General features: G+C 63.3%; 403 protein-coding genes, 6 tRNA genes, 3 rRNA genes, 1 other RNA gene, 3 pseudogenes and 1 riboswitch (2 of these 417 cut by a window edge). Of the genes and pseudogenes, 171 read left to right on the top strand and 245 right to left on the bottom strand.

The genetic code is table 11. The features are described 5' to 3' along the window. Positions 1-130: the end of an A/G-specific adenine glycosylase gene (locus tag AAFP32_RS04150; protein WP_350270762.1), read on the top strand. Its footprint begins 905 nt before the window's first position; 130 of the gene's 1,035 nt are visible here — the last part of the coding sequence; the start codon falls outside the window, past its left edge; the stop codon is at positions 128-130. 3 nt (positions 131-133) lie between these two features. Here the strand turns inward: AAFP32_RS04150 and AAFP32_RS04145 are convergent, their stop codons facing one another. The 15 genes from AAFP32_RS04145 to AAFP32_RS04075 form a co-directional block, all read right to left on the bottom strand. Next, the gene (locus AAFP32_RS04145) at positions 134-718 is read right to left on the bottom strand and encodes an amino-acid N-acetyltransferase (RefSeq protein WP_350270761.1); all 585 of its coding nucleotides are present in this window, start codon (positions 716-718) and stop codon (positions 134-136) included. 94 nt (positions 719-812) lie between these two features. Continuing rightward, a complete protein-coding gene (locus AAFP32_RS04140; protein ID WP_350270760.1) occupies positions 813-3,365 on the bottom strand; it encodes an ATP-dependent Clp protease ATP-binding subunit in 2,553 nt (850 codons plus the stop codon). Positions 3,366-3,952: 587 nt separating this feature from the next. Next, complete coding sequence (locus tag AAFP32_RS04135) at positions 3,953-4,291, bottom strand: Lsr2 family protein (RefSeq protein ID WP_350270759.1); 339 nt, start codon at positions 4,289-4,291, stop codon at positions 3,953-3,955. After that, on the bottom strand, positions 4,257-4,502 hold the full coding sequence (locus AAFP32_RS04130; protein WP_101619449.1) for a hypothetical protein: 246 nt from the start codon (positions 4,500-4,502) through the stop codon (positions 4,257-4,259). The genes AAFP32_RS04135 and AAFP32_RS04130 overlap by 35 nt, the downstream gene beginning before the upstream one ends. A 4-nt stretch (positions 4,503-4,506) precedes the next feature. After that, entirely contained in the window at positions 4,507-6,066 is a 1,560-nt protein-coding gene (gene lysS, locus AAFP32_RS04125; protein ID WP_350270758.1) for a lysine--tRNA ligase, read from the bottom strand. A gap of 65 nt (positions 6,067-6,131) precedes the next feature. Beyond that, the gene (locus AAFP32_RS04120) at positions 6,132-7,037 is read right to left on the bottom strand and encodes a Rossmann-like and DUF2520 domain-containing protein (RefSeq protein WP_350270757.1); all 906 of its coding nucleotides are present in this window, start codon (positions 7,035-7,037) and stop codon (positions 6,132-6,134) included. Next, positions 7,034-8,905: a PH domain-containing protein gene (locus AAFP32_RS04115; RefSeq protein WP_350270756.1), complete on the bottom strand. Its 1,872-nt coding sequence runs from the start codon at positions 8,903-8,905 to the stop codon at positions 7,034-7,036. The genes AAFP32_RS04120 and AAFP32_RS04115 overlap by 4 nt, the downstream gene beginning before the upstream one ends. 2 nt (positions 8,906-8,907) lie before the next feature. Beyond that, the gene (locus tag AAFP32_RS04110) at positions 8,908-9,408 is read right to left on the bottom strand and encodes a PH domain-containing protein (protein ID WP_350270755.1); all 501 of its coding nucleotides are present in this window, start codon (positions 9,406-9,408) and stop codon (positions 8,908-8,910) included. After that, positions 9,405-9,866 carry a DUF3180 domain-containing protein gene (locus AAFP32_RS04105; RefSeq protein WP_350270754.1) on the bottom strand — a complete coding sequence of 154 codons (462 nt, stop codon included), beginning with the start codon at positions 9,864-9,866 and terminating at the stop codon, positions 9,405-9,407. Before AAFP32_RS04105 ends, AAFP32_RS04110 begins: the two co-directional genes overlap by 4 nt. A 28-nt stretch (positions 9,867-9,894) precedes the next feature. Then, positions 9,895-10,785, bottom strand: coding sequence for a 2-amino-4-hydroxy-6-hydroxymethyldihydropteridine diphosphokinase (folK, locus tag AAFP32_RS04100; RefSeq protein ID WP_350270753.1), 891 nt, complete (start codon positions 10,783-10,785; stop codon positions 9,895-9,897). After that, entirely contained in the window at positions 10,782-11,648 is an 867-nt protein-coding gene (gene folP / locus AAFP32_RS04095; RefSeq protein ID WP_350270752.1) for a dihydropteroate synthase, read from the bottom strand. The genes folK and folP overlap by 4 nt, the downstream gene beginning before the upstream one ends. 9 nt (positions 11,649-11,657) lie before the next feature. Then, positions 11,658-12,281, bottom strand: coding sequence for a GTP cyclohydrolase I FolE (folE, locus tag AAFP32_RS04090; protein ID WP_350270751.1), 624 nt, complete (start codon positions 12,279-12,281; stop codon positions 11,658-11,660). Further along, entirely contained in the window at positions 12,281-14,422 is a 2,142-nt protein-coding gene (ftsH, locus tag AAFP32_RS04085) for an ATP-dependent zinc metalloprotease FtsH (RefSeq protein WP_350270750.1), read from the bottom strand. Before ftsH ends, folE begins: the two co-directional genes overlap by 1 nt. A 167-nt stretch (positions 14,423-14,589) precedes the next feature. Beyond that, entirely contained in the window at positions 14,590-15,141 is a 552-nt protein-coding gene (hpt, locus tag AAFP32_RS04080; protein WP_009883401.1) for a hypoxanthine phosphoribosyltransferase, read from the bottom strand. Between the two features lie 47 nt (positions 15,142-15,188). Continuing rightward, entirely contained in the window at positions 15,189-16,493 is a 1,305-nt protein-coding gene (locus tag AAFP32_RS04075; RefSeq protein WP_350270749.1) for a CynX/NimT family MFS transporter, read from the bottom strand. Between the two features lie 109 nt (positions 16,494-16,602). On the opposite strand from AAFP32_RS04075, the gene AAFP32_RS04070 reads away from it, so the two are divergent. Continuing rightward, positions 16,603-17,862, top strand: a complete 1,260-nt coding sequence (locus AAFP32_RS04070) for an amidohydrolase family protein (RefSeq protein WP_350270748.1) — start codon at positions 16,603-16,605, stop codon at positions 17,860-17,862. Positions 17,863-17,884: 22 nt separating this feature from the next. Here the strand turns inward: AAFP32_RS04070 and tilS are convergent, their stop codons facing one another. The 3 genes from tilS to dacB are packed head-to-tail and all read right to left on the bottom strand — an operon-like array spanning position 17,885 to position 21,385. After that, a complete protein-coding gene (gene tilS, locus AAFP32_RS04065; RefSeq protein WP_350270747.1) occupies positions 17,885-18,919 on the bottom strand; it encodes a tRNA lysidine(34) synthetase TilS in 1,035 nt (344 codons plus the stop codon). Continuing rightward, a complete protein-coding gene (locus AAFP32_RS04060; RefSeq protein WP_350270746.1) occupies positions 18,906-19,922 on the bottom strand; it encodes a zinc-dependent metalloprotease in 1,017 nt (338 codons plus the stop codon). Before AAFP32_RS04060 ends, tilS begins: the two co-directional genes overlap by 14 nt. After that, positions 19,919-21,385: a D-alanyl-D-alanine carboxypeptidase/D-alanyl-D-alanine endopeptidase gene (gene dacB / locus AAFP32_RS04055; protein WP_350270745.1), complete on the bottom strand. Its 1,467-nt coding sequence runs from the start codon at positions 21,383-21,385 to the stop codon at positions 19,919-19,921. Before dacB ends, AAFP32_RS04060 begins: the two co-directional genes overlap by 4 nt. 112 nt (positions 21,386-21,497) lie before the next feature. On the opposite strand from dacB, the gene AAFP32_RS04050 reads away from it, so the two are divergent. Then, positions 21,498-21,983, top strand: coding sequence for an inorganic diphosphatase (locus AAFP32_RS04050; protein WP_350270744.1), 486 nt, complete (start codon positions 21,498-21,500; stop codon positions 21,981-21,983). Positions 21,984-22,160: 177 nt separating this feature from the next. After that, the gene (locus AAFP32_RS04045; protein WP_101619434.1) at positions 22,161-22,805 is read left to right on the top strand and encodes a VOC family protein; all 645 of its coding nucleotides are present in this window, start codon (positions 22,161-22,163) and stop codon (positions 22,803-22,805) included. Between the two features lie 259 nt (positions 22,806-23,064). Here AAFP32_RS04045 and AAFP32_RS04040 read toward each other — a convergent pair whose 3' ends face one another. The 9 genes from AAFP32_RS04040 to AAFP32_RS04000 all read right to left on the bottom strand — a co-directional run bounded on the left by AAFP32_RS04040 (position 23,065) and on the right by AAFP32_RS04000 (position 35,015). After that, on the bottom strand, positions 23,065-25,584 hold the full coding sequence (locus tag AAFP32_RS04040; protein ID WP_350270743.1) for a PhoX family phosphatase: 2,520 nt from the start codon (positions 25,582-25,584) through the stop codon (positions 23,065-23,067). A gap of 130 nt (positions 25,585-25,714) precedes the next feature. Then, a complete protein-coding gene (locus AAFP32_RS04035; protein WP_350270742.1) occupies positions 25,715-26,476 on the bottom strand; it encodes a CPBP family intramembrane glutamic endopeptidase in 762 nt (253 codons plus the stop codon). A 25-nt stretch (positions 26,477-26,501) separates the two neighbouring features. Further along, on the bottom strand, positions 26,502-30,122 hold the full coding sequence (locus AAFP32_RS04030; protein WP_350270741.1) for an efflux RND transporter permease subunit: 3,621 nt from the start codon (positions 30,120-30,122) through the stop codon (positions 26,502-26,504). Between the two features lie 132 nt (positions 30,123-30,254). Further along, entirely contained in the window at positions 30,255-31,568 is a 1,314-nt protein-coding gene (locus AAFP32_RS04025) for an MFS transporter (protein WP_350270740.1), read from the bottom strand. Positions 31,569-31,591: 23 nt separating this feature from the next. Continuing rightward, a complete protein-coding gene (locus AAFP32_RS04020) occupies positions 31,592-32,413 on the bottom strand; it encodes a nitroreductase family protein (protein ID WP_350270739.1) in 822 nt (273 codons plus the stop codon). Next, entirely contained in the window at positions 32,414-32,944 is a 531-nt protein-coding gene (msrA, locus tag AAFP32_RS04015) for a peptide-methionine (S)-S-oxide reductase MsrA (RefSeq protein ID WP_350270738.1), read from the bottom strand. A gap of 43 nt (positions 32,945-32,987) precedes the next feature. After that, the gene (locus AAFP32_RS04010; RefSeq protein WP_350270737.1) at positions 32,988-33,653 is read right to left on the bottom strand and encodes a peptide deformylase; all 666 of its coding nucleotides are present in this window, start codon (positions 33,651-33,653) and stop codon (positions 32,988-32,990) included. A gap of 22 nt (positions 33,654-33,675) precedes the next feature. After that, a complete protein-coding gene (locus tag AAFP32_RS04005; protein WP_350271450.1) occupies positions 33,676-34,479 on the bottom strand; it encodes a CoA ester lyase in 804 nt (267 codons plus the stop codon). A gap of 8 nt (positions 34,480-34,487) precedes the next feature. Next, positions 34,488-35,015, bottom strand: a complete 528-nt coding sequence (locus AAFP32_RS04000; RefSeq protein WP_350270736.1) for a MaoC family dehydratase — start codon at positions 35,013-35,015, stop codon at positions 34,488-34,490. 207 nt (positions 35,016-35,222) lie between these two features. On the opposite strand from AAFP32_RS04000, the gene AAFP32_RS03995 reads away from it, so the two are divergent. Next, a complete protein-coding gene (locus tag AAFP32_RS03995) occupies positions 35,223-36,044 on the top strand; it encodes an HAD-IIA family hydrolase (RefSeq protein WP_350270735.1) in 822 nt (273 codons plus the stop codon). A gap of 223 nt (positions 36,045-36,267) precedes the next feature. Here AAFP32_RS03995 and AAFP32_RS03990 read toward each other — a convergent pair whose 3' ends face one another. From AAFP32_RS03990 to AAFP32_RS03975, 4 genes are all read right to left on the bottom strand, one after another. After that, entirely contained in the window at positions 36,268-36,762 is a 495-nt protein-coding gene (locus tag AAFP32_RS03990; RefSeq protein WP_350270734.1) for a Pycsar system effector family protein, read from the bottom strand. Beyond that, positions 36,763-37,461 (bottom strand): adenylate/guanylate cyclase domain-containing protein, encoded by a 699-nt coding sequence (locus AAFP32_RS03985; RefSeq protein ID WP_350270733.1) that lies wholly within the window; start codon positions 37,459-37,461, stop codon positions 36,763-36,765. Between the two features lie 230 nt (positions 37,462-37,691). Further along, positions 37,692-38,492 (bottom strand): hypothetical protein, encoded by an 801-nt coding sequence (locus AAFP32_RS03980; RefSeq protein ID WP_350270732.1) that lies wholly within the window; start codon positions 38,490-38,492, stop codon positions 37,692-37,694. A 542-nt stretch (positions 38,493-39,034) separates the two neighbouring features. Continuing rightward, a complete protein-coding gene (locus AAFP32_RS03975; RefSeq protein WP_350270731.1) occupies positions 39,035-39,289 on the bottom strand; it encodes a hypothetical protein in 255 nt (84 codons plus the stop codon). Positions 39,290-39,682: 393 nt separating this feature from the next. Here AAFP32_RS03975 and AAFP32_RS03970 point away from each other — a divergent pair, with 393 nt between their 5' ends. Further along, positions 39,683-40,387, top strand: coding sequence for an O-methyltransferase (locus AAFP32_RS03970; protein WP_350270730.1), 705 nt, complete (start codon positions 39,683-39,685; stop codon positions 40,385-40,387). Between the two features lie 214 nt (positions 40,388-40,601). Here AAFP32_RS03970 and AAFP32_RS03965 read toward each other — a convergent pair whose 3' ends face one another. After that, positions 40,602-41,045, bottom strand: a complete 444-nt coding sequence (locus tag AAFP32_RS03965; protein ID WP_350270729.1) for a GNAT family N-acetyltransferase — start codon at positions 41,043-41,045, stop codon at positions 40,602-40,604. A gap of 135 nt (positions 41,046-41,180) precedes the next feature. On the opposite strand from AAFP32_RS03965, the gene AAFP32_RS03960 reads away from it, so the two are divergent. Together AAFP32_RS03960 and AAFP32_RS03955 are read left to right on the top strand one after the other, a co-directional pair. Then, positions 41,181-41,702, top strand: coding sequence for a GNAT family N-acetyltransferase (locus AAFP32_RS03960; RefSeq protein WP_350270728.1), 522 nt, complete (start codon positions 41,181-41,183; stop codon positions 41,700-41,702). Between the two features lie 110 nt (positions 41,703-41,812). Further along, the gene (locus tag AAFP32_RS03955) at positions 41,813-42,436 is read left to right on the top strand and encodes an NUDIX hydrolase (RefSeq protein ID WP_350270727.1); all 624 of its coding nucleotides are present in this window, start codon (positions 41,813-41,815) and stop codon (positions 42,434-42,436) included. On the opposite strand, the gene AAFP32_RS03950 is transcribed toward AAFP32_RS03955, so the two are convergent. Next, positions 42,382-42,825, bottom strand: a complete 444-nt coding sequence (locus AAFP32_RS03950) for an AraC family transcriptional regulator (protein WP_350270726.1) — start codon at positions 42,823-42,825, stop codon at positions 42,382-42,384. The two genes, AAFP32_RS03955 and AAFP32_RS03950, sit on opposite strands and share 55 nt — an antisense overlap. A gap of 243 nt (positions 42,826-43,068) precedes the next feature. Here AAFP32_RS03950 and AAFP32_RS03945 point away from each other — a divergent pair, with 243 nt between their 5' ends. Further along, positions 43,069-43,671 (top strand): recombinase family protein, encoded by a 603-nt coding sequence (locus AAFP32_RS03945; protein WP_350270725.1) that lies wholly within the window; start codon positions 43,069-43,071, stop codon positions 43,669-43,671. A 280-nt stretch (positions 43,672-43,951) separates the two neighbouring features. On the opposite strand, the gene AAFP32_RS03940 is transcribed toward AAFP32_RS03945, so the two are convergent. Both AAFP32_RS03940 and AAFP32_RS03935 read right to left on the bottom strand, forming a co-directional pair. Continuing rightward, entirely contained in the window at positions 43,952-44,920 is a 969-nt protein-coding gene (locus AAFP32_RS03940; protein ID WP_350270724.1) for a DUF2332 domain-containing protein, read from the bottom strand. A 263-nt stretch (positions 44,921-45,183) separates the two neighbouring features. Beyond that, complete coding sequence (locus AAFP32_RS03935; RefSeq protein ID WP_350270723.1) at positions 45,184-46,842, bottom strand: hypothetical protein; 1,659 nt, start codon at positions 46,840-46,842, stop codon at positions 45,184-45,186. 523 nt (positions 46,843-47,365) lie between these two features. Here AAFP32_RS03935 and AAFP32_RS03930 point away from each other — a divergent pair. Then, on the top strand, positions 47,366-47,440 hold the full coding sequence (locus AAFP32_RS03930) for a helix-turn-helix domain-containing protein (protein ID WP_350271449.1): 75 nt from the start codon (positions 47,366-47,368) through the stop codon (positions 47,438-47,440). Positions 47,441-47,481: 41 nt separating this feature from the next. Here the strand turns inward: AAFP32_RS03930 and cls are convergent, their stop codons facing one another. The 4 genes from cls to AAFP32_RS03910 all read right to left on the bottom strand — a co-directional run bounded on the left by cls (position 47,482) and on the right by AAFP32_RS03910 (position 54,001). Beyond that, a complete protein-coding gene (gene cls / locus AAFP32_RS03925) occupies positions 47,482-48,960 on the bottom strand; it encodes a cardiolipin synthase (RefSeq protein ID WP_350270722.1) in 1,479 nt (492 codons plus the stop codon). Positions 48,961-49,099: 139 nt separating this feature from the next. Next, positions 49,100-50,272, bottom strand: coding sequence for an acyl-CoA dehydrogenase family protein (locus AAFP32_RS03920; RefSeq protein WP_101642339.1), 1,173 nt, complete (start codon positions 50,270-50,272; stop codon positions 49,100-49,102). Between the two features lie 43 nt (positions 50,273-50,315). After that, positions 50,316-52,379, bottom strand: a complete 2,064-nt coding sequence (locus tag AAFP32_RS03915; RefSeq protein ID WP_350270721.1) for an acetyl-CoA carboxylase biotin carboxylase subunit — start codon at positions 52,377-52,379, stop codon at positions 50,316-50,318. An 8-nt stretch (positions 52,380-52,387) separates the two neighbouring features. Then, positions 52,388-54,001 carry a carboxyl transferase domain-containing protein gene (locus AAFP32_RS03910; RefSeq protein ID WP_101642336.1) on the bottom strand — a complete coding sequence of 538 codons (1,614 nt, stop codon included), beginning with the start codon at positions 53,999-54,001 and terminating at the stop codon, positions 52,388-52,390. A gap of 137 nt (positions 54,002-54,138) precedes the next feature. On the opposite strand from AAFP32_RS03910, the gene AAFP32_RS03905 reads away from it, so the two are divergent. Further along, the gene (locus AAFP32_RS03905) at positions 54,139-54,795 is read left to right on the top strand and encodes a TetR/AcrR family transcriptional regulator (RefSeq protein ID WP_420883389.1); all 657 of its coding nucleotides are present in this window, start codon (positions 54,139-54,141) and stop codon (positions 54,793-54,795) included. Positions 54,796-54,801: 6 nt separating this feature from the next. Here AAFP32_RS03905 and AAFP32_RS03900 read toward each other — a convergent pair whose 3' ends face one another. From AAFP32_RS03900 to AAFP32_RS03890, 3 genes are all read right to left on the bottom strand, one after another. After that, the gene (locus tag AAFP32_RS03900; RefSeq protein WP_350270719.1) at positions 54,802-55,722 is read right to left on the bottom strand and encodes an NADP-dependent oxidoreductase; all 921 of its coding nucleotides are present in this window, start codon (positions 55,720-55,722) and stop codon (positions 54,802-54,804) included. Positions 55,723-55,902: 180 nt separating this feature from the next. Continuing rightward, positions 55,903-58,074, bottom strand: coding sequence for a 3-hydroxyacyl-CoA dehydrogenase NAD-binding domain-containing protein (locus AAFP32_RS03895; protein ID WP_350270718.1), 2,172 nt, complete (start codon positions 58,072-58,074; stop codon positions 55,903-55,905). Position 58,075: 1 nt separating this feature from the next. Further along, entirely contained in the window at positions 58,076-59,284 is a 1,209-nt protein-coding gene (locus AAFP32_RS03890; protein ID WP_350270717.1) for an acetyl-CoA C-acetyltransferase, read from the bottom strand. A 254-nt stretch (positions 59,285-59,538) separates the two neighbouring features. Here AAFP32_RS03890 and AAFP32_RS03885 point away from each other — a divergent pair, with 254 nt between their 5' ends. Continuing rightward, a complete protein-coding gene (locus AAFP32_RS03885) occupies positions 59,539-61,023 on the top strand; it encodes a hypothetical protein (protein ID WP_350270716.1) in 1,485 nt (494 codons plus the stop codon). Positions 61,024-61,095: 72 nt separating this feature from the next. On the opposite strand, the gene AAFP32_RS03880 is transcribed toward AAFP32_RS03885, so the two are convergent. Then, positions 61,096-61,168: transfer RNA gene (locus AAFP32_RS03880), tRNA-Thr, on the bottom strand. 126 nt (positions 61,169-61,294) lie between these two features. Between AAFP32_RS03880 and AAFP32_RS03875 the strand changes: the two genes are divergently transcribed. Together AAFP32_RS03875 and AAFP32_RS03870 are read left to right on the top strand one after the other, a co-directional pair. Next, on the top strand, positions 61,295-61,846 hold the full coding sequence (locus AAFP32_RS03875) for a hypothetical protein (protein ID WP_219618654.1): 552 nt from the start codon (positions 61,295-61,297) through the stop codon (positions 61,844-61,846). A 135-nt stretch (positions 61,847-61,981) separates the two neighbouring features. Next, the gene (locus AAFP32_RS03870) at positions 61,982-63,091 is read left to right on the top strand and encodes a M20/M25/M40 family metallo-hydrolase (protein WP_350270715.1); all 1,110 of its coding nucleotides are present in this window, start codon (positions 61,982-61,984) and stop codon (positions 63,089-63,091) included. A 3-nt stretch (positions 63,092-63,094) separates the two neighbouring features. On the opposite strand, the gene AAFP32_RS03865 is transcribed toward AAFP32_RS03870, so the two are convergent. Both AAFP32_RS03865 and tmk read right to left on the bottom strand, forming a co-directional pair. Continuing rightward, positions 63,095-64,252, bottom strand: a complete 1,158-nt coding sequence (locus AAFP32_RS03865) for a DNA polymerase III subunit delta' (protein WP_101642238.1) — start codon at positions 64,250-64,252, stop codon at positions 63,095-63,097. Then, positions 64,253-67,021 carry a dTMP kinase gene (gene tmk, locus AAFP32_RS03860; protein WP_350270714.1) on the bottom strand — a complete coding sequence of 923 codons (2,769 nt, stop codon included), beginning with the start codon at positions 67,019-67,021 and terminating at the stop codon, positions 64,253-64,255. It lies immediately after the preceding gene. 115 nt (positions 67,022-67,136) lie between these two features. On the opposite strand from tmk, the gene AAFP32_RS03855 reads away from it, so the two are divergent. Then, on the top strand, positions 67,137-67,871 hold the full coding sequence (locus AAFP32_RS03855) for a lipoate--protein ligase family protein (RefSeq protein WP_350270713.1): 735 nt from the start codon (positions 67,137-67,139) through the stop codon (positions 67,869-67,871). 30 nt (positions 67,872-67,901) lie between these two features. Then, positions 67,902-68,453: a GNAT family N-acetyltransferase gene (locus AAFP32_RS03850; protein WP_420883383.1), complete on the top strand. Its 552-nt coding sequence runs from the start codon at positions 67,902-67,904 to the stop codon at positions 68,451-68,453. A gap of 195 nt (positions 68,454-68,648) precedes the next feature. Here AAFP32_RS03850 and topA read toward each other — a convergent pair whose 3' ends face one another. After that, complete coding sequence (gene topA, locus AAFP32_RS03845) at positions 68,649-71,534, bottom strand: type I DNA topoisomerase (RefSeq protein ID WP_350270712.1); 2,886 nt, start codon at positions 71,532-71,534, stop codon at positions 68,649-68,651. Positions 71,535-71,669: 135 nt separating this feature from the next. After that, positions 71,670-73,418: a class I SAM-dependent methyltransferase gene (locus AAFP32_RS03840; protein ID WP_350270711.1), complete on the bottom strand. Its 1,749-nt coding sequence runs from the start codon at positions 73,416-73,418 to the stop codon at positions 71,670-71,672. Between the two features lie 55 nt (positions 73,419-73,473). On the opposite strand from AAFP32_RS03840, the gene AAFP32_RS03835 reads away from it, so the two are divergent. Then, positions 73,474-75,750 (top strand): DEAD/DEAH box helicase, encoded by a 2,277-nt coding sequence (locus tag AAFP32_RS03835; RefSeq protein WP_350270710.1) that lies wholly within the window; start codon positions 73,474-73,476, stop codon positions 75,748-75,750. Between the two features lie 28 nt (positions 75,751-75,778). Here the strand turns inward: AAFP32_RS03835 and AAFP32_RS03830 are convergent, their stop codons facing one another. From AAFP32_RS03830 to AAFP32_RS03790, 9 genes are all read right to left on the bottom strand, one after another. After that, entirely contained in the window at positions 75,779-76,096 is a 318-nt protein-coding gene (locus AAFP32_RS03830) for an Rv3654c family TadE-like protein (RefSeq protein ID WP_350270709.1), read from the bottom strand. Further along, entirely contained in the window at positions 76,093-76,518 is a 426-nt protein-coding gene (locus AAFP32_RS03825; RefSeq protein ID WP_101642232.1) for a TadE family protein, read from the bottom strand. Before AAFP32_RS03825 ends, AAFP32_RS03830 begins: the two co-directional genes overlap by 4 nt. A 1-nt stretch (position 76,519) precedes the next feature. Further along, complete coding sequence (locus AAFP32_RS03820; protein ID WP_350270708.1) at positions 76,520-76,870, bottom strand: DUF4244 domain-containing protein; 351 nt, start codon at positions 76,868-76,870, stop codon at positions 76,520-76,522. 284 nt (positions 76,871-77,154) lie between these two features. Next, entirely contained in the window at positions 77,155-77,757 is a 603-nt protein-coding gene (locus AAFP32_RS03815; RefSeq protein ID WP_350270707.1) for a GNAT family protein, read from the bottom strand. A 117-nt stretch (positions 77,758-77,874) separates the two neighbouring features. After that, the gene (locus tag AAFP32_RS03810) at positions 77,875-78,465 is read right to left on the bottom strand and encodes a type II secretion system F family protein (RefSeq protein WP_101619414.1); all 591 of its coding nucleotides are present in this window, start codon (positions 78,463-78,465) and stop codon (positions 77,875-77,877) included. A gap of 5 nt (positions 78,466-78,470) precedes the next feature. After that, on the bottom strand, positions 78,471-79,148 hold the full coding sequence (locus AAFP32_RS03805) for a type II secretion system F family protein (RefSeq protein ID WP_350270706.1): 678 nt from the start codon (positions 79,146-79,148) through the stop codon (positions 78,471-78,473). After that, entirely contained in the window at positions 79,148-80,317 is a 1,170-nt protein-coding gene (locus AAFP32_RS03800; protein ID WP_101619412.1) for a TadA family conjugal transfer-associated ATPase, read from the bottom strand. Before AAFP32_RS03800 ends, AAFP32_RS03805 begins: the two co-directional genes overlap by 1 nt. After that, on the bottom strand, positions 80,314-81,321 hold the full coding sequence (gene ssd, locus AAFP32_RS03795) for a septum site-determining protein Ssd (RefSeq protein ID WP_101642226.1): 1,008 nt from the start codon (positions 81,319-81,321) through the stop codon (positions 80,314-80,316). The genes AAFP32_RS03800 and ssd overlap by 4 nt, the downstream gene beginning before the upstream one ends. A 244-nt stretch (positions 81,322-81,565) precedes the next feature. Then, positions 81,566-84,319 (bottom strand): hypothetical protein, encoded by a 2,754-nt coding sequence (locus tag AAFP32_RS03790; protein ID WP_350270705.1) that lies wholly within the window; start codon positions 84,317-84,319, stop codon positions 81,566-81,568. Between the two features lie 326 nt (positions 84,320-84,645). On the opposite strand from AAFP32_RS03790, the gene acs reads away from it, so the two are divergent. Both acs and AAFP32_RS03780 read left to right on the top strand, forming a co-directional pair. Further along, positions 84,646-86,580 carry an acetate--CoA ligase gene (gene acs / locus AAFP32_RS03785; RefSeq protein WP_101619409.1) on the top strand — a complete coding sequence of 645 codons (1,935 nt, stop codon included), beginning with the start codon at positions 84,646-84,648 and terminating at the stop codon, positions 86,578-86,580. A gap of 167 nt (positions 86,581-86,747) precedes the next feature. After that, positions 86,748-87,155: a phage holin family protein gene (locus AAFP32_RS03780; RefSeq protein ID WP_350270704.1), complete on the top strand. Its 408-nt coding sequence runs from the start codon at positions 86,748-86,750 to the stop codon at positions 87,153-87,155. A 77-nt stretch (positions 87,156-87,232) separates the two neighbouring features. Here the strand turns inward: AAFP32_RS03780 and AAFP32_RS03775 are convergent, their stop codons facing one another. From AAFP32_RS03775 to nth, 3 genes are all read right to left on the bottom strand, one after another. Next, positions 87,233-88,675, bottom strand: coding sequence for an HNH endonuclease (locus AAFP32_RS03775; RefSeq protein ID WP_350270703.1), 1,443 nt, complete (start codon positions 88,673-88,675; stop codon positions 87,233-87,235). Positions 88,676-88,819: 144 nt separating this feature from the next. Continuing rightward, complete coding sequence (locus AAFP32_RS03770) at positions 88,820-89,617, bottom strand: CoA pyrophosphatase (RefSeq protein ID WP_350270702.1); 798 nt, start codon at positions 89,615-89,617, stop codon at positions 88,820-88,822. After that, positions 89,614-90,354, bottom strand: coding sequence for an endonuclease III (gene nth, locus AAFP32_RS03765; protein WP_420883382.1), 741 nt, complete (start codon positions 90,352-90,354; stop codon positions 89,614-89,616). The genes AAFP32_RS03770 and nth overlap by 4 nt, the downstream gene beginning before the upstream one ends. A gap of 246 nt (positions 90,355-90,600) precedes the next feature. Here nth and AAFP32_RS03760 point away from each other — a divergent pair, with 246 nt between their 5' ends. Beyond that, complete coding sequence (locus tag AAFP32_RS03760) at positions 90,601-91,278, top strand: Crp/Fnr family transcriptional regulator (protein WP_350270701.1); 678 nt, start codon at positions 90,601-90,603, stop codon at positions 91,276-91,278. A 221-nt stretch (positions 91,279-91,499) separates the two neighbouring features. Here AAFP32_RS03760 and AAFP32_RS03755 read toward each other — a convergent pair whose 3' ends face one another. From AAFP32_RS03755 to AAFP32_RS03685, 15 genes are all read right to left on the bottom strand, one after another. After that, positions 91,500-92,267, bottom strand: a complete 768-nt coding sequence (locus AAFP32_RS03755; RefSeq protein ID WP_350270700.1) for an MBL fold metallo-hydrolase — start codon at positions 92,265-92,267, stop codon at positions 91,500-91,502. Continuing rightward, complete coding sequence (locus AAFP32_RS03750) at positions 92,264-93,241, bottom strand: hypothetical protein (protein WP_350270699.1); 978 nt, start codon at positions 93,239-93,241, stop codon at positions 92,264-92,266. Before AAFP32_RS03750 ends, AAFP32_RS03755 begins: the two co-directional genes overlap by 4 nt. Beyond that, complete coding sequence (locus AAFP32_RS03745; RefSeq protein ID WP_350270698.1) at positions 93,231-93,704, bottom strand: RidA family protein; 474 nt, start codon at positions 93,702-93,704, stop codon at positions 93,231-93,233. The genes AAFP32_RS03750 and AAFP32_RS03745 overlap by 11 nt, the downstream gene beginning before the upstream one ends. Positions 93,705-93,775: 71 nt before the next feature. Then, a complete protein-coding gene (locus AAFP32_RS03740; RefSeq protein WP_096158366.1) occupies positions 93,776-93,931 on the bottom strand; it encodes a hypothetical protein in 156 nt (51 codons plus the stop codon). Between the two features lie 243 nt (positions 93,932-94,174). Further along, positions 94,175-96,556 (bottom strand): transglycosylase domain-containing protein, encoded by a 2,382-nt coding sequence (locus AAFP32_RS03735; protein WP_350270697.1) that lies wholly within the window; start codon positions 96,554-96,556, stop codon positions 94,175-94,177. Positions 96,557-96,611: 55 nt separating this feature from the next. Continuing rightward, positions 96,612-97,595, bottom strand: a complete 984-nt coding sequence (locus tag AAFP32_RS03730) for a metallophosphoesterase (protein WP_350270696.1) — start codon at positions 97,593-97,595, stop codon at positions 96,612-96,614. Positions 97,596-97,722: 127 nt separating this feature from the next. Further along, entirely contained in the window at positions 97,723-98,634 is a 912-nt protein-coding gene (locus AAFP32_RS03725; protein WP_350270695.1) for a metal ABC transporter permease, read from the bottom strand. Continuing rightward, positions 98,634-99,503 carry a metal ABC transporter ATP-binding protein gene (locus AAFP32_RS03720; protein ID WP_350270694.1) on the bottom strand — a complete coding sequence of 290 codons (870 nt, stop codon included), beginning with the start codon at positions 99,501-99,503 and terminating at the stop codon, positions 98,634-98,636. The genes AAFP32_RS03725 and AAFP32_RS03720 overlap by 1 nt, the downstream gene beginning before the upstream one ends. Positions 99,504-99,505: 2 nt before the next feature. Next, on the bottom strand, positions 99,506-100,537 hold the full coding sequence (locus AAFP32_RS03715; protein WP_350270693.1) for a metal ABC transporter solute-binding protein, Zn/Mn family: 1,032 nt from the start codon (positions 100,535-100,537) through the stop codon (positions 99,506-99,508). Between the two features lie 196 nt (positions 100,538-100,733). Next, complete coding sequence (locus AAFP32_RS03710; RefSeq protein WP_350270692.1) at positions 100,734-101,786, bottom strand: aspartate-semialdehyde dehydrogenase; 1,053 nt, start codon at positions 101,784-101,786, stop codon at positions 100,734-100,736. After that, positions 101,783-103,111 (bottom strand): aspartate kinase, encoded by a 1,329-nt coding sequence (locus AAFP32_RS03705; protein ID WP_350270691.1) that lies wholly within the window; start codon positions 103,109-103,111, stop codon positions 101,783-101,785. Before AAFP32_RS03705 ends, AAFP32_RS03710 begins: the two co-directional genes overlap by 4 nt. Positions 103,112-103,380: 269 nt before the next feature. Next, positions 103,381-103,614, bottom strand: a complete 234-nt coding sequence (locus AAFP32_RS03700; protein ID WP_350270690.1) for a helix-turn-helix transcriptional regulator — start codon at positions 103,612-103,614, stop codon at positions 103,381-103,383. Beyond that, complete coding sequence (locus AAFP32_RS03695) at positions 103,614-104,330, bottom strand: DUF2975 domain-containing protein (RefSeq protein ID WP_350270689.1); 717 nt, start codon at positions 104,328-104,330, stop codon at positions 103,614-103,616. The genes AAFP32_RS03700 and AAFP32_RS03695 overlap by 1 nt, the downstream gene beginning before the upstream one ends. Before the next feature lie 152 nt (positions 104,331-104,482). After that, complete coding sequence (recR, locus tag AAFP32_RS03690; RefSeq protein ID WP_350270688.1) at positions 104,483-105,088, bottom strand: recombination mediator RecR; 606 nt, start codon at positions 105,086-105,088, stop codon at positions 104,483-104,485. Beyond that, complete coding sequence (locus AAFP32_RS03685; RefSeq protein ID WP_350270687.1) at positions 105,085-108,321, bottom strand: DNA polymerase III subunit gamma and tau; 3,237 nt, start codon at positions 108,319-108,321, stop codon at positions 105,085-105,087. Before AAFP32_RS03685 ends, recR begins: the two co-directional genes overlap by 4 nt. Before the next feature lie 127 nt (positions 108,322-108,448). On the opposite strand from AAFP32_RS03685, the gene AAFP32_RS03680 reads away from it, so the two are divergent. Genes AAFP32_RS03680 through AAFP32_RS03645 form a run of 8 tightly spaced genes read left to right on the top strand, consistent with a single transcriptional unit; the run spans position 108,449 to position 114,065 of the window. Next, complete coding sequence (locus tag AAFP32_RS03680) at positions 108,449-109,117, top strand: DUF1707 domain-containing protein (RefSeq protein WP_350270686.1); 669 nt, start codon at positions 108,449-108,451, stop codon at positions 109,115-109,117. Continuing rightward, the gene (locus AAFP32_RS03675; protein WP_133066490.1) at positions 109,114-109,305 is read left to right on the top strand and encodes a hypothetical protein; all 192 of its coding nucleotides are present in this window, start codon (positions 109,114-109,116) and stop codon (positions 109,303-109,305) included. Before AAFP32_RS03680 ends, AAFP32_RS03675 begins: the two co-directional genes overlap by 4 nt. Before the next feature lie 31 nt (positions 109,306-109,336). Continuing rightward, the gene (locus AAFP32_RS03670) at positions 109,337-110,386 is read left to right on the top strand and encodes a GNAT family N-acetyltransferase (RefSeq protein ID WP_350270685.1); all 1,050 of its coding nucleotides are present in this window, start codon (positions 109,337-109,339) and stop codon (positions 110,384-110,386) included. Between the two features lie 38 nt (positions 110,387-110,424). Continuing rightward, the gene (locus AAFP32_RS03665; protein ID WP_350270684.1) at positions 110,425-111,042 is read left to right on the top strand and encodes a DUF4178 domain-containing protein; all 618 of its coding nucleotides are present in this window, start codon (positions 110,425-110,427) and stop codon (positions 111,040-111,042) included. Beyond that, positions 111,042-111,605 carry a DUF2617 family protein gene (locus AAFP32_RS03660; RefSeq protein ID WP_350270683.1) on the top strand — a complete coding sequence of 188 codons (564 nt, stop codon included), beginning with the start codon at positions 111,042-111,044 and terminating at the stop codon, positions 111,603-111,605. The genes AAFP32_RS03665 and AAFP32_RS03660 overlap by 1 nt, the downstream gene beginning before the upstream one ends. Continuing rightward, the gene (locus tag AAFP32_RS03655) at positions 111,602-111,958 is read left to right on the top strand and encodes a hypothetical protein (protein WP_350270682.1); all 357 of its coding nucleotides are present in this window, start codon (positions 111,602-111,604) and stop codon (positions 111,956-111,958) included. Before AAFP32_RS03660 ends, AAFP32_RS03655 begins: the two co-directional genes overlap by 4 nt. Before the next feature lie 56 nt (positions 111,959-112,014). Next, the gene (locus AAFP32_RS03650) at positions 112,015-112,440 is read left to right on the top strand and encodes a DUF350 domain-containing protein (protein WP_350270681.1); all 426 of its coding nucleotides are present in this window, start codon (positions 112,015-112,017) and stop codon (positions 112,438-112,440) included. After that, positions 112,437-114,065, top strand: coding sequence for a polyamine aminopropyltransferase (locus AAFP32_RS03645; RefSeq protein ID WP_350270680.1), 1,629 nt, complete (start codon positions 112,437-112,439; stop codon positions 114,063-114,065). Before AAFP32_RS03650 ends, AAFP32_RS03645 begins: the two co-directional genes overlap by 4 nt. Before the next feature lie 19 nt (positions 114,066-114,084). On the opposite strand, the gene AAFP32_RS03640 is transcribed toward AAFP32_RS03645, so the two are convergent. The 3 genes from AAFP32_RS03640 to AAFP32_RS03630 form a co-directional block, all read right to left on the bottom strand. Beyond that, the gene (locus AAFP32_RS03640; protein ID WP_350270679.1) at positions 114,085-114,489 is read right to left on the bottom strand and encodes a DUF4190 domain-containing protein; all 405 of its coding nucleotides are present in this window, start codon (positions 114,487-114,489) and stop codon (positions 114,085-114,087) included. Positions 114,490-114,614: 125 nt separating this feature from the next. Further along, positions 114,615-115,217 (bottom strand): TIGR03085 family metal-binding protein, encoded by a 603-nt coding sequence (locus tag AAFP32_RS03635; RefSeq protein WP_350270678.1) that lies wholly within the window; start codon positions 115,215-115,217, stop codon positions 114,615-114,617. Next, the gene (locus AAFP32_RS03630) at positions 115,214-116,143 is read right to left on the bottom strand and encodes a Sir2 family NAD-dependent protein deacetylase (protein WP_350270677.1); all 930 of its coding nucleotides are present in this window, start codon (positions 116,141-116,143) and stop codon (positions 115,214-115,216) included. Before AAFP32_RS03630 ends, AAFP32_RS03635 begins: the two co-directional genes overlap by 4 nt. Positions 116,144-116,185: 42 nt before the next feature. Between AAFP32_RS03630 and AAFP32_RS03625 the strand changes: the two genes are divergently transcribed. The 9 genes from AAFP32_RS03625 (at position 116,186) to AAFP32_RS03585 (ending at position 123,976) form a co-directional block, all read left to right on the top strand. After that, positions 116,186-116,638, top strand: a complete 453-nt coding sequence (locus AAFP32_RS03625; RefSeq protein WP_350270676.1) for a flavodoxin family protein — start codon at positions 116,186-116,188, stop codon at positions 116,636-116,638. Between the two features lie 121 nt (positions 116,639-116,759). Further along, positions 116,760-117,179 (top strand): hypothetical protein, encoded by a 420-nt coding sequence (locus AAFP32_RS03620; protein ID WP_096160273.1) that lies wholly within the window; start codon positions 116,760-116,762, stop codon positions 117,177-117,179. A 19-nt stretch (positions 117,180-117,198) separates the two neighbouring features. Continuing rightward, positions 117,199-117,558: a winged helix-turn-helix domain-containing protein gene (locus AAFP32_RS03615; RefSeq protein ID WP_009883178.1), complete on the top strand. Its 360-nt coding sequence runs from the start codon at positions 117,199-117,201 to the stop codon at positions 117,556-117,558. Between the two features lie 52 nt (positions 117,559-117,610). Continuing rightward, the gene (locus AAFP32_RS03610) at positions 117,611-119,038 is read left to right on the top strand and encodes an amidase (RefSeq protein ID WP_009883179.1); all 1,428 of its coding nucleotides are present in this window, start codon (positions 117,611-117,613) and stop codon (positions 119,036-119,038) included. Positions 119,039-119,105: 67 nt separating this feature from the next. Then, on the top strand, positions 119,106-119,924 hold the full coding sequence (locus AAFP32_RS03605) for an AraC family transcriptional regulator (protein WP_350270675.1): 819 nt from the start codon (positions 119,106-119,108) through the stop codon (positions 119,922-119,924). Between the two features lie 178 nt (positions 119,925-120,102). Then, positions 120,103-121,110, top strand: coding sequence for an iron-siderophore ABC transporter substrate-binding protein (locus AAFP32_RS03600; protein ID WP_420883381.1), 1,008 nt, complete (start codon positions 120,103-120,105; stop codon positions 121,108-121,110). Positions 121,111-121,128: 18 nt separating this feature from the next. Further along, positions 121,129-122,094, top strand: coding sequence for an iron ABC transporter permease (locus AAFP32_RS03595; RefSeq protein WP_350270673.1), 966 nt, complete (start codon positions 121,129-121,131; stop codon positions 122,092-122,094). Continuing rightward, positions 122,091-123,176 carry a FecCD family ABC transporter permease gene (locus AAFP32_RS03590; RefSeq protein WP_069599617.1) on the top strand — a complete coding sequence of 362 codons (1,086 nt, stop codon included), beginning with the start codon at positions 122,091-122,093 and terminating at the stop codon, positions 123,174-123,176. Before AAFP32_RS03595 ends, AAFP32_RS03590 begins: the two co-directional genes overlap by 4 nt. Next, complete coding sequence (locus AAFP32_RS03585) at positions 123,173-123,976, top strand: ABC transporter ATP-binding protein (RefSeq protein WP_350270672.1); 804 nt, start codon at positions 123,173-123,175, stop codon at positions 123,974-123,976. Before AAFP32_RS03590 ends, AAFP32_RS03585 begins: the two co-directional genes overlap by 4 nt. A 28-nt stretch (positions 123,977-124,004) precedes the next feature. On the opposite strand, the gene AAFP32_RS03580 is transcribed toward AAFP32_RS03585, so the two are convergent. The 4 genes from AAFP32_RS03580 to AAFP32_RS03565 are packed head-to-tail and all read right to left on the bottom strand — an operon-like array spanning position 124,005 to position 126,296. Further along, positions 124,005-124,670 carry a DNA alkylation repair protein gene (locus AAFP32_RS03580; protein ID WP_350270671.1) on the bottom strand — a complete coding sequence of 222 codons (666 nt, stop codon included), beginning with the start codon at positions 124,668-124,670 and terminating at the stop codon, positions 124,005-124,007. 9 nt (positions 124,671-124,679) lie between these two features. Next, positions 124,680-125,405: a DUF6596 domain-containing protein gene (locus tag AAFP32_RS03575; RefSeq protein ID WP_350270670.1), complete on the bottom strand. Its 726-nt coding sequence runs from the start codon at positions 125,403-125,405 to the stop codon at positions 124,680-124,682. 33 nt (positions 125,406-125,438) lie between these two features. Further along, positions 125,439-125,864, bottom strand: coding sequence for a sigma factor (locus AAFP32_RS03570; RefSeq protein WP_350270669.1), 426 nt, complete (start codon positions 125,862-125,864; stop codon positions 125,439-125,441). Between the two features lie 24 nt (positions 125,865-125,888). Further along, complete coding sequence (locus tag AAFP32_RS03565; RefSeq protein WP_009883187.1) at positions 125,889-126,296, bottom strand: YciI family protein; 408 nt, start codon at positions 126,294-126,296, stop codon at positions 125,889-125,891. Between the two features lie 275 nt (positions 126,297-126,571). Between AAFP32_RS03565 and AAFP32_RS03560 the strand changes: the two genes are divergently transcribed. From AAFP32_RS03560 to AAFP32_RS03550, 3 genes are all read left to right on the top strand, one after another. After that, entirely contained in the window at positions 126,572-127,273 is a 702-nt protein-coding gene (locus AAFP32_RS03560; RefSeq protein ID WP_350270668.1) for a hypothetical protein, read from the top strand. Between the two features lie 238 nt (positions 127,274-127,511). Then, positions 127,512-128,045 carry a type 1 glutamine amidotransferase domain-containing protein gene (locus tag AAFP32_RS03555; protein WP_009883189.1) on the top strand — a complete coding sequence of 178 codons (534 nt, stop codon included), beginning with the start codon at positions 127,512-127,514 and terminating at the stop codon, positions 128,043-128,045. 124 nt (positions 128,046-128,169) lie between these two features. Further along, the gene (locus AAFP32_RS03550; protein WP_350270667.1) at positions 128,170-129,744 is read left to right on the top strand and encodes a SpoIID/LytB domain-containing protein; all 1,575 of its coding nucleotides are present in this window, start codon (positions 128,170-128,172) and stop codon (positions 129,742-129,744) included. Positions 129,745-129,763: 19 nt separating this feature from the next. On the opposite strand, the pseudogene AAFP32_RS03545 reads toward AAFP32_RS03550, so the two are convergent. Then, a pseudogene (locus tag AAFP32_RS03545) lies at positions 129,764-130,204 on the bottom strand (LLM class flavin-dependent oxidoreductase); the annotation flags it as partial. 379 nt (positions 130,205-130,583) lie between these two features. Next, positions 130,584-130,671, bottom strand: a tRNA-Ser gene (locus AAFP32_RS03540). Between the two features lie 161 nt (positions 130,672-130,832). Between AAFP32_RS03540 and ffs the strand changes: the two genes are divergently transcribed. Further along, an RNA gene (gene ffs, locus AAFP32_RS03535) (signal recognition particle sRNA small type) lies at positions 130,833-130,928 on the top strand. 181 nt (positions 130,929-131,109) lie between these two features. Next, positions 131,110-132,561 carry an Ig-like domain-containing protein gene (locus tag AAFP32_RS03530; protein WP_350270666.1) on the top strand — a complete coding sequence of 484 codons (1,452 nt, stop codon included), beginning with the start codon at positions 131,110-131,112 and terminating at the stop codon, positions 132,559-132,561. Here AAFP32_RS03530 and AAFP32_RS03525 read toward each other — a convergent pair. Beyond that, positions 132,551-133,579, bottom strand: a complete 1,029-nt coding sequence (locus AAFP32_RS03525; RefSeq protein ID WP_096168475.1) for an iron-siderophore ABC transporter substrate-binding protein — start codon at positions 133,577-133,579, stop codon at positions 132,551-132,553. The genes AAFP32_RS03530 and AAFP32_RS03525 overlap by 11 nt on opposite strands. Before the next feature lie 193 nt (positions 133,580-133,772). Between AAFP32_RS03525 and AAFP32_RS03520 the strand changes: the two genes are divergently transcribed. Then, positions 133,773-134,111, top strand: a complete 339-nt coding sequence (locus AAFP32_RS03520; protein WP_350270665.1) for a helix-turn-helix transcriptional regulator — start codon at positions 133,773-133,775, stop codon at positions 134,109-134,111. Positions 134,112-134,129: 18 nt separating this feature from the next. Here AAFP32_RS03520 and AAFP32_RS03515 read toward each other — a convergent pair whose 3' ends face one another. The 5 genes from AAFP32_RS03515 to AAFP32_RS03495 all read right to left on the bottom strand — a co-directional run bounded on the left by AAFP32_RS03515 (position 134,130) and on the right by AAFP32_RS03495 (position 137,937). Continuing rightward, the gene (locus AAFP32_RS03515) at positions 134,130-134,417 is read right to left on the bottom strand and encodes an SHOCT domain-containing protein (protein WP_009883195.1); all 288 of its coding nucleotides are present in this window, start codon (positions 134,415-134,417) and stop codon (positions 134,130-134,132) included. 118 nt (positions 134,418-134,535) lie between these two features. Continuing rightward, positions 134,536-135,210, bottom strand: a complete 675-nt coding sequence (locus tag AAFP32_RS03510) for a response regulator transcription factor (protein ID WP_350270664.1) — start codon at positions 135,208-135,210, stop codon at positions 134,536-134,538. Next, positions 135,207-136,607: a sensor histidine kinase gene (locus AAFP32_RS03505; RefSeq protein ID WP_350270663.1), complete on the bottom strand. Its 1,401-nt coding sequence runs from the start codon at positions 136,605-136,607 to the stop codon at positions 135,207-135,209. The genes AAFP32_RS03510 and AAFP32_RS03505 overlap by 4 nt, the downstream gene beginning before the upstream one ends. Before the next feature lie 92 nt (positions 136,608-136,699). Then, a complete protein-coding gene (locus AAFP32_RS03500) occupies positions 136,700-137,281 on the bottom strand; it encodes a ClpP family protease (protein ID WP_069599611.1) in 582 nt (193 codons plus the stop codon). Continuing rightward, positions 137,278-137,937, bottom strand: coding sequence for a ClpP family protease (locus tag AAFP32_RS03495; RefSeq protein WP_009883199.1), 660 nt, complete (start codon positions 137,935-137,937; stop codon positions 137,278-137,280). Before AAFP32_RS03495 ends, AAFP32_RS03500 begins: the two co-directional genes overlap by 4 nt. A 182-nt stretch (positions 137,938-138,119) precedes the next feature. On the opposite strand from AAFP32_RS03495, the gene AAFP32_RS03490 reads away from it, so the two are divergent. Next, positions 138,120-138,407, top strand: coding sequence for a hypothetical protein (locus AAFP32_RS03490; RefSeq protein WP_226823736.1), 288 nt, complete (start codon positions 138,120-138,122; stop codon positions 138,405-138,407). 191 nt (positions 138,408-138,598) lie between these two features. Beyond that, on the top strand, positions 138,599-139,411 hold the full coding sequence (locus AAFP32_RS03485; protein ID WP_009883201.1) for a YidC/Oxa1 family membrane protein insertase: 813 nt from the start codon (positions 138,599-138,601) through the stop codon (positions 139,409-139,411). A gap of 84 nt (positions 139,412-139,495) precedes the next feature. Here AAFP32_RS03485 and AAFP32_RS03480 read toward each other — a convergent pair whose 3' ends face one another. From AAFP32_RS03480 to AAFP32_RS03465, 4 genes are all read right to left on the bottom strand, one after another. Continuing rightward, positions 139,496-142,039 carry an ATP-dependent Clp protease ATP-binding subunit gene (locus tag AAFP32_RS03480; RefSeq protein ID WP_350270662.1) on the bottom strand — a complete coding sequence of 848 codons (2,544 nt, stop codon included), beginning with the start codon at positions 142,037-142,039 and terminating at the stop codon, positions 139,496-139,498. 89 nt (positions 142,040-142,128) lie between these two features. Further along, on the bottom strand, positions 142,129-142,875 hold the full coding sequence (locus AAFP32_RS03475) for a DUF3152 domain-containing protein (RefSeq protein WP_350270661.1): 747 nt from the start codon (positions 142,873-142,875) through the stop codon (positions 142,129-142,131). A gap of 136 nt (positions 142,876-143,011) precedes the next feature. Next, complete coding sequence (locus AAFP32_RS03470; protein WP_096158338.1) at positions 143,012-143,680, bottom strand: VOC family protein; 669 nt, start codon at positions 143,678-143,680, stop codon at positions 143,012-143,014. Then, positions 143,668-144,327 (bottom strand): VOC family protein, encoded by a 660-nt coding sequence (locus AAFP32_RS03465; protein ID WP_350270660.1) that lies wholly within the window; start codon positions 144,325-144,327, stop codon positions 143,668-143,670. Before AAFP32_RS03465 ends, AAFP32_RS03470 begins: the two co-directional genes overlap by 13 nt. 34 nt (positions 144,328-144,361) lie before the next feature. Between AAFP32_RS03465 and AAFP32_RS03460 the strand changes: the two genes are divergently transcribed. From AAFP32_RS03460 to AAFP32_RS03430, 7 genes are all read left to right on the top strand, one after another. Next, a complete protein-coding gene (locus AAFP32_RS03460; RefSeq protein ID WP_350270659.1) occupies positions 144,362-144,466 on the top strand; it encodes a putative leader peptide in 105 nt (34 codons plus the stop codon). A 73-nt stretch (positions 144,467-144,539) separates the two neighbouring features. Continuing rightward, a complete protein-coding gene (locus AAFP32_RS03455) occupies positions 144,540-146,249 on the top strand; it encodes a TIGR04028 family ABC transporter substrate-binding protein (protein WP_350270658.1) in 1,710 nt (569 codons plus the stop codon). After that, positions 146,228-147,301, top strand: a complete 1,074-nt coding sequence (locus AAFP32_RS03450) for an ABC transporter permease (RefSeq protein ID WP_350270657.1) — start codon at positions 146,228-146,230, stop codon at positions 147,299-147,301. Before AAFP32_RS03455 ends, AAFP32_RS03450 begins: the two co-directional genes overlap by 22 nt. Continuing rightward, on the top strand, positions 147,298-148,173 hold the full coding sequence (locus AAFP32_RS03445; RefSeq protein ID WP_096168473.1) for an ABC transporter permease: 876 nt from the start codon (positions 147,298-147,300) through the stop codon (positions 148,171-148,173). Before AAFP32_RS03450 ends, AAFP32_RS03445 begins: the two co-directional genes overlap by 4 nt. Further along, a complete protein-coding gene (locus AAFP32_RS03440; RefSeq protein ID WP_350270656.1) occupies positions 148,170-149,852 on the top strand; it encodes an ABC transporter ATP-binding protein in 1,683 nt (560 codons plus the stop codon). Before AAFP32_RS03445 ends, AAFP32_RS03440 begins: the two co-directional genes overlap by 4 nt. 10 nt (positions 149,853-149,862) lie before the next feature. After that, positions 149,863-150,888 carry a putative FMN-dependent luciferase-like monooxygenase gene (locus AAFP32_RS03435; RefSeq protein WP_009883210.1) on the top strand — a complete coding sequence of 342 codons (1,026 nt, stop codon included), beginning with the start codon at positions 149,863-149,865 and terminating at the stop codon, positions 150,886-150,888. A gap of 1 nt (position 150,889) precedes the next feature. Next, positions 150,890-152,233: an alkylhydroperoxidase domain protein gene (locus AAFP32_RS03430; protein ID WP_350270655.1), complete on the top strand. Its 1,344-nt coding sequence runs from the start codon at positions 150,890-150,892 to the stop codon at positions 152,231-152,233. Between the two features lie 6 nt (positions 152,234-152,239). Here the strand turns inward: AAFP32_RS03430 and AAFP32_RS03425 are convergent, their stop codons facing one another. After that, positions 152,240-152,869: a class I SAM-dependent methyltransferase gene (locus AAFP32_RS03425; protein ID WP_350270654.1), complete on the bottom strand. Its 630-nt coding sequence runs from the start codon at positions 152,867-152,869 to the stop codon at positions 152,240-152,242. After that, entirely contained in the window at positions 152,869-153,834 is a 966-nt protein-coding gene (locus tag AAFP32_RS03420; protein ID WP_096158330.1) for an NAD(P)/FAD-dependent oxidoreductase, read from the bottom strand. The genes AAFP32_RS03425 and AAFP32_RS03420 overlap by 1 nt, the downstream gene beginning before the upstream one ends. A 113-nt stretch (positions 153,835-153,947) precedes the next feature. On the opposite strand from AAFP32_RS03420, the gene AAFP32_RS03415 reads away from it, so the two are divergent. Next, positions 153,948-154,547: an XRE family transcriptional regulator gene (locus AAFP32_RS03415; RefSeq protein ID WP_350270653.1), complete on the top strand. Its 600-nt coding sequence runs from the start codon at positions 153,948-153,950 to the stop codon at positions 154,545-154,547. Between the two features lie 7 nt (positions 154,548-154,554). Here AAFP32_RS03415 and AAFP32_RS03410 read toward each other — a convergent pair whose 3' ends face one another. The 7 genes from AAFP32_RS03410 to AAFP32_RS03380 all read right to left on the bottom strand — a co-directional run bounded on the left by AAFP32_RS03410 (position 154,555) and on the right by AAFP32_RS03380 (position 159,651). Then, complete coding sequence (locus tag AAFP32_RS03410) at positions 154,555-154,974, bottom strand: DUF779 domain-containing protein (RefSeq protein WP_009883215.1); 420 nt, start codon at positions 154,972-154,974, stop codon at positions 154,555-154,557. Further along, complete coding sequence (locus AAFP32_RS03405) at positions 154,974-156,497, bottom strand: aldehyde dehydrogenase family protein (RefSeq protein ID WP_009883216.1); 1,524 nt, start codon at positions 156,495-156,497, stop codon at positions 154,974-154,976. Before AAFP32_RS03405 ends, AAFP32_RS03410 begins: the two co-directional genes overlap by 1 nt. 171 nt (positions 156,498-156,668) lie before the next feature. Further along, positions 156,669-157,127, bottom strand: coding sequence for an SRPBCC domain-containing protein (locus tag AAFP32_RS03400; RefSeq protein ID WP_350270652.1), 459 nt, complete (start codon positions 157,125-157,127; stop codon positions 156,669-156,671). After that, positions 157,124-157,735, bottom strand: coding sequence for a M23 family metallopeptidase (locus tag AAFP32_RS03395; protein ID WP_350270651.1), 612 nt, complete (start codon positions 157,733-157,735; stop codon positions 157,124-157,126). Before AAFP32_RS03395 ends, AAFP32_RS03400 begins: the two co-directional genes overlap by 4 nt. Positions 157,736-157,741: 6 nt before the next feature. Further along, the gene (locus tag AAFP32_RS03390) at positions 157,742-158,305 is read right to left on the bottom strand and encodes a GNAT family protein (RefSeq protein ID WP_350270650.1); all 564 of its coding nucleotides are present in this window, start codon (positions 158,303-158,305) and stop codon (positions 157,742-157,744) included. Further along, entirely contained in the window at positions 158,302-159,060 is a 759-nt protein-coding gene (gene aqpZ / locus AAFP32_RS03385; RefSeq protein ID WP_009883220.1) for an aquaporin Z, read from the bottom strand. The genes AAFP32_RS03390 and aqpZ overlap by 4 nt, the downstream gene beginning before the upstream one ends. A gap of 120 nt (positions 159,061-159,180) precedes the next feature. After that, the gene (locus AAFP32_RS03380) at positions 159,181-159,651 is read right to left on the bottom strand and encodes a GNAT family N-acetyltransferase (RefSeq protein WP_101547104.1); all 471 of its coding nucleotides are present in this window, start codon (positions 159,649-159,651) and stop codon (positions 159,181-159,183) included. Between the two features lie 77 nt (positions 159,652-159,728). Here AAFP32_RS03380 and AAFP32_RS03375 point away from each other — a divergent pair, with 77 nt between their 5' ends. Continuing rightward, on the top strand, positions 159,729-159,953 hold the full coding sequence (locus AAFP32_RS03375) for a hypothetical protein (protein ID WP_009883223.1): 225 nt from the start codon (positions 159,729-159,731) through the stop codon (positions 159,951-159,953). 2 nt (positions 159,954-159,955) lie between these two features. On the opposite strand, the gene AAFP32_RS03370 is transcribed toward AAFP32_RS03375, so the two are convergent. Then, a complete protein-coding gene (locus AAFP32_RS03370) occupies positions 159,956-161,026 on the bottom strand; it encodes an AI-2E family transporter (RefSeq protein ID WP_350270649.1) in 1,071 nt (356 codons plus the stop codon). Positions 161,027-161,132: 106 nt separating this feature from the next. Here AAFP32_RS03370 and AAFP32_RS03365 point away from each other — a divergent pair, with 106 nt between their 5' ends. Together AAFP32_RS03365 and AAFP32_RS03360 are read left to right on the top strand one after the other, a co-directional pair. Continuing rightward, entirely contained in the window at positions 161,133-163,700 is a 2,568-nt protein-coding gene (locus AAFP32_RS03365; protein ID WP_350270648.1) for a M3 family metallopeptidase, read from the top strand. Then, complete coding sequence (locus AAFP32_RS03360) at positions 163,675-164,424, top strand: queuosine precursor transporter (protein WP_350270647.1); 750 nt, start codon at positions 163,675-163,677, stop codon at positions 164,422-164,424. Before AAFP32_RS03365 ends, AAFP32_RS03360 begins: the two co-directional genes overlap by 26 nt. A gap of 6 nt (positions 164,425-164,430) precedes the next feature. Here AAFP32_RS03360 and tgt read toward each other — a convergent pair whose 3' ends face one another. Beyond that, complete coding sequence (gene tgt / locus AAFP32_RS03355; RefSeq protein WP_350270646.1) at positions 164,431-165,690, bottom strand: tRNA guanosine(34) transglycosylase Tgt; 1,260 nt, start codon at positions 165,688-165,690, stop codon at positions 164,431-164,433. A 21-nt stretch (positions 165,691-165,711) separates the two neighbouring features. On the opposite strand from tgt, the gene mmuM reads away from it, so the two are divergent. Then, positions 165,712-166,638 (top strand): homocysteine S-methyltransferase, encoded by a 927-nt coding sequence (gene mmuM / locus AAFP32_RS03350; protein WP_350270645.1) that lies wholly within the window; start codon positions 165,712-165,714, stop codon positions 166,636-166,638. 5 nt (positions 166,639-166,643) lie between these two features. Here mmuM and AAFP32_RS03345 read toward each other — a convergent pair whose 3' ends face one another. The 3 genes from AAFP32_RS03345 to AAFP32_RS03335 all read right to left on the bottom strand — a co-directional run bounded on the left by AAFP32_RS03345 (position 166,644) and on the right by AAFP32_RS03335 (position 170,216). Continuing rightward, on the bottom strand, positions 166,644-167,645 hold the full coding sequence (locus tag AAFP32_RS03345) for an isopenicillin N synthase family dioxygenase (RefSeq protein WP_350270644.1): 1,002 nt from the start codon (positions 167,643-167,645) through the stop codon (positions 166,644-166,646). An 85-nt stretch (positions 167,646-167,730) separates the two neighbouring features. Continuing rightward, positions 167,731-169,134 carry an FAD-binding oxidoreductase gene (locus AAFP32_RS03340; protein ID WP_350270643.1) on the bottom strand — a complete coding sequence of 468 codons (1,404 nt, stop codon included), beginning with the start codon at positions 169,132-169,134 and terminating at the stop codon, positions 167,731-167,733. Then, positions 169,131-170,216, bottom strand: a complete 1,086-nt coding sequence (locus AAFP32_RS03335) for an aminotransferase class I/II-fold pyridoxal phosphate-dependent enzyme (protein ID WP_350270642.1) — start codon at positions 170,214-170,216, stop codon at positions 169,131-169,133. Before AAFP32_RS03335 ends, AAFP32_RS03340 begins: the two co-directional genes overlap by 4 nt. Before the next feature lie 216 nt (positions 170,217-170,432). Here AAFP32_RS03335 and AAFP32_RS03330 point away from each other — a divergent pair, with 216 nt between their 5' ends. After that, positions 170,433-171,908: a malate:quinone oxidoreductase gene (locus tag AAFP32_RS03330; RefSeq protein WP_350270641.1), complete on the top strand. Its 1,476-nt coding sequence runs from the start codon at positions 170,433-170,435 to the stop codon at positions 171,906-171,908. Between the two features lie 103 nt (positions 171,909-172,011). On the opposite strand, the gene AAFP32_RS03325 is transcribed toward AAFP32_RS03330, so the two are convergent. From AAFP32_RS03325 to AAFP32_RS03315, 3 genes are all read right to left on the bottom strand, one after another. Next, complete coding sequence (locus tag AAFP32_RS03325; protein ID WP_350270640.1) at positions 172,012-172,836, bottom strand: bifunctional allantoicase/(S)-ureidoglycine aminohydrolase; 825 nt, start codon at positions 172,834-172,836, stop codon at positions 172,012-172,014. A gap of 72 nt (positions 172,837-172,908) precedes the next feature. Continuing rightward, positions 172,909-174,216 (bottom strand): DUF6986 family protein, encoded by a 1,308-nt coding sequence (locus AAFP32_RS03320; protein WP_420883380.1) that lies wholly within the window; start codon positions 174,214-174,216, stop codon positions 172,909-172,911. A 105-nt stretch (positions 174,217-174,321) separates the two neighbouring features. After that, positions 174,322-175,701 carry an NAD-dependent malic enzyme gene (locus AAFP32_RS03315; RefSeq protein ID WP_350270638.1) on the bottom strand — a complete coding sequence of 460 codons (1,380 nt, stop codon included), beginning with the start codon at positions 175,699-175,701 and terminating at the stop codon, positions 174,322-174,324. Between the two features lie 226 nt (positions 175,702-175,927). Here AAFP32_RS03315 and AAFP32_RS03310 point away from each other — a divergent pair, with 226 nt between their 5' ends. Continuing rightward, complete coding sequence (locus AAFP32_RS03310) at positions 175,928-176,713, top strand: IclR family transcriptional regulator (protein ID WP_101619344.1); 786 nt, start codon at positions 175,928-175,930, stop codon at positions 176,711-176,713. Between the two features lie 120 nt (positions 176,714-176,833). On the opposite strand, the gene aceE is transcribed toward AAFP32_RS03310, so the two are convergent. The 4 genes from aceE to uraD all read right to left on the bottom strand — a co-directional run bounded on the left by aceE (position 176,834) and on the right by uraD (position 181,541). Next, positions 176,834-179,587, bottom strand: a complete 2,754-nt coding sequence (gene aceE, locus AAFP32_RS03305) for a pyruvate dehydrogenase (acetyl-transferring), homodimeric type (protein WP_350270637.1) — start codon at positions 179,585-179,587, stop codon at positions 176,834-176,836. 66 nt (positions 179,588-179,653) lie between these two features. Continuing rightward, on the bottom strand, positions 179,654-180,538 hold the full coding sequence (gene pucL / locus AAFP32_RS03300; RefSeq protein ID WP_350270636.1) for a factor-independent urate hydroxylase: 885 nt from the start codon (positions 180,536-180,538) through the stop codon (positions 179,654-179,656). Between the two features lie 188 nt (positions 180,539-180,726). Beyond that, on the bottom strand, positions 180,727-181,050 hold the full coding sequence (gene uraH / locus AAFP32_RS03295; RefSeq protein WP_101619342.1) for a hydroxyisourate hydrolase: 324 nt from the start codon (positions 181,048-181,050) through the stop codon (positions 180,727-180,729). Next, entirely contained in the window at positions 181,047-181,541 is a 495-nt protein-coding gene (gene uraD, locus AAFP32_RS03290) for a 2-oxo-4-hydroxy-4-carboxy-5-ureidoimidazoline decarboxylase (RefSeq protein ID WP_350270635.1), read from the bottom strand. Before uraD ends, uraH begins: the two co-directional genes overlap by 4 nt. 253 nt (positions 181,542-181,794) lie before the next feature. Here uraD and AAFP32_RS03285 point away from each other — a divergent pair, with 253 nt between their 5' ends. Both AAFP32_RS03285 and bcp read left to right on the top strand, forming a co-directional pair. Further along, complete coding sequence (locus tag AAFP32_RS03285) at positions 181,795-182,979, top strand: glycerate kinase (RefSeq protein ID WP_350270634.1); 1,185 nt, start codon at positions 181,795-181,797, stop codon at positions 182,977-182,979. A gap of 43 nt (positions 182,980-183,022) precedes the next feature. Continuing rightward, positions 183,023-183,490 carry a thioredoxin-dependent thiol peroxidase gene (bcp, locus tag AAFP32_RS03280; RefSeq protein ID WP_350270633.1) on the top strand — a complete coding sequence of 156 codons (468 nt, stop codon included), beginning with the start codon at positions 183,023-183,025 and terminating at the stop codon, positions 183,488-183,490. Between the two features lie 100 nt (positions 183,491-183,590). Here bcp and AAFP32_RS03275 read toward each other — a convergent pair whose 3' ends face one another. From AAFP32_RS03275 to AAFP32_RS03255, 5 genes are all read right to left on the bottom strand, one after another. Continuing rightward, complete coding sequence (locus AAFP32_RS03275; RefSeq protein ID WP_350270632.1) at positions 183,591-184,307, bottom strand: DUF559 domain-containing protein; 717 nt, start codon at positions 184,305-184,307, stop codon at positions 183,591-183,593. Positions 184,308-184,753: 446 nt separating this feature from the next. After that, the gene (gene allB, locus AAFP32_RS03270) at positions 184,754-186,133 is read right to left on the bottom strand and encodes an allantoinase AllB (RefSeq protein ID WP_350270631.1); all 1,380 of its coding nucleotides are present in this window, start codon (positions 186,131-186,133) and stop codon (positions 184,754-184,756) included. 227 nt (positions 186,134-186,360) lie between these two features. Beyond that, positions 186,361-188,145, bottom strand: a complete 1,785-nt coding sequence (gene gcl / locus AAFP32_RS03265) for a glyoxylate carboligase (protein ID WP_350270630.1) — start codon at positions 188,143-188,145, stop codon at positions 186,361-186,363. Between the two features lie 221 nt (positions 188,146-188,366). Then, complete coding sequence (locus AAFP32_RS03260) at positions 188,367-189,254, bottom strand: 2-hydroxy-3-oxopropionate reductase (protein WP_350270629.1); 888 nt, start codon at positions 189,252-189,254, stop codon at positions 188,367-188,369. Between the two features lie 31 nt (positions 189,255-189,285). Then, the gene (locus AAFP32_RS03255; protein WP_350270628.1) at positions 189,286-190,098 is read right to left on the bottom strand and encodes a hydroxypyruvate isomerase family protein; all 813 of its coding nucleotides are present in this window, start codon (positions 190,096-190,098) and stop codon (positions 189,286-189,288) included. Positions 190,099-190,507: 409 nt separating this feature from the next. On the opposite strand from AAFP32_RS03255, the gene AAFP32_RS03250 reads away from it, so the two are divergent. Beyond that, complete coding sequence (locus tag AAFP32_RS03250) at positions 190,508-192,016, top strand: nucleobase:cation symporter-2 family protein (RefSeq protein WP_350270627.1); 1,509 nt, start codon at positions 190,508-190,510, stop codon at positions 192,014-192,016. Here the strand turns inward: AAFP32_RS03250 and guaD are convergent. The 8 genes from guaD to AAFP32_RS03210 form a co-directional block, all read right to left on the bottom strand. Next, entirely contained in the window at positions 191,985-193,292 is a 1,308-nt protein-coding gene (gene guaD, locus AAFP32_RS03245; protein WP_350270626.1) for a guanine deaminase, read from the bottom strand. The genes AAFP32_RS03250 and guaD overlap by 32 nt on opposite strands. Before the next feature lie 40 nt (positions 193,293-193,332). Next, positions 193,333-194,142, bottom strand: coding sequence for a xanthine dehydrogenase accessory protein XdhC (xdhC, locus tag AAFP32_RS03240; protein WP_350270625.1), 810 nt, complete (start codon positions 194,140-194,142; stop codon positions 193,333-193,335). After that, positions 194,139-196,553: a xanthine dehydrogenase molybdopterin binding subunit gene (xdhB, locus tag AAFP32_RS03235; RefSeq protein ID WP_350270624.1), complete on the bottom strand. Its 2,415-nt coding sequence runs from the start codon at positions 196,551-196,553 to the stop codon at positions 194,139-194,141. Before xdhB ends, xdhC begins: the two co-directional genes overlap by 4 nt. Further along, positions 196,550-198,034, bottom strand: a complete 1,485-nt coding sequence (locus tag AAFP32_RS03230; protein ID WP_350270623.1) for a xanthine dehydrogenase small subunit — start codon at positions 198,032-198,034, stop codon at positions 196,550-196,552. Before AAFP32_RS03230 ends, xdhB begins: the two co-directional genes overlap by 4 nt. 230 nt (positions 198,035-198,264) lie before the next feature. Next, positions 198,265-199,740 (bottom strand): NCS2 family permease, encoded by a 1,476-nt coding sequence (locus AAFP32_RS03225; protein WP_350270622.1) that lies wholly within the window; start codon positions 199,738-199,740, stop codon positions 198,265-198,267. Positions 199,741-200,193: 453 nt separating this feature from the next. After that, positions 200,194-200,281 (bottom strand) — tRNA-Ser (locus AAFP32_RS03220). An 89-nt stretch (positions 200,282-200,370) separates the two neighbouring features. Next, a complete protein-coding gene (locus AAFP32_RS03215; protein ID WP_350270621.1) occupies positions 200,371-200,817 on the bottom strand; it encodes a nucleoside deaminase in 447 nt (148 codons plus the stop codon). Between the two features lie 59 nt (positions 200,818-200,876). Beyond that, positions 200,877-201,431 (bottom strand): tRNA adenosine deaminase-associated protein, encoded by a 555-nt coding sequence (locus AAFP32_RS03210; RefSeq protein WP_350270620.1) that lies wholly within the window; start codon positions 201,429-201,431, stop codon positions 200,877-200,879. Between the two features lie 78 nt (positions 201,432-201,509). Here AAFP32_RS03210 and upp point away from each other — a divergent pair, with 78 nt between their 5' ends. From upp to AAFP32_RS03195, 3 genes are all read left to right on the top strand, one after another. After that, the gene (gene upp, locus AAFP32_RS03205; protein WP_101642135.1) at positions 201,510-202,148 is read left to right on the top strand and encodes a uracil phosphoribosyltransferase; all 639 of its coding nucleotides are present in this window, start codon (positions 201,510-201,512) and stop codon (positions 202,146-202,148) included. Positions 202,149-202,436: 288 nt separating this feature from the next. Continuing rightward, the gene (locus AAFP32_RS03200) at positions 202,437-203,264 is read left to right on the top strand and encodes a winged helix-turn-helix transcriptional regulator (protein ID WP_101642133.1); all 828 of its coding nucleotides are present in this window, start codon (positions 202,437-202,439) and stop codon (positions 203,262-203,264) included. Between the two features lie 99 nt (positions 203,265-203,363). Then, a complete protein-coding gene (locus AAFP32_RS03195) occupies positions 203,364-204,305 on the top strand; it encodes an endonuclease/exonuclease/phosphatase family protein (RefSeq protein WP_101619326.1) in 942 nt (313 codons plus the stop codon). A 94-nt stretch (positions 204,306-204,399) separates the two neighbouring features. Here the strand turns inward: AAFP32_RS03195 and AAFP32_RS03190 are convergent, their stop codons facing one another. Together AAFP32_RS03190 and AAFP32_RS03185 are read right to left on the bottom strand one after the other, a co-directional pair. Then, entirely contained in the window at positions 204,400-205,590 is a 1,191-nt protein-coding gene (locus AAFP32_RS03190) for a MarP family serine protease (protein ID WP_350270619.1), read from the bottom strand. A 5-nt stretch (positions 205,591-205,595) separates the two neighbouring features. Next, a complete protein-coding gene (locus AAFP32_RS03185; RefSeq protein ID WP_350270618.1) occupies positions 205,596-207,092 on the bottom strand; it encodes a PrsW family intramembrane metalloprotease in 1,497 nt (498 codons plus the stop codon). 564 nt (positions 207,093-207,656) lie between these two features. On the opposite strand from AAFP32_RS03185, the gene AAFP32_RS03180 reads away from it, so the two are divergent. Further along, complete coding sequence (locus tag AAFP32_RS03180; RefSeq protein WP_350270617.1) at positions 207,657-209,624, top strand: LPXTG cell wall anchor domain-containing protein; 1,968 nt, start codon at positions 207,657-207,659, stop codon at positions 209,622-209,624. Positions 209,625-209,696: 72 nt separating this feature from the next. On the opposite strand, the gene AAFP32_RS03175 is transcribed toward AAFP32_RS03180, so the two are convergent. Genes AAFP32_RS03175 through AAFP32_RS03150 form a run of 6 tightly spaced genes read right to left on the bottom strand, consistent with a single transcriptional unit; the run spans position 209,697 to position 216,109 of the window. Beyond that, the gene (locus AAFP32_RS03175; protein ID WP_350270616.1) at positions 209,697-210,485 is read right to left on the bottom strand and encodes an HpcH/HpaI aldolase family protein; all 789 of its coding nucleotides are present in this window, start codon (positions 210,483-210,485) and stop codon (positions 209,697-209,699) included. Further along, positions 210,470-211,255: a fumarylacetoacetate hydrolase family protein gene (locus AAFP32_RS03170; RefSeq protein WP_350270615.1), complete on the bottom strand. Its 786-nt coding sequence runs from the start codon at positions 211,253-211,255 to the stop codon at positions 210,470-210,472. Before AAFP32_RS03170 ends, AAFP32_RS03175 begins: the two co-directional genes overlap by 16 nt. 12 nt (positions 211,256-211,267) lie before the next feature. Further along, entirely contained in the window at positions 211,268-212,380 is a 1,113-nt protein-coding gene (gene hpaD / locus AAFP32_RS03165) for a 3,4-dihydroxyphenylacetate 2,3-dioxygenase (protein ID WP_350270614.1), read from the bottom strand. Positions 212,381-212,391: 11 nt separating this feature from the next. After that, positions 212,392-213,897 (bottom strand): 5-carboxymethyl-2-hydroxymuconate semialdehyde dehydrogenase, encoded by a 1,506-nt coding sequence (gene hpaE / locus AAFP32_RS03160; protein WP_101619319.1) that lies wholly within the window; start codon positions 213,895-213,897, stop codon positions 212,392-212,394. Then, positions 213,894-214,631 carry a GntR family transcriptional regulator gene (locus AAFP32_RS03155; protein ID WP_350270613.1) on the bottom strand — a complete coding sequence of 246 codons (738 nt, stop codon included), beginning with the start codon at positions 214,629-214,631 and terminating at the stop codon, positions 213,894-213,896. Before AAFP32_RS03155 ends, hpaE begins: the two co-directional genes overlap by 4 nt. Next, positions 214,628-216,109 carry a fumarylacetoacetate hydrolase family protein gene (locus tag AAFP32_RS03150; RefSeq protein WP_350270612.1) on the bottom strand — a complete coding sequence of 494 codons (1,482 nt, stop codon included), beginning with the start codon at positions 216,107-216,109 and terminating at the stop codon, positions 214,628-214,630. The genes AAFP32_RS03155 and AAFP32_RS03150 overlap by 4 nt, the downstream gene beginning before the upstream one ends. A 43-nt stretch (positions 216,110-216,152) precedes the next feature. Between AAFP32_RS03150 and AAFP32_RS03145 the strand changes: the two genes are divergently transcribed. Continuing rightward, complete coding sequence (locus tag AAFP32_RS03145) at positions 216,153-216,410, top strand: hypothetical protein (RefSeq protein WP_350270611.1); 258 nt, start codon at positions 216,153-216,155, stop codon at positions 216,408-216,410. A gap of 363 nt (positions 216,411-216,773) precedes the next feature. Next, the gene (locus AAFP32_RS03140; RefSeq protein ID WP_350270610.1) at positions 216,774-218,747 is read left to right on the top strand and encodes an FAD-binding monooxygenase; all 1,974 of its coding nucleotides are present in this window, start codon (positions 216,774-216,776) and stop codon (positions 218,745-218,747) included. Between the two features lie 151 nt (positions 218,748-218,898). Here AAFP32_RS03140 and AAFP32_RS03135 read toward each other — a convergent pair whose 3' ends face one another. The 5 genes from AAFP32_RS03135 to AAFP32_RS03115 form a co-directional block, all read right to left on the bottom strand. Further along, the gene (locus AAFP32_RS03135; RefSeq protein WP_350270609.1) at positions 218,899-219,999 is read right to left on the bottom strand and encodes a hypothetical protein; all 1,101 of its coding nucleotides are present in this window, start codon (positions 219,997-219,999) and stop codon (positions 218,899-218,901) included. Then, on the bottom strand, positions 219,996-220,412 hold the full coding sequence (locus tag AAFP32_RS03130) for a hypothetical protein (RefSeq protein WP_350270608.1): 417 nt from the start codon (positions 220,410-220,412) through the stop codon (positions 219,996-219,998). Before AAFP32_RS03130 ends, AAFP32_RS03135 begins: the two co-directional genes overlap by 4 nt. 62 nt (positions 220,413-220,474) lie before the next feature. Continuing rightward, on the bottom strand, positions 220,475-222,124 hold the full coding sequence (locus AAFP32_RS03125) for an HNH endonuclease (protein WP_350270607.1): 1,650 nt from the start codon (positions 222,122-222,124) through the stop codon (positions 220,475-220,477). A gap of 76 nt (positions 222,125-222,200) precedes the next feature. Then, entirely contained in the window at positions 222,201-222,812 is a 612-nt protein-coding gene (udk, locus tag AAFP32_RS03120; protein WP_350270606.1) for a uridine kinase, read from the bottom strand. Between the two features lie 79 nt (positions 222,813-222,891). After that, positions 222,892-224,460, bottom strand: coding sequence for an FCD domain-containing protein (locus AAFP32_RS03115; RefSeq protein ID WP_350270605.1), 1,569 nt, complete (start codon positions 224,458-224,460; stop codon positions 222,892-222,894). Positions 224,461-224,645: 185 nt separating this feature from the next. On the opposite strand from AAFP32_RS03115, the gene AAFP32_RS03110 reads away from it, so the two are divergent. Further along, positions 224,646-228,080, top strand: coding sequence for a bifunctional proline dehydrogenase/L-glutamate gamma-semialdehyde dehydrogenase (locus AAFP32_RS03110; protein ID WP_350270604.1), 3,435 nt, complete (start codon positions 224,646-224,648; stop codon positions 228,078-228,080). Positions 228,081-228,209: 129 nt separating this feature from the next. Here the strand turns inward: AAFP32_RS03110 and AAFP32_RS03105 are convergent, their stop codons facing one another. Further along, positions 228,210-228,971, bottom strand: a complete 762-nt coding sequence (locus AAFP32_RS03105) for a GntR family transcriptional regulator (protein WP_350270603.1) — start codon at positions 228,969-228,971, stop codon at positions 228,210-228,212. A gap of 327 nt (positions 228,972-229,298) precedes the next feature. On the opposite strand from AAFP32_RS03105, the gene AAFP32_RS03100 reads away from it, so the two are divergent. From AAFP32_RS03100 to AAFP32_RS03070, 7 genes are all read left to right on the top strand, one after another. Further along, positions 229,299-230,438 carry an extracellular solute-binding protein gene (locus tag AAFP32_RS03100; protein ID WP_350270602.1) on the top strand — a complete coding sequence of 380 codons (1,140 nt, stop codon included), beginning with the start codon at positions 229,299-229,301 and terminating at the stop codon, positions 230,436-230,438. Continuing rightward, positions 230,435-231,316, top strand: a complete 882-nt coding sequence (locus AAFP32_RS03095; protein ID WP_350270601.1) for a spermidine/putrescine ABC transporter permease — start codon at positions 230,435-230,437, stop codon at positions 231,314-231,316. Before AAFP32_RS03100 ends, AAFP32_RS03095 begins: the two co-directional genes overlap by 4 nt. Continuing rightward, positions 231,301-232,200: an ABC transporter permease gene (locus AAFP32_RS03090; protein ID WP_350270600.1), complete on the top strand. Its 900-nt coding sequence runs from the start codon at positions 231,301-231,303 to the stop codon at positions 232,198-232,200. Before AAFP32_RS03095 ends, AAFP32_RS03090 begins: the two co-directional genes overlap by 16 nt. After that, on the top strand, positions 232,197-233,291 hold the full coding sequence (locus AAFP32_RS03085) for an ABC transporter ATP-binding protein (RefSeq protein WP_350270599.1): 1,095 nt from the start codon (positions 232,197-232,199) through the stop codon (positions 233,289-233,291). The genes AAFP32_RS03090 and AAFP32_RS03085 overlap by 4 nt, the downstream gene beginning before the upstream one ends. Continuing rightward, positions 233,288-233,956, top strand: a complete 669-nt coding sequence (locus AAFP32_RS03080) for an HAD family phosphatase (protein WP_350270598.1) — start codon at positions 233,288-233,290, stop codon at positions 233,954-233,956. The genes AAFP32_RS03085 and AAFP32_RS03080 overlap by 4 nt, the downstream gene beginning before the upstream one ends. 26 nt (positions 233,957-233,982) lie before the next feature. After that, positions 233,983-234,891 (top strand): endonuclease/exonuclease/phosphatase family protein, encoded by a 909-nt coding sequence (locus AAFP32_RS03075; RefSeq protein WP_350270597.1) that lies wholly within the window; start codon positions 233,983-233,985, stop codon positions 234,889-234,891. Positions 234,892-235,100: 209 nt separating this feature from the next. Then, entirely contained in the window at positions 235,101-237,932 is a 2,832-nt protein-coding gene (locus tag AAFP32_RS03070; protein WP_350270596.1) for an ExeM/NucH family extracellular endonuclease, read from the top strand. Positions 237,933-238,028: 96 nt separating this feature from the next. On the opposite strand, the gene AAFP32_RS03065 is transcribed toward AAFP32_RS03070, so the two are convergent. Next, entirely contained in the window at positions 238,029-239,288 is a 1,260-nt protein-coding gene (locus AAFP32_RS03065) for an aromatic acid/H+ symport family MFS transporter (protein WP_350270595.1), read from the bottom strand. 59 nt (positions 239,289-239,347) lie between these two features. Further along, positions 239,348-240,811 carry a benzaldehyde dehydrogenase gene (locus AAFP32_RS03060; protein WP_350270594.1) on the bottom strand — a complete coding sequence of 488 codons (1,464 nt, stop codon included), beginning with the start codon at positions 240,809-240,811 and terminating at the stop codon, positions 239,348-239,350. Positions 240,812-241,033: 222 nt separating this feature from the next. On the opposite strand from AAFP32_RS03060, the gene AAFP32_RS03055 reads away from it, so the two are divergent. Next, positions 241,034-241,807 carry an IclR family transcriptional regulator gene (locus AAFP32_RS03055; protein WP_350270593.1) on the top strand — a complete coding sequence of 258 codons (774 nt, stop codon included), beginning with the start codon at positions 241,034-241,036 and terminating at the stop codon, positions 241,805-241,807. A 57-nt stretch (positions 241,808-241,864) separates the two neighbouring features. On the opposite strand, the gene AAFP32_RS03050 is transcribed toward AAFP32_RS03055, so the two are convergent. Both AAFP32_RS03050 and AAFP32_RS03045 read right to left on the bottom strand, forming a co-directional pair. Beyond that, positions 241,865-242,251: a DUF1304 domain-containing protein gene (locus AAFP32_RS03050; protein ID WP_350270592.1), complete on the bottom strand. Its 387-nt coding sequence runs from the start codon at positions 242,249-242,251 to the stop codon at positions 241,865-241,867. Continuing rightward, positions 242,248-242,511 carry a DUF2277 domain-containing protein gene (locus tag AAFP32_RS03045; protein WP_350271446.1) on the bottom strand — a complete coding sequence of 88 codons (264 nt, stop codon included), beginning with the start codon at positions 242,509-242,511 and terminating at the stop codon, positions 242,248-242,250. The genes AAFP32_RS03050 and AAFP32_RS03045 overlap by 4 nt, the downstream gene beginning before the upstream one ends. Before the next feature lie 85 nt (positions 242,512-242,596). Here AAFP32_RS03045 and AAFP32_RS03040 point away from each other — a divergent pair, with 85 nt between their 5' ends. After that, positions 242,597-243,340 carry a GTP pyrophosphokinase gene (locus AAFP32_RS03040; protein ID WP_240516271.1) on the top strand — a complete coding sequence of 248 codons (744 nt, stop codon included), beginning with the start codon at positions 242,597-242,599 and terminating at the stop codon, positions 243,338-243,340. A 3-nt stretch (positions 243,341-243,343) separates the two neighbouring features. Here AAFP32_RS03040 and AAFP32_RS03035 read toward each other — a convergent pair whose 3' ends face one another. Then, complete coding sequence (locus AAFP32_RS03035; RefSeq protein ID WP_350270591.1) at positions 243,344-243,904, bottom strand: dihydrofolate reductase family protein; 561 nt, start codon at positions 243,902-243,904, stop codon at positions 243,344-243,346. A gap of 170 nt (positions 243,905-244,074) precedes the next feature. Between AAFP32_RS03035 and AAFP32_RS03030 the strand changes: the two genes are divergently transcribed. Next, complete coding sequence (locus AAFP32_RS03030; RefSeq protein ID WP_350270590.1) at positions 244,075-245,094, top strand: type IV toxin-antitoxin system AbiEi family antitoxin; 1,020 nt, start codon at positions 244,075-244,077, stop codon at positions 245,092-245,094. Beyond that, positions 245,094-245,882 (top strand): hypothetical protein, encoded by a 789-nt coding sequence (locus AAFP32_RS03025; protein ID WP_350270589.1) that lies wholly within the window; start codon positions 245,094-245,096, stop codon positions 245,880-245,882. The genes AAFP32_RS03030 and AAFP32_RS03025 overlap by 1 nt, the downstream gene beginning before the upstream one ends. A gap of 22 nt (positions 245,883-245,904) precedes the next feature. On the opposite strand, the gene AAFP32_RS03020 is transcribed toward AAFP32_RS03025, so the two are convergent. Together AAFP32_RS03020 and AAFP32_RS03015 are read right to left on the bottom strand one after the other, a co-directional pair. After that, a complete protein-coding gene (locus AAFP32_RS03020; RefSeq protein ID WP_350270588.1) occupies positions 245,905-246,273 on the bottom strand; it encodes a VOC family protein in 369 nt (122 codons plus the stop codon). A gap of 13 nt (positions 246,274-246,286) precedes the next feature. Next, positions 246,287-246,820: an O-acetyl-ADP-ribose deacetylase gene (locus AAFP32_RS03015; protein ID WP_350270587.1), complete on the bottom strand. Its 534-nt coding sequence runs from the start codon at positions 246,818-246,820 to the stop codon at positions 246,287-246,289. Between the two features lie 94 nt (positions 246,821-246,914). On the opposite strand from AAFP32_RS03015, the gene AAFP32_RS03010 reads away from it, so the two are divergent. Continuing rightward, on the top strand, positions 246,915-247,799 hold the full coding sequence (locus tag AAFP32_RS03010) for a class II glutamine amidotransferase (RefSeq protein WP_350270586.1): 885 nt from the start codon (positions 246,915-246,917) through the stop codon (positions 247,797-247,799). Positions 247,800-247,817: 18 nt separating this feature from the next. Here AAFP32_RS03010 and AAFP32_RS03005 read toward each other — a convergent pair whose 3' ends face one another. Continuing rightward, positions 247,818-248,042, bottom strand: coding sequence for a sulfurtransferase TusA family protein (locus AAFP32_RS03005; protein WP_101619292.1), 225 nt, complete (start codon positions 248,040-248,042; stop codon positions 247,818-247,820). Beyond that, positions 248,039-249,094, bottom strand: coding sequence for a YeeE/YedE family protein (locus AAFP32_RS03000; protein WP_350270585.1), 1,056 nt, complete (start codon positions 249,092-249,094; stop codon positions 248,039-248,041). Before AAFP32_RS03000 ends, AAFP32_RS03005 begins: the two co-directional genes overlap by 4 nt. 280 nt (positions 249,095-249,374) lie before the next feature. Between AAFP32_RS03000 and AAFP32_RS02995 the strand changes: the two genes are divergently transcribed. The 10 genes from AAFP32_RS02995 to AAFP32_RS02945 all read left to right on the top strand — a co-directional run bounded on the left by AAFP32_RS02995 (position 249,375) and on the right by AAFP32_RS02945 (position 259,104). Next, a complete protein-coding gene (locus tag AAFP32_RS02995) occupies positions 249,375-250,559 on the top strand; it encodes a 4-hydroxybenzoate 3-monooxygenase (RefSeq protein ID WP_350270584.1) in 1,185 nt (394 codons plus the stop codon). 97 nt (positions 250,560-250,656) lie between these two features. Continuing rightward, positions 250,657-251,457, top strand: coding sequence for a protocatechuate 3,4-dioxygenase subunit beta (gene pcaH, locus AAFP32_RS02990; RefSeq protein ID WP_350270583.1), 801 nt, complete (start codon positions 250,657-250,659; stop codon positions 251,455-251,457). Continuing rightward, positions 251,450-252,034 carry a protocatechuate 3,4-dioxygenase subunit alpha gene (gene pcaG, locus AAFP32_RS02985; RefSeq protein WP_350270582.1) on the top strand — a complete coding sequence of 195 codons (585 nt, stop codon included), beginning with the start codon at positions 251,450-251,452 and terminating at the stop codon, positions 252,032-252,034. Before pcaH ends, pcaG begins: the two co-directional genes overlap by 8 nt. Before the next feature lie 79 nt (positions 252,035-252,113). Beyond that, the gene (locus tag AAFP32_RS02980; RefSeq protein WP_350270581.1) at positions 252,114-253,541 is read left to right on the top strand and encodes a lyase family protein; all 1,428 of its coding nucleotides are present in this window, start codon (positions 252,114-252,116) and stop codon (positions 253,539-253,541) included. Between the two features lie 6 nt (positions 253,542-253,547). Beyond that, a complete protein-coding gene (gene pcaC / locus AAFP32_RS16680; protein WP_420883379.1) occupies positions 253,548-254,879 on the top strand; it encodes a 4-carboxymuconolactone decarboxylase in 1,332 nt (443 codons plus the stop codon). A 181-nt stretch (positions 254,880-255,060) separates the two neighbouring features. Beyond that, on the top strand, positions 255,061-256,272 hold the full coding sequence (locus tag AAFP32_RS02965; protein ID WP_350270580.1) for an MFS transporter: 1,212 nt from the start codon (positions 255,061-255,063) through the stop codon (positions 256,270-256,272). Positions 256,273-256,371: 99 nt separating this feature from the next. Then, on the top strand, positions 256,372-257,100 hold the full coding sequence (locus AAFP32_RS02960; RefSeq protein ID WP_350270579.1) for a peptidylprolyl isomerase: 729 nt from the start codon (positions 256,372-256,374) through the stop codon (positions 257,098-257,100). A gap of 77 nt (positions 257,101-257,177) precedes the next feature. Beyond that, complete coding sequence (locus AAFP32_RS02955; RefSeq protein WP_350270578.1) at positions 257,178-257,648, top strand: FABP family protein; 471 nt, start codon at positions 257,178-257,180, stop codon at positions 257,646-257,648. Positions 257,649-257,851: 203 nt separating this feature from the next. After that, a complete protein-coding gene (locus AAFP32_RS02950; protein WP_101643915.1) occupies positions 257,852-258,298 on the top strand; it encodes a hypothetical protein in 447 nt (148 codons plus the stop codon). A gap of 2 nt (positions 258,299-258,300) precedes the next feature. Further along, the gene (locus AAFP32_RS02945) at positions 258,301-259,104 is read left to right on the top strand and encodes a DDE-type integrase/transposase/recombinase (protein ID WP_350270577.1); all 804 of its coding nucleotides are present in this window, start codon (positions 258,301-258,303) and stop codon (positions 259,102-259,104) included. Here AAFP32_RS02945 and AAFP32_RS02940 read toward each other — a convergent pair. Further along, entirely contained in the window at positions 259,095-260,435 is a 1,341-nt protein-coding gene (locus AAFP32_RS02940) for an IS256 family transposase (protein ID WP_350270576.1), read from the bottom strand. The genes AAFP32_RS02945 and AAFP32_RS02940 overlap by 10 nt on opposite strands. Here AAFP32_RS02940 and AAFP32_RS02935 point away from each other — a divergent pair. The 4 genes from AAFP32_RS02935 to AAFP32_RS02920 all read left to right on the top strand — a co-directional run bounded on the left by AAFP32_RS02935 (position 260,423) and on the right by AAFP32_RS02920 (position 263,355). Continuing rightward, complete coding sequence (locus AAFP32_RS02935) at positions 260,423-260,755, top strand: integrase core domain-containing protein (protein WP_350270575.1); 333 nt, start codon at positions 260,423-260,425, stop codon at positions 260,753-260,755. The two genes, AAFP32_RS02940 and AAFP32_RS02935, sit on opposite strands and share 13 nt — an antisense overlap. 80 nt (positions 260,756-260,835) lie before the next feature. Continuing rightward, entirely contained in the window at positions 260,836-261,633 is a 798-nt protein-coding gene (locus AAFP32_RS02930) for a basic amino acid ABC transporter substrate-binding protein (RefSeq protein ID WP_233429272.1), read from the top strand. Positions 261,634-261,808: 175 nt separating this feature from the next. Next, positions 261,809-262,603 (top strand): amino acid ABC transporter permease, encoded by a 795-nt coding sequence (locus AAFP32_RS02925; protein WP_350271444.1) that lies wholly within the window; start codon positions 261,809-261,811, stop codon positions 262,601-262,603. Then, positions 262,603-263,355 (top strand): amino acid ABC transporter ATP-binding protein, encoded by a 753-nt coding sequence (locus AAFP32_RS02920; RefSeq protein WP_350270574.1) that lies wholly within the window; start codon positions 262,603-262,605, stop codon positions 263,353-263,355. Before AAFP32_RS02925 ends, AAFP32_RS02920 begins: the two co-directional genes overlap by 1 nt. 139 nt (positions 263,356-263,494) lie before the next feature. On the opposite strand, the gene AAFP32_RS02915 is transcribed toward AAFP32_RS02920, so the two are convergent. Beyond that, on the bottom strand, positions 263,495-266,356 hold the full coding sequence (locus AAFP32_RS02915) for an ornithine decarboxylase (protein WP_350270573.1): 2,862 nt from the start codon (positions 266,354-266,356) through the stop codon (positions 263,495-263,497). A 139-nt stretch (positions 266,357-266,495) separates the two neighbouring features. On the opposite strand from AAFP32_RS02915, the gene AAFP32_RS02910 reads away from it, so the two are divergent. Together AAFP32_RS02910 and AAFP32_RS02905 are read left to right on the top strand one after the other, a co-directional pair. Next, a complete protein-coding gene (locus AAFP32_RS02910; protein WP_350270572.1) occupies positions 266,496-268,241 on the top strand; it encodes a thiamine pyrophosphate-dependent enzyme in 1,746 nt (581 codons plus the stop codon). Between the two features lie 132 nt (positions 268,242-268,373). Beyond that, on the top strand, positions 268,374-270,005 hold the full coding sequence (locus AAFP32_RS02905; protein WP_350270571.1) for an amidohydrolase: 1,632 nt from the start codon (positions 268,374-268,376) through the stop codon (positions 270,003-270,005). Between the two features lie 69 nt (positions 270,006-270,074). Here AAFP32_RS02905 and AAFP32_RS02900 read toward each other — a convergent pair whose 3' ends face one another. Beyond that, positions 270,075-271,436 (bottom strand): aspartate aminotransferase family protein, encoded by a 1,362-nt coding sequence (locus AAFP32_RS02900; RefSeq protein WP_350270570.1) that lies wholly within the window; start codon positions 271,434-271,436, stop codon positions 270,075-270,077. A gap of 146 nt (positions 271,437-271,582) precedes the next feature. Between AAFP32_RS02900 and AAFP32_RS02895 the strand changes: the two genes are divergently transcribed. Continuing rightward, the gene (locus AAFP32_RS02895; protein WP_350270569.1) at positions 271,583-272,194 is read left to right on the top strand and encodes a YigZ family protein; all 612 of its coding nucleotides are present in this window, start codon (positions 271,583-271,585) and stop codon (positions 272,192-272,194) included. A gap of 45 nt (positions 272,195-272,239) precedes the next feature. Here AAFP32_RS02895 and ybaK read toward each other — a convergent pair whose 3' ends face one another. Further along, complete coding sequence (gene ybaK, locus AAFP32_RS02890; protein WP_101619276.1) at positions 272,240-272,740, bottom strand: Cys-tRNA(Pro) deacylase; 501 nt, start codon at positions 272,738-272,740, stop codon at positions 272,240-272,242. A gap of 248 nt (positions 272,741-272,988) precedes the next feature. Further along, complete coding sequence (locus AAFP32_RS02885; RefSeq protein ID WP_350270568.1) at positions 272,989-273,336, bottom strand: metallopeptidase family protein; 348 nt, start codon at positions 273,334-273,336, stop codon at positions 272,989-272,991. A 161-nt stretch (positions 273,337-273,497) separates the two neighbouring features. Here AAFP32_RS02885 and AAFP32_RS02880 point away from each other — a divergent pair. The 3 genes from AAFP32_RS02880 (at position 273,498) to AAFP32_RS02870 (ending at position 273,832) form a co-directional block, all read left to right on the top strand. Then, a tRNA-Glu gene (locus AAFP32_RS02880) sits at positions 273,498-273,570 on the top strand. Positions 273,571-273,617: 47 nt separating this feature from the next. Then, positions 273,618-273,691: transfer RNA gene (locus tag AAFP32_RS02875), tRNA-Asp, on the top strand. Between the two features lie 68 nt (positions 273,692-273,759). Continuing rightward, positions 273,760-273,832, top strand: a tRNA-Phe gene (locus AAFP32_RS02870). Positions 273,833-274,040: 208 nt separating this feature from the next. Here the strand turns inward: AAFP32_RS02870 and AAFP32_RS02865 are convergent. Beyond that, on the bottom strand, positions 274,041-275,234 hold the full coding sequence (locus AAFP32_RS02865) for an IS1249 family transposase (RefSeq protein WP_350270567.1): 1,194 nt from the start codon (positions 275,232-275,234) through the stop codon (positions 274,041-274,043). A gap of 149 nt (positions 275,235-275,383) precedes the next feature. Between AAFP32_RS02865 and AAFP32_RS02860 the strand changes: the two genes are divergently transcribed. From AAFP32_RS02860 to AAFP32_RS02850, 3 genes are all read left to right on the top strand, one after another. Then, positions 275,384-276,268: an SDR family oxidoreductase gene (locus AAFP32_RS02860; protein ID WP_350270566.1), complete on the top strand. Its 885-nt coding sequence runs from the start codon at positions 275,384-275,386 to the stop codon at positions 276,266-276,268. A 107-nt stretch (positions 276,269-276,375) separates the two neighbouring features. Then, positions 276,376-277,359 (top strand): patatin-like phospholipase family protein, encoded by a 984-nt coding sequence (locus tag AAFP32_RS02855; RefSeq protein WP_350270565.1) that lies wholly within the window; start codon positions 276,376-276,378, stop codon positions 277,357-277,359. A gap of 116 nt (positions 277,360-277,475) precedes the next feature. Beyond that, positions 277,476-277,961, top strand: coding sequence for a hypothetical protein (locus AAFP32_RS02850; RefSeq protein WP_350270564.1), 486 nt, complete (start codon positions 277,476-277,478; stop codon positions 277,959-277,961). A gap of 7 nt (positions 277,962-277,968) precedes the next feature. On the opposite strand, the gene AAFP32_RS02845 is transcribed toward AAFP32_RS02850, so the two are convergent. After that, the gene (locus tag AAFP32_RS02845) at positions 277,969-278,775 is read right to left on the bottom strand and encodes an isocitrate lyase/phosphoenolpyruvate mutase family protein (RefSeq protein WP_350270563.1); all 807 of its coding nucleotides are present in this window, start codon (positions 278,773-278,775) and stop codon (positions 277,969-277,971) included. Between the two features lie 126 nt (positions 278,776-278,901). Continuing rightward, the gene (locus AAFP32_RS02840) at positions 278,902-279,384 is read right to left on the bottom strand and encodes a DUF1648 domain-containing protein (protein WP_350270562.1); all 483 of its coding nucleotides are present in this window, start codon (positions 279,382-279,384) and stop codon (positions 278,902-278,904) included. Positions 279,385-279,487: 103 nt separating this feature from the next. Here AAFP32_RS02840 and mgtE point away from each other — a divergent pair, with 103 nt between their 5' ends. Continuing rightward, on the top strand, positions 279,488-280,855 hold the full coding sequence (mgtE, locus tag AAFP32_RS02835; protein ID WP_350270561.1) for a magnesium transporter: 1,368 nt from the start codon (positions 279,488-279,490) through the stop codon (positions 280,853-280,855). A gap of 26 nt (positions 280,856-280,881) precedes the next feature. Here mgtE and AAFP32_RS02830 read toward each other — a convergent pair whose 3' ends face one another. Beyond that, the gene (locus tag AAFP32_RS02830; RefSeq protein ID WP_350270560.1) at positions 280,882-282,681 is read right to left on the bottom strand and encodes an ABC transporter ATP-binding protein; all 1,800 of its coding nucleotides are present in this window, start codon (positions 282,679-282,681) and stop codon (positions 280,882-280,884) included. After that, entirely contained in the window at positions 282,678-284,369 is a 1,692-nt protein-coding gene (locus AAFP32_RS02825) for an ABC transporter ATP-binding protein (protein WP_350270559.1), read from the bottom strand. Before AAFP32_RS02825 ends, AAFP32_RS02830 begins: the two co-directional genes overlap by 4 nt. 43 nt (positions 284,370-284,412) lie before the next feature. Between AAFP32_RS02825 and AAFP32_RS02820 the strand changes: the two genes are divergently transcribed. Beyond that, a complete protein-coding gene (locus tag AAFP32_RS02820; protein WP_350270558.1) occupies positions 284,413-285,303 on the top strand; it encodes an oxidoreductase in 891 nt (296 codons plus the stop codon). A 99-nt stretch (positions 285,304-285,402) separates the two neighbouring features. Further along, positions 285,403-286,233, top strand: a complete 831-nt coding sequence (locus AAFP32_RS02815; protein WP_350271443.1) for an amidohydrolase family protein — start codon at positions 285,403-285,405, stop codon at positions 286,231-286,233. A 23-nt stretch (positions 286,234-286,256) separates the two neighbouring features. Here the strand turns inward: AAFP32_RS02815 and AAFP32_RS02810 are convergent, their stop codons facing one another. Then, entirely contained in the window at positions 286,257-287,420 is a 1,164-nt protein-coding gene (locus AAFP32_RS02810; RefSeq protein WP_350271442.1) for an acyl-CoA dehydrogenase family protein, read from the bottom strand. 163 nt (positions 287,421-287,583) lie between these two features. Between AAFP32_RS02810 and AAFP32_RS02805 the strand changes: the two genes are divergently transcribed. Both AAFP32_RS02805 and AAFP32_RS02800 read left to right on the top strand, forming a co-directional pair. Beyond that, positions 287,584-288,489 (top strand): LysR family transcriptional regulator, encoded by a 906-nt coding sequence (locus AAFP32_RS02805; protein WP_350271441.1) that lies wholly within the window; start codon positions 287,584-287,586, stop codon positions 288,487-288,489. A gap of 37 nt (positions 288,490-288,526) precedes the next feature. Beyond that, on the top strand, positions 288,527-289,159 hold the full coding sequence (locus AAFP32_RS02800) for a class I SAM-dependent methyltransferase (protein ID WP_350270557.1): 633 nt from the start codon (positions 288,527-288,529) through the stop codon (positions 289,157-289,159). Positions 289,160-289,230: 71 nt separating this feature from the next. On the opposite strand, the gene AAFP32_RS02795 is transcribed toward AAFP32_RS02800, so the two are convergent. From AAFP32_RS02795 to AAFP32_RS02780, 4 genes are all read right to left on the bottom strand, one after another. Continuing rightward, complete coding sequence (locus AAFP32_RS02795) at positions 289,231-290,646, bottom strand: aldehyde dehydrogenase family protein (RefSeq protein ID WP_350270556.1); 1,416 nt, start codon at positions 290,644-290,646, stop codon at positions 289,231-289,233. 73 nt (positions 290,647-290,719) lie between these two features. After that, positions 290,720-292,210, bottom strand: coding sequence for an APC family permease (locus AAFP32_RS02790; RefSeq protein ID WP_350270555.1), 1,491 nt, complete (start codon positions 292,208-292,210; stop codon positions 290,720-290,722). Positions 292,211-292,306: 96 nt separating this feature from the next. Continuing rightward, on the bottom strand, positions 292,307-293,266 hold the full coding sequence (locus AAFP32_RS02785; protein WP_350270554.1) for a helix-turn-helix domain-containing protein: 960 nt from the start codon (positions 293,264-293,266) through the stop codon (positions 292,307-292,309). 69 nt (positions 293,267-293,335) lie between these two features. Continuing rightward, on the bottom strand, positions 293,336-293,980 hold the full coding sequence (locus AAFP32_RS02780) for a TetR/AcrR family transcriptional regulator (RefSeq protein WP_350270553.1): 645 nt from the start codon (positions 293,978-293,980) through the stop codon (positions 293,336-293,338). 103 nt (positions 293,981-294,083) lie between these two features. Here AAFP32_RS02780 and AAFP32_RS02775 point away from each other — a divergent pair, with 103 nt between their 5' ends. The 4 genes from AAFP32_RS02775 to AAFP32_RS02760 all read left to right on the top strand — a co-directional run bounded on the left by AAFP32_RS02775 (position 294,084) and on the right by AAFP32_RS02760 (position 300,471). Then, complete coding sequence (locus AAFP32_RS02775) at positions 294,084-296,030, top strand: primary-amine oxidase (RefSeq protein WP_350270552.1); 1,947 nt, start codon at positions 294,084-294,086, stop codon at positions 296,028-296,030. 155 nt (positions 296,031-296,185) lie between these two features. Then, on the top strand, positions 296,186-297,442 hold the full coding sequence (locus tag AAFP32_RS02770) for an MFS transporter (RefSeq protein ID WP_350270551.1): 1,257 nt from the start codon (positions 296,186-296,188) through the stop codon (positions 297,440-297,442). A 96-nt stretch (positions 297,443-297,538) separates the two neighbouring features. Beyond that, positions 297,539-299,107 (top strand): GMC family oxidoreductase, encoded by a 1,569-nt coding sequence (locus tag AAFP32_RS02765; protein ID WP_350270550.1) that lies wholly within the window; start codon positions 297,539-297,541, stop codon positions 299,105-299,107. Positions 299,108-299,235: 128 nt separating this feature from the next. Further along, the gene (locus AAFP32_RS02760; RefSeq protein WP_350270549.1) at positions 299,236-300,471 is read left to right on the top strand and encodes a threonine/serine ThrE exporter family protein; all 1,236 of its coding nucleotides are present in this window, start codon (positions 299,236-299,238) and stop codon (positions 300,469-300,471) included. Between the two features lie 81 nt (positions 300,472-300,552). Here the strand turns inward: AAFP32_RS02760 and AAFP32_RS02755 are convergent, their stop codons facing one another. Both AAFP32_RS02755 and AAFP32_RS02750 read right to left on the bottom strand, forming a co-directional pair. Continuing rightward, positions 300,553-301,503 carry an aldo/keto reductase gene (locus AAFP32_RS02755; RefSeq protein ID WP_350270548.1) on the bottom strand — a complete coding sequence of 317 codons (951 nt, stop codon included), beginning with the start codon at positions 301,501-301,503 and terminating at the stop codon, positions 300,553-300,555. A gap of 140 nt (positions 301,504-301,643) precedes the next feature. Next, positions 301,644-302,489 carry a DNA-formamidopyrimidine glycosylase family protein gene (locus AAFP32_RS02750; RefSeq protein ID WP_350270547.1) on the bottom strand — a complete coding sequence of 282 codons (846 nt, stop codon included), beginning with the start codon at positions 302,487-302,489 and terminating at the stop codon, positions 301,644-301,646. A 135-nt stretch (positions 302,490-302,624) separates the two neighbouring features. Here AAFP32_RS02750 and AAFP32_RS02745 point away from each other — a divergent pair, with 135 nt between their 5' ends. Next, a complete protein-coding gene (locus AAFP32_RS02745; protein ID WP_350270546.1) occupies positions 302,625-304,571 on the top strand; it encodes an aconitate hydratase in 1,947 nt (648 codons plus the stop codon). Positions 304,572-304,584: 13 nt separating this feature from the next. On the opposite strand, the gene AAFP32_RS02740 is transcribed toward AAFP32_RS02745, so the two are convergent. The 5 genes from AAFP32_RS02740 to AAFP32_RS02720 form a co-directional block, all read right to left on the bottom strand. Further along, complete coding sequence (locus AAFP32_RS02740) at positions 304,585-305,418, bottom strand: FadR/GntR family transcriptional regulator (RefSeq protein ID WP_350270545.1); 834 nt, start codon at positions 305,416-305,418, stop codon at positions 304,585-304,587. Between the two features lie 41 nt (positions 305,419-305,459). Further along, a complete protein-coding gene (locus tag AAFP32_RS02735; RefSeq protein ID WP_420883378.1) occupies positions 305,460-306,263 on the bottom strand; it encodes a 3-oxoacyl-ACP reductase in 804 nt (267 codons plus the stop codon). Positions 306,264-306,337: 74 nt separating this feature from the next. Next, positions 306,338-307,690 (bottom strand): aldehyde dehydrogenase family protein, encoded by a 1,353-nt coding sequence (locus AAFP32_RS02730; protein WP_350270544.1) that lies wholly within the window; start codon positions 307,688-307,690, stop codon positions 306,338-306,340. Further along, positions 307,687-308,487, bottom strand: coding sequence for a gamma-glutamyl-gamma-aminobutyrate hydrolase family protein (locus AAFP32_RS02725; RefSeq protein WP_350270543.1), 801 nt, complete (start codon positions 308,485-308,487; stop codon positions 307,687-307,689). Before AAFP32_RS02725 ends, AAFP32_RS02730 begins: the two co-directional genes overlap by 4 nt. After that, complete coding sequence (locus AAFP32_RS02720) at positions 308,474-309,838, bottom strand: glutamine synthetase family protein (RefSeq protein ID WP_350270542.1); 1,365 nt, start codon at positions 309,836-309,838, stop codon at positions 308,474-308,476. Before AAFP32_RS02720 ends, AAFP32_RS02725 begins: the two co-directional genes overlap by 14 nt. Before the next feature lie 549 nt (positions 309,839-310,387). Here AAFP32_RS02720 and AAFP32_RS02715 point away from each other — a divergent pair. After that, positions 310,388-311,998 (top strand): amino acid permease, encoded by a 1,611-nt coding sequence (locus tag AAFP32_RS02715; protein ID WP_350270541.1) that lies wholly within the window; start codon positions 310,388-310,390, stop codon positions 311,996-311,998. Positions 311,999-312,311: 313 nt separating this feature from the next. Here AAFP32_RS02715 and AAFP32_RS02710 read toward each other — a convergent pair whose 3' ends face one another. From AAFP32_RS02710 to AAFP32_RS02695, 4 genes are all read right to left on the bottom strand, one after another. Then, entirely contained in the window at positions 312,312-313,799 is a 1,488-nt protein-coding gene (locus AAFP32_RS02710) for a catalase (protein ID WP_101621119.1), read from the bottom strand. Between the two features lie 228 nt (positions 313,800-314,027). After that, a complete protein-coding gene (locus AAFP32_RS02705) occupies positions 314,028-315,317 on the bottom strand; it encodes a hypothetical protein (RefSeq protein ID WP_350270540.1) in 1,290 nt (429 codons plus the stop codon). A 312-nt stretch (positions 315,318-315,629) separates the two neighbouring features. Next, positions 315,630-316,145 carry a HutD family protein gene (locus AAFP32_RS02700; protein WP_350270539.1) on the bottom strand — a complete coding sequence of 172 codons (516 nt, stop codon included), beginning with the start codon at positions 316,143-316,145 and terminating at the stop codon, positions 315,630-315,632. 27 nt (positions 316,146-316,172) lie between these two features. Next, positions 316,173-316,535, bottom strand: a complete 363-nt coding sequence (locus AAFP32_RS02695; RefSeq protein WP_101642008.1) for a VOC family protein — start codon at positions 316,533-316,535, stop codon at positions 316,173-316,175. 65 nt (positions 316,536-316,600) lie between these two features. Next, positions 316,601-316,706: riboswitch (TPP riboswitch) on the top strand. On the opposite strand from AAFP32_RS02695, the gene AAFP32_RS02690 reads away from it, so the two are divergent. Both AAFP32_RS02690 and AAFP32_RS02685 read left to right on the top strand, forming a co-directional pair. Next, complete coding sequence (locus tag AAFP32_RS02690) at positions 316,697-317,413, top strand: TenA family protein (RefSeq protein WP_350270538.1); 717 nt, start codon at positions 316,697-316,699, stop codon at positions 317,411-317,413. (Overlaps the previous riboswitch by 10 nt.) 9 nt (positions 317,414-317,422) lie before the next feature. Beyond that, on the top strand, positions 317,423-318,121 hold the full coding sequence (locus AAFP32_RS02685) for a uridine kinase (RefSeq protein ID WP_350270537.1): 699 nt from the start codon (positions 317,423-317,425) through the stop codon (positions 318,119-318,121). A gap of 27 nt (positions 318,122-318,148) precedes the next feature. Here AAFP32_RS02685 and AAFP32_RS02680 read toward each other — a convergent pair whose 3' ends face one another. Beyond that, positions 318,149-318,400, bottom strand: a complete 252-nt coding sequence (locus AAFP32_RS02680) for a hypothetical protein (protein WP_350270536.1) — start codon at positions 318,398-318,400, stop codon at positions 318,149-318,151. A 152-nt stretch (positions 318,401-318,552) separates the two neighbouring features. Here AAFP32_RS02680 and AAFP32_RS02675 point away from each other — a divergent pair, with 152 nt between their 5' ends. Then, positions 318,553-320,031 carry an NAD(P)/FAD-dependent oxidoreductase gene (locus AAFP32_RS02675; protein WP_350270535.1) on the top strand — a complete coding sequence of 493 codons (1,479 nt, stop codon included), beginning with the start codon at positions 318,553-318,555 and terminating at the stop codon, positions 320,029-320,031. Here AAFP32_RS02675 and AAFP32_RS02670 read toward each other — a convergent pair. The 4 genes from AAFP32_RS02670 to AAFP32_RS02655 form a co-directional block, all read right to left on the bottom strand. After that, on the bottom strand, positions 320,003-320,968 hold the full coding sequence (locus AAFP32_RS02670) for a DMT family transporter (RefSeq protein ID WP_350270534.1): 966 nt from the start codon (positions 320,966-320,968) through the stop codon (positions 320,003-320,005). The two genes, AAFP32_RS02675 and AAFP32_RS02670, sit on opposite strands and share 29 nt — an antisense overlap. 99 nt (positions 320,969-321,067) lie before the next feature. After that, positions 321,068-322,255 (bottom strand): PLP-dependent aminotransferase family protein, encoded by a 1,188-nt coding sequence (locus AAFP32_RS02665; RefSeq protein ID WP_350270533.1) that lies wholly within the window; start codon positions 322,253-322,255, stop codon positions 321,068-321,070. A gap of 202 nt (positions 322,256-322,457) precedes the next feature. After that, a complete protein-coding gene (locus AAFP32_RS02660; RefSeq protein ID WP_350270532.1) occupies positions 322,458-323,765 on the bottom strand; it encodes a hypothetical protein in 1,308 nt (435 codons plus the stop codon). Positions 323,766-323,801: 36 nt separating this feature from the next. Then, positions 323,802-324,746: an EamA family transporter gene (locus AAFP32_RS02655; protein WP_350270531.1), complete on the bottom strand. Its 945-nt coding sequence runs from the start codon at positions 324,744-324,746 to the stop codon at positions 323,802-323,804. A gap of 90 nt (positions 324,747-324,836) precedes the next feature. Between AAFP32_RS02655 and AAFP32_RS02650 the strand changes: the two genes are divergently transcribed. Beyond that, positions 324,837-325,724, top strand: a complete 888-nt coding sequence (locus AAFP32_RS02650; protein WP_350270530.1) for a LysR family transcriptional regulator — start codon at positions 324,837-324,839, stop codon at positions 325,722-325,724. Between the two features lie 18 nt (positions 325,725-325,742). On the opposite strand, the gene AAFP32_RS02645 is transcribed toward AAFP32_RS02650, so the two are convergent. From AAFP32_RS02645 to AAFP32_RS02635, 3 genes are all read right to left on the bottom strand, one after another. Next, positions 325,743-326,606: a hypothetical protein gene (locus tag AAFP32_RS02645; RefSeq protein WP_350270529.1), complete on the bottom strand. Its 864-nt coding sequence runs from the start codon at positions 326,604-326,606 to the stop codon at positions 325,743-325,745. Further along, positions 326,603-327,124 carry a hypothetical protein gene (locus AAFP32_RS02640; RefSeq protein WP_350270528.1) on the bottom strand — a complete coding sequence of 174 codons (522 nt, stop codon included), beginning with the start codon at positions 327,122-327,124 and terminating at the stop codon, positions 326,603-326,605. Before AAFP32_RS02640 ends, AAFP32_RS02645 begins: the two co-directional genes overlap by 4 nt. Positions 327,125-327,257: 133 nt before the next feature. After that, positions 327,258-328,073: a hypothetical protein gene (locus AAFP32_RS02635; protein WP_350270527.1), complete on the bottom strand. Its 816-nt coding sequence runs from the start codon at positions 328,071-328,073 to the stop codon at positions 327,258-327,260. Positions 328,074-328,201: 128 nt separating this feature from the next. On the opposite strand from AAFP32_RS02635, the gene AAFP32_RS02630 reads away from it, so the two are divergent. After that, positions 328,202-328,423 carry a DUF3073 domain-containing protein gene (locus AAFP32_RS02630; protein WP_350271439.1) on the top strand — a complete coding sequence of 74 codons (222 nt, stop codon included), beginning with the start codon at positions 328,202-328,204 and terminating at the stop codon, positions 328,421-328,423. A gap of 418 nt (positions 328,424-328,841) precedes the next feature. On the opposite strand, the gene purM is transcribed toward AAFP32_RS02630, so the two are convergent. From purM to AAFP32_RS02615, 3 genes are read right to left on the bottom strand one after another with little or no spacing between them, the layout of a single operon-like run. Continuing rightward, a complete protein-coding gene (purM, locus tag AAFP32_RS02625; RefSeq protein WP_350270526.1) occupies positions 328,842-329,936 on the bottom strand; it encodes a phosphoribosylformylglycinamidine cyclo-ligase in 1,095 nt (364 codons plus the stop codon). A gap of 1 nt (position 329,937) precedes the next feature. Further along, positions 329,938-331,419: an amidophosphoribosyltransferase gene (gene purF, locus AAFP32_RS02620; RefSeq protein WP_350270525.1), complete on the bottom strand. Its 1,482-nt coding sequence runs from the start codon at positions 331,417-331,419 to the stop codon at positions 329,938-329,940. A 44-nt stretch (positions 331,420-331,463) separates the two neighbouring features. Beyond that, positions 331,464-331,919, bottom strand: coding sequence for a hypothetical protein (locus AAFP32_RS02615; RefSeq protein WP_350270524.1), 456 nt, complete (start codon positions 331,917-331,919; stop codon positions 331,464-331,466). 160 nt (positions 331,920-332,079) lie between these two features. Here AAFP32_RS02615 and AAFP32_RS02610 point away from each other — a divergent pair, with 160 nt between their 5' ends. Further along, entirely contained in the window at positions 332,080-333,060 is a 981-nt protein-coding gene (locus AAFP32_RS02610; protein WP_350270523.1) for a universal stress protein, read from the top strand. Between the two features lie 82 nt (positions 333,061-333,142). Here the strand turns inward: AAFP32_RS02610 and AAFP32_RS02605 are convergent, their stop codons facing one another. Genes AAFP32_RS02605 through AAFP32_RS02595 form a run of 3 tightly spaced genes read right to left on the bottom strand, consistent with a single transcriptional unit; the run spans position 333,143 to position 337,037 of the window. Then, positions 333,143-334,051, bottom strand: coding sequence for a DMT family transporter (locus AAFP32_RS02605; RefSeq protein ID WP_350270522.1), 909 nt, complete (start codon positions 334,049-334,051; stop codon positions 333,143-333,145). A gap of 38 nt (positions 334,052-334,089) precedes the next feature. Beyond that, positions 334,090-335,532: an aldehyde dehydrogenase family protein gene (locus AAFP32_RS02600; RefSeq protein WP_350270521.1), complete on the bottom strand. Its 1,443-nt coding sequence runs from the start codon at positions 335,530-335,532 to the stop codon at positions 334,090-334,092. After that, the gene (locus tag AAFP32_RS02595) at positions 335,529-337,037 is read right to left on the bottom strand and encodes an asparaginase (protein WP_350270520.1); all 1,509 of its coding nucleotides are present in this window, start codon (positions 337,035-337,037) and stop codon (positions 335,529-335,531) included. Before AAFP32_RS02595 ends, AAFP32_RS02600 begins: the two co-directional genes overlap by 4 nt. Positions 337,038-337,070: 33 nt before the next feature. On the opposite strand from AAFP32_RS02595, the gene purD reads away from it, so the two are divergent. The 10 genes from purD (at position 337,071) to purQ (ending at position 349,861) form a co-directional block, all read left to right on the top strand. Continuing rightward, positions 337,071-339,338: a phosphoribosylamine--glycine ligase gene (gene purD / locus AAFP32_RS02590; RefSeq protein WP_350270519.1), complete on the top strand. Its 2,268-nt coding sequence runs from the start codon at positions 337,071-337,073 to the stop codon at positions 339,336-339,338. A gap of 332 nt (positions 339,339-339,670) precedes the next feature. Next, positions 339,671-341,167: an aminobutyraldehyde dehydrogenase gene (locus tag AAFP32_RS02585; protein ID WP_350270518.1), complete on the top strand. Its 1,497-nt coding sequence runs from the start codon at positions 339,671-339,673 to the stop codon at positions 341,165-341,167. 157 nt (positions 341,168-341,324) lie between these two features. Continuing rightward, positions 341,325-343,007, top strand: a complete 1,683-nt coding sequence (locus AAFP32_RS02580) for an amidohydrolase (RefSeq protein ID WP_350270517.1) — start codon at positions 341,325-341,327, stop codon at positions 343,005-343,007. Continuing rightward, the gene (locus AAFP32_RS02575) at positions 343,004-344,164 is read left to right on the top strand and encodes an ABC transporter ATP-binding protein (protein WP_350270516.1); all 1,161 of its coding nucleotides are present in this window, start codon (positions 343,004-343,006) and stop codon (positions 344,162-344,164) included. Before AAFP32_RS02580 ends, AAFP32_RS02575 begins: the two co-directional genes overlap by 4 nt. A 1-nt stretch (position 344,165) precedes the next feature. Beyond that, positions 344,166-345,329: a spermidine/putrescine ABC transporter substrate-binding protein gene (locus AAFP32_RS02570; RefSeq protein ID WP_350270515.1), complete on the top strand. Its 1,164-nt coding sequence runs from the start codon at positions 344,166-344,168 to the stop codon at positions 345,327-345,329. Beyond that, positions 345,326-346,306, top strand: a complete 981-nt coding sequence (locus AAFP32_RS02565) for an ABC transporter permease (RefSeq protein ID WP_350270514.1) — start codon at positions 345,326-345,328, stop codon at positions 346,304-346,306. The genes AAFP32_RS02570 and AAFP32_RS02565 overlap by 4 nt, the downstream gene beginning before the upstream one ends. 1 nt (position 346,307) lies before the next feature. Beyond that, on the top strand, positions 346,308-347,171 hold the full coding sequence (locus AAFP32_RS02560) for an ABC transporter permease (RefSeq protein WP_350270513.1): 864 nt from the start codon (positions 346,308-346,310) through the stop codon (positions 347,169-347,171). Positions 347,172-347,325: 154 nt separating this feature from the next. Next, positions 347,326-348,750, top strand: a complete 1,425-nt coding sequence (locus AAFP32_RS02555; RefSeq protein WP_350270512.1) for an FAD-dependent oxidoreductase — start codon at positions 347,326-347,328, stop codon at positions 348,748-348,750. Between the two features lie 116 nt (positions 348,751-348,866). Further along, positions 348,867-349,121 (top strand): phosphoribosylformylglycinamidine synthase subunit PurS, encoded by a 255-nt coding sequence (gene purS / locus AAFP32_RS02550; protein WP_350270511.1) that lies wholly within the window; start codon positions 348,867-348,869, stop codon positions 349,119-349,121. Then, positions 349,121-349,861: a phosphoribosylformylglycinamidine synthase subunit PurQ gene (gene purQ / locus AAFP32_RS02545; protein WP_350270510.1), complete on the top strand. Its 741-nt coding sequence runs from the start codon at positions 349,121-349,123 to the stop codon at positions 349,859-349,861. Before purS ends, purQ begins: the two co-directional genes overlap by 1 nt. A 126-nt stretch (positions 349,862-349,987) precedes the next feature. Here purQ and AAFP32_RS02540 read toward each other — a convergent pair whose 3' ends face one another. The 3 genes from AAFP32_RS02540 to AAFP32_RS02530 all read right to left on the bottom strand — a co-directional run bounded on the left by AAFP32_RS02540 (position 349,988) and on the right by AAFP32_RS02530 (position 355,940). After that, positions 349,988-351,622 (bottom strand): hypothetical protein, encoded by a 1,635-nt coding sequence (locus AAFP32_RS02540; protein WP_350270509.1) that lies wholly within the window; start codon positions 351,620-351,622, stop codon positions 349,988-349,990. A gap of 396 nt (positions 351,623-352,018) precedes the next feature. After that, positions 352,019-354,205 carry an ABC transporter ATP-binding protein gene (locus AAFP32_RS02535; RefSeq protein WP_350270508.1) on the bottom strand — a complete coding sequence of 729 codons (2,187 nt, stop codon included), beginning with the start codon at positions 354,203-354,205 and terminating at the stop codon, positions 352,019-352,021. A gap of 1 nt (position 354,206) precedes the next feature. Next, positions 354,207-355,940 carry an ABC transporter ATP-binding protein gene (locus AAFP32_RS02530; RefSeq protein ID WP_350270507.1) on the bottom strand — a complete coding sequence of 578 codons (1,734 nt, stop codon included), beginning with the start codon at positions 355,938-355,940 and terminating at the stop codon, positions 354,207-354,209. Positions 355,941-356,169: 229 nt separating this feature from the next. On the opposite strand from AAFP32_RS02530, the gene AAFP32_RS02525 reads away from it, so the two are divergent. After that, positions 356,170-357,315, top strand: a complete 1,146-nt coding sequence (locus tag AAFP32_RS02525) for a DUF6882 domain-containing protein (protein WP_350270506.1) — start codon at positions 356,170-356,172, stop codon at positions 357,313-357,315. A gap of 50 nt (positions 357,316-357,365) precedes the next feature. On the opposite strand, the gene AAFP32_RS02520 is transcribed toward AAFP32_RS02525, so the two are convergent. Together AAFP32_RS02520 and AAFP32_RS02515 are read right to left on the bottom strand one after the other, a co-directional pair. Then, positions 357,366-358,547 (bottom strand): diaminopropionate ammonia-lyase, encoded by a 1,182-nt coding sequence (locus AAFP32_RS02520; RefSeq protein WP_350270505.1) that lies wholly within the window; start codon positions 358,545-358,547, stop codon positions 357,366-357,368. Further along, positions 358,544-359,719: an amidohydrolase gene (locus tag AAFP32_RS02515; RefSeq protein ID WP_350270504.1), complete on the bottom strand. Its 1,176-nt coding sequence runs from the start codon at positions 359,717-359,719 to the stop codon at positions 358,544-358,546. The genes AAFP32_RS02520 and AAFP32_RS02515 overlap by 4 nt, the downstream gene beginning before the upstream one ends. 118 nt (positions 359,720-359,837) lie before the next feature. Between AAFP32_RS02515 and AAFP32_RS02510 the strand changes: the two genes are divergently transcribed. Then, positions 359,838-360,305, top strand: a complete 468-nt coding sequence (locus tag AAFP32_RS02510; protein WP_350270503.1) for an Lrp/AsnC family transcriptional regulator — start codon at positions 359,838-359,840, stop codon at positions 360,303-360,305. 111 nt (positions 360,306-360,416) lie between these two features. Here the strand turns inward: AAFP32_RS02510 and rrf are convergent. From rrf to AAFP32_RS02495, 3 genes are all read right to left on the bottom strand, one after another. After that, positions 360,417-360,535: ribosomal RNA gene (gene rrf, locus AAFP32_RS02505) — 5S ribosomal RNA — on the bottom strand. Positions 360,536-360,703: 168 nt separating this feature from the next. After that, positions 360,704-363,822 (bottom strand): 23S ribosomal RNA (locus AAFP32_RS02500). Between the two features lie 440 nt (positions 363,823-364,262). Then, positions 364,263-365,796: ribosomal RNA gene (locus tag AAFP32_RS02495) — 16S ribosomal RNA — on the bottom strand. The 16S, 23S and 5S rRNA genes sit together here, the layout of an rRNA operon. Before the next feature lie 539 nt (positions 365,797-366,335). Between AAFP32_RS02495 and AAFP32_RS02490 the strand changes: the two genes are divergently transcribed. After that, positions 366,336-367,355: an epimerase gene (locus tag AAFP32_RS02490; protein WP_350270502.1), complete on the top strand. Its 1,020-nt coding sequence runs from the start codon at positions 366,336-366,338 to the stop codon at positions 367,353-367,355. Positions 367,356-367,427: 72 nt separating this feature from the next. On the opposite strand, the gene AAFP32_RS02485 is transcribed toward AAFP32_RS02490, so the two are convergent. Then, positions 367,428-368,339, bottom strand: a complete 912-nt coding sequence (locus AAFP32_RS02485) for a rhodanese-related sulfurtransferase (protein ID WP_350270501.1) — start codon at positions 368,337-368,339, stop codon at positions 367,428-367,430. 139 nt (positions 368,340-368,478) lie between these two features. On the opposite strand from AAFP32_RS02485, the gene purL reads away from it, so the two are divergent. Continuing rightward, the gene (gene purL / locus AAFP32_RS02480; protein WP_350270500.1) at positions 368,479-370,845 is read left to right on the top strand and encodes a phosphoribosylformylglycinamidine synthase subunit PurL; all 2,367 of its coding nucleotides are present in this window, start codon (positions 368,479-368,481) and stop codon (positions 370,843-370,845) included. A gap of 37 nt (positions 370,846-370,882) precedes the next feature. On the opposite strand, the gene AAFP32_RS02475 is transcribed toward purL, so the two are convergent. Next, the gene (locus tag AAFP32_RS02475; protein ID WP_350270499.1) at positions 370,883-371,659 is read right to left on the bottom strand and encodes a hypothetical protein; all 777 of its coding nucleotides are present in this window, start codon (positions 371,657-371,659) and stop codon (positions 370,883-370,885) included. A gap of 155 nt (positions 371,660-371,814) precedes the next feature. On the opposite strand from AAFP32_RS02475, the gene AAFP32_RS02470 reads away from it, so the two are divergent. After that, a complete protein-coding gene (locus AAFP32_RS02470; RefSeq protein ID WP_350270498.1) occupies positions 371,815-373,044 on the top strand; it encodes a cobalamin-independent methionine synthase II family protein in 1,230 nt (409 codons plus the stop codon). A gap of 32 nt (positions 373,045-373,076) precedes the next feature. Here the strand turns inward: AAFP32_RS02470 and AAFP32_RS02465 are convergent, their stop codons facing one another. Beyond that, positions 373,077-374,318 (bottom strand): TIGR01777 family oxidoreductase, encoded by a 1,242-nt coding sequence (locus AAFP32_RS02465; RefSeq protein ID WP_350270497.1) that lies wholly within the window; start codon positions 374,316-374,318, stop codon positions 373,077-373,079. A gap of 409 nt (positions 374,319-374,727) precedes the next feature. Continuing rightward, positions 374,728-376,257, bottom strand: a complete 1,530-nt coding sequence (gene betC, locus AAFP32_RS02460) for a choline-sulfatase (RefSeq protein WP_350270496.1) — start codon at positions 376,255-376,257, stop codon at positions 374,728-374,730. Positions 376,258-376,386: 129 nt separating this feature from the next. Here betC and AAFP32_RS02455 point away from each other — a divergent pair, with 129 nt between their 5' ends. Then, positions 376,387-377,418, top strand: coding sequence for an SUMF1/EgtB/PvdO family nonheme iron enzyme (locus AAFP32_RS02455; RefSeq protein ID WP_350270495.1), 1,032 nt, complete (start codon positions 376,387-376,389; stop codon positions 377,416-377,418). Here the strand turns inward: AAFP32_RS02455 and AAFP32_RS02450 are convergent. The 5 genes from AAFP32_RS02450 to AAFP32_RS02430 all read right to left on the bottom strand — a co-directional run bounded on the left by AAFP32_RS02450 (position 377,377) and on the right by AAFP32_RS02430 (position 385,424). Next, positions 377,377-379,575 (bottom strand): BCCT family transporter, encoded by a 2,199-nt coding sequence (locus AAFP32_RS02450; protein ID WP_350270494.1) that lies wholly within the window; start codon positions 379,573-379,575, stop codon positions 377,377-377,379. The two genes, AAFP32_RS02455 and AAFP32_RS02450, sit on opposite strands and share 42 nt — an antisense overlap. Positions 379,576-379,903: 328 nt before the next feature. Next, positions 379,904-380,695 (bottom strand): ABC transporter ATP-binding protein, encoded by a 792-nt coding sequence (locus tag AAFP32_RS02445; protein ID WP_350270493.1) that lies wholly within the window; start codon positions 380,693-380,695, stop codon positions 379,904-379,906. 5 nt (positions 380,696-380,700) lie between these two features. Then, a complete protein-coding gene (locus AAFP32_RS02440; protein WP_350270492.1) occupies positions 380,701-381,747 on the bottom strand; it encodes an ABC transporter permease in 1,047 nt (348 codons plus the stop codon). 98 nt (positions 381,748-381,845) lie between these two features. After that, a complete protein-coding gene (locus tag AAFP32_RS02435; RefSeq protein ID WP_350270491.1) occupies positions 381,846-382,832 on the bottom strand; it encodes an ABC transporter substrate-binding protein in 987 nt (328 codons plus the stop codon). A gap of 399 nt (positions 382,833-383,231) precedes the next feature. Next, positions 383,232-385,424, bottom strand: a complete 2,193-nt coding sequence (locus AAFP32_RS02430) for a S9 family peptidase (protein ID WP_350270490.1) — start codon at positions 385,422-385,424, stop codon at positions 383,232-383,234. Between the two features lie 280 nt (positions 385,425-385,704). On the opposite strand from AAFP32_RS02430, the gene AAFP32_RS02425 reads away from it, so the two are divergent. Genes AAFP32_RS02425 through AAFP32_RS02415 form a run of 3 tightly spaced genes read left to right on the top strand, consistent with a single transcriptional unit; the run spans position 385,705 to position 388,905 of the window. Then, positions 385,705-386,682, top strand: a complete 978-nt coding sequence (locus AAFP32_RS02425) for a Bug family tripartite tricarboxylate transporter substrate binding protein (protein ID WP_350270489.1) — start codon at positions 385,705-385,707, stop codon at positions 386,680-386,682. Beyond that, positions 386,679-387,356, top strand: a complete 678-nt coding sequence (locus AAFP32_RS02420; RefSeq protein WP_350270488.1) for a tripartite tricarboxylate transporter TctB family protein — start codon at positions 386,679-386,681, stop codon at positions 387,354-387,356. Before AAFP32_RS02425 ends, AAFP32_RS02420 begins: the two co-directional genes overlap by 4 nt. A 1-nt stretch (position 387,357) precedes the next feature. Further along, a complete protein-coding gene (locus tag AAFP32_RS02415) occupies positions 387,358-388,905 on the top strand; it encodes a tripartite tricarboxylate transporter permease (protein ID WP_350270487.1) in 1,548 nt (515 codons plus the stop codon). A gap of 89 nt (positions 388,906-388,994) precedes the next feature. On the opposite strand, the gene AAFP32_RS02410 is transcribed toward AAFP32_RS02415, so the two are convergent. From AAFP32_RS02410 to AAFP32_RS02395, 4 genes are all read right to left on the bottom strand, one after another. Next, positions 388,995-390,551 carry an MFS transporter gene (locus AAFP32_RS02410; RefSeq protein ID WP_350270486.1) on the bottom strand — a complete coding sequence of 519 codons (1,557 nt, stop codon included), beginning with the start codon at positions 390,549-390,551 and terminating at the stop codon, positions 388,995-388,997. Positions 390,552-390,634: 83 nt separating this feature from the next. Beyond that, positions 390,635-393,925 (bottom strand): carboxyl transferase domain-containing protein, encoded by a 3,291-nt coding sequence (locus AAFP32_RS02405; RefSeq protein ID WP_350270485.1) that lies wholly within the window; start codon positions 393,923-393,925, stop codon positions 390,635-390,637. After that, positions 393,922-395,664, bottom strand: a complete 1,743-nt coding sequence (locus AAFP32_RS02400) for an AMP-binding protein (protein ID WP_350270484.1) — start codon at positions 395,662-395,664, stop codon at positions 393,922-393,924. The genes AAFP32_RS02405 and AAFP32_RS02400 overlap by 4 nt, the downstream gene beginning before the upstream one ends. A gap of 175 nt (positions 395,665-395,839) precedes the next feature. Beyond that, positions 395,840-396,493, bottom strand: coding sequence for a TetR/AcrR family transcriptional regulator (locus AAFP32_RS02395; RefSeq protein ID WP_350270483.1), 654 nt, complete (start codon positions 396,491-396,493; stop codon positions 395,840-395,842). 126 nt (positions 396,494-396,619) lie between these two features. Here AAFP32_RS02395 and AAFP32_RS02390 point away from each other — a divergent pair, with 126 nt between their 5' ends. Then, positions 396,620-397,141, top strand: coding sequence for a TetR/AcrR family transcriptional regulator (locus AAFP32_RS02390; protein WP_350270482.1), 522 nt, complete (start codon positions 396,620-396,622; stop codon positions 397,139-397,141). Positions 397,142-397,694: 553 nt separating this feature from the next. Beyond that, positions 397,695-398,486: a hypothetical protein gene (locus AAFP32_RS02385; protein WP_350270481.1), complete on the top strand. Its 792-nt coding sequence runs from the start codon at positions 397,695-397,697 to the stop codon at positions 398,484-398,486. A 273-nt stretch (positions 398,487-398,759) separates the two neighbouring features. Here AAFP32_RS02385 and AAFP32_RS02380 read toward each other — a convergent pair whose 3' ends face one another. Continuing rightward, on the bottom strand, positions 398,760-400,586 hold the full coding sequence (locus AAFP32_RS02380) for an NAD(P)/FAD-dependent oxidoreductase (protein ID WP_350270480.1): 1,827 nt from the start codon (positions 400,584-400,586) through the stop codon (positions 398,760-398,762). 113 nt (positions 400,587-400,699) lie between these two features. On the opposite strand from AAFP32_RS02380, the gene AAFP32_RS02375 reads away from it, so the two are divergent. Further along, positions 400,700-401,890, top strand: a complete 1,191-nt coding sequence (locus tag AAFP32_RS02375; RefSeq protein WP_350270479.1) for a GAF domain-containing protein — start codon at positions 400,700-400,702, stop codon at positions 401,888-401,890. 83 nt (positions 401,891-401,973) lie between these two features. Here the strand turns inward: AAFP32_RS02375 and AAFP32_RS02370 are convergent, their stop codons facing one another. Next, the gene (locus AAFP32_RS02370; RefSeq protein ID WP_350270478.1) at positions 401,974-403,329 is read right to left on the bottom strand and encodes an MFS transporter; all 1,356 of its coding nucleotides are present in this window, start codon (positions 403,327-403,329) and stop codon (positions 401,974-401,976) included. Between the two features lie 69 nt (positions 403,330-403,398). Here AAFP32_RS02370 and AAFP32_RS02365 point away from each other — a divergent pair, with 69 nt between their 5' ends. Continuing rightward, complete coding sequence (locus AAFP32_RS02365; RefSeq protein ID WP_350270477.1) at positions 403,399-404,154, top strand: helix-turn-helix transcriptional regulator; 756 nt, start codon at positions 403,399-403,401, stop codon at positions 404,152-404,154. A gap of 28 nt (positions 404,155-404,182) precedes the next feature. Here AAFP32_RS02365 and AAFP32_RS02360 read toward each other — a convergent pair whose 3' ends face one another. From AAFP32_RS02360 to AAFP32_RS02335, 6 genes are all read right to left on the bottom strand, one after another. After that, positions 404,183-404,629 (bottom strand): VOC family protein, encoded by a 447-nt coding sequence (locus AAFP32_RS02360; protein WP_350270476.1) that lies wholly within the window; start codon positions 404,627-404,629, stop codon positions 404,183-404,185. A 128-nt stretch (positions 404,630-404,757) separates the two neighbouring features. Beyond that, on the bottom strand, positions 404,758-405,606 hold the full coding sequence (locus tag AAFP32_RS02355) for an AraC family transcriptional regulator (RefSeq protein WP_350270475.1): 849 nt from the start codon (positions 405,604-405,606) through the stop codon (positions 404,758-404,760). Positions 405,607-405,678: 72 nt separating this feature from the next. Then, positions 405,679-407,175, bottom strand: coding sequence for a pyridoxal phosphate-dependent decarboxylase family protein (locus AAFP32_RS02350; protein ID WP_350270474.1), 1,497 nt, complete (start codon positions 407,173-407,175; stop codon positions 405,679-405,681). Next, the gene (locus AAFP32_RS02345) at positions 407,168-408,547 is read right to left on the bottom strand and encodes an MFS transporter (protein WP_350270473.1); all 1,380 of its coding nucleotides are present in this window, start codon (positions 408,545-408,547) and stop codon (positions 407,168-407,170) included. Before AAFP32_RS02345 ends, AAFP32_RS02350 begins: the two co-directional genes overlap by 8 nt. A 67-nt stretch (positions 408,548-408,614) precedes the next feature. Continuing rightward, entirely contained in the window at positions 408,615-409,457 is an 843-nt protein-coding gene (locus AAFP32_RS02340) for an urea carboxylase-associated family protein (RefSeq protein WP_350270472.1), read from the bottom strand. A 153-nt stretch (positions 409,458-409,610) separates the two neighbouring features. Further along, the gene (locus AAFP32_RS02335) at positions 409,611-410,897 is read right to left on the bottom strand and encodes an adenylosuccinate synthase (RefSeq protein ID WP_350270471.1); all 1,287 of its coding nucleotides are present in this window, start codon (positions 410,895-410,897) and stop codon (positions 409,611-409,613) included. Positions 410,898-411,173: 276 nt separating this feature from the next. Between AAFP32_RS02335 and AAFP32_RS02330 the strand changes: the two genes are divergently transcribed. From AAFP32_RS02330 to AAFP32_RS02285, 10 genes are all read left to right on the top strand, one after another. Beyond that, the gene (locus AAFP32_RS02330) at positions 411,174-412,445 is read left to right on the top strand and encodes a PLP-dependent aminotransferase family protein (protein ID WP_350270470.1); all 1,272 of its coding nucleotides are present in this window, start codon (positions 411,174-411,176) and stop codon (positions 412,443-412,445) included. 177 nt (positions 412,446-412,622) lie between these two features. Beyond that, positions 412,623-413,165: a universal stress protein gene (locus AAFP32_RS02325; protein ID WP_350270469.1), complete on the top strand. Its 543-nt coding sequence runs from the start codon at positions 412,623-412,625 to the stop codon at positions 413,163-413,165. Next, complete coding sequence (locus tag AAFP32_RS02320; protein WP_350270468.1) at positions 413,162-413,680, top strand: CrcB family protein; 519 nt, start codon at positions 413,162-413,164, stop codon at positions 413,678-413,680. Before AAFP32_RS02325 ends, AAFP32_RS02320 begins: the two co-directional genes overlap by 4 nt. After that, complete coding sequence (gene crcB, locus AAFP32_RS02315; protein ID WP_350270467.1) at positions 413,677-414,054, top strand: fluoride efflux transporter CrcB; 378 nt, start codon at positions 413,677-413,679, stop codon at positions 414,052-414,054. The genes AAFP32_RS02320 and crcB overlap by 4 nt, the downstream gene beginning before the upstream one ends. A 189-nt stretch (positions 414,055-414,243) precedes the next feature. Beyond that, on the top strand, positions 414,244-414,516 hold the full coding sequence (locus tag AAFP32_RS02310) for a GlsB/YeaQ/YmgE family stress response membrane protein (protein WP_350270466.1): 273 nt from the start codon (positions 414,244-414,246) through the stop codon (positions 414,514-414,516). A 165-nt stretch (positions 414,517-414,681) separates the two neighbouring features. Next, positions 414,682-415,347 carry a TetR/AcrR family transcriptional regulator gene (locus tag AAFP32_RS02305; RefSeq protein WP_350270465.1) on the top strand — a complete coding sequence of 222 codons (666 nt, stop codon included), beginning with the start codon at positions 414,682-414,684 and terminating at the stop codon, positions 415,345-415,347. Positions 415,348-415,395: 48 nt separating this feature from the next. After that, positions 415,396-416,457 (top strand): hypothetical protein, encoded by a 1,062-nt coding sequence (locus AAFP32_RS02300; protein ID WP_350270464.1) that lies wholly within the window; start codon positions 415,396-415,398, stop codon positions 416,455-416,457. Beyond that, entirely contained in the window at positions 416,454-417,875 is a 1,422-nt protein-coding gene (locus tag AAFP32_RS02295; protein WP_350270463.1) for a PIG-L family deacetylase, read from the top strand. The genes AAFP32_RS02300 and AAFP32_RS02295 overlap by 4 nt, the downstream gene beginning before the upstream one ends. After that, complete coding sequence (locus tag AAFP32_RS02290) at positions 417,868-418,578, top strand: glycosyltransferase (protein WP_350270462.1); 711 nt, start codon at positions 417,868-417,870, stop codon at positions 418,576-418,578. Before AAFP32_RS02295 ends, AAFP32_RS02290 begins: the two co-directional genes overlap by 8 nt. 563 nt (positions 418,579-419,141) lie before the next feature. After that, on the top strand, positions 419,142-421,247 hold the full coding sequence (locus AAFP32_RS02285) for a BCCT family transporter (RefSeq protein ID WP_350270461.1): 2,106 nt from the start codon (positions 419,142-419,144) through the stop codon (positions 421,245-421,247). A 27-nt stretch (positions 421,248-421,274) separates the two neighbouring features. Here AAFP32_RS02285 and AAFP32_RS02280 read toward each other — a convergent pair whose 3' ends face one another. From AAFP32_RS02280 to AAFP32_RS02270, 3 genes are all read right to left on the bottom strand, one after another. Continuing rightward, on the bottom strand, positions 421,275-421,736 hold the full coding sequence (locus AAFP32_RS02280) for a DUF3151 domain-containing protein (RefSeq protein ID WP_350270460.1): 462 nt from the start codon (positions 421,734-421,736) through the stop codon (positions 421,275-421,277). Between the two features lie 76 nt (positions 421,737-421,812). Next, on the bottom strand, positions 421,813-422,739 hold the full coding sequence (locus AAFP32_RS02275) for a hypothetical protein (protein ID WP_350270459.1): 927 nt from the start codon (positions 422,737-422,739) through the stop codon (positions 421,813-421,815). Beyond that, positions 422,736-423,815, bottom strand: a complete 1,080-nt coding sequence (locus tag AAFP32_RS02270; RefSeq protein ID WP_350270458.1) for a glycosyltransferase family 2 protein — start codon at positions 423,813-423,815, stop codon at positions 422,736-422,738. Before AAFP32_RS02270 ends, AAFP32_RS02275 begins: the two co-directional genes overlap by 4 nt. Before the next feature lie 364 nt (positions 423,816-424,179). On the opposite strand from AAFP32_RS02270, the gene AAFP32_RS02265 reads away from it, so the two are divergent. From AAFP32_RS02265 to AAFP32_RS02255, 3 genes are all read left to right on the top strand, one after another. After that, entirely contained in the window at positions 424,180-424,908 is a 729-nt protein-coding gene (locus AAFP32_RS02265) for a hypothetical protein (protein ID WP_350270457.1), read from the top strand. 58 nt (positions 424,909-424,966) lie between these two features. Further along, positions 424,967-425,644 (top strand): hypothetical protein, encoded by a 678-nt coding sequence (locus AAFP32_RS02260; protein ID WP_350270456.1) that lies wholly within the window; start codon positions 424,967-424,969, stop codon positions 425,642-425,644. Positions 425,645-425,712: 68 nt separating this feature from the next. Beyond that, positions 425,713-425,907, top strand: a complete 195-nt coding sequence (locus tag AAFP32_RS02255; protein WP_350270455.1) for a hypothetical protein — start codon at positions 425,713-425,715, stop codon at positions 425,905-425,907. Positions 425,908-426,194: 287 nt separating this feature from the next. Here the strand turns inward: AAFP32_RS02255 and AAFP32_RS02250 are convergent. Then, a pseudogene (locus tag AAFP32_RS02250) lies at positions 426,195-426,329 on the bottom strand (glucosamine-6-phosphate deaminase); the annotation flags it as partial. 100 nt (positions 426,330-426,429) lie between these two features. On the opposite strand from AAFP32_RS02250, the pseudogene AAFP32_RS02245 reads away from it, so the two are divergent. Next, positions 426,430-426,621: pseudogene (locus AAFP32_RS02245) on the top strand (N-acetylmannosamine-6-phosphate 2-epimerase); the annotation flags it as partial. A 24-nt stretch (positions 426,622-426,645) separates the two neighbouring features. Here the strand turns inward: AAFP32_RS02245 and nagB are convergent. From nagB to AAFP32_RS02205, 8 genes are all read right to left on the bottom strand, one after another. Continuing rightward, entirely contained in the window at positions 426,646-427,428 is a 783-nt protein-coding gene (gene nagB, locus AAFP32_RS02240) for a glucosamine-6-phosphate deaminase (RefSeq protein WP_350270454.1), read from the bottom strand. A gap of 122 nt (positions 427,429-427,550) precedes the next feature. Then, on the bottom strand, positions 427,551-428,291 hold the full coding sequence (locus AAFP32_RS02235; RefSeq protein WP_350270453.1) for a FadR/GntR family transcriptional regulator: 741 nt from the start codon (positions 428,289-428,291) through the stop codon (positions 427,551-427,553). Between the two features lie 223 nt (positions 428,292-428,514). Next, the gene (locus AAFP32_RS02230) at positions 428,515-429,255 is read right to left on the bottom strand and encodes a 3-hydroxyacyl-CoA dehydrogenase (protein ID WP_350270452.1); all 741 of its coding nucleotides are present in this window, start codon (positions 429,253-429,255) and stop codon (positions 428,515-428,517) included. A 90-nt stretch (positions 429,256-429,345) separates the two neighbouring features. After that, on the bottom strand, positions 429,346-430,500 hold the full coding sequence (locus tag AAFP32_RS02225) for an acyl-CoA dehydrogenase family protein (RefSeq protein ID WP_350270451.1): 1,155 nt from the start codon (positions 430,498-430,500) through the stop codon (positions 429,346-429,348). Between the two features lie 2 nt (positions 430,501-430,502). Continuing rightward, positions 430,503-430,673 (bottom strand): hypothetical protein, encoded by a 171-nt coding sequence (locus AAFP32_RS02220; RefSeq protein ID WP_350270450.1) that lies wholly within the window; start codon positions 430,671-430,673, stop codon positions 430,503-430,505. A gap of 3 nt (positions 430,674-430,676) precedes the next feature. Further along, complete coding sequence (locus AAFP32_RS02215) at positions 430,677-431,867, bottom strand: thiolase family protein (RefSeq protein ID WP_350270449.1); 1,191 nt, start codon at positions 431,865-431,867, stop codon at positions 430,677-430,679. Continuing rightward, positions 431,867-433,390: a class I adenylate-forming enzyme family protein gene (locus AAFP32_RS02210; RefSeq protein WP_350270448.1), complete on the bottom strand. Its 1,524-nt coding sequence runs from the start codon at positions 433,388-433,390 to the stop codon at positions 431,867-431,869. Before AAFP32_RS02210 ends, AAFP32_RS02215 begins: the two co-directional genes overlap by 1 nt. 43 nt (positions 433,391-433,433) lie before the next feature. Next, positions 433,434-434,306, bottom strand: a complete 873-nt coding sequence (locus AAFP32_RS02205; protein WP_350270447.1) for a CoA transferase — start codon at positions 434,304-434,306, stop codon at positions 433,434-433,436. A 130-nt stretch (positions 434,307-434,436) separates the two neighbouring features. On the opposite strand from AAFP32_RS02205, the gene AAFP32_RS02200 reads away from it, so the two are divergent. From AAFP32_RS02200 to AAFP32_RS02190, 3 genes are all read left to right on the top strand, one after another. Further along, positions 434,437-435,063 (top strand): TetR/AcrR family transcriptional regulator, encoded by a 627-nt coding sequence (locus tag AAFP32_RS02200; RefSeq protein ID WP_350270446.1) that lies wholly within the window; start codon positions 434,437-434,439, stop codon positions 435,061-435,063. A gap of 102 nt (positions 435,064-435,165) precedes the next feature. Continuing rightward, on the top strand, positions 435,166-436,221 hold the full coding sequence (locus AAFP32_RS02195) for an SPFH domain-containing protein (protein WP_350270445.1): 1,056 nt from the start codon (positions 435,166-435,168) through the stop codon (positions 436,219-436,221). 503 nt (positions 436,222-436,724) lie between these two features. After that, the gene (locus AAFP32_RS02190; protein WP_350270444.1) at positions 436,725-437,114 is read left to right on the top strand and encodes a TRAP transporter large permease subunit; all 390 of its coding nucleotides are present in this window, start codon (positions 436,725-436,727) and stop codon (positions 437,112-437,114) included. A gap of 19 nt (positions 437,115-437,133) precedes the next feature. Here AAFP32_RS02190 and AAFP32_RS02185 read toward each other — a convergent pair whose 3' ends face one another. Continuing rightward, entirely contained in the window at positions 437,134-437,880 is a 747-nt protein-coding gene (locus AAFP32_RS02185) for a helix-turn-helix domain-containing protein (RefSeq protein WP_350270443.1), read from the bottom strand. A gap of 107 nt (positions 437,881-437,987) precedes the next feature. Here AAFP32_RS02185 and AAFP32_RS02180 point away from each other — a divergent pair, with 107 nt between their 5' ends. From AAFP32_RS02180 to AAFP32_RS02155, 6 genes are all read left to right on the top strand, one after another. Then, positions 437,988-439,109, top strand: a complete 1,122-nt coding sequence (locus AAFP32_RS02180) for an acyl-CoA dehydrogenase family protein (RefSeq protein ID WP_350270442.1) — start codon at positions 437,988-437,990, stop codon at positions 439,107-439,109. Between the two features lie 14 nt (positions 439,110-439,123). Further along, positions 439,124-440,137 carry an acyl-CoA dehydrogenase family protein gene (locus tag AAFP32_RS02175; protein WP_350270441.1) on the top strand — a complete coding sequence of 338 codons (1,014 nt, stop codon included), beginning with the start codon at positions 439,124-439,126 and terminating at the stop codon, positions 440,135-440,137. Next, positions 440,134-441,408 carry a CaiB/BaiF CoA-transferase family protein gene (locus AAFP32_RS02170; RefSeq protein ID WP_350270440.1) on the top strand — a complete coding sequence of 425 codons (1,275 nt, stop codon included), beginning with the start codon at positions 440,134-440,136 and terminating at the stop codon, positions 441,406-441,408. The genes AAFP32_RS02175 and AAFP32_RS02170 overlap by 4 nt, the downstream gene beginning before the upstream one ends. After that, positions 441,405-442,217 carry a crotonase/enoyl-CoA hydratase family protein gene (locus tag AAFP32_RS02165; RefSeq protein ID WP_350270439.1) on the top strand — a complete coding sequence of 271 codons (813 nt, stop codon included), beginning with the start codon at positions 441,405-441,407 and terminating at the stop codon, positions 442,215-442,217. Before AAFP32_RS02170 ends, AAFP32_RS02165 begins: the two co-directional genes overlap by 4 nt. Before the next feature lie 275 nt (positions 442,218-442,492). After that, on the top strand, positions 442,493-442,996 hold the full coding sequence (locus tag AAFP32_RS02160; RefSeq protein ID WP_350270438.1) for a MarR family transcriptional regulator: 504 nt from the start codon (positions 442,493-442,495) through the stop codon (positions 442,994-442,996). Between the two features lie 65 nt (positions 442,997-443,061). After that, a complete protein-coding gene (locus AAFP32_RS02155; protein WP_350270437.1) occupies positions 443,062-443,484 on the top strand; it encodes an organic hydroperoxide resistance protein in 423 nt (140 codons plus the stop codon). A 146-nt stretch (positions 443,485-443,630) separates the two neighbouring features. Here the strand turns inward: AAFP32_RS02155 and AAFP32_RS02150 are convergent, their stop codons facing one another. The 8 genes from AAFP32_RS02150 to AAFP32_RS02110 all read right to left on the bottom strand — a co-directional run bounded on the left by AAFP32_RS02150 (position 443,631) and on the right by AAFP32_RS02110 (position 451,872). Further along, positions 443,631-444,845: an NADP-dependent malic enzyme gene (locus AAFP32_RS02150; RefSeq protein ID WP_350270436.1), complete on the bottom strand. Its 1,215-nt coding sequence runs from the start codon at positions 444,843-444,845 to the stop codon at positions 443,631-443,633. Positions 444,846-445,245: 400 nt separating this feature from the next. Then, complete coding sequence (locus AAFP32_RS02145; protein WP_350270435.1) at positions 445,246-446,337, bottom strand: AI-2E family transporter; 1,092 nt, start codon at positions 446,335-446,337, stop codon at positions 445,246-445,248. Between the two features lie 119 nt (positions 446,338-446,456). Further along, positions 446,457-446,921, bottom strand: coding sequence for an SRPBCC family protein (locus AAFP32_RS02140; RefSeq protein WP_350270434.1), 465 nt, complete (start codon positions 446,919-446,921; stop codon positions 446,457-446,459). A gap of 110 nt (positions 446,922-447,031) precedes the next feature. Beyond that, the gene (locus AAFP32_RS02135) at positions 447,032-447,484 is read right to left on the bottom strand and encodes a hypothetical protein (protein ID WP_350270433.1); all 453 of its coding nucleotides are present in this window, start codon (positions 447,482-447,484) and stop codon (positions 447,032-447,034) included. A 939-nt stretch (positions 447,485-448,423) separates the two neighbouring features. Further along, positions 448,424-448,951 carry a DNA starvation/stationary phase protection protein gene (locus AAFP32_RS02125; RefSeq protein WP_350270432.1) on the bottom strand — a complete coding sequence of 176 codons (528 nt, stop codon included), beginning with the start codon at positions 448,949-448,951 and terminating at the stop codon, positions 448,424-448,426. A 104-nt stretch (positions 448,952-449,055) separates the two neighbouring features. Beyond that, on the bottom strand, positions 449,056-450,165 hold the full coding sequence (locus tag AAFP32_RS02120) for an FUSC family protein (RefSeq protein ID WP_350270431.1): 1,110 nt from the start codon (positions 450,163-450,165) through the stop codon (positions 449,056-449,058). 212 nt (positions 450,166-450,377) lie between these two features. Then, entirely contained in the window at positions 450,378-450,815 is a 438-nt protein-coding gene (locus AAFP32_RS02115) for a universal stress protein (RefSeq protein ID WP_350270430.1), read from the bottom strand. 13 nt (positions 450,816-450,828) lie between these two features. Then, the gene (locus AAFP32_RS02110; RefSeq protein WP_350270429.1) at positions 450,829-451,872 is read right to left on the bottom strand and encodes a YeiH family protein; all 1,044 of its coding nucleotides are present in this window, start codon (positions 451,870-451,872) and stop codon (positions 450,829-450,831) included. Positions 451,873-451,942: 70 nt separating this feature from the next. Here AAFP32_RS02110 and AAFP32_RS02105 point away from each other — a divergent pair, with 70 nt between their 5' ends. Beyond that, positions 451,943-452,833, top strand: a complete 891-nt coding sequence (locus tag AAFP32_RS02105; RefSeq protein WP_350270428.1) for a LysR family transcriptional regulator — start codon at positions 451,943-451,945, stop codon at positions 452,831-452,833. A 20-nt stretch (positions 452,834-452,853) separates the two neighbouring features. Here AAFP32_RS02105 and AAFP32_RS02100 read toward each other — a convergent pair whose 3' ends face one another. Continuing rightward, positions 452,854-454,326 (bottom strand): MFS transporter, encoded by a 1,473-nt coding sequence (locus AAFP32_RS02100; RefSeq protein ID WP_350270427.1) that lies wholly within the window; start codon positions 454,324-454,326, stop codon positions 452,854-452,856. A 265-nt stretch (positions 454,327-454,591) separates the two neighbouring features. On the opposite strand from AAFP32_RS02100, the gene AAFP32_RS02095 reads away from it, so the two are divergent. Continuing rightward, entirely contained in the window at positions 454,592-455,905 is a 1,314-nt protein-coding gene (locus AAFP32_RS02095; RefSeq protein WP_350270426.1) for an MFS transporter, read from the top strand. Positions 455,906-455,989: 84 nt separating this feature from the next. Here the strand turns inward: AAFP32_RS02095 and AAFP32_RS02090 are convergent, their stop codons facing one another. The 3 genes from AAFP32_RS02090 to AAFP32_RS02080 form a co-directional block, all read right to left on the bottom strand. Continuing rightward, positions 455,990-456,922, bottom strand: coding sequence for an NADP-dependent oxidoreductase (locus tag AAFP32_RS02090; protein WP_350270425.1), 933 nt, complete (start codon positions 456,920-456,922; stop codon positions 455,990-455,992). Between the two features lie 447 nt (positions 456,923-457,369). Beyond that, positions 457,370-458,182 (bottom strand): CoA-transferase subunit beta, encoded by an 813-nt coding sequence (locus tag AAFP32_RS02085; protein ID WP_350270424.1) that lies wholly within the window; start codon positions 458,180-458,182, stop codon positions 457,370-457,372. Then, a complete protein-coding gene (locus tag AAFP32_RS02080) occupies positions 458,179-459,093 on the bottom strand; it encodes a CoA transferase subunit A (protein ID WP_350270423.1) in 915 nt (304 codons plus the stop codon). The genes AAFP32_RS02085 and AAFP32_RS02080 overlap by 4 nt, the downstream gene beginning before the upstream one ends. Positions 459,094-459,283: 190 nt before the next feature. On the opposite strand from AAFP32_RS02080, the gene AAFP32_RS02075 reads away from it, so the two are divergent. Together AAFP32_RS02075 and AAFP32_RS02070 are read left to right on the top strand one after the other, a co-directional pair. Further along, entirely contained in the window at positions 459,284-460,255 is a 972-nt protein-coding gene (locus AAFP32_RS02075; RefSeq protein WP_350270422.1) for a LysR family transcriptional regulator, read from the top strand. A 62-nt stretch (positions 460,256-460,317) separates the two neighbouring features. Continuing rightward, on the top strand, positions 460,318-460,971 hold the full coding sequence (locus tag AAFP32_RS02070; RefSeq protein ID WP_350270421.1) for a histidine phosphatase family protein: 654 nt from the start codon (positions 460,318-460,320) through the stop codon (positions 460,969-460,971). 49 nt (positions 460,972-461,020) lie between these two features. On the opposite strand, the gene AAFP32_RS02065 is transcribed toward AAFP32_RS02070, so the two are convergent. After that, a protein-coding gene (locus AAFP32_RS02065; protein WP_350270420.1) for an alpha/beta hydrolase crosses the window boundary here: on the bottom strand, positions 461,021-461,373 show its 3' portion. The gene runs 604 nt beyond the window's last position; only the last 353 of its 957 coding nucleotides appear in the window; its start codon lies beyond the right edge, outside the window; the stop codon is at positions 461,021-461,023.

Here is a 461,373-nt window from a genome sequence, read left to right as displayed (position 1 = left end):
GACTTCCGAATCACTGACAAAGATGCGCGACCTCACCGCGGATACAGATCGGATCCTGCGCATCATCGACGGGCTCGTCGTTGATGGACTCGCAGCGCAGCACGAGGAACGCCTCACCCTCCCTCAGTGAAGCTCACAGGTACTTGATCATCCGAGCATTGCCCAACGTATTGGGTTTGACTCGGGCCAGGTCCAGGAACTCGGCCACGCCTTCGTCGGCGGAGTGCAGAAGCTCGACGTAGACCTCTGGGGAGACTGGGATGCCCTTGATCGGCTCGAATCCGAGCGAACCGAAGAACCCGGTCTCGAAGGTCAGGCAGAAGACCCTGTCGACACCGATTGCCACAGCGTCTGAGAGGAGCTGCCGGATGAGCGCCTTACCCACTCCGCGCCCCCGATAGGCCGGCGAGGTGGCAACCGTGCGCGTTTCCGCAAGGTCGGCCCAGATGATGTGCAACGCCGCGCATCCGGCAAGAATCTCGGTTCCGTCCGGCTGCGGGTCCACAACCAGCCAGAATTCCTGCAGGGTCTCAAAGTAGGTGACGGTGTCCTTGGCCAGCAGGATGCGCTCTTCGGCCAGCGGCGCGACCAACGCCTCAATCCCCTTGACGTCGCTCGTCCGAGCCCTGCGCAGGAAGAGGCCACCGGGAAGGGAATGGTTGAAGTGGTGGTCTGCGGAGACCTGATCATGGTCGAAGTCGATTGGGGCTGAGCTCATATCTTCATTCAACACCATCGGAAGCGAGCATGAAAAAGCCCGGGGACTCAGCCGATGCTGTGTCCCCGGGCGCTTTCAGCGCTCTAGGAGGAGATCAGGAAGCAGAGCTTCCAGAACCGCTGCCGCCGGACGAACCGGCTCCAGCGAGTTCTCCACCGGAACCGGAATCATCCGGACCGCTGGCGGCAATGCTCTCGGTCTCCACGCCCTCGAACGTGAATTCCATTTCCTTGCCTTCTCCCTTGACGTCGACCCTGATGGTCTGACCGCTTCCGATCTCCTTGAACAGGATCTTCTCGGACAGGTGGTCTTCGATCTCGAGCTGAATCGTGCGACGCAGCGGACGAGCACCCAAGACCGGATCGTAGCCACGATCGGCGAGGAGGCTCTTGGCCGCATCGCTGACTTCGACCTTCATGCCCTGATCGGCCAGACGTGCGTCCAGACGTGCCAGGAACTGATCGACGATCTGCAGAATCTCTTCCTTGTTCAGCTGAGGGAAGACAATCGTGTCATCGACACGGTTGAGGAACTCGGGCCGGAAGTGCTGCTTGAGCTCCTCGTTGACCTTCTGCTTCATACGCTCGTAGTTGTTGTTGGTACTGCCCTCAACTTGGAAGCCCAGCTGCAGACCACTCGAGATGTCTCGTGTACCCAGGTTGGTGGTCATGATGATGATCGTGTTCTTAAAGTCCACCTCACGACCCTGCGAGTCAGTCAGACGACCATCCTCGAGGATCTGCAACAGTGAGTTGAAGATATCCGAGTGAGCCTTCTCCACCTCGTCGAAGAGGACCACTGAGAACGGTTTGCGACGGACCTTCTCCGTCAGCTGACCGCCCTCTTCGTAGCCCACATAGCCGGGAGGCGAACCGAACAGTCGCGACACGGTGTGCTTCTCCGAGTACTCCGACATGTCCAGGCTGATGAGCGAATCCTCATCACCGAACAGGAACTCCGACAGAGCCTTCGCCAACTCGGTCTTGCCGACGCCCGTGGGGCCAGCGAAGATGAATGAGCCGGAGGGCCGCTTCGGATCCTTCAGACCCGCACGGGTCCGGCGGATGGCACGGGAGATCGACTTGACCGCGTCGTCCTGCCCGATGATGCGCTTGTGCAGTTCGTCTTCCATCCGCAGCAGACGCGAGGATTCTTCCTCGGTGAGCTTGAAGATCGGAATACCGGTGGCGGCTGCCAGCACCTCGGCGATCAGGTCCGCGTCAACGACGGCAGAGGTGTCTTTGCCGCTCTTGCGCCAAGCCTCGGTCTGTTCGTCTTTGTCCTGCTGCAGCTTCATCTCGGAGTCACGTTCAGATGCCGCGAGCTCAAAGTCCTGAGCATCGATGGCGGCTTCCTTGCGATGGCGAGCCTCGAGGATCTTCTCCTCCAGGTCACGGATCTCCTGCGGCACCGACAGACGCGAGATGCGCAACTTGGCACCTGCTTCGTCGATGAGGTCGATCGCCTTGTCCGGCAGGTACCTGTCATTGACGTAGCGATCGGACATATTCACGGCAGCCGAGAGTGCGCCTTCCGTGATCGTGACCTTGTGGTGCGCCTCGTACTTGTCGCGCAGCCCCTTGAGGATCTCGATCGAATGCGCCAGCGAAGGTTCGGGAACCTGAATCGGCTGGAACCGACGTTCCAGAGCCGCATCCTTCTCGATGTGCTTGCGGTACTCATCAAGAGTTGTCGCACCGATCGTCTGCAGTTCGCCTCGAGCCAACATGGGCTTGAGGATCGAAGCCGCATCGATGGCGCCTTCAGCAGCACCCGCACCCACCAGGGTGTGAATCTCGTCGATGAAGAGGATGATGTCCCCGCGTGTGCGGATCTCTTTGAGGACCTTCTTCAGGCGTTCCTCGAAGTCACCACGATAGCGGGAGCCGGCCACCAGTGATCCGAGGTCCAGGGTGTAGAGCTGCTTGCCCTCGAGGATCTCCGGAACTTCGCCGTTGACGATCGCCAAGGCGAGTCCTTCGACCACTGCGGTCTTGCCGACGCCGGGTTCACCGATGAGGACAGGGTTGTTCTTGGTCCGACGGGACAGGATCTGCATCACGCGCTGCATCTGCTCGTGCCGGCCGATGACCGGATCGAGATTGCCCTCGCGTGCGGCTGCGGTCAGGTTCGTGCCGAACTGGTCGAGGACCAGCGAGCCGGAGGGGGTTCCCTCCTCTCGTCCGCCCGCGGAGACGGGTTCTTTGCCCTGGTAGCCCGACAGAAGCTTGATGACTTCCTGACGGACTCGTCCCAGGTCGGCGCCCAGCTTGACGAGCACCTGTGCGGCAACGCCTTCACCCTCGCGGATCAGTCCGAGCAGGATGTGCTCGGTTCCGATGTAGCTGTGCCCCAGCTGCAGTGCCTCACGGAGGCTGAGCTCGAGGACCTTTTTCGCACGCGGAGTGAACGGGATGTGCCCGCTCGGTGCCTGCTGTCCCTGTCCGATGATCTCTTGGACTTGGTCGCGCACCTGCTCGAGGGAGATGTCCATTCCCTCAAGTGCTTTGGCTGCCAGGCCCTCACCCTCGTGGATCAGGCCGAGCAGGATGTGCTCGGTTCCGATGTAGTTATGTTTGAGTAGTTTGGCTTCTTCCTGGGCAAGCACTACCACTCGGCGTGCTCGGTCAGTGAACCGCTCGAACATATTCACCCTCCTCGGTCTTGTTATTCTTTAGAGCCTAACGACCATTGGCCACGATCTATTGCACGTTTCGCCATCAGCCGAACCCGTTTGGCTGTGGGCGAAATTCAATGCCCGCCCCTTACACACCCTGATGGCCAGCACTCGGCCGTCCCCGTTCTGCGCCACTAGCTCTGCGGTGACCGTCACTTCAGGCCGCGAACGACAGCGCACTCCACCCCTGCGCCCATTCTGGCTCTGCGCGTCGATGAGGTGGGTCGATTCCGTACTGCCCAACGGGAAAACAAGATGCTCCGCATATTGCAGCGGACGCCTCGTCATACTTTACTGTCCGCGATCAGGTCACACCGTGATCGAAGTCGATTCTCACATTCGACAACTGCAGCGAGCATTCGTTGAATCAAACGTCATTCGCCGCGCAGATATTCCAGTCCTGGTTCCCGATCTCCCACCTGCGAAGCTCATCAACAGAAACACTGAAGGACCAACGGGCGCACCGTTAGTCCTTCAGAAAACAATTATGGAATCGCTCGAAATCAAACGATTCGCTATGCCGCTTCAATAATCGACAGTACCTGGAAGCAGTCGAATCAGCTGTCTGCAGCTTCGTATGCCTGGACGATTTCAAGTGGAATGCGTCCACGATCGCCCAGCTGATATCCGTTTGCCTGTGCCCATTCGCGAATCTTGGCAGTGTCGCGCTTCGGACCCGTAGCGGAGCCGGACCCTGTGCGTCGTCCACGACCGCCCGGGTTCGCTACCCGACGAGCCTTGGCGATGAACGGGGCGAACGTTTCACGGAGCTTTTCGGCATTCTCTGTCGACAGTTCAAGTTCGTAGGTACCTTGGTCGAGGCTGAAGCGAACTGTTTCCGACGCCGCCGAGCCATCGAAATCATCCGTAAGAACGAGTCGCATCTCCCTTGCCATGTTCACTCTTTTCATCATCAGAAGTATTTGTCGAAGTCATCTTAACATCTGATTCATGATTATCGCCTAATTCGCTAACTTCATGCTCTGAATAGAATTTGTCGATCTGCTCGCGTTCTGTCCGATCTGCACGCAGAATGTTTCTCATCACGTACCAGAACAGCAAACCAACACAGATCGACGGTAATAGAGCCTTCATCAGATCCATCATGTGCTCAACCCTCCTCAGCTATTTCCGAATTACCCGAGGCAATTGGCTTCGTAAATGGGAAGAGAATGGTTTCTCGAATTCCCAGGCCGGTCAAAGCCATGAGCAGACGGTCAAGCCCCATCCCCATACCGCCCGTCGGCGGCATTCCGTGTTCCATGGCGGTGAGGAATTCCTCGTCAAGCCCCATTGCTTCTTCATCACCCTTGACCGCGTCAGCCGCCTGAGCCTCGAACCTTTCACGCTGGATGACCGGGTCGACGAGCTCGGAATAGCCTGTGGCCAGTTCGAAGCCGCGAACATAAAGGTCCCACTTCTCCACAACGCCCTTCTTGGTCCGATGTTCACGGACCAGAGGGGAGGTGTCGACGGGGAAATCGGTGACGAACGTCGGCGCCCACAGCTTGTCCTGGTAGAAGTGCTCCCACAGCTCCTCGACATACTTTCCATGTGAGCGGAAGACTCCACCCAGGTCGACATTGTTCTCAGCCGCGATGCCTTCGAGGACGTCGAGCTCGGTTTCCGGGGTGACTTCGACTCCGGATTCCTCGGACAAGGTCTCGTACATGCTGACGACTCGCCAGTCACCACCGAAATCGTAGTCCTCACCGTCCTCCAGCTTCACCACGAGGGATCCGGTGGCGTCCTGTGCCGCATTCTGGACCAGGGTCTTCGTCAGATCAGCGATCGAGTGGTAGTCGCCGTAGGACTGGTAGGCCTCGAGCATCGCGAACTCCGGGGAGTGGGTGGAGTCGGCACCTTCATTGCGAAAGTTGCGGTTGATCTCGAAGACGTTCTCGATGCCGCCGACGATCGCCCGCTTGAGGAAGAGTTCCGGTGCGATGCGCAGGAACATATCGATGTCGTAGGCGTTCATATGTGTTTTGAACGGACGTGCCGCAGCGCCACCGTGCATGGTCTGGAGCATCGGAGTCTCAATCTCGACGAACTCCTGCCCGGCGAACGTCCGGCGCAGGGAGGACATGACCTCCGCTCGGGTCAGCATGGTCTTCCGTGCTTCTTCGCGTGTGATCAGGTCGAGGTAGCGCTGACGCACGCGAGTGTCCTCGGCCAGCTCGGTGTGCAGGCCCGGTAGCGGACGCAGCGCTTTGCTGGCCATCGTCCAAGAATCGGCGAGCACCGAAAGTTCGCCGCGTTTGGACTTGATGACCTTGCCGTGGACGAACAGGAAGTCTCCCAGATCGACGTCGGTCTTGAAGTCGCCGAGGCGCTCTTCCCCCACTTCACGCAGAGACAGCATGCCTTGGAGGCGCGTCCCGTCCCCAGATTGCAGAGTCACGAAGCAGAGTTTGCCCGTGGTCCTGACGAATACGACACGGCCGACGACGCCGACGATGTCCTCGGTCTCATCTCCAGCTTCCAAGCCGTCATGCGCGGCATGAACCTCGGCGAGGGTGTGCGTGCGCGGAATTCCGACCGGATAGGCATCGGTGTCGGAGTCCAAGAGCCGTTGGCGCTTTTCCTTTCGGATCCGGATCTGCTCGGGATCGAGATGCTCGGGTGAAAGGTCTGCGTTTTCGGGCGTGTTCGACTCGGTATCTGCCATACCCTCCAGGCTACCGCGAGCGCGGCCCCGGGGGAATTCGGACCGGCCATCGACCGCTCCGGCGATCAGTCCAGGCGAGACAGGATCTCCTGCGCCTGCGACTCCGTGATCCGCCCCAGGCTCAGAGCCCTGGCGGTGGTGGATCTGGCCAGAGCAATGTAGCTGTTGCGTGCCGCAGGGCTGGAGACGTTGAGACTGAACTCACTGAGCGCTGCCAGGTGCGCGGAGACCGTGCCCACGTCTCCGCGGCTGACGGGTCCGGTCAGTGCCTTCGACCCATTCTGCAGGGTGTTCGTCACGCTCGCGTCGACGAGGGCTGTGAGCACACGTGAGGGGTCGCTGACTCCCGCCTCGGCGAGCATCTCCATGGCTTCGCTGATGATCGTGATCGAGTGATTGGAGGCGTGCGTGATAGCTGCATGGTAGAGCGGGCGGTCCGCTTCGGCCACGTCAATCGGCTCGGCGCCCATTTCGACGACGAGGGCCTGGCCCACCGGACGAATCGGTGCCGGTGCGGTGACGGCGATCGTCGATTGCCGCAGACGTGGAAGATCGACTGCGGTGCCGGTGAAAGACAAGGATGGATGCAGTGCGATCGGCAGCGCGCCGAGGCTGATCCCGGCTTCGAGGACGTCGGTTCCGTACCGGCCCGAGCAGTGGACGAGGATCTGTCCCGAGTGGATTCGTGACACCTTCGCGAGGCCGTTGACAAGGGATTGGATCTCATCGTCGGGGACGGCCAGAAGCAGGAGTTCGGCACGATCTGCGACATCGTCTGGGGGCAGGACGGGAACTCCTGGCAGCATGTCTTCGGCCCGTTGCAGGCTCTTCGCTGAGGTGGCACTGACACCGATGATGGCGTGGCCGGCTTCGCGCCAGGCGGCGCCGATGCTCGCCCCGACCTTCCCACAGCCGATGATTCCGATTCCCAAGCGAGGGGCCTCGTCCTGGCTCAATCCTGGGTGGCTCATGGCCTGCCTTCCTTGGCCCTGCGGGCTTCCTCGTCGTAACGTTGCCGCGCGATTCGCGTGCGTTCGGAGTGTTCGCTGAAGAACTGCTTCGCGTCGTCGACACTCTGATGGGTGACCCGAGGGTCGATGGGGCCAGCCGTGGAGTGCACGGCAACCGTGCCCAAACCAAGCGAACGCATGAGTGGGCCCTGATGATAGCTCATCGACTGCACTCGCACATGGGGCACGAAGTCGACACGACGGTCCAGGACACCCAATCGCAGCACGAGTAGAGATCCGGTGACGGCATAGGCTCGCCGTCTCCACACCAATGGGTCGATGAGCCGAGAGGTCCGGGGCTGGCCATGGAAGAGTTCTTCTGCCGTCTCGGCCTGCGGGTCCTCGGACTTGCGGTCGTACATGGCTGATCGCACCAGGGTTGCTGCGCTGAGGCCTTCTGGCATCTGCGGGTCCGGGAGCGCGAGGCCGACCATGAGCAGCGCCTGGTCGATGTCGCCGACGGGCAGGAGGATGTTCGACTCGTCCGAGCCTCCGGCGCTGGCGATATTGTATTCGACCTTCCACCAGCCGGCCCACCGCCACAGCAGCGGCTGATGGAGGCACACGGCCTGCAGACGGTCGAGCGGGATCACCTTGCGGGAGGTGGAGACGAGTCCGTGGTTGACGGCCAGTCCGTTCTCTCCCAGGTTGACCACGAAGTTCGCGTTGTCGAGGTTCTTCCTGAAAGCGGAGAATGCCGCGAAGAGGCCTGGGATGACTGCGACGAGCATCGGAATGAAAGCCTCGGTCAGCCCCATCACTAGGAGGACGATTGCTATGGCGATGACGAAGAGGACGGCCAGGACCGAGATGATCGTCTCCGATTTCAGCAGTGAGGAGACCACGACCCGGTGCACAGGTACGCGGATGATCTCGCCTTCGTCACTGACATCGGCGGAGACATTGTAGGGAGCCAGGAGTTCATTGAGGCTGGACTCCGCCTCTTGTGAGGCGTCTTCGGCCAGCGAGCCGAGGCGTTTGCTCAGGCGTACACCGATGCTGTCATCGCGGCGCTCGGGTACGGTGCGATCGATCACGGCCTCGCCACCGGGGCCACCCGGGACACCCGTGGCATCGGCCGGAGCCCCGGTCGCGCTCGCGGGGGACGAACTTATGGTGCTCGGTGCTGTCCCAGCGGCCGCCTCGGCGGAGAGTCCGGCGGTCGGGGTTCGCTCACCCTGCTGGCCACCTTGCTTCTTGGCGCGGACAGCGGCGAGAAGCTCGTCACGCAATCCTTCTGCACGCTTCTTCGACAAGTACTTCAGAGAGATGTTGGAATCGGAACCACCGGCGACGTCGAAGACGAGTTCTGCCATTCCCAGGATCCGGGGCAGCAGCTTCTGCTGCAGGTCGATCGACTGCACACGGTCAAGTCTGGCCTTGCGCAGCTTCTTCGACAGCAGACCGCGCCGATAGTAGATAGCCTCCGAATCGATTCGATAGCCCCTGACCCTCCACGCCAACCAGCTGAAGAGGGCGGTGAGGAGGAGAAGGAGAACGATCCCTCCGACGCCGCCAAGGATGACGAAGGGGTGGGTGCGCAGCCAACCGGCGAACCCCAGGTCGACACCATCCCCCCTGGCCAGGTCTTCGATAGCAGTCTGCGCGAAGTTCTGCAGGCTGTAGGCGCCTGCGATGAAGATACCCACGAGCACACCGAGGCTTTCGAGAATCGGCGTCAGCGGGTGGACCCGGTGCCACACCTCGGGAGCCACTGCGTCGTGTTCTGTGAGCTCACCTGTGGAATGGTCTGTGGGTTCGCCCGTGGATTGGTCAGTGGGTTCGCCTGGGGGCTCCGGAGGTTGGTCGTTCGGTCCTTCCTCGACCATGCTCACAGTCCCGCCAAGTTGGCCTGGCCCAGGCCGGCGAGGCTATCGCGCAGACGATCGGCCTCGGCGCGGGGAAGGCCCGGGATGGTGGCGTCTGTGGCTGCCGAGGCAGTATGAAGTTTGACCGAGGCCAGGCCGAACATGCGATCGATGGGGCCGGCGTCCACGTCGACGAACTGCAGTCGTCCGTACGGGACAACCGTGGCCTTGTGGAACATGATTCCACGCCGGATGAGAAGGTCATCTGCCCTCTCCGCATAGCCGATGGCTTTGGCCTGGCGGATGATGATGACGACGAGGACGACGGTGAGCGCCACGAGGGCGGCCCAGATCGCGTGCAGCCACGGGACTTCGGAGGTGAAGATGATGGCGAAGACGAGGGCCACGATGATCATCGGAACGAGGATCGTCAGAGACGCGATCGTCTCCTTGAGCCCGTATTTGGGACTCACCCGGTTGAAGTCGGCATCTGTTCCGAACAGATAGTTGAAATCGCGACTCATGCGGCTTCGGCTCCTGGTGGGTCTTGAGGGGGCAGCGCGCAGAAGCCTTCGACGATCAGGCCGACGATCATCAACGCTGCGGCTGCGATCATAGCGAAAAGCATACCTGCCGCCAAATCATTGCGGATTCCCGGTGCGGACAGGAAATAGTAGGCGGCGTTACCCATGTACCATCCGGCCAGTCCGGCACCTGTCAGTGCGCTGGCCTTGGCCATGACGGCTACGCGAGCTGCTTGAAGCGGGTCGATCTCCTTGGTCCGGTCGCCGTCGTTCCATTTCTTGATCGGCCAGCCCAGGACCAGCAGGACGGCGGCGAGTATGAGCATTCCGATGATGGCGAACCAGGGCAGGCCAGGCAGTGAGAAGCCCTGACTCTCCAGCAGCACGTCGAGAAGTAGCGCCACCACGGCGCCGATGACGGCCCAGATGACGAGAGTGCCAGACGCTGTTCGCTGCATAGCTCCAAGTCTCTCAAACCCTGGGCACTTATGGGGCCTGGATTCGCGTGATTTCCTGGTCTCCCAGTTCGGTGAGGACTGCAGTGATCGGGCGCGGACCGGTGGGGGTAAGTATTTCTGCGCCCTCATCGAGCTCAACCCACGGTGCGAGCACGAAGGCTCGTTCGTGTGCCCGCGGATGGGGCAGGGTCAGTGCCTCGGTGTCGAAGACGAGCTCCTCATGGTTGACCCCGAAGCGGATCAGATCGATGTCGAGGGTGCGTGGACCCCAACGCAGTTCACGGGTCCGTCCGCAAGCGACTTCGATTCCCTGCGCCACCGCGAGGAGTTCCGGGGCAGGCAGACTGGTACTCACGATGAGGCCCAGATTGAGGAAGTCGCCCTGTTCGACTCCGCCCCAGGGCGCGGTGCGATACAGCGAGGATCGCCTGAGCACAGTGATTCTGGGATGTCTGTCGAGAGCGGCAACGGCCTGGTCGAGTGTATCCGCCGCGTCGCCGAGGTTGGCCCCAAGATTGAGGTATGCCTCGGTCTCCGTCTCGGCGATGACGGTGCTGTCTCGGGAACGGACGACGGTGACGCTGACGTCGTTGAAGGACCGTTGGATCGGGGCACCGGGCTTATGGACAACGACCTCGACATGCTCAGCCAGGTCCAGGCAGTGCTCGGCAATCCGGGAGGCCAGGGTCTCGATGAGGTCGAAGGTGTTGTCTTCGACGATGTGTGCGACATCTTCGGCCAGTTCACCGTAGTGGACGGTGTCGGCGATGTCATCGGTGGCCGCGGCCCGGGTCACGGAGGTGTGCAGGGTGACGTCGATGACGAAGTCCTGGCCCTCACGCTTCTCGAAGTCGAAGACCCCGTGGTTGCCGCGCACTCTCAGCCCGCGCAGTTCGATCCGATCCCGATGGGCACTCATGCGTTCCCCTTCGCTGCACGGACATCTGGTGTGGCTGCCGGGGAATGCGAGTTCACGGCGTTGATGACCGTGGCTGCGATCGCCGAGGTGGTGGGTTCGTGGACGCGCACCGCCCACGCTCCTGCTCTGGCCGACAGTGCCGAGATCGCGGCCGTGGCCTGATCTTTCGCCGATTCCTCGGCGAATTTCGGATCCTTAGGTGAGAGCAGGGTGGAGATGAAGCGTTTGCGGCTGGCAGCAACGAGGAGCCGGTGATCCAGGTTCGCAAATTCGTCGAGGGCTCCGAGGATCTGCCAGTTGTGTTCGGCGTTCTTCGAAAATCCCAGCCCCGGGTCGAGGATGATGTTGTCCGGTTCAACACCGACGGTGATTGCTTCGTCGATTCTCATCTTCAGCTCCGCGATCACCTCGGCGACCACATCGTCGTAGTAGAAGGACGCCGACGCACGGTCGAGATAGCCCCGCCAGTGCATGAGCACGACGGGGGCAGCGGTCTCGGAGGCGACAGCCAGCATCGTCGGATCGGAGAGTCCGGCAGAAACGTCGTTGATGATACGGGCGCCGACATTCAGTGATGCCTCGGCGACCTTGGATCGCATGGTGTCGACGCTGATCACAGCCCCCGCAGCGGCCAGCTCACGGATCACAGGGACGACGCGCCGCAGCTCCTCCGCCTCGTCGACCCGGACCGACCCGGGCCGTGTGGACTCCCCTCCGACATCGATGATGTCGGCGCCCGAGCGCAGCAGTTCGAAACCGTGGGCGATGGCCGCATCGTGGTCGAAGTAACGACCGCCGTCGGAGAAGGAGTCGGGCGTGACGTTGAGTACGCCCATGATCTTCGTGCGTTCCGGTGTGGGCATGTCAGACCTCTAGCTCCGGATGATCAGGCTCATGGCTTCTGCTCGGGATGCCGTTTCACGCAGCTGCCCGCGCACCGCCGAGGTGATGGTCGAGGCGCCCGGTTTCCGGACTCCGCGCATGGTCATGCACAGATGTTCGGCCTCGACGACGACGATCGCACCCTGCGGCTCGAGGTGTTCGACGAGGGCGTCGGCGATCTGAGTCGTCAGCCGTTCCTGGACCTGGGGGCGACGAGCATAGATCTCGACGAGGCGGGCCAGCTTCGACAGTCCTGTGACTTTGCCGTTCCTGCTCGGAATGTAGCCGATATGGGCGACCCCGTGGAATGGCACGAGATGATGCTCGCACATAGAATACAGGTCGATGTCGCGAACGAGGACCATCTCCTCGTGGCTGATGTCGAAGGTGACGCCCAGAACGTCTGCCGCATCGCGGTGGAGGCCGGCAAAGACCTCTTCGTAGGCACGGGCGACCCTGGCAGGAGTCTCCAGCAGCCCTTCCCGATCAGGGTCCTCGCCGACAGCGATGAGGATCTCACGCACAGCGGCGGCGATCCGAGGCTGATCGACCTTGTTGCCGGTCCCGGCTGGGGCCTCCCCGAGAACCTCCGTCACCTCTTCGAGCTCAGACATCAGTAGCCGCTCTCCCCACTGCCGTCGGAATTGTGTGGGCCAGTTGGGCCAGTCGGGCCGGTTGGGCCCATCGGGTCGTTGGGATTGATCGGTCCCGTGGGGTTATGGGGAACATGAGGTCCATTCACGCCCGTGGGTCCGGCGCCCGGAACGTCGGTGGTGTCGACCTCCGAATTGCCGTTGCCCTTGCCGTTGCGATCCCCACTCAACGGAGCGGGCGGATCGATCGGACCGCGTTCGGAGACCGGGCGTTCGTCGTTGGCCAGCCACACATCGCGTGTGGGGCGCTTGACGATGGGGGTGAAGATCTCTGCCAGTGCCGCCTGATCGAGGGTTTCCCGCTCGAGCAGCTGGTAGGCGAGGTCGTCGAGGACGTCGCGGTTGTGCGTCAGCGCCCAGTAGGCGTCGGCGTGCGCGGCGTCGATGATGTCGCGGACCTCGCGGTCGATCGAGGACAGGGTCGCATCGCCGTACTCGTCTCCCCCGCCGTAGCCGCGTCCGGCGAAGGGCTCGCCCTGATCGTCGCCGATCTTGACCATGCCCAGCTTGTCGCTCATGCCGTACTGGGTGACCATCTTCCGGGCGATGTTCGTCGCCTTCTCGATATCGTTGCTGGCACCCGTAGTCGGATCGTGGAACACGACCTCCTCGGCCACACGGCCGCCCATCGCGTAGGCGAGCTGGTCCAGCAGTTCGTTGCGGGTGGTGGAGTACTTGTCCTCGTTGGGCAGGACCATGGTGTAACCCAGAGCCCGTCCGCGGGGCAGGATGGTGACCTTGGTGACCGGGTCGGTCTGGTTCATCGCGGCAGCCACCAGGGCATGTCCGCCCTCATGGTACGCGGTGATGAGACGTTCCTTGTCGTTCATCAGCCGGGTCCGCTTCTGCGGTCCGGCGATGACACGATCGATCGCCTCGTCGAGGATCCGGTTGTCGAGGACCTTCGACCCCTCGCGGGCGGTCAGCAGGGCCGCCTCGTTGAGGACGTTGGCCAGATCGGCGCCGGAGAACCCCGGGGTGCGCTTGGCGATCTGGGCCAGATCGACGTCATCTGCCAGGGGCTTGCCCTCGGCATGGACCTCGAGGATGTGCTGACGGCCCTTCATGTCCGGGGCCTCGACGGGGATCTGACGGTCGAAGCGACCGGGGCGCAGAAGCGCTGGGTCGAGAACGTCGGGACGGTTGGTTGCGGCGATGAGGATGACGTTGGTCTTCACGTCGAAGCCGTCCATCTCAACGAGCAGCTGGTTGAGCGTCTGCTCGCGCTCGTCGTGGCCGCCGCCCATGCCGGCTCCGCGTTGGCGACCGACGGCGTCGATCTCATCGATGAAGATGATGCAGGGAGCGTTCGTCTTGGCCTGCTCGAACAGGTCGCGCACGCGGGAGGCACCCACGCCGACGTACATCTCGACGAAGTCAGAACCCGAAATCGAATAGAAGGGGACGCCGGCTTCACCGGCCACGGCCTTCGCCAGCAGTGTCTTGCCGGTACCGGGCTGTCCGTAGAGGAGGACCCCCTTGGGGATCTTGGCGCCGACTGCCGTGAACTTCTCCGGTTCGGCCAGGAACTCCTTGATCTCTTCGAGCTCTTCGAGAGCCTCATCAACTCCGGCGACGTCCTTGAACGTGACGTCCGGATTCTCCTTGTTGACCAGTTTCGCCTTGGATTTGCCGAAGTTCATCATCTTGCCGCCCGACATCTGCGAGATGAGGAACCAGAAGACGACGAAGATGATGACGAATGGAATCAGGGTGCCCAGCAGCGACATCAGCCAGCTCTGCTTGGGCACCTCATCGGTGTATCCCTTGCTGGGCTCGGCGGAGTCCACAGCCTTGACTATCTGGTCTCCGCGCTGCTCCACGTAGAAGAACTGGACCTTCTTGCCGAAGTCCTTGCCCTCGATCTTGAGGTCCTTCTTCAGGGTCAGATCGACGCGCTGGTCGTTATCGACGATCTTGGCCTGCTCGACCTGCTTGTCATCGAGCAGCTTGAGACCTTGTTCGGTGTCGATCTGGCTGAATCCGACTCGGCTGAAGAGCAGAGCACCGATAGACACTATGAGAAGTGCCAGAACGATCCAGACCAAAGGGCCTTTCGTCGCCTTGTTGAGCAGTGGGCGACGCTTATTCGACTCGGCCATAAGTCCTCTCAGGAAAAAGATGTGGGCAACCTGTTCAGGCTACCGAGGCTGCCTGGGAACATCCCCCACAGCCTAATACCTCGCACTGACTTAGCTCGAATGCGCCCGGTTTTGTTCCCGGGCGAAACAGGCACTCAGCCGATACGCGGATCGCTCATGCGCAACGCTCAGCTGTAGACGTGCTGAGCCAAGGTGGCGACGAACGGAACGTTGCGGTACTTCTCCGCATAGTCGAGCCCGTAGCCGATGACGAATTCGTTGGGAACGTCGAAACCGATGTACTTGACGTCGATGTCGACCTTGACAGCCTCGGGCTTGCGCAGCATTGTGCAGATCTCAACAGTCGCCGCTCCACGCGAACGCAGGTTCTGGACCAGCCAGGACAAGGTCAGGCCCGAGTCGATGATGTCCTCGACGATGAGCACGTGCCGGTCTGAGAGGTCCGTGTCGAGGTCCTTGAGGATGCGCACCACGCCGGAGGACTTGGTGCCTGAACCGTAGGAGGAGACGGCCATCCAGTCCATGGTGACAGGCGAATGGATCGCGCGAGCCAGATCCGCCATGACCATGACAGCACCCTTGAGGACGCCGACGAGCAAGATGTCCTTGCCCTTGTAGTCTTCATCGATGGCGGTTGCCAGTTCAACGAGTCGCGCGGCTATCTGTTCTTCCGAGACAAGTACCTTTTCGATGTCATTGCCGAGATCGTTGATGTCCACTGGGGTCGTTTCTCCTCGCTTGGGGTGGGATGTGTCTCCATTATGATTCACTTCTGCCCCGGCATGCCACCACGGAGGCCCGCCGTGCCGCCACAGGTGCCTGACGCGCCACCACGAGGCCCTGCTGTCTCCAGCTCGTCGTCGACCGTGCCCGGGGTGGCGGCGAGGTATCCGGTCACACCCATGAGCGCTGCGACGCAGATCATGAACCACAGCGGCACCGACCAGCCGCCGCTCAGCCCGAGGAGTCCACCGACGGCCAAGGGACCGATCGCAGCCAGCACATAGCCGCTGGACTGCACGAACGCTGAGGTTCGGGCGGTGATCGACACGTCCTTCGTGCGGCCTGTGATGAGGGCGAGCGCAGCGGGGAAGGCGAAGCCACCGTAGCCCAGGAGGATGGCCCACAGCACTGGCACGGTCGTGGGAACCAGAAGCAGTCCGAGGTAGCCGCACACGGCGCTGACGGAGAAGGTGACGAGGAAGAAGCGCGGCAGGATGTTGCGCATGATGATCTGCGGGGCGAGGAATCCACCGGGGATCCCACCGAGGGTGACGACCGTGAGCATGAGACCGGCGAGAACCGGATCGATCCCCGCATCACGGTAGATCTGCGGCAGCCACCCGAACTGGACGTAGGCGTTGACCGACTGCAGACCGAAGAACATCGCCATGTACCGGGCCTTGGACGAGGTGAAGATATGCCGCCGAGGCGGGTCCGCCTCGTGCGTGTCCTGCGCAGGCTGATCCAGGTTGGGCACGGATCGGGCGAGCTTGAGGATGATCCAGGTGACCAGTGCGCAGGCCGGCACGAGTGCCCAGACACCGAGTCCCACGCGCCAGTTGTCGAAGTGGCCGGTGATGGGTGCGGTGAGGAAGGCAGGGAACATCGCCCCCAGTCCCAGCGACACAGTGAAGGCGGTGGCACCGAGGCTGGCTCGGTCGGGGAAGCGCGTTTTCACGTACACCGGCAGAATGACGTTTCCGATGGACATTCCGGCCAGAGCGACCACGGTCAGCCCGGCGAAGCCGACCCAGTTGTCGACGAGGACCCGAGCGCCCACACCGACCGCGATCAGCACGCAGGTCATCACCAGCGAGCTGAACAGCCCGATCTTCTTGAGCACGGGAACGGCGATGAACCCGCAGATCGCGAAGATCAGCCCGGGAAGTGCTGTGAGCAGGCCCGTCTGCCATTCGACCAGAGTGTAGGCGCCCTGAACTTCGGAGAGAACGGGACCCAGCGAGGATGCTGCCGGGCGCAGAGAGCAGGCGATGAGGATGAGGCACACGAGTGCCAGCACGTCGAGTCCCCGACCCGTACGATGGCCGTATTCGGGCTGAGAGGTCATTGCCTCATCCTTTCAGACGATGTGCACGCTGGGCCCACGGGTCCATGCCCGAGCCACATCACGGTATACCATTTGGAGGACAGGTGCCCTCCCACGTTGAAGGATGATGATGACCAGTCTGAGAAATGTTCGCCTCTTTCCCCGCACTGCCGATGCCGCCACCGTTGATGTCGAGATCGAAAACGGGCGCTTCGCCGCTTTCACAGCGGCCGCCTCGGCGCAGACGATCGGCGGCACCGATACCGGCATCGACGGCGCCGACGTCATCGATGGGGCGGGACGAGCCCTGCTGCCCAGCCTCGGTGACGTTCATGCCCATCTCGATTCGAACCGGATGGGCCAGACCTTCCGTCCCCACACGGCGGACGGAACGCTGCAAGGCTTCATCATGAACGATCGGGAGAACTGGCGGCAGGGCGAGCGCAGCGTCCGTGACCAGGCTGCCTTCGTGATCGCAAAGATCGTCTCCTCCGGGGGCACGCGCATCCGCTCGCACACCCAGATCGACGCCGACTGCGGTCTCGAGCGCTTCATCGGCGTCCGGGACGCGCTGGCTGATCACGCCGCGGTCCTCGACTCTCAGATCGTCGCCTTCCCGCAGGCCGGCATCGTGGCCGAAAAGGGTGTCAGAGATCTTCTCGACGCGGCCTTGAGCGAGGGTGCTGATCTGGTCGGTGGGCTCGATCCACTCCAATACGACCGCGATCCGATCGCGCATCTCGATGTCGTCTTCGGGCTTGCGGAGAAACACGGCAAGGGCGTCGATATCCATCTGCATGAGCGCGGCAGCGCAGGCGTGTTCACGTTCGAGGAGATCGCTCACCGGACGAAGGCTCTCGGCTTGGAGGGGCAGGTGACGATCTCCCATGCCTTCGCTCTGAGCTCGAACCCCGCATCAGAGGTCGACCGGATCGTCGAGCTCGTCGCTGAGGCGGGCATCTCGCTGACGACTGTGGCACCGCAGAACGGTGTCCTGCCGCAGCGTGGCCTGCGTGAGAATCGGGTGGCGCTGGGCCTCGGTGAGGACGGACAGCGCGACTATTGGAGTCCCTACGGTGACGGTGATCTGCTGCGGCGGACCTGGCAACTGGCATTCACGAATGGGCACCGTCGCGATGAGGACATCGAGGATTGCCTCGACATCGCCTCCCGCGGTGGGGCGCAGGTGATGGCCGGGGCACGACCGGATGGAACAGCGCTGGTCGATGATGCCCGCTTCGGTCTGGGCATCGGTGCGCCCGCGGACTTCATTCTGGTCGAGGCCGACACCGTCACCTCGGCGATCATGGACTGCCCTGCCGATCGTGACGTCTTCAAGAACGGAGAGCTGGTGGCCACCGGTGGCCACCTGGTCGACGGCAAGGCCTGAGCCCAACGACCGGGCGCTGAGGTCAGACAGTCTTCGCGTCGCGTCGGAAGATCAGGGACTGCTCGGTGACGATGACCTCTGTGTCACCGGGCAGTGACAGGCGAGCGTGTGCCTGACCCGATGCGCCAGGTTCCCGGAGCAGGGCGCACAGTTCGCTCACACGGGCGGCGCCGAAGCTCTGCGCGGGCACGTCGAGGGAGATCAGCCAGTCACGGACGACGCGGGAGAGGATCGCATCCTCCAGCCCCGCCATTTCGGTCAAGCTCACCTTCGTGCGTCCACGGATCGTGGCGGCGGAAGTCTCAGCGAGTTCATCGAGGCAGTCAGCATCGGCACGGCACAGTTCGGCGGTGCGAGCCAGGTTCGCGGTGATGGGTTGGCCCAGGTCGGTCTCCAGGGAGGCCAGTAGGCTGCGAGCCCGCACCCGGGCGAAGGAATCGTCGACGTTCATCGGGTCGTTCCAGACTTCAACTCCCTGAGCCCGGCATGAGGCGACGGTGCTCGCCCGTTCGATGCCGAGCAGGGGGCGCACCACTGTGCCGGTGCGCGGAGCCATTCCTGCCAGGGACCTCGTGCCCGAACCGCGCATCAGACCCAGCAGAACGGTCTCCGCCTGGTCGCTTCGAGTGTGCGCGGTCAGCACCCACTTCGCCGCATGTACTGCCCGGGTGGATTCGAGTACGCCGTAGCGAGCCTCACGGGCTGCTGCTTCGAGGCCCTCAGCACCGGCCTCGACGGTGACGGTGGCGACCTCGGCGGGAACACCCCAGGATTCGGCGATCGCTGCGACCCGGCGGGCCACCTCGGCGGTCGAGGGCTGCAGCCCATGGTCGACGGTCACGGCATGCGCACGCAGCTCCCCTCGTCGATGGAGGAAGGCGCAGGCGTGCAGCAGCGCCATTGAGTCCGCTCCCCCAGAGACCGCGACGATGACATTCGGCTGCTGCTCGGAAGGCTGCCCCACCAGGGCCAACGCTTCACGGACACAGTTGCGGATCGCCCCGCTGGCCGGATCGAGGCTCGGGCGCCGAGGTGGTGGCCCCTCAGCCGTGGACACGGTCCAACCACAGGCTCGGGGTGTGGATCTCCTCGCTCTTCGGCAGGTTCTCCGGGCTGGCATAGATGGCGGAGAAACCGGTCTGTCCGACTTCCTTGCGGATGGCGCGGACGAAGGTGGCGCCGTCGCGGTACTGGGCAAGTTTGAGGTTCATGCCCAGCAGATTCGACAGGAATCCGCCCTGACCGGCGTCTCGGCGGGCTTCGAACTTGCGTCGCAGCTTCGCCACGCTCGGGATCACTTCGATGCCGACCTCGTCCATGACCACATCTGCGTGCCCTTCGAGCAGACTGAGGATCGCCGTAGCCTCGTCGAGTGCGCTGCGCATCCCCTCGTCTCTGATCAGGTCGACCATGCTCGCCTCACCCTTGACGATCTGGCCCACAGTGGAGAAGACGTCGGCGAGGCCGCGGATCCCAGGCGCCTTGAGCGGGGTCGCAACCACCTGGGACAGGAGAGAGCGCATGTGCTCACGCAACCAGGGTGCGGTGGCGAACTGAACCTGATGCGTCGCCTCGTGCAGGGCCACCCACATACGGAAGTCGCGGGCAGAGACGTTCATGGCCTCCTCGGCAAGGAGGACTGCCGGGGCAACGAACATCAGACGGCCCGTGGCCACCGCGAAGGGGTCGAACTGGCCCAGGACTCGCGTGGACAGCAGCGAGAGCACACCTGCCAGTTCCACGGCGGCCGCCCTCGCCGCCCCCGGGCCGACGGGTGCGGGCAGAGCGTCCGCGTCGACCATGCCGTTGAGCGACTGGGCGTTGGCCTTGATCCAGCCGATCTGATCAAGCACGAGCACGGAGCCGGCACCCAGGCGTGTTCGCACATCATCGGCATGGTCAGGGTTGAGGAGGAACGAGTCGACGACGAGCTCCTGCGCCGTCAGCGCATTGTCCTTGAGTCCGGCGACGAGCTCGTCGAGTTCATCGGTGTTGGGCACGCGCGCTGCGGGGACGAGCTCCCGGGCTGTGCGGGCGGCGAACTTCTCATCGACGATCATCGGCAGCCGCAATTCGCAAGTGCTGCCACGACATCGTCCACGGTCTTCCTGGCTTCCAATATTTTCTCCTTGTCTACGTCGTCGATCTGCAGGGTGAAGACGAGATAGCGTCCATCAGCGTCGAGCACTCCTCCTGCCAGTGAGGTCACGGTCGACAGGGTCCCCGTCTTCGCGTGCACCGTCCCGGCTGCGTTCTCATCTTCGGTGAAACGTTGTGTCAGTGTGCCGGTCAGTCCGCCGACGGGCAGATAGCTGATGAGGCTGGCCAGCGAATCGTCGGCGACGACCGACGCCTGCAGGATGGTCGTCAGGTCGTGCGGACTGATCTGGTTGCCATAGGACAGGCCCGAGGTGTCCTCGAGGTGGGTGCTGCCCAGGTCAACGGAATCGGACAGGGCCGCCAGCACGGCTTCGGGGGCGCCCTCCAGGCTGCCCGGCTCGCCCTGGGCGATGGCGACCTCATTGCCGAGAACCTCGGCAACGACGTTGTCACTGTGCACGAGCGCGTATTTAACGATCTCGGAGATCGTCGCCGACTCCACCTCCGCCAGCTCGCTGGCTTCAGAGTCTCCATCGGGTCTCGCGCCGTCCCCAGCCTCCGCAGCAGGCTTCGGGGTGTCGGTGACCGTGATTCCGGCCGCTTTGAGTTCCTTGGAGAAGACAGCGAAGGCGTCCTTGGCCGGGTGCTCGCTGCGTGGTCGCCACTCCTTGTCTTTGCTGCCGACGTAGCCGGTGTCGATCATCAGCGGCTGGATCGGTGTGATGACGCCCTTGGCGATGTCACCGCGTTCCCATCCGGGGCTGAAGTCCTCGCCCGTGTACCGGGATGTGTCCAGGCCCAGGGCCACCTCGGCGACGTTCTGGCTCTGCAGCGACTCAGCGGTGCGCTGCGCCAGTGTCGTCAGGCCAGCGTGGCCATTCACGGCACCCGGCTGGGACTCCCCCGCACCCAGCAGCGAGTCGCCGCCGCCGGTCAGGGTCACCGTCGAGGTGGACGGGTCGAATTCCGTGGTCGTGCTCAGACGCTTCTGCCCACCGACCGTCAGCAGCGCCGCCGACGCAGTGAGCACCTTCGTCACCGAGGCCGGCGTGCGAGGTCTGTTCTCCTTCTTGGCGTAGAGGATGTCATCGCTGAGCCCGTCGCGGATCTCGATCCCGAAGCCCTTGACCTTGGCGTCGGAGAGGACCTTGTCCACCTTGTCGGGGATCGTGGTGGGCACGGGTGCGGAATCATCCAGCGCCGAGGCTGGCGCGGGCAGGTCTTTCCCCTGTGCGTCGGGCGCGGGGATCGCCTGGACCTCGATCGCGGGGTCAGTGGTCAGTATTCCCGGCAGCTCGGGGAAGACGTCGTAGGCGTCGACTGCCGCCACCGCGGCCAGCACGACGGCGAGGCTGCCTGCAGTGATACCGGCGACAGCCTTCTTCGACCGCTTCCGCCTTCTCCGCTCAGGGATCTGGTTCAAGCGCGGGCTCTCATTCTCATTGCAGTCGTCCTCGCCGTAGCCGTTGTGGTTGTCGTTCGTGGGGACTTGTAAGCTCTATTCTAGTGATGCAACCCTAGCTTGAAGGAGCACTATGGAACTCTTGGCCACAATCGAGATCCCGCGCGGATCGCGCAACAAGTATGAGGTCGATCATGAGACCGGTCGAGTCAAACTCGACCGCTACCTCTACACCTCGATGCAGTACCCCGCAGATTACGGCTTCTTCGAGGACACCTTGGGCAACGACGGTGACCCGCTCGACGTTCTCGTGCTGCTGCCCGAGCCTCTGTTCCCGGGCGTTCTCATCGATGTGCGCCCCATCGGCATGTTCAAGATGGAAGACGAAGCAGGCGGGGACGACAAGGTCCTCGGAGTCACGGCCGGCGATCCTCGGTGGGAGAGCTACCAGGACATCGGCGACGTCGACCAGTTCACCCTCGACTCGATCGAGCACTTCTTCACTCGCTACAAGGACCTTGAGCCGGGCAAGTTCGTCAAGGGCTCCAGCTGGGTCGGCCGCGCTGAGGCCGAGGCCGAGGTCAACGCCTCGATCGCCCGCTTCAAAGAGTCTCACTGAGTTCAGCCTCGCCGCGGTGGGGTGAAGCTTCACCCCACCCGTGATGAGTGACCGCCCGAACCTCGCCGTCCGGGCGGTCGCTGCATTCTTCAGATGAGTGACTGCTCTACCTGGAACGACCCACTACTTAGGTGATCCTAATAAGAAGTGTGAGCCAGGTTATGCCAGTGTCGAGACATGAAACTCGATCATGTGTCCTTCGCCAGCGAACCAGACGGGTACAAAGCCACTGCCGAGAGAATCTCGGAGAAGCTCGGCGTGGTTCCCTACGACGGTGGTGTGCATCCTCGATTCGGTACCAGGAATCTGATCTTCCCTCTCGCAAACGGTCATTACCTCGAAGTCGTCGAAGCCTTGGAGCACCCGGCCGCGCTGTCAACACCCTTCGGCCAGGCAGTCCGAGCTCGATCCGAGCTCGGCGGCGGCTGGATGGGCTGGTGCGTTTCGGTCGATGACCTCGCCGGAGTGGAGACCCGCCTCGAGCGCAAAGCCGTCGACGGAAACCGCACCCCAGAATCAGGCCTGGAACTCAGGTGGCTGCAGATCGGAATCAAGGGGCTCATCGCCGACCCCCAGCTTCCGTTCTTCATCAAGTGGGCAGCCGACTCGTCTCAGCATCCCTCGTCGTATAAGACCAACGGCGACGTCGCACTCGACACCCTGCAGATCGCCGGGGATCGTGAACGACTCCGCGACTGGCTGGGCACCCAGGATCCCAAGCCGATCCCGGAGATCCACATCGACTGGTCGGCGCCGCACGGCACCCCCGGCATCATGTCGATCAGCTTCGACACCGCGAAGAACGGCCTCGTCACCATCTGAGATGCCGTAGTCCGTTCTGATCGGCACTCGCCACAGTTCGGTACTCGTCCCTGATCGGCACACGTCACTGATCGGCACTCGCCGGTCGGCTGACGCCGCACAACGTTGAGGGCAGCACACCGATTCGGTGTGCTGCCCTCAACGATTCTGACAAAGACTGACCAACGGTTGGTATGTTCTGCTCGAAGTTTTGAATTTCTTCGAGCAGAACATACCAACTGTTGGATGTCTGCCAGGTCAGCGGTCGGGCGGGTCGACTTCAGGCCTCCGCGGACTCCTCTGGGAGGTCCTCAACGCCTTCGGCCGACTTCTTCTTGCGCATGTGTGCCGCAGTGGCCATCGCACCACCTGCGGCAAGCAGACCAGCACCTCCGCCAAGCAGCGGCAGAGTGCTGTCGTTGCCGGTGCGCGGCAGGTCACCGCCACCGCCGGAGCCGGAGCCACCTGACCCCGAACCGCCTGACCCCGAACCGCCTGACCCCGAACCGCCTGACCCCGAACCGGACCCGCTCGAACCCGATCCGCCGTTCGAACCGGCATCACTCGCGCCGGCCGCTCCGGCCGCGGCGGCGTCTTTTGCACCGTCCTGCGATCCGCTCTTCGAGCCCTCGGACGAGCCGTCAGATCCATCGGCCGAGCCCTCAGCCCCATCGACTGAGTCCGACGAGCCGTCCTCGTTCCCTTCGGAGTCTGCGTCCGCGTCCTTCGGATCCTCTGTCGGCGGGTCGTTGGGCTCTTCGCCGCTGCCCTTGATCACCTGGACCACCGTCGGGCGGGGAATCGCGGCCACGCCCTTGTCGACATCCGTGGCGTCGACGTAGTCGGGGAACCGCGAGTGCTGATCCGAGTATTCGCCGTCCTCACCGGGGTGCTGGACGGCCACGAACGCCGAGTTGTAGGAGTCGTGGATGAGCGGTCCGCAGACCTCGCCTTCACACGGGACGGAGAGGAACTGCTCGACGCGTCCCCGCTGCTCACCCTCGATGGTGACCCTGAACAGGCCGTCGCAGTATCCGATGCCGTCGGGTGCACCATCGGTTGAGATCCACAGGTTGCCGGCGGTGTCGAAGGCGACATTGTCGGGGCAGGAGATCGGTGAGACCTGGTCGTCGGGGAAGCCTGCGAAGTAGGTTGCGTCGCCCTGCTTCGGGTCACCGCACACCAACAGCAGAGTCCAGTCGAACTCGGTGCCGGTGTGGTCGCCGCTGCGCTCGGTCAGTTCCACGATGTGTCCGTCGCGGTTCTCGGTGCGCGGGTTCGCCTCGTCGGCTGCGGCCTTGCCGTCCACGCCACGGTCCGAGTTGTTCGTGCACGCGACGTAGATCTTTCCGTTGACTGGGTTGGGCTCGACGTCCTCACAGCGGTCCATCTTCGTCGGGCCGACCTTGTCCGCTGCCAATCGGGTGTTGACCAGCACCTCTTCGATGGCCATTCCCGAGATCTGCGACTTGCCGTCCTTGATCAGCGGCAGCCACTGCCCGCTGCCATCGAACTCACCGTCGGTCGGCACCTCACCGCTGCCGTCGATCTCACCCTTCGGGGAGTTGCCCGTGAACTTCGCGACGAACAGGTCGCCCTTGGTCAGCAGGGTCATGTTGTGCGACAGGTCGCCTGCGATGTATTTGTCCGTGGAGACGAACTTGTAGAGGTAGTCGAACCTCTCATCATCGCCCATGTAGGCGACGGCCTGACCGGAATCGGCGATCGTGATGTTCGCACCCTCGTGCTTGAGGCGTCCCAGGTTCGTGTGCTTGAGCGGAGTCGATTCGGGATCTCGCGGGTCGACCTCGACGATCCAGCCGAATCGGTTGGCCTCGTTAGAGTAGCCGGAGTTGTTCGTGTCGAAGCGGTTCAGATCGGCTTCCCAGCCGTTCGCGGAGGCGTCGTTGCTCAGACCGTAGCGCTTGTCGGCCGCCGAGGTGCCCTGCGCCTTGAAATAGGAGTTGAAGTTCTCCTCCCCGGAGACCAGTGTTCCCCAGGGAGTCAGACCGCCCGAGCAGTTGCCCAGGGTGCCCTGGACCTTGTCGCCGCCTGGGTAGTCCTTGGTCCGGAGCAGGTCGGATCCGGCTGCCGGTCCGGTGAACTCGTATTCGGTGTCGATGAGGAACCGGCGGTGGTTCGCGCCGTTGACATCAACCTTCCACGGGGTCTTCTCATTGGTCCGAACCAGTTCCGCCACGGTCAGCCCGTGAGCGTCGCGGCTGATGGCGCGCTGGGTGGCTTTGTCTAAGGTGTCCGGGTACATGAGCGCGTCGTTCGTGTACTCCTGGTTCGAGAACAGGAGGGCACGGTTGCCGTCTCCACTGTCATCGACCTGGATCTGGAGGTAGTCGTTGTTGTACCCGAATTGGCGACGCTGCGATTCGACGCTCTGGTTCTCGGGATCGAACTTCGGCGCGTCCGGGAACAGCGGGTCACCCCAGCGCACGACGGGATGCCAGGAGTAGCCCTCGGGGACGATGAACTTGTCGACCTCGTGCTGGACCGGGTCGATTGCGGTGAAGTCGAGGCTGCCCCTGGTGCCGGCCGCTGCCGCGGCTGCACGCGTGGTCGGACTCGGTGCGGTCGTGACTGCGATGGTCAATGCTCCCGCCGCCGACGCCCCCAGCACTGCTCGGCGGGACAGCTGTGCCCCGACGATGTCACGGAAGTAGCTGTTGGACGACGTGTTGCAGATGGCCTTCGTGCACGCGTTGTCGCATTTGAGCGCGCAGGTGACGGGGCTGCGCTTGCCACGGACGTGGCCGGCCATGGGCAGAAGTTCACGTAGGGGTGCCATCGGTTCGGTTGTCTCCTCGGATCGGGTCTGTCGGCCCTACCTCGCGAAGCGGAGTCGGGCTCACCAGATCGAGACTGTCAGGAGCAGTTGGACCCAGAACCACCGGTGCATGAACTGCGCGTGAACCAGTTCAGCCGATGTCGACGAGGGCGAGGATTCCCGGTGCCAGGAAGCCCACGGCATCGATGATGAAGTGCGCCCACACCAACGGCATCAGTCTGCCCCTGCGCATGAAGTACCATCCGAAGATGATGCCCATGGCAACGTTTCCGATGAACGGCCCGATGCCCTGGTACAGGTGGTAGCTGGCACGAAAGACCGCCAGGCTGATGATGATCGGCCACATCCCGTAGCCCAGACGCTGGAGCCGTTCGGCCCCGAAGCCGAAGATGATGACCTCTTCGACGATGCCGTTCTTCGCTGCCGCCAGGATGAGCACGGGAACGGCCCACCAATGATCGCCGAGGTTGGCAGGCTGGATCTCGGCCGTGATCCCCAGGGCCCTGCCGCCCGCGTAGACGGCCAGAGTGCCGATGCCGATGATGGTGAAGATCAGCGTTCCACGACCGAAGTCTTTCCCGCTCTGACCGTTCACGCCCAGCCGTGTGCTCAGGGGCGGGGCATCGGTGTCGCGAGTGAGCAGGTAGAGGGCCAGGAGCACGGGCACAAGGGTGAAACCGATATCGAGGATCTGGTAGACGAGGTCGAACCCGGGCCGCGGCGACATCGAGGTGTTGAGCTTCGCCTGGGCTTCGCTGATCGGACCGCGGGAGGTGATGTCGGCCAAGCGCACAATCGCATAGACAGCGGATTGGCCCAGCGAGAGTGCGGCAACGAGACCGAGCTCGAACCACAGGCGTTTCTTCTCCTGTGGTTCGAGCTCGTCTCTCATGGATCCCACTGTAGTGGGCGAGGCATCAGTGCTTCGGTTCCTCACCTGTGTCAGGGCGCTCAACCGCAGTGCCCGAAGCCGGCGGGCTCGGCTCCTCGCGTTCGACTGTGGCCACTGACCCCGCCTCGGCGGTGGTGCCCGACCGCTTGCCGGAGCGGGCGCGGTCCGGCGCATCCGGACGTTGCTCGGCTCTCGCCTCGGCGACGTCGAGGACCTGGCCACGCGCCATGTTCTTCACGTACTTCTTCTCGGCCCGACGTTCCTTCGCCCCTTCGAGCACGAGGTAGAGGACAGGCACGAGGATGAGCGTGAGCAGGGTCGAGCTGACGAGACCGCCGATGACGACGATCGCCAGCGGCTTCGAGATGAACACACCCCCGCCGGTCAGGCCCAGCGCCATCGGCACGAGCGCGAAGATCGTCGCTGCCGCGGTCATGAGGATCGGACGATAACGCAGCCTGGCGCCATGGACGATCGCCGCGCGCAGATCGACGCCTCGAGTTCTGAAACGGTTGATCAGGTCGATGAGCACGATCGCGTTGGTGACAACGATGCCGATGAGCATGAGCAGACCGATCATCGACGTCAGGCCCAGCGGAGTGTCGGTCAGCAGTGACAGCCCGATGGATCCGGTGGCTGCGAACGGGATCGAGACCAGCAGGATCAATGGCTGCAGCAGCGACTTGAACGTGGCGACCATGATGACGAACACGATGAGGATCGCGGCCAGCATGGCCAAGCCCAGCTGGGAGAACGCGTCGTTCTGCTCCTGCGTGGCACCACCGGTGTCGACGCTCACCGAGTCGGGAACGTCGACCTCGTCCAGCGCTGACTGCACATCCGCGGACACGGTTCCCAAGTCGTCACCGGCGGGGGTCACCGACACCGTGGTCGAACGCTGAGAATCGGTGTGCCGGATCGTCGGTGCGGTCTTGACCTCTTTCACCTCGGCGACGTCACTGAGATCGATGAACCGGGGCTCAGACGTCGGCGCTGGAGCGCCGGCCATGGCCCCGGCCGCGCCGGCGTCACCTCCGGCTCCTCCTGCAGCACCAGCTCCGCCGTCTGCAGCACCAGCAGCGGGACCGGCTGGAGCGATCTCCTTCGGCTTGCCGGGGATCTTGAGGTCGCGCAGTTCGTCGACCGTGTCGGCGTTGCGGTCGAAGAGGAGCACCGAATGCGACACGTTGTCGATGACGACCTCACCGATGTTCTGGCCGTGCATCGCCCGCTGGACGTATTGGCCGATGGTTGCTTCCGTCAGGTTCTCCTCCGCGGCCTTCTTGTGATCGACCTTGACCTCGATGACGGGCTGGACCGCTTCGATGTCACTGGTCACCGACTGGGTGCCGGAGACGCCCTCGAGCTTGTCCGTGACGGCCTTCGTAGCGTCGTCGAGTTCTTTGGTGTCGGATCCCGACAGCGTGACGTCGATGGTCTGGGCACCGGGCATCGAACTCTGGCTCTGCACCTCGACCTGGCCGACGTCCTTGAGCCCGTCGAAGTCCTTCTGCAGCTCATCGGAGATCGACTGCGCCGAGATCCCCGACTTCGAGGTGACGATGTAGGTGCCTGTGATCGACGAATCGTTCGTGAATCCGAATGTGGTTCCGCCCACGGAGAGCTGATAGGACTCGACGTCGCTGTTGTCCTTGAGGATCTTCTCGACCGGTTCTGCCTGCTTCGAGGCTTCATCGAGGTCGGTGCCAGGGTCGAAGGTCTGCGAGATCTGCAGGCTGTCCTGGCCGGTGTCGCCGAAGAGTTCGGTCTTCAGCTGCGGAATCATCGCTCCGGTGCCGCCGAGGACGAGGACGGCGACCAGGATCATCACGACCGGGTGCTTGGTGGAGAACGAGATGAGCGGCATATAGGTCTTCTGCAGCCGTGTCACCGGCGAATGCATGCCGGCAAGCTCATCGACCTCACCGGTCTCCTCCGCGCTGGAGTCATAGCGCGGCGCTGTCGAGGTGGTGGCATCGCTTCTGGTGCGCACAGACCCAGCACCTGCAGTCCTGGACTCGGTGCCGGGCTCGTCATGGCGTCCGGCGGTGAGGATATTCTGCTTCTTGGACGCCTTCTTCGCGGCCTTGCTCTCACTCCTCCATTCGGAGAGCATTCCCTTGCGGTTCCGGCGGATCTCCGCCTTCTCCTCGCGGGTGAGTTTGACCTTCGCCTCACGCTGCCGCAGGAACCAGTAAGCGAGGACGGGCACGATCGTCAGCGCCACGAACAGGCTCGAGAGCAGGGCGATGGTGGCTGTCAGGGCGAAGGGTCGGAACATCTCTCCGGTCTGGCCGGAGACGAAGGCCAGCGGCAGGAACACGGCGACGGTCGACAGTGTCGAGGCGGTGATGGCCCCAGAGACTTCGGAGACGGCGGCGAGGATGTTCGCAAACTTCTCACCACCCGAGGCGTGCCGTCGTCGGATCGCCTCGATGACGACGATCGAGTCGTCGACGACGCGGCCGATGGAGATCGTCAGTGCTCCCAGTGTCAGCATGTTCAGGGTCTCACCGCCCATCCACAGCCCGACCAAGGCGATGAGCAGCGAGAGCGGAATAGAGATCGCCGTGATGATCGTGGCACGCACCGAGAGCAGGAACACGAGGATGACGAGGACCGCGAAGAACAGTCCCAGGCCGCCCTCGACGAGCAGATCGTGGATCGACTGTTCGATGAATGGTGCCTGATCGAACGCGGAGACGAACTCCGTGTTGTCCCCCATCGACTTCTCAAGATCGGGCAGCTTTTCGGCAACAGCATCGGAGACGTCAACGGTGTTGGCGTCGGATTCCTTCATGATCGACACCGACAGTGAAGGCTGTCCGTTGGTGCGCGAGATCGACTCGACGGGTTGGTTCGCGATCGTGACGTCGGCGACGTCGGAGAGCTTGACCGGGTCGTCCTTGCCGCTGATGACAAGGTCCTGGATGGCATCCACGGAGCGGATGCGGGTGCCGACCTCGACCGGTGCCGTGCCCTCGTCGCTCTTCAGTTCGCCCGCCGAGGTGGGGATTCCATTGGCCTGGAGGATGCCGGCGATCTCGTCGAGGTTGGCGCCCTCATCCTCGAGGTCATCGCGGCGGATGGTGACCTCGACCTGTTTGGTCTTCGCACCGGAGATCAGGACCTGTGAGACGCCGTCGATCTTCTTCAGTTCGGGTTCGGCGATGTCATCAAGGTTGGCGGCGAGTTTGTCCTCGTCTGCGTCCGAGGTTACGGACAGTGCGAGGACGGGGATGTCATCGGTTCCAGCCGTGTTCACGGTGGGTTCGACCCCGTCGGGCAACCGGGCCTGGACCTGTGAGACTGCCCGCTGGAGGGCCTTGACCACATCGTCGGAGTCTTCGCCGTACTTCGTGCTCACTGTGATCGAGGAGCTGCCCGCCGAGGAGGTCGAGGTCATGTCCTCGACCTCGGGCAGAGCCGTCAGCACACCTTCGAGGGGGTCGGTGACCTCCTGTTCCACGGCCTCGGGCGTCGCACCTTCGTATGAGGCGGTGACCGTGGCCTGCGGGTTGTCCAGTGAGGGGAACAGCTCCTGTTTGAGAGCTCCCGCTCCGATGATGCCGAAGATGATGGCGACGACGGAGATGAGCGCAATGAGTGCGCGATTCCTCAGGCTCAAACGGGTCAGAAAACTCACGTGGTGACTCTCTTGTCGATGCATGTGCGCAGAGATCGTCTGCAAGGAAATGATGTTGTTTACATCAATACTAGCGATTCACACTATCCAAAACACGTGAGTGGACCCTGAGCGCATACTCCCTGGCCGAGCTCAGTTCAGATCGCCCTCGATCCGCTCATCCCGCTCGGCTGTGCGCACCACGCGGGGTTTGGTCTCACGGCCGGTGAACCAGAAAGCGGCAGCTACGACGCCGAGGAGCCCGGTGAGCAGGAATGCCCACGAATAGTCGAAGCGATCGACGATGGCACCGGCGATGATGGGACCGACGATGGCGCCGCCGTCGAGGGCCATCTGGTATCTCGAGAGCACGCGGCCGCCCTTGCGATCACGCCCGATGACGTCGGCCACGGTTGCCTGCTGGGCCGGGTTCGCGAGTCCGGAGCCGACGCCGGCGACGATGGAGAATACGAAGAACACCCAGATCGCGTCTGTGAAGGCCAGTGCAGCGGTGGTCAAGCCGAGGATCAGCAGTCCCCATTGGATGAAGGGCTTGCGCCCGTAGGTGTCCGCATACCTGCCGACGACGGTGACAGCTGAAGCATTGCCTATCGCGAACATCGTCAGCGCCAACCCGGCCACGGCGGTGTCGGCCTTGAGCGCCTGGATAGCGAAGAGCGGGTAGATGGCCACACGGATACCCATCGCCGACCAGCCCTGGACGAACGCCGAGAACAGTGCACTGCGGTAGGCCGAGTCCTGCCACGCCTGCCGGAAGGTCATGACCTCCTGCTCGGGATCGTCCTTGGCCGCATCGAGGCGAGCGCGCCCCAGTTTCGTCGAGGACCCGGCCTCCGCAGTGGAGGCGAGGAAAATACGGACGACGATGGCCGCAATGAGGAGGCCGACGGCGTAGATGATGAACGGGATGCGCATTCCCCATCCGGCCATCGCACCGCCGAGGACGGGGCCGGCGATATTGCCGACGAGGAAGGCAGTGGCATAGGTGCTCGAGGCCTTGGCCCTGGCATCGATCGGAGCCAATCTGATGATCAGCGCCATCGCGGAGACACTGAACATCGTCGAGCCGATGCCGCCCAGCCCACGGAAGACCAGCAGCTGCCAGTAGCTCTGTGCGAAGGCGACGGCCGCGGTGGAGACGGCGACGATGAGGAGGCCGGTGATGTAGATGCGCCGTTCACCGAAGGCGTCGACGAGGCGGCCAGAGGAGGGCGAGAACACGAACCGGAAGAAAGCGAAGGATGAGACGACGATCGTGGCGGCGGTGACTCCGAAGTTGAAGCTCGCCGCGAACTGCGGAAGCACGGGGGCGATGATGCCGTAACCCAACGCCACGATGAAGGCGGCCGCGACAAGGACGTAGATCTCCTTGGGCAGTCGGCGCGAGGCAACGTTCGACTCTGTCTGCTCGTCGTCTTTGTTCGTCACGTCGTCGTTGTTCGTCACGTCATCATTCGTCGAGTCGCCGGTCACAGGGTATCGAGAAACTGGTCAGGGTCCGGCAGCGGTCGGGTGCTGTGGGCCAGGCGCTGTCGGTAGCGTTCGGGGACCGCCCCGATGTAGAGCCAGCCCATGAGCAGTTCCTTGTCCTTGAGTCGGTGGAGTCTGCGCACGGCGGGTGCGTTGGTGAGGTTTCCGCTGCGCCACATGACACCCCAACCTGCCTGCCACAGAGCGAGTTCGAGCAGGTGACCGGCGCCGGCCGCGGTGGCGTGCTGTTCCCATTCGGGGACTTTGGGGTTGTCCTGAGGTGAGGCCACGAGTGCCAGGAGAAGTTCTGCCCGCAGCGGCTTCGCGTTGATCTCACCGGCCTTCCGGTGCACTTCTCCTGCGTCGTCGAGTGCTTTGCCGAGGCGGATCCGGTCGTCACCACGGATGATGATGAACCGCCAGGGCTTGAGCCCCTTGTGATCGGCGACCGAGGAGACCGCGTGGATGAGTTCACGCAGGTCAGAGTCGTTGGGCGTCTCCGGGTCGAGTTTGGAGATCGATCGTCGGGTGGAGATCGCGTGCAGCACGGGGTCGGCCACGATGTCGATGGAGCTCGGCACAGAATAGTCCGGGCCCTGTCGGTGCGCGGGGCGCAGAGTCTGTTCATCGGGGTCTGATGCCTCGTCAGTTGTCGGACCTGCGGCCAGCTTCTTCGCCCAGGGGCCGGTCTCGCCGTCGAGGAAGTGGGAGCGCACGCGACCCTTCGTCACCTCGCAGGCACCGTCGTCCTTCTTAGGCTTCTTCGCGCCGCTGTGCTTCTTCGAGCCTCGATGTTCAGACGAGTCCTTGTGTTTCGACATTCAGCTCACCCAATCCGCAAACGCCTCCCGTGCGTGGGACAGCTTCGGATCAATGATGACACGGCAGTATCCGTTGTTGCGGTTCTCGGTGTAGAAGTCCTGGTGGACCGCCTCGGCGGTATGGAAGACACCCAAGGGTTCGAGGGTCGTGACGATCGGGCGGTCGAAGATCTCCTGCGCCTCGATGATGGCGGCACCGAACCGGGCCTTCTCGTCATCGTCGGCGTAGAACATGGCCGACCGGTATTGGGTGCCGACGTCGTAGCCCTGCGCATTGAGACTCGTGGGATCGTGTCCGGTGAAGAAGAGGCCCAGGATGACGCTTTCGGGGACGATTTCCGGATCGAATGTCACCTGCAGTGCCTCGGCGTGACCTGAGGTGCCGGAGCAGACTTCGCGGTAGTGCGGATTCGGGGTACGGCCGCCGGTGTATCCGGAGATCACCGAGGTGACTCCAGTGGTCCGCTGGTAGACGGCGTCGAGGCACCAGAAGCATCCAGCGCCCAGGGTCAGGGTACGAAGTTCACTCATATTCCGTACAACCATGATGTGGCCGAGTTATTCCCGATCAAGTTCACATGAGCATGCCGCTGGGCAGGGTGAACCCGAGCTCGGCGGCAGCCTTCTGCGTTGAGGGTTGGCTCCAGAACCGCGCGACCGAGGTGTTCGTTGCCAGGGACCGCATCTCCGCTTTATCGAGGAACATGATGCCTTCGAGGTGATCGGTCTCATGCGCGACGATGCGTGCCGACCACCCGGAGACCACCTCGGCGATGGCCGTGCCGTCGAGGCTCTGGCCTTGCAACTCGATTTCGCGGGGACGGGCCACGACCGCCTGATAGCCGGGGATCGACAGGCAGCCTTCGAAGAAGGCGACGTCCTCGGAGGTGGCGGGAGTGTAGCCGGCGTTGAGGACGACGCGCAGGGGCATCGGTCTCCGTTGCCGCACCTCGGCAGTCTCGGGGTCGAGGCTGCCGGGGTCTTCGGCCACGAACATCGACAGACCGATGCCCACCTGCGGTCCGGCGAGTCCCACCCCTGGCGCGGCGAGCATGGTTGCCCGCATCACCTCGGCGAGTTGGGCCAGTTCCGCGTCATCGACCTGCCCGTCGAAGGGGCGAGTCACCGAGCGCAGGATCGGGTCGCCGGCCTCGACGATCGGGGCCACTCCCCCACCAGTCTCTGCCGCGGCGAGGACGGACCGGATCTGGGCGGCGATGAGCGCATCGGCGTCGTTCATGTTCTCACTTCCTCCACTGCGCTCAGACGTCTCGCGCGACGATGAGTTCGGCGTGCTTGAGCAGGGGCGCGTCGATCATCTTGCCGTCGTAGGCGAAGGCGCCCTTCTCACTCTGCGCGAGATCGAGTACGGCCTTCGCCCAGGTCAGCTGCTCTTCGCTGGGTCGGAACGCGTCGCGGACGACGGGAACATGGTTGGGGTGGATGGAGACCTTGCCGCTGAAGCCGGACTGGACGGCGTCCTCGGCTTCCTCTCCCAGTCCGTCGAGGTCGGGGATGTTCGCCCAGATCGAGTCGAGGGCGAACTTGCCGTGTGCGCGGGCGGCCAACAGGGTCGAGCTGCGCACGTGTTTGGCCACGTCGCGGTAGCTTCCGTCGGCGGTCCGCGACGATCCCCCGCCGAGGTCGGCGATGAGGTCTTCGGAACCCCACATCAGTGCGTAGGCGTTGGGTGCTGCGGCGATCTCGGCGACGTTGACTGCGCCCAGGGCCGTCTCGATCAGTGCGATGACCTGGTAGTCGCGAAGGACCGTGAGGTCAGAGGCGTGCTCGGCCTTCGGCAGCATGACGGCCGTGTACTCGGTCTTGGCGAGCATCGCGAGATCTTCGCCGAGGTGCTCTGAATCCCGGGCATTGATGCGGACCACCGTGCGGGTGGGGTCGAGCGGATAGTCGATGATCGCTTCGCGTGCGGTGGCTTTGTCGGCGTCGTTGACCGCGTCCTCGAGGTCGAGGATGACGATGTCGGAACGCTGTGCGGCCTTCGCATAGCGGTCCGGACGGTCGCCCGGGACGAAGAGCCAGGCGGGTTTGAATTCCAATGCCATTGTGGTGCTCACTTTCCGGAGTCGGGCTGCGCGGTCTCGGCTGGCCGGGCGGCCTGACTGGCGTGGCTGGAGTCGAACATCATGGTCTGGCGCACGGCTTTGGCGACGAGAGTTCCGTCTTGGTTGTAGCCGCGGTGTTCAAGCGTCACGATGCCCTGTCCGGGGCGTGACTTCGAGTTTCGTTTGTCCAGGATCGTCGTCTCGGCGTACAGGGTGTCGCCGTGGAAGAGCGGGGCGGGGAAGGCGACCTCGGAGAAGCCGAGGTTGCCCACGATCGTGCCCTGAGTCAGCTGTGTGACCGAGAGTCCGATGAGGGTGGAGAGGGTGAACATCGAGTTGACGAGTCGCTGGCCGAAGGGCTCGGTTGCTGCGAAGGCCGCGTCGAGGTGCAGGGCCTGCGTATTCATGGTCACGGCGGTGAACCAGGTGTTGTCCGCCTCGGTGATGGTCCGTCCTGGTGCGTGCTTGTAGATCGCCCCGACTTCCATCTCGTCCAACCACAGGCCTCGTTGTTCGATGACCTTCTGCTCACTCATGCGTCACTCCTCTGTGTCACTGACCACTTGTCGTGTTGTGAGTTTATCGCCTGGAGCCCAACGACAGGCACCCCGGGTCCAGGTACGGACCTGAACACTACCGAGACCATCCCTCGAGGCAAGGGCGGTTTCGTTCGAGTGAAACCGCAAGCTGCGAAACCCGACTAGGCTGGTGGCATCGGCTCAACGACTATCTTCAGGAGAGACATGGATCGCGATTCGATCGAATGCTGGTTGACCGACATGGACGGCGTCCTGGTCAAGGAGAACAATCCCTTACCGGGCGCGGCCGAGCTCCTGGCACAGTGGCGACAGGCAGACATTCCCTACCTCGTGCTGACGAACAATTCGATCTACACTGCTCGGGACCTCTCGGCACGGCTGCGCTCGAATGGTCTCGAGGTTCCCGAGACCCACATCTGGACCTCTGCCATGGCCACCGCCGATTTCCTGTCCAATCAGGTCGAGCACGGCACCGCCTATGTCGTCGGCGAGGCGGGACTGACCACGGCCATCCATGAGGCCGGATTCGTCATGACCGAGAAGGACCCGGACTTCGTCGTCGTCGGCGAGACCCATTCCTACTCCTTCGAGGCCATCACAAAAGCGATCCGACTCATCGACGGCGGTTCACGCTTCATCGTGACCAACCCTGATGCCACCGGACCCAGCCCCGAAGGCGTTCTCCCGGCAACTGGGGCCATTGCCGCGCTGATCACCAAGGCCACCAACCGTGACCCCTATGTCGTGGGCAAACCGAATCCGATGATGTTCCGCTCCGCACTGAACAAAATCGGCGCCCACTCGATGTCCACCGCGATGATCGGCGACCGGATGGACACCGACATCATCGCGGGCATGGAAGCGGGTATGCACACGGTGCTCGTCCTCTCGGGGATCTCCACCGCCGAGGATGTGCGCCGTTTCCCCTTCCGTCCCAATGAGATCGTGGGCGGAGTCCACGATCTCCTCGAGGTCCCTCTCGACCAGCGGGAGACGCTGGGCCCGGACGTCACCGGCTCCGCCTGAGTGTGAGCTTCACCGGTGCGTGGCGGTCTACTGACAACGCTTCGTGGCGGCCCTGCAGTTTTTCGTGCATCCGGTTTATGCTCGCACCTAGTGTCTTGTAACGCATAGGTTTTGAGACAGTCAGGATAAGAGACGCCAACCCACCAAGTCTCGTCACATCGCCAACGAGATTTATATAACTGCAGACTACGTCCCATCAGGGGTCCCACAAATACCCGCAACTTTAGCTCAACACGAACCCGGTCAGCGCGATTACGATAACTCCCGCTACGGTCAGCCAGGTAGACCATGCCACGCGGCAGTGCTTTCGCCAGGCGATCGTAGACATGCGGACAACCTGGCGCGTCACGCTTGAGAGTGGATCATGCTCGTCGAGTGCTGTTGCAAGATTATCGGGGTCCCAAAATCGAGCATGGCCAAAATAGATGAAATTGCTCTTCGCTTCCTCTTTAAGGTTGCCGAGACGAAGAGCAGGCGCTACTGCCCAAGCGGCCAGGACCGCTGCCGTGACAAATAGGAGAATTGATAGGTCATAGAGAAGCTGAAACGGGCCAGTGCTAACTCCGTGAAACACCATCCCCTCAGAAGATAAAGCTATAGAAGTTGTTATTGCGGCAGCGTCAAGAGTGAGAATGAAACCAGCCTTTGCGTCTACTTTGCCAGTCCACTCCATTTGAGCAGAGTGAAGCTTCCAAGCCGTATCAATGGGGTCTGGCATTCAGATCTTCCACCATGCGTTCGTGTGATAAAGCGGAGCATAGCCACCCAACGCTTGCCTGCCGTCTGAGCTGCGCCAAAAGTTGCCACCATCGGGTAGAAGCTTCTGCGGATCCATCAGAGCGTCGTAGACAGCTTCGGTGATGTTGATTGGCCACAACCGATAGTCACTGAGATGCGCGGCATCATTAGGGGCATCACCAATGGAAATAAGGTCGTTGTTTTCCCGAGCTCCGCCCCGAACGATAAGCGCTTCGCCAGTGTCGATGCCGATGCCGTGGCCAATCGTGTAGCTCTTGGCGATGTCGCTCCATCTCCTCTCTATTGCTGGGGCGATCACACATTCTACTGCCCAATTGATAGCCAACGCGGCCCGAACTGCATCGTTGTTCTTGCTCTTCCCAATGAAGATGGCCATAACCCTGTCGCCGTCAAAACTGCGAATCTCGCCGCCCTTGTGCCGAAGTATGCGGACTGCCGTGTTTATATAAGCCCGGATTATCTTCGCAGCAACCTCGTTCTGCTTGATATGGGCCAATCTACTTGAGCCCGCCAGGTCCGCATACAAATATGTTGCGTCAACTACACGTCCACCGTTCTTCATAACGATGTCACTAGTTTCGGGCACGACAGTCCCATTTGTAATATTCCAAGGCTCATTCAAGATATCGAACACCGACGTCTCGACTTCAGGGTACATAACGGGCTCCTGCGTAGATTCGCTTTGGAGCCGACTGTAGCAGTGGCCTCTGACACGTAGTGGCAAATTGCGGAAACTCGCGAAGGGCCACTTTGCTCTCAAAACCCTAGGGTCATGACACACTCCGCTGACGGCTTGGAGCCAGTATCGGTGACACCATACCTTGTACCAGTGCTAGGTAGTGGAAGTTGTTTCGGACACTACGAGCGCAAGTAGATGCATCGATGTCTTTACTGCTTCTTCCATTCGCCACAGTGCTCGGCGGAGAACGAATAGTCGGATGAACTGATTGTGACTTCGACCCGGAACCCGCTATTGACGAAATTGTTATCAATTATCTCGCCTGCCGAGTCCAGCCGTTCCCAATAGCATCCGTCAAATGCGTCATCAGTCTCTGCAACGTACGTCCCCGGCTGAATGTCATCGCCCACCTTGTAGGTTCCGTCGTTGAAAATTTCGCCTCGGTCTCTTGCCTCTTCCTCTTCTTGTCCCTCAGCCATGCGCTCCACCACAGTCTTTCGATCGGGATGGTCAGGGCAAAGTACAAGTGCTCCGTTTACCTCATCAATCTGGCTAGAGGACCAAGGCAGGTACTGTTCGAGGTCCCCCATGTCCGCCTCAGCGCAAATCGAATAGAGAGTGTCTACACTCTTCATCTCATCGTATCCAGCGGTTTCAACGGCCTCATGCTCTTTGTCGGTGAGCGTGTATTTATTGAAGAAGGAATCGTCCGTGAGGTCATCCTGAGAGTTGTAGCTCACGCCGCATGATTCACGTTCTTCGCGCGGGCTATCCCAGGCCTCTTCTGGAGTAGAGAAATTGTTGAAGACTTCGCTCTCCGAGTCATGGCATTCAATCGTAATGTCCTGACCTGGACTCAGGGGCGGTGGTGCTTCCGTTGTCTCCGCGACTGTTTCGACTGGACTTGGTACATCAGTAGAGCCTTCATCATCCGAAGGAGAAGCTGCGCAGCCCGTCAAAATAAGAGCAATCACAGGCGCAACCAGCGCTGGTCCAAGAATTCTTTTCACACCTTGAGGATACCCTAAAATTCGAAGAGGAACTTTGCTGATTGAACGCGATGACAAGGAAGAACCAAACCATCGGTGCCACGGTAAGAACGCAGAAAGATTGATGCCCTATCACTGGCAGTGACTATCCTCAATTTTCAGATGAAGTCGAGATCACCGCTTAACTCTATGTACGTTCGGTTCGCGTGGTGGTTGCGGATGTGCTGATGACGCACTTCACTGGCCGGAAACGTCGAATAGCTCCTAGCGAAGCGCCTAATGGACGGCTTGAGCATCCGCAGGGATCGGTGCGTTGGGATATTGCAATCTCGTCCATTACATCGCCAGGGGGAATACTGGAGGTACGGAATTCAGGCCCCACCTACATTCCTAAATGCGAAGAGCTCGACTTCTTATGGGATAATCCAGTTATGGAGCGAATAATACATGTTTCGAATACCGGCCACGTACCTCTAAAGTGGGGCACGATTGCGTTTCTCGTAGGTTATGCTGTTCTGTTCGCATCGGGGCTGGGGGCAAACACTGTGGCCCTCGTAATCGGGTCAGGTGCCACCATAATCGTCCTCGCCGGCGCCGTGACATGGGTGGTAGGCCTGGTGATGCGGATTACGTTCAACAGGAAATCTGCCAAACCGCTCCTCTTCACCGCGGGCGAGAAAACCGCGCTCATTGGTATTGCTGTAGCCGTTGTGGGCATCCTTCTGATTAACGGCAGTCTCGACGAAGACGGTCAAGGAGTTGCCCGGATCGTTGGAGTTCTCGGGTTCGTCGCGTCTGCTGGAGGTGCCCTTTGGCATCTGTTAACGCCGCGTCAACGTTCGGCCACCAAGTAGTAGGGGCTCGGGGGCTTCCTCTCCTTACTCTTCTATTTCTTCGCACCCAAAGCACTCCAGCGACGATGGACCCGCAAAGCTAGTAACCGAAACTGGAAACCAAACCTCAGAGCAGGTCATGAGTTGTTAGAACCGCTGGTGAGACGTCTCTTAACCCTAGGGATACGAGACGTCTCACTGACGAGGAAATCACACCGTGCCTGAGTGGGCCGGGCTTTGCGGATTCTGTGAGCTTTAGCGATAGATGGCGGTGTTCTTTCAGCGCCCTGTGGCGGTCGTTCACTTTCTACGCGCAAGCTGGAACTACCAACGAGCACCAGCTATGGTCGGTGGTTATGAATGCGGAAGAATGGACGCATGAACGAATTCGAATCATCTGTGCCGGTTAACCGTTACGAATCGACTGTCGATTGGCGCGCGGTCGACGAATACTTCGCTTCGACTCTTCTGCAAGAAGACGGTGCTCTCGTTGCGGCCCGTAATGCAGGCCTCGCGACCACGATGCCCAATGCCGAGGTCGCCGCCAACCAAGGCGCGTTCTTGAAGCTGCTGGCCCAGATTTCTGGTGCTCGGCGAGTACTCGAATTCGGCACGCTGGCAGGCTACTCGACGATCTGGCTCGCACGAGCAGTCGGCGAACAGGGACAAGTCGTCACGCTCGAACTTGAACCTGAGAATGCTGCAATCGCCGAGGAGAATTTTCTTGCCGCTGGCGTTGCTCATCGAATCGAGACGATTATCGGACCGGCAACGGAATCGGCAGAGCGGCTGATCAACGATGCTACCGAGGCGTTCGACTTCGTATTCATCGATGCCGACAAGCCGAACAACCCCGCCTACCTCGCAGCAGCCCTCAGGCTCACATGTCCCGGTGCAATCATCGTCATCGACAACGTTGTTCGTGACGGGGCCGTAGCGGAGGCCGCAAGTGCCGACCCGAGAGTTCAAGGGGTACGTAGGGTAGCTGAGGACATTGCAGCCCATCCTGAGCTGGACGGCACGGCTCTCCAGACAGTAGGCGAAAAGGGATGGGATGGACTCATTATCGCCCGGCGACACTGAACCAACAGTAGGCCAAGCGATAGGGCAAATGGTCGGCTTTGCTGTTCACCTGGTGGGGCCGAAGCGGCGATCGGCGGCGTTTTGACAGAGTGAATTCGCGTTGCTGCTCTTGCCTCCGTCATCCGTGGCCCTGACGCGTCATATTGGATCATGTGACACCGGTGTCGAGACAGGTCAGACCAACACTGCGCGTTCGGTTTAAAGGGCGCAAACGCTAGTGGCATGGATGCCGAAGAAGGTGGTGAGTTTCTGTTTCCCCGACTTCTGCGAAGCCTTCGCGTTCGTATAGCCGCTTCGCTCTGGCATTGACTTTGTGGACCTGGAGCCGCACCCCACGGTCAGCTTTTGCAGACTGTTCCACTACCCAGGTGAGAGCGGCGGCACCGATGCCTTGACCTTGTCGAGCCGGGGTAACTTCAATCAGCTCTAACCAGGTGTCTTCCTCGCGCCTTCCCAGATAGAGTGCGCCAACGTCGGCGCCCTCCGATACAAGTATGAACACATCATGGCCCTCGATAAGTGGGCCGAAGAACTCTTGCTGTTGTGCAACCAGCCAAGGGCCATAAGCAGCTTCTACCAATTCTTTATGAGTATCTTCGTGGAGCTGGAACAGCCAAGCTTCATCTTCGTATGTGGCAGCGCGGGTCGAAATCGTCATCTATCAATTCTCCTACAGAGCCGAGACTATCCACATGAGTTCCATCGGTAAATCGTGGTCTGCTACCGAAACTTTCTAGCAGCTCTGGGGCGAACGCTCGCGTCTTCCGTTGCTTGGACGTGCCAAAATGGCGATATGCCAAACTCAAACCGTTCCCTCGCCGGTGGCAGTGAGGAGTGGGCATCGAGCTTAATTTTCTCCGCAATGACAATTCGATCAAGTCACGAGATTGCCGATACGTGGAAATACCCTCACCCCTTTGACTTCTACGACGCCACAGCGGATCCAGACGACTACCACGAGTTCGTCACACCGACCTTGTGGCCCGAAGTGTTCCAGCAGATCCATTGTCACGGGGATCTGGTGGGATTCTTTTGCGCCCATCCCATCCTTGAGGGCACCGCTTTCGAATTGAGTCTTGGCCTGCACCCGAGCCTGACGGGGAACGGTTGGGGACACGGCTTCGTGAACTCCTGCCTGACTTGGTTGGACGACCATGAATATCGAGGGCGCATGGTGCTTAGTGTTGCCTCATTCAATATGCGCGCCATCAAGGCCTACCAAGCAGTGGGCTTCGTCAAGATTCGTGACTATGCCCAGATGACCAATGGCGGCACCTATGATTTTGTCGAGATGGAACTCGTCCGAAACACGTAAGCACCCACCTACAGACGGGCCCACAGTGAGACCGCAGATGCGCGGTGTTGAGCATCGCCTCGTCAGCAGTGTGAGTAGAACTGCCCAATCGCAGCGAAACGAGTTTGAAAATGTCAGAGATTGAGCCCAAATGGGAGACCATCGATCGCTCCCTGGTCCACGACGGGCGCGTGATCCTCTACGACCATACTGTGGCTCTGCCTGATGGTTCACATACTCAATACGAAGTCGACGCGAGCATTCCCTTTGCAGCCGCTGTGCTTCTTGTCAGCGGAGGGCACGTGTTAGTCACGCGACAGTATCGTTACCCGATAAATCGCTGGATCTTCGATCTACCTGCCGGCGGAGCCCAAGATGACGAAGAGCCGATAGACACAGCCCGCCGCGAACTCGAAGAAGAAGCGGGGATCGTGCCGATAAGCTTGGTGCCCCTCCATACCTTCTTCTTGAACCCTGGCCGGGCAAGCTGGCCCGTGCACCTCTTCTTTTCGTCAGAGGCAACGACAAGCCGGACCGCGTCTCGGGACGATCCGGCGGAACAGGTTAGCGCTGTTTGGCTACGAGTAGAGGAGCTGGACTCGTTGATCGTCAAAGGTGAGATCGTCGATCCAGCCCTGATTATTGCGCGGACGATGGCCGCTAGCCGCGAACTTATGCCACCTCTTGAACTTCTATGTCATCAGACTGTAGAGACGGTTGGTACAAGACAATCGATTTCTCCTGCGCGTCGGTAATATTCGATGTGTGGTCGCGATGCGTCATGGTCGACGAAAGCAAAAAGTACGTCGAAGGCTGGCGCAATTTGCTCGTATATTTCAGGGGCTCGACCACGAAGACGTAATCGCAGATATGAACCACCGGGCACGACGGTTTCATCAAGGTTGAGATCGTTGTTAACGTCTCTGTCGAGGCGAACCGATGCCATCCGGTACACGCCCAGGTCGTCATAGAACAGACCCATCATTCGCCGACCTCGTAGTGAGTCAAAAGAGCTTTCGAATTCGGGCCAGGCGCGTTGGATTGCCGGTAGGTTGAGCGGTACGTCGCGGCTGAGTGCGTAGGAGTCTTCTAGCAAGAGATCGTCGATGCGGCCAAGTTCATGGTTCTTGGGGTACGAGTCCATGACTGTATGTTTACAGGATTTTAGAGCTATTTCTCAATGGTTGGTTCCGACGACGGGCAATAGGTTATCGGTCGACCCTAGTGTCGTCTCGTAATCCTTTAGCTTTTTGAGACATCAAGGCATCTCGAATCTAGTGACCGACTCGGCCCGGTTTCACAGGGTTGAGAACGTCTTATAATCTCGTCTCGTCGCTTTTTGTCTCATAGTCGTGACTTTTTGGATTTTGTGAGTCATTCTTGAAGCATGAGACTTCTGGGATACACGCGAGTCAGTACTGCCGGACAAGATGCGCAGCTCCAACTCGATGCACTCGTCGGTGCGGGAGTCCAGAAACGAGATGTTTTCTCAGACGTAACCTCTGGGAGCAAGACGGCAAAACAGCGACCTGGAATGAGGCAGCTGCTTGAATATGCCGAAGACGGAGACACGGTCGTCGTGTGGCGCATCGACCGCCTTGGCCGTTCGCTCCTTGATGTTCTGGCGACCGTGAACCACCTCCGGGACCGAGGCGTGAAGGTTCGATCTGTCTCAGACAACATCGACCCCGAGACTTCATCGGGTCGGATGATGTTGGGAATGCTCGCCACTTTGGCTGAGTATGAACGTGAGCTCATCACCGAACGCGTCAACGCGGGCATTGCCGTAGCCAAGCAGAACGGAACGAAATTCGGCAGGCCGCCGGTGAACCCGGACGACATCGCCCAGAAGCTCTCTATCGCTGAAGACGCCCGTGCCAAGGGACGCACCGCTAGAGATGCGGCACGCTTGGTGGGCTGGTCGAGAGCCACCTTGTATCGACACCGTCAGGCTGCCGGCTCTGACGACGCACTGGCGGGGCCGGTGTGAGATGGACGGGCCGGAGAAATGGCGAATCCTTCTTCTGGCCGTTGGTAAGCGATGGCAAATCCGTGCATTCCACACCAGAAGCTGATGCTCTGCTGGACGTCGTTGACCAATAGTTCCGGAACAAGGCCGGGTTCGAACTGAGTAGAGCTCACGACCCCATAGTTTCAGACGGCAACAGTATTTGGTGGACTCTCGACGCCATTGAGCTCTGAAGAATCACCCCCACTCACCGTTCGACCTCCCAGCCTACGCGCGTCGAGATGACACCAGCAGTGGCTCGCTACACCCGTTGAAAACTCTGCCCGTGTGGCCCGACAAGGGCGTAGGGACTTCCGTTATGGGCAAGGATGGTGCGCCCTTGAATATCTAAGCTGATCTGAGAGCTAACAGACGGCAGTACACCGGCACCTTCGTTGCTAACCCAGGTTACGTTGTCCAACGATTTGATCAGTTCAACGAAGCGGTGTCGATGGGATTCGGGCAAATAGTTCAGAACCGCGCTATGGAAGACGACAACGTTCGCGCCCTGCGGAGCCTGCGCGACAAGATCTGGTAACTCATCAACCAGGTCGCCTTCGACGAGAAGCGGGGGATCGTTCGCCACGATTTTAGCCGCTTCGCGCAACCGTTCGCGTCGTTCATCATGTTCTGGCCAGATGAGTGCTTCGAGCCAGTCGAGTTGTTCCTGATTGTTCACGTCAAGCGGATTCAGGTCGATTCCGGCCCGCCATGCAACCTCGGGAAGAGCTGAAGGCACGCTAGCGCTGTCTATGACACAAGGTATTTCGACTCGACTGGGCCCTGAAGCTGGATGGACGAATTGGGTAGTCGAATCATCATCCCTGTACCGATAGCTGTATCTATCGGGGTAAAGCGTGAGTCCTGCCGATGCTCCAACTTCGATGAGCGCCAACGGTCCTCTGAGTTCTGAGAGCAACGGCAGCAGAACTGCGCAGCGCGCTGCCTCGTTCGTTTGAGTTGACCGCTCCATAATAACTGGCGCAACTTCACCCCAGTGATCTACTAGCCACTTACCAAATTCGGAATAAGGCTCTAGCGGTGCACCGACAAAACGAGCAGCGGCGAAAACAAGGTTGGGCTGCTTCTTGTTTCCAGGCAGGTCGGCAATTAGCGTCCTGACCGTCGGGTCATTCGAGATACCTACAGCCCAGTCGTAATACGTATCGGAAATACCTAGCGCTTCAAGCTCGGCAAACCTCTTATAGCCTTTCGCTACGCGATCTTCCATGTTGCCACGATACCGTGCTTCGACTTCGATCCACCGATGTGCTTGGAATGGGCTTGAATATCGTGGTCAGAGAACGGTGGTGTGCCGAACGTAGGCATAGATGGCAGGAGTCGCATTCCGGTCGTCCATGTGGCCCGCTGTCGCTCCGTTGCGACGCTGATACTCAAGATGAGCAACGAACTCAAGAACGCCACAGAACGATGCATTAAGACCGCCATTTATCGTTGAAGCTCACAAGTCAAAGTATGAAAGGCGCAAATAGACTACCTCGCGCATTTCGGGTCGCTAGAATCGGAATCCGGATTTGTACTTTTGGTGCTTAAAGCTGTGCGCAACAAGTGCTTGTTTCGTGTTGACGCTTTCATAGGCAGCAGGTGCCTGTTTTCAGGCAGGCACAGAGCGTGCAACACGCGTGCCGCCAGCCAAACTGCTTGTTGCGCCTCGTCAAAGGCTAGATCCCTTGTGTTCCTGTTCCCGTGAACGATGTCGCTCCGAGCGTCGTACAAGTCCTTGACATGTTGCTCCAACTGAACTCGCTGAGCATCTGCATTGCCTTCTAGTAAATACGAAATAACGGTAGCGAGATTCTGCGTGAGTTTTTCCGTTCCCGATCCAGGGCTGAGAAGAGACTCGATCGCAATGAAAGCATCCACCAGTTTGTCTGTAGGATGCATCCGATTGCCAGCAGCTTGCAACAAGCGTCGCACCGGAAGAATAATGTGATGCGCTTTGGAGAGCAATGGAAAAAGGACTTCATGCTCGCCTACTACTCGAGCGACATCATCCTTGCCCACCTCGACGTCGGGTTGAGGGTGGTTCGTTTCAAGTACTGTCGCTCCCCAGATTTCCGTTGACGCAGGAGAGCGTGGTGAAAAGAATCTCGTGAAATATCTGGTGGTCGCAATTCCTCGCTGGGGGCCTGTGCCGAGGTAAATTGCGAGGCGTATCAGGTTCAGTTTTTCCTCGACTAATTCAGTTACGCGAGAATTGATGGCAGTTTGAGGATCCCAAGAGCAGGAAAGAAGTTTCGTCGGAATCTCAAGAGTGACTGTATGAGTGCCACTGCCTACGTTCCCGAGAAAATGGGAATCTAAAGCGGTCGTCTTGCGAAGCGAATGACCGCCGTGAAAAACCACTCCATCAAATCCGTCCATAGGCAGGCCGCCGAGGCCGATCAAGACAGGGAAGCTCACCTCTTCCCCACGAGCCAAACTTCGATAGCGCTGGACAGTCTCCACTACCTTCTCCCAGAAACTCCAGAAGTCCCAAGGCAACTGCCGAGCTGCCAGCCTCACTGCCGATACAAGCAACATTTGCTCGATCACCAGGCCAACAGTTGTGGAGACCATACCCGGAGGATCAAAAGAAAGCTGCCAATCGGACGACACGAACGAAGGAGATCTTACTGCCTGCTCCCGATTCGGACTCGGAAACAACCGGGAAAGCGCCTCGTCCTTCAAAAATGCAGCCGCAACCTCCTCCTGGTGGTTGCTACTTTGATTCCGAAAGCCCGTTGAGATACCCATTCTGCGGATCGAGTCATGCCAACCGCAAAGAAGCGTGACTGCTGGCCAGTGAATACTTGCGTACGTAAACATCTCGCCGAGAAACTCATCGTCAGTGATCGGCGATCGCGGCAATACTCCTCCGGCCTTTAGCCGCAACTCTGTAGCCCGAGCGACGTTGCGGTCGTAGCGCGGCAAGTAATGAGCCAGCGCGTTGTATGACACGTCGGCCTCGATGAGGTCGTCGAAAGAGGGCTCAACAGCGACCTGGAAAAGCTCCTCGACCAACTCAGCCGGTTGTCTAGCGAACAACTCAGGGGTCACTGACTGCCCGTCGAGCGCGAATATGTACTGGAGGAATGGATCACCATAAGCACGACGTAGCTGATTGCACCTTCGGGCTGACTCGCTTTCCATGAACTGAGTATAACCATGAAATGCGGCGAGCTTTCAGGTGTAGCGCCACGCACTCGAGCTGCCTCTCAATCCACCAGAGGCCGTTCAACAATGACGTCGAAAGTCGAAAGGCACCTGGAACTATCGCAGCTAGAATTCCTGTCGCATGTGACGCAGGTGCTGGAACTTGCTAGTTGTCTCATAACCCTAGGATTATGAGGCGTCTCGTCGACCGCACGGACCACTTCGGCGGCGCCAAGTGAAGCTTGTGAACTTTTCGGGCTTTGCCGGTCGGGCGCCCGATTCTCATAACTATGTCTTGTAACCAGCTGGGTAGTTTGGTGTACTCACCGTTAGTTGTGAGACACATCGAAACACACCACTGCCTCGCAGGAACGGGAGCCTCACAACCCGAGTTCGATTGAGCACTCAGTAACCTTATCGACGGCGATACTCGCACCACCACTCATCCCAACTGACTGAGACGGTCAACGCAGGACATGCTCGCCGGGTCTCTGACATTCAGATCCGCAATGCGACCCATTTGGTCGAGAGCGGAGAACCGGCGGCGCAGCTAGCGCGTGATCGCGGAATATCGCGGGTGACTTTCTATCGGTGAAGCTCGCATAGCCTGAGGCGTCCGACCCCGGCGAACTCAACTCACTGCAGTGCCGAGGTCAGTCTCATCACGGACTCGAGGTAGCGTCGGATCAGGGGCCGCTGTTCCCATTCCTCGAGGGAGAGCTCACGGCTGGCACGCTCGTAGTCGGCCACCACCTCGGTGATGTCATCGACGAGGTCTCCCCCGGTCGTCAGCAGGCTGATCTCGTAGTTGAGGCCGAAGGAGCGCATGTCCATATTCGACGATCCCATCACCGCGTACTCGTCATCGACGACGAAGCACTTCGTGTGCAGCACCTGTGGCTTCGGGTAGAGGAAGATGCGCACACCTGCCTCAAGCAGTGACCTGTAATAGGAGGACTGGGCGTAGTCGACCATGAACTGATCGGCCTTCTCGCTGACGTAGAGCTCGACGTCGACCCCGCGCCGAGCTGCGGTGATGACAGCGGCCAGCAGAGACTCGTCGGGGACGAAGTACGGGCTGACGATCGCCAGCCGAGTCTGCGCCAGATACATCAGTGAGGTGAAGACCTTGAGGTTCGGTTCGGTGGTGAAGCCGGGGCCCGAGGGAACGAGCTGCATGGCACTCGTCGCCCCGCCCACATCGGCTTCATGGAATTCACCGTCGTAGGTCCTGATCCCCAGGGCCTCTCCGCTTTCGGAGTACCAGTCGGTGGCGAACACGGCTTCGACAGCGGCGACGATGGGTCCGCTGAGTTCGACCATGATGTCGTGCCAATGCCGACCGATGGCCACGTTCTTCTTCTGCAGATACGAGGAATCGATCATGTTCTGCGAGCCCATCATCGCCTTCTTCCCGTCGACGACGAGCAGCTTTCGGTGATTGCGCAGATCGATGCGCCGCAGCTTGGCGCGCCAAGGGATGAAGGGAAGCATCAGGTGCCACTGGATGCCGACCTTGGTCAGGCGTCTGCCCAGGCGGTGGAAGCCGGGATATTTCCGGGAGCCGATGTGGTCGAAGAGAACCTTGACCTTCACCCCGCGTGCCGCGGCCCGTTCGAGCGCACGGAAGAACACGTCGGTCGTGGAGTCCCAGGCCATGATGTAGATCTCGACATGCACGTATTCGCGGGCCTCATCGACGAGCTCGGCCATCCGCTCGATGCTGGCCTCATAGTCGGAGATGACACCGTGGCTGTTGCCGGTGACCATCGGCAGCGCGGTGAGCCGGCGGCCAAGCTGCGCGATCGACACGAATTCTCGCGGAGCCTGCAGGGACGGGGGCACATCGGGCAGTTCGTCGGCGCCTTCGTGCAGGAGTTCATCGGCATCGGCTTGGATCCGGGCCCGACGGTGGTTGATGTAGGGGCTGCCGAGCATGAGGAACAGCGGAATGCCGACGATCGGAACGAACAGGATCAGCAGCAGCCAGGCCGATGATGACGAGGGCCTGCGGTTCTCCGGGACGACGCCGATGGCGATGATCTTCACCAGGTATTCGGCGACGATCCAGCTCACACCGAGGATGGCGCCCACGACGCTGAGATCCAACTGCACACTCCCTGTATTCGGCTGGCCTTCTGCCCCACATTAGCCGAGTCCGCAGGGGCCGATGAAAACACCGCCCGCCGAGGCGGCCCGACCGTCCATACGAACCGGCGGGCCACCTCGGTGGGCGGTGTGACTGTGGCTGAGCTCAGATGCCGAGTTCGCGGGCGATGAGCATGAGTTGAACCTCGGTGGTGCCCTCCCCGACTTCGAGGATCTTCGAGTCGCGGTAGTGGCGGGCGACGAGGTATTCGTTCATGAAGCCGTAGCCACCATGGATCTGAGTCGCATCGCGGGCGTTGTCCATCGCGGCCTCACCAGCGATCATCTTCGCGATCGCGGCTTCCTTCTTGAACGGCAGTCCCGCCATCATGCGAGAGGCCGCCAAGTAGTAGGCGGAGCGAGCGGCGACGACGCGGGCTTCCATCCGGGCGATCTTGAACGAGATGCCCTGGAAGTCCGCAATCGGCTTGCCGAAGGCCTGGCGTTCCTTCGCGTACTTCACGGATTCGTCGACACATCCCTGTGCGGCGCCGACGGAGAGTGCTCCAACGGCGATACGTCCCTCGTCGAGGATGCGGAGGAAGTTCGCATAGCCGCGTCCCCGCTCGCCCAGCAGGTTCTCTTCAGGCACCTGCACATTGTCGAAGGTCAGCGGGTGTGTGTCCGAGGAGTTCCAGCCGACCTTGTCATAGGCCGGCTCGGCGGTGAAGCCGGGGGTTCCCGTCGGAATCATGATGGTCGAGATCTCGGGGACCTCGCGACCGGACTTGGAGGTTCGGGTTCCGGTCACCGCTGTGGCCGTGACCAGGCGGGTGATGTCGGTGCCCGAGTTCGTGATGAAGCACTTGCCGCCGTTGACCGTCCACGTGCCGTTCTCCAGCGTCGCCTTGGTCCGCGTGCCGCCGGCATCGGAGCCGGCTTCGGGTTCGGTCAGGCCGAAGGCAGCGAGCCCGGAGGCGTCGGTGAGCCCCGGCAGCCATTCGCGCTTCTGCTCTTCGGTGCCGAAGCGGTAGATCGGCATTGCCCCCAGGGAGACTCCGGCTTCCAGCGTGATCGCCAGTGACTGGTTGACGCGGGCGATCTCTTCGATGGCCAGGGTCAGGGCGAAGTAGTCTCCGCCCATGCCGCCGTACTCTTCGTCGAAGGGCAGGCCGAAGAGGCCCATCTCGCCCATCTTCGCAACGAGTTCGTAGGGGAACTCGTGTTTGGCGTCGAGTTCGGCGGACACGGGTGCAACCTCTTCGTCGGCGAACTTTGCGACGCCAAGTCGCAGGTCTTCGTATTCTTCGGGCAGCATGCCCGGAACGAAAGCTGTCATGATTTCCTCCCCGCTGAATGCGTGGTCAGTGAACTTCTTGTGGTCAGTTGGCTGATTCTGCTGCTGTGCTTGCGTCTGTGGAGGCGTCTGCTGCGTCCGCTGCGGCTTCATCGACGACCGTCGCGAGCACTTCGTCGAGTCCGACCTGGACACCCTGGACTGCGGTGACGGTGACGATTCCCGCAGCCGGCGCGGTGAGCACGTGCTCCATCTTCATCGCTTCGACGACGACGATCGGATCACCCTGTTCAACGCGGGCTCCGGACTCGACCCGGACCTCGACGACGGAGCCGGGCATCGGGGCAAGCACCTCGGCGCCGTCAAGACCCGGGGTCAGGGACGTATCGGCCTGGGGACGGGTGAACGCGTAGACTCCGCGGTCGCTGCTGACCCAGATGCTGCGATCCCGAGCATCGGAGAACACGCGGGCCGTGTACTGAGTATCGGCGACGAGCACGTGCCAGAGGCCGCTGTCATCGATCGTGACATCGTCGACGAGAGATTCGACCGTGGCTGCCTCCCCGCCCGAGGTCAGGGAGACCCTCGCACGGAAGTCCGGACGCGAGGTCCGCCAGGCAGAGGGCCTGCCCCACGCCGAGGCGGCCGCTGAGCCTCCAGCATTGGCCAGGTTCCCTGCAGCCCCGGACAGATCCGCCGAGGCCAGTGTGCCCGTGAACTCGGTTCCAGCCTTGCCGCCGGTGACGAGCACGGCTGCGGCTGCGATCTGCCGGTCGATCTGGCTCGCGGTGTGTGCGAGCTGGTCCTCGTCGAGACGGTCGATGAGCGAGGTGTCGAGGTTACCCGAAACCACCTCGTCAAGGGTGATGAGCGTGCGCAGGAAATCAATGTTCGTCACGATCCCGGGCACCGCCGAGGCGGCAAGCGCGGCATCGAGACGGGCGATCGCGGCGCCGCGGTCCGGGGCGTGGACGATGAGTTTGGCGATCATCGGGTCGTAGTCCGAGGCGATCGTCTGCCCGGCTTCGAGCCCGGCATCGACGCGGATGCCCTCACCCTCAGGAAAGACGACATCGAGCGCACGGCCACCGGTGGGCAGGAATCCGCGGGAAGGGTCCTCCGCATAGATACGCGCCTCGATCGCATGCCCGGTCATCGTGACGTCGTCCTGGGCCAGCGTCAGCTCTTCGCCGGCACCGACACGCAGCTGGAGTTCGACGAGATCAACGCCGGTGACCTCTTCGGTGACCGGGTGCTCGACCTGCAGACGGGTGTTCATTTCCATGAAAAAGAACTCGTCGGGGCGGTCGGCGCCGACGATGAATTCGACGGTGCCCGCCCCCCGGTAGCCCACGGACTTCGCGGTCTCGCAGGCCGCCTGACCGATCCGCGCACGGGTCGCCTCATCCAGCAGTGCCGAGGGCGCTTCTTCGATGACCTTCTGATGGCGTCGCTGCAGCGAGCACTCACGTTCACCGAGGTGGATGACGTTGCCGTGCGCATCGGCCATGACCTGAACCTCGATATGACGCGGGGTCGCGACGAGGCGTTCGAGGAACAGCGTGTCGTCTCCGAAGGAGCTCGCGGCTTCACGGCGCGCGGTGTCCAGAGCCGCAGGCAGCTCGGAGGGTTCGAAGACAGCGTGCATGCCCTTGCCGCCACCACCGGCGGAGGGCTTGATGAGCACGGGGAAGCCGATGTCGGCGGCCGCTGTGACAAGCGAATCGTTGGACATGGCAGCGTCCTTGGTGCCGGGCACCAGCGGGACTCCACGCTGAGACACGGCATTTTTAGCCGTGATCTTGTCACCCATGATGCGGATGGCTTCGGCTCCGGGGCCGAGGAAGACGATTCCTTCCGCCTCACAGGCGGCGGAGAACTCGGCGTTCTCGGACAGGAACCCGTAGCCGGGGTGGATCGCCTCGGCGCCGGTGGCATTCGCTGCGGCGATGACCTTGTCGATGCGCAGGTAGGACTCGGAGGCCTGTGCCGGTCCCAGGTGCACGGCGGTGTCGGCGGCCTTGACGTGGGCGGCATGGGCGTCGGCATCGGAGTAGACAGCGACTGTTCTGATGCCCAGTCGGCGGCAGGTGCGGATGACGCGCAGTGCGATTTCGCCGCGATTGGCGATGAGTACGGTATTGAACATGGATGAGCTCACATTCTGAAAACGCCGTAGCCGCTGGCATTCAGCGGGCGTTCCATGGGTCCGAAACGGGCGAGTTCGAGTGCCAGGGACAGCACCTGACGAGTGTCGGAGGGTTCGATGATTCCATCGTCCCAGAGCCGAGCCGTCGAGTAGTACGGATTGCCCTGGGCTTCGTACTGGTCCCGGACTGGCTGCTTGAACGTGTCCTCTTCCTCGGCACTCCAGGTCTCGCCACGGCCTTCGATCTGATCGCGCTTGACCGTCGAGAGAACGCTGGCGGCCTGTTCGCCGCCCATGACGGAGATGCGTGCATTGGGCCACATCCACAGGAAGCGGGGGCTGTAGGCACGGCCGCACATCGAGTAGTTTCCGGCGCCGAAGGAGCCGCCGATGACGACGGTGAACTTGGGCACGCGGGCTGTGGCGACGGCGTTGACCATCTTTGCCCCGTGTTTGGCGATGCCGCCGGCTTCGTAGTCACGGCCCACCATGAAGCCGGAGATATTCTGCAGGAAGATCAGTGGCACGCTGCGCTGGTCGCAGAGTTCGATGAAGTGCGCGCCCTTCTGAGCGGATTCGCCGAAGAGAATGCCGTTGTTTGCCACGATGCCCACCGGGTGTCCGTCGAGGTGGGCGAAGCCGGTGATGAGGCTGGTGCCGTACTCGGCCTTGAATTCGTGGAATTCGGAACCGTCGACGAGGCGGGCGATGACTTCGTGGACATCGTAGGGAGTTCTCGAGTCGACGGGCACCACCGAGGTCAGTTCCTCGGCAGCATGGTTGGGTTCCCGGGGCTCGATGACGTCCCAGTTGGCCGCCGACTTCGGTCCCAGCGTGGAGACGATGTCACGCATGATTTCCAGGGCGTGGGAGTCATTGGCAGCGAGGTGGTCGGTGACGCCGGAGACGCGCGAGTGGAGTGCTCCTCCGCCGAGGTCCTCGGCCGAGACTTCCTCACCGGTGGCGGCCTTCACCAGGGGTGGGCCACCGAGGAAGATGGTGCCCTGTTCACTCACGATGATCGACTCATCGGCCATTGCCGGCACATAGGCACCGCCGGCAGTGCAGGAGCCGAGCACGGCCGCCAGCTGCGGGATGCCTGCGGCGGAGAGTGTGGCCTGGTTGTAGAAGATGCGGCCGAAGTGCTCCCGGTCGGGGAATACGTCGTCCTGGTTGGGGAGGTTGGCTCCGCCGGAGTCGACGAGGTAGATGCAGGGAAGGCTGTTCTCTTTCGCGACTTCCTGGGCGCGCAGATGCTTCTTCACCGTGACGGGATAATAGGTTCCGCCCTTGGCCGTGGCGTCATTGGCCACGATGACGCATTCGCGTCCGTTGACGCGGCCGATGCCCGTGATGATCCCTGCTCCGGGGCTGGCATCGTCGTACATGCCGTTGGCGGCCAGAGGCGAAAGTTCGAGGAACGCTGTGCCCGGGTCGAGGAGGCCTTCGACGCGCTCGCGCGGAAGCAGCTTGCCTCGATCGATATGGCGTTGCCTGGATTTCTCGGGTCCACCCAGGGCCGTGACCCGGATGCGTTCCCGGAGTTCAGCGATGAGTTCGGCGTGGGCATCGGCGTTCGCCTGCCCCGTCGCCGGACTGACCGCAGTTCCCACTGCTCTCATTTCACTCCCCGTTTCAGTTAATGCTTGTTAACTGAATGCTATGATACTGCTCAAAAGCCGTTGTGACAATGCGCACGATCGAATGCCGTGCCGACAGCCTCGCGCGGAGTTCGCAGAAGGGAAAGGGGATGACGGATATGGTGCCGAAGTCGGTGCTGCCGCCAGTGGCGGACGGGTTAGCGCCGGTCGCAGACGGGTCAGCGCCAGCGGCAGGGACTTCCCGGGCCGCAGCGAAGGCAGCGCGACGTGAACAGCTGCTGTCGGTGGCGAAGAATCTCTACGCCCAACATGGCTTCCACGGAGTCCGTCTCGATGACCTGGGCAAGGGTGCGGGGATCTCTGCACCGGCGGTCTATCGTCATTTCGATTCGAAGGAAGCGGTCCTCGAGGAGCTCCTCGTCGGTATCTCCCAATATCTGAACTCGGGTGGGGACGCGATCATCACGCGCCATGACAACGACTCGTCCACCTCGGCGCTCATCGAGCTCATCGACTTCCATGTCGCCTTCGCCATGAGCGAACCCGAACTCATTCGCATTCAGGACCGGGACCTGGCTGCACTGCCCGAGACCTCACGGCGCACCGTTCGTCGCCTGCAGAGAAGCTATGTCAGCCAGTGGTCTGAGGTCGTGGCGCGGGCCAATCCGGGATGGTCGCTCGATGCGGCGACCGTGCGTGTGCATGCGGTCTTCGGCATGATCAATTCGACCCCGTACCAAGCCCGACGCTCAAGCGCCGAGGTGGTCGGGGTCGAATTGCGGGCCGCCGCTCGGGCAGCACTGGGTATCGCCTGACGCCGCTCAGGGAACGATGACGAGCTTTCCTCGCGTGTGTCCTTCCGCGCTGGTGCGGAATGCTTCGGGCACCTGATCGAGGCTGAAGGTCTGAGCAACCTCGACGGTGAGTTCGCCCGAGTCGACGAGCTCGGCCACACGAGCGGTCTGCGAACCGTAGGGGCGGACCCAGATGTAGCGCCCGCCGTGTTCTGCCACCGAGGGATCTGCGACGGAGGCATGTGCCCCGCCGTCCCCCAGCACCGCGAGGGTGGTCTCGAGCATTTCTCCGACGAAGTCGACGGCCCCGTCGATCGGGCCGCCTGCGAGCTCGAGGACGCGATCACTCAGTCCGTCCCCGTAGGTGACCGGTTCGGCGCCGAGGGCGCGCAGATAGTCATGGTTAGCCTCCGAAGCGGTGCCGATGACTCGGGCGCCGAAGGACTTTGCGATCTGCACGGCGAAGCTGCCTACTCCTCCGGAGGCTCCGTGGACGAGAACGGTCTTGCCGTTGATGTCACCCAACGCTTCGAGGGTGCGCAGGGCGGTGCCACCAGCCAACGGCAGCCCGCCCGCCTGTTCCCAGCTCAGGGAGGCCGGCTTCGCGGTCACCGAATGAACAGGCACAGCCACCTTCTCGGCGAAGGTGCCGGCACCGAGGACGTCCTTGCGGGCGTAGGCGATGACCTCATCGCCGATCTGGAACTCGGGGACATCTGCGCCGAGTCCGATGACGACGCCCGCAACGTCCCAGCCTGGGGTGACGGGGAACTGGACCGGCATGATGGCGTCGAGGTGACCACCTACGAGTTTCCAGTCGACCGGATTGACTCCGGCGGCGCGGACCTCGATGAGCACGGATGCCGGCGGAACCTTCGGGTCGTCGACGTCGCGAACCGTGATGTCGCTGAAGTCATCGGTGTACTGGTCATAGACTGCTGCACGCATGTGTGAGGACCTTTCGGAGGGACGGCATGTTCGTGGCGTGGCCGACACCGGCCTGCCACAGACAGAACACGATCTCACCGACTGCTATTCCTTGAAGGTTCAACGGCACTGGGCCGGATCGGTTGATTCCGACCCGGCCCAGTGCCGTGACTGTGTCAGCAGGTTGTCCCGCCGCTGGTTCTATTCGTACGTGTTGTTCGACTTCGCCCGCTCGACGAGTGAGGCCGGAGGCGTGAACCGCTCGCCGTAGGTCGCGGCGAGTTCCCTTGCACGTTCGACGAAGCCGTTCAAGCCGCCCTCGTACTGGTTGACGTACTGCAGCACCCCACCCGTCCAGGCAGGGAACCCAATGCCGAAGATCGAACCGATGTTCGCATCCGGCACCGAGGTGAGCACACCCTCGTCGAGGCATTTGATCGTCTCGATCGCCTCGGCGAAGAGCATCCGCTCCTGCAGGTCTGCGAAGGGCTGGGTCGCCGAACCGGAGTTGTACCTTTCCCGCAGACCGGGCCACAGCTTGCCGCGCTTGCCCTCTTCGTCGTAGTCGTAGAACCCAGCGCCGTCCTTGCGGCCCGTGCGACCGGCCTCCTCGACCATCCAGTCGAAGACCACATCGGATGGGTGACTGACCCAGGTGCCGCCTTCAGCCTCGGTCGCCGCCTCCGACTCGGAGCGGATCTTCTGCGACAGCGTCAGCGTCAGCTCGTCGAGCAGCTGCAGGGCGCCGGTCGGATACCCGGCCTGAAGTGCGGCCTGCTCCACCGATGCCGGCTCCACACCCTCACCGACGGCGGCGACAGCCTCGGCGATGAAGGTTCCGATCACACGGGAGGTGAAGAATCCGCGGGAGTCGGTGACGACGATCGGGGTCTTCTTGATCTGCTGCACGAGGTCGAAGGTGCGCGCCAGAGTCTCATCCGAGGTGTTGGCACCGCGGATGATCTCGACCAGGGGCATCTTATCGGCGGGCGAGAAGAAGTGGACGCCGATGAAGTCTGAATCGCGCGTGACTCCGGTGGCCAGGTCAGTGATCGGCAGGGTCGAGGTGTTGGAACCGAGCACGGCGTCAGAGTCGACGACGTCCTGGATCTCCTGGAACACCTGCTGCTTGAGGGGCACGGATTCGAAGACGGCTTCGATGACGAAGTCGACGCCGGCGAAGTCATCAGCCGAAGCACTCGGCGTGATGCGATCGAGGACGGACTGGCTCTTCTCCGCGGTGGTCTTGCCCTTGGCCAGAGCTGATTCCTCACGCTTTCGCGCATAGGCCTTGCCCTTGTCCGCGGCCTCGATCTTGACGTCCTTGAGGACAACCTCGATTCCGGCCTTGGCTGCGGTGTAGGCGATCGCGGCGCCCATCATTCCGGCGCCGAGGACGCCGAGCTTCTTCACCTGGCGCGGTTCGAAGCCATCGGGCCGGGAACCGCCGGAGTTGATGTGGCCGAGGTCGAAGAAGAACGCTTTGATCATGTTCTTCGCTACCGGGGTGTGGGTGAGGTGGATGAAGTAGCGAGTCTCAATGGCCAACGCCGTGTCAATGTCGACGTAGGCGCCTTCGACGGCGGCAGCCATGGCCGCACGAGGTGCCGGCATCGTTGCGCCGTTGGTCTGGCGGCGCAGCAAGGCAGGCAGTGCGGGCAGCATCGCGCCCAGTGAGGGTGATGTGGGTGCTCCGCCGGGGATCTTGAATCCCTTGACATCCCAGGGCTGAGCAGCCTCGGGGTTGGCTTTGATCCAGTCCTTGGCACGCGCTTCGAGCTCTGCCACAGGCGCAAGTTCATCCACGAGACCGAGGTCCAGAGCATCGGCTGCCTTGAACTTCGTCGACGGCATGATGGCCTTCTGCAGTGCGTTCTGGAGACCGATCAGCCGCACGGTCCTGGCGACGCCGCCACCGCCGGGCAGGAGGCCCAGGGAGACTTCAGGGAATCCGACACGCAGGCTGGAGACGTCCTGCGCGGCAACACGGTGGTGCGTGGCGAGGGCGACCTCGAGGCCACCACCGAGTGCGGCACCGTTGATGGCCGCGACGACGGGCTTGCCCAGCGTCTCGAGGCGACGCATGACCGCCTTCATGTGGTTGGTCAGTGCGGCTTCGGCTTCCGAGTTCTCAGGGTCGGCTGCGCGCAGCTTATTGAGGTCTCCGCCTGCGAAGAAGGTCTTCTTCGCCGAGGTGAGGACGACGCCGGAGATGTCATCGACGTTCGCTTCGAGCCAGTCCACGATGCCCTCGAAGGCAGCCTTGAAATGGTCGTTCATCGTGTTGACCTTGGAATTCGGGTCGTCGAGGACGACGGTGACGATTCCGTCCGAGTCAGTGGAATGGGAGTAAGTCGTTTCAGTGTTCGTCATGTCAGACCCTTTCGATGATCGTCGCAATGCCCATTCCGCCGCCGATGCACAGCGTGACGAGGCCACGCTTGAGGTCACGGCGTTCGAGTTCGTCGAGGACGGTCCCGAGGATCATGGCTCCAGTGGCGCCCAACGGATGCCCCATGGCGATTGCTCCGCCGTTGACGTTGACCTTGTCATGCGGAATGTTGAGGTCCTTCATCCATTTCAAGACCACTGCAGCGAAGGCCTCGTTGAGCTCGAACAGGTCGATGTCCTCAACGGTCAGGCCCGCTTTGTCCAGCGCCTTCTGCGTCGCGGGTGTCGGACCCGTGAGCATGATGGTCGGTTCGGATCCGGTGACGGCAGTGGAGATGATGCGGGCACGCGGCTTCATATTCATCGTCTGACCCACCTCGGCGTCGCCGATGATGACGAGGCTGGCTCCGTCGACGATTCCCGACGAGTTAGCGGCGGTGTGAACGTGCTCGATCTTCTCGACCCAGTGGTACTTCTGGAGCGCGACTTCGTCGAAGCCTGCCTGCGCAGCGACCTTGGTGAAGGCCGGGGACAGCTTCGACAGCGACTCCACTGTCGAACCGGGGCGCATGTGCTCATCGGTGTCGAGCAGGGTCACCCCGTTGATGTCCTTGACCGGGACGATCGACTTCTCGAAGTAGCCGTTCTCCCAGGCGTTGGCCGCACGCTTCTGCGACTCCTCGGCGAATTCGTCGATATCGGTTCGACTGAATCCCTCGGTCGTCGCGATGAGATCGGCACTGATGCCCTGCGGCACGAAGTAGGTGTCGAAATTCGTCGTCGGGTCCTGCGCCCACGCGCCTCCGTCGGAGCCGAGGGGAACACGCGACATCGATTCGACACCGCCGGCCAGGACGAGGTTCTCGAAACCACTGCCGACCTTCTGTGCAGCAATGTTGACCGCCTCGAGCCCGGACGCGCAGAACCGGTTGACCTGAACGCCGGCGACGGATTCGTCGAGGCCTGCGACGAGCGCCGCGGTCCGAGCGATGTCTCCGCCCTGTTCGCCGACAGGCGAGACGACACCCAAGACCATGTCGTCGATCGCCTTGTCGTCGAGATCGGGATTGCGTTCGCGCAGGGCGTCGATGAGCCCTGTCACGAGATCGATTGGTTTGACGCTGTGCAGGGCTCCGCCGCGGTTCTTTCCGCGCGGCGTGCGCACTGCGTCGTAGATGTACGCTTCGCTCATCTGTTCCTCACAGTCCTAGAGAACGGCCGAGGGTCACATCCGTGACCTCAGCCGTGGATACGTCAATGACGCTCGCTCAACCTCACCGGCTGATCGATCGTTCAGTAACATTCACACCACCATTCAATACCAGTTGCCTGTGATGGTCAACACGGAAACGGCGACAGTCGGCACGTGCGCATTGGGAGTCCTGCACTGCGACAGACGCAATGCAGAAGACGGAGCGGGCTCGACGCGGGATGGGAGAATGAAGCATGCGTCGTTTTTTCGCAGTGACCTCGATCCTGGCCCGGAGAAGGACAGGCTGGATGTACTTCTGGCCGATCCTGGCATCGGCGTGCGTATATGTCATCGCACTGTCCGTCCTGGTTCCGCTCTTCGGTGTCGTCGAACGGGCAGGTGCCGATGAGGGGATCCCGACCCCTGCCCCGACCGCAGCGAAACAGCCCTCAGGCTCGCCCCCGAACTTCTCGATCGCAGTCGGCACCGACGACGAGGCGCAGGAGATGCCGGCGATCCAGAGCGCAATGACGGACTACCTGTCGTTCTCCGATGAGTTCTTCACCCGAATCGAGCAGGGCGCGATCGCTCCCGACTTCTCCACCCGTGAACGCGAGCTCTCCCCTGAGTCCGCCCGTGCCCAGGTGGAAGACGGAACTTCGGTTCTCGCAGTCCTGCTGCCGAAGAACCTCACCCCTCGAGTCATGGACGACATCGGGGCGTACTATCGCGGCGACGCCGACGCCCCGCGTTATACGATCACGGTCCTGGCCAGCCCGCAGGCCTTGAACGAAGACGAGTTCATCCTGGACCAATATCGGGACCAGGTCATCCGCCAGGCCGAAGAGCATATCTCCGAGCAGATTCGAGTCGTGGCCCGGAAGCTCGGGTGCGAGGCCGGTGGCCAACAGGACTGCCCACGTTCTCAGCAGGACGCGGAGCGCGCCTTCGAACGGCCCTTCGACATCAGGGTTGAGGATGTCAGCGGTCCACCAGCTGTCGACTACTTCAGTCAGGGATCCGATGGTGACGGTCCTCCGCCAGCTGCGCAGCCCTCTGCCCCAGCACCGAAGGTCACGGCGTCCACGCCGCACGAGTCACAGCCGTCCACGATTGCCACACTCTCTGCCATCATCACTGCGCTCGTCTTCGGTGCAGTCACTCTGGCCATGTTGTCGTCTGCAGCCATCAATCGAGCGGCAGGCCTTCAGGTCGTCATCATCGGACCATGGCGGTCGCTGTCGCCGCAGAGACCATTCCCCAGAAGAACGCTTCTGAGCCAGAAGTTCGGCTTGGCCGCCGCCGGGACCCTGGCACTGACGACGGTTGCCGGCATCAGCTCGATCTGGCCGGGGAGGAACATCGTGGACAGCCTCGGCGCCTACCCGAGTCTGCGGATGATCGCGATCATCGGATCCCTGTGTCTGGTCTGCCTGACTGTGGCTGTCGTGGTCCTCGCCGTGACCGATACCCTGGGGGTGCTGGCCGGAGCCGCAGTCGCCGTCGGCGCGATTGCCGGGGGAACTGTCTGGACTGCTGTGGCGAGTCTTCTCGATCCGAGCTACTCGGGCCTGTGGGCCAAGGCTCAGGTGCTCATCGGTGGGAACAGGCAGACCGTTGTCGAGCTGGGGCCGACAGTCGTCGTTCTGCTGTTCATCCTTGTCGCGTCTTTGCTCGGAAGCCTCACCGCGACCGGCGCCTTCGACCGGAGATTCAGCACTCAGATCAATCGATCATAGGCCGAACCGAGCCGGCGCAAGAGAGAACCCCTGTGCCGGTGTGTTTTCACCGGGCACAGGGGTTCTTTGCCGAGCCGCCTGGGAGAATCGAACTCCCGACCTATTCATTACGAGTGAATCGCTCTACCGACTGAGCTAAGGCGGCAACCGACCTAACTTTAGCCAAAACCAGGACTCCTGGTCAAAAGGAGCATGACTGAAGTCTGAGTAGGTAACACAGCTCACATATGCTGGACCCTATAGACCAATCCTTGCGCATCTCAGAAGACACATGAGAACCGCTGAGCTGGTCGGCCCTCAGGTCGCCGAACTTCCCAACATCGGTGCCGTACTCGATCGTTGGCAGTCCGACGATGGACCTCTCCACCACCACACGGGAGACCTGGGCTGGTATTCACTGAGAGGCGCAGAAGCAACAGCCCAGGCGCTGCGGGTCTGGCGGCGCCAGGACAGGATCCTCGCAATTGGATTGCTTGACAGTGAGGACCTTCTGCGCCTGTCCGTTGATCCGGATCTCAACCATGACGACTCTTTGGCGCCACAGATCGAATCAGACATCGACTCATCGAACCGCACCGTCCTGGAGACGAACAGCACTGTCTTAGGGTCCGAAACGGCAATTGTCGAAGCTCGGGGAGCAACCCGCCTCCGCGATCGGCTGACAGAGCCAGGATGCTGGGGCGCGGACGAGCCCTGGCGATCGCTGCGGCAAGAAGCCTACAGCAACCGGGATCGCCATGAGCATCAGTCTGTGCAGAGAGCTCGAACAAGGGTGCTGTCGCGGCCTATTCGTCCGCTGGCTACATTCCCCGCACTCAAGTGAGGGATCTTCGCCGAGTCAGTTGAAGGTTCGCTGTCGTCACGTCTGACTGGCAGCTCACCCGTTAACCTGGTGACGACAGACTTTCCAAGAGAGAAATGGGTGACGCACGTGGGCGAGTTCGACTCGAAGGACTTCATGAGTGATTTCAAGGCGCTCATAGAATGTGAGTCGTTCTCCCAGGATCCCGAATCACTGGCTCGCAGCGCTCAGCTCGTCTCCCGGATCGGCACCGGCCTGCTGGGGGCGGCTCCGCACATCATCGAAACCGATTCGCACCCCCACGTGCTGTGGCGCTTCGGCACCGGGCCTCGCAAGGTCGTGCTCATCGGTCATCATGACACAGTGTGGCCGACCGGTACGCTCGCCGAGTTTCCCTATTCGGTTGCCGACGGTGTCGTGCGCGGGCCGGGCGCCGACGATATGAAGGGCGGTCTGCTCATCGCTCTCTATGCGATGGCGCGCCTGCGTGACGAGCGCGGCAACCTCGACGGCGTCAGCATCCTCATAACCGGAGACGAAGAGCTCGGCTCCCCCGGCTCACGCCAGATCATCGAAGACGAAGCCCGTGGAGCCAAGGCGGCGTTGGTCTTCGAAAGCGGCGCGCCCGATGGAGGGGTGAAGATCGCCCGCAAAGGCGTCGCCATCTACTCACTCGAAGTCACTGGTTTGGCCGCCCATGCGGGCGTGGAACCGGAGAAGGGCATCAACGCCACAATCGAGGTAGCCAACCAGGTGGTCAAAATTGCGGAGCTGCATGACCCGTCCGTGGGAACTTCGGTTGTGCCGACCCTCATGCACAGCGGTTCAACGACGAACACCGTGCCTGCCAAGGCCGTTGTGGGTGTTGACTCCCGAGCCGCCTCGGTGACAGAGCAGGAACGCATCGACGCGATCCTCAGCACTCTCTCCCCCACTGTGGCCGGGGCGAAGGTCGACGTCCGAGGCGGAATCAACCGGGCCCCGCTGGAGGAGAAGATGGCGATGGGTCTCTACGCTCGAGCCCAGCGTCTGAGCGCTCACCTGGGGCACCCACCATTGCGGTCGGTCGCCGTCGGCGGTGGATCGGACGGCAACTTCACAGCCGGAGTCGGAACTCCGACCATTGACGGACTCGGCACTGTGGGCGGCGGCTCGCACGCAAGAACCGAGCATGCCCTGCAGCTGTGGATCCCTCGCCGGGTCGAGCTCACCACCGCACTGGTCGGCGAGCTTCTGGCCGAAGATGAACCTCCTGCTCAGGACTGAATTTCACAGCGCCCCGGTGCGGTCCTCGAGCAGCCAGGGGTTCGACAGCAGCACGAACGCCGATTCGACAATGAGCACGGGCGACATGTTCGTCTGCAGCCGTCGTCTCGCCTGGGTGATGGCGTCAATGCGCAGCAGAGTCGTGTCGGGTCCGTCCCTGTTCGCCTGCTCGGCGATGAGATCGACTTCGCCGGCGTTGATCCACCCGTCGCGGATCCCCAACTGGTGCATGAGGATGTCGCGGTAGAGGCTCATGAGTTCGAGGAAGATCCGATCGAGTTCATCGTTGCGGGCGCGCACCGACCGTCGCTTCTGCTCCTCTTCGAGCTTCCTGATCTGAGATCTCGCCGAGGGTGGAATGGACTTCTCGGATTCGATGCCCAAAGTCGCCATGAGATCGCTGCGTTCCGAAGCATTGCGTTCCTCGACACGAGACTTTGCGGTCTCCGCGGCTTCGTCGACGATGCGTCCCGCCAAACGGATGGTTGCCCCGACGGAGGTCAGCTTGCCCGGGATCGCGAGGATCTGTTTGCGCTCCTCACCTGCGGACTCGTTGAGCGCCATGTACTTGGCCCGGCCGATGTGGTTCTGCGCCACGGCTGCTGCCCACTTTGCTCGGTCCTCATCGACGTGGTCTCGTTCGATGAGGAGCTGCGCCACGGCATCGCGAGAGGGAATGCGCAGACGAACTGGACGGCACCGAGAACGGATCGTGGTGAGCACATCGATGGGGCTTGGCGCGCACAGCAGCCACACCGTGGCTGGGGGTGGCTCCTCTATGGCCTTGAGCAGGACGTTGGCCGTCCGCTCGCTCATCCTGTCTGCGTCTTCGATGATGACGACTCGCCACGGGGAGTTGACTGGAGCTGACTGTGCTCTCGACACCAGTTCCCGCACTTCGTCAATGGCGATCACCGATTTCTGAGTCGACATGATCGTCAACGATTCGTGATGCCCCTTGAGCACGCGCGCGGTGACACCGTTGGGGTCTTCACCGCCGGAGATCAGTGCCGCAGCGAAGGCTCGTGCTGCATTGGACCGGCCGGACCCCGGAGGCCCGGTGAATAGCCAGGCATGGGTCATCGCACCCGGCGATTGGAGAGCGTACCTGAGCTGGGTGATGACGTCGTCCTGGCCGACGAGCTCATTGAAGACGCTCACTCAGTGACCTTCCGGGTTGTTGAAGCGCTGATGGTTGCGTTCTCGCTGCTTGCGCAGCCGCTCGCGTGCCTGACGTTCGATCTCCGCCTGGGCCTGCAGTCGCTCTCGACTCATCTGTCGGGGGCTGCGCACGGGCAGAACTGTTGTCTCTGCATTCTCGCCCCCGCTCTCGGTGCGGGGCCTGTCTCCCGTGCGGGGATCATCGTCGCTGCGATTCTCGACCTGCTTGACGACACGAGTCTGCGCTTCTTCCGAAGAACGTGTCTCGATCACGTCTGTCGGGACACCGTCATCATCGTCGTCGTCATTGTCCTGCACTGTTGCGCTCGGGGTGAAACCGCGGGCCGGCAGGACCGTTGTGGCAGCTTCTTCCTCGGACTCAGGTTCGGCCCCATCGACTGGTACTTGCCCGCTGGCCGACTGGTCATCGCTGCCCGGCTGGTCATCGCTGGCAGGCTGGTCATCACTGACAGCCTTGCCTTGGGTCTCCGACTGATCCAGCTCACCTGGTTGGCGCAGATCAGCGCCGAGGTCAACTCTCTCCGTCTCCACTCCGTCATTGCGCTCTTCGGATTCCCGACGCCCCCCAGCCTCTAGGACGAACCGTTCACCCGACAACGGGACGAACCGGACCCCGGGCTCGGGAGTGAAATCCTCATCGTCGGCTGTTGAGGCGTTCTCGATCAATTCTTCGTCTCGCGACTGCGCAGACTGCGCCTCGTCTGATTCCTCGGACGGATTGCCCACGACGGCCTCGGAGGGCTGACTTGCAGCCACCTCGGCGCCGGTTGACACACCGGTGGCGACACCTGCATCGGGGGCGGACGCACTGCCCGCCTGCCGCGGCAAACGGGTGCGGATGGAGGTGAGGATTCCGTCGGTCAGTTCATCCTCGGATACCGATGCGTCGAGGACGACGTAGCGGTCGGGCTCTTTGTGTGCACGTGTCAGGTAGGTCTGCCGGACCCGCTGGTGGAACTGCTGGTTCTCCTCGTCGAGGTAGTTGTTCTCGCCGCGTGCGCCCATCCGCGCTGCGGCGATCTCGGGATCGATGTCAAGGACGATCGTCAGGTGCGGGACGAGACCCTGAGTCGCCCATTTGCTCAGCGCCAGGATCGTCTTCGGGTCGAAGTTGCGGCCAGCGGCCTGGTAGGCGATCGTCGAATCGATGTATCTGTCGGTGATGACGATGTTTCCAGCGTCGAGGCTCGGATCTACCAAAGAGGCCACGTGGTGGGCGCGGTCGGCAGCGAAGAGCAGCGCCTCGGTGCGAGGGCTGGGCGGTTCGGAGTCGAAGAGGACAGAACGGATCTGTCGCCCCAGCTCGGTTCCACCTGGTTCGCGCGTGGCTTCGACGTTGTGGCCCTCATCGGCGAGAATCCGTGAGATCCGCTTGATCTGTGTACTCTTGCCCGAACCGTCACCGCCCTCAATGGCGATGAAGAATCCGGCTCCCAGCCGTTCCACGGAGTTTCCGATGCCGTCGTTCGCTCCGTTCTCGAGGGTGCTGGGAGGACGGAATCCGTGCACGATGTCAACGGACAGGCCTTGTAGGCCGTGTGGGTCGAAGATGAAGAGTCCGATGATGCCGGCGACCAGAGCGGCCAAACCCATGATTCCGAACGCAACGTCGCTGGGGGCCAACAGCCATTCCATGGCCGAACCGACAGGGACGGCGATGCCGAGGTCGATGGAGTTGAGGATGAGGGCGACAACTGCACCGCCGACTGCCCCGACCCGCCGCGAGAAGTCGTAGGGCTGTGAACGCACGCCGACTCCGACGAGGAAGGCGATGACTGCGGACAGAACGACCTTGCCGGAGAGCTCATTGATGGCTCCCGTAGCGATCAGCAGAATTCCTGACACGGCCAACGCGAACGCAGAGACACGCGGCCTCGACATTCCGGGAGCGAAGGTGGGCCCCATCTCGAATCCGATGGCCCAACCCACCAAGCACGACGCAATCATGAGGGCGAAGCCCGCTTGACCGAAGCTGTGTTCGACAGCGGTCGGCTGCGCGAGGATGACTGTGGTTCCCAGCACCGCGAACAGTGCGATGCAGACCCACGGTGTCTTGATGGTCGCGGCAGGTCTGGCCACGCGAGCCTTGATCGCGGGGAATGCGCCAGTTGTCGCTGATTCGGCGTGGAGAGCGCGCTCAGGAGTGAGGAAGATGATCACGGCGCCGACGGCCATGGCGACGCCCACCAGGAGACTCATCCACCCCAGAGCCTGAGTGCCAGCGACGGAACCACCGATGATCTGGAAGGCGAAGGAGACGAAGACGAGGACCGCCGCAGGAATGCCGACCCTACGCCACGGCTTCTCGTTCGAGAAGGGATTGATGCTCAGCAGAAGGCCGACGACGGCTCCGAGGAACAGTGCGGTGACCCAGGTCAGCCAGGCGCTCGGCGCGAGGCTGAGGACGATGAGAAGCCCTGCCTCGACGAAAGCAGCAATGCTGAGTGCGAGTTTGCGGGCGGCTGGGCCCCTGCTCGCCAAGATCTTCTGCGGAATGAACAGTCCGGCCCCGGCGAGAACGAAGACGATGAGAAGCGACAGGCTCCCCAGCTGATTGTCGAAGTCTCCCGCACCGAGACTGTCGGCCGTTGCAGTAAAGGCCCTCCCGCCGATCGTGGCGAAGAATCCGCTGGTGCCCGCCACGACATAGCTGATCGCCACAAGTACGATCAGTGCGCCCCAGGCAGCGGTCTCGGCAACCAACCGGCCAGGGGCTCCGGGAAGTCGATGTCCTGTAGTCGTCAACATACTCACAGACCTACAATATCTGCCGCGACTGACATATCTCTTGGAACCGACCGGATCTCTTTGCCCAGATGCCTGATCCTCTACTCTTGATTGCGTGCACACAACGAATACCGCTATGTCAGCAGTAGCGACCACCGGACTGGGCCCGATCGAGGAACTCGCCTTCGCCAGAGTCCTCCTCGACTCGGTCAAGCATGGCAGCCGCGGGGCGACGCTGCGGATGTACCGGCCCGCACCGACGGTGGCATTCGGGGCCAGGGATCGTTTCCTCCCCGGGTTCCCGACAGCCATCGAAGCAGCCCGAGATCACGGTTTCACTCCAGCTCTGCGCAGCCTCGGTGGGCGAGCCGCCGCCTATCATCGGGGATCGCTGGTCATCGACCACATCGAACCCAGTGATGCGTTCATCAAGGACACGACCGCCAGGTTCACCGGGTTCGGGCAGGACTACGTCGAAGTGCTGCGAAGCATCGGGGTCGACGCCCGCCTCGGCGAGATTCCCGGGGAGTACTGTCCCGGTGAGCACAGCGTCAACGTGGCCGGTCGGATCAAAGCGATCGGAACCGCACAGCGGGTGGTCTCGGGGGCGTGGCTGTTCTCGTCATCTGTGATCGTCGAGGACCCTGATCCCATCCGTGCCGTCCTCACCGACGTCGAGGCTGCTCTGGGCATCGAGTGGGACCCGACCACGGGAGGCGCGATCAGTGAAGCTCACCCCGAGATCACGACCGACACCGTCGCCGAGGCGTTCGCCTCCTACTATGCCCACGCCGATCCGCACACTCCCGGTGAGCCCACCGCTGACGAACTCGCGGCGCTGCCGGACAAGTCCGGCACCCACGTGCTGTAACACCCCCTGCATTGTGACACCCTCCGTGCCATGACAACCCTGCACTGCGACACCGAAGCGATTGGAGACCATCACCTCATGAATGTGCGCGAGGCGACACACAACGACCTGCCGGACATTCTCCGACTGGTCCAGGCTCTGGCCGTGTACGAAATGGAACCCGAAGCGGTCGAAGCCACCGAAGACGACTTCGCTGCAGTGATGTTCCCAGACGATGGGCATCCGAACACCTACGGGCTCGTCGCCGAGGTGGAAGGGCAGATCATCGGTATCGCGATCTGGTTCCACTCGTTCTCCACCTGGACGGGAAAGAACGGGATCTGGCTCGAGGATCTGTTCGTCGACCCCGATCATCGCGGCGACGGGGCGGGCAAAGCCCTGCTGGGGCGATTGGCTCAGATCTGCCAGGAACGGGGTCTGACCCGACTCGAGTGGTGCGTCCTCAAGTGGAACGAGCCCTCCATCGGGTTCTACCGCTCACTGGGTGCGAAGGCTCAGGACGAGTGGGAGACCTTCCGTCTCGACGGTGAAGCCTTGGACTCATTTGCCGCCGAATCGGAAGAGCACGAGTCGAGAGGCTGACAGGTTTCACCTATCTGATTTCTGTCGCCGCGACGTCACCAGCCCGAGTTGCCGCCAGCGGGAGTTGAGGAAGAAATGGGCCGATTCTCCGTCTAGATATCGTCCCAAAACTTCCACAACTCGGTGTACTGCTGACACTTGCAACGCCCAACGCCCAAACGACCCACCGTCTAGACGAGGAGGGGCCGCGCGGCCTCAGGGAGTCTTCGGCTTGGCCGCCGTTGTCTTCTTCGCCGCGGTCGTCGACTTAGCGGTTGTCTTCTTCGCCGCGGTCGTGTTCTTTGCCGCTGTGGTTGTCGACTTCGATGCCGTAGTCGACTTGGCAGCAGTCTTCGCCGGAGCCTTCGCCGCAGTTGTCTTCGCCGTGGTCTTCTTCGCAGCCGTGGTCTTCTTCGCAGCCGTGGTCTTCGCCGCAGTTGTCTTCTTGGCAGGAGCCTTCTTCGCCGGCGCCTTCTTCTTAGCCGGTCCCTTCGCACGCTTCTCGGCCAGGAGCTCGGCGGCACGGTCGATGGTCATCGACTCGACGGTGTCGTCCTTGCGCAAGGTCGCGTTGAACTCGCCGTCGGTGACGTAGGGACCGAAGCGACCGTCCTTGACGACGACCGGATTCTTCGAAATGGGGTCTTCGCCCAGTTCCTTCAGCGGTGCTGCCGCTTGGCGACCGCCGCGCTGTTTCGGCTGGGCGTAGATCTTCAGTGCCTCGTCCAAGGTGATGTTGAAGATCTGATCTTCCTCGGTCAACGACCGTGAGTCAGTGCCCTTCTTCAGATACGGGCCGTAGCGGCCGTTCTGGGCGGTGATGTCGGTGCCCTCTTCATCCTGGCCGACGACTCGGGGAAGGCTGAGCAGTGTCAGTGCAGTCTCGAGGTCGATCGAGTTCAAGTCCATGGACTTGAACAGGGAGCCGGTGCGAGGCTTCGGTTTCTTCGCTCCGCGCTTGGGCTTCTCTTCGGGCTCGGGCAGGATCTCGGAGACATAGGGACCGAATCGCCCGTTCTTCGCCACGATCGTGTGTCCGGTCTCGGGATCGACACCGAGTTCACGGTCGCCATCACCCTGCGATTCGATGAGTTCAGCAGCCTTGGCTGCGGTCAACTCATCGGGGGCCAGATCTTCGGGCACAGACACACGTTTCGGGTCCGCGCCCTCTTCAGAGGCCGGAACCTCGAGGTACGGGCCGTAGCGACCCACACGCAGATTCACGCCTTCGCTGATGACAACGGTGTTGACCTCGCGGGCATCGATGTCGCCGAGGTCGTCGACGACTTCCTTAAGTCCTTCGCGGTCCTGGGACTTGTCGCCGAAGTAGAAGCGAGCCAACCACGCCTTGCGGTCTTCCTCGCCCATGGCGATACGGTCGAGCTCGGACTCCAGGTCTGCGGTGAACGCGTAGTCGACGAGCCTGGTGAAGTGCTCTTCGAGGAGGCGGACGACAGAGAACGCCAACCAGCTGGGAACCAGGGCATTGCCGCGAGTGGTGACATAGCCGCGGTCCTGGATCACGGAGATCGTGGCTGCATACGTCGAGGGTCGGCCGATGCCGAGCTCTTCGAGCTGCTTCACCAGGCTGGCTTCTGTGAAGCGTGGCGGTGGAGCCGTCGTGTGACCGTCGGCTTCGGCCTTGACCACGGACAGGGCCTGACCTTCGTCGACCTGCGGCAGGCGTGACTCACCGGATTTCGTGTCGTAGCGTCCGGCGTCGGTGCCCTCTTCGTAGGCAGCGAGGAATCCGCGGAAGGTGATGACGGTGCCGCTGGCACTGAAGCCGGCCTCATGACCGTCAGCAAGGTCAGCACGGACTTTGATCGTTGCTGTCTTGCCCTTGGCATCGGCCATCTGGCTGGCGACGGTGCGCTTCCAGATCAGGTCGTAGAGACGGAATTCGTCGCCGCTGAGTGACTTCGAGACCTGGGCCGGTGTGCGGAAGGAGTCACCGGAGGGACGGATCGCCTCGTGGGCCTCCTGCGCCGACTTCTGCTTACCCGAGTAGGAGCGAGGCGACTGCGGGACGAATTCGGGACCGTAGAGTTCGGTCACCTGTTTCCGTGCCGCGGAGATCGCCTGGCCCGACAGTGCGGAGGAGTCGGTACGCATATAGGTGATGTAGCCGTGTTCGTACAGCGATTGGGCGGTGCGCATGGCCTGTCGGGCGCTCATGCGCAGCTTGCGCCCGGCTTCCTGCTGCAGGGTCGAGGTCGTGAACGGAGCAGCCGGTTTGCGTGAGTACGGCTTCGATTCGACGGCCGTGACCGTCAGCGCGTTCTTCGCGGTGCCGTTGAGCTGTGTCGCCAGCTCCTCGGCCTTGGCTTGGTCGACGACGGTGGCCGAGGAGTTCTTCAGCTCACCCTTGTCATTGAAGTCGCGGCCCGAGGCCACACGAGAGCCATCGAGGGTCGTGAGGTTCGCGGCGAATGCGCTGCTGCCATCGGGCAGCCCCAGGTCGACATCGAGGTCCCAGTAATCGGCGGAGACGAAGGCCATGCGTTCGCGTTCGCGTTCGACAACGAGACGTGTCGCCACAGACTGGACACGACCGGCAGAGAGTCCGGCACGGATCTTGCGCCACAGGACGGGCGAGATCTCGTAGCCGTAGAGGCGGTCGAGGATGCGGCGAGTCTCCTGTGCGTCGACGAGGGCGACGTCGATCTCGCGGGTGTTCTCCAAAGCCCGTTCGATGGCTTCAGGGGTGATCTCGTGGAAGACCATGCGCTTGACGGGGATCTTCGGCTTGAGGACTTCGAGAAGGTGCCAGGCAATTGCCTCACCTTCGCGGTCCTCATCTGTTGCGAGATAGAGTTCGTCGGCGTCTTTGAGAAGACGCTTGAGTTCAGTGACCTTCTTCTTCTTGCCCGGGTCGACGCGGTAGTAGGGATCGAAATTGTTGTCGACGTCGACAGCGAACTTTCCGTATGGCCCCTTCTTCATGTCTGCCGGGAGTTCGGACGGGGTGGGAAGGTCACGGATGTGGCCGACCGACGCCTCAACGTCGTAACCCTCTCCGAGGTACCCAACGATCGTTCGCGCCTTCGTCGGGGACTCGACGATGACGAGACGGCGGGGCTGCTTCTCGGTTGTGGTCACGCTTTCACATTCCTCTCACGGCGCCGGTTGATCGAATAAACGGACGATCCGGCCCAATGTAACACTGATGATCGTGCTCGACCTGCATCGGGTTGATGCAGTGAACCTCAACGGCAACGGTTTTCGATACTACCGTTATTCCTGCTTCCCATCGTGCACAGGCAGCAGTGCACCGGCAGCGACGAGCTGTCTCACCTGAGCGATGAGCTGGTCTTCGAGCGCGGTCGGGTTGACGTCGAGCAGCTGCGCAAGAGCCACCGCTGTCTGCCGCAGAGTCAGGCTGCCGTCGGCGACTGAGACGAATCCAGCCAAAGCTGTGTCGAGGTCGAAGACCTGTCCGAAGCCGATGCCCTGTTCCAGCGTGATCGAGCTCGGATCTGATTCTCCGGGCATATGGTGGCGGTGCTCGACGAGGTCCGGAGAGCGGGTGAATACGGTGTTCGCGATCTCCTCGGCTGCAGCAGTTGCCAGCCACGACCTCAGCGCGAACGTGGTCGTGACGAACTGTGCGAGTCCATGCGGATTGTTCGCAATCGCCGAGGTGGTCCTGACCTTGGTCTTGAACGTCGACGGCGGTTGCCCGGCATCGGTGGCAATCCCATGATCGGCAATCGCTGGGGCAGCATAGTCGGCCGTCGACGCGTGTTCTGGCTTGTGCATGATGACGTATCCGAAGACGACCTCTCTCACGTCACGCGTGTCGAAGTCGTCCATCCAGGCTGCGGTTGCCGCGTTCCAATCCTGGCCGGCACGAGGGATGCCTCCGTCCCGGATCCACGTCTCTGCATAGGCGATGGGGTCAAGTGCCTCGAGTTCGATGACGAGCACCGAGGTGTCCGGGTCCGTGACCCAGGCCTCCGGTCCTGCACCCACCGCCGAGGTGGTCTCCCAGTTCCCGAGGCACACGGAACGCCCGCCCCTTTGGAGATGGTCGGGAATCGCGGTGAACAGGGACCGCACCAGCCGGTCCCCGGTCATCCCGCCGTCCCTGTATTCGAAGTTGGCCACGGTGGTGCGCGGGGTGATGACGAAGGGCGGGTTGGACACGAGCAGATCGACCTGTTCGCGCAGTGGTTCAAGCATTGATCCTGCCCGGAGTTCGATGTTGTCGACACCGTTGAGTCCAGCGCTGAGTCTAGTCAGGTGCAGGGCGCGCTCGGAGATGTCGGTGGCGATGACGCGGTCGCTGTGACGGGCCAAGAGCAGAGCCTGGATCCCACACCCGGTGCCGATGTCGGCGGAGATGGTGACATGGTCACGCGGCGTCAGCGACACGAGCGTGCGTCCCGCCCCGCCGAGTCCGAGCACGAAGTCACCGTCGAGAACATCGGGATTGATGAGAGTTCCATGGTCGCTGACAAGATACAGGTTTTCGTCACCGGGGCGGAACCCGCGTGGAACGCCGACCGGCAGATCATAGGGAGTGATCGCAAACGGAGCGCACACGTATCCCGGATCTCCCACCTCGGCGTTCGAAGACTCGTCATCGTTGCTCATCAGGTCACGATTGATTGTCGCGTCACCGTTGCTCATCTTGTCACTTCTGCTGGGCACGAGCAGTCCGGCGTCGACAGCGACACCGAACGCGTCTTCGCCGAGGGCGGCACGCGCCGTTTCGGTACTGACTTCACGATGGAAATGAAAGAGCATGGCCAGTGCCGCTAGGTGCTGGTCGAACGGACTCGGGGCCTCCCCTCGATTCCGTGCCTGCCCATGTGCCTCAGCTGCTTCGAGCAGATTCTGGCAGAAGTGGATCGCAGGGGCGCCGTTGTTGCGCACCAGCGCGGAGGCGATGGGTCCACCCCAGAACTGCCGGAGCCGCGGCTCGGTGTACCCGGCCCGGTAGAGTTGGTCTGCCACGAGGGTCATGTCTTGTTCAATCACACACAAATCCTAACGACTGCACTTCGATGACCCTGACTGCGCCATAATTGGGGCCATGGCCTCTTCTGCTCTTCTCGACATCGTCACCGGGTTCGGTGCCAGGGATGAACGGATCGTCCACGTGCGCGATATTCCACAGCGGTTCGAACATGAGTCGGACTGGCCGGAGTGGATCGACGAAGAACTCAAACACGCCTGTCATGCCATCGGCGTCGATCAACTCTGGGACCACCAACTCGAAGCTGCGCAGTCCGCGCGAGACGGTTCCGACGTCGTCATCGCCACGCCGACTGCCTCGGGGAAATCCTTGGGGTTCTGGCTTCCGGTCCTCGAATCCATTCAGAGCACCCGCACGAAACTGCGCACCTCCTCGGCGATCTACATCGCACCGACCAAGGCCTTGGCCGCGGACCAGATGGCGAACCTGGAGAAGCTCATCGTCCAAGGCATGCGACCGGCCACCTACGACGGGGACACGTCTCAGGCGTCGAAGGATTGGGCGAGACGGCACGCCAACATCGTGTTCACCAACCCGGACATGCTCCACCGCGGGATCCTGCCGCGGCACGAACGGTTCGCCCGGCTGTTCAAATCGCTGCGCTTCATCGTCATCGACGAAGCTCATCGCTACCGTGGAGTCTTCGGCTCCCACGTCGCACTCATCCTCCGCCGTCTGCTGCGCATCGCCGCGCACTACGGGGCTCACCCGGTGGTCATCGGAGCGTCTGCGACGATGGCGAACCCGGATGAGGCGTTCTCCAAGCTCACCGGACGCGACGTGCACGCGGTGAACCAGGATTCGTCTCCCCGTGCCTCAGGCAGCTTCGCCCTCTGGGAGCCACCGGTCTCCCCCGGCGGCGAGCGCCGCAGTGGTCTGGTCGAAGCGGCAGATATCCTCACCGACGCGATGTGTGCAGGCTATCGATCGATTGCGTTCATCGCCTCCCGCCGCGGCACCGAAGCACTGGCCTCGACCGTGCGTGACCAGGTCGGTCAAGTCGATGACTCGTTGAAGGACAAGGTCGCGGCCTATCGCGGCGGCTATCTTGCAGAGGAGCGCAGACTCCTCGAATCCGCACTGCGATCGGGACGTCTTCTGGCTGTGGCGTCGACGAATGCCCTTGAGCTTGGGATCGACATCTCGGGCCTCGACCTCGTCATCATCTCCGGGTGGCCCGGGACCCTGGCGTCACTGTGGCAGCAGGCTGGTCGTGCGGGACGCGCGGGACAGCGGTGGATGGCCGTATTCATCGCCCGTGACGACCCGCTGGACACTTATGTCGTGAACCATCCCGAGGTCATCTTCGATGCTCCCGTCGATGCGGGAGTCATCCATCCCGGCAATCCGCACGTTCTGGGCGGGCACCTGTGTGCTGCGGCCGCCGAGGTGCCCCTGACGGAGGCGGATCTCGTTCACTTCCCCGACAATTCCGGTGAGGTGCTCGCCGACTTGGTCGAACGAAAGCTCCTGCGGGCACGCCCCACCGGGTGGTTCTGGGCGAAGGACGAATCTGCAGCGGATATGTCCGATATCCGCGGCAGCGGGGGCGGCCAGTTCCGTCTCGTCGAGGCCAGCAGCGGTGCACTGCTGGGCACCGTTGACGAGTCGGGGGCCTTCACCGGTGCTCACCCAGGCGCGGTCTATACGCATCAGGGTGCCGATTTCACTGTCCTCGATCTTGATCTCGAGGATCGAGTTGCACTCGTGGAGCGCGCCGAGGTCGACTACACGACGCAGGCCCGGTCCCAGACCGAGATCGACATCGTCAACACCGACCGGCACCGTGCCCTTCCTTCTGGGGTGACGGTGTACAGCGGGACCGTCGACGTCAAGGACCATGTCATCGCTTATCGGATGCGGGCGAAGCGCGGCGGGGCGATCCTCGCCGAACATGAGCTTGATCTGCCCGAACGTACCCTGGAGACCAAGGCCGTGTGGTGGACGATTCCACAGACGCTGTTGGATGAAGCTGAGATAGTTCAGGCCGATCTTCCCGGTGCCGTACACGCAGCCGAGCATGCGTCAATCGGGCTCCTGCCGCTGTTCGCCGGCTGCGACCGGTGGGACATCGGCGGTGTCTCCACCGCCGGCCATGCTGACACCGGGATGGCCACGGTCTTCGTCTACGACGGTCTCGCCGGTGGAGCTGGATTCGCGGAGCGCGGCTATGAGGTCATCGAAGGTTGGCTGGGGGCGACACGTGATGCGATCGCTGCGTGCGAATGCGTCGACGGCTGCCCTTCGTGCGTGCAGTCACCGAAGTGCGGAAACGGCAATGAACCGTTGGAAAAGGATGCGGCTCTGCGACTGCTGCGGGCCGCTCTGGGGTGACAACCTCCGTCTTTTTTGACCACTCGTTCTACTTCCCAGCCACCGCTTTTTCCTTCACCTTCGGCAGCGGACCGGGGATTTCGACCTCCACCTGAACATATGCGCTCTGCTCCGTCAGTGAGGCGCGGCAGTCGTTGACGACTGCGCCGTTGCGTTTCGCGACCTCGTTCGCAATGTCACAGGGTTCGCCAGCGACGATTCCGCGAACTGCGTCGGCTGCCGCGAGCGCCGCAAGGTCGGCGGCACTCTGCGCGGTGCTGTGGGCTGCGAATGCTTGGCTGAGTCCGCCGATGGCGGTGGCGAGGACCAGGACCATTGAGCACAGTCCGACAACGATGTTCGTCATGGCGGTCCACCTGAAGTGTGCTGGCCCTGGGCCTCAGCGGCGGTGGAGCGGCTTCCCTCTGTTCGCGCCGTCGCCGCTGCTTCGACTTCGCTGAGGAAGATGATCGCCGCCGGGAGTTCGATGGTGACGGTCACCGTCGAATATCCGCCTTCGGAGCGGACCAGCACCTCGGACGCCTTTCCAGCGTGCTTCTTCGCTTCGGACACGACCGCTGCCTGCGGTTCACCGCGGGCGATCTCTCGGGCTGCGGATCTGGCTGCGTCGAAGGCTCTCAGCTGGGAGAAGCCGACGGCGGCTGCCCCTGTGAGCACGATGATGAGAAGCACGATGGCGGGCATGACAACGGCGAATTCTGCGGTGGCCGTTCCCGCATCACGGTGCTGCTTCTCTCGTCGTGGATCACAGGAGCATCCGGTCGCCATGTCAGGCTCCGAGTCCAAGCGCGGTCTGGATCACACCGGTGACGAGTTCTTTGATCGGTTCAGATTTCAGAATGACAACCAGCAGTGCCGCGAATCCGCAGGCTGCGAGGGTGGTGATCGCATATTCTGCGGTCGTCGCCCCAGCGTCGGGACCCCACGGTTCTGGGATGCCGTCCTCTCTCCACGGTTCCTCGCTGTCGAAGGCATCCGCGGCAGCATCCGAATCGGTGCCAGAGCCAGAGTACTTGGGTGCTCCTGCCCAATCGACATCGCTGGTGTCGACGCCGCGCGCCTCACCCCAAGGTGGGTAGGGCGGCCCGTCACAGTCGTGCGGCCTTGTTTCTATGCTCATAGTCTCCTCCTCGTTGAAGCCCTCATTCGCGGTCTGCGATGGGAGTATCAGTCTTGGATGAGACGTGGACTCACGTCCAGAGTCGACAACCGGGCTGTGGAAACAGGTTCACCGTCAACAACCGAAACGCACTCGAGTCGAGGTGAATTCCACAGGCGTCAGCACTCGAGTCAGCTCGGCCTACGAGCCTACGAGCCTACGAGCCTACGAGCCTACGAGCCTACGAGCCTACGAGCGTGTGCGGGCCAGAAGACCGCAAGGGTGCAGGTGAGCAGGATTGAGAGTCAGCCCCTGCCTGCCCACTCCTCTTTGAGGATCGCCATGATGACTTCATCGTGGCGGCGACCGTTGAAGAAGACAGCCTCACGACGGCGCCCCTCTTCGACGAATCCGGCCTTCGTGTACGAGGCGATGCCGCGGGTGTTGAACGCCCATGTCTGCAGCTCGATACGATTGAGTCCCAGCTGCAGGAAGCCGTACTTGATGCCCAGTCGCACAGCATCGGAGCCATAGCCGTGACCGTGGAACTCCGGTCCGAGGACGATGGCCAGTGTGGCGGACTGGTTGATCGAATTCCGGCCGAAGAGTGTCACGTGGCCGACGAATTCCTCGGTCTCGAGCAGCTCAATGCTGAAACCGACCGCATCGGTGTCCTTGTTAGCGCTCCACAGCGCGAACTGTTCGGACACCCCACCTTCGGGACGAGGGAGGACGGTGTGGTTCTGCAAGACCACGATCGAGGGATCAAACCACCACTGCTCGAGGTAGGGAAGATCCTCCTGCTGCAGCGGACGAAGCCTTACGTGACGACCGGTGAAGAGGTTGTCAGCGTATTCTTCGGCTTGTTCGACGTTGGACAGTTGATTGAAGGGCGTAACCGGTGCCATGCCCCCGACATTACCAAGGTCAGCTGAACGGTCGGTCGACAATCGCTCGTACCAGTCAGAGTGCGCGCTCGGAGCGCGAGGTCGGACGGACCTGTCACGCGAGGTCGGACGGTCCTGTCAGAAGAAGACAGTCGTCAGGTCCGACAGCAGAGAAATGACCACGGGAACGACCGAGAGCAGCAGAAAAGCTGGAAGGATGCAGACTCCCAGTGGTACGACGAGTTTGACGCCCAGAGCTGCAGCCGCTTCCTGTCTGCGTCTGCGGGACGAGTCTCTCAACTCCTTCGCGACAGACTCGATGAGTGGTGCGGGTCCAACGCCGGTGTGCTCGGAGAATTCGAAGACTTCGAGGACAGGGGCGAGCCGGTCATCGTCGGACAGGTCTTGGCCTCCGATCGTCATGGATCGCGCGATTCGTCCCAGCCCGGACCGATCGTCTGTCGCGTCGGCGGTCAATGCCAGAGCGACCGGGATCGGCAGCCCGGAGGTGAGGCAGATGGCCACGAGATCGAGGTCGAAGGCGAGCAGGTCATCGACCACCCGAGGCCGGCCCCTGGTATCCCGCTGTGAATCCGTTCGGGGCGCTTCAACACCACCTCGCTGTCGTGGACCGTGCCCGCCCAACAGTCGTCTCAAGCGCCCGTCGGATCTGCCCGACCACAACAGGACCCCAGCCGCGATGAGGACTCCCACCAGGAGTGCGGTCATATCGATCAGCGCTCCGCCCGAGCCATCATCCGCCTCATCCACCAGCGCCCGACGAAGTACAGGGCGAGACCGCCGCCGATGCTCAATCGGCCCGGCAGCCCCAAGAGCAGCTCAACGGGGTGGACGCCGATGAGCAGGCCGAGACCGACACCGATCAGCGGCAGCCAGCTGAGCACTCTGACTGTCGCTCGGGGGCCGGCCATCGCTATGCGTCTCTCCCGATCAGCATCGAGGGTGCTGCGCTGCGCCTTCGCATAACGGAGGATCATGTCGGCTGCGGGTGCTCCGGATCGTTCCGACACGGTCCACACCGAAGACATGCCGGCGAAGACTTCGGCGGCTGCCTGCGGCAGTGCTGCTCCCCTGGTGGCAATGGCTCGTCCGGGCTCTTCGCCCAGGGAGATCGCACGTGAGATCGGTGCCAGTTGTGCGTTCTGCCTGCTCAGGGTCGCCATCACTGCCTGCGGGGTCATACCCACTTTGAGCAGATGCGCACAGTTCTCCACCGCCGAGATGGCCCACAGCTTCTCTTGTTCGGGATCCTCCTTGGCCTGCCGTCCACCTCGACGGGAGTCGTCTTCGTCCTGGCGTGTGCGGAGTAGGTCCTGCAGTCGCGATGCCGGGTCAAGCGGTGCGCTGAGGATGATGCTCAGAGCCACCAGCACGGCGATCGCGGTGATCATCAGGCAGCCTTCTGCTCGAGCACCGCTTCGAACCGGGCCAGCGCCCGACGATTGAAAGTTCCCTCGGACAGCGGAGACGGTCGACCCCAGACGGGTTCCATTCTCACCCCGCTGCTGCTCTCCCGCGTGGGAATCGCCAGTTCGGTGATTCCTCGGTCAGCTCCGATTCGGCGCAGGTGGATGACAAGGTCGATGGCGGTCGAGAATTGTGAGAACACTGCTTGTGGACTCATGTTCGCCAATGCTCCCAGCGCTGCCAGACGGCTGGGAACGGCTTCTGCTGTGTTCGCATGGATTGTGGCGCTGCCGCCCTCGTGGCCGGTGTTCAGCGCAGTGAGCATGTCCCTCACCTCGGCGCCTCGACACTCTCCGACGACGAGGCGATCGGGACGCATCCGCAGTGCGTTGCGAACGAGATCCGTCAGCGTCACTTCGCCGCCGCCCTCGACGTTGGCCTGGCGCGCGGCGAGCGCGACCACGTGGGAGTGCCCGACGATGAGCTCCCGGGAGTCCTCGACGATGACGATGCGTTGATCCGAATCGACAAGACCCAGAAGCGCGCCGAGGAGGACCGTCTTTCCTGTTCCGGTACCGCCCGAGATAAGGATGTTGGCTCGAGATCGGACCGCCTCAATCAGGAGCTCGTGCACATCTTCGGGGATGAATCCACCGGTGAGCAGCTGTTCGAATGTGAAACCGGCGTGCCGGGGAACCCGAAAGGAGATCGTGGTGTGCTCACCGGAAATCGGTGGCACTATCGCATTCATACGTACCCCGTCGGGGAGCCTGACATCGACGAACGGACTCGCATCATCGAGACGGCGGCCGCCCAAAGCTGCCAAGCGCACGGCCAAGGACCGCACTTCGTCCTCAGCACCCAAGGACAGGTCGAGGAGTCGGGGTCCCGCTCCGGTGTCGGCGAAGATCTCACGCGGGCCGTTGACGAACACGTCGGTGGTGTCAGCGACCTCGAGCACTGATTGGAGGGGACCTGCACCGGAGAGCTGCGCGGACAGACGGTTCACGAGTTCGAGGAGGGCGCTGGAACCGAGCACCCGACCGGTGCGCTGAACTGCCTCGGCGACGGCCGCTGTGGTCACCGGCCCCGGATTGTCGAGCAGGGTTTTGCGGACCTCTGCCACGAGTGAGGCATCAAGCCATTCGCTCATTCCACCCACTCCCCCAGGAGACGGTCGACGAGTTTTCCCAGTCGTGCCCCGCCCGGGATGCCTTCGCCGCGGTCGACGGCGGCGGACAGGCCACGGTCGTCGCGGATGCTGCCGGCGAGGTCGAGTCCGATGGATTCGGCGAGGAGATCAGCGTCGAGTCCTCCGGCGCCGGTGTCGCGAACGACGAGACGCACGTCTGGGTGGGATTGGGACAGACGTTTTGCGACTTGAGATGCTGCGACTGCAGACCGGACCCGTGCAGGTGAGACGAGAAGGACGTGATGGCAGCGGCGTGTCCACTGTGATGGGGCGTGACGCGGCAGATCGACGATGACGAGTTCGAACGCCTGTCCGGCTGCGGCCAGGAAGTCGTCGAATACGTCCGGGTCGAGGTCAAGGATGTCGTCCCGACCCCACGACAGGATCGCCAGGCCCTCGTGGCGGGGCAGCGCCTGGCTCAGTGTCGAGGGGCGAAGCTGTCCACGTGAGGCACTGAGATCGGCCCAACGTGGGCCGGGGACCTGTTCTGCACCGAGCACCAGATCGAGTCCACCGCCCAGCGGATCAGCGTCGACGAGGACCGTGCTCACGTCCGGTCCGGCACGGCGGGCGAGCGCGCAGGAGAGCACCGATGCGCCAGCCCCTCCGCACCCGGCGACGACGCCGACCGTGACGCCTGGTGCTACCGGCGGTTCGACGGCTGCGATCATGCGCCCGCTCAGCCATTCCGCGGCCGAGGGCAGAACCGCCAACTGTTCGACGCCGAGGTGGGCGGCACGTTTCCAGGCCGAGCTGGTCTCATCCCCGTCAAGGACGACGAGGATGCGGTCCGCATGGTCCGTGGCTGGAGCTTCGCGAACATCCTCGCCGAGGAGAATGAGAGAGGCGTTCTGCCAGCCGCCCGAGTCCGGAGGCAGAACCTTGAGCGAAATGCCGATGCTTTCGGCGACTCGTGCGCATTCGTCGGTGATGGCGCCGAGGTCGGTGATGAGTGCTATCTGCATGGTGACAGCGTGGACCTACGGTATGTCGTGAGTACAGCTCCACAGTGCAGGCTGTGGACAAAAAGCAGGCGGGGCGACTCCTGTGCACTCAAGTCACAGGAGCCGCCCCTTATCGGTCGACTTGAAGATCTCGACTGGTCAGGTCCCTCACGGGCACAGTCTGACGGATTCTGCTCAGATGGTCAGACGACGTGCGCTCGGACTGTTGTCCACAGCCCGCGCGCACGAGTCGGCCGTTTAGGGATCATCCCCGCTGGACACCTTCGGTGTTGCGCAGAAGTCCTTCGCGACCATCCGAATCGCGAACCTTGAACCACGATCCGTTGTCCTCGAGACCGAGGAACCAGTCTCCGGGGTAGATCGTGAACACCGGCATTCCGGTGGTCGCATCCACAGCTTCGCGCGGTTCGGGAACGGCGAACCAGAACGCCTGGATGACATTCTGGCCGGTGCCCCGGTTAGGCCCGTCCTGGTCAGCGCCACTCCGGTTCTCACCTGATCGGTCCTCGCGATCGTCCCGGCTGCCGCCCGGCTGAACTGCACTCTGAACGACGGTCTCCTCTTCGCCGACTGCGGAGGCATTCGACGAGGCATTCGCGGCTCCGAATTGTGGAGCAGAAGGCGCATTCTCGGCGTTGTCTAGGCCGCGGCTCCTCGCCTCTGCAGTTCCCGAGCCGCTGCTGCGATGGCCGCCGTTGCCGTAGCCGGCCACCGGCACATACTGCGTCGGTTCGTCCGCTTCTGGGTGAGTGGTCCGTTCCGAACCGGATTCTGCGACGCCAGTTGCGGCGGGACCGCTGACGACGGTGGCATCGTCATCTGCAGCCCCGGTGTGAGGCCCTGCGACGCCAGACTCGCTTCCACGAACCTCGTCGGCGGTCGTGCTTGCTTCTGACTGTTCGGCGTTCGCCGACTCGACTGAGTCCGCCAAATCGCCCGAGGTGGTTGAGGTGGTTGAGGCGTCTTCAGGCTTCAGCGAAATTCCTTCGGAGGCACGAAGGTTGGTGTCCGAGTCATGAGCGTTGACCTTCGTGGCAAACGAGCTGCTCTCCGCAGGAGATGCGGAGTCGTCGTCGGTCAGTGCTGAGGAGTCATCCTGCGTCGAAGTCACAGCCGCACCTGAAGCGGTTTCTGCTTTGTCTCCCTGGTCGCTGGCTGCTTCACGATCAGCGCTTACGATGCGGTCGGAATCACCTGCTGGGCGCTCGGTCAGGCTATCGACCCGTGCGTCAGCTGTTTCGGATTCGGTGTCCGAGCTGGGAGCGGCATGGCGTCCGCGACGACGTTCGGATTCCGAGCTCGGTTCAGATTCCGAGCTCGCTGAGGCGGCTCCGGCAACAGCTGCACCGACGCCCACTGCGCCCGCACCTGCGACAGCAGCGGTCGTCCCCGCTCCCGAGGAAGTGCTGCTACCGCTGTCGGACTCCGACTCGGCGGCGCCCAGGCTATCCACACTGGAGTCACTCGTGTCGCGAGAGTCGCTCAAGTCATTTGAGCCACTGGCACTTGAGCTGTCTGCAGACACCGGAGCCTGAACTGCAGTTTCGCCGTCGTTGCTCCACGGCGATTCTTCACGATGAGCGCCGAAGCCGAAGGTCTGCGTCGGTTCGCTCTGCGTGTGCTGGGGATCCAGTGAGTGCTGAGCACCCAGGTAGGTCTGACCTGATCCTGTACTCTGCACCGCCTGGTCCGCCGAGTCATCGGCGGACGCTGCGGAGTCGAAAGACGACTCCTGCACCTGCTGCTCCGGTGGAGCATAGGGGCTGTTCTGCTCGGCTCCGACGGGCTGGCCGAACTGGTGCTGTCCATTGGGCTGGCCGTTCTGATCTGGCGCGGAGAACTGACCCGCTGGTGCCGACTGTGCAGGCGCAGCGACCTGCCCTGGCTGGCCCGGCTGGCCGAACTGATCCGGTCCACCGAACTGGCCCGGGCCTCCTGGCTGACCTGGATATACGGGCGCTCCCGGGTGACCCTGCGAACCGATCGGCCCGTTGGGCTGACTGCCGTAGGGCGCACCGAATCCGCCTGGGCCGTTGTGGGCGCCTGGCATGTTCGCCACTGGCGCTGGGTGCGGTGCGCGCTTGGTCGTGGGGCGTGCCTTCGGATGTGCGGCAACGTCATCGCGAACTGCGAATTCCTTGCTGAAGAAGGGAAGCATCGTGAATACGCCTGCAAAGAAGGCGATCAGAGCTGCGAAGAAGGCGAGGTACGCGCCGACGTGCCAGTACTGGACCGAGGTCAGCAGGTGGACGAACGCGAAGGTAAACGAAGCACCAGACAGAACCGAGATCGCCTGGTCAAGGCTGAGCGAACCGACTTTGAGTCCACCGTTGCCGAATTTGTTGACGAAGACTGCTGCCACGATCAACCAGATCCCGAACACGTCGAATGTCAGAGTCCCCATGGCGTCGATCGTCCAATGCCACAGCGACCACGACATGAACCCATCAGCCTTGAACGGCACGAAAAGAACAATCAACGAGAGGAGCCCGGCGAAGAGCAGGAACAGATCGCGCAGGGTCAGCGGACCGAGAAGCCCCGGGCCGGTGCGAGGACGCTTCTGAGCTGTTGGACCTGCGGAGCCGAACTGGCCTGGTGCTGCCCCTTGAAAGCCGGGAGCAGAACCATAGGCACCCGGCGCCGAACCATACGGACCAGGGCCCGCCGAACCATAAGGCCCCGGCGCTGAGCCGTAGGGCCCGGGCCCTGGCGCTGGTGCTGAGCCGTAGGGCCCTGGCGCTGAACCATAGGGCCCAGAGCCGGAGTTCTGCGGGCCTGGGCCCGGACCATAGGGCCCAGGGCCTCCCGAACCGACAGGACCGCCGCCGTACCCTCCAGACCCGGAGGGCTGAGACTCAGGTCCTGCGCCGAAGGCAGGTCCTGATCCATATGCGGGCCCCTGGCCGAACTGTGGCTGGTTGCTCGGCCCGGGGTTCTGCGCGTGCGGATCGTGCCACTGCTGTGGTCCTGATCCAGTCGGGTGCTGCGGCGAACTCATCGATTACTCCAGTCGCTCTTGGGGACAGGGTCGTCAAACTTAATGTGTCTATCTAGTTCCCATCCTGACAGACTCCGTCCCTATCCTTGCAGAACAGGATTCCCTGCGCACTCCTTCTGTGCCGCCTGCCAGGTGCAGGTGAATCTCCGGGTACGCCTCGTCCACGTTTCACTCGGTCCGTAGAGTGTGTCTTATAGCACAGTGTCTGGGCGATTGCTACCCCCGGAAACCATCGTTCATCGAACGGACGACGGTGCCCCGAGGCCCCATCTCGGGTATACAGTGCAACTAGAATTTTCGATCCATCAAAGAAGCCGGAGGGAAAAATGACCGACAGCACAGCAGAATCCGAAACCTTTGCCCCACCTGAAGAGTTCGTCACTGCCGCCAACGTCAAGGCCGACGAATACGAACGTGCCGATGCCGACTACCTGAGCTTCTGGGCCGAGCAGTCTCGTGACCTCGTCGACTGGAAAGAGGACTTCGGCGAAACACTCGACTGGACCAACCCGCCGTTCGCGAAGTGGTTCATCGGCGGCAAACTCAACGTGGCCTACAACTGTCTCGACCGCCACGTCATCGCCGGCAACGGTGACCGAGTTGCCATCAACTTCGAAGGGGAACCCGGCGACTCCCGCACCTTCACCTACGCGGAACTGCTCGCCGAAGTGTCAAAAGCAGCCAACACTCTCGCCGACCTCGGGGTCAAAGCCGGAGATCGCGTGGCCATCTACCTGCCCATGATCCCCGAAGCGATAATCTCAATGCTGGCCTGCGCCCGCCTCGGAGCTGCCCATTCAGTGGTCTTCGGCGGCTTCTCCGCCGACGCTCTGCGCTCACGCATCATCGATGCCGAAGCGCGTGTGGTCATCACCGCTGACGGCAGCTACCGCCGCACCAAGGCCACCAGCCTGAAGCCGGCCGTCGACGACGCATTGTCACACGGCGACACCCCTGTCGAGACGGTCCTCGTGGTGCGTCGCACCGGTCAGGATGTCGAGATGGTCGACGGCCGGGACCAGTGGTGGCACGAGTCGGTGGAGACCGCGAGCCCCGAGCACGAATGCGAATTCTTCGACTCCGAGAACCCGCTGTTCATCCTCTACACCTCCGGGACAACCGGCAAGCCGAAGGGCATTCTGCACACCTCGGGCGGTTACCTCACTCAGGTTCTGTACTCGATGAAGGCTGTCTTCGACATCAAGCCCGAATCCGATGTGTTCTGGTGCACTGCCGACGTCGGCTGGGTCACAGGACACTCCTATGTCACTTACGGACCATTGGCAGCCGGCGCCACGCAGATCGTCTACGAAGGCACTCCCGATACCCCTCACCAGGGCCGCTGGTGGGAGATCATCGAGAAGTACAAGGCAACGATCCTCTATGCCGCGCCGACGGCTATCCGCACGTTCATGAAGTGGGGCGAGGAGATTCCAGCGAAGTACGATCTCTCGAGTCTGCGTCTGCTCGGCAGTGTCGGTGAGCCGATCAACCCGGAGGCCTGGCGTTGGTACCACCGTGTCATCGGAGGTGATCGCTGCCCGATCGTCGACACCTGGTGGCAGACCGAAACCGGCGCGCACATGATCGCCCCGCTTCCCGGCGTGATGTCGACGAAGCCTGGTTCTTCGCAGCGCGCGATTCCTGGAGTCTCCGTCGATGTCGTCGATGACGCAGGAAACAGCCCTGCTGGACCCGAGGGCGGGCTCCTCGTCATTCGCCAGCCATGGCCTTCCATGCTGCGCGGTATCTGGAAAGATCCCGAGCGTTTCAAGGAGACATACTGGTCACGGTTCGAGAACACCTACTTCGCCGGAGACGGTGCCAGGCGCGATGAGGACGGGGACATCTGGTTCCTCGGCCGTGTCGATGACGTGATGAACGTGTCCGGACACCGTCTGTCGACAACTGAGATCGAGTCATCCTTGGTCGCCCACCCCTATGTCGCCGAGGCGGCAGTGGTCGGAGCAGACGACGCAACGTCTGGTCAGGCCGTCGTTGCATTCGTCATCGTGGGCAACAATGTCGAAGACTCCCCGGAAACCTCTGAAGAGCTGCGTCAACACGTCGGGAAGGACATCGGGCCGATTGCCAAGCCGAAGAAGGTCCACATCGTGTCTGAGCTGCCGAAGACCCGCTCCGGCAAGATCATGCGCCGCCTGCTCAAGGACGTCGCTGAGCATCGCAAGGTGGGAGACTCCTCGACGCTGGCCGACTCATCGGTCATGGACCTGATCGAAGAATCGGTGGCGAAGTCCTGATCCTGCGCTGAGACGAACCCGCCAGTGAGAACGGACGCTTGCAGAGAGCCGTTCTGGTTTCATCTGGCGGGTTTTTCTCGTTCTACTGACCGTATTTCTTTGGTCACCGGGCGCGTTCAGACTACTCTTAAGAAAGATTGTCCAAGTTTTTGTCGATAGGAGCACTCATGGCTGAGAGGTCGATCAGCGAACTGATCAAAGGCATCGGCGACGATTCCAAAGCGATCGCCGAGGAAGAAATTGCGCTGGCCAAGGCTGAAGCCACAGCCGGTGCGAAGAACTTGGGCATCGGCTCGGCACTTGCCGTCGTGGCCCTGTTCTTCCTGTTCTTGTCATCGTTCATGGTGATTTTCGCCGGGGCTGCCGCATTCCACGAAGGCCTGGGATGGCCATGGTGGGGAAGCTTCCTCATTGTCTTCGGCATCCTCGCGGTGCTCGCCATCATCCTCGTTCTGATTGCTCTGCCGTTGTTCAAGAAGGGCAACCCTGTCCCGGGTACGGCGATCAATTCGGCCAAGTCGTTGATCGCCTCGGTCAAGCGTGCGGTGAAGAATCCCTCCGGTCCGCGGTACTGACAGGTTTCGCAACTGAGCACAGCAGAATAGCTCCAAACAGCGGTGGCGTCGGGCTCAGCCCGGCGCCACCGCCGCATTCACTCGGCTGGCTTCGTGGTGAGGAACGTGCGGATCTTTTCTCCGAAGAGGTATTCGACCGAACTTGTCCCGCAACGTGACCGCGGCTTGTCATGTGGCTGTCTTCGTTTCATCGGCGGACCGTGGGCCTGGTCGGCTTCTTTGTGGCGTCGACGTCGCTTCGCCACGTCGAGCTCGGGGTCAGCCGAATCCGTCTCAGCTGCGCGGGCGTCGATGGGCTTGGTCCTCGTCTCGTAGCGGTGGCCCGTCGGGGTCTTCACAATCAGCTTCTCTGGAGACGATATGTGCTTCCAGCCGTTGAGCTCCTTGGCGAAGTTGCAGGCGGCGCATAGACCCGAGGCATTGTCCCAATCAGTCTCGCCGCCGGCGGAGTAGGCCGTGGCATGGTCAGCGTGTTTGATCTGCGCATCGCACCACGGTGAGCGGCAGACGTCGTCACGGATGACGATCATGCGTCGCAGCAGCCCCGAGAACTCCCGGCGCCGCGTATCCATGCGCACCAGCTGGCCGTCGTCAGGGCGGGTGTAGAGCCTGCGCAGGAAGACGGTGGCCTCGTTCTCGGCCACGAACGTGCGTGCGGCTCCCGCGGGCAAGGGGCCGAAGCCGGGAAGCCAGGCCGGATCGTCGCCACGACCCACCAGGCTGGCATCGTTCATCACAAGATGGATCTCTGTTGGAACTGCTGCTGCGCACTCCTGACCCGTCGTCCGCTCGACGAGCAGGTCTGCCATGACCTGGGACTGTGAGCGTTGGCCTGACTCCCCTGTCCCGATCAGGGAGGCCGCAGACTTCTTCAGATTCGCGTAGACAGCAACAGCCTGGGGCATCGGCAACAGTGCGGTGAGGTATGCCATGTTGCCCGGGGCAGGACGAACCGAGACTGACCGCTCCTCCGTGCATTTCTCGAGATGTTCAACGGCGGCCTTCTGGTCGACTTGCTGCGCCAGAGCACGAACCTCGTTGCCCAGCCGCCCGACTCCCACCTCGGCGAGGCGTTGCGCCATGCGCTCATCGACCTGTCGACGTTTGTCCCTGGGGAGCCAGTCGGTCTCCTTCGCAACGGCACGGGCCTTCTCTTCGGATATGCAGCCGGTCTTCAGCGCTGAATACGTGTGGGGCAGATCGATGAGCAGGGAGCGCGAGAACTTGAGAAGCGTGCTGCCCCGAGCCCGAGAGACCTTACGTGCGAGGGCGATCTCCGCCCCCACACCTCTGCCCTGTTTTTTGCTCGCCACTCCGTCGTCGGCTTCGCTGTTGCGTCGGCGCATGTCAAAGGTCAAGGTTTCCCTGGCCTGGGCCGCAGCGGCGGCAGCCGTCAGTTCTTCAAGTGCGCCGATCCGGTCGATGGCATCGACCTCGCTGAGGGCTGGGGGCAGATTCGACAGCGCCTCACGCCACCGGTGGATCTCGGTGATCACGTCGGGAACCGTCTCTGCTTCCATACCAATAAGGCTAGTCCACGCCACTGACACGACATTCTCGGCAGGTGTTCGCCCTGATCAGGCACCTCAGCCGTCAAACTCGCGAGCTGTCGTCCGCATGCTCTGTCATCGAGCAGTCGACTTCGAAGTGAAGGAGCAACAGCCTCAGAAGTCGATGTCGATGTGTGAGTCGCGGTCCCATTCCCCGGCCCAGCCGAGGTGCTCGAGAGCGAAGTCGAGGATGCCTGCAGTGAAGCCCCACACCTTGAGCACTCCAACGTCGAAGGCCGGTGTCGTGATCTTCAGGTCCGGCCGGGAGAACGTGCCTCGGTTGGCCGGCGCCACCAGATCGGCGGCAGAGACCCGGTAGACGGAGTACGACTCAGCTGTGTCCATCACCCGCACCGCACCGGGCTGCGCCCAGTAACCGATGACAGGAGTGACCTGGAATTTGCTGACGGGAATGTAGAGCGGATCCATCTGCCCGAGCACGTCGACCGTTGACGGCACGATGCCGGCCTCTTCCCGCGCTTCACGCAGGGCTGCAGCGACTAGGGAGTCGTCTTCGGGATCCCGTCGGCCACCGGGAAACGCGACTTGCCCGGGATGGTTGCGCAGGGTGCTCGCCCTCTGCAGCAGAACGATGTCGACGTCGTCGACACCGAAGTCTGCCAAGCGTGAAGACTCTGCCCGACCGGCGTCTGTGCGCGGCTGGCCTCCCTTGCCGAAGAGCATGAGGACGGCGGCGTCACGCACTGAATCATCACCCGGAGCCTGTGCCCGTCGCAGCCACTCGGGCGAACCATTCGACGCCGCGAGGCTCTCCAGCTGCGTCCGCAGAGTCTGGTCGTGCGCGACGGAGACGTGCGCGAGGGAGTCGTGCCCGGTCGAAGCCTGCGCAGCGGATCCCTGCCCCACCGATCCCTGCCCAGAAGTGCCCCGCTCACATGCTTCAGCACTCATGCCTGGGGTGCCATTTCGAATCTGAGCATCGCCCGCGCCTTCTCCGGATCGAGTTCCCCGACCCCGAACGAGGGACACAATGCCATCAATGGGCACACCCCGCAGGCAGGTCTGCGCGAGTGGCAGATGCGTCGTCCGTGGAAGATGACTCGGTGGGAGAGCAGGGTGAGTTCCTTCTTCGGAAACAACGCCGCGATGTCATGCTCAGCCTTGACTGGGTCACTCTCATCGGTCCAGCCGAGCCTGCGAGCCAGTCGCCCCATGTGCGTGTCCACGGTCAGGCCCGGGGTGTCGAACGCGTTGCCGAGCACCACGTTCGCGGTTTTCCGTCCGACTCCCGCGAGCTTGACGAGTTTGTCCAGTGAGTTGGGGACCTCACCGTCGTGGGTGTCGACGAGTTCGTTCGCGAGCTTGACGATGTTGCGGGCCTTCGCCCGGTAGAAACCGGTCGAGTGGATGAGTTCCTCGACCTCGATGAGGTTGGCCACCGCGAGGCTGTGTGCATCAGGGAAGACCGAGAACAGTCCCGGTGTCACCGCGTTGACCCGGATGTCTGTGGTCTGGGCAGACAGGACGGTCGCGATCAGGAGCTGGAATGGCGTCTCGAAGTCGAGCTCGCATTTCGCATTCGGGTACACCTCGGCGAGGATTCGATGAATCTTCCTCGCCCGTCGAGTCTTGCCCAATGGGGTTTCCTTGGCGAACTTCCGCGCGCTCTTCTCTGCCACCGTCAACACGACTCACCATCCTAATCCGTGCCCCGCATTTCCGCAGTAGCGTCCCTCACATCGCCGAGGTGGCTCTGCACTGACCCGTCGAACGGGATCGTCCGCATGCAACCGTGGCCCACCTCGGCGAGGGTGGAGGAAACGCAAACAAAACCCCTTGTTTTGCACTAATGCCGCAAACTCCCGCGCCTTTGCTGGTATCAGCACCGTTGACCAGGTAGATTTATCTGTGATTACCACGACAAGGAGGACACAGTGGATATTGAAGTTGTGCGGGGCGCCACGCTCTTCGCAGGTTTGGACGATGAAGCGACAAGCGCATTGATGAAGTTCATGAACCCGCGGAGTCTCCGTCGGGGAACCGCGCTCTTTCACGAGGGCGATGCCGGTGACGAACTTTATATCGTTTCCAGCGGCAAGCTCAAGATCGGCCGCGAGTCCTCCGACGGCCGCGAAAATCTGCTCTCGGTCATCGGACCGGGAGAGATCATCGGTGAGCTCAGCCTCTTTGATCCGGGCCCACGTTCGACCTCTGTCACCGCTGTCTCTCAGTCCGAGCTGCTCAGCCTCAAGCATGAGGACCTTACGACGTGGCTCGATGAGCGCCCACGGGCCGCAATGAACCTGCTCAAGGCTCTGGCTCAGCGTCTGCGCCGCACAAACGAGACCGTGGGCGACCTCGTGTTCTCCGATGTTCCCGGTCGTGTTGCCAAGGCATTGCTGGACCTCGCGTCTCGCTTCTCGAAGCCGGCACCGGACGGTGTCCTCGTGGCTCACGATCTCACTCAGGAAGAGCTCGCGCAGCTCGTCGGTGCCTCACGTGAGACTGTGAACAAGGCCCTGGCCGACTTCGCAGCTCGTGGCTTCATCCGACTCGAGGCCCGTTCGGTCGTCATCCTCGACATGGAGCGCATGCGCAACCGCGCCCGCTGATCAGTCCTCGGCAGTTGCCGAACCGCGAAATCCCACATCGTACGAACGCCCAGGCACTGTATGTGCCTGGGCGTTCGTACGTACGTGATTGGGCGCCTCAGCCGTCGTTACTTCGCTGTGCAGACGAGACCCTCGTTTGCAGACAGTGGTCTCGTCCGCAGAACGAGTGAAGGATGATGTCGGCCGAGCAATGCCGTGCGAGACGCTTCAGCTGCATGTGCTCACATCTGGTCGTCGGGCGCCAGGGCCCCCAAGTAGTTCAGCTGCGCCCGCACAATCTGCTCGGCGGCTCCGCGGACGCTCGGATCGACGTCGTGATAGACGATGTCACAAACTTCGGTGGCACTCATGGCTCCTTGCGCCCGAGCCGCTCTGACCTGTTCGATCCGTTCGAGCCGGTGGCTGCGGTAGTACTCAAGCACCTGAGCAGGAGATTCGATGCTGGGACCGTGTGCGGGCTCAATAGTCGAATAGCCCCCCTCACCAAGCAGTCGGATCAGCCTGTCGAGTGACTCAAGGTAGTCACGCAGCGACCCTTCCGGGTGGGTCACGATCGTCGTCCCCTCCCCCAGGACCGTGTCGCCGCTGTAGAGCACGTGATCGTGGATGAGGCTGATGCTGTCCATCGTGTGTCCCGGAGTCGCAACGACCTCCATGACATCGGCCTTGTCAGTGCCGAATGCGATCATGTCACCATCGGCCACAGGAGGACTCAGACGGGAGAATTTCTCGAGGACCGCGTGCACGGGCACCTCCGGCGCCCACTGCTCCACACTTCCGAGCATCTCCGAGTGATCGTCATGCTGATGAGTGAGGATGATGGCCGACAGCTTCCGGTCGCCGAGCTCAGCAAGGAAGTTCTCACGATGTTCAGCAAGCTCCGGGCCCGGATCGATGAGCACAGCCGAGGTGTCGTCCGCCGAGGTGATGACATAGGTGTTGGTGCCTGTCAGAGTCATCGGGGATGGGTTGTTCGCGCGGATCCTCATGAATCGTCCGTCTCCTCTTCGCCTGCTTCGGCATCGTTGTCCTCGTCGCTCAGAGTCAGAAACCCAGGGCTCTGGTCATTCTCGTCGTCACCGACGGCCACCGCATAATCGCGGAGAGTGCCTTTGCGGTAGAGGTCACGTCCGGGGTGGATGACGACCCGCCACTCGCCGTCGTCGTTGGTGACCTCGGGCCGCAGCGGATGCAGGTCGCGGACCTGGGCCATGGCGGCTCCGACGCTGGGCACGCCGACCAGGCTCTCGGCGATGATGCGTGTGCTCGCACTGATCTTGTCGGGATCTCCCTCGGCCTCGGCGAGGATCTCCTCGGGCCGCTTCCATCCTCCCGAGGTCTCATTCGGAGAGAGGAAGTCTACGTTCTGCCCGAAGGGCACTGTGGCCACAAAGTAGGTCGTATCGAAGCGGTGCAGCTGGGTCGCCGTGTTGATCCACCGCAGCCAGGGTTTGCAGAGGTCGGGGCGCAGCTTGAGATCACGTTCGCGCAGAATCTGGGACCAGGAGATCTCACTGGAGAACAGCCGTGACCGCGTGCCGCGCCAATCCGTCTGTGGTGCGGCGACGATATCCCGGTCGACGTCCTCTGCCAGCAGGACACCAGTGGCAGCGAACGAGATTCGTGCCGCGGCCGAGAAATGGTGTAGGGCCCGTGACTTGTTCTCGATGCTCAGAGTCCTTGCACAGCGGGCCGAATTCCATCCGGCCAGAGGCAGATTGCGCAGGTCACCGAGACGCAGATTGCTGACCGGGTAGGCCAAGCGGTTGCGGTCTTCGATTCCCCTGGCATCAAGCTGCCGAGTGATGAAGGTTTCCAAGCCATCCAGTGAGTCTCTGATCAGCACGATCGCCGAGGCAGGTCGTGGAGCTTCGGGGACCGGGAACCGCCCGTCGGACTGCCATTGGTCCAAGAGCCAACGCAGGTCCGACGAGACGGGCAGAGTGCGTCCGCTAAGCGGCATCGTCCTCAACCTCGACGACGACCTCGACCTCAACGGGGGTGCCAAGAGGAAGAGTGTTCACACCCACGGCGCTGCGCGTGTGCTGGCCGCGGTCGCCGAAGATCTCACCGTAGAGTTCGGAGACGCCGTTGATGACGGATGGCTGCTGTGTGAAGTCATCAGCCGAGTTCACGAACCCGGTCACCTTGACGACGCGCACGATCTTATCGAGATCGCCGATGACGCCGGCAATCGCGGCGAGAGCATTGAGCCCTGCAGTCCGTGCCAGGTCATAGCCGGTCTCAAGGTCGACGTCGGAGCCGATGTGGCCTGTCGCGGGGAGTTTTCCGTCGACAACAGGCAGCTGGCCCGAGGTGTAGACATAATTGCCGGTCCGCAGCGCCGGGACGTAGGCGCCTGCGGGTGTGGCGACATCGGGCAGGGTGAGACCGAGTTCAGCAATGCGGTCTAGGGTCTTCGACATGTTTGGTCCTTCGACGAGGGTGTTTCAGGTCAGATGAGTGCTCAGACTCTGGAGCTTCAGGCTCTGTTGCTTCAGGCTTTGGGACGTTTGAGGTAGGCCACAAGTCCGTTGTTGTCGGGGCCCGGAACAACTTGGACAAGCTCGTAGCCGTCTTCGCCCCACTGGTCGAGGATCTGCTTCGTCGCGTGGACGATGAGCGGCACAGTGACGTATTCCCACTTGGTCATGATTCTCCTTGAGTCTCTGGTTGCCCGTGTCCCGATGCGCCATCGGAACGAGCGCCTGCATGGACCGACAGCCGATCATACTGCAGGAGTGCGACCGGCAATCATTGTCGTTGCCAACACTAGCCGAGAACCCGGGAACCTACCGCCAGCCATGCCACAGAGTGAACGCTCCTGCCAGACGAGAAGGGGGTGGGGCGATCGCGATGATCGTCCCACCCCTGTGTCTCTCAGGCTGTCCGGCGCTCAGTTACCGGCGAGGCCCGGCGCTTCGCCGCCGCCGTCTCCGTTGTCACCGTCTCCGTTGTCGCCATCTCCGCCACCGGTGCCACCGCCGCCGTTCTGGCTGCCACCGCCACCGGTGCCACCGCCGCCGTTCTGGCTGCCACCGCCGCCGTTGTTGCTGCCGCCGGTGCCACCCCCGCCGTTGTTGCTGCCGCCGGTGCCGCCACCAGTGCCACCACCGCCGGAGCCTCCACTGGAGCCGGCGCCGCCCATGTACTTGCCACTCGGCTTGGGGAATCCGGTGTTGCCTTTCGTCTCCTTGACCGCCTGATTCATATAGGCCTGCCAGGTCTTGCCGGAGATCGTGGCACCGTAGACATATCCGCGCACCGCTCCCTGGCTGTTCGTGCGCCAGTCACGCGTTCCAGCCGGGTCACCGGTCCAGACGGCGGTCGACAAAGTCTTGGTGAACCCGAGCAACCAGGTGTGACCGACATCGAAGTTCGTCGTACCGGTCTTTGCACCAGCTGGTGCTCCGATCTTCAACTGGGTAGTCGTACCACCGTTGAACGTCTGCGTCAGCGCATAGGCAACGCCCTTGGCCACCTCTTTGTCGAGGACTTGTTCGCAGCCTCCTCCCGGCACATCGACCTTCTTACCCGAACGGTCCTTGATCTCAAGGATCGGCTTCGGACCACAGAACTCGCCCTCGTTCGCGAAGGCCGCAAACGCCGCTGCCATCGCAATCGGGGTGGTCTCTGTCGTACCCAAGATCGACGAGGGCGACAGAGCCTGGATAAAGCCGTTCTTGTCCTTGAAATCCAGTTTCTCGCCACTGCCGTAGCGAATTCCCAGATCCATGGCGGTGTCCATGATCTTGCACATGTTGAGCTGATTGCCCATGGCCGCATAACCGGTGTTCACGGACTTCTTCGTGGCTTCCAGCGCGGTCATCGAGCCCTTGCCCTCACCATCGCCGGCGTTGTTCGGGTCCCAGTCACCGCCCATGTTCGGACAGCCATCATATTTCCATGAATTTGCCGGGAAGTTGCGCTTCGTAGCGTTGACCGTGGCGTTGAGGCCCCTACCCGATTTCAACCAGGTGGCCAGTACAAAGGGCTTCCACGTCGAACCGACCTGGAAACCGCCACCACCGTTGTGCTTCCTGTCGACGGTGTAGTTGATGCTGGTCTTTTTGTTTTTGTCCTTCTTCGTGACGTCGGCGACCGTGTATTCGCGGTTCTCAGCCATGGCGATGACCTCACCCGTGCCCGGCTCGATCGTGACCAGGGCATGTCCGGCACCGGACGGATCGCCCACAGGAACACGCTTCTTGATCTGCTTGTCGGCGATCTTCTGGATGTCAGGATTGAGGCTGGTCTTGATCGTCAGCCCGCCTCGCTGCAGGAAGGCGATGCGATCTTCCACGGTTTCGCCGAAGGTCTCATCATTCTTGATGACGTTCTCAACATAGTCGCAGAAGAACGCCGCGTTACTCTTCGCGGCAGAACAGCCGTTCGGAGTCTCATGCAGGTCGAGGTCGAGGTCGGTCTTGACCGCCTTGTCATATTCCTTCTGAGTGATGTGGTCATATTTGAGCATCTGCCCGAGCACAGTATTGCGGCGCTGCTTCACCTGATCGGGGAACCGCTGCGGGTTGAAGGCCGAAGGGTTCTGCACAATGCCGGCGAGCATCGCCGACTGCTGAATGTTCAGATCCGTCGCATCGATGCCCCAGTATTTGTGGGCCGCCGCCTGCACACCGTAGGCGTTGGGTGAACCGGAGTAGTTGTTGATGTTCATGTAGCGGTTGAGAATGTCCTTCTTGTCGTACTTCTTCTCAACTGCAACAGCGAGTTTGGCCTCGCGCAGCTTACGCGCATAGCCAGCCGTGCCCTCGGACTCCTTGGCCGCTTCCACACCTTCATCGTTCCCTTTGGCGTGGGCGTTCTCCGCCAGCACGTTCTTCACATACTGCTGAGTCAGCGTTGATCCGCCCTGGGTCGTCGAGGACACCATGTTGTGCACCGCTGCACGGGCGATACCCTCGATATCGACGCCGCCGTGTTCGAAGTACCGATAGTCTTCGACCGAAATCGTCGCGTCCTGCATCTCCTGCGAGATTTCGTCGAGGGGCACCTCGACGCGGTTCTGCCAGTAGAATTCCGCAATCTCCGAACCGTCGGAGGCAAGCATCGTCGACTTCTCCCCCAGATCCTGGACCTCCAGGGTCGCGGGAAGCGAATTGAAGATCTCGACGGCACTGTTTGCGCTGGCAGTAGCTACACCGACTCCGGGGATGGCAAGACCAGCTGCGACGATTCCCGCCACCGCGCTCACGGCGACGAACTGGAGAAACGCACCTGTCTTGGTCGGATTCGGATTTGACTCAGGAGACACCATGAAAACAAGTTTAGCTAATCCGAGTTGTGCAAATTCTCAAAAATCGATGAGAAGGTCAGACCCTGGGGACGAGAGTCAGCAGACTGACCTCCGGTCGGCAGGCGAAACGCACCGGTGAGAAGGGCGAGAATCCCAATCCTGCAGAGATTTCGACGAGAGATTTCCGGTAGGGAAACAGGCCTCTCGCGCGTGTCCGATCGAGGTCGCAGTTCGTCACCGGCGCGCCCCAGAATGGCACCCGGATCTGCCCCCCGTGAGTGTGCCCGGTCATGATGAGGTCAGCTCCCGCCGAGGTGAACGCCTCCAATGTGCGCGAATAAGGCGCATGCGTGACCCCTACTTTCACCCCAGCTTCAGGATCGAACCGAGGGTAGTCGAACGCCTCAGGGCCGCGGCCCTGACCGTCGCTCGGCTGGATCCGGTCACGGTCGATGTGGGAGTCCCCCAGGCCGCAGAAATCAATGCGGGTTCCACGGACCGTCAGACTCGCCTCGGCGTTGTCGAGGAAATGCCATCCACGGGCCTTACTGTGCGCGTCACTGGTGGGCGTGTCGCCGGTGGGCGTGTCCTCGGCTGTAATGTGACTGCCTTCGAACCCACGAATCAGGGCCTTGACGTCGAGGTCGGGCCGCGTGCGATGCTTCACCTCGGAGGGAGACCGCAGGTAGGTGGCAGGATTCTTCGCCTTGGGCGAGAAGAAATCGTTGGACCCGAGGACGAAGACGCCGGGAACATCGAGGAGTCCGTCGAAGACGTCGAGGACGGCGGGCACGATGTCTGCAGAGAGGTTGTCCCCCGTGTTGACGACGATGTCGGGGTCCAGGCGTGTCAGCGCCTTGACCCATGAGGCCCTGTGCTTCTGCCAGGGCGCCAAATGCAGATCAGAGACGTGCAGCATCGTGATGGTCTGTGCTCCGGCCGGCAGGATCGACAGGGTGTGGCGACGGACGGCGAAGAGGTGCGGCTCGATGACCGCGCCCCAGATGCCGGCTGCCGCAGGAATCGCGAGGGCGCCGGCGAATAATGCACGCTTCTTCATTCGTCCAACTCTAGTCGGCCATCCTCGACACTGTCCCAACTACTACCTCACGGCGGCCCAGCACCATGGCGCAAGGTTGCTGGGCCGCCGTCAGGTAGTTCGGGAGGAGTGGTGGGCTCGCGGCGTCTCAGGCTGGGAACGCGACCGGCTTCTCGTGTTCATCGGCAGCACGGGCGGTGCGGCGTCGGTGCAGATGCTTCATCCGGCGCTGCCCCACGAAACGGCAGACGAGGTAGATGAGGAACGAGATCGTGGTGACGAACGGGCTGATCGGCACGACCGGCGAGCCCAGAGCGATGAGAATGCCGCCGACGGAGGACGTGACCGCGAAGATGACGCTGAGCACCGGAACCCATACGGGGGATGCCGAGAGCTGGGTGGCCGCCGCGGCCGGGGTGATGAGCAGCGCGAGCACCAGGAGCACGCCGACCACCTGCACACTCAGTGCCACGGCCAGGCCGAGGGTGAGCATGAAGACGATCGTCAGCCCCGATACCGGCACCCCTTTGGCACGTGCCACCTCAGGATCGAGGCTGGCGAACATGAGCGGGCGCCAGATGACGGCGAGCACGAGGAGCACAATCAGCGAACACACGACGAGGGTCATGATCTGACCCGGTGTGATGGCCACGATCTGGCCGGTCAGCAGTCCGAATTTGCTGGCTGCCCGGCCATCGTAGAGTGCGAGGAACAGGATCGCCAACCCCAGCCCGAAGGGCATGAGCACACCGATGATGGCGTTCTTCTCCGACGCTTTGGCCCCACCGACACCGATGATCAGCGCGGCGATGATGGAGCCGATGATGGATCCACCCACCACGTCGAAGCCGACGAGGAGGGCGAAAGCGGCACCGGCGAACGAGAGCTCGGAGACACCGTGGACGGCGAAGGGAATGTCGCGGGCCATGACGAAGACGCTGATGAGACCACCGACGACGCCGAGCAGCCCGGCGGCGATGAGCGAGTTGGACAGCAGCGCCACCAGTTCGCCGTAGTCCTCGAAGGTGAACAGACTGCCGAAGATCTCCTGAGCTGACATCAGATCGCACCTCGTTCCATGCTCATCTCGTCCTCGTGGATGTGGTGGTCGACGCATTCGGCTTCGCCGCCGACCACGATGAGCCGGCCACCGACTCGGACCACTTCGACTGGGGAACCGTAGAGTCTGGTCAGCGACCTGGTGGTCATCACCTCGGCGGGAGTGCCGACGAGGAAGTGGCCGCCGACGATGTAGAGGACGCGGTCGACGTAGGGCAGGATCGGGTTGATCTCGTGGGTGACGAAGACGACGGAGGTGTTGCGTTTGACTCGCTGCTCATGAAGCAGACCGGCCACGACCTTCTGATGATGGATATCCAGGGACAGCAGCGGCTCATCGCACAGAAGCACCGAGGGGTCGTTGGCCAGGGCCTGGGCCACGCGCAGACGCTGCAGCTCACCGCCGGACAGAGTCCCGGCAGGGGCGTCTGCGTAGTCGCTGGCGCCGACGGAGTCGAGGAGCTCATCGACCTGCTGGCGGCGTCGCTTCAAGAGCCGGCCGGGCCCCCAGCGGTGTCCGTCGATGCCCATCCGGACCAGATCGCGGCCCCGCATCGGGGTGTGCTGGTCGATTCCGCGCTGCTGGGGAATGTAGCCGATGGCCGAGTTTCCCGTGTGCACTTTCCTGCCATTGACCTCAGCTGAACCGGTGGACAGCGCATGCTGGCCCAGCAGCACCTTGAGCAGCGACGTCTTCCCGGTCCCGTTCGGGCCCAGCACCGCCACGAACTCCCCGGGCGCGATATCGAGGTCGAGGTCGTGCCAGAGCACGCGCTGACCGAATCGCAGCTGCGCATCGCGCAGACGGATCACCGGTGGTTGGCCAGCTGTTGTGATCTGCTCGGGAGAAATGTCGGAATCAGTGGCCATTCTCAGTGTTCATGTCCTTCGAGCGCAGTGGAGATTTCGGTGATGTAGTCGCCCATCCAATCCGCATAGTGCGCATCGGCCGGCATCGTTTCACTAAGGTCGACGACCGGAACGTCGGATTCCTCAGCCGTGGATTTCAGCCGCTCTGCCTGTGGACCTGCCGCTTGAGTATTGTACCCAAGCAGAACTGCGTCACCCGCCGAAATCTGCTCCTCGGCCTTCTTCAGCACCAGGGGCGGCACGTCGTTGCCCTCTTCCACGGCTGCGAGGAACTCATCGGAGGTGATGTTCGTCAGCCCCATGTCCTCAAACAGCCACAGCGGCACAGGTTCCGTGGCCGCGACCTCATCACCCTCATGTTTAGTCTTGGCCGCATCGATCTGCGACTGCAGCTTCTCCAGCGTCTTCTTGTAGTCGACTGCGTTGGCGCTGAACTCGTCCTTATGCTCAGGTTCCGCCTCGCCGAGGTGGGTCGCGACCTCGGCGACGAGTTTCGTCATCGTGGGGACCGAGTACCAGAGATGTTCGTTGAATTCCCCGTGTTCGTGAACGTGGCCTTTCTTGCTGTGTTCGTGGCCTTCCTCGTCTTCACCGTGGTCATGGACGTGGCCGCCGCCGTTGGCCTCTTCACCGTCGTGGTCATGGGGCTCGTTGCCGACGTCCTCGGAGCCGGGGAGGCCTGAGATCGAGACTGTGTCGATGGTTTCGACCTCGACGTCGGAGGCTTGAAGCATCGTGGTCATGAACGAGTCGTAGCCGCCGCCGTTCTGCACCACCAGATCGGCCTTCGACAGCTTCAATCGGTCCTGGGTCGTCGCCTCGTAGGAGTGCGGGTCCTGGTTGGGATCGTCGATGACTGCGCTCACCTTCGCGAAATCACCTGCCACCTGCGACACGATGTCCGCATACACATTGGTCGAGGCGACAACCGAGAGCTCGGTGGAGCCTGACGCCTGTCCCCCGCACCCGCTCAGAGCGGCGACAGTGGTGAGAGCGGCTGCCCCGGACATGATGCCGAGTAGGGAAGATCGCATGGTGTGCCTTTCAGAGCGTGAGCGAGGATCAGCGTGTCAACGACGTTCACACTACTCAGCCCGAAGACTCACCACTAATATAAATATTTATATATAGCAACTTGTTTATGTGTGGAATCACGAGAGCCGCCCGCAGACCATCGGTCTGCTGGCGGCTTTCTTACAGCTTAAGTTTCAGCTTGTTCCAGCTGGGAGATCAAGCCGCCTGTGACTCAACCTTCTTCGCCAGCAGCGCCGCGATCTGCACCGTGTTCAAGGCGGCACCCTTGCGCAGGTTGTCGTTGGCGACGAACAGGACGAGTCCCTTGCCTGCCGGGGCGGACTGGTCGGCGCGGATACGGCCCACGAAGCTTGCGTTCTTGCCTGCTGCCTTCAGCGGTGTGGGCACGTCGTCAAGTTCGACGCCGGGTGCCTTCGCGAGCACCTCGGTGGCCTTGGCCGGGGTGATCTCGGAGTCGAACTCTGCGTGGATGCTCAGGCTGTGTCCGGTGAACACGGGAACGCGCACACAGGTGCCTGCCACGAGGAGATCCGGAAGCCCCAAGATCTTGCGGCTCTCGTTGCGCAGCTTCTTCTCTTCGTCGGTCTCGAGTTCACCGTCATCGACGATGGATCCTGCCATGGGCAGGACGTTGAACGCGATGGGTTCGACGTAGTTGTCCGGGGCGGGCAGATTCACGGCGCTGCCGTCGCGGGCCAGCTTGCGGGAATCTGCGACCCCGGCTTCGAGCTGACCGGCGAGCTCTTCGACTCCGCTCACACCTGAGCCGGACACTGCCTGGTAGGTGCTGACGATGAGTCGCTGGAGGGCAGCGGCGGAATCGAGTGCCTTGAGGACCGGCATGGCGGCCATTGTGGTGCAGTTCGGGTTGGCGATGATGCCCTTGGGCAATGTGTCCAGAGCTTCCGGGTTGACCTCGCTGACGACCAGGGGAACGTCAGGATCCGAGCGCCAGGCCGAGGAATTGTCGACGACGATGGCTCCGGCGGCGGCGAAACGCTCCGCCTGTGCACGGGATGTGGCCCCGCCGGCGGAGAACAATGCGATGTCGAGCCCACTGGGGTCCGCCTCGGCGGCGTCTTCGACGGTGATGTCCTCACCGGCGAATTCGATGACCTTGCCCGCGGACCTCGCCGAGGCGAAGAGCCTCAGGCTGTTGATCTCGAATCCGGGATTGTCCGCCAGCAGGTCGAGCATGACGCCGCCCACCTGACCGGTTGCTCCGACTACTCCGATATTGACGCTCATCGTCCGGTACCTCCGTAAACCACTGCTTCGTCGTCTTCACTGTCGAGTCCGTATGCGGCATGGGCGGCACGGACGGCGTCGTCGAGAACATCTGCTCTCGTGACGACGCTGATGCGGATCTCCGAGGTGGAGATCATATCGATGTTGACTTGGGCGTTGCTCAGTGCCTCGAACAGGATGGCGGTCACACCGGGGTGGGAGCGCATGCCTGCACCAACGACGGAGAGTTTGCCGATCTGATCGTCGTAGCGAACCTGGTCGAAGCCGATCGAGGTCTTCACCGCGTCGAGGGCTTCAAGTGCCTTGGCACCGTCGTCCATCGGCAGGGTGAAGGAGATGTCTGTCTTGCCGGGTTCGCGCGTGGAGATGTTCTGGACGATCATGTCGATGTTGATCTCCGTCGCGGCCATGGTGTTGAAGATCTCGGCAGCTTTGCCAGGAACGTCGGGAACGCCGACGATCGTGACCTTGGCCTCCGAGCGATCATGGGCGACTCCGGAAATGATTGCCTGTTCCATGTTGGACTCCGTTTCTGATTCCGCTGCTGCCGGGGCCTTCGACCCCCGTGTCGGCCGGAAGGCTTCAGGAATGGGTGAGCCGGTCACCCAAGTGCCTTGATTACGTGAGAATGAGGACCGCACGTGCACGGGCACATTGTAGCGGCGGGCGTATTCGACGCACCGGAGCATGAGGACCTTGGCGCCCGAGGCCGCCATCTCCATCATCTCCTCGTATCCGATCTCGTCGATCTTGTGTGCGTTCGACACGATGCGGGGGTCTGCGGTGAATACTCCGTCGACGTCGGTGTAGATCTCGCACACGTCGGCATCCAGTGCCGCTGCCAGTGCCACCGCGGTTGTATCCGATCCGCCGCGTCCCAGTGTGGTGATGTTCTTCGCTGTCTGACTGACTCCCTGGAATCCGGCCACGATGGCCACGTATCCCTGGTCGAGTGCCGAGCGGATGCGACCCGGCGTGACGTCGATGATGCGCGCCTTGCCGAACTGCTCGTCGGTGATCACACCTGCCTGGGAGCCGGTGAATGACTGTGCTTCCTCGCCGAGGTTGGCGATCGCCATGGCAAGGACCGCCATAGAGATGCGCTCACCGGCAGTGAGAAGCATGTCGAGCTCACGGGCTGGGGGCATCGGAGAGACCTGTTGGGCCAAGTCGATGAGATCGTCGGTGCTGTCTCCCATGGCCGACACCACGACAACAACTTCGTGACCGGCCTGACGGTTCTCGACAATTCGCTTGGCCACTCGCTTCACCGATTCCGCATCGGCTACCGAGGACCCGCCAAACTTCTGGACGACTATGCTCACTGCAGTCTCTTCCTTATCGCTGATAAGTTCCGTGCCGGGCGATCGATTCCATGCTTCCAAACATGGTCGTCTCGTGCTTGCATCGATCAGGATTTCAGCCGTGTCGGCTCTCCGGCACCTTGACCATTGTATGAGGTCAGCCGTTTCACTTCACCTTCGCCCGTCATTCAGACCCTGCTCAGGTCCTCGGGATTCGCATCGCAGATCCGCTGGGACCCCCGCGCTGTTCACGATCTCGGGTGGTCGGCCGGTGATGCACTCTGCTCGTCTCAATCGGGTCTGACGTTGACGGTGAACAGATCTCCCGGCTGACAGTCGAGGGCCTGGCAGAGCGCGATGAGCGTGGAGTATCTGATGGCCTTGGCACGGTTGTTCTTGAGCACCGACAGGTTGGCCAGGGACACCCCGACAAGCTTCGACAGCTCGGTGAGGCTGAGGCCTCTGCGCGTCAGCATCGAGTCAAGATGACAGACGACATGGAGCGAATCGAATTCCTCAACCATCAGACCAGTCCCTCGAGCTCGTCCTGGGCAGCCCGTCCTGATTTGAAGCAACGGCGCAGAAGCTCGATTCCACCGACGACGCCGAGCAGGAGGAACGCCTGCCCGGTTGAGACGCCGGGACCGACCTCATCAGCGATGCCGAGATCGCGCGAGACCATGTTGCTCCCCAACACCATGGCACAGAAGTACACCAACCAGCCACAGGCGATGAAACCCTCAAGGACTCCCAGTGCCGTGATCGATCGCCCGGTGAACGGATCACCTTTTGCGATGTCTCTGATGACAGGAACGATCGCGACTGCGGCGATGATGAGGGTGAGGATCAGAGCGATCTTCGCGATGAGGAGGAGCACCATCGTCGCAGTGGCCAGGTCAGTGGTGGACGCAGTTATCTGGGTCAGGCCGGTCAGCGCTGCCTCTGCCCCTGGAAAGTCGAGCGTCGCCACGGTGTCGGATTCGAATTCGAGTGGCAGCCTGATCGTCGAGTGGGCCAGGTCGGTGATCAGCTCTGTCACCGCGTAGATCGTGTAGAACGCGATAGCTAACCCGACCCAGAGTTCGTACCCCGCGCCGAAGGCCTTCGGCTTGGCATCGTCGTCACCGCGCTTCAGACCACCCCTGAGGCTTCCGATGACGGTGCCGTTGCGGTGAGCGGGCCTGTCTCCGCCCTCGTCCGACTCATCGGGCATTTCGTTGCGCCCGGTTCCCTGTGTCATGACTCTGCCTTCCCCGTTCCACCATTTCGATTCACAATTTCTTATCGTTACTCGATATATCGATAAACAATATACTTCACGATAATCGATATGGTGTCAAGAGCAGACAACGGCCGAAGAAGACCAGCAGGTTACTGCCGGTGAAGGCTGGGTCAGTCCATTTCGCGACGGCCGGAGAAGGCACGACCGAGAGTGACCTCGTCGGCATATTCGAGATCGCCTCCGACAGGCAGCCCAGAGGCCAGCCTGGTCACGGTGACTCCCAATGTGTTGAGCAGCCGCACGAGGTAGGTGGCTGTGGCTTCACCTTCGAGGTTGGGGTCGGTGGCGATGACGCATTCCTTGACTTCACCGTTCTGCAGACGCGGCATCAGTTCTTTGATGCGCAGATTGTCGGGGCCGACTCCGGCCATAGGATCGATCGCACCGCCGAGGACGTGATAGAGGCCTCGGTATTCACGGGTGCGTTCGATGGCGACGACATCCTTCGGCTCCTCGACGACGCAGATCATCGAACGATCACGACGCGGATCCTGACAGACGGTGCACTCTGATTCTTCAGAGACATTGCCACAGATGTCGCAGAAGCGCACGCGTTTCTTCACATCGGTCAGAGCCTGCGCCAAGGCGCTGACATCAGCGGATTCGGATTGGAGAATATGGAACGCCAGTCGCTGTGCGGACTTAGGGCCGATGCCCGGAAGCTTGCCGAATTCCTCGACCAGGTCCTGCAGGGCACCTTCGTAAACCGAGCTCATACTTCTCTTTCATCAATGATTTCGCCGCCGAGGACCCGTGCGATCACGGCCACTCCGATCTGTGGAGCTTCCGATACGTCGAGGTCCGTGTCCGGATCGTACTCGTCTTCGTCGGCGCCGGAACTCTGGGTATGAGAATCTGCGTTCTCGCTATTCGCATCGTTTCCGGTCAACGCGCCGTTCGTGTTCTGCGGGTACGCGTGTCCTCCCGTCTGGGCCGTTGGCTGTGGGGTGCCACCTCCGTGCTTCTCGGCAAGAGCGGCGAAACGGGATTTGAACGGCTTCGCGCCTCCGTGTCCCTGCGGTCGCGAGGACTGTGCTGACGGCTCCTGAGGCTGTGACTGCGCAATTGGCTGTGCCCCAGAATCCGGCAGTCCCATATCGGCATCCGCGTAATCACCGAGGAAGTCGAGATCATCGTCTTCCGGGGGAGGCACGACCAGCGCTCCGACTTCCACAGCACCCGAACCCGCGCTCGTGGACTCATCGATTGGATCCGTCGGCTCAGCTGCGCCGCCTGGGGAATCACCGAGGTTCGGGGCACCATCGCTTGGCCCATCGTGCCAGGCCGGTTCCTCCCATCGGGGCTGCACATACTCCATCGGTGCATCCGGCGCCACCTGTGCCGCGGTGTGCGCCTGTGGATCACTGTCCGATTGCCGATCGGAGGGGTAGTCGGAGGGACCGCTGAAAAAGTCATCGTCAGAGAGATCGGGCACGACGATATCCGAGTCCGCCGCTGACTCGTCCGATACCGAGATTTCAGATGCCTGCTCTTCAGCCGCAGCATCGCCTGATGCCGCTTTATCAGACGCCGACATTTCAGGGTTTGACTCGTCAGGCCCTGGTGCTTCCGCGGATGCTTCCTCGACCAGCTGCGATTGGTCGGCCGACATGGCAGCGCCGCCCGGACCGGAGTGGTTATCCGGAGCGAACTCTTCTGTCGAGGCGGGCGCACCTGCCGGTTCAGCCTGGTTGCCCGGATCGTCGTTGGCGCCGGCGGGTGTCCCCGGTTGTTCTCCCTCCTCATCGTCGTCGGACCAAGGTCCCTGAGGAGAGCCGCTGGTCTCCCAGAATTTCTCGTGATCAACCTGCGGCTTGTCGACCTCGCGAGTGCCGACGACCGCGGCGACTTCCTGTGGGCTGGGTCGTCTCTGCGCGGGGGCTGGTCCCCGGTTGCCGGTGGTCTCGTTCATCACCGGGGCCGAGGCGCCCTTGCCACCGGTTCCGCCCCCGGCATCTTTCTGATTCGAATTCCCACCAATACGGCCGACGTCGCCGATGTCGATGCGGGCCTGGATGCCGAGGACATCATTGATCGCCATCGCCAGCTTGGCAGCATGGTCTCTCTGCTGGAAGCCCTGGACAGAACCGGCGTTGTTGAATCCGAGGTAGACAACACCAGCCGAGTAAGATTGTGGGATCGCATTCGCCGCAATGATCGCCCTGGTCAGACGGCTACGTTTCTCAACTGCGGCAAGGATGCTCGGCCAGGCCCGCCGAATCGCTTCGATTTCGCCACCGATGTTGCCTGCGCCAGCCACAGCCCCATCTTCGGGAACAGAGTCAGCCTCTGGAGCTGATTCTTGAGACGGCGCGTTGGCCTCCTGCTCGCCCGGAGACTGAGGCTGCTGGTCCTGCGACGCTCGGTTCTGGGGTGCCGGAGTCTGCGACGCTCGGTTCTGGGGTGCCGGAGTCTGCGATGCTCGGTTCTGGGGTGCTGGAGTCTGGGGTGCCGGATCTTGAGAAGCAGGTTCGACCCCAGACTGTTCACGAGGTTCCTCTTCTGCGGCTGCGTTCACCGACTGCGGTGGCTCGTTGAGCATGGATTCCGCAGCCACAGCCATGTCGGCGAGATCGTCGAAATCGTCACGCGGTGACTGATTCGAAGGCTGCGGCGCAGGCGCCTGCGCTGGCTGCGCCGATTTCGGCTGCGCAGTGGTGTCCTGCACACCGCCCGGCCCGGCAGCTCTGCCCTGCTGGGCAACTTCTCTCTGCTGGGAGCCTGCATCCGGCTGAGCAATTCCATCCTCCTGTGCAGGCGGAATGTTCGCGGCCGTTCCCGATGCGGACATGCCGATCCGACGTTCCATCCGTTCGACACGGCTGAGCACGGCGTCGCGACTGCGGCCTGAACCGGGCAGAAGAATGCGCGCACAGATCAGCTCGAGCTGCAGCCTCGGCGAGGTTGCTCCTGACATTTCGGTCAGACCCTGGTTGAGTAGGTCCGCCGCGCGCGAGAGCTCGCCCTGCCCAAAGCCTCTGGCCTGCAGGGTCAGTCGTTCGAGGCGGTCAGGAGGGACCTCCGGAAGGAAGGCATGAGCAGCCTCAGGGGCCGCATTGATGACGATGAGGTCGCGCATGCGCTCGAGCAGATCCTCGACGAAGCGACGCGGGTCTTGTCCCGATTCGATGACACGTTCGACGGCACGGTAGACCCCGCCGCCGTCACCGGCGGAGAAGGCGTCGACAATGTCGGACAGCAGAGAGTCAGGGGTGTAACCCAACAGCGAGATGGCTCCGGCGTAGTCGACACCGTCAGGCCCCGAACCGGCGATGAGCTGGTCGAGGACGGACAGGGTGTCACGCACTGAACCACCACCGGCGCGCACGACGAGCGGCAGCACACCCTTGGCGACCTGCACGCCTTCGCGGGTGCACAGATCGTCCATATAGTTGCCCAGCGCCTCGGGCGGGACCAGCCGGAAGGGGTAGTGATGTGTCCGCGACCGGATCGTGCCGATGACCTTCTCAGGTTCGGTCGTCGCGAAGATGAACTTGATGTGAGGCGGCGGCTCCTCGACGATCTTGAGCAGAGCGTTGAACCCCTGCGAGGTCACCATATGAGCCTCATCGAGGATGAATACCTTGTACCGGTCGCGGGCCGGGGCATAGATCGCACGCTCACGCAGGTCACGGGCATCGTCGACACCGTTGTGGCTGGCCGCGTCGATCTCCACGACGTCGAGGGACCCCGGGCCGCCGTTGGCCAGATCCTCACAGCTGGGGCACTCACCACAGGGCACAGGAGTCGGGCCCTTGGCACAGTTGAGGCACCTCGCCAGGATCCGTGCCGAGGTGGTCTTGCCACAGCCTCGGGGGCCGGAGAACAGATAGGCATGGTTGATGCGGCCACGTTCGATCGCGGCCTTCAGCGGATCGGTCACATGCTCTTGACCGATGACCTCATCGAAGGTCTCTGGGCGGTATCTTCTGTACAGTGCGGTGGACACATGCTTAGCCTAATGCCAACGGCTGACACGACACACGTGCCCGCTGCTCGTCGTCATGGTGACCTGCAGCCCAAAGCGAGACGCAGTTCGTTGTGGCCGGCAGTGTGAATCGGGCACGATAGAGGCTATGAGCCACTCCGTCCCCGATTCCCCCGACAACGACCCTGCCGAGAACGACCCGGCGAAGACCTACCGCATCGGACACAAAGAGCGTGACGAAGCGATCGAAGTCCTGCGCGAAGCCGCCGGCGACGGCCGGATCACGGTGGAGGAACTCGACGAACGTATGGAGAAGGTCCATGCCGCCCGATTCCCGATCGACCTCGACGAAGTCCTCTCCGACCTCACCATCCAACTGCCCTCTGATCGATTCCGCCCCGGTACCGCTGTCAGCCGATCGGCTCCCGCTGGCCGGGCCATCGAGTCAGGCAAGCCATTGGTCATCAAGGCCGGCTGGGAGAGCGACCTCCGCCGCGGGCGGTGGCAGGTCCCGCCCTACATCAGGTGCGAGCCGTCGATGTCGAACGTCGAACTGAACTTCCTCGAGGTCGAGACCGACCTTGAGGTCATCCATGTCGAAGTCGTCGCCGGAATGGGGTCGGTCGTCGTCGTCGTTCCCGATGACTGGGCCGTCAACGTCGACGACCTGTCCAAGTCCTGGGGCTCGGTGAAGTCCGTGGTCAACGCAATTCCCGAGGGCCGCAGACCGACCATCGTAGTCACCGGGTCGATCGGCATGGGCTCCTTCCGGGCCCGCTTCGCCAACTTCCTCGACCGTCGCCGGATGGCCAAGTGATGGAGCCGGGTCTCGGCGCCGTCATCTTCCTCATCCTGACCATCATCGTGGTCTTCAGTGTGGGCGCCTTCCTCGTCTACCGGGTGATGAATCGTCCCAACGCGCACATCGGCTCCCGCTTACCCACAGAGGACCCCAGCGCCGAGGTGGGACCTGAGGACGGATCGGACCCTCCCTCGGATCCTTGAAATCCGGAGTGAAGCATGGTCGACTCAGGTCATGGTCGATGTCCAGATCACCCGCATCGAGCCCGACGATGTCGACGGGCTCGCGCAATGGCGTGCGCTCATGTGTGAGGCCTATACCTTCGGCCGCACCGCCGCCTGGTGGCAGAGTCTCGAGTCGACCCTCACCCAGTTCGCCCAGCCCCGTTCGGACAAGGCCGACATCGCACTCGTAGCCCACCTCGGCGAGGTACCCATCGGCGGCGCCGAGATCAACATCGTCTCCGATGCCCCTGCCGACGTCGAAGTCGGAGTTCTGCCCGCGCACCGACGACAGGGTTACGGCACGTCGATCGCCGGAGCCGTCGCGGATCTGCTGCGTGGACGCACGGAGCTCGTCCAGACCGAAACCTACTGCCCGGAGGGGGTGGCCTTCGCACAGGCACAGGGACTGATCATCGGCAATGAGGAACAGCGGCTGCTGCTGGACCTGCCGGCCTACCTGCGTGATGATGCCAACCGCTACAGGGACCCGGCTGTGAAGTCACGGCTGGCGATAGACCCCGATCCGAATGTGTCCATCACCTCGTGGATCGGTGGCTGCCCGGACGAAGCAGTCGAGGACTGGGCACGGCTGCGTCAGCAGATGGACGAGGACGTCCCGGTCGGTGACCTCACGCGCACGCTCAAGCATGCCGGTGCCGACGCGATCCGCACCCATGAGGAGCGGATGGCCGACCAGGGCTGGATTCTGGTCAGCTCGATCGCCCACGTCGACGACGACACCGCCGGGGTCGACGACAATGCCGCTGACGGGCCGGTTGCTGTCGGGTACACGGAGATCATGGTCTCTCGCCATGACACGGACATCGTCGTCCAGGAGGACACCTTCGTCGAGGCAGCGTATCGCGGTCGCGGCATCGGACGCGGGCTCAAGGTCGCGAACATGCGCCAGCTCCACGAGATCCCGGAAGTCGCCCAGGCCTCCTGGATCCAGACCTACACAGCCACGGGCAATGGGCCGATGCACGCGCTCAACCGAGATCTCGGCTTCTTCCCTGCGGATTCCATGACCGCGCTCGAGGGACGTTTCGACTACAGTTGAGTGTGAAAGTTCCGGCTATCTGATCGAAGCAGGCAACCGTGTCATCGAATATCCTCATCACCGTCTTGGTGTTCATCATCGTCGTTCTCATCACGGTGATCGTCATCCGCAGGCGTGCTGCCAGCCGCCGCAAGTTCGAAGAGAATGCGGCCGCACCCCACCGACCACAGGATCCGTTCGCGCCGGAGCAGAACGCAGGCGGGGATCCGGAGACGATCAAGGCCGGTGACCTGCTCGAATTCGGCAATGAGAAGTTCTTCGTCCGCGGCACCCTGCGCATCTCAGAGGGCGGCTACGACTGGGCCGAGCACTTCTTCCAGGCCGACCAGTCCGCTACCCGCCTGTGGCTGACCGTCGAGAATGATCCCGATCTGCAGGTCTCCCGGTGGAGTGATCGCCCCGAGCTCGACATCGAGCCCAAGGCCAAGACCATCACGATCGAGGGCACCGAGTACAAACTCGTCGAGCACGGCACCGCCTCCTATCGCTCCGAGGGCACCACCGGCCTCAATGAGAAGGGCGGCGTCGACTACGTCGACTACGAGTCCGATGACCACAAGCTGCTCGCCTTCGAACGCTTCGACCACGGTCGTTGGGAAGTGAGCACTGGCGAGTCGATCCCGGTCGGTTCCTTCACCATCTATTCGGGCAGCTGATGGCACTCACTCCCCCGATGACACAGCAGGTGAGCGCCGACGTGGCATTCACCGATACGTCTGCCCAAGCACTGAGCTTCAGCCTGGACCAGCGCCGAATCACACCTCTGGCCTCAGAGTTCATCGATCTGCCATCGTCGGATGGGCAGGGTCGGACGCGCCTCGAGCTCCACGTCATCGGCTCCTCCCACCAGGTGATCCTGAGCGACAACAACACTGACTCATTCATCGAGACCTTCGCCTGCCTCGGCGAGGATGAGAGTCCTGGCTGGGACACGACCCGCACCACCACTGGAACCTGGTCGGGATTCACCCGGCATCAGTTCCGCTGCGAGCTCACAGATGTTCCCGGCAGCTTCAGTGATGCCGCCGCCGAGGTGGTGCGCCGTTCGAGCGCCCACGACCGTCACCTCGTCGTCGACTTCCCCGGTGAACCGGGTGCGTTCACGGCACTGGCGCTGACGAACAGCACACCGGAACAAGTCTCCTGGCAGAGCTGGCACTGTTATCCCCAGCACCGACAGATCGTGCACAGCCACAGTGAACTGAGGAGGAGATCATGAGCCGCGATCCCAACGTCTCCATGGGTGGAGGCTCCTTCAACTTCGACGCCGAGAACGGGCGCGGCTCCGGCGGCGGAGATCGCGGCTCCGGCGGCAATCGCGGCTCCGGACCCTCGAACAATAACTCCGGAGACCCGAAGAAGGGTTCCGGGTGCGGCACCATCGTCATCCTCGTCGTCATCGTCCTGATCCTCGGCAGCATCATGAATGGCTGCACGGACGATTCGAACGGCTCAGGCGGGGGCGGCGGAGGATTCTTCTTCCTTCCCTTCTTCGGCGGCTCCAGCAGCACCGGATCGACCTACGGCGATGGCTCCGGATTCCGCGGCGGCGGACCCGGCACCGGCAAATGACAGTGCCCACAGCAACTGCAGAAATGACAGCACCGACCGCACCTTGAAAGGCAACCATGTTGGCAGACCTCTTCCTTGAGATCGGGATCGTCCTCTCCTACGCCGTGAGCGGCCTCATACTCATGCTCATCGGCTACTTCGTCGTCGACCTCCTCACCCCGGGCAAGCTCCACGTGATCCTGTGGGAGAAGAAGTCGAAGAATGCCGCGATCCTTGTGGCCTCCGACCTTCTGAGTGTGGCGATCATCGTCATCGCTGCGATCCGGGCCAGCTCCGATGACCTGCTCCTGGGCATCATCTCCACCCTCGTCTTCGGCCTCGTCGGCATCATCCTCATGGCGCTGAGCTTCCTGCTCATCGACGCCTTCACACCCGGCAAGCTCGGCGACATCATCAAACCTGATGAGTTCCACCCCGAGGTCTGGGTCAATGCCTCCGCTCACGTGGGCATCGCGGGCATCATGGCCGCAGCACTCCTTTGAGTTCACTGACAGACACCAGTGACGCCGGTTCCACCGGCGGCAGCAAACCGATCACCCTGCCGCTGAAGCCGGGGCCAGCCCGCTTCTTCGTGCTCCTGGCCGTCTTCATCTGCGCCAGCTGCGGCATGGTCTACGAGCTCGCGCTCGTCGCACTGGGTTCCTACCTCCTGGGCGACACGATCGTCCAGGCCTCGATCGTGCTCTCCGTCATGGTCTTCGCGATGGGCATCGGGTCCCTGGCCACGAAGCGCCTGACAGAGTTCGCCGCCGTCGCCTTCGCCCTCATCGAGGCGGCCTTGGGCATCATCGGTGGGCTCTCGGTCATCCTGCTCTACCTCGCGTTCGCCTTCGCCGACATCTACACCGTCGCCATGGTCGTCCTCGCCTTCGTCATCGGCGCCCTCATCGGCGCGGAGATCCCCCTGCTCATGGAGCTCGTCCAGCGCATCCGCGCGCAGAAGGCCTCAAGTGCCGTGGCCGATCTCTTCGCCGCGGACTACGTCGGCGGCCTGGTCGGCGGGCTCGCCTTCCCCTTCATCCTGCTTCCCGTCTTCGGTCTGCCCCGCGGCGCCCTGGCAGTGGGCATCACGAACGCCGTCGTCGGCATCCTCATCGTCCTCTGGCTCTTCCGCACCGAGATCCGCACCCGCACACAGGTGATCTTGGCTGGCCTGCTCGTCGTCATCGTCGGCGGGCTCACCGTGGTCTGGGTGTACACCGACGATATCGAGATGACCACCCGCCAGCGCCTCTACCGCGACCCGATCGTGTACTCCCAGCGCACGGACTATCAGGAGATCGTGCTCACCGAATCGCAGAAGACCGGGGACACGCGGCTCTATCTCAATGGGGACCTGCAGTTCGCTTCGGCAGACGAATACCGCTATCACGAATCCCTCGTCCACCCGCTCATGGACGGGCCCAAACGCAACGTCCTCGTCCTCGGCGGCGGGGACGGCCTGGCCGTTCGTGAGATCCTCAAGTACCCCGACGTCGAATCGGTGACGCTCGTCGACCTCGATCCGCGAGTCCTCGAACTCGCGAAGACCTCGGACCACTTCACCGACTTCAATGAGGATTCTCTCGACGATCCCCGGGTGACAACCATCGCCGCAGACGCCTTCACCTGGCTGCGCGAAGCCAAGCACACCGCCTACGATGCGGTCATCGCCGACCTGCCGGACCCAGACGATGTAGCCACCTCGAAGCTCTACAGCATCGAGTTCTATGGACTGATCAAGCAGGTCATGTCTCCCGAGGCCCGCCTCGTCGTCCAGGCCGGTTCCCCGTATTTCGCGCCGGGTGCGTATTGGGGCATCGGGGAAGCCGTCGCCGAGGCGGGACTGGCCACCACGCCCTATCACGTCGATGTTCCCAGCTTCGGTGACTGGGGCTATTTCCTCGCCGATGTCCCTGGACACGGCAGGACCAGCAAGAAGGGCCCGGACGTGACAGTCCCCCGGGATGCTCCCGAGGGATTGAAGTTCGCGACGTCTGAGGTGCTCGCTTCCTCCACTGCCTTCCCACCCGATCGTGATCGGGCCTCCGTGGATGATGTCGCGGCGTCGACCCTGCTCCACCCACGTGTGCTCGATCAGGAGCGCGGAGCCTGGGTCGGTTACTGAGCCTCAGGCTGTCGGGGCCTCAGGCTCCCAGCAAGCCTGCGAGCCCGGCGAAGCCGGCGATGGACAGGCCGAGCAGTCCGCCAAGTGCGGCCAGCGAGATGAAGACGATGCCGAGGATGAAGCCCCATTTGCCCATCTCGTTGTCGGCGAAGCCTGCGCCGCGTGAGTTCTTGCGTGCCATATGTCCGGTGATGATGCCGACGATGGGGCCGAGGAAGTTGAAGCCCAGGAAGGTCGAGAGGGTCGCGACGAGGGAGATGATTCCCAGAACCTTGCCCGGATCTTCCTCTGCCCGGGCGCGGTAGGACTGCGGTGGCTGTGCGCCGGTGGCGTAGCCCTGGTTCGGTTCCAGGTAGCCCTGGCTGCCGGTGTTCGAGGGGTAGTTGGTCTCTGCTGTGTAGTCGGAGTTGGGGGTGGGGTTCATTTCTCTGCCTCTGCTTGTGCGGCTGCTGTTGTAATCAGCTTAGGAACTTGCACTTGGCAGGGGAATGATACAAACCGTTCAGCTGTTCGGGGGTTTTCCCCCGCCTCGCCCAACGATGCGGTCCCTCACTTCACATCGACGAGGGCATGGTCCTCTCGGCCCATGAGGTAGAGCAGGATCTCCACGGGTTCACCGGTGATGGTGAGCCCCTGGGCACCGCCCTTACTCCCGCCGGATTTTCTGCCCGTGCTGTGCTGGCCGAATCCGGGGCTGACGATCGTGACGCGGCCCTCGGCCTTGGCAGCGAAGGGTAGGAGCGCGGTTCGGCACGCTGTCCACACGGCACGGTTCTCCGGCAGGGACAGCCTGCGTGGGATCCATTCGATCTCCGCGCGTCGGATGTCCTCGTGGTGGACGATGTATTCGGCGGTGTTCATCACGGATTCGACGCCGGGCCACCGACCCGGGGTCCACCTCGGCGGGGATGCCACGAGACCCAGCAGACTCGAATACGGCATCGGGGCATACACACGTTCCTGTTCCTCGCGTTTGCCTTCGAGCTTCGGCATGAAGATGCCGAGGGCGGCCACGGGGTGGCGTTCGCGGATGACGAGGTGGGTGGCAAGGTCACGTGTCGTCCAGCCCTCGCACAGCGTCGGGGCGTCTTCACCGGCCCTGTTGGCTGTATCGACGAGGCGGAGGCGTTCGGTTCGGGCAAGATTGCTCATGCCTGAAGCTTGTCATCATCGCCTTGGATTCCTCTGAGTGCCCACCCCTTGACGAAGTCGCCGACGCGGGAGATCGAGCGATAGTCAGCAAGCTCATCTCCCCTGGTGGGACCGTCTGTGACGATGACCACCGGCTTCCCGGCCTTCGCCGCCGCCCGCACGAAACGCAGCCCCGACAACACCGCGAGCGAGGATCCGAGCACGACGATTCCACTCGCCTCAGCGCAGATGCGATTCGCCTCCTGCAGCCTCGCCGGAGGCACGGAGTCACCGAAGTACACGACATCGGGTTTGAGGATTCCACCGCAGCGAGGGCAGTCGGCGACAATGAAATCCGCCGTCTCCTCTAAGTCCACGTCACCGTCGGGAGCCGTCTCGACATCGATCGGATCGATTCCCACGAGTTTCGCGAACTCGGGGTTGAGCTCGCTCAACTGGATCTGGACCCAGTCCCGGTCGAACATGTGCCCTTCCTTGAGGCAGATGACACGATCCAGGCTGCCATGCAGATCGATGACCGGACTGCGACTGCCCTCCTCCCGTGCCGCGGCCTGGTGGAGTCCGTCGACATTCTGCGTGACGATGCCGGCGACGGGCAGCTGAGCGAGCCCCAGATGTGCCGCATTAGGCCGGGCAGAGCGCATCCGCGGCCAGCCCACCCAGGAACGCGCCCAATAGCGGGCCCGCTGGTCGGGATGGGACAGGAAGGTCTGAATCGTCATCGGCTGCCGGGGCACGGCGTCGGGTCCCCGATAGTCGGGGACTCCCGAATCCGTGCTCATCCCGGCCCCGGTCAGCACCGCCCACCCGGAGGTGTCGATTCCCACGGCCCCGGCAGCGCCGGTGAGCACGTCGATGATCTCATCATCGCTGTGGCTGGGCTCGGGTCGTGTCCGCCCGCGGAGCGGATCAAAGATGACTGCCACGAATCCTCCCTCGTCGAAATGCTGCAGGGTTAGTCTGGTCCCATGGTCAGCATATTGCTCGTTCATCATTCCCCGTCACAGGCAACGACTGAAATCGCCGAGGCGGCCCTGTCCGGACTGCGCATGCCGGAGCTGGGTGACGTCGACGTCATAGTCCGTCCCGCCTTGGAGGCGACGGCCGAGGACGTGCTCGCCGCCGATGGGTTCGTCCTCGGCACGACGGCGAACTTCGGCTACATCTCCGGAGCCCTCAAGCACTTCTTCGACACCACGTACGACGCGGTCAGGGAGCCGACCGCCGGTCGCCCGTTCTCCTATTGGATCCACGGCGGCTACGACACGACCGGAGCGGAGACCGCGATGAAGCAGATCACGACGGGTCTGGGCTGGAAGCTCGCCTTCGACCCGCTCATCGTCACCGGCGAGGTCACCGCCGACCACCTCGGCGCGACCACCGAGCTTGCAGCCACAGTGGCTGCTGCGGCTTCTGCCTGAGCCCTGCCGCGAGAACAACTTCGCGAAAGTACTTTCCAACATGGAAAGTACTTGCTAAGCTGTAATTACTTCCATCAGGAAGTCACCGTTTCTCGGTGAAGACAGCAACAAAGGAGTTGTCATGACCACGCCCACCCCGCAGCAGGCCAAGGACCTTCTCTCACAGGTCGAGTCGAATCAGGCCCACGCCCGATCCAGCGATGCCTGGCCGCTGGTCACGATGCTCTTCGTCTACAGTGCGGCCATCTCTGTGGGGATCCTCGCCGTCGGACTCATCGAGGACAATACGATCCAACTGATCATCCTCGGCGCCGGCGGCGCCTGGCTGGTGCCGGCCCTCATCGTCTATTCCGTGAAGGCCCTGAGCTGGAGTCGCCGGTCAACCGTCCTGCTCTGCACCTGGCTGCCGCTGACCTTCGTCGCCCTGTTCACAGCGATCATCGTCGACTCGTTCACTCCCACGTCGTGGGTGCCGTTCGCCGCTGCCGGCTTCATCTGGGTCCTCTCCCCCATCATGGCCCTTGTCGGACTGCGCCGCTGAGAAAGGACGAGGCACGATCATGAATCCCTACATCAGCACCGACGACGAATCCGATGACACGATGGACAACCTCGGCGAGTCCTTGACTCGGATCGAATCAGATCTGAACAATCCCACTCGACTCGGCATCGTGGCGAGTCTGAAGAATCGGGACCGCGCGGAATTCAAACTCCTGCGCGACTCCCTCGGCGTTTCCGACTCCGTGCTCTCCCGCCACATCTCCGCCCTCGAGAAGGCGGGGCTGGTCGAGGTCCGAAAGGGCTATGTCGGCAAACGCCCCCGCACATGGGTCGCCATCAGCACAGACGGGAGCGCCCGACTCGACGCTCACGTTCAGGCCCTGCGGGAGCTCGCCGGGGGCGGCGCTGACCAGCAGTGACGTTCTGAGATTTCCCGGTTAGCATGGGGACAACCGATGCAAGGAGGCGTCCATGGCCAGCAGCACAACCACCTCGGCGAACAGCGGACTCGAGTTCCGTGAGCTGCACGAGGTCTCGGAACTCATCAGATCCGGGCGGCTGAGCTCCAGGGCAGCCACCGAGGCCATGTTCGACCGGATCGACGAACTCGACCCTCACCTCCTGTCCTTCGTCACCCTGATGCGCGAATCGGCCTTGGCCGCCGCCGACGACCTCGATGAACGTCTGGCGCGCGGGGACTGGCTGGGTCCGCTGCACGGTGTGCCGCTGGCGATCAAAGACCTGGCCTACACCCATGACGCGCCGACAGGTGCGGGCACCACGATCCACGCCGACTTCCAGCCCGACTTCGACGCCACCGTCGTGGCTCGCCTGCGGGCGGCCGGGGCGGTGATCCTGGGAAAGCTGCGGCTCACCGAGGGTGCGTTCACCGGACATCATCCCGACCTGCCGACCCCGGTCAACCCTTGGGAGCCCAACACCTGGTCAGGGGTCTCCTCGAGCGGTTCGGGCGTCGCGACCGCAGCCGGCCTCTGCTACGGCTCGTTGGGCTCGGACACCGGAGGTTCGATCCGACTGCCGTCCTCGGCCAATGGGGTCACCGGACTCAAATCCACCTGGGGCCGGGTCTCACGCAACGGCATCTTTCCCTTGGCGCCGAGCCTTGACCACATCGGACCGATGACGCGCAGCGCACGCGATGCCGCCATCATCCTCGAGGCCATCGCCGGCCATGACCCGAACGACCCGACGTCGGCGCTTGAACCGGTGCCCCGCTACAGCCGGCAGCTCAGGCTCGAGACCACCCCGGTCGTCGGATTCGACCGCGAACTGGCAGCCGAACATTTCGATGACGTCACCAACGAGATGCTCGAATCCACCATCGAGGTGCTCCTCGACCTCGGTTGGCGCGTCCTCGACGTGCGCACCCCCGGATTCGCCGAAGCGGCACAGGAATGGACTGCCCTGTGCGGAATCGAGACCGCGGGCGTTCACGCAGAGAACTACCCGTCGAGGTCGGCCGAGTACGGTCCCGACCTCGCCGGCCTCATCGAGATCGGGCGCGGCCTCAGCGCCATCGACTACCACGAGCTGCTCGAATCCCGGCGAGCATTCACCGGTCGCATGCGCGCTCTCATGTCCGACATCGACCTGCTGCTGCTTCCAGGCATCGGCGCCGCCTCACCGACGATTTCACAGATGGAGAATCTCGGCTCCGACGCCGAGCTGTTCGCCGGAGTCACGATTCCGACGGCACCGATCGACAACTGTGGCATGCCCTCGATCACTCTGCCCGCCGGCTTCACCGAGCGCGGCACCCCGCTGGCTGCTCAGTTCGTCGCCGGTGACTTCAAGGAGGGCCTGCTGCTGGCCGCTGGGCATACCTTCCAGCAGGCCACCGATTTCCACCGACAGCACCCTCACATCGTGGCCGTCTAGTCGAGGCTCACTGCGCCTGCCCAGGTCGGGGGCGCAGATCGCGGTCGGCTGCGCCTATCCTGGTGAGGTGCCCACGATCAGACCCTTCCGCTCCAAGACCGCACGCGTGGCGACGGCCTCCGAACGGACGCTGCCGAGCTACACCGCAGGTCAGGTGGAGATGCCGCTGCGGATCATCGGCTCCCAGGAGGCGATGGAGCACGAGACCTACTGGTCCGAACATTCGCATCCGACACATGAGCTGCTCTGGCGCGAGGCCGGGGTCGGCACGGTCACGATCGATCAGCGCACGTGGACGATCACCCCGCCCTTAGGGATGTGGATTCCCGCAGGAGTACGGCACTCCGGATGGACGCCCGCCGGCGTCGTCGTCTACGCCCCGCAGTTCAGCCTCGACAACCCGCTTGTCAGCGATCGGCCCACTGCCATCGCCATCACCCCTCTGCTCCGGCTCCTTCTCGATCGACTTCAGCACACCGATCCGGGGACTTCCTCCTACTCACTCACCGAGGCGATGATCCTCGACGTCATGACGCCAGCGGACAACGAGCTTCTGCTTCACATGCCGAGCAATCCGCTCATCGCTCCGATCGCCAACGCGATCATCGAGGGCCCGGCGGATGCCTCGAGTCTCCAGGACTGGGCGAGGAAACTGGGGATCAGCGGCCGCACCATCACCCGCGCCTTCGAGGCAGAGACGGGTCTCGGCTTCGGGCGCTGGGCGACGACGGCACGGGTCCAGCACGCGGTGAGCATGATCAGCCTCGGCGGAGAGGTCGACGAAGCGGCCGCCGGCGTCGGCTATCGCTCGGTCAGTGCATTCACGACTGCATTCAAGCGCATCACGGGCACCACACCGGGACAGTTCCGCCCCAGCGCGAACTGAGGAGCACGCGAGCTGAAGATCACTCGTGTCCGTTTCGCGAAATCATCTGTCGTAAATACTCCATTGCGCGCAGGCGATTCCTCCGATAGTTTGTTTAGGCACACCTAACTCAATCTCGCTTCGGGGGTGTGCTGAGAAGCACCTCCGAAAGGAAGAGATGTCCCGTCCGCTTCGCGCAATGACCGTTGCAGCAGCCATGTCCACCGCACTCGTGCTCACCGCCTGCTCATCTACCGAGACCCCCGCAGATGCGAAGGGCGGCGACGAGTCCTGGACACCGGTGACTATCGAGCACGCACTCGGCACCACCACGATCGAGGAGAAGCCCGAAAGGGTGGCCACCGTCAACTGGGCCAACCACGAGGTGCCGTTGGCACTGGGCGTCGTCCCGGTGGGCATGGCCAGTGCCGACTTCGGCGACGATGACGGCAACGGCGTCCTCCCCTGGGTCGAAGACAAGCTCGAGGAGCTGGATGCAGAGACTCCGGCTCTCTTCGACGAGACCGACGGCATCGACTTCGAGGCTGTCGCCGATACCCAGCCCGACGTCATCCTCGCCGGGTATTCCGGTCTCACCCAGGAGGACTACGACACCCTCAGCGAGATCGCGCCCGTCGTCGCCTACCCGGAGACCGCTTGGGGAACTCCCTGGCGAGAGATGATCGAGATCAACAGCAAGGCGATCGGTCTGGCAGAGGAAGGCGAGGAGCTCGTCAAGGACCTCGAGACCGAGATCGACTCGGCGGTCGCCGACCACCCTGCGATCAAGGACATGTCGACGATGTTCCTGACCCACGTGGATCCCTCGGACCTGTCCGAGGTGAACTTCTACACCACGCATGACACTCGCGCCATGTTCTTCGAGGACCTGGGCATGCAGGCACCCGCCAGCATCCAGAAGGCCTCCGACGAGACCGATCAATTCTCCTCGACCGTCAGCGCCGAACAGGCCGACGTCTTCGACGATGTCGACATCATCGTCACCTACGGCGGCGACGACCTGGTCACGACGCTCGAAGACGACGAGCTGCTGTCTCAGATGCCCGCGGTCAAGAACAAGTCGATCGTCAACCTGCCCGGTGATGCCCCGCTCGGCACTGCTGCGAACCCCACACCGCTGTCCATCTCCTTCGTTCTCGATGACTACCTCGACGAATTCGACAAGGCCGCCACGGCAGCGAAGTAGAAGCGGACACTTCACACGATGACGTCACAATCGACAGTCGAGTCGACCGCCGCCAAGCTGCGGCGGTCGACTCATGTCCGCCTCGCATGGATGCTGGCCGCTCTTGCAGTGGTTGCCGTCCTCATGATCCTGTCCACGATGATCGGCTCCCGCAACGTCGGCCTCGACGACGTTCTTGCCGCCTACGGCGGGTCGGCCGCGGGATTCGATCAGGCCGCGGTCGCCAAACGCATTCCGCGGACCCTGCTCGCCGTGTGCGTGGGAGCGGCTCTGGGCATCTCCGGGGCTGTGATGCAGGGCGTGACGAGGAGTCCTCTGGCCGACCCAGGCATCCTCGGTGTCAACACCGGCGCGTCCCTGGCCGTGGTCATCGGCATCGCCTTCTTCGGACTGTCAACGGCCGACGGCTACATCTGGTTCGCCATCGTCGGCGCCACTCTCACCGCGGTGTTCGTCTATGCGGTCGGGTCACTCGGGAGGCAGGGTGCGACCCCGCTCAAGCTGGCCCTGGCCGGGGCGGCCACCGCCGCTGCACTGTCGTCGTTCATCAGCGCCGTGGTCCTCCCCCGCGGAGACATCGCGGATCTGGCACGCGATTGGCAGATCGGCGGGGTCGGGGGTGTGACGTTCGATTCGGTCACACTCATCCTTCCCTTCCTCATCGTCGGCTTGCTCATCAGCGTCTATTCGGCGCCTGGCCTCAATGCCCTGGCCCTCGGCGATGAGCTCGCCGCCGGGCTGGGACAGCACGTCGGCACCACCAGAATGGTCTCCGCTGCAGGTGCGGTCCTCCTCTGCGGGGCAGCCACCGCCGTCGCTGGACCGATCGGCTTCGTCGGGCTCGTCATCCCCCATGCCTGCCGTCTGCTCATCGGCATCGATCACCGCTGGCTGATCCCGTTCTCGGCAGTCACCGGAGCCGCGCTGATCGGCGCCCCGTTCTTTATCGCCATCGTCCGCAGACAGAAGGTCCGTTCGCTGTGACCCCACCGAACCCCGCGAACCCACTCCTCGCGCCGACCAGCACGGCAGAATCGACATCGACGATCGCTGCCGTGGCACAGCTGCGGAGACGACGCTCCGCCCGTTGGACCGGCTTCGTCCTCATCTTCAGCGGGCTGGTGCTGCTTACTTTCCTGCTCAGTCTCATGGTCGGTCAGACCTTCTATTCCTTCGACAAGGTCCTTCGCGTCATCGGCGGCGATCAGGTCCCCGGCGCCACCTTCACGGTCGGGCGCCTGAGACTCCCCCGAGCCGTTCTCGCGCTCCTCGTGGGTCTGAGCTTCGGCCTCGGCGGGGTGACGTTCCAGACCATGCTGCGCAATCCCCTGGCCAGCCCCGACATCATCGGGATCAGCTCTGGAGCTTCGGCCGCGGCTGTGTTCGCGATCGTGACTCTGGGCCTGGGCAGCACGGGAGTCTCGGTCATGGCCATCGTCGCCGGTCTTGCGGTGGCGTTGGTCATCTACATGTTGTCCTACCGGAATGGCGCGGCCGGTATCCGGTTGATTCTGGTGGGCATCGGCGTCTCCTCAATGCTCAATGCGCTCATCAACTGGGAGCTGACCCGGGCCGCGCAGTGGGATCTGCAGGAGGCGCTGCGGTGGCTGGCCGGAAGCCTCAACGGGGCGAGCTGGGACAAGGTCGTGCCGCTGCTGTGCGCGCTCATCGTGCTGGTTCCCATTCTCTTGGGGCAGTCGAGGAACCTCTCCATCACGCAGCTCGGGGACGAGACCGCGGAAGCGTTGGGAGTGCGTGTGTCGAGGACCAGGCTTCTCGTCATCGTCGCCGCTGTCGGCCTCATCTCCTTCGCCACCGCCGCTGCCGGACCGGTCGCCTTCGTCGCCTTCCTCTCGGGCCCGATCGCCTCTCGACTCATCGGGCCGGGACCCTCGCCGCTCATCCCCGCCGCACTCGTCGGAGCCCTGCTCGTGCTCGTCGCCGACCTCGTCGGACAGTTCGGCCTCGGCACCCGTTACCCGGTCGGAGTCGTCACGGGCATCCTCGGTGCCCCCTACCTCATCTATCTCATCATCAGGATCAATCGTTCGGGAGGTTCCCTGTGACCAATGACCATTCGCTTGCCGCCCAGGACCTGCATCTGGCCTACGGTGACACAGAGATCATCAAGGGACTTGATCTGACCCTGCCGCCCGGCCAAATCACGGGCATCGTCGGGGCCAACGCCTGCGGCAAGTCCACGCTGCTCAAATCGATGTCCCGACTGCTGACGCCCAGATCCGGCACTGTCATCCTCGACGGCAGACAGGTACACACGATGCCGGCGAAGCAGCTCGCGCGGGCCCTGGGACTCCTCCCACAGACACCGATCGCTCCCGAGGGCATCACGGTCGCCGATCTCGTCGGACGCGGTCGCCATCCCCACCAGGGGGCCTTCTCACGATGGAATGCCCAGGACGATCTCGCTGTCGCCCAGGCTCTGGATACCACCGGAACCGCGGACCTGGCCGACCGTCCCGTCGACGAACTCTCCGGCGGCCAACGGCAACGAGTGTGGATCGCAATGGCCCTCGCCCAGCAGACCGACATCCTCCTGCTCGATGAACCGACCACCTTCCTCGACGTCAACCATCAGGTGGAGGTCCTCGATCTGCTCACCGAACTCAACCAGGGTTCAGGCGTGACTATCGTGATGGTCCTGCATGATCTCAATCTGGCCGCACGGTACTGTGATCGGCTCGTCATGATCGCCGATGGCGGGATCCATGCCTCCGGGGCTCCCGCCGAGGTGCTCACAGAAGACAATGTCCGCAACGTGTTCGGTCTCGAGAACAGGGTCATCGAGGATCCTGTCTCCGGTCAGCCGCTGATGCTCCCGATCGGCCGTCACCGCACTCTGAGCTGATTCCTGTGCGTCAGACTTCTGATCTGACTCAGGCCCCTGCTCTGCGGGCCACGATCTCCGTGATCCAGGTCGGGGCGAAGGGCGACGTGCAGTTCGGCGGGGTCGGATAGTCCTTGAGGACGCCGAGGCGGTTGCCGATGTCGATGGCCCGTGGCCGCAGGTCCTCGTTCTCGATGCCGATGTAGGACAGGGTTTCGTTCATCGCCCACTGCAGGCGCTCATCGGCGCCGAGCATCTGCGCCTCGTCGAGGAGACCGGACAGGTCAAGGCCCTCGGGTGACTTGTTCACACGCTCGCTGGTCAGTGCCCAGCCTGCCGACGCCACGATCGGATCAGGGTCGTCCATCCAGTCCAGGCGCAGCGATTCGGCATGCTTCGACTTCTTGACGATGTAGTTGACCAGCCAGCCGTGGACCTTCGGCACACGCGCCTCGCGCAGCATGGCATCGAGATGCTGTGCGTCATAGCTGCGGGGACGCATGATGAGGATCGCGACGAGGCGCGCCGCGGTATCGCCGGTGTTCCACAGTTCGACGGCGAGCTCGTCGTTCTTCTTCAGCTCCTTGGCCACGGCCCGCAGCTTGCTCAGATTCACACCGTGATCATCACCGTGCTTCTCGTTGACGGCACGAGCCTTGGGATCCTCCATCGCCGCCAATGTCTCCATGACGCTGTCCACGTTCGCTTCGACCATGCGCTCAGATTACCGCGAGTTCAGGCGAGCTGCCTGACGCATGAGGTGGTCGCGTTCGGCGAGGTTGCTCGCCTTGGCCGCGGCTTCGACGTAGAGCTTCGCCGCCGCCTCGTCTTCTCCTGCCCGTTCTCGCAGGTGGGCCTCGACGGCGAAGTAGCGCGGCAGCGTCTCATCGAGTCTGCCCAGTTCGGCCAGTCCGGCCACCGGTCCGTCGGCTTCACCGATCGCAACGGCACGGTTGAGGGACGCGATCGGGCTCTCGTTCAGCTTGAGGACTTCGTCGTACCACTCCACGACCTGCACCCAGTCGGTGTCCTCGACCGTCTGCGCATCGGCGTGGAGTGCCGCGATGGCGGCCTGTGCCTGATACTGGCCGAGTTCGTCCCGACCAAGGGCTGCCTGCAGGATCTCGATGCCCTCGACGATGAGCCGTTGATCCCACAGGGTGCGGTCCTGATCGGCCAGCGAGATGAGGCGACCGTCGGCGCCGAAGCGGGCATCGCGGCGGGCGTGGTGGAGGAGCATGAGGGCGAGCAGTCCGTCCACCTCGGCGGAGTCGATCATCGACGCAAGCGTGCGGGTCAGTCGGATCGCCTCGGCGGCGAGGTCGACCTCGCCCGAGTGCCCTTCGTTGAACACGAGGTAGAGGGTGGTGAGCACCGAGGACAGGCCGCCGGGTCGGTTGAGCCGGGACCCTGCGATCGTGGATTTGGCTCGGCTGATGCGTTGAGCCATCGTCGACTCGGGCACCATATAGGCTGCGGCGATCTACTTCGTCGTCAGTCCGCCGACCGCCCTCAGGGTCAGGGCCACCGCCGAGGCGGGGCTGAGGTCGGGATGGGCGCAGAGGAAGTAGAGGTCGAGGGTGTCATCGGCGTTCGGGACGCCGTCCGTCCCGGGTTCGGACGAGGTTTCGGGCTCGGCGAGAGTGGCGGCCATGACCCGTTCCTCGCGTTTCATCCGCGATCCTTCAGATCGCACGATGTCGAGGAACTTCCGCCATGCCACCGTCACGAGCCAGCCCCGCCGGTCACGGGGCGGGTCGGACGGCCACGATCGCAGGGCTTCGATGAGCGCGTCCTGAACGGCGCCCTCGGCGGTCGCGAAGTCTGCTCCACGACTGACGAGGATGCCGATCACGGCGGGGACGAGCTCACGCAGCTCCGCCTCGGCGAGGGGATCCCGATCGATCATCGCGAACTCCGTTCGCGTCCCTGATCATTCGTCCACGCTGGGTGCGTGGTCGAGGAAGGGGCGCAGTTCGAGCCATTCGTTGATCGGCTCTCCTCCCTTGCCCGGTGCGGCGGACAGCTCACCGGCGAGTTCGAGAGCGCGGTCGTAGTTCTCGACGTCGATGACCATCCACCCGGCGATGAGGTCCTTCGTCTCGGGGAAGGGACCGTCGGTGACCGGAGGCTTGCCCGGTCCGCCGGATCGGACGAAGGTGCCCTCGGGCGAGAGTGCCTGGGAGTCGACGAATTCGCCGGAGTCCTTGAGTCTGTCGGCGAAGGCGTTCATGTACGCCACATGCGCGTCGACCTCGTCGGGACTCCACTGATCCATCGGGGTGTAATCCATATACTGCTCCGGCATCCGATAGTGCTTGAGCATGAGGTACTTGGCCATGATGGTCTCCTTGTCTCGTGCCGCTCGCACGGGATGTGCTCGCTGACATGTCTGGGACGCAGCCGGACTCGTGTTCTCGACATCGGCGGCGAAGTTTTCTCGTTTCTCTTCGGCTCCGGTCATCGAACACAGTCCCAGAATAGGCCGATGTGTCCGTCCTGGAACATGCGTCACCGGATCCGAACACGAATCGGCCCAGGTCACGGCTCCGCGCTGAGAGGCTTGTCTTGTACGAAACACCGACCGCTTTTTGCACACGAGACCAGGAGCAGATCATGAAGGCACAGACACTTCTCAAAACCATCACCGTTGCCGGAGCTCTCGCCGCGACCCTGACACTCTCGGCCTGCGATATGAACATCACCTTCGGCCCAGAAGGCCAGGGGCAGGAACAGGGCCAGGAGCAGGACGGCCAGCAGGCGCAGCAGACCGAGGACACCGAGACGACCGCCGAAGAACCGGCATCGGATTCGGGCTCCACCTCGGACTCCGCCGGTTCGGGTTCGTCCGGCACGAGCGATAGCGGCACGACGGACAACGGCACCACCGGCAGCGGCGGATCCACCGATTCGTCCAGCGCCTCCTCGGCGAGTGGCTCCTCCACCTCGAACGGCTCGTCGTCGACCGGATCGTCGTCCTCGAGCGACTCCACCTCGAGCGGATCATCGTCGTCGAGCGGCACGACCGACAACGGCTACCAGGGCCCGCGGATCGGCGAAGACGGAGTCGAACTCGACGCCGACGGCAACGGCAAGATCCCCGCCGACGTTCTCGAGGCGGACATCAAGAACGCCTACGCCAAGCAGGGCACCACGGTCGACACCGTCGACTGCTATTCCGACCTGCGGATCTTCTCCCACAGCGGATCGCAGAACTGCACCGTCACCACTGCCGGCAAGAATCACTACGGCACTGTGAAGATCACCTCGGCGTCGCAGTCCGGCATCGGCTACAGCCTCGAGTTCCCGAACATCTGAGCCGTCCGCCGAGCCCGCGAAACGTACCCCTCGAGCGTCTCGCATCCCCGAATCGCATTCCCCTGGTCATCCCGACCAGGGGAATCCGTTCGTCGCGATCTGGAACAACTCTGCACTTTCCGTTGTTGTGTCCAATGTGGGCGTCGACCCAGCTGCACGTCGGCCTCGAGGTTTCGGCCAGCCGAGCCCATGTCAGATTCGACAATCTCACCAATCACAACCGACAAGGAGCACCATCATGGCACTCTCTGACAAGAAGATCGCATTCCTCCTCACCAGCGGCGTCGAGCAGGTCGAACTGACCAGCCCCCGCACAGCCCTCGACGAGGCCGGAGCGACGACCGTCATCGTCTCCCCCTCAGAGGGGACTCTGCAGGCGATGGAAGGCGATTGGGAGCACGCGAAGACCTTCGACGTCGACGTTCCCGTCGCCGAGGCCTCGGTCGATGACTTCGACGCCCTCGTCCTGCCCGGCGGCACCCTCAACTCCGATGCCCTGCGTCTGAATGAGGACGCCGTCAACCTCGTCAAGGCGTTCTTCGCCGCCGACAAACCGGTCGCGGCCATCTGCCATGCTCCGTGGATCCTCGCCGAGGCGGGAGTGGCCAAGGGACGGAAGCTGACGTCCTTCATCTCGACGAAGACCGACCTCATCAACGCCGGAGCCGACTGGGCCGACACCGAGGTGGTCGTCGACGGCAACCTCATTACCTCCCGCAGCCCCGACGACCTCGACGCCTTCAACAAGGCAATCGCTGATAAGTTCAGCTGACCTGGAACGATGCCTCTTTCGCCGAGGCGGAACCACCTCGGCGAAGAACTCCCCGGAACGATCGTTCCGGGGAGTTCGTCTGTTCGTCACCTGGGGTCTTGACAGCCGCGCTTGTGATCTACTCATGCCAGCTTCCCCGTCCGTCAAGGCGACGACTCCTACCCTCGCGGCACTGCTCATCGGGTTCCTTCTCGTTCTCTGCTCCACACAGCCTCCGGCACATGCTGCCTATGCGACTTCGGGTGCGATCGGAACGATGCACAAATCGCTCGGTGGGACTTCCGGCAAGCTCGGCCCAGCGGTCGGCCCACAGCGGTGCACGCTGATCCAGAAGGGCTGCTATCAGTCGTTCAAGCACGGCAGCATCCATTGGACGAAGGCCACCGGCGTCCATGCGACTCTGGGCGCGATCCGCACAGCATGGAAGAAGTCCGGGTGGGAACGCGGTCCGCTCGGCTATCCGACGAGCAACGAATACCGCTCAGGTTCGGAGACCCGGCAGAAGTTCCAGAACGGCATGATCGTGTGGACGGCGAAATCCGGGGCGAAGGTGACGCTGACGAAAGCGCCGTCGTCGTTCACGATCAAGGGGTCGGGGTTCGGCCATGGGGTCGGGATGAGCCAGTACGGAGCGCGCGGAATGGCGACAGCCGGAAAGTCGTCGACGCAGATCCTGCAACACTACTACACGGGTGCCAAGGTCACGACGATGTCGAAGAACGCCGACGCCAGTCTCAAGGTGCAGCTGCTGACCGGTAAGAAGTCCGTGACGGTCACTCCGCGGTCCGGCCGTCTGCGGGTCAAGGTCGGGTCGAAGACCATCGAATCGGGCTCGAAGGTCACGATCGAACGGACGTCATCCGGTTCGGTCAAGGCGACCGTCGGGTCGAAGAGCTATTCGGGGTCGAAGCTCACCCTCGAATGGCAGGGCACCCGATATTGGAAGAGTTCGTCGGCGACGACGGTGTCGGTCAGCGGTGCCCAGAACGGGGCGACCGGCACCTACCGACACGGACGGCTCGAGATCGGTCAGCTGAAGAGCTCGCTCAACGTCATAAACGTGGTGGGTCTCAACAAGGAATATCTGCCGGGCATCGCCGAGATGCCGGCGTCGTGGCAGTCCGAGGTCCTGCGCAGTCAGGCCATCGCTTCGCGCACCTACGCCTACCGCAATCTCGGTGCGGTGAAGCCGGCCTGCGGGTGCAACGTCTATGACGAGGTGGCCTCGCAGCGTTTCCTCGGGTGGACTCATGAGAATGCAGGCGATTCCGGTCCATGGCGCAAGGCCGTGGCCGCGACACAGACCACGAGCGGGTCGACGGTGAGGTCGGCGCGCCTCATCACCTACAAGGGCGGGCTCATCGATGCTGTCTACTCGTCGTCGGCCGGGTCAAAGACGCATTCGACTGCCGAGGTGTGGGGGTCGGCCGTGCCGTACCTGGTCTCGGTCGATGACTCTCCGTCGAAGTATGCCTCTGCGCAGAACCCGAACGCCTCGTGGTCGGTGACGGCCAAGCAGTCCGACATGGCACGGGCCTTCGGGCTGGCAGACGTCCGGTCTGTGGCGGTGGCGAAGACCGGCTCAGGTCTGGTGAAGACGGTGAAAGCCACCTCGGTGAAGGGGAAGACCGCGAGCCTCACCGGCGATCAGCTGCGAACGAAGCTGAAGCTCAAGTCCGCGTCATTCAGCGTGGCCTGAGGGAAACCGACTGGCTGACTCAGACTCCGGCAGGGGTGAGCAGTCCCCTGTTGACGAGTTCGGCTTCCTTCTCGCGCACGATCGGGATGACGGTCTTGCCGAACGCTTCAAGTTCCTCCTGGAAGTGGAGGAAGCCGGTGAGGGTGAGGTCGACGCCGATCTTCTTGTATTCGATGATGCGGTCGGCGACCTGTTCGGGGGTTCCGATGAGCTGGGTACGGAAGCCGTCGTTGTACTGCACGAGGTCTTCGAAGCTCGAATCCGCCCACATGCCTTTCTTATCCGAGGTCGCGGCTCCGGCGGTCTGCACGGACTCGCGGAATTCTTCGACCGCCTCGGCGTCGGCGTGTGCGATGATCTCGCACAGCTGGTCGCAGGCTTCGGCTTCGGTGTCGCGGACGATCACGAACCCGTTGAGTCCGAAACGGACTTTCCGATTGTGGGCGCGGGCCACCTCCGAGTGCTGTGTGCGGGCGAGCTGTGCCAGATTACTGAGACACAGACCACACACGGCGAGCAGATTTCGCGGGCCGCCGCGCACCGTCACAATGAGGCATTCCGCCACGGGGCGTCATGCGATTTGCGCCTCGGGCAGCGGTCCTGCGCTGCGGCCCACTCAGCATCCCTCACCCTCACCGGCGCACCACCCCGTTGCACCGGTGCGTAGTGCTGCGAATGGTGAGGGATGCGGAGGCACCAGTAGGAAATGCCACGGCCAATCCGGATTGCCACGAACGGTGAGGGATGCCCGAAAGGCGACTGCGAGGCCCGCGCTCGGCTCGAAACCGGGTGAATCGACGAAGTCCCGGCCCGCAGAAACTGCGAGACCGGGACTCCCGTGGCGGAGGATAGGGGATTCGAACCCCTGAGGGCGTTAACCCAACCCGCGTTCCAGGCGAGCGCCATAGGCCACTAGGCGAATCCTCCGCGAGCCAGCCTATATGAGTCGTGTCGACAATGCGAAATCAAGATGGCCAAGTGTGAACCATCACACTAATCGCAGATAGAATCCCCTCCAGTCCCTGCCGCACCGGACCTGGCTTCGGACCTCGTTTTGTGCCTCGAGGATGCTCTCGACTACACTGATCGATGGCTCCCCGTGCGGCGTCATCTTGTGAACTCCCCCAGGGCCGGAAGGCAGCAAGGGTAAGCGAGCTCTGGCGGGTGCACGGGGAGTCCTTCGATTCTCAAGGTTACAATTCCACAACTCCCCCTCCCCTATGTCAGTCCAGGTCAGGGCCCATTTCAACGACGATAAATGGCCTTTTCCCGAGGAATTCAGCCACTGCTTTAATACTTTCGTGATTTGGCTTCACTAGCATGGTCTGTAGCTCTCATCCCTTTGCTCGAACGAGGATCCCTGTTTTGTCACCCAAGAAGATTCACGGGGCGGTTGCTGCCCTTTCAGCACTCGCTCTGCTCACGGCCTGCACCCCGGCAGACTCTGACCCCGACGCGACTCGCGATGGTGCGAAGACGGCCGAGGCCGCAGCCGAGCCGGTGTTCCGAATAGGGAGCGTCTCCGAAGCCGAGGCAGCCCAGGCGACGGAACAGGGCTTGTCGGCGAAGGCTTCGAACTCCACCGCCTCGGCTACGCCCACCAGCACACAGACTTCTGCTCCCCAGCAGACCGGCGAAGTGGTCGAACCCGGTGCAGAGACAACAGCTGCCCCCGGCGAGCGCATCAGCCTCAGCGTCGAGAACGCGGCGCTGAGCGACATCTCCATCACCGAATCCGACCACCCGCGCATCAAGACCGATCCCGGAGTCTTCTTCGACACCGCCGGGAGCGAACTCGAAGCAGCAGACAGCACCGAAGACGCGAAGGCGGGATCTTCGACTCCAAGCGAATCAGCCTCAGAAGACTCAGACGCGATCACCGCCCCCGACGACGCCGCGGCCTGGATGTCTGCCTACGACCTCGTCGCCGACAGCACATACGAGCTCTCGGTCACAGCCACCTCGGCGGATGGAGAGGAACACGATTTCACCTCCACGGTCACGGTTTCGGCCGGCGACGCCTCGCCGATGGCGGTGCGCACGATCCTCTCCGATGACCAGACCGTGGGCGTCGGAGCTCCGATCATCCTCACCTTCGGATCCACGGTGGCCAAGAAGTACCGTGACGACGTCGAGCACCGCTTGTCGGTCAAGGTCACGGACAACGATGGGAAGAAGCGCAAAGTCGAAGGCTCATGGGCCTGGCTGCCTGATGACCCGCAGTCGCGACTGCACTTCCGTCCCAAGGAATTCTGGCCCGCGCACTCGAAGGTCTCCGTCGACGTGCCGCTGAAGAACGTTCCCACGACCGATGACACCGTCGGCCAGAACGATCTCACACTCGATTTCGACATCGGCCGCAAGCAGGTCGTCAAGGCCGACGCCAAGACCCACCGCATGGTCGTCACGCGCGACGGCAAAGAGGTCATGAACTTCCCGGCCTCATTGGGTGCTGCGAAGTCCCCGTCCTACAACGGAACCCATGTGGTGATGTCCAAGGCCTCGGACTACACGATGACCTCCGAGCAGTGGGACTACGAAACCGATGTGCGCTGGGCCGTGCGCATCCACAACAACGGAGAGTTCATCCATGCCGCGCCCTGGTCGACCGGGGTTCAGGGGTCGGCGAATGTCTCCCATGGCTGCATCAACCTCTCGACCGAACGGGCCAAGCAGTACTACGACTCGGCGATCTTCGGCGACCCGGTCGAGATCACCGGTTCGAATGCCACCCTGTCGACCGCAGCCAGCGACATCTCCGACTGGGTCTATGAGTGGGATGACTGGAAGAAGATGAGCGCGCTGCCTACTTCTTGACGTTCTCTGCGGCCTTGTCGATCATCGGCACATAGCGCTTGAGCGTCCATGGGACGGTGAGCGGGTTGATGATCGATGAGGCTGTGACGAACGGCTGGTCTTCGGGCGCGACGACCGCGCCGGACTTGATCGCCGGAATGTTCGCGTACACGCTCTGTGCCTTGATCTCCTTCTTGCTCTTCTCATCGGAGTAGAACGTGAAGATGAGGTCGGAGTCGTCGAGTTTGTCCGCGTTCTCCAGCCCGATGAGCGCGGAATCCGTACCCGGGGCGTCATAGTTCTTCTTGAGTTCGTCGACGACGGGGTCAGGAGTCAGACCCAGAGCCGAGACCATCGCCACTCGCTGCTCGTTGGGGTAGAAGACTCCGAGGGTGCCCGGTCCGTCGTTGTAGATGTAGGAGAACGTCAGTCCCTCGTATTCGGGCCGCTTGGCCTCGGAGAGCTGCGTCTTGATGTCATCGACGAGCCCCTCGGATTCCTTCTCCTGCCCCAGGGCCTTGCCGATGGTCGTGATCTGCTCGTCCCATTCGATCGTCCATGGCTGCTTGGGGTAGGCGACCGTGGGTGCGATGGCGTCGAGCTGCTTGTACTGATCTGCGGTGACGCCGGACCATGGTGCGAGGATGACATCTGGTTCGAGTTCGGCGATGGCTTCGACATCGAGCTCGGTATCTCCCTGGAACTGCTTCGGCAGCTCCTCGCCCTTCTCGGTCACCGCTTCATGGATCCACGGCATATAGCCGGTGTCATCGCTGCCCCAGGCGTACTCCTCCATGCCGACGGGTGTCTTGCCCAGTGCGATGGCGGTCTCGGTCGACCCCTGCCCGAGGGTCACGACGCGCTTGGGTTCTGCCTCGATGACGGCCTTGCCCAGTGCGTGTTCGATCGTGACGGTCTGGAAGTCGTCGGAGGCTGACTTCGCAGAATCCGCCGAGTCCTGGCTGCAGGCGCTCGCGCTGAAGGCGAGTGTGACGATGGTGCCTATGGCCATGGCCCGGCGAGTGAGATGAGCTGACATTCCTGCCCTTTCGTCTGTGAGGGTCGTGGTCGACCTCTCCACTTTAACAAAGGACAGCCTAACTTAACTTCGCGGCCTGGGTGCAACTCGACCGCGTCCTGATCCCCCTCGAGCGCATGACGGGGCAGCCGGTATTCGTCTGCTCAGAGCAGAAATCCGCGTGAGCGACGGCGATTCCTCCTAGGATCGCATCATGGATGCACTTCACGTCACAGATGCGTACGCCGACCGGACTCCGGCGCTGCTGTGGCGCGAGATGCTCGGGAGGGTGCTGCGGCTGCGCCGCACCGAGCTGGGCCTGACCCTGGCTCAGGTCTCACGCCGCTCGGGAGTCTCGACCCAATACCTGTCCGAGGTCGAACGCGGCCTCAAGGATCCCTCTTCGGAGGTCATCGAGGCAATCACCATAGTCCTCGGCCTCGCACTCCCCCAGGTGCTCGTCCTCGCCGCCGGCTCAACGCCGACAGCCGCGCCCGCGACGGTGCCCGCATTCGGGCTCACCGGACGGGCGCAGCTGTCCCTCGTGGCCTAGTCACACCCGCCGGGTGCCTCAGCTTGTACCCGAATCGAGGCGATTGGCCCTGAGAACCTCGAGTCTGCCTCGGTACTCGGCCTCGTCGATGTCACCTTGGGCGAAACGCTCGGACAGTGTCGCCTCCGCGTTCTTCGTCGACCCGAATCGGCCCTGACCATCTGCCCAGGGCGGTCCCCCGGCTTGGCGCCAACGACGCCGATTGAGCGTGATGATGAGAGTGACGACCAGTCCGATGATGAGCACCCAGAAGATCGGGATGAGGAAGAAGAACGGCCAGGCCGCGGGTCCGTGTTCCATGTTCATAATGCCTCCTTGTCAGGAATCCACGTCGCTCGTGGATATGACATCAATCCAACTCCTGCAGCCGCCTCGGCGAATCCCCCGCTGGGAGTCACTTCGGGTACTCGCTGAGGATGAGCTCCTACTGTTCGCGCAGCCAGCCCGGGGAGACCAGCCCGGACTCATAGGCGAGCACGACGAGGTGGACCCTGTCGCGTGCGGCGACCTTGCTCATGATGCGCGAGACATGGGTCTTCGCCGTCAGCGGTGAGAGCACCAGCTGCGCCGCGATCTCGTCGTTCGACAGTCCCTGCCCGACGAGGGCGAGCACCTCTCGTTCACGTTGTGTCAGCACGTCGAGATGCTTCGCCGGCTCCGCCCGCAGTCCCAGGGACATCCTCGACAGGAGGTATCGGGTCACCTCCGGTGAGAGCAGCGCCTCCCCCTCGGCGACGACGCGCACCGCTCGGATCAGGTCGACCGGTTCGGTGTCCTTGAGCAGGAATCCGCTGGCACCCGCCCTGACCGCGCGCACGATGTACTCGTCGAGGCCGAAGGTCGTCACCAGCACCACCCGAACGTGCCCGAGGTCGGGATCGGCTGCGATCGCCTCGGTGGCCCACAGTCCGTCACCGTCGGGCATCCGAATGTCCATGAGCACGACGTCGACCGGCCTCGCTGCCAGTTTCTCCAACAGCTCTTCCCCGCCGGAGGCCTGCACACTCACGCTGATGCCCGGTTCCGCATCCAACAGCGAAGCGAAGCCGGCGCGAACCAGCTGGTGATCATCGGCAATCGCCACCGAGATATCGTTCATGCCTGAGCCTGCCGATCTGTTCGTCCGTGTCCGCTGGTCCAGGGCAGCCGGACGCTGATGTGCGTGCCGTCCCCGCTCGCCGAGGTGATCGCGAAGGTTCCGTGGAGAAGTTTCGTCCGCTCCCGCATCCCGATAATTCCGGTGCCTTCGTCTCGCCCGTGCATCGCGTTCTCTGTTCCCTGGCCATCGTCACTGATCTCGAGGTGCAGGAACTCGCCTTCACGGAAGACTCTGACGTTCGCCTGGCTGGCGGCAGCGTGGCGGACCATATTCGTCAGCGACTCCTGCACGATCCGGTAGGCGGCCGCATCCGCGGCACTGCCGGGATTCTCTCGAGTACCGTCGGCTCGGAGCTCGCGCCGGTCATCGAGGTGGATGGCTGGTCGCCCGGTCATTGCGGCGATGAGTGCCGGCAGCTCGTCGAGGCCCGGCACTGGGGCCAGCGGCTCGGCTGCGCCTGCGCCGGCACTGGCCGCGTCAGTGCCGGCCGCGTCGGAGTCGAGATCGCTTGGGCCGGCAGCATCCGAGCGCATCGTGTGGAGCACTGAACGGACCTCGTTGAGTCCCGTTCGACTCAGCTCCTTGATGGCGGCGAGCGCCCGTCTGGCCTGCTCGGGGTCCCGGTCGATGAGGTGTTCGCCCACACCGGCCTGCACGTTGATCTGGGACAGGGAATGGCCCAGCACATCGTGGAGGTCCCTGGCGATGCGCAGCCTTTCGGCCGCAATCACCTCCTGGTGCCGGGCCTGCGCCTCCTCGGCCGCGAGCCTCCTGCCTTCGCGCCTGCGCCGAGCGAAGGCTCCGATGCTCAGGGTCATCAGCAGACCGATCGTCGCAGAGGCCACACGCCCCACCGACCAGTCGACACCGAGGAAGGGACCGAGCAGCAGGGCACCCAACCAGACACCGGCCGCCGAGGCGATGGCCCAGATCTGATGACCGCGGACCATGGCCACGACGAGAGCGAAGAGGAACGCCGCATAGAACGGTGTCATCTCAGGTCCGGTGAGCCCCTGCGCCCACATTCCGCCCGGGCCCTCCCCAGACCAGGGACGATTACTTGGACCGTGGCTCCACGCACCGGACAGGCTGGATCCCGCCAGTGCGGCCCAGACGACGATGTCAACCAGCGTCAGCCCGGCGATGATCGCGACTCTCGGGCCCGGCCATCGTGCACAGAGTAAGAAGATCATCGGGGACAGCAGGGCCACGGCGATGCGCACGCCCCCGGCCAGGGCATCGACACCATCGTGGGTGGCCATGAACACGGCGAAGGGCAGCTGCAGGAGCAGGGCCAGGACGCTCAGGGCAACCAGGAGCAGCCGAGGTCGACGACGGACGCGACGATCAGCATCGGGATCGCTCGCCTCGGCGGCGGCACGCCAGGATCGGCTCATCCTCCGATCGTAGTCACTGACACCGGATTCAACGTCGTACCACGGGAGTATCCGACCGGACTTCCCGCGGAGTACCGCGGCCCGGGAGCAACTCAGAGGATCTGATCGACGAGGCCGAAGTCCCGGGCCGCCTGCGCATTGAGCACGAGATCCCGGTCGAGGTCGGCATGGATCTGGTCCACACTGCGCCCGGTGCCCTTCGCCAGCATCGCCTCAACATCTCGGCGCTGCCGGGCGATCTCGTCGGCGGCGACGATGAGATCGGGGATTGCCCCGCGAGCACCCTCGGCATGGGGTTGGCGCAGCACCGCTCGAGCGTGTTCGAGCATCGAACGCTGACCGGGTTCGCCAGCTGCCAGGAGCACCGCGGCATCAGCGGCCGCCTGCCCCACGCAGATGGTCGCCACGGGCGCACCGATGTGGTGCATCGCGTCGTAGATGGCGGTCATGGCCGTCAGCGATCCGCCCGGTGAGTTGATGTACAGCTGGATCGGGAGTTCTCGGCTGCTCGCCTCGAGGTGGAGCAGCTGGGCGATGATCGTATTCGCCACCCCGTCATCGATCGGCACTCCGAGGTAGATGATGCGGTTGCCCAGCAGGTGGGAATACACGTCGACGATCTTCTCCCCGCCACCCGAGCGGTCAACGACATTCGGAATCGTGTACTGGCTCATGGCGCACCGATCCCGCCGCGCAGATCGGCCGGGGACTCGACGATGCGGTCGATGAGCCCGTAGTCCAGTGCCTGTTCGACCGTGAACCACCGATCGCGCAGGGAGTCCTCGAAGACGCGCTCATAGGTCTTTCCCGTCGCCTCGGCGATGCGATGCAGGACCGTGTCCCGGACGGTGCGCAGGTCCCCGGACTGCAGCTCGATGTCAGCGGCCGCTCCCCCGATGCCCGATGATCCCTGGTGCAGCAGGATCCGGGCGTGGGGCAGGGCGAGTCGTTTGCCGGGGGTGCCCATCATGAGCACGAACTGCCCCGCCGAGGCGGCCCACCCGAACGCCACCGTGACCACATCGTTGGGCAGAGTCTCGATCACATCGGCGATCGCGTGCATCATCGGCACCGATCCGCCCGGTGAGTTGATCCACAGGTGGATGTCACTGTGGGAGTCTTCGGCGGAGAGGAGGATGAGTCGCGAGATGATCTCCATGCCGTTCTCATCGCGCAGCTCCCCGTTGAAGACCACCGAACGGTAGGCGTAGAGCATTCTCTGGGACTCGGGGATGCGGGTCGTCGTCGTGGACTCGTCACCGTCGGCGAACCTCGGCGATGGTGAGGTGGGTCGGTTGTGAGCATTCTGATGTGCGATTCGTGTGTTCATGCCTCCACACTGGAGCTGGCTGTGCCGAGTCGGAAGTCTTTTCCGCCTTGAGCAGGAGGGTGCCGCTGTGAGCGGACGGCGTGCCTGTGCGCCCGGTGTGATGGTGCTGCCGTGATAAAATCGGGCGAGAAACCCCGACTGTGTCAAGGGAAGGCCGAGACGGAATGATGCTGAATCTGTGGATGACAGTTCAGTTCATCGTGGTGCTGCTCAGCGCCGATGCCGATACGGTCATTCCTCAGTCGTCCATGCATCTGATCGTCCTCGTGCTGCTCGGTGCGGCACTGCTGTCGCCGGTCGCACCGTGGTTGGCAAGGGCTCTCTTCAGGTTTCTTCCTCAGTCTCCTCGCGGTCTTTGGGGACGGGGAGAGCGAACCGAGGTTCGCGAATTCCGCATGCCCGAGGAACCCGGCACTCCGGGCACCGCTCAAGCCAGAGCCCCCTCTTTCGTCGTCCGCTCCTTCGCCTGACCGACGACGTGATCTCCGTGCTCCTCAAGCACGGTCGCTGACGCCACTCCTGTCTGTTTCCCTAACGGATCTTGCCTGTGGTGTTGCCCTGCGTCGTTCGGTCGCTGAACGTCCATGACGACATCACCACTGCTGCTCATCGCTGCACGGCCGAATTGCCTGCATCGGCAGCGCCCAGGAGGGCCATCACCATGAACATCTACGAATTTCCACCCATCGAACTGCTCGTCAACGCCGCCTATTGGGTCGTCACCTGGCTGACGACTCTGCTCGAACCATTGGCTGGCACCGCAAGTGCTGCGCTGGCGATCGTGGTGCTCACGATCATCGTCCGCGCCGTGCTCATCCCCGTCGGGCTCTCACAGGTCAGAGCCGGCATCACTCGCAAACGCCTCGCGCCGAAGATCACCGAGCTGCAGACCCGGTACAAGAAGACCCCCGAGCTTATGCAGCAGAAGATGATGGAGCTCTACAAGGAGGAAAAGGCCTCCCCGATGGCCGGCTGCCTGCCCGTGCTGGCCCAGATGCCGGTGCTCATGGCCGTCTATGGAATCTTCATCCAATCCACGATCGGCGGGCACGCCAATGACCTTCTCAACCATTCCCTGCTGGGCGTCCCCCTCAACGCCGGCTTCGTGGGTCTCCTGACCGGAGGGAACCTGAGCGTGGTCTCGGCCGCAGTCTTCGGCGTCATCGTGATCATCATCGCCGTCGTCGCTGCCCTCTCGCGGCATCTGCTCACCCCCGATATGCCGCAGACCCCGCCCGTCCGGGCGTCTGGCAGCCAGAACTCCACCACCGAGGGACCCGCCATGCCGGACCTCTCAGGCGTGACCAGGGTGCTGAGCTTCATGCCCTTCATGACCGCGGTCATCGCACTGTTCGTGCCTCTAGCTGCCACGCTCTACCTGATGACGACGACAGCCTGGACCCTGACAGAGCGCCTCGTGCTCAACCGTGTCCTCAAGGTTCACGAGCAGGAAGAGGCAGTTCCTGCCGCATGAATGAAACAGGGCCGGACCGGAAGACATCGCTTCCGATCCGGCCCCGTGCCGTGCAGGTGATCACCCTGCACAGGTGTCTCTGCCTCAGACTGCCACGGGAACCTCGGGTGATTCCGCGACCACTCGCAGTGTTCCGTCGTCAACCGTGGCGCTGACCCTTCCGCCTTCGGACACTGCCTCGTTGACGAGGAGGTCCGCAATGCGGTCATCGAGCTCACGCTGGATCACGCGGCGCAGCGGACGGGCACCGAACTCGGGTTCGTACCCGGTATCGGAAAGCCACTCCACAGCATCCTCGGACACGGTCAGGCCGATGCCCTGGTGCGCCAGACGCTCGACCGAACGCTCCAGCTGAAGACGGACGATGACGCGCAGCTGCTCACGATCGAGCCGCGAGAACATCACGGTCTCGTCGATCCGGTTGAGGAACTCGGGACGCATGAACTCCTTGAGCTTGCCCATCACCTTTGCACTCAGGTCCTTCTCGGTGACCTTCGCATCGGTGGAGCTGAAGCCCAGCGGGGTGCTGCCGGACATGAACTCGGAGCCCAGGTTGCTCGTCATGATGATGACGGTGTTCCGGAAGTCCACGGTCCGGCCCTGACCGTCGGTGAGACGACCGTCGTCGAGGACCTGGAGCAGCAGGTTGAAGGCGTCCGGGTGAGCCTTCTCGACCTCGTCGAGGAGGATCACCGAGTACGGCTTGCGCCGAACCTGTTCGGTCAGCTGTCCCGCTTCGTCGTAGCCGACGTAGCCGGGAGGCGAACCCACCAGGCGTGAGACGGTGTGGCGTTCCCCGAACTCGCTCATGTCGAATCGGATCATCGCCGACTCGTCATCGAACAGGGTCGCGGCCAGAGATTTCGCCAGCTCGGTTTTGCCCACGCCGGTGGGTCCGAGGAAGAGGAAGCTGCCGATGGGACGGTTCGGATCTCCCATTCCCATCTGGGACCGGCGCACGGCCTTCGACACTGCCGTCACCGCGTTGTCCTGACCGATGACGCGACCGTGGAGGATCTCTTCGAGCTTGGCCAGCTTGGCCTTCTGACCCTGGGTCATGCTCGCCGCCGGGATTCCGGTGGCACGGGAGACGACCTGTGCGATCTGGTCAGCATCGACGATGCTCGGCTTGGCGTCAGCCTCAGCCCGCTGCGCGCCGTCGTCCGGGTTCTCGGCTGCATGCAGCTTCTCCCCGAGACTCATGACCTCGTCGCGAAGTTCCCCGGCACGCTCATAGTTCTCTTCGCTGATCGCGGTGTTCTTCTCGGTCTCGAGTCGTTCGATCTCCGTGCGCAGGGCCTGGGCGTCGACCTTGGGCCCACGACGCAGAGACAGTCGAGCACCGGCCTGGTCGATGAGGTCGATCGCCTTGTCCGGCAGGAACCTGTCGTTGATGTAGCGATCGGAGAGCTCGACCGACGCGCGAATCGCCTCGGGCGTGTAGGTCACATTGTGGTGCTCGGCGTAGCGGTCCTTGAGTCCGTCGAGGATTGCCACGGCATCTTCGATGTTCGGCTCCCCCACGCGCACCGGCTGGAACCGACGTTCGAGGGCCGAGTCCTTCTCGATCGTGCGGTATTCCTTGAGCGTGGTTGCACCCAACAGGTGCAGATCACCACGGGCCAGCCGGGGCTTGAGGATGTTGCCGGCGTCCATCGAGTTGGATTCGCCGTTGCCGCCGGCACCGACGAGGGTGTGGAGCTCATCGACGAAGACGATCATCTCGCCGTCCTCGGCGATTTCGTCGAGCGTCCCGGTCAGGCGTTCCTCGAAGTCGCCGCGGTAGCGTGTGCCTGCCAGCATGCCCGGCAGGTCGAGTGCGACGACCCGCTTTCCCGAGAGCTGTGCTGGGATCTCGCCGCTGTGGATGGCCTGAGCCAGTCCCTCGGCGATCGCGGTCTTGCCGACGCCGGCCTCACCGAGCAGCACCGGGTTGTTCTTGGTGCGGCGAGCCAGGATCTCGATCGTCTCTTGGATCTCGTCGGCGCGTCCGATCACCGGGTCGAGTTCACCGTCGGCGGCCAGTGCTGTGAGGTCCGTGCCGAAACGCTCGAGCATGGTCTCCTCCGGCTGGCCCGCTCCGGGACCGCCCTGCGGGTCGCCTGCCTCGGCTCCGGCCTGCAGCCGTTCCTGTGTCACGCCCGCCTGGGCGAGGATGCGACCGGCTGGCATCTCGTGGTTGAGCACGAAGGCGAAGAACAGGTGCTCCGGGTCGACATAGGTCGAACCGAACGCCCGTGCCACCTGGTAGGCGTCGAGGAGCGCCCGCTGACCGGAACCGGTAAGGGTCAGTGCCCCTTCGGGCTTTGTGTCTGAGGACGCGGGCAGACGGTCTTCGACGGCGCGGGCGACCTGCTCCGGGTCAGCTCCGGCCTGACGGATCGCCGAGACGCCGGGCTCGGTCTCTGCCATGGTGCGCAGAATGTGCAGGGCGTCGACCTCCGCCTGACCGTGCTCCCTGGCATAGTCAGCGGCGTTGTCGATGACCTCGTGGCTGCGCTTGCTCAGCAGCTTGTTGATGTCGACGCTGCGCCCCTGGCGCGCGCCCTGCTGTCCCTGCAGAAAACGGGCAAGGAACTCGTCGAATGAATCTCCGCCAGAACCGGCGGATCCGAAGAACGTAGCCAATCTGATCTCCTGTCGAAAGTTGAGCCTATACGACTCAATCAACGACGGAGGAGGTGGTCTTATTCCCGAGTGCCGTCCCGATTTCCCGATTAGCCCTGCGAGGGCCAGCCGTTGGGCTCGCAGCCCTGCAGGCCCTTGGTCTGCTGCTGCATGAGCGGGGCCGTCTCGCCAGGTCCCGGGCACGATTCGTGGCTGTGGCCAAGTGCGTGGCCGACCTCGTGGTTGATGAGGTACTGACGGTATTGGGTGATGTCGTCGAACTCATCGGTGGCAGACACCCAGCGCTTGGCATTGAGGATGACGTTGTTGCCATTGCGGCACGAGAGTTTGCCCAGGGTGCGCAGCGGCAGGCACATCGAGTCCACGGTGTCGGGACTGGCGATGGAGATCATCGCATCCTCACCCTCGTCGACCATTTCGATCGACACATCGTCCAGGTTCTGCCAGCCGCGCTTATCCTGCAGCGTCTTGATGATGAAGGCGCCCGCCTCATCGACGTCGATCGGCAGATTGTCCTCGACTCGCAGTGCGACCTTGAACGTTGAGCCCTCGTCCCGGTTCGGTCCGGTCTCCTTCTTCGGTCGGTCCCACTCGCCGCTGCCCTGCATATCGATGTCGTCTTCACTGACACCGGCGGCACCGGCGGATTCCACATCCGGCTCAGCAGACTTGCTGGGTGCCGGGGACTTCGTCGGCGACGCCGCCTCACTCGGCTGGGCAGAGGCGGAACCCTCGCCGGACGCGACCGTCTCGTTCGAGGACGGTGCCGGCCTGGTCTCCTGATCCGAGTCGGTTGCGCAGGCGCTGAGTCCGATGAGCAGGGATGCAGCAACCACCGCCGAGGCTGACCTCAGCCGATGCGAGGAGCCCAGCAACGATCGACTTGAGTGCAGTGGACCTTGTGAAATGCGAGGAGTTGGCGACACTCTGTCGAGTCTAGCGTTTCACAACCGCTCCACTGAGAACTTTCGCTCAGAACTCGAGGACACCGCCGGGACCACGCAGGCGTGCATGCAGCCGATGCTCCGTGCCTTCGACGACCTGGGTATCACCGGCACCGAGCACATCGAGGGCACGGCGGCTCTCCTCGGCGTCCGGGGATTCGATGGAGAACTCGAGGAGTTCGACCGACGGCAGGGCAGCCTCGGCGGGGTGGGTCGACTCGCCCCAGTCGATGAGGAAGGGCTGCGTTCCCTTGCTCGGCAGCGGAGACCGCGAGGTCAGACGCCATTCGAGCAGCTCCCCCTCGGCAGTTTCGCGGGACATGTCGCGGACCTCGCCGAAGTCGATTCCTTCGGTGTTCGCTCCGGCGACCTTCGCGAGGAAGGCGTGCGGGTGGATGGCCCAGGTCTGGAGGGTCAGGCCCTGCGCCAGATGGGCATCCAACGGCAGGGTGCCATCGGCTGGCGCTTCCTGCTGCGGGTCGGGGCCCAGGATCTCGAGGTAAGTGTGAGCACCTTCGGGCCAGCCAGCAGGGGTGAGACCTATCAGGTAGTTCGCGGTTCCTCGGCCCGGGTGTCGTCCCCCGGCCACTGCTTTGACTCCGGTGAGGCGCTCGAATTCGGCGACCCCGGCTTCGAGCTCGGGCACCGTGATGATGAGGTGGTCAAGATTGGCGGGAATCGTACTCAGATCGTCCATGATCCACCAGGACCTTTCAGTGTGGCGTGCAGGGTTTCTGTGACTCCTGCCTCAACCTCGATGGTAGCCCCCAAGGATCGCAGAACTCTGGATGTTGTGTCTACATCTGGGCTCAACGCCCAGAACCGTTCGAGGTGAACCGAGGGCATCGCCTGGCGCGCAGGATGCGGAGAGTCCTGCCAATCGATGAGGAAGGGTTGGATTCCGCCCAGCGCCAGCGGTGTCCGCCTCGTCAGCCTCCACTCCAGAAGAGTGCCCGCAGGGGTGCGGCGGGTCATGTCATGAACCTCGCCGAGGTCGACGGGCGGTTCGCTCGCTCGTGCGGCTGTGGTGACGAGACCGTCGAAGTCGTCCGGGTGGATGGCCCAGCGCTGCACCGTGGGCCGGGTGATACCGGCCAGGCGCGCGACTGCCAGCTCGGGATCCTGCTCCGGGTCGGGTCCGAGGATCTCCAAATAGATGTCGCGGTGCTCATCGCCAGACTCGTCGCCGAACTCAAGGCCCAGCAGCGCATTGGCCGTCCCCAGCCCCGGATGGGCACCACCGGGAATAGGCTCCACGCCGAGAATGTTGTGATATTGCTCAACACTTTCGGCGAGATTCGGCACGGCAATGACGAGATGATCGAAATTCCAAGGCAGCAACATGACTCAATGTTAAGCGATCGAATTGACGCCCTGCATGCCGATGCGCTTAACTCAAAGCATGCAGACACAACCAGAGGGCCGAATGCTGTGGCGTCGACTCCACATCGATCTCAAGAGGCTCACCAGCTCCAATTGTTGAGCTATATCAACAATTGGTTGAGCACCCGACCCACCCCCGATCTCGGTTTCATCTGCACAAAGGACCACATTCCATGACGGACCTCCGTCCCTCCACCTCGGCGAGCCCCGGCCGGACCTACGGCCGACGCAATTTCCTCAGCCTCGGGCTGGGACTGGGCACTCTCATCACGCTCAGCGCCTGCACGCCGAGTGATGATGCTCCGCTGCCCGAGGGCGGCGACCCGGTCCAGGGCGGGGTGCTCACGTACTTCGAGCCTCAGACGTGGACGCTGCTCTACCCGCCCTCGGTCGGGTTCTATCCCAACGGCGGCATCATGAACAACATCTCCGCCCGCCTGCTGTGGCAGGATCCGAAGACCCTCGACCTCTACCCCTGGTTGGCCACCGAACTGCCTGAGATCAACGCCGATGCCACCAAGTTCACCTTCACGATCCGCGACGGTGTCACCTACTCCGACGGTTCACCGCTGACGGCGAAGAACGTAGCGGCGAACTTCGATCTCTTCGGACGAGGCGATGAGGCTCGCACCCTTCCGGTCTCCGAGCAGATCTCGAACTACGAGCGCAGCGAAGTCCTCGACGACAACCGAGTCCGCTTCCACTTCAGCGCCCCCTCCCCCGGCTTCGCGCAGGCGACGTCGACGATGAACGCGGGTCTCCTCGCCGATTCGACATTGGCGTTGGACGCCGAGGGCTTCGGCCCCGGCGGTGCCACCGGCATCCACACCTGCGGGCCCTTCCACATCACCGACGAGACGATCGGGACGAAACTCTCCGTCCGGGTCCGTGAGGACTACGACTGGGCCCCACCACACCTGAAGCACCAGGGCCGGGCCCACCTCGACGGCATCGACTACCTGGCCAACAACGAGTATTCGGTGCGCATCGGCGCCGTGCTCTCCGGGCAGGCCGATGGCGTCCGCGACGTCCAAGCCCCCGACGAATCGCGCGTGAGCGAGCAGGGGCTGCGCCTCTATGCGAAGGCCACGAACGGCATCAACAACAGCATCAACCTCCGCTTCCGGCACGAACTACTGGAAGACCTCAAGGTCAGGCAGGCCATCATCGCCGCCGTTGACCGGCAGGAGATCGTCGACAAGCTCTTCACCCCCAACTACCCGCTGGCCACAGGCCTGCTGGCCAAGGGCGCCATGGGCTACAAGGACCAGTCCGGGTCCTGGGTCCACGATCCCGAGGAAGCGAACCGACTCCTCGACGAGGCGGGCTGGTCCGAGCGCAACTCCGCCGGGTTCCGCACCAAGGACGGCCAGGTCCTGGCACTGAGCGTCAACATCGCCTTGCCGCAGCCACGCTCGAACGAGGTGCAGACCCTCATCCAGCAGCAGCTGCGTCACGTCGGCGTGCGCCTGTCGATCAACCCCGGTGACCAGTCCAAGCAGACGTTGGACGCCCTCGACCTCGATCGCGTACAGATCTACCATTCGATGGTTGCCCGCGCGGACTTCGACAATCTGCGCTCGAACTACTCCTCGGTCAACCGTGATGTCTTCCTCAATGGGAAGGACCGTGACGACGCCGACGATGAGAGCATCGATCCCGAGATCGACCGGCTGTTGGAGGAACTCGCCTCACAACCCGTGACGAAGAAGCGGCAACAGGCCGCGGAGAAGGTTCAGGACTACCTCGTTGAGAACGCCTATGTGCTGCCGTTCTTCGAAGAGCCGCAGGTCTTCGCCTTCCGCCGCCGCGTCAACGGCTTCACGACCGAACCGGTGGGCCGTCCCGACTTCTACAGCACATGGTTGGCAGGGCAGAAATGATCCTCGACATCCGCTACCTCTTCCTGCGCCTGGGCCAGGCACTGCTCGTGCTGCTGCTCGCGTTCACCGCGGCCTTCATCCTGCTCAGCCTCATTCCCGGCGACGGTGTCACCGCCAGATTCGCCGACCCTGCACTGGGTCTCTCTCCCGACCAGATCGCGCAGATCCGCACCGAGACCGGGGCCGATGAGTCGTGGATCAGCCGCTACTTCCTCAGCCTCGGAGGGTTCCTCACCGGCAACTTCGGCTTCTCCGTCCAGACCGGCTCATCAGTGTCGACGATCATCGCCGCGGCCCTGCCCTCGACCGCGGTGCTCGCCCTGTCCGGGTTCGTCTCCGCCCTGGTCCTGGCCGTTGTCATCGCGGTGCTGGCAACCTACGGGCCCTTCGCCTGGCTGCGGAAGCTGCTCGACTCGGTGCCCAGCCTCTTCATCTCGATTCCCGTCTTCTGGTTGGGGATCCTGCTCATCCAGATCTTCTCCTTCCAGCTCGGGTTCGTCTCCGTGGTCTCACCCGGCCCCGCCGAGGCGCTCGTCCTCCCAACCCTGACCGTGGCGGTACCGCTCTCGGCCCCCATCGCGCAGGTCCTCATCCGCTCCATCACCGACGTCAAGGCCTCCGGATTCGTCAAGGTCACCTCGGCGAAGGGTGCCGGTGAGCTGTGGATCCTCGTCCACACCGTCGCCCGCAACGCCGTCCTGCCGGGCCTGACGATCATCGGCCTCGTCTTCGGTGAACTGGTCGCCGGCGCCGTGGTCACCGAGACCGTATTCGGGCGCAACGGAATCGGCCAGATCACCGCCCAGGCCGTGACCCACCGCGACAACCCGATCCTCCTGGCCGTCGTCGTCATCGCGACCCTGGCCTACGTGACCATCAACCTCATCGTCGACCTCCTCTACCCCGTCATCGACGTCCGGCTGCGCACACAGCCCGGGGCCGCCTCGGCGGGGAAGAAGCCTGCCGATGAACCCACTCGCCGGGCACTGTCGACGACCGCGGCCAGCGTCGGGGTCGATCTCGACTGGGACGACAAGGACACCCACTCATGAGCCTCATCAGCAGTCTTGCCCCCACCTCGGGCACCGGTAAGCCGGGCTCTCCGGCGAAGCGACGCAGCCGCACCCGCGCGAACATCGGCCCCGCCACCATCGTCTCGGCCCTGGTCCTGCTCATCGCCATCATGTGGGCGCTCTTCCCCGGACTCTTCACCCAGCATGACCCCAACGACGGCGGCACCACTCCGGCGCTGCTTGGCCCCAGCCTCGACCACTGGTTCGGCACCGACCAGACCGGCCGTGATGCCTACGCCCGCGTCGTCTACGGCGCGTCCCAGTCATTGCTCGCAGCACTCGTGGCTGTCGGTGTCGGACTCATCGTGGGCACGGCCATCGGACTCATCGCCGGCACCCGCCGCGGCTGGGTCGACGATGTGCTCATGCGCTTGGTCGACGTGCTGCTCTCGATCCCGGCGATCCTGCTCAGCCTCTCGATCGTCGTCGTCTTGGGCTTCGGCACCATCAACGCGGCCATCGCCGTCGGCGTCACGGCCATCGCCCAGTTCGCACGACTGTCGAGGTCGGAGGCGGTGCGCATCAATACCAGCGACTTCGTGGCCGCGGCCTACGGTTCGGGCGGCACCTTCTTCTCCGTCCTCGTCCGCCATATCCTGCCCAACTCGATCTCGCCCGTGCTGTCTCTGGCCGTCCTTCAGATCGGGTCCGCGATCCTCCAGATCTCGACGCTGGGCTTCCTGGGCTACGGGACTCCCCCGCCGACACCGGAATGGGGCCTCATCATCGCCGAGGGCCGCAACTTCGTCGCCACCGCATGGTGGCTGACCGTGCTGCCCGGCTTCGTCGTCATGGCCATAGTCCTGGCCACCCACCAAATCGGCAACACCCTGAGAAAGGTGACATCATGACCGAGTCCGCGCCCCTGCTGTCCGTGCACGATCTCAGTGTCGCCTACTCCCAGTCCTCGGCCCCGGCCGTCGACGGCGTGACCTTCGCCGTGCGTGCCGGGTCGATGACCGCGGTCGTCGGCGAGTCCGGGTCCGGCAAGTCCACGACCGCGAATGCCGCCATCGGCCTCCTCCCGGAGTCCGCGCAGATCACGAGCGGGCACATCCACTTAGGTGAAGTCGATCTCGGTGGCTTGGGAACCAGCGGCTGGCGTGGGATCCGCGGCAGTCAGATCGGCTACGTCCCCCAGGACCCCGGCAGTTCACTCAATCCGCTGCAGACCATCGGCAAATCCGTCGCCGAGGCGCTGCGGATCCACAAGCGCGCCGATCGGAAGTCTGCCCGTGCCCAGGTCATCGAACTGCTGACCAGAGTCGGCATCGATCGGCCACAGATGCGCGCCGATCAGTTCCCGCATGAGCTCTCCGGGGGAATGCGCCAGCGAGTCCTCATCGCCTCCGCGATCGCACTGCGCCCACGACTGCTCATCGCCGACGAGCCGACCTCGGCCCTCGACGTGACCGTGCAGAAGCAGGTCCTCGATCTCCTCGATGAGCTGCGCGCAGAGACCGAGATGGGCGTCCTCTTCATCACCCACGACCTCGCCGTCGCCGGTGAACGCGCCGATGAGGTCGTCGTCATGCAGTCCGGACGCGTCGTCGAGGCCGGACCGGCGGCTCAGATCTTCTCCCGGCCTGCCACCGACTACACCTCGCGGCTGCTTGCCGATGCCCCGGCGCTGAAGACGAAGACCCACCGACAGGCCACAACCACCGCCGCACTCGCCGAGGCGCAGGCCCCCTTCGTCTCGGTCGAGGGCCTGACTCAGGTCTATGCCCGCAACGATGATCAGGTCATCGGCATCGACGACGTGTCACTGCACGTCGAACGCGGCACCACCCACGGCATCGTGGGCGAATCCGGTTCAGGGAAGACGACGACGGGCAAGGCCCTGGCCGGGTTCCTCACCCCACAGTCCGGTCGCATCCGCGTCGGCAATTTCGACACCGATGACTCTTTGCGCGGTCGTGCGGAGCGGGCCCGCCTGCGCGACTTCCGCCGCACGGTCCAGCTCGTGCACCAGAACCCGTACTCGGCACTGGATCCCAAGCACACCATCGGCCAGATACTCACCGAACCGCTGCGCAACTTCCGCATCGGTTCCCGGAATTCGCGACCGACCCTCGTCGCCGAGGCCCTGGAGAGGGTTGCCCTGCCTACCGAGTTCGGCGAGCGCCGACCGGCCGAGCTCTCCGGCGGTCAGCTGCAGCGGGTGGCGATCGCGCGGGCCCTCATCGCCGGCCCCGAGCTCGTCGTCTTCGATGAGGCCGTCTCGGCCCTCGACGTGACCGTGCAGGCCCAGATTCTGACCCTCCTCGACGATCTCCAATCTGACCTGGGACTGACCTATGTCTTCATCTCCCACGATCTCGCTGTCGTGCGACAGATCGCTGATACCGTGTCGGTGATGTCGCAGGGACGACTGGTGGAGAACGGACCGACGGAGGACCTCTTTGCTCGCCCGCAGACTCAGTACACGCGCACCCTCCTCGATGCGATCCCCCGCCCCGTGATGCTCCACGGCGACGGAGACAGCGCCGCTTCGACACCCACATTGCTCACCGCAGCAGAAAGTTGAGACTGACACGATGACGAACAGTTCCACCGGTCCCCGGCTCGGATTCTTCACCCGCCTGCTCGAGGACGCCCCGGCAGCTCAGCGCTACCGGTTCGCACTCGAACAGATCCAGGCGGCCGAGGCCCACGGCTTCGACTCCGCGTGGGTGGCCCAGCACCACTTCTCTGCGACCGAGGGCGGCCTGCCCTCCCCACTCGTGTTCCTCGCCCATGCGGCAGCCCAGACCTCGCGGATCCGCTTGGGCACGGCGATCATCACCCTGCCCATGGAGAACGGCGTGCGTGTGGCCGAAGACGCTGCGGTCACCGACGTGCTCTCCGGGGGACGCCTGGAGATCGGGCTCGGTTCGGGCGGAAACCCGAAGTCCTTCCCCGCCTTCGGCACCAGCTTCGATCAACGACGTGAGGTCTTCGCCGACAACCTCGCGGCACTGAAGACTCTGCTGGCAGGTCAGTCCCTGGAGACCGGGCATGCGCTCTATCCGGAACCGACCCGGCTCTCCGAGCGCCTCTGGCAGGCCACCTTCTCCTCCGGCGGATCCGGAGCTGCCGGTGCCGCCGGTGATGGCCTCATGCTCTCGCGCACCCAACCCCGCTCCCAGGACAAGCCCGAAGCAACCCTCGACGAGGTACAGCTGCCGGTCATCGACACCTACCTGGCGAACCTTCCCTCCGGTGTGGAGCCCCGAATCCTGGCATCGCGCACGGCCGTCGTCGCCGATGCCGCAGCGCTGCCCGAACTCCGCGCCCGGACCGAACCGGCGCTGCGGGCCGAGGCAGATCGCCTCGTCGGCTATGACACCTCGGGGCTGAGCCTGGACGAGCTGCTCATCGCCACCGACACCTACCTCGGCACCCCCGAGCAGGTCATCGAACGCCTGGCGACAGACCGTGTGCTGAACCGGGCCACCGACGTCAGCTTCCAGGTACACTCGGTGCCGGCGACGAATGAGACGACGCTGCGGTCCATCGAACTCCTGGCCACCGAGGTGGCCCCGGCCCTGGGACTGACGCTCACGACGGAACAGGCGGCCTGACATGACCGACATCATCAACACCCTCGCCGGAATCGCCGCACAGGACCCCCTCGACAAGCTGCGCGATCACCGTGCACAGGCCAAGGACAACGCCCAGCTCAGCTTCGAAGCGCTGCTCGAACCAGCTGAGACCGGTGGGTTCTCCCACCGTGACCGCTATGCCGTCGCCGCATTCACGGCCGGCCTCCTCGGCGCGCCCGCGGCCGAGGAGTTCTACCGTGACCTCCTCCGTGACGAAGACGAGGTCGCCTCCTGGGAGATCGCCGAACTCCTCGATGAGGTGCTGCTCGAACTCGACTCCCGTTCGACCGTGCGCGGCCCCTACGGAACCTTCGAATCGGCTGTCCTGGCGGCCGAGAACGTCCCGGGACCCTGGCTGAGTGTGGAGAAGAAGTCGAGCGAGGTGCTGGGCGCACAGCTGGCCGCCGGCCTCGAATTCGCCCATCTCCTAGTTCTGCATCCCCGCGACTCACGTCCCGAACACATGGCGCTGCTCCTCGACGCCGGCTGGGACGAAGACTCGATCGTCACGCTCGCGCAGCTCGTGTCATTCCTCAACTTCCAGATCCGCATCAGCACCGGACTCACTGCCATGGTCCACGCACCGGCGACGACCCTGCCCCCGGTCTCGGACGAACCGCCCGAAGCGGGCGACGGTGACGGCGAGGCCACCTCTGCGAGGGACTCTGCCGCTTCGTCGAAGGGCAGCGAGGCTCTGGCCCGGGTCGGCGAGCGCGTCAGCACCTATCCCGGGCTCACCCGTCCGGAGCTGTTCCAGCAGTCCGGGCTGGGCTGGGTGCCCTGGATCTCCCCCGTCGCCGAGGCGGACCTGACCGATGTCCAGCGCGAGGCACTCATCGAGGCGGGGCGGGCGAAGAACCCCTACTTCCGGCTCCTGGCCAGGGATCCGGCGGCCCTGCGGGCACGAACACTGACCGACCTCGACATCTTCTTCAACACCACCGACGGGCTCGGCCGGGCCGAACGTGAGCTGGCCGCGACCGTGGCCTCACGTCTCAACGGGTGCCTGTTCTGCGCCTCGATCCACTCGGACCGGGCCACGGAGGAGTCGGGTCGCCGGGACCTGGTGCAGACGCTGCTCGACACGGGTGTGGAAACGCCGTCGAACCTCGGCGATGCTGTCTGGGACGCTGTCGTCGACGCTTCCGCGGCTCTCACGCTGACCCCGCAGGCGTTCGGTCCTGCGCATGTCAATGCACTGCGCGAGGCCGGCCTCGACGATGGCGACATCATCGACGTACTCAACTGCGCAGCCTTCTTCAACTGGGCCAACCGCCTCATGCTCTCCCTCGGCGAACCCGAGGTGCTCGCACCCGGAAAGTGACGCGGCTCAGCGGCTGCGCACTGCCCTCACCACGACGTCGTCGATGGTGATTGTGCGGCCACCGGGTCCTGCCATGGTGCGCTGGGATTCCTCGGCGGTGACGACGGTCCAGACGACTCGATTGAGACGCTCAGTGATCGAGTCGGCAGTCGCTGAGGCTGCTGCCGGCGGGTGAGAATCGCCGTGAGAGTCGCCATGGCCGTGGTGGAGGTGGCCGACGATGAGGAGTGTTCCCCCGGGTGCCACCCAATCCGCGATGCGCCCGTAGAAGTCCAGCTGAGGCATTGCCGGATGCGCGTAGTGGGTGGTGACCAGGTCGTACTGCGTCTCCGGCGCCCAGCTGGAGAGATCGGCCTGGATCCAGCGCACCCGGTCACTGACTCCGGCGACCGCAGCGCGGTCCTTCGCGTGGTCAAGTGCTGCATTCGCAACGTCGGCTCCGGTGACATCCCAGCCCTGAGCTGCCAGCCAGATGGCCTCTGCTCCGGCACCGCAGCCGGCGTCGAGTGCGGTTCCGGATTCGAGTCCGCTGACCTCCTTGATCAGGTGGGGGTTCGGATCGCCTGAGCTCATCGCTGGGGCGCGTTCACCGGTCCAGGTCTGATCCCAGTAGGTCTTGTCGAATGAGTGTGTCATCAGCTTGCCTCCTGTGCCTGCTCGGTCTCGTGCTGCGCCACTGCGCGATCGAGGTCGGTGAAGATGAGGTCGGTGTTGATGTGCTGTGCGGCGAGCGCACCGGCCGCTGCCGCACCACTGACCTGCGCTCCGATGTCGGTAGCATTGCCGGCCACCCAGACGCCGGGGACCGCGGTCTGCCCGAAGGCTTCGGTTTCGATGAAAGCCCCAGCAGGACGGGCCGTGGGCTCGAGCCCGATCCCTGCGAAGAGTTCGGTGCGGGCAACCATCGGCGTAGCGACGACTGCAGCATCCACGGCAATGACCTGCCCATCACCCAGACGCACACCCGTGAGCGTGTCATCGGTGATCTCCAGGCTGTCGATGTCCCCGTCGATGACTGGGATGTCGAGCGCGCGAAGTTTGACCTGATCTTCCTCGCTCAGCTGTTGGTCTCCGGAGAAGAGCATCACATGAGGGCTCCACTGCTTGAACAGAAAGGCCTTGTGGATGGCCATCGGACTGGTGGCAAGGATGCCGATGCGACTGTCGCGGACCTCCCATCCGTGGCAGTAGGGGCAGTGAAGGACGCCACGACCCCACTGTTCGCGCACGCCCGGGATCTCGGGCAGTTCGTCGACGAGGCCGGTCGCCATGAGCAGCCGTCTGCCGACGATCTCTTCGCCGTTGTCCACGGTGATTGTGAACCTGTCGACTTCGCCGCTGATTTCGGTGACCTGGCCGTCGATGATCTCGCCGCCGTAGCTCTGCACTTCGTCTCGGCCTCGGGTCAACAGCTCTGCGGGGCTGATGCCTTCGAGTCCGAGGAGCCCATGGACCCCGTCGGCCGGAGCATTGCGCGGGTGGCCGGCATCGATGACTGTCACCCTCCGGCGTGCGCGGGCCAGGGTCAGGCCAGCGCTGAGTCCGGCCGCACCGGCTCCGACGATCACGACGTCTCGAATCGCGCTCTGCTTCTCTGCCATGTCCTGGTCCTCTCAAAGTATGTGGAGTCGCCGCTGCGGCGCTCCGATACTTCGATGGTGACAACCTATTCGCAGTATTGCAAACAGTTTTGCCGAATGGCAAAATAAGGGGCATGGATGAACTCATGGACCGCACTCTCGATACTGTTGGGCCACGGCTGAAGCAGCTGCGGCAGCGCCGCGACATCACTCTCACCGACCTGTCCGAAGAGACCGGCATCTCGATCAGCACGCTCTCGCGCCTCGAGGCCGGGCACCGCCGTCCCAGTCTCGAACAGCTCCTGCCCTTGGCGCGAGCATTCGGGGCCACTCTCGACGAACTCGTCGACGCACCCCCGACCGGGGATCCACGCATCAATCTGCAGCCCCTGCCCACTCGCGACGGCCGGACGATCCTGCCGCTGACGCGTCGGGCAGGGGGCATCCAGGCCTATAAATTCGTGCTGCCGACAGGCTCGGATGAGGCCACGCCAGAGCTGCGCAGCCATGAGGGCTACGACTGGGTCTTCGTCCTCAACGGCAGCCTTCGCCTCGTCCTCGGAGAGCACGATCTCATCATGGAACCCGGCGAGGCAGCCGAGTTCGACACCCGCACCCCGCACTGGTTCGGCGCCACCGGTGCAGGGCCCGTCGAGTTCCTCAGCCTCGTCGGCAAGCAGGGCGAGAGAGCCCACGTCCGTGCGGCACCGAAGCGCCACCTCGGCGAGGATTAGCGGTATCTCAGCCGACGTCCATTAGGGTGGACCGGATGATGAAGCGGTTGCCTGTCGGTGACTCGACGCTGAAGCCGCTGCCTCGTCCGGGGACCACATCGATCGTGAGGTGGGTGTGCTTCCAGTACTCGAACTGCTCGACCGACATCCAGAAATCGAGGCCCGCCTTCTCTGCGTCATCGACGGGCAGTTCGAAGTGGCCGAGGAGAACGTCAGCCTCCGAGGTCAAGAAGTCGCCTTCGGGGAAGCACATCGGCGAGGACCCGTCGCAGCAGCCACCCGACTGGTGGAACATCAGTTGACCGTGCTTGGCGACCAGATCGCCGAGGAGGTCGACAGCGGCCTGTGTCATGGCCACCCTCGACTTCTCCTCCCCGTCGATGGTCGGCGCTGATTCCAGCGCCGCGGTCTGTGTAGATTCACTCATCAGAAAAATCCTTGCGCGTTCTCCGAGTAGCTGACCAGCAGGTTCTTCGTCTGCTGGTAGTGGTCGAGCATCATCAGGTGGTTCTCTCGGCCGATTCCCGATGACTTGTATCCGCCGAAGGCAGCGTGTGCCGGATAGGCGTGGTAATTGTTGACCCAGACGCGACCGGCCTGGATGTCTCGGCCTGCCCGGTAGGCGGTGTTGCCGGTCCGGGCCCAGACGCCGGCGCCGAGTCCGTAGAGCGTGTCATTGGCCGTGGTGATGGCGTCGTCGTAGTCCTTGAACGAGGTCAGGGCGACGACGGGGCCGAAGATCTCCTCCTGGAAGATCCGCATATTGTTCGAGCCCTTGAAGATGGTGGGCTGGACGTAGAAGCCTCCGGAGAGGTCGCCCTCGAGTTCGGCCTTGTCACCGCCGATGAGCACCTCGGCGCCTTCGTCCTTGCCGATCTTCAGGTAGGACATGATCTTCTCGTACTGATCGTTCGAGGCCTGCGCGCCGACCTGGGTGTCGGTGTCGAGCGGGTTGCCCTGCTTGATCGCACGAACGCGTTCGACTCCGGCAGCGACGAAGTCATCGAAGATCGACTCCTGGACGAGTGCACGCGATGGGCAGGTGCAGACCTCGCCCTGATTGAGAGCGAACATTGCGAAGCCCTCGAGTGCCTTGTCGCGGTAGCTGTCATCAGCGGCGAGCACGTCTTCGAAGAAGATGTTCGGCGACTTACCGCCGAGTTCCAGAGTCACCGGGATGATGTTCTGCGAGGCGTACTGCATGATGAGTCGGCCGGTCGTCGTCTCGCCGGTGAAGGCGATCTTCTTGATCCGCTTGTTCGAGGCCAGGGGCTTGCCCGCTTCGACTCCGAAGCCGTTGACGATGTTGAGCACACCGGCTGGCAGCAGATCACCGACGAGCTCGGCGAGGATGAGGATCGATGCCGGGGTCTGCTCGGCGGGTTTGAGGACGACGCAGTTGCCTGCCGCCAGTGCCGGTGCCAGCTTCCACGTGGCCATGAGAATGGGGAAGTTCCACGGAATGATCTGTCCGACGACGCCGAGCGGCTCGTGGAAGTGATAGGCGACCGTATCGTCGTCGATCTGGGAGAGTCCGCCTTCCTGAGCCCGGATCGCCGAGGCGAAATAGCGGAAGTGATCGATGGCCAGTGGAATGTCGGCGGCCAGTGGTTCGCGGATGCCCTTGCCGTTGTCCCAGGTCTCGGCGACCGCGAGCATCTCGAGATTGGCTTCCATGCGATCAGCGATCTTGAGCAGGATGTTCGAGCGCTCGGTCACCGAGGTCTTTCCCCAGGCCGGTGCTGCTGCCCAGGCCGCGTCGAGGGCGGTTTCGATGTCTTCGGCGGTGGAGCTGGGAATCTCTGTGAAGGCCTGACCTGTGACGGGAGTGATGTTGTCGAAGTAGTTGCCGTTCTTCGGCGGCACCCACTCTCCTCCGATGTAGTTCTCGTAGCGTGGCTTGAACGTGACGAGGGAACCTTCGGTACCGGGTGCTGAGTAGACTGCCATGACACTCCTTCGTGTGAGTCCATCCGCTCGCCTCGCACGCACTGTTTCGCGTGCTGCGCATGTTCGTGGTCGACTGCGCGAAGCGGATGTGTCCGTGTCCTCTCACCATAGGTCTCAGAGTGCGAGGGGACAATAGGTGTCATGGGTTCGCCGCGGTGCTCGACCCAAAGTTCAGCGGCTGTCGAGAACGTTTCGCCGGAGGAGTTCCTGGCTGAAGTCCCACCCGTCAGAGAAGAAGTCGCGTGCCTCGCCTCGGCGGTCGATGGGAATGTCCTCGAAGGTGTGCGTGATACTCACCTTCGTGTCCCTGCCATGAGGCTCCAGAGTGATCGCAACGCGGTCGGTTGGGCCGAAGCGTCCGTTCGTCCGACGACGGATCACGAGGCCGCGCATTTCATCGACGGCAGTGATCTCACCGGTGAGCACATACTCGTAGGAGTCGTCTTCGTAGCGCTCCTCGTAGGGGCTGCCGACTCGTGGTTCGAAATCGATCTGCACCGTCGGAGGTGGACACCACCACCTGCTCAGTCGAGCCGGGTCAGCCACGTGCTCCCACACCTCGGCGATCACCGCTTTGATCACCAGCGATCTGGCGAAGCTCCAAACCGATTCCGCGCGGTCAGCACTCATACCGTAACGATTCCCCTGTTGGAAGGCATCGCGCCGTTGAAGGCTATTGGCACGGCAGCCGCATTATCAATGTCGACACTGTCGATCGCTTGGACATGCACATGCGGTTCGGTGCTGTTGCCGGAGTTTCCGCACAGCCCGATTTCTTCGCCGATCTCAACGTGCTGTCCCACCCGAACCCGTGTGCTCCGACGCTGGAGGTGGCAGAGCACGACCACGCCACCATCGCACCGGATCATGACGTGGTTGCCGGCGAGCGCAAGCCAACCTGCCTCGGCCCGACGCTTCTGTGTGAGCGTGTACCCAATCGACGACATCCCGCGGTACGAGAGATGGTCACGCTCGGTGTCATGAGACGCCACGACAGTTCCAGCGACCGGAGAGAGCACCGAACGGCCGAAGCCGACGAAATTTTCCGGCGGCTCCGGGCGCAGCAAAGAGCCGAACGTGAATGGAGCCGAGCGTCCGGAGTCATCGACCGGCACGAAGTCGATTGCGTATGAGGTCGCGAAGAGCCTCGTGCCGTGGCTCGGCACCCGATTGGCAGGACTGTTCTGGACCAGCCATCGGCCGGTGAAGGGGTAGTTCATATCAAGCACGTCGGCCATCGTCCGTCACCTCGCGGAGTGCCCAGGCCGCACCGAAGCAAACAGGACCATGTCCCGACGCTCACCACCGACCTTGCGATGCCTGTCCTGGAGGCCCTCTTCACGAACATACCCGGCGCGTTCGGCGGTGCGAATCGATCCGTCGTTCCAGGGTTCGATAAAGAGTTCAACGCGGTGCAGACCCGGAACCGTCCATGCGAACTCGGTCAGGGCCGCGAGCGCCTCGGCTGCGCAGCCGCGTCTCCGCGCAAACGGCGCTATCGCGTAGCCGGCGCTCGCCCGCCCCTCGTCGAGATCCTTCAGCCAGAGACCACAATGGCCGATTGCGACATCATCAGACCGGCGCGCAATGGTGAATGAAAAGCCTGCCCTTTCAGCGTGCCGCATCTGCTGTCGCCTCACCCAGGCCATGGCTTCCTGCACAGTGGCGTCTCCCGGCAGTGAACCCGTCTGCGGCACATAAGGATCGGTCGACAGGGATTGCGCCATCGCTACGTCTCGCGCCTCTACCGCCCGCAGCAGAACCTGCCCATGAGCCGGAGTCTCCGCAGGCCAGGGTGGCAGCGTCATCCGCCCTCGGTGATGGGGACTTCTGCGGCCTTGGGGAAGAGAAGGTTGTAGGTGAGTCCAGCGACGGCAGCACCGGCGAGCGGGGCGAGGAAGAACACCCACACCTGGCCGAGTGCATCTCCACCGGCGAACACCGCGACCCCGAAGGAGCGGGCCGGGTTGACGGAGGTGTTGGACACCGGGATGGCGACGAGGTGGATGAGCGTGAGTGAGAGACCGATCGCCAGAGGTGCCATTCCGACCGGGGACCTGTCATCGGTCGCCCCGAGGATCACGTAGAGGAAGATGGCGGTGAGGACGAACTCGGCGATGAGCACGCTGAGCAAGGAGAATCCGTTCGGGGAGAATTCTCCATAGCCGTTCGTCGCCAGCCCATCCTTCGCTAGCGAATAGTCCGGGTTGCCCGAGGCGATGAGGAGCACGACTCCACCGGCGACGATGCCGGCGACCAGCTGCGTGATCCAGTAGGGCACGGCGTCTTTCACTGGGGTCCTGCCCGCAAGCACGCAGCCCAGTGTCACTGCTGGATTGAAGTGTCCGCCGGAGACATGTCCGACGGCGTAGGCCATGACGACGACGGTGAGGCCGAAGGCCAGTGCGACACCGAGGAATCCGATGCCCATGTTGAGGCCGTCATCACCGACGACCTTCGCGGCGAATACGGCCGCGCCGCAACCGCCGAAGACGAGGACGAAGGTGCCGAGGAATTCGGCGAAGATCTTTGAGACTAGTGTGGGTTTCTGCTGGAGAGCCATGACGAATCATCCGATCTGTGATGCGTGTCACATACCATGTCGATTCCCATACTACAGTCACGTCTCAGCAGATGAACCCAAGCTGTGCTGTCGTTTCCTCCCAGTGGGTACGACGAGGCTTCAGACCAGCGGCATGACCATGATCAGGCAGGGCGTCTGCTCATCCCAGAGGTCGGTCTCCTCGAGCGGGAGAAATCCCATCTTCTGATAGAAGTGTCGAGTCCGGTCGTAGTTGGGATCGGGGCTCGAGGCTCCCAGGGTCTTGACCTGCAACAGTGCCGCTCCCCGTGCCCTCACATCACTTGCGACCGCACGCATCATCGCCGTGCCGACTCCCGTTCCATGCACGGATCTGTCGACGACCGTGAAATGCACCTCGGCGGAGTGGTCGAAATGCCACGACACCAAGGTCACGCCGACGACCTTTCCGGCATCGTCTCGCACCGTCCACGTCTCCATGGTCCGTGCATCATCGACGTACTCAGCGTTGGATTCCGGTCTGCCGAACCACTCGGGGACGGTCAGCAGAAGACGGTCCACATCCTCGGGCACCTGGTCATCTCGGACTGCACTCCATCGTGTCTGTGTCATCCCACCCATCCTAACGACCGTCGGGAACGGTCACAGCCACCTCGGCGCTGGTCGACTGTCTTGGTACGCTGACGAACATGAGTGAAGTCGACAGCCCGGTCCTGCGCCTGATCCCGTTTCTCGCGGCCATCACGGTGACGATCTTCGCCACTTTGGCTGTCACCAGCGGCGATGAGAGCAACCTGCTCATCACACTGGTCACGGCGGCAATCTCCTATTTCGGCACCTACTACATCGCCCGGCTGCTCATCGGCCTCATCGTCCGGGTCACTCGGAGCGAGGGCCACGACGACCAGGACTAGCCCTATCTCTTGTCCTGCGCGGGCACGACGACCTTGCGGATGATGATCATCCCCGAAGCAGCCACAGGCACCGCGACCACTGCACCGAGCACTCCGCCCAGGGTGCCGCCGGCGATGGCGGCGATGATGACGAGTGCACCGGGCACATCCACAGCAGCCTTCATGATGCGAGGACTGAGCAGATAGGCCTCAACCTGCATGTACACGAGGTAGTAGATCGCGGCGGCGATACCCAGCCCGGGAGAGACCATGAGGCACGAGGCGGTGATGATGATCGCACCCGTGATAGGGCCGACGAGTGGAATGAGTGAGGCGAGGAACGCGATGAAGGCGAGCAGCGCCGGCAATGGGGCGCCGATGATGGTGAGGAAGATGGCCGAGCACACGCCGTTGACGATGCCCAAGGACACCTGGCCCAGAACGTAGCGCCCGATGGATCGGGTGACCTCATCAGTGACCGCTTCGACCGTCGGCCGTGAACTCGCCGCGACGAGGGAGTACATGGCCGACCTGATCGTCGGCATCGTCACAGCGAAGTAGATGGTGAGGATGACGACGATGACCACACCGGTGAGAAAACTCAGAATTCCGGCCCCGATGGACACGACCCCGCCGCCCAACGACACCACATTCTTCGGGTCGGCGACCCAGTCACCGATGTTGGCGAAGATCTTGTCGAGATCGACGGCACCGGTGAACCTCTGCTCGAGGTCCGCGACCCATCCCGTGGCCGCCAGGTTCTCGACGATGTCAGGAAGATCACCGATGAACTGCTGGATCTGGCTGATGACGGCGGGGGCGATGAGCAGGACAGCACCCGCAACGACGACGATGAATGCGAGCACCACGAGGACGACCGACAGGGAGCGTGGCAGCTTGCGCTCGACCAGCCACACCACGATCGGCTCGAGACCGAGGGCGAGAAACAGGGCCAGACCGATGTAGATGAACACGGTCGCCACAGACTGCAGGGCCGTCATCAACCCGATTGCGAGTCCCACTCCGAGCGTTCCGGTGAAGCCGACCCGAAATGCACTGTTGAGAGTGAGGGTCTTTCCCTGCCCTTTTCCCATGGCCCCAGTGTAACCAGCGACCATGCGCTGGCTCGCGCTCACGCGTTAGGATCGAGGTCGAGACCTGGCACAATCCTTCAACCGTGTAGAAAGTGGTACGTCGACGATGAGCTCCGATCCGAACAGCATTGATGTCTGGGAGTCCTTCCTCGACCCACAGGGCGAATTCTCACTGCCCGACTTCTCCGCCGTCACTCCCGCGTCGCTGATCGCTGCGGTCCGCGCGGCCACGGACTTCGCCCGGTCCGAGGTGGAGAGCATCATCGGTGATGAGACCGATCCGACGTTCGTGTCGACCACCGTCCGCTTCGAGTCCGCGACCATCCCCATGACCCGGATCTCTGCCGTGGTGAGCACCGTCGAATCGAATCATCTCCGCCCCGAGCTCACCGACGCCGTTGCCGAGGTGTGGGATCGTCTGTCCGCGGCACGGACCCGAATCTTCCTCGATGTCGATCTCTTCCACCGCATCGAGCAGGTTCCCTCCACCGATCTCAATCCCGAGGACAAGCGTCAGCAGGAGCTCACAATCGAGGAGTTCGTGCGTGCCGGCGCCCGCCTCGGCGAAGAAGAGCGCGAGCACATGAGTACGATCGCGGCCGAGCTCACGACCCTGGCCACCTCCTTCTCCCGAGCCCTGCAGAAGGACACACGGGATCTCGCGGTCCACCTCGGCGAGGTGGATCAGCTGGCCGGGCTCAGCGAGGACCAGATCGCGGCCGCCGCCAATCGGGCGGCCGAGCGGGGCACTCACGGGTACCTGCTGCCTCTGAACAACTTCACCCAGCAGCTCGTCCTCGAATCTCTGGAATCGCCGCAGACTCGGCGACAGGTGCTCGACAACTCGACCTCACGGGGCGCCCGCGGAGGCGAGGGCGACACCCGAACCCAGGTCGCCGACACCACGGCCCTGCGGGCCCTGCAGGCCAAGCTGCTGGGATACCCCTCGTACTCGTCGTTTGCGATCGACAACCAGACCGCCGGCGGACCGGATGCGGCCGCGGACATCGTCTCCTCGCTCATCGCTCCGGCCAACGCACAGCTGGCCGAGGAGCTGACCCAGGTCAAGGACCGCTACGGTCTCACCGACGTCGCACCCGAGGACGTCAAGCATCGTCTGGCGCAGTACCGGGCCGAAGAATTCGACATCGACGCCGACGAGGTCGCTAAGTACTTCGAGTTCGACACCGTCCTCAACGAGGGCGTCTTCCGCGCGGCCACGGGTCTCTACGGAGTCACCTTCGCCCCACGCGAGACGGTCTCCGCCTGGCACGAAGATGTGCGGACCTTCGAGGTCACCGACGCCAATGAACGCACCCTGGGACTCATCCTCCTCGACCCCTACTCCCGGGACACGAAGCGCGGCGGCGCATGGATGGGTGAGCTGGTGACAAGTTCACGGCTGACCGGGCACCTGCCCGTGGTCACGCTCTCGCTCAACCTGGCCAAACCGGGCGAAGGCCGTCCGACGCTGCTCAACCCCACCGAGCTCAACACCCTCTTCCACGAATTCGGTCACGTCCTGCACGGCCTGTTCGCGAACTCGACCTACCCGTCCACGGCCGGCACGGCTGTGCCACGCGACTACGTGGAGTTCCCTTCCCAGCTCAATGAGATGTGGCGCTTCCACCCACAGGTCCTCCCCCACTACGCCAAACATGTCGACACCGGCGAGCCGATGCCCGAATCGCTGGTCACCGCGTTGATCGAGAGCGAGAAGTTCGGGCAGGGGTTCGACACGACCGAATACCTGGCCGCGGCCATGCTCGACCTGTCATGGCATTCCCTTGAAGCCGGTGAGCACATCACCGACGTCCTCTCCTTCGAATCCGAGGTCCTTGCCGCCGCAGGCTTCATTACCCTCGTTCCACCCCGTTATCGCACCACCTACTTCGGCCACATCTTCGCCTCGGGCTACGCCGCCGGCTACTACTCGTACCTCTACTCGGAGGTCATCGCGGCCTGGGTCAGCGAATGGTTCGAAGCCCAAGGCGGACTCAACCGGGAAGCAGGCGACGCCTTCCGCGAAGCCATCCTGGCCCCCGGCTACTCGGTTGACCCGATGAACGCCATCGAACGCTTCTTCGGCACCCGCCCCGACGTCGCGCCCCTGCTGCGCAGGCGTGGTCTGGCCGAGCCCGTGGAAGAAACGGACGCAGAAGAACCAGCCGCAGAGCCCGCCGAGCCGAAGGAGCACCGCAACCATGCGGCGGTCTCCCAGGTCCTAGAAGCCAATGGAATCGAACCACAGATCAGACTCTTCACCGATGCCACCCCCACCGCAGCCTCGGCGGCGGAGAAGGTCGGTGTCGACGTCGGAGCGATCGCGAACAGCCTGATCTTCTCCTCCGAGGGCCAACCGGTGCTCATCATGACCTCCGGTCGCCACCGCGTGGACACCGACTTCGTGGCCGGACTCATCGGGCTGAGCTCCCTCGACCGGGCCGATAAGGATCTGGTGCGCACCGCGACGGGTCAGGTCATCGGCGGGGTCGCCCCATGCGGGCATCCGCAGGAGATCCCCACGTATGTCGACGTGGCGCTGAAGGACTATCCTGTTCTCTGGGCTGCGGCCGGCACACCGAATTCGATGATGCCGCTGACGTATGAGCAGCTGCTGGCCATCACCGGAGGGAAGGAAATCACTGTTGTCGAAGAAGGTGCCGAAGCCTGAGGGCTCGGACGAGCCGAGCACTGGAGGCCCGGAGGCGCTGAGCGCTGCGGGCAGACTGGCGGCCTTCGCCTCCTCCCGAGGACGCTACTATGCGGTGATTCTGGCCGTGTTCTCCGCGGTGCTCATCATCTCCAACATCTCCGCGACGAAGGTCATCGGCTTCGGACCCATCGTCACCGACGGCGGTGCCTTCCTGTTCCCCATCGCCTACATCCTCGGCGATGTGATCAGTGAGGTCTACGGTTTCAAGGCTGCCCGCAAGGCCGTCATCACCGGTTTCGGACTCCAGATCCTGGCGACGCTCGTGTTCTGGCTCGTCCTCATCTCACCCCCGGGACCCGGCTATGAGAACCAGGACGCCTTCGCCGCCGTCCTCGGCTTCTACCCGCGCATCGTCGCCGCATCCTTAGTCGGATACTTCTTCGGCCAGCTGCTGAACTCCTATGTGCTCGTGGCCGTGAAGAAGCGCATGGGCGAACAGAAGCTTTGGGTCCGCCTGCTCACCTCAACCGGAGTCGGCGAATTCGTCGACACCCTGCTGTTCTGCGTCATCGCCTTCGCCGGGGTCATCCCCGGACTCGACTTCATCAACTACATCGTCTTCGGCTTCGTCTACAAGGTCGCCGTCGAAGTCATCCTCATGCCCGTGACCTACCGGGTGATCAAGCTCGTGAAGAAGCACGAACCCAGCTACGAGCTGCCCGGCGGCAGCGAGGCCGCCTAGCCGCGCTCAGGCCTTCTTGGCGTAGTAGCGGCCCAGCACCTCGGCCTCGAGCTCGGCGAAGCGGCCGTCGATCATCGCCTGTCGGATCTCGGAGACGAGGTTGACGACGAAGTACTCGTTGTGGACGGTGCACAGGGTGGAGAAGAGCATCTCCTTGGCCTTGTACAGATGCCGCAGGTAGGCCCGCGAGTAGTTCTGGCACGTGTAGCAGGCACAGTCGGGATCCAGCGGCCCGAAGTCCCTGCGGTACTTCGCCCCGGTCAGGTTGTAGCGGCCGTCGCGGGTGTAGATCGCGGCATTGCGGGCCACTCGTGAGGGCGAGACGCAGTCGAAGGTGTCCGCGCCGGTCTTGATCGCCTCGAACAGGTCATCGGGTTCCGAGATGCCCAGCAGGTGGCGGGGCTTGTTCTCCGGCAGCTCCTCGCACACCCAGCGGATGATGGTGCCGAGGTTCTCCTTCTCCAGGGCTCCCCCGATGCCGAAGCCGTCGAAGTCCATCCCGCCCAGATCGCGCGCGGCCTTGCGCCGCAGGTCCTCGTACTGCGCACCCTGGAGCACGCCGAAGAGTGCCTGGTAGGGCCGGTGTGTGCGGGCAGCAGTCTGGCGCTGGTGCTCCTCGATGCAGCGCAGGGCCCACTGCCGGGTGCGTTCGAGCGACTCGACCTGGTAGCCGCGGGTGTTGATCAGCGTCGTCAGCTCGTCGAAGGCGAACATGATGTCCGCGCCGAGTTCGTGCTGGACCCGCATGGAGACCTCGGGGGTGAAGCGGTGCATGGTCCCGTCGAGGTGGGACTTGAAGGTCACCCCGTCGTCATCGACATTCGACATGCGTTCCTTGCCGACGGCAACGAGATCATCGTTCTGTTCGCCGGTCGACTCCATCGAGATGACTTTCTTGAACCCCGAGCCCAGGCTCATCACCTGGAATCCGCCCGAGTCCGTGAACGTCGGGCCGGGCCAGTTCATGAACTTGCCCAATCCTCCGGCCTCGTCGATGAGGTCAGAGCCGGGCTGCAGGTAGAGGTGGTAGGCGTTGGCGAGCACCGCCTGGCCGCCGAGTTCGGCCACCTCATCAGGGCGCACGGCCTTGACCGTGGCCTTCGTGCCGACCGGGATGAATGCGGGTGTTGCGATGTCCCCGTGCGGGGTGTGGATGACGCCGGTGCGACCACCCTCGTCGAGGCGGGTGCCGACCTCGAACCCGAACCGGGAGCGGTCGTTGATGGGCGCTGTCTCAGATTCTGCGGAGGATTCGATTCGGGTCACCCGACCAGTTTAACTGGGAGCATGAGTCAGACCTTCATCCACCTGCTCCAGGCTGCTGTGCGCTCGGGCGACCCTATCGTCATCGACGGCGGTCTGGGTACCGCGCTCGAGTCCCGCGGCATCGATCTGAGCCACGAGCTGTGGTCGGCAGCCCTGCTCCGGGACTCCCCCGACACCCTCGCCGAGGTGCACGCCGACTTCATCCGCGCCGGTGCCCAGATCGTCACGACCGCCAGCTACCAGGCGACCCCCTTGGGTTTCGAGCGAGCATCGATCCCCGCCGAGGAGGGTCTGCGTCTCATCGCACGCAGCGTTGAGATTGCGGCTGGGGCCGGCGATGCCCTCGTCGCCGGGTCCGTCGGACCTTACGGCGCGGCTCTCGGCGACGGCGCCGAGTACACCGGCGACTATCACCTGAGCGATGAGGAGTTCGCAGCCTTCCATCGCCCCCGCATCGAGGCCCTGGTCAGTGCCGGTGCCGATCTGCTGGCCATCGAGACACAGCCATCGCTGCCGGAGATCACGGTGCTCGCCGGCCTGGCCGATGAGTACGGGATTCCCGCGTGGCTGAGCGTGCCCCTGGCTGACCATGGAGACCTGGCCGATGGTCTTCACATGGCCGACGGAACACCCCTAACCGACCTCGCCGAGGCGGTTGCCGACTCGACAATGATCCGCGCACTCGGCGTCAATTGCGTCCGGCCCTCACTCGTGGCCCCCGCGCTGGCGGCCTTGGCGAGCGCCACCGATTTGCCACTCATCGCCTACCCGAATTCTGGTGAGACCTACGATGCGGCCACGATGGAATGGCGCGAGGACTCTGCCTTCGACTCTGGCCCGAGGGCACTGGCACCGTGGGTGTCCTCCGGTGTTCGCATTATCGGCGGCTGCTGCCGAACGACGCCAGCCGACATCGCCGGTCTCGCCCCGTCCGTGCCGCAGCTCTGAGCATCTCAGTTCGCGATGTGCTCTGCATAGTATTTCTCAGCGACGTTCGGGTGTGAGCGCAGACGCGACATGAACGCATTCTGCCCGTAGACCGCGTGCAGCGCGTCGAGTTCATCGACAGAGACTCCACGCGCCTCGGCTGCAAGCTCCGGCGGGAGTTCAACCGGCGGCAGATGACTGCTCAGAGCGGGGTTGTAGAAGAAGGGTATCGAGATCCGGTCTTCACCTGGTTTGGTCGGCAGCACCCGATGGACCGTCGCCTTGAGATACCCGTTCGTCGCGACTTCGAGGAGCTTGCCGATATTGACGATGAAGGCATTGTCGATCGGATCCGCATCGATATAGCCGTCATCTGTCAGCACCTGCAGGCCCGTGGTGCCCGGCTGCGGGTAGAGCAGGGTGAGAGTACCGCCGTCACAATGTTCGCCCACCCCTTGGGTCACGTCCTCGCTCTCGGCTGCCGGATAGCGGACGACCTTGATGAATGATTCCGGGTCGCGGTCGAAGGCAGCGAAGAAGTGATCGGCCTCCTGGCCCAGGCTCAGCGCCCATTGAGCCAGCAGCCTGTTGCCGACCTCCGTGAGCTGGGCGTGCCAGGAGTCAGTGACCTCCCGCAGCTGCGGCAATGACTGCGGGTACTGATTGGGGCCGGTGAGATTGTCATAGTCGTGTTCAGGTTCCGTCACCGGTTCGCGTTCGGGGCCGATGTCGATCTGCTCACGCCAGTCGACGTGGCCGCGTGTGCGTTCGCCACCCGTGCGCGTATAACCGCGGAAGTGCGTGGAGTTGATGTTCTCGATCGCCAGCTTCTCTTCCTCGGGGAGAGCGAAGAACTTCTGCGCTGTTTCGATGATTGCGCTGAAGTCCTCGTTGGGGACACCGTGGCCGACGAGGTAGAAGAATCCGATCTCATGCGTGATTCGGCGCAGGTCTGCTCGAAACGTCTCGGCGGTCGCGGGATCCTCAGACAGGCTGAGGTCGAGGATGGGGAGTTGGCGAAGCGTCATTGCTGAGTCCTTTCCTAGGTGTTCAGAACACTAATGCGAACTCCTGCCGTCACACCGCGATGAAGTCATCAGCGGTCACGAAGCGTCACACGCCCAACATCTTCCCCGGATTGAGGATCCCCAGCGGGTCAAGGGCATCCTTGATCTGCGTGTGCATCAGCCTGGCTCCGGCATCGAGCTCACGCCCGAGCCACTCGCGCTTGAGGAATCCGACTCCGTGCTCACCCGTGATCGTCCCACCCAGATCCAGACCCAGCTGCATGATCGCGGCGAACGCCTCCTGCGCTTGGCTCACCTGAGCCTCGTCTCCTGCGTCGAAGACCACCGAGGGATGCATGTTCCCGTCACCGGCGTGACCGGCCGTGGCGACCTCGACATCGAAGCGGGCATCGATGAGCGCCAGGCGTTCGAAGAACTCCCCGAGGGCGGAGCGCGGCACGCACACATCATCGACGAGCTCTCCCCCACCACGAGTGTGGGCGTACTTCTCCATCGCCGGGGCCACCGCTCGGCGGGCCGCGACGAGCATCTGCGAATCGGCCGGATCGTCGGAGACGAAGACCTCGGTGCCGCCGTTGGACTCCGCGACCTGGCGGAAGGCTTCGAGCTCCTCCATCGCCCCGGCACCCTTGGCATCGGACTGGACGAGCAGCAACGCGCCGACATCGTCGGGCAGTCCGAAGTCACCGTAGGCATTGATCATCGCCACGCTGGGACCGTCGATGAACTCCAGCATCGACGGATTCGCCCCTGAGCCCATGTACTCGGTGACGGTGCGCCCGGCCGATGCGGTGTCGGGGAAGATTCCCACTGCGGTGATCGGCTGCGTCAGTGTCGGCTTCAGGGCCAGCGTCACCTCGACGATGGTGCCCAAGGTTCCTTCGGACCCGACGAACAGGGCCGCCAGGTCGAGCCCGGCGACACCCTTGGCAGTCGGACGGCCCAGCTTCGTCACAGTCCCGTCGGCGAGCACCACGGTCATGGCCCGCACATAGTCCTTGGTCACGCCGTACTTCACGCAGCACATGCCGCCGGCGTTCGTGGCGACATTGCCGCCGATCGTCGAGATCGCCACCGACCCCGGATCGGGCGGGTAGGCCAGTCCGTGTTCGGCCAGCGCCGTCTTCAGGTCCTGATTGATGACCCCGGGCTGGACGCGGCAGGTCTGATTGACCTCGTCGATCTCGAGGACCTCATCCATCGCTGCGACATTGAGCAGGAGGCCGCCGTCGACGGCGTTCGCGGCACCGGACAGGCCGGTCCGTGCGCCCTGGGTGACGACGGGGATGTGGTGCTGCGTGGCGAAGGCCATCACTGCCACGACGTCATCGACCGTGCGTGCCCGCACCAGCGCCAGGGCCTGGCCTGCGGGGCAGAACAGGGCCTTGTCGAAGGCGTAGCTGTCGATGACGTCCCTGTCGGTGACCAGCGCGCCGGGGCTCAGCCGAGCCTCCAGGTCCTGGGTCGGAATCTCGGCTGTCACACTCATGCGGTCCGCGAGGCTGCGAACTTCGTGGCCACGTCGCGCACCCGGTCGAGAGCTTCATCGGGTCCGATGCTGATGCGCACCCCGCCGCTGAGCTTCCGCACTGCCACGGCCTGGGCTGCGCAGGCAGCTTCGAAGTCCTGTGCGTCCTCGTCGGGCAGGCTGACCCACACATAGTTGCCCTGCGAGTCGGTGACGGTGAGTCCCGCATTCCGCAGATCCTGGGCGAACTGGTCACGGGTGGCCGCGACGTCCTTGGCTCGGACGAGGACCTCGTCGTTGCGCGACAGCGACTCTGCGGCCGCGACCTGAGCCGTCGAGGTGACGCTGAAGGGTGCGATGACCTGGCGCAGGGCGGTCGCGATCGTGGGATCGGCGACGCCGAAGCCCACCCGCAGGCCAGCCAGGCCATGGGCCTTGGAGAAGGTGCGTGCCAACACCAGATTCGGGAAATTCCGGTAGGCGGCCATCCCATCGACCACCTCGGCGTCGGTGGCGAACTCGAAGTACGCCTCGTCGAGGACGACGATGACCTCGGCCGGGACCTCGGCCATGAAGCCGTCGAGCTCGGCCGTCGAAATCGACAGGCCGGTCGGATTGTTGGGCGAGCAGAGAAGAATGAGGCGGGTCGTGTCGTCGATGGCCGCGACCAAGCCCTGGAAGTCATGCCGACCGTCCTCGAGCAGGGGCACGGGGCGCTTCTCGGCACCACGCGCCGAGGCGAGGATCGGGTACATCTCGAAGGAGGGCCAGGGGTAGACCACCGAGGTGCCTGCTTCGAGGGTGATGTTCGTCAGCGCGGAGAGAATCTCCGAGGCCCCGGCACCGGGCACGATCTCGGAGGCATCGACGTCGAGATGGGCCGCGATATCGGCGACCAGCTTCGTCGACTTCGGATCCGGATAGTTCGCGGGCACCTGCCCGGGGTCGGTGATCGACTTGAGGACGCCCGGCAGCGGTGCCAGGTGGTTCTCGTTCGAGGACAGTTTGTACGGTTTCAGACCCGGCGTGGTGGTCGGGGGCTTGCCCGGCACATAGGGCGGGAATTCGGCCAGGGCATCACGAAGCAGGAAGCGATTCGACATGTGCCCATATTTGCACATCCTGTGGCGGGCGACACAAGGCGTCCACGGGCTAAACGTCCGAATGGTCGGAAAATGCGTGTGACTGCGGACGATCACCGGCTGTGAGGTTGCTCGCACGGGACTCCTGTACGCAGGGGCGGGTTACTGGTTCGCGTGTGGCGAAGAGTAGTCTGTGAGTCGAATACATGTAGTCAGTGACGAAGGATGAGAGTCGAAATGCCCTCAACGCAGGAAAAGGTTGACGTTGTCTTGATCGGCGGCGGCATCATGAGCTCCACTCTTGGTGCCATGCTGACCGAACTTCAGCCCGAATGGGATATCCGGGTCTACGAGAAGCTCGACTATGTCGCCGAGGAGAGCTCCGATCCCTGGAACAACGCAGGCACCGGCCACGCCGCCCTGTGCGAACTCAACTACACTCCTGAGGACGAGAACGGCCACGTCGATCTTGCGAAGGCCTCGCAGATCAACGAGCAGTTCCATCACTCCCGCCAGTACTGGTCGCACCTCGTCGACAACGGCGTCCTGGCAGAGCCGAAGTCCTTCATCAACCAGGTCCCTCACATCAGCTACGGCCGTGGTGAGAAGGGACGCGACTACATCAAGAACCGCTACGAGCAGATGGTCCGCAATCCGCTCTTCTCCGAGATGGAGTACACCGACGACCCGGCCACCCAGGCCGAGTGGCTGCCGCTGATGTTCGAAGGCCGCGGACCCGGTCAGGTCAACGGCATCTCGCGCACGAAGATCGGCACTGACGTCGACTTCGGTTCGCTCTCGCACCAGCTGCTCAACTACGTCGGCGACAAGGGTGCCACGATCCGCACCAGCCACCAGGTCACCGACCTGGAACGCTCCTCCGACGGCTGGGTCGTCACCGTCAAGGACCTGCTCTCCCACGAGACCCACAAGGTCAACGCGAAGTTCGTCTTCAACGGCGCCGGCGGCGGTGCCCTGCCGCTGCTGCAGAAGTCGGGCATCCCCGAGGGCCGCGGCTACGGCGGATTCCCCGTCTCCGGCATCTTCCTGCGGACCTCGAACCCCGATGTCGTCGCCCGCCACCAGGCCAAGGTCTACGGCCAGGCTTCCTTCGGTGCTCCTGCCATGTCGGTGCCTCACCTCGACACCCGTGTCGTCGACGGCAAGGATTACCTGCTCTTCGGTCCTTACGCCGGCTTCTCCCCGAAGTTCCTCAAGGGCGGCCGCTTCACCGATCTGCCTTTCTCGGTGCGCGGGAACAACCTGCCCACGATGCTCAACGTGGCCAAGGACAACACCGACCTCGTCACCTACCTCGTCTCCGAGCTGGCCTCGTCGAAGAAGGCCCGCTTCGAGTCGATGCACGAGTTCATCCCGAACATCGACCCCAGCGACTGGGAGTTCATCCAGGCCGGTCAGCGCGTGCAGGTGATGAAGAAGGATCCCAAGAATGGCGGAGTCCTCAGCTTCGGCACCGAGCTCATCTCCTCGGCAGACGGCTCGATCGCTACTCTCCTCGGCGCCTCACCTGGTGCATCGACGGCAGTGTCGATCATGCTCAACCTGCTCAAGACCTGCTTCCCTCGCCAGTACAGCAGCTGGGAACCTGCGATCAAGGACATGGTTCCCTCGCTGGGCCGCAGCCTCGCCGATGACGAGACACTGCTCAAGGAGCTCTCCGAGTACACGGCTCGCACCCTCAAGCTGATCTGATCGGCTGACGACTGGTAGCTGACAACAGCTGAATACAGAAAGAACGGCGGACCCTGCGGTCCGCCGTTCTTCGCGTGTCAGCGTCTATGAGTGAGTCTGTGCCTCACAGCTCGACCTGGCGGTTGACGTCCTTGTAGAGCAGGTAGCGGAAGCGGCCCGGTCCGCCGGCGTAGCAGGCCTGCGGGCAGAAGGCGCGCATCGAGATGAAGTCACCCTCCTGCACCTCCACCCAGTCGCCGTTGAGTCGATAGACGGCCTTGCCCTCGAGCACGTAGAGACCATGCTCCATCTCGTGAGTCTCGGCGAAGGGAATCACCGCACCGGGCTCGAAGGTCACTATGTTGACGTGCATGTCGTAGGCCAGATTGTTGGGATCCAGGGGACGCGTCGTCCGCCACCGGTTGTCGGTGCCCGGCATCGCTGCAGGCTCGACGTCGGATTCCTGGCCGAACTTGGCCTCCGGGTCCAGCCCAGCCACAGGCTGATAGCGTTTGCGGACCCAATGGAAGCGTGCCGCCTCGGCACCGGTGGACTTCACACTCCACGTCGAACCCGCGGGCAGGAATCCGTAGCCGCCCGGCGTCAGGGTGTGAGCCTGGCCCTCGTGGGTGATTTCGAGCGCACCGGCCATCAGGAAGATGAACCCTTCGACCTCGACCTGCGGCTCAGGTTTCTCGGAGCCGCCGCCCGGGGCGACCTCGAGGATGGTCTGGGAGAACGTCACCGCTCCCCCGGCCACCGGCTTGCTCAGCACCCAGGAACGAGTCCCCGTCCATTCGGGCAGGTTGGACGTCACGATGTCACGCATGACTCCGCGCGGGATCACCGTGTAGGCCTCGGTGACGATCGCACGGTCGGTGAGCAGTTTTGTCTGCGGCGGGTGCCCGCCGGTGGGTGCCCAGTAGGTGTAGGGGTCGGTCGTCGTCATGGGTGTGGTGTCTCCTTCGAATCGGTGCTGGTCAGTACAAACCGGCGGTCTGGCGCCGAGGTTGTCGGCAGGTCACTCTGCCGCGCCGGTGGCGGCGATATGATTGAGGGTCGCGATCGACATCTTCGTCCGATCCGTCACGAACTCCTCGGTGTGGGCGCCACAGGAGAGTCCGCGGCCCAGGTAGCGGGCCAGCGCCCGTGCCGTCGCCGGCTCGTCGAGGACACCTGAGTCCTCCTGGAACACATAGTTGCGCAGTCGAGTCGCCGCCCGCTCCGCCCCTTCGCGGTAGAAGCGGAATGTGGCGAGGAAGCGTGTGGGCAGCTGGTGCGGGTGCATGTCCCACCCCTGGTAGATGCCGCGCTTGAGGTGCCTGCGGACCAGTCCGGCATGCAGGCTCCAGGCCCGTTGAATCTCTTCGGGCTCACCGAGAGGCATGATGTTCGTCGAACCATCAGAGAGGTGGACGCCGGTGCCGGCGACCGCGAGCATCATCTGGTTCTTCGCGAAGTCGGCCACCGGGTGATCCATGGCCTGGTAGGCGGCGGCGACGCCCATCGAGGCCGAATAGTCGTAGGTGCCATAGTGCAGGGAGGTGATGCGCCCGGCCCCAGCATCGAGGACCGGTGCCAGCGGCACTGTTCCGTCGGCGCCGAGGATGAGCTGCGGGGTCTCGACCTGCACCTCGAAGGTGATCGTGCCCTCGGCGAGGCCGTGCTCGGCTTCGAGTGCACGGCAGGCCAGGACCATGGCGCTGACCTGGTCGACGGTGCTCACCTTCGGCAGCGTGAGGACAAGCTCCTTCGGATACGATCCGTGGGCGGCGATCACCTCGGCGAGGTACACATCCAGGGTGCACAGACCGCGTGCCCTGGTATCGGCTTCCAAGCACTTGAAGCGGATGCCGAAGAACGCCGGCGCACCCGCCTCGGCCAGTCCTGCGATCCCATTGCGTGCGGCCTCACGCACACAGCCGTCCTCGGTCTCATCGCCACGATTCCCGAACCCGTCCTCGAAGTCCATCCTCAGGTCCTCGATCGGTTCGGTGGCGAGCTTCCGGGTGACGGCCTCGGCGAGCATCTCCGCTTCCCGAGCGACCTGGTGCAGATTCGGCATCGTCTGGCTGTCGGGGGCGAGGGCCTCCTTGCGGGAGGCGATGATGACGCGTTCGGCCAGCTGAACCATCCCGCCGTTGGCCTCGACGCATTCCAGCGCCTGTTCACCCCACTCGCGGGGCAGTGCCGGGGTCGAGAGGTGCCCGGGGACGTAGACGGTGTGCACGGGCTGCCGGACATCACGCTCGCCGGGATACCGCATGCTCAGCAGCTCGTCCGTGTCCGCCAGGAGTGAGTCGATGTCGGCCAACGTTGATTGATCCAATTTCACATTCTCTTTCGTAGCATCATTGCGCGGGAGGACTGGTCTCCCAACATTGTCTCTCATAAAACAGCGACCGGCCCCCTGTTTCAGGAGACCGGTCGATGATCAGGACGAAACGGCCGCAACCGCCTCTGCGACCTTCTTCGCCACTTCGGGGTCGAAGACCGAAGGCACCACATAACCCGGATGGAGTTCGTCTTCCGGGATGCACGAGGCGATAGCGTCCGCCGCGGCGACCATGATGTTCTCGTCGATGTCGGTCGCCTCAGCATCAAGCAGGCCGCGGAAGATGCCCGGGAATGCCAGCACATTGTTGATCTGGTTCGGATAATCGCTGCGGCCGGTGGCCACAACGGCTGCGTACTTGAGCGCCTCTGCGGGGTCGACCTCAGGGTCGGGGTTGGCCATCGCGAAGACAAGAGCATCTTTGTTCATGGCCTGGATGTCGCTGCCGTCGAGCACGTTCGGAGCGGAGACGCCGATGAACACGTCCGAGCCGGCGACGGCTTCCTTCAGAGTGCCCTCGAAGCCCTCCGGGTTCGTGTTGCGCTGCAGCCACAGCTTGTGCTCAGTGTCGACATTCGACTCGGGTCCGATAGCGCCGTCACGGCCACAGGCGATGATGTTCTTCGCACCAGCGACCTGGAGGAGCCGGATGATCGCATTTCCCGCAGCGCCCACACCGGACACGACGATGCGCTGATCTTCAAGCTTCCTGCCCACGACCTTGAGCGCATTCTTCAGCGCAGCCAGTGTCACGATGCCGGTGCCGTGCTGATCGTCGTGGAAGACGGGGATGTCGAGCTCCTCGCGGAGTCGGGCCTCGATCTCGAAGCACCTCGGGGCGGAGATGTCCTCGAGGTTGATGCCGCCGTAGGCCGGAGCAATGGCCTTGCAGATCGAGATGATCTCCTCGGTGTCCTTGGTATCAAGGGCCACCGGCCAGGCATCGACGCCGGCGAACTGCTTGAACAGAACGGCCTTGCCCTCCATCACGGGCATCGCCGCTTCCGGCCCGATGTCGCCGAGGCCCAGAACCGCAGTGCCGTCTGTGACGACCGCAACGGTGTTGCGCTTGATCGTCAGACGACGAGCGTCGGCCTTGTTCTCCGCGATGGCCATGCACACTCGGGCCACGCCAGGCGTATAGGCCCGGGAGAGGTCGTCACGGTTGCGCAGAGGCACCTTGGGCGAGGATTCGAGTTTGCCGCCGAGGTGGAGCAGGAAGGTCCGGTCGGAGACCTTGTGAACCTCGACGCCGTCAAGTTTGTCGAGTGCAGCCGATACCTCGTCGGCGTGGGCGACATCGCGGGTATCGGCGCTGACATCGATCATCACCGTGTGCGGGGTGGATTCGACGACATCGAGCGCGGTGATCGCGGCACCGGTTGCCGCGGCGGCAGCCACGAGGTCGGACGTCGATGTCCGGCCGACCGCTGTCTCCACTCGAAGAGTGATTGAGTATCCGGGACTTGGAACAGCCATGGAAGTTATCCTCTCTGATAAGTCTTTTCCGTAGTACGGATAATATCTTCTGTATAGTGGAAAATCTAGCCAGAATGATCGCGAGCGGAAACTTTCTTCCATTTCGAGACTAGACTGAGTCACAGTTTCGCTCAGCGATCCTGGTTGTCATGTCGACGGCACTCATCGTCGAGCTGCCACGCAAGTCAATGAACACGAATTCAATAGACGAGGAAGAGGAACTGGGATGACCAGCAACGATACGAAGGCCCCCGCGATCCGCCAGACCAAGGGCGGCGTCCAGTCCGTCGAACGCGCCTTCGGGCTCCTCGAGTGCATCGCGAACTCCTCCGGTTCTGCAACGCTGAGTCACATCGCCGCCGAGGTGAGCCTGCCCCTCCCGACGATCCACCGTCTGCTCAACACTCTGGTCAACCTCGGCGTGGTGCGTCAGCTGCCCAACCGCGGCTATGCGCTGGGACCGGGATTGATCCGCCTGGGCAACCTGGCCGGGACCCAGCTGGGGGCCATCGCCCGCCCCTACCTGCGCACGCTCGTGGACGAACTCGGTGAGTCCGCAAACGTCGCCACCATCGACGGAGACATGGTCGTCTACGTCGATCAGGTCTCCTCGCAGCGACAGATGCGCATGTTCACCGAGGTGGGGCGGCGGACGCATATGCACGACACCGGTGTGGGCAAGGCGATCCTCGCCGGCCTGGAACCCGAGCAGGTGCGTCACATCGTGACGACCGCCGGGATGCCGACGCCCACGGAGTACAGCATCGGCACCGTCGAGGATCTCGAGGCCGAGCTGGTGCGCATCCGTGACCGCGGGTACTCGATCGACGAGCAGGAGCAGGAGCTGGGCGTGCGCTGCTTCGCGATGTCGATCCCCGATGCCCCCGCTCCCCTGGCGATCTCCGTGTCCGGACCGATCAGCCGTGTCGACCAGAACTTCGCCGATCGTGCGATTCCGCTGCTGCGCTCGGCCGCCGAGGCGATCTCCCACGATATGCGCGGCGGCGCCTGAGGCGCTGGGGCTCACTGCACAGCCACCACAAGCTGCACAGCCAAAAACGGGTGGCGTGTCGAGACTCGTAGTTTCACCTACGATTCTCGACACGCCACCCGTTTGTCGAGTCAGGCAGCCTCAGGAATCGCCGCCGGCGGTGCCTGAGGTTCCTGCGTTGACGTCGCCCAGGCGGTACTTCTTCGCGGCCTCGACCGGCACCGAGCGCGCAATCTCCCCACGGTCGGCCAGCAACTGCAGGGTGCGCACCACCATCGAGTGCGCATCGATCTTGAAATGACGCCTGGCAGCGGCGCGTGTGTCGGAGAATCCGAATCCGTCGGCCCCCAGGGTCGCGAAGTCCTGACTGAGGAACGGCCGGATGAGGTCCGGCTGTGTGGAGTCGAAATCACTCGTGGCCACGATCGGCCCAGCCTCGGCGCCCAGACGCTGCCGCACATAGGGCACGCGCGGCTCGGCTTCGAAGTTCTCGAGCTTCTCGGCTTCGCACTTCAGGGCATCGCGGCGCAGTTCGGCCCATGAGGTCACCGACCAGACGGCCGCATCCACACCCCAGTCCTGTGCCAGCAGACCACGGGCCTCGAGCGCCCACGGGACGCCGACTCCGGACGCGAGCAGCTGAGCCTGCGGACGATCGCCCGCCCCCGCCTCGGCGCCGGTGCCGGCTTCCGCGACACGATGGATTCCGCGCAGGATCCCGTCGACGTCGACATTCTCGGGTTCGGCCGGCTGGAGCATCGGCTCGTTGTACACGGTCAGGTAGTACATGACGTTGCGGGCGTCGTCACCGAGATCGTGCTCGCCGTACATGCGGTGCAGTCCGTCGCGCATGATGTGGCCGATCTCGTAGCCGTAGGCCGGGTCGTAGATCCGCACAGCAGGGTTGGTCGCGGCCAGCACCGGCGAGTGTCCGTCAGCGTGCTGCAGGCCCTCACCGGTCAACGTCGTGCGGCCAGCCGTGGCGCCGATGATGAACCCTCGCGTCATCTGATCTCCGGCCGCCCAGAAGGCGTCGCCGGTGCGCTGGAACCCGAACATCGAGTAGAACACGTAGATCGGGATCATCGGCTCGCCATGCGTCGAATACGCAGTTCCTGCCGCGGTGAATCCCGCAGCCGCGCCTGCTTCGTTGATGCCGACGTGGAGCAGCTGCCCGTTGGTCGCCTCCTTGTATGAGAGGAACAGCTCGCGGTCGACCGCCAGGTAGTTCTGCCCATTCGGGTTGTAGATCTTCGCGGTCGGGAAGAACGCGTCGATGCCGAATGTCCGTGCCTCATCGGGGATGATGGGCACGATCCGGTTGCCGAGGCCCTTCTCGCGCATGAGGTCCTTGAGCAGACGCACGAAGGCCATCGTGGTCGCAGCCTGCTGGTGGCCCGAACCCTTCTTGGTCTGCGCGAAGGCCTTGTCGCTGGCGGCAGGCAGGGTCTTCTTGCTGTTCTCGGGCTTGCGATTAGGCAGGAATCCACCCAGCTTGGACCGCTTCTCAAGCATGTACTGGACTTCTTCAGCGTCGTCGCCCGGGTGGTAGTAGGGCACGGCGTAGGGATCCTCGTCGATGACCTTGTCGGTGATCGGGATGTCCATCCGGTCGCGGAAGGCCTTGACGTCGGCGGCCGTGAACTTCTTCATCTGGTGCGTGGCATTGCGCGACTCGAAGGTCGTGCCGAGGCCGTAGCCCTTGACCGTCTGGACGAGGACCACGGTCGGTTTGCCGTTCGTGTTCACGGCCTGCTCATAGGCGGCGAAGACCTTGTGATAGTCGTGGCCGCCGCGCTTGAGGTTCCAGATGTCGTCATCGGACAGGTGCTCGACGAGGCCCTTGGTCACCGGTGAGCGGCCGAAGAAGTTGTCACGGATGAATCCGCCGGACTCGGCCTTGAAGGTCTGGTAATCACCGTCGAGAGTCTCGTTCATGATCCGGACCAGCTCGCCGCTGTGGTCGGCGTCGAGCAGGGAGTCCCATTCGCGGCCCCACAGGACCTTGATGACATTCCAGCCCGCGCCGGTGAAGACGGCCTCGAGCTCCTGAACGATCTTGCCATTGCCGCGGACAGGCCCATCCAGTCGCTGCAGATTGCAGTTGATGACGTAGGTGAGGTTGTCGAGGCCTTCGTTCGCGGCCAGCTGGAGTGCACCGCGTGATTCCGGCTCGTCCATCTCACCGTCGCCGAGGAAGGCCCAGACGCGCTGATCGGAGGTGTCCTTGATGCCGCGGTTGTGCAGGTAGCGGTTCATCTGCGCCTGGTAGATCGAGTTGATCGGGCCCAGGCCCATCGACACGGTCGGGAACTGCCAGAAATCGGGCATCAGACGAGGGTGCGGGTAGGAGCTCAGCCCATTGGGGGCCTTCGAGGCTTCCTGCCTGAAACCGTCGAGCTGTTTTTCGTTCAGACGGTTCTCGAGAAAGGCCCTGGCGTACATGCCGGGTGAGGCGTGACCCTGGAAGAAGACCTGGTCGCCGCCGCCGGGATGGTCCTGGCCGCGGAAGAAGTTGTTGAACCCGATCTCATAGAGGGTCGCGGCACCCGCGTAGGTCGAGATGTGCCCGCCGACCGAGATCTCGGGACGCTGGGCTCGGTGGACGAGCATCGCGGCGTTCCAGCGCAGCCATTTGCGGTATTTGCGCTCCAGGCGCTCATCACCGGGGTAGGCAGGCTCCTGATCGGCCGGGATCGTGTTGACGTAGTCCGTGGTCGTGACCTTGGGCTGGGCCACGGAGTTCGATGCAGCGCGTCGGCGCAGTGCCTCCATAATCTCGCTGGCGCGCAGGGTTCCGCGCTGGCTGACGAGTCCCTCCCAGGATTCGAGCCACTCGTCTACCTCTTCGTCACCGGATCCCCTCGGGATCGCCGAAGTTGTGTCCTGGGTCATAGTTCTCCCTCTCAAACACGTCGGGTCCACGGGAAGGTGTTCCCGTGGACCCGACTATGGAAATTATCAGCAGAAGCCGGCGATCTGCGCCCAGGCGTCCTTGTTCTCCTCCACACCATCACGGGTGAAGGTCGCTTCGATCAGCCCGTAGGGACGATCAGCGACAATGAGCACTTCGTTCGGGTTCTCCAAGCCGAAGCGCTCGATGTCGTAGAGGAAATGGTGCTTGTTGGGGCAGGAGAAACGGATCTCGTCGATCTCCGGCACCGCGTCGATGACCTTCTCACCCATCTGGTACAGGGTGTGCTGCAGGGCATGCGAGTAGTGATCGGTGAACGAGTCGAGGATGATCTCCTTCACTTGTCTGTACACGCCCTCGAAGTCGAGGTCCGAGGTGTTGTAGATCCAGCGGGTCGCGATGTCCGTGGCGAGGATGCGGTCGTCGGTCTCCGGCAGGGTCGTGTACTTGTCCTTCGGGTAGCCGACGAAGCCCGACTCGGTGGTCTTGAGTACGGTGAGCCCGTAGAAGCCCGAGATCAGGGTGTCTTTGTCACCGTCGCGGGTGAAGACCGCGGTGCGGGTCTCAGGCGCTGACTTGTAGAAGGAGTGGTCGTGGTCGTTGATGCGGCTCCAACCGTATTCCTCGGCCGCCCAGCGTCCGCCGGTGACCCAGTCGAAGCTGGAGGTGAAGTGGTCTGCGAGGCCCATGATGAACTGCTCGGGCGAGGTCACGCCGAGTTCCTTGGCCTTCGCGAAGACCGTGTTCTTCTGGGTGTCGGTGGCCACGACGTGCTCGTTGTTGCCCTCGGTGTGAGCAGTTTCGAAATCGCCCTGCAACTCCGAGGTCACGTTGAGGTCGCGGATCTCGTGACGATCGGTGTCACGGTAGACCCTCATCAACCGGTTCTCCGCCTTGCCATACTGGTTCGTTGTCAGTCGTACCTTGCTCATCTTCTTGCTCCTGTTGCTGAAACCAGCGACCCCGGCGCGCTCGTCACCGAGTCTGCCTTGGCCGCTGTGACCAATTGATTTGCGAGGTTGCCGGACGACTCGTCCTGCCAACTTCGGCGGTTTGTTGAGGATCATGATCCTGTAAGGGGGCCTGCTTCCCCTGGTGTCGTGTGGGTGGTGCCGCCCGCTCAGCTTCCCCGGTATGTGCTGTAGGCGAACGGGCTCAGCAGCAATGGTATGTGATAGTGGCCTTCACCGGCCTTGACCGTGAAGTCGATCGTCACCTGAGGATGGAAGTGATCCTGCCCCTGGGTCTCGAAGTAGGCACCGGTACCGAATACGATCCGATAGTCTCCGGCGCCGAGGTGGTCCGGTCCGAATTCCGAGACACGACCGTTGCCGTCCGTGCGGGCGTTCGCGATCACCTCAGCACCGGAGTACAGCGTGACCTCGAGGTCAGCGGCAGGAGTGCCGAGCGTGGAGTCGAGTGCGTGTGCGGAGATGAAGCTCATGCAAGTATTCCTTCGAGTCTGAGTGCGGCGATCTGGATCAGCTGCTCGCCGACCTCGGCGAGCTCCTGGGTGTCGGTGTTGGACATGCGGCGCTGAAGCTCAGCGAGGATCTCCTCGGGGCTGCGTCCAGCGGCGCGGATGAGGAAGACACGGTCGAAACGCTCTTCGTAGGCGGCGTTACCTGCGGCGAGGCGGTCCTGAACATCCGCCTCAAGGGAGCCCAGGCCAGCCTGCTCACGCGAGGAATGGGCCGCCTCGGCGGAGGCCCCCTTGGCCTTCTCACCGATCCGGGGATGGTGAGACATCGCACGGGCGATCTCATCTGGGCTCAATGGGTTCGCGCTTGTGCGAGCCGAGTCCTGGGCCGCGGCCCTGTCGGAGTAGGGCCGGGCGGCCACGACACCATCGATCCACCGGTCGACGTCCAGACATGGACGCAACGCCGTTCGGGCGTCATCGGCAGGGAGCTGATTGAACTCACTCAGGTCCACACTGACCTCCTGAAGAAATCGAGATGCTGGCCCGTCTCAGAACGTGTTTCACATCTCGGAAGTATATTTCCATTTAACTGGTTCGAGTGTGGCCCGAGGTGCCTTCGATGTCAAATCCCAAACGATCACCCGGGGCACCAATTTGGAAAACTTCTTCCGCAGAGTGGATAATGATTGTGCGAATGGTGGAATCGGCTCGTCCGACTGCTGAGCGCTCTCCGCCGATATCACGACAATGAGGTTGAATGACGTCATGAGCAGGGAAAGACCAACGATCGTCTGTGCCCCCGATTCCTTCAAGGGCTCGGCCGGTGCTCCCGCCGCCGCAGCCGCCCTGGCGCGCGGTGCCCGCCAAGTGTTCCCCGACTCGCAGATCACCGATCTGCCCTTCGCCGACGGCGGTGAGGGCACCCTCGACGCCCTGCTCGCAGTGTGGGGGACGCCGGCCCGCTCGGTCGACGTGGTCGATGCCCTGGGGCGACCCGCGACCGCCCTGTTCGGCATCTCCGCCGACGGAAAGACCGCAGTCATCGAGGCGGCACAGGCCAATGGCCTCCCCCAGGTCTCCGACGTTGAGCTGCAGCCCGAGCGCGCCGACACCTATGGCGTCGGGCTCATCGCCAGCCATGTCCTGGCACAGGGAGTCGACGAGATCCTGCTGTGCATCGGCGGATCGGCGAGCACCGACGGCGGGGTCGGCGTCGTCTCCGCTCTGGGCGCGACGTTCAGCGATTCCTCCGGGGAGCCCATCGCCCCCGGCGGCGGCGGCCTGTCAGCCCTGGTCTCGGTCGATTCCTCGGGGCTCGACCCCCGCGCGCTCGACGTCCGCTGGCGCATCGCCGTCGACGTCGACAATCCGCTCACCGGCCCCCGCGGTGCCGCCGCAGTCTTCGGCCCGCAGAAGGGCGCCGATCCCTCCTCGGTGTCTGTCCTCGATTCCGGCCTGGCCCACCTCGCCGAGGTGCTCGCCGGCTCCCCGGCCGAGGCCTCGCCCCTGGCCGCGAGGCCTGGCTTCGGCGCCGCCGGCGGCATTCCCCTGACGCTGACTGCCCTGCTGGGCGCCGAGGTCGTGCCCGGATCGACCATGGTCGCCGAGGCGGTGGGCCTGACCGAAGCCCTGTCGAAGGCCGATATCGTGCTCACCGGCGAGGGGTCCTTCGACTCCCAGTCCCTGGGCGGGAAGGTCGTCGCGGCCGTCCGGGACCATGCCCCCGCCTCGGCGAAGATCATCGTCGTGGCCGGACGCGTCGCACTCAGTCCCGCCGAATGCCGCGAGGCAGGGATCACCGCCGCGCTGTCGATCGCACCCGGCCCGGCCGAGCTCGCCGAGCTCTCCGACCGCGCCGAAGAGCTCATCGAAGCCACGGCAGCTCACGCGTGCGCGCTCGTGGGCGCAGGCCTGTCGGGCGCGGGTGCCGCGGGCGCGCAACAGAACTGACCACCAGCAGCACAAGCAGTCACCTACGAAAGGACGCATCATCATGGCGACACAACTCGAAGTCGGACAGAACGCACCCGACTTCTCCCTCACCGACGCCAATGGAAAGACCCACTCGAAGGCGGACTTCGCCGGACAGAAGGTCATCCTCTACTTCTACCCCAAGGCCGCGACACCCGGCTGCACGACCGAGGCCTGCGACTTCCGCGACAACCTCTCATCCCTGTCCAGTGCCGGCTTCCAGGTGCTCGGGGTCTCCCCCGATGACGCCGAGGCACTGCAGGCGTTCACAGACGACCAGCATCTGACCTTCCCACTGCTCTCGGATCCGGGTGCGGAACTCGCGAAGACCTACGGGTCGTTCGGAGAGAAGACGGTGGGCGGCAACACCTTCGAGGGCACCCTGCGTTCCACCTTCGTCATCGCCGAAGACGGAACCCTCTCCGACGTCGAATACAACGTCGATGCCGAGGGCCACGTCGCCCGCCTCCGCGAGAAGCTCGGCGCCTGAAGCCACCCCGCCACGCCTCACCCTCCACCAACTACCTGACGGCGGCCCAGCAACCTTGCGCGAGGTTGCTGGGCCGCCGTCAGGTAGTTGGTGGGGAGATTCAGCGCTGTCTGAGCCTGGCGGCGACAGTGTTGAGGATATGAGCGAAGGGCTGCGATCGGAACAACTGTCCGAACGACAGTCGAATGACCCTGTACCCTCTCGCTTCCAGAGCTGATTCCCGAGCCTTCTCCTTTGCGAGGTTCCCGCGGACATCGTCGTCCATGAAGTACTTCTCGATCCCGTCGACTTCGATGATCACTTTCGCGTCGACGTTGCAGAAGTCCACACGGGCGAGCACTCGGCCGCTCTCATCGAAGAACTCGACCTGGGGCTCGAATCCGCCGATTCCGTGCTCGAAGAAGCGGACGGCGGCGATCGATTCCGATGGAGCCTCCCGCCGACCGTCGGACAATTCGATGGCTTGCCGAGCTGCGCCGCCGCCGCGAATCTCAGGGCAAAGTTCGAGCTGATCGCCGAGGCGGTTCCTGGATGTGCGTCCACCCCTGATGGCCTCGTCGATCAGTGGCACGGCAAGATCGAGCTCGTAATCTCTGGCCACATCGATCAAGGTTCTCTCCAGAGAGGTCGCGGAGTACATGCCGATCACAGCCTTCTGTCCTGTCGGCACTTCCCTATTCCGAACGTGAAGATACCGGTATTTCCGGCTGACATTCGGTCGCAGCACCTCGACACGAGACGTGGCCGGATAGGCAGGATCCAATCCGTGGATCATCGCGGCCGAAAGATGGGAGAACACCTCCCTTCCCTTCGTCACGCGATTCCTTCCCGACGCGGCATTGACGTTCTCTGCCCGTGCCCGAATGAGCAATCGCAGCCGATCCATGTCATCTTGCATGTTCCCGCGCAATGTCAGAGCGCTGAGCTCGTCTTCCGACAGCGCGCTCCAAATCGCATGATGTCGCGGGTCGTCACAGACCGCAGTCGCGACATAGCGCCCGCGGGCGATCCGCGAGAGACAGCACCGCTCCGCTCGACGAATCTCATCCTTAGTGAAACCCAACCGGTAAAGCTTGTCAGTCGCCAGATAGAGATGCATATATACTAAATTGCATCATTCACTAACAAACCACAATACAGTACAGCAAATTGTGGATAACCTTATAGGCGGCCTATCTCGCTGTGGCGCCTGCTACTACCTGACGGCGGCCCAGCAACCTCGCGCAAGGTTGCTGGGCCGCCGTCAGGTAGTAGTTGAGAGATTCAGCGGGCTCGGAGGAGGCGCCCCTGGGGCTCGTCGAAGTCCACGGGGGCTCCGCGCAGGATCGTCTGCTTGACAGCGCCGCGGACGGTGCGGGCGTCGTAAGCGCTGATCTGATTGCGGTGATAGAGCTCAGTGGCCGCGATCGTCCACTCCTCCTCGGGGGCGAAGACTGCGAAGTCCGCGTCGTTGCCGAGGGCGATCGCACCCTTGCCCTCCACACCGGCGACGGCTGCAGGAGCCGATGACATCCACGCCACCACCTCGGCGAGGTCGATTCCGCGTTTGGCCGCCTCGGTCCACACGAGCGAGAGGCCCAGCTGCAGGGAGGAGATTCCGCCCCAGGCCGCACCGAAGTCGCCGGTGTCGAGAAGTTTGAGCTCGGCCGTCGAGGGCGAGTGGTCGGAGACGATGCAGTCGATCGTGCCGTCGACGAGCCCCTGCCACAGGGCTTCGCGGTTGGATTCCTCGCGGATCGGTGGGCAGCACTTGTGCGTCGTCGCGCCGTCCGGGATCTCCTCAGCGGAGAACACAAGGTAGTGAGGGCAGGTCTCGACCGTGAGCTTCACACCCTCAGCCTTGGCCTCCGCGATCTGAGGCAGCGCATCTGCCGATGACAGGTGCAGGATGTGGGCGCGGGCACCGGTTTCGCGGGCCGCTTCGATGACGCGGGCGATCGCGACGTTCTCGGCCTCACGCGGACGGGAGGCGAGGAAGTCACTGAACTTGCGACCCGAGTTCTTCGGCGCCTCCGCCATGACCGAGTGGTCCTCAGCATGGACGATGAGCAGACCGTCGTACTTCGCGAGCTCTGCCAGATCGGCGCGCAGCTCCTCGGGCTCCAGTGGTGGGAATTCGTCGACTCCTGAGTCTTCGAGGAAGCACTTGAAGCCGTAGACCCCGGCGTCGAAGAGGGGCTTGAGGTCGCCGGTGTTGCCCGGGATCGCGCCGCCCCAGAAGCCCACGTCGATGAATGCCTTAGTCGCCGCGACTTCGCGCTTGATGTCCAGTGATTCGACGTTGACCGTCGGCGGCAGGGAGTTGAGCGGCATGTCGACGATCGTCGTCACGCCGCCGGCGGCCGCGGCCCGGGTGGCGCTGGCGAAGCCCTCCCATTCGCTGCGGCCGGGGTCGTTGACGTGCACGTGCGAATCAACGAGGCCGGGCACCAGCACCTGTGAAGCGTCGAGCTCGATGACCTGCGCATTCGCCGAGGCGGTCCCGCTCAGTACCGCTCCCCCGGTGGCGATCTCGACGATCTTGCCCTCACGCACACCGATTTCGGCGGCGCTCACACCCTCGGACAGAACCGCCCGCTGTGCCCGGATAACCAAGCCGAAGCCCTGGTCTGCAGCCTGTGTTCCGGCGTCGTCGACGTTCATACATCCTCCTCATTCACCCCGCCGGGACGGCCGGGGCAGTTCACCCGGCAATGCCAGTCGGGGCAGTTGTCCTCGGCATCTGCGCCGAGCATGTCAAACAAGTCCCCGAGGGGTCGGAATCGTGCATCCGACTCCCTCAGGGTCATGGTATACCAATTGTGACGTGGCCGACATCGAGCTCCGTCGACATTCAGCTCATTCAACACCGGGTCCTGTCGGCCCGCAGCCTACTTCGCCGCGGACAGTTCGCCCATCGGAGTCAGCGCCGTGGGCGCATCGGCCGGAGTCTGAGCGAGGACGTCGAACTCATTGATGTTGTCCAGTGCGGCGCCCATCGAGATGTTCGTGACGCGTTCGAGGATGACCTCGACGACAACGGGAACCTGGTGCTCGTCCATGAGCTCCTTGGCCACTCGCAGGCGCTCGCCGATGAGTTCGGGGTCCTCGACGCGCAGCGCCTTGCACCCCAACCCCTGTGCGACGGCCACATGGTCGACGCCGTAGCTGGCAGCTTCTCCCGGGGAGTTGATGTTGTCGAAGGCCAACGACACCTGATAGTCCATGTCGAAGCCGCGCTGCGATTGCCGGATGAGTCCCAGGTAGGAATTGTTGACGACGACGTGCAGATACGGGATCTTGTGCTGTGCCCCGACGGCCAGCTCCTCGATCATGAATTGGAAGTCGTAGTCACCGGAGAGGGCGACAACCGTCTCCTCCGGCTTCGCCTTCGCCACACCCAGCGCTGCCGGTCCGGTCCAGCCCAATGGTCCGGCCTGACCCGCGTTGATCCAGTGGCGCGGCGTGTAGACGTGAAGCATCTGCGCACCGGCGATCTGGCTCAGGCCGATCGTCGACACATAGGTCACGTCCTCGTCGAAGGCTGCGTTCATCTCCTGGTAGACCCGCTGGGGCTTGATCGGCATATCGGTGTAGTTGGTCTTACGGTGCTCGGTGGACTTGCGCGCCGTGCACTCGCCGGCCCAACCGGTGAAGTCCGGCATAGTCCGCCCGCGTGCAGCGGACAGCAGAGCGTCGAGCGCGGCCCCGGCGTCGGAGACGACACCGTAGTCGGGTGAGAACACGCGACCGATCTGGGTGGGTTCGATGTCGATGTGGACGAACTTCCGACCGCTGCGATAGACACCGAGGTCTCCGGTGTGACGATTGGCCCAGCGGTTGCCGATGCCGATGACCAGGTCAGACTCCAGGAACGAGGCATTGCCGTAGCGCACATGGGTCTGGATGCCGACCATGCCCGCCTGCAATGGGTGGTTGTCCGGGATCGCACCCCAGCCCATCAGCGTCGGTGAGACCGGAATCGAGGTCGCCTCGGCGAATTCGACGAGCTTGTCCGCGGCATCGGCATTGAGGATGCCGCCGCCGGCGATGATGAGCGGGTGCTTCGCCGCGGCGATGAGGTCGAGGACCTTCTCCGCCTGCGCCGAGGTGGCCTCCGGTCTCGCGGGCACCAACGGTTCGTAAGTCTCGATGTCGAAATCGATCTCGGTCTGCTGGACGTCGATCGGCAGGTCGATGAGGACCGGGCCGGGACGGGCCGAGCGCATGAGCTGGAAGGCCGACTGGAAGACGCCGGGGACCTGCCCTGCTTCGAGCACCGTTTTGGCCATCTTGGTCACGGGCTTCGCGATCGAGGCGATGTCCACGGCTTGGAAGTCCTCCTTGTCGAGGACCGCGACGGGAGCCTGTCCGGTGATACACAGGATGGGCTGCGAGTCCGCGGCTGCGGCGTAGAGACCGGTGATCATGTCGGTTCCTGCAGGCCCCGAGGTGCCGAGGCAGATGCCGATGTTCCCGGCCGCTGCCCGCGTGTATCCGTCTGCCATGTGCGAGGCACCCTCAACGTGGCGGGCCAGCGTGTGACGGATTCCGCCGTGGGCCCTCATCGCTGCGTACAGCGGGTTGATGGCCGCACCCGGCAGACCGAATGTTTCGGTTGCGCCTTCCTTTTCGAGGATGAGCACCACCGCGTCAACTGCACGCATACGTGTCAATGTTCTTCCTTCTTGTCAGTGGTCCGGATTCGAGTGGTCCGGAGTCAAGTGGTCCGGAGTCAAGTGGTCCGGAGTCAAGTGGTCCGAGTTCGAGTGGTTCGAGTTCAGTGAGCCGGCGACGACGCTGTCGCCGGCTCGGTTCGCGGTGGAACGAGGCCGGCAGTGTCGTTATGCCGATGGCCACGCCCTGTCTGCGGCAGCTCAGTCCTGTCTGCGGCAGCTCAGTCCTGGTTCTTGCCCGAGAGCTGTTCGACGACGGTGAGCAGACCCGAGTGGTCGAGTCCTCCGTTGCCCTGCTGGACGGTCGAGGCGACGAGCTGCGCGACGGCCGAACCGAGCGGAATCGCGACCCCTGCCTCGCGGGCGGCGGCGGTGACGATGCCCATGTCCTTGTGGTGCAGCTCCAGGCGGAAGCCGGGGTCGAAGGAGCGGTCGAGCATCTTCTGCCCCTTCTGGTCGAGGACCTTCGATCCGGCCAGTCCGCCACCGAGGACCTGCAGCGCCGAGGTGGTCTCGACTCCGTAGGCCTCGAGGAAGACGACCGCCTCGGCGAGGAGTTCGATATTGCCGGCGACGATGAGCTGGTTCGCGGCCTTCACGGTCTGCCCCGAGCCCGAAGGGCCGACGAGGACGATGGTCTTGCCGACGGCGTCGAAGACATCGGACACGGCATCGAAGTCGCCCTTGTCTCCTCCGACCATGATCGACAGCGCACCGTTGATCGCTCCTGCTTCGCCGCCGGAGACGGGTGCGTCGAGTGGCTTGAGGCCCTTCTGGGCAGCCTGGGCGGACAGGTTCTTCGCAACGTCGGGGCGGATCGTGGAGTTGTCGATCCAGTAGGCGCCGGCCTTGGCGTGGGCGAGGATGCCCTCGTCGCCGGTCAGCACGTCCTCGACGTCCGGGGAGTCGGGAACCATGGTGATGATGACATCGGCTCCGTCGACGGCCTCGGCGATGGTCCCCGCGGCCTGGCCGCCTGCTGCGGCAAGGTCAGCGACCTTCTCCGGTGAACGGTTGTAGCCGCGGACGGTGAAGCCTGCGTTGACGAGGTTCTTGGCCATCGGCAACCCCATGATTCCGAGTCCGATGAATGCGATTGTCTTACTCATGTTCATGTCCTATCTGAAGTGGGTGTGGCGTTCAGTTCGCGAGCCATTCGAATGCGGTGGCGCGATCCTGCTTGTATTCGAGTGCAATGGATCCGGTGTAGCCGAGCTCGTAGGACCGGTTGATCCAGTCCTGGAGCGGCAGTTCCCCCGTGCCGGGTGCCCCGCGGCCGGCGGCGTCGGCGATCTGGATGTGACCGAACTTCGCGGCATCGGCCTCGATGACCGCGGCGACGTCGTCGCCGTTGATCGACATGTGGAAGAAGTCGGCGAGGACGGCGATGTTGGCAACGCCCTGAGCACGGACCCGCTGGACCACCTCGGCGGCGTCGGAAGCACGCTTGAGCGGGTAGTCATCGGCTCCGGAGACGGGTTCGACGAGCACGGCCCCCTCGATGGCGGCGACGGCGTCGGCCGCGAACTTGAGGTTCTCGATCGCGACCTCGTCCTGCTCCTCAGGGTTCTGGCCCTCGGTGCGCAGGCCGTAGAGGGCGTTGAAGGCGCGGCAGCCTGTGCGGCGGCCGATCTCGACGACGATCTCGACGTTCTTCGCGAAGTCGGCCTCTGCGCCCTTGATCGAGACCATGCCGCGGTCACCGGCGGCCATGTTCCCGGCCGAGAAGTTCAGTCCCTTGAGTTCGACGCCTGCACTGTCCAGCGAAGCGATGAATTCATCGACCTCCGCCGAGGTGGGGGTCGGGTTGCCGTCGAAGGGCCACCAGAACTCGACCTGGCTGAAACCGGCGTCCCTAGCGGCCTGGGCGCGCTCCATCACGGGCAGTTCGGTGAGCAGGGTGGAGCAGTTGAGGATGTAGCTGTCGGCATTGGTGAAATCGAATGTCGCCATGGGATTCTCCTTCGCGTCGCTGCGAGTGCGGGTTACCAAGTTTCCGTATTGTGGAAATGTATTTCCGTTTGATGAAATCAAGCATAGGCAGGCAACTGAGGTGGAGTCAACCCACCGAGGCAGATCAGTCCGAAATTCTCTAATGCCCACAGCGCACGTACGAACCCTGCCTGCCAGCGCTGACCAGACAGAGGACTTGCCCCGAACGCCGGAATCAGCTATCCGAATCGCCGGTTTGACTTTGCCGGAAAAGAGGCCGAACGTAGTGGAGATCACATTTTGTGGAAGATCGAATCCACGATACGGAAGAGTAATGAGGCTTGCTTCGGAGGGCTGAGATATGACCGAGAATTCGACGACGTAGTCCCTCCCGCCCGGGTCCACGCGACCCGAGGACGCGTGGCTCCCGGTGCCCAAGCTCTTCGCCTACGGGCTCCAGCACGTCCTCACCATGTACGGCGGCATCATCGCGGTGCCGCTCATCATCGGCAAGGCGGCCGGAGTCGACGGCGATCAGCTTGTCGCACTGGTCACCGCCAGCCTCTTCGTCGGCGGGATAGCAACCCTGATCCAGAGCATCGGCTTCCCCCTCGTGGGATCGCGCCTGCCATTGATCCAGGGAGTCTCCTTCGCCGGCGTCGCGACGATGCTCTCCATCCTCACCGGCGGCGGCAACCTCGGCGACATCTTCGGCGCGGTCATCGTCGCCAGCGTCATCGGATTCATCGTGGCTCCGTTCTTCGCCCGGATCATCCGCTTCTTCCCACCTGTGGTCACCGGCGTGGTCATCACGGCCATCGGACTCACACTCATTCCGACTGCGGGCAATTGGGCCATGGGCGGCGACGAGGCCGCCGCCGACTACGGCTCCGTGCAGAACATCACACTGGCCTTCATCACCTTCGCCGTCATCCTGCTGCTGAGCAAGGTGGGATCGGCCACGATCTCACGGCTGTCGATCCTGCTCGGCCTCATCATCGGCACAGCCGTCGGTGCTGCGATGGGCATGACGGACTTCTCCGACGTCGGCGACGGCGCTCCGGTGGCGATCCCGGGACTGCTGCCCTTCGGCGCGCCGACCTTCGACCTTGCAGCGATCGGCTCGATGCTCATCGTCATCCTCGTCATCAAGACCGAGACCGCAGCGGACGTGCTGGCCGTCGGCGAGATCGTCGGCACCCCGGTCGACAAGAAGCGGGTCGCGGCCGGATTGCGCGCCGACATGCTCTCCTCGGTCATTGCGCCCTTCTTCGGGTCCTTCACCCAGTCGGCCTTCGCCCAGAACGTGGGCCTCGTGGCGCTGACCGGAGTCCGCTCCCGCTTCGTCGTCTCCGCGGGCGGTGTCATCCTCATCCTCCTCGGGCTCATGCCCGTACTCGGTCAGGTCGTCGCGGCTGTGCCGATGCCCGTCCTCGGCGGCGCCGGGTTCATCCTCTTCGGAACCGTTTCGGGATCAGGCATCCGCAACCTCAAGGAGGTGAAGTTCGAGGGAAACATGAACCTCATCATCGTCTCCGCCTCGCTCGCCTTCGCACTCGTCCCCGTGGTCAAGCCCGACTTCTACGAGCAGTTCCCGTCCTGGGTGCAGACGATCTTCCACTCGGGAATCTCCTCGGCCGCGATCATGGCGGTTCTGCTCAATCTCCTGTTCAACGAGCTGAGTTTCGGCAATTCGCGAAACCCCTCGGTCTACGGTGCGAAGCCCGCGCGCTTCCTCACACCTTCGAACCTCAGGGATCTGCGCGAAGGCGATCAGTTCATCGGCGGAGTCTTCGTCGACTGCGATGGCGAGGAGATCCCACTCGTTCCCGATGAGCAGGCCGAGGAGATCCGGGCCGCGATCGACTGCGGAGACATCGTCGACACCGCCAGCGTGAAGCAGGTCGTCAGCGAGGAGTCGGAGCACCGCCGCCCTTGACGAGCTGACCGTCGACCCACACGCGGGTGATGTCTGCCGGTGTCCCCATGGCGAAGATCTTCGCCAGGACGTCCTCGTCGCTGCTGGCGTGCCTGATGCCCACGTCCAAGGGCTGGTGCGCTGCGGGTGAGATGTAGGCCGCGTCGAAGCGCTTGCCCACGGACAGGTCGCCCACCTCATCGCCGAGTTCGAGTGCCTCGGCACCGGCGGCGGTGGCCAGGTGCAGCAGGTGTGCGGAGCTCAGCGGCAGACCGCCGGACGGGTCGAGCTGCTGCATGAAGTACGCCTGGACGCCCTCCTTGAGCAGGGAGAACCCTGTCCCCGCTCCCACATCCGAACCGAGCGCGACGCGGACCCCGGCCTCGATGTGTCGGCGCAGTGGGAAGAAGCCGCTGGCCAGGTTCGAATTCGAGGTCGGACAGTGCGCCGAGGCGGCCCCGACCTCGGCCATTCTGGCCAGTTCACGATCGCTCGGGTGGACGTTGTGGGCCAGGATCGTCCGCCTGCCCAGCAGTCCCGCACGATCGTAGGTGTCGAGGTAGTCGAGCGCTTCGGGGAACATCGCGGCGACACCGGCGATCTCGTCGCGGTTCTCGTTGAGGTGAGAGGTCACCCAGACCCTCGGATTGTCCGCCAGCAGCTGCCCACCAGCGGCCAGCAGCTCCTCCCCCGCAGAGAAGGAGAAGCGCGGAGTGATGGCGAATCTGAGTCTGCCGTTCCCGTGCCAGCGGTCGATGAGACCCTGACTCTCGGACACTGATTGCTCGACGCTGGTCAGCAGCGGTTCTGGAAGGATCTTGTCGCTGGTGACCAGTCCAGATGTGATCCGCAGACCCACCTCGGCGGCTTGGGAGAAGAAGGTGTCCATGGCGGTTGCGAAATGCGAACCGAAGACCATCGCCGAGGTGGTTCCCGCCGAGGTCAGTCCGGCGAGGAACTCGCCGGCCACGGCTGAGGCATAGGCCTCGTCAGCGAGTTTCGCCTCTTCTGGCAGGGCACAGTGGTCGAGCCACTCGAGCAGGGGCTTGCCGAGATAGCCGATGGCGCGGACCTGCGGGTAGTGGACGTGGGTGTCGATGAGGCCGGGAATGAGTACGCCGGCACGCAGGTCGACCACCTCGGCGTCGGGATGCTCAGCAACCGCACTCGCGTAGTCTGTGCGGGCGATGATCAGCCCCTCAGCGACGACGATGGCGACGTCTGAGCCGGAGCGCAGAGTGCCCCCGGCGAAGGGGTCGGTCGGTGTGTCGAAGACACGGGCACGGTAGATGAACATAGCGGTGCTCCTTGGAAGGTGAAGTGTGGCAGAAGGCCTGTCAGCCGATGCGGCCCAGCAGGTCGGCGGCGACGCTGAGTGCGATCGTCGCCGGCTGCTTTCCGGGCAGATCGGGCAGGCCGATGGGGCAGTCGATGGTGTCAACAGTCTCGGGTGTGTGGCCTTCGGCGATGAGGTTCTTTCTGAACCGCTGCCATTTGGCACTCGAGCCGATGAGCCCGATGGACCCGAGGTCGCCGCGGGTCAGTGCCGCATCGCAGAGGTGGAGATCCTCGGCGTGGTCGTGGGTCATGATGAGCACATGCGTGCCCATGGGCAGCCCGACGAGCACCTCCTCGCCGACGACGGCGAACTCGCGATGGACCTGGGCCACAGGCGGTTCCAGTCGCTCGAGCTCCTCGAAATGCTCGGGACGGGAGTCGCTGAGGTGGATGTCGATGTCGTGGCGAGCCAGGATTCGGGTCAGTTCAAGTCCGATGTTGCCGATCCCGAAGATCGCCACCGAGGCGGGCACGGGCAGCGGTTCGAGCAGTACGCTGACCTCTCCCCCGCAGCATTGACGCCCGTATTTGACCGGTGCCTTGTCGTTGAGTCGCAGCGTGAGCATCTCAGGTTCGGGTCGAGTCGCCTCCGATCCCGGCCCAGACGCTGCAGCCAGGATCTCGCGGGCACGGGTGACGGCAGTCATCTCCATGTTGCCACCGCCGATGGTCCCATGCAGGTCATCGGCGGTGACGATCAGCTTCGCTCCGGCCTCACGCGGGGCGTGCCCGCGAACCGAGGCGAGAGTGACGAGGACGGCCGGCACCCGAGAAGAACGAAGCTTCGCAGCTGTGTCCATCCAGGTCATGATGGGACACTGATGCCTTCCGGGCTCCCCTGCGCAGCATCTCCGGACACGGTAGCATCGCTGGCGGCAGGCAGCCGCACCGATTCGATGGCCCAGAACACGGCTTCGGGCGTCGCCGGTGAGGCCAGCTCGACGGAGGGACCGTGTTCGCCGGCAGTCTCCGAGCCGAACGCGGCCACAGCGCCTCGCAGGGCCTCCCGGACGGAGAATGCGAGCATGAGCGGTGGTTCGCCCACGGCCTTGGAGCCGTAGACGGCACCCTCTTCGTGTGCCTTGTCCAGCAGCGAGACGTTGAAGACCTCTGGCGCCTCAGAGAAGCTGGGGATCTTGTAGGTGCTGGCGGCTTGGGTCGCCAGGCGACCTCGGCTGGGCTTGTCTGATTCGTCCCACCGCAGGTCCTCCAAGGTCAGCCAACCGGCGCCTTGGACGAATCCGCCCTCGATCTGGCCGAGGTCGATCAGCGGCGAGAGCGAATCGCCGACATCATGGACGATGTCGACCCGGCGCAGTGTGTAGGATCCGTCGAAGCGGTTGACCTCGACCTCGGACGCGGCCGCACCGTAGGCGAAGTATTTGAAGGGCTCACCGGTCATGACCGACAGGTCCCAGTGCAGTCCCTCGGTTCGGTAGAACCCGGAGGCCGAGAGCTGGACCCGCTGGAAGTAGGCGGCGTTGATGAGCTCTTCCCAGGTCACCGTCTTCTTCGATGACAGCGCACTGACGATGCCGCGGTGGACGCTGACCTCGTTGGCGGGTGCCCCGAGGATTCCGGCGGCCACCTGTGTCAGCCGGCTCCGGATCTGTTCGCAGGCGTCCTTGACCGCACCGCCGTTGAGGTCGGTGCCCGAGCTTGCCGCCGTCGCCGAGGTGTTGGGGACCTTGTCCGTGCGCGTGGGCGCAAGCCGCACCGTGGACAGAGGCACCCCGAGGGTGGTGGCCGCGACCTGCAGCATCTTCATGTGCAGGCCCTGGCCCATCTCGGTGCCACCATGAGTGACGAGGACGGAACCGTCCTTGTACACGAGGACGAGGGCGCCGCCTTGGTTGAAGGCGGTGAGGTTGAACGAGATCCCGAACTTCACCGGGGTGATCGCGATCGCGCGTTTGACGTGCTCGTTCCGGGCATTGAACTGGTCGATTTCGGATTCCCGGGCCTCCACCTCGGCGGTGGACACGACCTGATCCCAGGCGGCCTCCATCCGCTCGGGATGACGCACCGGCTGGTAGTACGGGGTGTCCTGTCCGGCGGTGTAGAAGTTACGACGGCGCAGTTCACGGGCCGACAGCCCCAGCTTCGGGGCGACCCGGCCGAGGATGTCCTCCATCACCAGCATGCCCTGGGGTCCGCCGAATCCGCGGAAGGCCGTCTGCGAGGTCTTGTTGCACTTCGCAATGCGACCGGCCACACGGATGTTGGGCACCCAGTAGGCGTTGTCGATGTGACACATGGCGCGGGTGAGCACGGGCTCGGACAGGTCGAGGCTCCACCCACCGTCAGCGGTCAGAGTCGCGTCGAGGGCGAGAATCTTGCCCTCGTCGGTGATTCCGATCTTCCAGGACGAATGGAAGCCGTGGCGCTTGCCGGTCATCGTGATGTCGAGTGTGCGGTTCAGCCGCAGGCGCACCGGGCGACCGGTGAGCTTCGCGCCGAGGGCCGCCAGAGCCGCATATCCGTGTGGCTGCATCTCCTTGCCGCCGAATCCACCGCCCATGCGCAGGCATTGCACGGTCACCTCATGGGCGGGAACCCCGAGGACGTGGGAGACGATGTCCTGCGTTTCGGTGGGGTGCTGGGTCGAGCACTGGACGAAGATCTGCCCGCTTTCATCGATGTGAGCCAGCGAGGCCTGGGTCTCGAGGTAGAAGTGCTCTTGGCCGGCGAACTCGAATTCGCCTTCGAACACGTGAGCAGCATCGGCGAAGGCTCCGGCGGCGTCGCCCTTGTCGATGACGGGCTGAATGCCGTGGAAGCTCTTCGCCTCGATCGCATCCCTCACGCTGACCAGAGAGGGCAGCGGTTCGTAGTCAACGACGACAGCTGCCGCTCCGGCCTTCGCCGCTTCGAGGTCGTTGCCGAGGACCCAGGCGATGGGCTGGCCGAAGAACATCACCTCGTCCACGGGCAGCATCGGCTCGTCGTGCTTGACGCCCTGGTCGTTGACGCCGGGAATGTCTTCGGCCGTGATCACACGGACGACGCCTGGGATCTCGTAGGCGCCGGCGATATCGACGCTGCCCAGCTTCGCGTGCGCCTGTGTGGACTGCACGGGGTGGGCGTGGAGAACACCAGTGAGGCGTCCGACCAGGTCATCGGTGTAGAGGGCCGCTCCGGTGACGTGACCGAAGGCGCTTTCGTGGTGGTGGCTCTCACCGACGATGGGATCGGTGGGGCGCTGTGACAGCTGGCTCATCGTCCTGCCTCCTGTTCGGCAAAGAAACGCTCAAGCGAGGACCGCAGCATCGCGGTCCGGTATTTCGCACTCGCCCGGTGATCATCCATCGGGGTGCCCTCGGCGGCGAGGGTATCTGCAGCACCGTGCACGGTCTCCAGCGTCCAGGGTGCTCCCTCGAGCAGTGCCTCGGTGGTCCTGGCGCGCAACGGGGTCGCAGCGACTCCGCCGAGTCCCAGTCTGGCCTTGGTCACAATCCCGTCGTCGACGGTCACGGCGTAGCCGATTGCGACCGAGGAGATGTCGTCGAAGCGGCGCTTCGCGATCTTCTGGAACGAGGTCAGTGGTGCCAGTGGCAACGGGATGCGGATCGCGGTGATGAGTTCACCCGCACCACGTACGGTCTGTCGGTAGCCGGTGAAATAGTCGGCGAGTTCTACGACTCGTGAGCCCTGCGCCGAGGTGAGCACGAGCTGTGCGTCCAAGGCCAGGAGCGCCGGCGGGGCGTCGCCGATGGGTGAGCCCGTGCCGAGGTTGCCACCGATGGTAGCGGCGTTGCGGATGAGTCGGGAGGCGAACTGAGGGATCAGTTTGCCCAGCAGCGGGATCGATCCGGCGAGTTCGCGTTCGAGTTCGCTCAGTGTGTGAGCTGCCCCCAGCTCAATGTATTCAGCACTGCGAGCGATGCCGCGCAGCTCGGGGAGGCGGTCGATGGCGAGCATCGATTTCGCGCGTGCGCTCTTGATGTTGACCTCGACGCCCCAATCGGTGGCGCCGGCGACGACGAGAGCCTCGGGCTCGTCGGCCAGGATGTGAAGCGCCTCGGCGAGGGTGGAAGGACGACGGAACCGTCCGATTTCACCGGTGGCGGTATCGGCCCGGTGGATATCGGTGCTCGCCGAGTTCGGGGCCGGCTTCTCGCGACGCGCCGCGACCGGGTCGCCGGGTTCGGGCTGGCCGAGGGCGTAGGCAGCGTCTCGGATGGGGCGGTAGCCGGTGCAGCGGCAGAGGTTGCCTGACAGGGAGTGGATGTCGAAGCCGTTGGGGCCGCAGTGGTGGTCGGCCGCGTTGTCGCCGGTGGTCGCAGCGGCATCGTCTCCACGCTCGGGCCGGTAGTATTCGGCGGCCATGGAGCAGATGAAGCCGGGGGTGCAGTATCCGCATTGGGATCCGCCGCGCACGGCCATCTCCTCCTGGACGGGGTGGACGCTCTCACCGTCGGCGAGGCCTTCGGCTGTGATGACCTCTTGGCCGTCGAGTGCCGCGGCCGGCAGCAGGCAGGAGTTGATCGAGGTCCAACGGGTTGTCCCATCGTCCTCGGGGCGGGCGACCATGATGGCGCAGGCCCCGCATTCGCCTTCGGCACAGCCTTCTTTGGCTGCCGTGAGTCCGACTCCGCGGAGGAAGTCCAGAGCATTTGTGTGTGGTGGCCCGTCGAATTCGTGAACGGCTGAGTTCACTGAAATCCGGGCGGTGGAACGTTGAGTTTCCGTGGCAGTCATCGCACTTACCTCCTGCGCCTCGTCTCTGCGGCGCACAGTGCATGGTTGGAACAATTGCTTCGTTCTTCGAAACTTCTGGTTATCCATGCGAACAGCAGCGAAGAACATGGAGTCGAGTTGACGCCGGTGACCGGTTGGCTGGGTGACCCGTCAGTGCAGCGACCGACTCAGGCTTCAGTCGCCGTGTGCGATCTGGCCCTTTCCCCAAGCAAGATGTCCAATCATTTCACTCATCCACCTAAGATAGCTGAAATCGGGCCGCGAACGAAGTACAGGACGAATCCTGCGGACACGACCCAGAGGAGCCAGTGGACGTCCCGGCCGCGCTTGCTCATCGCGTGGATGAGGGCCCAGGAGATGAATCCGACGCCGATTCCATTGGCGATCGAGTAGGTCAGCGGCATCGTGACCATGGTCAGGAACACCGGCAGCGAGGTGCGGAAGTCACTCATGTCGATCTCGCGGATCTGCGTGACCATCATGGCACCGACGATGACGAGCGCGGCGGCTCCGGCTTCCATCGGGATGACGCCGATGAGCGGCGCGAAGAACATCGACAGCAGGAACAGTCCGCCGGTGACGCAGGCGGCGAGTCCGGTTCGTGCGCCTTCGGCGATGCCTGCCGCGGCGTCGACGAACACGGTGTTCGACGAGGCGGAGGCTCCACCACCGGCAACTGCGCCGATGCCTTCGACGATGAATGCACCGCGGATGCGGGGGAACATTCCGTCCTTCGTCTGCAGGCCGGCGCTGCGAGCGAGGCCGGTCATTGTGCCCATGGCGTCGAAGAAGTTCGTGAACACCAGAGTGAAGACCAGCATCGTGGCAGCCAGGACGCCGATGCGCTCAAAGGATCCGAACAGGTCGAAGGCGCCGATGAGTGAGAAGTCCGGCAGCGCCACGACCTGCCCGGGGATCTCGGGTGCGGCGAGGTTCCAGCCCACCGGGTCCGGGTTGACCGGGTCGCCCACGGTTCCCAGCTTCGCGAAGGCCTGGATGACCATTGCGAGGATCGTGGCCACGATGATGCCGATGAGGATTCCGCCTGGAACCTGACGTGCGACGAGGATGCCGATGAGGATCAGGGCGAAGACGAACACGAGCGTCGGCAGCGATGCAATCGACCCGTTCTGTCCCAGCTGGACGGGAGGTCCGGCCGGGGTGCGGGTGACGAAGCCGGAGTTGACGAAGCCGATGAACGCGATGAACAGGCCGATGCCGACAGTGATCGCGACCTTCAGCGCGTGGGGCACGGCGTTGAAGATCGCGGTTCGGATGCCGGTGGCTCCGAGGACGACGATGATGACACCGTTGATGATCACGAGCCCCATGGCTTCGGCCCAGGTGACTTCCTGGACCACGGAGACGGCCAGGAAGCTGTTCATGCCCAGTCCCGCGGCGAGGGCGAATGGGAGCCTCGCGACGACGCCGAAGAGGATCGTGATGACGCCGGCGACGAGGCCGGTGACGGCAGTCAGCTGGGCGAAGTCGAGCGACCCGCCCGTGACATCCTGGGATCCGCCCAGGATGAGCGGGTTGAGGACGACGATATAAGCCATCGCAAAGAAGGCCACGATGCCGCCGCGGATCTCCTGCTTGATCGAGGAACCGCGTGATGTGATCTCGAAGAATCTGTCGAGGAGGCTGGGGCTCCCGCTGCGCTCGGTGGCGGTTTTCGCATCCCGCCGTTGGTCGTTGTCAGCCATTTTCATGGACCACCTCAAGTTGTTTGATCTGATCAGTCGGCAACATCATCGTTGGCGACTACGCACTTTGAACCTGCGCAGAGAAACGGACACCGCTTCCACAACAGAAGCTTACTTTCGCATCATGGAAAGACACTTCCGTTCCGCTTGATAAGTTAAGTCTGTTTCGTACAATGTGTCAACGGTCACAATCTGGCAGCAGGGATTGACCATGTCAGCTCGTCCGCCTCGACCACACGCAATCATCTCAAACATCGCACTCATTGCCGTCATCGGGGTAAGGAGTCGCAGAGCCCAGGGGTGCGAGTCCACGGACGGACACGGAGGGCTTCCCTCCACATGGTTCGCCGAGGTGACTGCAGGCAAGGTGAAGTGACCACCCAGTCATCTCCGCACACAAAAAACCTGAGCCGCGACATCGTCTTCCAACGATGTCGCGGCTCAGGCAAAACGCGGTGGCGGTGGGATTTGAACCCACGGTAGGGGGTTACCCTACACAACATTTCGAGTGTTGCACCTTCGGCCGCTCGGACACGCCACCGCGGACAACATTACAGTCAGCCCCAGGCGACGTCCAAATCGAGCGGACGTGACCTGAGCCACTGCCCTGTCTCACGTCCTCGGCGTCGCTCAGCCAGTGGGATTCCCCCGTTTCGCGGCGAAGAATTCGCTGAGCAGGCCCCGGCACTTCGTCGCTGCCACTCCGGAATAGACCTCCGGGTGGTGCAGCGCGGCGCGATCTCGCAGCAGGTCCCAGACAGACCCTGCCGCACCGGCTTTCTCATCGAATGCTCCATAGACGACTCGTGCAATCCGAGATCCGACGAGTGCACCTGCACACATCGCACAGGGTTCGAGCGTGACGACAAGGGTGGCCCCATCGAGGCGCCACCGTCCGGTTGCCTCGGCGGCATTGCGCAGTGCCATGAGTTCGGCATGGCCGAGCGGATCCTGATCGACTTCGCGTCGGTTGTGACCACGCCCGATCACCGAACCATCGACGCTCAGGACCACAGCTCCGACGGGAACGTCGTCATGCTCGCGGGCCAGGGCCGCCTCGGCGAGGGCGAGGCCCATCCAATCCTGGAAGTGCGGGTGGCCACCGAACCCGAGTTCCGCGCTCTCCTCCGGTGAGCTCAGCGGGCGGCCTGGAGCTGGTCGGCGAACCCGACGGTCTCACCGACGTGGGCGACGACGCGGGCAGGGTCAGATCGGTACTTCTCCACCTGTTCGATGAGTTCGGCGGGCAGGACTCCGCGGTCGGCATAGATCTCGGCATCGCCGCCCCATTCGGCGTCGGCGTCGAACTCGAGCATCGCGACCTCTTCCTCCTCGGCGTCGTCATCGGTCTGGGCTGCCGCCTCGTCGTCGAGACCGAACTCCTCTTCCGGCTCGGTCTCATAGGCGTCGGGCTGCGAATCGAGGAAATCGGCGAAGATATCTGCGAAGGGACTGAGCTCAACGCCACGCAGGTCAGACAGGAAGACTCTGATCTCGTTGTTTTCGCAGACTCGCACGAGGCCGAACCATTCGTCCTCGTGCTCGATGACCGCGACCGATTCGCCGTCTTCCGACCCGGCGGCCTGCATCATCTCGACGAGGCTGTCGAGATCTGACGCATCCCGAACATCGACATCGAGCGCACGAAAACCATCGCTGGTTTCGGCAAGGATCTCAGTGAAGTAGGACATGCTCCCATTGTGACGCTTCGGCCGACCTTTCACCACAGCTCCACGCGCGAAGATGAAAAGTTCCGTACCATTTCTCCTATGCGCCTTCATGTAGCCGATCACCCGCTCATCGCCCATAAACTCAGCGTCCTGCGTGACCAGAGCACCGATTCCGCTCGGTTCCGTCAGCTCACCGAGGAACTCGTCATGCTCCTCGCCTACGAGGCCACCCGCTCGGTCGCGGTCGAGGACAAGGAAATCACGACTCCAGTGACGACGTTCACCGGCACCCGCTTGGCCGAGCCGCGCCCGGTCGTCGTCCCGATTCTGCGCGCGGGCCTGGGCATGCTCGATGGGATGCTGCGCATACTCCCCACCGCCGAGGTGGGCTTCCTGGGGATGGTCCGCGACGAGGAGACATTTGAGCCCAGCGCCTACGCCGATCGCCTGCCCGATGACCTCAGCGGCCGACAGGTCTTCGTCGTCGATCCGATGCTGGCCACGGGTGGGACCTTAGCCATGGCCATCGACTTCCTCCTCGCCCGAGGCGCCAGAGACGTCACAGCGGTCTGCCTCGTCAGCGCCCCGGAGGGCGTCGAGCGGATTGAGAGGGATTACGCACAGTCCGCGAATGTCGAGATCTACACGGCTGCGCTGGACGAGAAACTCAACGAGAAGGGCTACATCGTTCCTGGGCTCGGCGACGCTGGTGACCGGATGTACGGAATCGTCGACTGAGCTGAACACCGCCGAACCGGTCCGAAGGGCGTGGCGAAAGAATGTCATATTTCGTCACACTCGTCTCATTTTCGGGCTTTCCTTTGCCACCGGCGAATTTTGTGACAAATAATGAAGCCATGACTTCTACGACGCACTTGACGCGAATGTGCCCCGCAGGCATGTGTATGCTCTGCGTTCGTTGTCGGTGACCGTCTCCCCGCTGTCCGGCCTCGAACGAGTACACGCAGACTCCGCAGCGGACTCATTCAGTCACAACGGCCTTCCAGGTCGAAGCAAAGGACAGCAATGTCGAATTCAGAACCAGCGTACGCACATCCACGCAGCGCAGCTGCCATCCGTCGCGCAGGAGCCCGGTTGAGTGCTGTAGACCCACAGAACCCGCCCCACACCTTCGGCCCCGCCGGCGTCGTGCCCTCACCGAAGGCAGCGCGCGGAATCATCGTCTACATCGGCCTTGATGAGTCTAAGGCCGCCGCCGATGGGACTAACCTCTCCGCGATCGCCGGCGAGCTGCAGGCCTACGCGAAGGAACTGGCCTCCCAGGCAGAGACCCAGGCGGTCATCGCTTTGGCACCAGAAGGTCGCGGCAACGACATCGATGCCGTCCGTGCCGTGGCCAACGGCTCCCCGGCCGCCACCGGGACCCCGGCTGGAACACACGGCCCGGTCCGCTCGCGCATCCCCAGCCGCATCCACCCGCCGCCCCTGCGCCGTGAGTCCGAGCAGGGCATCGGCGAAGCCGCCCCCACAGGCGGCTTCGGATCCCGATTCAATGGGAACTTCCAGAACCGAACCGCTGAGCGACTGCGCATCGACATCCCCCGCCGCGAGGTCCGCATCGACGGCGACCTCATCGATGTCACCACCAAGGAATTCGACCTCCTGGCAACTCTCGTCTCTCATGCCGATTCCACTCTGCCTCGTGAAGATCTCATCACTGCCGTCTGGTCAGGTGGCGAAGTCCCTGATGAGAGGACTGTTGACGTGCATATCCGGCGGCTGCGCAGGCGTTTGGGAGAGTACTCTACGGTGATTCGGACAATGAGAGGCACCGGCTATCGCTATGACACTCACCCCGATGTCACGGTGTGGTCGGCCACCGCCCACAGATGACCCTCGCCCAGCGCCACCAGCTCAACCTGGTCTCAAGTGAGGCACGTCGCATGACTCACCCAGCATGAGGACAGGCTCAGCGGTTAAGCTTCTTAATCGATGAACCAGGAATATTCTCAACCCAGAAAATCGCGTAGCCCAGCCAAGGGGATCACTGCGCTGATCTTCGGCGTGGCCTATGCGGCATTCCTCCTGCTCCACCACCTGCTGCCTACCAGAATGGGCGTTGCACTGCTCGTCGAGAGCATCCTGCCGTGGACGGGAATCGTCCTGGCCCTCGTCCTGCTCATGTTCCTCATCCGCTTCTCGGTGCTGTCAGCAATCGGCATTCTGGTTCCGACAGTTGTCTGGGCCTCGATGTTCGGTTCCGCTGTGATTCCGGCGAACGACACCGGCGAACCGGACCTCACTGTGGCTACGCACAACGTGGGAGCCAGGCTGCCCGAGCCCACAGCGGCGGCGAAGAGCCTCGTGTCCGCCGACCCGGACATCGTCACGATTCAGGAACTGGAGTCCCTGTCGGGCAAGATCATCCACAAGGAACTCGATTCCTCGTTCGAACATTCGCAGGTCGTCGACACGATCGGTGTGTGGTCGAAATGGCCGATGTCTGCACCCGAAGAGGTGGACCTGGGGCTGCAGTGGCCGCGCGCCTTCGCCACAACCGTCTCCACAGACCACGGCGACATCAGGTTCTACTCCGTGCACATGCCTTCGGTGCGCCCCGGTCATGAAGCCATGCGCAATGCTGCGATCCGCAGATTGGCCACAGAAGTCGAAACCGATGCAGCCGAGCACGTCATCGTCGCCGGTGACTTCAACACCGCAACGACGGACACCAACTTCTCGACCCTGTCTCCCCCGCTGGAGGATACGCGGGTCGAAACCGGCGGCGGATTCGGCTTCACCTGGCCCGCTCGCTTCCCTGTCACCCGACTCGACCACGTACTGTATCGCGGGTTCGACGCCACCTCCGACGAGGTGCTCGACCGCGGCTCGAGTGACCATCGCGCCGTCCTCGCCGGCCTTGACCTGAAATAGTCGTCAGTCTTGACCTGAGATAGTTGTCAGCCGGTGCACTGTCTCAACCGGTGCACTGTCTCAACCGGTGCACTGTCTCAACCGGTGCACTGTCTCAGCCGGTGCACTGCCCTGTCGGCTGCGGAGCCCGGTTCTGCGTTCCCGCCTGCAGTTCGTCGCTGATCTCCGCACGTGTGAGGGCATACCCTGTCTCCTCATCGGTGGCAGACCTGGCGAAGACCATCCCCACCACATCACCGTTCGCGTCGAGCAGCGGACCACCCGAGTTTCCTTCGCGGACGATTCCGCGGATCGAATACACCTCGCGCACCACTGAACTCGAATCGTAGATGTCGAGGCCCCGCGCGTTGATCTTCTCGCGCACTCGCGAAGGAGAGATCGTATAAGGCCCGTTCTGGGGGAAGCCGGCGACCACTGAGTCGTCGCCCGGCCCCAGCCCATTACCGAAGTCGAGAGCGGGCGCATCAAGCTCGGGAACCCGCAAGACGGCCACGTCGGCCTCAGAATCGAATTCCACCACCTCGGCGGAGAAAGGCTTACCCTTACCGCCGACTTGGACGGCGAGGTCCGTTGAGCCTGCAACGACGTGGGCGTTGGTGGCGATGAGTCCGTCGCTGTAGACGAACCCCGACCCCTCGGACCCTGTCGGACAGGTAGTGGCAGTGGTCGTGATCTTGACGACGGATTCCTCGACGCCACGACCGACATCGACCATCGCGGAGTCGGGTTCCCCGACGCCGCGTATCTGCTCTGTCTGGCCAGCGAACACTTGCGGGAACCCTGTGGCCTTAAGACCTTGGGAGATGTCGCCCAGCGCGATCTGCGAGGAGTATGGGATCGTCCGGTCGACGGCCGCTATCACCGATGAGTCCGCGACCCACCGGTTCGGTTCGACCCACGATGTGGTCCGAATGAAACCCGCCGCCAGCCAGATGACAAGGACGAAGACAACACCAGCGGTGACCGTGCCGCCGATCGAGTCGATGCCCTGCCCAAGCTGAGAGTCCATGGATCGTTTGATCCATGCGCCGATCCCGTTGCCGGCGAAGGCGAACAGAACGCTGAGGACGAGCGGCATCGACGCCAGGAGAATGACAACACCGGGATTCTCCATTGCCTGGGTGCCTTCGCTCAGGCTTTCGACCAGGGGTGAGAGCAGCCGGCCCACGATCCAGCCGACAACGAAGCCGACTGCGGTGCCGAGACCGATGATGATTCCCTGGCGGAACCCGGAGAAGAGCGCAGCGATCCCCAAGATGATGATGACGACGTCTACGATCATCATAGAAGTCAGCGCACCACGCTATTCGATGCGGCGAGAAGGCGATCGCGGGCGGAAGAGAACTTCTTCAGCTGGAAGCTCTCTATGTCACGTTCCTTCTGCCCTCCGACTCCGGCCAGGAGCCGCATGCGCGTCGTCGAGAGATCTCCGGAGGTACGGATCATGGTGCGCATCTCCTCCTTGCCGCCGGGGAACGAATCGGCCCAGCGTTTGCCGAACTTGCGTCCCTTCCACGTAGCGAGCATGTCGACTTCGGAGTAAGTGAGCCATCCCGTGTTCGCGTAGTCGCCGAGCATATTCTGCGTGTGTAGGCGTTCACTGCGGCGCAGGACAATCCCGAGCACCACCCAAAGTGTGGTGAAGATGAAGCTGAGGACGATGAGTCCGATGATCGACACAACTTCGTTGATCTGGCCCAGCCCGGTCATCGTTCCGTTCCAAATGGCGTGCAGAATCATGCCGACGAGGAGGCCAGGCAGCCACATCAGGATGATCGCCCACCATTGCCACTTTCGGGCAGCAAGGCCGATGGTCACGCCGGCACAGGTACAGAACACCGTGTGCAGCAGCGGGGAGAACAGGCAGCGGAGAATGAAGGTCCACAGCAGATCCATGCCATCGCCTTGCTCCCACGCTCCGCCGAGGTAGAGCACATTTTCAGTGAAAGCGAAGCCGGCACCGATGAGGGCACCATAGACGAGTCCGTCGAGGGGACCTTCGAAGTGCCGGCGAGCGGCGAGGGCTATGACAACCAGCAGCACGGTCTTCGTCGTCTCCTCGACGATCGGGGCCTGGATCACGGCGCCGACGGCATCGGGCATTGCCCCGACACCGGCGAAATAGAGCGCGACCTGGCTGACGAGGGAGACGAAGAGGGTGAGGATGACGGCGGCGACGGCACCCCAGAGGAGACAGAGTCCGAGGATGATCTTCGGCTGTGGTTTCCATCGGTCGAGCCAGAGCACGTAGGCGACGATCGCAATCAGTGGCACCGCTGACAACGCAACCAGCGCGAAGAGCCTCAGACCAAAGCTCAGTCCTCCGAGAAGAGCAAGAAGCAACAGTCCGACGAAGAGGCCGACCACTGCGAGGATGGCGATCACCAAGCGCACAATGTTTGCGGTCGACCCGGGCTCTTCCTCGGGCTGGGACTGGCGCACAGCCCCGGTCCACGGGGTCTCCGAGACCACCTGCTGAGGTGCCTGCACGCGGGCACGGACCCGCATCTCCTGGGTCACGGTCGGTGCGAACCGAGCCTGTTCGTAGACGCGTCGCTGCATCGGCGGCTGGCTCTGCATCGGTGGCTGGCCCATCGGGGCGCCGAAACGGGGATTGCCCTGACCCTGTGACGCCGGGCTCATCCCCGGCTGAGGGATCTGACGAGGGGGCTGCTGCGGGCCAGGCCCCTGCGAACCGGGACCGGGCTGCGACGGGCGAGGACGAAACCGGTCGTTGTTCGGACGCTGCGGCGGCGGGACCGGCTGCTGCGGCTGGGGCTGTTGCATCGGTGGCCCTTGTGGCGGCATCTGGGCCTGACCGTGTGGAGGCATTCCTTGCTGAGGCGGCACATTGGGGTTCCGGGGGTCGGTGCCCCGAGGAGGATGCGCGCGCTGGGGCACGGGGTCGCCCGGATGCGCGTTCTGCTGCGAGTCGGGGCCGTTTCCGGGGCCCGCCTGATGCGACATATATCGTCCTTCTTCGTCTGGAGTTCACCGCCTTGACAAGTTTACGGTCCATTGCTGACGCCAGGCCCAGAACGGTGTGGCCATACCGCAACAGTTGCTGACATTCGGTGACCCACTCACGTTCGCTCCCATGTGGACGAATCACCGTTCCCGCCGACCACCTCGGCGAGGGACAGCAGCGATGAAATAGTGGGCTGCCCGTCGAATCTCGACAGCAACACTGTGACCTGCAACGATGCCTACCCGCGGGCACCCTCGCCTGTCCACACCCCCACTGCTGTCGACATCGACTCGTGTTTGTTTTCCTGTGGATGATGCCGGGTGAATTCACAGGCAGGTTTTCCGCACTGGTCAGGCTCGGCACGTTCATCGTGGAATCGGAATATGAATACTCGCAGACGCTTCGCTCTCCGCTCCGCTCTCCTCCTACTGGTCCTGGCCCTGGCCTCTCTCATCGGACTCGGACCGGCCATGGCCCAAGGACCGCCCCCTTCGCTTGGCGAAGTGCCGATGCTCAAGGCCAGCGACGCCTATGGTCCGGGCATCTGGCATCACGCACCGCAGGGCAAGACCTGGTATGGCGCCTACCGAACCTTCGATAACTCGCAGGCATACTGCATCGATGCCGGCAAACAGTCGCCCCTACCCAAATACTTCACGAGCTCAGAAGCGCAGAAGATCACCACCGCGCAGACCGCGTGGGCGCTGCACGAGTACTCCGGGTCCACATCTGCCGATGTGCAGGCAGCCTTGAGCGCGCTGGCACGTCTGGATGAGGCGATCACGCATGATCACAAGGTTCCCCCGCAAGAGCCCGGCGACCTGGGAAAGAAGTTCACGGGTGCCGCGAAGCAGTTCTCAAAGATCAGCACCGAAGCCAAGAAGTTCGCGGGTCCCTATACCCTCGATGTCAGCCTGACCCCAGTCGTAGACATGCCGGTGCTCGAGCCATATGGCAAGCAGGGACCCAAGGATGGTGATGTCACACGAATCGACGACGGCACGGGCGGTGACAAGCGGGTCCAGCTCCCCATGACGGGCACGGTCACGCTTTCCGTGTCCTTGACCAGCGCCTCAGGCAACGCCGTGCCGGGAATTCCTCTCACGCTCGACGTCAGCGGAACCGAGGACGCACCGAAATTCCTGACCAGCAAGGCTAAACCCGTCGTCACCACCCTCAAGCTCAACGCTCCCGGCACGGTCACGGCTAAGGCATCGGCACACCTCGCGCCAGAATCTGGCCTGCTCTACGAACCTCAGAAGACCAAACGGGTCCAACGGGTCATCACCCCCGACGAACCTGTCGAGGTCTCCGCTCAGGCAAAGGTCGACATGTCCTCACAGCCTCGTGTCTCCACCGAGATCTCCGACCAGAGCCCGCAGCCAGGCGATTCGATCACCGACACGTTCACCGTCTCCGGCCTGGTCGGCGACCACACGGTCACCGTCGAGCACGAACTGTGGCAGACGGAATCGGTGCCCGAACCCGGGAAGAAGAACGACGACGCCGAGGTGATCGCACAGGTGACGTCGAAGGACGTCGGCAACGGCACACACCGATCCGATGCGATCACTGTTCCCCAGGACTTCCACGGATGGATGTACTTCACCGAGACCATCGCCGGTGACAAGTCCACGAAGGAATGGAAGGGCGTCCACGGTCAGCCGCGGGAAACAGGCTTCGTTCCCTGGACCCCGAGCGCCGAGACGAAGGCGGTTCTCAAGGTCAACGCCGTCCACGATGAGGTCACGGTCAGCGGACTGCGCCCGGGAGGAGAAGCAGTGATCACGATGACGGCATATCATTCGGACACCGAGCCAGAGCAGTCGAAGGAAGTCAGCGGGACGAAGCTCCATTCCCAGGACATCACCGTGGTCGGGGACCAGGAGGGCACCGCAACGGTGAGTTCAGAGGCCATCGACATGCCCGTCGGGTGGGTGACCTATGTGACCACGATCCAGGACAACGACGAGCACCAGAAATGGACGAGCGATTGGGGCATCCCCGCTGAAACCGTGTACCGGCCACCTGAGGAGACGCCGACGCCGCCACCGGAGGAGCCCACTGCTCCCCCAGCACCGCCGGAACCAACCCCGCCCGAGGAGCCCTCGACACCACCTGAAGAACCTACTGCGCCGCCTGCCCCGCCGGAGGCACCGGAGCCACCTGCCCCGCCGGCCGAGCCGGTCTCGGAACCGGTCGCAGACGAACCTGCAGCACCCGCCCCACCGGCACAGCTGCCGAGGACGGGCACCACGGGCAACGGAATGCTCATCGGCGCCGGAATCTTCCTCATCGGGCTCGGAGCCACGGCCCTGCTCATCACCGGCAGACGCCGAATCAAAGAGTAAGGAGTAAGGCGGTGGCCCGGAGGACACACATCCTCCGGGCCACCGCCACGCTGCTCAGCTGCTCTCAGCCGATCAGTCGCGCACCCAGGTCTCGGCCCAGGCGCGGGCGCCGTTCATCATCAGACCGACATCGGCCCCGACGAGGACGAATGACGCACCGGCGTCGAGGTACTTCCGCGCCTGTTCGGGATCGAAAGCATTGACACCGACTGGTTTGCCGGCGGCCTTGACCGCATCGAATGTGCGCAGCACCGCATCAGTGATATCAGGGTGGGCCTGTTGACCGAGCAATCCCATCGAAGCAGCAAGGTCAGAGGGCCCGACGAACACTGCATCGATCCCATCGACGGCAGCGATCTCGGCGGCATTGTCGACCGCCGTCGCGGATTCGATCTGCACGGTCAGGGACACGAGTTCCTCGGCACGGCCGAGGTAGTTCGGCACCGCATTCCAACGGGAGGTCCGAGCCAGTGCCGATCCCACCCCGCGCACACCGCGAGGCGGGTAGTGCACGGAACGCACGGCCGCCTCGGCGTCGGCCGGGGTATCGATCATCGGCACGAGCAGGTTCTGCGCGCCGAGGTCGAGGAACTGCTTGATGAGCATCTGGTCATTCACGGGCACACGCACGACGGGGGTCGCCGGGTATCCGTTCATGGCGCGCAGCAGACCGGTCGTGGTTTCGAGGCCGATCGGCGAATGCTCGGCGTCGATGAGCACCCACTGCATCCCCGAGGATGCGGCGATCTCCGCGGCCACAGGCGAACCGGAGCAGACCCACATTCCGGCCAGATGCTCCCCCTCGCCCAGCTCAGCCATGCGCTGGGTCAGCGTCGGTGGCAGTTCTACTCGAAACGGCATGTGATGACTCCCAGATCTCCGTAGTCGGCGTGGACGGTGTCGCCCGGGCTGACCCACATGGGGCGGGTAAAGGACCCTGCCAGGACGGTCTCCCCAGCTCGAAGGACATCGCCGTGTTCGGCCAGTTTGTTCGCCAGCCACACGATGCCGCGGGCTGGATGGTCGAGGACGGCTGCGGCGAGGCCGGAGTCCTCGACCGACTCATTGCGGTACAGCAGTGCCCCGACCCGGCGCAGATCAACCGCGTCGACGGCCACCGGACGACCGCCGAGGACCATGGCCCCCAGCGCGGCATTATCGGAGATCGTGTCGACGATGGTGCGGCCTTCCATCTCGATCCGCGACGACAGCACCTCGAGTGCCGGCACCACGTATTCGGTGGCCCGCAGCACGTCGATGAGACTGATGTCTGGTCCGCGCAGTTCGTCCTTGAGCACGAACGCGAGTTCGACCTCGACACGCACGCCCGAGTACTGCGAGTGGTCGATGACCGAACCTGTGTCGTAGACCTGATCGGCGAAGATCGCCCCGTAGTCGGGTTCACGGATACCCGTCGCCTGCTGCATCGGCTTCGAGGTCAGGCCGATCTTATGACCGATCAGTCTCCGCCCGGAGGCCTCACCTCGGCGACGCCATTCGTTCTGCACGGCGTAGGAGTCCTCGACGGTCATATCGGGATATTTGGTTGTCAGCAGACCGATCTTCGTCCGGTTCTTCTCCGCTTGCGCCAGATCGTCGGCGATTGCGGCGATCGTTGTTTCATCGAGCATGTGCGCGTCCCCTCAGAGCTGGTGGCCCAGTTTGAACTCGTCTTCTCCGTCGCCGGCACCGGAATGCTCGTCGACGTCGGTCGTCGCGTCCTCACGCCGAGTGTAGGAGAACCCGTCGGCGCCGATCGTCACGTCCATCTCGGAGTCGTCGGTGCGCTGAGTCAACGACACCGGATTGCCGTCGAGGTCGAGGACCGTGGAGGCGTCCGTGTACCAGGACGGCACGACCGGGTTGCCCCACCAGTCGCGGCGCTGATTGTCGTGGACGTCCCAGGTCACGCGCGGGTTATCGGGGTCACCCGTGTAGTAGTCCTGCGTGTAGATCTCGATGCGGTGGCCATCGGGGTCGCGCAGATAGAGGTAGAAGGCGTTCGAGACGCCGTGCCTGCCCGGTCCGCGTTCGATCGTGTCGGACAGGCGCAATGCCCCGAGCTTGTCGCAGATGGCGAGGATGTTGTGCTTCTCGTGCGTGGCGAAAGCGACGTGGTGCATGCGCGGACCGTCGCCGCCGGTCATCGCCGTGTCATGCACGGTGGACTTCCGGCGCATCCAGGAGGCGTAGACGGTGCCTTCGGCGTCCTGGATGTCCTCGGTGACCTTGAAGCCCAAGTTCTCCATGTAGTCCACGGCCTTCGGAACGTCCGGAGTGACCTGGTTGAAGTGGTCGAGACGCACAAGCGCCCCTGGGGAGTAGAGGTCGTAGCGCCAGGCCAGGCGCTCGACGTGCTCGACGTCGTAGAAGAACTCGTAGGGGAAACCGAGCGGATCCTGCACGCGCACCGAGTCACCGATGCCGCGGACGAATCCGTTCTTCTTCCGCTCGACTCGGCAGCCGAGCTCACGAAAGTACGCTTCGGCGGCGTCGACCTCTTCGGGGCTGCGCACGCGGTAGGAGAATGCGGAGACTGCGGCCACCGGTCCCTGTCGCAGCACGAGGTTGTGGTGGATGAACTCTTCCATTGACCGCAGGTAGACGGTGGTCTCGTCTTCCTCGGTGACCTGCAGGTCGAGGACGCCGACGTAGAAGTCGCGGGACTTCTTCAGATCGGTGACGACGATCTCCATGTAGGCACAGCGGATGATATCCGGGGCCGGAACTGATGGGACAGGGATTGTCTGGGACATGTGTTTTCCTCTCACTGCTTCCCGAAGACTGGATTGTGGACCTCGCCGAGGTTGATGTGCACGGACTGCTGTTCCGTGTAGAAATCAATCGACCGGTATCCGCCCTCGTGTCCCAGGCCCGAGGCCTTGACTCCGCCGAAGGGGGTGCGCAGGTCGCGGACGTTGTTCGAGTTCAGCCAGACCATTCCGGATTCGACGGCCTGCGAGAAGTTGTGCGCCCGCTTGAGGTCGGAGGTCCAGATGTAGGCGGCCAAACCGTACTTGGTGTTATTGGCCAGCTGCAGCGCCTCCTCATCGGATTTGAAGGGAGTGATTGCGACGACGGGACCGAAGATCTCCTCCTGGAAGATCCGTGCGTCCGGGGTGACATCGGCGAAGACGGTCGGCTCGACGAAGTTGCCGGTCTCGAAGCCTTCGGGGCGGCCGCCGCCGGCGACGAGGCGAGCTTCCTGCTTGCCGATTTCGACGTAGGACATGACCTTCTCGTAGTGCTCGGGGTGGACCAGTGCTCCCACCTCGGTGCTGGGATCCGAGGGCAGACCCACCTTCACCCGCTTGGCCTGAGCAGCGTAGCGCTGAACGAACTCGTCATAGACCGACTCTTCGACGAGGATGCGCGAACCGGCGGTGCAGCGTTCGCCGTTGAGGGAGAATACGCCGAAGACAGTGGCATTGATCGCCGCGTCGAGGTCAGCATCGGCGAAGACGACGGCCGGTGACTTTCCGCCGAGTTCCATGGACAGGCCCTTGAGCCAGGGAGCGGCATTGGCGAAGATCGTCTGACCCGTGCTCGACTCACCGGTGAACGAGATGAGCGGGACGTCCGGGTGCTTGACGAGGGAGTCTCCGGCAAAGCCCTCTTCGCCGAAGCCGTTGACCATGTTGAAGACGCCTGTGGGCAGTCCGGCCTCTTCGAAGATGCCTGGCCACAGCGATGCCGACAGCGGAGTGAATTCGGCAGGTTTGAGCACGACGGCGTTGCCGGTCGCGATTGCCGGAGCCAGCTTCCAGGACTCGAGCATGAAGGGCGTGTTCCACGGAGTGATGAGCCCGGCGACGCCGATCGGCTTGCGGTTGACGTAGTTGGCCTGACGGCCGGGAACCTTGAACGCGTCGTCAACCTGCGCGACGATGAGATCAGCGAAGAAGCGGAAGTTCTCCGCGGCCCGGTTGGCCTGGCCCTTCGCTTGGGTGATCGGCAGGCCGGAGTCGAAGGACTCCATCTCTGCCAGTTCCTGACTGCGGGTCTCGGCGATGTCGGCGATCTTGTTGAGCACGCGGGCACGCTCACGTGGGAGCATCGAGGGCCAAGGGCCTTCGTCAAAGGCCTGCTTCGCTGAGGCGACGGCGGCGTCGATGTCGGCCTTCTTGCCTGATGCAGCCTTGATGTAGGGCTCGTTGGTCACCGGATTGATGACGTCGAATTCTTCGCCGTCGATCGAATCGACGAATTCACCGTTGATGTAGTGACGGATCTTCTCCGGCAGGTTCGCTGGAGTTGCAGTGGACTTCGTCATGACTTGCCCTCTTCTCTGTCGATGATTCCTGTAGTTACACGGGTCTCGGTGGTTTTGGCTTGGGCTTCCTGATAGCTGGCGAGGGTCGCCGAGCGGTGATTTCTCACGACTCGCTCAATCTCCTCCGCCGAGGCGCGGGCCCGGATGAGTGCAAGGATCCTGGCGTGCTCGTCGACTGACCCCTGCGCCCGCTCGGGCACGAAGGAGAAGGTGGAGTTGCGCAGGTGCGCCAGACGATCCCATTCGACGGCGACCAAGGAATGCAGTCGCTCGTTCGGGCAGCGTCGGAACAGTGTCGCGTGGAATTCGTGGTTGAGGCGGGTGAATTCGGTGGGGTCGAAATCAGCGAGAAGGTCGCGCATGCGCTCATTGATCGCATCCGCCTCGGCGAGATCATGCTCGCCCAGGAATTCGAGAGCCTGCGCGGTCGCGGCTCCCTCGAGGACCGCCACGGCCTCCATCGACTGCGCGTAGGAGCTCTGGTCGACCATGGCCACGCGGGCCCCGACATTGCGTTCGAAGGTGACGAGCCCGTCGGCCTCGAGGCGGCGGATGGCTTCCCTGACCGGAACAACGGAGGTATCGAGTTCGAGAGCGATCTGAGCCAGCACCAGCTTGTGCCCGGGCTCAAAGGTCTGATCCGCGATGCATCTTCGGATCCAGCGGTAGGCCGTCTCCGCCTTGCTCAACGAGCTCGGCTGGGTATGCGCGTCGACGGTGTCAGCGGTTGTCATCGTGAGGCTTTCCAGGCGTCGAACTTGTCTTTCCATTCGCCCTTCGGGGGAAACAGAGACTCGATCGGGTTGCCGGCGGCGACCTGTTCGGCCACCCAGCCGTCCTCGATCTCCTTCGCCAGTGCCGCGTCGACGACCTCCTCGACGAGATCGCGTGGGATGACGATGACGCCGTCGTCGTCTCCGACGATCACGTCGCCGGGCAGCACGGTGGCGTTTCCGCAGGCCACGGCCACGTCAGATTCCCATGGCACGTGTTTGCGGCCAAGCACGGCGGGGTTCTTCGACGTCGAGAACACGGGTAGGATCCCGGCAACCTCAGCAGAGTCGCGGACTCCCCCGTCGGTGATGACGCCGGTCGCGCCCTGGGCTTTGGCCCGCAGCGCCAACACGTCGCCGAGGGTTCCCGAGCCGGACTCGCCGCGTGCTTCGATGACGACAACCTCACCGGACTGCAGGGAGTCGAAGGCCCGCTTCTGGGCGTTGTATCCGCCGCCGTGAGATTTGAACAGATCCTCGCGGTTGGGCACGAAGCGCAGCGTCTTCGCAGTGCCCACGATCTTCGTGCCGGGCACCAGAGCACAGACTCCTTCGATGACCACGTTGTTGAGTCCGCGTGCACGCAGCTGTGCGGAGAGACCAGCCGTCGGTGCCTCGGCGAGCTTGGCGCGCAGCTCCTGGCTCAGCACACCGGTGAGAGTTTCCTCCGGTGCCAGACCAGCGGCTTCCCGTGATCCCCAGGCGTCGACTTGCAGTGCTTCGTCGACGGCGGGCATGCTGCCGAGGTTCGGGTCGAAGTCGCCAGGGCCCTCGACGACGTTCGTGACGAGGCGACCCGAGCTGAGTTCTGATCCGGTGCTCGCCGAGGTGGCCGTGACCTCGACCTCGACCATGTCCCCGGGCGCGACGACCGTCGACCCTGCGGGAGTGCCGGTGAGGATCACGTCACCGGGTTCCAGCGTCATGTGCTGGCTGAGATCGGCGACGATCTGGGTCAGGGGGAAGATCAGCTGCGCGGCGCTCGTGCCGTCGTCCTGCTTGACCTCGCCGTTGACCCAGGTGCGGATGCGCAGGGACTGCGGATCCGCCTCGGAGGCGGGAATGATGCTCGGACCCAATGGGGTGTAACCGTCACGGCTCTTCGAGCGCAGATTGGAACCTTTGTCGGCAGTCTTGATGTCATAGAGACCGAAGTCGTTGGACGCGGTCACTCCCTCAACAAAAGCCCAGGCTTCTGCGGGGCTGACGGATCGGGCCGTTGTGCCGATGACGACGGCGATCTCACCTTCGAAGGCGAGCAGCGAGGTCCCCGCAGGACGCTCGATCGTGTCACCCGAAGCAGCCAGGGAACTTGTGGCCTTCAGGAAATAGGACGGCTGGGAGGGCCGTTTTCCGCGCTGGGCCGAGCGTGATTCGTACGCCACGTGGACGGCAACGATTTTGCCTGGTCTGACTGGGACACCAGCTGGAGTCGACATCGATCTCGCACCTCATTTCGATTGGCTTTCACCAAGATCGTATATGATGCAGTTCTGGAGGACAAGTGGTCTGCGTCACTTCAGCGAGGGCGGCGGCGGCGGCCGCGCTTCCGGGACGATCTTCGACGAACCCTTCTCCAGCCTGCTGATTTCGACGCTGTCGACCATGCTCGCCTTGGCCACCGCCGGCATCAGCTTCCCGTTCCGCCCGCTGGGCACATTCCCGGCCGGACACTATGGAGACAGGTTGGGCCACCGTATCCGTCGCCCACGCCATATCTACCGAGAGCCCTCGTACTGATAACGCCGATCGCACCCAGCGTCGTCGGTCATCGGATCCAGCGGGGCGTCAACGAACCGCCCGCCTCCCACGAGACCGCGGCGCACAGGGAGCAGGCGACCACCCCTCGGACAGTCTGCCCAAGACCCGCGGACCCGACCGCCTCTGCGCCCACCTATCCCGCCATCATGACGGCGATCCCTCCGGTCGCCAGACTGGCACCGCAGGGCCGCTCGGGCACCCCGCTGGGCACCGGTCATGAGGAGTAGCAATCTGTGAACCAGATCATAAGCATTCTTCAATGATGATCTGGACATCACATGATCGTATATGAACTGCTAGCATTGGAAAGTCACGAAGACGTGTGATGAACCGGAGGTTGACATGCACTTTCACCAGCACGGCTATGTGTCCGCAGATCCGCGGATCGAAGCTGCAGCAGGTTATGGAATCGATCGCCCAGCCGACCTGCCCGATGAGGTTGATGTCCTCATCGTCGGCAGCGGACCGGCCGGCATGATCGCGGCGGCACAGCTCTCTCAGTACCCGGAGGTCAGTACCCGGATCATCGAGAAGCGCGACTCCCGCCTGGTCATCGGGCAGGCCGATGGCATTCAGGCACGCTCGGTCGAGACCTTCCAGGCGTTCGGGTTCGCCGAGGAGATCATGCGCGAGGGCTACCACATCACCGAGATGGCCTTCTGGAATCCGGACCCGGAGAATCCCGAGCACATCATCCGCACCGGACGGCCGAAGGACGATGAGACGGGAATCAGCGAATTCCCGCACCTCATCGTCAACCAGGCGCGAGTGCTCGACTACTTTGCGCAGTTCGCTAAGCAGTCTCCCGCCCGCATCTCTCCCGACTACGGCTTCGAATTCGTCGACCTCACGATTGATGGTGACGACACTGGCGACTGCGCGGCAGTCGATTCCAGTCATCCGGTCACGGTCACCCTCCGGCGCACAGTCGGGGAGCGTGCAGGTGAAGAACGCACCATCCGCGCCGGCTACGTCATCGGCTGCGACGGTGCCCGCTCCGGCGTCCGTAAATCCATCGGACGCACGATGACCGGCGACCAAGCCAACCATGCTTGGGGCGTGATGGACGTGCTCGCAAATTCGGACTTCCCGGACATCCGGACCAAGTGCGCGATCTCCTCGAAGCACGGCAACGTCCTCCTCATCCCCCGCGAGGGCGGGCATCTGTTCCGCATGTACGTCGACCTGGGCGAAGTCTCCGACGACGATGCACGCAAGGTGCGGCAGACAAGCATCGACGAAATCATCGCCAACGCGAACGCCATCATCAGTCCCTACAGCCTCGATGTGAAAGAAGTCGCCTGGCACAGCGTCTACGAAGTCGGTCACCGCCTCACGGACGCCTTCGACGACACCGATGAGACTGCGGTCGGCTCACCGTGCCCGCGCGTGTTCATCACCGGCGATGCCTGCCACACTCACTCGGCGAAGGCCGGCCAGGGCATGAACGTGTCGATGCAGGACGGGTTCAACATCTCATGGAAGCTCGGTCAGGTGATCTCCGGACGGTCCTCACAAGAGCTGCTGCGAACCTATTCCGCAGAACGCCAGGTGACTGCGAAGAATCTCATCGACTTCGACAAGGAATGGTCGACCCTGATGGCGACCCCGCAGGAGGATCTGCCGGAAGAGACCTATCTGCAGGACTTCTACGTCAAGACTGCCGAGTTCCCCGCCGGGTTCATGACCGAGTACACGCAATCAATGATCACTGCGTCCCCCAAACACCAGGAACTGGCCAGCGGGTTCCCTGTCGGCAAGAGGTTCAAATCGGCTCAGGTGCAGCGCAGCTGTGACGCCAACTTCATCCACCTGGGCCATGAGGCCAGGGCTGACGGCCGCTGGCGTGTCTACGTCTTCGCGGATGCACCTGCTCCGATGCTCGGAGATGGTGCAGCCGGTACGGGCGGCTGGGCCGATGACGGCGCAGCAGTTTCGTCGAAGTCCAAGGTCACGCAGTTGGCTGACTGGCTCGAATTCGACCCGGCTTCGCCTCTGGTCAGGTTCCGCCGTGAGGGCGCTGACCTCGATGCGCTCATCGAACTCAGCGTTGTCTACCAACAGGACCATACCGAGTTCTCATTCCCCGATGTTCCAACGGCCTTCCGCCCGCATGTGGGCGAGTTCGACCTCGAATACGTGGAGAAGATCTTCGCGGCCATGCCTGAGGAGGACATCTACGATGAGCGCGGCATCAGTCGTGAGGGTGCTGTGGTCGTGGTTCGCCCCGATCAGTATGTCTCGGGCATCTTTCCTCTGGACGCTCACGATGAGATCGGCGAATTCTTCGCAGGAGTGTTCGTTGCCGAACAGTGACGGTCGATGATGATTCCTGCTCCAGGATGAGCTGAGGAGAACCCTGGCCTGTGAGGCGAGTGCCCTCAGCCTGAAGCGTCATTCCGGGCTGAGGGCATCCCTGTGCCTGCAGGTATTGCTGTGTCTGCAGGCATTGCTGTGCGGGTTGGAGTCACCGCGTTTGGGGGAAATCGAATGAGCGGCCCCGCCTGTCACCGATGAAGCCGGCGATTCCGGCCATTCCGGCGAGCACAAGGGCTCCGCTTCCCAGAACCCAATAGCTCACCCCCGCATCGGGGTGACCGATGAGTGTGGCTCCCCTGCGTTCCCCCGAGGAATCGGTGATCAGGAGTCGGGCTGTCGGCGGATCGATCATGTTCACTTCCAACAGAATGAACAGAGCAAGGCCGATCAGTATGACGATCATTGACCACCAGAGCGGTGGCTCAACGAGCCACGCAATCGCTGCGCATAAGAGCACCGCCGCCCACGGAAGAATAACGTCGAGGCCGATGTCGCTGAAGCTGAATGGCGGTCTGCCCAGGGAAGTCATGGTGACGCTGTGCTCCGCCGAGGCCTGGTTGGAGAAGATGGGCACCCAGATCATCACCACCCAGGCGCTCACGCCCACGAGAGGCAGCAGCCGCGCGATGTGTTCGGCTGCCAAGCGGTGCCGACGAACTCGGATCTGACCGTCGCGTCCTGGCTCGGTCGAGAACCACCGAGTGATTCGCGGGCCGTCGTTCTTCCCGGAGCGACGACGTTCTCCGATCAGGCCACAGATGCCAGCAGCAATCAGGGCGATCCCACCGATCGTCCAGAGCACGGCACCCGGTGCGGGAGAGGCGACCTCCATGCCGCCGATCCACTGTCCGCTGCTGTCTTGACCGTCCCACATGATTGTCGGTGGATCGATGATCTCGCTGGTCAGGAAGATCAGCACAACGACTCCGAGCCCGGAGGCGGACCACGACCAGAACTTCAGCCCGTTGCAGAGCCACACCGAGATCGCGCAAGCCAGCAGGCAGCTCCAGATGATGACGAACTCGAAGTCGGCCTCGATTGCCCTGTCAGGAAGACGACCGAGCGACGTGACGACGATCCGCACGGAGTCGCCGAAGTGCAAGCTGTTGTTCGCGCTGTCGAGGACCGGCACCCAGATCATCACGACCCAAGCGGCCAACGCGAGCAGGGGAAGAGTTCGGGCAGTGCCCCGCAGTCTCTCGCCACCTCGCATCACGCCATCTCTCCCCACGCCGTTGCCCTTGGTCACAGCGCTGCTCCTCCCCATGCCTGCGCCCTGTGCTTGTGTCGCTGTCCGTCGATCCACCCACAGATGCCGGCCGCGATGAGGGCCAAACCCCCGATGCCCCACAGCACGAAACCGAAGTCCGGGAGTGCGACCTCCATGCCACCTGTCGGCATTCCGTCGTCGGTCTGCCCGTCCCACATCAGGAAGGGTGGATCGATGGCAACGGCTACGAGGCCCAGAAGAATGACGACGCCGATCAGGCTGGCTGCGGATGACCACCATTGCGAGCGCCCGAACAACCACGGCAGGAGACGCGCGGTTCGCAGCAGTGCCCGTCCTTGTCGCGTCCTTGGCCGTGGCGGCGAATCCTCAGCGGTGGCATCTGCGTTGCCGCCGTTATCAGGCAAGTGAGCATCGTTCTCGTCGGCGTTCATGCTCAGAATCATGCAGTCTGACGTGGTGGCAGCAGTGTCGGATTTGTTGCAGTTTCACCACGTCATCCCGCGTCGAGCAGGGCCTGTCGTAGGTATCTCTCCGCACAGCTGCCCCCTGGGCCACCGACCCTGCGGGAGTCGCGGCGATAGTTGGGTCGAATCGTTCGCGGAATGGGAAGTGGGTCGACAACCTCGGCGATTTCGAACTCAGGAGGTTCATTCTGCCCAGACGTGGCTCGCTGACTCTCCTCGTACTTCTTCGCTTCCGATTCGGTGATGGGACAGAACGGGATCTCCACTTCGCGGTATTCAGTGTCAGGTGGCGCCCCGGGCCGCTGCGGCTCCAGCAGTCCGGAGAGTTTGAGTCGCCAATCGTCATCGCGTGGCGAAGACCGTGAGATGCCAGTGCCTGCCGAGACTGCTGTTGCGGGCGAGGCTCGTGGGTACTTCATCCGCCTGACGAAAGGAGCGGTCAGATCTTCGTATTCACGACCGCTGGGAGTGGTGACCTTCAGCCCCTCTGCCGTTGCTTCGTGCTTCCAACCAGGATGTTCCTTCGCATAATTGCATGCGGCACACAGTCCCGAGCCGTTCTCCCAAGAAGTTGCACCGCCGGAGGCATACTCATCGGCATGGTCGGCATCCCTGATACGCGCGTCGCACCACGGCGTCCGGCACACATCATCCCGGTAGACGACCATCTGCCTCAGCAGACCCGTGAACGCCCGACCGCGAGATTCCATCCCCACCAGCTGACCGTCGGTGGCGCGGGTGAACATGCGTCGGATGAAGACCTCGGCCTCGTTGGCGGCGATGAAGTTGCGGGCTGTTCGAGCCGGGAGAGGGCCGAAACCCGGCAGCCAGGCGGGAACCATACCATCGGAGAGCAGTGTTTCCGCTTCCACGACAAGGTGCACTTCGGTGGGAACGGCTGCCGCACTCGACTGTCCCGTCATCCGTTCAACGAAGGTGTCGGCCATCAGCTGATTGCTCCTGCGCCCTTCGGCGCCTCCGGCGGCAGATACCGATTCGGCCGTACCTTTCAGCCCCTCATAGACGGCAACGGCCTGCTGGATGGGAAGGATCGCGGACACTCTCCCCATTCCGTCATCGAGCGCGGTCATGGTCACCCGCCGATTCGCCGCCGCCCTCGTCGCCCGCTCTGCCGCCGCCTCGGCGTTCATCTCCTCGGCCAGGGCACGCGCTTCCGTGCGCAGGCTCCGCAGCCCGGCCGGCCCCATACTCATCTTCATCCGGGTATCGACCTTGCGTCGGTCTGCGCTGGGCAGCGTCGCGGTTTCGTCGGCCATGACACGGGCCTTGTCCTCGGAGATCTCCCCCGAGGCGAGAGCCTTGAAGGTGTTCGGCATCTCGTGGACGATTGCGCGCGAAGTGGAAAGAAACTTTCGGCCGGAACCCGGCGAGACCTTCTTCGCCAGGGCGATTTCCTCAGCAGAACGGATTCCACACTCACGCGCGGGAACTTGGTTGAACGCATCCCGACGTCTGCGCAGGGCCTCGAACGCCACAGCCTCGGCGGACTGCGCGGACACGACGGTCGCCTTCAGCCCTTCGAACGCGGCGATCCGCGCCAGTGTCTCGGCTTCGGTCGCAGCGGGCTCCTCGCCACGCAGCAGGGAGGCGAAGCGGTCGATCTCGGCAATGAGATCAAGCTCGCCCGACGGTGCCTCCGGAACGGTCTCCGTGTCCATGCAAACACACTACAAGTCACCCCTGACACGAGATCTCCCGAACCCTGTCGAACCCACGACAGCATCGGATGGAGCGCTAGCCGACGTCCCTCTGGATCCGGTTGAGGACCATATCCATGGCCACGATATTGTGCCCGCCATCAGGGATGATGATGTCGGCATTGCGCTTCGAGGGCTCCACATACAGCTCATGCATCGGCTTCACGGTTCCCAGATACTGGTCCTCGACCGACTGCAGGGTCCGGCCTCGTTCGACGACGTCGCGTTTGATCCGCCGCAGCAGGCGAACATCGGCGTCCGTGTCAACGAAGAGCTTGATGTCGAGCAGCTCACAGATCCGCGGCTCGGCGAAGATGAGAATCCCCTCGACGATGATCACCGGCGATGGTTCGACGAGCGTCGTGCGATCGCTGCGGTTGTGGATCGAGAAGTCATAGACCGGGCTTTCGACCGAGCGTGAGGACCGCAGTGCGCTCAGGTGTTCTACGAAGAGGTCGTTGTCGAAGGCGTCGAGGTCGTCGTAGTTGACCTGCTCGCGTTCTTCGTAGGTCAGTTCGTCTCGTCGCTTGTAGTAGTTGTCGTGAAACAGAACGGATGGCGGGCCCACGCATTTGTCCAGCAGCGCCTGGGTCAGGGTCGTCTTTCCGCTGCCGGTGCCGCCGGCCACGCCTACAATCAAGGTCTCCACGGTTCAACTATCCCTTTCGGCTCGGACTATCCCCAAATTTATACCAGTCACCCTCGCCGAGGTTGCCCGGCGGGTCCGTTTATCCCCGACGGGTGAGCTGTGCCCAGAGGTCTTGGTCGAATCGACGCCGAGCGAAGAGTCCGGCCATATGCCTGACCGCGTTGTCGACCTTGCCTCGCCAGGCGTCCACAGCGGTCTCAGCGTCCCCGAGAGACAGTGCCCTGAAGATGGCACGGTCATCGATGAGGATGCGATCGCTGGCCGGTGAGTAGTCGAGCTGCAGGACCGAGATGAACAGGCGCAGGCGCAGGGTCAGGGCCTCGAAGGCTCGGGCGCTCTGCCGCAGGCCAGAGGCCCGGGCCAGTTCCTGCTGGAAGTGGAGATCAGCGTCCTCGACGTCGATGCCGCTCTTCGTCGCCGCCGATGCCTCCACCTGCCGCAGGGCCAGCTGCACAGGCACGAAGTAGCGCTTCGGCCGCAGCGCCAGAGACCGCAGGAGAACCTCTCCCACCGCCATGCGTCCGGCATAGAGGTCGAGAACGTCGAGGGTGGTGATCAACGGAATCCTCGAACCACCACGTGAGCCGTCGAGCAGCTTGTCATCGACCATGCGCCGCAGTGCGGCATCCACCGAGGAGCGGGGCACCTCCATCCGTCGTGACAGGAGGCGCGGATTGATCCTGTCTCCGGGCTGATAGCCCGAATCGATGATCTCCTCGCGCAAGGCGATCGCGAGGTGTTCGGTGATGGAACGAGTCTCCTTCGGCAACCACGAAGAGATCTCCATTGAGTCAGAAGAAATGGAACTTCTCCTCGCGTCGGTGTGGCTCGACTGCCGCCACATGACTCCTTCGAAGCCGTGCCGCACGCGGGCGGCGAGATCGTCGAGCAGAGACCCGGGAACATCGCGGCAGGCTGCGAGGCCAGATTTCGCGTCGTCGAGGAACTCTGCGAACTCGCGGTGGACCGCAATCTCGGCAGCCCCAACCAGATCACCCCCGCCCGAGGCACTCGTCTCCCCGAAGGGATCGAAGACGATGAAGCGTTCGCGCTGCCCACCAGCCCGAAGCAGATCGAGCGTCGCCGAGGCATCGGTCTGGCGATGCTCACTGTCGAAGCGCTGCGGCCAGTGCTGGACTCCTGCCGAACGCAGAGCGGCCACGATCCCGGCGATGCGGCGCTGCACCCGTCGCGCCGAGACTGGGCTCGCACCTCCGCCGGCGCCCCCACCTTCAGCCTCACCATTGCCGCGCTCACCAGCAACGCGAATGCCGATGACGACCAGAGGGAAGCCGCCCGCAACAACGGTGATCTCGTCACTGCCGAGCAGCTGGTCCGATGGCACCGTCATCCCCCTCATCGCCCGGGACACGATGCTCTGACTCAGCCCTGTCGCATCGGCCAGAGCCCGGGTCGAATAGTCCTTCCCCGAGATTCTCGCCCCGGCGGAGCTCACCAGAGCTTCGACGACCTGATCGGCCGTGTTCTGGATCTGTGGGCGTCCGCTGCGCGGGCGGTCGTCGAGGTCGGATCGCCCCATCCACCGACGCAGACTCGAGGGTGAGATGTTCAGCTCAGCAGCCACCTCGGCGATGGAGGACGAGTCCGTCCTGGCAACAGCGGCGCGACGCATCTCTGAGGAGTACATGATGCGATTCTATTACTTCTGACTCAACTATGTCTGCGATTGGTCACGAGCTCTTCACCCCGGATTTCCTCCGGCGCATACTGGTCTCAACGATCCCGTCAACAGTCAACGGCGACGCGGGAGCGCCTGGCACAGACCCCAGCCAGACTCGTCCAGAGTTCGTCCAACAGAAAAGGAACGAGCAGTTGTTGCACACAGACTCAGATCTCGACCAGCTCACCAGTCGCTCCATCGACACCGTTCGCAAATGGCTGCGCGTAGCAACGAGCAAGACCACGGCGAAGAACCCGGCCGCCGAGCGCCTCTCGGCCGTGCTCTCCGACCCTAACGGGCTCGATTTCACCGTCGGATTCGTCGATCGGGTCGTGCGCACCGATGACGTGCACGCCGCCGCCGATGCCCTGGCGGAAGTCGGCAAGCTCGCCCCCGAGACGATGTCGGCTCTCGACCGCGCCCAGATCAAGACCGGCGCCGCGCTGGCCCGCGCACTGCCGCAGGTCGTCGTGCCCGCAGCCCGCACCCGCCTGCGTCAGATGGTCGGACACATGGTTGTCGACGCCCGCGACAAGCAGTTCGGCAAGGCCGTCGCCGCGCTGACCGCCGACGGACACCGGCTCAACATCAACCTCCTCGGCGAGGCTGTCCTCGGTGATGGCGAAGCCGACCACCACCTCGAGGAAACCCACCGACTTCTGGCTCGCGAAGACGTCGACTACGTCTCGGTCAAGGTTTCCTCGGTCGCCTCTCAGATCTCGATGTGGGCCTTCGACGAGACCGTCGACTACGTCGTCGAACGCCTGCGCCCGCTCTACCAGCAGGCGGCTAAGGCACCGACGGGGTCGAAGTTCGTCAACCTGGACATGGAGGAGTACCAGGACCTCGAACTCACGATCGCGGTCTTCACCCGCCTGCTCGCCGAACCTGAGTTCACGAACCTCGAGGCCGGCATCGTCATCCAGGGCTACCAGCCTGACGCGCTGGGCGCCGTGCAGCGCCTGAGCGAATTCGCCAACGAACGAATCGCCAACGGCGGAGTCGGAATCAAGGTTCGTCTCGTCAAGGGAGCGAACCTCGCGATGGAGACCGTCCACGCGGAGATCGCCGGCTGGCCTACGACCACCTGCGATTCGAAGCAGTCCACCGATGCGAACTACAAGCGCGTCCTCCACTGGCTGTTCACCCCCGAGCGGATGAAGGGGCTGCGCATCGGCGTGGCAGGTCACAACCTCTTCGACATCGCCTTCGCCCACCATCTGTCCGTCGACCGCGAGGTCACCGACCGCGTGGAATTCGAGATGCTGCAGGGCATGGCCTCGGAACAGGCGGCTGCGGTGACCGAGGACGTCGGAGATCTCCTCCTCTACGTCCCAGCCGTGCATCCGAAGGAATTCGACGTCGCGATCTCCTACCTCGTGCGCAGACTCGAAGAGAACTCGTCTCACGAGAACTTCATGTCCGGCATCTTCGACCTGGCCAACGGCAACGAGGTCTTCGTCCGGGAGGCAGACCGCTTCCAGGACTCCGTCAAGCAGCTCGAGGACATCCTCGCGACCGACGGTGAGAGCGCACCTGCCCCCAACCGGAACCAGGACCGTTCGACCGAGCGCGATGTCCCAGGAACTGCCCCGACCGAGTTCTTCAACGAACCGGATACCGATCCCTCTCTGCCTGCGAACCAGAAGTGGGCCAAGGAGATCATCGCCGAGGCGACCGCCCCCGGATATCTCGACGATCGGCCGAAGACTCCGAAGGTCGATTCGGCTGCGAAGCTCGATGAGATGATCGCCAATGGCCGCGAGGCCGCCAAGGCCTGGCGCGAGCTGGGTGCTGCCGGTCGTGGCGAGATCCTCCACCGTGCGGCAGAGGTGTTCTCCGTCCGTCGCGGTGAGTTCATCGCAGTCGAGGCCGCCGAGGTGGGCAAGATGCCTTCGCAATCCGATCCTGAGATCTCCGAGGCCATCGACTTCATCCGCTACTACGCGCTGAATGCCGCCGAACTGGAGAACCTCGAGGGCGCGAACTTCGTCCCCGATGAGATGGTCGTCATCACCCCACCGTGGAACTTCCCCGTCGCCATCCCCACCGGCGGAACCGTGGCAGCCCTTGCCGTAGGTTCGGCTGTCATCCACAAACCATCAAAGCCCACACCGCACTGCTCGGCACTCATCATCGACTGCCTATGGGAGGCCGGTGTGCCCAAGGACGTGCTGCAGCTGTGCACGCCGTCCGATCGGGACCTCAGCCGCCACCTCGTCGCCCACCCGGATGTCGATCGCGTCATCCTCACCGGTGCCTCCGAGACCGCGGCGCTGTTCAAGTCCTTCCGTCCCGATCTCCACGTCAATGCGGAGACCTCCGGCAAGAACGCACTGGTCATCACCCCTGCCGCCGACCGCGATCTGGCTGTGGCCGATCTCGTGCACTCGGCCTTCGGGCACGCCGGACAGAAGTGCTCGGCCGCGTCACTGGGCATCATGGTCGGGTCCACTCACGACTCGCAGCGTTACCGCAAGCAGCTCATCGATGCCGCCGCGTCCATGGTCGTCGACTGGCCGGCAAACATGTCGGCGACGATGGGACCGCTGACCGAGGACCCCTCGGACAAGCTCGAGCGGGCGCTGACATCACTGGAACCCGGTGAGTCCTGGCTGCTTCAGCCCAAGCAGCTCGATGACACGGGCCGCCTGTGGAGCCCGGGAATCAAGGAAGGCGTCAAGCCCGGATCGTTCTTCCACCTCACCGAGGTGTTCGGTCCGGTGCTCGGCATCATGCACGCTCGTGACCTCGACGAGGCGATCGAGTTCCAGAACGCGCCTGCCTTCGGCCTCACCGGCGGCATCCACTCCCTTGACCCCGAGGAGGTGCGCACCTGGCTCGAGAACGTGCAGGTCGGCAACGCCTACGTCAATCGCGGCATCACCGGCGCAATCGTCCGGCGCCAGTCCTTCGGCGGCTGGAAGCAGTCCTCCGTCGGACTCGGCTCGAAGGCGGGTGGCCCGAACTACCTCATGCTCTTCGGTCACTACACCGACGATCCCTCCACCCTGCCAGGCGCTGCTGACACGAGCCAGAACCTCGAGCTGGCTAAGGCCGACGATGAGCGTTGGCTGGCTCGCGAATTCGGGGCGGCGAAGGACCACACCGGCCTCCAAGCGGAAGCGAACATCTTCCGCTACCGGCCTCGTCCCGTCACCCTGCGAGTGACCTCGACCTCGTCGCTGTTCGATCTCGAGAGGTCACTGCATGCCGCGAAGTCTGTGGGGTCGAGCGTGCAGCTGTCCGTCGCCGAGGATGTGGCCTCCGAGGTGAAGATCGCCGTCACGAACGCGCGCGTTCCGGCTCGCACCGAGTCCGCGTCGACATTCGCCGATATGGTCGGCCAGGGTCGATACGACGATTCTGTCGGTGCCCGTATCCGCGTGCTCGGACCGCAGGAACCCGAGCTGTTGGCGGCGACCGCCTCCCGTCCCGAGGTTGCCGTCATCGATGAGCCCGTGACCTCCTCGGCACGGGTGGAGATGCGGTACTACGTGCAGGAGCAGGCCGTGTCCATGACTCTGCACCGCTTCGGCAACCCCAGCCGCGACTTCCACGAACTGGCGGCCGAACTGAAGGCCTGAGCAGATCGAGAAACCGGCTGCCGGCTGTCGAAAGGCGCCCCAGAATAACCCTTCACCAGGTTGTTCTGGGGCGCCTTCGGTATGCCGCACTGCTGCTGTCGCAGGACTCTCTGCGGTCGCCGGGCGGCGTCAGAACCAGCTCTGCTCGTCTGCGGTGAGCCAGCTGATGGGGTTGACATTGCGTCCGTTGGACATCGCCACCGACAGAATATTGGCGAGATAGCGGTCTTCGGAGATCTCCAGTGGACTCCCCGCGCCGTCTCGGCTGCGGCGCAGGTGGCGCAGCAGCGGTCGCCCACGGGACACCTCGAGCAGAGCAGCATCCTGCTGGCCGCAGACCGTCGCGGAGAAGACATGGTCGGCACCGGCGAAGACGATGCCGTGCTCCTGCTCGAGCCAGCCGCTGACGGATGCCGCGTCGGCGGAGACCTTCTCGACCAGCTCCCCGAGCTCCTCCGGGTAGCTGGTCCTCTCGACCATCACCTTCTCACCGTCGAGGAGACGAACACGCAGCACACGCAGCACACGTGCACGAGGGTCGACATTGAGTGCAGCCGCGTTCTCCTTGCCGGCGATGTGCCAGCCCTGCTCGATGACATGGCCGCCGGGAGTGCGACCATGCGCGCTGGCCCACTGCGCAAAGCTGCGGAACTCTTCAGCCACGGCGGCGGGCCGAGGCTTGCGCAGCACCGTCTTCCGGGCACCTCGGCGACCGCCCAAGGTGCCTTCGCTGACAAGCAGGCGCAGGGCCTCGCGCACCGTTCCGGGAGCGACTTCGTATTCAGCGGCGAGCGCCGCCTCGGATTCGAGACTCTGCCCCACCTGCCGCGCACCATTGCGAATAGAATCACGGATCTGCTCCGCGATCTGCTCATACCGTGCCTCGATCACTCCTGCGATCCCCTCATGATCGTCCTTCCAGTCCAGCCGGTCATCTCACCACGGCATACAGTAACGTGCATCTACGGTACCGCAGGAGATCAGGCGCAGCCGACAGCGATCTCCGCCCGTATCGTCGGTCCAGAAACCACCTCATCCCTACCGTCGATTTCCGTGGCTCACTAGTGAACTTTTAGTAAATTTCAGAACCTCACTAGTAATCTGGTTTGGCATTATCGGACAGGTTCTCTATCGTGGACGTAGCTTGAACCGTCCCAACAGCCACCGCAACACGCTTGCGCACAGATCTGCGCACACGTCCGAAAGGCGAGTACAACGATGTTCAGACAGACAACGAAGCTCACTGCCGCCCTCACGCTGGGCACTCTGGCAGTCCTCTCCGGCTGCGGCGGCAGCGCAGAGTCCGAGGAGTCGGCCGATTGGCGCGCGGCGACCTCGGTTGAAGACGGCGGCGGCATGGATGCCCTCGTCGAAGCCGCCCAGGCCGAAGGCACCCTCAACGTCATGGGGCTCTTCCCCGACTGGGCGAACTACGGCGGACTGCTCAAAGCGTTCTCGGACAAGTACGACATCGAGGTCAAGAACGACACCTCGACCGGCGCCAGCCAGGACCTCATCAACGCCGTCAAGAACAGGCAGGGGCAGGAGACCTCGCTCGACTACCTTGACACCGGCGAGTCCTTCGCCATCGACGCGTCAGAGCAGGGTCTGCTCGCGGAGTACCGCCCGGCGACGGCCGATTCTCTTCCCGAGAACATGCAGTCCTCGGACGGCACCTGGTTCAACCACCTCGGCGGGACCATGGCCATCGGCTGTGACACCGCGGCGGTGAAGACATGCCCGACGACGTTCGCAGATCTCCTCGATTCCGAGTACAAGGGCAAGGTCGCGATTCGCGGCAATCCGACGACAGGCGAGGCCGGATTCATGACGGTCATGGCGGCATCGCTGGCCAATGGCGGCTCGCTCGACGACATCCAGCCGGGAATCGACTACTTCGCCGAACTTTCCAACAAGGGCAACCTCGTGCCGACGGAAGCCGAAGCCGGCACAATCGAGACCGGGGAGACCCCGATCGTCATCAACTGGGACTACCTGCTGCTGCAGTGGGCCGATGACCTGTCCGACGGCGGAGTCGATATGTCGATCGAAATCCCCTCCGACGGGACCGTCGCCTCCTACTATGCCGCCTCGGTCAACGACGATGCGCCGCATCCGGCCGTTGCCCGTCTCTGGCAGGAGTTCGTCTTCAGCGATGAAGGTCAGAACCTTCTACTCAAGGGCTATGTGCTCCCCGGCCGCCTCGACAGCATGGTCGACGACGGCACAGCCGATGAGAAGGCGCTGTCGAAGCTGCTCGACGATGCAGTGGACAAGGAAGCACCCCAGCCCACCCAGGAGCAGCGTGACTCGCAGGCCAAGGTGCTCGCCGACAACTGGGCGAAAGCGGTCGGATGATTTCTGCTCCAACCGATACCCGACGCAGACCGAGCCTGTCGCCGGCATGGGCCGCACTGGCTCCGCTGACCGTCATCCTCGCGCTCTTCTTCGTCGTCCCGATCGGCGGAATGGTCGTGACCTCCCTGCTCGTTGGCGGTAGTTCACCGGGGACGTCGACCTTCAGCGTCGACAACTTCACTGCTTTGGGTTCCGGCTCCCGGTCCATGGCGCTGAAGAACAGTCTGCTCCTGTCGTTCACGGCTGCGAGCGTCGCAGCCGTGTTCGGCGGCATCTGCGCGTGGGCGATCTCAACAGTGAAATCGAAGGTCGTCGACTCACTGACGGCAGTGATCTCCAGTGTTCTGGCCAATGACGGAGGCGTCCCGCTGGCGTTCTCCTTCATCGTCGCCGTGGGCAACACCGGTTACTTCACGGCGCTGATCACTGCGGTCGATTCCACCTTCACGCTCTACAGCGTCAAGGGCCTCATCCTCATGTACCAGTACTTCCTCATCCCGACGATGATCCTGCTGACGCTGCCCAGCTTCGTCGCACTCAAACAGCAGTGGCGGGAAGCCAACACCTCGCTGGGAGGAAGCAGCTGGACATTCTGGCGCCGCGTCGGTCTGCCCGTCATCACCCCAGCACTGCTCGGGGCATGGCTGCTGATGTTCGGCTCGGCCTTCGGCACCCATGCCTCGGCTGCGGTCCTCATCGGCACCGGGGCTTTCCCCCTCATCCCACTCGAGATCGCGGGCCAGCTCGCCGGCTCGGCCGCCACTGGCGGCGAAGGCGTGGCGATGGCTCTGGGCGTGACCACCGGAGTAATCGCGGTGATCGTCCTCATCGCCTTCAACGCACTGACGAAGAGGAGCGCAAAGTGGCTCAACAACTGAACGCCGGCACCCGTCCGCGCCCCGCCATGACCAAATTCCTCGCCTGGCTGCCGATCGTCGCCTTGGCGATCTTCATCCTCACCCCGCTGCTGAGCTCGCTGACCTACTCGTTCTTCCGCTCCGACGGCAGCTTCACCACCTCGGGGCTGACCGGTCTCGCCGACTCCGGAAAGATCGTCGCACCCCTGACCCGCAGCCTCATCGTGTCCGTGCTCGCCGCCGCAGTCCTCATCGCCACAGTCGTTCCGGCAGTGGTCGCGGTCCACCTCTGGGCACCGAAGATGCGCTCTGTTCTCAGCATCCTCTGCACTCTGCCCCTTGTAGTTCCTGCGATCGCGATCGTGGCAGGACTCTCGGCCGTGCTGCGCAATCTGGCTTCCCACGGCCGGGGCAGCCTCGGGATGGAGCTGAATACGATACTGCAGTCACAGGACCTTCCCCTTGTGCTCGTGGGCACATATGTCGTGCTCTGCCTGCCCTTCACCTTCAGGTCGATCGACGCGGGCCTGTCGACGCTGCCGCTGCGCACGCTCTACGAGTCCTCGTCCATCCTCGGCGCGCGCATGGGCACCACCCTGTGGAAGGTGGTCATGCCGAATATCCGCGGACCGATCATCTTCTCCGCGTTCTTCACATTCGCTCTCTCGATCGCCGAATACACTGTGGCCGCGACCCTGTCGATCAACACGCTCCCGGTGTTCCTCAACACCCTCTCCAGCACGAACTTCCGTGGTTCGATCACACTGTCCGTGCTGCTCAACCTCACAACGTGGCTGCTGCTGGCTTCAGCGACTCTGAGCGCTTCGCGCTTCGGACACCGCTCACAGGCAGAGCCCCCACCGACCGCGGCCAACGAGCCTCGAAAGGAAGTCGAGATCTCATGAGCACAGCAACGAAGAGTCCACCCATTCAGGCAGCAGCGAAGGGCCGGGGCGAGTCGATGTCGGTCCGTTTCGACCGGGTCAGCAAATCGTATGGCGACACCGAGGTGCTGCGTGATTTCAGCATCGACATCGCCGCCGGCAGCATGGTCAGCTTCCTCGGCCCCTCGGGCTGCGGTAAGACGACGACCCTGCGCATCCTCGCCGGCTTCGAACCCGTCAACGGCGGCGACGTCATCGTCGGCGGCGAATCGGTGCTGCAGCTGCCACCCAACCAGCGCAGCATGGGAATGGTGTTCCAGAGCTACAGCCTCTTCCCCAACCTCAGCGTCCTCGACAACATCGAGTACGGACTGCGCATTCGCAAGGTCGATGGCAGCGCCCGGCGCCGACGCTCCGAGGAACTGCTCGAGATCTGTGGGCTCACCGAGATGGGCACGCGCTACCCCCATCAGCTCTCCGGTGGGCAGCAGCAGCGCGTGGCTCTGGCCCGCGCCCTGGCCACACAGCCGAAGGTGCTCCTGCTCGATGAACCCCTGTCGGCTCTCGACGCCTCGGTCCGCTCCTCGCTGCGCGACGAGATCCGCCGAGTCCAGCAGACCCTGGGCACCACCACCGTCTTCATCACCCACGATCAGGGTGAGGCCCTGGCCATCGCCGACACGGTGGCTGTGATGAACGCAGGCAGAATCGAGCAGTACTCGGCGCCAGACGAGATCTATTCCCGCCCTGCCACGTCATTCGTCGCACGCTTCGTCGGTTCGATCAACGAATTCGCCGTGCCCGCGAACTGGGCGACCGGCGACCGCCTGCCGATCACCTCGGACGCCGATGACGTCATCTTCGTTCGCCCCGAGAACCTCAGCATCACTGCAAGAGACGACGGCTTCCTCCAGGTCAAGCGTCAGACCTACACGGGTGAACGGACCATGATCCACCTCGGCCGGCCCGACAGCGAGACCGCCGAATGGTCGGCGTCTGTGTCCTCGGCCAATGCCGGCGCGCTGCAGACGGGCACACGCGTCGAGGCCGCAGTGACGGCCGACGCCGGCCTGCGCCTGCCTCGCGCTGAAGCCGAAGGAGCCCGGGCATGATCCTCTCCGATCCGGAGGGCGCGATCTTTGACTGCGACGGCATCCTCGTCGACTCCGAACAGCCGTGGATCGACCTCATGACGAGCTATCTGCGCACCCTCGGAGCCAGTCACATCCCGGCTGAGCGGCTGCGCGGGCTCACCGCCGCCGAGGCGGTCACGTCGTTGGCCGAGATCCATCAGCACCTTGGCTCCCCCTCTGATGCGACCCCACCGACGGCCGCCGAGGTGGACGCCGCCTACAGTGACTCGCTCGCGGACTTGAGCGCCCCCATGCCAGGGGCGCTGGAGTTCGTCGCATCGATGTCGGGGGTCATCCCGGTGGCGGTGGCCAGCAACGGGCGAGCCGCGGACGTCCGGGGACTGCTCGAACGCGCAGGGATGCTCCGCCTCTTCGACATCATCGTGACCATCGATGATGTCGAACACGGCAAACCCGACCCCGCACCCTACCTCCTTGCCGCACAGCGTCTCGGCGTGACTGCCTCGGCGGTGGTCGCCTTTGAGGACTCCCCTGTCGGGTCACGGGCCGCCGCAGACGCAGGCTGCACCGTGATCGGCATCAACGATGATCCAGATGTCGAACTGGCCGGGGATGTGCGCCTGGCAGACTTCGGGCAGCTGCGCTTCGACCGCACTGCACACTCAATCCATCTGCTCCGATGAGCAGTCGACCGAAACAGGAGACCCCCATGTCCACATTCACCCTGCAGACGTGGAACCTCTGGTACGGAGGCCGAGAGGTCGACTTCGGCCAGGAGAAGCAATACGCGATCGCCGCTCAGTTCCCCGCGGACGTGCTCGCGCTACAGGAATGCTGGGGAAACGCCGCGGAGAATCTGGCTCCGAAGCTCGATGCAGCCTGCGCGCAGTCCGCCTTCGACAACGCCGTGCTCAGCACCGGCGAGCTGAGCGCGGTGAACACGGACACGATTCCCTACGCTCAGGCGGCCGTGATCCGACCGGTACCGGGCTCCGCGGAGATCCTGGTGTGGTCTGTGCATCTGGCCCCCTACCCCTATGCTGTCTACACCGCGTTGCAAGGCGGCGGCCAAACGGTCGCCGATGAAGAGGAGGCGCCACGGGTGAGGCAGATCGAGCAGATCCTTGCAGAAACCGACCGCATCTGCACCGAGCTAGGAAAACCGGAACTGCCGGTGGTGATCTGCGGGGACTTCAACACACCAGCCACAGGTGACTGGGCAGGACGGTCAGATCGGCCCGACATCGCGTGGGGATCGCCGGATGCGCTGCTTGACGCCGGTTTCATCGATTCCTTCCGCCAGGTCCATCCCGATCCGTGCACTGTCCGCGCCGACACCTGGTCGCCGATCGAACCTCTCACCCATGCCGGGCACGAGGAGAAGCCGGAGCCGGGACGCACCGACGGCGCCGAACCGCGCGACCGCCTCGACTTCATCTTCTCCAGGGGGCTGCAGATAGTCGACAGTGTGATCCGCGGCGCCAGCGCTGAAGGTCTCGACGAACCCGGGTTCGTCGATGTCGGCGGCCGCTGCGAACACATTCCCAATCAGCGCCGAAATCGGTTCCCCTCCGATCACCAGCTGGTCGAGACCGTATTCACCTGCCCGGAGGACTGAGCCAGGTCACGGTGTCTCGACGTGGTCACTGTGTCTCGTCATAGTGTCCGGACCGTGTAGTAGTCTCGAGTCCACCAGTGCACCCAGCGTTCATTCGCAGAGTTCACATCTCGTTCACAAGGTCGTCACCGATGACGCCCTGTCGCTGGATAGGGTGCATGCGACTGCACCGGAATCTCTCACGGTGCTCGAGAACTCGAAAGGCTCATATGACAGTCTCTAAGACGGCCTCATCGTGCGCGGCGCTCAGCCTCGTCGCGGCGATCGGCCTCACCCTTCCTGTCGCTCCGGCGACCGCGGCACTTGCCGCCGAAGATCCGCACATCAGCGAGATCGGCTATACGCTCGAGACCGACTTCGTCGAGATCGCCGCCGACCCCGGCACCGACGTCTCGGGGTGGACCATCGGGTCCGTCACTCGCGGAGGCAGCGTCCAGGCGGCGGAGAACACCACCACCGTTCCCGAGGGCACCACCGTCGGTGAGTCGGGTGCTGTGGCAGTCGATGTGCCGATCACGAACTCCGTGAAGTCCGGCAGCGCCGCCGACGGCAGCTATGGATCGTCTGCTTTCGCCATCGACGATGACGGTATGCTCATCGGTTTCGAGCAGATCGGCGGAGTCACCGATGGCATGGGCGTGACGGGCAAATCGAACAAGCACACCCCGGACGCCGTCGTCGGCGAAGAGGCCGCACCCACCGGTGCCACCGCTTCAGGCGGAGCGTCCATCCAACTCATCGACGGCACCTGGACATCCGCAGCCCCCACCCCGGATGCGCTGCCCGGTGACAGCGACGACGGTCCGGACACCCCTGTCCCCGAGGATGTCACCCCGATCGCCGAAATCCAGGGCACCGGGGACGAAAGCCCACTGCAGGGCGAGACCGTCAAGACTCAAGGCGTCGTCACAGCTGCTTACCCGAGCGGCGGCCTGAACGGATACTACGTGCAGACACCGGGCACAGGTAGCGCCGAAGATGAGACACCAGGCGCCTCGGACGGTATCTTCGTCTACTCCCCCGACACGGTCTCCGACATCAGCATCGACGACCATCTCGAACTGACCGGCAAGGTGTCAGAGCACTATGGGCAGACTCAGATCTCCGTCAGCGGCACAGGGAAGACGGCCGTGGATGAGCCCGCCGAGGCGGTCAAGCCGGTCGAGGACGTCTTCCCCGACGAGGCTGCCGCACGTGAAGCCCTCGAAGGCATGCTGCTGCAGCCCAGCGGGGAGCTGACCGTGGCCGATAACTACAACACGAATTCCTACGGCGAAGTGGTTCTGGCCACCGGCGACAAAACCCTTCCGCAGCCCACCGATGTGGCCCGACCGGGAAGTGCCGAAGCCAAGGCCATCGAGGCCGAGAACCTCAGTCGAGAGGTCATCCTCGACGACGGCGCCACCGTAAACTATCTGGAGAACGACAAGGACACTGTCCTGCCCTATGTCTCCAACGACGCCCCCGTCCGGGTCGGCGCTCAGGCCACAATCACCTCGCCGGTGGTGCTCGGCTTCGACCACCAGAAGTGGCGCTTCCAACCCACCACCCGCCTGACCGGGGACAACGCCGAAGCGATCCAGCCTGCCAGCTTCGCCGACACCCGCACCGAGGGCCCGAAGGACATCGGCGGCCAGGTCAGCCTGGCCAGCTTCAACGTCCTCAACTACTTCACCACCACCGGCGATCAGCTCTCCGGATGCAGCTACTACGATGACCGCCAGGGCAACCACATCACCGTCCGCAGCGGCTGCGAGGCTCGCGGCGCGGCCAATGCCGAGAGCCTCAAGCGGCAGGAGACCAAGATCGTCACAGCGATCAACAAGCTCGATGCCTCGGTCGTCTCTCTCATGGAGATTGAGAACTCGTCCGTCTTCGGCGAGGATCGCGATGCTGCGCTGGGAACTCTGGTCTCACGCCTCAACGAGGCTGCCGGAACCACGAGGTGGGACTTCGTCCCCTCCCCCGAAGAGGTGCCGACAGATGAAGATGTCATCCGCACGGCCTTGATCTATCAGCCCGCCGAGGTGGCCCCGCAGAACGATTCCACGATCCTTGACGATCAGGCTGCGTTCTCCAACGCCCGCGAACCCCTGTCACAGGCCTTCACACCGAGGGACGAGTCCGGTGAGCTCGAAGCCGCCAAGACCTTCCTCTCGATCTCGAACCACTTCAAGTCAAAGGGTTCAGGCGAAGGCCCCGGCAATGAGGACAGTGGTGACGGGCAGGGCAATTCGAACGCGGATCGCGTGAAGCAGGCGAAGTCCCTCGTCGAGTTCGCAAGCGAGCAGCAGAAGGCCGCAGACAGTGACTTCGTCTACCTGCTCGGCGACTTCAACTCCTATACGCAGGAGGACCCGATGCAGGTCTTCTATGAGGCCGGGTTCAAGGACGTCGCAGCCGAGAAGACGGACAAGTCGACGTATGTCTACCAGTCCCGGACGGGCAGTCTCGATCACGTGCTGGCGTTGGATGCCTCGAGTTCGAACGGTTCGAACGGTTCGAACGGTTCGGCTGCCCTGCCGTCAAGCGCCTTCGATGCGATCATCGGCGCCGATGTCTGGAACATCAACTCGGTCGAAGCGTTGGCGCTGGAATACAGTCGCTTCAACTACAACGCAGGCGACTTCTACGCTCCGGATCAGTTCCGCGCTTCGGACCACGACCCGGTCGTCGTCGGACTCTTCGAGCCTGCAGATGATGACGGAAACGACGACGGCGCCTCGGACGAGGGCAACGCTGGGGCATCGGACGAGGGCAACGCCGAGGCAGATGGCGGGGCAGATGGCGGCGAAGGCGCCTCAGCTGGCGCAGACGGCGGCGATGCAGAAGCGGCCGACGACGGCGGCGAAGGTGCCTCGGCTGGCGCAGACGGCGGCGCTTCCGACAGCGATGCCGGCGACGACAGCGACGGCGGCGACGACCTGCCTCGCACCGGCGTCGATCCGACGCTGATGATGGCGATTGCGGCCGGGCTGATCGTCATCGGTGCGAGCATCATGCTCATCGTCCGTCGACGCCGCTTGGGAGGGCAACTCTAGCCGAGGGCTGAGATTGTGAGGGAAGAGAAGGTTGATTTCTGAGCTTGAGATCAACTTTCTCTTCCCTCGCTTTCGTCTGGGCCTCAGCCCTGACAATCATCGTCCGGCGGCGTCCACTGCCTTCGGAACGATCGCCATCGCTGCGAAGCCGAAGACGGCGACAACCGCGAAGAGATAGAAGCCCCACGGGTAGGCGATGCCTGCTGTGACGAGGGTGCCGGTGATGAACGGACCGACGATGGCGCCGATGCGGCCCACTGCCGAGGCCATGCCGATCGCGGTACCGCGGGCAGTGGGCGGGTAGATCGCGGATACGAAGGCGTAGACGAGGACCTGGGCGGAGAAGACGAACACACCGGTGATGAAGACCGCGATGTTGAGCAGAACCTGGCTCGTCATCGGAATGCTCAAAGCAGCGAGGAACACGGCTGCGAGGATGAACCACAGCAGCACGATCGGCTTCGTCCCGTGCTTGTCCGCGAGCCAGCCGGCGATGACGAGGCCGACGACGGCACCGACATTCATGACGAGCAGCATGACGAGGGAATCCGAGACCTCGTACCCGGCATCGGCCATGATCTTCGGCAACCACGTGTTGAGGCCGTAGACGAGTAGCAGACCCATGAAGCTTGCTGCCCAGACGCCGATCGTGACCAGCTTGAACCGGCCCACGAACAGTCCTGCCACCCCGGTCTTCGGGGCCACGGCAGCAGTTTGGGCGGGACGGTCCTTCGCGGCCCGGGCATCGACGAAGGCCTGAGATTCGGGCAGCTTCCACCACAGCAGCGGGACGAGGACGAGTCCTGCCACACCCCCGGCGATGAAGAGCAGGTGCCAGTTATGCGAGTAGAAGACGGCGAGCAGAGAGATCGCCACGGCGCCGGCGTGGTAGCCGGTCATCGTCAGCGTCGTCGCCTTGCCGGTCTTACCCGACCTGTTGTGCTCGCTGATGTAGGCGAGGCAACCCGGCATCACGGCACCCAAGGCCAACCCGGCGATGAACCGGAAGGTCGTGAACAGTGCGACGTTCGGGGAGAATGCCACAAGCAGGGTGAAGATGCTGAAGATCAGCACGCAGACGATGATCGTGTAGCGACGCCCGAAGCGGTCGGAGATCGGCCCCACCGCCGCAGCCCCGAGGCCCACACCTACCAGGCTCAGAGTCGCCACGAGCGTCGCGGCCTCGGTGGTGAAGCCGATGGCGTTCGTCGCCAGAAGCTCGGGGATCACCGCCCCGAGCACGACGAGGTCGAAGCCCTCGAGGGCGACGGCCAGCCAGCACAGGATCGCCGGCCAGCGGGTAGTGGCCGCCGTTCGGGCAGAGGTGGTGACAGGGGCTACAGCAGGTGTGGACATCGGTGTCTCCGGTCGGTCGTTCGCTCGGTCAGAATTCGGGGCGGTGCAGAATCAGCGGATCAGAATGGGTATGGGGCAATCTGGGAGCGCATCGTCACCCACTGAGTTTCGGTGAAGGCTTCGATGTTGGCCTCCGCTCCACCGAAGCGGGACCCGTTCCCGGAATCCTTCGTGCCGCCGAAGGGCACGTTCGCCTCATCGGAGACGGTCTGCTCATTGATGTGGATCTTGCCGGTGTCGACGAGGTCGGCCAGCTCGATGGCCGTGCCCACATCGCCGAGGATGCCCACGGACAGCCCGTAAACGCTTGAGTTGACGAGCTCCGCGGCTTCTTCGAGGGTCGAGAAGCGGCTCACAGGCGCTACAGGTCCGAAGATCTCCTGCGTCCAGGCCGGGTTCGAGGGGCTCAGGTCCGCCAACACCGTCGGTGGCACGAATGCTCCTTCACCGGTCCCTCCGGCGACGAGTCGTGCACCGTCGGCCTGCGCCTTGTCGATGATGTCGCGGATCCGGGCCCGCTGGTTGTCGTCGATGATTGGACCCAGTGCGACCTCCTCGGTGGCGGGGTTGCCTACGGGCAGGTTCCTGGCACGCTCGGCCAGCTGTTCGACGTATTCGTCGTAGATTGACTCGTGGACGAGGTGGCGACCCGTGGTCATGCAGATCTGGCCCTGGTGCATCCAGGAACCGAAGGCTCCCGCCGAGGTGGCCGGACCGACCTCTGCCCCGGGGAGGACGACGAGTGCGTTGTTTCCACCGAGTTCCAGGTGGCAGCGTTTGAGGAGGCGCCCGGCAGTTTCGCCGACCTTGCGTCCGGCTGCGGTCGACCCGGTGAAGGAGATGACCGAGACCTCAGGAGCAGAGACCACAGCTTCGCCGGCTTCCCGACCACCGGGAAGGACCTGCAGGAGTCCCTCGGGAAGCCCCGCCTCGGCGAAGATCCGGGCCAGGCTCACCCCACCGCAGACCGCGGTGCGCGGGTCCGGCTTGAGCAGGACCGCATTGCCCAGCGCGAGTGCCGGGGCGACCGAGCGGATCGAGAGAATGAGTGGGAAGTTGAAGGGTGCGATGACGGAGACGACTCCGGCAGGCACCCGGCGAGAGAATGACCAGCGGGGTTCGTTCGAGGTCAGGACCTGGCCCTTGGGGTGGCTGGGCAGGGCGGAGGATTCGTAGCAGATCTGCTCAGCAGAGCTGACTTCGACACCTGCCTTGGCGGAAATCCCGCCCGATTCACGGATGATCCAATCCGAGATCTCCTCGGCGTGCTCGGCCCACAGTGCGCCGGCCCGGCGGAGGACGGCTGCGCGCTCGGCAGGCGGCGTCTTCGCCCATTCCTTCTGGGCGGCCGCGGCACGGGTGGCGGCGGCGTTCACGTCATCGGCGTTCGCAGCGCCCAAGCGTCCCAGCGACTGACCTGTTGCGGGTTCGATGACGTCATAGGGCTCGTCTGCACCGTTCGTCCATGCCCCGGTGAAGATATTGCCGTGCCACTGGGTGCCTAGGAAACTGTTCTCGCTCATGTCGTTCTCCCCTATTCCTGCTCTGGTCGGGTCTTGACTGTGTTGACTTCGATGAGCGGCGATCAGGTGCTTGGCTGCCGCTCCTTCGAGGTCGGCCTTTTCGGGCGCGGGTGATGCACGCGACTGCCACCCTAATCGGCCACAATAGTGATGCAGGCCACGGGGAGCCATCGGTGATCCATTGATTGAGAATACGAGCACTCTTTGGCTACGATTGCGGTCATGGCGAACTCTCAATCGGGCGATTCCATGATCGATCGGCTGGTCCGAGTCCTCGGCTCGTTCGACCCCGATCATCCGAGCTTAAGCACCGACGAGCTGTCCGAGCGAGCGGGATTGCCGAAGTCCACGGCATACCGACTGATCAACGACATGATGCGGCATAATCTGCTCCAGCGCGATCCCAACGGTCGAATCAGGATCGGCGTGGGAATGTGGGAGCTGTCGAATCGGGCCTCCGACGCCGTCGATCTCGCGACCGTGGCCAGACCCCACATGAGCGCGGTTCACGACTTCGTCGGCGAGAACACCCAGCTGGGCATCCTGCGCGAACGCGAGGTCCTCATCATCGAGAGGATGTCGAAGCCGGCAGCGGTCATCCACCGCTCGAAGACAGCCGGGAGACTCCCTGCCCATGCCTCATCGTGCGGACTGGTACTGCTCGCTCACGCTCCGAAGCACGTGCGAGAGGCCTACCTGCGCGGACCGCTCGCCGCGATCACCGAGAAGACGACGACCGACCCGGCAGTGCTGCGGACGATGCTGACGACGATCCGGACCGATCACTTCGCAGAGCTTGCCGGTCATATCGATGACGGCACCACCGGAATCGCGGTGCCCGTCTTCGACGGCAACGGGCTGACGATCGCCAGCCTCGGCGTCGTCGTCGACTCCGAGCACCACATCGGCGGGCCGGCGATCATGCAGGCCCTGCGCACCGCCTCGGCGGGGATTACGAAGGATCTCGAAGCTCGGGGGACGACCGTGGTGGACTGACAGTGTCAGGCTCGTGCCGCGTATCCGGCTCAGACCGATTCAATCCGTGAAGCCGAGTCAAACCACGATCCCGATGAGCAGAGACGCGACGGCAAGTAGGGGCAGAAGACCTTGCTTGAGCGCCGAGGCGGCGAGGTCGGGCGAGGACGCCACCAGCACAACTGCCGCCGCGAGCATTGAGCCGACTCCGGTGAAGACGAGAGTGAGTCCGATTTCGGGTGTGCCCGCGAGGTACACGACGATCCCGATGAGGGCTGCGAGCGCGAGGAAGAGGTTGTAGAAGCCCTGATTGAAGGCCATCGACTTCGTGGCCTGGGCTTCCTCCTCGCTGGTGCCGAATGTCGCTCGCGCACGCGGAGTAGTCCAGGAGATCGATTCCAAGTAGAAGATGAAGACGTGCAAGCCCGCGGCAAGCCCGGCGAGAACGAGCCCGAGAGCCGTCATGCGCGGGCGGCGAATCTGGCTCGTCGCTTCTCGGCCTCGACCTCACGATTCTTCGCCGGTGCAGTGGTCACCAACGCGTTGAGAAGATGCTGAGTCGTGTGAGCGACCTCTTCGACGGCCGCATCGAAAGCCTCGGCGTTGGCGTGGGACGGCTTCGTCGTCCCCGCGATCTTGCGCACGTACTGCACTGCCGCGGCATGCACTTCGTCCGAGGTGGCGTGGGGTTCGAAATTATGAAGGGTTCTGATGTTCCTGCATATGATCCAACGATACGCCGCAGGGCTGACATAGGACAGAGAAGCGCCGAGGATACACTGACACAGGACACCCAGACACTGGAGAATCATGACCGAACGACAACAGCTCCCAGACATGGCCTTGACGCCGAATCAGGTGGCGAGCGTGCGATCGCTGCGGCACGACTTCTCGTTGCTGCTCATGCAGCATCGCTTCGTCATCGACGAGCTGCTGACCAAGATCTCGATTCTGCGTGAAGAGTCCTTCCACACGCACAGCTACAATCCGATTGAACACATCACCTCGAGGGTGAAGTCGCCGCAGAGCCTGCTCGAGAAGGTCAATCGCCGGCAGCTTCCTCTCGACGTCGCGACGATCCGCTCGAAGATCACCGACATCGCGGGCATCCGCATCACCTGCAGCTTCATCGCCGATACCTATCACGTGCTCGACATGCTGACCTCGCAGAATGATGTTCGGATCGTGGAGATCAAGGACTACATCGCCAACCCGAAACCCAATGGCTACAAGAGCCTCCATGCGATCCTCGAAGTGCCCGTCTTCCTCAATGGGGGCCCGACACCGGTGATCTGCGAAGTCCAGATCCGGACCATCGCCATGGACTTCTGGGCCAGCCTCGAGCACAAGATCCACTACAAATTCTCGGGTGAAGTTCCAGAGCGGCTCATCGAGGAGCTCACCCAGACCGCCGAGGTGGCCAGCCAGCTCGATCGCCGGATGGAGCAGCTGCACGCCGAGGTCCACGACAGCGAGCCCAGCAGCACTGCCGGCGAGGATTTCGATGAGGAAGCAATGCGCATTCTGTGGGAGCTGAGCTCACGGCAGGAATGAGACCTATCGCTTCGGACGATAGGTGCGCACGAAGGCCTCCCTGTTCGCCTCATCGATCTCGACGAGTTCCCAAACGATGCGCCTGCCGCCGGGAACGTCGAAGATCCTGGTGCCGTCACCGAGGAAGACCGGTGCGACGAAGACCTGCATCTCGTCGATGAGATCGACGTCAAGAGCCTGCCGGGCGATGACGGCGCTGATGATCTGGATATCGCGATCACCGGCGATGGGCTGGGCCCGGTCGATCGCCTCGGCGATGGAGCAGTTCATGGCGGTGACGTTCGGATCGTCGGCGAGCTCCTCGGGACGGTGGGTGAGGATGAACTCGGTGCCCGACCACGCTCCCCCGTACGCCTCGGAGGTCAGTTCGTCGCGTTCGTCGGCCTGGGCCTTGGCAGCGTCATAGCCGCGTCGACCGGAGATGATAACGGCGACCCTCGACGCGAGGTTCTCGACCGTGCCGTCTGCCAGTGAACCGAGGCCGGACATCCAGGACATATCGTGATCCGGGCCGGTGATGAACCCGTCGAGCGAACTTGTGAACCCCCACGTGACTCTGCCCATTGCTCCTCCTCGAGTATGTGGACTGGTGTCCCTCATTATCGCCCGATCCGTCTTTGTATGCAGGGCCCCTCGTCGACAGAGGTGGCCTCGACCCGCGGTTCGGTCGCCGAAAGGGTCTCCTCCTGTCGCCAGGTGTTCAATTATTGTCGATGTTCAAGTATTCTGAACATATGAGAAAACTTGAACATTCGGATCACCGCACCCCAGAGTTCGTCGGGCGAGCAATCAGCCACCTCGGTGAACTCGGTGCGCACGCCGAATGGACGAGACACTCAGATGAGGACGGGCGAGCCGTCTCCGGCACTCTCGTGATCAGTGCCGAAGGCAGGCGGCACGAATTCCAGACACTGGCCAGCACGACTGTCACAAAGGCCGATGTGGCAATGCTGCCTCACGACCGGAAAACGATCCTCATCTCGGAGCAGGTCGCCCCCACTCGCGCACTGCAACTCAAAGACCACGGTTGGGGCGGATACGCGGACGCAGCGGGAAATGCTTCACTGCGTGCAGACGGACTGATCATCGAGATCACGGGCAAGCGCAGTTCCGGTACCACTCCTGTCGCCACTGCAGCCCCGTTTACCCGTGCGGGCCTGCCAGTGACATACTCCCTTCTGACTGCCAATGAGCACTTCGGCATCACACCCTCCCAGCGTTCTCTGGCGGCGAGTTCCGGAGCTTCCTTGGGAACTGTCAATCGCGTCGTCCGCGCTCTGCGCGAGCGCACTCCCTCAATGCTGCAGGGGAAACATAACCAGCTCCTGCGAGCCTCAGCATTGGAGCGCGAATGGATCTCCGCCTACACTGCCATGCAGCCCAGCACCTGGCCTGAGGAACGCTTCACCAGTACCGTCTGGAGGAGTCCTTCAGAGCTGCTTGAAGCGTCTCTCCCTCCGAACGCACTGCTGGGTTCCGAAGCAGCGGCCGCCCGCCTCGGCGCACCAATCCGACCTGCCACTGTGCTGATCCACTTCGACGGCGACACACATGCCCGGCGGGAACTCATCCAGGAAGGACGCCTACGCCGGGCCGACGACGGCATGATTCGCCTTCGACCGGCATTCTGGAAGTTCTCCCCGGTGCCGACCTTCAACCAAACGGCACCCCGACTCCTCGTACGAGCCGACCTGCTGCTCGAGAACGATCCCCGCATCGACGAAATCCGTACCGAATACTTCGGGGACGAGTGATGCTCGATCTCACCGGCCACACCGACGTCCCCGTCCCCGAAGAGGTTCTCGCCGAATTGGCAGATGTGTGCGGGAAGTCAGGCACAGAAATGTTCGTCATCGGTGCCGCAGCGAGAGATCTCGTCATACACGCGCGAAAGCAAACGCAGCCGGTGCGCGCGACTCACGATGTCGATATCGCCGTAGCCGTTCGTACCGATGCTCAATTCCAGGAGCTGTCTCAACTGCTCACCCGCAAACGATCGGCACCACATAAATTCAGCGTCCTTGGCATCGAGGTCGACATCATTCCGTTCGGCGGGAACGAGTCTGACAGGACCGTGTGCTTCGCAGACGGCAGCAGCCTCGATGTCACAGGCATCCGAGAAGCGCACTCAACCTCCGTTCTCGTACGTCTGCCGAAAGGCACCGAAGTCTACGTTGCATCCCCCGCTGCTCTGACTGCCCTCAAGATTCTCGCCTGGAGTGAGCGGCACGATGACAATCCCAAAGACGGACTGGATCTCGCCGTCATCCTCAGTGCATTGTCCGAAAGCCCTTTCGACGATGAAGTCTGGAATGACGATGACGCCCTCGACGCAACTGATGTCGATATCATTTCGGCGGCCAGCTACCACTATGCTCGCATCGCTGCCGAGCCCTTCACACCACATGATGGCAGGGTCGTGCTCAATATCATCCGGGACCAAGCGCAGCGCTCGACGCTGATCCGAAATATGCGGACCCCGTTTGCTGAAGATCTCCTCGAAGCATACTCCCGAGGGTTCTCAGCGGGGCTCGAACTCTGACAGTGAAGGCCGGGCCTGTGCCTCATTCCCCATCTTCGGTGACTCTGTGCGCGGTGATGTTGATGATGTTGCCATCGGGGTCGCGGACGAAGAAGCGCGTCACGCCCCACCCCTCGCCGGTGAGCGGACGGACGATGTCGAAGCCGCTGGCCTTCGCCTCAGCGTAGGCGGCATCGATGTCGTCCACCTTGAGCGAGAGCACAGGATTCGCTGGGCCGGTCTCATCCTCGGTGACCACCTGCACGGCAGCCCTGGACTCAGGCTCGGTGAACCTGGCCACCCAGCCGAGATTGAACTCCTCCTCGCCGAGGCCGAGGAAGTCCTGATAGAAACTGCGAGCGGCCTCGATGTCGGTCACCTCGATGTCGGGGATAACGCTGCGAACCTTCATCTTTTTTTCCCTCTCACCATTGGTCGTGGTCGAAGACCTGGCAGAACACGCTCGTCATCGAATCGTTGAAGAGGACGAAGACCACCTCGGCGATCTGCTCCCAGCGACCGCGCTGCCGGCCATCGACGATGACTGCGTGGGCCGCCTCGGCGACGTCCCTGGCCGACCAGCCGTAGACTCCCCCGCCGATGGCTGGGAAAGCGACCGAAGTGGCACCGAGTTCAACGGCTAGGTTGAGGCTGGATTCGAAACAGGATTCGAGGACCTCAGGGTCGGCCTCACCCTGGTGCCGATTCGGGCCGACGGTGTGGATGACCCATGTGGCTTTGAGTGCGCCGGCCGCTGTTGCGACCGCCTGACCCGCGGGAAGCCCGCGCGGGTGGCTGGTGCGACGAATCTCGCGACAGGCCTCGAGCAGTTCCGGCCCGGCCGCCATGTGGATCGCGCCGTCGACGCCTCCTCCGCCCAGCAGACTTGAGTTGGCGGCGTTGACTATCGCGTCCACGGAAGCCTCGGTGATATCTCCCTCGAGCACCGTGATCTTCATGATTGAAGTCTAGTCAGCGCGAAACTCAAGTGATAGGGAGTAGCCTGAAATTCAGTGCCCCCTCGGCGAATCTCACAGAAGGACACGGCGAACGATGTGCAGACTGCTCGGCTATATTTCACCGGAAGCCGTGACCACGGCCGATCTCATCGGTGCCGAAGAGTGTCGTCAATGGCAAAATCTTGGCCGTCTCCATGCTGACGGCTGGGGCACTGCCTGGATCCGGCCGACGATCGATTCGTTCGACTCCGCCCGTCCCCAGGGAACGACATCCGGGAAATTCGACACCGGCACGAACACTCCAGCTGAGGAGGACACCATCTCACGTGGAGGCCAACTCGAGCGGTATCGGACACCACACGAAGGCGCCGATGACGAGCATCTCACCGAGGTCCTGACCCAGAGACCCTCAGCAGGCAGGATCGCGCACCTGCGAATGGCGACGATGGGGATCGACCTCGTTGAGAACACCCACCCTTTCCTGGCAGACAACATCGCCTTTGCACACAACGGTTCCATCCATCCGATTGAGCGGCTGCGCGAGTACGCCAGCGAGACGGAGATCGAACGCATCGGCGGCTCGACCGACAGTGCCATCATGTTCGCCCTCATTCTGCGTCGTGTCGCGGAGGGAGACGACCTCCTCAATGCCACGGTTGCCACGGTCCGGATGATCCGAAGCGACTTCGACCATCCCGGGATCAACCTGCTCGTCCTCACCGCCGAGGAGATGATCGTCGTCCACGACACCGCCGGCACACCGATTCCGTATCAGAATTTCGACACCTCGGGCACCGACGGGGAACTGCCTCTCGACCACAAGGACCACTACTACCGCATGAGCTGGCAGCGGTTCGATGACGGAGCGACGGTCGTCAGCTCTTCGGGTCTCGACCACAAGGGCTGGTCCCTCATCGAACAGAGCACAGCCATGCGCCTGTCGGTGGTCAACGGGGACGAGACCATCGTCCGTCTCTGAAGCCGAGCGCGGGGCGAATCAGGCCTTCTGCACAGTGATCGTCCAACTCGCGTCACCGGTGCGGTCGAAGTGGGTCACGGGGTAGCCGTTCTCTGCCGCCCACTGGGGAATCGCTTCGGTGGCCTGGGTGCAGTCGAAATTGATGACGAGCTCATCGCCGCCGTTCAGTTCGCCGATCGCATCCTTGGCCTCAACCAAGGGGAACGGGCAGACGAGTCCATTGGTTTCCAGTACCTGTCTCATACACTCCTGCTTTCTACGGGCCGCGCGACACCTGTCCGCGCTCCTGATTTGATGGTGAGCTTCGCGGCGACTCCCGCCCCGACGATCATGAAGAACGTCGCAACCCAGCCCTGATACTCGAACTGCGCGGTCGAGACCATGGAATTGCCGACGGTGCAGCCACCGGCGATTGCGGCACCGACGCCCATGCCGATTCCGCCGAGGATGGACTTGACCACGGTGGCCTGATCGGGGACCCGGATCCGGAATTCGCCCGAAGCCTTCGCCGCGATGAACGACCCGAGCAGGATGCCGATGACGAGCATGACACCCCAGTCGATGAGCTCCACATCGCCGGTCGCCAGGTAACCCGTCAGGTTCGCCGAGGGGGTTGTGATCCCCAGACCGGAGTTGCGCCCGGTTGCCGCCGACAACGGCCAGGCGATCGTGGCGATGACGCCGATGACCACGGCCGTGGCGAACGGATTCCAGCGCTTCTCCGTGAGGATGTGGGCCAGCCCCTTCTTCCTTGGAGGCAGAGTCGCGACCGGGGTGGCGGTGCTCCGATTGTGGTGGACGGTGACCACGATTGCCACAGCAGTGAGGATTGCGACGAAGACCCACGGGCTCAGGCCTGTTGAGGCCTGGAGTGTTCCGCTGTCCAAGGTGATCGAGCGCAGCCCCTCGGTCGCCGAGGTGGCCGGTCCGTTCTTCATCACCGCAGAGGACAGCGCGTAGAAGATCAGGGCGAACCAGCTGCCGACCAGACCCTCGCCCGCCCGGTAGTAGGTGCCGGTGGCGCAGCCGCCGGCGAGCACAATGGCGAAGCCGAAGATGAGGCCGCCGATGATGGAGGCCAACCATGGGAACGGCGAGGCCTCCAGAGTGATGATGCCCAGTGCATTGAGCCCGAAGAGCCCGATCGAATGCACGGCGATGAGGAGGATGAGCGCCGAGAACCAGCGTGTGTTCCCGGTCAGAGTGAGATCTCGGAAGGCTCCGGTCACGCAGAATCGTCCTCGCTGGAGAACGAACCCGAGTGCCAGGCCGACAATCAGTCCTGTGATGATCATTCATGAGCTTTCTGCTTGAGAGGCGGGTGACTGCCATGATCATTCTTCAAAGTGCCGAATCAACTGTTGAGCTAAATTCTGTTCATGCGATCAACGAATGTCGAATACTTGGTATGTGCCGAGAAGAACAAAATCCATTCTGCTCAACAATTCATGTGTTCGTCAACATTGCTCAGCAGCGCCGTCATCAAGCGTCACATTCTTGTTCATTGAAAATTGTCTCGCCTTGTGTCAGTGATCAGGGGCACACTGAAGGGACGAATACGGCAAGGAGGCCCAGGTGCCAGAACTACAGACCGACGTCGCGATCGTCGGAGCGGGCCCAGCAGGACTGCTGCTGGCCCACATGCTCCATAATGCGGGCATCGACTCAGTCGTCATCGACAATCGCAGCCGCGAGGACATCGCCCATACCCACCGGGCCGGCATTCTCGAAGCTGGTTCCGTGCGCATGCTCGAGGCTGAGGGCATCGAGTCGCGCGTGCACACCGCCGGTCACCGGCACGACGGAATCGACATCCGCGTCGACGGCATCAGCCACTCCTTCGACTTCCCGGACCTGGTCGGTGAATCCGTGTGGCTCTACCCGCAGAACGAAATCTTCGTCGACCTCTCCGCAGCCCGGTCCCGCACCGGACGCCCCACCTTCTACTCGGTCACCGACACCCGCCTCGGCGGCATCGAAGCCGACCGACCCTGGGTCAATGCAACGAGCGAAGACGGTGAGGAACTGAGAGTCGAGGCTCGTTACGTCGTCGGTGCCGACGGATCTCGCGGTCCCAGCCGAGCCATGATCCCGGCCGACACCAAGCAGCGGTTCTTCCACGAATACCCCTTCGCCTGGTTCGGCATCCTCTGTGAGGCCCCACCCAGTCACGAAGTCCTCATCTACTCCCGCTCCGAACGCGGTTTCGCGCTGATCTCCCAGCGCAGCGAGTCCGTCCAGCGCATGTACTTCCAAACCTCCCCCGACACCGAGGTGGCCGAGTGGTCGGATGAGCGCATCTGGTCAGAGCTGCAGGCCAGGGTCGATGGACCCGATGGCTTTGAGCTGAAGACGGGTGCGATCATCGACAAGAACATCCTGCCCTTCCGGTCTGCCGTGACCGAGCCGATGCAGCACGGTTCCCTGTTCCTCGCCGGCGACAGTGCGCACACGGTCCCACCGACCGGGGCGAAGGGCCTCAACCTCGCCTTCGCCGACGTGTCCCTGCTCGCCCCGGCGCTGATCTCGGCTCTGCGGGACTCCGACGCCGAGGCACTGGCCGGGTATTCGCAGATCGCGACGAAACGCGTGTGGAAGGCGCAGAACTTCTCCTACCAGATGACCCGGATGCTCCACTCGGATCCCAGCCAGGATGACTTCGAAGCTCGGCGCAGCCTCGGCGAGCTCAATTCGATCCTCGAATCCGAGCACGGCAGACGCTACCTCGCCGAGTGCTACACGGGGTGGCCGAAGGGCTGAGGCGATGTTTCCCCGACGAAGCGGGGACCACTGATGTCTACGAATATTCAGACTGCCACGAATGTGCAGACTGCAGAGAGAAAGGAAAGGTTCGACAATGGGTGCACAGAAGCGCTCCGGCCCGGACGATGCCGCCGAATCGCAGGCCACGCTGTCTGCCGAGATCGACGCGATCCACGCCGATCATGCTGGCACCGTCGCCGCCGGCAAGTCCCCCGAGACGCAGCCACGGCTGAACTACCCGCCCTACCGCTCGTCACTGCTGCGCCACCCGACGAAGGATCTTCGTCACACTGATCCGGAGACCATCGAGCTCTTCTCCCCCGCCTTCGGCCACCGCGACTTAGCGAACCTCGAGTCCGATCTCACGATTCAGGCCGGCGGCGAACCGATCGGCGAGCGCATCAAGGTCACGGGTCGTGTCCTCGACGGCAGCGGTCGCCCCGTGCGCAACCAGCTCGTTGAGATCTGGCAGGCCAATTCCGCCGGACGCTACATCCACAAGCGTGACCAGCACCCGGCGCCGATCGACCCGAACTTCACAGGCGTCGGACGCACCCTGACCGGTGAGGACGGCTCGTACTCGTTCACGACGATCAAGCCGGGACCCTACCCGTGGAAGAACCACCACAACGCGTGGCGGCCGGCGCACATCCACTTCTCCCTCTTCGGCTCCGAATTCACCCAGCGAATGATCACCCAGATGTACTTCCCGAACGATCCGCTGTTCGCACTCGACCCGATCTACCAGTCGATCACGGATCCAAAAGCCCGCGACCGTCTCGTCGCGACGTACAACCACGACATCACCGAACACGAATTCCTCATGGGCTACAACTGGGACATCGTGCTCACCGGTGGCAACCGCACCTGGATGGAAGAAGAGGACGATGACTGAGCCAAGCTCCACCACCGATCTCACCGCGACACCGGGCCAGACCGTCGGACCGTTCTACGGCTATGCTCTGCCGTGGCCTGGCGACAACGAACTCGTTCCCCCGGGCACGGCCTCTGCCGTACAGCTGCATGGATTCGTCTACGACGGGGCCGGAACTCCCGTTCCCGATGCGATCATCGAGATCTGGCAGCCCGATGACAACGGCGTGATCTCCCGTGCCAACGGCTCCCTGCGCCGTGACGGCTTCACCTTCACCGGATTCGGTCGCAACGCCGCCGATCCAGAAGGACGCTTCGTCTTCTCGACAGTCAATCCCGGCGCCAGCGACGCAGGCAAGGCACCGTTCATCAGCGTCGTCATCTTCGCCCGTGGGCTGTTGAACAGGCTCTTCACCAGGATCTATCTCCCCGAGGACACCAAAGCACTCGCAGCCGACCCCCTGCTGTCCTCCCTCGAACCGGACGACAGAAATCGGCTCATAGCGACTCGTGGGGCTGACGGATCACTGCGTTTCGACATACGGTTGCAGGGTGAGGACGAGACTCCGTTCCTGCGGTTCCCCGGTCACGAGGCCTGAAACCAGCCACGAAGACTCGAGATATCGCGGCACAGACCCGTCGTCGAATGCGACAATCGCCGTTGGAGAGGACCACACAATGACTGACACCGCTGCCCATACGCGCCTTCTGTTCGCCCCGGGCGATCTGCGAGGCGCCGAGGCCATCGACGATGTCGCACTCGTGTCCGCGCTTGGCGACGTGGAGTCCGCATGGGTCAATGCTCAGGCGCATGCCGGTCTGATCTCCGCACATGCCCGCGCCGAGGCGGTGACCGGGATCGAAGCCACCAGCAGGTCGATGCTGGCCGACGCCTCCGAACTCGAGGCTCTGGCCGCAGGCTCCGAACCGGGCGGCAATCCGGTCATCCCCTTCCTCCACGCGGTCCGATCGCGGCTCGGACATGACGCCTCCCGCGCACTGCACAAGGGCCTGACCAGTCAGGACGTCATGGACTCTGCCCTCGGGCTGCTCATGTCCCGTGTCGCTCGCCAGACTCATGCGCGGCTCGACGTCATCGCCGAGTTGCTCGTCGATCTCTCCGACGCCCACGCCTCGACCATCTGCCTGGCCCGCACGCTGACCCAACCCGCACTGCCGACGACCTTCGGGCTCAAGGTTGCGGCCTGGGCGGCAGAAGTCCAGGAGGTCCAGAGCCTCACTCCGCGCATCGACTATGTCCAGGTCGGGGGTGCGGCCGGCACCAGGGCCGCGATTCGGGAGTTCGCCGGGGCTGCGACCGAGACGCTGCTGCGTGAGTTCCACGTGCAGCTGCGCGGACCCGATGCCGCACTCGCCAGCATCCCCGTGCCCTGGCATACGGACCGCGTCCGGGTCCTCAACTGGGCCTCCCACCTCACCCAATGCGTGACCGTGGGCGCCTCGATCGCCCGGGATGTGCTCATCGGAACTCGCCCCGAGGTGGGCGAAATGGCCCTGGCGTCGACCGGCGGCTCTTCGGCGATGCCCCAGAAGCTCAACCCCACCTCGGCGGTGCTCCTCCACCGCAACGGCATGCGCGTTCCCGGGCTCATGGCAACGCTGACGTCGACCGCAGCAGAAGCGATCGAAGAGCGCTCCGACGGTGCCTGGCACGCCGAATGGCCGGCACTGTCCGAGCTTATGGGCCTGGCCGTGTCCTCCCTCAGCATGCTCCAGAGGATGATCGAGGGCCTCAGCGTCAACCCCGAAGCGATGCGAAACAACGTCAACTCTGCCAGTCCCGGCATCTTCGCTGAGAGACTCAGCATCGCCTTCGGCGAACGTCTGACGAAGGCGGAGATACAGGAGATCATCGCCGACGGCGGTGACCCAGCGGCTGCACTCAAGACGGCGCTGGACCAGCATCCCGTGAGCGAGGAAGGCGCGGACGGTCAAGGCAGCACTGCCGACATCGACTTGGATGGGTTCTTCTCTCCGGAGAACTACCTCGGCGATGCCGAAGACATCCGCCTGGCCATCATCGCCACCATCAACGGACCCGAACCCGTATCGCCGGGCCTCCTTCCCAACACCGCCAGAAAGTGACCTGACGTGGAACTCACCGCAACCGTCCTCGCCGCTCCGACTGTCCCCGTCCACTCATACGCTCGAGTCCTCCTCGTCCTCCCCTCGCTGGGCACCTCGGTGAGCGCGCTGTGGCAGTCGGCGGCGACTCACCTCGTCGGCGTGGCTCCGGAGACGACGGTCATCGGCATCGATCTGCCCGGCCACGGCCGTTCGGCACCGATCGACGTCCCCGCGGGGACGTCCGAGGTCCCCGCGGGGACGTCCGAGGTCCCACGGCTGACGATGAGCGACCTCGCCGAGGCGGTCCTGGCCACCATCGACCGCGTGCTTCCCGACGTGATCGGGTCCGGTGACCGAGACGATGCCCGAATTGTTCTGGCCGGCGATTCGATCGGCGCAGCCATCGCACTCCAGCTGGCCCTCGACCATGGTGATCGCTTCGATCGCGCCGCGGTGTTCTGCACCGGGGCGAAGATCGGTGAGGCCAATGCTTGGGAGGAGCGTGCGGAGGTCGTCGCGACCTCGGGCACGCCGACGCAGGTCATCGGTTCGGCCCAACGCTGGTTCGGGGAGGGCTTCATGGATCGCGAACCCGAGGCATCGGCTGCACTGCTGCATTCGCTCCAGGATGCCGACCGGTTCTCCTATGCTGCGCTCTGCCACGCCCTGGCAACATTCGACGTCCGCTCGCGCCTGCCGGAGATCACTCTGCCGGTCCTCGCCGTTGCGGGGTCAGAGGATCAGCCGACCCCGCCGACCAAACTGGTGGAGATCGCCAACGGAGTCTCGGGCGCCCTGCTCGAGGTCATCGAGGGCGCAGCCCACCTCGTGCCGGCCGAAGCCCCCGCGGTCACCGCGGGTCTGCTGCGTGACTTCATGGGTGGAAACGCCTTGGGTGGCAAGGGAACGGGCGAGCCAGACTCGGGCGCCGCCTCGGCGGATCTGCCCACCGCCTCCGGTCCGCGCGAAGCCAGTCGAGATGAGGTCCACGACGCGGGCATGACGGTGCGCCGACAGGTCCTCTCCGACGCCCACGTCGATCGGGCGAATGCGAAGGTCGATGACTTCACTGCCGACTTCCAGGATCTCATCACCCGCTATGCCTGGGGAGAGATCTGGACCCGTCCGGGCCTCGAGAAGCGCATGCGATCGGCGATCACGCTGACCGCAATGATCGCCGGCGGTCACGAGGCCGAACTCGCAATGCACGTCAAGGCCGCTGTGCGCAACGGCCTCAGTCGTGACGAGATCAAGGAAGTCCTGTTGCAGTCGGCGATCTACTGCTCGGTGCCGAGTGCGAATACGGCGTTCTCGGTGGCCTCGCAGGCACTGGCAGAGATGGAGGAGGAAGGCTGACGCCACATGAGTGACTCACCGGTCCTGCGGGCGCTGTACGAATCGTCACATTGAGACTGCGGGGCTACCGGTTGCCGTCGATGAGCAATAGGCTTGACCGGTCGCGGTCAATAGCCCGGTCGCAGCTCCGACCTCAGACTTCTCCGCGGTCCCAATCTTTCATCCCCTACGAAGGGACTCCATGAGCGACGCTCCGGTGCCACGCCGAGTCTACAAATTCGCCGTCTTCGCCCTGGCGATCGGCGCATTCGCAATCGGTGTCACCGAGTTCGCCACCATGGGCCTGCTGCCCCATATCGCCCGCGAGCTCGGCATCACCGTGCCCCAGGCGGGCCATGCCGTGTCGTTCTACGCCATCGGCGTCGTCGTCGGCGCACCACTGATCACCACGATCGCCGCGCACATGGATCGCAAGAACCTGCTGCTGTGCCTCATGGGATTCTTCGCACTCGGCAATGTCGCCTCGATGCTCGCCCCCGACGCCACCCTGTTCAACATCGCCCGCTTCGCCAGCGGACTTCCTCACGGCGCCTACCTGGGCATCGGCGCCATCGTCGCCTCATCACTCGCGCCCCCGAACCGTCGCGGTCGAGCGATGGCACGCGTCATGCTGGGGCTGACGATCGCGAACATCGTCGGCGTCCCCATCGCCACGGCACTGGGCAACCTGCTCGGCTGGCGCAGCGCTTATGCATTGGTCGCCGCGCTCGGGATCCTCACCGTCATCATGGTCGCGGTCGGCGTGCCTCGAGTGAAGCTCGGTGCTGCCCCGTCAGCCCGCGGTGAGATGCGGGCCCTGGCTCGTCCGCAGATCATCCTCACCCTCGTCGCAGGCTCCGTGGGCTTCGGCGGCATGTTCGCCGTCTACACCTACATCGCCCCGACCATGACCGACATTGCCGGCGTACCCGAGACCGCGATCCCCTGGGTGCTGGCCGTCTACGGTCTCGGCATGACCGCCGGTTCCCTCATCGCGGGACCGCTGGTCGACAAATCCATCGAACGCTCAGGCATCGGCGGCATGATCCTCTCCGCCCTCGTGCTCTCCACCTTCGGTGCGTTCACCCATATCGCGGCCGTTGCGATCATCGCGCTCTTCTTCATCGGCATCGCCGGGTCGATGATCACGACCTCGCTGCAGATGCGTCTGCTGCGCGACTCCCACGACGCACCGAGTCTCTCGGCAGCAATGAATCATGCCGCATTCAACCTCGCCAATGCCCTCGGCGCCTGGCTCGGTGGCATCGTCATCACTGCGGGCCTGGGCTACCGCGCCCCCGCCTGGGTGGGAGTCGGCCTGTGCCTGGCCGGCCTCATCGTGCTCATCATCGCGATCGCCCTCCGCCGAGGCGGCACCTCGGAATCCTCGGGCCGCAACGAAGTCGATGTCTGAGGCCAGCAGCCTTCACGAAGCACAGGCACAATCGAACGCACTCCTCGGCAAAGACCATCCGATGGTGACCATTCTCCGTCGACGAAATACGATGGGGGCATGGATCACCCTGCGCGGCACCGCTCTCGAGCCCTCACCCATCGTCCCCTGTCGGCAGTGACGGTCCTCGCCGTCTTGGCCGTCCTCGCGCTGCTGGCCCTGACCGCGTGCGGATCTGCTGATTCCGCTGACGATTCAGCGGGCTCGAACGCCGGCGCATCGGATGGGGCCGGCTCTTCCGCCTGCCAATACCCTGCCGATTCCGCACCAGCGGCGAAGGACGTCGAGCCTCCCAAGGAGTCTCCTCAGACCAGCGGCAAGGTCGCTGCCACAGTATCGACGACTGCTGGCGATCTGTCCGTGAGCCTCGATGCCGACGGCGCACCCTGTACCGTGAATAGCTTCCTGTCCTTGGCTGATCAGAAGTACTTCGATGACACCGACTGCCACCGTCTGACCACCGAGGGCATCTTCGTCCTCCAATGCGGTGACCCATCGGGCACTGGCAGCGGCGGACCCGGCTACACCTTCGCCGATGAGGTCGACGGCTCCGAGAAGTACCCGGCCGGCACATTGGCAATGGCCAACGCCGGCCCCGATACGAATGGATCGCAGTTCTTCGTCGTCTATGACGACAGCTCGCTGCCGCCGGACTACACCGTGTTCGGATCACTCGACGAAGCCAGCACGAAGTCCGTTGCCGACATCGGGGCCAAGGGCACAGAATCCGGTGCCAGCGATGGCGCCCCCAAGGAAGCAGTGACCATCACCGGCGTCACCGTCGAATAGGCGAATGCTCGGACTCCTCAGGAATCAGAACATGCCCTAGGATCAGGATGAGGACAACCGGACCAGGGAGGATGACCATGGCACTTCCACCGCAGCTGCGGCCGTTGATCGGCACCTGGCGAGGCACCGGATCGGGCCACTACCCGACGATCGACGCCTTCAGCTACAGCGAAGAGCTGACCTTCCGGGACGTCGCCAAACCCTTCCTGGTCTACCAACAGCGCACCTGGTCGCCCGAGGGCAAGCCCATGCACATGGAAACGGGATTCCTGCGCAGCCCCACTGCAACGACCGTCGAATTCGTTCTGGCCCAACCGACCGGTCATGCCGAACTGGCCGAGGGCACTCTGTCGGCCGTTGAGGGCGGGCTCTTCCTCGACCTCCGGTCCCCACAGCTTCTCGTGAGCACCTCGGCGAAGACCGTAGAGGCAACCGCACGGACCTACCGAATCACGGACGACCGCCTGTCCGTCGACTTCTCCATGGCCGCAGTGGGTGTCGTGATGACCCACCATCTCCACTCGGACCTGGTCAAAGCCGAGGACTGACGAGTTCTCCGAGCAAGTGCCCCCACAATGAGACTCAACACTACGATTTGGCAACGACCGACGCAGTGGGCTCAGGGTAGTCACGTGTGTGACCTATAACACTGTACGATCTCTTTCAGACGTTGCTCAGAACTTCGGTTGGGCACCCTCTTTGTCAGGCTGTGTGTGAGTCACTCAGCCTGACAAAGAGGAGAACACCAACCATGACAATCACCGTCGGATACAGCACTGTTGAGATCCGCGCCTACCTCACCGAATACGACATGCTTCCCTTCGGACAGAAGGGCAAATGGGTCGATACTCAACCCTTCTCGAAGAAGCAGCTCTATCAATGGATGCGAGCTCTCGTCGCGGGCGACCTCGACCGCGGCCTGGTTCCTCGAGAGAATGGGACCATGTCTTTCCCATCACGCCGGAAGAAGATGACCGAGGCACTGACCTCAGATCGCGAGAGAGTCCTGATGGACGAACTCGCGGCCAAGGAGAAGGCCCTGGCCGCGAAAGAAGCTGAGCTGGCTCGTCGCAACGAGGATATCCATCGGTTGGAAGAGACGGCGAGCACGCTGGGAAAAGCTATCGGGCTCTTGCACGCCAGGAACGTGTCAGAGCCCGACGCGACCGAGGATCAGCAGGATCCGTCGAGTTCCTGACGATGGAGAACACAATGGTGTTCGACCTCGTGGCCGCGGGAATCTCACAGCGTCGAGTCCTCGCTGTGCTCGGTCTATCGAGGTCAACGTGGCATTACCGACTCAATCCTCGTGAGGGTGTGCCTGACCCGGTGGCGCATGAGGCACGAGCGTATCCGAATCGGATCGCCGCCGATGTCCGGAACCAGGTCCAAGGACTGATCCGGGATGGGTGGGCGCGAGGACACTCGGTCGATCACTCATTCGCAGTCGCGTGGGATGCCGGGATTCTGGTGGCATCGCGACGAACCTGGTGGCGTATTGCCGAAGACATCGTTGATCAGACGCAGCGGCCCGTGGTCGCGACGAGGAAGGGCACGAGGCAGCCCCGAACGATGCCGGTGCTGGTCGCGACCGGGCCTGGCCAGGTGTGGAGTTGGGACATCACTGATGTGAAGTCGGTGTGGTCGAGAGTCGTGTATAAAACGTATTCGATCATCGATATCTTCTCCCGCAAGATCGTTGGCTACCGTGTCGAGGAGCGCGAGGTCGATGACCTTGCTGTGGAGATGTTTGAGACCGCGATCGCCGAGTATGGGCCGCCGGAGTTCGTGCATGCGGATTCGGGTGCGGCGATGAAGTCGAGCGTGCTCAAGACCGCTCTGGGCGATCATGGTGTGTCCCTGACACATAACCGCCCGTATGTGTCCAATGACAACCCGTACTCGGAGTCAGAGTTTCGCACGATGAAGTACCGGCCGAATTATCCAGGGACGTTTGAAAAGAGCCTGTCAAGTAGTTTGTGTTCGGGATTGATTTACAAGTAGGGATTCATCCGGTCTGGATAGGCCACGGCCAGTTGAGCCAGGGCCTGTTTCCAGTTCGTCGTGATCTGGCCCTCGACGAGTCGACCCGTCGTGGCCTTCCGAGCCTTTCCTTTCCCCTTCTCTTTCTCTCGTTCTCGGGCTCGTTTGTCCTCGATATTGCAGATCGCCAGCCACAGCAGCTTCACCACTGAGTCATCGGTCGGGAACTGGGATCGGTTCTTCGTGACCTTGCGCAGCTGGTAGTTCAGCGACTCGATCGCGTTCGTCGTATAGATGACTCGCCGCAGGGCTGGTGGAAATTGCAGGAACGGTATGAACCGGTCCCACGCGTTTTCAAACACCGCTACTGCCGAGGGATACTTCCGTCCCAGTTCGGACTCGGCGAAAGTCGTCAGCGCTGTCAGCGCCGCTTCCTCGTTGGCGGCAGCGTAGATTGGTTTCAGCGCCCTCGACACGGCCTTGCGGTCGGTATAGGACACGAACCGATTCGCAGCCCGAATCAGGTGCACGACACAGGTTTGGACGAGTGAGTCCGGCCAGGTCGCCTCGATCGCATCCGGTAGGCCCGTGAGCCCGTCGCAGCAAACGATAAGGACATCCTGGACTCCCCGGTTGGCCAGTTCCGCGCACACGTGGGCCCAGAACGAGGCACCCTCGGTGTTCTGGACCCAGATGCCCAGCACATGCTTGATGCCATCCATATCGACACCGACAGCGATATGCGCGGCTTTCGAGCGCACGTGTCCGTTGTCGCGGACCTTGACTCGGATCGCGTCGAGGTAGATGACGGGGTAGAACTCCTCGAGGGGTCGTTGCTGCCATTCCATGACCGCGTCGAGGACTGCATCGGTGATGTTCGAGATCGTCTCATGGGAGAGTTCGGTGCCGATTGTTGATACCAGATGGTGTTGGATATCGCGGATCGTCATCCCGCCGGCATACAGCGAGATGATCATGTCATCGAGGCCACCGAGTCGGCGTGAACCCTTGGGCACCAGGCGGGGCGTGAACGACCCGTCACGGTCCCGGGGGACGCTGATCTCGATGTCACCGGCTTCGGAAGCGACTGTCTTGGCATACGTTCCGTTGCGCGAGTTCGTTGTGGTCTTGGCATCTCTGTCGCCGGCTGTGTAGCCCAGGTGCGAGGTCATCTCAGCGCCGAGTCCTCGTTCGAGGGTTTCCTTGATCAGGGCCGGGACGAGACCGCCATCGCCGGTGAGTTCGACCTCGCCGGAATCGATCTTGGAAAAGAGTTCGTCGAGGGCCCCGGAGGCCTTGAGCTGGTCAACAATTTCGTTGGCCTGGTTCGGATTCGAGTGTGTATTCGTCACAGTCACTATTCTGTCCTTTCAGCTGTGACCCGGTACACAAACTATTTGACACCCTCTTTGAAAACGTGGACACGGCTCGCAGTTTCATCGACGAGTATGTGCAGTGGTACAACACTGAGCATCGCCATTCCGGGATCGCGCACTTCACTCCGTCCCAAGTCCATGAGGGATCCTGGGAAGGAGTGTGGACCCGACGCCAGGAGGTCCTTGATGCCTATTACGCCCAACATCCTGAACGATTTTCCGTGCCACCGAGAACACACGCACCGGCTGAGGTGGTCGGGATCAATCATCGAGAGAAGAACGCGTTAGCAGCGTGAGTGACTCCAAACAGCTTGACATCGCGCGGCAGCGACACCTGTTACGTGACATCGATGTCACCGACTCTTCTGGAGGAACAATGAAACGACGCTTGACTATGGCCACGGTGGCCATCGGCGCCATGCTTGCCCTGTCCGCGTGCAGCGGCGGCGACGATTCGGAACCGGCAGCGACCGCCGAGGGCGGCGTGCCCCTTGTCAAAGAAGGCCAGCTGACTACCTGCACCCACCTGTCGTATCAACCGTTCCAGTTCGAAAAAGACGGAAAGGTCGTCGGCTTCGATGTCGACATCGTCGACGCCGTGGCAAAGAAGCTCGGCGTCGAGCAGGAGATTGTCAACGTCCCCTTCGAACCGATCACTGCTGGAGCCTCGTTTGCTCAGGATCAATGCGACGTTGCCGCGGCTGCCATGACCATCACCCCGGAGCGCGAAGAGGCCATCGACTTCTCCGATCCGTACTTCGCCGCCAATCAAGCGATTCTGACCAATGATGACAAAACAGCGAAGGATGCTGACGCGCTCAAGGGCTTCAAAATCGGCGCCCAAGCAGGCACCACCGGCCTCGACTATGCAACCGAGAACTTCAAGGACGCAGAAGTCATCACCTACGAGGACCTGCCACTGTCCCTCGAAGCTTTGAAGAACGGTCAAGCCGATGCTGTCATCAATGACAACGGAGTCCTCTACGACTACGCCGCGAACAATGACGGTTTCGCCGTCGGCTTCGACATTGACACCGGTGAGCACTACGGCATCGGCATGAAGAAGGGCAATGCCGAGATGAAGAAGGCCGTAGACGAGACACTCAAAGAGATCAAAGACAACGGCGAATACGACAAAATCTACGAGAAGTGGTTCGGCGACGCTCCCAAGTGATCGCTATTCGGGCGGTCGACCTCGGCTTTCTGGCCGGATCGGCCGCCCGTTGCCCTGAGCACATCCGTCACCGTACGCCACCACCGTTGAAGGACCCCACATGTCGACTACCCCAGAAAGGGAGGACGGTAGCCCGACCGGCTCGACCACTCCTCGCACCACCCCCAAAGCGAAGATGGGCAAACGGCAGAGGGCCAAGATCTCGCGCGGAATCCAATATGCGATCCTCATCGTCATTGCCGTCGTCGTCGCACTTCTGGCCGACTGGTCGACACTCCTCGAGACGTTCGGCCGGGTGGACCTTGCCATCGGCATGTTCCCCGAGGTCGTCACGCAGGCGCTGAAGAACACCGTCATCTTCACCCTCCTCGGCTTCATCCTCGGCTTGGCGATCGCCATCGTACTCGCCCTCATGCGTCTGTCTTCGGTCGGTGTCTACCGTTGGCTGGCCTTCATCTACACCGAATTCTTCCGCGGACTGCCGGCCCTTGTCGTCTTCCTCGTCATGGGATTTGGACTGCCCCTGGCGTTCCCGGGCTTCAATCTGCCGCAGCTCGTCATCATCATGATCGCCCTCGCACTCGTGTCGTCGGCCTATATGGCCGAGACCATCCGTGCCGGCATCCAGGCTGTGCCGAAGGGGCAGGTTGAAGCGGCACGGTCATTGGGTATGTCGTCCTCACGGGCGATGGTCACGATCGTCCTGCCCCAGGCGATGCGCATCATCCTGCCGCCGCTGACCAATGAGCTCATACTGCTGACCAAGGACTCCTCCTTGGCCTATATCCTCGGCTCTTCGGTCGACGGACGGGAGCTGACCGCGCTGGCCAGGGCGGAGATCGTCAACACAGCAAACCTCACTCCGTTCATCGTTGTCGCAGTCTGCTATCTCATCATCACGATCCCGCTGTCCTATCTCTCGCGGGTCCTCGAACGCAAATACGGTTCCGCAGAACCAGGAGCGAACTAATGACCACCTCGATCATCTCGATCCAGAACCTCAAGAAGAGCTTCGGCTCGAACCAGGTCCTCACCGACATCAACCTCGAGGTCGACAAGGGCGAGGTCGTCTGCGTGGTCGGGCCCTCCGGCTCCGGCAAATCCACGATGCTGCGCTGCATCAACACCTTGGAGACCCCGACCGACGGTTCGATCGTGGTCGACGGCATGGACATGACCGACCTCGACCTCGACATCGATGCCGCCCGCACCCGCATCGGCATGGTCTTCCAGTCGTTCAATCTCTTCGGGCATCTCACCGTGCGTGAGAATCTCACTGTCGCCCAGATCAAAGTGCTGGGGCGCTCGAAGGCTGAGGCAAACACGATCGCCGAGGCGAACCTCGCGAAGGTGGGTCTGTCTGAGAAGATCGACGCCAAGCCTGCTTCTCTCTCCGGTGGGCAGCAGCAGCGCGTAGCCATCGCTCGGGCGTTGAGCATGGACCCCGACGTCATGCTCTTCGACGAGCCCACCTCCGCACTCGACCCCGAGACCGTGGGCGATGTCCTTCAGGTCATGCGCAACCTCGCCGAGGCGGGAATGACCATGGTCGTCGTCACTCACGAGATGGAGTTCGCCCGGCAGGTCGCCGATCGCGTCCTCTTCATGGACGGCGGATACGTTGTCGAATCCGGCCCGGCCAAGGAGGTCATCGGCAATCCGCAGGAGCAGCGGACGAAGGACTTCCTCGCCCGTGTGCTCAACCCGGGTCAGCTGGGATAGCTCAGTGAGCCCTGGTAGCTCAGCTTCGCCGAGGGGACCACTTAGCCTCGAAGGGCTACGCTATAGCCTCACCCATCAGTGATAAGTAGTCCGCTCGGCGAGGCGGCGCCGCTCGGCGAGCAAGCTGACTGAGCGACCCTCAGCCCTTCACCTCGAGCACATCCTTGGGGAGGATGACCCGGTAGCCCAGACGCGGGTCGTAGCCGTGGATCTCTCTGGTGTCGAGTGCGGACATGAAGTCGAGCACCTCGGCGGTGATGACCTGCCCGGGCACCAGCACCGGGAACCCCGGCGGGTAGGGGGTGACGAATCCGGCGGAGACCGGCGCATCACCGGCTTCGACGCGGCGGCTCAACTCATGCGGCAGAACATGCTCGACGTTGCCGCGGCGCATCCCGGCGTAGTAGGCCGTGCGCAGGTCACCGTCAGGCAGCTGCTTCGACGGATCCTCAGCCGGCACCTCGGCGGCATAGGCATAAGCGAATGCGCTGAAGTCGGGCAGCGGCGGCATGATGACCGCCGGCTCGTTCAATGCCTCCTGGGCCTCGATCTCGTGTGGGTTGCTGAACTTCCCGGCGAGCTTGACGAGGACCTCGATGAGGTAGGCGATGGCCGAACGCGAGGTGCCGATGTTCGTCATGAACAGCACCGTGTTGCGGCTCGTCTTGTTGACCTGGATGCCGTAGCGATCCATGAGGTGTTCGTGCTTGAACGTGTCCCCATCGACTCCGGTGCCGCTGATCTCGACGGTGATGCGGCTGGGATCGACGACGAATTCGTCCGTCGCCCACGCATTCCAGAAGGTTGCCAAGCCGTCACGCAAAGGCATCGTCCGTTCGGTCTCGCGATACTGCTCGGGAATGAGATCGGCAGCAGTGAGCACCTTGAAGGTCTTCTTCAGCAGCGGGTGACGCGAAACCGCGGAAGCCAGGCTCATCGCCAGGTCAAGCTGCTTCTGGACGAGCGCGAACCCTTCCATCTCGACCTGCCTGCGCCCCAGGTCCAAGGAAGCGAGGATCTGATAGTTCGGTGAGGTCGAGGTATGCGTCATGTAGGCCTCGTGGAATGCCTCTTCGGCGCCGTAAGCGAAGTCCTGATCGTAGACGTGGATCATCGATCCCTGCCGCAGAGCGGTCAGAGTCTTGTGCGTCGACTGGGTCGCATACACGCGGATCCGCGAATCCGGCGGCGGCAGCAGCGTCTCATTCAGCCACACCTCGTCGGATGCCGGCGCACCGGTCTCCTCATCGAAGAGACGCTTCTGCTGGTCCCGGTACGCCGTGGCGTGGGCGTCCGAGGCCAGCCGGTCCTCAAGGTGTTCGGCCGCGACCATGGCGGTGCGCTTGCGGGTGACCGGGTGGAAGCGGGCGAAGGCGAACCAGGCTTCGTCCCAGAGGAAGACGAGATCGTTCTTGATCGCCAGGCACTCGGCCATGACCTTCTCCGGATCGTAGACGATGCCGTCGAAGGTGCAGTTTGTCAGGGTGATCATCCGCACCTCGTCGAGGCGGCCGGCGGCCCGATAGTCCAGCAGGAGCTGCTTGATCCGGTTGAGCGGCACGGCACCGTAGAAGGCGACGTCATTGAGCGGGTACGCCTCCAGGTATGCGGCTCTGGCGCCTGTGAGCATGAGCGCATGGTGGTGCGATTTATGGCAGTTGCGGTCGACCATGACGACCTCATCTGGTGCCACGACGGCCTGGTGGACGATCTTGTTCGCCGTCGACGTTCCGTTCGTCACGAAGTAGGTCCGCTTCGCACCGAAGGCTCGGGCAGCCAGGGACTGGGCCTTCTTGATGGTCCCGACCGGTGCGAGCAGCGAGTCCAGCTCACCCGAGGTGGCGCTGGTCTCTGCGAGCAGCAGGTTGAGCCCGTAGAAGTCGACGAAGTCGCTGATCCACTTCGAGCCCACGACCGAACCTCCGCGGGAGACCGGCAGGGCGTGGAACACACCTGCAGGACGACGCGCATGTTCCCGGATGGCGGTGAAGAACGGCGTGTCGTAGAGATGCTGGACCCGGCGCAGCAGCGACAGGTGCAGTTCGAACTGGTCCTCACGACGGAAGACGCGGCGGAACCGATGAGTCAGTGCACCGGCGAGACTCTCGATGTGGGCGCCGGCCATGAGGTAGAGGTCGAGCTCCGGGCGCAGACCGGCCAGCGTGTCGGCCAGTCGCAGCACACGACGAACCGAGTTGAGCGGGCTCATCGGGGTCGTCGGGGAGGTCGCCGTGCCCTCGTGGGCGAGCGCGACCGTGCTGCGCAGGTCCCGGCTGAGCACCTGTCGGGTCCGGTCGGTGAACCCGGGGCGGATGACGCAGGCCAGCAGGTTCGGGTTCGTCAATGCTGCGACGACCGCATCATCTGCGGTCGGGACGATGACGTAGTCGTAGATGAACTGGTCGGAGGCATTGCGCAGCTTGAGCAGGTCGGTGTGCAGCTCATCGCGGCCGCCCTCGGTGGTCTCATCGACGATGAGGACCTCGAAACGAGGGCGGGAATCCTGCCGGTCCTTGTATTCGGCGCGCTCATCCTCGTTGAGGTGCTCATCCTCGGCGACATCAGGAACCGTGGTCCCGCGCAGACGGTTGACTGCACGCGTGATCATGTCATGAGCCCGATCGAACTCACCGTTGGAGAGCAGCTCGGCGATGTCCTCGACATAGCGCTGGCCGAATCCGCCCCAGTACAGCTCGATCGTCTTCAGCGACCGCAGCGACCGCCAGACCTCGCCGTCGGCGGCGATCATCGAGAAGTCCCCACCGCTGATGGCCAGGCGTTTGATCGCAAACTTCAGGTACTCCCAGGCATCCGATCGCAGCCGCCACGTGCTTGCCGGCATTCCCGGATCACGTTCGAGTTTGGACTTCTGCGGACGAGACCGGAACCCACTCGCCGAAGCGTCAGAGTCCAATCGCCTGCGCGGTACGCCTCCGGCGGCGGACGGCCCAGGCGTGAACGATGCCTGTCCCGAATATTCGTCGGAGTCGATGCCGGTCATACTTGAGCCTCCTGGCGATGAAGTATCTCGTAGTCGAGTGATCCCTGCGGAATCCGTTGTGCCAAGATCATACGGCCTTGCACAGCCAAATGTTCGACAGTCCACCCACATAAGACAAAAGAATGATAAGCATGAAGCCATGGACAACTCCGCGCCACTCTCCGCCGGCCATCTCCTCGTCAAGGAGCTCGAAGCCCACGGTGTCCAGCGTTCCTACCTGGTCCCCGGCGAGTCCTACCTCGACGTGCTCGATGGCCTCCACGATTCGACTATCACCCCCATCGTCTGCCGGCAGGAGGGCGGGGCCGGCTACATGGCCGTCGCCGAGGGCCGCATGACCGGCATCCCCGGAATCGCCATGGTGACCCGTGGTCCGGGTGCCTCGAACGTCATGGTCTCCGTCCACACCGCCTACCAGGACGCCACGCCCCTCGTCGTCTTCGTCGGCCTCATCCCCACCGCGCAGCGTGGTCGCGAATCCTTCCAGGAGTTCGATCTGGGCGGCTGGTTCTCCACGACGACGAAGAAGGTGCTGACCCTCGATGACCCGGATAAGGCCGCCGAGGTGGTCGCCGACGCCATGCACACCGCCGTGACCGGGCGGCCTGGACCCGTCGTCGTGGGCCTGCCCGAGGAAGTGCTTATCCAGCCGAGCGGCGGTGCCGTCATCCCGCCTCGGGTGCATGGTTCGGCGGCACCGTACGCCGGTGACGTCACCGAGCTGCGAGCCCGCATCCTGCAGGCCGATCGTCCCGTGCTCATCATCGGCGGCGAGGACTGGTCGCCGGCGACCTCACGAAGGATCGCGCAATGGTCGCACGATCGTGGCCTCGGCGTGATCGGGACCTTCCGCGCCTACGACGGCATCGACCACGACTCACCCAACTTCCTGGGTATTCTCGGCTTCGGTGCCTCCGCCGTGGCCAAAAGGACCTTCGCCGAGGCTGACCTGCACATCTTCCTCGGCTGTGTCCGCACCGATGTGGCCACCGACTTTTTCACGATCGGCACCGACGCGAAGACCGTCGTCATCGGCCCCGACGCCGACGCCCACGGGCACTTCGGCAGCCTCGACCAACACATCATCACCCCAGTCAACAGATTCGCCCAGGCACTGTTCACCGCCGACGGAAGTCGCGCATACTCGGTGTCCTCCGACGGTTCCATCGACGAGCCCGCGGCAGGTGACGAGCACCTGACCTCGAATGACGAGCCGGTGTCGTTGCCCGAGTGGATCCTCGATGCCCGCGCAGAACTCGAGGACTGGCGTTCACCGATCACCACCTCGGCGGACTATGGCTCTGGTGCGGGTTCTGGCTCTGGTGGTGCCGGTGACGGCTTCGTCGACATGGATGAGGCCTTCGTCCATGTGAAGGAGCTGCTGCCGGACAATGCGATCATCACCTACGGGGCCGGGAACTTCTCGGGCTGGGCTACCAGATTCCTACCCACGCACGGCTTCCCCTCGGCGCTGGGGCCGCGAAACGGGTCGATGGGCTTCGGCCTCCCGGCTGCCGTTGCCGCTGGACTCGTTCATCCCGAGCGGGCCGTGTTCTGCATCGCCGGGGATGGAGACTTCCTGATGAATGGTCAGGAGCTCGCGACCGCCGCGCAGTATGGGGTGAACCTCACCGTCGTCGTCAACGACAACTCCGTCTACGGAACGATCCTCGGCCATCAGGACCGCGAATATCCGGGCCGTGCAACGGCAACAGCCCTGCGCAGCCCCGACTTCGCTGCCATGGCCACAGCCTTCGGCGGCCTCGGACTGACCGCCGAACGCACGGAGGACTTCCGGGACGCCTTTGCCAAGGCTCTTGCGCATGAGGGCCCGGCCCTCGTCCGCTGCCTCACGGACCCCACGATCCGCGGAGCCCGGGTGTGAGCGCGCACGCCGAAGTGCGGCGGTGCGTCAACGCGCTCTGGGTCCACACGCTGGCGCCGCGCCCACCGCGATATGGGCCGTTTCCGCACGATCCGAGACTACTGAGACTTCCGACGCTGAAAAGGTGAACCAATGAACATCGACGCGATCTTCACCGATCTCGACGCCCACACACTCGACCCGACGCGCCCGCGCGCGCAGAAGATCGGCGTCTTCGCCGGACGCATCATCGGCTTCGACGAGGAACTCGACGGCGTCAGCGCGGATCGGGTCGAGTCCCTGGGCGGGGCCACCGTTCTGCCGGGCTTCAATGACGTCCACTGCCACACCGCGTGGTTCGGGCTCACCCTGGCGTCGATCGATGTCACCGCTCTGCCCGGCGGGCTGTCCGATGTCTACGCCGCACTCGAGCGGGCGGCCGCGACGACGCCGGCGGGTGAGTGGATCAACGCCACAGGCTACGGCCACCGCGACTACGACGGGCAGTATCCGGAGCTGTCCCGCCTTGACGAGATCACCGGCGACCGCCCGCTGTTCATGCGCCAGACCTCCGGGCATGCCGCGATCGTCAACACCGAGGCGATGCGCCGTGCCGGCATCCTCGAGCCCGGGTTCGCCGACCCCGTCGGCGGCAAGGTCGTCACCGATTCTGCCGGCCACCCGACAGGGCTGCTCGAGGAGACGGCGCAGGAGCTCGTGCAGGACCTCATCCGCCCCTACTCACTCGATACGATCGTCGAGGCTCTGGACCTGGCGACCGCGTACTACGCGAAGGAGGGCATCACCTCGTTCGGAGACTGCGGCATCGCCTACGGGTGGATCGGTCACTCCCCGATCGAAATCACCGCCTATCTGCGCGCCCGCGAAGAGGGCAAGCTGCGTGCCCGCGCCCAGCTTCTGCCGCAGGCTGACGGTCTCCACGAGATCGCTGCGAACTCCGCCGACGGCTTCGGAATCGGCCTCGATGCGGGAGTCCGCACCGGCCTCGGCGATGACCTCGTCGCGCTGGGACCGGTCAAGTTCTTCATGGACGGAGCAATGAGCGGAGAGACTGCGGCTCTGCGGGAGAACTACACGGGCAAGGATCACGCCGGATACCTCCAGGCCGATGCTGAGGCGCTGCGCAAGCAGATCCTCGACACCTACGCCTCCGGCTGGTCCGTCGCCGTGCACGCGATCGGTGACGCCGCGGTGGATGCGGCCGTGGCGAATATCGTCGACGCCCAAGCCAGGTACGGTCGCCGGGCCGTTCCCAACCGGATCGAGCACGCTGGCCTCGTCCACGACGAGCACCTGCGCACTCTGGCCGACAACGGCATCGCCGTCACCCCGCAGGCGGCGTTCGCCGAGGCGATCGGCGACGGGATGAACAACTCGATGGGCCCCGAACGTCGACCGCTGCTCTACCGGGGGAAGTCCTTCGTCGATGCCGGTGTGCTGATGGCAGGCAGCTCGGATCGTCCCTGCGCCGATGGGAATGTGCTGCGCGGGATCGAAGCCTACGTGACCCGGGCGACCCGCGATGGCGACATCATGGGTTCGGCCGACGAGTGCCTCACCCCCGATGAGGCGATCGCCGCCTACACCTCGGTCGCGGCCGAGGCTTCCGGCCAGGGTGCGGACAAGGGAACGCTGACCCGCGGGAAGCTCGCGGACTTCGTGGCGCTGGGTGCTCACCCCGCCGAGGTGGCACCGACCGAGATCTCACAGATCCCGGTTCGCGCCACCGTCCTCGGCGGCAAGTTCACCCACGACGCCCGCTAAAACTACCTGACGGCGGCCCAGCAACCTCGCGCCAGGTTGCTGGGCCGCCGTCAGGTGCTTCTGGAGGGGTCAGCGGGAGAAGTCGAGGTCGGTGAGCACCTTCTCGAAGACGCCCAAACCGGTTTCGAGATCTTCGTCGCTGATGTTGATCGGCGGGACCACGTGGAGGCGGTGGTAGTTGCTGAAGGGCACCACGCCGAGTTCCTTGAGAGAGGACACGACCGAGGCGACCTCCGGTGAGCCTCCGCCGTAGGGTGCCAGCGGCTCACGGGACTCCTTGTCCCAGACGAGCTCGATGGCCCAGAAGGCACCGACCCCGCGGACCTCACCAACGTGTTTCGAGTTCTCGGCGATCTGGCGCAGCCTGGGTCCGATGACCTCCTCACCGATGCGCTGGGCATGCTCGATCATGCCCTCTTCGTCCATTGCCTTCATCGTCGCAACTGCTGCGGCGCAGGCCAGTGGGTGGCCGGAGTAGGTCAGTCCGCCAGGATAGGCCTTCTGCGCGAATGAACCGTAGATCGCCTCATTCATGATCACTCCGCCCAAGGGCACATAGCCGGAGTTCACACCCTTGGCGAAGGTGATGATGTCGGGGACGACGTCGAAGTGCTCGAAGGCGAACCACTTGCCGCTGCGTCCGAATCCGGCCATCACCTCGTCGGCGATGTAGATGATCTCGTGCTTGTCGCACAGGGCGCGGACCCCCTGCATGTACTCGCTGCCCGGCATCATGATGCCGGCGGTGCCGGGAATGGTCTCGAGGATGATCGCGGCGATCGTCGACGGGCCCTCGAGCTCGATGGTGCGCTCGAGGTGACGCAGGGCGCGCTCCGTCTCCTCTGCCTCGGTGGTGGCGAAGAATTCGGTCCGGTAGAGGAAGGGTCCGAAGAAGTGGACGACGCCGGAGTCTCCGCGATCGTTCGACCAGCGGCGCGGGTCACCGGTGACGTTGACGGCCGTCTCGGTGCCACCGTGGTACGAACGGTAACGGGAGAGGACCTTGTGCTTACCGGTGTGCAGCCGGGCCATACGGATCGCGTGCTCGTTGGCATCGGCTCCGCCGTTGGTGAAGAACACATGGTCAAGTCCGGCCGGGGTGCGGTCGGTGATGAGGCGGGCTGCCTCCGACCGCGCAGCGTTGACGTGGGCCGGGCTGATCGTGCACAGCAGGTCGGCCTGGTCTTTGATCGCCTGGACGACCGTCGGATGCTGGTGGCCGATGTTGGTGTTGACGAGCTGTGACGAGAAGTCGAGGAACGACTGCCCCTGGCCATCGACGATGGTCGACCCCGAAGCCCTGGAGACTGTCATCGGATCGATGAGCTCTTGAGCCGACCACGAATGGAAGACGTGTGCCCGATCGAGTTCATAGGCCCGGGCAGATTCGTCCTTGATCGCTGAGATCTCACTGTCGCTGAGCTGTTGCACAACACATCACCCTTTCACCGTTGTTCAGGCAATCGACACACGTGCTGCGCACCGAGCTGCCGCGCGTGGTCTGCGCTTGTCCGCCCATCGTAGATCAGATTCCGACGAAACGGTCCGTGTCAGTGTCGTTGGGTAGAGTGACTGGCATGCCCTACCGGACCATCGCCACCGCTGCCGAGGCCGAGATCGAGATCAAGAAGTCGCGTTTCATCGGATTCCTCGCACCGGTCGCCAATGAAGCAGAGGCCAGGGAGGTCATCGCGAAGCGGCGGAATGCCCATCCCAAGGCCAGGCATCACTGCACGGCGTTCGTGCTCGATCCCGATTCGCGCACACAGCGCTTCAGCGATGATGGTGAACCGGCGGGCACGGCCGGGGCACCGATCCTCGACGTCGTCTCCGGTCACCAGCTGACCTTCGTAGTCGCGGTCGTGACCAGGTATTTCGGGGGAACTCTGCTGGGTGCAGGAGGACTCGTCCGGGCCTACGGCCAGGCCACCTCGGCGGCGTTGGAGACGGCACGAGTCGTGACGAAGCATGAACTGGTGCCTGTGCGCGCCGACGTGGACTACGCCCAGGCCAACGCCCTGGATCGGGCGGCTGGGAACAGAGGGTGGACGACGCGGTCACAGTACGGTGCAACTGTGGAGATCGACATGATGGTCCCAGTCGCCGAGGTGGATGCGGCCCTGGCGATGTACGCAGACGTCACCGCCGGGCAGGCAGAACCCGCCGTCGGTGACGTCGAATGGGCGTGATCAGTACTGGGTTGATCAGTACTGGGTTGATCAGTACTGGGTTGATCAGTCCAGCGCTGCGATCTTCCCGACCTGTGCATTGGTCAGCATGACGAGATCTTCGGGACGGATCTCGATCTCGAGGCCACGACGGCCTGCCGAGACGAAGACCGAGGAATGCTCGAGTGCGGTGCGGTCGATGACGACCGGCACAGCATGGCGCTGCCCGAACGGGGAGACTCCGCCCACCGGATAGCCGGTGCGACGTTCGGTCTCGGCCACGCCTGACAGCTGGGCCTTCTTCGCGCCACGCGCGGACGCGAGACCCTTGAGGTCAAGCTGCCCGGAAACGGGAACCAGAGCGGTGACGGGTGCGCCGTCCACCTGGATCATGAGGGTCTTGAATACCTGGTCGGAGCCGACGCCGAGCTTGTCGGCGGCTTCAGTTCCGTAACGGCGGGTGCTCGGATCGTGATCGAAGCTGTGCAGGGTGTAATCGATGCCTGCCAGATTGAGTACACGGACGGCCGGGGTAGCCGCACTTGTCGGTTTGGATGCCACTGTCATAAAGGGGTCGTGCCTCCTGCCCGTAAATCTGCGAGGACACGCGGAGCATTTCTGCCCGGGGCTGATCGCCCCCTGTGTTCCCGCGTCGATACGGACGGAATGTTGTATCGAATACTGATGGGTACCCGCCCACAATAAGCGAAGTCCAGGCTCAAGCGCCAATCAATGACGCGCGATGAAAGGTCAGACACCACCTACGACCTGGAGTGACGCTGGTCTTCGTGGTCAACTGCGAAAGGTCGCAGGCCTCAACCCCAGCCAAGCTCGTGGAGCCGCTCGTCATCGATTCCGTAGAAGTGTGCGATCTCGTGGACGATGGTGATGACGATCTCGCGCAGCAGGTGGTCACGGTCATCAGCGAATGCAATGAGGTTGTCGCGGTAGAGGAAGATGTTGTCCGGCAGCTCCAGCCCGGAGATGCCTCGCTCCCCCACCGGTGTTCCCTCGTAGAGCCCCAGCAGATGCGTGTTTCCGTCCTCAGGCCGGTCTTCGACGAAGAGAGCGACATTGTCGAGCTCATCGGTGACGCCCGTGGGGAGCTGGTCGAGCGCCTCGTCAAGGATCATTTCGAACTCTTCGCCACTGAGGTCTTCCATGATCACCAGCCTAACGGGATGACCTTCGAAGGGACTGCGGGCGGCCCTCCCACCGTCGCCTGAATCAGTGTGACCGAGGACACTCGATATCGGTTTGCACTCTGCGAAATGGTTGGGATAAGCTTAACGTCGTTGCCCCGGGGAATCCGAGGACAACCTGGGCCCCCATCGTCTAGAGGCCTAGGACACCGCCCTTTCACGGCGGCGACACGGGTTCGAATCCCGTTGGGGGTACGGTGTAGGATTGACAAGTCCAACATCGGATCAGATGCAACATGTTAGGCCCTGTAGCGCAGTTGGTTAGCGCGCCGCCCTGTCACGGCGGAGGTCGCCGGTTCGAGTCCGGTCAGGGTCGCGGAGCACAAGGCTCTTCTTCGGAAGGGCCTTTGTTTCTCTCAACATGCTTCGGTATGTTGGCGGCCTGGCTCTGTAGCTCAGTTGGTAGAGCGTTCGACTGAAAATCGAAAGGTCACCGGATCGACGCCGGTCGGAGCCACGATTAGAAAGCCCCGCCTTCCCAGTGTTCAGCTGGGATCGCGGGGCTTTTTCGTGCCTAGGCTTGACAACCTCATGGGCGTCATGCATCCCCTGCAGTGGACGCTTCTGCTAGAACTGGTAGACGCTTTTTGGACACCTGAGATCAGGGTTATAGGCCAAAATGTGTGTATGGGTAGGGCGTGTCTGACCAGCCTGGTGTCACTGATTCACCGTGATCGTCCACCCCACCCTTTCTGGATCCCGTTGCCGTCCTCGATACTGAACGAGGTCCCGTACAACGAAGTCGTCTCACTCCGTCCCGAATCAGGGCGCACGAGTCTGCGTTCAGGCTTCTTCGCCCACGCTGACGGTGTGACGAGCTCCCACGGATCACTCGCAGCTTCTGTCTGCCGGTACAGCAACCAGTCGACTCCCCGACGAGCATGTTCGACCGGCAGTCCCCTGTGATGGCGCAGAAAGTCCTTGATGGCCTTGTTCGGCCCGCCCTCTAACGCGTTCGTTGTCTTCGCGATCACGAGCCCTTCCTCGGCCAGTTCGAGCCAGGTGAAGAGCTGATCGTCACGGATCAGGCCCGCAACGAGTTTCCACGCCCGGCGGGTCCGCAGATGCGTGTACCACCAGTGCTGTCCCGGTCGGACATACGAGGGCCTAGGGGCACCTGATTGAGCCGTGGTGCGGTGTTTGAGGAAGGCCTCCCATTTGGCTTCCCACCCGGCGAACTCGCCCGTCCAGGCGGCTGCCTGCTCGAGGGTGCTGACGTCGGTGAGCATCGTGTAGATCGCGAGGAGTTCCTTGTTCGCCGGCAGGTTCGGTCGTCTGGTGAGGTGCTTATTCGCGGCTTGCCGGACATGGAAGTGACACCGCTGGATGCGGGTGCCTGGCCACAATCGTTTGATCGTCGTTGTCAACGGCCCGTTGCCATCGACGATCGCGGCCACGCGGGCGGGGATGCGTCGAATGAGCGCGGTCCACGACGCGGTCTTTTCCTGGTCGCACCATTGCCAGTCGATGGCGTGTTTGCCGGTATGGGCGATGAGGACGCACCAGCCATTGAAATAGGTGCCATCGAGCATGATCTGGTCATGGACCTCGCCGGTGGCAGTGACGGTGGGAATCACGTTCCAGCACCATTGTGTTTGTCGCGTGAAGGTCCGTGTGCTCGTGGCGAACTCGCCCCTGGCGCGGGTGCTAGTCAGCCAAGATATGAAGCTGGTGAACTCGGCCTTCCTGCTGATATCGGTCCGAGATTGGGATGTTGAGGCCCCGCAGTGTTTGCACCGCCATCGGGTCCGGCCGGCAGTGGTCTGACCGTTCTTGACGAGCTTGTTTGCGCATACACCACATCGGGGGTGATTCCGGGGAACTGACACTGAACATGCTTCCAGAGCATGTTCAACCATGTCTTGGCCTACTGCCTACTGGGCAAGAGGCCTATCCTGTACACACAATCTGGCCTATAACCCTCTAACGTGGACTGAGGTATCGACCACTCGCTTGAAGCCTCAGCCTGGGAGTTTCGGCTGAAGCCATGATGCAAAGGAGCAGTCACATGAAACGTGGAACCCAAATCGCCGGTGCACGAGTGCTGATCACCAGGGCTGGCAGCGGAATCGGACGCTTGATGGCTCTGGATTCTGCAGCCCGTGGCGCCGCAGAGATTCTGATCTGGGACCTCTCGGAAGAACGCGGACAGAGCGTTCGCGATGAGATCGTGGCGACCGGATCGCACGCCCGTTCATTTGCCGTCAATGTGGGCGACTCCGACCAGGTGGCAGCCGCTGCCGAAGAATCCGGACCGGTCGATGTCGTCATCAACTGCGCGGGAATCGTCACCGGCAAGAAGCTGCTCGAAACCGACGAGGACGCGATCCGACGCGTCTACGACGTCAACACCCTCGCCCTGTACTGGGTGACACGCGCCTTCCTGCCCGGAATGCTCAAACGTGACCGCGGCACCATCGTCACCATTTCCAGCGCCGCGGGACTCACCGGGGTTGCCCGGCAGACCGACTACTCGGCAAGCAAGTTCGCGGCCGTGGGCTTCACCGAGTCTCTGCGCGCAGAGCTGCGGGCCGATGGCAGCAATGTGAGAACGCTCCTCGTCTGCCCCTTCTACATCAACACCGGCATGTTCGAAGGTGTGACCACCGAATTCCCCCGCCTGCTGCCCATTCTCGAGGAGACGGAGGTCGCGGACAAGGTCATCGACTCCGTCGAGTCCGGGCGTGAGCAGCTTGTCATGCCCCCGTTCGTTCGTTTGGTGCCAGGTGTGCGACTGCTGCCCACACGGGTCTTCGATCAGGTGATGGACTTCCTCGGCGTCAACAAGACCATGGATCACTTCACTGGCCGACGACCCGTGACTGCAGGGCCGGACACTGCCTCACCGGCCTCGGAGCGCAATGATGCCGACCCAGTCCGCGTTCGGCGCTGACACCGGACGCGACTTCCGGCCGGCACGAAGGCCTAGGTGGACAATGAGAGAAGGCGCATCGACACCAAGGTCGATGGGACACCGAGGCAGCTGAGAAGGAGGGCGTCATGGCCGTCACCGATCTGGTCCTCGAAGGCGGAGGAGCCAAACTTCCCGGCCTCGTCGGCGCGGTCAATGCCCTGAGCTCGGCCGAGTACTCCATCCACCGCATCGCGGGAACCTCGGCCGGCGCGGTCGTCGGAGCGCTGACCACCGCAGGCATCGCGCCGGAGAGGCTCATCGAGACGATCCTCAGCAAGGACTTCACCGACTTCGAAGACCTCAGCCCGGCCTTCCGTTTCGTGCCGTGGCTCGGCAAGATCCAGGGACTCCTGTTCCACAAGGGCATGTACCTCGGCACCGCCCTCCACGACTTCCTTGCCGACATCCTCGCCGCGCAGGGCATCCGCACCTGGGGAGACCTTCGCCTGCATGACCCCCACAGCGCACTGCCGCCGGAGCGGCAGTATCGCCTCGTGGTCATCGTCTCCGATGTCTCTCGCGGTCGCATGCTGCGACTGCCTTGGGACTACCAATCGGCGCTCGGTGTCGACCCGGATTCTCAGTCTGTCGCCGAGGCAGTCTGCGCCTCGGCCGCGACACCGTTCTTCTTCCGACCCCGATCTCTGCGAGCAGATCCGCGAATAGCCGGTGGCGCCACGCTGCTCGGGGCGGACGGCGGACTGCTGTCGAACTTCCCCGTCGACATCTTCGACCGGAGGGATCAACAGCCTGCACGCTGGCCCACCTTGGGTGTGATGCTTTCCGCCAGGACGAGGGCCGAAACCCAATGGCGGCCCAATGCGAACACCTACCAATATGGCCTCTCGCTCCTGTCGACCATGATCAACGCCCACGACCGGCGCCATATCGATGAGCCTTCTGTCACCGATCGAACGATCTTCGTCGACACTGCGTCCCAGAGCAGCACCGATTTCACCCTGACACGAGAGGACAAGCTCGATCTCATTCGCTCCGGGGAGACTGCAGCAAACGAGTTCCTCAGCGCATGGGACTGGCGGACGTGGAAGGAACGCTACGACCGCCGGTGATCGCAGCAGCGTTCACCCAATCCGGGCGAGCCAGGACACCTGCGCGCGGGCCCCTGCTCGTGCAACAATGTGGGCGTCGACAGACAGAAGCATCGACCACCACCGAAGGAGCGATCATGAGCGACAATCCCACCGATCCGACACAGCGGCCAGACGAACCCGAGATGGGGGCGCCTGTGATGGATGATCCCACTCTCGAAGAACCCACCGCCGACGAACTCGATGACCCGGAGCTCAACGCTGCCGAAGCCGAAGCCGATGACGTCGACACCGCCCTCGATGCCGACGTCGAATCCGATGCGGAAGCCTCCCCTCTCGTCGAGCCAGGGGCCGACGGCCCCGAGGGAACCGGCATCGAAGGGGCCGACGATGCTCTCCTCGAGAACTCGGGCGAGGACGACGAGCTCGATGCCCCTGACATCCCCGGTGAGTTCTCCACAGACTCCACCACCGCCGCAGAACTGGGCAACCGCCCCGGCGATGAGATGGTCTCCGACGACGAAGACGAGGCTGAAGTCGCCGAGCTCGCCGGCGATGACCTCGACGTCGACGCGCTCGCCGGCGATGACCTCGACGCGCTCGCTGATGGCGGCGAAGACTGAGCTGAGGCTAGTCGCCCAGCTCGGAGACCGTCCGGTAGGACAGCACGTTCGCTGTCTGCACCGGGCGGTCTCCGCTCAGCCCACTCAACGAGTGCAATGCCGCTGAGATCGCGGTTCGGTAGAGCAGCGAGCCGGTGCTGATCCTGGCCACCCCCACCTCGGCGAACTCATCGCGGAAGAAGCGCGGACTGGCCAGCACATTGACCGGGAGCGGACAGGCCTCGACGATCCGCCCGATAGTCTCCAGGTCAAGATCCCCGGGCACGAAGATCCCATCGGCCCCGGAATCGACATAGCGGTGCATCCGCTCAAGGGTGTCGCCGAGGTTGTCCTGCCCAGTCCAGTACGTGTCGATGCGCGCGTTGACGAACAGATCAGGAATCGCCCCCTTGATCGCGCTGACCTTGTCGGCGAGTGCCCCGGGCTCGACGAGCTGGCCGCGAGCGGAATCTTCGATGTTGATTCCGTCGACGTCGAAGCTGCCCTGCAGGGTCTCGACGACGGGACCCGGATCGTCGCTGTACCCGTCCTCGAAATCGCAGGTGAGCAGCGTTTCAGGCAAGGCCTGTGAGATGTTCCCGATCAAACCGGCCATGGCGGTCAGGGTTTCACGGTCCTCATCGGCGGCCCCGATGCCGGCTGCCACACCAAGGCTGGTCGTGCCGACGGCCGGGTGCCCCGCCTCGGCGAACAATCGGGCACTTGCGACGTCCCAGGCACAGGGCAGAAGGAACGGCTCCCCTGGCCGGTGCAGTTGGCGGAATGACTGGCGGCGGGAGGGCTGACGGTCGGAGGCAGGGATCTGATCGCTCATACCCCCATGTTAGGACGCCCACAGTTCAGGATGGACCGAATCGTGCTGAGTTCACTCTTCGTTCCAGGCCAAGGGGGTGCTGGCCAAGAGGGTGATGTTCGAGGGGGTGCTGGTCGAAGAGGTGGCTCAGGCGGCCGAGAGGGTTCTCTTGACCCCGACGATCGTCGCGAGCACCAGACCGAGGATTCCCGCAATGAAGGCGGGGGCGCCGTAGCCGCCCCAGATGGATATGGCGGTACCGACATAGGCAATGAGCAGTGACGCTGACACCCACACCATCATCCGTTCCGACTCCCGGAAGACCAGCTGAGAGTTCTCCTGAGTCACGACGACCGGGAAACTGAGAACCTGCGGCCTTGTCGACAACCAGGCCGTTGCGCAGATGAGGGCGCAGAGCAGACCGCCGATGACGAACACCGTCCAGCTCGGACCATAGCCATCAGCCTCGCCCGCAAGATTGAAATGAGTGGGAATCAGATCAGGCAGCAGCGGGTAGCTGGCAAGCAGTATTGCGGAAAGGACTGCGGTCGCGATCAGCGTCGCGCGTCGGATCCACCTGGTCACGGTTCCGGTCTCGAATGTCGTCGCATAGCTCTGCTGCCCCACCATGCGATGATCGTACCTCCTCTGCGCGGGCTCCTTTGGGCTCCGCCTCCCGCAGTGGCATAGGGTGGACAGCGATCACACGGGTAGCGGACGCTAAGGAGCAGTCATGCCAGACATGACGGTGGAGAACTCGGCGGCCGACCGCCTCGAGTCCGCACTGACGGGTCGTATCGACCGTCCGGCGATGGACACCATCGCCCATCTTGCGCACCAGGTGCCCCTGCCCGAGCTGACCCGTCTCGTCCACACCAGCACACCGCTGCAGTCGGCGGTCCTCTTCCGTATCCTGGACAAGGATGAGGCACTCGCCGTGTTCGAGAATCTTCCGCCGGGCTACCAGGCGGAACTCATCCAGAACCTCCGCGAACCAGAGGTCGCCCACATCGTCGAGGGCCTCGACCCCGACGACCGTGCCGAACTCTTCGGCGAACTCCCCGCCAACGTCGCCCGCCAACTGATGAGCGGCCTCGATGCCGAGGAACGCGAAATGACCACTGCAGTCCTCGGGTACCCGAAGGCTGCGATCGGCCGGTACATGTCCCCGGAGGTCCTCAGCCTCCACGAGGACTGGACCGCCGCCGAAGCGATGGAAGTCGTCCGGGCCCGCATCGACGGCCCCGAGACCGTCTACCTCCTCCCCGTCGTCGGCTACGGACGTGTCCTCTTGGGCGTTGTGTCCCTGCGCAATCTCATCGCTGCCGACGCCGAAGATCTCGTCGCGGACTTGGTGCGAGAATCGATCAGCACGCAGGCGCTGACCAACCGCGAGGTCGCCTCTCGCCTGTTCCTCTCCCACCGGCTCATTGCGATGCCCGTCGTAGACAAGGAGGACCGCCTCGTCGGGATCCTGACCATGGACGACGTCCTCGACATCGTCGACGAGGAGGACGCCGAGGACATCGCCCGCTCCAGCGGTTCCGAGCCGCTGGACCGGTCCTACCTCTCGTCCACCATCTTCCGGCTGGTCAAGAGCCGCATCGTCTGGCTGCTGGTCCTCGCACTGTCGGCGATCCTCACGGTCCAGGTCCTCGAGGTCTATGAGGACCGCCTCGACCAGGTCGTCATCCTCGCCCTCTTCATCCCTCTGCTCACCGGTACGGGAGGCAACACCGGCAACCAGGCCGCAACGACCGTGACCCGTGCGCTGGCCGTGGGAGAGGTGAGGATCCGCGACCTGGGGAGAGTCATCTGGCGCGAACTGCGCGTCGGGGCGATGCTGGGAGCCGTACTCGGCCTCTTGGGCTTCGTCGTCGCAGGCCTCGTCTACGGGTGGGCGATCGGCCTGGTCATCGGACTCACCCTGCTGTCGGTGTGCATCATGGCCGCAACCGTGGGCGGGCTGATGCCGATCATCGCGAAGAGAATCGGCGCCGACCCGGCGGTGTTCTCCAACCCATTCATCTCCACCTTCTGCGACGCCACCGGCCTGATCATCTACTTCACCATTGCGACGACGGTCCTGGGACTCAGCTGAGGGATGTCAGTCGCAGGGTGCTCAGCTCAGGCGGACCAGGCCGACCACAGCTGAGCATAACGGCCACCAGCCGCGACCAACTCCTCGTGAGTGCCCTCTTCGACGATCCGTCCGTGCGCCATGACGAGAACGCGGTCCGCGGTCTCGGCCTGGCTGAGACGGTGGGCGACAACGAGGGCCCCACGCCCGACCACTGCAGCACGGGCAGAGGCTTCGAGCACGTGAGCGCCGGCGGATCCGGCCTCGGCGCTCGCTTCGTCGAGGATCGCGAAGTCCGGATCTGCGAGCACCAGGCGAGCCAATGCAATCGACTGGTCCGCGACCGCGCTCAGGCGAATGCCGCCGTCACCAACCTCGGTATCCAGTCCTTCGGACAGTTCGCCGGCCCAGCCAGCCCCGACCCTGGTCAACGCCGCAGCGATCTGTTCGTCTGTGGCGTCCGGGACCGGCAGCGCCACATTCTCACGCAGGGTTCCACTGAAGGTGTGGACCTCCTGCGAGACCATGCTGATGTGTGAGCGCAGCACTGACTCCGGCAGCGCAGTCAGTTCCACTTCCCCCGCCGAGGCGGCTGTGCCCGAATCGAGTCCGGCCCACCCACACGAGGGCGCAGAGAGGCCCGCCGCGATCCGCGCGAGCGTCGACTTCCCTGCTCCCGTGGTGCCGACGACGGCGACAACTTCGCCCGGCTCGAGGCGCAGGCTCACACCCTTGAGGACATGATTACTCGACCCGGGATCCTCGTCGTAGGTGAACCACAGGTTCTCCAGCACGAGAGCAGGCCGGTTGATGCAAATGTCGCCCGACCGCCTCGGCGACGTCGATGCCTCGTCAATGACGCCGACCATACGAGTCAGCGAGGCTCCGGCGGATTGGATCTGGTCGAAGAGCCCGACCAGAGCACCGATGGGATTGAACAGACGGTGGAAGACAAGAGCCGCGGTAGTCACAGCACCGGCCGTGGTCTGGCCGGAGAAGACCAGCACGAATCCGGCGATGAGGAGCAGGGACAGGACGACAGCCTCGGCGCGGTTGTTGCGTGAGAAGGCGCGAGTGAGGAAACTGAACACTCCGATCGACAGGTCCCGGGCCTGCCCCGAGGCAGCATCGATGCGGTCCAGCTCCCCCGCCTCGGCGCGGTAGGCACGCAGGGTTCGGGCACCGGTGAGACCGCCGAGGAGGCGTCCGGCACGCCTGCCGAACGCGGCGCGCTCCTCCTTGTAGATCGGTTCCGACCTGGGCAGATACCAGCGCAGGGTGAGCCAATACATCGGTACTGCAACGAGACCCACGAGGCCCAGGCGCCAGTCGATCGCGGCCAGACCTATGGCAGAGACAATGACGATGAGAAGTGATTCGACGATGAGCGGCAGCACCTGCGCGGCGGCCTCGCTGATCTTGCGGGAATCATCGGCGACCCTGGAGACCAGATCACCTGTGCCCGTGGATTCGACGCGCTGCGATTGCAGGCTCAGTGCGGATTCGACGACCTGTGTGCGCAGGTCACCGACGATGGGCATCGCGATATGGGCCAGCGCCCACGCCCCGATCCAGGTGCCCAACGCCATGACCACACCGGCGATGGCCACAGCGATCGCGCACTCGATGACGACGTCTGAACCGGCCCCAGCTGGGAGCACATCAACGAGACGACCGATCGCCCATGGTCCGACGAGCCCGGCACCGGCGTTGGCGATCCCGGCGAGAACGAGCACGACGAGCCAGCTCCACCGTAAGCGAAGCAACGGGGCCAGATGCGCGAACGAGCGGCGTCTGGAGGCGATTGACAGGGTGGTCTGGTCGGTCGGCTCGGCAGATGCGCTCATCGGGTCACCGCGTTTCGGTAGGCCTCGGCGGATGCGCCAGCGGCGGGCTCGTCTGCGGCGGCGAGGAGCTCGGCGTGCTTCCCGCTGAGGACAGGACCGGTGTCAGGGACGAACACGACGGAGTCGGCTGCTGCGAGAAAGGCCGGAGAGCTGGTGAGAATGATCGTGGCAGCGTTCCCGCGTGAGCTGCGCAGATCCTGGACTCGGTCTGCTATGCGTGCTTCGGTGACGGCATCGACCGCGGTGGTCGGTTCGTGGAGGACGAGAACCTGAGGATCGGCATGGAGGGCGCGGGCCAGGGCCACTCTTTGGCGTTGCCCGCCGGACAGGTTGCCGCCGAGTTCTTGGATGCGGTGGTCGAGCCCGGTGTCGACGAGGCCAAGGAGCTCATCGACGCCCGAGGCGGTGAGCACCTCGGGTGCCACGGGAGCATCGCCTGCGCCGAGGATCATGGTGATATTGGAGCGGATCGTGCCTTCGAACAGGTCGACCGTGTGCGGCGAAACGAGCATCTGGCCCAGCCCGGTGCTGCGGGCATGGCCAGCCAGAGCCGTGATCAGCGCAGTCTCTGTCTCGGCTTGTTCGACGACGATGGCGGTCAGGGAGCCGAATTGGGTGGTGAAGTCGACCGTGCGCCCCTCCCCTGCCACCCAGCCCCGGACGCTGATCTTCTCGTCGTCGATGTCGATGGCTGGTGTGAGTGCGGTCGTCGGCGCTGCTCCGGCGCCATCGATGTCGGTCAGCAGCTGAGAGATCCGCTGGGCGGCTCCATGGGATTGGGCGAAGAGACCGACGATCTCGGCCAGGGCGCGCATCGGCTCGGTGAGGAACGCGGTCATGCCGAGGATGCCGATGAGTGCGCCGACGCTGAGCTGTCCGTCGATGAGGCGCAGACCGGCGACGATGAGGACGATCGCGAGCACGAGAGACATGACGAGGGCGCCGAGCCCCGCGAGCCGTCCGGTTCGCTCGCCTGTAGCGATGCCGGCTTGCGCGGCTTCATCTGAGGTGTGACGGTAACGGCTCACAGCCCAGGGTTCTCCGCCCATGGCCTTGATCACGCGCAGACCGTGCATGAGGTCCGAGGCTGATCTGCCGGCTCGCGCCACGGCTTCGAGCTGGGCGTTGGCCTTCGCAGACACCGAGCGGCCGGGCAGTGCCACGATGATCAGTCCGATGGGTACGGCGATGAGGACGGCGAGTCCGGTCACAGGGTCCGCGATGAGAAGGAAGACGGCGGCCGTGATCATGCCCAGCACCGAGGCGATGCCGCGTCCGGCCTGGGCGAAGGACTGTGCCGCCGTATCGGCATCGGCCGAGGCGATTGACAGGACTTCGCCGGAGGCGCGGTCCGGTGGCAGATTCGCCGAGGTGAGTGCGGCGTGGGTGATCTCGACGCGCAGAGCATGTGCTTCGTGTTCGCGGGCAGAATTGCAGAAACGGGCGCCGAATCGGTAGCCGAGGCTGAGCACGGTGAACAGCAGACCGATGCCGACGATGGAGACGATGAGTGCCGGGACGGACAGCGGGATGATCGCGACGTCGACGACGATGCCGATGGCGACCGGGACCAGCGCTTCGCAGACCTGCCACAGCGACATGGTGATGATGCCGGGGAGCAGGAGACCGAGACGCCGCCGAGCGGCTCTGCGGAGGAGCATCGAACCTGATGAGGGAGTCTGCGGCACGAAGGTTACCCTAACATTTTCTGGGGGGTCTACGATGGCGCCTATGACATCAGCAATCGAGTACAGCCTCCCCTCGATGACCGGTCGCACGGTCATCATCACCGGGGCGAACAGCGGAATCGGCCGAGTTGCCGCTCGGGTGCTGGCGGGCGGGGGCGCTCACGTCGTCCTGGCCGTGCGCAACCTCGACAAGGGCGAAGCGGCAGCAGCGACCATGCCGGGCAGCACCGACGTCCGCCTGCTCGACCTTGCTGACCTCGACTCGGTCCGGTCCTTCGCCGCCGGCTTCACGGGCCCGATCGACATCCTCATCAACAATGCGGGCATCATGGTCCCACCCCTGTCCCACACCATCGACGGATTCGAGTCCCAGTTCGGGACGAACCACCTCGGCCATTTCGCGCTCACCAATCTGCTGCTTCCGCAGATCCGCGACCGCGTCGTCACCCTCTCTTCCCTGGCCCACAAGTCGGGATACATCGAATTCGAGGATCTCGATTGGACGCGCAGACCCTACAAGCCGATGGCCGCCTACGGTCAGTCCAAACTCGCCAATCTGCTCTTCACCTCGGAGCTCCAACGTCGGCTCTCGGAGAAGTCATCGACGGTCATTGCGACCGCGGCGCATCCGGGGCTGGCGACGACGAACCTGTTCAAGGCCGGTGACGGCAATCGGCTGCGCGCAGCCGTCAGTCGGACCTGCATCGGACTGATCGGTCAGAACGAGCAGGAAGGCGCGCGCCCGACACTCTGCGCCGCAGTCGCCGACATCCCGGGCGACAGTTTCGTGGGACCGAAATCTCTGTTCGAGGTCCGCGGAGCACCGGGATTCGCCTCGCGAGCGCCAGGAGCCAAGAACGCCGAGGTGGCTCGTCGTCTGTGGACCGTGTCCGAAGAGCTGACTGAGGTGGTGTTCCCACTGTCGGCACCATGAGAACCCGCACAGTGACTGCCAGTACAGTGACGGCATGACAACGCTGCGCAATGTCCGACTCGTCGATGCTGAGCGTGACGGTTCTGCCGCGCCCGATTCCTGGCCCCGGGCCTCATCGACACCCATGTCCACCTCGGCGCTCGTGAGAGGCTGATCGGTGCCGTCCATGCGGGACTGACGACTCTCGTCGACCTCGGAACTCACCCGGATTCGCTTGTCGACGGGTTGCGCTCCGACGCCGAATTGCCTGCGATCCTCAGTGCCGGCTCAGCCGCCTCGGCGCCGGGCAGCACCCAGATCGAGATGATGGGATTCCCCGCCGAGTCCGCGGTCACGGGTCCGGCCGATGCCGACAGATTCCTCGACTGGCGAGTCGACAACGAAGCCGACCTCATCAAGATCATCATCGAAGATCCCGCTGCCACCGAGGTCCCGGCACTGAGCATCGAGACGCTGACCGCGCTGGTCGAGGGGGCACATGCGCGCGGTCTGCTGAGTGTCGCTCACGTCGTCACCGCCGCGGCCTTCGACCGCGGTCTCGACGCCGGCGTCGATGTCCTCACCCATGCCCCGCTCGACCGAGAGCTGGAACCTGGCACCCTCGAGCGGATGCGGGACCAGGGCACTGCTGTCTCCCCCACGCTCGTGATGATGCGGGCGATGGCCGACGCCCGCCTCGGCGATCATGCTGATGCCGCCTTTGCGGTCGCGCTCGACAATGTTCGCGCCATGCTCGATGCGGGGATCACGATCATCGCCGGCACCGACGCGAACGAAACCCCGTTCGCCCCGGTCCACCATGGACCCTCACTGCATGACGAACTCGACTACCTCATCACCGCCGGGATGACGAGCACCGAGGCGATCCGTTCGGCCACGTCCTCCCCCGCCGAGGTGTGGGTGGCGGGAGTCTCGCTACACCGGTCCTAGGTGTGGCAGTTCCAATACAGCTCTTACCTAAACGCCTGCTCACCCGTGATGTGACGGCCCAGAATCAGGGTGTGAACCTCGTCGGTGCCCTCGTAGGTGCGCACGGATTCGAGATTGTTCGCATGCCGCAGCGGTGAGTAGTCAAGGGTGATCCCGTTGCCGCCGAGCATCGTGCGCGCCTCGCGGCAGATCGCGATGGCCTCGCGGCAGTTGTTGAGTTTGCCCACCGAGATCTGAACTGGGTCGAGATTCCCCGCATCTTTGAGACGCCCTGTCTGCACAGCCACGAGAATCCCCTTCTGGATTTCGAGGACCATGTTGACGAGCTTCTCCTGCGAGATCTGATAACCGGCCAGCGGCTTGTCGAACTGGAGGCGCTCCTGCGAATATTTCAGCGCCACTTCGTAGGAGTCGCGGGCCGCGCCCATCGCTCCCCACATGATTCCGTAGCGGGCCTCGTTGAGGCAGGAGAACGGGCCTTTCAGCCCTTTGACTTCAGGCAGGACGGCCTCGGCCGGGAGGACAACCTCGTCGAGGGTGATGTCGCACTGGATCGAGGCGCGCATCGACAGCTTCTGCTCAATCGGGGTGGCGGTGAAACCGGCGGTGTCGGTGGGGACGAGGAAGCCGCGGATTCCGTCGTCGGTCGCAGCCCAGATGACGGCGACGTCAGCGATCGAGGCCAGCCCGATCCAGCGCTTGGCGCCGTTGAGCCTCCAGCTGCCGTCGTCGCCGCGCGTGGCAGTCGTGGCCATGGACGCAGGGTCGGATCCGGCGGTCGGTTCGGTCAGGCCGAAGCAGCCGATGATCTCGCCCTTGGCCATTCCCGGCAGGTACCGGTTCTTCTGGTCCTCGGATCCGAACTTGTGGATCGCGGACATCGCCAGCGATCCCTGGACCGAGACGAAGGTGCGCAGTCCGGAGTCACCAGCTTCGAGTTCGAGCGCGGCGATGCCGTATTCGACAGCGGATCGGCCGGGGCATCCGTAGCCATGCAGGTGCATGCCCAGCAGACCGAGGTCGCCCATCTCGCGCACGATCTCGACCGGAAATACCGCACCCTCGTACCAATCGGCGATGTTCGGGCGGATCCGTGCGTCGACGAAAGCACGGACCTTGTCGCGGAGTTCGATCTCGGTTTCGCTGAAGAGGCCATCGAGGTTGAGGAGGTCGGAGGGATTCGTCATGGTCATGTCATGCTCCAGCGGTTGTCGGGTCAGAGGTGATCGGGCGCTGCGGATGTCGTCCGTGGCTGCCGCGATTCCAACACTGCCATCTGGATTACCCAGAGTCCAAGAGATAATATCGAACATATTGATGCGTTTTTATTATCAGTGGAAAGTGATCGAGATGGATCTGCGCCATTTCTCAGCCTTCATCGCCGTGGCACAAGAGCTCCACTTCGGGCGTGCTGCTGAGAAGCTCCACATCGCCCAGCCGGCCCTCAGCCAGATGATCCGCTCACTCGAGGCTGAGCTTGATGCGCCCCTATTCGAGCGGACCACCCGGCGAGTCAGGCTCACCCCCTCGGGCGAAGCCCTGCTCGAACCGGCTCACGCGATCCGAGATCAGGTCGAGGGAGCCCGTCGAATCGCCCGTTCGGCGCAGGAAGGAATTGTTGGGCGAGTGCGCATCGGCTTCGGCGGCACGAGCGGCTATTCGATCCTGTCACTGCTCGCACGAGAAGTGGCCGAGAGACAACCGGGAATCGAACTTGAGCTGCATCCTCAGATGTACTGCGGAGAAGCCGCTCTCGCGCTGCGCGACGGGGTCGCAGATCTGGCTGTTATCTCACCCCCAGCGTCGGCAGGCATCGCCGTCCACGTCATCCGGCAGGAGAGGGTCATGGTCGCGGTTCCCACCCGCCACGAACTCGCCGGTCGGGACTCTGTGTCCATGGCGGACCTGGAAGAGCAGCCGTTCATCACCTATGCGCCCTCACATGGTTCGCAGGTGCGCGAGGCGATGATGCGGCTGGCCGACCAGGCCGGCTTCCTCCCGCGCATCGCGCAGGAGGCACCGGACCCGTACAGTCTGCTCGCACTCGTCGGCGCTCAGGTCGGGATCTCGATCGTCGTCGAGTCCTCGAACCATATCCGCATCGACGGAGTCACCTATGTTCGGCTCGCCGAGGGTGGAGACGCGTTCACCCTGGCACTCGGCTGGCGCCGCAACAATCCCTCGAAGGCCCTGACCCGAGTCGTCGAGATCGTGCAGGAGATCCTGCCCGAGGCGGTGCCGCCGGAAGCGGAGTGACGTGCCGGCGCCGCGTGCCTCGTGAAAGACTGAGGACATGACGGCTTCTCGGGACTATCGGAATTACGCAGCGAAGATGCACGCGTATGCATCCACGGACACCGATATGGAAGTCGATGTTCGCTTCGTTGATATGATCGCCGCCAGATCCTCGCACATTCTCGACATCGGGTGCGGCATCGGAAACGCCGTCAACGGGCTTCGCTCCCGAAACCATCAGGCATTCGGCATTGACCCCACGCCTGAGGTGCTCCATGTTGCCCACGACCTCTTCGATTCGACGTGGTTCCGCTCGATGCGCGCAACAGATGCCTCTGCACAGGCATTGTCAGCAGAAGGTCTTCCGGCGAAATACGACGTCATTCTCATGTCCGGAAACGTCCCGGCATTCCTCACAGCGGACGAGCTGGCGGAGACCTTCAACCGGGCGAAGGACCTTCTGGCGCCAGGGGGCTATCTCATCATCGGAACAAGCACTCATGCTCGAGGAGGCCCCGCGGACCAAGACGCATGCGCGTCGGTGACCGGACTTCATTTGAAGCACCGATACGCCGACTGGCATCTGGGACAATTCCGCAGTGAGTGCCTGTGGTCCGTCAGCGTCTATTCACACTCTGGTTCGCGGCCACCTGCCGACGGGCCTGATGGGATCTTCATCCTCGGCCACTGATCCTCCCCGACGGCACCGAGGTTGTGAATGCGGCCCTCGGGTCGGGGAGGTTCAGGTGAGGGGAGCCGTTATCACCAGCTGATCACATGCGGAACGCTGACGTGCTTGAGGCCTTCGAGGCCGAACTCGAGTCCGAACCCGGACTTCTTCACCCCGCCGAACGGAATGCGCGGATCCACGGCACCGTGTTTGTTGATCCACGTCGAACCCGCCTCCAGGCGGGCCGCGACCTTCTTGCACTCCTCGAGGTCGCTGCCCCAGACAGAGGACCCGAGCCCGACTTCGAGCTCATTGGCCCAGCCGATGGCCTGTTCCAGATCCGTGTATTTGATGATCGGCAGCACCGGACCGAACTGCTCCTCGGCGACCAGCAGGTTGTCGTTGTCGATGTCGGCAACCAGCGTCGTCGGGTAGAAGTAGCCGGGCTGGTCAGCCACAGGATCGCCGCCCATGAGCACACGGGCTCCCCCGTCTTTGGCCGCCTGGACGAGTTTGGCGACGATGTCATACTGCTGCTTGTTCTGCAGGGGACCCAGCACGTTCTCCTCTTCCAGCCCCACGCCCATCGGCGACTGGGAAGCCACCCCGACGAGAGCCTCGCAGACCTGGTCATACAGCGACTCAGGCACGTAGAGGCGCTTCATCGCCGCACAGGTCTGACCGGTGTTGATGAACGCACCCCAGAACAGGTCACCGGCGATCGCCGCCGGATCGGCATCCTCGAGCACGATGCCCGCGTCATTGCCGCCCAGTTCCAAGGTCAGCCGTGCCAGAGTGTCCGCGGCCGAACGCATGATGGCCTGACCGGTTTTGGTCGACCCTGTGAACATGATTTTGTCGACATCCGCATGTGAAGTCAGAGCCGCACCGACCTCGCCGCTGCCGGGGACCACGCTCAGGACGTCCGCGGGCAGCACCTGATTGACCACAGCCACCAGTGCCTGCACAGATAGCGGCGTGTATTCGGACGGTTTGAGAACGACCGTGTTGCCCATCTTCAGCGAGGGCGCGAACTGCCACACAGAGATCATCATCGGCCAGTTCCAAGGCCCCACAGCACCGACGACGCCGACGGGTCCGTAGTGGAGTTCGGCGTGGGTCTCTCCGTCATCGACGAGGACCTCGGGCTCGAGCTCGAAAGCGGCATTGGCCCGCAGCCACGCGGCACAGGCGCCGACCTCGAAGCGGGCATTGGGCCCGTTGAGCGGCTTGCCCTGCTCCCTTGAGAGCAGTTCGGCCAGCGCCTCGGCTGAGGCCTCGACGGCATCGGCCGCCTGGTTGAGCAGTTCGCTGCGCTCCTGCGATGTCCGTGCGGCCCAGTCCGCCTGGACCTTGCCCGCGGCAGCAACTGCGGTGTCGATATCGGCAACGCTGCCTTCACGGGTACGACCGACGACCTCGCCGGTGGCGGGGTCGAGCAGTTCGCGGCCGTTGGGGTCCTCGATGGACGACAGCAGTCCTGCGAAAGTGGTGAGGTCGGTGTTCATGATTCTCCTTTATCTGAGGTGGAACGGGTGATCGAGAGGTGGGTGGTGTTCATGGAGTGCTCGAGTGGCAGCCTCATCCCAGGCTTCCACCTGTGCCGATGCCGGCATAGAGCTGTGGGCGCCTCGACCGGAGGACGAAGGCCCAGACAGTGCCGATGATGCCGGGCACGAGGACGATGGCAGGCAGCAGCCAGGAGAGCACCGAGGTGCCTTCCAAGCCGATGAGGACATTGAAGTTGATGACGATGGAGACAAAGAGCGCAAACAGTCCGATGGCGGAGAGCCCAGGGGCGATCACCCTGGTCCACAGCGAGTATTCGTGCTTATGGGAGCGCAGGAACCCGATCACGGCGAGCGCAGTCAGCCCCATGAGGAGGACGAGCCCGAATGCCCCCATGTTCGTCAGCCAGGTGAACAGGGTGACGACGGGGAAGAGCGGATCGTCGCTGCCGGAACCGACGGCCGCGAAGACGAGGATGACGATGAGTCCCAGCCCCGATTGGGTCAGGGAACCAGCGACGGGTGCACCTGTGCGGCGTGAGGTTCTGGCCAGAAGGGTCGGCAGGACCCGGTCACGTCCGAGTGCGAAGAAGTAGCGGGCCACGATGTTGTGGAATGCCACCAGAGCCGCGATCAGCGAGGTGAGGAAGAGCAGGTTGGCCAGGTCGACGAACCACACCGGCATATGTTCACCGAGGAAGACGAACATCAGGTCGGGACCGAACTCCTGGGACCGTCCCACAACGTTCGAAGCTCCCTCTGCCATGGTCATGGCCCAGGCGGAGAACGCGTAGAAGACGGCGATGATGCTCACCGCAATGATCGTTGCTCGACCAGCCGTGCGCTTGGGGTCCTTGACCTCTTCGTTGTAGATCGCGCCTGATTCGAAGCCCATGAATGCAGCGATCGAAAAGGCCAGTGCGGCACCGACTCCCGGAGCGAAGAGCTGATCCGGCAGCATCCCGTCTGCAGTGATGCCTTCGGGGCTGTGGGCGAATCCGATGATGTCGAAGACGATGACGACGAGGAACTCTGTGCCGACGATGACGCCGAGGACCTTGGCGGAGAAGTCAACCCGGCTCACCCCCATGAGCCCGACGATCACCCAGGCGATGAGTGCGCAGATCCACCAGCTCAGCTGCAGACCGAACAGCGAATCGAGGAAGGAGGAGAAGACGAAGCCGAACATTCCGGCGATGCCGATCTGCATCGAGTTGTAGGCGACCAAGGCCGTGAGTGCGGCTCCCATGCCCACTGGCTTTCCCAACCCTTTGGAGATATAGGCGAAGAAGGCGCCCGCATTGTGCACGTGCCGGCTCATCGCCGCATACCCGATGGCGAACAGGATGAGGATGATGCCGAGGACGACGAACGACAGCGGAATTCCCAACAGCCCGGTGACCGCGAAGTTGCTGGGCACGCCGCCGGCGACCACGGTCAGGGGCGCCGAGGCGGCAATGATCATGAAGACAAGGGCGACGGTGCCGATGCGACGCGATTCCAGGCCCGCGCCTGCTTGCAGTGTTGTTCCCGCAGTGTGCGGTTGTGCGCTTTTCACATCCATGTGATCCACCTAACGAATTGACTGTAACGTCAGGCTCTCGCGTCAGGGGCGGCCCTGTCTTGGCTCTGGGGGCAGGAGTCTTGACTTTCGGTGCAGTCAGCTCAGCGAGCTGCGACGGAATGCGGCCGGGGGCGACCCTACGACGCTGCGGAAGAGTCGGGAGAAGTGGGCAGGATCGCTCAGGCCCCACCGGGCTCCGATCGCGGCGACCGGCACCTGAGACTGCTGGGCATCAGCGAGGTCTTGGCGGCAGCGATCGATCCGGCGCCGACGAATCTCGCCGGAGACCGTTTCACCGCTGCCTTCGAATACCTGGTGCAGGGCACGCACCGACACGAAGTGTGCGGCGGCGATCGTCGAGGGTGAGAGCTGCGGGTCGGCGAGATTGGCATCGATGAACCGGGTCACCTCCGACCAGAGGTGCTGCCTCTCCCCCGGTGGCTCCGCAGTCTCCGCGAGCTCATCGGCCATGACGGTGGTGAGCAGGTCGACGACATTGCCCGCCAACCTGATCCCGACCGATCGGCTCAGTGTGGGCAGCATGGCCCCGGCCTGAGTGATGATCTGGGTGGCCACGGCTCCGAGCTGATGCTCGGCGCCGATCGAGGTGGCAGTGAGCTGGCCGACGGTGCCGGTGGGCAGATTGACTCGCGACTGCGGAAACATCATGACGTAGGACGAGAAGTCGCAGTCGAAGCTCAGGGTATAGGGACGAGAGGTGTCATAGATCGCCAAAGATCCGGGTGCCAGTGACACTTCTCGACCGTCTTGGATGAGCAACCCGTGCCCTTTGAGCTGGAGCGAGACCTTGTAGTAGCTGCTCGGGCTCAGGGCCGAGCCATGGGCCTTCGCGTCGCGGGCGATGAGATTCGGTGTTCGCAGCACCGCGTGAGGGTTGGCGCTGATATGGGACATGACGACGGAATCGTAGTCGCGGGCGCTGATCGCTCCGCGGAAGCCGCCGCGGCGCTGGGGTTCGGTGTCCAGCGGCACGAATGAGTCCGAGACGAGCGCTTGCCACCCGTCGAAGTCTGAGGCTGTGCTCTCAAGTAACATCTTCGTCCTTCTCAGAAGCAACCGATCGTCGACCTCTGTGTCGGCGATCGCTTGGCGCTCACTCTATCCTCAACCAGTCAGGGAGTCACGGGTGTTTGCGGATTTACCGACCGAATGGTCATCATTGACTGACATTCGGGCAATCACATAGTCGAGCTGGCCGCGGAAACCGGCGAAGTCGAACGATTCGCCACCGATGATCGCGGTGGTCTGAGCACCGAGCAGATACGTGAGAAGAACATCGGCGGCGGGCTCCAGCACCACCTCGGCGGCCAATTCTCCAGCGCCTTCGGCCTGGCGAAGCCAGTCGAGAATCCACCTCCGCCACATGGCCACGGTGTCCCGGGTGGTACGAGCATGGTCGGGACTCTGCGCCACCTCAGCGAAGAAGGACAGGACCACCCTGGCCTCATCGTGGAGGTCGGGGGTGACCGGGAGGACCTCGTGGGCGAAGGCACGCAATGCCGCAATTCCCCGCAAGTGCGCAGTGGAGAGTTCGACACGACGATTCGTAGCCTCGTAGACGAAGAGGTATGTGGCGGCGAGCAGATCCGATTTTGAGGCGAAGTAGGACTTGATCGCACCATTGGCGTATCCGGCTTCGGCAGCGATATCGCGCATCGTCGCCCCGGCCAGCCCCTGGCGGACAACGATGCGCAGGGTCGCTTCGACGAGCTCGCGACGGCGCTGATCGTGGTCGACGATCTTGGGCATGCATCCTCCGGTTCGCCTCAACGGCCACTCTTGACTTTAATTTCTACAAGTGTAGATTATTGCGTGAGTCAGAACACATATACAACGTTGCAAAGGTGCACACATGTCCTGCCATTCTGCTTCTGCCGACCCCTCCGCCCCGAGCGCCCCCACCCCATTCACACTGCCCACCGAGGCAGAGATCGCGACCGTCACCACGGTGTTGCGCGAGGCCGGCCACTTTCCCGCCGAGGCGCGCATGACCTACGTCGGCCTGCTCGATCCCGTCCGTGGCCAGGCCCAGCATGCCGTCGAGGTGGATCGTCGTTTCCGTGCCTTCGTCCTCAACAAATCCGCTGGCACAGCCCTCGATATCATCGTCTCCGCGACCCATTCGAGGCTCGATTCCATCGCCGAGGTGGACTCCACCACGCAGGGTGAGTTCCCTGTCATGGAAGAGGAGTTCGAGCTCGTCGAGGAGGTTCTGGCTGCCGATCCCAAGTGGCAGGAGAGCCTTGCTCGTCGCGGTCTGCCCGTCGAACAGGTTCGGGTGGCTCCCCTATCGGCCGGTGTCTTCGAGTACCAGGAGGAGTCGGGGCGGCGCATCCTGCGCGGGCTTGCCTTCCACCAGCAGCACGAGAGTGATTCCGCCTGGGCCCACCCGATCGACGGCCTCGTCGCCTATGTCGATGTCACGAACAGAACCGTCGATCAGATCCTCGACCTCGAAGACATCCCGGTGCCGTCTGAGCACGGCAACTACACCGATCCTCAACTGACCGGTCCGGTGCGCACCACGCAGAAGCCGATCGAGATCACCCAGCCGGAAGGTCCGAGCTTCACCGTGTCCGAGGGCAATCACATCGAATGGGAGAAGTGGTCGCTCGACGTCGGCTTCGACATGCGTGAAGGCCTCATCCTGCACAACATCGCCTTCACCGAGGGCGAGGCCACCCGCACGATCCTCGACCGGGCGGCGATCGCGGAGATGGTCGTGCCCTACGGCGACCCTTCACCCGTGCGGTCCTGGCAGAACTACTTCGACACCGGCGAATACCTCGTCGGGCAATGGGCGAACTCGCTGGAACTGGGGTGTGACTGCCTCGGTGACATCACCTACCTGTCGCCGTGGGTGGCGAACAACCTCGGCGAAGCGCGGCAGATCAAGAACGGCATCTGCATGCATGAAGAGGACGCCTCGATCCTGGCCAAGCATTCGGATCTGTGGTCGGATGTGGCCTATACACGGCGCAATCGTCGTTTCGTGATCTCCTTCTTCACCACCGTCGGCAACTACGACTACGGCTTCTACTGGTACCTCTACCTCGACGGTACGATCGAGTTCGAGGCGAAGGCGACCGGTGTCGTCTTCACCTCGGCGCTGCCGAACGGCTCGAGTGACTTCGCCTCGCAGATCGCTCCCGGCCTGGGCGCACCGTTCCATCAGCATCTCTTCGGGGCACGCCTCGACTTCGCACTCGACGGCGGCAAGTGCCGCGTCGAGGAAGAGGACGTCGTGCGCCTGCCGACCTCGGAGACCAACCCGCGCGGCAACGCCTTCAGCCGAAAGCGCACCATTCTCGGCACTGAGCAGCAGGCTCAGCGGGATGCGGACCAGTCGGTGGCCAGGACCTGGGTGGTGTCCAACCCGGAGTCTCTCAACCGCCTCGGCGAACCCGTCGGATACAAGCTCCATCCAACGGGACTGCCGACTCTGCTCGCGGCAGAGGACTCTTCGATCCACCGTCGGGCAGCGTTTGCGTCGAAGGCGCTGTGGGTCTCGCAGTATCACCAGGACGAGCGCTACCCGACCGGTGATTTCCCGAACCAGCACCCCGGGCATGCGGGTCTGCCGGCGTGGACTGCCGCCGATCGCAACATCGACGGTGAGGACATCGTCCTGTGGCACAGCTTCGGCCTCACGCACTTCCCGCGGGTCGAGGACTGGCCGATCATGCCTGTGGACACGGTCGGATTCAAGCTGCGGCCGGAAGGATTCTTCGACCGCTCCCCCGTCCTCGATGTCCCGGCACCGGCGTCGGGAGGGCACGGAGACTGCTGCGAGGAATGAGACGCCTCGGCAGCGAAGGCAGGCTCTCGCCGAAGTACTGATACAACTGGTAGCAGAACGCAACCGCCCAGTCTGATCAGGAGCACTCGCATGACGGCCCTTTCCCTCGAGACGCACGGACGAACTCTGTGCTCGCGCCTCGGCTCCAAGCGCTGATGCCCTCGCTGCGCAGATTAGGCAGGACCGGAGCGTTCTGGACCTCTGCCTCGGTGCTGGCGCTTGTGCTGTGGTCAAGTGGGGCGCCGAGTGTTCTCTACCCGATCTACGCTCAGAAGTGGGAACTGAGCTCGGCGGTCGTGACTCTGGTGTTCGCGTCCTACCAGCTCGCGCTGATCGTCGTTCTCCCGCTGTTCGGCAATCTCTCCGATCAGTTCGGGCGACGTCTCGTGATGATCTGGGGCGTGGCTCTGATCGCGGCGTCTGCCATCGTCTTCGCCATCGCCCCGAACGTCGGGTTCCTGTTTCTGGGCCGCGTGCTCCAGGGCGCGGGTTCGGGGCTGGCGATGGGCGCCGCGACGGCGTCATTGGTCGAAAACAACACGACGGGCAATTCCAGACTCGCCAGTTCTCTGGCGACCGTGTCGACCGCCGCCGGGCTCACACTGGCCCTCGTCCTCAGCGGCGTGTTGGCTCGCTTCGCACCCATGCCCCTGTTCTGGAGCTACATTCTCCTGCTGGCGCTGACCGTCATCGCCATGATCACACTTACCCTGACCCCTCACGACCGCCCCACCCACACACACAGATGGCGACCTCAAGCTCCGCGGCTTCTTCCCGAACTGCGCTTGAGCTTCTCGATCGCGACCCTGTCCGTGGCACTGGCCTACTGTGCAGGAGCGATCTTCCTCTCGCTGGGGGCACACATGATCGTTCAGTTCGCCGGCACCTCCGACGCAGCACTGGCAGGACTGCTGCTGGGATGCTCTTCGGCGACCATCGGTGTCACCGGCCTGTTCCTCTCCCGTCTCCGACCGCACGTTTCACTGCTGGTCGGAACACTCCTGACGATCGTCAGCCTGGCTCTCATGGCCGCAGCAGCGGCGTTCGGCTCGATCGGACTCTTTCTTGCCTGGTGCATCGTGGGCGGGGTGGCCTACTCGTTCACGTTCACAGGCGGGTTGGGTGTGATCAACCAAGCTGCGCCGGTGCGCCACCGTGGCTCGACGCTGTCCCTGCTCTACCTGGTCGCCTATATCCTGCAGGCCGCCACTGCGATCGGCATGGGCGCACTCGCCACGGCCAGCACGCTGGGTACAGCGGTGGGAGTTGCCGCTGCGACGATCACAGGCTTCTGCCTAGTGGTCCTGGTTCTCAGCTTCGTCGACGCACGGGCTCGCCGCAGGAAGTCGAAATCGTCGACGTCGCAGGTTGAGAGGGTGGAGCACTGCCCATGCCCACAGGCACCCAATTGACCCTGCGTGCACGGCTGAGGACTTCGCTTGCGTCTGCGCGCAGAGTCCCACCCCGCCCCCTCACCAGACGATGATGCAAGTCACTAGTCTGGCGTCATGAATGCCACCGAACTTCCCACCGAACACTTCGACTATATGGTCGTCGGAGCCGGATCTGCCGGGTGCGTCATCGCTCGCCGGCTCATCGACGCAGGCAAGAAAGTGTGCCTCATCGAGGCCGGTGGGGACGAGACGAACCCGAACATCGACCACCTGAACACCTTGGGTCTGCTGTGGCATTCGGCCCAGGACTGGGACTATTACACGACCCCGCAGCCGGGCGCGATGAATCGTAAGATCCACCTGCCGCGCGGCAAAGTCCTGGGCGGCTCCAATGCCCTCAACGCCGTCATCTGGGTCCGTGGCGACGCCTGGGACTACGAGCAGTGGGTTCAATCAGGCTGCCCCGGCTGGTCCTGGGACGAGGTTCTGCCCGTGTTCAAAGCCATCGAGAACTATGACGGTGAGATCACGGACAGCCGCGGCACCGACGGCCCCATGGATGTGCGCATCGGCTACGAGCGCAACCGCATCCAGGAGGACATGGTCACAGCCGGTGAGCAGACCGGCCTGACCTACAACCCGGACTATAACTCCGGCAGCGTCGAAGGCATCTCCCGGATCCAACTCAACGTCCGCGACGGCAAACGGCTGAACACGTGGCGGGCATACCTCAAGCCCCGCCTCGGCGATGGGATTCTCACGATCCTGACCTCGACGCATGCTCGACGTCTCCTCATCGATGACAAACAGGTCACGGGTGTCGAGGTCGACTTCCGCGGACGGGTGGGGACACTGTCGGCCCACGAAGTCATCCTCACATCTGGGGCCCTGGCCTCACCGGAACTGCTCATGCGCAGCGGGATCGGCCCCGCCGACGAACTGTGCGAGGTCGACATCGATCCCGTCCACGACCTGCCAGGCGTAGGCAAGAACCTGCAGGATCACTGGCTCTCCCCGGTCATCTTCACCACCGGATCCCAGCCGGTGCCGATGGGTGAGGTCGCCCCCGCCGAGGTGCATCTGTTCGCGAAATCCGACCCGGACCTTCCGGTCCCCGACACCCAGCCTCTGTTCTTCTCGGTACCGATGTATGCCCAGGATTCCGCACCGAATGTGCAGTCGGGACCGGACAACGGCTTCACCCTGCAGGGCGGTCTCGTCCGACCGGCCAGTCGCGGCGAGGTCACGCTGAGCGGACCGAACCCGCAGGACCCGAGCCTGGTCAACCCGAACGTCCTGTCCGAACAGGCCGATGTCGACGCCCTCGTGGCCTCGGTCAGGCAGTGCCGTGAGATCGGACGCGCCGAGGCCCTGTCACGCTGGCAGCCCACCGAGATCTTTCCCGGTCCCGAGGTCAGCGACGACGAGCTCGAAGACTACGTGCGCGGCTCGGTCGTGACCTACCACCACCAGGTCGGCACGTGCCGGATGGGACAGGACGAGACATCCGTCGTCGACCCGTCCACGTTCAAGGTCCATGGGTTGGAAGGTCTGCGCATCGCCGACGCCTCGATCATGCCGCAGATACCCACCGGCAACACGAACGCCCCGACGATTATGATCGCCGAACGCGCTGCCGCCGTCCTCGTCGGCTCCCCACTCGAGGGAATCACCACCCCCTGACCTACCCAACTGCTACCCGACGGCGGCCCAGCTACCTGGCGCCAGGTTGCTGGGCCGCCGTCAGGTAGCAGTTGAGGGCTGGTAGTCTTCGATTTTGTCGGCCGGCCTGCGAGCGAGAGGGTGTGTGAGTGAACGAGGACACCGATTCACCTGTGGCCACGCAGCAGCTGCTGGTCACCATCGGGGCCGGGCTCCTCGCGAGCGGGATCTCCTCCGTCGACGTCGAGGACGCTCTGTCTGGTCTCGCACGCACCCTGGGCATCAGCAGACTCCGTGTCGCTGCTCTTCCCCGTGGCCTGTTCCTCACCTCCGGTTCCGGAGATTCCACAAAGTTCGAACGCATCGGCCCTGACCTGCGATTCGATCAGACGGCGAAGCTGCTCGACATCGTTGACGCCCTGCGCGCCCGCAGGCTTACGGTCTACGCAGCCACACGGATGATCGAATCCCAGGTCCACGCTGCACCGCCGCGCTGGCCCGGTTGGCTCTCCCAGCTCGGCGCCGTCCCCATCGGCATCGGGCTGTGCCTGCTGCTCGAACCCGGACTGGTCAATTTGGCCTTCGCAGCATTCGGCTCGCTCATCGTCGCCGGCATCCTCGCCCTCAACGGCCGCTGGCCCAATCTCAATCCGCTGCTGCCGGTGAGTTCGGCATTCATCGTCTCCGTCATCGTGCTCATCGGCTACCGACTCGACTGGCTCGAGAGTCCTCTGCGCACGATCATCGCAACTCTCGCGCTGCTGCTCCCGGGCAGTGCCGTAGTCACCGGTCTGACAGAGATCTCAGCCGGAGCACTCTCGGCTGGCAGTTCACGGCTCGTCTCGGCCACAGTGCAGCTGGCGATGTTCATTGCGGGAGTCGCTGGTGCGGCAGCGGTCACCGGTACCGGAGCTCAGGCCCTGCGGAACTCTCAGCTCGCCGATTCGACCTGGCAGCTCTCCGCCCTCGGCGTCCTCGCCGCCACCATCGGCCTCATCATCTACCTCTACACCCCACTCGAACACACAGTGCCGATCGTTCTCACAATCGCGGCGGCCGCACTGGCGCAGCTGGGCGTCGGAGCCGAGTTCGGTGCCGCCGTGGGCGGTCTCGCCGGGGCGCTGACCGCCTCACTCGTGGCCGTCATCCTCTCCCGCCTGCCGCGTGGACCGATCTGGCGCATCAGCTTCGTTCCCGCATTCCTCGTTGTCGCACCCGGTTCGTTCGGCCTGCTCAACGCCTCGCAGCTCGAGTTCGGCGACGGCAGCGGGGTTGCGGGCAGTCTGCTCGCCGCGGGCGCGACGTTCTTCTCCATCGCCATCGGCACGGTCATCGGTGCCGCGATCGCCCATTCCGTCGAACCGCGGGACGAGATCGTCGCCTGACACGCTCCTGGTCGGCAGGGTCTGATCATCGTCGGTCGGCCGGTACAACCGTCTGGCGGCACCGGCCGGGACAGCTTCTGTTCAGGCGAAGGGCGCCGAAGCCTGATCGAGGCGCACGATTTCCTCGGGACTGAGTTCGAGATCCGGGGCCGCCATGAGGGCATCGAGTTGTTCCGGCGCGCGCGCAGAGACGATCGGGGCGCTCACACCCTTGGCCAGCAGCCAGGCGAGCGCGACCGAGGCCGGCGCCGCGTCGTGGGCTTCTGCGACCGCGACCAACTCATCGACGACCTTGAGGCCATCGGCGTTGAAGTACCCCTTGACCATGCCGCCTCGGCTCGCGCCCTCCAGGTCGGCCTCGGTGCGGTATTTGCCGGTGAGGAATCCGGCAGCCAGGCTGAAGTAGGTGAAGACGCCGAGGTGGTGCTCCTGTGCCAACGGCTGAAGCTCGACCTCGTAGTCGCGGCGGCTGACGAGACTGTACTGGGGCTGGATCGCCACGGGCTTGGCGAGGTTCTCCCGCTTGGCCACGGCCAGCCATTCGGCGAGCCTGTCCTTCGAATAGTTGGACACGGCGACATACCGGGCCTTACCGGCGCTCACGATCTCATCGAAGACTCGGGCCACCTCGGCGATGGGGGTCACCTCATCATCACGGTGGGCGTAGTAGAGGTCGACGTGATCGGTCTGGAGACGTTCGAGGGAAGCGTCGATGGCGGTGCGGATATATTCGGGGTCCTGCGTCGTGTGGTCGGGATGGTCGCCGACCTTCGTGGCGATGACGACCTGGTCGCGGTTGTCGCGGGCGGCGAGCCACGTGCCGATGATGGTCTCGGACTCGCGGCCGGTGTTGCCCGGCACCCACGCCGGGTAGGACTCGGCGGTGTCGAGGAAGTTGCCTCCTGCAGCGACGAAGGCGTCGAGAACGGCATGTGATCTGGCTTCGTCAGCGGTCCAGCCGAAGGTGTTCGTGCCCAGGTTGATGGGGAAGATGGTCAGGTCGGTGCCGGGGATCTGTACCTGCTGCGTCATGATGCTCCTGTGTCTGGGCGGCCTGAGAATTTCGGACGGCGGTTCACGCGGTGGTTGGCATGTGCTCGCCTACTTGGTGCAACGACGAGCCCGGCAGGAAAATTCCGAGCATCGGTGAGGTCGGCTGTTCGAGCACCCGACTATTTGAGCAGCCTGTCCATTCTGCGGTCGCTCAGTTTCTTCTCGCCTGTCTGGCAACCGGGGCAGTATTGCAGGGACTTGTCAGCATAGGAGACCTCCGCGATGGTCGAACCGCACACCGGGCAGTTCTCGCCAGCCCGGCCGTGGACCTGCAGTCCGCGTTTCTTCGCCGCCTTGACCTTCGCCGGGGGCAGATCGATGAGGGAGTCTCGGGCCTGGCCGAGGACCTTGCGCATCGTCTCCAGCAGTGCAGGAGCATCGACACCGCTGGCCGGGGCGAAGGGAGAGAGCTTGGCCGCATGGAGGATCTCGTCGGAGTAGGCGTTGCCGATGCCGGCGATGAGCTGCTGATCCTCGAGCACGGTCTTGATCCGTGAGGTCGAGTCAGCGAGTGCCGCCGCGAACTGGTCCTCCTCGATGGTCAGCGCATCGGGTCCGGCGTTGCCGATGGCGGGCACCTCGGTGCGGTCGCTCACGAGGGACACCGAAGCGTTCTTCTTCGTTCCCGCTTCACTCAGGTCGAAGCCGGCACCGGAGGCCAGGTGGATGCGCAGGCCCAGCGGCCCCTTGCCCATCTTGACGGGACCGGCGGGTACGTCCTCATGCCAGACCAGCCAACCAGCGCGGGCGAAACGGCAGACCAGGTCAAGTCCGTCGAACTCGACGATGAGGGCCTTGCCGACCCGGGAGACCCAGCTGATCTCCAACCCGCTGATCGCCTCCAACGGCGGATCGGCCGTCTTGAGGATGCTCAGTTCGCCGACGTCGGTCCGGATGATGAAGTCACCGACGACTTTCGAACGCAGGAACGAAACAAGTGCGTCGACCTCGGGCAATTCCGGCATGGGCCCAGTATGCGCCCTTGCGCGTGAGGAGGCACCAGACCGCTCTTGTGAGTTCCCTGCACGAGAGCTAACGTGGACAGACCACGTGAGCGCGTGCACCACCAGCAATTCGACCACTTCTTAAGGAGGGTGACAATGGCTGAGAATGTCGCTCAGAAGCTCATCGGCTCACATCTGGAATCCGGGACGCTTGAGCCCGGCAATGAGATCGGGGTCCGCATCGATCAGACGCTGACTCAGGACGCGACGGGAACGCTGGTGATGCTCGAGCTCGAAGCGCTGGGCATCGACCGGATCCGCACGGAGACCTCTGTCCAGTACGTCGATCACAACCTTCTGCAGACCGATGAGAAGAACCCGGAAGACCACATGTTCCTGCGCTCTGCCGCGCAGCGATTCGGCCTCTGGTTCTCCCCCGCCGGCAACGGCGTCTCCCACCCGGTCCACCAGTCGCGGTTCGGCAAACCGGGCGCCACCCTCATCGGCTCCGACTCCCACACCTGCGCGGCCGGCGCCTTGGGAATGCTGGCCATCGGCGTCGGCGGTCTCGAAATCGCGATGTCCATGGTCGGCGAACCCCTCTACATCAGTGCACCCCAGGTCATGGGCGTCGAGCTCACCGGCACGCTGCCGCCGTGGGTCTCGGCCAAGGACGTCATCCTCGAGATGCTGCGCCGTCACGGCGTCAAGGGCGGGGTCGGAAAGATCATCGAATACCACGGCGAAGGCCTCAAGAACCTCACCGCCATGGACCGGCACGTGATCGCGAACATGGGCGCCGAGCTCGGGGCCACGGCCACGGTCTTCCCCGCTGACGACGCGGTCCGGGACTTCCTCGAAGCAAGCGACCGGGGCGAGGACTTCACCCGAATCGAAGCCGATGCAGGCGCGCAGTACGACCTTCACGACTCCATCGACCTCTCCCAGCTCGAACCACTCATCGCCGCTCCCTCATCGCCGGGCAATGTCCGCACCGTGCGCGAAGCCGCTGGTGAGGATGTCTTCCAGGTCGTCATCGGCTCCTCGGCGAACCCTGGCCTGCGGGACTTCGCCGTTGTCGCCGAGGCGCTTGAAGGTCGGCACATCCACGAGCAGATCTCACTCGACGTCAACCCGACATCGCGGGAGATCCTCGCCGACCTCATCGGCGGCGGCTGGCTGACCTCACTGGTGGCATCTGGTGCCCGGATCCACCAGTCGGGCTGCATGGGCTGCATCGGTATGGGACAGGCACCGGCCGTGGGCCGCAACAGTCTGCGCACCATGCCGCGGAACTTCCCCGGGCGTTCGGGCACCGACGAGGACGCCGTGTGGCTGTGCTCGCCGGAGACCGCCGCGGCCGCAGCGCTGACGGGCAAGATCACCGACCCGCGTGACCTGGGCATCGACTACCCGCAGGTCAAACTGCCGGAGAAGTTCTCAGCCAATCGGTCGATGCTGGTTCCGCCGCTGCCGCTTCAGGAGGCGCGCGAGGTGGAGCTGGTCAAGGGCTCGAACATCTCGACCCTGCCCGAGTTCGATCCCCTGCCGGGCGACATCGATCTCGAGATCATGCTCAAGGTCGGCGACAATGTGTCCACCGACGAGATCATGCCCGCCGGCTCTCGTGTCCTGCCCTACCGGAGCAACATTCCCAAGATCTCCGAATTCGTCTACATCCAGGTCGACGACACCTACGCCACACGAGCCGTCGAGCACGAGGGCGGACACGCGATCGTCGGCGGTGAGAACTACGGCCAAGGTTCATCCCGTGAGCACGCCGTAATCGCACCCCGCTATCTGGGGCTGCGGGTCGTCGTCGCGAAGTCGCTGGCCCGCATCCACTGGCAGAACCTCGCGAACTTCGGCGTTCTGGCGCTCGAGTTCAGCGATGAGAGCGACTACGAGAACCTGTCCCAGGGTGATGTCCTCGAGTTCCGGGGCCTGCGCGACGAGCTGGCTGAGGGGAATACAGTGAGCGCGAAGGTGGGCGGACGAACCTTCGAATTCCGCCACACGCTCTCGCCTCGGCAGGTCGAGATGGTCCTCGCCGGCGGTCGCATCGCCCAGCGCGCCCAGCAGGAAGCCGCAGAAAAGAGCTGAGGCTCGCACGTTCTCAGGGCTCGGCGAGGAAGCCCCTGAGCAGCGAGGCGGTGCCGTCGAGGTGCTCGGCCATCGCCGTTCGCGCACCGAGGGGGTCACCGACGAGGATCGCGGTGTGGATCCGCTGATGCTGCTCATGGGAATGGGCCAGGTTGGGTTCGATCATCGGGATCCGCTCAAGCAGCTTGTTCGCCCGAGTCCGGCTCTCGACCATCGAACGCACCAGGCTCGGTGAGCCTGTCACCTGGGCCCAGGTCAGGTGCAGTTGGGAGTCCAGGCGCCGGTACTCGGCCATGCTCGACTGTCTGCTCGTCTCCATCGCCGCCACCAGCTGGCCGCGTTGGGCAGCGGTGAGATCCTGCCCGGCTGCCACCTCGGCGACGCCCATCTCGATGACGCGTCGCCAGGTCAGGGTGTCCTCGACTTCGACGACGGAGAACCCGGCGTCGTCTGCCGCAGGACTCCCCCACCCACCACCGGAAGCTGCGCCCTGGACTGCACCGGTTGCGGGGGTTCGCGAGACGAACGTTCCTCCGCCCCGACCTCGGCGGACGTTGACCCAGCCGGCGGTCTGCAGCTCGGAGATCGCCTCGCGCAGGGTCGCACGGGAGACACCGAGCTGTTCGGCGAGCTCACGTTCGGGTGGGAAACGCTGCCCAGGCGGGATGATCCCGAGTCGCACGATCTGGAGCAGACATTCGATCGTCTCCTCGAAGATGTTGCCTGAGCGCGCCGGAGCGATCGCCCGCAGCGCTGTGACCTGGGCTTGCGGTGTCTGCGATGCCTTGCCCTCCAGCGCCTTGGCGACGTTGTGCCGTGCTTCGTCAGCTGCGCTGGACACGGTCATGTCGGCTCTCCTGCACTACGTAGTCTCATGCGTTCACGATCTCATAGCGGAGTCGTGTAGGCGTTGGTCAGCCCTCCGTCGACGGTGAACGACTGGGCGGTGACGAACGAGGCATCATCGCTGGCCAGGAAGGCCACGGCCGCAGCCATCTCGTCAGGCTCACCGAAGCGCCCCATCGGCACATGCACCAAGCGTCGGGCGGCCATCTCAGGGTCATTGGCGAACAGCTCTCGGAGCAGCTCGGTGTTCACCGGTCCGGGGCACAGGGCGTTGACGCGAATGCCTTCCTTCGCGAACTCCACGCCGAGTTCCCGTGACATGGCCAGCACCCCGCCCTTCGACGCGGTGTAGGAGATCTGCGAGGTGGCCGACCCCATCAGTGCCACGAACGAAGCCGTGTTGATGATCGAGCCGCGCCCCTGCCTTCGCATCTGCTTCAGAGCGGCCTTCGAGCACAGGTACACCGAGGTCAGATTGATGTCCTGGACCGCACGCCACACATCGAGACTGGTCTCCGTGATCGAGGCGTCCGCCGGTGGGGAGACTCCCGCGTTGTTGAAGGCGACATCCACGCTGCCGAAGGTGTCGAAGGCCGTTTGGAACAGGTTCTCCACCTGGTCCGCATCGGTGACGTCGGTGGACACGAAGAGGCCGCCCACCGCCTTCGCAGCGGCTGCGCCTGAGTCTGCGTTGGTGTCAGCGATGACGACGTTGGCCCCTTCAGAGGCGAGGCGCTTCGCGGTTGCCAGACCGATACCGCTGGCCCCTCCGGTGACGACGGCGGTCCGCCCCGGGAGGCGCCGGCAGATGATTCGGGCGGAGTCCCTGGCTGCTGTCTCGTTCATGTTGTGTCCTTTGCCCAGTGGTGGTGAGAGTCGAATCGGCCTGAGCGCCATAGCTTGGGTGGTCTGTCGTACGGTCAGTCCGTGGCGATGAAGAGGTTCTTCGTCTCCGTGAACGAATCCATCGCGTGGGGGCCGAGTTCGCGGCCGATGCCGGAGCGTTTGAACCCACCGAACGGAGTCGAATAGCGCACCGCGGAATGGGAGTTCAGCGACAACGCCCCCGAGTCGACCCCGCGAGCAACCCGCAGTCCCCGGCCGACGTCGCGGGTCCAGATCGATCCTGACAGGCCGTAGGGCGAGTCGTTGGCCATGGTGATCGCCTCCGCTTCGTCGCTGAAGCGCTGCACGGTCACGACGGGCCCGAACACCTCGTCGGTGACGATGCGATCACGTGGCGTTTTCGGGAGCACGACAGTCGGCGCCATCCAGTAGCCAGCACCGCTGGGGGCACTGCCGGTGAACGCGATGTCGACGCCTTCGAGGAATCCGGCCACACTCTCGTGGTGGCCGCGCGAGATGAGTGGGCCCATCTCTGCCTCCTCGAGGCTGGGGTCGGTGACGACAACTCCGGACACCGCAGGTTCGAGAAGTTCCATGAAGCGCTCGAAGACAGAGTCGTGGACGAGGATGCGTGAGCGGGCGCAGCAGTCCTGGCCGGCATTGTCGAAGACTCCATAGGGCGCGGTGGCCGCGGCGAGCTCAAGGTCCGCGTCGCCGAAGACGATGTTCGCGGACTTCCCGCCCAGCTCCAGCGTCGTCCGCTTCATCGTCTTGGCCGCGTCGGCCATGATCGTCTCGCCCACCGCGGTGGATCCGGTGAACACGATCTTCGCGACCCGTGGATCCTCGGTGAAGGTCTGGCCGACGACGGACCCCTTGCCGGGAATGACTTGGAAGACATCGGCAGGAATCCCCGCCTGCAGAGCCAGTTCGCCGAGGCGGATCGCCGTCAGCGGGGTCAGCTCGGCGGGTTTGAGGACCACAGTGTTGCCCGCGGCGAGCGCGGGCGCGAAACCCCATCCGGCGATCGGCATGGGAAAGTTCCACGGCACGATGATTCCGACGACCCCGAGCGGTTCGTTGAACGTGATGTTCACTCCACCTGCCACGGGAATCTGATCGCCGAGGTGGCGCTCGACTCCACCGGCGAAGTAGTTGAGGACGTCGCGGACATTTCCGGCCTCGCCCCGGGCGTTGGAGATCGTGTGCCCGGCCTCGGCGACCTCGAGCGCGGCGAGGTTCTCACTATCCTCATCGACGGCGCGGGCGAAGGCGCGCAGCAGTTCCGCGCGTTCAGCCGGGTCCGTTGCCCGCCACCGGCCGAAGGCGTCTGCTGCCCGGCCGATCGCATCCTTCGTCGATTCGGCGCTGTGTGCATCGACCGAGGTGATGAGTGCCTCGGTCGCAGGGTTGATCACTTCGGTCATCGGTGGGCCTCCGTTGGCGTCTGTAGTGTCGTGGTTGTCCTTGTCTTTGCGCGGCAGGCGGCGGCCTCGACGAGGCCGGTGAACAGGCGCAGATCCTCAAGGGTCTCCTCCGGGTGCCACTGCACCGCGAGCATCGAACCGTCTGGAGTCTCGAGGGCCTCGATGCAGCCGTCGTCGGAGCGTGCGCTCACGATCAGTCCAGCGCCGAGGTTGTCGATGGCCTGGTGATGGTGGCACCTGACCGTGGCCCCGGTTCCGATCAGGCCGGCCACGGCGGTATCAGGTGTCGTCGCCACCTCCACCTCGGCGAATTCGTCCTTCTTCTCAGCCGCGTGGGCACCGTAGCCATCGAGGTCGGGCAGGTGCTGATGCAGGGTTCCACCGTGGACGGTGTTGACGATCTGGGCGCCGCGGCAGATCGCGAACACCGGCACATTCGCGGTGCGGGCGTGCCGGTACAGGGTGGTCTCGAAGGAGTCGCGACGCACGTTGGGAACCTGGGTGCGGGGGTGGGCCCGCGCTTCGTAGAGTCCGGGGTCGACGTCGTCGCCGCCGGTGAGGATGAGGCCGTCGAGTTCGGCCACCTCGCTCAGAGCCCAGGGGTCTTCAGGGGGCAGGAGGACGGCGCGGCCGCCGGCTCGGGTCACGGCGGTGACGTAGACGCTGGGCAGGAACGCCGCGTCCCGGTCCCAGACTCCGAACTGGCCGCGGCCATAATAGGTGGGCAGCCCGATGAGCGGGCGGCGCGTCGGCGGGTCGAGGTCTGCTCGTACCGGGGTCGGGTCAGAGTCGCTCAAAACCACGCCGGACCTCCCAATCGGTGACTGCGGCGTCGAAAGCCGCCATCTCGACTTCACCGGCATGGGTGTAGTGGTTCACGACCTCGTCGCCGAAGGCATGGCGGGCGATATCGGAGGATTCGAAGGCGGCGACAGCGTCGTGGAGGCGGCGCGGAATGCTCGGCGCGTCCTGGGTGTAGGCGTTGCCGGCGAGGGCTTCGGGCAGTTCGAGTTCGTTCTCGATTCCGTGGATTCCGGCTGCGATGAGGGCTGCGCTCGCAAGGTAGGGGTTGGCGTCTGCGCCGGGAACGCGCTGTTCGAAGCGCAGGGCGGGTCCGTGACCGACGATGCGCACGGCACAGGTTCGGTTGTCCCATCCCCAACCCACCGCAGTGGGGGCGAAGGAGCCGTCGGCGAAGCGCTTGTAGGAATTGATGTTCGGGGCATAAAGGTAGGTGAAGTCGTGCTGGGTGGCAACGACACCGGCGACGAAGTGCTTCATCGTCTCTGACATTTGCGTGCCGTGGCCGGTAGGGAAGACCGGAGTGCCTGCGGTGTCGCACAGGCTCATGTGGATGTGGCAGGAGCTGCCTTCGCGGTCGTTGGGTTTGGCCATGAAGGTCACCGACTTGCCCTCTTGGTCTGCGATCTCCTTCGCACCGAGCTTGTAGACGACGTGGTTGTCGCAGGTGGCGAGCATGTCGGTGTAGCGGAAGCCGACCTCAAGCTGACCGAGGTTGCATTCGCCCTTCGCGCTTTCGGTGTAGAGTCCGGCGCCGTCCATCTCGTTGCGCAGTCTGCGCAGATAGCCTTCGACCTGGCCGGTGCCGAAGAGGGAGTAGTCGATGTTGTAGGTGCTGGCGGCTTCGAGGTTGCGGTAGTCGCCTGCCATCGCCTCGCGGTAGCCGGTGTTGTAGAGGGCGAATTCGAGTTCTGTGGCACCGATGGGGCTATAGCCCAGTTTCTCGAGTCGCTCCAGTTGGGCCTTGAGGACCTGTCGTGGGGAGACGCTCAGCGGTGAGCCGTCGACGAAGGCCAGATCGCATTGGACCATCACGGTCGCCGGGTGCCAGGGGATGCGGCGCAGGGTCGAATAGTCGGGGACGAACATGAGGTCGCCGTAGCCGCGTTCCCAGGAGGTGAGTTCGTACCCGTCGATGGTGTTCATCTCGACGTCGGTGGCCATCATGTAGTTGCAGCCTTCGGTGCCGCTGTCCAACACTTCGTCGAGGAAGAAGCGGCCCGTGATCCTCTTGCCTTGGAGTCGGCCCTGTATGTCTGCAGCGGCGACGAGTACCGTGTCGACGCTGCCGGCGGCGATGTCTGCCTGCAGCTGCTCCAGGGTCATATCTGATGAAGTCACGTTCATGATTCCTCTTCTCGGTAGCCCAACTCGACGATGTGTTCGCATCCTTGCGACGGGCTGCATCCCTGCGGTGGTCACGCATCGTTGCGGGGGTGGTGCTGTGCGGCAGTAGCGGCTTGCGACGGTTCAGGAAGACTCTCTCACTTAAGGTATGCCACCGAACCATTTACGCGCAATAGCTGGGCCAAAATTGTCGACAACGTAGGTTTGTCGTCTGAACAAATACCTATTGACAAACCATTTGCACGGTGACAAGCTCAACGTCAGAACAGAGTTGTGAACTGCATCACGCACTATTTTCGTGACTTCCGCACCCATTCCACAATCGCGTTCCAGACGGACGCGCACGCGTCAGTCTCGATGTCCGCGCCTGGCCAACAGCCGGATTCCGACGATGCCGACCGGTCAGCGACGACCGGTCAGCGACGACCGGTCCAGACCACAGGAATGGGCCATAGGGGGTTCGGCCCGACGATCCGAGCCGGCCAGACAGCCAGCCAGCCGGCCGGCCGGCCAGCGGAAGCAATCATTTCGAGAAGAACGGTGTTCTCCATGAGCAATGAATCCTCTCCACCCAACGATCCGGCATCCGGGCCGACGCCGCACGATGGCACAAACGATCACGACGCTGCCGCCCCGGCCCTCAGCGCTGACGAGGCCAGTCTTGCCGAACTCGGGTACAAGCAGGAGCTCAAACGCGGCATGTCGGGCTTCGGCAACTTCGCGGTCTCCTTCTCCATCATCTCGATCCTCGCCGGCTGCATCACCTCCTACAGCATTGCGCTCGGATCGGGCGGCCCGGCCGCGATCACAATCGGGTGGCCGCTGGTCGGCATCTTCGTCCTCTGCGTGGCACTGGCCATGGCTGAAGTCTGTTCAAAGTACCCGACGGCGGGTGGGCTGTACTTCTGGGCCGGCCGCCTGGCCAAACGCAACAAGCGGCATTGGGCCTGGTACGTGGGATGGTTCAACTTCCTCGGCGAGGTGGCCGTGACTGCAGCCATCGACTTCGGCGCGGCGACGACCATGATGGCCTTCGCGGCACTGACCTTCGGAGTCGTGCCCACGGCCCTCAACACGTTCCTGCTGTTCCTCGTCATCATCACCCTGCATGGTCTGCTCAACACCTTCGGCGTCAACCTGGTCAATCTGCTCTCCGGCGTCTCCGCCTGGTGGCACATCGTCGGTGTGCTCGTCATCGTCACTGCCCTGTGGATCATGCCCACGAAGCATCAGTCGTTCAGCTGGACCATGACGGCCTGGCACAACGAAACCGGGTTCACGTTCATGCCGTTCGTCTTCCTCATGGGTCTGCTCATGGCCCAGTACACGTACACCGGCTATGACGCCTCGGCACACGTGGCCGAGGAGACCAAGAACGCTTCGACCGCCGCACCCAAGGGCATCGTCATGAGCGTGGTCATCTCGATCATCGGTGGTTGGATCCTGCTGTATTCGATCACGGCCGCGATCCAGGACGGTTCCGAGGCTGGACTGACCGCGCTCAATGCCACGGCAACGGGTCTGCCGCCGGCACAGGTGTTCCTCGACGCCCTGAACAACCCGACGATGGCGAAGTTCCTGCTCTTCATCGTCTGCGGCGCCCAGTTCTTCTGCGGCATGGCGTCGGTGACGGCGAACTCGCGGATGAGTTACGCATTCTCCCGCGACGATGCGATCCCCGGCTCCAAGCATTGGAAGAAGGTCAATCCACGCACCGGCACACCCACGAACTCGATCTGGCTGTGCATCGTGCTGTCCTCGATTCTGACCGTGCCGGCGCTGTTCAATGAGACCGCTTACCTGGCGGTGACGAGTGTAGCGGTGATCGGGCTCTACATCGCCTATGTTGCGCCCGTTCTGCTGCGGCGGCTCCGGGGCGATGACTTCAAGGCCGGCCCTTGGAATTTGGGGCGCTGGAGCGCAGTCATCGGGTGGATCGCTGTCGTCTGGGTGATCTTCATCTGCATCCTGTTCGTGCTGCCGCCCACGCTGCCGATCACCATCTCGACCTTCAACTACTCCCCCATCGCTGTGCTCGCAGTCCTCGTCCTCAGCATCGTGCTCTGGTACGCCCGAGGCAAGAAGCACTTCATGCAGCACCTCGACAAGGAGCAGCTGGCCACCGACGAGAAGAAGCTCCTCGACGAGATCGATGACTAAACGGTCCTGGCCCACGGCTGGTCGGCTCTCAATCAATGCTGAGTTCGAAATTGTCGGCGCCAGTGACGACTTTTTCGACCTCAGCGTTGATCGACGCAAGGAGACCTAGCCAGATGAGCGCTCTCTCCGCCCGCTGGCGGGAGACACAGCGCGCACTCCGGCCGCCCACCGTAGCTGGAGCCGCAGACGAAAACGACCCGGGTGCCTCAACTTGAGGCACCCGGGTCGTCAACATGTCTGGCCGCTAGCGGCCGGGTGAGGGCATCAGCTTCGCACCGATGCTCACACCACCCGACTCACTCCGACTTCCGGATCACGCTGTCTCGGACTTGTACTTGTCCTCGATTGCGCGGCCGACCTCGTCATCGATGTTGCGCCAGTACTGGAAGACGTTGGAGAGCACGGGCTCTTCCACGCCGTCCTTCAATGCACCGACGACGGTTTCGATGAGGCCCTGGCGCTCCTCTTCAGAGTAGACCTCGCGAATCAGAGTGTGTGCCTGGCCGAAGTCATCGTCCTCCGCGTGGAGCGTGGCGGCGCTGCGAACGAGCTCACCATCGGATTCCCACCGTGCCTCAACCGGAGTCTCCGCGGCCTGGTACGGACGGCCGTAGGAGTTGGGTGCATAGTTCGGAGCATCACCTGAGTGGTGGTACTCCATCTGACCTTCCTTGTCATAGGAATTGGTCTTCGTAACGGGTGCGTTGACCGGCAGCTGGTTGAAGTTCGTGCCGATGCGGTTCCGCTGTGCGTCTGGGTAGGAGAATACGCGGCCCATGAGCATCTTGTCGGGCGAGATTCCGGTGCCCGGCACGGTGTTCGAGGGGCTGAATGCAGCCTGCTCGATCTGGGCGAAATGGTTCGACGGGTTCTTGTTGAGCGTGAACTTCCCGATCTCCATGAGCGGGTAGTCCTTCTTCGACCAGGTCTTGGTGAGGTCGAAGGGGTTGAAGCGGTAGGTCTTGGCCTCTTCGTAGGGCATGATCTGGACGCTGACGGTCCAGGACGGGTAGTCGCCGCGCTCGATCGCGTCGAACAGGTCGCGACGGTGGACGTCTCCGTCCTCGCCTGCGAGCTGGCCGGCTTCCTCGTTCGTCATGTTCTCCACACCCTGATCGGTGTGGAAGTGGTACTGGACCCAGAAGCGTTCGCCGGCGTCATTGGCCCACATGTAGGTGTGTGAGGAGTATCCGTTCATGTTCCGCCAGGTCTTGGGCAGACCACGCGGTCCCATGAGGTAGGTGACCTGGTGTGCCGATTCGGGCGAGAGCGACCAGAAGTCCCACTGCATGTTGTTGCTGCGCAGGCCTGAATCAGGGGTGCGCTTCTGCGAGTGGATGAAGTCGGGGAACTTCATGGGATCACGGACGAAGAACACGGGGGTGTTGTTGCCCACCATGTCGAAGTTTCCGTCTTCGGTGTAGAACTTGAGCGCGAATCCACGCACGTCACGCCAGGAATCAGGTGAGCCCAGCTCACCGGCGACGGTGGAGAACCGTGCGAGCATCGGGGTCTTGGTGCCCTTCTGCAGGAACTTAGCCCGGGTGTAGGCGGAGACGTCTGCAGTGATCTCCAGTTCACCGAAGGCACCGGAGCCCTTGGCGTGGGGACTGCGCTCGGGAACGCGTTCGCGGTCGAACCGAGCCAGCTTCTCGACGAGTTCAACGTCGTGGAGGAGGAGAGGGCCGTCTGCTCCGACGCTCAGCGAATGCGCGTCGGACTCTCGCGGCTTACCTGCCTCGGTCGTCGAGGGCTTCGTGCCGTCGAATCCTGGGTGTTCATGATCAGCGTGTTTCGTCATTGCTTCTCCTTCAACCGATTGGGCGACGGGGAGTCATTCTTCCCGGTCCACTTCATCCATCATAGGACGAACATTGCTCGTCTGCGTCCGATGAGGCGGAGGGCCGATCACGGCTCCCGTGATATCGAGTTCCTGGCAGCGTGCAGAAGACTGTCGCAACCGATTTTCACGCTAACCAGTTTCCTTATCTGGTACAAGCAAGGCCACCCTCCTCAATATTCCGGCCCCTCATCCTTCGGCTGTCGCGGCACTTGAACCGCCTGCCGAGCTCGAGCCGGAGCTTCCGGAGTCAGAGCTTCCCGCGCTGCCCTGCGAGCCGGAACCCGAACTTCCACCCGAGGACGTTGCTCCCCCGCCCGAGGCATCCGCCCCGGAGCTGCTGGATCCGCTCGAATCGCTGCCGGCTCCGGCAGTATCGTCACCGGTGGCTGCGGATGAGCTGGCATCAGTGCCCTGGTCAGTGCCCGTCTGATCGGCAGTCGAGGAGGCCGTCGAGCTGCCCTCGTTCGCCGAGGTGGACTGCCCTTCGCTCGTCGTCGAACCCTCGTTTCCGCTTCCCTGATTCGGGTTCTGGCCGGGTTGGGAATCTGCCCCGGATGAGCCGGATTCGGAGGTGCCGCCACCGTCTTGTGAGCTTCCGGAGTCATCCCCGGTGCCGGAGTTTCCGGACACGGATCGTGAGATCTGCGAGGTCCCGGGCGAGATGTCGGCATCGGTGAATGATTCGGCCATGACCACGGCACCCAGTCCGATTCCGAATGTCGCCACCCCGATAGCCACCGGGTAGAGGACTCGTTTGCGGCGCAGCTTCTGCCACCACGATTTGGGTTCGTCGCTGGATCCCTCGGTGTCGGCGGATGACGTGGCATCGGACGACCTGGCATCGGATGACGTGGCGTCGAGGCTCGTGTCTGCGGCTGCCTCGTCGTGCAGGCTCCCGAAGGTTCCAGCGACCCGGGAAGGTCCTGACGCTTGGAACGTTGCAACCGCGGCGGATCTCTGCGTTTTGACACCGAGTGACGTCGCCTTGACGGCCGGAGCCAGCTTTGTGCCGACTTCCTTGATCTTCTCTTTGCCCTTGTCGAGGCTGCTGGTATAGAGCGTCACTGCGAGTCCGGTGATGATGCTCGCGACCCCTGCACCGACGACCGTTCCGGCGACACCCAGTTGTCCGCCGATGACCGAAGAGGTGGCCGCGGCTGCGGCACCGGCGAGGAGCTGAGTCGCGGAGACCCTGCTTTCGCTCTTCGTCTTCTTCTCGGCTTTGTCATTCGTGTCGGTGTCCAGCGGTGCCGATTCACCGAGATCAGCAGTGTCGTTCACCACCGTCGTGTTCGCCTGCAGCATCCGAGTCGCCGACCCCTGCGATTCTTCGCGGCGGATCGGATTCGGCGGCAACACCGGTGTCGTCACGTGCGGGGTCGGCGGCGGCGTCGACTGGGTGTTTCTGACGTGTGTGGCTGAGTGTGCGGCTGCGAGTTCTTCGGTGATCAGAGGCAGGGTCTGAGACGCCTGCACGATCGTTTCAAAGTCGCCGTCTCGCGATGCTGATCTGTCGTGACCGGACGCTGCGCCGTCCTGCCCGTTCAGTCTGCCTGACTCATTCTGATTCGACCCCAAAGTTCCTCCGATGACTGGTCCCTGAGTCCAGTATCGGCCGTCGATGTACGGAGTTCCTGACTCACCCCCTCGGAAGCTGAGACAACGCTGTGAGCAGGCAACGTCCCCATGATGGCTGACCTGCGATGATGCCGTTCCATGTGACGCACGGGACAAGCGCTTCGCAGGATATTGGCAGGTCCGGATTCGGCGCCTGCGACGGCCCCTGCCTCAGTGCAGAATGGCCACGCCGAGGTGGTCCGGAAGTACATCCGATTTCTCGAGTTCCAGCAGCTGGAATCTCGGTTGTCCGGGACCCGAATCCAACGTCACTGCAAACAGCCCGGAGCCGGTGAATCGAGTCGACATCTCCAACGCACGTGGACCTGAGCTGGCCCCGTCATCGATCTCGACCATGAGGTTGAGTGCGAAGCACGGAGAGCCCAGTTCGACGAGCGAGACGTTCTGTTCCCCACGGAACCTCTGGGGTTCGTCTTGGGCGACGAAGTGCAGCTGTCCATCAATCTCAAGGCCGACCTCGGCGCCGATGGGAAGAAACGTACGTGCCAGGCCCGGCAACGGGGAGAACGCAGCCGGGCGGTCCAGACGCGCGATGCTCAGGCGCCACCGCCGAAGGCTCGGGGTCAGGGCCTGGGAATCTGTGAGTGAGACGAGCTCGGTCGTCTCCCCCGCACCGTTGGCCCACGGAACCGGTTCGAGGTCGCCGAATGAGGTGATCACGTGCATGTGATCACTGTAGCCCCGGTCAGAAGCTCAGTTCAGAACGATGCAGAACGGGTGACCTGCCGGGTCCAGGAAGACACGGAAGCTCTCACCCGGCTGTTCGGCTGCCTTTCCTGCACCGAGTTTGACCACGGCCGCCTCGGCGACATCAAGGTCATCGACGACGACGTCGAGGTGCATCTGCTGCGGGTGGGCCTGGCTCGGCCAGCTGGGTGCGTGGTAGTCCTCGACCTGTTGGAAGCAGATCGGCGGCCAGGAATCGGATGTGATCTCTGCCCAGGTGCCGTCGTCATCGACTCTGACCTGCCAGTCGAGGAGTTCACCGTAGAACTCCGCGAGTTCGCGTGCGTCAGGAGCGTCGAGAACGACGACGGGCTGCTTTGCGATTGCCATGCGAGCAGTCTACGCGCCGCCGGTGACACGGTGAAGAGCTCAGATGCTGGGCTGGTGCTAGTCTCGAAGCACCACAGGGGAGCGCCGCGACAACGGCGCTGAGAGTGCGCAAGCAGACCCTTCGAACCTGATCCGGTGAGCACCGGCGGAGGAAGTGAGAAATGACAACGATGAACGATGTTCCACAGCAGACCAGCACCAGTATTCGTCTGAATCCAGGCGGGCCGGTGGCGAAGTTGAGTGCGGCGACTGCCCCCACCTGGGATGCCGCGGTCGGGCACAGGTTCGTGGCGGAACTGTTCGCCGGGACCGTCGAGGATTCTGTGATGAAGAAGTACCTGGTCCAGGACTATCAGTTCTTCGAATCGTTCCTGTCGATGCTCGGGGCCTGCGTCGCCCACGCCGATGACATCGCCCCCAAACTCCGGTTTTCCAAACAGCTCGGATTCCTCGAAGCCGATGAGAACTCCTACTTTCTTCGTGCCTTCGCCGAGGTAGGTGTTCCCGCCGTTGAATACGAGGCTCCGGTGCTGACTGATCCGACCGCACGGTTCCGCAACATCATGGATGAGGCGGTCGCTTCTGCCTCTTACCCGGACCTGCTCGTCGTGCTCGTCATCGCCGAATGGCTCTACCTCGATTGGGGCGAACGCGAGGACCCGATGCCCCGTCGCCACGTTCACACCGGGTGGATCGACCTGCACCGTGGTGAGGACTTCCGGGCCTGGGTGCAGTTCCTCGTCGACGAACTCGAGAGGGCGTTTCCCATCGGCGACGATGCTGAGTCCCTCGCGAACAGGGACCGGTTGACCCAACTATGGCAGAGGACAGTCGGCGTGGAGTTGGCGTTCTTCGATGAGGCGTATGTGCCCGGCTGAGGATGGCACATGATGAGCACCCGCCGTTCGGTTCTGCGACAGTTGCTTGCACAGATCCGCGAGATCAACTCTGGCGGGCGAGGCCTCATTGCCATCGACGGACTCGACGGTGCTGGCAAAACCGTCCTTGCCGAAGAGCTTGTCCAGCTGGCGGCCCAGGACGGGCTCCGGCCCGTTGCGTCACTGAGCATCGACGGATTCCACCACCCACGTTCGGTTCGGTACGCGCAGGGTCGTGGACCTGAGTCATTCTACCGTGACTCCTACGACTACACGGCGTTCAAGCGGTCTGTTGTGACTGCGTTCAAGCAGGGACTGCCGGTTGTTCCAGCCGTCTGGGATGTTGTTGCCGATGCCAGTGTCGAGGGCGCACATTTCAGCCTCGAATTGTCACAGGACTGCGTCCTCCTCGTGGATGGCATCTTTCTCCATCGGCCAGAACTCCGCGAAGTGTGGGACGCCAGCGTCTGGGTGCAGGTACCTTTCGCAGTCTCTGTTCCGCGCGGGAACGAACGCTTCCCCGGGCAGTACGATCCTGACCCCGAGGCGGAATCCAATCATCGCTATGTCGGCGGACAGCGGCTCTATTTCGCACAATGCTCGCCGTGGGAGACTGCGACGTGGATTCTCGACAACGAAGATCTGGCACACCCCACCTTGCGGCCCCCTCCCGAGAAGGCCGCCGATAGATCAGTGTCCGAAAACTAGAAAGACGCCCACGGCACACCACCTGCCTCACACGGGAGCATGCCGATTGTGCTGGACGATCTTCGCGACGACCGCACCCACGGCGCAGCCGACTGCGACGAGGAACGGCACACCGACAACCACCACTTCGACGATCATGATGAACGGGTGTTGGAACATGTTCGCCAAGATATTCACCGCAGCGAATGTCACCATGCTGATGGCGAGGAAGAGCCCGGCTGTCTTCACCAGTCGAACCGGCAGTGTCCCCGGACGGTCACGGACGTTCGATGTACTCATCGCCGATCACCTTCGATCCTGATCACTGTAGACGCCGTCTGCGCCACTTGCGATGTGCTTTGAGGCTACGCCTGAAAGCTTGGCATGCCATGGGGATAACTGGGATGTTCGATGCATGAGAGAGCTGCCTCCTCTGCACCTAGACTGAGTCCATGAGCAATCCCCAGGTAGATGTCGCTGTCGTCGGTTCCGGACCCAACGGCTTGGCCGCAGCAGTGACCATGGCTCGGGCCGGTCTCTCGGTCCAGGTCTTCGAGGCCCAATCCTCCGTCGGTGGTGGCGCACGCACCCTCGATCTCGGGCTGGCTCCCGGGATCACTCACGACATCTGCTCGGCCGTACACCCGCTGGCGATCTCGAGCCCCTTCTTCGTCGACTTCGATCTGCGTTCCCGGGGCCTTGAGTTCACCACCCCGGAAGTCTCCTACGCTCAGCCCCTCGACGATCAGCCCGCCGCGCTGGCATTCCATGATCTCGAGGCAACGGTCGACCACCTCGGCGCGGCCGGACCCGAGTGGCGACGCTTCTTCGCCCCACTCCTCGAACGTGTCGATGATGCGATCTGGTTGTCCCTGGGCGACAAACGCTCAATCCCGGAGACCCTGCGCGATGTCCCCGGTATCGCCAACGTGGTGAAGTTCGGGATGCGCCTGCTGTCCCAGGCGAGCCCGGCCTGGAACATTCCGCTCTCACATGAGACGTCCCAGTCCCTGTTCACCGGCGTCGCCGCACACGCGATCGGCGGCCTGCCGAGCATGGGCACGGCAGCTACGGCCACCATGCTCGCGACCGTCGCCCACGCCGGTGGCTGGCCGTCCCCTGTCGGTGGTTCGCAGGCGATCATCGACGCCATGGTCGCCGACCTCGAGGCCCATGGCGGATCGGTGACCACGAATGCGCGCATCGATCACGTCTCCGATATGCCCTCAGCCCGCGCATACCTGCTCGACACCTCGGCGCTGAATGCCGCACAGATCTTCTCCGGCCTCATCCCGGCCCGCGTCGACAAGTCGCTGCGCAGCTTCAAGCAGGGCAATGCCGCGGCCAAGGTCGACTTCGTCCTCAACGGGCCTGTGCCCTGGGCTGATCCCAACATCAACCGTGCCGGCACCATCCACGTCGGCGGAACCCGGACGCAGATGGCCGCCGCCGAGGCAGACGTCCTTGCCGGACGCATGCCGGCCCACCCAGTCTGCCTGGTCTCCGACCCGACCGTGTTCGATCCCTCGCGTGAGGTCAACGGATTGCGCCCACTGTGGACCTACGCTCATGTGCCCTTCGACTGTCCGCTCGATCCGACCGAATACATCATCGAACAGATCGAGCGCTTCGCCCCCGGCTTCCGCGACACAATCGTGTCCTACAACTCGATCCCCGCTTCGGAGATGGCCGGACACAACCAGAACCTCATCGGCGGCGACATCGCCACCGGGCTCGTCTCCTTCTACCGGATGATGGCCCGACCGCGAACCAGCTGGGACAATTACAGCCTCGGCGTCCCCGGCGCCTATCTGTGTTCGGCCGCGACCCCACCGGCGCCCGGAGTCCACGGCATGAACGGCTGGTTCGCGGCCCGGCGGGCGTTGAAGACGCAGTTCGGCATCACCGAGGCGCCGAGTCTGGCCCCCTGAGAACCTGTCGGCGCCGGCGCGAACGCATCCGCCACACTCCGTTGGCTACGGCCACCGCCACGACAACGAGGCCTGCCCCAAGCGCCTGATCCACGGTGAGCGTCTCGCCGAGGATCAATGCCGCAAGCACGAGGGCGAGCACGGGTTGGATGAGCAGCAGACTCGCTGTCATCGACGGCACCAATCGGACGCTTCCCCTGTTGATGAACAGCCACGCCACCACCTGCCCCAGAAGGGCCAAGGCGATGAGGAACATCCACGAGTTCGGACCGATCCCGGTGAGGTGGATGCCGCCGGTGAACTGGGCGACGATTGCCGCGGTCACCGCCGCCGAGGCGGTCGCCCAGGCCAGGGGCTGAATTGTTCCCTCGGCCTTACGTCTTGTTCCCCGGCGGGTGAGAAACATGTACACCCCGTATCCGATCCCGGCGATAAGGGCCAGACTGGTGCCGAGAACGGCGTTCTCGCCAACCTCGGCGAAAGACACGATCCCGCCCACCAGTCCGACGCCGATGAGCATCAGCGGCAGGGAGATGAGGAAGCGTGCGCTCACACGCTCACGGTCGATGACCAGGGCGAGCAGAGGCAGCACGATGACCTGGACGTTGACGAGCACAGTGGCGACACCCGCACCCACCAGGTAGATCGAGGCCGTCCACGCAATGTAGTCGATGCCCAGTGCCACCCCGGCCGCGATCGCCCAGAGGACCCCCGCCCGGGAGAGCCCGCCTCGGCGTCGGCGCTCAAACAGAGCCAGGGGCACGAGGGCGATGACTGCGATCGCGCACCGCAGCACGGCCGTCGTCGCCGCATCCACGCCTGCAAGTTTGACCAGGATCGCCGAGATCGACAGGCACAGAGCACCGGCAAGCACCACCATCGCGGCGAGCGCGGTCGATGGGTTCGGCTCCGGAACGACCCTGGGTGCGACGGTCATATGTTGACCGTAAGCCCGCGGGTCCGATTTGGCACCACCTCCGGGGCATGTCGCTGCAGCCTCAGGCCGCCGCGGTGACGATCAGATCGTGATTCTCGTTCAGATGTGTTCGTTGAGGATCGCGCCCAACCGGGTCAGGGCATCGACCATCTCCTCATCCGACTGGCCCGAGTAGCTGAACCGGGCGAAGTTGCTGCGCTGCTCGGTCGGGAAGAATGATACCCCGGGCACGTAGGCAACCCGCGCTTCGGGCAGAGCATGATCGGCCATGAAGACGGTCGCGTCGAAGCCTTCGGGGAAGGTCACCCAGGTGAAGAGTCCGCCTTCGGGTTTGGTCACGGCCACCTCGGCGGGGAAATGCTCGGCCATGGTCGAGAGCATGAGGTCACGTTTGGCGAGGTAGACGCCACGCATCGATGAGAGGTGGGCGTCGATGTCGTAGGTCTCGAGGAACCGTGTCACCGCAGTCATATTCAGGGTGGACGACTGAGTGTCGGCGGCGAGCTTGAGCAGGCTGAGCTTGTCGAGGATCTCCGGTGCCGCACTCACCCATCCCAGGCGCACTCCGGGGGCGAGGATCTTCGAGAAGCTGCCGAGGTGGATGACCCGGTCCTCGGTGTCCAGTGAGGCCAGGGTGGGCTGTGCTTCGCCTTCGAAGCGCAGCTCGCGGTAGGGCGAGTCCTCGAGGATGAGCACATCGAATTCGTTGGCCAATTCGATGATGCGCTTGCGGCGCTCGAGGCTGAGGCTGACACCGGTCGGGTTCTGGAAGTCGGGGATGACGTAGATGAACTTGACGTTATCTGTCCCCCGCAGCGTTGCTTCGAGGGCGTCGACATCCATGCCGTCGGAGTCCATCTCGACGGCCGCGTACTCGGGTTGGCAGGGGTTGAACGCGATGAGGGCACCGAGGAAGGTCGGATTCTCCGTCACGATGACATCGCCCGGGTTGATGAGCAGTTTTGCCACCAGATCGAGCCCCTGCTGGGCGCCATGAAGGATGAGAACATCATCGGCATCCGTCGCCGCACCCGCAGCCGACATGCGTGTGGCGATCTGCGCGCGCAGACCTGGCAGCCCCGCCGAGGCGGTGTACTGCAGAGCGGTTGCACTGTCCGTAGTCAGGACCTCGGTGTAGATCCGCTGAAGCTCGACTGCCGGGAATAGTGATGCATCCGGGTACCCACCGCCGAAGGAGGTGATGGACGGATCGTCGCCGTATTTGAGCAGCTCACGGATGGCAGACGGCTGGACGCGAGCAATGCGATCGGCGAACTTCGATGACACTGTTTCTCCTTTGAAGACTCAGCCATGAGCACTTGCGACATGACAGGTGCTGACGGTGCGGACACCACCGGTGATCCGCTGAGCATACAGCCGAATCATGGTGCCCGGGTGCGGTGTCCGTGGAGCACCGCCGGAGTCGATATTCACAGCGCTCAGATCATCGTTCGACGCGTCCCCGCGGGGACGTTTCTGCTCGCCGCCTTCACTGTGTCGGCGTCCGCCGCCACGCGTCTGCATCGTTGTCGTAGACCCACTCGACCACTTCGGTGACAGTGTCGACGACGTCATTGAGCCAGAACGTCATATCCGGGTGCCAACCCGCCATGAGGCTCACGGTGGCATCATCGGTGTTCCCGATCGTGGGCAGGGACGGTGAAGTTTCCACGAGGCTGTGATCGCCGACTTCTACGACGGAGCCTGCGGTGCGCAGATAACCGGCCAAGCTCACGTGCACCCCGTCGAATTCCTCGGCCACTCGTGGCCAGTCGGGAATCACCCACCGGCCCTTGCGCCCGGTCGTCTCTGACCACACATAACGGCGTTGAGCAGTGACGTCGAGCGGAAAACGCCGGCACAGCTGCGCCCAGTCCTCGGGCCAGCAGATCTCAGCGATGTGGGCTTCCGGGCGCAGTCGCAGGCGGCAGGCCCGCGCGCGTTCGAGACCGAAATCGTCTTCGACGAGTTCAACCCCGATCGGGGTCTGGTCCGGCCAGGTTGATGTTGAGGTCCAGAGCCCTTTGGGCGGGGTCGACCGCCATTCGCCGCTGACCTCGTCATTGGGGTCTTTGACCAAGTCGTGACGGTACTCGGTTTCCGTAGTGAGGACATGGCCGAGCCACGCATCGAAGCCCCATGGCAGTCTGTCCCCGTCCCCATCCGCAGGTGAGAACAGATCGGCAAGCGAGATCGCAGGTCGGCTCTCTGCTTGGTCGATAGGACCTGTCGGGTGCGTGAAAACGGCCGGCAGACCGCCGCGATGTTCCTCATCGTCCCAGGCCAGCGCCCATTGGTTCTCCGTGTCGAGGGGGCGGGACCACGCGTCGAGCAGACCGGTGCCGATGAGCTCCTCTGCGAAGGGTCGCAGGGCCTCACACACCTCGGGTCCAGCGGCGATGTGATCAGCCCCGTGCGGAGGCTGCCAGTACATGGCACCTCCGATCACTTCGGCCATCGTGTGCTCGAGCTCGGCCTGGCTCGGTTTGGACGGTGTGACGAATCGCAGCTTCTCGGCGACGTCGCCGGCCGTCACGGCACCGGGTGCCGGTTCCGAGTCACCTTCACCGAGGTACATCGCCACCGCGGCCCCCTGCGCTTTGTCGGCAAGATAGCCGGCGATGAAGACAGCGTTGCGAAACTCGTCCAAGGCACGCGCCGACGCTGTGAGGGGCTGGCCTTCGTCGTCGAATTCGTCCTCACGCCCGCTCAGGGCCAGTCCGAACACGAGCGAGCGTCCCCGCGGGGACGCCAAGAGATCCTCAGCAGTGAGGGGCCGGTGATGCGTCGAAGTCATGGGCACAACATTAGCTCGGTGTCAGGGGCGGCGCCCTCACCGCGTCCCCGCGGGGACGTCGGCCACATCTTCGACGTCGGTGGGCACCACCTCGGCGAGTATCTTCGGCCCCTTCGCAGCGCGCATTCCTGCTCCGAGGACGCCGATGATGACGAGGACGGCTCCGCACATCTCCCCCAGAGACACCGTCTCGCCGAGGACGAACCAGGCCGCACTCATTCCGACGATGGGAACGAGCATTGAGAACGGGGCGACCACTCCAGCGGGGTTGCGCGACATCAGCCACGACCAGATGCCCGAGCCGAGGATCGTGGCGATGATGACCGTGTAGGCGAGGCCGGCGAGGCCCAGCCATCCGGTGGGAGTCATGAGCGTCGTCAGCGACTGCCCGATGGTTGCCGGCCCTTCGATGAGCAGCGCGAGAAGGAGCATCGGCACTGGTGGAACCACCGACATCCACATCGTGAACTTCACGGGCTCGACCGAGTGGGCCTGACGGTTGCAGATGTTGCCGATCGCCCACCCGAAGGCACCGGCGAGCGTGAGCAGGAACGGCAGGAGGCTCGCGCTCGAATCCAGCCTCTGCCAGCCCACGACGCCGAGTCCGGCCATGGCAACGAGCAGGAATGCCATCTGTGATCCGCGTACCCGCTCGCGCAGGAATGTCATGCCCAAGAGCACCGTGAACGGCCCCGAGGCCTGGAGCACAAGTGAGGCCAGACCTGCAGGCATCCCTGCCGCCATCGCCCAATAGAGGAACAGAAACTGCAGGAGCCCGAACCCGAGCCCGTAGCCCACGATCCAGCGGAACTTCACGTCCGGTTTCGGCACGAAGAGCAGAGCCGGAAGTGCCAGCACGGCGAAGCGCAGTGCGACAAGGAAGAAGGGTGGGAACTGTTCGAGCGAAAAATCGATCGCCAGGAAGTTCAGCCCCCACATCACAGCCACCGAGACGGCGAGCAGGCAGTGTTTGAATGACATGCTTCTATTCTCGAGTCGCCAAACACTTAACACAATCGAAATATTCTACACATACCTTGTAGTTGGACTTCACTCTTGTAGCATTGGCCCATGGACCCCAGGCATCTAGAGCTGCTGCGCCGGCTCGACGAACTAGGCAGCGTCACCGCCGTGGCCAGGGCGACGTATCGCACGCCCTCGGCGATATCGCAGCAGCTCAAACAAGCCGCACGGGAACTCGGCCACACTCTCGTCGAGGCCGAGGGCCGCGGACTGAAGCTGACCACGGCAGGCAGGCTGCTTGCCGCAGGAGGCAAGGACGTGGCCTCAGCGCTTGCCCGCGTGAAAGCGGATTGGGAGGACTACCTCGGCGATCCCTCCGGTGAGGTTCGGATTGCCGGGCTGCCCAGTGCGCTGACCTACCTTGTGCCCTCTGCGCTGCGACAGCTGCGGGAGACGAGCCCGAAGATCATCCTGCGCACCGTCGACATGGATCTGGCCGAGCACGAATTCGCGGGTCTGACCTCCGACGTCGACATCGCCATCGCCCACAGCCTGATCTCCGAACGACCGGCTGGGACCGAAGGGCTGAGGGTCGAATCATTGGCCAGGGAACGCATCGACGTGGCCGTGGCTGACTCACATCCGCTGGCGCACAGGGGCGAGCTGACGCCTGAGGACCTCGTCGATGCTCAGTGGATCGGCGTGCCCCACGGGTTCCCATTCGCCACGATCATGTCCTCGATCGAACACGTCACAGGACGTGAGCTCGAGGTCACTCAGCACATTCGGGACAACCGGCTTATCGAGGCGATCGTGGCCTCGAGTCACCAGGTCGCCCTGCTGCCGCGATTCACGACCCCGGAGGATGCCGGGGTCACACTCGTCCCCCTGACCGGAGTCGCGACCACGCGTTGGGTCGTGGCGGTCATGGCCCCCGATACGGCCGAGCGCGCCGCGATCAAACGTGTGCTCGACGCCCTGCGCCGGGACACTTAGCGGGTCGCGGCGAACTACTCAGCAAGTCGCGGCGAAGCGCTTCGGAACCAACTTCTCCAAGGGCAGGAACGCCGCCCAGCAGATCACCGTCGGCAGGAAGTGGATGCCCAGGGCGATATAGGTCATGAGGTGGAAGAGCATGAAGACGATGACGGCACCATAGAGCCATCTGCCCTTGAGGAACAGTACGATCGGCGAGAGGAACTCGAAGACCAACGTCGCCCACTGCCCGGCGATGAGCAGGCCCGGCATCTCGAGGAACGGCTTCGACCATTCGGCACCACGGCGCATGAGCGCCCAGATGATCACGGCTCCGTTGGCCCAGTGGGTGATGTTGCCCGAGGCGATCCACTTCATCACCACAGAGTAGAAGTAGGTGAGAACGACGGAGATCTGCACGACCCGCAATGCCCATCCTGCCTTCGCCGAGGTGGTTCCCACGTCTTGGAATCGTGCGAGACCGACCGTCGGCAGCACCACGACGGCGACGACGAGTGCCATGTGGTCGTGGGCGACGTAGCCGTAGCCCTGCGTGTAGAACATCCACAACCCGAAGGTGATGGCGACGAGCCAGCCGCTGAGGCGCTGGAGGATTCCAGCTGCTGCCATCAGTGAGAAGACGATGATCGCGGCAAGCAGGATCTGTGCGGCGAGGACGCTGACCGGAGGGATGTGGAGGAATCTGGCCAACCACAGCGGCTGATAGAGGTCAGGGGTCCATCCGTGTGGGATGACATCGGCGGAGATGGTCAGCACGTCGACGATGACGAAGAGGTAGATGAAGACGCGGAAGACCGCGACCCGGGCCAAAGAGATCTGGGGCGTGAACCAGGCGATGAGCGGATTGCCGGCCTTCACCTCGGCGGTGGTGGGCTTGTTCACTGCACCTCCCAGGTCGCCAGGATCTTGTGTTCGGGTTCGCCGACGCTGCGGCCGTTGTCCAACTGGGTCACGGTGCGGCAGAGGATCATCGCCTCCGGTTTCGGCTCGTCGGGATGGAGGCGCTCAAAGGAGTCGGCCAGGGTCTGCAGGAGTTCGGGGTGGCTGATGACCCGATCGAGCTGGGACTCGATGTCACCGCGTTCGATTCCCACTGTCGCCGTGTTGAAGCCGAGCCTGCGTGGTTCGTCCTCGCCGGGGAACTGTGCTTCGATGCACGTCGAGTTCACCGTCCCGTTGAGGTCCTTGGCGGTGGCGTACTGCGTGAGTGACCCGAGCGGGAAGAAGTCATTGGTGTTGAGGAACTGTCCGCAGGTGAGGACGATCAGCGCGATCGCGGTCGCTGCGAGGCGCCAGACGATCGACCACGTCGTCATCGGCCTCGGCTTCGTCGCAGACTCGGCCGCAGACTCCGACGGCGGTTTCCTCTTCGTCAGAAGTCGACGCTTCTTCTCATCCATGCGCTGTGTGGTTCATTCTCTCGACGCCGCGGGTACGCAGACCATCGTAGCCGCCTGCCTCCCCCAACTACCTAGCGGCGGTCCAGCAACCTCGCGCGGGGTGCCTGGGCCGCCGTCAGGTAGTTGGAAGGGCTCAGGAACTGCGAGCGTAGAGATTGAGCTGTTCCCACATCGCCGCGTACTTCTGGAAGGATGCGACCGCTGTTTCTGGATCGTCGTTGCTCAGTGCGGTCACCCACGAATCGACGAGCTCCGGTGCCTCGTTGGGCCAGAGCACATCGCTCATCCCACCCAGGTCGAGTTCGAGCACGGAGTTCATGTCGAAGCCGTCGACCCACTGCGCCAAAATCGATGTCTGCTCGACCATGTCGACGACCTTGGACTTGTCTGCCACGGTCTCCGCAGCCCATTCCATTCTCGCCGAGGCGGCCAGGATGTCCGTACGAATGAGGACTCTGAGACCGGCATCGGTTTCGTTCGTGATGATCTGGTCTTCGCTGAGGGAGAAGAACAGCCACCATGACGGCGGCACATCCCATGCCGAGACTCGGGTGAAGACCCGGGTGTCCTTGGCGTCCTGGAGCCACTCGGCGCGCCGACTGGCTGCACGCCTGCGCACCGACTTCGGAGCGATGATGTCCAGCGTCGCCTTCGAGGTGTGCTCGCTCAATGCTTCGAGCGCTTCCCACCCGCGAATGTCCTCCTGGGCGGGGCAGCACCGATCGACTCCGTCCGAAGTCTGAGACGCCGGAAGGAAGATCGGGGTGTTGCGAAACGATTCAGCCACAGGGCTCGGTGGCAGTGAGATCAAGCGCTGGTCGGCGTCATCGGAGACCTCCTCCTCGACCCGAGCACGGTTGTCTTCCACCTGCTCGTCTTGCAATGCGGAATGAACCACGATGGGTTCGAAGATGCGCAGAGTGACAACATAATCGCGACTGTAGGCCATGGGTTCAGCCTATCCAAGGTCGGGCCTCAAAATGGAACTTCCCACTGCGAACAGGTAGGATTTAAGCGCATAGCAGAGATCTAGTCCGGGGCGCTTCGCCCCACATGACGACGGAGGGGGTCACGCCAGTGGGTCGCGGCCGCGCAAAGGCAAAGCAGATCAAGGTAGCCCGGAAGCTGAAATACTACAGCCCGGACACCGACCTGAATAGACTCCAGCAGGAACTGGGTTCCGAGTCGCAGGCGTCCGGTTCGTCAGATCCGTACGACAACGAGCCGGACTATTCGGATTACGCCGACAAGTACAACGTCGACGATGAAGAAGACGACTATACACAGCGCGAATCTTGACCGATCAGCACTGATGTGATCGATGTTCGGGCACCTGAGCATCGGATTCGCTCAAGCAGGAAGGCGGAGGCTACGGCCTCCGCCTTCTGCGTTGCCCGGTTGCTGCGTTGCCTGGTTGCTGCGTTGCCTGGTGGCTGCAGGGACTGTTCAGCCGAAGGGGTTTCGCCCTGAGTGTGTTCTGCCCTACAGCCTGCGGCATCCCATACCCGTAGCTCCAGCTCCTACAGCTGCTTGGCCATCACACCCCGGCAGTTCCACCGACAACCTCAGCAACGAGACGTTTTGGAGCCGAGGGGACGCTTTAGAGCTTCCGGGACGATCCGCAAGCCAACGGGAGCCGAGGCGAAGCGCGTGTACCGCGAAGCGCGTCGGCCGGCACGAAGTCCGCTCACGCCACGCCCACGCTCACGCCACGCCCTCAGCCGAGGATTGCGGCTCCGCCGTCGACGCCCTTGGCGCCTTGGACATAGTCGAGTTCCGAAGCCAGTGAACCGTCGTCGACGCTGACATCGCCGAGCACCCATGAGCCGGGGCAGGCTGCGAGCACGCTGTCGACGGACGCAGCAGAGGACACGAGGACCATGCCGACGCCGAGATTCCAGGTCCGTTCACGGTCTTCCTGTGGGACTCCGCCCAGATCGCCGAGGGTGGAGAAGACCGGAGGGATCTCCCACGACGCCCGCGACATCTTCGCCACGAGGCCCTTCGGCAGCACGCGCGCCACATTGGCAGACAGTCCCCCGCCGGTGACGTGCGAGACCGCATGCACGGCATCGGGCAGAGCAGAGAACAGGGCGTTGAGTTCAGCGGTGTAGACGTGGGTGGGGACGAGGAGCTCTTCCCCCAGAGTGCGACCGAATTCCGGCACGTTGCGATCCAGTCCCCAGCCCGCCTCGGCGATGATGTGTCTGACCAGGGAGTACCCGTTCGAGTGGATGCCAGAAGATGGCAACCCGATGAGCACGTCACCGGCGGCCACCTTCTCAGGTCCCAGCAGTTTGGACGCTTCGACGACACCGGTCGCGGCACCCGCGACATCGTAGTCGTCGACTCCGAGCAGGCCCGGGTGTTCGGCGGTCTCCCCGCCGACCAGTGCGACATCGGCGCTGGCGCACGCCTCGGCGATGCCGCGCACGATGTCGGCGATGCGTTCGGCCACGACCTTGCCGCAGGCGATGTAGTCGGTCATGAACAGAGGCTTGGCACCGCACACGATGATGTCATCGACGACCATGCCCACCAGGTCGTATCCAATGGTGTCGTGCTTGTCGAGAGCCTGCGCGATCGCGACCTTCGTGCCCACGCCATCGGTGGACGAGGCCAGCAGCGGACGGTCGAAGTCCTTGAACACTGAGACGTCGAAGAGTCCGGCGAAACCGCCCACCTCGCCGACGACATTCGCGTTGTGGGTGGCTGCAACTGCGGACTTCATCAGTTCGACGGCGCGGTCACCGGCCTCGACGTCGACGCCGGCAGCGGCATAGGTGGTGGACTTAGCTGGATCGGTGCTCAACTCAACATCCTTTGTCGGCGGGGGTGTTGTTGACAGGAATCGGGTAAACGCCTGAGAAGCAGGCGGTGCACAGTTGGCTGCGCTCCTGCTGGGTGGCTTCGATCATCCCATCGAGGGAGATGTATCCCAGGGAGTCGGCGCCGAGGTTGTCACGGATCTCGTCCATATTCAGGCCGTTGGCAATGAGCTCGGCCCGGGTCGCGAAGTCGATGCCGTAGAAGCAGGGCCACTTGACCGGTGGCGAGGAGATGCGCACATGGATCTCCTTCGCTCCGGCTTCGCGCAGCATCCGGACGAGGGCACGCTGAGTGTTTCCGCGCACGATCGAGTCATCGACGACGACGAGCCGTTTGCCTTCGATGTTCTCGCGCAGCGGATTGAGTTTGAGTCGGATGCCGCGCTGTCGCAGGGTGTCCGAGGGCTGGATGAATGTGCGGCCGACATAGGCGTTCTTCATCAGCCCCTGACCGAAGGGGATGCCGGATCGTTCGGCATAGCCGACGGCGGCCGGCGTTCCCGATTCCGGGGTGGCGATGACGAGATCGGCATCGACGGGAAACTCGTCGGCCAGCTGGCGGCCCATCTGGGTTCTGGCTGCATGCACGGTCTTGCCGTTGAGCACACTGTCTGGCCGGGCCAGATACACGTATTCGAAGACGCAGCGGGCCTGGTCCTGTTCGGCGAATCGGAAGGAGCGCAGACCGTCTTCGTCGATGGCGATGAGTTCGCCCGGTTCGACATCGCGCACGAAGGAGGCGCCCACGATGTCAAGCGCCGCGGTCTCAGAGGCCACGACCCAGCCGTTCTCCATTCGCCCCAGCGACAGCGGCCTGACCCCGTGGCGATCACGTGCAGCGTAGAGGGTGTTCTCGTCCATGAAGGCCAGTGAGAACGCACCTTCGACCTTGGGCAGGAGGTTCAGTGCCGCCTCGGTGAGGTTCTCGCCCTCTTCGGTGGCGAAGAGTTCTGTGACCAGGGAAGTGTCATTGGAGGAGTCGCGGAAGGGCCGAGTTCGGGTGACCTTCTTCGTCGCGTCCTTGACGACTTTGTCGGCATCGTCGCGACGACCGTCGGCCAGAGCCTCGAGCTCGTCGAAGTTCGTCAGGTTGCCGTTGTGCGCCAACGCCACGGTGCCGAACGGCGTGGGGCCCAGCGTGGGCTGTGCGTTCTCGAATGACGGCGAACCGGTCGTCGAGTAGCGCGTGTGCCCGAGTGCGATGTGGCCCTGCAGAAGTTCGAGATCGCGTTCGTGGAAGACCTGTGAGACCAGGCCCATGTCGCGGTAGATCAGGATCTGCTTGCCATTGCTGGCAGCGATGCCCGCGGACTCCTGTCCGCGGTGCTGCAGAGCATAGAGCCCGAAGTAGGTGAGTTTGGCGATCTCCTCGCCTGGTGCCCAGACTCCGAATACTCCACAAGCATCCTGAGGTCCGCGGTCCAGGGGGTCGATTTCGTGCGTTAGTTGCCCGTCTCCTCTTGCCACATGAAGGATTCTCTCACATCGGTGAGCCCCACTTCACAAGTTGATCAGACTCCGGTACTCGAGGATCCGTTCCGGGGCTCGTCGTCAGCGCTGTCGTTGTCGGAGCGATTGCCTCCGAGGGTCTCCCCTGCCGAGGTGTCGTCCGAGGTGACACTGGCGTCGGGATCTTCGCCGTTGGCTTCGGCGATACGACGACGCGCGATCTCCTTGGGATCGTCGACCATGTCGATCTCCGCGTCGACGCGGTACTTGCGTGCCTTCCTCCGACCCAGCCAGTCCAGGATCACCGCCAGAAGCCCGCCGAGGAACAATCCGCCCACGGCGAGGATGAGAAGGAGCAGTCCCGCTCCCTTGGCCACGGTGTAACCGGTGGGCATCGCTTCGGGATCGACGAGGAGCGTGAGTACACCCGCGACGAGGACACCGAGGATCGCACCGAGTCCCATGAATACCGAGTACTTGGGGCTGCGACGAACGGCGACGTCGATCTGGTCCTTCATGATCTCCTCGAGCAACGGTGTCGGTGGCGGGCCCATAGTGCCCGCACATCAAGTCGCGGACAGTCTAGTCGAGAACTCTTCCGCCGACTCCCAGGCAGTTATCCGGGCAATCCCATAAGATGGAGACAAGCACAGTACGGCTTCTCACATAGGGGTGGACATGTCCCATACGATCATCGTCGGAGTCGACGGCTCCGCCAACAGCCAAGGCGCACTGCAGTGGGCGATCAGACATGCGCAGCTGACCGCTTCTGAGATTCGCCTCGTGGCGGCGTACACCGTTCCCGGTGTCAATATGACCCAAGCGGACATCGTCTACCCGACCGATTTCGACACAGCAATCAAGAGGTCGGTGCAGAAACTCGTCGATGACAGCGCCCGAACCGTCACCGACGCCTCGGTGCCGGTGTCGACGGTGGTCTCTCCCGGGGATGCCTCTGGAGCGCTGGTCGACAACTCGAAGAACGCCGATCTCGCCGTCATCGGCGCCCGCGGTCGTGGTGGTTTCGCCGGCCGCCTGCTGGGGTCTGTGGCCCTGGCGATGCCCGCGCACGCTCATTGCCCCACCGTGGTCATCCCCAGCACGTGGCCCCAACGCCCGATGCCCGAGAGGCCCCTGTTGATCGACCCGCCTGTACGCTCCTCCGGCGCGCGGACGGCCACCGCCGGATCCGGCGACAGCGGCACCGACTTCAGCGGTGAGGTCGTCGCCGCGATCGATCCTTTCGAGACCGACGGCCCGGTCCTGCGCGACGCCGCCGTGCAGGCTCGGATCTATGGTCGGCCCCTGCACCTGGTCGGCATCACGGCCGCCCACGTGCTCTCGCCGGAATGGATGCCCAGCGAAGTACACCTTGTGAAGATGTACGACGAAGCCGTGACCTCGCTGGAAGAAGCCGTGAAGTCCCTCAGGGAAGAGTTCCCCGAGGTTGACGTTCGCTGGTCGATCTTCGATGCCCCCGCCACCGAGGTGCTCATCAGTGCCACCTACAGCGCCGAACTCATGGTCATCGGTTCCCGCGGTCGCGGCGGTTTCGTGTCAACAATCCTCGGGTCGACCTCCCAGGCCGTACTCTCACACTCTGTGTGCCCCACACGAGTGGTGCGCGTACTCCGCCGAAAGCCGGCGAAGAGGCGCTGACAACGTCCCTGCCGTGACGCTGGGGCGCTGGCTGCTGGCGCGTTGAGGCGCAGCACCATCCTCCTGACCGCTGGCATCAGCCTCACCCCAGCGCGATGAGACCGATGCCGGCGACGACGACCACCGCGCCGGTCAGCTTCATGCCGATGTTCTTCTCCCCGAAGAACCACCAGGCCAGCAGCGTGCCGACGATGATCGAGGTCTCTCGCACAGGAGCCACGAGGGACACCGGTGCCTGCTGCATTGCGAAGAGGACGAGCAGGTACGCCAACGGGGACAGGATGGCCACGGTGACCAGGGCTGGCTTGTGCTCGGCCAGGATCGATGTGACGTCCCCGCGACGCCCCGCACCGCCGGGGAGCGCCACGATGCCCAAGGCCATGATGACTGCGACACAGGCCTCGGAAACAGCGAAGTAGAGCAGCGGTGAGTCGGTGATGTGGTTGACGGCGAAGTCATCCCACAAGGTGTAGGAGGCGATGAAGGTTCCGATCAGCGCGCCCCAAGCCAGACCGCGCCCTATGCCGTGGCTATGAGAGCCGTGGCTGTTTGCCCTGAAGCCTGCACCTCGCGGACGCACCGTCACGACCGCGATGCCGGCAAGGACGATGAAGGCGCCGATGCTCTCCGGTGGGGTGGGCCGCTCACCCAGGAACAGCACCGCGATGATGATCGTGATGATCGGACCGACCCCGCGCGCCGTGGGATAGACGACGCCCAGCGGAGCATGGTCGTAGCCGGATTGCAGGGCCACCGAGTATGCGATGTGGAAGCTTGCGCTGAGCACTGCGGCACTGAGGAGTCCCAGGCTGAACTCGTGTGTTCCGGAGACCAGCAGCCAGACCGCGATCGGGGCCAGGAGGATCGCCGACAGCCCGTGATAGGCCAGCACGAAGGCATAGCCCTTACCGGAGACGGACTTCGCAGCAATGTTCCACAGGGCATGGGCCACCGAGGCGAACAGCACCAGTCCGAGGACTGCAGGAGTCATCGACGACCGCGATCTGCCGGTTTCACAGCGTCACGATTTCACAGCTTCACGACGACGGTCTTCGTCTGCGTGTACTCGTCGAAGGCTTCGATGGACTTCTCGCGGCCATAGCCGGACTTCTTGAATCCGCCGAAGGGCAGTTCCACTCCCCCGCCGGCACCGTAGGTGTTGACGAAGATCTGCCCGGCCTCCACCTCGGCGGCGACCCGATGAGCTCGGGAGATGTTCTGTGTCCACAGGGCCGAGACCAAGCCGTAGTCGGTGCCGTTTGCCAGGGAGATCGCTTCTTCTTCGTCGCCGAAGGTCATGGCCACGACGACGGGGCCGAAGACCTCCTCCTGCGCGATCCTCGAGCCCGGGGACACATTGTCGACAAGCGTCGGAGTGATGAAGGCGCCACCGACGAGGTCCTCGGCGAGGCCCTCGGGCCTGGTCCCGCCGGTGACGATCTGGGCGTTGCCGATGTCGGAGAGGAACCCTTCGACGCGGGACTGCTGCTTCGTCGAGATCAGGGGCCCGAGCATGGGGTCGTCGATGCCGTAGCCGATGGTCACCTTCTCCATCGCGGCCGCCATCTTCTCGACCACCTCGGCGTGGACGTCCTGGGCGACGATGAGTCGGGAACCGGCCGAACAGGTCTGGCCGGCGTTCTGGATGACCGAACGGACCAGGGACGGGATGGCTGCGTCGACATCGGCATCGGAGAAGACGATGTTCGCGGATTTTCCGCCCAGTTCGAGCACCGTCGGGATGACCCGATCGGCTGCGGCGTGAGCGATCTGCGAGCCGACCTGAGTCGAGCCCACGAAGCCCAGATGCGCGATGCCCGGGTGGGCTGCCAATGCCGCGCCCGCCTCACTGCCCTTGCCTGTGACCACGTTGAATGCGCCGGCGGGAAAGCCCACGGAATGGATGAGTTCGGCCAGGCGAACCGTGGAGCGCGGCGTTTCGTCGGCGGGTTTGGCCACGGCGGCGTTGCCGGTGGCCAGCGAGGTCGCGGCTGCGCGGCCGATGAGCTGGAGCGGGTAGTTCCAGGCCACGATGTGCCCGGTCACGCCGTAGGGTTCACGGCGGGTGTAGACGTGCATGTCCTCGGCCATGGGGATCGAGCGCCCGTAGTAGGACTCGATGGTGTGACCGTAGAACTCGAAGTAGCGGGCGCAGACGTCGACGTCGGCGTAGGCCTGGGTCAGGGGTTTGCCGGTGTCCTCGGATTCGAGGGCGGCCATCTCATCACGGTTGGCCCGGATCACCTCGGCGGTGGTGACTAACAGTTTCGAACGCTGCTCGGTGCTCGAGCGCTTCCACTCCTGCTGCGCCCGGGCCGCAGCCTTGACCGCACGGTCGACCTCGTCGGCTCCGCCGCGGGACACATCGCCGAGGTGCTCGCCCGTGGCCGGGTCGACGTTGGCGTAGGTGGTCAGCGAGGGGACATGGCGTCCACCGATGAATGAGGTGGTCTGGGTGATCTGGGCGTTCATCGCCGGCCTTCCAATTCTGCCGATGTGTACAAAGGGACGAAGTCGCTGATGTCCGCGCGCGTGCCCGAAGCGTCAACCGAGCCTTCGGCGAGCGCGGCGGAGAATTCGGTCTGACCGGTCACGATCTCCAACCACACCTGCGCCGAGGTTTCGACGACGTTGGGCGGTGTTCCGCGGGTGTGCCTGGGTCCGGGAATGCACTGGGTGACTCCGAACGGCGGGACGCGGACCTCGACGCTGTTGCCCTCAGCACGCGACGCCAGTTCCTCGAGAGTGAATCTCACCGCAGTGGCCAGGGTCGGCCGATCTGCCGGTGCCGCGTCGGCGTCCGAATGCGCCACCCACATCTCAAGGGCGTTGCGCCCCTCATCGGGGTCAATCCTTCTGCGAATCGCCATCAGTGACTCTCCCTCTTGCCTGATCCTCGCTACATCTTCACCCACGATGACCCGACCGACAACTGCCGTCCGCCCCTCGGAATCGATGCCGCCGGTGACGGGTCCGGTGATCGCCGCACTGACCTCGTCGAGGAGTTCGTCGTCGACGTCTGGCAGGGCTCCGGCCTTCTGCAACAGAGTCAGGGCCACGAGACCCGTCGCCCGTGACGAACCGTCGAGGCATTTCAGCGCGACCGAGTATCCGGATTTCGTGGCCATGACGATGACGCCTTCGGCCCCGCCCTTGGCGAAGACACCGAGGCGGTCGATGACCGTTGTGTTCGGTTTGCCGTGGCCTTCGATCGCCCAGGGTTCGGCGAAGACAGCATCCATCAGTGTGCGGGCCTCGCTCGCATAAGAGGCATAGGGCTCAGCCGCCGAGGCGGTCATCGGGTTCGCGTCTGCTGTGGCAGGATCTGCACTGCCCAGCCGCACCACGCGGCCGATCGCCCGCGCCAGACCGACCAGGCTGAGTGCGAAGACGGGGGCACCGCAGCCGTCTGTGCCCACTGCGGCCGGGCTCTCGCTGGCAAAGGCCTCGACCACTTCGGCGACCTTGGCCTGCACCGGATGAGTGGGCTGAAGGTAATTCGTGGTGTTCGCGCCGATAGCCGTGGCGGCCATGAGGAACGCCGCATGCTTGCCGGAGCAGTTGAAGTACAGGGGCGACTTCGGGTCACCTGTGCCGGCTTCCTGCAGGCTCCGGCGGAAGGCCCCGTCGGCGGGGTGCGCGGACGGGCATTGCAGGTCATCAGGGCTCAGCCCGACGGAACCGAGCATCCCGGCAACCGCCTCGGCATGGCCGGCCTCGCATGCGTGGGAGGCGGTGGCCAGCGCCGCCCACGTGCCGCTGACATCGGCGCCGAGATTCATTGCGGCAATGGCTTGGAGGGGTTTGAGGCTCGACCGGGTGAACCCGGGAACCTCGGGAGCACCCAGGCTGATCAGGGGAGATCCCTCTGGATCGAGGACGACGGCGGAACCGATATGGCGGGATTCTACGAATCCGCTGCGAACGACTGCGGCCAACTCGACGGCCCCGGCGGAAGTGAAAGTGGAAGGAGTCACGCACTCAAGCCTACGACCTTATAGGCTGGTGGGGTGAAGGTTCTTGTCATCGGTTCGGGCTCCCGCGAACACGCCCTCGTCCTTGCTCTCAGTCGCGACCCCCAGGTCGACGCCGTCATCGCCGCACCCGGCAACCCGGGAATTGCAGCGATCGCGCACACCGAAGCCGTCGATATGAACGACTCCGTCGCAGTCACCGCACTGGCGGAGACACTCGACGTCGACCTCGTGGTCATCGGCCCCGAGGCACCACTGGTCGCCGGGGTCGCCGACGCCCTGCGTGAGTCCTCTTTCCCGGTCTTCGGCCCCAGCTCCGAGGCCGCGATCCTCGAAGGCTCGAAGGCGTTTGCCAAGGAGGTCATGGAGTCCGCGAATGTGCCCACCGCACGCGCCGTGGTCGCCTATACCCCCGACGAGGCGGCCGTCGCCCTCGACGACTTCGGCGCCCCCTACGTGGTCAAAGCCGATGGCCTGGCAGCCGGCAAGGGAGTCGTCGTGACCTCGGAACGCGCCGAGGCTCTGACCCATGCCAGCTCCTGCCTCGAGGTCTCCGACCGGGTCGTCATCGAGGACTATCTCGACGGCCCTGAGGTCTCCCTCTTCGTCCTCTGCGACGGCCAGCACACTCTGCCGCTGGCTCCCGCCCAGGACTTCAAACGCATCGGCGATGGTGATACAGGACCCAACACCGGCGGCATGGGTGCCTACTCGCCGCTGCCCTGGCTCCCGGCCGGCACAGTCGACGACATCATCACCACCGTCGCCCAGCCGGTCGTCGATGAGATGACCCGCCGCGGCACCCCGTTCGTCGGTCTCCTCTACTGCGGACTCGCCCTGACCTCGAAGGGCATGCGGGTCGTTGAGTTCAACGTCCGCTTCGGCGATCCCGAAACCCAATCCGTGCTCTCCCGCCTGCGCAGCCCGCTGGGTCAGACCATGCTCGCCGCCGCCGAGGGGCGCCTCGACGAGGTCGGCGAACTCGACTGGGATCCGCGCACCTCGGTGACCGTGGTCATGGCCGCCGAGAACTACCCGAACACTCCGCGCACCGGCGACATCATCCGTGGCCTCAACACGGCCGATGGGCTCGAAGACGTCCACATCCTCCATGCCGGAACCGCCCGCGCCACAGACACGGGCGCCGGGTTCGCCCCTGAGGACATTGTCATCTCCGAGGACGTCGCTGAGACCGGAGACATCGTCACCGCCGGCGGACGTGTGCTCTCCGTCGTCTCGCTGGGCAACGACCTCGACGAGGCACGGGCCAAGGCCTATGCCGCTGTGGACGAGGTCAGGTGGGACGGCGAACAGCACCGCACCGACATCGCCGAGGTGGCCGCCCGCGGGCAGGTCGCCGTGGCCGATATCTACCCGGCACCCGCAGAGGCACCGGCCTCGGCTGGGCTCGACTCCACGGCTGCCGAACTTCCGGGCTGGAGGCACGTGTACTCGGGCAAGGTCCGCGACCTCTACATTCCCGACACAGCCGCCGATGCGGCTTCGGCGAAGCAGCTGCTCATGGTCGCCTCGGATCGCATCTCCGCCTATGACTGGGTTCTCGACTCCGAGATCCCGGACAAGGGCAAGGTTCTGACCGGGCTGAGCCTGTGGTGGTTCGACCAGCTGTCGGAGATCATCGGCAACCATGTCATCAGCTCCACCGTTCCCGAGGCTGTGGCCGGTCGCGGTCTCATCGTCAAGAACCTGTCGATGCTGCCCATCGAATGCGTGGCCCGCGGCTACCTCACCGGTTCGGGAATGGCCGACTACAAGGCCACCGGCTCCGTGTGCGGAATCCAGTTGCCGGCAGGTCTCATCGAAGCAGACCGCCTGGAGCCCGCGATCTTCACACCCGCGACCAAGGCCGATCTGGGCGACCACGATGAGAACGTCAGCTTCGCGCAGATCTCGGAGACCATCGGCGTCGAAGCGGCTGAGAAGGCCCGCGACCTGACGATCGAGATCTATCAGCGCGCCGAGGCGATCGCGCGTGAGCGCGGCATCATCCTCGCCGACACGAAGTTCGAGTTCGGGACGCTGCCCGACGGCACGATGGTCCTCGGCGACGAAGTGCTCACTCCGGACTCATCACGCTTCTGGGACGCCGGGAGTTATGAGGCAGGCACGGCGCAGGAGAGCTTCGACAAGCAGTTCGTCCGCGACTGGCTGACCACGGAGTCCGGTTGGGACAAGTCCTCGGACACTCCCCCGCCGGCACTGCCCGCCGAGGTGGTTGAGAAGACCCGTGCCCGCTACATCGAGGCCTTCGAGAAGCTCACCGGCGAGCAGTTCCCCGGCTGAGAGCCCAGCACTTCGCCGATACATCGCCGCCCCGCCGAGACACGCACGCCAACTGCGCGTCTCGGTGGGGCGGGCGTGTTTCGGCGAAAGGCGCCACTGGGCCAATGACGCCCGCGTCAAACCAGACCGATCCACGGAATACGCAAGTATCGGCACTGTTTCAGCACGCCTCGTACTTATTCCAATAGTTTTCTCCACTCACAGCCATCTCACGCAACGGAATCGGTGGAATCTGCCCAGTGGTTCCGCTAAGGTGTGATGAACAGTGACCGGCGACACATCTGGTCGCCCGAAACCACACACTGACGTGCAACTCGGTTGGAAGTGACACTATGCATTACTGGAATGGCAGCTATCACGAAGGCCGCGGCGCCCCCTTCACACTCGTCAATCCCGCCACGGGTGAGAGAACCGGTGAGTACACGCTCGCGAACGCCGCCGACGTCAACGAAGCGGTCGCCTCGGCGAAGGCCGCCTATCCAGCCTTCAAGGCGCTGACTCCCGGAGAACGGGCAGAGCTGATGCTCGGACTGGCAACGCAGCTCGAGGCCCGCGCCGAGGAGCTTGCCGAACTCGAATCCCAGCAGACCGGCAAGTCCATTCGCCTGGCCCAGGGGTTCGATGTGCCCGGCTCGATCGACAATGCGAAGTTCTTCGCCGGGGCCGCGCGGCAGCTCACAGGACTGGCGGCCGGTACCTACTGGGAGAAGTCGACGTCGATGACCAGGCGTGAGCCCCTCGGCGTCGTCGGCTCGATCGCCCCATGGAACTACCCGCTGCAGATGGCCGCGTGGAAGATCTTCCCAGCCGTCGCCGCCGGCAACACGATCGTGCTCAAGACCTCGGAGATGACTCCCGGGACCTCACTCATCCTCGCCGAGGCTGCCACCGCCGCAGGCTTCGCCCCCGGTGTCATCAACGTCATCGCCGGTGACGGTCAAGGCGCCGGTGAAGCGCTCATCACCCACCCGGATGTCGTCATGTCCTCGTTCACAGGCTCGACCAAGGTGGGCCGGCGCATCATGGAACTCGCCGCCGCGAAGGGCTCTCGCATCCATCTCGAACTCGGCGGCAAGGCCCCGCTCGTGGTCTTCGACGACGCCGACATCGAAGCCGCAGCCCGCGGCGCCGTGGCCGGGTCACTCATCAACTCCGGCCAGGACTGCACCGCGGCGACTCGGGCCATCGTCGCCCGCGAGCACTTCGAGGCCTTCACCAATCGGGTCACCGAACTCATGGACGGCGTCCGCGTCGGCAACCCGTCCGAGCCCGCCACGGACATGGGTTCCCTCATCTCCCTGACTCACCGCTCACGAGTCTCCGACATGGTCGACCGCGCCCGTGAAGCCGGGGCCACAATCCACTGCGGCGGGCAGGTCCCGACGACGAACCACCTCGGCGAAGCTCTGCCCGGGGACACGGACTCGACGGCGTACTACGCGCCCACGCTGATCAGCGGAATCGACACCGACGCCGAGGTATGGCGCGAGGAGATCTTCGGTCCTGTCCTCGTCGCGATCGCCTTCGACACCGACGACGAAGCCATCGAACTGGCCAACGACACCCGCTACGGGCTGGCGGCGAGCGCCTGGACGACGACCACGAACCGGACGATGCGTGCCGCGGCCGACATCGAGGCCGGATGCGTGTGGATCAACGAGCACATCCCGATCGTCTCCGACATGCCTCACGGCGGGTACAAGGCCTCCGGCTTCGGCAAGGACATGAGCCAGTATTCATTCGATGAGTACACGCAGGTCAAGCATGTCTTCATCGACCAGCACGAGGACCCGCACCACGAATGGCAGGACACCATCTTCACGTCCTGACACATCGCGAGGGGCCGTCGAGTCACCAGCTCGGGCACGAACCGATAACAGCTCACCCGAAACCCTGTGGCCCGATATCCCGGTGCACATGCAATGACATCCTGGCCAGTGCGTCTGACGCGCTTGCCTCACCTTCGACAAGGAAGTCGGGAGGAACATGAACCTCGATATTCTCGACGTCAGCATCTTCGACGGTCACTCCATCCTGCCTGCGAATCGCATCAGCATCCGCGATGGAATCATCACCGAGATCGGCACCGGCGTGGCCGCAGACCCTGCCGAAGACACCATCTTGGCCACGGGGAAGCTGATCACGCCCGGATTCGTCGACGCCCATGTGCACACGACGTTCGGCGGGCAGGAGTCTCTGGCCTGCGATCTCAGCCGAACACAGGGCCTTGAGGCCTCGCTCGAGGTGATCGGCGACTATGTGGCCGCAACCGCCGCTGGCGCCTGGGTGACCGGAGGCGGGTGGTCGATGGCCGACTTCCCCGGCGGTGCACCGTCCGCTGCGATTCTCGACGAGCTGAGTCCGGACAGGCCCATCATCTTACTCAGCGCAGACCACCATTCAGCCTGGGTGAATTCGAAGGCCATGGACCTCGCCGGCCTCGATGCCTCCACGCCTGCCCCACCCGGGGGCGTGATCGAGCGGGACGAAGCAGGAGCACCGACCGGGTGCCTGCACGAATCCGCCATGGATCTCGTCTCCGCCCACGTCCCGGCCGCCACCGATGCTAACATCCGCGCCGGTCTCCTCGCCGGACAGTCCTACCTCCATGGCTTCGGCATCACCGCCTGGATGGACGCCATCGTCGGCGACTACTCCGGCCACCGCTCCCCCTTCGACGCCTATGTCGAAGCCGAGGACACCGGCGAGCTGTCCGCCGAGGTGGTCGGCAGCCTGTGGTGGCCCCGTGACGTCGACGACATCGACGCCCAAGTCGCAGCCCTGCTCGAGCAGCGGCGCACCCACGGGGACTTCCGCACCACCTCGGTGAAGTTCATGCTCGACGGCATCGTCGAATCCCGGACTGCCGCGATGAGTGCTGAGTACAGCTGTCCCTGCGGCGGGTTCGGCACCAGCTACTTCACCCGCGAACACCTCCACCGATCCTTCGCCGCCCTCGACGCGGCAGGCTTCGACATCCACTGCCATGCGATCGGGGATGCCGCCAACAAGGCGGCCCTCGACGCCTTCGACGCCATCGGAACCGGCCCAAGCGACTCCGAGGTCAAGGGCAGAGAACGACGGCATCACATCGCCCACGTGCAGGTCGTCGATCCCGTCGACATTCCCCGCTTCGCTCAGCTCGGGATCACCGCGAACCTGCAGGCCCTGTGGGCCTGTCACGACCAGCAGCTGCTCGACCTCAATCTTCCCTACCTCGGCGCCGAACGCTCCCGCTGGCTCTACCCGTTCAAGTCCTTCGCCGATGCGGGCACGCACCTGGCGATGGGGTCGGATTGGCCGGTGTCGACACCGAACCCGTGGGAGGCCATCCATGTGGCCGTCAACCGTTCGCATCCCGATGCCGGCGACCCTGCACCACTCCTGCCCGAACAGGCCATCGACCTGTCGACCGCGCTCAGCGCCTACACCTCCGGTTCCGCGCACCTGCTGCGCTCGAAGACCAACGGAACCATCCGCACCGGCCAGATCGCGAACCTCGCGCTGGCCAGCGCGAACCCCTTCGACATCACCCCACAGAGGCTCGCCGAGGTGCACAACGAGCTGACGATCGCCGGTGGCCGCATCGTCCACGACGTCACCACCGCAGAGCCCACCACCACCACCGCAGAGCCCGTTGCAGACACACACGCTGAAAGGCAATCATGACCACGACAGCCACTGCCGAAACAACGGCGCCCACCCAGCTCGAACACCTGGAGATTCAGGGAGTGAAGAAGGTATTCGGGGACAACACCGCGATCGAGAGGCTCGATCTGTCGGTGCGCAAGGGTGAGTTCCTGTCACTGCTGGGCCCCTCGGGCTGCGGCAAGACGACCCTGCTGCGCATGATCGCTGGGTTCGAGGTCCCGACCGACGGCGCAATCCTGCTTTCCGGCAAGGACATCGTCAGCCTTCCCCCGCACCGGCGTCCGGTCAACACGGTGTTCCAGTCCTACCTGTTGTTCCCGCATATGAACATCGCCGACAACATCGCCTACGGGCTCAAGCAGTCCAAGACTCCGAAAGCGGAGATCGCCGATCGCGTTCGTGAGGTCCTCGCGCTCGTTCAGATGGAGGACTTCGCCGGTCGCAAACCTGAACAGCTCTCGGGCGGTCAGCAGCAGCGCATCGCTCTGGCCAGAGCTCTGGTCAACCGTCCGCAGGTTCTCCTCCTCGACGAGCCGATGTCTGCCCTCGACCGGAAGCTGCGGGAGGAGATGCAGCTCGAGCTCAAACGCCTCCACACGAAGCTTGGGACGACATTCGTCTTCGTCACCCACGACCAGGACGAGGCACTGGCCATGAGTGACCGCATCGTCGTCATGTACAACGGCGTGATCCAGCAGATCGGCTCCGGCGAGGACATCTACGCCAACCCCGTCAACGGGTTCGTCGCCGGGTTCATCGGAAAACAGAACTTCGTCCCCGCCGAGGTGACCGCAATCGAGGGCGGCACAGCACAGCTGCGGACGGCGAACGCTGTCATGGAAACGCCCTCGACCGATCTTCGACCCGCCTCGGCGGCGGGGACTGCAGGGACCCTGTCGGTCGGTGACAAGGTGCAGGTTGCCATCCGCCCCGAGCGGATGCACGTAGCTCCGGCTGGTCAGGCTCGGCCGGCCACGAACTCCGCCCTGGGGCGCATCATGTCGGTGTCCTTCCTCGGTGACGTCATCCAATACATGATCGTCTCCGGCGACAACGACGAGCTTCTGGCCCGTGTGCCCGCGGCCGGCAATGAGATCCTCACCGCCGGCGCCGAGGTGGACCTGAGCTGGGATGCCGAGGCCGTGGATGTCTACGGGTATGAGGGCGGTGCCTGAGATGGCGAACAAGATTCCCGATGTGCACTTCCTGGCACCCCGGGTCAAGACCTCGCGGCTGACCAGGCGAGCGCTGCTGGCCGGATTCGGCGTCGCGGGCTTAGGTGCACTCAGTGCCTGTGGACGGAACACGAAGATGGCGGCCTCACCCGCCACGGATGGAAAGCTCGAATCGAAGCTCAACCTGTACTCCTGGGGTGACTACGACAGTCCTGACCTCATCCAGGCCTTCAAGTCCAAGTACGACGTACTCGTCCAAGTCGACTCCTATGGATCGAATGAGGAGCTGGTCGCAAAACTCTCCACTTCGCGCGGCACTTCAGGCTATGACGTAGTCGTCCCGACAGGTGCGAACATTCCGCAGATGCTCGAACACGATCTGCTCCAAGAGCTCGACCTCGATCTGATCCCGAATTTCAAGCACATGGATCCGAACTTCACGAACCAATACTTCGACCCCGACAACAAGTACTCGGTCTGCAAGGCATGGGGCACCACCGGGTTCGTCTACGACACGACGAAGATCACCCACACGATGAAGAGCTGGCAGGACTTCATCGATACCGCGCAGAAGGAGGCAGCAGGGACCACGTCGCTGCTCGAGGACCCGTGGGAGGTCAGCGCGATCGCGCTGTCCGCACTGGGCTACAGTCTCAACACCCAGGATGATAAGGAGCTCGAAGAGGCGAGGACAATCGTCATCGACCAGCTGGCTCCGAATACGAAGGCCTATATCGGCAATGTCGCCACGGGCATGATCCAGGGCAGCTTCACCCTGCTGCAGGCCTTCAACGGTGACGCTCGCCAAGGTCTGTCCGAAGTCTCCAATCCCGAGGACTGGAAGTTCGTGTTCCCGACGCCCTCGGCGAACCTGTGGACGGACTGCTGGGCCATCGCCACCGGCGCACCGCACCCGGATTCTGCACACGCGTTCATCAACCAGATGATCTCGCCGGAAACGGCGGTCGAGCAGCTCGACTACATCGGATACCCGATCGGCACGAAGGGACTGGCCGAACAGGCGAAGAAGGCCGACCTCGATGAGCAGGACCTCATCTTTCCGTCGCAGAAAGTCCTCGACCGTCTCGAACCCAGCAAGCAGACCCCGGCCGATCAGATCCGCACGAAGATCTTCGCCGATGCGCAAGCAAGGAGCGGAGCATGAGCACCCAAGCAGCTCGACCAGCACCACAGACCACACCAGCGGCAAAGAAGCCGAGCCAAAGGGTGAAGAAGCCGCGCGGCATGTCGACAGGCATCTTCGGCGCCTCGGCCCTGTCATTCCCGACCTGGGCCTACGCACTGTTCTTCTTCCTCATCCCGGTAGCACTCGTCATCTTCTACAGCTTCGGCTACAAACCCGACGAGTTCACTGCCATCGCCACGGACCAGCTGTCCTTCGACCGTTACCCGGAGGCGATGTCAACGAGCTTCGTCTCGACGTTCTTCGCGACGCTGCGCATCTCGATCCTCGGCACGATTCTGTGCCTGATCATTGCGCTGCCCTTCGCCTATTGGCTGGCCATCAAGGTCTCGCCGGCCCGGAGGTCATTGGCCTTGGCTCTGGTCATGGTTCCGTTCTGGACGAACTTCCTGGTCCGCACACTGGGGTGGCAGATCATGCTCTCGCCTGACGGATTCCTCTCGAACTGGATGCAGGGATTGGGGCTCCTCGACGGTCCGATTGATATTCTCTACACGCGTTCGGCAGTGCAGATCGGTGTCGTCTACAACTACCTGCCGCTCATGATCCTTCCGCTCTTCGTCGCCATCGACGCGTCGGGGAAGAAGCTGCGCGAAGCCAGCTACGACCTCGGCGCAGGTAAGGTGAAGACCTTCCTCAAAGTGACGCTGCCAATGGCGATGCCGGGCGTCGTTTCGGGTTGTCTGCTCGTGTTCATCCCACTCAACGGCGACTACGTCACAGCCACAGTCCTCGGTGGGGCGAGCGGGTCGATGGTCGGCCAGCTCATCGCCAACCAATTCAATACGGCTCAGAACTGGGCGGTCGGTGCGGCCATGGCCGTGATCCTCATCCTCTCGACCCTGGTGGTCGTCGGTGTCGGCTTCGGCCTGCTCAAACTGGGGCAGGCGATCACAGCGAAACTCAACAGCGTGCCGCTGAAAGACGGGAGGGCCTGAAATGTCGAAGAAGAACACTTTCGCACGCCGAACGCCGACGGACATCGGCCTGCACGTCTGGGGAATCCTGGTATTCGCCTATCTGTTCATTCCGATCGCGGTGATCATCGCCTACTCGTTCAACAACGGCAAGGTGCTCGCAAACTTCCGCGGCTTCGGTCTGCAGGCCTACATCAGCGGAATGAACAACGACATCATCATCTCCTCGATCGTCACGAGCCTCCAGGCCGCGGTGGGCACAGCGATCGTCTCGACGATCTTCGGCACCCTCGGCGGTGTTGCCCTGGCCCGAGCCCCGAAGGGCGCGTGGTGGGCAGTGGGACTGACAGTGGTCCTCGGGCTGACACTGGTCACTCCTGAGATCGTCGACGGCATCTCGTTCCTGCCGTGGTTCGTCACGGTCGGCGTCGATTGGGGCATCAGCCCGCTCAACAATGGTTTGGTCAGGCTCATCATCGCGCACGCGATGTTCTCCATGGCAATCGTGACATTCATCGTCAGGGCCAGACTGGCTGGCATCGACACTCAGCTCGAAGATGCCGCCGCTGACCTGGGCGCTACTCCGTGGAATCGGTTCAAGGACATCACCCTGCCGATCGCTGCCCCAGGCATCCTCGCCGGTGCGCTGATGTCGTTCACGGTCAGCCTCGACAACACGATCCTCTCGAGCTTCGTGCAGCAGCCTGGATACACCCCGTGGCCGGTCTACATCTTCTCCGCTGTCCGCGTGGCCCTGCGCCCCGAGGTCGCGGCGATGTCGACGGTGATGTTCCTCCTGACTCTGTTGGCTCTGGCCTTCGTGGGCTTCGTGCTGCGCAAGGCGGGTGGAAGTTCGACGGAGATCATCAAGACGATGGCAGGATGATCCCTTGCCCCGTCCTCGACACCGAGGCGGGCCCAGCCACCGCACCCCGCAATCCTGAAATGACTGCCGCAAGGCAGAATAATGACTGCCGCAAGGCAGGACCCGAATGTTGTCAGGCCGCAGACGAATGGGGTCAGACAGAAGGAGAATAGACATGGACGTCAATGCCGCATTGGCCGACGCCTCCACCGTGCCGTTCTGGCTCGATTCCGAGCAGCGCACGAAGCCCCTGCCACCGTTGTCCCACGACCTTGAGGCCGACCTCGTCATTGTCGGGGGTGGCTTCACGGGATTGTGGACGGCACTGCAGGCCAAGGAGCGTGACCCTAAGCGCCACGTTGTCCTGGTTGAGGCGAACTCGATCGGGTGGGCCGCTTCTGGCCGCAATGGCGGGTTCTGCGCAGCCAGCCTGACCCACGGCTATGACAATGGCGAGTCTCATCTGCCGAAGGAGAACGAACGTCTGGCGCAGCTGGGGCGCGAGAACCTCGCTGCGATCGGGGAGGCAGTGACCAGGTACGGGATGGACGTCGAGTTCGAACGCACCGGTGAACTCGATGTGGCCACAGAGGACTACCAGGTCCCTGAGTTGCGGGAGGCACACGACCCAGAGGCCGGTTTCATCTTCTACAACCAGGAGGAACTGGCTCAGATCGTGAAGTCCCCGACCTACAAGGGTGCCCTCTGGGACTCTCGTGAGGTCGTCATGGTCAACCCCGCCAAACTGTGTTGGGAGTTGCTCCGGGTCATTCGTGAGCTCGGTGTCGAGGTCTTCGAGGGCACGAAGGTCACCGATGTCAGTGACCGGAAGTCCACCGTCCAGGTCACGACCTCTTCGCAGGTCGACGGCCAGGACGGCGGCCAGGACGCCGAGGACTCGGCGACGATCTCGGCGAAGCGCGTCGCCTTGGCGACGAACGTCTTCCCCTCGCTGCTCAAACGGGCCAGTCTGCACACGGTCCCGGTCTACGACTACGCCCTGATGACCGAACCGCTGGATGATGAGCAGCTTGAGTCCATCGGATGGGGCGGGCGGCAAGGCATCGGCGACTGCGCGAACCGGTTCCACTACTACCGGCTCTCAGCCGACAATCGGATCCTCTTCGGAGGATGGGATGCCGTCTACCACTACGGTCGGCAGGTGTCGTGGAAGTACGACCAGCGACCGGAGACCTTCGAGACCCTGGCCGAACATTTCTACGAGACCTTCCCCCAGCTGGCCGACCTGAAGTTCAGCCACAAATGGGGTGGACCGATCGACACCTGCTCGCGGTTCTTCTCCTTCTTCACCACGGCCTACGGCAAGAAGGTCGCAATGGCCGCCGGGTTCACCGGACTGGGTGTGGGCGCTTCGCGCTTCGCGGGCACCGTCATGCTCGATCTGCTGTCTGGGCAGGACACCGAGCTGACGCAGCTGGAGATGGTGCGCAGAATGCCTCTGCCCTTCCCGCCCGAGCCGGTGGCTTGGCTGGGCATCCAGATGACGACGAACGCACTCATCAAGGCCGACGGCAACGAGGGCCGGCGAGGTCCACTGCTCAAGGCACTCGATGCTGTGGGCATGGGCTTCGACTCCTGACACTGCCGGTGACGTCCGCAGCTCGGACCGAAGGCGGGGGCGCCTTCCGCGCTTGATAGACTTTCAGCGAGCGCGGGAGGAACTCCCGAACACTTTCTTGAAGGAGCAGAACACGCATGGCACGTGTCGTCGTTGAGGTGATGCCCAAACCCGAGATTCTTGACCCTCAGGGTAAGGCGATCTCCGGTGGAATGTCCCGACTCGGCTTCACCGGATTCGGTGAGGTCCGACAGGGAAAGCGCTTCGAACTCGAAGTCGACGGTGAAGTCACCGAGGAGGTTCTCGCACAGGCTCGTGAGGCCGCGGAGAAGCTTCTGTCCAACCCAGTCATCGAGAACGTTGTGGCCGTTCGCGCCGTCGAGGAAGCCTGATGACGGCTGTCATCACGGATCCCACCACCGCCGAGGCGAGTGCCGAGTCCGGAGTCTCGATCGGTGTCGTGACATTCCCCGGGACCCTCGATGATCGGGATGCCGCCCGTGCGGTTCGCTTAGCGGGAGCCCAACCAGTCAACCTGTGGCACGCCGACTCCACCCTTGCAGGTGTGGACGCTGTGATTCTGCCCGGCGGGTTCTCCTACGGTGACTACCTGCGCTGCGGTGCGATCGCGGGCTTCGCTCCGATCATGGAGTCCGTCGTCTCCGCCGCCAACGCTGGTATGCCGGTCCTGGGCATCTGCAACGGGTTCCAGATCCTCTGCGAATCACACCTGCTGCCCGGTGCCCTCATCCGCAATGACCACCAGCATTTCATCTGCCGTGACCAGGAACTGGTTGTGGAGAATACGACTACTGCCTGGACCGGTGATTATGCACAGGGACAGACCATTCGCATTCCGCTGAAGAACGGTGAGGGCGGGTTCGTCGCCACCGACGAGGTCCTCGACGAGCTCGAAGGCTCCGGTCGTGTGGTCTTTCGCTACCAGGGACTCAACCCCAATGGTTCTCTGCGCAACATCGCCGGTATCACGAACGAGGCCGGAAACGTCGTGGGCCTTATGCCCCACCCCGAACACGCCGTCGAGGCCGGGTTCGGACCCGAAGACGGTGGCGGCATCGACGGTCAGGGATTCTTCTCCTCGGCGGTGCGCACCCTAGTCAACGGGCGCTGATTCAGACAATAGTTCGCATCCTGGCACTTCGACTTCATGTCGCAGTGCCAGGGTGCGATTACTATCTGGAGTCATGTGGTTCGCGCCGTCGGGCCGGGAATGTTCACCAACCCGACGGGTCACCCATCATGACCCCAGCTGTGCACGGCGCCGGGCGAAGATGATCGTCGCTGCGCCGGCCAGTATGAGAGCCGCTCCCGCTCCGAGACCGGTGAGTTCGGCACCGGTTCGCGGCATCGAACCGGCATCGCCGGAATCGTCTGGTCCCGGATCAGAACCACCCGAGGCGCCGCCACCGGAAGTCACCACGAACTCGCCGTTCATGGCGTGCTCCATGCAGACCGTGATCACCTTGTAGGTGCCGGCATAAGCTTCGGGTCTGCTGTCGATGCCGTAGACCTGGACCGACGCGGCACCGTTCTCGTTCGCCTCCGCCGTCTGTTCGTAGAGCTTCTCACTGGGTTCGAACCCCCAGACTTCGAACTGGACGTCGCTGCCCGGCTGGCATTCTGTGACGGTGATCGTGACCCCTTTGTCCCGCTTGATGAAGTCCTCACCAGAGATCTTCTGCGGGTTGATGGAGAGTTTCGGGTCGACGATGCTGTTGTCAGCGGTGACCGTGAAGGTTGTCTCCATGCTCGTATCTCCACACGAGGCCATCACGAGGAACTCGCCGCCCCATCCCGGGCCGCCGTCTCTCTCGGGGACGAAGTTGGCATATCCGGCTGCATCCTCACCGGCTTTCTGCGTTTCTTCCCAGATGGTGGTGTCAGGGTCATGCTTCGTGCTCACCCTGAATGTCACATCGTCATCGATGACGCAGTTGACGAGCGTGATGCTGACTCCGTCCTTGAGGAACTCCTGCACGCCCTGAGTCTTGGGCGAAACGGTGAGAAATGAATTCGAATCCTCGCCTTCGGTGTCGGTCACGGTGAAGGTCGTCTCCGCGCCTTTGTCTCCACAGGAGGCTGTAACGACGAAATCACCGATCCAACCGCTTCTGCCCGTGTCGGGGCTGAATGTGGTGAGTCCGGCAGCATCTTCACCAGCCGCCCTCTGCGTGTCCTCCCAGATGACTGTGTCTGAGTCGCCCTTGCCGGTGATGCGGAAATTGACCTCGTCATCAATCGCGCAGTTCGCGAGAATGATCTCGACACCGTCGTTCATGAAGTCGTCCAGGTTCTGAGTCTCCGGCGAGACCGTGAGGTCGGCATCCTCGTCATCGGCAGCGACGACCTCGACGCTGCTGCTGAAGGTCTTCGACTCCTCTCCTTCTCGTTTGACGGTGACCCTGACTTCGAGGGTGTCACCGGTTTTGAGCTCGGTGTTGCCGAGGATCGTCCCGGTGAAGGCACCATCGCTGACGACAGTCGTCGACGTGGCCTCGCCAGGTTCGGTGGTGACGACATCCCCGGCTTTGAGGGAGTCGACGGTGTACCGGATCCCCTGGCTGGGGTCACCGATCTCTTCAGCGGTCATCTCCGTCTTCTCGAGAGAGAAGCCGGCATCGATCGCCTCGGATTCCTCTGCGCCGTCGCTGGCGCCGTCTTCGCCCGCGCCTTCCTCATCGGCGTCAGGAGAGGCCGTCTCGTCTGCGGGCGGGCCGGGTGCGTCGGGATCGGCGGCACCGTCGCTCGCGGGCTCTGCGCCTTCCTGTGCAGCCAATACCTCGGTTGTGGTCAATGTGTTCGCGGCGGCCGGACCGAGTCCGATGGTGGAGACTGCCAAGGCGATGCTTGCTGCGAGTGCCAGCAGTTTCATGATGATCCTTCCAGAGGGCCCTGGTGGCTGCCGTGTGCCGGTGTGGAAATGACCTTACGTTCGTAGTGAGTGGGTGGCGACTTTTGGTCTTTTAGTTCATGACGGAAATGTGAGTGGGATATTCCAGAATGTTTATCTCTTTGAGACATCGTCCTGGCACTGGAAGCGACCGGTCATGCCCATTCAGGTGCCCACTGCCCCAGCCACCACGTCTTTCTCTCCCGGCACAGCACCGGGGAGCGTGTGAGAGCAGAGACGAGGCCATGTCACGATTGGGCAGATACGGTCGTATGCGGCCTAAAATCGTTACCCTTGATGGGAATGATTTCGGCCCCCGCAGCCGAAGCTGCGGGAGCCGATTCTCCAGTTGCGACCACGTCATCAGTCGCAGCTGGGTCAGGAGTCCGTGGCTGTGTCCTCGCTGAGCACGCTCACAGCCTGCCCACGATCGTTGCGTCTTCCTTCAGCAGACTCAGCGTCCTCAACGTCATCTGCATCGGTGTGATCCTCGATGACGATTCCGATCTCGGTCTCTGACTCAGCGAGCACCTCGGCGGTGAATTGCTCCTCCGCATCCTCCCCACGGAACTGTGACATGTAGAGGCGGTAGTACGCGCCTTCTGTGTTCAGCAGCTCCTCGTGGTTGCCCTGTTCGACGATGGCTCCGTCTTCCATCACCAGGATGGTGTGGGCATCACGGATCGTGGACAGGCGGTGTGCGATGACGAACGATGTTCTGTCCGTGCGCAGAGCGGCCATGGCCTGTTGGACGAGGACCTCGGTACGGGTGTCGACCGAGGAGGTCGCCTCGTCGAGGATGAGCAGTGACGGATCGGCGAGGAAAGCTCGCGCAATCGTGATCAGCTGGCGTTCACCGGCAGAGACGCTGCCACCGTCGGAGTCGATGACCGTGTCGTATCCGTCGGGGAGCTGTCGCACGAAGCGATCGACCATGGTTGCCTGGGCCGCAACCATGACCTCCTCGTCTGTGGCATCGAGTCTGCCGTAGCGGATGTTCTCTCGGATGGTGCCTTCGAACAGCCAGGCATCCTGGAGCACCATGCCGACGTGGGATCGCAGGTCTGCTCGAGTCAGATTCTGGGTGTCGGTGCCGTCGAGGAAGATGTGGCCACCGGTGATCTCGTAGAAGCGCATCACCAGGTTGACCAAGGTGGTCTTGCCTGCCCCGGTCGGTCCGACGATGGCCACGGTGTGGCCGGGCTCGGCGGTGAAGGAGACCTTCTCGATGAGCGGAGTGTACTCGGTATAGCGGAAGCTGACCTCACAGAACTCGACCCGGCCCGGAGTACGCTTGGGCAGCGACTCCTGTGCGTCATCGGGTTCTTCCTCCTCGGCATCAAGCAGTTCGAAGGTCCTTTCGGCCGAGGCGACACCGGACTGCAGCATGTTCGCCACTCCGGCCATCTCCGAGATCGGCTGCGAGAATTCGCGGGAGTACTGGATGAAAGCGGTTGCGTCGCCCAGGGTCATCTGCCCCGAAGCCACCTTCAAGCCGCCTGCGACGGCGATGAGGACGTAGCTGAGGTAGGACACGAACTGCATGGCGGGCATGATCATGCCCGACACGAACTGTGCACCTGCCGAAGCCTGGTACAGGGACTCGTTGCGGCGGTCGAACTCTTCGAGCATGACCTCGTCGCGGCCGAAGGCGCGGACCACGTCGAGACCGGAGAACGACTCTTCGACATGCCCGTTGACCTCACCGGTGTGCTTCCACTGTGCCTTGAACATCCTCTGCGACCGGGTGCCGATGACACCGGCGATGAGCGCCGAGAGTGGGAGTGCGATGAAGGCCAGCAGCGCCAACTGCCAGGACACGATGAACATCATCACGCCGATGCCCACAATGGTCAGTGCGGACTGGACGAGCTGAGAGAAGGCCTGCTGCAGTGCCTGCTGGATGTTGTCGACATCGTTGGTCACGCGAGACATCACATCTCCGCGCTGCCTGGTGTCGAAATACCGCAGCGGAAGCCTGTTGATGGTGCGCTCGATGTCTTCGCGGAGTCGGTAGACGACTCGCATGACGAGGGCGTTAAGAATGTAGCCCTGCGCCCACATGAGCATCGAGGCTACGAGGTACATGAGGAGCACGATGATGATGATTTGGCCCAGTGCGGTGAAGTCGACGCCTTGCCCGGGAACAACGTCGGCGGTGGCCAGCATATTGGCGAAGTCGTCTCTGCCTTCAGCACGAGCACCGGCGATGATGTCCTCGATGCTCGCACCAGCGGGCATCTGTGACCCGATGACACCGGAATAGACGATGTCCATCGCCTTGCCCAGCACCTTCGGCGCAATGACGGTGAGAATGACCGACCCGATGACAAGGAGAACGACATTGATGAGCCCGAGCTTCTCCGTTGCCATCAGTCCGAACAGTCGTTTGACCGAGGGCCAGAAATGCTTCGCCTTCTTAGCAGGCGTGTCGCTGAACATATCCCCATCGTCGCCCTGGGACAGGTATTCCTCGTCAGTGGTCTGCGTCGTATCGGGGTCAGCGGCTGTCGTTGCCGCCGAGGTGCTTGACGTGGTTGACTCGCTGGATTCCTTGCTCGTCATGTCAGTTCACCCCTTCCGCGGCCAGCTGGGATTCGACGATCTCCTGGTAGGTCTCATTGGCACCCACGAGTTCCTCGTGCGTTCCCCGGCCGACGATCCTGCCTTCGTCGAGGACGATGATCTGGTCGGCATCTCGAATCGTCGAGACTCGCTGAGCCACGACCACGACCGTCGAATCGCCGGTCGTGTTGTCTAGGGCGCTGCGCAGACGGGCGTCCGTGGCCACATCGAGAGCAGAGAACGAATCGTCGAAGACGAAGATCTTCGGCGCAGCCGCCAACGCTCTGGCGATGCAGAGTCTCTGTCTCTGCCCACCCGAGTAGTTCGTGCCTCCCTGGGCGACTCCCTCCTCAAGCTGATTGGTCTTGTCTGCCACGAAGTCTGCGGCCTGAGCGGTCGTCAGTGCCTCCCACAGATCAGCGTCATCGGCGAATTCGTTTCCGAAACGCAGATTGGAGGCAATCGTGCCCGAGAACAGATACGGCTTCTGCGGCACCAGGCCCACCAGCTGTGCCAGCTGATGTCTGTTGAAGGCGCTGACGGGCACTCCGTCGATGAGCACATCCCCCGACTGCGGGTCGAGCAGACGCGGGATGAGATTGACGATGGTGGATTTGCCGGCGCCGGTGGCACCGATGATCGCAGTCGTCGTGCCGGGCTGCGCGGTGAAGCTGAGGTTCTCGAGGACGGGAACCTCCGCCCCGGGATAGCCGAAGGTGACCTTGCGGAACTCGAGCTCACCTCGGCGAGGGAGTTCATCGACGCCCTTCGGAATGACCAAGGACGTGGTTGAGTCGAGGACCTCGGAGATGCGTTCGGCACAGACGACTGCGCGGGGAATCATCATCATCATGAACACACCCATCATCACGGCCACGAGAATCTGCAGGAGGTACTGCAGGAATGCGGTCAGCGACCCGACTTCCATCTGACCTGCGTCAACACGGTGGCCGCCGAACCAGAGCACGGCGGCGGTGGCGAGGTGGAGGATCATCATGATCGCGGGGAACATGAGCACGAAGAGGTTGCCGACCTTGACTGAGGTCTGGGTCAGGGCCCGGTTGGCGTCGGCATAGCGATCGGTCTCGAATGGTTCGCGCACGAATGCGCGGATAACCCTGATGCCGGTGATCTGTTCGCGGAGGACTCCGTTGATATCATCCACCTGTCCCTGCATCCGCCGAAACAGCGGCATGAGCAGGTAGACGAGGATGCCGACGACGATGAACAGCAACGGCACGGCCACCCACACCAGCCAGGAGAGTCCCACGTCCTCGCGCAGTGCCATGATGATTCCGCCGATGCACATGATCGGCGTGGAGACCATGAAGTTCAAGGTCATGAGCACCAGCATCTGGACCTGCTGGACATCGTTGGTGTTGCGGGTGATGAGGGTGGCGCTGCCGAATCTGCCCACTTCGAGTGTCGAGAGCTCGTCAACTTTGCTGTAGATGGCACGCCGCAGGTCCCGCCCGACACCCATGCCGGTGCGGGCGCCGAAGAAGATGGCGGTGACGGCAGTGACGACCTGGACGAGGCAGACGATGAGCATTGTCATCCCGGTCGACCAGATGAAGTCAGTATCGCCTTTGGCGACTCCCTGGTCGATGATCTGCGCGTTCAGGCTCGGCAGGAACAGTGCCGCAATGGTTGCGGCCAGCTGCAGGACGACAACCAAAGCGATGTAGAGCCGATAGGATCGAGCGTATTTCAGGGACAGGCGTAATAGAGCCACGGTGGACGTCCAGAAAGGTTAGTTGTTCGCGAAAAGACGTTGAGATATTCGAAAGCGCAACAGACTATCTTACATTCATTTCCCTCTCGAACAATAGGTCTAGCCAGTCTCCCATCTGTCTGCAGTCCACCATGCGCCACTGACACGGCCGGGCAGAACCCGCTCCGACCTCGGCGGTGGCTCCGCGTGCCTCCTCGCTAATCGGACGGACACCTCTAGTCTTGAAATCATGAGCACAACTTTGCAGGACCTCGTCAATCGCGCCGTCTTCTTCTCCACAGAGATGCAGACGCACTTCGGCGCACTCATCGCCGATGCCGAATGGGAGGTCGACTTCACCTCCGACCCGCATCTGACCTTCACCTCTGCTGAGGGGACCGTCCTGCGTGGTCGCCCCCACCTGCTCGGCTCGGAGTCGAACGCTCAGAGCACCTGGCTGTGGGGTTGGGAGAACATCAACGAGTTCCCCGAGACCGTCGTCGGTCTCGCCCACGACGTCCGCAAGTTCGGTGCCGCCGAGGACGTTGCCGAGTTCATCACAGAAGAGCTCCCACTCGATGAGGAGCTGGCGCTGCGTCTGACGCTGGCGGCGAAGGAGGTGACCGGGAAGTGGGCTCACTACCCTGCCGCGGCTGGTGCCGGTACGACTGTCTGGCTGCTCGTTGACGCCCCGGAGCTCGCCCTCCCCGAACCTCAGGTCAAGACCACCGTGCGGGCCCTCATGCAGGGCCTGACGCAGACGACGGTGACCGATCATCGCGCCGCGCTTGAGTCCTATGTGACCAAGCGCGGCATTCCCACCGCAGAACTGGCCGAGGACGGCCTGCGTCTGCTCTTCGCAGATGGTTCGGCTGATCTGTCATTTGACGAAGAACGCCGAATCTCCAACTGCGAGATGGGTGCGCCTCTTGAAGGTGAGGCTGCGAAGCAGTACGCACAGGCCACAGGAACAGCCGCCCCTGCGGCAGAGACTGCCGATTCTGTCGGCACCCAGGTCCCCGCTGCTGCGACGACCCAACCGCCTGCTTCCAAGACGAGCCCAGTGGCCGAGCCGGCGCCTTCTGCACAAGCGGGCACTGAGGATGAAAATGCCGCTGCCACGGACGCTGCCGCCTCGGCATCGACCGATGCGACCACATCACAGTCACCGGAAGAGTCCACCGCCGAGGTGAGCGCTGCCGACGCCGCTGAGAATTCCTCGGCTCATTCCACGTCTGAGGCCCATCCCGAGCAGCCGCCCGTTGACGAGCCAGAACCCGCGTCCGCCTCTGCGGCTGAGTCCCAGGACAGTGACCGCGTGCCGAAGGAGACCGAAACCACGCCGGAGGAGCCGAAGAAGAAGAAGGGCCTGTTCTCGAAGCTCTTCGGGCGCTGATCCCGGCCTCAGGCCTAAGAAGGTCGTCCGGAACGACGAGTCGCCTCCGTTCAGGAGTACCTGTCCGCGGGCCGAACGGGCGTCGTGTGGTCGGCCTCTGGCGGGAGGGGATTGGCTCCAGCCCCCTCGGTGATGGTGAGAACTACGGTGCTCCCCGTGTTGATACCGAGGTGGGCACGGCGTTCGTCGGCATCGGCTCCGGTGAGTGCTCGCCGCGCTCCGGCCAGAGCAGCCGCACCACACGGACCCGCTGCAATGCCAAGTACGAGCAGACGCCTGGCCGCATCGATCGCGTCACGGTCGCTGACCGCCACTCCTGCGTCAAGTCCGTTCTTCACCAACGGCCAGGCCAATGACGACGGTGTGGGGCAGTTGAGTCCGGACATGATCGTTGTCGACGCCTCGACGGTGACGGCTCGACCCGCGGTGAGACTGGGGATCATGCAGGAAGCGGTCTCGGGCTCGACGGAGACGACAGCAGTACCGGGGCACGTGGTTTCGCTCCGATAGTGGGCGAGGGCGCCCTGCAGCAGTGACCCGACGCCAGTCGGCACGAACACCAGGTCAGGTTGCGAGTGATCCCGCTCCCGCAGCTGCGCGTCGATCTCCTTGAACAGTGTCAGGTATCCGTCGACGATCCATTGCGGGACCTCTTCGTAGCCGTCCCACGCAGTGTCCTGGACGAGGACATCCCCGGATTGCTCCGTAGCGCGAGCCGATTCGGCCACCGCCTCGTCATAGTCCCCAGCCACCTCGACGATCCGTGCGCCCTCTTCCTTGATCGCGACTACAGCGGATGGGTGGATGCCTCCAACCGGGATATAGATCGTTGCGGCTCGTCCAGCGAGTCTGGCGAATCGGGCGACCGCGCGACCATGATTTCCGTCCGTGGCTGTGACGACCGCCGCCTTCGCAGGGGCGGGCGACCCGACCGTCGGGGGCAGCACCTGCCTGCTCGTGTGCGCTCGGAGAGCTCTGTGCACGGCCCAGGAAGCCCCGAGCGCCTTGAACGCCGGCAGACCAAGCCGTGTCGATTCGTCTTTGACGAAGACATGCCCGACGCCGAGTTCGTCGGCCAGGTCGGGAAGCTCGACGAGTGCCGTCGGAGCGTATGCGTCGAGCGAACGATGGAAATCGTAGGCGTCGTCGGCCGTCTCTGCCACGGTCCACGTCGAATCTCGAGCATTGGCAAACCAATCCGGGGTCATCAGTGAGTGTTCTTCGCGAGTCATGAAGGAGTCCTGTCTGGGAGGGCTGAGCGCACCAGGCTCGAAAAGACGGCGATGCCCGCCTCGAGGATGGCGTCGTTGAAGTCATAGATGCTGCTGTGCAGAGGAGTGGCGCCATCGCCCTCGGCCGAGATGATTCCAGTGCCGAGGAATCCGAAACAGGCGGGAACCTCGCGCGCATACGCGGCAAAGTCCTCGCTGGCTGTGATGGGCTGGCAGTCGGCGTTCACTCGGTCCTCACCAAGCGCCGAGGCGGCCGCCACAGCAAACTCGGCCACGCAATCCGGGTCATTGACTGTGGGACGGAATACGCGGCTGTAGGACACGGTGGCGCCGGCTCTGTGGGCGGAGCCGATGCCGCCAGCGATCTCGTGGATGCGCTGTTCGACGAGTCGGCTGTTCTCCTCGGTGAAGGTACGCACGTCGCCTTTGATCGTCACAGTGCTCGGAATTGCATTTCGTGCCCCATCGGTGACGAGCTCCGTGCAGGAGACAACGACAGCGTGAAGCGGGTCGGTCGAACGAGACACGATCGACTGCAGGGCAAGGACAAGCTCGGCGCCGATGATCATCGGATCGATGACCAGATGCGGCGCTGAGGCATGGCCGCCACGACCGACGATGTTGATCTCGAAGTTGTCCTCAGCCGCCATGATGGGACCCGACCGCACATGGAACTCACCTTCCGGGATGCCCGGTATGTTGTGGAGCCCGTAGACGGCCTCGACGGGGAAGCGGGCGAAGAGATCGTCCGCGATCATCGCTTCGGCGCCCGTGCCCGGCTCCTCCGCGGGCTGGAAGAACATGTGGACTGTGCCATCGAAGCCGGGGCTCGCAGACAATGTCGCGGCAGTTCCCATAAGCATGGCCATATGCCCGTCGTGTCCGCAGGCATGCATCGCCCCCAGGTTGTCAGACGCGTAGTCGAGTCCTGTTGCCTCTGTGATCGCCAGACCGTCCATGTCCGCGCGCAGTGCGATCGAGCGGGGGCTGAACCCTCTGCTCATTGTGGCGACCACACCGGTACCGCCGATGCCGCGGGTGACTGTCCACCCCAGTGACGTACAGATACGGGCGATGTACTCGCCGGCCTGATCAACGGCGAAGCCGATGCCAGGATGCTGGTGCAAGTACCTTCGCGCTTCGTGCGCGAGCGTCACAGGATGATGAGTCATATCCTCATCATCGGACACCATGCGAATGTGTACAACGTGGATGGAACAAACCCTGTGTTCGTCCGGCTCGACGCGCATAAAGATTGCGCCCCGGGCCCAGCTGCCGCAAACTGTTGACATGGACACCGCCTTGGACACCATCGACCTCGAGATTCTCGACATTCTGCAGCACGATGCTCGACTGGCCCAGTCCGCCTTAGGTACCAGAGTTGGGCTTTCGACGGCGGCAGTGAATCGTCGAATGCGGCGATTGACCGACTCTGGCGTCATCACGGGAAGCGCTGTCACCGTGGCTCCGGAGAAGCTCGGTCGTCCAGTGACTGTCATCGTCCACATTGCGGTGGAAAGCGAACAGCTCGACATACTCGACGAAGTCCGATCCTCGTTCGTCGACTGTCGGCAGGTTCAGCAGTGCTACTACGTGGCAGGAGAATGGGACTTCGTCCTCATCCTCATGGTCAGAGACATGCAGGAGTATACGGAACTGACACGACAGCTGTTCTTCGCCAACGACAACGTGCGACGCTTCAGCACCCACGTCGTCATGGATCGCGCCAAAGCCACCCTCACCGTGCCCACACGCTGAACACCCGACAACGCGGGCCGCTCACATGGGCGGTTGCTGTGGGTGAATAGCAAAAAGGAGGGGGAGTGTTCGCTGAACCAAATCAGCGAGCACTCCCCCTCCCAAAGAATATTGCGGCAGTCACTTACTCTCCCACAACCACCAAGTTGCAGTACCATCAGCGCGAATGGGCTTAGCTACCGGGATCGGAACGGTTAACCGGGCGTTTCCCCACCACTATCACCACCGCAAAACCAACAAACCAACTACCACCCCAAGAACACACAGTCCTCAAAGAGTCAGTAGCGGTCCAAGAACCGTACAGCGAACGCGAACACCACACATAACGTGACTCATCACAAAGAACGTCTCGTGAAACCCTACAAATGTTACTCACACACACCAACCACAATAAAGGATTGTATGAGTGATCGGCGTATTAGTACCAGTCAACTCCACACCTCACGATGCTTCCATACCCGGCCTATCAAACCCATAATCTATAGGACACCTCACCCCCAACAAGTGGGGTTGGAAATCTCATCTCGAAGCAGGCTTCCCGCTTAGATGCTTTCAGCGGTTATCCTTCCCGAACGTAGCCAACCAGCCATGCACCTGGCGGTACAACTGGCACACCAGAGGTTCGTCCGTCCCGGTCCTCTCGTACTAAGGACAGGCCTCCACAAATTTCCTACGCACGCAGCGGATAGGGACCGAACTGTCTCACGACGTTCTAAACCCAGCTCGCGTACCGCTTTAATGGGCGAACAGCCCAACCCTTGGGACCGACTACAGCCCCAGGATGCGACGAGCCGACATCGAGGTGCCAAACCATGCCGTCGATATGGACTCTTGGGCAAGATCAGCCTGTTATCCCCGAGGTACCTTTTATCCGTTGAGCGACCACGCTTCCACAAGCCATGGCCGGGTCACTAGTCCCAGCTTTCGCTCCTGCTCGACACGTCCGTCTCACAGTCAAGCTCCCTTGTGCACTTACACTCGACACCTGATTGCCAACCAGGCTGAGGGAACCTTTGGGCGCCTCCGTTACTCTTTAGGAGGCAACCGCCCCAGTTAAACTACCCATCAGGCACTGTCCCTGAACCCGATCAGGGTCCGAAGTTAAGAAATCCAGTATAGTCAGAGTGGTATTTCACTTGACGACTCCACCCCCACTAGCGTGAAGGTCTCACAGTCTCCCACCTATCCTACACAAACCACACCGAATCCCAATACCAAACTATAGTGAAGGTCTCGGGGTCTTTCCGTCCTGCTGCGCGTAACGAGCATCTTTACTCGTAATGCAATTTCGCCGAGTTCGTGGTTGAGACAGCAGAGAAGTCGTTACGCCATTCGTGCAGGTCGGAACTTACCCGACAAGGAATTTCGCTACCTTAGGATGGTTATAGTTACCACCGCCGTTTACTGGGGCTTAAATTCTCCGCTTCACCCCCCTCAAGGGGTTAACGAGTCCTCTTAACCTTCCAGCACCGGGCAGGCGTCAGTCCGTATACATCGACTTACATCTTCGCACGGACCTGTGTTTTTAATAAACAGTCGCTTCTCTCTGGCCTCTGCGACCACCACCAGCACATCACCAAGCAAGTTGGCTTCACCGGGATGGTCCCCCTTCTCCCGAAGTTACGGGGGCATTTTGCCGAGTTCCTTAACCACGATTCTCTCGATCACCTTAGTATTCTCTACCTGACCACCTGTGTCGGTTATAGGGTACGGGCAACACACAACCTCACGCCGATGCTTTTCTCGGCAGCATAGGATCACCAGATCACCCCACCAAAATGGGGCGCCCATCAGCTCTCACACTCAATGTGGGGACGGATTTACCTACCCCCACGTGCTACGACCTTAGACCACGACTACCATCGCGTGGCCTGGCTACCTTCCTGCGTCACACCTCGCGCTTACCGACTCCACACTCAGGTCCCACACCACACACCAACCAGACATCCGAAGACATCACGGGCATGTGACATGGTTAGTATCACGTGTTTTGGTATTGACGGTTATGCGTCGGTACCAGAATATCGACTGGTTGTCCATCGACTACGCCTGTCGGCCTCGCCTTAGGTCCCGACTTACCCAGGGCGGATTAGCCTAGCCCTGGAACCCTTGGTCATCCGGTGGACGGGTTTCTCACCCGTCTTTCGCTACTCATGCCTGCATTCTCACTCGTACCGGCTCCACCACTCGTTCACACGGCGACTTCACTGCCAGCACGACGCTCCCCTACCCAACACCCCACCATTACGGCTTATTGGGATGCTGCCACAACTTCGGCGGTGTACTTAGCCCCGCTACATTATCGGCGCTCAATCACTTGACCAGTGAGCTATTACGCACTCTTTTAAGGATGGCTGCTTCTAAGCCAACCTCCTGGTTGTCTTCGCAACTGAACATCCTTTCCCACTTAGCACACGCTTAGGGGCCTTAGTTGATGGTCTGGGCTGTTTCCCTCTCGACAATGAAGCTTATCCCCCACTGTCTCACTGCCACGCTGAACCTTACCGGCATTCGGAGTTTAGTTGACGTCAGTAACCCGGTGGGGCCCATCAGCCATCCAGTAGCTCTACCTCCGGCAAGAACCACGCAACGCTGCACCTAAATGCATTTCGGGGAGAACCAGCTATCACAGAGTTTGATTGGCCTTTCACCCCTAACCACAGGTCATCCCCTCCATTTTCAACTGAAGTGGGTGCGGGCCTCCACGCGCTCTTACACACGCTTCACCCTGCCCATGGCTAGATCACTCCGCTTCGGGTCTAGGACACGCGACTGAAACGCCCTATTCGGACTCGCTTTCGCTACGACTACCCCACAACGGGTTAACCTCGCCACGCACCGCTAACTCGCAGGCTCATTCTTCAAAAGGCACGCCATCACCCCAACAAGGAGGCTCTGACGGATTGTAAGCACATGGTTTCAGGTACTATTTCACTCCCCTCCCGGGGTACTTTTCACCATTCCCTCACGGTACTATCCGCTATCGGTCATCAGGAAGTATTTAGCCTTACCAGGTGGTCCTGGCAGATTCACACGACATTCCACGAGTACCGTGCTACTCGGGTATATGCACAACGTTGGGGCCACATGTTTCGTCTACGGGACTCTCACCCACTCCGGTACTGTTTCCCACCAGCTTCGACTACACGCAGCACACATCAACGTTCCGGTCATGCTGGACCGAACACGCATACCCCACAACACCAAGCCAGCAACACCAGCACGTTTGACACTGACAAGGTTTAGGCTCTTCCAGTTTCGCTCGCCACTACTCCCGGAATCATATTTTATTTTCTCTTCCTACGGGTACTGAGATGTTTCACTTCCCCGCGTTCCCCCCACACACCCTATATATTCAGATGCGGGTCACCACACTCTCATGTGGCGGGGTTTCCCCATTCGGACACCCTCGGATCACAGCCCGTTTATCGGCTCCCCGAGGCTTATCGCAGATTTCCACGTCCTTCATCGGCTCCTGATGCCAAGGCATCCACCATGCGCTCTTACACACTCATACCAACCACAATGAAGTCAGTCGATAATTGTGTGCGCGAAAAAAACACTTTCGGATTTCACAAGAAAAATCACATTACATAAACAACACACACAAGTGTGTTGTTGATGCTCGCGTCCACTATACGATTCTCAAACCACTACCAAACACCACCCACACCCACACTGCTACAGCAGTATGACCATGACCTGGGTCGGTCCGTTAGATTGAAACCACCACACCACAACCACCACACCCTCAAAAGAGTGCGCATCGTTGTGGGGCCTGTGATTCCAGGACCCAATAACGTACTTGTTCTAGCCCACCACACAACCCCCGCGAACACGGAACATACCGTGACCACGCAGGTCGGATGAGCGAAAATAGCAATGTTCCACCCTTGAGCTGCCCAACCAGACACACAATCGGTGTCTGTTGTCGGGGTTCTTATGTGTGCTCCTTAGAAAGGAGGTGATCCAGCCGCACCTTCCGGTACGGCTACCTTGTTACGACTTAGTCCCAATTGCCAGTCCCACCTTAGACGGCCCCCTCCACAAGGGTTGGGCCACCGGCTTCGGGTGTTACCGACTTTCGTGACTTGACGGGCGGTGTGTACAAGGCCCGGGAACGTATTCACCGCAGCGTTGCTGATCTGCGATTACTAGCGACTCCGACTTCACGTAGTCGAATTGCAGACTACGATCCGAACTGAGACTGGCTTTAAGGGATTCGCTAAAACCTCGCGGTCTCGCATCTCTCTGTACCAGCCATTGTAGCATGCGTGAAGCCCAAGACATAAAGGGCATGATGATTTGACGTCATCCCCACCTTCCTCCGAGTTGACCCCGGCAGTCTCCTATGAGTTCCCACCATTACGTGCTGGCAACATAGAACGAGGGTTGCGCTCGTTGCGGGACTTAACCCAACATCTCACGACACGAGCTGACGACAACCATGCACCACCTGTACACCAACCTCAAAGAGGAAAACCTGTTTCCAGGCCGGTCTGGTGTATGTCAAGCCTTGGTAAGGTTCTTCGCGTTGCATCGAATTAATCCGCATGCTCCGCCGCTTGTGCGGGCCCCCGTCAATTCCTTTGAGTTTTAGCCTTGCGACCGTACTCCCCAGGCGGGGCACTTAATGCGTTAGCTACGGCGCGGAGAACGTGGAATGTCCCCCACACCTAGTGCCCAACGTTTACGGCATGGACTACCAGGGTATCTAATCCTGTTCGCTCCCCATGCTTTCGCTCCTCAGTGTCAGTTACAGCCCAGAGTCCCGCCTTCGCCACCGGTGTTCCTCCTGATATCTGCGCATTTCACCGCTACACCAGGAATTCCAGACTCCCCTACTGCACTCTAGTCAGCCCGTACCCACTGCACGCGCAACGTTAAGCGTTGCGTTTCCACAGCAGACGTGACCAACCACCTACGAGCTCTTTACGCCCAATAATTCCGGACAACGCTTGTACCCTACGTATTACCGCGGCTGCTGGCACGTAGTTAGCCGGTACTTCTTCTGCAGGTACCGTCACCACCCGAAGGTGGCTTCTTCCCTGCTGAAAGCGGTTTACAACCCGAAGGCCGTCATCCCGCACGCTGCGTCGCTGCATCAGGGTTTCCCCCATTGTGCAATATTCCCCACTGCTGCCTCCCGTAGGAGTCTGGGCCGTGTCTCAGTCCCAGTGTGGCCGGTCGCCCTCTCAGGCCGGCTACCCGTCGTCGTCTTGGTGAGCCATTACCTCACCAACAAACTGATAGGCCGCGAGCCCATCCCCAACCGAAAAAACTTTCCACTCCAACTCATGCGAGTCGGAGTCATATTCGGTATTAGACCCAGTTTCCCGGGCTTATCCCGAAGTCGGGGGCAGGTTACTCACGTGTTACTCACCCGTTCGCCACTCATCCACCCCAGCAAGCTGGGGCTTCAGCGTTCGACTTGCATGTGTTAAGCACGCAGCCAGCGTTCGTCCTGAGCCAGGATCAAACTCTCCATAAAAAAATTATGTTGCGTTTATAACCCCGGCAAGACAGTCAAGCAACGATCACGGGGTGATCGCAGTTGACCTAAAAATTTCATACCCACACACAACAAAGTGCCCATTCCCGGCGAGGGGAACGAACACTGGTGTCTGGACATGTGATTGTCTTACCAGAAAAAATGTTTCTGGCATCACTATCTGTTCAAACAAATACGCTATTGGATTCTCAAACCACACACACTCACCCGTCACCGAACCCACCACGAAGGCAAGGCCCGTACACCAGGGGTGTCAGTTTCAATTATGTTGCTGCTACCCACATTCTCGTGTGACCCAACCAAACTGTGTTTGTGCTGGTCACACCCGGTGAAAACTGTTCGAGAAGAACTCGTTTTCTGCGGGGCAACGAGATACAACTCTAGACCAGGCCAGGACTGCCACGCAACTCGAAATCCGATCTCGCACGGTGACGCCCACCACACCTGGCGCGACTGAGTGAGTTGGGAGTATGCAGATCCCCGCCAGTGCGCGGTTTTGCAGGTGTTACCGTCGCTTCATGACTGCAGAAAATTGGTCTCCTCAGCCCGACGACGACTCGTCGCCGATGGCTGTCATCGCCGGAGCCTCCGGTTTCATCGGCGGATCACTCCTCGCTCCTCTCCAGTCGTGGGGTTACCGGGTGCGCACCATTGGCCGGGCCTCCTCCTCGGGCTCACATGTCTCCTGGGACGATCTCGAAGGGATCGCTGCCGTAGTCGATGGCGCCGATCTGCTCATCAACCTCGCTGGCCGCAGCGTGGGGTGCCGATACAACGATCGCAACCGGCAGGACGTCTGGGACTCCCGAGTCACGACGACTCGGACATTGAACGATGCGGTCAGGGCCGCCTCGGCGCCTCCGCGTTTGTGGATCAACTCGAGCACGGCCACCGTCTACCGCTATGCCATGGACCGGCCGCAGACCGAGGACGATGGAGACCTCGGCGAGGGCTTCTCCGTTGACGTGGCCAAGGGCTGGGAACGGGAGTTCTTCCGTGGCGATCTGCCCAAGACCAGACGAGTGGCGATGCGTTTGGCGATCGTGCTCGGGGATGGTGCCGCGCTGAACATGCTCGCGACCGCAGCCAGGTTCGGGGCCGGCGGACCTCAGCTGGAGGGGCGGTGGTTCGGCCACACTCGGTACCGCGGAATCGGGCCCGATGCTTCAGGCCCCCGTGTCTGGCACGGGCATCGACTCAGTCATGGCAGGCAGCGGTTCAGCTGGGTCCATATCGACGATGTTGTGCGTGCGATCCGATTCATCGATGCGCATGAGGAGATGACCGGACCCATCAACGTCTCGAGCCCCGGCGTCTCGGACAACACCAGACTGATGGCGTCCCTGCGACGTGGCGTACGGATGCCGATCGGTATTCCGGCACCACGTTGGCTGCTGGAGATCGGGATGTTCGTCCTCCGGCAGGAGTCGGAGCTGGTGCTCAAGAGCAGGTGGGTGCTGCCCAAGCGCCTGGAACAAGCAGGGTTCGAGTTCAAATGGACAGATATCAGGGCGGCGACGAAGAGTCTCCTGCGCTGACGATCCGAGCAGCCAGATTCCCCGCCCGGCCGACCGGACGGCCCAGCTGAGCCACTCACTGCACGACGCAGGTCAGCCGGCGGCTGCCTCGGCGGGGATCCCTGCGTGCACACAATCGGGGCAGTAGGGCTGACGATTCTTCTCCGTGCAGTCCTCACAGCGCAGATACTGCAGTCGGCAGTCCAGGTTGGCGCAGTTGACGAAGTTCGGGGTCGCCTTCTCGCACGAGACGCAGTGACCGATCGATTCGGCTCCATCGCCGAACTCCACGTGCATGCGTTTGTCGAAGACATAGAGGGAACCATCCCAGTACCCCGTGTTGCCGAAGGTCTCGCCGTAGCGGACGATTCCGCCGTCAAGCTGGTAGACCTCTTCGAAGCCACGGTTCTTCATCAGCACGGACAGGACCTCGCAGCGGATGCCGCCGGTGCAGTAGGTCACGACCGGTTTGCCCTTGAGATCGTCGTACTTCCCCGATTCGATCTCGGCGAGGAAGTCCTTGGTGGTGTCCGTTTCGGGCACGATCGCATCACGGAACTTTCCGATCTGGGCCTCCATCGCATTGCGTCCGTCGAAGAAGACGACGTCATCGCCGCGTTCGTCGAGGAGTTTGTGCAGGGCTCCGGGCTTGAGGTGCTCACCGCCGCCTTCGACTCCGGTCTCGGTCACCGTGATCTCATCGTCGGTGCCGAAGGTCACGAGCTCGGGCCGGACCTTGACGCTCAGCCGTGGGAAATCGTCACCTTCGCCATTTGACCATTTGATGTCGGCCTTCCTGAATGGCTCGTAGGATCGCGTCGCCCGCACATACTGTTTGACGTCGAAGATGTCACCGCCGATGGTGGCGTTGATGCCGTCCTTCGACACGATCACGCGCCCCGTGAGCCCGAGGCTGTCGGCCAGCGTGTGCTGCCACAGTTTGACCGCCTCGGGATCTGCCAAGGGGGTGAATACGTAGAACAAGACGATCTTGGGAGTTGCCATGGCACATATTCTAATTGCCGAATATGCCCGATGAAATCGGCGGTTCCGGCCGCCTATGAGACCGGCTTCCGCTCCTCACCCACAGCACGGCTAAGATTGACTGTGATGCCGTGTCGTATGAAAGGGCCGTTAAGAGGACATGTCGAGTAACCTCAACTCTGCGAATTCCACGCAGGTCGAATCCCAGCAGAGCGATCCCGCTCAGGCCACTTCCAGACAAGTCAAGGAGACCGTCGAGTTCGCCGCTGCGAATCCCGACGTCGATCAGCCCTATGCCGACCTCGGCCTCAAGGCCGACGAATACGCGCAGATCCGCGAGATCTTGGGACGTCGCCCCACCTCGGCGGAGTTGGCGATGTATTCGGTCATGTGGTCAGAACACTGCTCCTACAAGTCATCGAAGGTCCACCTGTCGAAGTTCGGTGACCGGGTCACCGAAGACATGAAGAAGCACCTGCTCGTGGGCATCGGTGAGAACGCCGGCGTCGTCGACATCGGCCACGGATGGGCTGTGACCTTCAAGGTCGAGTCCCACAATCACCCCAGCTACGTCGAACCCCACCAGGGTGCAGCCACCGGTGTGGGCGGAATCGTGCGCGACATCATCTCGATGGGCGCCCGCCCCGTGGCCGTGATGGATCAGCTGCGCTTCGGTGCCATCGACCACCCCGACACCTCACGTGTGCTCCACGGAGTCGTCTCCGGAATCAGCAACTACGGCAACTCACTCGGCCTGCCCAATATCGGCGGAGAGACCGTCTTCGACTCCGTGTACCAGGGAAACCCCCTGGTCAACGCCCTCGCTGTCGGCGTCATGCGGCACGAGGACATTCGTCTGGCCAATGCGTCCGGCAAGGGCAACAAGGTCATCCTCTTCGGCGCCCGCACCGGTGGCGACGGGATCGGCGGGGCCTCGATCCTCGCCTCGGAATCCTTCGACGATACGAAGCCGTCGAAGCGCCCGGCCGTCCAGGTGGGCGACCCCTTCGCGGAGAAGGTCCTCATCGAATGCTGCCTTGAACTCTTCCACGCAGGCGTGGTCGAAGGTATCCAGGACCTCGGAGCCGCCGGCATCAGCTGCGCCACCTCGGAACTGGCCTCGAACGGTGACGGTGGCATGCACATCGCCCTCGACGACGTGCTGCTGCGCGATGAGACTCTGACCCCTGAGGAGATCCTCATGTCGGAGTCGCAGGAGCGGATGATGGCCGTCGTCACGCCTGAACGCCTGGATGATTTCCTGGCGATTGTGGGCAAATGGGACGTCGAGACATCCGTGCTCGGCGAGGTCACCGACTCCGAACGCCTCATCATCGAATGGCACGGCGACGTCATCGTCGATGTGCCGCCTCGCTCTGTCGCCCACGACGGCCCCGTCTATGAACGTCCGATGACCGAACCTTCCTGGACCGCCGAGGTGGCAGCGAACACCGTGGAAGCCGCTGGCCTGGTCAAGCCCGACGGTGACGAGGCGCTGCGCGCAACCATGCTGCAGCTCGCCGGTGCACCGAATCTGGCCTCGAAGGACTGGATCACCTCGCAGTACGACAAGTACGTGCAGGGCAACACCGCCCAGGCGTTCCCCGACGATGCCGGAGTCATCCGCGTCGACGAGGAGTCCGGGCTCGGCGTCGCCATCGCCACCGACGCCAACGGTCGCTACTGCTACCTCGACCCGGCCCGTGGCGCACAACTGGCGCTGGCCGAGGCCTACCGCAACGTCACCACTGCCGGGGCCATCCCCCGCGCAGTCACCGACTGCCTCAACTTCGGCTCCCCAGAGGACCCGGAGATCATGTGGCAGTTCGCGGCTGCCGTCGAGGGCCTCGCCGAGGCGTGCCAGGACATGGGCATTCCCGTCACCGGCGGCAACGTCTCCCTGTACAACCAGACCGGTGGCGTGGCCATCCACCCGACCCCGGTCGTCGGTGTCCTCGGCGTCTTCGATGACGTCACCAGGGCCACCCCGAGCGGCTGGAAGGAACCGGGCCAGACCATCTACCTGCTCGGCACGACCGCAGCCGAACTCGACGGTTCGGCGTGGGCCGATGTGACTGCCGGCCACCTCGGCGGAGTGCCACCGCAGTACAAGCCGGGCACGGAGAAGGAACTGGGTGAGATCCTCATCAACTCCTCGCGAGACGGCATGATCGATGCCGCGCACGACTTGTCCGAGGGCGGTCTGTCCCAGGCGCTGATCGAATCCTGCCTGCGCTTCGGCACCGGGGCCCGCATCTGGCTCGACGAGGTCTGCGAACGCGACGACATCGATGTGTTCACCGCACTGTTCTCCGAATCCACGGCCCGTACGATCGTGGCCGTGCCCAGGTCCGAAGAGGTCCGATTCAAGGACATGTGCACCGCCAGGCACTTCCCGTTCATCCGCATCGGCATGACCGACACCGGCGATGAGGCTCCGGTCCTCGAGGTCGTCGATCACTTCACGATCGGTCTGGACGAGCTGCGCGAAACCCATGAGGGGACGCTGCCGAAGCACTTCGGCTGAGCGTTTCACAGCAACGAAGGGGCCACCAGCCCTCGGATCAGCCGGTTGTCCACGGCTCGTTCGAAGGCCGGCGGCCCCTTCGGCGTTGGTGGCCCACACTCGATAGTCTGCCGAGCAGGTGCAGAAGGCCAAGGCCGCCGAAGGTCACTCCCAGCAATACAAGCTGTGTGAGGACCAGCGACGTTGTGAATGAGGAACCGAGCGAGTTCAATGCCCATTCGACGAAGGCCACGACGAGTCCTGTGAGCATCGCATAGCCGGCGGCGACCAGGTGGGTCCACCCGGCTCTGTTGCACGCGAGGTTCCAGGCTATGAGCACTCCGGCCAGCACGAGGCCGCCGTGGAAGGTCCAGATGATGCTCTGGATGGTTATGGCCAGGTCATAGCTGCCGACGCTGCCGATAACACGATTCACGATGACCGGCATCAGGTGCGGCAGGGCGAATGCGTAGATGCTGATGCAGAGGAACAGTCCCATCCCGAACAGTCGCATCGGCATCGGACTGGCTTTCACGATGAGCAGCGCGACGATGCCGAGGATGAGTTCGAGGAACGCAACCACGACCCTCATGATTGGATACAGGGTGAAGAGTTCGGGTGACACCCCGTCGATCAGCATCGGCATAATCACCAGTTCCGGCAAGGAGCCGATGGCCAGAGCGGACCAGAACAGGATTCGCGCCGTCCACCCGGGTCCAGCCCTCCACCCGGGTCCAACCGGTGTCGGCACAGAGACCGGAGGCGCCCACGCAGACGATTCGCCGGACCAGTTCGGCGAGTACGGGGCACCTCCTGGCCCAGCCTGCTGACTCATATCATCACTGTAGGTGTGTGAGGGCGAGGACCGCATTCTTTTCATCAGGTGAAAACGGCTGCACATGTCCCACCATGACAATCCTCTCGCGGGCGGGCCCGCTGATGTGATTGCCTGAGGAGAACAATTCGGCGCAACAACCAGAGGAGTCACCTATGGCCACGATCCGCACCTCACACGCAGGATCATTACCCCGCACCCCCGAGCTCATCACGGCCAACAAGGTCAAACAGACTCAGAACACCGCTCGCCTCGCCGGCGAAGAGGTCTCGGACGAGCAGACGCAGGAGTTCGACGAACTCCTCGCCGCCAGCGTCACCGACCTCGTCAAGCGCCAGAAGGATCTGGGCATCTCAATCCCCAATGACGGGGAGTACGGCCACTCGATGGCCGCGGACTTCGACTACGGCGCCTGGTGGCACTACTCTTTCGCCCGCACCGGTGGGCTCGAACTCGACGACGTCGACAAGTGGGATGCCCCGGCGGTCCGCTCAGAACCCGGCAACACGGTCCTGACCAGCTTCGGCGACCGCCGCGACCGCAACCTCTTTCCCGGCGTCTACGGCGATGCCAATGCCGGCACGGACACCGGTGACCAGCCTCAGTTCCCCAAGGCCACGAGCGCCATCAGCTACGTGGGCCAGGCCCAGGTCGCCAGCGACATCGCCAATCTCAAGTCCGGTCTCGCGGCCGCCGGCTACGGCGAGCGCGACGGGTACATCAACGCACTGTCGCCCGGCTCGGCCTCCCGCATCGCCAATGAGTACTACACAAGCGATGAGGAGTTCATCTGGGCCTGGGCCGATGTGCTGCGCGAGGAATACCTCGCCATCACGAAGGCCGGTCTGACCGTCCAGATCGACGATCCTTCCCTGGCCGAGAACTTCGACCAGATCAACCCGGAACCGTCCTTCGCCGACTACCGCTCATTCATCCAGGTCCGCATCGATGCACTCAACCACGCCCTGCGCGGCATCGACCCGGCGCAGGTTCGCGTCCACACCTGCTGGGGCTCCTGGCACGGACCACATGTGACAGACCTGCCGTTCAAAGAGATCGTCGATCAGGTGCTCACTCTCAATGCTGCCGGCATCACCTTCGAGGCCGCCAACGTCCGCCACGAACATGAATGGCGGATCTGGGAGGACACAAAGCTGCCTGCGGGCAAGTACATCATCCCGGGCATCGTCTCTCACTCCACGAATGTCGTTGAGCATCCCGAGCTCGTTGCCGATCGCATCGAGCGCTTCGCGAAGCTCGTCGGTCCCGACAATGTTGTCGCTTCGACCGACTGTGGTCTGGGTGGACGCGTCCACCCGGAGATCGCCGTCGCGAAGCTGCAGTCACTGACCGCCGGCGCGCAGATCGCCTCGAAGCGGTTCTGAGCTCAGATCCCATCTGAGCCCATTCACCCACGTCACGCTCCGCCGCCGAGTTCCTCTTCGAGGCAGGCGGTCAGTGTGGGGTGGGCGAACTGGTAGCCGGTCTCTTCCAGCTTCTCCGGAAGCACCTTCTGATCGGCCAGAGCCAGCTCCTTGGCTCCGTCGCGTCCGAGCACCAGTTCGGTGACGAAGCCTGGCGTCGGAACTCGGGCCGGGCGATGCAGGTGAGCGGCGAGCGCCTCGGCGAACTCGGCCTGCGAGACCATATCCGGAGCCACCGCATTCACGGGCCCGCGAACGTAGTCGGTGAGCACCGCGTGCACATATGCTCTGGCCACATCGTCGAGAGAGACCCAGGCCAAACCCTGCTCGCCGCTTCCCAGTCGGCCCCCTGCACCGGCCAGGAAGAGAGGCGCCTGGAGTTTGAGGAATCCGCCCAGAGAGGTCAGCACGACTCCGGTGCGGATCGAGACCCGACGAATACCGGCGTCCTCGACACGGGCTGCAGCGTCTTCCCACTCTTGGCACACCTCGGCCAGGAAACCGTCGCCGGCGGGTGCGGATTCGTCCACTGGCACCTCGGCCTCCGAGCCGTAGATTCCCACCGCAGAGGCGCACACGAAGACCTCCGGGCGCTTCGCCTCGGGGAGGCCGCACATCGTCTCCGCGAGCAGCGAAGTCGAATTGATCCGGGAAGACCGGATCTCCTCCTTCGCCTTCTTCGTGAATCTCGTGGCGATGGATTTGCCGCCGAGGTGGACGACCGCGTCCGCCCAGGCAAGGTCACGTGGGTTGATGATTCCCAGGTCTGGGTTCCAGTGCACTTCGTAGGGCAGCTTCGGTGTGCGTCTCACGAGCACTCGCACGAAGTGACCTGCGGTCGAGAACAGGGCGGCGACCTGCTGCCCGATCAGTCCGCTGGCTCCGGCGATGAGGATTCGCTTCCCCTTCTTCCTGGTCATCAGCGGTGCGTTCATGTGTTCGAGGAACTCAATGTCCATGAGCATGCGCTGGCGTCTGGCTTCGAAGGTGGCCTCGAGGTTGTGAATGAGGCTGCGATCGATCGAATCAAAGCCCGCCGGAGCCATCGAGAACTCGATGTGATCGTCGATCTTCGTCCCTCCGGCGACCGAGGAGAACTCGTGCGTGTGCTTCCACTGGCTCAGTGGGCCCTTCTTGAGTTCATCGACGAACGAGAACCGGGAGGGTCCTTCGGAATGCACCGAGCTGAATGGTCGCCGGACGAGACCGTAGCTGCCGGGCAGACTCGTTTTCATCTTGGCTACTGATCCAGGTGATAGTGGAGGGTAGCTCTCTGCAACTATCTCCTGGGCCCAATGCGGCGACAGTCGCGTCAGGGCTCCGGGTTGTGCATGCCACAGGAATGTTGTCTCGGCGGCAAGCGGTACTTCAGATGTCCAGTCAAATTCGGTCATGACATCCCTCCTACCCAAGATCCTCCCACCCGAGCCTGAGAGTACAGCCGACAACTCGCCCAATGCCGGGAGAATTATCCCCGCCGAGGCGAGCCACCCGCGTCCGATGTCGTCGAAAGCAGACCGCACTGTCGGGAGCAGGCCGCACAGCATCGTCCTTGGACGCTGGGGTCGGCTCCCGACGGGTGGGTTCAGCGCGAGCGCGGACGTCGGCTCAGGCGCGGGCGTGCGCGCAACGGGGTGCCCCCGCTCAGGCAGTGGTGTCGGGGATCTTCCCGAACCTGAACGCAGCCCAGAAGTCTCCGCGGACGTAGCCGTTCTCTGGTTCCGGATCAAAGTCCCAGTGCCGGATGGTGCCGACCTTGAGCGCATCGGCGACGAGCTGGCGGCTCGACTGGCTGCCCAGCACGTGCTCCTCAAGATGGTCGAGATCGTAACGCGAGTCGAGCTCGGCTCGCATCGTGGCCACGAGCTCCGCATATGCGGCGTCACCGGCACGGTTGACCAGCTCGTCCGGATCTGATTCGAGGTCGAAGAGCAGCTCCGGATCTCCTGGGCAGATCGTCAGCTTGTACTGTCCGCGGATGAGCGTGACCTGGGGTCGGTACGTGCCTTCGGCGAAGTACTCGATGATGACATCACGATCGGCAGGCTCTTTCTCTCCCGCGGCTTCCCGCCGAGCGGACTCGAACAGGGAGAGACCGGTCGCATCAGGGTCCGAGAATCCTGCCAGCTCCAGCAGGGTCGGCATCAGGTCGACGAGGCTGACGGGGTTGGCGTACCGACCCGGCGTGACCGCCTCGGCGGGGCCGTTGATGATGATCGGGACACGGGAGGACTGCTCGTACGGCGACATCTTGTACCACAGTCCCTTCTCCCCCAGCATGTCTCCGTGGTCGCTGGTGACGATGATAACCGTGTTGTCGGCAAGGTCGAGTTCGCGCAGACGCTGGCGAACCTTGCCGATGTGGTCGTCGATATAGCTCACAGCCGCATAGTAGGCCCGGCGCGCCCGACGGATGTCCTCGGTTCCCGGTTCCCGCTTATCGAGCCCGCTCATCGTGCGCAGACGGTGGCTGTGCGGATCCTCGGCGATGTCGGGCACCTCGGGGTGGGCTGGGTCCGGGATGTCCACCTCGGCGAACCTATCCCAGTTCTCCCGCGGCGGCTCGTACGGGTCGTGCGGGTGGATGAACGAGGTGACCATGAGGAACGGCTGGTTCACACCGGCAGCTTGGTTGGCGCGCACCCGTGAGTTGAGGTGACGCAGGGTCCGAAAGATCACCTCATCGTCGAAGTCCTGCTGGACGTTCGCCTTCGCGGCACCGGCCGTGAAGACGGGATCAGCCTCGTGGTACCACTGGAGTTTCTGATCGAGGGGACGCTGCCAGTCGGGGACCATGTCGAGGTCGGCCGGGTAGACGTCGGTGGTCAGGCGCTCTTCGAAGCCGTGATGCTGATCGGGGCCGATGAAATGCATCCGTCCGATGAGCGCGGTGTGGTAGCCGAGCTTGCGCAGACGGTGAGCGAAGGTCGGCACCGAGGCGGCGAAGTCATCGCCGTTGTCGAGGCAGTCGATGTCGGAGGGCATCCGCCCGGTCATCATCGATGCCCGCGACGGTGAGCACAGCGGGGTGTTGCAGTAGGCGCGATCGAAGACCGCTCCGTCCGCGGCCAGGGAGTCCATGTTCGGGGTGAGTGCGGCGGTGTCTCCGTAGGCCCCCAGCGCCTGTGCGGCCATCTGGTCGGCCTGGATCACTACGATGTTCGGCGGTTGCATATGCTGGTCACGTCCTTTCTCAGAAACGTATGGTCTGCTTGTGAAAGCATGATCTGCGAAGTCAGCTGCGTTGAAGACCTGCGCAGGTGTGTAGATTCTTGTGAACTGATTCTCAGATGTGGATTGAAGGTGGCGACATTGGCCTCATGCTGCGGCCCGGCACGGAACTCGCCCGTCGGAGCGAGCCAGAGCGACCCGCGGCCCGCCGAGGTGGATGTTGCGGAAGAAGAATCCCCCGCCGAGGTGCGAATGCCGGGCCGGGAATCGACCACCGTGCCCGCTCCCGATCGGCAGCTGCTGACCGAGCTCGCTGCTCTGGCCCCGCAAGACCTGGCGATGATCGGTCTGCACGGCGGCACGTTCCTTATGGGAAGCGAGGATCAGCTGGCCTATCCCGAGGATGGAGAAGGGCCGGTCCGTGAGGTCGGCGTCGACGGCTTCGCGATCGGTGCCACGACAGTGACCGTCGCGGAGTTCGCCGCGTTCGTTGCGGCGACAGGCCATCGCACTGATGCCGATACTCATGGGGACTCCTTGGTCTTCACTGGCCAGTTGGCCGAAGGTCTGCGTCAGACCTCCCCTGCTGTGCAGGCTACTCCCTGGTGGCGCCAGGTCACCGGCGCCACCTGGTTCCAGCCCGCCGGACTCGGCTCGACCGGAGCGCCAGGGACGACGGGCGTGTCCGGGACGGCTCTCGAACAGTGGGCCACGCATCCGGTCACCCACGTCTCCCGCACCGATGCCGAGGCGTACGCGCAGTGGGTCGGTGCCCGACTGCCGACCGAGACCGAGTGGGAGTTCGCCTCCCGCGGTGGCCTCGAGCAGCAGCCCTACCCGTGGAGCTCGGTGCGTGAGCCGAACGGCGAAGCCCGAATGAACACCTTCACGGGTGCCTTCCCCAACGGACCGACAAAGCCGGTGGGCACCGTCCCCGCCGACTCGTTTCCCCCCAACGGGTACGGTCTGCACAATACGACCGGCAACGTGTGGGAGTGGACGAGCGGCGGCTTCAGTGCCCACGACCGTCGCGGTATCCTGCGCGGCGGCTCATACATGTGTCACGACTCGTATTGCCGGAGGTATCGCACCTCGGCCCGAACAGCCGCGACACCGGACACTTCACTTGGACACACTGGATTCCGGCTGGCCCTCGACCTCTGAGTCCGCCGCGGCGGCTTCGGTCTCCGGGTCTCCATCCTCAGGGGTCCACCCATCGGCCCACTCACCGGTCTCGTAGTCGAAGCCGACCGGTTCGCCGTCCTCATCGGTGCGCTGGTACCAGTCGGTATAGTCCCCGTGTTCGGAGTCGATACCGCCGTTGGCGCCGTCGCCCGGTTCGGTCTGTACGACCTGGAAGGCGAAGTCGTCACCAAAGCGGTCGGCGCCGGAGACCACAGCATTTTCCACGGCATTCTGCGCGTACTTGCGCCGCAGCGCCAGCGGATCGGTGCGCAGCTCCTTGAACCACGCGACGATGATGAAGAGCATGATGATCGCAAACGGCACGGCCGTGACGATGACAAGCTGCTGCAGCCCTTGCAATGCACTGGCATTGCCGAGCAGCAGCATGACCACCGCGATCCCGGACATGACGAGGCCCCAGAACACGACGACCCACTTCTTCGGTTCCTGATCGCCGCGACTGGTGAGCATTCCCATGACCACGGACGCCGAGTCGGCGGAGGTGATGAAGAAGATCGCGAGGACGACGATCGCGACGAACGGCAGCCATTCGACGAAGGGCAGATTGTCGATGAGGGCGAAGAACACCTCGGGAGCCGCCATGCTGTCGGTGAACCCGGCAGCTCCCTCGCGGTACATCCAGATCGACGTTCCACCCATGATTCCGTAGGCGACGAAGAGCAGAGTCGAGGGGATGAAGATCGTGCCGAGGATGAACTGGCGGATGCTGCGTCCGCGGGAGATGCGGGCGATGAAGGTACCGACGAACGGCGACCAGGAGATCCACCAAGCCCAGTAGTAGACCGTCCACACGGACTGGAACTCCTGTGTCTCGGCACCCCAGGACAGGGACTTGCCCATCATGTCGAACATCGTCCCCAGGTATTCCATGAGCGCCGAGGGCAGGAGATTGAGCAGGAACAGGGTCGGGCCGAGGAAGAGCACGAGTGCCACAATTCCCACGGTGAGGACGATGTTGATGCTTGAGAGGTAGCGGATGCCCTTTGAGACACCGGAGACCGCGGAGATGACGAACCCGACGGTGAGGACGCAGATGATGACAACGAGCATATTGTTCGTCATCGGTCCCGCTCCGGACACGATGCTCACACCGGTGCCGATCTGCATCGCTGCGATGCCCAGTGCCGCGGCCGTGCCGAACAGGGTCGCAACGATCGCGAAGATGTCGACGAGTTTGCCGGCGAAGCCATCTGTCTGGCGTTCGCCGAACAGGGTCTGGAAGATCGAGGACAGCAGCAGCGAACGCCCGCGACGGTAGGCAGCGTAGGCGATGGCACCGCCGACCAGGGCGTACATCGCCCAGGCGTGGAAGCCCCAATGATAGTAGGTCTGGGCCATCGCACCGTGGAGAGCCTCGGTGGATTCCGGGTCGTTCGTCATCGGCGGGGGGCTGATGAAGTAGGTCAGCGGCTCCGATGGGCCGAAGAAGAGGACACCGATTCCGATGCCGGCGGCGAAGAGCATCGCCACCCACGAGAAGGTGCTGAACTCGGCTTTCTCACCGTCCTTGCCCAAGGGAATCTTTCCATAGGGCGAGAACGCGAGAATGAGCAGGGCCACAAGGATGATGATGGCGACGAGGTTGAAGAACCACCCGACATTCATCGTCGACCAGTTGTAGGCGGAGGTCGCGACCGTGGAGACGTTGTCGGGGTTGACGATGCCCCAGATGACGAACGCGACCGTGAGCGTACCGGCGACGGCGAAGATGATCTTGTCCAGGGAATAGCGGCGACGCTGTTCATCAATGGCGATGCCCGGGACGAGGATCGGGTGGGTGTTGTGCGGGTACTGGGTGTTATTCGGCTCGTCCTCGCTGGGATGCCGGGGACGACGGTAGTCGAGTTTGCCCAAGCTCTTGCCGGTTTCCCGGCTCACTCGCTTGGCATCAGCCTTCAGCTTTTCGCGTGAGGCCCTGCGCTCGGGGCGCAGAGAGCCCGAACCGTCGGAGCCCAGCGTCGGCGCGGTCGTTGCCGCCGCATCGGCGTCGACTCCGGTGGTGTTATGGGCGGTGGTGTTGTGGGAGGTGGTGTTGTGGGAGGTGGTGTTGTGGGAGGTGGTTCCGGACTGGCCTGAGCCGAAATTCTCAGAACTGGGTGTGGAGTCATCGGACATGCAGCGATGGCCCTTTCTCAATCGTCGAAGAAACGGATGATCGAAAGTTGCCAGCGTGGTCTAAGGCTCTGAACCGCACCACCCGATCGCCGCACCGTCCCAGGAATCATTGGCGAAGCCGGCTGTGGGATGTGGAGCAGTTCGAGTCGCAAAAAGGGGTCGAGCACAGTGGTCTGCCCCGAAAGTCCCGATTTTTGCCATAGTTTCGGACCTTAACAGCTTCCTGTGAGCTTCTCAAAGGAATTCTGTCAGTTGCCGGCGTCTTGTCCGGAGACGCCGGCTCTCGATCGCATGGACGGCACAGCCTTGGCCGACCCATGCGAATCGGTCAGTTGAGCAGTGCCCTATCGCCCAGTGTTGCTCCCTTGAGCTTGGAGAATTCGCCCAACAGCGTCTTCACCGTCAGCGACTTCTTCTCCTCGGCCGAGGCCTGGTAGATGATCTCGCCTTCATGCATCATGATGAGTCGGTTGCCCAGAGCGATCGCCTGTTCCATGTTGTGCGTGACCATGAGCGTGGTCAGTCCGTCATTCGACACGATCTTCTTCGTCAGGTCCGTCACAAGCGCCGCTCGCTGCGGGTCGAGAGCCGCTGTGTGCTCGTCGAGGAGCAGGATGCGAGGCTGGGTGAATCCTGCCATGAGCAGGCTCAGAGCCTGGCGCTGTCCGCCGGAGAGCAGTCCGACCTTGGTCTTGAGGCGGTTCTCGAGACCCAGTTCCAAGGTGGCGAGTTCGTCTCTGAACAGATCGCGTCGCGCCGAGGTGGTTCCTCGTCCCAGCCCACGTGACTTGCCGCGTTTGAGCGCCAGGGACAGGTTCTGTTCGATCGTGAGGTCAGGAGCGGTGCCTGCCATCGGGTCCTGGAACACCCGGCCCAGGTATTTGGCCCGTTTGTATTCGGGCATCCGGGAGACCTCGGCACCATCGATGGTGATCGATCCGGAGTCGATGGGTAGTCGGCCCGAGATCGTATTGAGCAGGGTCGACTTTCCTGCCCCGTTCGATCCGATCACGGTGACGAAGTCGGATTCTTTGAGTTCGAGGGACAGCGTCTGCAGTGCTTTGCGTTCGTTGACGGTGCCGGGGAAGAAGGTCTTCGAGATTGTGTCGATCTTGAGCATGTGCCTCAGCCTTCCTTCGTCTTCGACGATGCTGTCGGTCCGGCAGCGCTCGTTGACGCCCTAGCGGGGGCGTCGGTGGTGCCATCCGGAACGTCGGTGGTGCCCGCGGGGACCTGGGCGCCCGGCTCGTTGGCGGGATCGTCCGTCGTGCCGACAGCAGCCTTGGCCGAGGCGCGGTTGCCGCGTGATCTCAGCGACGGTATTCGCTTGAGGAATCCCCACCTGGGCAGCAGCAGTGCGACCACGACGAGCAGCGCGGTGGTCAGCTTCATGTCGTTGGTGTCGAGGCCGGCGCGCAGCGCCAGGAAGATGATGAGGCGGTAGATGACAGAGCCCATGAGTGCGCCGAGGCTGGCCATGAAGATGTTGCGGGAGCCGAACACTGCCTGGCCCAAGATGACTGAGGCGAGGCCGACGAGGATGAGGCCGATGCCCATGCTGATATCGGAGAATCCCTGGTATTGGGCTACGAGGGCTCCGCAGAGTGCGACGAAGCCGTTGGACAGGGCCAGGGTCAGCATCGTCGTGTTATCGGTGTTGACGCCGAGGCTGCGGATCATCTGCCTGTTGTTGCCGTTGGCCTGGATCGCCAGTCCCAGGTCGGTGGTGAGGAACCAGTCGATGGCGAATTTCAGAATCAGGGTGAAGACGAGGAGCACCCCAATTGAGATCCAGGTGCCCAGCCACATGTTCTCCCGCAGCGGAGTGAACACGGTCTCTTCTCGCAGGAGCGGGAGGTTCGCCTTGCCCATGATCCTCAGGTTGATCGACCACAGTCCGATCATTGTCAGGATGCCGGCGAGCAGACCGTCGATGCCGCCCTTGGTGTGGAGGAGGCCGGTGATATAGCCGGCGATGAATCCTGCGAAGATGGCCGCCACAGTCGCCAGGAAGGGGTTGACCCCGGCGATGATCAGGGATGCTGCGGTGGCACCACCCGTGGTGAAGCTTCCGTCGACGGTGAGGTCGGGGAAGTTGAGAACCTTGAAGGTCAGATAGACCCCGAGCGCCATCGCTGCGTAGATGAGCCCGAGTTCCAGTGCTCCGAACATGTGTTTCCGATCATGTGGTGGTGTGTCGAAGGGGCCCGTGGTCGCCGACGGGATTGCCGGCGACCATCGTGCTCACGGGGTGATTCTGTGCCGGCGAGTCATTTGATGACGTTGTCGGCTTCGTCGATGATGTCCTGGGGAATTTCGACGCCCTGAGCTTTGGCGGCCTTCGGGTTGACGACGAGCTCAAGGTTGGAGCTGGTCTCGACGGGCATATCGGCCGGCTTCTTGCCGTCCTGGAGGATCTGCAGCGCCATTTTGCCGGTCTGCTCGCCCAGCTTCGTGTAGTCGATGCCACGGGTGATTGCAGCACCCTGTTCGACCTGGCCTGCTTCCGAACCGACGAGGAGGGCCTTGTTCTTCTCCGCTGCCTGGACCATGGTGGTGACGGCGGAGACGACGTTGTTGTCGGTTGGCACGTAGTAGGCGTCGACCTTGCCGAGGGAGTTCACTGCCTGCGCCAGTTCACTGGAGTTGGCGATCGTGGCTTCCTTGATCTCGATGCCCATGTCCTTCGCGGCCTTCTTCGCGAGATCCACCTGCACCTGCGAGTTGACTTCGCCGGAGCTGTAGACGATGCCGACGGTCTTCGCATCAGGCTTGAGGTCCTTGACGAGCTGGAGCTGATCGGCGACCGGGTTGAGGTCGGAAGTGCCGGTGACGTTGGCCCCAGGCGCATCATTTGACGCCACAAGGCCTGCTTCTTCGGCATCGGTGACGGCGGTGAAGAGTACAGGAATGTCAGTGATTGCCTGTGCGGCTGCCTGTGCCGCGGGGGTGGCCACCGCGAGGGCGAGGTCGAGGTCCTTGTTGGCGAATGTCTGCGCGATGGAGGTGGCGTTGGCCTGTTCGCCCTGGGCATTCTGTTCGTCCCATTCGACGGTGACATCGGCATCTTCGAAGGACTTCTTGAAACCTTCGCTGGCCGCGTCGAGCGCCGGGTGCTGAACCAACTGGGAGATGCCGATCGAGTACGACTCGCCGCCTTCGCCCTCACCGCTGGCGCTGTCTCCACCCGAACATGCTGAGACCGCAATAACCGAACTCACTGCCACAATCGCTGTGGCCAGATGCTTGAGACGCATTCTTCTCCCCTTTGAATAATCGGTTCAACTGCGCGGAACCGAAACGAATTCTGGTGCTGTTCCCGGCCGGACACGTCGGTGGGTGCCCCCGTGGAACTGCAGACGAACCACACCCGACCGCGGCTCAGACCATTCTGATTCCGCAGACAGGCGGGGTGCGCCTGTGATGTGTTCCACTCTATTGGGCGCCACTGACACGCTTGAACAAAACAGGGCATTGAAGACAATCGTCCCAGTATTGTTATCTGCCGCGACAAACGTCCCCCGCAGCCCCTCTTGCGACACCCATGTGTCTCACCGAGGTGTGCCCGTCGTGACGTCCTCAGGAATGCTGGGGTGACGCCTCGGTGATGTTGTTCTGACGATCTCGGGGATGCCGTGGGGACGCCGCAGCCGCGGTCAGGCGTCGATCTCGACGTCGGCTCGTCCCAGCACGTCGAGTATCCAGGCGAAGTCGAACGCCGTTTCCTTCCACGAGTCATAGCGGCCAGAAGCACCTCCGTGCCCGGCGACCATCTCGGTCTTCAGCAGCACGTCGGCACCGACCTCGCGCAGGCGAGCCACCCATTTGGCTGGTTCGACGTAGAGGACTCGGGTGTCGTTGAGCGAGGTCACGGCCAAGATCTTCGGATGATCCACCTCGGCGACGTTCTCGTAAGGCGAGTAGGAGCGCATGTACTCGTACACGTGCTCATCGTGGAGAGGATCACCCCATTCCTCCCACTCGATGACGGTGAGCGGGAGTTCGGGCATGAGGATCGAGGTCAGCGCATCGACGAAGGGGACATGTGCGCTGACCCCGGCGAACAGATCCGGGGCCATGTTCGTCACTGCGCCCATGAGCAGCCCCCCGGCCGATCCCCCGGTAGCCACGAGCTTCTCCGGACTCGTCCAACCTTCGGTCACAAGGTGGCGCCCGGCGGCGATGAAGTCCGTGAACGTGTTCTTCTTCGCCGAGGTCTTTCCCTGGTCGTACCAGTGTCGGCCCATCTCACCACCGCCGCGCACGTGCGCGATGGCGAAGACGACTCCCCGGTCGAGCAGGGAGAGCCGGGACACGGAGAAGAACGGGTCCATGCTCATCTCGTAGGAACCATATCCGTAGAGGACCATGGGTGCGGGTTCGGTGTCGACGAGGTCGGTGCGGTAGACCAATGAGATCGGGATCTGAGTCCCGTCCTCGGCACTGGCCCAGACGAGGGATTCGTCGTAGTTGCCGAGGTCGACGGAGCCGAGAACGGGCTGACGCTTGAGGACCGTGTCAGTGCCGTCTGCCACGCTGTGCTGATAGATCACGGCGGGCGTGGACATGGAGGTGAAGAGCAGTCGGATGCTCGTCTGTGTGAATTCGGGATTGCCGGCAAAGCCCAGGGTTCCGGTCTCTCGAGAGAAAGGAAGCTCCTGCAACGGTCCGTAGGGCGATGCCGCACCCTGGTCTCGAGTCTCCAGTTCGACGATGCCGACTCGTGCGAATCCGCCGCGGCGGTAGCTGATGACGATGAAGTCCGCGAAGGCGTCGACGTCTTCGATGCGCAGTCCCTCGACGTCATCAAGGAGCGAACGGCCGGCGGAGCGCGGATCTGCGATGGTCTCAGGTTCGTCGACGGCATCAACAGGTTCACTGGCGGTTCCGGCGGGATCGGCGACGGGAACGTCGATGATGTCGAAGTCGTCGCGCTCCTGGTTGTGGGTGATGAGGAAACGATCCTCACCAGCGATGACCGCGTGCTCGACCGAGTATTCGACCCCATCAATACGGGGCCAGACCACCTGCGGTGCTGCCTCAAGGTCCTCGGACTCCAGCGACCAGAAGCCGGTGGTGGTCTTCGACCCGGTGACGACGAACATGTATTTGCCGGAGCGGGAGAATCCCGAGCCGACGAAGAAGCGCTCGTCGGGTTCGTGGAAGATGCACACATCATCGCTGCTGTCGGTGCCCACCGAATGGCGCCAGACCTTTTCCGGCCGCCAGGCGTCATCGACAGTGGTGTAGAAGACGAAGCGTCCAGTGGGGTCGATCGAGGCGCCGGCGAAGGTACCGTCGACCGTGTCGGGCAGGTCCTCTCCTGTGCTCAGGTCACGCAGCCGGAGCGTGTAACGCTCGTCGCCGGAGTTGTCGACGCCGACGAGCAGGTACCTGCCGTCGTCGGTGAGTGAGAAGCTGCCGAGGGAGAAGAACTCCTGTCCTTCGGCGGCGATGTTCGAGTCGAAGATGACTTCTTCACCGGGCAGCGGTTCGTCGCCGACCTCGGGTGGTGTCCAGTCATCGGCGTCGGCAATCGGTGCGCGCACACTGATCCCGTAGTCGAGCCCCGCTTTCGTCCGTGAGAAGTACCAGTAGTTCCCGCGCCTGGTCGGCACGGACATATCGGTTTCCTTGATGCGGGTCTTGATCTCGGTGAAGATCGATTCGCGCAGGGGTTCGAGGGCGGTCGTCTGGGCGTGCGTCCATTCGTTCTCGGCTTCGAGATGAGCGATGACGTCCGGGGACTCCTTGTCGCGCATCCATTCGTAGTCATCGACGAAGGTGTGGCCGTGGTGCGTCCGCTCGTGGGGAACCTTCTTGGCCACAGGGGCAGTGGTGTCATTCATAGCCCCAGCCTAGCTACCTCAGTGCCGTCGCCGCTGACACCGCAGCTGCCGGCGCCGCCGAAACCGCCGTCAGCCGAAATGAGCAGAACGCACACAACGTGAAATATGAGCAGAACGCGATCAGTGCGCACAAGCGCGAAATGTGACGCGCATCAACCTAGGCTATGACGAGCCTCACATGTAGTTCACAACAGCAATGAAAGCTTGGTCAATGACGAACCAATCCTCCTCAGACACTGGCGCAGATCCTCGGCCCGGACCTCCACATCCGAGTCGGCGCATGTTCGGCCGCATCGCCTATGGTGCCGTCGCTGTGGCCGCCATCGGTACGGCTACTGGATTCTCCATCAAGTCCGCCGCTGCCAAGGGTGACCTCTCCTCCAACCTCACGCTCATCGCACCCGCCGGTGCCGGTGGCGGATGGGACGGATTCGCGCGAGAGACCCAGCAGGCCATGCGCGCGATCAAGGTCGCCAACAATGCCCAGGTCGTCAACATCCCCGGTGCCGGCGGCACCATCGGCCTCGGCAAGTTCTCGACTATGGATGGCCGTGCCGACACCCTTCTCGCCACCGGCACCGCGATGGTCGGCGGCATCGCACTCAACAAGTCGCCCGTCGGATTCGACGACACAACCCTGCTCGCCCGGGTCGCCGAGGACTACGACGTGCTCATCGCCGCCGCAGACTCCCCCTACAACACCATTGACGATGTCATCGGCAAGTGGAAGAAGGATCCCGAAGGATTCGTCTGGACAGGTGGTTCAGCAGGTTCTGTCGATCACCTCACGATCGCCCAATTGGCGCTGCTCGGCGGCATCCCCGCCTCCGGCATCACCTACATCCCGAAGTCCGGTGGCGGCGAAGCGATCCAAACACTGCTCTCGGGGACGACGGACTTCGCATCCTGTGGCTTCAACGAGGTCTCCGACCAGATCGAAGCCGGACGCGTCAAAGCCCTCGGCGTGGCCTCGCCACAACGCATCGCCGGATTCGACGAGGTTCCCACGATGACCGAACAGGGCTACAAGGTGACGCTGACCAACTGGCGCGGCTTCCTCGGTGCGCCGGGCATCAGCGAAGACGAGACTGCACAGCTTGTCGACATTCTCCAGCAGACTCGTGACAGCGCGGAATGGGCCGATGCCGTCGACCGCAACAAATGGACAGACGTGTGGCTGACCGGTGATGAACTCACCGAGTTCGTCAAAGAGGACACCTCCCGGATCGAGAAGCTGTTGAAGGAGTTGGGACTGTGAGCACTAAGACGTCACCGAAGACGAAAACCAGGACGGACCACCTCGGCGCCGGAACCTGGTGGCAGGGACGATCAGGTCTGCTGATTCCACTCATCATGGGCGCATTCTCCACCTATCTGCTCATCGGCATCCTCACGATGCAGGTGCCCGCGGACACGGATCCGCCCGGTCCCCAATTCTTCCCGATGATCATCATGCTCGTCGGCTACTCGCTGACGCTCCTGCTGGTCATCGCCTATATCCGCAACCCCGAACCCGTCGACGCCGACGACGAGGTCCCAGCTGAAACAGCTGAGGACAAGGCGTTCTCCACCCCAATCACCTCGGCGGTCTCGGCTTCGCGCCTCTCCCCACACGAGGAGGATGAACCGAGCTCCGACCGCAAGGCCCTCGCCGAGGCACGGGTGGCCGATTCTCGCCACCGCACCCATTCGGACTTCGTGTCCCTGGCCTGGGGTGCGGGCGGTTTCGCCGCCTTCGCCGGCATCCTCGAGTTCGCCGGCTGGATCATCGCCGCGGCACTTCTGTTCTGGTGTGTGGCCAGGTCGATGGGTTCGAAGAAGCCCCTGTTCGACCTGACCCTGGCACTGACCTTCTCGTCTCTGGTCTACATCGCGTTCGCGGTAATGCTGGGGCTCAACCTTCCCTCGGGAATCTTAGGAGGTGGTCTCTGATATGGACGCTCTGATGTCTCTCTTCGAAGGCTTCACCCATGCAGTGACGCCGATGAACCTGTTATGGGTCATCCTCGGCTGCTTCCTCGGCACCGCCGTCGGCGTGCTGCCGGGCCTGGGTTCGTCGATGGCGGTGGCTCTGCTGCTGCCGATGACCTTCGCACTCGACCCGACCGCCGCGTTCATCATGTTCGCCGGCGTCTACTTCGGTGGCCTCTTCGGCGACTCGACGATGGCTATTCTCATGAATACCCCCGGTCAGGCATCGGCGATCGCCTCGACCTTCGAAGGCCACAAGATGGCCCGCAACGGGCGAGCGCCGCAGGCGTTGGCCACGGCCGCGATCGGTGCGTTCATCGGTGGAATCATCTCGTGCTTCCTCGTTGTCTTCATCGCTCCCGCTCTGGCGGATCTGTCGACGAGCTTCGGCCCGGCCGAGTTCTTCGCCCTCGCCCTGTTCGCATTCGTCGCGACCTCCTCGGTCGTTGCGGATTCAGTGCTCAAGGGCCTCATGGCGCTGGTGCTCGGCATCGGGATCTCCGTCATCGGCATCGACTCGGTCTCCGGTACTGAGCGCTTCACCTTCGGTGTCCCCGAGCTCTTCGACGGCGTCTCCCTCGTGACCGTGACTGTGGGCATCCTGGCCCTGGGCGAGGTGTTCCACATCGCTTCGCGGATCCGCCGGAAGGCCAACGACAACACGATCAACTCCTCGGGCCGACCGTTCCTGTCCCGCAAGGAGTTCGGTGAGGCAGTGCCCGCATGGCTGCGAGGAACCGCGATCGGTCTGCCGTTCGGAGTCATCCCAGTCGGCGGTGCGGATGTGCCGACCTTCATGGCCTACGGCCTTGAGCGCAAGCTCGACGCCCGCCGCCAGAATCCGGCGTTCGGTGACAAAGGAGCGATCAGGGGCCTTGCCGCCCCCGAGGCTGCCGGCAGCGCCACGACCGGTATTGCCATGGGCGCCCTGTTGGCTCTGGGTCTGCCGATCTCTGCGACCGCTGCGATCATGCTCGCGGCCTTCCGCCAGTACGGCCTGCAGCCGGGTCCGCTGCTCTTCGACCGCTCCCCCGAACTGGTGTGGGGTCTGCTGGCGAGCTTCTTCATCGCCATGGTTGTGCTGCTCATCATCAACCTGCCGTTCGCGCCGCTGTGGGCGAAGCTGCTCAAGATCCCAGACCCCTACCTCTACGGAGGCATCGCAGTGTTCTGTGGCCTGGGCATCTACGCGACCTCGGCGTCGACGTTCGAGCTGTTCATCCTGTTGGGCATCGGCATCGTCAGCTTCGTACTCAAACGCTACGGAGTTCCCCTGGCACCGCTCATGATCGGCATGGTTCTGGGACCTCTGGCCGAGACCAACCTGCGCGATGCGCTACTGGCCTCGGGCAATGATGTCTCGGTGCTCGTGTCCTCACCGATCACGATCGTCCTCTACATCGTGCTCATCGGCGCGCTGCTCTACACCGGCGTCGGCCGTGTGCGGGCGCGGAGGCGCCAGAAGGTCGCTGCGAGATCTGAGCATTCGGTCGACGAGACCGTGAGCTGATCGACCGCGACCGGCCCTCCGGTGGCCCGGCCCGAGTGAGTGAATCTCGTTCGGACCGGGCCACCGGCGCATTCACCGACCGGTTGCGCTCACGAGACCGATGTTGGCTCCCGGTCCACCGCCTCGGCGCTAACGGGCAGCAGCCGACCCGCACCCCTGAGACCGAAGGACGTCAGGACCGCAGCGATGAGGACAAGGACGACCGCCCCACCCGCTGCCCACTGGACGCCGAGATCGAAGGACGCCACAGCCGCCTCGGCGAGTTGGTCACCGAGGCGACCGCCCTGGGCACTCGCATGTTCGAGAGCTGAACCGAGGGTCTCGAACTCGGCTCCGCTGGCCTTGGCACCGAGCGTGGACTGCAGGTGGGATCCGTACACCGCGGTTGTGAGCCCACCGAGGACGGCCGTGCCCATTACCGAACCGAACTCGTAGGCGGTTTCGGAGATCGCCGAGGCGGCTCCGGCTTTGTTCGCGGGCACGGCAGCAAGGATGAGGTCGTTTGTGATGACCTCGGCCGTGCCGAGGCCCACGCCGAGGATGAGGAACGAGATGAGCATTCCCGCCACCGAATGCTCGGGCGTGAAGGCCACGATGCCCAGGCCGATCGCGTTGAGGACGAGAGCGCAGGGAACGACGACTCGCGGCTGCAGACGGACCATGATCGGCACCGCCACATAGCCGGCGACGATCGAGGTGCCAAGCCCGGGGACGAGGACGAGTGCCGCCTCGACCGGCGAGAGGCCGAGGACCAGCTGGAGCAGCTGCGTGCCGAAGAAGAGGAACCCGGCCAGACCCATGACGCTGAGCAGATTGGACAGCACAGCGGAGGTGAAGACCTTGTTGGCGAAGAGTCTGACATCGAGCATCGGATTCGATGAGTCGAGCTGACGCAACACGAAGCCAATCCCGGCGGCAACGGCCACGATGATGCTGGCCCAGAAGACCAGATCCACTCCGTCTGCCATGACGTGCTTGATGGCGAAGACGAGCGGGGCGAGCATGAGCATGGACAGCACGATCGACAGCGGATCGATCCGACCAGGATTCGGGTCCCGCGACTCCGGCAGCAGCACGATGGCAGCCGGAATGAAAACCGCGATGAGCGGCAGATTGATGAAGAAGATCGCACTCCAGTGGAAGTGCTCGAGCAGGATTCCGCCCACGATAGGACCGAGGGCCGCGCCGCCGCTGAACATGGCGGCCCAGGTGGCGACCGCGACTCGGCGGTCCTTGTCGTTGACGAAGATATTGCGGATCAGCGACAGGGTCGACGGCATCAGCGTGGCGCCGAAGAGACCAAGCAGCGCACGAGAGACGATGAGCATCTCCGCCGAAGTGGAGAAGGCCGCTAGCAGTGAGGCCAGCCCGAAGCCGAAGGCTCCTATCACCAGCAGTTTGCGCCGGCCGACCCGGTCACCGATGCTGCCCATGGCCACGAGGAGACCCGCGAGCATGAGCGCATAGATGTCGACGATCCAGAGGAGCTGGGTGCCTGTGGGATGGAGCCCGGTGCTGATGGCCGGTATCGCGAATCCCAAGACGGTGTTGTCGATCGAGATGAGCAGAACAGGGATCATCAGCACAGCCAGGCCAGCCCATTCGCGCCGGCCGGCGCGCACGTGTGGTGTCTGTGTGGTGAACATGGAATCCACTGTACCGTCTAGACGGTACAGCATACAACATGGTGGCTGAATTCCCAGCAAAGGGCCAGGCTCAAGGCCGCTCCTCAGGCCTGCCGGTCTCGAACCAAGGTCAGCACCCAGTCACGGGTGCGGGCCGGATCGATGACGTCGTCGATGTCGAAGATCATGGCCGCGCTCATCGCCTTCCCTTGTTCGTATTCGGCGGCGATGAGCTCTTCTTCATGCCGCTTCCGCTCAGCGTCATCCTCGATCGCGGCCAGCTCCTTCGCATACCCGAGCCGCACGGACCCTTCGAGGCCCATTGGTCCGATCTCGCCGCTGGGCCAGGCGATGGTGAAGGCATTGACTTCGAATCCTCCGGTGGCCATTGCCATGGCACCCAGGCCGTACCCCTTGCGGATGATGACCGAACCGACTGGCACAGTCAGTGCCGCACCGGCGACGAAGAGGTCCCCGAACGCCCGGACGCCCGGCTCGCGCTCTGCCTCGGGCCCGACCATGAAGCCCGGAGTGTCGATGAGCGAGAGAACCGGGATCCCGTGGTCCTGGGCCAGCCGCAGATGCTGTGTGAACGAGCGCGCAGCATCCACGTCGATCGCCCCGCCGAGGTGGTGGTTGTCATTGGCGATGAGCGACAGAGGATGTCCGTCGACTCGAACGAACCCGGTGACAGCCCCCGGCGCATAGTCACGGCGGACTTCAATGAAGGTGGCCTCGTCGGCGATGGTGTCGATGACGTCGCGGATAGCGAAGGTGCGCAGTCTGTCAGCGGGCACGATGGTGCGTGCTCGCTCAACTCGCCCCTCGCCGAGGCGGCTCTCAGGCGAACCCGCAAACGATTCCTTCGGCTCTTCTCTCCTGCTTCCGCCCATGATTGCCAGAGTTTCTCTGGCAATCACCACCGCGTCCGCCTCGTCGTCGGCCAGGACGTCGATGACTCCGTTGGCGGTGTGGACGTCGACGGGCCCGATCTCCTCCGGTTTGTGTCGGCCGAGCCCTCCCCCTTCGATCATCGCCGGTCCGCCCATGCCGATGTTCGCGTCCGGGGTTGCGATGATCAGGTCGCAGACTCCGGCGAGCGCTGCGTTGCCGGCGAATGTTCGGCCGGAGACGATGGCGATCAGCGGCACCGCGCCGCGCAGTCTGGCCAGGGAGGCGAATGTGGGTACCTGCAGACCTGAGCTCGGCCCCCTGTCGGTGTCGCCGGGTCGGCCGCCTCCACCTTCGGCGAAGAGGACGACCGGCACCCGTTTCGTCTCGGCGAGCTGGATCAGTCGGTCGGTCTTCGCATGGTTGCGTGTGCCTTGTGTTCCGGCCAGGACCGAATAGTCGTAGCTGATGACGACGACTTCACGCCCGTCGACGGTCGCCGGCCCCCCGACAAGACCGTCGCCCGAGGTCTTCGCAATAAGGTCATCGACGCTTCGTCTTCGGGTCTGTGCCGCGATGACGAGTGGGCCGTATTCGACGAAGCTGCCGGCATCGACGAGATCGTCGATATTCTCCCGTGCGGTGCGACGTCCCCGACTGCGGATCTTGGCAAGGCTACCCTCGCGCGCCTCATCACTGACCGCTGCGTGCCTGTCCTGGACCTCGGCCACTCCGGGGTGTGGTTCGGAAGCGACGGCGTCGTCGGCCTCACCGGTCTCGGCGCCAGAGAGGACGGCAAGCGGCTGTCCTGCCACAATCTGGTCGCCGACTGCGACGAGGTGTCGCACGCCTGCCGCCTTCGGGCCGCCGACGGGGTGGTGCATCTTCATCGCGTCGATGAGGACGTATTCGCTGTGGTCCTCGCTGATGGCCACGACCGCACCGCTCATCGTCGCACGCAGCAGTGATTCCCCTGTACTCAGTACAGGTTCATTGCGAGGTGTGGGGACTGCATCGCGCATGTCCGGCGAGGCTTCGGCCGGGGTCGTGGCATGTGCTTCTCGTGCTCGAGTCCCGATCTCCTCGGCATGTTCGTCATACGCCGATGTCGTCGAGTTCCCGAGCTCCAGGACCTCAGTGATAGCACTCAGGACCCCGGCGTTCGTCTCGATCCCAGTGGCATGGAATTCGTCGAGGGCGCGCCCAGCGGCATCGGCGGCCGCGGCGAAGGTGGGGCCGTGGACGGTGATCTTTCCGAGCAGAGGGTCGAATCCTCCGGTCACTGCGACTCCCGCAGCAGCCCAGGTGTCGATGCGCACCCCTGGGCCCGTCGGCCATGTCAACGACTCGATCCGGCCTGTGCTCGGCGCCGGCTCTCCCGAATCGAGAAGTGTCTCCGCACAGATGCGCAGTTCGACGGCTGCGCCTCGTGGCTCCACGCCTTTCATACCCGCGGGTGTTCGCCCTGCAGCAACGTCGAGCTGTGCTGCAACGAGGTCGAGTCCGGTCACTGCCTCGGTGACGGTGTGCTCGACCTGGATGCGCGGGTTGACCTCGAGGAGCCAATACTCGTCCCCGGCGACGAGGAACTCGACGGTCGCCAAGGACCGGTATTCGGAGGAGGAGACGAGTCGTGCTGCGTCAGCGTGCAGGCTGTGCCGCAGACTCTCGCTGAGCCCCGGCGCCGGGGCGATCTCGATGAGCTTCTGTCGACGGCGTTGGATCGAGCAGTCGCGGTCGCCGAGGACCTTGGTCCCGTCTGGGGTGCCGATGACCTGTACTTCGATATGGCGGGCGCCGGTGACCAGCGCCTCGGCGAAGATTCGCGCATCGTCGAACCCTGCAGCGGCTTCAGAGGCACACGACCGCAGGGCACCAGCGAGGTCCTCGGGATCGGTGACGATTCGAATTCCCCGACCTCCACCTCCGGCCAGCGCCTTGATCGCAATTCCTGCCGGATGCGCGTCGAGGAGCGCGCGCGCAGTCCGCAGCGCCGCACCGGCGCCATCCTCATCGTCGCAGTCGGCCCCGCCCTCGTTGTCGCACTCGGTGTCGAGCGTCAGCAGGCCGGTGGCCGGTGGGGTCGGAATTCCTATCTCTTCGGCGCGGGCGCGCGTGGCCTGCTTGTCACCGAACAGCTCCAGCGCCGCAGCATCGGGACCGATCCAGGTCAGTCCCGCATCGGCGCAGGCACGAGCAAGCCGCGCGGATTCGGAGAGGAATCCGTATCCCGGATGGACCAGGCTGCATCCTGCCGACGACGCCGCCGCCACAATGGCATCGGGGTCGAGGTATGCGGTGGCTCCGACTCCCGGAAGGGTGACGACCTCGTCGGCAAGTGCGATGTGCAGGCCGGCAGCGGAGCCGAGTGCCTCCTCGTTCGCTGACTGCACGGCCACGGCGCGGTAGCCGAGTGCCTTGGCTGAGCGGATGATTCGGCAGGCGATCTCCCCGCGGTTGGCTACGAGAAGGCCGACAGCCTCGGCGGGATTCGGAATGGTCACCGGTTTTCCTCCAGCAGTTCATCGATGAGAACGGTCTTGCGGATCTTGCCGGTCGCGGTCATGGGCATGCCGGAGACGAAGACGAAGTCGGGCACCTTGTACACCGCCATGTTCTCTTTCGCCCAGGCGGCCAGCGACTCGCCATCGGCAGTGGAGCCTTCGGCAAGAACGACGAATGCGACAGGCAGTTGGCCGTGATCCGCATCGTCACGAGGTGCGACTGCCACCGTTTCGATGGCGGGATGGGCGCGCAGGAGGCTCTCCACCTCGGCGGGGAAGACGCTCATGCCGTTGACCTTGATCATCTCCTTGGTGCGAGCGAGGTACGTCAGGGCGCCTTGGTCGTCGAAGCGGCCGGTGTCGCCGGTGCGCAGCCAGCCGTCGATGAGCGATTCGTTCGTGGCACGCGAATTATTCCAATAGCCAGTCGTCACCGACGGCGATCGGACGAGGATCTCACCGCTCTCCCCCACAGGTACCGGGTTGAGGTCGAGATCGGCGATTACTATGTCGGTGCCAGGCACCGGGAATCCGCAGTACACGGGTTCGGCGCGAAGGTCGCGATCTTCCTCTTGGAGTCCCAGAGTGAAGGTGTCTGAAGTGTGCGTCTCCGTCATTCCGTAGGACGCTTCGCGCAGGACGATGCCTGTTCGCGACTTCCAGCCCTCTCGCAGTTCGATGTCGAGCTTACGCACGAATGACACCGCCTGGCAGGTCTCCAACGAGGACAGGTCGGTGTCGGCGAATTCGTCGGTGTCGAGAAGGTCGATGAGTTCGACGTAGCCGTCGGCAGGTGAGACCAGGCGAGTGACACCGCGTTCGGCGATGCTCCGCAGCGCCGCATGGGGGTGCCAGCGGGACATGATGACGACTTCGCCACCACCGTAGATAGGCAGCAACAAACCGAAGTTCTCGCCGGCGACCCAGAACATCGGCAGGAATCCGAGTGACACGACCCTCCCTACGCCCGGAGCCGTCGCCATTCCGGCCATCGCCGACACCGCTGTGTACGAGAGGTGACCCAGGGAATGTTCGCATCCCTTGGGCAGGCCGGTCGTCCCACCCGTGTAGTTGAGGGAGGCGAGCCGGTCAGGGTCTGCATGAACCGGGGCCACTGGCGCCGAGGCGAGGACTCGTTCCCAATCGCCTGCGTCCTCGGGAGTGGGCACAGCATGGGGACAGTCGGCGCTGGGCTGCGGCGCCGAGGAGAGTGCGAAGACCGCGGCGGGGTCGGTCCACGTAATGTCGATGGGATCCGGGAGTTGGGACACTGCGGCTTCCACGAGACTGCGCGAATGTGGGTGGGCGATGAGGTGAGTTGTGCCTGAGTCGGCCAGCTGGTGCCTGAGCTCTTCGGTGCGGTACATCGGGTTGATCGGAACGTAGACAGCGCCGAGCCAGGCGATCGCGAGGAAGGAATGGACGAACTGCGGGCAGTTGCCCATATACACGCCCACTCGAGTTCCCTCGGCGACACCGCGTTCAGACAGCCAGCCGGCCGTCGCAGCAACATCGTCTTTGAGCTGGCCCCAGGTCGACTTCCAGCCGTAGAAGCTCATTGCCGCAGAATCGGGTCGTTCGTGCGCCCAGTGGATCACTGTCTCTGCCAGTCCTGGCCCGGCCGCGGGCTCCGGGGCCGTATGCGGAACCTCTTCGGGCCACAGCGCTCGCAGCGAGGCGAGCTCAACTGCCGATTCCTCCCACGAAGAGGTTCGAATGTCATCGTTGCTGCCGTTCATGGAAACTCCTTCTCGACGATCCCCGATCGCCACTGACCGATTGACAACTCTGTCAATCACAGTTCTAATCGAAGAAATCTCCCTGTGCAAGTGCTGGACCGGCTGGTGTCACTGGGCGAGACTGTCGTTGCAGCAGCCGCTGTAGAACCCGTTGCCGAAGGATCTATAGAGGGCATCAGTCGTCGAGTGCGGTGAGATCTCCGGTGAAGCCGATGATGGCGAAATAGACGCGGGTGGCCTGATCGATGTAGTAATCCAGCCGGCTCCTGTCCTTCCTCGTCGCCGATGCGGCATCGACGATGACCGCGTCCATGAGGTGGGCCGCGTATTCCTCATCGACGAGCGGAGTCGCGAGCCCGGAATCCCGAACGCTGATGATCTGTCGCAGGATGCGGCGGAAGGGCTTGCCGACGATGACCGCATTGATCTCTGCAACCTGCGGATCTGTCTGCGCCCGCTTCTCAATGACGTCGAGGAGTTCAAGATTGTCGACGTAGATGCTGATGAATGCTTCGATCGACGCCCGCACAACGAGGACTGGGTCATCCGCCATCGGCTTCGGGTGGTGGTGCGCTTCGAGGATTTCGTCCCTCAACGTGGCCGCGACGACGCTGAAGACCTCTGCTTTGGTAGCGAAGTAGACGTAGAAGGAGGGCCGCGAGACGTCTGCTGCGGCCGTGATGTCTCCGATCGTCGCAGAGTCGAAGCCTTGAGAGGAGAACACGGACCGGGCAGCGGCAAGCAGCGCGTCCTTCGTCTCCGACTCGAGGTCTCGTCGGATATCACGTGCCTTCGTCCAATCCATATCTCGAATCGGCCGCCGTTCCATCGACACCTCCTCTGCTAGCCCTCTTCGCCAATTTCCCAACACCTCAACTGTGGTTCAATCCTATAAGCGCGGCACCGCTTCTCACACAAAGACCGAGTATCTCCTCTATCGACTAGGCTCGGCGCTATGGCACGCAACTCCACCGATACCAAAGAGAAGCTCCTCGACGCCTTCGAGATCCTGCTCGACGAACATGGTACTTCCGGGGCAACACTCGACGCGGTCGCGGCGAAGGCCGGAGTGTCCAAAGGCGGACTGCTGTACCACTTCGGGTCGAAGGCGGAGCTGATCAAGGGCAGCCTCGAACGTCTCAGCAGGCTGGTCGATGACGATGTCGAGTCCATGAAGTCAGCCGGCGATCGACTCCATCTCTACTACCTCGAGACGTCGGCCGAGGTCGGAACGCCTCTCGACCGCAGTCTCATCGCCGCCAACTGCCTGTCGCAGGAGAACGCGGATGCCAAGAACGCACTGCGCAAGACCAGGGAAGCCTGGTTCGACGTACTCAACGACCACCTCGGCGACCCCGACATGGCGATGACGATCCAGCTCATCGGCGATGGCATGTACTTCAACCAGAACTTCGGCCTGTCCCAGGACGAAGCCTTGGCCCATGTGAAGAACGTACTGGCGCGACTGGGGCTCTAGCGACAGTCTCCGGGCGCGACTGGGGCTCTAAGCGGAGGTCTCCTGACCCGACACCCTCTGCGCAGCTGCACGTCCACGCGCGATCCTCCGAAACTTCGACTCGTCCACCACACCCTGTTGACGCCGCCCGTGTCGGTCGACGCCCCATGCGTCAGGTACAGCCGGCGTGTAATTCGAGTTGCGGAAGTTTCGGTCCGAAAACTGGCGTCCGATTCGGCTCAAATCTTCCTCAACTCGCCGGAGCGCAGCAGGAAACCAGCGCCCGGTGAGAACGGTTCTTGACTCGTCCACTCGTGTGCACAGGCAGCCTCCGGACAACCGGGCTCGCGTGCATATTGCCTGTGGACGCCGAACTGCAGTCCACAGCGGCATCCGCCAGGCTTTCGCACCTGGCCGGGCGCGCTCGACCATAACAATTATGTTCAATGACCACCGCTGGGAGCTGCGTGATTACCCGTTGCTCTTTGAAGCACGAAGGGCCTCAGAACGAGGTATCACCCGCCACCGCCTGCTCCACACGCCCAGATACCCGGTCGTTTTGCCGGGAATTCGCATGGACCGTGAGACCTTCGTCCGATTCCGCACGCCGATATGGGCCGATCACAGTTGGCAACGGGACGCGCTGCGGTTCAGAGCCGCCCTGATGAAGTATCCGTCGATCGTCGCGGGCCACGCACTTGCTGCACGTCTCTATGGATGGCCGTTGCCGACGAACCTGATGACCGACCAGCTTCATGTCTGCACGGCAGAGCCGAATGCTCGGATCATCCAGCCGCTGATCACACTGCACAGAAGCAAGAATTTCTCTCAGAGGATGTGGTTTGATCTGCCGATCCTTGACGCGGTCGACGTATTCATAGGGGTCGGTCCTGACCTGCTGCTGCGCGATCTGGTCAAGCTCGGCGATGCCGCTATCGGCAATTGGCACGGTCGACCACAGGCAGACCTCAACGAGCTTCAGACGCAGGTGATCGAACGCAGCTTCCTCCGCCGACGAGCACATCTCCTCGCAGCGATCGATCTGATGCGCCCCACTGTGGACTCACCGGCGGAGACCGAACTCCGCTTGTGGGCGATTGCAGTTGGGCTCCCCGAACCAGTGGTGCATCCACAGATCCACTGTCCATCGCTGAACTGGATCGTCGAACCGGACTTAGGCTACCCGGACAAGAAGCTCGCATTGGAGTACGAGGGAGACCATCACCGGGCGTCAAAACGACAGTGGACGAGCGACATCGAGCGAGATGAGGCTCTGCGAAATGAGGATTGGACCGTTCTCAAGGTCACCAGCCGGACAAACTACCGACAGCTCGAAGCTAAGATCCGCCTCCATCTCGGTCTATGACGTCGTCGCAGAGCCGAAGTCGAACCGCTCCCACCGCAGAGTCAAAAGCAGAAGCAGAACGCCCTCTCTGCCGATAACGACCTCTCTGCCGATCAGGAAGAGTTGAGGAAAGTTTGGGCCGAAACTTATGCTCCGTATCGGCCCAAACCTTCCTCAACTCGCCGGGGACGGCCGCGGACGCCGAGACGCCGAGACGCCGGGACGCCGGGACGCCGAGACGCCGGGGCGCCGCCTCCGCTTACCCCACTTGGCCAGGGAAGTTCCGCTCACCCCTTACGCCAAGTGATGCACTTCCTGCAGCCCGTACACAGGCGTCTCGATCCCCTCGAACCGAGCCTTGAGTTGGAGTGCCAGATACAGCGAGTAATGCCGTGACTGGTGCAGGTTCCCACCCTGGAACCACAGATTCTCCTGCTGAGTGGGCTTCCACATATTGCGCTGCTCGCCCTCCCACGGGCCGGGATCCTTCGTCGTATCCGAGCCCAGGCCCCAGCACTTGCCGACCATGTCCGCCGTCTCCTGATCGATGAGGTCGGCGACCCAGCCGTTCATCGACCCGTATCCGGTCGCGTAGACCACAAGGTCAGCGGGCAGTTCGGTGCCGTCGGCGAGGACCACGGAATCAGAGGTCAGGTGATCAACGTTGCCTTTGGCCAGCTTCACCTTGCCATCGGCGATGAGTTCCGCCGAGCCGACGTCGATGTAGTAGCCCGAACCGCGGCGCAGGTACTTGAGGAACATCCCCGAGTCGTCATCACCGAAGTCAAGGTCGAACCCGGCGTCGGCCATCCGCTGGTAGAAGTCCTTGTCCCTCTCCTTCATCTGTTCGTAGAGGGGGATCTGGAATTCGTGCATGATCCGGTAGGGCAGGGACGCAAACGTGAGGTCCGCCTTCTCGGTAGTCACACCGTTGGCAAGAGCCTTCTCCGAGTAGAGGTCGCCAAGACCGATATCCATGAGCGAATCGCTCTTGACGATGTGCGTGCTCGAACGCTGGACCATCGTCACGTCGGCGTCGTTCTCGTACAGCGCCCCGCAGATGTCGAAGGCCGAGTTGTTGCTCCCGATGACGACGACCTTCTTACCCGCATAGGCATCGGGCCCCGGGTGCTGTGAGGAGTGCTGCTGCTCGCCCTGGAAGACGTCCGAGCCTGGGAAGGTCGGAACGTTGGGTTTGCCGGACATTCCAGTGGCCATGACCAGATGGGTCGGCTTGAGCGTGAGCTTCTCACCGTCACGTTCGACCTCGACCGTCCACTGCTTGGTCTTCTCATCGAACTTCGCCGAGGTCGCCCTTGTCGACGACCAGTACGGAATCTCCATCACCTTGGTGTAGAACTCCAACCAGTCCGCAATCTTGTCTTTGGGAGCAAACACCGGCCAGTTCTCCGGGAACTTGAGGTAGGGCAGGTGGTCATACCAGACCGGGTCGTGCAGGCACAGCGACTTGTACCGTGATCGCCACTGGTCGCCCGGTCGCTCCCACCGATCGATGACGAGCGCCGGGACTCCCAGCTGGCGCAGGCGTGCACCCAGTGCGATGCCGCCCTGTCCCCCACCGACGACAAGCGTGTACGGCTGGGCGGTCTCACCCCAGGCTGCATCCTCTTCCGCCAGCTTCTCCGACCAGCTCTTGCGCGTGGGATCGACGCCGTGTTCGGCACCCTTGGGCCGCCGCGGGCCCTGAGGCTCCTCATGGTCTTTGAGCTCCTGCAGTGCGGTCAGCAGCGTCCATGCCTTGGTGCCGGCACCCCCTGTGTCAATGAGACGGACAAGTCCCTTACCCCTCCCCACTGCGGTGGCGAAGGTGAACCATGCTGTGGTCACGCCGTCGTCGGTCTCTGCTGGCTCAGCCAGTTCGAAGTCGGTGGGTGAGACTCTGGCGAGGTTCTGGGCCAGCAGGTCTCTGATCCCGTCATGGTTTTCGACGGTCGTGAGGTTCCAGGTGAAGGCCACGAGGTCGCGCCAGAAGCTCTCGTCGCCGAACAGTTTTACCGCAGTATCGATGTCACGGCTGCGCAGTGCGGATTCGAAGCTCTCGAACCATCCGGTTGCGATGTCGTCGGCTGTGAGCGGCTGGCGGTCAATCGTCGTTGTCATGTCACTCCTCTTCGTTGAGCTGTGTGTCTCCAAGCTATGCCCCGGGTGGCAACGGGGAAAGAGTTGCATCGAGTTGCATAGGCAGCGAGGTGCATCCCGCCTATACTCAGGGCATGCCTCAGCTCGACCTGGCGCATCTTGCCCGGGATCTGTCCCGCATTCACGATGCTGTGATCACCGGTGGTTCACCGCCGGAGCAGCCGCGAGCGCTCGTTGCGCGTTCGTGGAAGAGAATGCTGCGTCTGGGGTTGGATCCAGCGGGCGGCAATCGCCGAATTCTATCCGCCGAGGCGGACGTCGAGTCCCGGAGGCACCGTTCGAAGCTGCGCCTCATCGTCGATGAGCTCAGGGCCGTGCTGCTGAGAATGCCCGATGCTGCGACCTTCATTCTGGTGGTCACCGACGCCGAGGGTGTGATCCTCTGGCGCGACGGCGCCAGTGCTGCCCAGCGGCAGGCTGACGGCCTCGGTTTCGTCGAGGGCGCTCACTGGTCGGAATCCGTGGTGGGCACCAATGCCATTGGTACGGCGCTGGCCGAAGAGGCTCCCGTCCAACTGTTCTCCGCCGAGCATTTCGAGACCTCACAGCACCCTTGGTACTGCAGCGCCGTCCCGGTGCACGATCCCAGTGATGGCCGACTCCTGGGCGTCGTCGACATCAGCGGGCCCGCACTGACTCTCCACCCCGCCGTTCAATCATTGGTCACAACGGCGGTTCGACTGGCTCAGGCACGCCTGTCTCTCATTCAGCAGGATCAGCTGAGCAGTCTGCGCAAACGCATGTCCACAGTGCTCAGCGGCAGCCGGGGACCGGCGCTCGTCGTCGATGATGACGGCTGGGTCGCCTACCAGCAGGGTGTCCGGAGCCAGGATCGGGTCGAGGCACCCGCGTCCGATAGGACGATCCTCATCCCTGGTGCCGGACTGTGTCTGCCGGAGAAGATCTCCGGCGGCTGGCTGCTGCGACCCTCGGGCGAGATCGAGAGCAGCCCGGTCTCGGTGACTCTCCGGCAGATGGCTGCGCAGGATGTGCTCGAAGTCGATTCGAGTACCGATCCACTCGTCATTCCGCTCACGCCGCGGCGTGCACAGATCCTGGCCGCGATCACCTCGGCGGGCTCCGCGGGGGTCACGGCCGCCGAACTCAGCCGAACGCTCTACGGTGATGCCGACCATCAGGTCACGGTCCGCGCCGAGGTGTCCCGACTGCGGCGCTCGATCGGCGCCCTCTTGGCGACTCAGCCCTACCGCTGGGCCGAGGGAGTGACCGCGCGGTTCGGCGGGGCGGCTTCGTCCACGTCCTGATGCTGGCCACGGCCACGATTCGGTTTCGCGGGACAATTCTGATCAGCCCGCAGCCCAGACCACCGAAGATGGCGAAGGTGTCGTCATTGACCTTGCCGCGACTGATCCTCCGTCGACGCTGCGGGAACGATGATCGTCCTGGCAGGCGAGCGCGACCCGACGTATCGGTCCCGACTGGCCAGTGTGCCGGCGATCAGCTGCAAGACCAGCATGACGAGGAGAGCGATGAGGGGCGCGGTCCACGAGCCGGTTGAGGCATGCAGCCAGCCCAGCCCGACGGGGCCCATGCCGGCGAACAGGTACCCGATTCCCTGGGCCATCGTCGAGACGTGACCGGTGTGATGCGTATCCGGTGAGCGCCACACGATATAGGACAGTGACAGGCTGATTGCAGCACCCTGGCCCATGCCCAGCAGCGTCATCCACAGATACCCCCCGGCCTGCGGTGCCAGGAGCAGACCGACGAAGGCGGCACCGGTGAGAACGACTGCGAAGACGACAGGAGCCCACCGGGGCCTGAGTCGCTTCGCAATGGCAGGCGTGACCAGACAGGTGAGGATCGCGGGAAAAGCGGAGAATGAGAGCATCCATCCCGCTGTGTCTGCAGGCATGCCGCTGTCGTGGAAGATCGCCGGCACCCACGTCAGCGCAGCGTAGTAGCTCATCGACTGCAGCCCCATGAAACCGGTGACCGCCCAAGCGATCGGATCGGTGAGGATCGCCCGGAACGGCGGCTGGGCATCATTGCCGGTCGCAGAGCCTGTGGGTCGCGCAGCAGTTCCACGCCTCGTCATCTGCGGGATCCACAGCACTGCGGCCAAGGCCGCTGGCACCGCCCAGATGCCCATGGCCCATCGCCAGGATCCGTCGAAGAGCGGCAGCATCGGCACTGTCAGCCCGGAAGCCAGCGCAGCGCCCAGGAACAGAGCCGTCGAATACAGTCCCATCATCAGACCAGCCCGATGCGAGAAGTCGCTTTTGATCGCGGTGGGCAGCAGGACGTTGCCGACAGCGATGGCCGCGCCGACGAGGACCGTTCCAGCGAAGAGCGCGAGAAGGCTCGGGTGCAGCCGCAGGGCGATACCGGCGGCCAGGATGATCATCACGGCGCCGAGCACACGATGCATCCCGAACCGCCGGGTCAGACTCGGAGTGAGGAATGCGAACGCGCCGAAGGCGAACACGGGGATCGTCGTCAAGAGGCTCGCGGTCGTTGCGCTGAGGTGGAGGTCGCCGAGGATGTTGCCCAGCAGTGGCCCGACCGAGGCGACCCCGATGCGCAGATTGAGCCCGATGAGGATGAGCCCCGCACCCAGGATGAAGACGGTGAGTCTGCCGGGCGCCCTCACCAGCTTCCCCCGCCGAGGCGGCTCGCCGGTGTGTGCATCATCTGCGGTCAATGGGAATTCCAGTTCGGAATTCGGGTCAAGTCTCTTCATGTCGTCCTTCCAGTCTTCCCCCATTCAAGCGACCATCGGATCGGCGCAGAACCGATAAACTGACTGCAGATGAATGAATTCAGCCACGAATCGACGAGTCCCGAGTTGATCCACCTCCTCGGACACGAAGAGCGGACCCCGGCCCACACCCATAGCCGGGGGCACCTGGTCTATCCGGCCTCGGGAGTGCTGTCCCTGGTCACGATCGACGGCTCATGGATCGCCCCATCGAACAGAGTCGTCTGGGTGCCCGCAGGTTTCGAACATCAGCACCGCGCTCATGGAGCGACGGACATGCGCGTCGTATTCCTCCCCGCGGACATGGCCGAGGCGCTGATTCCCCGTCCAGCCGTTCTGGCCACGACCCCGCTCGCCCGGGAGGCCCTGCTGGCGCTGACCGGGCCCAGAAAGCGGACGAGGGAGAGCACAGACCGTCTTCGCTTCGTCGCCATCGACGAACTGACCGCCACCGGTGAACAGCCGCTGCACCTGCCGGAACCTCGTGATGATCGGCTTCTGGCCGTGACCCGGCTGGTCGAACAGGACCTGTCGATCCCGGCCTCTCTCGCCGATCTCGGCCGGCAGGTGGGCGCCAGCGAACGCACACTGACCCGACTGTTCCAGCAGGAGACCGGAATGACGTTCCGGCAGTGGAGGGCCGAACTCAGGGTTCATCGCGCTCTCCTGCTGCTTGCCGACGGCATGAGCGTCTACGACACGGCGGCCGAATGCGGGTGGGCCAATCCGGGTTCGTTCATCACGGTCTTCACTTCATTGGTCGGGATGACTCCGGGCAGATACCAGCATTCGGTGACGTCAATGTGAATCTTCACGAGGCGCCCCTCTGCTCCATCTACTCTGGGTCAGCACCCCGATAGGTTCCGAAGTTCCACAGCACGCCTTCGGGGTCCTGGACGCTGAAGTCCTTGGACCCGTAATCCTGCTCATTCAGTCCCATGACCTCGGTGGCACCGGCCTTGATCGCACGGCGGTAGAGCTCTTCCACCTGGTCGGTGGCGATATAGACCGAGCCGGTGGCGATACCGGTCTTCGTCATCACCCCGCCGTCGTCGCGCGCGGAGCCCAGCATGACTCCCCCACCTCCGGGCCAACGCAGTTCGGCGTGATCAACGTGCTGGGGATAGCCGGCACTCGTGTATTCGGCTGCGATTTCGAAGCCGAAGGCGTTCTGCAGGAACGCTATTGCGGCCTTCGCATCGCGGTAGCGAAACGTCGGCCAGACATTCGCTCCACTGCTGCCCGCTGCACCTGTCACCGCTCCGGTGGTGTCGTTCGACATGACAGTTCCTCTCCTCGTGACTCGTCAGCCGGGCTGGTCGACCAAGCTGTTCGCTGCGGCTGTCGTTCCTACCATCGTGGGCCGACGGACGACGCTCAGTCTTGGACAAATGGGAACTGATCAGAGAACTAGAGTGAGCGCTCTTCGAACTTCGCGGCACCGTCTGCCCTGGAACGGCGCACAATCGGGTCATCGTCGAACCACACCGTCGGGTTCGTACCGGTCAGCAGCTTGAAGTCGCGATTGAGATGCGATTGGTCGGTGTAGCCGCAGACCGCCGCGACCTCAGCCAACGGCGCCCTCCCTGACTTGATCATTCGTCGGGCCCGGTCGAACCGGACGACTCGCGCTGCCTCCTTCGGTCCGATGCCGAATTCGGCACGAAACTGTCCGTTGAGGTGCCGCCTGCTCCAGCCGACCTCGTCTGCCACGAGCGAGACCGGCAAATCGCCGTGACTGTGCGCGAACCTCCGCCAGGACTCCATCACCTCAGTTCGGGGAGCACCACCGCCATGGGCGGCGCGAAGAAGAACATCGTCGATAGCGTCGAAGCGCCCGGGCCAGGACGTCGCGGCATTGACGCGCTCATGAAGTTCGACGGCAATGGGCCGTGCAATATCGCTGAGGTCAAGGGAGTGGTGAGCGAACTCGACGGCGGGCATGTCGAAGAAGATGCGCGGCGCGAATGGGCTGAAGTTGACCTGGACGCCGGCCATCGAACCGTTGTGCCGAATCAGCGTGGGCTTCAGATGCAACCCGGCCAAGAGCACGTCGAACGGCTCCACGGTGTCGGAACCCGGGATGTATTGCTGGAGCGGTTCGCCGATCGCCACGAAGAATGTCATCGTCCCTGACGGCAGACCGAGGTGGGTTCCCGCGGGAGCGCCCGAGATGTCGTAACCGACATAGTCTCCGACGAAAGGCCGCACCCGCGGATGCGGGCTGCGGATCAGGTCATCGGGCGGGACCGGAGACATGACAGCAGTGTAGTCCCAAAAATTCTGAGCGCCTCCACCAGACGTGGTGTGAGCTCGCAGGCACGGTGAGGCTCAGTCTTCGCTGGTGCGGGCGAGCAATTCCGTCAGCAGAGCCTCGGTCACCGGTGCGGGAAGTGCTTCGATGAGTGCCATGAGTCCAGCCATCTTGCCCGGGACGCCGCTGCCGGCGCCGCTGAGTCGCAGCAGCATGGCGCAGACGCCGGGCCCGGGTCGCTTCGGACTCGGGTAGAGCATCCTGGCCAGACGGCCAGCCAGTGACGCATTGTGGGGTCGTCTCCCGCGCACACGGTCGGCCGCCTGCGAGACCGTGGTCAGCAGTTCTGGCAGCACGGTCTCCGTGACCGGGGTGATGGTCAGATGAACACTGCGCGGCAATCGCGTGCCGTCTGACTGGGTGAACCCAGGCTGGTGCTGGAGTCGGAAGCCCGCCGCGACTGCTGCGTCGGCGAGACGGTGCGGATCGACCCGTCGAGCAGTGGGGACACTGGTGTCGGCGATGAGTGCGAGTGCCGGCCCGGTGGGCCGACCCCATACCTGGAGCCCGTCGATGCCGTCGACGGCCGCGATGATCGCTTCGGTCGACTTGCGGCAGGAGGCGACCGCCTCGGCGTAGCCCTCCTGCCCCAGATAGGACACGATCGCCCAGGCTGCGGCCAGGGGCGAGGCCGATTTCGAGCCGAGCAGTGTCGGGTTGACGACCGGGTAGGCCGGCCATGAGCTCGTGGCGAAGAACTGCGCGCGGTGTCGCTTGCGCCCGCGGTGCATCAGCACGGAGACACCCTTCGGTGCGTAGCCGAATTTGTGGAAGTCCGCGGAGATGCTGGTGACGCCGGGGATCGAGAAGTCCCACTGTTCATCGGTGCCCCACCAGGGCAGCGCCAGTCCACCGAAACAGGCGTCGACGTGCAGCGCGATCCCACGTTCACGAGTACGGCGGGCCACCTCGGCGATGGGATCGATGGCCCCGGTCGGGTAGGCCGGGGCCGAGAGCACGACGAGGGCGACATCATCGCCGAGCCGGCCGAGGACGTCACGGGCACGGACCCTGCCGTCCGGACCGACCGGGACAGGATCCCAGTCAAGGTCGAAGGCCTTGGCCGCCTTCTGGAACGCAGCGTGAACGGTCGTCGAGGTCAGCAGTCGCGGCCTGAGGGTGGAGTCCGGGTGGGCCGAGCGCCACAGGTCGCGTGCCGTCTTGACAGCGAGTAGGCAGGATTCTGTTCCTCCGCTGGTGACCGATCCGAAGATCCTTCCGACCCTGCCTCCGGTCAAGCCGATGGCGAAGCGGGTGAGCTCCTTCTCCATCTGCGCGATCGAGGGGAACGTCGTCGGGTCGAGACCGTTGAGTGGACGGGCGAGTTCCATGGCTTTGCCCGCCAGCTCGTCGAGGATGTCGCTGCCCGGGTCGTAGACGTAGGACAGGACCCTCCCGCCGTGGGTCGGTGCGTCCTGCTGCCTCATCGATTTCAGGCGGGCGAGGATTTCAGCGGACCTCGCGTCGGGCCCCACCTGTGATTTGCCCCGGTTCGTACCTGCATCATCAGGCATACTCGACATCCTCCTTACGCAGCCGGTATCTGCCCAACGTCACCAGGCTCAGGATCATGAGGGCGGCGGGGACAGCCGAGAACGACAGCGCGATGCCCAGCACGGCGCTGTCTGGTTGGACCACGGTGACCCCGGCCGAGGATTCGACGTAGCCGCTCAGTGCCAGGACGACGGTGAGCACGGTCGCACCCAACGCCATGCCTGCCGTTTCTCCTGCCGTCCACACGCCGCCGAGGACTCCCGCACGCGCGGTGCGGGTGCGGGCATCGACGGCGATGACGTCGGGCAACATCGCCAAGGGCAGAGTCTGCATTCCGGCGTAGGCGGCACCGGCGACGACGATCGGGGCGACGATCCAGTATCCCGGTGCCCAGGCCAGAGGAACGGAGCAGAGGTTGGCTGCGAGGAAGAGGACGCTCGCGATGGCGAATGCTCGTTCCTTGCCCCATCGCCCGGCCACGGATTTCCATGCGGGAGCCACGAGCAGCGCCGGTCCGATGAGGCAGATGAAGAGGAGGGTCACCGCGCCTTCGTCGTCGAGGATCCAGCGGGCGACGAACTGTGCGCTTGCGAGCATGAGTCCCGTCGTCAGGCCCTGGAGGACGAAGGTGGCCAGGAGAGCACGAAATGGCTGGCTGCCCTTGAGCGCCTTCCAGCTGTTGCGGTAGTGATTGAGCAGTGGAGGGTTGACGGGTCGGGAGACACCCCGGTGCCCGGTCGGCAGCGAGCCGTTCATCTCCGGGTTCGGCTTCGGCACGATCGTGATGGCAGCTGCGGTGCCGATGAAGATGACGAGTCCGGAGGCGAGAGCCATCACGAAGTACCCCAGGTAGGGACTCGAGAACAGTCCCCTGATCTCCGGTCCTCCCCCGCCGAAGAGCAGTATCGCGGCGGTGAGGACGACGACGCGCCAGGTCAGAATGTGCGTGCGTGCGGAGTAGCTCGAGGTGAGCTCGGCCGGGAGTGCGATGTAGGGGACTTGGAACAGGGAGAAAAAGGTGGCGGCGAGGACAAAGGCGATGAGCACCCAGACCATCGCCGGCAGCGGCGGAAGCCCAGCGGGGACCGAGAAGGTGGCGAGGAAGGCGAAGGGCAGTCCGATGGCACCGAGGATCATCGGTGCCCGCCTGGACCCTCGAGCCTGGAGTGCCCTGTCGCTGAGTCCGCCGATGACGGGATCGATGACGACGTCCCACACCTTCGCAAGAGTCACGACGGCCCCTGCCGCCAAGGCCGCGATGCCGAGTGTGTCGGTGAGGTAGTAGATGAGGACGAGTCCCGGCAGCGTGGCGAAGCCTCCGGTCCCCAGAGACCCGAGCGCGTATCGGACCGTTGTCTTCGTCGACAGGCTCGGCCCACATTGTTCAGCCATGCTTACATCGTACGATGTGCCTCGCGTGTTCCGCGCCCGGCAATGTGGTGTGCCTGCCGTGGAGTTGTCACGCCCAGGATTGCGGCTTCAGCCCATGCTGACCGAGGTACCTCGGTGACCCGGGTTCCGTCCAGTCGCCGAGGAGGTCATCGCTCAGCTTGTAGACGGTGACCTGGAGAGGGTGGCAGTTGTCCACCGGGTCGTCGTTGTCATCGCCGAACATCGGCTGGGACAGGTCCCCGCCCGGGCAGGTCGACAACGCCGCCAGCAGATCCTGTTCAGCGAAGATCTCGAAATAGTCTCCGGGCTGAGCAGGACATGTCTTCATGAAGTATTCGTCGTGATCGTTGAGTCCCGTGCACTGGAATATGTTCAACACGTCGTGGACATCGAACTCGGTCAGACCGAAGGGAAGAACCGCTCGCACCAAGTTGGAGTGGCAGTGGTAGTCGAAGTCGAGTCCGTTGAGCATCTGCGAGACATAGGGGTCGCAACGGGTGCCCAGGGTGTCGTGGAGCCGTCCGCCCTCGGCGTCCGATCCGTAGTCGGCCAAGGTATCGCCCACGATCGTGGCCATGGGACGCAGGAAGGGCAGGGTCGACCACAGCCGGTCGAAGGTCGACACGTGCGCGGCCTGGAGCTGACGGGTGCGGGATGCCCAGAATCGTTCCCTGGGGTCGTGCCGATTCCAAAGGTTGAGGTCGCCTACCTGCGGGCCCTCGACGGTCGAGATCCGGCAGACGTGTCCGGCAGGCACTTCCCAGGCCTGGCCCGAACGGATCGGAATGGTGAACTCGTCAACGACTCGGCGCCCCTCGGTCTGTGCTCCGATGGGTCCGTAGAAGTCACGGTCCGCTTCGAGGGCGGGTCCCTGGTAGGCGGCTTGGGTCAATCGCGATTCCTGCGACATGTAGGTTCCTCTCCTCAGCATGACCTGCGAGCATACGCTGAGTCGGCGGCGACCTTCGCAGTGAAGATCACCACGAAGACCACCACCGAGGCAACTCGCCCGTTCGGCCGGAGCTGGACTCTCCGTCCAGCAGGAAGCCGTCTGTGGACAAACTCAGTCCAGCAGGTCATACCTGACGATCGACTGTTCGCGGTCGGGGCCGACGCCGAGGACCGACATCCGGCAACCGGAGCGCTCTTCGAGTGCGAGCACATACTTCTGTGCGTTGACCGGCAGGTCTTCGAAGGTCCGGGCTCCGGTGATGTCCTCGCTCCAACCCTCGAAGTATTCGAAGACGGGCCTGGCGTGGTGGAACTCGGTCTGAGACATCGGCATCTCCTCCTGCCGGACTCCGTCGACCTCGTAGGCCACGCAGACGGGAATGGACTCGATGCCGGTGAGCACGTCGAGCTTCGTCAGAACGTAGTCGGTGAAGCCGTTGACACGAGCGGCGTAGCGGGCGATGACGGCGTCGTACCAACCACAGCGGCGCGGACGTCCGGTGTTGACTCCGAACTCACCGCCGGCCGTCTGCAGGTACTCCCCCATGTCGTCGAAGAGTTCGGTGGGGAACGGTCCGGCGCCCACACGTGTGGTGTAGGCCTTGACGATTCCGACGACTCGGTTGATGCGTGTGGGCCCGATGCCTGAGCCCACACAGGATCCGCCGGCGCTCGGGTTCGATGAGGTCACGAACGGGTAGGTGCCGTGGTCGACGTCGAGCATCGTGGCCTGGCCGCCCTCCATGACGATGACCTCGTTACGGTCGAGGGCGTCGTTGAGCAGCTGTTCGGTCTCGGCGACGTAGGGGCGCAGGCGTTCGACGAAGGGCTCAAAGTAGTCGACGATCTCTTCGGTGTCGACGGCCCTGCGGTTGTAGACCTTGACGAGGAGTTCGTTCTTCTGCCGCAGTGAGCCTTCGATCTTCTGGCGCAGGATCGATTCGTCGAAGATGTCTTGGACTCGGATGCCCAGCCGGCCGATCTTGTCCATGTAGGCCGGTCCGATGCCGCGTCCGGTGGTGCCGATGGCGCGCTTGCCCAGGAACCGTTCGGTCACCTTGTCCAAGGTCTGGTGGTAGGGCGCGACGAGGTGGGCGTTGGCCGAGATCCGCAGCTTCGAGGTGTCTGCTCCGCGCGATTCCAGAGCCTCGATCTCTTCGAACAGGGCTTCGAGGTTGACGACGACGCCGTTGCCGATGACCGGGGTGACGTTCGGGGAGAGGATGCCCGCCGGCAGAAGCTTGAGTTCGTACTTCTCTCCTCCGACGACAACCGTGTGGCCGGCGTTGTTCCCACCATTGGGCTTGACCACGTAGTCGACGCTGGTGCCGAGGATATCGGTCGTTTTACCTTTACCTTCGTCGCCCCATTGAGCGCCGACGACAACGATTGCTGGCATGAGAGTTGTTCACCTCGAAGTGAAAGAGGGGGATGACATTACCCGGGTAGTCTACTGGGTCACTTTGACACGACTGCCATCAGCCCCGACTTCACCGAACCTCGCCGAGGTGGCCCGGCGTGGACCTGCCGACTCACCGACCCGGTCACGCCTCTTGCCCCGCTGAGCCTGTCGTACCTATGCTGAGTCCACCAGTAGTTCCGTCGTTCGGGCATATTGCTCCTGAACATCGCCGGTGACGTCGACGTCAGGCTTGCAGCCCCGTTGGAGGTCGTCATGTCAATCGCGAGCCCGTCAGCTTCATCCTCAGCCCCATCGCGTCCGCCCCTTCCGTTCGCCAGTCGGGCCGAGCACCTCGTCGGCTCCGTCATCGATTCCTCCGTGGCGATGCTCGCCGCCTACGACCACGACATCGTCAAGTTCGGCATGGGGGCACCTGCCCCCGATATGCTGCCGGCCGAAGACTTCGCTCGGCTCGCGAACAGCGTGTTCACCCCTGAGAGCTTCACCTATGGGGAGACGCAGGGCGAGCCAGTCCTCATCGACGCGTTGCTGAACTACCTGCAGGAGACCGGGCAGATCCCAGCCGAGCACTTCGGCAATCGTGACCGTCTGGTCATCACCACCGGCGGTATGCAGGGAATCGACCTCGGGTTCAAGCTCTTCGTCAGCCCCGGCGACCTCGTCCTCTGTGAAGCCCCCACGTACACGAACGGCTCGGCCACAGCGCTGAGCTATGAAGCAGAGATCGCCGAGGTGCCGGTCGACGACGAGGGCATGCAGGTGGACGCGCTCGAGGAGATCGTGGCACGGGCCGGCCGGGCCCCCTCGGTGATCTATACGGTCCCGACGTTCCAGAACCCGGCCGGGGTGACGATGTCGCTGGCCCGGCGCCAGAAGCTCCTCGACTTCGCCCACCGCCACAATTCGGTCATCCTCGAGGACAATCCCTATGGCACCCTGCGCTTCTCCGGGGAGGACATCCCCTCGCTCAGTCAGCTCAGTCCCAACGATCCGCTGATCTTCGGCGTGCGTACGTTCTCCAAATTCGTTGCCCCCGGTCTGCGCATCGGCTGGCTCGACATCGATCCCCAACTGCGCGGCCTGGTCATCAACGCCAAGCAGACCATGGACTCGTGCACGAGCCTCCCGACACAGCACATGGTCGCGAAATGGCTCAACGACGGCAATGCCGAAACGCACGTCGCCCATCTGCGCAGCTCCTATGGCGAGCGCAAGGCGACCATGACCGCGGGGCTCGAGCGGCTCTTCGGCGACGAGATCCGATCGACGGATCCCGACGGCGGTTTCTTCCTGTGGGTGACGTTCAACGACGAGACCATCAACACCGAGGACCTCATGCCGGTGGCTTTGGAGGAAGGCGTGGCCTACATTCCCGGTCCGGCGTTCTCCCAGACCGGTGATTTCACGAACGCATTGCGCCTGTGCTTCGCCTCGGCGGCCCCGGACCGGATCGAAGACGGTCTGCAGCGTCTGCGCCGTGCCGTCGACAAGTACACGTCGACTCGTAAAGACGCCCGCCACTGACCCGCGAGGCCGTCGGATACCTGTCATCCGGCGGTCTCTTCGCGTGCCCCCTTGTGGCAGAATGAAGGTGACGCATACCAGCGTCACGGCGGTGGGGCTCGCCGTACCAAACCTCGGTTCTCCGACAACAGTCCCTACCTCAACCGGCGTCAGCATGCCCGAAAGGTAGGAGATCCCATGAACAACGTCACCGACATCGCGCCCACCGAACCGCAACCGCCCCCGCGAGCGCGCACCCACATGATAGTCGGTGTCGTTCCCAATCAGCCCGCCGAGGTGGTCGCCACCGCCGCGACCTATGCGGAGAGCTTCAACACCGACCTCGTCTGCGTCCACGTCGATGACTCTCGCTATACGGTCGAGGTCCGTCCCGATGGGACGGTCCTGTCGATGCCCATCGACCCGGATCTCGGCGCCGAGGCGGCCCCTGAGTTCGACCCGACCCTGCATTCCGCGATCACTGAGGTTCTCCGAGGATCGACCGTGACCTGGACACTGAAGACGCTGGCAGGCAGTGCCTCTCAGGAGTTGGCTCGCTTCGCAGAGGAGATCGATGCGCAGATGATCGTCGTCGGCGTTCGCAAGGCCGGAATCAAGGGCTCACTTCACGAGTTCCTCAACGGCTCGGTCGCCATTCAGCTGGCGCACCATCAGCACCGGCCCCTCGTCGTCGTTCCCCTGACGTCGAATCCCGAGAAGGCGGAAGGAACCGAGCAGTGAACCGGCCGCTTCACCTGCGACTGCCCCATCTCGGTCTTGCCCTCATCGGCGGCACCCTGGGAACGGGCGCACGAGAAGCAGTGGCTCTGGCTATTCCGCCGCTCGTTGGGATTCCGGTGGCGATCTTTGCGATCAACATCCTCGGCGCGTTTCTGCTGGGGTTCCTGCTTGATGCGCTGGTCCGCCGAGGTCCCGACGAAGGACGTCGGCGCACGGTTCGAATCATGGTGGGCACCGGCTTCATGGGCGGTTTCACCACCTACAGCACCTTGGCAACCGATGCGGCGCTGCTCATCGGCAACGGCTCCCCCGGCAACGGCATCGCCTACGGGGTGGCCACCGTGCTCATCGGCGCGATCGCCACCTGGGCAGGGATCGCAGCGGCGACTGCAACTCATGATCGCCGCAGTGCTCACCCGCTGCAGCAAGCAGGACATACGCCGCCACCGCGAACGAACACCACCATCAGCACCGCCACCGAGGCTGACCTCGATGCTCAGGGTGGTGCGCAATGATCCCGCTCATCTTCATCGCACTGGCGTTTGCCGGTGGAATCGGAGCGTCGGCTCGGATGCTGCTCGACGGCCTCATCAAGTCGCGGGTGAGCGGGGCGATCCCATGGGGGACGATCGTCATCAACATCAGCGGCTCGCTGGCGTTGGGGCTGCTCACTGGCATGGCGAGCGGCCAACTGCTCCCAGAGGCATGGCATCTCATCATCGGCACCGGCTTCCTCGGCGGCTACACGACGTTCTCCACAGCCAGTTTCGAAACGATCCGGCTGGTCCAGGAACGCAAGTGGGCAGCCAGCCTCTTCACCGGTCTCGGTACTCTGGTGATTGCGACCGGGGCGGCAGGACTGGGCCTCTGGCTCGGCGGGCTGATGTGACCGGCTCGGGTCAACTGGATTCCAGCCTCAGCCCACTGGCAGTGCAGGAAGACGGCCAGCCACCACCTTTCCCTGGCCCTGTTGGTCGGCCCCCACTTTCTCTGATACGTTTGCTTACGCTGTAAACAATGATTACAGCGTAAATATGAGAGGCCTCGCGCTTCCTCGAACTATCAAAGGAATCTATCCATGGGCTTCATCGCTTACCTCATTCTTGGTCTCATCGCCGGCGTCATCGCAAAGATGATCCTGCCGGGTCGCCAGGGCGGCGGCTGGATCGCCACCCTCATCCTCGGCGTCATCGGAGCAGCCCTGGGCGGTTGGATCGGCAGCGCCGTCTTCGGCGTGGGAGTCAGCTCGTTCTTCGACATCTCCACCTGGCTGTGTGCCATCGGCGGTTCGCTGATCGTCCTCATCATCTGGGGATTCATCACCGGCCGCAAGCACACCGCCAAGGCCTGATCACCACGCCTCTCGTCACCGGCACATCCTTAGTGCACTGCGCGCCCCGAGCCCATCTGAGCTCGGGGCGCGCAGTCGTCTTCGGCACGTGCGAGAGCGTTAGGATGGATCGCAGGCCGGACCCTTTGACAGTTGCCTGCCGATTCACGGATATGAGGAGACTTCATGACTCGCCGGCGCCTTCACCGTAGGGACGTGGTGCAGGCCGCGATCGCCTTCATTGACGACAACGGTGTCCAGGCTCTGACCATGCGACGTCTGGGTGCCGCACTCGGGGTGGAAGCCATGGCCCTGTACCGGCATGTTCCCGGGCGCGAAGAACTCATCTCTGCCGCAGTCAGTCAACTCATCGACGATCTATTCGACGACGATCTCATGCAGGAGATGCCATCGTCTTGGGAGGGCTACTTCCAATACGTTGCGAATGCGATGCGCAAGCTCGCGCTGACCCATCCGAAGATGTTTCCGCTGCTGATCACCCAGCCGCCAGATGCCCCGTGGCTGCGTCCACCCTTGCGCAGCATCCGCTGGGTCGACTATTTCCTCACCTCGCTCAAGGGCTATGGATTCTCCGACGACAACGCGGTCAGCGCGTACAAGGCCTTCACCAGCTTCCTCCTCGGCGACCTTCTGCTCCAGGTCTCTGCCCTCGGTGTCAGTCCCGTTCCGTTTGCGGAGAATACCAGCGAAGAGCAGGACGATGAGGATCTTTCTGATTATCCGACGGTGCAACGACTGCAGAGCAAGCTCGCTGAGAACCATTCAGCCAGAGAGTTCGACGACGGGCTCGACGACCTCATCGAACGCCTGCGCACCGCACTGGATTCCTAGCATCCAGCCCTGTTCCGACCTGGTACCAACCACCTATAAGGACTCGACATGAGCAGCATCTCCGACAGTGCAGATCCGGGCGTCTTCTCCACTCCACTGACCCCCTGGTTCGAGCTCCCTCGCGATCCCACCCAGCGTGAGGCCCTGACTCAGCTGGTCACAGACGACACTCCCCCACCGAGGAAGATCACCTCCCTCCACCACCATTTGGGGCTCACCGGCACCTCGTCGCAGCTCGACCAATGGCAGGGCCTGGCTATGGTCGCCTCAATCGATGTGGCTGTCGCCCGAATGCTCGAGCCCCATATCGATGCCCTCGGCATCATCGCCGAGGCGGGCCTCGATGCACCAGCAGACCATTCCTCGTGGGGTGTCTACGCTGCAGAGGTCCCCGGCAAGGTCGTGACCGTCGCCGAGGCGAATGGCAGCACCGTCATCACCGGAGAGAAGGCATGGTGTTCCCTGGCATCAGAGTTAAGCCACGCCATCGTCATCAGCCATGACAATGGGCGCGGCCGAGCGATGGCGGTGAGCTTAACCGATCCCCGAGTACACCCCGACCGCACAGCGTGGCCGAGCATTGGCCTCCGCGAAATCCCCAGTGGGTCCGTGACTTTCGACCATGCCCCCGCCGAGATGATCGGTCCGCCCGACTGGTACCTTGACCGTCCGTCGTTCGCCTGGGGCGGGATCCGGGTCGCCGCCTGCTGGTTCGGTGGTGCCCTGGGCCTGGCGCAGAATGCTGCCCGTCGGCATTTCGCGCGCCCTGGCCCTTCCCCGATGGGAGATCTCAACATGGGACGCCTCGATGCGGAGATCTTCGCGACCCGCGCTGTGCTCGCTCAAGCCGCCGAGGCTGCCGACGGCGACAAACAGTTTTCACGGGATGAGGCCTGGTCGCTGGCGCTGCGGGTGCGCAATATCGTCTATCGCAGTGCACAGCGGATTCAGCTTCTGTGCAGAGAGCTCGCCGGACCCGCCGCACTCACCGGTGACAGGGCCTTCGCGAAGGCGGATGCGGACCTCACCGTCTACCTCAGCCAGCACCACGGGGCCCGCGACGAAGCGTCCCTGGGTGAAGAGCTGGCGAAGGAAGCCCCACCGCGATGACCTTCAGCCATCTTGATGACAGCACCACGGAAGACGCGTGGGTCCGAGCCGGAGCCCTGAGCCTCCGCCACCTGTCTGCAGGTGACTTTGCTGAGGGTGGGACCGTCCTGGTGCTGTCGGCACATCCCGATGACGAAGCCTTCGGTGCCGCCTCATTGCTGTCCCGCACCCACGATTGGGCCTGCGATGTGACTCTGCTTCTCTTCACAGCCGGGGAGAAATCCCATCCGCACTCGCCAACGCACACGCACGAACGCCTCAAACAGGTTCGTCTGCAAGAATTCGATGCTGCGCTGGCCCTGCTCAATCCCTCAGTATCGAGCAGATTCCTCGAGTTCGAGGACGGCACCCTGGCTGACCGGCGCGATCAGGTGCTGCAGGAAATTCTGGCGGAACTCTCCGCAGCCCACGGGCCAATCACCATCGTCGCCCCCTACAGTGGTGACGGGCATGCCGATCACGAAACTCTCGGTGAGGCTGCTGTGGCCGCGGGGCGAGAGTATCGGGCGCGGGTGCTCGAGTACCCCATCTGGTATTGGCATTGGGCGAACCCTGCGGATTCAACGTGGCGATCGTGGAGCTTCCTGCCCGACCCCGAGGGTTTGGACAAACAGGAGGTCATCGAATGTTACATCTCTCAGACTCAGTCCTTGTCCCAGCAATCCGGCGACGAGGCGATCCTCAGCCCGGCACAATTGGCGCACTTGGACCGAGGCGGTGATACCTTCAAAGTCACGAACTTCACCGGCACGGGCTTCAGCACCGAAGAGCCAGGAGTCGCCGAAGAGCCGGGAGTCAATGATGCGCACACAGCATCACGAGTCTTCGACGACGTCCATATCGATCGCAGCGACCCTTGGGCTGTGCGTGATTCCGAATATGAGATTACCAAGCGTGCGACCCTGCTCGCCCACCTTCCGCGGATCTCGTTCTCCCATACTCTGGAGATCGGCTGTTCAATCGGGGTGCTCAGCGAAGAACTCGCCGGCCTGAGTGAACGTGTCACAGCTGTCGATGCCAGCCGTCAGGCCCTGAACATCGCCGCACGCCTCCGTTCGGGGGCCTCCGGTGTCAGCTATGTTCGCGCCACGGTTCCCTTCGAGTGGCCGGAGGGCAGGTTCGACTGTGTCGTCTTGTCGGAGACCGGCTTCTACCTGTCTCGAACACAGTTGCAGCAGACACTGCAGCGCATCGATCAGTCGACGACCGATACCTTTGTGCTGGTGCTCTGCCACTGGACGGGTGAGATCCTCGATTGGCCCTTGAACGCCGATGAGGTCCACGAGCGTTGCCTCAGCTTCTGGCCCCATCACAGGGTCGAGTTCCATGCTGAGGCGAAGTATCGTCTCGATATTCTCACGGTCACGAAGCCCCCGACCGCGCCAGGCCCCGTCGATGCAGGTCGCGCCGATGATTGATTTCTTCTCCGTCATCGTGCCGGCACACAATGAGGAAGACGAGATCGAAGGCTGTCTCGAAGCGGTGACGGCTTCAATCGCGCATGCGCGACGATCGTCCGACGATGTGCATGTCAGGGTGCTCGTCGTCGCCGATGCGTGCACGGACAATACGCTCGATCTGGTCGCGGGCTTCGCCTCTCGGAATCCGATCGTCGAGGTGCTCACCGTCTCTTTCAACAATGTGGGTCTTGCCCGCAATGCCGCCGGCGAGCACCTCCTCAGGCCCAAGGAGGATCGCCACCGGCAGGCCCTTGATGCTACGTGGCTCGCGTTCACCGATGCCGACAGCCGTGTGCCCGAGCATTGGATCACCTCACAAATCCACAGTGCGAGACTCGGAGCCGACTGCATCGTGGGCACGGTGGCCCCGCGGCCCGAAACCGCGTCGGCTGAGCTCCTCACAAAATGGCATGCCGCCCATGAATTGGGAGAGGACCACCCTTATGTGTTCGGGGCCAACTTGGGCATCCGTGGAACCTACTTCGAACTCGTCGGCGGCATACCTCCGCTGCGGTGCGGTGAAGATGCGGCACTGGTCGCCGCGGTTCTCAAAGCTGGCGGACGCGTGCTGCGCACCGACACCTGTAGGGTCCTTACATCGGCCAGATTAGAAGGGCGGGCCACAGGCGGATTCAGCACCTACCTAAAGGAGCTGGCGTGAGCTGATTCGGGCCATTTGACCGCGGTCTTCAGCGCGGACCTCTGCGGCTGCGGCTGCGGCTGCGGCTGCGGCTGCGGACAAAGCATGCGACCAGAAGGTGCCCCCGCCAGTCGCCGGGGCCCTCCGATCAGTACGCATTCATCGCCCACCTTAGCGACATGCTCGAAGCCGACAGGTCCGAGCCCGTGAGACCAGGAATGACGTCAGAGTCTCGTAAATCGGTGAGACGAGACGCTTCGAATATCGGAGGGTCGGCACCATTTCACGGGCGACCCGCACCTATGTCGGCACACGGATGCGCCATCTCGGGGTCAAGTCGAATGGTTGTCGCAGCCAGACGATCAAGCAGCCTTTCGCCTGATCCTGCAGGGCAGCTGAGCACGCTCTACCTTCCATTCGGCAATCAGGCATCCGGTCGACTCAACTTGGTTCACCGAGGCCGGCAGGGTCGCCTGCTGGCAAACGCGACCATGCCTGCACAAATGACAGCAAAGAACTTCGCAGAAACCTTCCGGGTAGTACGGTGTACCCAGCAACAAGAGAAGGATTCAACGGAGGAATTGATGAACAACGACCCCCGAAGAACCCCGGAACAGTCACCAGACGATTCCGGATTCCAAGCCTCCTCGGCAGATTCTCAGGCATCAAATCCCGGAGAGAAGAAGACCCCGCGCCCGCCAGGTACACGCCGCGCCACCGCCAAGCGCATGGTCAAACGCGTGATCGAGCACGACGCCGTCCACCCGGCCCTGATCCCCGGCGTGGGAGTCGAACGCACGAACAGTGTCTTCACCACCAACCGAGCTGTCTTCGCCATCGCCGGCGTGCTGATCCTCGCCGTCATCGCTTGGGCCGTGGTTGCCCCGGACAACATCTCCGTCGTCGGCGACGCCTCACTGGCCTGGGTCTCAACCAACTTCGGCTGGATGTTCGGTCTGCTCGCCCTGGCCATCTTCTTCTTCATGATGATCCTCGGCTACGGACGGACCGGTGGAGTGCGATTGGGCGCTGACGACGAGAAGCCGGAGTTCTCAACGGTCTCGTGGATCGCCATGCTGTTCTCCGCAGGCATGGGAATCGGCCTCCTGTTCTACGGCCCCTACGAACCGACCGTGTATTTCGCCGACCCGCCCCACGGCTTCGACGTCGCAGCTGGATCCGTCGACGCCTCCCAGCATGCGCTGGCCCAGACTCTCCTCCATTGGGGGCCGATCGCCTGGGCATTCTATGCACTGGTCGGCGGTGCGATTGCCTACAGCGCCTATCGGAAGGGCCGTCGACCTTTGATCTCGGCGATCTTCCAACCGATCTTCGGGTCGAAGACAGACGGGCCGATCGGTGCCTTCATCGATATATTCGCCATCGTCGTCACACTGTTCGGCACCGCGGTTTCTCTGGGGATCGGCGCTCTGCAGATCGGACGAGGCGTCGAGTTCGTCACCGGCATCGGGGAGGTCGGCAATACCTTCTTGGTGGCGACGATGTCGATCCTCACGGTTCTCTTCATCATCTCAGCGGTTTCAGGCATCAAGCGCGGAATCCGCATGCTGTCGAACATCAACATGGTTCTCGCCGGGCTTCTCGCCCTTTTCATGTTCGTGGTCGGGCCGACGATCTTCTTGCTGAACTTCATCCCCGCCGCCGCAGCCGACTTCGTGCGAGACCTGGGGACGATGCTCGCACGAAACCCGAACCAGGGCCCCGAGACCGCCGATTTCATGTCTTCGTGGACCACCTACTACTGGGCCTGGTGGGTCTCATGGACGCCGTTCGTCGGCATGTTCATCGCCAAGATCTCGCGCGGCCGAACCCTGCGCGAGTTCGTCACCGTCGTCATCATCGTTCCGTCGATTGTGTGCTTCCTGTGGTTCTGCATCTTCGGCGGAACGTCGATGTGGATGGACATGAACGGAACGGATGTCGGGGTCGGAGGCTCCGCAGAGGCGATGCTGTTCAACCTGCTGGGCAATCTGCCGTTCGGCGCCGTCACTCCGGTCCTGGCGATGATCTCGATCATCATCTTCTTCGTCACCTCAGCGGACTCGGCCTCCATCGTCATGGGGTCGATGTCCCAGCGAGGCAAACCGGAACCAACGGCATGGGTCACGATCGTCTGGGGTCTGCTGTTGGGCCTGACCGCTGTGTCTCTGCTCCTTGCCGGGGGCCAAGACGCTTTGTCGGGGCTGCAGTCCATCATGGTGGTGTCCGCACTGCCATTCGCCTTCGTCGTCATGGGCATCATGGTCGCGTGGGCGAAAGATCTCAAGACCGATCCGTATATGCTGCGCCGCAAGTACGCGCGTGCCGCGATCGCCCAGGGTGTCAGACTCGGCATCGCCGACTACGGTGATGACTTCGTCTTCGACTCAAGTGAAGTGGCGAAGAACGAAGGTGCCGGCGCCTGGCTGAACAGCCAGGATCCGGACCTCACCGATTGGTACGTGGACCACACCGACTCCTACGAGATCCTCACCGCCGACGACGTACTGCGCACGCTGGCTCCTGGCACGATCCAACCCAAGGGGCCCGATCGGGAGGATCTCACCTCGTCAGGTGAGAAGAGCATGTCAGTCCAGAGGCGCAGAGCCATAGACGTCAAGGCGGCACAGGAGCGGGCAGTGAAGCGGGCACAGGACGAAGCCTCACCCGAGCCGACACCGGATCAGTGACGGCTCAAGGCTGCGTTTTCGACGCCCCTACTCCCCCGCAGCGATAGCGTCGATGGCAGCGGGATCGGACGAGCGCAGGAACTCTTCGATCCGAGCAGCCTCTTCACCCTCGCCGATCGCACCGGCGGCGCGGCCCAGGGCGTTGAGCGCGCGCAGGAATCCGCGGTTGATCTCGTGCTTCCACGGGATTGGTCCGGCACCGCGCCACCCGGCGGCGCGCAGGGAATCGAGGCCACGGTGGTAGCCGACGCGAGCATAGGCGTATGAGTCGACGAGGCGGCCCTCACCGTGAGCTTCATCGGCCAGGATCGCCCAGGCCAGTGACGAGGCAGGCAGACTGGCGGCGATGTCGATCGGTTCTTCGCCGGCGTCGAGGCGCTTCTTCGCCTCCACGTCGGCGTGGTCCTCGGGCAGGTAGGTCGGCTGTGGGCCCAGCTGTGTGGCGTCGAGGTTTCCGATGTGTGATGGGTTGCCGATGGGCTGTGTCATGTCATCTCCTGATCGTTGGTCGAGTGCAGTGTGTGGCTGCTCGCTCACCGAGGCTGTCCCCGGCAGTCGCGCAGGGTCAGTTGGACTTCACGTCTGAGGGTTGAATCGTGTACGGGTTGGTGCTCAGGGCCCCGAAGATCCCAGCATCAGCGAGTTCCTTGAGCTGTTTCTCATCCTTGACTCCGGTGACCCAGACCTTGAGATCCGACTCGGTCCAGGTGCTCACCGCATCGGGTGCGACGGCCACCATACTGTAGCCCGACTTCTCCAAGTCCTCGGGCGAGCTCGAGGAATAGTCACCGGTGAACATCACAGCCACCTTCGCGTCGGATGCTGCCTTGGCAACCTCAGCGTCGTCGGTCCGCACGATCACCGATTCGGCAATGTCGGCCTCGGCGATCATTTTCAGTACCGGGGTCGCCACCTCGGGCGCTTCGATCAGGGGCATGAGCACAGTGGCTCCAGCCATCTCATCGACCATCTGGTCCCAGGTGATGGGTTCGCCGGGTGCGGTGTTCTTACGCCGGGGCTTGATGGTCTGGTCCAGGAACGAATCACGATCCAACGACGACAGGTCGTCCTTGAGCTCCATCTCCTTGCGCGCGGTCTTCGGGTCCGCGGCGACAATGGTGCCATCGCCCAGCTCAGACAGGGTCGGTGCGGGCAGGTAGCCGAACTTCGTGTTCTCGGTGAAGGCGAGTTTGGAGTTCGCGGGGTAGACCTCGGAACCGCCGTCGAGGGCGGCGACCGCGGGCTTGTTGAGCGAGTCCACGGTCAGGTGGTCCTTGCTTCCGAACATGTTGAACCCGAGGACGGCGACGACAGCGATGACGACGATGATGCCGGCCCACAGTGGTGCGTTGAATTTCTTCGGTGTCGGACGCTCGGGCACAGGAGCGCGTCCATTCTCAAGCGTTTCATCGACAGGCTGTTCCCCGCCTGCTTGGGCCCGGCTGCTCTGTTCGCGTTCGCTGCGACCGTAGCGGCGTTTCTTCTTGCTCAACGGCTGCCGTCCTTCGTCGATCCGGCGCCGGTGATCAGGCCCCGAAGGAAGCCGGCACCCCAGCACAGATGCATGGTGGGCAGAATGAGTCCGAACCAGGCGCGTTCGCGTCGACCACAGTCCTTGGCCGCCGAGGCGGTCGCGAGTATTCCCGAGACGTATCCCAGGCTGGGCACGTGGACCAGAGAGGTGAAGCGGCGCAGGAATTTGGGCCAAGTCTTCGTCGTACCCGTCATCTGCAGAAGGGCTTCGATGACGCTGGCGCCCACCCCGAGGACAAGCACCGGTGGCGCGAAGTAACGTATCGAGTTCTGCGATCCGTAGCGCCGGATGAGCTCCGCGCGCCAGATCCCGGTGGCCCAGAACTGCTGGGCGATCTTCGACCAGGAATCCCGCGGCCAGTAGGTGACCTCCATGTCCGGGTTGAAACAGATCCGGCCCCCGGAGGTGCGGATGCGCAGGTTGAGTTCCCAATCCTGTCCGCGCTTGATGCCTTCATCGAACCCGCCGAGGTGGGTAAAGACCTCACGTCGATACACACCGAGGTAGGCCGACTCGGCCTCGCCTGCTTCGTCACCGGAGTGGTAGGCAGGACCGCCGAGTCCGACCGGTGACATGTAGGCGCGGGCAACGGCCTTCTGGAAGGAGGTCCGGCCGCGGGCGAGCATGAGCCCGCCGCAGTTGGCGGCCTTGGTCCTGCGCAGGGTGTCGATGGCCTGCTTCGTGTAGTCGGTGCCCAGCCCGGAGTGGGCGTCGACGCGGATGATCACCGGGTGGTGAGTGGCGGCGATGGCGAGGTTGAGTCCGATCGGCGTGGCTGCCTGCGGATTGTCGACGGTCTGAATCCGCGAGTCCTGCGCTGCCATGTCCGCAATGATGCGGTTCGTGTCATCGGTCGAGGGCCCGAGCGCGAGGACGATTTCCTTGTCCCCGTCATAGTCCTGGGCCAGGATCGTGGTGATCGCTTTGGCAATGTGCTCGGCCTCGTTGAGGACCGGCATGATGAAGGAGACACCGGGTCGTTCGGCCAGGGGCGGCAGGCCCTCCGGGGTCAGGATCTCAAGAATTTTCGACACGCCTTCAATCTTCCCACATGCCCGGTCTGGTGCTCTTGAGGGGTTGCTCAGGTGGGCGGAACCCGGGAACCCCGAACCTGCCCGGTTCGCAACATGAGTCAGCCAAAACCTCCTGTGCGTTGTCCTGAATATCAGGAAACCACAGTGGCACAAGGCTCTCTGAATATAACAAAACAGTAACGATGAGTTCGACACTGATCGGCGATGATCGCCATCCACTTGCGGGACACCAGGACCGCCGAACAGTCACGCCCCATCTATCACTTTCTTCACATCTGTTGCCTACGTCACAAGTTGGTTCATAGCCTCGCCATAGGCGGCTGATTCCAGCTTCCGGATGGCAGTGAAGAGGAAGGGAAACGAGATGCAACTGACAGCGACGCCCTCGACTGACAACAACTCACCTGACCAGTCGACGCAAACTGAATCATGGCGGCGAGCAACAAGGTGGTTTGCCCTTGTGCTCGCCCTTGTCTGCGCCGCCGTGTTGAGCGGGGGCCTGAATGCAAGATCGGCTCAGGCTGACGAATCATCTTCTCCGGGCAAGCAACTGGGCGCAGAGCTCGGCTACGAACGTGCCGACTCATTGGCGGACAAGGTCGATCTTGAGTCTGCCTCAAAGTCTGGAGAGGACATCGATGCGTCGAGCGCAAAGGCGTGGGAACTCGACGATGGAAACATCTACGTCAACTACTCGTTCAATAGCGATATCGAGGGAGTCTCGAACATCGGTGCCGTGGTCTCGCCTGAAGGTAAGGTCCTCGCGACAGCCGAGATCGTCATGAAGGCCACGTCGGAAGACTCAGGTCACGTCGAGGCATGGAATAACGGAACTAAGACAGCAGACCGCGATGTCACCGCCGAAGATGCTGCTTCAAACAGAGCTTCCACTCAATCCGACGGATTTTGGGGAAAGCTCAACGACTGCCTGTCCTCACAAGGAATCTCCTCATGGGTGGTTGCCGGCATCAGCGTCGCCTGCAGTGCAGTCTGTGTCGGTACTGCTGGCGTCGGTTGCGTCGGATGCATTGCAGCCGCCGCAGGCGTGACTGGAGGAGTTGCTGGCTATTGCATCGACCAAGCCCAGAAGTGAGTCCTTGACAACATCGACAGTTGATCCCAACCGAGTTCAGAACAATTAGGAGAAGATCATGAGCGTGCAAACGAAACGTACCCTCACGACATCAATGGCGGCTTTCCTCGTCGCCTCTGTCGCTGTGCTCAATCCGACTGCAACGATAGCAACACCAAAGGAACAGAGCGCGCCGGCAGCAGCCGACACCGTCATGCTCGAATCCAGTGACACCGAGGCGGAAGAGGCGATCGAGGCGGCGTCCCCTGTCCTGAACGACCTCCCTCACGGGGCAGTTGCAGATCTCGACAACGCCCAAGTCTCACAGCCCGAGGGCACCGACAAGCTGATGGTCGCGGTCCAGCTATCTGGCGAAGATTATGACAAGGGCTCGTTCGCGGGAGTCGTGGTCAATCCCGAGACCGGCAAGACCTCCAACCAGGTTCAGGTGAAGGCGACGCAGTCATCTGACGCCGAAGCTCAGGTAACCACTTGGGTGAATGGTGATTCGCAGGGAACGAAGCATGTGAACACATCGGCAGAGGCTTCCGATGCCCAGGCAGCTTCCCTCCAAGGCGCCGACCCAAATGTCCTCGACTGCCTGAACGCCCTGGGCATCACAACGGCTGTGGCACTGATCATCATCAGCACCTGTGCTACCGCCTGCGCCGCAACGGTAGGCGTCGGCTGCGTTGTCTGCGTGGCTGGCTTCACTGCTGTTGGTGGAGCCAGTGTCGGAAAATGCCTGAGTACCTGAAGCAGCCAGGAGGTATGATTGCCCTTACAAGCAACTTACCTTGCGTTTAGATAGCAACTGGAGGAACCATGAGAATTCCACCGAAAGCCAGATGGATCGTCGCACTGTTGCTACTTGCGATCGCTTCCCAGGCCCTTGTCTTCGCTCCGGGGTTACACAGTGTTGCAGCAGTCTTCTGGGGACTGTCGTTCGCGTTTCTGATCGGCGCCCTCGTCATCGCTGTCATTCGATTCCGTGATGATCGGATGAAACAGCGGAAATAGCGGACTAAGCTTCTCCACAGCCGATGGCTGGTGCCCTGCAAACGACGCAGGGCACCAGCCATCGGCTGCGTTAAGCTCGCCGGCACCAGAGAAGTCGTTAACGCGAGCCTCTCTGTCGGGGAAGTCACCGTAGTTGTCCTTGCCGTGCTCCTCGCCGAAGTCCACACGTATCGCCTGCGGGAGTACGTGAACAACTCGGCCTGATTGAGTAGCGGCTCGCCGCACGTTCCGGAGCAGACCTATCGATCACTGGGAGACTCCGCGTCCCATTTCGTTTTCGCTGCGCCCTAGAGCCTCTCTTTGTCGAGCTTGCTCGCGTACGTCTGCCGGTAGTAGTCGCCCAACTGCAGCCGTGACGCGGCCGAGTCGTCGACGAGGACAGTGGCGTGCTGATGCATCTGCAGCACGCTTGCCGGCCACATCGTCAAGCGCGCTGCTCAGAACCCAAACCTCTGAGGCAGGTACTTTTGAATAGCAATGGGTGGAACTTCAGCCTGGAGCACATATCTTGTCATCAGAATAGACCTTGAGCTCCTGCGTGAGATCCGGGCGGCGGAATTAGGTCCGATGCTCGTCGCTGAAGGGCGGATCCACACGCCAACGGACGCGGCAGCTGCGCTGTCGGCCGGCGCCGAGGCAGTGGTCGTGGGAACGGCGATCACACACCCGGCGACCATCACATCCTGGTTTGTCGACGCCTGCGAAACCACGTGACCGTCACCACCTGAGGGCAGCGACTCAGAGTCGCTGCCGGTCGAGCTTGTTCGCGTACGTCTGCCGGTAGTAGTCACCCAGCTGCAGCCGCGATGCGGCCGCGTCGTCGACGAGGATCGTGGCATGCGGATGCATCTGCAGCACAGTCGCCGGCCACATCGACGAGACCGGGCCCTCCACCATCTGATGCACGGCCTCTGCTTTGTTGCCACCCGTTGCGATGAGCATGAGGTGGCGGGCCTCCCTGATCGTGCCGAGGCCCTGAGTCAGGCAGTGCCGCGGCACCTGATCGACATCGCCGTTGAAGAAGCGGGCGTTGTCGAGCCGAGTCTGGTCGGCCAAGGTCTTCACGCGGGTACGCGAGCACAGGGACGATCCCGGCTCGTTGAAGGCGATATGGCCGTCGGTGCCGATGCCGAGGATCTGCAGGTCGATTCCTCCCACCTCGGCGATGGCGTGGTCGTACTCCGCCGAGGCGGCAACGAGGTCCTCAGCCGCACCGTTCGGGCCCTGCACCGCAGCGTCGCCGAAGTCGACGCGAGAGACGAATTCCGCGTCAATGACATTGCGGTAGCACTGCGGATGCGAGATCGGAAGTCCCACATATTCGTCGAGCATGAATCCGCGGGCTCCGGCGAACGACAGCTTGTCCTGCTCGTGGCGTCGGGCCAGCTCATCGTAGACGCGCAGCGGGCTCGATCCGGTGGCCAGGCCCAGCACAGGTGAGGACTCCTCGCGCAGGAGCCTCTCGACGGCATCGGCGACCAGTGTCGCCAACTCGTGGTCGGGGGCGATGATGACTTCCATGAGTTCTCCACTCTCTGTGTTCGCTGTATTCGCCGGTTCTCTGTGCATTCAGGTCGTTGTCCAGCCGTCCGCGCAGCCGCCAGCGGGTGCAATCGATTCAGCGTCCAGCTGGGGCGATGAATTCAACCGACGTCTCGGTCGAGGTCGCGGGCGATCGGCTCGTAGTGCACCGTGATCGCGGCGTGGAAGGCTTCGACGTCTCCTGACTGGGCAGCCTCGAGCATCTGGCCGTGTGCCTGAGCCGTCTGCTCCAGGTCGGCTGCGACTGCGACTTCGAGCCGCGGCAGCACTGCGGTGTGCACATCCCAGAAGGCAGCCACAAGCTGACCGACGAGCGAATTGTCCAAGACCGCCAGCAGACCCGTGTGGAAGGCTCGGTCCTGCTGAGGAAACGACTTTCCGTCCTTCGCCATCACCACCATATCGTCGACCAACGCCGACAGTTCGGGATTCGTCGTGCCCTTCAGTCTGGCTACGATCGCCTCGGACATTCCACAGTCGAGGGCCGCCCGGACTTCGACGACGTCCCGCAGTGCCCGCAGGTCATCGCCGGGACTCAGCACCCCGCGGAACACCAGGGTTTCGACGAGTGCGTCCAGCGACATCTCGCCGACGTAGGTTCCGTGCCCATGCCGGACGTCGACAATGTCGAGCGTGGTGAGCTTGCGGATGGCTTCCCTGACGTTCGATCGGGAGACGCCGAGTCGGGTGCACAGTTCACCTTCGGTGGGCAGGAGGTCACCGGGTCGAAGTCCGTCTGAGAGGATGAGATCCTTAATCCGGTCAGAGGTCGTCGTCTTCCGGCTGCCATAGGTGATTCCGGTGGCAGGTTCTGGCTGACTCGTCGTTGATGTTACCGCCATGGTCACCCTCCACAGATAGATCCGCACCGAGGTTCCAGTATACGTCTGACATCAGATGTTTATCCAACGATCTCTGCGCGGAATCGTCCGAGCGAGAAGCAGAAGGATCATCGCACCGCTCATTCTTGTGGTTGACTGCCGGTCCTTCACCCAGACCGGCACCCCAAGAGCCGCGCTCCCCGACTGCGATGCAGTTCGAGGAGCGCGGCTCTTTAAGTGCTGATCAGCGCGGTGCCATCCGGATCGCTCCGTCGAGGCGGATGACCTCACCGTTGAGCATCCTGTTCGTCACGATCTGAGTGACGAGTTCGGCGTACTCCTCCGGCTTGCCCAAACGTGAGGGGAAGGGAACCTGACTGCCCAGGGAATCGCGTGCCTCCTCGGGGATGGACGCCATCATCGGGGTGAAGAAGAGTCCCGGCGCGATCGTGACGACGCGGACGCCGACACTTGCCAGATCGCGAGCGATCGGCAGAGTCATTCCGACGATTCCGCCCTTCGATGCCGAATACGCAGCCTGACCGATCTGACCGTCATAGGCGGCCACAGATGCGGTGTTGACGACGACTCCGCGTTCTCCGTCCTCCCCCGGCTCGTTCTCCGCCATCGCGGCGGCGGCCAGACGGATCACGTTGAAGGTGCCGATGAGGTTGATGCCGATGACCTTGCTGAAGGCACTCAGATCGTGTGGACCCTTCTTGCTCACGGTCTTCTGCGCCACTCCGATGCCAGCACAGTTGACGACGCCGGCGAGGCCACCGTCCTTGTTCGCTGCCTCAACTGCGGCGGCGACGCTGTCCTCGTTCGTGACATCGGTCTGGACGAACTCAGCGCCGGCAGGCGCTTCGCCTGCGATATCGGCGACGACGACGCGTGCGCCGCGCTCGATGAGCGCTGCTGTGGTGGCTGCTCCGAGCCCCGAGGCGCCTCCGGTGACGATGAACGTCTTGTCCTTGAACTGCATGAGGGTTTTCCTTCCCATTTCCATCTGTTGTGAAGTCAGTTTGCGACCTGCTGTGAGGTCGAAGTTTGGTGGCGTGATCGGGCGCCGAGCTCAGAGCCCGCGGGAGATGAGCTCCTTCATGATCTCGTTCGTGCCACCGTAGATCTTCTGCACCCGGGCATCGGCATACATGCGCGCGATCGGGTATTCGAGCATGTAGCCGTACCCGCCGAAGATCTGCAGGCAGCGGTCGATGACATTGGTCTGCGCGTCCGTCGCCCAGTACTTGCCGGCCGAAGCCTGCTCGGTCGTCAGCTTGCCGTCGATGTGCAGCTGCGTGAGATGGTCGACGAATGCCCTGGTCGACAATGTCTCCGTGGCACATTCGGCGAGAACGAACTTCGTGTTCTGGAATTTGAGGATCGGCTGGCCGAACGCCTCACGCTCCTTCGCATACGCAACCGCCTCACGCACGGCAGCCTCGGCGGTCGTCGCACCGATCACTGCCAAGGCCAGTCGCTCCTGAGGCAGCTGCTGCATGAGCTGGACGAACCCCCGCCCCTCGACACCGCCGAGGACGTTGTCGACAGGCACCCTCATGTCCTCGAAGAACAGCTCCCTGGTGTCCTGGCCTCGCTGTCCGACCTTATCGAGGACGCGCCCACGGGAGAACCCTGGAAGATCGGCCACCTCGGCGACGATGAGGGACACACCCTTGCCACCGCCGTCCTCGCTCGTGCGAGCGACGATGACGACGATGTCACAGTGGGTGCCGTTGGAGATGAAAGTCTTTGACCCATTGATGACGTACTCATCGCCATCACGCACGGCCTTCGTCTTCACGCTCTGCAGATCCGAGCCGGTGCCGGGTTCGGTCATCGCGATTGCCGCGACCAGTTCGCCCGAGGCCATTCCCGGCAGCCACTTCTTCTTCTGCTCTTCGGTGCCGAACGCATAGATGTAGTGGGCGATGATCGTCGAGTGAACACTGTTGGCCCAGGCCGAATCACCAACAAAACCCTGTTCCTGCAGGATGACAGCTTCATGGGCGAAGGTACCGCCACCGCCACCGTATTCCTCGGGGATGGAGATGCAGAGCAGACCCGCATCGCCGGCCCGGTTCCACAGTTCGCGATCGACCTGGTGGTCTTCGACGAACTTGGCCTGATTGGGCACGATCTCCTTGTTCATGAAGTTGCGTACGAGTTCGCGCAGATCGTCTGTTTCCTGTGTTTCCCAGGAACCTCTGTATCCGTCAAGAATCATTGTCATTCTCCTTTGCAGGTGGGGTGGCGTCGTTCGAGGTCGGCGTTGAGTGCGTTGAGAGCCTTCGGCTGGTTGAGGGTCAGGACGCGGACATCTCCACGGTCCTCGACCGTGACCAGGTCCCCGGTGACTCGCCGAGGCGGTGCCGTGGTTCCAGATCTCGTGTCGGTCATCGTTCAGATCCTTTCGACGATGGTGGCGTTGGCCATGCCGCCGCCCTCGCAGATCGTGAGCAGACCGTAGCGGGCGCCGCGACGTTCGAGTTCGGAGACCAGCCCCGTGAGCAGTCGTGCTCCCGTCGAGCCGATCGGGTGGCCGATCGCGATGGAGCCGCCGTTGACGTTGAGGATCTCATCATCGACGCCGAACTCCCGTTGGAAGAGCAGAGGAACCGGGGCGAAGGCCTCGTTGACCTCGACGAGGTCGATGTCTGAGATGGACAGTCCCGCCTTCTCCAGGACTCTGTGGCTGGCAGGCAGGACCGCGGTGAACTGGAGGACCGGATCAGCGGCGGCGGCGACACTGGCCACGATCCGCGCCCGCGGTCGCAGGCCGGCTGACTCCGCGACACTGCGATCGGCAAGCAGCAGTGCTCCGGCACCGTCGGAGATCTGAGAGGAGTTGCCGGCAGTGACGGCACCGTCAGCCGCGAAGACCGTGGGCAGTGAGGCGACCTTGTCCGAATCCACATTGGGACGGATGCCCTCATCCGAGGTCAGGGCCACCTCGGCGCCGTCCTTGGTCAGCCCGGTGAGTGGCACGAGGTCATCGGCGAACCGTGAGGCGTCAGTGGCCGCGGCGGCACGGTGGTGGCTGCGGACGGCGAAGGCATCGAGTTTCTCACGGTCGAAGCCGAATTCCTTGACGACGAGTTCGATGGATCGCCCCTGTGAGGGCAGGTCTCCGTCGAAGCGAGCCAGAGCCTTCTGCCCGTACCAGTCGCCACGGGGACCGGCCGGGTCGAAGAGGGGACCCATGTCGACCCGGCTCATCGATTCGACTCCCCCGGCGATGGCGTAGCGGTAGTCACCGGCGCGGATGGCTTGGGCGGCGAACTGCACGGCCTGCTGGCCCGATCCGCACTGCCGATCGAGTGTCGTCCCCGGCAGGGATGTCGGCAGCCCGGCGCCGAGGAGGGCGTTGCGGGCGACATTTCCCGACTGCTCTCCGCACTGGCGACCCACACCGATGATCACATCATCGATGGCGTGTGGCTCAACCCCGGCCCGTTCGACGAGGTGGCTCATCGTGCTCGCCAGGAGGTCGACGGGGTGGTTCTCGCGCAGTGCTCCACGGAACTTGCCGACGGGAGTGCGGACCGCGTCGACGATGACTGCCTCGTGTGCACCTGTATCTGTCTGCGCCATCACTGGAACCTCTCTCTGATCTTGTGCTTCTGGATTTTGCCGGAAGGATTGCGCGGGATCTCGGAGATGACGATCTCGCGCGGGATCTTGTAGGACGAGAGCCGCGGCTGCGCGAACTCCTTGAGGCCTTCGAGGGTGGGCTGCCCGTTTTGGGCCGGGGTGACGACGGCGACTATGGACTCGCCCCAATCCTCATTCGGCCGCGAGATGATCGCGATGTCGATGATCTCCGGGTAGGCGGCGAGCGCGTTCTCCACTTCGGCCGAGTACACGTTGTGTCCGCCTGTGATGATCATGTCCTTGAGCCGGTCGACGATGGTCATGAAGCCTTCGTCGTCGACCAAGACGAGGTCACCGGTGTGCACCCAGCCGTCGACGATGGTCTGTGCGGTCGCGTCGGGTCGGCCCCAGTACCCCTTCATCATCGTCTCCCCGCGCATGATCATCTCGCCCACCTCGCCGGGCTGAGTGTCTTCGCCGTCGGCGCCGACAATGCGGACTTCGGTGTTCGGGATGGGGAAGCGTCCCGAGGCAGAGGGCTTCTGTTTGACGTCGTCATGGGTGAGGATGATGCCGCCGGGTCCGCCCTCTGTCTGTCCGCACGCTTGGATGATCTCTGTGTGAGGGAAGGCTTCGAAGATGCGCTCGGCGACGGTGCTCGGCATCGGTGCCGCGCCGTAGATCGCAACGCGCAGGCTCGAGGTGTCACGACTGGACAGACCGGGTGCACGCAGGAGGAATGCGTACATCGTCGGGACTCCGAAGAAGACGCTGATCTGGTGTTCCTCGAAGGCGGCGAGAACCGCCTCGGGGTCGAAGGTCGAATGGATGACCTGATGGGCGCCGGCCATCATTCCGGGGAAGAAGAGTAGGTTCAGCGCCGCCGAATGGTAGAGCGGGGCGACATGGAGGATCCGGTCGTGCAGCCTCAGCCCGAAGGCCAGCGTGGTGTTGACCCCGACCCAGATGATCCGGTGATGATCGAACAGGGCGCCCTTCGGCTTCCCGGTTGTGCCGGAGGTATAGATGATGACGGCGTCACCATCCTCAGCGATGTCGAGGTTGACTTCCTCGGCCAGGCGGCCCGACGCCGCAGCGAAGACGTCCTCACCGAACTCCGCCGGTCCCAACGACAGGGCGGAGACTCCAGCGGCGGTTTCGGGATGATCGCCGGCCCAGGCGCTGACCGGTCCGGCGCAGTCCGGTCCGAACAGGAGGACGGTGGCGCTTGTGTCGGTGATGAAGTGCTCGATCTCGGCCGAGGCGGACTTCGGGTTGACCGGGGCGATGATTGCTCCCGCGCGCAGACCGGCATAGGCGCCGATGGCGAACGCATCGGTGTTCAGCGAGACGATGACGATCCGATCGCCCGGGGTGACTCCGCGAGCGATGAGTTCGGCGGCAAGCTGATCAACCTTGGCATCGAACTCGCCATAGGTCGTCGTATGTGACTCGAAGGTCAGCGCGGGACGGTCGGGATAGGCATGGGCGGTGGTACGAAGTATTCCTGGCAGTGTTGGCATATCGACTCCTTCGTCGGCGGGTGGTTGGTTTCAGGTGTGGCGTTCAGGCCTGCCGCTGAGCCGGGATTGCAGCTGGCGACGTGGCCATGGCGACGGGCTCAAAGGGAAGGTCGTGGGCCCTGGCAAGCTCCATCCATTCGCTCGTGGACTTCACGGCGAATGCACGCTCGAGGGTGTCGAAGTCGCTGCCGACGTACTGCGCTAGGGCCTTGGCGAAGGCCGGTTCGACGCAGCCGACGGCGATCGTTCCGTCTGCCGTGTCGTAGGTCCGGTAGAACGGTGACCCTCCGCCCAATGGGCCTCCCGGTGAGGTGAGCCCATGACGGGCCGGACCTGCGGCCCAGGCTGCAGCGTCATCGAGAACGACGCGCCTGACGATGCCGGTCCTCGCCCCCTCGGTCTGCGATTCGCGCTGGTGCAAGCCGGCCAGCGCGGCGGTCGCTGCGCTCTCGCCGCCGACGATGTCGGCGACGGGAATGGTTGGTGTGCTGCCCGGAAGGAGGGTTCCGTGAGCTGCCTGATAAGTGAGGTCGTGTCCGGGGACGTCCGCCCGGTCTCCGGCGAACCCGACGATCTCGACATGAACGAGTCCGTGCTGTTCGACGATGCCGGGCAGTCCGAGGCCCTGTGCGGCTCGCGGTCGCATCGCGGTGATGAGAATATCGGCTTCAGCGGCGAGTGAGTTCAGCTGCGCGATCCCTGCGTCGTCCTTGAGATTGATCGTGACGACCTCGTGTCCCGCAGACAGTTCCTTGTAGTACTCGGGAGCAATCTGTGCGACCGGATCGCCTGCCGGCGGCTCGACCTTGATGACCCGCGCGCCGAGTGCGAAGAGGCGCGCCGCGGCGAGAGGCCCGGGCAGGTTGATCGCCAGGTTGATGACCGTGATGCCGGCCAGTGGTTCATGGTCGTTCATTGAGTTGCCTCCTGTTGCGCACAGACGGATTGTTCACCGCTTTTGAATAACTGTATAAGATATTGAAAGGTTGTTCAATGGATTGCGTGCGAGAATTGCCGATGATGGACAAGAAGGACGGAACGAGACTGTGACAGATGAGATGGCGGCGACCGGCGACAGCGGTTTCGAGGAAGCCGCACCTGATGACCTGACGAGTCGTGCCCGTATTCGCAATGCCGCTCTCCACCAGTTCGCGGTCAAAGGCTTCGCTGGCACGCCCCTGCGCGCCATTGCCTCAGAGGCCCGGGTTGCCATCGGCCTCATCGGCCACTACTTCGGGTCGAAGGAGGGCACCCGCGAAGGGGTCGAGCGCTGGATCGTCGAGCTCTTCGCCGCGGCTCTCGACCGTGCCGACGCCCGGTCCGCGGACGGGGTCGCAGACGTCACGGTCCGCGATGCGAGCGTGGCTCAGATGCTCGAGGACAATCCCCTCGTCGTCGGCTACCTGCGCCGGCAGGTCCTGGAACTGCCCACCGAGGGGACCCTCATCTCACGCCTGGCGTCTCTGTCCTTGGAAAGCGTCGAGGCGATGCGCGACGCGGGGCATGCCTCTTCCAGCCGTGACCGGGTGGAACAGGTTGTCACGGTGATGGTGCGCCAACTCGGCAGGCTCTTCCTGCAGCCACTCGTCGATCAGATCGTCGATTCGTTCCCCGCCGACGAGCAGCCGGCCACGCGTCCGGAGCTGAAGGTCGAGGTCAAGGCTGCACAATGAGCCGGGCAGCCTCACCCTCACACTTCAGGCTCGATGACCACTAGAGTGGGTCAGCAACAGATGTTGTGATCGGCAGCATACCTACACGAGCTCGGAGCAGCCATGGAAATCCTCACCGGTAGCGTCATCACTATCGTGATCATCGTCATCGTCCTCGCCGTACTGCTGTTCGGCAAGCTGAGGACCAGCATGTTCTTCACCGTCAAGACGCAGGAGAACGTCATCGTCGAACGATTCGGCAAGTTCAAGAAGGTCGCAAAACCGGGCCTGAGCTTCAAAATGCCTCTCGTCGAAACGATCAGCAAGCCGATCTCGCTGCGCGTCCAGCAGCTCGAGGTAAATATTGAGTCGAAGACGAGTGACAACGTGTTCGTCACCGTCCCTGTGGCCGTGCAGTATGTCGTCGAGGAAGACAACGTCACCGACGCCTACTACAAGCTGGCGAATTCCGAGGAGCAGATCAGATCCTATGTCTTCGACACCGTGCGCTCCGCACTCTCGGGCCTGACCCTGGACACGGCCTTCGAATCGAAGGACGACATCGCGGAGAACGTCGAACGTCGCCTCTCGGAGTCGATGCGCCGGTACGGGTTCAAGATCGTGAGCACGCTGGTCACCGACATCACCCCGGACTCCAAGGTCCGCGATTCCATGAACTCGATCAATGCCGCGCAGCGAGATCGAGTGGCGGCGCAGTCCCTGGCGGAAGCCGACAAGATCAAGCGAGTCACCCAGGCTCAGGCAGAATCCGAGGCGATGCGCCTGCACGGTGAAGGTGTGGCCGCCCAGCGAAAGGCCATTGCCCAAGGCATCGCCGAACAGTACTCCAAGCTGCAGGAGGTGGGCATCGACAAAACCGCCGAGCAGCTGCTCATGATGACCCAGTACTTCGACACCATGCAGAACGTGGCCCAAGAAGGTCGCTCGAATGTGCTGTTCATGCCCTCGAACCCCGGCGGACTCGGAGAGATCGGGAGCGAGATCAGGACCGCACTGTTCGCGGCCAATGCGTCTGAGGACGCCGCAAACACCATGGGTCTTGAGGGCGAATCCGGCCCCCAGTCCTACGGGTATGCAGTCTCGAAGACAGCAGCGAATGACGCCAAGGCGGCGAAGAATCGGGCTGCTCGAGAGGGTCCGACGACCCACGACTCCTGAGGCGAGCGCCACAGAGCATCTCCCACCGCGGTCCTGCGATCGCGAAACGGGCGCCAATGCGATATTTCGCGTTGGCGCCCGTTTTCGTCCCCGGTCACAGCCACTGACCACGACCTCCGTTGACACACACCCACGGTCTCTCATAAAGTGCGAACTACGGATATACATATAGATATTCATAAGTACGCAACTTTCGGGAGCTCGATGATGCGCCGTCCCTACACACCCGCCTGCAGCAAACCAGGTCGAAGCCTGATCGCAGGACTGGCCTCGCTCGCGCTGCTGAGCGGATGCGCCGCCCAGGCAGCCGACCCCGACGAGGTGACCCTGGTGATGGCGGACTCGTTCCCGCAGACGCACCCGCTCGCCTTGGGCGGGACGAACGAGATGGTCGAGACACTCCAATCCGATGAGGCCAAGGACCTCGGGATCGACCTCGAGTACTACGCCAGCGGCCAGCGGCCAGCGCGGAGATCTTCGGACACTTCCTCGTCGAAACACGGGTGGCACCGAATCTCGTCGACTGGATGTCGGGCCTGCCGATCTCACCGTTCGCCGTCATGCTCATCATCGCGGTCTTCTATCTGATCCTCGGCTTCTTCCTGGATCAGATCGCCATCTTGGCGTTGACGGTTCCGGTGGTCCTGCCGCTGGTGGAGCAGTTCGGCTATGATCCCGTGTGGTTCGGCATCTTCATCGTCCTCCTCGCTGAGGTGGGGCTGGTGACTCCGCCCATGGGCCTCAACGCGTTCGTTGTCGCACGCTCAGCGGGCCGTCCCGTCGGTGAGGTGTTCCTCGGCGCGATCCCCTATATTGTCGCGATGCTCATCGTCGCGCTGGTATTCCTGATCTGGCCCGAGCTCGTCCTGTGGTTGCCCACGTATATGAAGTGAGGACCGAACGCGTCACGCCTCACGAACTCCATCTGCTGCGGTAGTCGAGGAGGATCGAGGAGATGGTATCGGCGTCGTTGAGGATCTCCTCGTGGTCGCCGATCACAGCAACTGAGCCGATGATCTCCCCCTCGGAGGTCACAGATGTGGCGATGCCCTCGATGCCCGATGTCGACACCGTCGGGGCGACGACGATCTGGTCGGTCTGGATCTGATGCAGGGAGTCGAGGAACTCATCGGCGAAGGGCTCGTCCTCGGGCGGAAGCAGCGACAGGTAGCTCCACAGATCCCTGCGGGACATGCCGCTGAGCAGAATCCACCCCGAAGAGGCGCGGATCAGAGAGCGCTTGATGAAGTTCTCTGCCAGATAGCTGTACCGGGCGGATTCGGCCACGTGATCGACGTAGTAGAGGCCATCGCCGACGGCGATAGCGAGGACGACCGTGTGGCCGGTCGCCGCGTGGATCTCCTGCAGGTGCTCACTCGCCACCGCATCCACCGGTGATGCTCCAGCGAGTCGGGTGAGGAAGAAGGGCGCGGGCCCCAGGTGGTAGGTCCGGTCACGCTCAATGAGATAACCGGTAGCGACCAACCCGTTGGCCAGGCCCTGGGTCGATGACAGCGGCGCGTCGATATGAGCGGCCAACTCCGTCAGCGTCAGGCCCGCCCGACTCCGCGCGGCCGCCTCCAGGATCGCCGACACCCGATCGACCATCCGGTGGTTCGGCCGGTTCGTGGCCACGGGCGAAGAGTTGTGCGCAGTCATGGGTTCAGGATACTTCACGCATATCGGCCGTACTACGTACATACGTAGATAACTACTCCTTTATGTAGTAACGTGATGGTGACAACGCAGTCTATGAGGAGACCACATTGCCTATCGGATTGTTTCCCGCCCCAGCGGACGAAACCGAGCAGCTGACCCAGCTCCGCCATATGGTGAGAGCATTTCTCCAACGGGAACGCGAGGCCGGCAGCTACACGCCCTGGGTCGACACCTGGCTGACGCGCTGGGACACGGACTTCACGAAGAAGCTGGCCGATCAGGGCTGGCTGGGCATGACGATCCCCACCGAGCACGGCGGCCACGGCAAGACCTTCCTCGAACGATTCGTCGTCACCGAAGAGCTCCTGGCTGGCGGCGCCCCCCTCGCCGCGCACTGGGTGGCTGATCGCCAGATCGCCCCCTCCTTCCTCAAATACGGCACCGATCATCAGAAGCAGACCTACCTGCCCCGGATCGCCGCGGGTGACGTCAGCTTCGGCATCGGAATGTCCGAACCCGACTCCGGCTCCGACCTGGCCAGCGTGAAGACCAAGGGTGTGCGCGCATCGGGAGGTTGGCAGATCACGGGCACCAAGGTGTGGACTTCCGGCGCCCATCACGCCGACCGGTTCATCGTCCTGGCGCGCACTGAGGCCCTTGACACCTCCGACCGGCACGCCGGGCTGTCCCAGTTCATCGTCGACCTCAAGGATCCCGCCGTTGACGTCAACGTCATCACGTCGATGAACGGCTCCCAGCACTTCAACGAGGTCGTCCTCAACTCGGTGTTCGTTCCCGATGACCATGTCTTCGGCACAATCGGCAACGGTTGGGAGCAGGTCACCTCGGAACTGTCCTATGAGCGCAGCGGGCCCGAACGTGTGCTCTCGACCTATCCACTGCTGGAGAAGGGCCTGGCCTCCCCACACCGGCGCGCCTTCCTCCCCCATCTGGCTCGCGTTGTCAGTCTGCGCACAATGTCCTTCGGCATCGCCAATGCACTGGCCCGCGGAGAGACGCCCGACACCGCGGCCGCCATCGTCAAGGTCCTCGGCACCAAGCTCGAAGGCGACATCGCCGAGACCGCTGACAGGGTCCGCCTCGACGGCTTCGAGGACCTGAATTCCATGGTCTCCGCCAGCGTCCTGCAGCGACCGGGATTCACCTTGCGCGGCGGCACCACCGAGATCCTCGACGGAATCATCGCTCGGCAGCTTGGCCTGCGCTGAAAGAGAGAAGAACAATGACATTCACTGATGACCTCGACCAAGTCCGCGACCTCGCCGCTGCCATCGCAGACGACGCGAGCCTGGCCCACACCTGTGTGGAGACCCCCGATCTGACTGGGTTGCTGACCGCCCTCACCGAGGCGGGTCTGACCGATATCGCCTGCGAATCCGGTGACGCTCAGAGCCTCGAAGTCCTTGCCGCGACCATCGGCACCCAGGTGGGGCTGGCGCGTGCGGGGATCGTCTACCCCAACGCTGACTTCGATCTGTACCCAATCAGGCTCACCTCGGGGACCGAGCTCGATGGCACTCTGCCCGCGCGCACCCTGTTGGTGCCGTGGACGGCGATCGACGGCGCAGAGCCCGTTCCGTGGGCCACCCACGCCGCGGCGATCCTGACCCACCGTTCAACCTCGACTGGGGTCGAGATCGCCCTGATCTCTGACTTCCAGCTCTCCGCGCCGATCGTGAGCATCGACGGTTCCCCTGCCGCCCGGGTCACCACCGCCTCTGTACCAAACTGGGTCGCCGCCTCGCTGGAGGATCATGACTGGATCACGGGGGTCCGTCAGGCCAGCGCCTTGGCGGTCGCGGCAGTACAGCTGTCGGAAATCGTGGAGATGACGGTTCGCTATGCCACCGAACGTACCCAGTTCGGGCGTCCTGTGGGTCGATTCCAGGCGGTCCAGAAGCTCATTGCCGACTGCGCCGCGCAGTCGGAGATGGTCGCCTCGGCGGCGGCAAATGCGCTTCACCACCTGTCATCCGACCATGGCCCGACCCCGGCTGCCAGGTTGGAGATCGTCTCCGGCTGCCTGGCGTCATTCGACGCGATCGAGGTCGTGGTCCGCAACTCCCATCAGGCGCTCGGTGCCATCGGGACGACGCTGGAACATTCCCTCCAGAGGTACACCAGGGGTGTGCTGCAGACGCGGCGGCAGATGGATGCTCCCGAAGAGCTGCTCGACGCGCTGTCTGACCTCGTCTCCTCCGATGAGGAGAGCGTCTGGGAGATGATCGCCTCATGATTCTCAACGGGCTCAAGGTCATCGACCTGTGCCGGATCATGGCGGGGCCTCTGACCGCCCAGTACCTGGCCGACCACGGTGCTGATGTGATCAAGGTTGAAGGTCCTCAACTCGACGACACCCGCAAATGGGGTCCCCCCTTCGCCGATGACGGAACCACCGGGTACTACAACGCGCTCAATCGGAACAAACGCAATATCTGCCTCGACCTGAAGTTGGTCGAGGGTCAAGTGGTCCTGGCCAGACTGCTCGCAGGCGCCGATATCCTCATCGACAACTTCAAGGCCGGCACCTTGGACAAGTGGGGATTCGACCCCGAGCGGATCGAACGAGACTTCCCGCGGCTGATCCACTGCCGGATCACCGGCTATGGAGTCGACGGTCCTCTGGGCGGTCGGCCCGGCTATGACGCTGTCATGCAGGCCTTCGGCGGGCTGATGAGCATCACCGGAGAGCCCGAGGGGTCACCCGTTCGCCTCGGAATGCCCGCCGTCGACATGGTCACCGCGCTGCACAGCTTCTCGGCAATCCTCCTGGCCCTGCGCGACCGGGATGTGACCGGCAGAGGCCAGCTTCTGGACTCGACTCTCCTCGACAGCGCCGTGAGCATGCTGATCCCGCAGGCCTCGAATTGGCTCTACGGTGGCGGAACCCCGCATCGCACGGGTGCCGCCCATCCCACAGTCGCCCCGTATGAGGTGTTCAGCTGCAGGGACGGCGACCTGTTCATCGCCGGTGGAAATGACGGCCAGTTCGCCAAAATCTGCCAGCATCTCGACCTGATGGAGCTGGTCGACGACCCACGGTTTGCCGACAATGGTTCCAGAAGCGCGAATCGAGCCGAGCTGAAGGCACTCCTGCAGTCACGAGTCTCATCGCAGGCTCGGGCCGATCTTCTCCAGGCTCTTGCCGCGAAGGGAATACCGGCGTCACCGGTCAATACGGTGCCCGAGATGTACGAGGAGCCACAGGTCCAGCACCGGAAACTGTTCTTCGAAGACGAAACAGGGTTCAAGGGCGTACGCAATCCCATCGTCCTCTCGACTCAGGATGCGCCGGTGCCGAGGCGCCCCGCCAGGACGGGCCAGCATTCGGTGCAGATCCTCGAAGAATGCGGATTCGGCAAGGATGAGGTCACCGCGCTGCAGAACTCCGGTGCGGTCACGGCCGAGTCGCAGCCGATGGCCGAGTCGCAAGTCGCAGCAGAGCAGGCACAGACAGAAAAAGCAGACGTGAGAGCACAGACGACGAGAGAAAAGAGCACCCCATGACCGACCACTCCCCCGATCTCATCCTGATCACACGACCGGCCCCGGCCATCGAGCTGTGGAGTCTCAACCTTCCCGAGCAGCGCAACCCGATCACCGACGAACCGATGATCGATGCTCTGGTGGGCAACATCGACCGAATCCGCGAGGACGAGACGGTCAAATGCGTCGTCCTCACCGGTGAGGGCAAGGCGTTCTCTGCCGGCGGCAACATCAAGAAGATGGCCGACAAGTCAGGGATGTTCGGCGGGGACCTCGAGGAGATCCGCCAGGGATACCGTGACGGGGTGCAGCGGATTCCGCTGGCGATGCGGTCCGTCGACGTTCCGTTCATCGCAGCGGTCAACGGGCCTGCCGTCGGCGCCGGCATGGACCTGACGACCATGTGCGATATGCGAGTGGCTTCCGATCACGCGTGGTTCGCGGAGTCGTTCGTGCAGCTGGGACTCATCGCCGGTGATGGCGGTGCCTGGTTCCTCCCTCGCCTCATCGGTGCGGCTCGCGCGGCCGAGATGGCACTGACCGGCGACCGTGTCGATGCCGTCACCGCCGAGCGGTGGGGCCTGGTCAACTACGTGGTCCCCGCTGACGAGCTCATCGAACGCGCGCTCGAGCTGGCCGGTCGGGTCGCGGCCAACCCTGTCTATTCGGTCCGAGCGACCAAGCAGCTCCTCCTCGACTCGGAACGCCACACTCTGGCCTCGATGCTCGAAGACTGTGCCTCACTTCAGGCCACAGCGCACTTCCAGCCGGACCACCATGAGGCGGTGGCTGCGATGCTGGAGAAACGGACACCGCGCTTCACCAGCTGATCGCCTCACCAGCTGATCGCTTCACCGCCACCGGCGATGAGAGCAGCCGTCCCGGAACTCGAGCCTGCAGTGATCCGTGCCGGATCGCGCGAATTGGGCGTGTGCCCGAAAGCAGATTCGCCGTCCCCGATTTCCTCATCCCTGCCGAATCTGGAGAGCCGTTCACTGTCGACCGGCCGGCCGACTCATGCCGTAGCGACGAAGGCACGTGAGCTCAGCAGGCAGACTCACCGTAATTAGTTGTGCACAATTCAATTGTGTGCAATCATTTAGCTATGAACACGCTCGCACTCGACAAGCAGCTCTGCTTCGTCCTCTATTCGGCTTCGCGGGCCATGACCGCGACCTACCGTGAGCTCCTCGCAGAACTCGGCATCACCTACCCGCAGTATCTGGTGATGCTGGTGCTGTGGGAGGAGGACGCCGCGACGGATATGACCGAGCCCCTCAGCCACGGACCGGCAGATTCCGTGGCAGACGGCATCACGGTCAAGGCACTCGGAGAGCGCCTGCAGCTGGACTCCGGAACACTGTCGCCACTGCTGTCTCGACTCGAGAATCACGGCTATGTCACGCGGCATCGCTCGAGCGAGGACTCCCGCAGCGTGTTCGTCCGCCTCACCCCCGAAGGTGCGGCGAGTCAGGCACTCGCTGAATGTGTGCCACGAGAAGTGGTCGGGCGCACGAAAATCGACCCCGACGAATTGGAGAAGATGCTCGACTCCCTGCAGCTACTCACCCTCAATCTGCGGGCAGAGGCTGTCGCAGACCGCGACTGATCCGCCTCCGCCCCTCAGACACCATCGACCCACCACGGAATACACGACCAATGGAAGGAACCACAATGAAGGCTCTCTACACAGCAGAAGCACTTGCCACCGGAGAAGGACGTGATGGTCGCAGCCGCACCAGCGACGGAAAAGTCGACCTCGGCCTCTCCACACCCACAGAGATGGGCGGATCCGGCGAAGGCACGAATCCGGAACAGCTCTTCGCCGTCGGCTATGCCGCGTGCTTCCACTCGGCGCTGCGGCTCGTGGCCGGCCAGTCCAAGGCGAACGTCGACGATTCCTCCGTCGGAGCACAGGTGAGCATCGGCAAGAACGACGCGGGCGGCTTCCAGCTCGCCGTGACACTCGAGGTCACGCTCCCCCACCTCGATTCGGCCGAAGCCCAGGTGCTTGCAGACAAGGCCCACGAGGTCTGCCCGTATTCCAATGCCACCCGGGGCAACATCGAGGTGACCGTCACCGTCAGCGACGACTGACTCCAGATCGTTGGCGCCCCTCCTGAGGAGGGCGACCCGCCCACGGGTTCGGGGACCGGATGCATGATCGCATCCGGTCCCCGAACTGTTGTTCCAAACCTCACCAGGAGGGGGTCGAACAGGCGCCAGGCAAGCTCTTGGCCTGCTCAGACTCGCGCCACTCCTGCGGCGTTGGCGGCCGATTCGACGGCATCTGCCACAGCTGGGGCGACCCGCTCGTCCAGTGCGCCAGGGACAACATAGTCCGGGGCCAGGTCATCGCCGACCAGATCGGCGATCGCACGAGCAGCGGCCAGCTTCATCGCATCGGTGATGTCGGTGGCACCGGCATCCAGCGCCCCGCGGAAGATGCCGGGGAACGCGAGGACGTTGTTGATCTGATTCGGGAAGTCGCTGCGCCCGGTGGCCACGACCGAGGCATACTTCGAGGCGATGTTGGGCATGATCTCCGGATCCGGATTCGACAGCGCGAAGATCACCGCGTCCTCGGCCATCTGCGGCAGGTGCGACTCATCAATGGTGCCGCCGGAGACGCCGATGAACACGTCCGCACCGTCGAGGGCGGTGTCGATCCCGCCCGAGACGCCCCGCGGATTCGTATTAGAGGCAATCCATTCTTTCGTCTCGGTGAGATCGCCGCGACTGGAATCGATGATGCCCTTGGAGTCGAGCACGGTGACATCACCGACTCCCGCATCGCCGAGGATCTTGGTCACAGCCACGCCTGCCGCGCCTGCACCGGAGAGGACCACCCGCACCGAGTCAAACGACTTGCCGACCACGCGCAGCGCATTCGTCAACGCGGCGAGCACGACGATCGCGGTTCCGTGCTGATCGTCATGCATGACGGGAATGTCGAGGGCGGCTTTGACACGCTCTTCGACTTCGAAGCAGCGCGGAGCCGAGATGTCTTCGAGGTTGACGGCGCCGAAGGAGGGGCGCAGTCGTACCAAGGTCTCGACGATCTCGTCGACATCATTTGTGTCGAGGACGATCGGGATCGCGTCGAGGCCGGAGAAGCGTTTGAACAGGGCGCACTTGCCCTCCATGACCGGCAGGGAGGCCTTCGCCCCGATGTCGCCGAGCCCTAGTACGGCGGAGCCATCGGAGACGACAGCGACGAGGCGGCCCGTCCACGTGTGGGTCCGAGCCAGCTCCGGTGTGTCCTTGATGGCGGTGCAGACCTTGGCGACACCTGGGGTGTAGGCAATCGAGAGATCGCGCTGCGTTTCCAGCGGTCGAGTGAGCTCGGCAGAGAGTTTGCCACCCTCGTGGGCGGAGAAGATCTCCTCGTCGGTGATGGCCCTCAGCCGGGTCGGTGTGGAATCGGTCGTGGTGGAAGCATCGGGCAGTGTCGTCATAATTGATCCTCGTGGTCGTGTGACGGCAGGCTTCGCGCCGAGGCCGTCATCAGTGTTCGTCAAACCGCAGTGCCGTACCACGGGGCATATCTGGCAGCGGTCGAATCGAAGAGAAGTCACCAGCAAGGATGTGGCGGTGACGTCTGCGCAGTGCGTGGATCACATCCTTTGTGAAGGACGAACCAAGGGCGCGCAGGGCAGGACCAACTCGCATAAAGGCGAGCTCTGACCTCATAGGTCACGTCGTGCAACTTCGCCAGCATAGCTCATCACCCAGGGCAGATCACCTGAAATCAACGATTTCGCCGAGGTTGCCGACCGTTCAGATGGCATGTTTTGAATACCTTTGACGACGGCCTGTGCACGAAGCCCTGCTCCTGGCGGGGGAACTCTTCTTCAATCACTCAGGGGCATCGTCATCACAATGATGAGCCCCGTCTTCGTCTCCACTCGGCATCTGAGGTGCCACGACTGCGGGGGCGTCGGTGTGATGCCGGGCAGCGCGGACCATCGCGTTCAGTGTTGCGATGACGGGCACCGCGAAGAATGCCCCGGCGATGCCGGCCATGGCTGCCCCTGCTGTCACGCCGAGGATCACCGCCAGGGGGTGGATCTTCACCCTTGAACCGGTCAGCAGCGGGTGGAGGACGTGACTTTCGATCTGCTGCACCAGGATCACGATTCCGAGCAGGATCAGAGCATGGATCCACCCGTTGAACAGCAGCGCCAGCCCGACCGCGAAGACACCGCCGATGATGGCTCCGACGAAGGGGACGAAGGCACCCAGGAACACGACGGTTGCGATGGGAACGGCCAACGGCACACCGAGGATCAGCGCGCCCACTCCGATTCCGACGGCGTCGGTGGCGGCCACGACGAGCTGGATTCTGATGAAGTTCGACAGGGTCTTCCACCCGGCTTCTCCGGCTTCTTCGATTCGCGAATGCGATTTGGCCGGCCATATGTGCACCGCCCAGGACCAGATCCCTCTGCCGTCGATCAGCGCGAACAGGGTCACGAACAAGACGATGAGGATGCCTTCAACGATATGAGCGGCGGTGGCTCCGACCTCCGCAGCTCCCGACTGCAGACCCGCCGCATGGTCTTTGAGCCATTGGCCCGAGGAAGCAATGAAGTCATTGACCTTCTGATCGGTCAATCCGAAAGGTTCGCTTGCGAGAAACTTCTGCCCAGCTTCAAGCGACACGCCCACCTGATCCTGGATTGCAGAGAGTTCGTTTTTGACCTGATAGACGATGAGGAAGATCAACCCGGCCAGGGCGCCGAGCACAATCACCCATACCGTGATCACGGCCAACCATTTCGGCCAACGATGACGCTGCAGGAACGACGACATCGGAACCAGGAGAGCCGAGAGGATCAGCCCTGCCAAGAAGGGGATGACGATCTCCGCCAGCTGGAACGCGATGAAACCCGCGACCGTGAGCCCCGCGATGATCACCAGCAGATAGCCAGTGAAGCGGGCGCCCACCTTCAGACCTTCAGGAATGGGATCATCTCTGCTTTTCGGAGATGGAACCTGCTCGCCTCCCGCCATATTTCACCCACACTCTCTCATTCGATCCCAGTGGTGCCGCAGCCGCCGACAGATCAGACCTGCGAGACTGCGGAGGCCAGTTTGCCCAACGACTCCTCGAGTGATTCCTGTTCGACCACAGGAAAGCTGATCTTCTTCAGAACGTCCTTGTCCGTGACCGAACTCCAGTCATAGGTCACCGAGACGTTCGTTGAGTCAGGTCCCTGAGGTTCGAGCTCCCAGACCCATTCCCACCCCGCAGGCTCCTGTCCACTGTCAGCGGTCTTCCAGGCCAGCAGCTTGTTCTCGTCGAAGCCGACGACGTGATTGTCCGTTCGGTAGTTGCCGCCAAGCTTGTCCCAGTACATGTTCATCGTGAAGACCTGCCCGACCGCGGTGATGCGATCTGTCTTCTCATCGGATTGCACCATGCCCGAACCATCGATCTGTGCGTGTCTCTCCGGATTGGAGAGCACATTGAAGATGGCGTCCGATGAGGCGTCGATGATCCTCGATGCTGTGATACTCGTATCCGTCATAGCTTTGACCTCTCATCGTGTGAAACTCGTCTTCTCGGTCCTGCCTCTGAGACTGTGGTCCAGGTGCGGGGCCGACTATGCAATGTGGGTTTGAAATGGCAGCGGGCCAGTCAGGTGCGGTGGTCCGAGCGATTGCCCATGATCTCGCTGCGCGGCGGCTGCCGACGCTGCTGGGAGAGTTCGCCACCTTGTCGACCGCCGTATAGTCTCCCATGGTCCGCATACTCCTCCCGGAAGAACGCCAAACGCCATTTTCCGATGGTCAGGCGTGCTCCTGTACGCAGAACCCGCCCTGCTGTCGCCTCGAACGCCGGATCCTGGGCTCCTCCGCCGATCGGTTCGCGCGGGAAGACGACATACTCGTCATCGTCATCATGTCGGATTTCTGCGTGAACCTCAGCGAGTCCGGGGAGAACCAGATCGCAGCTCGGAGCAGAGCCCAGTAGTATGACATCACTTGTGAGCTCGAAGATTCCTGACGGTGATCCGTCCCAGACATCGGCTTCACGAGTGAATATCAGCCGCGGCCGCCCTGCCCCCCGCGCGTAGTGAGTCGTCGTCACCGGCGAGTGGCTGCCGCGCCGGATCATTGGCAGCAGAGGTCTTAGCATCGGGGCGATTGGAGGAATCGGCAGTGTCGCTTTTTTGGGGCCCGAAATCCCAGAGCCCTACGAACCTCGGGAGAACCCAATCGAATATGTGACGATCCCGAGATTAGGCGCCCGATCACGCCTGCGTTCACTGCGCCGAATTCCAGGATCAGACCATCAGGTCCCACAACTTGCACACGGACACCCTCGCCGGCCAACGAATCGGCGAAGGCTGCCAGATCATGGAGGCGACTTCGGTCACCAGCCGGCAGCCGAGTGGGATCACTGATGTGGACTGTCAGTGTTGATTCTGCACCGGTGACGGTGATGTCGAATGGCAGGTCCCCTTTCTCCTCGTCGAGAGAGATGCTGAGATCCGCGTCGACGGTGATCATCGCAGCATCCTAAGAGATGTCAGATACGGAGTTGTCACTTGTCGTGACTCGAATGGTTCCGTTGATCCGCCATGTGGCCCGGGGCGCATGGGGTCCTATGTCGCGCGGAACTTCGACGACCATGTCGTCGAAGGCATAACTGACGGTGGCTTGACGACCTGTCAGGTACGATCACATTTCACGCCCGAGGTCTGACCAGTCTCCGATTGAGAGAGGGTCAGGGCCCGACACCTCGTCCGTAGGTGTTTCGCGCGGCGTATTGCTGTCCATGATGAGCTCCTTCGCTCCCAGAAAGGCTTCTGCCCCCGGTGAAGCTCAACACTAGTCCTGTGATGCGATTGCCACAGGACGACTCAACCTGACCTCAAAGGGCCGCGAAGCACGCGAGGCGGGAGTTCTCATACGTTGCCCCTATGGCCACCACGAGGGCTGAAGAGTCCAATGATGCCGGTGATGAATGAGGATCGCCGGCGACTCGCAGTGAAGACAGTCGCCGGCGAAGACTCAGCCGATGCACTCAGTTCGACGGTTGACGGGTCTCCGCGCTGAGGAACCACGCCTGCTGTTCCAACTGTCCGATGAAATCGTGGAAGATATCAGCAGTCGTCGGATCGGCTTCGTCGACCTCGTCATGGACTCCACGCATCGTGGCCACGGTCGTTTCAACGGCGCGCACTGCGAGGTCAATCGCGTCGTGGGTGTGCACCTCCCCGGCGGGGAATTCCGGCAGTGCGGTCTGTTCGGCAACGACTGCCGGGCGGCCGTCTGCTGTGGCATGGAGCGCGCGCATCCGCTCGGCGATCGTGTCGGCACCTTCACGGGCGATGCTCACCACCTCGTCGAGGTTGAGGTGCAGGTCCCGGAAGTTGGGCCCCACGACGTTCCAGTGGGCTTGTTTTCCGACGAGCTGCAGGGCGATGAAATCGACCAGCACGGTCTGGAGGTTCTTGGCCAGCGACGGTGATGCCTCAAATCCGTGCTCGGCATTCTCGGTCTTCGTGGTCTTGGTTCCTGCAGGCTGCGGGACTCCTACGGTGTCAACCATGACTGGTTCCTCCTAGAGTTTCGACGAAGGGAGCCAGCAATGACTCCCTGTTCCTTCAGCGTAACGGATGCCTCAGGACTATCAACCCCCAAAAGCACTCGCTGCTACTTCCGGCGCTCGGTCTGCCTGGCTTCTCGCGCCGAGGCGACATCATCGACGATGACGACGATGTGGCGCAGGCTGGTGATGAGTGCACCGTAGAGCGGCCAGGAGGCTTTCGGCAGCAGCTGGTCGTCGGAGAGGCCGATGGCCAGCTGCTCCAAGCGGTCGAAGACCGGTTCGACGTCCGCGTCGGGATCGGCGATGGAATGTCCGGCGTCGGCGACGATCGCCGTCCACTGCTCGCGGAAGCGGGTGTCCCATTCGCCTTCGGCGTAGGTTGCCTCGCGCAGGGTCCGCGCCAAGTTCCGCAGGTGAGAGACCCCTTCATCGACCCTTTGCAGAATGCTCTCGTAATTCTCCGCCGGTGCAGGCTTGGAGTTCGCTTCGTGTCCCCGCTGTAGAAGCCTGGCACGCGGGTTGACCCGGCGGCTCTCGCGGGCGAAGCGCACCGACTGCCATGCGGTGTTGAGCTCCTGGCTCATCGCCTCGGTCTCGCTGAACCAGTTCTCGGCCTGGTCCGTGTCCCAGGACCGGCTGAACTCGTCCGACATGTCGACGAGCACGTCGCCTATCTGGCGGTTGATGCTGTCGACATAGCGCGCAGCCTGTTGGTCGCGCACCGGGGGAACGACGATGAGGTTGACCACGAGCCCGACTGCCACGCCCAGAGCGATCTCGAGGATGCGATCGGTGAGCAGAGGCTGCTGGGAGTCAAAGCCCGCGCCGAGGACGAAGATAGCCGTCGTCGCGATGGCCACTCCCTCATCGCGGATCCACGACAGTCTGGCTCCGACCAGGCCGACGAGCAGTGCCAGGGCGAAGGTCCAGAGACTCACCCCCAGGAAGTTGCCGATGAGGAATGAGATCCCCACCCCGATCGTCGATGCCACCGTTGATTGGACCCCGCGAGACAGCGATCGGTACACAGTGGCATGGACGGTCAGCAGCGCCGTCCATGGCGCCAGGAATGCCATCTGTGAGTCCAGAACGACACCGGAGAGCCACCAGGCGAAGGTGGCCGCGAGCACGCTCTTGATGACTTGGATCAGATCGGTGATGATCTCGGGTCTGCGGAGGAAGTCCGCGATCCGGTGGGAAACGCTGTGAGTCACTGAGGTATCTCCTCTGCTGAATGGCTCGGAGCTGGCGTCTCCAGGACGCAGTCTGTCTGAGAGAAATGCCGGCTGGTCGATGACCATCGTGACACAGAAACGCCTGGCCGGCGGTATCGAGCCGAGACCGAGCGTCCAATCAGAGAGAATCTTCTGTCCGATATCGGCCGAGGGCCCCGCCACCACCGGCGGAGGTTGCTCCGCACCGAGGTTCAGAGGTCGGCGCGGACCGTCACCACCGGCACATGGGCGTGGGCGATGCACTCCAGGGACACGGACCCCAGGAGCATTGAGACGAACTCGCTGTGCCCACGAGTGCCCATCACCAGCAGTCGCGCCGAGGCTGACTCGTCGACGAGCACTTCACCGGGGCGTCCGTTGCGCACACTCGTGCGGCAGGTGACATCGGGCTGCGAACCGAGGGCGGTGAGCACCGCGGCTTCGAGCTTACCTTCGGCATCTCGTGCGAACGGCCCGTCTTCGAGGTCGAGGTCGGCCATGTAGAACTGAGGCTTCTGCCAGCACATCACTGCCACCAGGCTGCAGTCGAGATCCCCGGCCAGGTCTGCCGCGTGGCGCAGTGCCGCGATCGAAGAGGCAGAGCCGTCGACGCCGACCAGGATGGTCTGTGAGGAGTTCTTCGAGTGCATGAGTGACCTGCTTTCAGCCGGCTGGATGGACGAGCACGATGCCTGCCAGGGCGATGCCCGCGACGAGGATGGTCGACAGTGAGGCGAGGACGAAGGGACGGAGTCCGACCCGAATGAGATTGCGAATCTTGACTCCGCAACCGAGGCCGAACATCGCAGCGGCCAGCAGTGCGGTCTGGATGAAGTGTCCCGTCGACAGCACCACCTCGGGCAGATCGACACTCGAGCGTAGGATGACCAGCGCGAGGAAGGCGATGATGAACAGCGGCACGATGGGCGGACGCGCACCGGCGTTTGTCCCCTCGGACTTGGTTTTGCGCCGCTGCATGAGGCTGAGAACGGCGACGACAGGAGCGAGCATGAGGACTCGGGCGAGCTTGACGATGACGGCCACCGCAAGCGCTCCGCCGCCGATGACACCGCCGGCCGCGACGACCTGAGCGATCTCATGGATCGATCCCCCGGCCCACAGTCCGTTGAGCTCGGCGCTCAATCCGAGCGCTCCCCCGACGAGCGGAACGAGGGGGATCATCAGGGTGCCGAAGATGACGACGAGAGCGACTGCGGTCACGACATCCTCTTCATCGGAATCGGTGACGCCTTCGACACCCGCCACCGCGGCGGCACCACAGATGGAGAATCCGCAGGCGATGAGGATGGTCTGGCCCGGTCGCATCTTCAGCAGCTTGCCGAGAAGCACGGTGCCGAATATCCCGCCCGCGACGATGCAGATGATGACGATGAGCATCGGGGCCCCCAGCGACACGATGTCACCGAGGACGAGCTGGAGACCGAGGAACACGATGCCCACCCGCAGGAGCTTCTTCGAAGCGAAGGTGATGCCGGGAGAAGTGGCTTCGGGCAGTCGCACGAGGTTGGTCGTGAGGATGCCGAGGACGATCGCGACGATGAGTGGGCTGAGCCCGGTGAAGAAGTGGTTGACGCCCATCGCGATGGCGACGGCAACGAGGCAGACCCCCAAGCCCGGTGCATAGGTGCGGAGAATGTGCGGCGGCGCTGAGGTCTCTGCGCTGGGATGATCGGTGCGTGTGCTCATATCAACAGATTCTCATCTGACGCACAGTCTGAGTAGACGATGCTCGACTATGGGGGCATATGATTGACATATGCCCTTATCGTTTCCCGATCTGCCGACGCTCGAGCTCTTCGTAGCCATCGCCGAGGCGGGCAGCATCGGCAGCGGTGCCAGGCGAGTCGGTATGGCTCAGCCGAATGCCAGCAAGCTGATGCGGCAGCTCGAAGCGGCGGCGGGAACCACGCTGCTCCAGCGCGGACCTCGGGGATCACAGCTCACGGCCCGCGGTGCGACCGTCCTGACCGCGGCGCAGGCGCTGCTCACTCAGGCTCATGCCTTCGATTCGACTCTCCGGGCCGACGACGACCGCCGCGTCGAAGACATCCGAGTGGCCGCGAGCATGACCGTGGCCGAAAGCCTCCTGCCTCGCTGGATGGCGCAGTGGCGACGCGAGGTCCCCCAGGCCCGAACCACGCTCGAGGTGCTCAATTCGAGTGAAGTCATCGCGAAGATCAAACTTTCAGAGATCGACCTAGGGTTCGTCGAGACCCCCCAACTGCCGGTCGGCATCAATGCCAGCGTCGTCGCCGAGGACGAACTCGTCGTCATCGTCTCCTCTGACCACCCGTGGGCCGAGCTCAGCGGCAGACTCAGCCTCGAAGAATTGGCACGCACACCACTCATCGTGCGTGAACGCGGTTCAGGAACCCGGGAGGCTCTCGAGCAGATGCTCGTCGGCTGCGATCCCGTTCCGCCTGCCCAGGTGCTGCACAGCAACACTGCGGTGCGCACAGGCGTGGCCTCCGGAGCGGGTCCCGCGGTACTCAGTCAGCTTGCCGTGGCCAGCCAACTGGCCACAGGCGAGGTGCTGCAGGTGCCTCTCGACATCACCGTACCCCGACGCCCGCTGACCGCGGTGTGGTCCGGAGCCAGAATCCCCGTGGGAGCGCTCGCCGAGCTCGTCGAGATCGCGGCCCGGTGAGACCGCGATCGGCCGAGTCCTCAGCTTCCGGCCACGGCCGCGACCTGCCCTTCCTTTGAGCGCCCGCGAGCCAGGTCCACGATTCCGATGACACCGGCGATGACCATAGCCAGGGCGATGAAACCGAATCCGGCGACGATCGCGCCACCATACCCGGCCAAATCCTGGACGACGAAGAATACAGCCGTGACGATCGCGATGCCGATCGCTGTGCCCACACGCTGGCCCGTCTGCATGACCCCACCGGAGCTGCCCGCGTATTCGACCGGCACATCGGCCAGGGTCAGTGTCTGATTGGGGCTGATCGCCATACCCTGTCCCATCCCGGTCAGAGCAAGAGTCGCCAGCATCCACCAGATGCTGATGCCCAACCCTTCATGAGCGAGTACGAGCAGAGCTGAGCACACGACGCCGACGAGAGCGATGCCGACCCCGAGCACGACCATCTTGCGGCCGAAGGTGAGGACCACCCGGCCGGCGACTTGGGCACTCACCGCTGCGAAGAGCGCCGAGGGCAGGCCCATGAGCCCTGCCTCGAGGGCGGGGAAGCCGAGACCGTTCTGGAGGTAGAGCGCAACGATGACCCAGACGCCGGGCATACCGACGAAGTACATCGACGTCAGCGAGGCACCGTAGGCGAAGGTTCGGGTCCGGAACAGTGCCATGTCGACCATCGGCGAACCACCTCGGCGAGCGTATCGGTTCTCCCAGCGCACCCATAGCCAGATGACGATGGCGCCCAAAGGCACCAGGGCGTAGATCCAGGCACCAGCAGCGCGTTCGAGGAACGGAAGCATGACGAGCAGGGTTCCCAGCGCAAGCAGCACCAGGCCGACCGGATCGAAGTCGGCGCGACTGCCACCGGATTTTTTGTTCTCGGCGTCGCTGCCGGTCCATGCGCTCTTCGGCAGCCAGAACCACCCCAGGATGATAGCGGCCAGCGCGATGGGGACGTTGATGAGGAAGGCCGAACGCCATCCCCACTCCTGTCCGAGCACCGCGATGAGACCACCGCCGAGGACCGGCCCGATGCCGACGGAGACGCCGACGATCGTGCCGAACATGCCGAAGGCACGGCCCCGCAGTTTGCCGTGGAAGTACTGTTGCAGCATTCCCACACCCTGAGGGCTGAGGAGGCCCGAACCGATACCCATGACGATGCGTGCAATGTTGAGCACCACCGGATCGGGTGCGAACCCGGCGATGAGCGATCCCAGGGCGAAGACGCTGACACCGGTGACGAAGAGTTTGCCCCGGCCGAAGAGATCACCGGCACGACCAGCGGCGACGAGGAACACCCCGAAGGCCAGAGTGTAGCCCGACAGCACCCACTGAATCGCGGAGTTCGATGCCCCGATCGATCTCTGCATATCGGGCAGGATGACGTTGACGATGGACACGCTCAGCAACGACATGAACATCGGCACGAGCATCACTGCGAGGATGCGGCGCTGCCCCGCCGACATGGCCGTTGTCTCAGAAGTTCTCGTCATCATCTCAGTTCTACTCGGCCCAACCGATCGGCACAATCGCGTCCACGGTGCGATCATTGACACATCGCATACTGTCGCGGCGGGGGTATCGGCGAGGCCGGTGCACCATTTCGAAGCCCACAGTGCTCTGGTCACATCCGTGATGGCAGGCATGCAATGACAACCTGCCTGTCTCAGGCGCGAGCCCTGCGGTATTCGCGGATGCACATCGATCCCGTCACGTTCGCCCTGATGATCGACTCAGTGCAATGGAGGATGAGGTCGAATGACTGCAGATAGCGCCGACAACTCTCAATCGCCGTCTGTCGACACAGCCCAATTGCGCCGTGTCTCGGCGGGGTCGCTCATCGGCACCGCCATCGAGTGGTACGACTACTTCGTCTACGGTCTCATCGCGGCACTGATCTTCAACGAACTCTTCTTCCCCGCCTTCGACCCCAAGGTCGGCACCATTGTGGCGTTTCTGACGTTTGCCATCGGCTTCGTCGTACGGCCCCTGGGCTCCATCGTCTTCGGCCACCTCGGGGACAAGATCGGTCGCAGAAACACCCTCATCGCCACCGTGCTCATCATGGGCGTCAGCTCGGGCTGTATCGGCCTGCTGCCCACCTACAACACGATCGGGGTGTGGGCACCCATTCTTCTCGTCGTGCTGCGCATCATCGAGGGTCTGTCCGTGGGCGGTGAGTGGGGCGGTGCTGTGCTGATGGTCGTCGAACACGCCCCACCAGAGAAGCGCGCATTGTACGGCGCCATGCCTCAATACGGTTCCCCGATCGGCAACTTGGGATCGAGTGGAGTCGTCGCGTTGGTGACACTGCTGCCGCACGAACAGTTCGTCGCGTGGGGATGGCGAATTCCGTTCCTGATGTCATTCGTCCTCATGGGCATTGCGATCTACATTCGCCTCCGGGTCGACGAATCCCCGGAATTCAAAAAAATCGTCAAGCAAGATCGCACTGTCAAGATCCCTTTGGTTCATGTGCTTCGAACCAATTGGCGCCGCGTGCTCATCGGCGTATGTGCCAGCCTCGTCGGCAGCGCACCGTTCTATCTGCTGACGACATTCATCGTCAACTTCGGCACCGAGACGCTGCAGCTGGCAGCCGGCATCCTCCTGACAGGAACAATGCTCGGGGCGGTGCTCGAGGGCATCGCCATCTTCTTCGGAGGTCAGCTCGGCGACCGGTTCACCCCCTGGAAGGCCGTCGCCGGCACAGCCCTGATCTCCGTGGTCCTCGCCTTCCCCCTGATGGCAATGGTCGGTACGGCTTCACCACCACTGGTGATTCTCGGCATCGGCATCGGCATCGGACTTCTCGGCCTACCCTATGGTGCGCTGGGTTCCATGATGACGAACATGTTCCCCGGCAATTCTCGGTACACGGCCGTCGCCGTCTCCTACAATGTCGCCGGCGCCATCGGCGGCTTCGCCCCTTCGATTGCGTTGGCCTCGGTGGCAATATTCAGTGGGACGATCTGGGTCACCGCTGTTCTGCTGGCACTGAGCATGCTGATCACCGCTGTCGGCGGCATGCTCGCCGGCCGCGCCGCCCTCAACGACGTGTCCGGTTCCTGAACGCGTTCGCGTCCGAGAACCCGAGCGACAACGTGTTTAAGGTAGACCGACTGCTTCGTCCCCGGAAGGCAGAAGCGTCAGCCGTCAGCTGTCGCAGTCGACGATCATGCGGCCCAGATTGCCGCCGGAAAGCAGTGAGGCGAAGGCCTCGGGTGTCTGGCTGAAGCCCGTGTTGAGTGTGTGCAGGCTGCGGACCTTACCCTCATGCAGCCAACTGGCTACGGCCGCCTCGTAGTCCTTGCGCAGGTCTTCGTTCGAACTCACGTCGAAGCCGCGCATGGTCAGCTGCCCGAAGATCATTCGCTGGTAGTTCGCCAGTCCTTGGCGGTCACTGCCTTTCCCGTACTGTGAGGCGGCCCCGCAGATCACGATGCGTCCGCGGAAGCGCAGGGTCTCAAGTGCGGCTTCCAGCTGTTCTCCGCCTACATTGTCATAGAACAGATCGATTCCATCCGGTGCGGCCTGCCGAAGCAGATCCAGTGCCGGCCCATCATGGTGGTTGATGGCCGCATCGACTCCCAACTCACGCAGAAGTCTGACCTTTTCGGCTGTGCCGGCACTGCCGATGACTGTGGCTCCGACGGCCTTGGCGAACTGGACGGCGCAGCTGCCCACTCCTCCCGCAGCTCCGGACACGTAGACGATGTCTTCGGCTCGCAGATCACCGAAACGTCTCAAACCTGTGTATGCGGTGAAGCCGACATGTCCGAGCACCGTCAGGTGCGTCTCCAGGGGAACATCGGCCTCGGATGCGGGGATGCGGCGCAGCTCCTTCGCATCGGCGACGTCGATGCTGCGCCACAGCGTCTTCCCAACGGCGAGGTCGCCTGGTTCGAATGACTGGCTGCGGGATTCGAGGATCTCCATCACGCCGTCGCTGCCTGGCACGTCTCCAGGGTTGATGCCCGGCCCGTAGGTGGTGTCCGGGCCACCGATCCGGTTGGCGAGCCCGGCGTTGAGTCCCAGCCTGCGCAGCCGCACCTTCACTTGACCGTCACGCAGCTCCGGAACGGCCACAGGTTCGATCCTGAAGTTCTTCGCCTCGATAGCGCCGTCAGGGTAGCTGGCCAGCTGTACTTAGTATGCGTCCATGGCCCCAGCCTATGCCTCACCGGAAGCCCCGGGTGTTCGACGGTAGGGACTGCTGCCGGAGCAGCAATGGGAGAAGTCCTGTACTCGCAGCTCTGAACCCTCAACCGCCGAGGAGGGCGAGTAGTCTCGGGTGATGGTGAAGTATCGGTGGACCGCAGATGATATGCCCTCCCTGGAGGGTCGTACGGTGGTCGTCACCGGCGCCAGCTGCGGCTCCAACGGTGGTGCCGGCGTAGCGACTGCGGCCGCATTCACCGTGCCGGAGAGATGTCGTCCTCGCTGTGTGGCACGTGCGACGCGGACGCGAGATCGCTCGGTCCCTGAACAGGAGCACCGAGGCCTCGTCTGCGAGACGCCGACTGATCGGTCTCCTCAGCGCAGATAGATGCGGGTGGGGTCGAGATCGTCCCTGAGCACCGCCAACTCTTCTGGGGTCGGTTCCTGAGTCGTTTCGAGATCGGCCGCGACCTGCAGATCCCAGCCTGTCTGCGAAACGACCTCGGCAGGATCGACTCCCGGATGCACCGCGCTCAAGATCAGCTCCTCGTCCTGTGCGAACCGAGTCATGATTCCCAAGTCCGTGATCACATGTGTGACTCCGGCACCGGCGGGCATGGTCCCGACATCGGACTGTGCGGCCCGGTGAGGGCTGGGCGAAGTGACGAAGTCGAGGGTCTCGACGAACGTGCGCGGGGTGTGCCGACGCATGACGAGGAAGATCTCGGCTGCCCCTGCCATGGCCTCGATGGCTCCGCCCGACCCAGGAAGCCTGCTGTCGGGGTGCTCCCAGTCGGAGCCGATCAAGGTGGAGTTGAGGCTGCCGTAACGGTCGACCTGAGCAGCGCCGAGGAATCCGACATCGATCCGCTGCCCCTGCAGGACATAGTTGAACAGATGAGTCATCGGAATCACCGAGGCGGCCCCCGGTACCAGCACGGAGTCGGAGATGGTGCGGGGCAGGTCCGGTGGCCTGGCCCCGGTGACTCCTGACTCGTAGACGATTTCGATCTCCGGTGCCACGGTGCGCTGAGCCAGCGCGGTGGCCAGCGTCGGCAACCCGTGTCCGGCAAAGACCACTCGGCGTCCGGCGAGGGCTCGAGCCGAATGGATGGTGAGCAGCTCACTGCTGGTGATGATCTCACCATCATTCGTCTCAACGGTGTGTTCAGGTGTGCCATCGGTCATTCCCGGCCTCCATAGTTGACGGGTGTCGAATAGGCGTCACGGATGCCCAATGTGTCGAAGTGGTCGGCTCCGAGCAATTCCAGGAACCCCTCATGATCTGCAGTGTCATGGATATTGGTCTGCAGCCACTCTTTGACCGCCTCGGCGTCACGGGCGAGAGCTGACCAGTCTCGGGAGAAGGCGTCGTCGCGATCGTAGTATCCCTGCACAGCGTGCGGGTGCGCGCCGCGCGGAACTTCAACGACAGCGTCAACGATGTGGGAGGGAACGATCGTGCGGTTCGGGTCGGAGCGGATGATGGACTCGTCGACGATCTCTTCAACGGTGACGATGAGTCGACGGCCTGCGAAGGCTGCCTCGGTCTGAATGCCCAACATGCCCCAGGCCTGCACATTGCCGGCGGAGTCAGCGCGTTGGGCGTGGATGACCGTGAGGTCTGGGTTGAGCGCGGGGACGACGTAGATCGGCGATCCGCCATAGGGATCTGGCACGGATCTGATACGAGGATTCTTCTGTGCGAGATCACTGCCCCGGTAGGAGGCGATCGGCTGGAACGGGAGCTTCGAGGCACCAGCCTGGTATCTGGCCACCATCCCGCCGTGGCTGTACTCGTCGAACCACAGCGGCTCCGGATCCGAATGCTCTACTCTGCGGCGAAGTTCGTAGAGAGAGCCGGCCGAACTGTTGGCCACGAAGGCAGCGATCAGACCGGTGAGGCAGTTGCCACCGAGGAGCTGGTCGACGATGACATCGCAGGACATGCGCGCCAAGGTGAGGTTCGAGAATTTCTGTCGGATGATCTCATGCGCAGCAGCGACCGGCACGAGGTGGCCGAAGCCTTCCAGCGCGACGGTATCGCCATCGTTGAGATGGGTGCTGATCGCCTCTGACAGGCTCGTCGTCTTGTCCATCGCGTCCTCCTTGAGCATCGATTGACTGTGACGTCGATCATCCTGCCAAAATCATTTATGCTAGTCCAATGCAATTCATGCAGGCTATTAAGACAATTTGAGCATTATTCTCTGGTGGCGCTGATCGGCGCCGCTTCACGCCGACCTACCCCCGCTGTTCGGCCCTAGCGATGTCATTGGAGACTCAGACATGGACGTCAAACACATCAAGGCGTTCCTCGTTGTCGCCGAGGAGCTCCATTTCGGTCGGGCGGCCGAACGCCTGCGCATGACGCAGCCTCCTGTCAGCCGTCTCATCCGGAATCTGGAACGGGAGATGTCGGCTCAGCTCTTCGAGCGCAGCACCCGAACCGTGAGATTGACGGCAGCAGGCGAGGCGCTGATCGAGCCCGCGCGGGATATTCTCATCAGCTATCAGCTCGCCGAGGCCGCGGTGACGGCGGCCGGGAAGGGCGAGATCGGGCATCTGCGTCTTGGCTTCACCGGAATTGCGACCCACACCCTAGTGGGCAGACTGTCGAAGCTGGTTCGCAACACGCATCCGGGGATCCATCTGAGCCTGCAGAGTTCGTCATTCGCCCTTCCCGCCATGGACAGTGTCGCCGACGGCACGTTCGACTTGGCCTTCGGTCATTATCCGTTCGTCCCGCAGTCGGTCTCGACGCGGACTATCGCGGAGGAGTCTGTGGTCGTTGCCGTCCACAACGACCACCCGCTGGCCGATCGCGAATCTGTCTCTATGGCGGAATTGGCGTCGGAGGACTTCATCACCTTGCCGCCGAACCCAGGGTCGACCACCATCGAACGCCTCTACACTCTGGCCCAAGCAGCGGGATTCAGCCCCAACGTGGCGCAGGTGGCACCGGACAGCTGGACCATACTCTCGCTGGTCGGAGCCGAGTTCGGGTGTTCGGTCACCGTGTCATCGGTGCCTCGAAACTTCACTTTCCCCAACGTTTCGTTCATCCCACTTGATGATGCCCAGGGACCCTTCCCACTGCTCATGGCCTGGCGAAAATATGACGACAGTCCAGCACTGCGTGAGGTTCTGCGCCTGTCCGAACAGCTGTTCCCGACTTCATCAGGGCCGGGGCAGTCGCCTGGGGATGACGAATCGGAATTGACTCAACCGAACGATCGATTATGCCCCGAAGGGCCGTAGACTCGTGCATGATCGACGAGGATCTCCCTGACACCAGAGCAGGCAGAGCAAATTGGAGTGACATGAGCGTTGTGTATCTAGTCCGGCATGGGCAGGCGTCTTTCGGCACAGACGACTACGACCGCCTATCGGACCTGGGCAAGAAGCAGAGCCGGAATGTCGGCCAGATGCTGGCCCGCCTCGAGGCCTCCCCCTCGCATCTGGTCCACGGCGACATGCTCCGACAGCGCCAGACCGCTGAGGGCATCGTCTCCGGCCTCGGCAGCGAGCGGGACCTGCACATCGATTCCGGGTGGAATGAGTTCAACGCCAGCGAGCTCCTCGCCGCCCTCCCCGACCACGATCCACGGGCCAAGACGGATTCCAGGATCTTCCAAAAGGTACTCGAAGAGGCGTCGGCGCGCTGGGCCGGCGGTAAGAATGACGGTGACTACGAGGAGACCTTCGCAGCGTTCACCGGTCGAGTCGATCGTGCCCTCGACAAGGCGGTCGGAACGCTGGGCTCAGGAGAGCAGAAAATCGTCGTGTCGAGTTCAGGTGCGATCGCCTGGGCAGCGGCACAGCTGCTCGGCGGAGGATTCAGCCAGTGGCTCGCACTCAACCGTGTCACGGTGAATTCGGGAATCACGAAGATCGTCAAGGGATCGACTGGGGTCAGCCTGATCTCCTTCAACGATCACAGCCATCTGCCGCTGGACCAGGTGACCTACCGATGACCGGTATCTGAGGCACTTCCGTCGAATTCTGGGGACGACGTCTGGGGGTCTATACCCCTTTGTGCTCCCGAGCCAGATCGAGGACCTCGCGCGCAATCTCACCGGGATGCGATTCCGGGAGCCAGTGAGATGCACCCTCGAGAGGGACGAATCGGTAGGGGCCTTCGACGTAGTCGGCGCTGAGCTCCGCGGTGGCCCGCGGGAAGGCGATATCGCGGCTGCCCCACACAAAGCTCGTCGGCACGGTGACGGGGGTGCTCGACAACCGAGCGCGACCGTCCGCCGCCTGGTAGTACTTCAGCACAGCGTCCATAGCTCCAGGCTCACTCAGGCGCGATACGTAGGACGCCGCCATGTCATCGGGGACGTCGCCGGCATACAGATCGATGAGTCGTTGACCCT

This window comes from Brevibacterium sp. CBA3109 (genome assembly GCF_040256645.1).
GTDB classification, from domain to species: Bacteria; Actinomycetota; Actinomycetes; order Actinomycetales; family Brevibacteriaceae; genus Brevibacterium; species Brevibacterium koreense.
This window is presented reverse-complemented; position numbering and strand designations above follow the sequence as displayed.

What these genes read in the sequence shown, in the direction of transcription:
- AAFP32_RS03420 (WP_096158330.1), bottom strand. Translation starts at nt 153,834, where the DNA reads ATGGCAGAGAAGCAGAGCGCGATTCGAGACGTCGTGATCGTCGGAGCC.
- AAFP32_RS03030 (WP_350270590.1), top strand. Translation starts at nt 244,075, where the DNA reads ATGAGAAAACTTGAACATTCGGATCACCGCACCCCAGAGTTCGTCGGG.
- AAFP32_RS03695 (WP_350270689.1), bottom strand. Translation starts at nt 104,330, where the DNA reads ATGACACAGGGAACCGGGCGCAACGAAATGCCCGATGAGTCGGACGAG.
- AAFP32_RS03975 (WP_350270731.1), bottom strand. Translation starts at nt 39,289, where the DNA reads ATGCCAAAGGGCACCTCCAGCAGACGCGACGAACCCGAGAACTCCAAC.
- AAFP32_RS03750 (WP_350270699.1), bottom strand. Translation starts at nt 93,241, where the DNA reads ATGCCGCTTAGCGGACGCACTCTGCCCGTCTCGTCGGACCTGCGTTGG.
- AAFP32_RS02350 (WP_350270474.1), bottom strand. Translation starts at nt 407,175, where the DNA reads ATGCCTGATGATGCAGGTACGAACCGGGGCAAATCACAGGTGGGGCCC.
- AAFP32_RS03870 (WP_350270715.1), top strand. Translation starts at nt 61,982, where the DNA reads ATGAGTGATTTCAAGGCGCTCATAGAATGTGAGTCGTTCTCCCAGGAT.
- AAFP32_RS03595 (WP_350270673.1), top strand. Translation starts at nt 121,129, where the DNA reads ATGACGTCACAATCGACAGTCGAGTCGACCGCCGCCAAGCTGCGGCGG.
- AAFP32_RS03910 (WP_101642336.1), bottom strand. Translation starts at nt 54,001, where the DNA reads ATGAGAGCAGTGGGAACTGCGGTCAGTCCGGCGACGGGGCAGGCGAAC.
- AAFP32_RS03500 (WP_069599611.1), bottom strand. Translation starts at nt 137,281, where the DNA reads ATGAGCCAGTACACGATTCCGAATGTCGTTGACCGCTCGGGTGGCGGG.
- folP (WP_350270752.1), bottom strand. Translation starts at nt 11,648, where the DNA reads ATGCCCACACCGGAACGCACGAAGATCATGGGCGTACTCAACGTCACG.
- tmk (WP_350270714.1), bottom strand. Translation starts at nt 67,021, where the DNA reads ATGTTGACGACTACAGGACATCGACTTCCCGGAGCCCCTGGCCGGTTG.
- AAFP32_RS03255 (WP_350270628.1), bottom strand. Translation starts at nt 190,098, where the DNA reads ATGGCGACATTCGATTTCACCAATGCCGACAGCTACATCCTCAACTGC.
- AAFP32_RS02930 (WP_233429272.1), top strand. Translation starts at nt 260,836, where the DNA reads ATGAAACGACGCTTGACTATGGCCACGGTGGCCATCGGCGCCATGCTT.
- AAFP32_RS02755 (WP_350270548.1), bottom strand. Translation starts at nt 301,503, where the DNA reads ATGACGCAGCAGGTACAGATCCCCGGCACCGACCTGACCATCTTCCCC.
- AAFP32_RS03900 (WP_350270719.1), bottom strand. Translation starts at nt 55,722, where the DNA reads ATGCGTGCAGCAGTCTATGACCAGTACACCGATGACTTCAGCGACATC.
- AAFP32_RS02960 (WP_350270579.1), top strand. Translation starts at nt 256,372, where the DNA reads ATGGATCACCCTGCGCGGCACCGCTCTCGAGCCCTCACCCATCGTCCC.
- AAFP32_RS03995 (WP_350270735.1), top strand. Translation starts at nt 35,223, where the DNA reads ATGGATCGCGATTCGATCGAATGCTGGTTGACCGACATGGACGGCGTC.
- AAFP32_RS04005 (WP_350271450.1), bottom strand. Translation starts at nt 34,479, where the DNA reads ATGGCATTGGAATTCAAACCCGCCTGGCTCTTCGTCCCGGGCGACCGT.
- aqpZ (WP_009883220.1), bottom strand. Translation starts at nt 159,060, where the DNA reads ATGGCTCTCCAGCAGAAACCCACACTAGTCTCAAAGATCTTCGCCGAA.
- AAFP32_RS03635 (WP_350270678.1), bottom strand. Translation starts at nt 115,217, where the DNA reads ATGAGCAATCTTGCCCGAACCGAACGCCTCCGCCTCGTCGATACAGCC.
- pucL (WP_350270636.1), bottom strand. Translation starts at nt 180,538, where the DNA reads ATGAGCAAGGTACGACTGACAACGAACCAGTATGGCAAGGCGGAGAAC.
- AAFP32_RS03285 (WP_350270634.1), top strand. Translation starts at nt 181,795, where the DNA reads ATGAGCAGGGAAAGACCAACGATCGTCTGTGCCCCCGATTCCTTCAAG.
- AAFP32_RS02925 (WP_350271444.1), top strand. Translation starts at nt 261,809, where the DNA reads ATGGGCAAACGGCAGAGGGCCAAGATCTCGCGCGGAATCCAATATGCG.
- AAFP32_RS02910 (WP_350270572.1), top strand. Translation starts at nt 266,496, where the DNA reads ATGGACAACTCCGCGCCACTCTCCGCCGGCCATCTCCTCGTCAAGGAG.
- guaD (WP_350270626.1), bottom strand. Translation starts at nt 193,292, where the DNA reads ATGTTCATCTACCGTGCCCGTGTCTTCGACACACCGACCGACCCCTTC.
- AAFP32_RS02435 (WP_350270491.1), bottom strand. Translation starts at nt 382,832, where the DNA reads ATGCGTCTCAAGCATCTGGCCACAGCGATTGTGGCAGTGAGTTCGGTT.
- AAFP32_RS03970 (WP_350270730.1), top strand. Translation starts at nt 39,683, where the DNA reads ATGAACGAATTCGAATCATCTGTGCCGGTTAACCGTTACGAATCGACT.
- AAFP32_RS02305 (WP_350270465.1), top strand. Translation starts at nt 414,682, where the DNA reads ATGACTCGCCGGCGCCTTCACCGTAGGGACGTGGTGCAGGCCGCGATC.
- AAFP32_RS03680 (WP_350270686.1), top strand. Translation starts at nt 108,449, where the DNA reads ATGAGCCACTCCGTCCCCGATTCCCCCGACAACGACCCTGCCGAGAAC.
- AAFP32_RS02865 (WP_350270567.1), bottom strand. Translation starts at nt 275,234, where the DNA reads ATGGTTGAACATGCTCTGGAAGCATGTTCAGTGTCAGTTCCCCGGAAT.
- AAFP32_RS03935 (WP_350270723.1), bottom strand. Translation starts at nt 46,842, where the DNA reads ATGGAAAGCGAGTCAGCCCGAAGGTGCAATCAGCTACGTCGTGCTTAT.
- AAFP32_RS02675 (WP_350270535.1), top strand. Translation starts at nt 318,553, where the DNA reads ATGAGCAATCCCCAGGTAGATGTCGCTGTCGTCGGTTCCGGACCCAAC.
- AAFP32_RS02075 (WP_350270422.1), top strand. Translation starts at nt 459,284, where the DNA reads ATGGACGTCAAACACATCAAGGCGTTCCTCGTTGTCGCCGAGGAGCTC.
- AAFP32_RS02535 (WP_350270508.1), bottom strand. Translation starts at nt 354,205, where the DNA reads ATGACGAGCAAGGAATCCAGCGAGTCAACCACGTCAAGCACCTCGGCG.
- AAFP32_RS03060 (WP_350270594.1), bottom strand. Translation starts at nt 240,811, where the DNA reads ATGAGCGAGAACAGTTTCCTAGGCACCCAGTGGCACGGCAATATCTTC.
- AAFP32_RS03800 (WP_101619412.1), bottom strand. Translation starts at nt 80,317, where the DNA reads ATGAGCGAATGGCTTGATGCCTCACTCGTGGCAGAGGTCCGCAAAACC.
- AAFP32_RS02800 (WP_350270557.1), top strand. Translation starts at nt 288,527, where the DNA reads ATGACGGCTTCTCGGGACTATCGGAATTACGCAGCGAAGATGCACGCG.
- crcB (WP_350270467.1), top strand. Translation starts at nt 413,677, where the DNA reads ATGATCCCGCTCATCTTCATCGCACTGGCGTTTGCCGGTGGAATCGGA.
- AAFP32_RS02430 (WP_350270490.1), bottom strand. Translation starts at nt 385,424, where the DNA reads ATGAATGACACCACTGCCCCTGTGGCCAAGAAGGTTCCCCACGAGCGG.
- AAFP32_RS02850 (WP_350270564.1), top strand. Translation starts at nt 277,476, where the DNA reads ATGAGCGACAATCCCACCGATCCGACACAGCGGCCAGACGAACCCGAG.
- AAFP32_RS02345 (WP_350270473.1), bottom strand. Translation starts at nt 408,547, where the DNA reads ATGGCTGAACAATGTGGGCCGAGCCTGTCGACGAAGACAACGGTCCGA.
- AAFP32_RS02785 (WP_350270554.1), bottom strand. Translation starts at nt 293,266, where the DNA reads ATGTTACTTGAGAGCACAGCCTCAGACTTCGACGGGTGGCAAGCGCTC.
- AAFP32_RS03340 (WP_350270643.1), bottom strand. Translation starts at nt 169,134, where the DNA reads ATGAGTGTGACAGCCGAGATTCCGACCCAGGACCTGGAGGCTCGGCTG.
- AAFP32_RS02580 (WP_350270517.1), top strand. Translation starts at nt 341,325, where the DNA reads ATGAACCTCGATATTCTCGACGTCAGCATCTTCGACGGTCACTCCATC.
- AAFP32_RS02155 (WP_350270437.1), top strand. Translation starts at nt 443,062, where the DNA reads ATGAAGGCTCTCTACACAGCAGAAGCACTTGCCACCGGAGAAGGACGT.
- AAFP32_RS02515 (WP_350270504.1), bottom strand. Translation starts at nt 359,719, where the DNA reads ATGACTCATCATCCTGTGACGCTCGCGCACGAAGCGCGAAGGTACTTG.
- AAFP32_RS02290 (WP_350270462.1), top strand. Translation starts at nt 417,868, where the DNA reads ATGATTGATTTCTTCTCCGTCATCGTGCCGGCACACAATGAGGAAGAC.
- AAFP32_RS02390 (WP_350270482.1), top strand. Translation starts at nt 396,620, where the DNA reads ATGGCACGCAACTCCACCGATACCAAAGAGAAGCTCCTCGACGCCTTC.
- AAFP32_RS03095 (WP_350270601.1), top strand. Translation starts at nt 230,435, where the DNA reads ATGATTTCTGCTCCAACCGATACCCGACGCAGACCGAGCCTGTCGCCG.
- msrA (WP_350270738.1), bottom strand. Translation starts at nt 32,944, where the DNA reads ATGAGTGAACTTCGTACCCTGACCCTGGGCGCTGGATGCTTCTGGTGC.
- AAFP32_RS03315 (WP_350270638.1), bottom strand. Translation starts at nt 175,701, where the DNA reads ATGGCTGTTCCAAGTCCCGGATACTCAATCACTCTTCGAGTGGAGACA.
- AAFP32_RS02465 (WP_350270497.1), bottom strand. Translation starts at nt 374,318, where the DNA reads ATGAAAACGAGTCTGCCCGGCAGCTACGGTCTCGTCCGGCGACCATTC.
- betC (WP_350270496.1), bottom strand. Translation starts at nt 376,257, where the DNA reads ATGCAACCGCCGAACATCGTAGTGATCCAGGCCGACCAGATGGCCGCA.
- AAFP32_RS03875 (WP_219618654.1), top strand. Translation starts at nt 61,295, where the DNA reads ATGAGAACCGCTGAGCTGGTCGGCCCTCAGGTCGCCGAACTTCCCAAC.
- AAFP32_RS03780 (WP_350270704.1), top strand. Translation starts at nt 86,748, where the DNA reads ATGGCTGAGAGGTCGATCAGCGAACTGATCAAAGGCATCGGCGACGAT.
- AAFP32_RS03055 (WP_350270593.1), top strand. Translation starts at nt 241,034, where the DNA reads ATGGCGAACTCTCAATCGGGCGATTCCATGATCGATCGGCTGGTCCGA.
- AAFP32_RS03085 (WP_350270599.1), top strand. Translation starts at nt 232,197, where the DNA reads ATGAGCACAGCAACGAAGAGTCCACCCATTCAGGCAGCAGCGAAGGGC.
- AAFP32_RS02700 (WP_350270539.1), bottom strand. Translation starts at nt 316,145, where the DNA reads ATGCACGTGATCACCTCATTCGGCGACCTCGAACCGGTTCCGTGGGCC.
- AAFP32_RS03755 (WP_350270700.1), bottom strand. Translation starts at nt 92,267, where the DNA reads ATGAGGATCCGCGCGAACAACCCATCCCCGATGACTCTGACAGGCACC.
- AAFP32_RS02230 (WP_350270452.1), bottom strand. Translation starts at nt 429,255, where the DNA reads ATGCAGTTCAAGGACAAGACGTTCATCGTCACCGGAGGCGCCTCGGGG.
- AAFP32_RS03515 (WP_009883195.1), bottom strand. Translation starts at nt 134,417, where the DNA reads ATGAACATGGAACACGGACCCGCGGCCTGGCCGTTCTTCTTCCTCATC.
- AAFP32_RS02140 (WP_350270434.1), bottom strand. Translation starts at nt 446,921, where the DNA reads ATGACGGATACGAGTATCACAGCATCGAGGATCATCGACGCCTCATCG.
- AAFP32_RS03890 (WP_350270717.1), bottom strand. Translation starts at nt 59,284, where the DNA reads ATGAGCGAAGCGTACATCTACGACGCAGTGCGCACGCCGCGCGGAAAG.
- AAFP32_RS03820 (WP_350270708.1), bottom strand. Translation starts at nt 76,870, where the DNA reads ATGAGCATAGAAACAAGGCCGCACGACTGTGACGGGCCGCCCTACCCA.
- AAFP32_RS03080 (WP_350270598.1), top strand. Translation starts at nt 233,288, where the DNA reads ATGATCCTCTCCGATCCGGAGGGCGCGATCTTTGACTGCGACGGCATC.
- AAFP32_RS02680 (WP_350270536.1), bottom strand. Translation starts at nt 318,400, where the DNA reads ATGAGTACATCGAACGTCCGTGACCGTCCGGGGACACTGCCGGTTCGA.
- AAFP32_RS03125 (WP_350270607.1), bottom strand. Translation starts at nt 222,124, where the DNA reads ATGGACACGGAGACCGTTCCGGAGGCACCGTCGGGCGAGCTTGATCTC.
- AAFP32_RS02560 (WP_350270513.1), top strand. Translation starts at nt 346,308, where the DNA reads ATGTCGAAGAAGAACACTTTCGCACGCCGAACGCCGACGGACATCGGC.
- AAFP32_RS03485 (WP_009883201.1), top strand. Translation starts at nt 138,599, where the DNA reads ATGAACATCTACGAATTTCCACCCATCGAACTGCTCGTCAACGCCGCC.
- AAFP32_RS03035 (WP_350270591.1), bottom strand. Translation starts at nt 243,904, where the DNA reads ATGGGCAGAGTCACGTGGGGGTTCACAAGTTCGCTCGACGGGTTCATC.
- AAFP32_RS02820 (WP_350270558.1), top strand. Translation starts at nt 284,413, where the DNA reads ATGACATCAGCAATCGAGTACAGCCTCCCCTCGATGACCGGTCGCACG.
- AAFP32_RS04070 (WP_350270748.1), top strand. Translation starts at nt 16,603, where the DNA reads ATGACCAGTCTGAGAAATGTTCGCCTCTTTCCCCGCACTGCCGATGCC.
- AAFP32_RS03065 (WP_350270595.1), bottom strand. Translation starts at nt 239,288, where the DNA reads ATGTCCACACCTGCTGTAGCCCCTGTCACCACCTCTGCCCGAACGGCG.
- AAFP32_RS03155 (WP_350270613.1), bottom strand. Translation starts at nt 214,631, where the DNA reads ATGACAACCGCTGACACCGTCGACGCGCATACCCAGCCGAGCTCGTTG.
- AAFP32_RS04115 (WP_350270756.1), bottom strand. Translation starts at nt 8,905, where the DNA reads ATGGTCGAGGAAGGACCGAACGACCAACCTCCGGAGCCCCCAGGCGAA.
- pcaH (WP_350270583.1), top strand. Translation starts at nt 250,657, where the DNA reads ATGGGTGCACAGAAGCGCTCCGGCCCGGACGATGCCGCCGAATCGCAG.
- AAFP32_RS03325 (WP_350270640.1), bottom strand. Translation starts at nt 172,836, where the DNA reads ATGACGACGACCGACCCCTACACCTACTGGGCACCCACCGGCGGGCAC.
- AAFP32_RS03505 (WP_350270663.1), bottom strand. Translation starts at nt 136,607, where the DNA reads ATGAGCCGATCCTGGCGTGCCGCCGCCGAGGCGAGCGATCCCGATGCT.
- AAFP32_RS04035 (WP_350270742.1), bottom strand. Translation starts at nt 26,476, where the DNA reads ATGAGAGACGAGCTCGAACCACAGGAGAAGAAACGCCTGTGGTTCGAG.
- AAFP32_RS02950 (WP_101643915.1), top strand. Translation starts at nt 257,852, where the DNA reads ATGACAATCACCGTCGGATACAGCACTGTTGAGATCCGCGCCTACCTC.
- AAFP32_RS02160 (WP_350270438.1), top strand. Translation starts at nt 442,493, where the DNA reads ATGAACACGCTCGCACTCGACAAGCAGCTCTGCTTCGTCCTCTATTCG.
- AAFP32_RS03190 (WP_350270619.1), bottom strand. Translation starts at nt 205,590, where the DNA reads ATGATGATCGTAGACGTCGTCATCATCATCTTGGGGATCGCTGCGCTC.
- AAFP32_RS03400 (WP_350270652.1), bottom strand. Translation starts at nt 157,127, where the DNA reads ATGAGTGCTGACCGCGCGGAATCGGTTTGGAGCTTCGCCAGATCGCTG.
- AAFP32_RS03525 (WP_096168475.1), bottom strand. Translation starts at nt 133,579, where the DNA reads ATGTCAGCTCATCTCACTCGCCGGGCCATGGCCATAGGCACCATCGTC.
- AAFP32_RS04130 (WP_101619449.1), bottom strand. Translation starts at nt 4,502, where the DNA reads ATGATGGATCTGATGAAGGCTCTATTACCGTCGATCTGTGTTGGTTTG.
- AAFP32_RS02555 (WP_350270512.1), top strand. Translation starts at nt 347,326, where the DNA reads ATGGACGTCAATGCCGCATTGGCCGACGCCTCCACCGTGCCGTTCTGG.
- hpaD (WP_350270614.1), bottom strand. Translation starts at nt 212,380, where the DNA reads ATGTCCCAGACAATCCCTGTCCCATCAGTTCCGGCCCCGGATATCATC.
- AAFP32_RS03410 (WP_009883215.1), bottom strand. Translation starts at nt 154,974, where the DNA reads ATGAGTGAATCTACACAGACCGCGGCGCTGGAATCAGCGCCGACCATC.
- AAFP32_RS02260 (WP_350270456.1), top strand. Translation starts at nt 424,967, where the DNA reads ATGAGCGTGCAAACGAAACGTACCCTCACGACATCAATGGCGGCTTTC.
- AAFP32_RS02110 (WP_350270429.1), bottom strand. Translation starts at nt 451,872, where the DNA reads ATGAGCACACGCACCGATCATCCCAGCGCAGAGACCTCAGCGCCGCCG.
- AAFP32_RS02830 (WP_350270560.1), bottom strand. Translation starts at nt 282,681, where the DNA reads ATGAGCGCATCTGCCGAGCCGACCGACCAGACCACCCTGTCAATCGCC.
- AAFP32_RS03455 (WP_350270658.1), top strand. Translation starts at nt 144,540, where the DNA reads ATGACGGACCTCCGTCCCTCCACCTCGGCGAGCCCCGGCCGGACCTAC.
- AAFP32_RS02265 (WP_350270457.1), top strand. Translation starts at nt 424,180, where the DNA reads ATGCAACTGACAGCGACGCCCTCGACTGACAACAACTCACCTGACCAG.
- AAFP32_RS04110 (WP_350270755.1), bottom strand. Translation starts at nt 9,408, where the DNA reads ATGAGTCGCGATTTCAACTATCTGTTCGGAACAGATGCCGACTTCAAC.
- AAFP32_RS03655 (WP_350270682.1), top strand. Translation starts at nt 111,602, where the DNA reads ATGAGCCGCGATCCCAACGTCTCCATGGGTGGAGGCTCCTTCAACTTC.
- AAFP32_RS03025 (WP_350270589.1), top strand. Translation starts at nt 245,094, where the DNA reads ATGCTCGATCTCACCGGCCACACCGACGTCCCCGTCCCCGAAGAGGTT.
- purL (WP_350270500.1), top strand. Translation starts at nt 368,479, where the DNA reads ATGTCGAGTAACCTCAACTCTGCGAATTCCACGCAGGTCGAATCCCAG.
- AAFP32_RS02585 (WP_350270518.1), top strand. Translation starts at nt 339,671, where the DNA reads ATGCATTACTGGAATGGCAGCTATCACGAAGGCCGCGGCGCCCCCTTC.
- AAFP32_RS03885 (WP_350270716.1), top strand. Translation starts at nt 59,539, where the DNA reads ATGCGTCGTTTTTTCGCAGTGACCTCGATCCTGGCCCGGAGAAGGACA.
- AAFP32_RS03620 (WP_096160273.1), top strand. Translation starts at nt 116,760, where the DNA reads ATGACCACGCCCACCCCGCAGCAGGCCAAGGACCTTCTCTCACAGGTC.
- AAFP32_RS04060 (WP_350270746.1), bottom strand. Translation starts at nt 19,922, where the DNA reads ATGATCGTCGATGAGAAGTTCGCCGCCCGCACAGCCCGGGAGCTCGTC.
- AAFP32_RS04075 (WP_350270749.1), bottom strand. Translation starts at nt 16,493, where the DNA reads ATGACCTCTCAGCCCGAATACGGCCATCGTACGGGTCGGGGACTCGAC.
- AAFP32_RS03955 (WP_350270727.1), top strand. Translation starts at nt 41,813, where the DNA reads ATGTCAGAGATTGAGCCCAAATGGGAGACCATCGATCGCTCCCTGGTC.
- AAFP32_RS02085 (WP_350270424.1), bottom strand. Translation starts at nt 458,182, where the DNA reads ATGACCGATGGCACACCTGAACACACCGTTGAGACGAATGATGGTGAG.
- AAFP32_RS03735 (WP_350270697.1), bottom strand. Translation starts at nt 96,556, where the DNA reads ATGGTGTCTCCTGAGTCAAATCCGAATCCGACCAAGACAGGTGCGTTT.
- AAFP32_RS02415 (WP_350270487.1), top strand. Translation starts at nt 387,358, where the DNA reads ATGGACGCTCTGATGTCTCTCTTCGAAGGCTTCACCCATGCAGTGACG.
- pcaG (WP_350270582.1), top strand. Translation starts at nt 251,450, where the DNA reads ATGACTGAGCCAAGCTCCACCACCGATCTCACCGCGACACCGGGCCAG.
- AAFP32_RS02210 (WP_350270448.1), bottom strand. Translation starts at nt 433,390, where the DNA reads ATGCCAACACTGCCAGGAATACTTCGTACCACCGCCCATGCCTATCCC.
- AAFP32_RS02095 (WP_350270426.1), top strand. Translation starts at nt 454,592, where the DNA reads ATGACTGCAGATAGCGCCGACAACTCTCAATCGCCGTCTGTCGACACA.
- recR (WP_350270688.1), bottom strand. Translation starts at nt 105,088, where the DNA reads ATGAGCTCGGTTTACGAAGGTGCCCTGCAGGACCTGGTCGAGGAATTC.
- AAFP32_RS03145 (WP_350270611.1), top strand. Translation starts at nt 216,153, where the DNA reads ATGATGCAGTTCTGGAGGACAAGTGGTCTGCGTCACTTCAGCGAGGGC.
- AAFP32_RS03830 (WP_350270709.1), bottom strand. Translation starts at nt 76,096, where the DNA reads ATGACGAACATCGTTGTCGGACTGTGCTCAATGGTCCTGGTCCTCGCC.
- AAFP32_RS03640 (WP_350270679.1), bottom strand. Translation starts at nt 114,489, where the DNA reads ATGAACCCCACCCCCAACTCCGACTACACAGCAGAGACCAACTACCCC.
- AAFP32_RS03560 (WP_350270668.1), top strand. Translation starts at nt 126,572, where the DNA reads ATGAAGGCACAGACACTTCTCAAAACCATCACCGTTGCCGGAGCTCTC.
- AAFP32_RS02325 (WP_350270469.1), top strand. Translation starts at nt 412,623, where the DNA reads ATGAACAACGTCACCGACATCGCGCCCACCGAACCGCAACCGCCCCCG.
- AAFP32_RS03435 (WP_009883210.1), top strand. Translation starts at nt 149,863, where the DNA reads ATGACGAACAGTTCCACCGGTCCCCGGCTCGGATTCTTCACCCGCCTG.
- AAFP32_RS02385 (WP_350270481.1), top strand. Translation starts at nt 397,695, where the DNA reads ATGGACCGTGAGACCTTCGTCCGATTCCGCACGCCGATATGGGCCGAT.
- AAFP32_RS02370 (WP_350270478.1), bottom strand. Translation starts at nt 403,329, where the DNA reads ATGAAGAGACTTGACCCGAATTCCGAACTGGAATTCCCATTGACCGCA.
- AAFP32_RS02765 (WP_350270550.1), top strand. Translation starts at nt 297,539, where the DNA reads ATGAATGCCACCGAACTTCCCACCGAACACTTCGACTATATGGTCGTC.
- AAFP32_RS02715 (WP_350270541.1), top strand. Translation starts at nt 310,388, where the DNA reads ATGAGCAATGAATCCTCTCCACCCAACGATCCGGCATCCGGGCCGACG.
- folK (WP_350270753.1), bottom strand. Translation starts at nt 10,785, where the DNA reads ATGAGTGCCCATCGGGATCGGATCGAACTGCGCGGGCTGAGAGTGCGC.
- AAFP32_RS04050 (WP_350270744.1), top strand. Translation starts at nt 21,498, where the DNA reads ATGGAACTCTTGGCCACAATCGAGATCCCGCGCGGATCGCGCAACAAG.
- AAFP32_RS02965 (WP_350270580.1), top strand. Translation starts at nt 255,061, where the DNA reads ATGAGCGACGCTCCGGTGCCACGCCGAGTCTACAAATTCGCCGTCTTC.
- allB (WP_350270631.1), bottom strand. Translation starts at nt 186,133, where the DNA reads ATGAACGTCGACGACGCCGGAACACAGGCTGCAGACCAGGGCTTCGGC.
- AAFP32_RS03915 (WP_350270721.1), bottom strand. Translation starts at nt 52,379, where the DNA reads ATGTTCAATACCGTACTCATCGCCAATCGCGGCGAAATCGCACTGCGC.
- AAFP32_RS03850 (WP_420883383.1), top strand. Translation starts at nt 67,902, where the DNA reads ATGACAACCCTGCACTGCGACACCGAAGCGATTGGAGACCATCACCTC.
- lysS (WP_350270758.1), bottom strand. Translation starts at nt 6,066, where the DNA reads ATGGCAGATACCGAGTCGAACACGCCCGAAAACGCAGACCTTTCACCC.
- AAFP32_RS02860 (WP_350270566.1), top strand. Translation starts at nt 275,384, where the DNA reads ATGAAACGTGGAACCCAAATCGCCGGTGCACGAGTGCTGATCACCAGG.
- AAFP32_RS02640 (WP_350270528.1), bottom strand. Translation starts at nt 327,124, where the DNA reads ATGGATGAGAAGAAGCGTCGACTTCTGACGAAGAGGAAACCGCCGTCG.
- AAFP32_RS03670 (WP_350270685.1), top strand. Translation starts at nt 109,337, where the DNA reads ATGGTCGATGTCCAGATCACCCGCATCGAGCCCGACGATGTCGACGGG.
- AAFP32_RS02720 (WP_350270542.1), bottom strand. Translation starts at nt 309,838, where the DNA reads ATGAACGTGACTTCATCAGATATGACCCTGGAGCAGCTGCAGGCAGAC.
- AAFP32_RS03005 (WP_101619292.1), bottom strand. Translation starts at nt 248,042, where the DNA reads ATGAGACAGGTACTGGAAACCAATGGACTCGTCTGCCCGTTCCCCTTG.
- AAFP32_RS02470 (WP_350270498.1), top strand. Translation starts at nt 371,815, where the DNA reads ATGGCCACGATCCGCACCTCACACGCAGGATCATTACCCCGCACCCCC.
- AAFP32_RS03495 (WP_009883199.1), bottom strand. Translation starts at nt 137,937, where the DNA reads ATGAACACACGAATCGCACATCAGAATGCTCACAACCGACCCACCTCA.
- AAFP32_RS02310 (WP_350270466.1), top strand. Translation starts at nt 414,244, where the DNA reads ATGGGCTTCATCGCTTACCTCATTCTTGGTCTCATCGCCGGCGTCATC.
- AAFP32_RS03180 (WP_350270617.1), top strand. Translation starts at nt 207,657, where the DNA reads ATGAATACTCGCAGACGCTTCGCTCTCCGCTCCGCTCTCCTCCTACTG.
- AAFP32_RS02340 (WP_350270472.1), bottom strand. Translation starts at nt 409,457, where the DNA reads ATGTCGCAGGAATCGCGATTGACCCAAGCCGCCTACCAGGGACCCGCC.
- AAFP32_RS02790 (WP_350270555.1), bottom strand. Translation starts at nt 292,210, where the DNA reads ATGGATGTGAAAAGCGCACAACCGCACACTGCGGGAACAACACTGCAA.
- AAFP32_RS02235 (WP_350270453.1), bottom strand. Translation starts at nt 428,291, where the DNA reads ATGGCGGTAACATCAACGACGAGTCAGCCAGAACCTGCCACCGGAATC.
- AAFP32_RS03610 (WP_009883179.1), top strand. Translation starts at nt 117,611, where the DNA reads ATGGCCAGCAGCACAACCACCTCGGCGAACAGCGGACTCGAGTTCCGT.
- AAFP32_RS03040 (WP_240516271.1), top strand. Translation starts at nt 242,597, where the DNA reads ATGACCGAACGACAACAGCTCCCAGACATGGCCTTGACGCCGAATCAG.
- AAFP32_RS02650 (WP_350270530.1), top strand. Translation starts at nt 324,837, where the DNA reads ATGGACCCCAGGCATCTAGAGCTGCTGCGCCGGCTCGACGAACTAGGC.
- AAFP32_RS02670 (WP_350270534.1), bottom strand. Translation starts at nt 320,968, where the DNA reads ATGACCGTCGCACCCAGGGTCGTTCCGGAGCCGAACCCATCGACCGCG.
- AAFP32_RS03960 (WP_350270728.1), top strand. Translation starts at nt 41,181, where the DNA reads ATGCCAAACTCAAACCGTTCCCTCGCCGGTGGCAGTGAGGAGTGGGCA.
- AAFP32_RS02605 (WP_350270522.1), bottom strand. Translation starts at nt 334,051, where the DNA reads ATGACTCCTGCAGTCCTCGGACTGGTGCTGTTCGCCTCGGTGGCCCAT.
- AAFP32_RS03445 (WP_096168473.1), top strand. Translation starts at nt 147,298, where the DNA reads ATGAGCCTCATCAGCAGTCTTGCCCCCACCTCGGGCACCGGTAAGCCG.
- mgtE (WP_350270561.1), top strand. Translation starts at nt 279,488, where the DNA reads ATGCCAGACATGACGGTGGAGAACTCGGCGGCCGACCGCCTCGAGTCC.
- AAFP32_RS02355 (WP_350270475.1), bottom strand. Translation starts at nt 405,606, where the DNA reads ATGTCTCCGGTCCCGCCCGATGACCTGATCCGCAGCCCGCATCCGCGG.
- AAFP32_RS03070 (WP_350270596.1), top strand. Translation starts at nt 235,101, where the DNA reads ATGACAGTCTCTAAGACGGCCTCATCGTGCGCGGCGCTCAGCCTCGTC.
- AAFP32_RS03700 (WP_350270690.1), bottom strand. Translation starts at nt 103,614, where the DNA reads ATGGTTGAGGAATTCGATTCGCTCCATGTCGTCTGTCATCTTGACTCG.
- AAFP32_RS03075 (WP_350270597.1), top strand. Translation starts at nt 233,983, where the DNA reads ATGTCCACATTCACCCTGCAGACGTGGAACCTCTGGTACGGAGGCCGA.
- AAFP32_RS02660 (WP_350270532.1), bottom strand. Translation starts at nt 323,765, where the DNA reads ATGACTTCGACGCATCACCGGCCCCTCACTGCTGAGGATCTCTTGGCG.
- AAFP32_RS03715 (WP_350270693.1), bottom strand. Translation starts at nt 100,537, where the DNA reads ATGCGATCTTCCCTACTCGGCATCATGTCCGGGGCAGCCGCTCTCACC.
- AAFP32_RS03985 (WP_350270733.1), bottom strand. Translation starts at nt 37,461, where the DNA reads ATGTACCCTGAAGTCGAGACGTCGGTGTTCGATATCTTGAATGAGCCT.
- AAFP32_RS02440 (WP_350270492.1), bottom strand. Translation starts at nt 381,747, where the DNA reads ATGTTCGGAGCACTGGAACTCGGGCTCATCTACGCAGCGATGGCGCTC.
- AAFP32_RS02395 (WP_350270483.1), bottom strand. Translation starts at nt 396,493, where the DNA reads ATGGAACGGCGGCCGATTCGAGATATGGATTGGACGAAGGCACGTGAT.
- AAFP32_RS03405 (WP_009883216.1), bottom strand. Translation starts at nt 156,497, where the DNA reads ATGGCAGTCTACTCAGCACCCGGTACCGAAGGTTCCCTCGTCACGTTC.
- AAFP32_RS03335 (WP_350270642.1), bottom strand. Translation starts at nt 170,216, where the DNA reads ATGTCGAATCGCTTCCTGCTTCGTGATGCCCTGGCCGAATTCCCGCCC.
- AAFP32_RS02610 (WP_350270523.1), top strand. Translation starts at nt 332,080, where the DNA reads ATGTCCCATACGATCATCGTCGGAGTCGACGGCTCCGCCAACAGCCAA.
- bcp (WP_350270633.1), top strand. Translation starts at nt 183,023, where the DNA reads ATGGCGACACAACTCGAAGTCGGACAGAACGCACCCGACTTCTCCCTC.
- xdhC (WP_350270625.1), bottom strand. Translation starts at nt 194,142, where the DNA reads ATGACCTGGATGGACACAGCTGCGAAGCTTCGTTCTTCTCGGGTGCCG.
- AAFP32_RS02475 (WP_350270499.1), bottom strand. Translation starts at nt 371,659, where the DNA reads ATGAGTCAGCAGGCTGGGCCAGGAGGTGCCCCGTACTCGCCGAACTGG.
- AAFP32_RS03745 (WP_350270698.1), bottom strand. Translation starts at nt 93,704, where the DNA reads ATGTCGAAGACCCTAGACCGCATTGCTGAACTCGGTCTCACCCTGCCC.
- AAFP32_RS02840 (WP_350270562.1), bottom strand. Translation starts at nt 279,384, where the DNA reads ATGGTGGGGCAGCAGAGCTATGCGACGACATTCGAGACCGGAACCGTG.
- AAFP32_RS02175 (WP_350270441.1), top strand. Translation starts at nt 439,124, where the DNA reads ATGACATTCACTGATGACCTCGACCAAGTCCGCGACCTCGCCGCTGCC.
- AAFP32_RS02955 (WP_350270578.1), top strand. Translation starts at nt 257,178, where the DNA reads ATGGCACTTCCACCGCAGCTGCGGCCGTTGATCGGCACCTGGCGAGGC.
- upp (WP_101642135.1), top strand. Translation starts at nt 201,510, where the DNA reads ATGCGCCTTCATGTAGCCGATCACCCGCTCATCGCCCATAAACTCAGC.
- AAFP32_RS03175 (WP_350270616.1), bottom strand. Translation starts at nt 210,485, where the DNA reads ATGCCGTTTCGAGTAGAACTGCCACCGACGCTGACCCAGCGCATGGCT.
- AAFP32_RS03465 (WP_350270660.1), bottom strand. Translation starts at nt 144,327, where the DNA reads ATGTTGCTGCCTTGGAATTTCGATCATCTCGTCATTGCCGTGCCGAAT.
- AAFP32_RS03895 (WP_350270718.1), bottom strand. Translation starts at nt 58,074, where the DNA reads ATGACGAACACTGAAACGACTTACTCCCATTCCACTGACTCGGACGGA.
- AAFP32_RS03140 (WP_350270610.1), top strand. Translation starts at nt 216,774, where the DNA reads ATGCACTTTCACCAGCACGGCTATGTGTCCGCAGATCCGCGGATCGAA.
- AAFP32_RS02220 (WP_350270450.1), bottom strand. Translation starts at nt 430,673, where the DNA reads ATGACCGACACGAGATCTGGAACCACGGCACCGCCTCGGCGAGTCACC.
- AAFP32_RS03365 (WP_350270648.1), top strand. Translation starts at nt 161,133, where the DNA reads ATGAGCTCCGATCCGAACAGCATTGATGTCTGGGAGTCCTTCCTCGAC.
- AAFP32_RS03615 (WP_009883178.1), top strand. Translation starts at nt 117,199, where the DNA reads ATGAATCCCTACATCAGCACCGACGACGAATCCGATGACACGATGGAC.
- AAFP32_RS03210 (WP_350270620.1), bottom strand. Translation starts at nt 201,431, where the DNA reads ATGTCCTACTTCACTGAGATCCTTGCCGAAACCAGCGATGGTTTTCGT.
- AAFP32_RS03725 (WP_350270695.1), bottom strand. Translation starts at nt 98,634, where the DNA reads ATGTCAGCTCAGGAGATCTTCGGCAGTCTGTTCACCTTCGAGGACTAC.
- AAFP32_RS03230 (WP_350270623.1), bottom strand. Translation starts at nt 198,034, where the DNA reads ATGACTGCCACGGAAACTCAACGTTCCACCGCCCGGATTTCAGTGAAC.
- AAFP32_RS02780 (WP_350270553.1), bottom strand. Translation starts at nt 293,980, where the DNA reads ATGCCCAAGATCGTCGACCACGATCAGCGCCGTCGCGAGCTCGTCGAA.
- AAFP32_RS03000 (WP_350270585.1), bottom strand. Translation starts at nt 249,094, where the DNA reads ATGATCATCACAGGACTGATTGTCGGCCTGGCACTCGGGTTCGTTCTC.
- AAFP32_RS02775 (WP_350270552.1), top strand. Translation starts at nt 294,084, where the DNA reads ATGTCCTGCCATTCTGCTTCTGCCGACCCCTCCGCCCCGAGCGCCCCC.
- AAFP32_RS03330 (WP_350270641.1), top strand. Translation starts at nt 170,433, where the DNA reads ATGCCCTCAACGCAGGAAAAGGTTGACGTTGTCTTGATCGGCGGCGGC.
- AAFP32_RS03310 (WP_101619344.1), top strand. Translation starts at nt 175,928, where the DNA reads ATGACCAGCAACGATACGAAGGCCCCCGCGATCCGCCAGACCAAGGGC.
- AAFP32_RS03730 (WP_350270696.1), bottom strand. Translation starts at nt 97,595, where the DNA reads ATGAAGAAGCGTGCATTATTCGCCGGCGCCCTCGCGATTCCTGCGGCA.
- AAFP32_RS02885 (WP_350270568.1), bottom strand. Translation starts at nt 273,336, where the DNA reads ATGGAAGACCTCAGTGGCGAAGAGTTCGAAATGATCCTTGACGAGGCG.
- hpaE (WP_101619319.1), bottom strand. Translation starts at nt 213,897, where the DNA reads ATGACGAAGTCCACTGCAACTCCAGCGAACCTGCCGGAGAAGATCCGT.
- AAFP32_RS03950 (WP_350270726.1), bottom strand. Translation starts at nt 42,825, where the DNA reads ATGGACTCGTACCCCAAGAACCATGAACTTGGCCGCATCGACGATCTC.
- AAFP32_RS03990 (WP_350270734.1), bottom strand. Translation starts at nt 36,762, where the DNA reads ATGCCAGACCCCATTGATACGGCTTGGAAGCTTCACTCTGCTCAAATG.
- AAFP32_RS03855 (WP_350270713.1), top strand. Translation starts at nt 67,137, where the DNA reads ATGTCAGCAGTAGCGACCACCGGACTGGGCCCGATCGAGGAACTCGCC.
- AAFP32_RS04135 (WP_350270759.1), bottom strand. Translation starts at nt 4,291, where the DNA reads ATGGCAAGGGAGATGCGACTCGTTCTTACGGATGATTTCGATGGCTCG.
- AAFP32_RS02330 (WP_350270470.1), top strand. Translation starts at nt 411,174, where the DNA reads ATGTCAATCGCGAGCCCGTCAGCTTCATCCTCAGCCCCATCGCGTCCG.
- AAFP32_RS03200 (WP_101642133.1), top strand. Translation starts at nt 202,437, where the DNA reads ATGTCGAATTCAGAACCAGCGTACGCACATCCACGCAGCGCAGCTGCC.
- AAFP32_RS04045 (WP_101619434.1), top strand. Translation starts at nt 22,161, where the DNA reads ATGAAACTCGATCATGTGTCCTTCGCCAGCGAACCAGACGGGTACAAA.
- AAFP32_RS03720 (WP_350270694.1), bottom strand. Translation starts at nt 99,503, where the DNA reads ATGGCCACTGATTCCGACATTTCTCCCGAGCAGATCACAACAGCTGGC.
- AAFP32_RS04105 (WP_350270754.1), bottom strand. Translation starts at nt 9,866, where the DNA reads ATGCAGCGAACAGCGTCTGGCACTCTCGTCATCTGGGCCGTCATCGGC.
- AAFP32_RS02450 (WP_350270494.1), bottom strand. Translation starts at nt 379,575, where the DNA reads ATGTCCGATGACTCCACACCCAGTTCTGAGAATTTCGGCTCAGGCCAG.
- AAFP32_RS02335 (WP_350270471.1), bottom strand. Translation starts at nt 410,897, where the DNA reads ATGCCAGCAATCGTTGTCGTCGGCGCTCAATGGGGCGACGAAGGTAAA.
- AAFP32_RS03965 (WP_350270729.1), bottom strand. Translation starts at nt 41,045, where the DNA reads ATGACGATTTCGACCCGCGCTGCCACATACGAAGATGAAGCTTGGCTG.
- AAFP32_RS02280 (WP_350270460.1), bottom strand. Translation starts at nt 421,736, where the DNA reads ATGACACAGCCCATCGGCAACCCATCACACATCGGAAACCTCGACGCC.
- folE (WP_350270751.1), bottom strand. Translation starts at nt 12,281, where the DNA reads ATGTCTGAGCTCGAAGAGGTGACGGAGGTTCTCGGGGAGGCCCCAGCC.
- AAFP32_RS02770 (WP_350270551.1), top strand. Translation starts at nt 296,186, where the DNA reads ATGCCCTCGCTGCGCAGATTAGGCAGGACCGGAGCGTTCTGGACCTCT.
- AAFP32_RS03150 (WP_350270612.1), bottom strand. Translation starts at nt 216,109, where the DNA reads ATGTCGACTCCAGCTGGTGTCCCAGTCAGACCAGGCAAAATCGTTGCC.
- AAFP32_RS03425 (WP_350270654.1), bottom strand. Translation starts at nt 152,869, where the DNA reads ATGACACACTCATTCGACAAGACCTACTGGGATCAGACCTGGACCGGT.
- ybaK (WP_101619276.1), bottom strand. Translation starts at nt 272,740, where the DNA reads ATGACAGTGGCATCCAAACCGACAAGTGCGGCTACCCCGGCCGTCCGT.
- AAFP32_RS03660 (WP_350270683.1), top strand. Translation starts at nt 111,042, where the DNA reads ATGGCACTCACTCCCCCGATGACACAGCAGGTGAGCGCCGACGTGGCA.
- AAFP32_RS03945 (WP_350270725.1), top strand. Translation starts at nt 43,069, where the DNA reads ATGAGACTTCTGGGATACACGCGAGTCAGTACTGCCGGACAAGATGCG.
- AAFP32_RS03775 (WP_350270703.1), bottom strand. Translation starts at nt 88,675, where the DNA reads ATGGAAGCAGAGACGGTTCCCGACGTGATCACCGAGATCCACCGGTGG.
- AAFP32_RS02730 (WP_350270544.1), bottom strand. Translation starts at nt 307,690, where the DNA reads ATGACCGAAGTGATCAACCCTGCGACCGAGGCACTCATCACCTCGGTC.
- AAFP32_RS02805 (WP_350271441.1), top strand. Translation starts at nt 287,584, where the DNA reads ATGGATCTGCGCCATTTCTCAGCCTTCATCGCCGTGGCACAAGAGCTC.
- AAFP32_RS04120 (WP_350270757.1), bottom strand. Translation starts at nt 7,037, where the DNA reads ATGAGCCACCCAGGATTGAGCCAGGACGAGGCCCCTCGCTTGGGAATC.
- AAFP32_RS02795 (WP_350270556.1), bottom strand. Translation starts at nt 290,646, where the DNA reads ATGAACACCGACCTCACCACTTTCGCAGGACTGCTGTCGTCCATCGAG.
- purS (WP_350270511.1), top strand. Translation starts at nt 348,867, where the DNA reads ATGGCACGTGTCGTCGTTGAGGTGATGCCCAAACCCGAGATTCTTGAC.
- AAFP32_RS04010 (WP_350270737.1), bottom strand. Translation starts at nt 33,653, where the DNA reads ATGAACGACGCCGATGCGCTCATCGCCGCCCAGATCCGGTCCGTCCTC.
- AAFP32_RS02810 (WP_350271442.1), bottom strand. Translation starts at nt 287,420, where the DNA reads ATGACGAATCCCTCCGACCTCCTCAACCTCGATGGCCTCTTCAGCGAA.
- AAFP32_RS03520 (WP_350270665.1), top strand. Translation starts at nt 133,773, where the DNA reads ATGGATGCACTTCACGTCACAGATGCGTACGCCGACCGGACTCCGGCG.
- AAFP32_RS02400 (WP_350270484.1), bottom strand. Translation starts at nt 395,664, where the DNA reads ATGAACGGCAGCAACGATGACATTCGAACCTCTTCGTGGGAGGAATCG.
- AAFP32_RS02485 (WP_350270501.1), bottom strand. Translation starts at nt 368,339, where the DNA reads ATGGCAACTCCCAAGATCGTCTTGTTCTACGTATTCACCCCCTTGGCA.
- AAFP32_RS02150 (WP_350270436.1), bottom strand. Translation starts at nt 444,845, where the DNA reads ATGACGACACTGCCCGATGCTTCCACCACGACCGATTCCACACCGACC.
- AAFP32_RS03020 (WP_350270588.1), bottom strand. Translation starts at nt 246,273, where the DNA reads ATGAAGGTTCGCAGCGTTATCCCCGACATCGAGGTGACCGACATCGAG.
- AAFP32_RS02520 (WP_350270505.1), bottom strand. Translation starts at nt 358,547, where the DNA reads ATGACTCGCGAAGAACACTCACTGATGACCCCGGATTGGTTTGCCAAT.
- AAFP32_RS02170 (WP_350270440.1), top strand. Translation starts at nt 440,134, where the DNA reads ATGATTCTCAACGGGCTCAAGGTCATCGACCTGTGCCGGATCATGGCG.
- AAFP32_RS03430 (WP_350270655.1), top strand. Translation starts at nt 150,890, where the DNA reads ATGACCGACATCATCAACACCCTCGCCGGAATCGCCGCACAGGACCCC.
- AAFP32_RS03260 (WP_350270629.1), bottom strand. Translation starts at nt 189,254, where the DNA reads ATGAGTAAGACAATCGCATTCATCGGACTCGGAATCATGGGGTTGCCG.
- AAFP32_RS03790 (WP_350270705.1), bottom strand. Translation starts at nt 84,319, where the DNA reads ATGAGTTCGCCGCAGCACCCGACTGGATCAGGACCACAGCAGTGGCAC.
- AAFP32_RS02490 (WP_350270502.1), top strand. Translation starts at nt 366,336, where the DNA reads ATGACTGCAGAAAATTGGTCTCCTCAGCCCGACGACGACTCGTCGCCG.
- AAFP32_RS02685 (WP_350270537.1), top strand. Translation starts at nt 317,423, where the DNA reads ATGATGAGCACCCGCCGTTCGGTTCTGCGACAGTTGCTTGCACAGATC.
- acs (WP_101619409.1), top strand. Translation starts at nt 84,646, where the DNA reads ATGACCGACAGCACAGCAGAATCCGAAACCTTTGCCCCACCTGAAGAG.
- AAFP32_RS03170 (WP_350270615.1), bottom strand. Translation starts at nt 211,255, where the DNA reads ATGCTCGATGAAACAACGATCGCCGCAATCGCCGACGATCTGGCGCAA.
- AAFP32_RS02540 (WP_350270509.1), bottom strand. Translation starts at nt 351,622, where the DNA reads ATGAAACTGCTGGCACTCGCAGCAAGCATCGCCTTGGCAGTCTCCACC.
- AAFP32_RS03185 (WP_350270618.1), bottom strand. Translation starts at nt 207,092, where the DNA reads ATGCAACAGCCCCAGCCGCAGCAGCCGGTCCCGCCGCCGCAGCGTCCG.
- AAFP32_RS03565 (WP_009883187.1), bottom strand. Translation starts at nt 126,296, where the DNA reads ATGGCCAAGTACCTCATGCTCAAGCACTATCGGATGCCGGAGCAGTAT.
- AAFP32_RS03905 (WP_420883389.1), top strand. Translation starts at nt 54,139, where the DNA reads ATGGTGCCGAAGTCGGTGCTGCCGCCAGTGGCGGACGGGTTAGCGCCG.
- AAFP32_RS02185 (WP_350270443.1), bottom strand. Translation starts at nt 437,880, where the DNA reads ATGACTGCGCACAACTCTTCGCCCGTGGCCACGAACCGGCCGAACCAC.
- mmuM (WP_350270645.1), top strand. Translation starts at nt 165,712, where the DNA reads ATGAGTCAGACCTTCATCCACCTGCTCCAGGCTGCTGTGCGCTCGGGC.
- AAFP32_RS02125 (WP_350270432.1), bottom strand. Translation starts at nt 448,951, where the DNA reads ATGGTTGACACCGTAGGAGTCCCGCAGCCTGCAGGAACCAAGACCACG.
- AAFP32_RS02225 (WP_350270451.1), bottom strand. Translation starts at nt 430,500, where the DNA reads ATGATTCTTGACGGATACAGAGGTTCCTGGGAAACACAGGAAACAGAC.
- nagB (WP_350270454.1), bottom strand. Translation starts at nt 427,428, where the DNA reads ATGGAAGTCATCATCGCCCCCGACCACGAGTTGGCGACACTGGTCGCC.
- AAFP32_RS03415 (WP_350270653.1), top strand. Translation starts at nt 153,948, where the DNA reads ATGGATGAACTCATGGACCGCACTCTCGATACTGTTGGGCCACGGCTG.
- AAFP32_RS03370 (WP_350270649.1), bottom strand. Translation starts at nt 161,026, where the DNA reads ATGGGAAAAGGGCAGGGAAAGACCCTCACTCTCAACAGTGCATTTCGG.
- AAFP32_RS03390 (WP_350270650.1), bottom strand. Translation starts at nt 158,305, where the DNA reads ATGACGCTGCCACCCTGGCCTGCGGAGACTCCGGCTCATGGGCAGGTT.
- AAFP32_RS03810 (WP_101619414.1), bottom strand. Translation starts at nt 78,465, where the DNA reads ATGACCGCACTCCTGGTGGGAGTCCTCATCGCGGCTGGGGTCCTGTTG.
- AAFP32_RS02410 (WP_350270486.1), bottom strand. Translation starts at nt 390,551, where the DNA reads ATGTTCACCACACAGACACCACACGTGCGCGCCGGCCGGCGCGAATGG.
- AAFP32_RS02365 (WP_350270477.1), top strand. Translation starts at nt 403,399, where the DNA reads ATGAATGAATTCAGCCACGAATCGACGAGTCCCGAGTTGATCCACCTC.
- AAFP32_RS03805 (WP_350270706.1), bottom strand. Translation starts at nt 79,148, where the DNA reads ATGATCACCGCGATCGCCGTGCTGGTGGCTCTGAGCATCATCCTCAGC.
- AAFP32_RS02740 (WP_350270545.1), bottom strand. Translation starts at nt 305,418, where the DNA reads ATGACCGTGTCCAGCGCAGCTGACGAAGCACGGCACAACGTCGCCAAG.
- AAFP32_RS02575 (WP_350270516.1), top strand. Translation starts at nt 343,004, where the DNA reads ATGACCACGACAGCCACTGCCGAAACAACGGCGCCCACCCAGCTCGAA.
- AAFP32_RS02380 (WP_350270480.1), bottom strand. Translation starts at nt 400,586, where the DNA reads ATGACAACGACGATTGACCGCCAGCCGCTCACAGCCGACGACATCGCA.
- AAFP32_RS02425 (WP_350270489.1), top strand. Translation starts at nt 385,705, where the DNA reads ATGTTCGGCCGCATCGCCTATGGTGCCGTCGCTGTGGCCGCCATCGGT.
- ssd (WP_101642226.1), bottom strand. Translation starts at nt 81,321, where the DNA reads ATGCAGATAGCACTCATCACCGACCTCGGCGCCATCACCGACGAATGC.
- AAFP32_RS02080 (WP_350270423.1), bottom strand. Translation starts at nt 459,093, where the DNA reads ATGGACAAGACGACGAGCCTGTCAGAGGCGATCAGCACCCATCTCAAC.
- AAFP32_RS03395 (WP_350270651.1), bottom strand. Translation starts at nt 157,735, where the DNA reads ATGGCCGACGTGCTTGATATGAACTACCCCTTCACCGGCCGATGGCTG.
- AAFP32_RS02375 (WP_350270479.1), top strand. Translation starts at nt 400,700, where the DNA reads ATGCCTCAGCTCGACCTGGCGCATCTTGCCCGGGATCTGTCCCGCATT.
- AAFP32_RS02635 (WP_350270527.1), bottom strand. Translation starts at nt 328,073, where the DNA reads ATGGCCTACAGTCGCGATTATGTTGTCACTCTGCGCATCTTCGAACCC.
- AAFP32_RS02655 (WP_350270531.1), bottom strand. Translation starts at nt 324,746, where the DNA reads ATGTCATTCAAACACTGCCTGCTCGCCGTCTCGGTGGCTGTGATGTGG.
- AAFP32_RS03195 (WP_101619326.1), top strand. Translation starts at nt 203,364, where the DNA reads ATGAACCAGGAATATTCTCAACCCAGAAAATCGCGTAGCCCAGCCAAG.
- AAFP32_RS03575 (WP_350270670.1), bottom strand. Translation starts at nt 125,405, where the DNA reads ATGGCTCAACGCATCAGCCGAGCCAAATCCACGATCGCAGGGTCCCGG.
- AAFP32_RS02070 (WP_350270421.1), top strand. Translation starts at nt 460,318, where the DNA reads ATGAGCGTTGTGTATCTAGTCCGGCATGGGCAGGCGTCTTTCGGCACA.
- AAFP32_RS02745 (WP_350270546.1), top strand. Translation starts at nt 302,625, where the DNA reads ATGGCTGAGAATGTCGCTCAGAAGCTCATCGGCTCACATCTGGAATCC.
- AAFP32_RS02735 (WP_420883378.1), bottom strand. Translation starts at nt 306,263, where the DNA reads ATGAACGAGACAGCAGCCAGGGACTCCGCCCGAATCATCTGCCGGCGC.
- AAFP32_RS02895 (WP_350270569.1), top strand. Translation starts at nt 271,583, where the DNA reads ATGCCCTACCGGACCATCGCCACCGCTGCCGAGGCCGAGATCGAGATC.
- AAFP32_RS02570 (WP_350270515.1), top strand. Translation starts at nt 344,166, where the DNA reads ATGGCGAACAAGATTCCCGATGTGCACTTCCTGGCACCCCGGGTCAAG.
- AAFP32_RS02690 (WP_350270538.1), top strand. Translation starts at nt 316,697, where the DNA reads ATGACAACGATGAACGATGTTCCACAGCAGACCAGCACCAGTATTCGT.
- AAFP32_RS02100 (WP_350270427.1), bottom strand. Translation starts at nt 454,326, where the DNA reads ATGACGAGAACTTCTGAGACAACGGCCATGTCGGCGGGGCAGCGCCGC.
- AAFP32_RS02445 (WP_350270493.1), bottom strand. Translation starts at nt 380,695, where the DNA reads ATGCTCAAGATCGACACAATCTCGAAGACCTTCTTCCCCGGCACCGTC.
- AAFP32_RS04140 (WP_350270760.1), bottom strand. Translation starts at nt 3,365, where the DNA reads ATGTTCGAGCGGTTCACTGACCGAGCACGCCGAGTGGTAGTGCTTGCC.
- AAFP32_RS02165 (WP_350270439.1), top strand. Translation starts at nt 441,405, where the DNA reads ATGACCGACCACTCCCCCGATCTCATCCTGATCACACGACCGGCCCCG.
- AAFP32_RS03650 (WP_350270681.1), top strand. Translation starts at nt 112,015, where the DNA reads ATGTTGGCAGACCTCTTCCTTGAGATCGGGATCGTCCTCTCCTACGCC.
- AAFP32_RS03815 (WP_350270707.1), bottom strand. Translation starts at nt 77,757, where the DNA reads ATGGCACCGGTTACGCCCTTCAATCAACTGTCCAACGTCGAACAAGCC.
- AAFP32_RS02600 (WP_350270521.1), bottom strand. Translation starts at nt 335,532, where the DNA reads ATGAACGCCCAGATCACCCAGACCACCTCATTCATCGGTGGACGCCAT.
- AAFP32_RS03835 (WP_350270710.1), top strand. Translation starts at nt 73,474, where the DNA reads ATGGCCTCTTCTGCTCTTCTCGACATCGTCACCGGGTTCGGTGCCAGG.
- AAFP32_RS03940 (WP_350270724.1), bottom strand. Translation starts at nt 44,920, where the DNA reads ATGGAAGATCGCGTAGCGAAAGGCTATAAGAGGTTTGCCGAGCTTGAA.
- AAFP32_RS03570 (WP_350270669.1), bottom strand. Translation starts at nt 125,864, where the DNA reads ATGATCGATCGGGATCCCCTCGCCGAGGCGGAGCTGCGTGAGCTCGTC.
- AAFP32_RS02750 (WP_350270547.1), bottom strand. Translation starts at nt 302,489, where the DNA reads ATGCCGGAATTGCCCGAGGTCGACGCACTTGTTTCGTTCCTGCGTTCG.
- AAFP32_RS03130 (WP_350270608.1), bottom strand. Translation starts at nt 220,412, where the DNA reads ATGAACGCCGACGAGAACGATGCTCACTTGCCTGATAACGGCGGCAAC.
- AAFP32_RS04000 (WP_350270736.1), bottom strand. Translation starts at nt 35,015, where the DNA reads ATGAGTGAGCAGAAGGTCATCGAACAACGAGGCCTGTGGTTGGACGAG.
- AAFP32_RS02255 (WP_350270455.1), top strand. Translation starts at nt 425,713, where the DNA reads ATGAGAATTCCACCGAAAGCCAGATGGATCGTCGCACTGTTGCTACTT.
- AAFP32_RS03580 (WP_350270671.1), bottom strand. Translation starts at nt 124,670, where the DNA reads ATGGTCGAAGCGAACGTGGACAGCGTCATGGAGACATTGGCGGCGATG.
- AAFP32_RS03050 (WP_350270592.1), bottom strand. Translation starts at nt 242,251, where the DNA reads ATGACGGCTCTCGGGCTCGTTCTCGCCGGGCTTGCCGCGGGCTTGCAC.
- AAFP32_RS02105 (WP_350270428.1), top strand. Translation starts at nt 451,943, where the DNA reads ATGCCCTTATCGTTTCCCGATCTGCCGACGCTCGAGCTCTTCGTAGCC.
- purQ (WP_350270510.1), top strand. Translation starts at nt 349,121, where the DNA reads ATGACGGCTGTCATCACGGATCCCACCACCGCCGAGGCGAGTGCCGAG.
- AAFP32_RS03215 (WP_350270621.1), bottom strand. Translation starts at nt 200,817, where the DNA reads ATGGGCCTCGCCCTCGCCGAGGCGGCCCTGGCCCGCGAGCATGACGAC.
- AAFP32_RS02215 (WP_350270449.1), bottom strand. Translation starts at nt 431,867, where the DNA reads ATGGCGCAGACAGATACAGGTGCACACGAGGCAGTCATCGTCGACGCG.
- AAFP32_RS02295 (WP_350270463.1), top strand. Translation starts at nt 416,454, where the DNA reads ATGACCTTCAGCCATCTTGATGACAGCACCACGGAAGACGCGTGGGTC.
- AAFP32_RS02300 (WP_350270464.1), top strand. Translation starts at nt 415,396, where the DNA reads ATGAGCAGCATCTCCGACAGTGCAGATCCGGGCGTCTTCTCCACTCCA.
- AAFP32_RS03770 (WP_350270702.1), bottom strand. Translation starts at nt 89,617, where the DNA reads ATGAGTGCTGAAGCATGTGAGCGGGGCACTTCTGGGCAGGGATCGGTG.
- ftsH (WP_350270750.1), bottom strand. Translation starts at nt 14,422, where the DNA reads ATGGCCGAGTCGAATAAGCGTCGCCCACTGCTCAACAAGGCGACGAAA.
- AAFP32_RS02285 (WP_350270461.1), top strand. Translation starts at nt 419,142, where the DNA reads ATGAACAACGACCCCCGAAGAACCCCGGAACAGTCACCAGACGATTCC.
- AAFP32_RS03375 (WP_009883223.1), top strand. Translation starts at nt 159,729, where the DNA reads ATGAGTGAAGTCGACAGCCCGGTCCTGCGCCTGATCCCGTTTCTCGCG.
- AAFP32_RS02525 (WP_350270506.1), top strand. Translation starts at nt 356,170, where the DNA reads ATGAGCACAACTTTGCAGGACCTCGTCAATCGCGCCGTCTTCTTCTCC.
- AAFP32_RS03490 (WP_226823736.1), top strand. Translation starts at nt 138,120, where the DNA reads ATGACAGTTCAGTTCATCGTGGTGCTGCTCAGCGCCGATGCCGATACG.
- AAFP32_RS03550 (WP_350270667.1), top strand. Translation starts at nt 128,170, where the DNA reads ATGCCAGCTTCCCCGTCCGTCAAGGCGACGACTCCTACCCTCGCGGCA.
- AAFP32_RS03510 (WP_350270664.1), bottom strand. Translation starts at nt 135,210, where the DNA reads ATGAACGATATCTCGGTGGCGATTGCCGATGATCACCAGCTGGTTCGC.
- AAFP32_RS04020 (WP_350270739.1), bottom strand. Translation starts at nt 32,413, where the DNA reads ATGTCGAAACACAAGGACTCGTCTGAACATCGAGGCTCGAAGAAGCAC.
- AAFP32_RS03015 (WP_350270587.1), bottom strand. Translation starts at nt 246,820, where the DNA reads ATGAAGATCACGGTGCTCGAGGGAGATATCACCGAGGCTTCCGTGGAC.
- AAFP32_RS03740 (WP_096158366.1), bottom strand. Translation starts at nt 93,931, where the DNA reads ATGACCAAGTGGGAATACGTCACTGTGCCGCTCATCGTCCACGCGACG.
- AAFP32_RS03825 (WP_101642232.1), bottom strand. Translation starts at nt 76,518, where the DNA reads ATGGCGACCGGATGCTCCTGTGATCCACGACGAGAGAAGCAGCACCGT.
- AAFP32_RS02205 (WP_350270447.1), bottom strand. Translation starts at nt 434,306, where the DNA reads ATGAACGACCATGAACCACTGGCCGGCATCACGGTCATCAACCTGGCG.
- AAFP32_RS03225 (WP_350270622.1), bottom strand. Translation starts at nt 199,740, where the DNA reads ATGGCTGACAACGACCAACGGCGGGATGCGAAAACCGCCACCGAGCGC.
- AAFP32_RS02920 (WP_350270574.1), top strand. Translation starts at nt 262,603, where the DNA reads ATGACCACCTCGATCATCTCGATCCAGAACCTCAAGAAGAGCTTCGGC.
- AAFP32_RS02845 (WP_350270563.1), bottom strand. Translation starts at nt 278,775, where the DNA reads ATGAGCGATCAGATCCCTGCCTCCGACCGTCAGCCCTCCCGCCGCCAG.
- AAFP32_RS02710 (WP_101621119.1), bottom strand. Translation starts at nt 313,799, where the DNA reads ATGACGAAACACGCTGATCATGAACACCCAGGATTCGACGGCACGAAG.
- AAFP32_RS02905 (WP_350270571.1), top strand. Translation starts at nt 268,374, where the DNA reads ATGAACATCGACGCGATCTTCACCGATCTCGACGCCCACACACTCGAC.
- AAFP32_RS03470 (WP_096158338.1), bottom strand. Translation starts at nt 143,680, where the DNA reads ATGGACGATCTGAGTACGATTCCCGCCAATCTTGACCACCTCATCATC.
- AAFP32_RS02565 (WP_350270514.1), top strand. Translation starts at nt 345,326, where the DNA reads ATGAGCACCCAAGCAGCTCGACCAGCACCACAGACCACACCAGCGGCA.
- AAFP32_RS03450 (WP_350270657.1), top strand. Translation starts at nt 146,228, where the DNA reads ATGGTTGGCAGGGCAGAAATGATCCTCGACATCCGCTACCTCTTCCTG.
- AAFP32_RS03920 (WP_101642339.1), bottom strand. Translation starts at nt 50,272, where the DNA reads ATGACAGCTTTCGTTCCGGGCATGCTGCCCGAAGAATACGAAGACCTG.
- AAFP32_RS03600 (WP_420883381.1), top strand. Translation starts at nt 120,103, where the DNA reads ATGACCGTTGCAGCAGCCATGTCCACCGCACTCGTGCTCACCGCCTGC.
- AAFP32_RS02115 (WP_350270430.1), bottom strand. Translation starts at nt 450,815, where the DNA reads ATGCACTCGAAGAACTCCTCACAGACCATCCTGGTCGGCGTCGACGGC.
- AAFP32_RS03625 (WP_350270676.1), top strand. Translation starts at nt 116,186, where the DNA reads ATGGTCAGCATATTGCTCGTTCATCATTCCCCGTCACAGGCAACGACT.
- AAFP32_RS04040 (WP_350270743.1), bottom strand. Translation starts at nt 25,584, where the DNA reads ATGGCACCCCTACGTGAACTTCTGCCCATGGCCGGCCACGTCCGTGGC.
- AAFP32_RS03345 (WP_350270644.1), bottom strand. Translation starts at nt 167,645, where the DNA reads ATGACGCTTCGCCAACTCCCCATCCTCGACCTCAGCCTGTCTGAGGAT.
- AAFP32_RS02510 (WP_350270503.1), top strand. Translation starts at nt 359,838, where the DNA reads ATGGACACCGCCTTGGACACCATCGACCTCGAGATTCTCGACATTCTG.
- AAFP32_RS03440 (WP_350270656.1), top strand. Translation starts at nt 148,170, where the DNA reads ATGACCGAGTCCGCGCCCCTGCTGTCCGTGCACGATCTCAGTGTCGCC.
- AAFP32_RS03010 (WP_350270586.1), top strand. Translation starts at nt 246,915, where the DNA reads ATGTGCAGACTGCTCGGCTATATTTCACCGGAAGCCGTGACCACGGCC.
- AAFP32_RS03100 (WP_350270602.1), top strand. Translation starts at nt 229,299, where the DNA reads ATGTTCAGACAGACAACGAAGCTCACTGCCGCCCTCACGCTGGGCACT.
- AAFP32_RS03460 (WP_350270659.1), top strand. Translation starts at nt 144,362, where the DNA reads ATGCCGATGCGCTTAACTCAAAGCATGCAGACACAACCAGAGGGCCGA.
- xdhB (WP_350270624.1), bottom strand. Translation starts at nt 196,553, where the DNA reads ATGAGCCAGCTGTCACAGCGCCCCACCGATCCCATCGTCGGTGAGAGC.
- AAFP32_RS03115 (WP_350270605.1), bottom strand. Translation starts at nt 224,460, where the DNA reads ATGTACTCCTCAGAGATGCGTCGCGCCGCTGTTGCCAGGACGGACTCG.
- AAFP32_RS02945 (WP_350270577.1), top strand. Translation starts at nt 258,301, where the DNA reads ATGGAGAACACAATGGTGTTCGACCTCGTGGCCGCGGGAATCTCACAG.
- uraH (WP_101619342.1), bottom strand. Translation starts at nt 181,050, where the DNA reads ATGAGCTTCATCTCCGCACACGCACTCGACTCCACGCTCGGCACTCCT.
- AAFP32_RS02915 (WP_350270573.1), bottom strand. Translation starts at nt 266,356, where the DNA reads ATGACCGGCATCGACTCCGACGAATATTCGGGACAGGCATCGTTCACG.
- AAFP32_RS03710 (WP_350270692.1), bottom strand. Translation starts at nt 101,786, where the DNA reads ATGAGCGTCAATATCGGAGTAGTCGGAGCAACCGGTCAGGTGGGCGGC.
- AAFP32_RS04145 (WP_350270761.1), bottom strand. Translation starts at nt 718, where the DNA reads ATGAGCTCAGCCCCAATCGACTTCGACCATGATCAGGTCTCCGCAGAC.
- AAFP32_RS02615 (WP_350270524.1), bottom strand. Translation starts at nt 331,919, where the DNA reads ATGAAGGACCAGATCGACGTCGCCGTTCGTCGCAGCCCCAAGTACTCG.
- AAFP32_RS02360 (WP_350270476.1), bottom strand. Translation starts at nt 404,629, where the DNA reads ATGTCGAACGACACCACCGGAGCGGTGACAGGTGCAGCGGGCAGCAGT.
- aceE (WP_350270637.1), bottom strand. Translation starts at nt 179,587, where the DNA reads ATGACCCAGGACACAACTTCGGCGATCCCGAGGGGATCCGGTGACGAA.
- AAFP32_RS02195 (WP_350270445.1), top strand. Translation starts at nt 435,166, where the DNA reads ATGGAAATCCTCACCGGTAGCGTCATCACTATCGTGATCATCGTCATC.
- AAFP32_RS02695 (WP_101642008.1), bottom strand. Translation starts at nt 316,535, where the DNA reads ATGGCAATCGCAAAGCAGCCCGTCGTCGTTCTCGACGCTCCTGACGCA.
- AAFP32_RS03380 (WP_101547104.1), bottom strand. Translation starts at nt 159,651, where the DNA reads ATGACACAGACACGATGGAGTGCAGTCCGAGATGACCAGGTGCCCGAG.
- AAFP32_RS02980 (WP_350270581.1), top strand. Translation starts at nt 252,114, where the DNA reads ATGACTGACACCGCTGCCCATACGCGCCTTCTGTTCGCCCCGGGCGAT.
- AAFP32_RS02855 (WP_350270565.1), top strand. Translation starts at nt 276,376, where the DNA reads ATGGCCGTCACCGATCTGGTCCTCGAAGGCGGAGGAGCCAAACTTCCC.
- AAFP32_RS03555 (WP_009883189.1), top strand. Translation starts at nt 127,512, where the DNA reads ATGGCACTCTCTGACAAGAAGATCGCATTCCTCCTCACCAGCGGCGTC.